Source organism: Micromonospora sp. NBC_00389, assembly GCF_036059255.1.
In the GTDB taxonomy this organism is placed as follows: Bacteria; Actinomycetota; Actinomycetes; order Mycobacteriales; family Micromonosporaceae; genus Micromonospora.
In genome coordinates, this window is record NZ_CP107947.1 from 2,381,139 (window position 1) to 2,841,066 (window position 459,928).

Annotated in this window: 407 protein-coding genes, 5 tRNA genes, 1 other RNA gene and 7 pseudogenes (2 of these 420 only partly in view); 262 read left to right on the plus strand and 158 right to left on the minus strand. The window is 71.3% G+C overall.

Going from position 1 to position 459,928, the window contains the following annotated elements:
• A protein-coding gene (locus OG470_RS11440) for an acetyl/propionyl/methylcrotonyl-CoA carboxylase subunit alpha (protein WP_328423463.1) crosses the window boundary here: on the minus strand, positions 1-450 show its 5' portion. Its footprint begins 1,302 nt before the window's first position; 450 of the gene's 1,752 nt are visible here — the first part of the coding sequence; it begins with the start codon at positions 448-450; its stop codon lies beyond the left edge, outside the window.
• A gap of 147 nt (positions 451-597) precedes the next feature.
• Here OG470_RS11440 and OG470_RS11445 point away from each other — a divergent pair, with 147 nt between their 5' ends.
• From OG470_RS11445 to OG470_RS11455, 3 genes are all read left to right on the plus strand, one after another.
• Complete coding sequence (locus OG470_RS11445; protein ID WP_328426303.1) at positions 598-1,209, plus strand: PadR family transcriptional regulator; 612 nt, start codon at positions 598-600, stop codon at positions 1,207-1,209.
• A gap of 120 nt (positions 1,210-1,329) precedes the next feature.
• Positions 1,330-2,289 (plus strand): ATP-binding cassette domain-containing protein, encoded by a 960-nt coding sequence (locus OG470_RS11450; RefSeq protein ID WP_328423465.1) that lies wholly within the window; start codon positions 1,330-1,332, stop codon positions 2,287-2,289.
• Between the two features lie 17 nt (positions 2,290-2,306).
• Entirely contained in the window at positions 2,307-3,062 is a 756-nt protein-coding gene (locus OG470_RS11455; RefSeq protein WP_328423467.1) for an ABC transporter permease, read from the plus strand.
• 77 nt (positions 3,063-3,139) lie between these two features.
• Here OG470_RS11455 and OG470_RS11460 read toward each other — a convergent pair whose 3' ends face one another.
• From OG470_RS11460 to OG470_RS11485, 6 genes are all read right to left on the minus strand, one after another.
• Positions 3,140-3,793, minus strand: a complete 654-nt coding sequence (locus tag OG470_RS11460; RefSeq protein WP_328423469.1) for an O-methyltransferase — start codon at positions 3,791-3,793, stop codon at positions 3,140-3,142.
• Positions 3,790-4,458, minus strand: a complete 669-nt coding sequence (locus OG470_RS11465; RefSeq protein WP_328423471.1) for a Maf family protein — start codon at positions 4,456-4,458, stop codon at positions 3,790-3,792. The genes OG470_RS11460 and OG470_RS11465 overlap by 4 nt, the downstream gene beginning before the upstream one ends.
• 174 nt (positions 4,459-4,632) lie before the next feature.
• A complete protein-coding gene (locus OG470_RS11470) occupies positions 4,633-5,772 on the minus strand; it encodes a S8 family serine peptidase (protein ID WP_442931099.1) in 1,140 nt (379 codons plus the stop codon).
• Positions 5,769-7,148: a hypothetical protein gene (locus OG470_RS11475; RefSeq protein WP_328423473.1), complete on the minus strand. Its 1,380-nt coding sequence runs from the start codon at positions 7,146-7,148 to the stop codon at positions 5,769-5,771. The genes OG470_RS11470 and OG470_RS11475 overlap by 4 nt, the downstream gene beginning before the upstream one ends.
• Positions 7,145-7,600 carry a hypothetical protein gene (locus OG470_RS11480; protein WP_328423475.1) on the minus strand — a complete coding sequence of 152 codons (456 nt, stop codon included), beginning with the start codon at positions 7,598-7,600 and terminating at the stop codon, positions 7,145-7,147. Before OG470_RS11480 ends, OG470_RS11475 begins: the two co-directional genes overlap by 4 nt.
• Positions 7,601-7,688: 88 nt before the next feature.
• Positions 7,689-7,901: an acyl-CoA carboxylase subunit epsilon gene (locus OG470_RS11485; RefSeq protein WP_328423477.1), complete on the minus strand. Its 213-nt coding sequence runs from the start codon at positions 7,899-7,901 to the stop codon at positions 7,689-7,691.
• A 90-nt stretch (positions 7,902-7,991) separates the two neighbouring features.
• Between OG470_RS11485 and OG470_RS11490 the strand changes: the two genes are divergently transcribed.
• Together OG470_RS11490 and OG470_RS11495 are read left to right on the plus strand one after the other, a co-directional pair.
• Positions 7,992-9,974, plus strand: a complete 1,983-nt coding sequence (locus tag OG470_RS11490) for a serine/threonine-protein kinase (RefSeq protein ID WP_328423479.1) — start codon at positions 7,992-7,994, stop codon at positions 9,972-9,974.
• Positions 9,975-10,063: 89 nt separating this feature from the next.
• Positions 10,064-10,297 (plus strand): hypothetical protein, encoded by a 234-nt coding sequence (locus OG470_RS11495; protein ID WP_328423481.1) that lies wholly within the window; start codon positions 10,064-10,066, stop codon positions 10,295-10,297.
• A gap of 109 nt (positions 10,298-10,406) precedes the next feature.
• Here OG470_RS11495 and OG470_RS11500 read toward each other — a convergent pair whose 3' ends face one another.
• The gene (locus OG470_RS11500; protein ID WP_328423483.1) at positions 10,407-11,162 is read right to left on the minus strand and encodes a GH25 family lysozyme; all 756 of its coding nucleotides are present in this window, start codon (positions 11,160-11,162) and stop codon (positions 10,407-10,409) included.
• Positions 11,163-11,335: 173 nt separating this feature from the next.
• Between OG470_RS11500 and OG470_RS11505 the strand changes: the two genes are divergently transcribed.
• From OG470_RS11505 to OG470_RS11520, 4 genes are all read left to right on the plus strand, one after another.
• Positions 11,336-12,079 (plus strand): M50 family metallopeptidase, encoded by a 744-nt coding sequence (locus tag OG470_RS11505; RefSeq protein WP_328423485.1) that lies wholly within the window; start codon positions 11,336-11,338, stop codon positions 12,077-12,079.
• A 63-nt stretch (positions 12,080-12,142) separates the two neighbouring features.
• The gene (locus OG470_RS11510) at positions 12,143-13,126 is read left to right on the plus strand and encodes a ketopantoate reductase family protein (RefSeq protein WP_328423487.1); all 984 of its coding nucleotides are present in this window, start codon (positions 12,143-12,145) and stop codon (positions 13,124-13,126) included.
• A 62-nt stretch (positions 13,127-13,188) separates the two neighbouring features.
• The gene (locus OG470_RS11515) at positions 13,189-13,692 is read left to right on the plus strand and encodes a SigE family RNA polymerase sigma factor (RefSeq protein ID WP_328423489.1); all 504 of its coding nucleotides are present in this window, start codon (positions 13,189-13,191) and stop codon (positions 13,690-13,692) included.
• Positions 13,685-14,551 (plus strand): hypothetical protein, encoded by an 867-nt coding sequence (locus OG470_RS11520; protein ID WP_328423491.1) that lies wholly within the window; start codon positions 13,685-13,687, stop codon positions 14,549-14,551. The genes OG470_RS11515 and OG470_RS11520 overlap by 8 nt, the downstream gene beginning before the upstream one ends.
• Positions 14,552-14,580: 29 nt before the next feature.
• Here the strand turns inward: OG470_RS11520 and OG470_RS11525 are convergent, their stop codons facing one another.
• Positions 14,581-16,164, minus strand: coding sequence for an acyl-CoA carboxylase subunit beta (locus OG470_RS11525; RefSeq protein ID WP_328423493.1), 1,584 nt, complete (start codon positions 16,162-16,164; stop codon positions 14,581-14,583).
• 84 nt (positions 16,165-16,248) lie between these two features.
• Here OG470_RS11525 and OG470_RS11530 point away from each other — a divergent pair, with 84 nt between their 5' ends.
• Positions 16,249-17,124, plus strand: coding sequence for a biotin--[acetyl-CoA-carboxylase] ligase (locus OG470_RS11530; protein WP_328423495.1), 876 nt, complete (start codon positions 16,249-16,251; stop codon positions 17,122-17,124).
• A gap of 178 nt (positions 17,125-17,302) precedes the next feature.
• Positions 17,303-17,875 (plus strand): PH domain-containing protein, encoded by a 573-nt coding sequence (locus tag OG470_RS11535; protein WP_328423497.1) that lies wholly within the window; start codon positions 17,303-17,305, stop codon positions 17,873-17,875.
• 41 nt (positions 17,876-17,916) lie between these two features.
• Here the strand turns inward: OG470_RS11535 and OG470_RS11540 are convergent, their stop codons facing one another.
• The 3 genes from OG470_RS11540 to OG470_RS11550 all read right to left on the minus strand — a co-directional run bounded on the left by OG470_RS11540 (position 17,917) and on the right by OG470_RS11550 (position 19,807).
• Positions 17,917-18,498 (minus strand): MaoC/PaaZ C-terminal domain-containing protein, encoded by a 582-nt coding sequence (locus tag OG470_RS11540; RefSeq protein WP_328423499.1) that lies wholly within the window; start codon positions 18,496-18,498, stop codon positions 17,917-17,919.
• Entirely contained in the window at positions 18,495-19,208 is a 714-nt protein-coding gene (locus tag OG470_RS11545) for a GtrA family protein (RefSeq protein WP_328426307.1), read from the minus strand. Before OG470_RS11545 ends, OG470_RS11540 begins: the two co-directional genes overlap by 4 nt.
• Before the next feature lie 62 nt (positions 19,209-19,270).
• Positions 19,271-19,807 carry a GtrA family protein gene (locus OG470_RS11550; protein WP_406081874.1) on the minus strand — a complete coding sequence of 179 codons (537 nt, stop codon included), beginning with the start codon at positions 19,805-19,807 and terminating at the stop codon, positions 19,271-19,273.
• Positions 19,808-20,246: 439 nt separating this feature from the next.
• Between OG470_RS11550 and OG470_RS11555 the strand changes: the two genes are divergently transcribed.
• On the plus strand, positions 20,247-22,091 hold the full coding sequence (locus tag OG470_RS11555) for a phosphoenolpyruvate carboxykinase (GTP) (RefSeq protein ID WP_328423503.1): 1,845 nt from the start codon (positions 20,247-20,249) through the stop codon (positions 22,089-22,091).
• Positions 22,092-22,128: 37 nt separating this feature from the next.
• The gene (locus OG470_RS11560) at positions 22,129-22,989 is read left to right on the plus strand and encodes a hypothetical protein (protein ID WP_328423505.1); all 861 of its coding nucleotides are present in this window, start codon (positions 22,129-22,131) and stop codon (positions 22,987-22,989) included.
• 665 nt (positions 22,990-23,654) lie between these two features.
• Here the strand turns inward: OG470_RS11560 and tnpA are convergent.
• Positions 23,655-24,086, minus strand: coding sequence for an IS200/IS605 family transposase (tnpA, locus tag OG470_RS11565; protein ID WP_328423507.1), 432 nt, complete (start codon positions 24,084-24,086; stop codon positions 23,655-23,657).
• 100 nt (positions 24,087-24,186) lie between these two features.
• Here tnpA and OG470_RS11570 point away from each other — a divergent pair, with 100 nt between their 5' ends.
• From OG470_RS11570 to OG470_RS11580, 3 genes are all read left to right on the plus strand, one after another.
• The gene (locus OG470_RS11570; RefSeq protein ID WP_328423509.1) at positions 24,187-25,335 is read left to right on the plus strand and encodes an RNA-guided endonuclease InsQ/TnpB family protein; all 1,149 of its coding nucleotides are present in this window, start codon (positions 24,187-24,189) and stop codon (positions 25,333-25,335) included.
• A gap of 330 nt (positions 25,336-25,665) precedes the next feature.
• A complete protein-coding gene (locus tag OG470_RS11575) occupies positions 25,666-26,808 on the plus strand; it encodes an NAD(P)/FAD-dependent oxidoreductase (RefSeq protein WP_328423511.1) in 1,143 nt (380 codons plus the stop codon).
• Positions 26,809-26,839: 31 nt separating this feature from the next.
• Positions 26,840-27,610, plus strand: coding sequence for an isoprenyl transferase (locus tag OG470_RS11580; protein ID WP_328423513.1), 771 nt, complete (start codon positions 26,840-26,842; stop codon positions 27,608-27,610).
• Between the two features lie 31 nt (positions 27,611-27,641).
• Here OG470_RS11580 and otsB read toward each other — a convergent pair whose 3' ends face one another.
• From otsB to OG470_RS11595, 3 genes are all read right to left on the minus strand, one after another.
• Positions 27,642-28,466: a trehalose-phosphatase gene (otsB, locus tag OG470_RS11585; protein ID WP_328423515.1), complete on the minus strand. Its 825-nt coding sequence runs from the start codon at positions 28,464-28,466 to the stop codon at positions 27,642-27,644.
• A 67-nt stretch (positions 28,467-28,533) separates the two neighbouring features.
• A complete protein-coding gene (locus tag OG470_RS11590) occupies positions 28,534-28,887 on the minus strand; it encodes a hypothetical protein (RefSeq protein WP_328423518.1) in 354 nt (117 codons plus the stop codon).
• A gap of 162 nt (positions 28,888-29,049) precedes the next feature.
• Positions 29,050-29,493, minus strand: a complete 444-nt coding sequence (locus OG470_RS11595) for an XRE family transcriptional regulator (protein ID WP_328423519.1) — start codon at positions 29,491-29,493, stop codon at positions 29,050-29,052.
• A 264-nt stretch (positions 29,494-29,757) separates the two neighbouring features.
• On the opposite strand from OG470_RS11595, the gene OG470_RS11600 reads away from it, so the two are divergent.
• The 8 genes from OG470_RS11600 to OG470_RS11635 all read left to right on the plus strand — a co-directional run bounded on the left by OG470_RS11600 (position 29,758) and on the right by OG470_RS11635 (position 36,822).
• Positions 29,758-30,102, plus strand: coding sequence for a hypothetical protein (locus tag OG470_RS11600; RefSeq protein WP_328423520.1), 345 nt, complete (start codon positions 29,758-29,760; stop codon positions 30,100-30,102).
• Between the two features lie 31 nt (positions 30,103-30,133).
• A complete protein-coding gene (locus OG470_RS11605; protein ID WP_328423521.1) occupies positions 30,134-30,523 on the plus strand; it encodes a hypothetical protein in 390 nt (129 codons plus the stop codon).
• Positions 30,524-30,951: 428 nt separating this feature from the next.
• A complete protein-coding gene (locus OG470_RS11610; RefSeq protein WP_328423522.1) occupies positions 30,952-32,367 on the plus strand; it encodes a PhoH family protein in 1,416 nt (471 codons plus the stop codon).
• Positions 32,368-32,645: 278 nt separating this feature from the next.
• Positions 32,646-33,323 (plus strand): lytic transglycosylase domain-containing protein, encoded by a 678-nt coding sequence (locus OG470_RS11615; protein WP_328423524.1) that lies wholly within the window; start codon positions 32,646-32,648, stop codon positions 33,321-33,323.
• A gap of 114 nt (positions 33,324-33,437) precedes the next feature.
• Positions 33,438-34,091, plus strand: coding sequence for a rhomboid family intramembrane serine protease (locus tag OG470_RS11620; protein WP_328423526.1), 654 nt, complete (start codon positions 33,438-33,440; stop codon positions 34,089-34,091).
• Between the two features lie 105 nt (positions 34,092-34,196).
• Positions 34,197-35,165, plus strand: coding sequence for an NAD(P)/FAD-dependent oxidoreductase (locus OG470_RS11625; protein ID WP_328426309.1), 969 nt, complete (start codon positions 34,197-34,199; stop codon positions 35,163-35,165).
• Positions 35,166-35,230: 65 nt separating this feature from the next.
• On the plus strand, positions 35,231-36,382 hold the full coding sequence (locus OG470_RS11630; protein WP_328423530.1) for a hypothetical protein: 1,152 nt from the start codon (positions 35,231-35,233) through the stop codon (positions 36,380-36,382).
• Positions 36,316-36,822, plus strand: a complete 507-nt coding sequence (locus OG470_RS11635) for a hypothetical protein (RefSeq protein WP_328423532.1) — start codon at positions 36,316-36,318, stop codon at positions 36,820-36,822. The genes OG470_RS11630 and OG470_RS11635 overlap by 67 nt, the downstream gene beginning before the upstream one ends.
• A 19-nt stretch (positions 36,823-36,841) precedes the next feature.
• On the opposite strand, the gene OG470_RS11640 is transcribed toward OG470_RS11635, so the two are convergent.
• Positions 36,842-37,543 (minus strand): TetR/AcrR family transcriptional regulator, encoded by a 702-nt coding sequence (locus tag OG470_RS11640; RefSeq protein ID WP_328423534.1) that lies wholly within the window; start codon positions 37,541-37,543, stop codon positions 36,842-36,844.
• A 138-nt stretch (positions 37,544-37,681) separates the two neighbouring features.
• Here OG470_RS11640 and OG470_RS11645 point away from each other — a divergent pair, with 138 nt between their 5' ends.
• The gene (locus OG470_RS11645) at positions 37,682-38,599 is read left to right on the plus strand and encodes an NAD-dependent epimerase/dehydratase family protein (RefSeq protein ID WP_328423536.1); all 918 of its coding nucleotides are present in this window, start codon (positions 37,682-37,684) and stop codon (positions 38,597-38,599) included.
• Between the two features lie 34 nt (positions 38,600-38,633).
• Here the strand turns inward: OG470_RS11645 and OG470_RS11650 are convergent, their stop codons facing one another.
• Positions 38,634-39,605, minus strand: a complete 972-nt coding sequence (locus tag OG470_RS11650; protein WP_328423538.1) for a DMT family transporter — start codon at positions 39,603-39,605, stop codon at positions 38,634-38,636.
• Positions 39,602-40,633 carry a class II fructose-bisphosphatase gene (gene glpX / locus OG470_RS11655; RefSeq protein WP_328423540.1) on the minus strand — a complete coding sequence of 344 codons (1,032 nt, stop codon included), beginning with the start codon at positions 40,631-40,633 and terminating at the stop codon, positions 39,602-39,604. Before glpX ends, OG470_RS11650 begins: the two co-directional genes overlap by 4 nt.
• 156 nt (positions 40,634-40,789) lie before the next feature.
• Here glpX and OG470_RS11660 point away from each other — a divergent pair, with 156 nt between their 5' ends.
• From OG470_RS11660 to OG470_RS11670, 3 genes are all read left to right on the plus strand, one after another.
• Positions 40,790-41,563 carry a DUF4245 domain-containing protein gene (locus OG470_RS11660; protein ID WP_328423542.1) on the plus strand — a complete coding sequence of 258 codons (774 nt, stop codon included), beginning with the start codon at positions 40,790-40,792 and terminating at the stop codon, positions 41,561-41,563.
• Positions 41,564-41,680: 117 nt separating this feature from the next.
• Positions 41,681-42,484, plus strand: a complete 804-nt coding sequence (locus tag OG470_RS11665) for a hypothetical protein (protein ID WP_328423544.1) — start codon at positions 41,681-41,683, stop codon at positions 42,482-42,484.
• A 235-nt stretch (positions 42,485-42,719) separates the two neighbouring features.
• Positions 42,720-43,568: a hypothetical protein gene (locus tag OG470_RS11670; RefSeq protein ID WP_328423546.1), complete on the plus strand. Its 849-nt coding sequence runs from the start codon at positions 42,720-42,722 to the stop codon at positions 43,566-43,568.
• A gap of 73 nt (positions 43,569-43,641) precedes the next feature.
• Here the strand turns inward: OG470_RS11670 and OG470_RS11675 are convergent, their stop codons facing one another.
• Positions 43,642-43,863 carry an exodeoxyribonuclease VII small subunit gene (locus OG470_RS11675; RefSeq protein ID WP_203174416.1) on the minus strand — a complete coding sequence of 74 codons (222 nt, stop codon included), beginning with the start codon at positions 43,861-43,863 and terminating at the stop codon, positions 43,642-43,644.
• Between the two features lie 46 nt (positions 43,864-43,909).
• On the minus strand, positions 43,910-45,124 hold the full coding sequence (gene xseA / locus OG470_RS11680) for an exodeoxyribonuclease VII large subunit (RefSeq protein WP_328423551.1): 1,215 nt from the start codon (positions 45,122-45,124) through the stop codon (positions 43,910-43,912).
• Positions 45,125-45,302: 178 nt separating this feature from the next.
• Between xseA and OG470_RS11685 the strand changes: the two genes are divergently transcribed.
• Both OG470_RS11685 and OG470_RS11690 read left to right on the plus strand, forming a co-directional pair.
• Positions 45,303-46,289 carry a 4-hydroxy-3-methylbut-2-enyl diphosphate reductase gene (locus OG470_RS11685; RefSeq protein WP_328423553.1) on the plus strand — a complete coding sequence of 329 codons (987 nt, stop codon included), beginning with the start codon at positions 45,303-45,305 and terminating at the stop codon, positions 46,287-46,289.
• Between the two features lie 58 nt (positions 46,290-46,347).
• Positions 46,348-46,773: a hypothetical protein gene (locus tag OG470_RS11690; RefSeq protein ID WP_328423555.1), complete on the plus strand. Its 426-nt coding sequence runs from the start codon at positions 46,348-46,350 to the stop codon at positions 46,771-46,773.
• Between the two features lie 38 nt (positions 46,774-46,811).
• Here OG470_RS11690 and OG470_RS11695 read toward each other — a convergent pair whose 3' ends face one another.
• Complete coding sequence (locus tag OG470_RS11695; protein ID WP_328423557.1) at positions 46,812-47,975, minus strand: DNA recombination protein RmuC; 1,164 nt, start codon at positions 47,973-47,975, stop codon at positions 46,812-46,814.
• A 54-nt stretch (positions 47,976-48,029) separates the two neighbouring features.
• Between OG470_RS11695 and OG470_RS11700 the strand changes: the two genes are divergently transcribed.
• A complete protein-coding gene (locus OG470_RS11700) occupies positions 48,030-48,830 on the plus strand; it encodes a hypothetical protein (protein WP_328423559.1) in 801 nt (266 codons plus the stop codon).
• Between the two features lie 64 nt (positions 48,831-48,894).
• Here OG470_RS11700 and ppc read toward each other — a convergent pair whose 3' ends face one another.
• Complete coding sequence (gene ppc, locus OG470_RS11705; protein ID WP_328423561.1) at positions 48,895-51,681, minus strand: phosphoenolpyruvate carboxylase; 2,787 nt, start codon at positions 51,679-51,681, stop codon at positions 48,895-48,897.
• Positions 51,682-51,978: 297 nt separating this feature from the next.
• Here ppc and OG470_RS11710 point away from each other — a divergent pair, with 297 nt between their 5' ends.
• Both OG470_RS11710 and OG470_RS11715 read left to right on the plus strand, forming a co-directional pair.
• Positions 51,979-53,019: a S66 family peptidase gene (locus OG470_RS11710; RefSeq protein ID WP_328423563.1), complete on the plus strand. Its 1,041-nt coding sequence runs from the start codon at positions 51,979-51,981 to the stop codon at positions 53,017-53,019.
• Positions 53,019-53,594 (plus strand): hypothetical protein, encoded by a 576-nt coding sequence (locus OG470_RS11715; protein WP_328423565.1) that lies wholly within the window; start codon positions 53,019-53,021, stop codon positions 53,592-53,594. The genes OG470_RS11710 and OG470_RS11715 overlap by 1 nt, the downstream gene beginning before the upstream one ends.
• Before the next feature lie 85 nt (positions 53,595-53,679).
• Here the strand turns inward: OG470_RS11715 and OG470_RS11720 are convergent, their stop codons facing one another.
• Positions 53,680-54,594 carry a cyclase family protein gene (locus tag OG470_RS11720; protein WP_328423567.1) on the minus strand — a complete coding sequence of 305 codons (915 nt, stop codon included), beginning with the start codon at positions 54,592-54,594 and terminating at the stop codon, positions 53,680-53,682.
• 440 nt (positions 54,595-55,034) lie between these two features.
• On the opposite strand from OG470_RS11720, the gene mfd reads away from it, so the two are divergent.
• The 4 genes from mfd (at position 55,035) to OG470_RS11740 (ending at position 62,216) form a co-directional block, all read left to right on the plus strand.
• Positions 55,035-58,670: a transcription-repair coupling factor gene (gene mfd / locus OG470_RS11725; protein ID WP_328423569.1), complete on the plus strand. Its 3,636-nt coding sequence runs from the start codon at positions 55,035-55,037 to the stop codon at positions 58,668-58,670.
• Positions 58,671-58,717: 47 nt separating this feature from the next.
• A complete protein-coding gene (locus tag OG470_RS11730; protein WP_328423571.1) occupies positions 58,718-59,506 on the plus strand; it encodes a hypothetical protein in 789 nt (262 codons plus the stop codon).
• 2 nt (positions 59,507-59,508) lie between these two features.
• Positions 59,509-60,501, plus strand: coding sequence for a nucleoside triphosphate pyrophosphohydrolase (locus tag OG470_RS11735; protein WP_328423573.1), 993 nt, complete (start codon positions 59,509-59,511; stop codon positions 60,499-60,501).
• A 95-nt stretch (positions 60,502-60,596) separates the two neighbouring features.
• Positions 60,597-62,216, plus strand: a complete 1,620-nt coding sequence (locus OG470_RS11740) for a DUF885 domain-containing protein (RefSeq protein ID WP_328423575.1) — start codon at positions 60,597-60,599, stop codon at positions 62,214-62,216.
• 31 nt (positions 62,217-62,247) lie between these two features.
• Here OG470_RS11740 and nudC read toward each other — a convergent pair whose 3' ends face one another.
• Positions 62,248-63,123 carry an NAD(+) diphosphatase gene (gene nudC / locus OG470_RS11745; protein ID WP_328423577.1) on the minus strand — a complete coding sequence of 292 codons (876 nt, stop codon included), beginning with the start codon at positions 63,121-63,123 and terminating at the stop codon, positions 62,248-62,250.
• The gene (locus tag OG470_RS11750) at positions 63,120-63,812 is read right to left on the minus strand and encodes a hypothetical protein (protein WP_328423579.1); all 693 of its coding nucleotides are present in this window, start codon (positions 63,810-63,812) and stop codon (positions 63,120-63,122) included. The genes nudC and OG470_RS11750 overlap by 4 nt, the downstream gene beginning before the upstream one ends.
• Before the next feature lie 213 nt (positions 63,813-64,025).
• Between OG470_RS11750 and eno the strand changes: the two genes are divergently transcribed.
• The 4 genes from eno to OG470_RS11770 are packed head-to-tail and all read left to right on the plus strand — an operon-like array spanning position 64,026 to position 67,114.
• Positions 64,026-65,309, plus strand: a complete 1,284-nt coding sequence (eno, locus tag OG470_RS11755; protein WP_328423581.1) for a phosphopyruvate hydratase — start codon at positions 64,026-64,028, stop codon at positions 65,307-65,309.
• A gap of 32 nt (positions 65,310-65,341) precedes the next feature.
• Complete coding sequence (locus OG470_RS11760) at positions 65,342-65,983, plus strand: FtsB family cell division protein (protein ID WP_328426311.1); 642 nt, start codon at positions 65,342-65,344, stop codon at positions 65,981-65,983.
• A 34-nt stretch (positions 65,984-66,017) separates the two neighbouring features.
• Positions 66,018-66,575 carry a DUF501 domain-containing protein gene (locus tag OG470_RS11765; RefSeq protein ID WP_328423583.1) on the plus strand — a complete coding sequence of 186 codons (558 nt, stop codon included), beginning with the start codon at positions 66,018-66,020 and terminating at the stop codon, positions 66,573-66,575.
• Complete coding sequence (locus tag OG470_RS11770) at positions 66,572-67,114, plus strand: amino-acid N-acetyltransferase (RefSeq protein ID WP_328423585.1); 543 nt, start codon at positions 66,572-66,574, stop codon at positions 67,112-67,114. The genes OG470_RS11765 and OG470_RS11770 overlap by 4 nt, the downstream gene beginning before the upstream one ends.
• Here OG470_RS11770 and OG470_RS11775 read toward each other — a convergent pair whose 3' ends face one another.
• Complete coding sequence (locus tag OG470_RS11775) at positions 67,115-67,996, minus strand: alpha/beta hydrolase family esterase (protein ID WP_328423587.1); 882 nt, start codon at positions 67,994-67,996, stop codon at positions 67,115-67,117.
• A gap of 105 nt (positions 67,997-68,101) precedes the next feature.
• On the opposite strand from OG470_RS11775, the gene OG470_RS11780 reads away from it, so the two are divergent.
• The 13 genes from OG470_RS11780 to OG470_RS11840 all read left to right on the plus strand — a co-directional run bounded on the left by OG470_RS11780 (position 68,102) and on the right by OG470_RS11840 (position 79,728).
• The gene (locus OG470_RS11780; RefSeq protein ID WP_328423589.1) at positions 68,102-69,145 is read left to right on the plus strand and encodes an ArsR/SmtB family transcription factor; all 1,044 of its coding nucleotides are present in this window, start codon (positions 68,102-68,104) and stop codon (positions 69,143-69,145) included.
• Between the two features lie 22 nt (positions 69,146-69,167).
• Complete coding sequence (locus OG470_RS11785; protein ID WP_328426313.1) at positions 69,168-70,109, plus strand: Ppx/GppA phosphatase family protein; 942 nt, start codon at positions 69,168-69,170, stop codon at positions 70,107-70,109.
• 162 nt (positions 70,110-70,271) lie between these two features.
• Entirely contained in the window at positions 70,272-70,604 is a 333-nt protein-coding gene (locus tag OG470_RS11790; protein WP_074316865.1) for a PadR family transcriptional regulator, read from the plus strand.
• A complete protein-coding gene (locus OG470_RS11795; RefSeq protein ID WP_328423591.1) occupies positions 70,601-71,617 on the plus strand; it encodes a PT domain-containing protein in 1,017 nt (338 codons plus the stop codon). Before OG470_RS11790 ends, OG470_RS11795 begins: the two co-directional genes overlap by 4 nt.
• A 130-nt stretch (positions 71,618-71,747) precedes the next feature.
• Positions 71,748-72,230: an LppU/SCO3897 family protein gene (locus OG470_RS11800; protein ID WP_328423593.1), complete on the plus strand. Its 483-nt coding sequence runs from the start codon at positions 71,748-71,750 to the stop codon at positions 72,228-72,230.
• Between the two features lie 214 nt (positions 72,231-72,444).
• A complete protein-coding gene (locus tag OG470_RS11805) occupies positions 72,445-73,131 on the plus strand; it encodes a dienelactone hydrolase family protein (RefSeq protein ID WP_328423595.1) in 687 nt (228 codons plus the stop codon).
• Positions 73,124-73,864 (plus strand): uracil-DNA glycosylase, encoded by a 741-nt coding sequence (locus OG470_RS11810; RefSeq protein WP_442931100.1) that lies wholly within the window; start codon positions 73,124-73,126, stop codon positions 73,862-73,864. Before OG470_RS11805 ends, OG470_RS11810 begins: the two co-directional genes overlap by 8 nt.
• Before the next feature lie 18 nt (positions 73,865-73,882).
• Positions 73,883-74,683 (plus strand): DUF4129 domain-containing protein, encoded by an 801-nt coding sequence (locus OG470_RS11815; protein ID WP_328423597.1) that lies wholly within the window; start codon positions 73,883-73,885, stop codon positions 74,681-74,683.
• Positions 74,680-75,267: a hypothetical protein gene (locus tag OG470_RS11820; protein WP_328423599.1), complete on the plus strand. Its 588-nt coding sequence runs from the start codon at positions 74,680-74,682 to the stop codon at positions 75,265-75,267. The genes OG470_RS11815 and OG470_RS11820 overlap by 4 nt, the downstream gene beginning before the upstream one ends.
• Positions 75,264-76,271: an AAA family ATPase gene (locus OG470_RS11825; RefSeq protein ID WP_328423601.1), complete on the plus strand. Its 1,008-nt coding sequence runs from the start codon at positions 75,264-75,266 to the stop codon at positions 76,269-76,271. Before OG470_RS11820 ends, OG470_RS11825 begins: the two co-directional genes overlap by 4 nt.
• Complete coding sequence (locus OG470_RS11830; RefSeq protein ID WP_328423603.1) at positions 76,271-77,704, plus strand: DUF58 domain-containing protein; 1,434 nt, start codon at positions 76,271-76,273, stop codon at positions 77,702-77,704. Before OG470_RS11825 ends, OG470_RS11830 begins: the two co-directional genes overlap by 1 nt.
• Positions 77,705-77,732: 28 nt before the next feature.
• Positions 77,733-78,293, plus strand: a complete 561-nt coding sequence (locus OG470_RS11835) for a hypothetical protein (RefSeq protein WP_442931190.1) — start codon at positions 77,733-77,735, stop codon at positions 78,291-78,293.
• Between the two features lie 103 nt (positions 78,294-78,396).
• Positions 78,397-79,728 carry an NAD(P)/FAD-dependent oxidoreductase gene (locus OG470_RS11840; protein ID WP_328423607.1) on the plus strand — a complete coding sequence of 444 codons (1,332 nt, stop codon included), beginning with the start codon at positions 78,397-78,399 and terminating at the stop codon, positions 79,726-79,728.
• A gap of 69 nt (positions 79,729-79,797) precedes the next feature.
• Here the strand turns inward: OG470_RS11840 and OG470_RS11845 are convergent, their stop codons facing one another.
• Positions 79,798-81,666, minus strand: coding sequence for a hypothetical protein (locus tag OG470_RS11845; protein WP_328423609.1), 1,869 nt, complete (start codon positions 81,664-81,666; stop codon positions 79,798-79,800).
• 101 nt (positions 81,667-81,767) lie between these two features.
• On the opposite strand from OG470_RS11845, the gene OG470_RS11850 reads away from it, so the two are divergent.
• The 4 genes from OG470_RS11850 to OG470_RS11865 all read left to right on the plus strand — a co-directional run bounded on the left by OG470_RS11850 (position 81,768) and on the right by OG470_RS11865 (position 84,045).
• Positions 81,768-81,851 (plus strand) — tRNA-Leu (locus OG470_RS11850).
• Between the two features lie 106 nt (positions 81,852-81,957).
• On the plus strand, positions 81,958-82,773 hold the full coding sequence (locus tag OG470_RS11855; RefSeq protein ID WP_328423611.1) for a Bax inhibitor-1/YccA family protein: 816 nt from the start codon (positions 81,958-81,960) through the stop codon (positions 82,771-82,773).
• Between the two features lie 146 nt (positions 82,774-82,919).
• Positions 82,920-83,678, plus strand: coding sequence for a Bax inhibitor-1/YccA family protein (locus OG470_RS11860; RefSeq protein WP_328423613.1), 759 nt, complete (start codon positions 82,920-82,922; stop codon positions 83,676-83,678).
• 46 nt (positions 83,679-83,724) lie between these two features.
• On the plus strand, positions 83,725-84,045 hold the full coding sequence (locus OG470_RS11865; protein ID WP_328423615.1) for a hypothetical protein: 321 nt from the start codon (positions 83,725-83,727) through the stop codon (positions 84,043-84,045).
• Between the two features lie 7 nt (positions 84,046-84,052).
• Here the strand turns inward: OG470_RS11865 and OG470_RS11870 are convergent, their stop codons facing one another.
• The 3 genes from OG470_RS11870 to OG470_RS11880 form a co-directional block, all read right to left on the minus strand.
• The gene (locus tag OG470_RS11870; protein WP_328423617.1) at positions 84,053-85,315 is read right to left on the minus strand and encodes an acetyl-CoA C-acetyltransferase; all 1,263 of its coding nucleotides are present in this window, start codon (positions 85,313-85,315) and stop codon (positions 84,053-84,055) included.
• Positions 85,316-85,393: 78 nt separating this feature from the next.
• The gene (locus tag OG470_RS11875; protein WP_442931191.1) at positions 85,394-86,182 is read right to left on the minus strand and encodes an SGNH/GDSL hydrolase family protein; all 789 of its coding nucleotides are present in this window, start codon (positions 86,180-86,182) and stop codon (positions 85,394-85,396) included.
• Positions 86,183-86,202: 20 nt separating this feature from the next.
• Positions 86,203-87,255 carry an SGNH/GDSL hydrolase family protein gene (locus OG470_RS11880; RefSeq protein ID WP_442931102.1) on the minus strand — a complete coding sequence of 351 codons (1,053 nt, stop codon included), beginning with the start codon at positions 87,253-87,255 and terminating at the stop codon, positions 86,203-86,205.
• A gap of 150 nt (positions 87,256-87,405) precedes the next feature.
• On the opposite strand from OG470_RS11880, the gene OG470_RS11885 reads away from it, so the two are divergent.
• Both OG470_RS11885 and OG470_RS11890 read left to right on the plus strand, forming a co-directional pair.
• Entirely contained in the window at positions 87,406-87,762 is a 357-nt protein-coding gene (locus OG470_RS11885; protein ID WP_328423619.1) for a YkvA family protein, read from the plus strand.
• Between the two features lie 72 nt (positions 87,763-87,834).
• Positions 87,835-89,205 carry a cystathionine beta-synthase gene (locus tag OG470_RS11890; RefSeq protein WP_328423621.1) on the plus strand — a complete coding sequence of 457 codons (1,371 nt, stop codon included), beginning with the start codon at positions 87,835-87,837 and terminating at the stop codon, positions 89,203-89,205.
• A gap of 85 nt (positions 89,206-89,290) precedes the next feature.
• Here OG470_RS11890 and OG470_RS11895 read toward each other — a convergent pair whose 3' ends face one another.
• The 5 genes from OG470_RS11895 to OG470_RS11915 form a co-directional block, all read right to left on the minus strand.
• Entirely contained in the window at positions 89,291-90,247 is a 957-nt protein-coding gene (locus OG470_RS11895) for a S1C family serine protease (RefSeq protein WP_328423623.1), read from the minus strand.
• 88 nt (positions 90,248-90,335) lie between these two features.
• Entirely contained in the window at positions 90,336-90,851 is a 516-nt protein-coding gene (locus tag OG470_RS11900) for a GNAT family N-acetyltransferase (protein WP_328423625.1), read from the minus strand.
• A complete protein-coding gene (locus OG470_RS11905) occupies positions 90,848-91,777 on the minus strand; it encodes a ribonuclease Z (protein WP_328423627.1) in 930 nt (309 codons plus the stop codon). Before OG470_RS11905 ends, OG470_RS11900 begins: the two co-directional genes overlap by 4 nt.
• Positions 91,778-92,176: 399 nt before the next feature.
• On the minus strand, positions 92,177-92,839 hold the full coding sequence (msrA, locus tag OG470_RS11910; protein WP_328423629.1) for a peptide-methionine (S)-S-oxide reductase MsrA: 663 nt from the start codon (positions 92,837-92,839) through the stop codon (positions 92,177-92,179).
• 73 nt (positions 92,840-92,912) lie between these two features.
• Positions 92,913-93,347, minus strand: a complete 435-nt coding sequence (locus OG470_RS11915) for an HIT family protein (RefSeq protein ID WP_328423631.1) — start codon at positions 93,345-93,347, stop codon at positions 92,913-92,915.
• Between the two features lie 67 nt (positions 93,348-93,414).
• On the opposite strand from OG470_RS11915, the gene OG470_RS11920 reads away from it, so the two are divergent.
• The 4 genes from OG470_RS11920 to ilvA all read left to right on the plus strand — a co-directional run bounded on the left by OG470_RS11920 (position 93,415) and on the right by ilvA (position 98,386).
• Positions 93,415-94,557 carry a cystathionine gamma-synthase gene (locus OG470_RS11920; RefSeq protein WP_328423633.1) on the plus strand — a complete coding sequence of 381 codons (1,143 nt, stop codon included), beginning with the start codon at positions 93,415-93,417 and terminating at the stop codon, positions 94,555-94,557.
• Positions 94,558-94,569: 12 nt separating this feature from the next.
• On the plus strand, positions 94,570-95,979 hold the full coding sequence (locus OG470_RS11925; RefSeq protein ID WP_328423635.1) for an amidase: 1,410 nt from the start codon (positions 94,570-94,572) through the stop codon (positions 95,977-95,979).
• Between the two features lie 45 nt (positions 95,980-96,024).
• A complete protein-coding gene (locus OG470_RS11930; RefSeq protein ID WP_328423637.1) occupies positions 96,025-97,011 on the plus strand; it encodes a DUF4328 domain-containing protein in 987 nt (328 codons plus the stop codon).
• Between the two features lie 154 nt (positions 97,012-97,165).
• The gene (gene ilvA, locus OG470_RS11935; protein ID WP_328423639.1) at positions 97,166-98,386 is read left to right on the plus strand and encodes a threonine ammonia-lyase; all 1,221 of its coding nucleotides are present in this window, start codon (positions 97,166-97,168) and stop codon (positions 98,384-98,386) included.
• Positions 98,387-98,424: 38 nt separating this feature from the next.
• Here ilvA and greA read toward each other — a convergent pair whose 3' ends face one another.
• Together greA and OG470_RS11945 are read right to left on the minus strand one after the other, a co-directional pair.
• The gene (gene greA, locus OG470_RS11940) at positions 98,425-98,922 is read right to left on the minus strand and encodes a transcription elongation factor GreA (RefSeq protein ID WP_328423641.1); all 498 of its coding nucleotides are present in this window, start codon (positions 98,920-98,922) and stop codon (positions 98,425-98,427) included.
• Positions 98,923-99,089: 167 nt separating this feature from the next.
• A complete protein-coding gene (locus OG470_RS11945; RefSeq protein ID WP_328423643.1) occupies positions 99,090-99,530 on the minus strand; it encodes a DUF4307 domain-containing protein in 441 nt (146 codons plus the stop codon).
• Between the two features lie 199 nt (positions 99,531-99,729).
• Here OG470_RS11945 and mca point away from each other — a divergent pair, with 199 nt between their 5' ends.
• The 7 genes from mca (at position 99,730) to purE (ending at position 108,705) form a co-directional block, all read left to right on the plus strand.
• Positions 99,730-100,611 (plus strand): mycothiol conjugate amidase Mca, encoded by an 882-nt coding sequence (gene mca / locus OG470_RS11950; protein ID WP_328423645.1) that lies wholly within the window; start codon positions 99,730-99,732, stop codon positions 100,609-100,611.
• Positions 100,612-100,659: 48 nt separating this feature from the next.
• Entirely contained in the window at positions 100,660-100,953 is a 294-nt protein-coding gene (locus OG470_RS11955) for a hypothetical protein (RefSeq protein ID WP_328423647.1), read from the plus strand.
• Between the two features lie 230 nt (positions 100,954-101,183).
• Positions 101,184-103,664 (plus strand): putative bifunctional diguanylate cyclase/phosphodiesterase, encoded by a 2,481-nt coding sequence (locus OG470_RS11960; RefSeq protein WP_328426319.1) that lies wholly within the window; start codon positions 101,184-101,186, stop codon positions 103,662-103,664.
• Positions 103,665-103,795: 131 nt separating this feature from the next.
• Positions 103,796-104,683 carry a hypothetical protein gene (locus OG470_RS11965; RefSeq protein WP_328423649.1) on the plus strand — a complete coding sequence of 296 codons (888 nt, stop codon included), beginning with the start codon at positions 103,796-103,798 and terminating at the stop codon, positions 104,681-104,683.
• Between the two features lie 116 nt (positions 104,684-104,799).
• Positions 104,800-106,836 (plus strand): thioredoxin domain-containing protein, encoded by a 2,037-nt coding sequence (locus tag OG470_RS11970; protein ID WP_328423651.1) that lies wholly within the window; start codon positions 104,800-104,802, stop codon positions 106,834-106,836.
• 163 nt (positions 106,837-106,999) lie between these two features.
• Positions 107,000-108,175 (plus strand): 5-(carboxyamino)imidazole ribonucleotide synthase, encoded by a 1,176-nt coding sequence (locus tag OG470_RS11975; protein WP_328423653.1) that lies wholly within the window; start codon positions 107,000-107,002, stop codon positions 108,173-108,175.
• Positions 108,176-108,213: 38 nt separating this feature from the next.
• The gene (gene purE / locus OG470_RS11980; protein WP_328423655.1) at positions 108,214-108,705 is read left to right on the plus strand and encodes a 5-(carboxyamino)imidazole ribonucleotide mutase; all 492 of its coding nucleotides are present in this window, start codon (positions 108,214-108,216) and stop codon (positions 108,703-108,705) included.
• Positions 108,706-108,842: 137 nt separating this feature from the next.
• Here the strand turns inward: purE and OG470_RS11985 are convergent, their stop codons facing one another.
• A complete protein-coding gene (locus OG470_RS11985; protein ID WP_328423657.1) occupies positions 108,843-113,744 on the minus strand; it encodes an SCO7613 C-terminal domain-containing membrane protein in 4,902 nt (1,633 codons plus the stop codon).
• A 151-nt stretch (positions 113,745-113,895) separates the two neighbouring features.
• Positions 113,896-115,323: a UDP-glucose dehydrogenase family protein gene (locus OG470_RS11990; protein ID WP_328423659.1), complete on the minus strand. Its 1,428-nt coding sequence runs from the start codon at positions 115,321-115,323 to the stop codon at positions 113,896-113,898.
• A gap of 250 nt (positions 115,324-115,573) precedes the next feature.
• Here OG470_RS11990 and OG470_RS11995 point away from each other — a divergent pair, with 250 nt between their 5' ends.
• Together OG470_RS11995 and OG470_RS12000 are read left to right on the plus strand one after the other, a co-directional pair.
• Entirely contained in the window at positions 115,574-116,743 is a 1,170-nt protein-coding gene (locus tag OG470_RS11995; RefSeq protein ID WP_328423661.1) for an acyl-CoA dehydrogenase family protein, read from the plus strand.
• Positions 116,744-116,996: 253 nt separating this feature from the next.
• Positions 116,997-118,289: a multidrug effflux MFS transporter gene (locus tag OG470_RS12000; RefSeq protein ID WP_328423663.1), complete on the plus strand. Its 1,293-nt coding sequence runs from the start codon at positions 116,997-116,999 to the stop codon at positions 118,287-118,289.
• 32 nt (positions 118,290-118,321) lie between these two features.
• Here OG470_RS12000 and OG470_RS12005 read toward each other — a convergent pair whose 3' ends face one another.
• The gene (locus tag OG470_RS12005) at positions 118,322-118,993 is read right to left on the minus strand and encodes a hypothetical protein (protein WP_328423665.1); all 672 of its coding nucleotides are present in this window, start codon (positions 118,991-118,993) and stop codon (positions 118,322-118,324) included.
• A gap of 23 nt (positions 118,994-119,016) precedes the next feature.
• Here OG470_RS12005 and OG470_RS12010 point away from each other — a divergent pair, with 23 nt between their 5' ends.
• Positions 119,017-119,535, plus strand: a complete 519-nt coding sequence (locus OG470_RS12010) for an acyl-CoA thioesterase (protein WP_328423667.1) — start codon at positions 119,017-119,019, stop codon at positions 119,533-119,535.
• Positions 119,536-119,710: 175 nt separating this feature from the next.
• Positions 119,711-121,720 (plus strand): acetoacetate--CoA ligase, encoded by a 2,010-nt coding sequence (locus OG470_RS12015; RefSeq protein ID WP_328423669.1) that lies wholly within the window; start codon positions 119,711-119,713, stop codon positions 121,718-121,720.
• A 16-nt stretch (positions 121,721-121,736) separates the two neighbouring features.
• Here the strand turns inward: OG470_RS12015 and OG470_RS12020 are convergent, their stop codons facing one another.
• Positions 121,737-122,426, minus strand: coding sequence for a TIGR03089 family protein (locus OG470_RS12020; protein ID WP_328423671.1), 690 nt, complete (start codon positions 122,424-122,426; stop codon positions 121,737-121,739).
• Between the two features lie 155 nt (positions 122,427-122,581).
• Between OG470_RS12020 and OG470_RS12025 the strand changes: the two genes are divergently transcribed.
• On the plus strand, positions 122,582-123,727 hold the full coding sequence (locus tag OG470_RS12025) for a glycosyltransferase family 4 protein (protein ID WP_328423673.1): 1,146 nt from the start codon (positions 122,582-122,584) through the stop codon (positions 123,725-123,727).
• Positions 123,728-123,790: 63 nt separating this feature from the next.
• Positions 123,791-124,882 (plus strand): mannose-1-phosphate guanylyltransferase, encoded by a 1,092-nt coding sequence (locus OG470_RS12030; RefSeq protein ID WP_328423675.1) that lies wholly within the window; start codon positions 123,791-123,793, stop codon positions 124,880-124,882.
• Here the strand turns inward: OG470_RS12030 and OG470_RS12035 are convergent.
• Positions 124,851-125,459, minus strand: coding sequence for an NUDIX hydrolase (locus OG470_RS12035; RefSeq protein WP_328423677.1), 609 nt, complete (start codon positions 125,457-125,459; stop codon positions 124,851-124,853). The two genes, OG470_RS12030 and OG470_RS12035, sit on opposite strands and share 32 nt — an antisense overlap.
• 346 nt (positions 125,460-125,805) lie before the next feature.
• Here OG470_RS12035 and OG470_RS12040 point away from each other — a divergent pair, with 346 nt between their 5' ends.
• Positions 125,806-126,804: a winged helix-turn-helix domain-containing protein gene (locus OG470_RS12040; protein WP_328423679.1), complete on the plus strand. Its 999-nt coding sequence runs from the start codon at positions 125,806-125,808 to the stop codon at positions 126,802-126,804.
• Between the two features lie 13 nt (positions 126,805-126,817).
• On the opposite strand, the gene OG470_RS12045 is transcribed toward OG470_RS12040, so the two are convergent.
• Positions 126,818-127,906, minus strand: a complete 1,089-nt coding sequence (locus tag OG470_RS12045) for a coenzyme F420-0:L-glutamate ligase (RefSeq protein WP_328423680.1) — start codon at positions 127,904-127,906, stop codon at positions 126,818-126,820.
• Positions 127,903-128,850, minus strand: a complete 948-nt coding sequence (cofD, locus tag OG470_RS12050; RefSeq protein WP_328423681.1) for a 2-phospho-L-lactate transferase — start codon at positions 128,848-128,850, stop codon at positions 127,903-127,905. The genes OG470_RS12045 and cofD overlap by 4 nt, the downstream gene beginning before the upstream one ends.
• 102 nt (positions 128,851-128,952) lie before the next feature.
• Between cofD and OG470_RS12055 the strand changes: the two genes are divergently transcribed.
• From OG470_RS12055 to OG470_RS12090, 8 genes are all read left to right on the plus strand, one after another.
• Positions 128,953-129,174, plus strand: a complete 222-nt coding sequence (locus OG470_RS12055) for a hypothetical protein (protein WP_328426884.1) — start codon at positions 128,953-128,955, stop codon at positions 129,172-129,174.
• A complete protein-coding gene (locus OG470_RS12060; protein ID WP_328423682.1) occupies positions 129,171-130,577 on the plus strand; it encodes a transposase in 1,407 nt (468 codons plus the stop codon). Before OG470_RS12055 ends, OG470_RS12060 begins: the two co-directional genes overlap by 4 nt.
• Positions 130,578-130,635: 58 nt before the next feature.
• A complete protein-coding gene (locus OG470_RS12065; protein ID WP_328423684.1) occupies positions 130,636-131,568 on the plus strand; it encodes a hypothetical protein in 933 nt (310 codons plus the stop codon).
• Positions 131,569-131,736: 168 nt separating this feature from the next.
• Positions 131,737-134,247 (plus strand): bifunctional FO biosynthesis protein CofGH, encoded by a 2,511-nt coding sequence (locus OG470_RS12070; RefSeq protein WP_328423686.1) that lies wholly within the window; start codon positions 131,737-131,739, stop codon positions 134,245-134,247.
• A 158-nt stretch (positions 134,248-134,405) separates the two neighbouring features.
• Positions 134,406-134,684: a hypothetical protein gene (locus OG470_RS12075; protein WP_328423687.1), complete on the plus strand. Its 279-nt coding sequence runs from the start codon at positions 134,406-134,408 to the stop codon at positions 134,682-134,684.
• Between the two features lie 50 nt (positions 134,685-134,734).
• Positions 134,735-136,129 carry a DUF4331 domain-containing protein gene (locus OG470_RS12080; RefSeq protein ID WP_328423689.1) on the plus strand — a complete coding sequence of 465 codons (1,395 nt, stop codon included), beginning with the start codon at positions 134,735-134,737 and terminating at the stop codon, positions 136,127-136,129.
• Positions 136,130-136,149: 20 nt separating this feature from the next.
• Positions 136,150-136,479, plus strand: a complete 330-nt coding sequence (locus OG470_RS12085) for a phospholipase (protein ID WP_328423691.1) — start codon at positions 136,150-136,152, stop codon at positions 136,477-136,479.
• Positions 136,480-136,946: 467 nt separating this feature from the next.
• The gene (locus OG470_RS12090) at positions 136,947-137,204 is read left to right on the plus strand and encodes a WhiB family transcriptional regulator (RefSeq protein WP_088980572.1); all 258 of its coding nucleotides are present in this window, start codon (positions 136,947-136,949) and stop codon (positions 137,202-137,204) included.
• A gap of 54 nt (positions 137,205-137,258) precedes the next feature.
• Here OG470_RS12090 and OG470_RS12095 read toward each other — a convergent pair whose 3' ends face one another.
• Positions 137,259-137,708, minus strand: coding sequence for a metallopeptidase family protein (locus OG470_RS12095; RefSeq protein ID WP_074316962.1), 450 nt, complete (start codon positions 137,706-137,708; stop codon positions 137,259-137,261).
• A 152-nt stretch (positions 137,709-137,860) separates the two neighbouring features.
• On the opposite strand from OG470_RS12095, the gene OG470_RS12100 reads away from it, so the two are divergent.
• From OG470_RS12100 to OG470_RS12110, 3 genes and pseudogenes are all read left to right on the plus strand, one after another.
• Positions 137,861-138,226, plus strand: a complete 366-nt coding sequence (locus OG470_RS12100; protein WP_328423703.1) for a DUF3499 domain-containing protein — start codon at positions 137,861-137,863, stop codon at positions 138,224-138,226.
• A 200-nt stretch (positions 138,227-138,426) separates the two neighbouring features.
• Positions 138,427-139,001 (plus strand): annotated as a pseudogene (locus OG470_RS12105) (IS607 family transposase).
• Positions 138,940-140,610 carry a hypothetical protein gene (locus tag OG470_RS12110; RefSeq protein WP_328423705.1) on the plus strand — a complete coding sequence of 557 codons (1,671 nt, stop codon included), beginning with the start codon at positions 138,940-138,942 and terminating at the stop codon, positions 140,608-140,610. The pseudogene OG470_RS12105 and the gene OG470_RS12110 overlap by 62 nt, the downstream one beginning before the upstream one ends.
• Positions 140,611-140,627: 17 nt before the next feature.
• Here OG470_RS12110 and OG470_RS12115 read toward each other — a convergent pair whose 3' ends face one another.
• Positions 140,628-142,007 carry an NAD(P)/FAD-dependent oxidoreductase gene (locus OG470_RS12115; protein ID WP_328426321.1) on the minus strand — a complete coding sequence of 460 codons (1,380 nt, stop codon included), beginning with the start codon at positions 142,005-142,007 and terminating at the stop codon, positions 140,628-140,630.
• Between the two features lie 17 nt (positions 142,008-142,024).
• Positions 142,025-143,371: an aspartate aminotransferase family protein gene (locus tag OG470_RS12120; protein ID WP_328423707.1), complete on the minus strand. Its 1,347-nt coding sequence runs from the start codon at positions 143,369-143,371 to the stop codon at positions 142,025-142,027.
• 760 nt (positions 143,372-144,131) lie between these two features.
• Between OG470_RS12120 and OG470_RS12125 the strand changes: the two are divergent.
• A pseudogene (locus OG470_RS12125) lies at positions 144,132-144,874 on the plus strand (DUF5753 domain-containing protein).
• Positions 144,865-145,059, plus strand: a complete 195-nt coding sequence (locus OG470_RS12130; protein WP_328423709.1) for a DUF397 domain-containing protein — start codon at positions 144,865-144,867, stop codon at positions 145,057-145,059. The pseudogene OG470_RS12125 and the gene OG470_RS12130 overlap by 10 nt, the downstream one beginning before the upstream one ends.
• Before the next feature lie 84 nt (positions 145,060-145,143).
• Here OG470_RS12130 and OG470_RS12135 read toward each other — a convergent pair whose 3' ends face one another.
• Positions 145,144-145,656 (minus strand): Lrp/AsnC family transcriptional regulator, encoded by a 513-nt coding sequence (locus OG470_RS12135; RefSeq protein WP_328423711.1) that lies wholly within the window; start codon positions 145,654-145,656, stop codon positions 145,144-145,146.
• Between the two features lie 205 nt (positions 145,657-145,861).
• On the opposite strand from OG470_RS12135, the gene OG470_RS12140 reads away from it, so the two are divergent.
• The 8 genes from OG470_RS12140 to OG470_RS12175 all read left to right on the plus strand — a co-directional run bounded on the left by OG470_RS12140 (position 145,862) and on the right by OG470_RS12175 (position 154,688).
• Positions 145,862-147,046 carry a polyamine ABC transporter substrate-binding protein gene (locus OG470_RS12140; protein ID WP_328423713.1) on the plus strand — a complete coding sequence of 395 codons (1,185 nt, stop codon included), beginning with the start codon at positions 145,862-145,864 and terminating at the stop codon, positions 147,044-147,046.
• Between the two features lie 5 nt (positions 147,047-147,051).
• Positions 147,052-148,203: an ABC transporter ATP-binding protein gene (locus tag OG470_RS12145; protein ID WP_328423715.1), complete on the plus strand. Its 1,152-nt coding sequence runs from the start codon at positions 147,052-147,054 to the stop codon at positions 148,201-148,203.
• Positions 148,200-149,114, plus strand: a complete 915-nt coding sequence (locus OG470_RS12150) for an ABC transporter permease (protein WP_328423717.1) — start codon at positions 148,200-148,202, stop codon at positions 149,112-149,114. Before OG470_RS12145 ends, OG470_RS12150 begins: the two co-directional genes overlap by 4 nt.
• Complete coding sequence (locus tag OG470_RS12155) at positions 149,114-149,956, plus strand: ABC transporter permease (protein WP_328423719.1); 843 nt, start codon at positions 149,114-149,116, stop codon at positions 149,954-149,956. The genes OG470_RS12150 and OG470_RS12155 overlap by 1 nt, the downstream gene beginning before the upstream one ends.
• On the plus strand, positions 149,953-151,407 hold the full coding sequence (locus OG470_RS12160) for an NAD(P)/FAD-dependent oxidoreductase (RefSeq protein ID WP_328423720.1): 1,455 nt from the start codon (positions 149,953-149,955) through the stop codon (positions 151,405-151,407). The genes OG470_RS12155 and OG470_RS12160 overlap by 4 nt, the downstream gene beginning before the upstream one ends.
• Positions 151,407-152,609: a saccharopine dehydrogenase C-terminal domain-containing protein gene (locus OG470_RS12165; protein ID WP_328423721.1), complete on the plus strand. Its 1,203-nt coding sequence runs from the start codon at positions 151,407-151,409 to the stop codon at positions 152,607-152,609. Before OG470_RS12160 ends, OG470_RS12165 begins: the two co-directional genes overlap by 1 nt.
• The gene (gene speB, locus OG470_RS12170) at positions 152,606-153,619 is read left to right on the plus strand and encodes an agmatinase (RefSeq protein ID WP_328423722.1); all 1,014 of its coding nucleotides are present in this window, start codon (positions 152,606-152,608) and stop codon (positions 153,617-153,619) included. Before OG470_RS12165 ends, speB begins: the two co-directional genes overlap by 4 nt.
• A gap of 475 nt (positions 153,620-154,094) precedes the next feature.
• On the plus strand, positions 154,095-154,688 hold the full coding sequence (locus tag OG470_RS12175; RefSeq protein WP_328423723.1) for a G5 domain-containing protein: 594 nt from the start codon (positions 154,095-154,097) through the stop codon (positions 154,686-154,688).
• Between the two features lie 140 nt (positions 154,689-154,828).
• Here the strand turns inward: OG470_RS12175 and OG470_RS12180 are convergent, their stop codons facing one another.
• From OG470_RS12180 to OG470_RS12190, 3 genes are read right to left on the minus strand one after another with little or no spacing between them, the layout of a single operon-like run.
• Positions 154,829-155,173, minus strand: a complete 345-nt coding sequence (locus OG470_RS12180) for a DUF779 domain-containing protein (protein WP_328423724.1) — start codon at positions 155,171-155,173, stop codon at positions 154,829-154,831.
• Entirely contained in the window at positions 155,173-156,678 is a 1,506-nt protein-coding gene (gene adh, locus OG470_RS12185; RefSeq protein WP_328423726.1) for an aldehyde dehydrogenase, read from the minus strand. Before adh ends, OG470_RS12180 begins: the two co-directional genes overlap by 1 nt.
• 48 nt (positions 156,679-156,726) lie before the next feature.
• The gene (locus tag OG470_RS12190; RefSeq protein ID WP_328423727.1) at positions 156,727-158,004 is read right to left on the minus strand and encodes a GAF domain-containing protein; all 1,278 of its coding nucleotides are present in this window, start codon (positions 158,002-158,004) and stop codon (positions 156,727-156,729) included.
• A gap of 186 nt (positions 158,005-158,190) precedes the next feature.
• On the opposite strand from OG470_RS12190, the gene OG470_RS12195 reads away from it, so the two are divergent.
• Positions 158,191-158,868, plus strand: coding sequence for a hypothetical protein (locus OG470_RS12195; protein WP_328423729.1), 678 nt, complete (start codon positions 158,191-158,193; stop codon positions 158,866-158,868).
• 50 nt (positions 158,869-158,918) lie between these two features.
• On the opposite strand, the gene gabT is transcribed toward OG470_RS12195, so the two are convergent.
• Together gabT and OG470_RS12205 are read right to left on the minus strand one after the other, a co-directional pair.
• Positions 158,919-160,190, minus strand: coding sequence for a 4-aminobutyrate--2-oxoglutarate transaminase (gabT, locus tag OG470_RS12200; RefSeq protein WP_328423731.1), 1,272 nt, complete (start codon positions 160,188-160,190; stop codon positions 158,919-158,921).
• A gap of 5 nt (positions 160,191-160,195) precedes the next feature.
• Positions 160,196-161,632 (minus strand): gamma-aminobutyraldehyde dehydrogenase, encoded by a 1,437-nt coding sequence (locus OG470_RS12205; RefSeq protein WP_328423733.1) that lies wholly within the window; start codon positions 161,630-161,632, stop codon positions 160,196-160,198.
• Between the two features lie 143 nt (positions 161,633-161,775).
• Here OG470_RS12205 and OG470_RS12210 point away from each other — a divergent pair, with 143 nt between their 5' ends.
• From OG470_RS12210 to ahcY, 10 genes are all read left to right on the plus strand, one after another.
• Positions 161,776-163,215: an aldehyde dehydrogenase family protein gene (locus OG470_RS12210; protein WP_328423735.1), complete on the plus strand. Its 1,440-nt coding sequence runs from the start codon at positions 161,776-161,778 to the stop codon at positions 163,213-163,215.
• 342 nt (positions 163,216-163,557) lie between these two features.
• Positions 163,558-163,866 (plus strand): hypothetical protein, encoded by a 309-nt coding sequence (locus OG470_RS12215; RefSeq protein ID WP_328423737.1) that lies wholly within the window; start codon positions 163,558-163,560, stop codon positions 163,864-163,866.
• A gap of 50 nt (positions 163,867-163,916) precedes the next feature.
• The gene (nfi, locus tag OG470_RS12220; protein ID WP_328423739.1) at positions 163,917-164,645 is read left to right on the plus strand and encodes a deoxyribonuclease V; all 729 of its coding nucleotides are present in this window, start codon (positions 163,917-163,919) and stop codon (positions 164,643-164,645) included.
• 152 nt (positions 164,646-164,797) lie between these two features.
• Entirely contained in the window at positions 164,798-165,850 is a 1,053-nt protein-coding gene (locus OG470_RS12225) for a hypothetical protein (RefSeq protein WP_328423741.1), read from the plus strand.
• A gap of 69 nt (positions 165,851-165,919) precedes the next feature.
• Positions 165,920-167,305, plus strand: coding sequence for a phosphomannomutase/phosphoglucomutase (locus tag OG470_RS12230; protein WP_328423743.1), 1,386 nt, complete (start codon positions 165,920-165,922; stop codon positions 167,303-167,305).
• 61 nt (positions 167,306-167,366) lie between these two features.
• On the plus strand, positions 167,367-167,552 hold the full coding sequence (locus OG470_RS12235; RefSeq protein ID WP_328423745.1) for a Trm112 family protein: 186 nt from the start codon (positions 167,367-167,369) through the stop codon (positions 167,550-167,552).
• On the plus strand, positions 167,549-168,745 hold the full coding sequence (locus OG470_RS12240) for an SIS domain-containing protein (protein WP_328423747.1): 1,197 nt from the start codon (positions 167,549-167,551) through the stop codon (positions 168,743-168,745). Before OG470_RS12235 ends, OG470_RS12240 begins: the two co-directional genes overlap by 4 nt.
• 67 nt (positions 168,746-168,812) lie before the next feature.
• Positions 168,813-169,820, plus strand: coding sequence for a cation diffusion facilitator family transporter (locus OG470_RS12245; RefSeq protein WP_328423749.1), 1,008 nt, complete (start codon positions 168,813-168,815; stop codon positions 169,818-169,820).
• 3 nt (positions 169,821-169,823) lie between these two features.
• The gene (gene manA, locus OG470_RS12250; protein WP_328423751.1) at positions 169,824-170,987 is read left to right on the plus strand and encodes a mannose-6-phosphate isomerase, class I; all 1,164 of its coding nucleotides are present in this window, start codon (positions 169,824-169,826) and stop codon (positions 170,985-170,987) included.
• A 276-nt stretch (positions 170,988-171,263) separates the two neighbouring features.
• On the plus strand, positions 171,264-172,763 hold the full coding sequence (gene ahcY / locus OG470_RS12255) for an adenosylhomocysteinase (RefSeq protein ID WP_328423753.1): 1,500 nt from the start codon (positions 171,264-171,266) through the stop codon (positions 172,761-172,763).
• Positions 172,764-172,835: 72 nt separating this feature from the next.
• Here ahcY and OG470_RS12260 read toward each other — a convergent pair whose 3' ends face one another.
• Complete coding sequence (locus OG470_RS12260; protein ID WP_328423755.1) at positions 172,836-172,994, minus strand: hypothetical protein; 159 nt, start codon at positions 172,992-172,994, stop codon at positions 172,836-172,838.
• 168 nt (positions 172,995-173,162) lie between these two features.
• Here OG470_RS12260 and efeU point away from each other — a divergent pair, with 168 nt between their 5' ends.
• From efeU to hpf, 8 genes are all read left to right on the plus strand, one after another.
• Positions 173,163-174,128, plus strand: coding sequence for an iron uptake transporter permease EfeU (gene efeU, locus OG470_RS12265; protein ID WP_328423757.1), 966 nt, complete (start codon positions 173,163-173,165; stop codon positions 174,126-174,128).
• A 23-nt stretch (positions 174,129-174,151) separates the two neighbouring features.
• On the plus strand, positions 174,152-175,285 hold the full coding sequence (gene efeO / locus OG470_RS12270; RefSeq protein WP_328423759.1) for an iron uptake system protein EfeO: 1,134 nt from the start codon (positions 174,152-174,154) through the stop codon (positions 175,283-175,285).
• 25 nt (positions 175,286-175,310) lie between these two features.
• The gene (gene efeB, locus OG470_RS12275) at positions 175,311-176,588 is read left to right on the plus strand and encodes an iron uptake transporter deferrochelatase/peroxidase subunit (protein WP_328423761.1); all 1,278 of its coding nucleotides are present in this window, start codon (positions 175,311-175,313) and stop codon (positions 176,586-176,588) included.
• Positions 176,589-176,814: 226 nt separating this feature from the next.
• On the plus strand, positions 176,815-177,504 hold the full coding sequence (gene mtrA, locus OG470_RS12280; RefSeq protein WP_328423763.1) for an MtrAB system response regulator MtrA: 690 nt from the start codon (positions 176,815-176,817) through the stop codon (positions 177,502-177,504).
• Between the two features lie 12 nt (positions 177,505-177,516).
• The gene (mtrB, locus tag OG470_RS12285; protein WP_328423765.1) at positions 177,517-179,274 is read left to right on the plus strand and encodes an MtrAB system histidine kinase MtrB; all 1,758 of its coding nucleotides are present in this window, start codon (positions 177,517-177,519) and stop codon (positions 179,272-179,274) included.
• The gene (locus OG470_RS12290; protein ID WP_328423767.1) at positions 179,271-181,082 is read left to right on the plus strand and encodes an LpqB family beta-propeller domain-containing protein; all 1,812 of its coding nucleotides are present in this window, start codon (positions 179,271-179,273) and stop codon (positions 181,080-181,082) included. The genes mtrB and OG470_RS12290 overlap by 4 nt, the downstream gene beginning before the upstream one ends.
• Before the next feature lie 4 nt (positions 181,083-181,086).
• Positions 181,087-181,782, plus strand: coding sequence for a ComF family protein (locus OG470_RS12295; protein WP_328423769.1), 696 nt, complete (start codon positions 181,087-181,089; stop codon positions 181,780-181,782).
• A gap of 245 nt (positions 181,783-182,027) precedes the next feature.
• Positions 182,028-182,663 carry a ribosome hibernation-promoting factor, HPF/YfiA family gene (hpf, locus tag OG470_RS12300; protein ID WP_328423771.1) on the plus strand — a complete coding sequence of 212 codons (636 nt, stop codon included), beginning with the start codon at positions 182,028-182,030 and terminating at the stop codon, positions 182,661-182,663.
• 73 nt (positions 182,664-182,736) lie between these two features.
• Here the strand turns inward: hpf and OG470_RS12305 are convergent, their stop codons facing one another.
• On the minus strand, positions 182,737-183,849 hold the full coding sequence (locus OG470_RS12305) for a GNAT family N-acetyltransferase (protein WP_442931105.1): 1,113 nt from the start codon (positions 183,847-183,849) through the stop codon (positions 182,737-182,739).
• Entirely contained in the window at positions 183,846-184,997 is a 1,152-nt protein-coding gene (locus OG470_RS12310; protein ID WP_328423773.1) for a GNAT family N-acetyltransferase, read from the minus strand. The genes OG470_RS12305 and OG470_RS12310 overlap by 4 nt, the downstream gene beginning before the upstream one ends.
• Before the next feature lie 168 nt (positions 184,998-185,165).
• Here OG470_RS12310 and secA point away from each other — a divergent pair, with 168 nt between their 5' ends.
• Complete coding sequence (gene secA, locus OG470_RS12315) at positions 185,166-188,087, plus strand: preprotein translocase subunit SecA (RefSeq protein ID WP_328423775.1); 2,922 nt, start codon at positions 185,166-185,168, stop codon at positions 188,085-188,087.
• Between the two features lie 389 nt (positions 188,088-188,476).
• Here secA and OG470_RS12320 read toward each other — a convergent pair whose 3' ends face one another.
• Positions 188,477-189,031, minus strand: coding sequence for an Rv3235 family protein (locus OG470_RS12320; RefSeq protein ID WP_328423777.1), 555 nt, complete (start codon positions 189,029-189,031; stop codon positions 188,477-188,479).
• Between the two features lie 137 nt (positions 189,032-189,168).
• A complete protein-coding gene (locus OG470_RS12325) occupies positions 189,169-189,396 on the minus strand; it encodes a helix-turn-helix domain-containing protein (RefSeq protein WP_328423779.1) in 228 nt (75 codons plus the stop codon).
• A 214-nt stretch (positions 189,397-189,610) separates the two neighbouring features.
• On the opposite strand from OG470_RS12325, the gene OG470_RS12330 reads away from it, so the two are divergent.
• On the plus strand, positions 189,611-190,120 hold the full coding sequence (locus OG470_RS12330; RefSeq protein ID WP_328423781.1) for a DUF6912 family protein: 510 nt from the start codon (positions 189,611-189,613) through the stop codon (positions 190,118-190,120).
• Positions 190,121-190,140: 20 nt separating this feature from the next.
• Here OG470_RS12330 and OG470_RS12335 read toward each other — a convergent pair whose 3' ends face one another.
• The gene (locus tag OG470_RS12335; protein ID WP_328423783.1) at positions 190,141-191,220 is read right to left on the minus strand and encodes a hypothetical protein; all 1,080 of its coding nucleotides are present in this window, start codon (positions 191,218-191,220) and stop codon (positions 190,141-190,143) included.
• 339 nt (positions 191,221-191,559) lie between these two features.
• Between OG470_RS12335 and pruA the strand changes: the two genes are divergently transcribed.
• From pruA to OG470_RS12385, 10 genes are all read left to right on the plus strand, one after another.
• A complete protein-coding gene (gene pruA, locus OG470_RS12340) occupies positions 191,560-193,188 on the plus strand; it encodes an L-glutamate gamma-semialdehyde dehydrogenase (protein WP_328423785.1) in 1,629 nt (542 codons plus the stop codon).
• 186 nt (positions 193,189-193,374) lie between these two features.
• The gene (locus OG470_RS12345) at positions 193,375-193,890 is read left to right on the plus strand and encodes a PadR family transcriptional regulator (RefSeq protein ID WP_328423787.1); all 516 of its coding nucleotides are present in this window, start codon (positions 193,375-193,377) and stop codon (positions 193,888-193,890) included.
• Positions 193,891-193,954: 64 nt separating this feature from the next.
• Entirely contained in the window at positions 193,955-195,076 is a 1,122-nt protein-coding gene (gene prfB / locus OG470_RS12350; protein ID WP_328423789.1) for a peptide chain release factor 2, read from the plus strand.
• A 117-nt stretch (positions 195,077-195,193) separates the two neighbouring features.
• Positions 195,194-195,874, plus strand: coding sequence for a cell division ATP-binding protein FtsE (ftsE, locus tag OG470_RS12355; RefSeq protein ID WP_328423791.1), 681 nt, complete (start codon positions 195,194-195,196; stop codon positions 195,872-195,874).
• Between the two features lie 67 nt (positions 195,875-195,941).
• Complete coding sequence (ftsX, locus tag OG470_RS12360; RefSeq protein WP_328423793.1) at positions 195,942-196,817, plus strand: permease-like cell division protein FtsX; 876 nt, start codon at positions 195,942-195,944, stop codon at positions 196,815-196,817.
• 151 nt (positions 196,818-196,968) lie between these two features.
• Positions 196,969-197,448: an SsrA-binding protein SmpB gene (gene smpB / locus OG470_RS12365; protein ID WP_328423795.1), complete on the plus strand. Its 480-nt coding sequence runs from the start codon at positions 196,969-196,971 to the stop codon at positions 197,446-197,448.
• A 104-nt stretch (positions 197,449-197,552) separates the two neighbouring features.
• Positions 197,553-197,928: a transfer-messenger RNA gene (gene ssrA / locus OG470_RS12370) on the plus strand.
• A gap of 122 nt (positions 197,929-198,050) precedes the next feature.
• Positions 198,051-198,731, plus strand: a complete 681-nt coding sequence (locus tag OG470_RS12375) for a hypothetical protein (protein ID WP_328423797.1) — start codon at positions 198,051-198,053, stop codon at positions 198,729-198,731.
• Between the two features lie 153 nt (positions 198,732-198,884).
• Positions 198,885-199,388, plus strand: a complete 504-nt coding sequence (locus tag OG470_RS12380) for a hypothetical protein (RefSeq protein ID WP_328423799.1) — start codon at positions 198,885-198,887, stop codon at positions 199,386-199,388.
• A gap of 53 nt (positions 199,389-199,441) precedes the next feature.
• Complete coding sequence (locus tag OG470_RS12385; protein WP_328423801.1) at positions 199,442-200,386, plus strand: hypothetical protein; 945 nt, start codon at positions 199,442-199,444, stop codon at positions 200,384-200,386.
• A 50-nt stretch (positions 200,387-200,436) separates the two neighbouring features.
• Here OG470_RS12385 and mdlC read toward each other — a convergent pair whose 3' ends face one another.
• Positions 200,437-202,032, minus strand: a complete 1,596-nt coding sequence (gene mdlC, locus OG470_RS12390; protein ID WP_328423803.1) for a benzoylformate decarboxylase — start codon at positions 202,030-202,032, stop codon at positions 200,437-200,439.
• Between the two features lie 144 nt (positions 202,033-202,176).
• Positions 202,177-202,977, minus strand: coding sequence for an S-methyl-5'-thioadenosine phosphorylase (locus OG470_RS12395; protein WP_328423805.1), 801 nt, complete (start codon positions 202,975-202,977; stop codon positions 202,177-202,179).
• Positions 202,978-203,149: 172 nt separating this feature from the next.
• Between OG470_RS12395 and OG470_RS12400 the strand changes: the two genes are divergently transcribed.
• The 5 genes from OG470_RS12400 (at position 203,150) to OG470_RS12420 (ending at position 208,745) form a co-directional block, all read left to right on the plus strand.
• Positions 203,150-203,740, plus strand: a complete 591-nt coding sequence (locus tag OG470_RS12400; protein WP_328423807.1) for a YqgE/AlgH family protein — start codon at positions 203,150-203,152, stop codon at positions 203,738-203,740.
• A 114-nt stretch (positions 203,741-203,854) separates the two neighbouring features.
• Positions 203,855-203,927, plus strand: a tRNA-Ala gene (locus OG470_RS12405).
• A 1,085-nt stretch (positions 203,928-205,012) separates the two neighbouring features.
• Positions 205,013-207,175 carry an amylo-alpha-1,6-glucosidase gene (locus tag OG470_RS12410; protein ID WP_328423809.1) on the plus strand — a complete coding sequence of 721 codons (2,163 nt, stop codon included), beginning with the start codon at positions 205,013-205,015 and terminating at the stop codon, positions 207,173-207,175.
• Positions 207,176-207,721: 546 nt separating this feature from the next.
• A complete protein-coding gene (locus tag OG470_RS12415) occupies positions 207,722-208,114 on the plus strand; it encodes a hypothetical protein (RefSeq protein ID WP_328423811.1) in 393 nt (130 codons plus the stop codon).
• Between the two features lie 211 nt (positions 208,115-208,325).
• Positions 208,326-208,745: a hypothetical protein gene (locus OG470_RS12420; protein WP_328423813.1), complete on the plus strand. Its 420-nt coding sequence runs from the start codon at positions 208,326-208,328 to the stop codon at positions 208,743-208,745.
• A gap of 295 nt (positions 208,746-209,040) precedes the next feature.
• Here OG470_RS12420 and OG470_RS12425 read toward each other — a convergent pair whose 3' ends face one another.
• Positions 209,041-210,162, minus strand: a complete 1,122-nt coding sequence (locus OG470_RS12425) for a nuclear transport factor 2 family protein (RefSeq protein ID WP_328423815.1) — start codon at positions 210,160-210,162, stop codon at positions 209,041-209,043.
• A gap of 157 nt (positions 210,163-210,319) precedes the next feature.
• Between OG470_RS12425 and sigJ the strand changes: the two genes are divergently transcribed.
• A complete protein-coding gene (gene sigJ / locus OG470_RS12430; protein ID WP_328423817.1) occupies positions 210,320-211,300 on the plus strand; it encodes an RNA polymerase sigma factor SigJ in 981 nt (326 codons plus the stop codon).
• Positions 211,301-211,379: 79 nt separating this feature from the next.
• On the plus strand, positions 211,380-212,300 hold the full coding sequence (locus OG470_RS12435) for a lytic polysaccharide monooxygenase auxiliary activity family 9 protein (RefSeq protein WP_328423819.1): 921 nt from the start codon (positions 211,380-211,382) through the stop codon (positions 212,298-212,300).
• Positions 212,301-212,324: 24 nt separating this feature from the next.
• Here OG470_RS12435 and mgrA read toward each other — a convergent pair whose 3' ends face one another.
• Positions 212,325-213,320: an L-glyceraldehyde 3-phosphate reductase gene (gene mgrA / locus OG470_RS12440; protein ID WP_328423821.1), complete on the minus strand. Its 996-nt coding sequence runs from the start codon at positions 213,318-213,320 to the stop codon at positions 212,325-212,327.
• Between the two features lie 69 nt (positions 213,321-213,389).
• On the opposite strand from mgrA, the gene OG470_RS12445 reads away from it, so the two are divergent.
• The 8 genes from OG470_RS12445 to OG470_RS12480 all read left to right on the plus strand — a co-directional run bounded on the left by OG470_RS12445 (position 213,390) and on the right by OG470_RS12480 (position 221,948).
• Positions 213,390-214,370 carry an aldo/keto reductase gene (locus tag OG470_RS12445; protein WP_328423822.1) on the plus strand — a complete coding sequence of 327 codons (981 nt, stop codon included), beginning with the start codon at positions 213,390-213,392 and terminating at the stop codon, positions 214,368-214,370.
• The gene (locus tag OG470_RS12450; protein WP_328423824.1) at positions 214,367-214,873 is read left to right on the plus strand and encodes a hemerythrin domain-containing protein; all 507 of its coding nucleotides are present in this window, start codon (positions 214,367-214,369) and stop codon (positions 214,871-214,873) included. Before OG470_RS12445 ends, OG470_RS12450 begins: the two co-directional genes overlap by 4 nt.
• Before the next feature lie 64 nt (positions 214,874-214,937).
• Entirely contained in the window at positions 214,938-216,182 is a 1,245-nt protein-coding gene (locus tag OG470_RS12455; protein WP_328423826.1) for a sensor histidine kinase, read from the plus strand.
• Positions 216,179-216,829 (plus strand): response regulator transcription factor, encoded by a 651-nt coding sequence (locus OG470_RS12460; protein ID WP_328423828.1) that lies wholly within the window; start codon positions 216,179-216,181, stop codon positions 216,827-216,829. The genes OG470_RS12455 and OG470_RS12460 overlap by 4 nt, the downstream gene beginning before the upstream one ends.
• A gap of 76 nt (positions 216,830-216,905) precedes the next feature.
• The gene (locus OG470_RS12465) at positions 216,906-217,982 is read left to right on the plus strand and encodes a hypothetical protein (protein WP_328423830.1); all 1,077 of its coding nucleotides are present in this window, start codon (positions 216,906-216,908) and stop codon (positions 217,980-217,982) included.
• 57 nt (positions 217,983-218,039) lie between these two features.
• Positions 218,040-219,500, plus strand: coding sequence for a sigma 54-interacting transcriptional regulator (locus OG470_RS12470; RefSeq protein ID WP_328423832.1), 1,461 nt, complete (start codon positions 218,040-218,042; stop codon positions 219,498-219,500).
• A gap of 2 nt (positions 219,501-219,502) precedes the next feature.
• Complete coding sequence (locus OG470_RS12475) at positions 219,503-221,455, plus strand: vWA domain-containing protein (protein ID WP_328423834.1); 1,953 nt, start codon at positions 219,503-219,505, stop codon at positions 221,453-221,455.
• Positions 221,456-221,483: 28 nt separating this feature from the next.
• On the plus strand, positions 221,484-221,948 hold the full coding sequence (locus OG470_RS12480; protein ID WP_328423836.1) for a hypothetical protein: 465 nt from the start codon (positions 221,484-221,486) through the stop codon (positions 221,946-221,948).
• A 144-nt stretch (positions 221,949-222,092) separates the two neighbouring features.
• Here OG470_RS12480 and OG470_RS12485 read toward each other — a convergent pair whose 3' ends face one another.
• Positions 222,093-223,100 carry a GlxA family transcriptional regulator gene (locus OG470_RS12485; RefSeq protein ID WP_328423838.1) on the minus strand — a complete coding sequence of 336 codons (1,008 nt, stop codon included), beginning with the start codon at positions 223,098-223,100 and terminating at the stop codon, positions 222,093-222,095.
• Position 223,101: 1 nt separating this feature from the next.
• Here OG470_RS12485 and OG470_RS12490 point away from each other — a divergent pair, with 1 nt between their 5' ends.
• Complete coding sequence (locus OG470_RS12490) at positions 223,102-224,457, plus strand: MFS transporter (RefSeq protein ID WP_328423840.1); 1,356 nt, start codon at positions 223,102-223,104, stop codon at positions 224,455-224,457.
• Positions 224,458-224,467: 10 nt separating this feature from the next.
• Here the strand turns inward: OG470_RS12490 and OG470_RS12495 are convergent, their stop codons facing one another.
• From OG470_RS12495 to OG470_RS12505, 3 genes are all read right to left on the minus strand, one after another.
• Positions 224,468-225,181 carry an RICIN domain-containing protein gene (locus OG470_RS12495; RefSeq protein ID WP_328423842.1) on the minus strand — a complete coding sequence of 238 codons (714 nt, stop codon included), beginning with the start codon at positions 225,179-225,181 and terminating at the stop codon, positions 224,468-224,470.
• A 73-nt stretch (positions 225,182-225,254) separates the two neighbouring features.
• The gene (locus OG470_RS12500; RefSeq protein ID WP_328423844.1) at positions 225,255-225,539 is read right to left on the minus strand and encodes a DUF427 domain-containing protein; all 285 of its coding nucleotides are present in this window, start codon (positions 225,537-225,539) and stop codon (positions 225,255-225,257) included.
• A 54-nt stretch (positions 225,540-225,593) separates the two neighbouring features.
• The gene (locus OG470_RS12505; RefSeq protein ID WP_328423846.1) at positions 225,594-226,064 is read right to left on the minus strand and encodes an aminoacyl-tRNA deacylase; all 471 of its coding nucleotides are present in this window, start codon (positions 226,062-226,064) and stop codon (positions 225,594-225,596) included.
• 93 nt (positions 226,065-226,157) lie between these two features.
• Here OG470_RS12505 and OG470_RS12510 point away from each other — a divergent pair, with 93 nt between their 5' ends.
• The 5 genes from OG470_RS12510 (at position 226,158) to OG470_RS12530 (ending at position 230,760) form a co-directional block, all read left to right on the plus strand.
• Positions 226,158-227,555 carry an FAD-binding oxidoreductase gene (locus OG470_RS12510; protein ID WP_328423848.1) on the plus strand — a complete coding sequence of 466 codons (1,398 nt, stop codon included), beginning with the start codon at positions 226,158-226,160 and terminating at the stop codon, positions 227,553-227,555.
• Positions 227,552-228,895 carry a class I SAM-dependent methyltransferase gene (locus OG470_RS12515; protein WP_328423850.1) on the plus strand — a complete coding sequence of 448 codons (1,344 nt, stop codon included), beginning with the start codon at positions 227,552-227,554 and terminating at the stop codon, positions 228,893-228,895. Before OG470_RS12510 ends, OG470_RS12515 begins: the two co-directional genes overlap by 4 nt.
• A 91-nt stretch (positions 228,896-228,986) precedes the next feature.
• Positions 228,987-229,544, plus strand: a complete 558-nt coding sequence (locus OG470_RS12520; RefSeq protein WP_328423852.1) for a helix-turn-helix domain-containing protein — start codon at positions 228,987-228,989, stop codon at positions 229,542-229,544.
• Entirely contained in the window at positions 229,537-230,415 is an 879-nt protein-coding gene (locus tag OG470_RS12525; protein WP_328423854.1) for an SRPBCC family protein, read from the plus strand. The genes OG470_RS12520 and OG470_RS12525 overlap by 8 nt, the downstream gene beginning before the upstream one ends.
• A 111-nt stretch (positions 230,416-230,526) precedes the next feature.
• Complete coding sequence (locus OG470_RS12530; RefSeq protein ID WP_328423856.1) at positions 230,527-230,760, plus strand: zinc-ribbon domain-containing protein; 234 nt, start codon at positions 230,527-230,529, stop codon at positions 230,758-230,760.
• A gap of 236 nt (positions 230,761-230,996) precedes the next feature.
• Here the strand turns inward: OG470_RS12530 and OG470_RS12535 are convergent, their stop codons facing one another.
• Positions 230,997-232,139 (minus strand): hypothetical protein, encoded by a 1,143-nt coding sequence (locus OG470_RS12535; protein ID WP_328426325.1) that lies wholly within the window; start codon positions 232,137-232,139, stop codon positions 230,997-230,999.
• Positions 232,140-233,829: 1,690 nt separating this feature from the next.
• On the opposite strand from OG470_RS12535, the gene OG470_RS12540 reads away from it, so the two are divergent.
• From OG470_RS12540 to OG470_RS12555, 4 genes are all read left to right on the plus strand, one after another.
• Positions 233,830-234,216 carry a GGDEF domain-containing protein gene (locus OG470_RS12540; protein ID WP_328426327.1) on the plus strand — a complete coding sequence of 129 codons (387 nt, stop codon included), beginning with the start codon at positions 233,830-233,832 and terminating at the stop codon, positions 234,214-234,216.
• On the plus strand, positions 234,191-235,021 hold the full coding sequence (locus OG470_RS12545; protein WP_328423858.1) for a putative bifunctional diguanylate cyclase/phosphodiesterase: 831 nt from the start codon (positions 234,191-234,193) through the stop codon (positions 235,019-235,021). Before OG470_RS12540 ends, OG470_RS12545 begins: the two co-directional genes overlap by 26 nt.
• A gap of 50 nt (positions 235,022-235,071) precedes the next feature.
• Positions 235,072-235,830, plus strand: coding sequence for a MerR family transcriptional regulator (locus tag OG470_RS12550; RefSeq protein ID WP_328423860.1), 759 nt, complete (start codon positions 235,072-235,074; stop codon positions 235,828-235,830).
• Between the two features lie 121 nt (positions 235,831-235,951).
• A complete protein-coding gene (locus tag OG470_RS12555) occupies positions 235,952-236,737 on the plus strand; it encodes a hypothetical protein (RefSeq protein ID WP_328423862.1) in 786 nt (261 codons plus the stop codon).
• An 8-nt stretch (positions 236,738-236,745) separates the two neighbouring features.
• On the opposite strand, the gene OG470_RS12560 is transcribed toward OG470_RS12555, so the two are convergent.
• Both OG470_RS12560 and OG470_RS12565 read right to left on the minus strand, forming a co-directional pair.
• Positions 236,746-238,104 carry a serine hydrolase gene (locus tag OG470_RS12560; protein WP_328423864.1) on the minus strand — a complete coding sequence of 453 codons (1,359 nt, stop codon included), beginning with the start codon at positions 238,102-238,104 and terminating at the stop codon, positions 236,746-236,748.
• 84 nt (positions 238,105-238,188) lie between these two features.
• Positions 238,189-239,727 carry a gluconokinase gene (locus OG470_RS12565; RefSeq protein WP_328423866.1) on the minus strand — a complete coding sequence of 513 codons (1,539 nt, stop codon included), beginning with the start codon at positions 239,725-239,727 and terminating at the stop codon, positions 238,189-238,191.
• 226 nt (positions 239,728-239,953) lie between these two features.
• Here OG470_RS12565 and OG470_RS12570 point away from each other — a divergent pair, with 226 nt between their 5' ends.
• From OG470_RS12570 to OG470_RS12600, 7 genes are all read left to right on the plus strand, one after another.
• On the plus strand, positions 239,954-241,099 hold the full coding sequence (locus OG470_RS12570) for a hypothetical protein (RefSeq protein WP_328423868.1): 1,146 nt from the start codon (positions 239,954-239,956) through the stop codon (positions 241,097-241,099).
• Between the two features lie 56 nt (positions 241,100-241,155).
• The gene (locus tag OG470_RS12575) at positions 241,156-241,701 is read left to right on the plus strand and encodes a WapI family immunity protein (protein ID WP_328423870.1); all 546 of its coding nucleotides are present in this window, start codon (positions 241,156-241,158) and stop codon (positions 241,699-241,701) included.
• Positions 241,702-241,793: 92 nt separating this feature from the next.
• A complete protein-coding gene (locus OG470_RS12580) occupies positions 241,794-243,068 on the plus strand; it encodes an RNA polymerase sigma factor (RefSeq protein WP_328423872.1) in 1,275 nt (424 codons plus the stop codon).
• A gap of 130 nt (positions 243,069-243,198) precedes the next feature.
• Complete coding sequence (locus tag OG470_RS12585; protein WP_328423874.1) at positions 243,199-243,873, plus strand: DUF998 domain-containing protein; 675 nt, start codon at positions 243,199-243,201, stop codon at positions 243,871-243,873.
• Positions 243,874-243,907: 34 nt separating this feature from the next.
• A complete protein-coding gene (locus OG470_RS12590; RefSeq protein ID WP_328423876.1) occupies positions 243,908-244,288 on the plus strand; it encodes a YciI family protein in 381 nt (126 codons plus the stop codon).
• A 162-nt stretch (positions 244,289-244,450) separates the two neighbouring features.
• Positions 244,451-245,224, plus strand: coding sequence for an alpha/beta fold hydrolase (locus OG470_RS12595; protein WP_328423878.1), 774 nt, complete (start codon positions 244,451-244,453; stop codon positions 245,222-245,224).
• A gap of 129 nt (positions 245,225-245,353) precedes the next feature.
• A complete protein-coding gene (locus tag OG470_RS12600) occupies positions 245,354-246,505 on the plus strand; it encodes an epoxide hydrolase family protein (RefSeq protein ID WP_328423880.1) in 1,152 nt (383 codons plus the stop codon).
• 99 nt (positions 246,506-246,604) lie between these two features.
• On the opposite strand, the gene OG470_RS12605 is transcribed toward OG470_RS12600, so the two are convergent.
• Together OG470_RS12605 and OG470_RS12610 are read right to left on the minus strand one after the other, a co-directional pair.
• Positions 246,605-247,297, minus strand: coding sequence for a hypothetical protein (locus OG470_RS12605; RefSeq protein ID WP_328423882.1), 693 nt, complete (start codon positions 247,295-247,297; stop codon positions 246,605-246,607).
• 15 nt (positions 247,298-247,312) lie between these two features.
• Positions 247,313-249,670 (minus strand): fibronectin type III domain-containing protein, encoded by a 2,358-nt coding sequence (locus OG470_RS12610; protein WP_328423884.1) that lies wholly within the window; start codon positions 249,668-249,670, stop codon positions 247,313-247,315.
• 324 nt (positions 249,671-249,994) lie between these two features.
• Here OG470_RS12610 and OG470_RS12615 point away from each other — a divergent pair, with 324 nt between their 5' ends.
• Entirely contained in the window at positions 249,995-250,798 is an 804-nt protein-coding gene (locus tag OG470_RS12615) for a PPOX class F420-dependent oxidoreductase (protein ID WP_328423886.1), read from the plus strand.
• Positions 250,799-250,886: 88 nt separating this feature from the next.
• The gene (locus tag OG470_RS12620; RefSeq protein ID WP_328423888.1) at positions 250,887-252,125 is read left to right on the plus strand and encodes a hypothetical protein; all 1,239 of its coding nucleotides are present in this window, start codon (positions 250,887-250,889) and stop codon (positions 252,123-252,125) included.
• Positions 252,126-252,137: 12 nt separating this feature from the next.
• Here the strand turns inward: OG470_RS12620 and OG470_RS12625 are convergent, their stop codons facing one another.
• Positions 252,138-252,575: a VOC family protein gene (locus OG470_RS12625; RefSeq protein ID WP_328423890.1), complete on the minus strand. Its 438-nt coding sequence runs from the start codon at positions 252,573-252,575 to the stop codon at positions 252,138-252,140.
• A gap of 14 nt (positions 252,576-252,589) precedes the next feature.
• Complete coding sequence (locus OG470_RS12630) at positions 252,590-252,958, minus strand: VOC family protein (RefSeq protein WP_328423892.1); 369 nt, start codon at positions 252,956-252,958, stop codon at positions 252,590-252,592.
• Between the two features lie 361 nt (positions 252,959-253,319).
• Here OG470_RS12630 and OG470_RS12635 point away from each other — a divergent pair.
• Positions 253,320-253,562 (plus strand): annotated as a pseudogene (locus OG470_RS12635) (nicotinate phosphoribosyltransferase); the annotation flags it as partial.
• 123 nt (positions 253,563-253,685) lie between these two features.
• On the opposite strand, the gene OG470_RS12640 reads toward OG470_RS12635, so the two are convergent.
• Positions 253,686-254,771 (minus strand): endonuclease/exonuclease/phosphatase family protein, encoded by a 1,086-nt coding sequence (locus OG470_RS12640; protein ID WP_328423894.1) that lies wholly within the window; start codon positions 254,769-254,771, stop codon positions 253,686-253,688.
• 387 nt (positions 254,772-255,158) lie between these two features.
• Here OG470_RS12640 and OG470_RS12645 point away from each other — a divergent pair, with 387 nt between their 5' ends.
• Entirely contained in the window at positions 255,159-256,493 is a 1,335-nt protein-coding gene (locus tag OG470_RS12645; RefSeq protein ID WP_328423896.1) for a hypothetical protein, read from the plus strand.
• 13 nt (positions 256,494-256,506) lie between these two features.
• Here OG470_RS12645 and OG470_RS12650 read toward each other — a convergent pair whose 3' ends face one another.
• Positions 256,507-256,743 carry a hypothetical protein gene (locus OG470_RS12650; protein WP_328423898.1) on the minus strand — a complete coding sequence of 79 codons (237 nt, stop codon included), beginning with the start codon at positions 256,741-256,743 and terminating at the stop codon, positions 256,507-256,509.
• A gap of 895 nt (positions 256,744-257,638) precedes the next feature.
• Here OG470_RS12650 and OG470_RS12655 point away from each other — a divergent pair.
• Together OG470_RS12655 and OG470_RS12660 are read left to right on the plus strand one after the other, a co-directional pair.
• Positions 257,639-258,556, plus strand: a complete 918-nt coding sequence (locus tag OG470_RS12655; RefSeq protein WP_442931106.1) for a DUF2637 domain-containing protein — start codon at positions 257,639-257,641, stop codon at positions 258,554-258,556.
• Positions 258,557-259,021: 465 nt separating this feature from the next.
• The gene (locus OG470_RS12660; RefSeq protein ID WP_328423900.1) at positions 259,022-259,960 is read left to right on the plus strand and encodes a replication-relaxation family protein; all 939 of its coding nucleotides are present in this window, start codon (positions 259,022-259,024) and stop codon (positions 259,958-259,960) included.
• Between the two features lie 322 nt (positions 259,961-260,282).
• Here OG470_RS12660 and OG470_RS12665 read toward each other — a convergent pair whose 3' ends face one another.
• From OG470_RS12665 to OG470_RS12685, 5 genes are all read right to left on the minus strand, one after another.
• Positions 260,283-261,008, minus strand: a complete 726-nt coding sequence (locus tag OG470_RS12665; protein ID WP_328423902.1) for a DivIVA domain-containing protein — start codon at positions 261,006-261,008, stop codon at positions 260,283-260,285.
• 138 nt (positions 261,009-261,146) lie between these two features.
• On the minus strand, positions 261,147-264,221 hold the full coding sequence (locus tag OG470_RS12670) for a DUF3427 domain-containing protein (RefSeq protein WP_328423904.1): 3,075 nt from the start codon (positions 264,219-264,221) through the stop codon (positions 261,147-261,149).
• Between the two features lie 120 nt (positions 264,222-264,341).
• Positions 264,342-268,328, minus strand: a complete 3,987-nt coding sequence (locus OG470_RS12675) for an AAA domain-containing protein (RefSeq protein WP_328423906.1) — start codon at positions 268,326-268,328, stop codon at positions 264,342-264,344.
• Position 268,329: 1 nt separating this feature from the next.
• On the minus strand, positions 268,330-268,746 hold the full coding sequence (locus tag OG470_RS12680) for a hypothetical protein (RefSeq protein WP_328423908.1): 417 nt from the start codon (positions 268,744-268,746) through the stop codon (positions 268,330-268,332).
• Positions 268,743-271,205, minus strand: a complete 2,463-nt coding sequence (locus tag OG470_RS12685; RefSeq protein ID WP_328423910.1) for an AAA family ATPase — start codon at positions 271,203-271,205, stop codon at positions 268,743-268,745. Before OG470_RS12685 ends, OG470_RS12680 begins: the two co-directional genes overlap by 4 nt.
• A gap of 102 nt (positions 271,206-271,307) precedes the next feature.
• Here OG470_RS12685 and OG470_RS12690 point away from each other — a divergent pair, with 102 nt between their 5' ends.
• The 12 genes from OG470_RS12690 to OG470_RS12745 all read left to right on the plus strand — a co-directional run bounded on the left by OG470_RS12690 (position 271,308) and on the right by OG470_RS12745 (position 298,089).
• Positions 271,308-272,108 carry a hypothetical protein gene (locus OG470_RS12690; protein ID WP_442931107.1) on the plus strand — a complete coding sequence of 267 codons (801 nt, stop codon included), beginning with the start codon at positions 271,308-271,310 and terminating at the stop codon, positions 272,106-272,108.
• Positions 272,105-273,235 (plus strand): hypothetical protein, encoded by a 1,131-nt coding sequence (locus tag OG470_RS12695; protein ID WP_328423914.1) that lies wholly within the window; start codon positions 272,105-272,107, stop codon positions 273,233-273,235. Before OG470_RS12690 ends, OG470_RS12695 begins: the two co-directional genes overlap by 4 nt.
• Positions 273,232-274,746 carry a hypothetical protein gene (locus OG470_RS12700; RefSeq protein ID WP_328423916.1) on the plus strand — a complete coding sequence of 505 codons (1,515 nt, stop codon included), beginning with the start codon at positions 273,232-273,234 and terminating at the stop codon, positions 274,744-274,746. The genes OG470_RS12695 and OG470_RS12700 overlap by 4 nt, the downstream gene beginning before the upstream one ends.
• 61 nt (positions 274,747-274,807) lie before the next feature.
• Positions 274,808-277,147 (plus strand): GmrSD restriction endonuclease domain-containing protein, encoded by a 2,340-nt coding sequence (locus tag OG470_RS12705; RefSeq protein ID WP_328423918.1) that lies wholly within the window; start codon positions 274,808-274,810, stop codon positions 277,145-277,147.
• Positions 277,148-277,152: 5 nt separating this feature from the next.
• The gene (locus OG470_RS12710; protein ID WP_328423920.1) at positions 277,153-278,505 is read left to right on the plus strand and encodes an AAA domain-containing protein; all 1,353 of its coding nucleotides are present in this window, start codon (positions 277,153-277,155) and stop codon (positions 278,503-278,505) included.
• A gap of 70 nt (positions 278,506-278,575) precedes the next feature.
• Positions 278,576-280,336: a DUF262 domain-containing protein gene (locus OG470_RS12715; protein ID WP_328423922.1), complete on the plus strand. Its 1,761-nt coding sequence runs from the start codon at positions 278,576-278,578 to the stop codon at positions 280,334-280,336.
• 106 nt (positions 280,337-280,442) lie between these two features.
• Positions 280,443-284,636 carry a BREX system serine/threonine kinase PglW gene (gene pglW / locus OG470_RS12720; RefSeq protein WP_328423924.1) on the plus strand — a complete coding sequence of 1,398 codons (4,194 nt, stop codon included), beginning with the start codon at positions 280,443-280,445 and terminating at the stop codon, positions 284,634-284,636.
• Positions 284,633-288,214 (plus strand): BREX-2 system adenine-specific DNA-methyltransferase PglX, encoded by a 3,582-nt coding sequence (gene pglX, locus OG470_RS12725; protein ID WP_328423926.1) that lies wholly within the window; start codon positions 284,633-284,635, stop codon positions 288,212-288,214. The genes pglW and pglX overlap by 4 nt, the downstream gene beginning before the upstream one ends.
• Positions 288,211-291,939, plus strand: a complete 3,729-nt coding sequence (locus OG470_RS12730) for a DUF6079 family protein (protein WP_328423928.1) — start codon at positions 288,211-288,213, stop codon at positions 291,937-291,939. The genes pglX and OG470_RS12730 overlap by 4 nt, the downstream gene beginning before the upstream one ends.
• Positions 291,936-294,659 carry a BREX-2 system phosphatase PglZ gene (pglZ, locus tag OG470_RS12735; protein WP_328423930.1) on the plus strand — a complete coding sequence of 908 codons (2,724 nt, stop codon included), beginning with the start codon at positions 291,936-291,938 and terminating at the stop codon, positions 294,657-294,659. The genes OG470_RS12730 and pglZ overlap by 4 nt, the downstream gene beginning before the upstream one ends.
• A 32-nt stretch (positions 294,660-294,691) precedes the next feature.
• A complete protein-coding gene (gene brxD, locus OG470_RS12740) occupies positions 294,692-295,933 on the plus strand; it encodes a BREX system ATP-binding protein BrxD (protein WP_442931108.1) in 1,242 nt (413 codons plus the stop codon).
• Positions 295,934-295,962: 29 nt separating this feature from the next.
• Positions 295,963-298,089, plus strand: coding sequence for a DEAD/DEAH box helicase (locus OG470_RS12745; RefSeq protein WP_328423934.1), 2,127 nt, complete (start codon positions 295,963-295,965; stop codon positions 298,087-298,089).
• Positions 298,090-298,223: 134 nt separating this feature from the next.
• On the opposite strand, the gene OG470_RS12750 is transcribed toward OG470_RS12745, so the two are convergent.
• Positions 298,224-298,787 (minus strand): hypothetical protein, encoded by a 564-nt coding sequence (locus OG470_RS12750; protein ID WP_328423936.1) that lies wholly within the window; start codon positions 298,785-298,787, stop codon positions 298,224-298,226.
• Between the two features lie 285 nt (positions 298,788-299,072).
• On the opposite strand from OG470_RS12750, the gene OG470_RS12755 reads away from it, so the two are divergent.
• Positions 299,073-300,314 (plus strand): IS701 family transposase, encoded by a 1,242-nt coding sequence (locus tag OG470_RS12755; RefSeq protein WP_328426331.1) that lies wholly within the window; start codon positions 299,073-299,075, stop codon positions 300,312-300,314.
• A 166-nt stretch (positions 300,315-300,480) separates the two neighbouring features.
• Here the strand turns inward: OG470_RS12755 and OG470_RS12760 are convergent, their stop codons facing one another.
• Positions 300,481-300,723, minus strand: a complete 243-nt coding sequence (locus OG470_RS12760) for a winged helix-turn-helix domain-containing protein (protein WP_328423938.1) — start codon at positions 300,721-300,723, stop codon at positions 300,481-300,483.
• Between the two features lie 424 nt (positions 300,724-301,147).
• On the opposite strand from OG470_RS12760, the gene OG470_RS12765 reads away from it, so the two are divergent.
• The 6 genes from OG470_RS12765 to OG470_RS12790 all read left to right on the plus strand — a co-directional run bounded on the left by OG470_RS12765 (position 301,148) and on the right by OG470_RS12790 (position 308,689).
• Positions 301,148-301,402: a hypothetical protein gene (locus OG470_RS12765; RefSeq protein WP_328423940.1), complete on the plus strand. Its 255-nt coding sequence runs from the start codon at positions 301,148-301,150 to the stop codon at positions 301,400-301,402.
• Positions 301,399-301,662 (plus strand): DivIVA domain-containing protein, encoded by a 264-nt coding sequence (locus OG470_RS12770; RefSeq protein WP_328423942.1) that lies wholly within the window; start codon positions 301,399-301,401, stop codon positions 301,660-301,662. Before OG470_RS12765 ends, OG470_RS12770 begins: the two co-directional genes overlap by 4 nt.
• Positions 301,659-301,922 (plus strand): hypothetical protein, encoded by a 264-nt coding sequence (locus tag OG470_RS12775; RefSeq protein WP_328423944.1) that lies wholly within the window; start codon positions 301,659-301,661, stop codon positions 301,920-301,922. The genes OG470_RS12770 and OG470_RS12775 overlap by 4 nt, the downstream gene beginning before the upstream one ends.
• Positions 301,923-301,931: 9 nt before the next feature.
• Complete coding sequence (locus OG470_RS12780) at positions 301,932-302,333, plus strand: GIY-YIG nuclease family protein (RefSeq protein WP_328423946.1); 402 nt, start codon at positions 301,932-301,934, stop codon at positions 302,331-302,333.
• 307 nt (positions 302,334-302,640) lie between these two features.
• The gene (locus OG470_RS12785; protein ID WP_328423948.1) at positions 302,641-305,583 is read left to right on the plus strand and encodes an SNF2-related protein; all 2,943 of its coding nucleotides are present in this window, start codon (positions 302,641-302,643) and stop codon (positions 305,581-305,583) included.
• A complete protein-coding gene (locus tag OG470_RS12790) occupies positions 305,573-308,689 on the plus strand; it encodes a sacsin N-terminal ATP-binding-like domain-containing protein (protein ID WP_328423950.1) in 3,117 nt (1,038 codons plus the stop codon). Before OG470_RS12785 ends, OG470_RS12790 begins: the two co-directional genes overlap by 11 nt.
• A 226-nt stretch (positions 308,690-308,915) precedes the next feature.
• Here OG470_RS12790 and OG470_RS37205 read toward each other — a convergent pair whose 3' ends face one another.
• From OG470_RS37205 to OG470_RS12800, 3 genes are read right to left on the minus strand one after another with little or no spacing between them, the layout of a single operon-like run.
• Entirely contained in the window at positions 308,916-309,212 is a 297-nt protein-coding gene (locus OG470_RS37205) for a GIY-YIG nuclease family protein (RefSeq protein ID WP_442931192.1), read from the minus strand.
• Positions 309,116-310,186: a DUF6884 domain-containing protein gene (locus OG470_RS12795; RefSeq protein ID WP_328423952.1), complete on the minus strand. Its 1,071-nt coding sequence runs from the start codon at positions 310,184-310,186 to the stop codon at positions 309,116-309,118. The genes OG470_RS37205 and OG470_RS12795 overlap by 97 nt, the downstream gene beginning before the upstream one ends.
• 27 nt (positions 310,187-310,213) lie before the next feature.
• The gene (locus OG470_RS12800) at positions 310,214-310,816 is read right to left on the minus strand and encodes a hypothetical protein (protein ID WP_328423954.1); all 603 of its coding nucleotides are present in this window, start codon (positions 310,814-310,816) and stop codon (positions 310,214-310,216) included.
• A gap of 215 nt (positions 310,817-311,031) precedes the next feature.
• On the opposite strand from OG470_RS12800, the gene OG470_RS12805 reads away from it, so the two are divergent.
• The 4 genes from OG470_RS12805 to OG470_RS12820 are packed head-to-tail and all read left to right on the plus strand — an operon-like array spanning position 311,032 to position 317,869.
• Positions 311,032-311,793 carry a DUF429 domain-containing protein gene (locus OG470_RS12805; protein WP_328423956.1) on the plus strand — a complete coding sequence of 254 codons (762 nt, stop codon included), beginning with the start codon at positions 311,032-311,034 and terminating at the stop codon, positions 311,791-311,793.
• Positions 311,794-311,806: 13 nt separating this feature from the next.
• Positions 311,807-313,042: a DUF6361 family protein gene (locus OG470_RS12810; RefSeq protein WP_328423958.1), complete on the plus strand. Its 1,236-nt coding sequence runs from the start codon at positions 311,807-311,809 to the stop codon at positions 313,040-313,042.
• Positions 313,029-314,780, plus strand: coding sequence for a phospholipase D family protein (locus OG470_RS12815; protein WP_328423960.1), 1,752 nt, complete (start codon positions 313,029-313,031; stop codon positions 314,778-314,780). The genes OG470_RS12810 and OG470_RS12815 overlap by 14 nt, the downstream gene beginning before the upstream one ends.
• The gene (locus tag OG470_RS12820; RefSeq protein WP_328423962.1) at positions 314,777-317,869 is read left to right on the plus strand and encodes a helicase-related protein; all 3,093 of its coding nucleotides are present in this window, start codon (positions 314,777-314,779) and stop codon (positions 317,867-317,869) included. Before OG470_RS12815 ends, OG470_RS12820 begins: the two co-directional genes overlap by 4 nt.
• 131 nt (positions 317,870-318,000) lie before the next feature.
• On the opposite strand, the gene OG470_RS12825 is transcribed toward OG470_RS12820, so the two are convergent.
• A complete protein-coding gene (locus OG470_RS12825; RefSeq protein WP_328423964.1) occupies positions 318,001-320,367 on the minus strand; it encodes a HelD family protein in 2,367 nt (788 codons plus the stop codon).
• A 625-nt stretch (positions 320,368-320,992) separates the two neighbouring features.
• Here OG470_RS12825 and OG470_RS12830 point away from each other — a divergent pair.
• The gene (locus OG470_RS12830; RefSeq protein WP_328423965.1) at positions 320,993-321,802 is read left to right on the plus strand and encodes a ComEA family DNA-binding protein; all 810 of its coding nucleotides are present in this window, start codon (positions 320,993-320,995) and stop codon (positions 321,800-321,802) included.
• 742 nt (positions 321,803-322,544) lie between these two features.
• On the opposite strand, the gene OG470_RS12835 is transcribed toward OG470_RS12830, so the two are convergent.
• From OG470_RS12835 to OG470_RS12845, 3 genes and pseudogenes are all read right to left on the minus strand, one after another.
• Entirely contained in the window at positions 322,545-323,444 is a 900-nt protein-coding gene (locus OG470_RS12835; protein ID WP_328423967.1) for a nucleotidyl transferase AbiEii/AbiGii toxin family protein, read from the minus strand.
• Positions 323,441-323,872 (minus strand): type IV toxin-antitoxin system AbiEi family antitoxin domain-containing protein, encoded by a 432-nt coding sequence (locus tag OG470_RS12840; protein WP_328426885.1) that lies wholly within the window; start codon positions 323,870-323,872, stop codon positions 323,441-323,443. Before OG470_RS12840 ends, OG470_RS12835 begins: the two co-directional genes overlap by 4 nt.
• Before the next feature lie 24 nt (positions 323,873-323,896).
• A pseudogene (locus OG470_RS12845) lies at positions 323,897-324,049 on the minus strand (type IV toxin-antitoxin system AbiEi family antitoxin domain-containing protein); the annotation flags it as partial.
• A 194-nt stretch (positions 324,050-324,243) separates the two neighbouring features.
• Between OG470_RS12845 and OG470_RS12850 the strand changes: the two are divergent.
• Positions 324,244-325,194: a hypothetical protein gene (locus OG470_RS12850; protein WP_328423969.1), complete on the plus strand. Its 951-nt coding sequence runs from the start codon at positions 324,244-324,246 to the stop codon at positions 325,192-325,194.
• Positions 325,195-325,203: 9 nt separating this feature from the next.
• Here OG470_RS12850 and OG470_RS12855 read toward each other — a convergent pair whose 3' ends face one another.
• A complete protein-coding gene (locus tag OG470_RS12855; RefSeq protein WP_328423971.1) occupies positions 325,204-325,425 on the minus strand; it encodes a hypothetical protein in 222 nt (73 codons plus the stop codon).
• A 215-nt stretch (positions 325,426-325,640) separates the two neighbouring features.
• Here OG470_RS12855 and OG470_RS12860 point away from each other — a divergent pair, with 215 nt between their 5' ends.
• Positions 325,641-326,276, plus strand: coding sequence for an 8-oxoguanine DNA glycosylase OGG fold protein (locus OG470_RS12860; protein ID WP_328423973.1), 636 nt, complete (start codon positions 325,641-325,643; stop codon positions 326,274-326,276).
• Between the two features lie 5 nt (positions 326,277-326,281).
• On the opposite strand, the gene OG470_RS12865 is transcribed toward OG470_RS12860, so the two are convergent.
• Both OG470_RS12865 and OG470_RS12870 read right to left on the minus strand, forming a co-directional pair.
• Positions 326,282-326,650: a DUF4180 domain-containing protein gene (locus OG470_RS12865; protein WP_328423975.1), complete on the minus strand. Its 369-nt coding sequence runs from the start codon at positions 326,648-326,650 to the stop codon at positions 326,282-326,284.
• On the minus strand, positions 326,643-327,095 hold the full coding sequence (locus OG470_RS12870) for a helix-turn-helix domain-containing protein (RefSeq protein WP_328423977.1): 453 nt from the start codon (positions 327,093-327,095) through the stop codon (positions 326,643-326,645). Before OG470_RS12870 ends, OG470_RS12865 begins: the two co-directional genes overlap by 8 nt.
• A gap of 172 nt (positions 327,096-327,267) precedes the next feature.
• On the opposite strand from OG470_RS12870, the gene OG470_RS12875 reads away from it, so the two are divergent.
• Positions 327,268-330,582: an ATP-binding protein gene (locus OG470_RS12875; RefSeq protein ID WP_328423979.1), complete on the plus strand. Its 3,315-nt coding sequence runs from the start codon at positions 327,268-327,270 to the stop codon at positions 330,580-330,582.
• Between the two features lie 105 nt (positions 330,583-330,687).
• On the opposite strand, the gene OG470_RS12880 is transcribed toward OG470_RS12875, so the two are convergent.
• Entirely contained in the window at positions 330,688-331,002 is a 315-nt protein-coding gene (locus tag OG470_RS12880; RefSeq protein ID WP_328423981.1) for an alpha/beta hydrolase, read from the minus strand.
• A gap of 101 nt (positions 331,003-331,103) precedes the next feature.
• Here OG470_RS12880 and OG470_RS12885 point away from each other — a divergent pair, with 101 nt between their 5' ends.
• Positions 331,104-332,216: an RNA-guided endonuclease InsQ/TnpB family protein gene (locus OG470_RS12885; RefSeq protein ID WP_328423984.1), complete on the plus strand. Its 1,113-nt coding sequence runs from the start codon at positions 331,104-331,106 to the stop codon at positions 332,214-332,216.
• 183 nt (positions 332,217-332,399) lie between these two features.
• Here the strand turns inward: OG470_RS12885 and OG470_RS37210 are convergent.
• From OG470_RS37210 to OG470_RS12895, 3 genes and pseudogenes are all read right to left on the minus strand, one after another.
• Positions 332,400-332,744: pseudogene (locus OG470_RS37210) on the minus strand (alpha/beta hydrolase); the annotation flags it as partial.
• 52 nt (positions 332,745-332,796) lie between these two features.
• A complete protein-coding gene (locus tag OG470_RS12890) occupies positions 332,797-332,979 on the minus strand; it encodes a hypothetical protein (protein WP_328423986.1) in 183 nt (60 codons plus the stop codon).
• A 49-nt stretch (positions 332,980-333,028) separates the two neighbouring features.
• The gene (locus OG470_RS12895) at positions 333,029-333,334 is read right to left on the minus strand and encodes a putative quinol monooxygenase (protein WP_328423988.1); all 306 of its coding nucleotides are present in this window, start codon (positions 333,332-333,334) and stop codon (positions 333,029-333,031) included.
• Positions 333,335-333,491: 157 nt separating this feature from the next.
• Between OG470_RS12895 and OG470_RS12900 the strand changes: the two genes are divergently transcribed.
• Positions 333,492-334,397, plus strand: coding sequence for an AraC family transcriptional regulator (locus tag OG470_RS12900; RefSeq protein WP_328423990.1), 906 nt, complete (start codon positions 333,492-333,494; stop codon positions 334,395-334,397).
• A gap of 84 nt (positions 334,398-334,481) precedes the next feature.
• Here the strand turns inward: OG470_RS12900 and OG470_RS12905 are convergent, their stop codons facing one another.
• The 3 genes from OG470_RS12905 to OG470_RS12915 are packed head-to-tail and all read right to left on the minus strand — an operon-like array spanning position 334,482 to position 336,929.
• On the minus strand, positions 334,482-335,339 hold the full coding sequence (locus OG470_RS12905) for an ABC transporter permease (RefSeq protein ID WP_328423992.1): 858 nt from the start codon (positions 335,337-335,339) through the stop codon (positions 334,482-334,484).
• Positions 335,336-336,349 carry an ATP-binding cassette domain-containing protein gene (locus OG470_RS12910; RefSeq protein ID WP_328423994.1) on the minus strand — a complete coding sequence of 338 codons (1,014 nt, stop codon included), beginning with the start codon at positions 336,347-336,349 and terminating at the stop codon, positions 335,336-335,338. Before OG470_RS12910 ends, OG470_RS12905 begins: the two co-directional genes overlap by 4 nt.
• 25 nt (positions 336,350-336,374) lie before the next feature.
• Entirely contained in the window at positions 336,375-336,929 is a 555-nt protein-coding gene (locus OG470_RS12915) for an NADPH-dependent FMN reductase (RefSeq protein WP_328423996.1), read from the minus strand.
• Between the two features lie 504 nt (positions 336,930-337,433).
• Between OG470_RS12915 and OG470_RS12920 the strand changes: the two genes are divergently transcribed.
• Genes OG470_RS12920 through OG470_RS12930 form a run of 3 tightly spaced genes read left to right on the plus strand, consistent with a single transcriptional unit; the run spans position 337,434 to position 340,246 of the window.
• Entirely contained in the window at positions 337,434-339,290 is a 1,857-nt protein-coding gene (locus tag OG470_RS12920) for a hypothetical protein (RefSeq protein ID WP_328423998.1), read from the plus strand.
• 20 nt (positions 339,291-339,310) lie between these two features.
• Positions 339,311-339,727: a hypothetical protein gene (locus OG470_RS12925; protein ID WP_328424000.1), complete on the plus strand. Its 417-nt coding sequence runs from the start codon at positions 339,311-339,313 to the stop codon at positions 339,725-339,727.
• 3 nt (positions 339,728-339,730) lie between these two features.
• Positions 339,731-340,246, plus strand: a complete 516-nt coding sequence (locus OG470_RS12930) for a GNAT family N-acetyltransferase (RefSeq protein WP_328424002.1) — start codon at positions 339,731-339,733, stop codon at positions 340,244-340,246.
• Positions 340,247-340,277: 31 nt separating this feature from the next.
• Here OG470_RS12930 and OG470_RS12935 read toward each other — a convergent pair whose 3' ends face one another.
• Positions 340,278-341,264, minus strand: a complete 987-nt coding sequence (locus tag OG470_RS12935; RefSeq protein ID WP_328424004.1) for an aldo/keto reductase — start codon at positions 341,262-341,264, stop codon at positions 340,278-340,280.
• A gap of 78 nt (positions 341,265-341,342) precedes the next feature.
• Positions 341,343-342,098 (minus strand): SDR family oxidoreductase, encoded by a 756-nt coding sequence (locus OG470_RS12940; protein WP_328424006.1) that lies wholly within the window; start codon positions 342,096-342,098, stop codon positions 341,343-341,345.
• Between the two features lie 103 nt (positions 342,099-342,201).
• Between OG470_RS12940 and OG470_RS12945 the strand changes: the two genes are divergently transcribed.
• Positions 342,202-343,044, plus strand: coding sequence for a helix-turn-helix transcriptional regulator (locus OG470_RS12945; RefSeq protein ID WP_328424008.1), 843 nt, complete (start codon positions 342,202-342,204; stop codon positions 343,042-343,044).
• Here OG470_RS12945 and OG470_RS12950 read toward each other — a convergent pair.
• Positions 342,975-344,009, minus strand: a complete 1,035-nt coding sequence (locus OG470_RS12950) for a winged helix-turn-helix domain-containing protein (RefSeq protein WP_328426333.1) — start codon at positions 344,007-344,009, stop codon at positions 342,975-342,977. The genes OG470_RS12945 and OG470_RS12950 overlap by 70 nt on opposite strands.
• A 130-nt stretch (positions 344,010-344,139) precedes the next feature.
• Between OG470_RS12950 and OG470_RS12955 the strand changes: the two genes are divergently transcribed.
• On the plus strand, positions 344,140-344,670 hold the full coding sequence (locus OG470_RS12955; RefSeq protein WP_328424010.1) for a nuclear transport factor 2 family protein: 531 nt from the start codon (positions 344,140-344,142) through the stop codon (positions 344,668-344,670).
• A gap of 67 nt (positions 344,671-344,737) precedes the next feature.
• Here OG470_RS12955 and OG470_RS12960 read toward each other — a convergent pair whose 3' ends face one another.
• The 3 genes from OG470_RS12960 to OG470_RS12970 form a co-directional block, all read right to left on the minus strand.
• The gene (locus OG470_RS12960; protein WP_328424012.1) at positions 344,738-345,433 is read right to left on the minus strand and encodes a hypothetical protein; all 696 of its coding nucleotides are present in this window, start codon (positions 345,431-345,433) and stop codon (positions 344,738-344,740) included.
• 78 nt (positions 345,434-345,511) lie between these two features.
• Positions 345,512-346,363 carry an aldo/keto reductase gene (locus OG470_RS12965; RefSeq protein WP_328424014.1) on the minus strand — a complete coding sequence of 284 codons (852 nt, stop codon included), beginning with the start codon at positions 346,361-346,363 and terminating at the stop codon, positions 345,512-345,514.
• Positions 346,364-346,534: 171 nt separating this feature from the next.
• Positions 346,535-347,500, minus strand: a complete 966-nt coding sequence (locus OG470_RS12970; RefSeq protein WP_328424016.1) for a LysR family transcriptional regulator — start codon at positions 347,498-347,500, stop codon at positions 346,535-346,537.
• A 51-nt stretch (positions 347,501-347,551) separates the two neighbouring features.
• Here OG470_RS12970 and OG470_RS12975 point away from each other — a divergent pair, with 51 nt between their 5' ends.
• Entirely contained in the window at positions 347,552-348,475 is a 924-nt protein-coding gene (locus OG470_RS12975) for a serine hydrolase (RefSeq protein WP_328424018.1), read from the plus strand.
• 154 nt (positions 348,476-348,629) lie between these two features.
• Positions 348,630-349,610, plus strand: coding sequence for an MBL fold metallo-hydrolase (locus OG470_RS12980; RefSeq protein ID WP_328424021.1), 981 nt, complete (start codon positions 348,630-348,632; stop codon positions 349,608-349,610).
• Positions 349,611-349,657: 47 nt separating this feature from the next.
• Here the strand turns inward: OG470_RS12980 and OG470_RS12985 are convergent, their stop codons facing one another.
• Genes OG470_RS12985 through OG470_RS12995 form a run of 3 tightly spaced genes read right to left on the minus strand, consistent with a single transcriptional unit; the run spans position 349,658 to position 352,067 of the window.
• Positions 349,658-350,197: a DUF1697 domain-containing protein gene (locus OG470_RS12985; protein ID WP_328424023.1), complete on the minus strand. Its 540-nt coding sequence runs from the start codon at positions 350,195-350,197 to the stop codon at positions 349,658-349,660.
• Positions 350,198-350,229: 32 nt separating this feature from the next.
• Positions 350,230-350,913 (minus strand): response regulator transcription factor, encoded by a 684-nt coding sequence (locus tag OG470_RS12990; RefSeq protein ID WP_328424025.1) that lies wholly within the window; start codon positions 350,911-350,913, stop codon positions 350,230-350,232.
• A complete protein-coding gene (locus tag OG470_RS12995) occupies positions 350,910-352,067 on the minus strand; it encodes a sensor histidine kinase (protein WP_328424027.1) in 1,158 nt (385 codons plus the stop codon). Before OG470_RS12995 ends, OG470_RS12990 begins: the two co-directional genes overlap by 4 nt.
• 169 nt (positions 352,068-352,236) lie before the next feature.
• On the opposite strand from OG470_RS12995, the gene OG470_RS13000 reads away from it, so the two are divergent.
• The 3 genes from OG470_RS13000 (at position 352,237) to OG470_RS13010 (ending at position 356,504) form a co-directional block, all read left to right on the plus strand.
• The gene (locus OG470_RS13000) at positions 352,237-353,022 is read left to right on the plus strand and encodes an ABC transporter ATP-binding protein (protein ID WP_328424029.1); all 786 of its coding nucleotides are present in this window, start codon (positions 352,237-352,239) and stop codon (positions 353,020-353,022) included.
• Positions 353,016-355,457: an ABC transporter permease gene (locus OG470_RS13005; RefSeq protein ID WP_328424031.1), complete on the plus strand. Its 2,442-nt coding sequence runs from the start codon at positions 353,016-353,018 to the stop codon at positions 355,455-355,457. Before OG470_RS13000 ends, OG470_RS13005 begins: the two co-directional genes overlap by 7 nt.
• Positions 355,458-355,523: 66 nt before the next feature.
• Complete coding sequence (locus OG470_RS13010) at positions 355,524-356,504, plus strand: hypothetical protein (RefSeq protein ID WP_328424033.1); 981 nt, start codon at positions 355,524-355,526, stop codon at positions 356,502-356,504.
• A gap of 1 nt (position 356,505) precedes the next feature.
• On the opposite strand, the gene OG470_RS13015 is transcribed toward OG470_RS13010, so the two are convergent.
• The 4 genes from OG470_RS13015 to OG470_RS13030 are packed head-to-tail and all read right to left on the minus strand — an operon-like array spanning position 356,506 to position 359,544.
• Complete coding sequence (locus OG470_RS13015) at positions 356,506-357,069, minus strand: SOUL family heme-binding protein (protein ID WP_328424035.1); 564 nt, start codon at positions 357,067-357,069, stop codon at positions 356,506-356,508.
• Positions 357,070-357,101: 32 nt separating this feature from the next.
• On the minus strand, positions 357,102-357,851 hold the full coding sequence (locus tag OG470_RS13020) for a YqeB family protein (protein ID WP_328424037.1): 750 nt from the start codon (positions 357,849-357,851) through the stop codon (positions 357,102-357,104).
• A 2-nt stretch (positions 357,852-357,853) separates the two neighbouring features.
• The gene (locus OG470_RS13025; protein WP_328424039.1) at positions 357,854-358,651 is read right to left on the minus strand and encodes an ABC transporter permease; all 798 of its coding nucleotides are present in this window, start codon (positions 358,649-358,651) and stop codon (positions 357,854-357,856) included.
• Positions 358,648-359,544, minus strand: a complete 897-nt coding sequence (locus tag OG470_RS13030; RefSeq protein ID WP_328424041.1) for an ABC transporter ATP-binding protein — start codon at positions 359,542-359,544, stop codon at positions 358,648-358,650. Before OG470_RS13030 ends, OG470_RS13025 begins: the two co-directional genes overlap by 4 nt.
• 132 nt (positions 359,545-359,676) lie before the next feature.
• On the opposite strand from OG470_RS13030, the gene OG470_RS13035 reads away from it, so the two are divergent.
• The 3 genes from OG470_RS13035 to OG470_RS13045 all read left to right on the plus strand — a co-directional run bounded on the left by OG470_RS13035 (position 359,677) and on the right by OG470_RS13045 (position 362,346).
• Positions 359,677-360,930, plus strand: a complete 1,254-nt coding sequence (locus OG470_RS13035) for a sensor histidine kinase (protein WP_328424043.1) — start codon at positions 359,677-359,679, stop codon at positions 360,928-360,930.
• Positions 360,909-361,637 carry a response regulator gene (locus OG470_RS13040; RefSeq protein ID WP_442931193.1) on the plus strand — a complete coding sequence of 243 codons (729 nt, stop codon included), beginning with the start codon at positions 360,909-360,911 and terminating at the stop codon, positions 361,635-361,637. The genes OG470_RS13035 and OG470_RS13040 overlap by 22 nt, the downstream gene beginning before the upstream one ends.
• A 241-nt stretch (positions 361,638-361,878) precedes the next feature.
• Entirely contained in the window at positions 361,879-362,346 is a 468-nt protein-coding gene (locus OG470_RS13045; RefSeq protein ID WP_328424048.1) for a hypothetical protein, read from the plus strand.
• Between the two features lie 102 nt (positions 362,347-362,448).
• Here the strand turns inward: OG470_RS13045 and OG470_RS13050 are convergent, their stop codons facing one another.
• The gene (locus tag OG470_RS13050) at positions 362,449-363,237 is read right to left on the minus strand and encodes a D-Ala-D-Ala carboxypeptidase family metallohydrolase (RefSeq protein WP_328424050.1); all 789 of its coding nucleotides are present in this window, start codon (positions 363,235-363,237) and stop codon (positions 362,449-362,451) included.
• A gap of 305 nt (positions 363,238-363,542) precedes the next feature.
• Between OG470_RS13050 and OG470_RS13055 the strand changes: the two genes are divergently transcribed.
• Together OG470_RS13055 and OG470_RS13060 are read left to right on the plus strand one after the other, a co-directional pair.
• On the plus strand, positions 363,543-364,181 hold the full coding sequence (locus OG470_RS13055; protein WP_328424052.1) for a DUF6642 family protein: 639 nt from the start codon (positions 363,543-363,545) through the stop codon (positions 364,179-364,181).
• Positions 364,182-364,223: 42 nt separating this feature from the next.
• Complete coding sequence (locus OG470_RS13060) at positions 364,224-364,688, plus strand: PPOX class F420-dependent oxidoreductase (RefSeq protein ID WP_328424054.1); 465 nt, start codon at positions 364,224-364,226, stop codon at positions 364,686-364,688.
• A 22-nt stretch (positions 364,689-364,710) separates the two neighbouring features.
• On the opposite strand, the gene OG470_RS13065 is transcribed toward OG470_RS13060, so the two are convergent.
• Positions 364,711-365,352 (minus strand): NAD(P)-dependent oxidoreductase, encoded by a 642-nt coding sequence (locus OG470_RS13065; RefSeq protein WP_328424056.1) that lies wholly within the window; start codon positions 365,350-365,352, stop codon positions 364,711-364,713.
• A 191-nt stretch (positions 365,353-365,543) separates the two neighbouring features.
• Here OG470_RS13065 and OG470_RS13070 point away from each other — a divergent pair, with 191 nt between their 5' ends.
• A complete protein-coding gene (locus tag OG470_RS13070) occupies positions 365,544-366,485 on the plus strand; it encodes a hypothetical protein (RefSeq protein WP_328424058.1) in 942 nt (313 codons plus the stop codon).
• Positions 366,486-366,693: 208 nt separating this feature from the next.
• Here the strand turns inward: OG470_RS13070 and OG470_RS13075 are convergent, their stop codons facing one another.
• Positions 366,694-367,926, minus strand: a complete 1,233-nt coding sequence (locus tag OG470_RS13075) for a serine hydrolase domain-containing protein (RefSeq protein WP_328424060.1) — start codon at positions 367,924-367,926, stop codon at positions 366,694-366,696.
• Positions 367,927-368,018: 92 nt separating this feature from the next.
• Between OG470_RS13075 and OG470_RS13080 the strand changes: the two genes are divergently transcribed.
• From OG470_RS13080 to OG470_RS13095, 4 genes are all read left to right on the plus strand, one after another.
• Positions 368,019-368,612, plus strand: a complete 594-nt coding sequence (locus OG470_RS13080) for a pentapeptide repeat-containing protein (protein ID WP_328424062.1) — start codon at positions 368,019-368,021, stop codon at positions 368,610-368,612.
• A 145-nt stretch (positions 368,613-368,757) separates the two neighbouring features.
• A complete protein-coding gene (locus OG470_RS13085) occupies positions 368,758-369,777 on the plus strand; it encodes a hypothetical protein (RefSeq protein WP_328424063.1) in 1,020 nt (339 codons plus the stop codon).
• A 90-nt stretch (positions 369,778-369,867) separates the two neighbouring features.
• The gene (locus OG470_RS13090; RefSeq protein WP_328424065.1) at positions 369,868-370,305 is read left to right on the plus strand and encodes a nitroreductase family deazaflavin-dependent oxidoreductase; all 438 of its coding nucleotides are present in this window, start codon (positions 369,868-369,870) and stop codon (positions 370,303-370,305) included.
• A 99-nt stretch (positions 370,306-370,404) separates the two neighbouring features.
• The gene (locus tag OG470_RS13095) at positions 370,405-370,749 is read left to right on the plus strand and encodes a hypothetical protein (RefSeq protein ID WP_328424067.1); all 345 of its coding nucleotides are present in this window, start codon (positions 370,405-370,407) and stop codon (positions 370,747-370,749) included.
• 28 nt (positions 370,750-370,777) lie between these two features.
• Here OG470_RS13095 and dacB read toward each other — a convergent pair whose 3' ends face one another.
• A complete protein-coding gene (gene dacB / locus OG470_RS13100; protein ID WP_328424069.1) occupies positions 370,778-372,361 on the minus strand; it encodes a D-alanyl-D-alanine carboxypeptidase/D-alanyl-D-alanine endopeptidase in 1,584 nt (527 codons plus the stop codon).
• Between the two features lie 66 nt (positions 372,362-372,427).
• Positions 372,428-373,144, minus strand: a complete 717-nt coding sequence (locus OG470_RS13105; RefSeq protein ID WP_328424071.1) for an MIP/aquaporin family protein — start codon at positions 373,142-373,144, stop codon at positions 372,428-372,430.
• A gap of 110 nt (positions 373,145-373,254) precedes the next feature.
• Here OG470_RS13105 and OG470_RS13110 point away from each other — a divergent pair, with 110 nt between their 5' ends.
• Both OG470_RS13110 and OG470_RS13115 read left to right on the plus strand, forming a co-directional pair.
• Positions 373,255-374,328 (plus strand): NAD(P)-binding domain-containing protein, encoded by a 1,074-nt coding sequence (locus tag OG470_RS13110; RefSeq protein ID WP_328424073.1) that lies wholly within the window; start codon positions 373,255-373,257, stop codon positions 374,326-374,328.
• A gap of 195 nt (positions 374,329-374,523) precedes the next feature.
• Positions 374,524-374,802 carry an adhesin gene (locus OG470_RS13115; protein WP_328424075.1) on the plus strand — a complete coding sequence of 93 codons (279 nt, stop codon included), beginning with the start codon at positions 374,524-374,526 and terminating at the stop codon, positions 374,800-374,802.
• A 9-nt stretch (positions 374,803-374,811) separates the two neighbouring features.
• On the opposite strand, the gene OG470_RS13120 is transcribed toward OG470_RS13115, so the two are convergent.
• Positions 374,812-375,912 (minus strand): beta family protein, encoded by a 1,101-nt coding sequence (locus OG470_RS13120; protein ID WP_328424077.1) that lies wholly within the window; start codon positions 375,910-375,912, stop codon positions 374,812-374,814.
• Between the two features lie 92 nt (positions 375,913-376,004).
• Between OG470_RS13120 and OG470_RS13125 the strand changes: the two genes are divergently transcribed.
• The 4 genes from OG470_RS13125 to OG470_RS13140 all read left to right on the plus strand — a co-directional run bounded on the left by OG470_RS13125 (position 376,005) and on the right by OG470_RS13140 (position 381,055).
• Complete coding sequence (locus tag OG470_RS13125) at positions 376,005-376,898, plus strand: sulfotransferase domain-containing protein (protein ID WP_328424079.1); 894 nt, start codon at positions 376,005-376,007, stop codon at positions 376,896-376,898.
• Positions 376,899-377,150: 252 nt separating this feature from the next.
• Positions 377,151-377,543 carry a cupin domain-containing protein gene (locus tag OG470_RS13130; RefSeq protein ID WP_328424081.1) on the plus strand — a complete coding sequence of 131 codons (393 nt, stop codon included), beginning with the start codon at positions 377,151-377,153 and terminating at the stop codon, positions 377,541-377,543.
• A gap of 51 nt (positions 377,544-377,594) precedes the next feature.
• Positions 377,595-379,394: a glycoside hydrolase family 15 protein gene (locus OG470_RS13135; RefSeq protein ID WP_328424083.1), complete on the plus strand. Its 1,800-nt coding sequence runs from the start codon at positions 377,595-377,597 to the stop codon at positions 379,392-379,394.
• Between the two features lie 284 nt (positions 379,395-379,678).
• Positions 379,679-381,055: a pectate lyase gene (locus OG470_RS13140; RefSeq protein WP_328424085.1), complete on the plus strand. Its 1,377-nt coding sequence runs from the start codon at positions 379,679-379,681 to the stop codon at positions 381,053-381,055.
• Between the two features lie 51 nt (positions 381,056-381,106).
• Here OG470_RS13140 and OG470_RS13145 read toward each other — a convergent pair whose 3' ends face one another.
• The gene (locus tag OG470_RS13145; protein ID WP_328424087.1) at positions 381,107-382,297 is read right to left on the minus strand and encodes a threonine synthase; all 1,191 of its coding nucleotides are present in this window, start codon (positions 382,295-382,297) and stop codon (positions 381,107-381,109) included.
• Between the two features lie 14 nt (positions 382,298-382,311).
• Positions 382,312-383,361, minus strand: coding sequence for a DNA polymerase ligase N-terminal domain-containing protein (locus OG470_RS13150; RefSeq protein WP_328424089.1), 1,050 nt, complete (start codon positions 383,359-383,361; stop codon positions 382,312-382,314).
• 94 nt (positions 383,362-383,455) lie between these two features.
• On the opposite strand from OG470_RS13150, the gene OG470_RS13155 reads away from it, so the two are divergent.
• The 3 genes from OG470_RS13155 to OG470_RS13165 all read left to right on the plus strand — a co-directional run bounded on the left by OG470_RS13155 (position 383,456) and on the right by OG470_RS13165 (position 385,498).
• The gene (locus OG470_RS13155; protein ID WP_328424091.1) at positions 383,456-384,241 is read left to right on the plus strand and encodes an aldo/keto reductase; all 786 of its coding nucleotides are present in this window, start codon (positions 383,456-383,458) and stop codon (positions 384,239-384,241) included.
• 136 nt (positions 384,242-384,377) lie between these two features.
• Complete coding sequence (locus tag OG470_RS13160) at positions 384,378-384,530, plus strand: hypothetical protein (RefSeq protein ID WP_328424093.1); 153 nt, start codon at positions 384,378-384,380, stop codon at positions 384,528-384,530.
• Positions 384,530-385,498: a golvesin C-terminal-like domain-containing protein gene (locus tag OG470_RS13165; RefSeq protein ID WP_328424095.1), complete on the plus strand. Its 969-nt coding sequence runs from the start codon at positions 384,530-384,532 to the stop codon at positions 385,496-385,498. The genes OG470_RS13160 and OG470_RS13165 overlap by 1 nt, the downstream gene beginning before the upstream one ends.
• 201 nt (positions 385,499-385,699) lie before the next feature.
• Here the strand turns inward: OG470_RS13165 and OG470_RS13170 are convergent, their stop codons facing one another.
• Positions 385,700-386,839: a GH12 family glycosyl hydrolase domain-containing protein gene (locus OG470_RS13170; RefSeq protein WP_328424097.1), complete on the minus strand. Its 1,140-nt coding sequence runs from the start codon at positions 386,837-386,839 to the stop codon at positions 385,700-385,702.
• A 305-nt stretch (positions 386,840-387,144) separates the two neighbouring features.
• Here OG470_RS13170 and OG470_RS13175 point away from each other — a divergent pair, with 305 nt between their 5' ends.
• Both OG470_RS13175 and ctaD read left to right on the plus strand, forming a co-directional pair.
• Complete coding sequence (locus OG470_RS13175) at positions 387,145-388,251, plus strand: FAD-dependent monooxygenase (protein WP_328424099.1); 1,107 nt, start codon at positions 387,145-387,147, stop codon at positions 388,249-388,251.
• 119 nt (positions 388,252-388,370) lie between these two features.
• Entirely contained in the window at positions 388,371-390,131 is a 1,761-nt protein-coding gene (gene ctaD, locus OG470_RS13180; RefSeq protein ID WP_328424101.1) for an aa3-type cytochrome oxidase subunit I, read from the plus strand.
• A 640-nt stretch (positions 390,132-390,771) separates the two neighbouring features.
• Here the strand turns inward: ctaD and OG470_RS13185 are convergent.
• Genes OG470_RS13185 through OG470_RS13200 form a run of 4 tightly spaced genes read right to left on the minus strand, consistent with a single transcriptional unit; the run spans position 390,772 to position 396,678 of the window.
• Positions 390,772-392,022, minus strand: coding sequence for an MFS transporter (locus OG470_RS13185; RefSeq protein WP_328424103.1), 1,251 nt, complete (start codon positions 392,020-392,022; stop codon positions 390,772-390,774).
• A gap of 40 nt (positions 392,023-392,062) precedes the next feature.
• Positions 392,063-392,644 (minus strand): isochorismatase family protein, encoded by a 582-nt coding sequence (locus OG470_RS13190; RefSeq protein WP_328424105.1) that lies wholly within the window; start codon positions 392,642-392,644, stop codon positions 392,063-392,065.
• Between the two features lie 52 nt (positions 392,645-392,696).
• Positions 392,697-393,983: a nicotinate phosphoribosyltransferase gene (locus OG470_RS13195; protein ID WP_328424107.1), complete on the minus strand. Its 1,287-nt coding sequence runs from the start codon at positions 393,981-393,983 to the stop codon at positions 392,697-392,699.
• 16 nt (positions 393,984-393,999) lie between these two features.
• Complete coding sequence (locus OG470_RS13200; protein ID WP_328424109.1) at positions 394,000-396,678, minus strand: LuxR C-terminal-related transcriptional regulator; 2,679 nt, start codon at positions 396,676-396,678, stop codon at positions 394,000-394,002.
• Positions 396,679-396,875: 197 nt separating this feature from the next.
• Between OG470_RS13200 and OG470_RS13205 the strand changes: the two genes are divergently transcribed.
• The 11 genes from OG470_RS13205 to rdgB all read left to right on the plus strand — a co-directional run bounded on the left by OG470_RS13205 (position 396,876) and on the right by rdgB (position 406,131).
• Positions 396,876-398,426, plus strand: a complete 1,551-nt coding sequence (locus OG470_RS13205; protein ID WP_328424111.1) for a hypothetical protein — start codon at positions 396,876-396,878, stop codon at positions 398,424-398,426.
• 148 nt (positions 398,427-398,574) lie between these two features.
• Complete coding sequence (gene clpS, locus OG470_RS13210) at positions 398,575-398,865, plus strand: ATP-dependent Clp protease adapter ClpS (RefSeq protein ID WP_088946433.1); 291 nt, start codon at positions 398,575-398,577, stop codon at positions 398,863-398,865.
• Between the two features lie 2 nt (positions 398,866-398,867).
• Positions 398,868-399,362, plus strand: coding sequence for a DUF2017 domain-containing protein (locus OG470_RS13215; protein WP_172899170.1), 495 nt, complete (start codon positions 398,868-398,870; stop codon positions 399,360-399,362).
• Positions 399,363-399,414: 52 nt separating this feature from the next.
• Entirely contained in the window at positions 399,415-399,903 is a 489-nt protein-coding gene (locus OG470_RS13220) for a M67 family metallopeptidase (RefSeq protein WP_328424113.1), read from the plus strand.
• 66 nt (positions 399,904-399,969) lie between these two features.
• The gene (locus OG470_RS13225; protein WP_328424115.1) at positions 399,970-400,356 is read left to right on the plus strand and encodes a MoaD family protein; all 387 of its coding nucleotides are present in this window, start codon (positions 399,970-399,972) and stop codon (positions 400,354-400,356) included.
• 11 nt (positions 400,357-400,367) lie between these two features.
• Entirely contained in the window at positions 400,368-401,333 is a 966-nt protein-coding gene (locus OG470_RS13230; protein WP_328424117.1) for a PLP-dependent cysteine synthase family protein, read from the plus strand.
• A 224-nt stretch (positions 401,334-401,557) separates the two neighbouring features.
• Positions 401,558-402,301, plus strand: a complete 744-nt coding sequence (locus OG470_RS13235) for an MBL fold metallo-hydrolase (RefSeq protein ID WP_328424119.1) — start codon at positions 401,558-401,560, stop codon at positions 402,299-402,301.
• A 110-nt stretch (positions 402,302-402,411) separates the two neighbouring features.
• Complete coding sequence (locus OG470_RS13240) at positions 402,412-403,557, plus strand: glycosyltransferase family 4 protein (RefSeq protein WP_328424121.1); 1,146 nt, start codon at positions 402,412-402,414, stop codon at positions 403,555-403,557.
• Positions 403,554-404,723 carry a glycosyltransferase gene (locus OG470_RS13245; protein ID WP_328424124.1) on the plus strand — a complete coding sequence of 390 codons (1,170 nt, stop codon included), beginning with the start codon at positions 403,554-403,556 and terminating at the stop codon, positions 404,721-404,723. Before OG470_RS13240 ends, OG470_RS13245 begins: the two co-directional genes overlap by 4 nt.
• Before the next feature lie 9 nt (positions 404,724-404,732).
• On the plus strand, positions 404,733-405,461 hold the full coding sequence (rph, locus tag OG470_RS13250; RefSeq protein WP_328424126.1) for a ribonuclease PH: 729 nt from the start codon (positions 404,733-404,735) through the stop codon (positions 405,459-405,461).
• Between the two features lie 52 nt (positions 405,462-405,513).
• The gene (rdgB, locus tag OG470_RS13255; RefSeq protein WP_328424128.1) at positions 405,514-406,131 is read left to right on the plus strand and encodes an RdgB/HAM1 family non-canonical purine NTP pyrophosphatase; all 618 of its coding nucleotides are present in this window, start codon (positions 405,514-405,516) and stop codon (positions 406,129-406,131) included.
• 31 nt (positions 406,132-406,162) lie between these two features.
• On the opposite strand, the gene hutH is transcribed toward rdgB, so the two are convergent.
• From hutH to OG470_RS13285, 6 genes are read right to left on the minus strand one after another with little or no spacing between them, the layout of a single operon-like run.
• Positions 406,163-407,701: a histidine ammonia-lyase gene (hutH, locus tag OG470_RS13260; RefSeq protein WP_328424130.1), complete on the minus strand. Its 1,539-nt coding sequence runs from the start codon at positions 407,699-407,701 to the stop codon at positions 406,163-406,165.
• Complete coding sequence (gene hutI / locus OG470_RS13265; RefSeq protein ID WP_328424132.1) at positions 407,698-408,858, minus strand: imidazolonepropionase; 1,161 nt, start codon at positions 408,856-408,858, stop codon at positions 407,698-407,700. Before hutI ends, hutH begins: the two co-directional genes overlap by 4 nt.
• Entirely contained in the window at positions 408,855-410,222 is a 1,368-nt protein-coding gene (locus tag OG470_RS13270; protein ID WP_328424134.1) for a formimidoylglutamate deiminase, read from the minus strand. The genes hutI and OG470_RS13270 overlap by 4 nt, the downstream gene beginning before the upstream one ends.
• Positions 410,213-411,415 carry an allantoate amidohydrolase gene (locus OG470_RS13275; RefSeq protein WP_328424136.1) on the minus strand — a complete coding sequence of 401 codons (1,203 nt, stop codon included), beginning with the start codon at positions 411,413-411,415 and terminating at the stop codon, positions 410,213-410,215. Before OG470_RS13275 ends, OG470_RS13270 begins: the two co-directional genes overlap by 10 nt.
• A complete protein-coding gene (gene hutU / locus OG470_RS13280; RefSeq protein ID WP_328424138.1) occupies positions 411,412-413,067 on the minus strand; it encodes a urocanate hydratase in 1,656 nt (551 codons plus the stop codon). Before hutU ends, OG470_RS13275 begins: the two co-directional genes overlap by 4 nt.
• 16 nt (positions 413,068-413,083) lie before the next feature.
• Positions 413,084-413,935, minus strand: a complete 852-nt coding sequence (locus OG470_RS13285) for a MurR/RpiR family transcriptional regulator (RefSeq protein WP_328424140.1) — start codon at positions 413,933-413,935, stop codon at positions 413,084-413,086.
• A 146-nt stretch (positions 413,936-414,081) separates the two neighbouring features.
• Here OG470_RS13285 and OG470_RS13290 point away from each other — a divergent pair, with 146 nt between their 5' ends.
• Together OG470_RS13290 and OG470_RS13295 are read left to right on the plus strand one after the other, a co-directional pair.
• Positions 414,082-415,353, plus strand: coding sequence for a hypothetical protein (locus OG470_RS13290; protein WP_328424142.1), 1,272 nt, complete (start codon positions 414,082-414,084; stop codon positions 415,351-415,353).
• On the plus strand, positions 415,335-416,921 hold the full coding sequence (locus OG470_RS13295) for an O-antigen ligase family protein (RefSeq protein WP_328424144.1): 1,587 nt from the start codon (positions 415,335-415,337) through the stop codon (positions 416,919-416,921). The genes OG470_RS13290 and OG470_RS13295 overlap by 19 nt, the downstream gene beginning before the upstream one ends.
• Before the next feature lie 30 nt (positions 416,922-416,951).
• On the opposite strand, the gene OG470_RS13300 is transcribed toward OG470_RS13295, so the two are convergent.
• The 8 genes and pseudogenes from OG470_RS13300 to OG470_RS13330 all read right to left on the minus strand — a co-directional run bounded on the left by OG470_RS13300 (position 416,952) and on the right by OG470_RS13330 (position 424,917).
• A complete protein-coding gene (locus tag OG470_RS13300) occupies positions 416,952-418,538 on the minus strand; it encodes a hypothetical protein (RefSeq protein ID WP_328424146.1) in 1,587 nt (528 codons plus the stop codon).
• 114 nt (positions 418,539-418,652) lie between these two features.
• Positions 418,653-419,192: a hypothetical protein gene (locus OG470_RS13305; protein WP_328424148.1), complete on the minus strand. Its 540-nt coding sequence runs from the start codon at positions 419,190-419,192 to the stop codon at positions 418,653-418,655.
• Between the two features lie 107 nt (positions 419,193-419,299).
• Positions 419,300-419,899, minus strand: a pseudogene (locus OG470_RS37215) (acyltransferase family protein); the annotation flags it as partial.
• 53 nt (positions 419,900-419,952) lie between these two features.
• Positions 419,953-420,819 carry a glycosyltransferase family 2 protein gene (locus OG470_RS13310; RefSeq protein WP_328424150.1) on the minus strand — a complete coding sequence of 289 codons (867 nt, stop codon included), beginning with the start codon at positions 420,817-420,819 and terminating at the stop codon, positions 419,953-419,955.
• Positions 420,819-421,733: a glycosyltransferase family 2 protein gene (locus OG470_RS13315; protein ID WP_328424152.1), complete on the minus strand. Its 915-nt coding sequence runs from the start codon at positions 421,731-421,733 to the stop codon at positions 420,819-420,821. Before OG470_RS13315 ends, OG470_RS13310 begins: the two co-directional genes overlap by 1 nt.
• Before the next feature lie 64 nt (positions 421,734-421,797).
• The gene (locus OG470_RS13320; RefSeq protein ID WP_328424154.1) at positions 421,798-422,877 is read right to left on the minus strand and encodes a glycosyltransferase family 4 protein; all 1,080 of its coding nucleotides are present in this window, start codon (positions 422,875-422,877) and stop codon (positions 421,798-421,800) included.
• A complete protein-coding gene (locus tag OG470_RS13325) occupies positions 422,874-423,725 on the minus strand; it encodes a glycosyltransferase family 2 protein (protein WP_328424156.1) in 852 nt (283 codons plus the stop codon). The genes OG470_RS13320 and OG470_RS13325 overlap by 4 nt, the downstream gene beginning before the upstream one ends.
• A gap of 1 nt (position 423,726) precedes the next feature.
• A complete protein-coding gene (locus tag OG470_RS13330) occupies positions 423,727-424,917 on the minus strand; it encodes a hypothetical protein (protein WP_328424158.1) in 1,191 nt (396 codons plus the stop codon).
• Positions 424,918-425,177: 260 nt separating this feature from the next.
• Between OG470_RS13330 and rfbB the strand changes: the two genes are divergently transcribed.
• The gene (rfbB, locus tag OG470_RS13335; protein WP_328424160.1) at positions 425,178-426,179 is read left to right on the plus strand and encodes a dTDP-glucose 4,6-dehydratase; all 1,002 of its coding nucleotides are present in this window, start codon (positions 425,178-425,180) and stop codon (positions 426,177-426,179) included.
• 103 nt (positions 426,180-426,282) lie between these two features.
• Here rfbB and OG470_RS13340 read toward each other — a convergent pair whose 3' ends face one another.
• Positions 426,283-427,806, minus strand: coding sequence for a sugar transferase (locus tag OG470_RS13340; RefSeq protein WP_328424161.1), 1,524 nt, complete (start codon positions 427,804-427,806; stop codon positions 426,283-426,285).
• A gap of 109 nt (positions 427,807-427,915) precedes the next feature.
• The gene (locus OG470_RS13345) at positions 427,916-428,983 is read right to left on the minus strand and encodes an LCP family protein (protein ID WP_328424163.1); all 1,068 of its coding nucleotides are present in this window, start codon (positions 428,981-428,983) and stop codon (positions 427,916-427,918) included.
• A gap of 119 nt (positions 428,984-429,102) precedes the next feature.
• On the opposite strand from OG470_RS13345, the gene OG470_RS13350 reads away from it, so the two are divergent.
• From OG470_RS13350 to OG470_RS13360, 3 genes are all read left to right on the plus strand, one after another.
• On the plus strand, positions 429,103-429,936 hold the full coding sequence (locus tag OG470_RS13350; protein WP_328424165.1) for a class I SAM-dependent methyltransferase: 834 nt from the start codon (positions 429,103-429,105) through the stop codon (positions 429,934-429,936).
• A 4-nt stretch (positions 429,937-429,940) separates the two neighbouring features.
• Positions 429,941-430,759 carry an MOSC domain-containing protein gene (locus OG470_RS13355; RefSeq protein ID WP_328424167.1) on the plus strand — a complete coding sequence of 273 codons (819 nt, stop codon included), beginning with the start codon at positions 429,941-429,943 and terminating at the stop codon, positions 430,757-430,759.
• A 107-nt stretch (positions 430,760-430,866) separates the two neighbouring features.
• Entirely contained in the window at positions 430,867-431,862 is a 996-nt protein-coding gene (locus tag OG470_RS13360) for an expansin EXLX1 family cellulose-binding protein (protein WP_328424169.1), read from the plus strand.
• 4 nt (positions 431,863-431,866) lie between these two features.
• Here the strand turns inward: OG470_RS13360 and OG470_RS13365 are convergent, their stop codons facing one another.
• The 3 genes from OG470_RS13365 to bcp form a co-directional block, all read right to left on the minus strand.
• The gene (locus tag OG470_RS13365) at positions 431,867-432,394 is read right to left on the minus strand and encodes a GNAT family N-acetyltransferase (RefSeq protein WP_328424171.1); all 528 of its coding nucleotides are present in this window, start codon (positions 432,392-432,394) and stop codon (positions 431,867-431,869) included.
• A 92-nt stretch (positions 432,395-432,486) separates the two neighbouring features.
• Positions 432,487-432,569, minus strand: a tRNA-Leu gene (locus OG470_RS13370).
• 139 nt (positions 432,570-432,708) lie between these two features.
• Complete coding sequence (gene bcp / locus OG470_RS13375; protein WP_328424173.1) at positions 432,709-433,185, minus strand: thioredoxin-dependent thiol peroxidase; 477 nt, start codon at positions 433,183-433,185, stop codon at positions 432,709-432,711.
• Between the two features lie 194 nt (positions 433,186-433,379).
• Here bcp and OG470_RS13380 point away from each other — a divergent pair, with 194 nt between their 5' ends.
• The 4 genes from OG470_RS13380 to OG470_RS13395 are packed head-to-tail and all read left to right on the plus strand — an operon-like array spanning position 433,380 to position 436,062.
• The gene (locus OG470_RS13380; RefSeq protein WP_328424175.1) at positions 433,380-434,096 is read left to right on the plus strand and encodes an energy-coupling factor ABC transporter permease; all 717 of its coding nucleotides are present in this window, start codon (positions 433,380-433,382) and stop codon (positions 434,094-434,096) included.
• Entirely contained in the window at positions 434,093-434,521 is a 429-nt protein-coding gene (locus tag OG470_RS13385) for a PDGLE domain-containing protein (RefSeq protein WP_328424177.1), read from the plus strand. Before OG470_RS13380 ends, OG470_RS13385 begins: the two co-directional genes overlap by 4 nt.
• 15 nt (positions 434,522-434,536) lie before the next feature.
• Positions 434,537-435,307 carry a cobalt ECF transporter T component CbiQ gene (cbiQ, locus tag OG470_RS13390; protein ID WP_328424179.1) on the plus strand — a complete coding sequence of 257 codons (771 nt, stop codon included), beginning with the start codon at positions 434,537-434,539 and terminating at the stop codon, positions 435,305-435,307.
• Positions 435,304-436,062 (plus strand): energy-coupling factor ABC transporter ATP-binding protein, encoded by a 759-nt coding sequence (locus OG470_RS13395; protein WP_328424181.1) that lies wholly within the window; start codon positions 435,304-435,306, stop codon positions 436,060-436,062. The genes cbiQ and OG470_RS13395 overlap by 4 nt, the downstream gene beginning before the upstream one ends.
• 18 nt (positions 436,063-436,080) lie before the next feature.
• Here the strand turns inward: OG470_RS13395 and OG470_RS13400 are convergent, their stop codons facing one another.
• From OG470_RS13400 to OG470_RS13410, 3 genes are read right to left on the minus strand one after another with little or no spacing between them, the layout of a single operon-like run.
• Positions 436,081-437,157 carry a hypothetical protein gene (locus OG470_RS13400; protein WP_328424183.1) on the minus strand — a complete coding sequence of 359 codons (1,077 nt, stop codon included), beginning with the start codon at positions 437,155-437,157 and terminating at the stop codon, positions 436,081-436,083.
• Positions 437,157-437,870, minus strand: a complete 714-nt coding sequence (locus OG470_RS13405; RefSeq protein WP_328424185.1) for a DsbA family protein — start codon at positions 437,868-437,870, stop codon at positions 437,157-437,159. The genes OG470_RS13400 and OG470_RS13405 overlap by 1 nt, the downstream gene beginning before the upstream one ends.
• Positions 437,863-438,387 carry a MauE/DoxX family redox-associated membrane protein gene (locus tag OG470_RS13410; protein ID WP_328424187.1) on the minus strand — a complete coding sequence of 175 codons (525 nt, stop codon included), beginning with the start codon at positions 438,385-438,387 and terminating at the stop codon, positions 437,863-437,865. Before OG470_RS13410 ends, OG470_RS13405 begins: the two co-directional genes overlap by 8 nt.
• A gap of 100 nt (positions 438,388-438,487) precedes the next feature.
• Between OG470_RS13410 and OG470_RS13415 the strand changes: the two genes are divergently transcribed.
• Entirely contained in the window at positions 438,488-439,600 is a 1,113-nt protein-coding gene (locus tag OG470_RS13415) for an RNA-guided endonuclease InsQ/TnpB family protein (RefSeq protein ID WP_328424189.1), read from the plus strand.
• Positions 439,601-439,739: 139 nt separating this feature from the next.
• Here the strand turns inward: OG470_RS13415 and OG470_RS13420 are convergent, their stop codons facing one another.
• Positions 439,740-440,330, minus strand: a complete 591-nt coding sequence (locus OG470_RS13420) for a sigma-70 family RNA polymerase sigma factor (RefSeq protein ID WP_328424191.1) — start codon at positions 440,328-440,330, stop codon at positions 439,740-439,742.
• 106 nt (positions 440,331-440,436) lie between these two features.
• Between OG470_RS13420 and OG470_RS13425 the strand changes: the two genes are divergently transcribed.
• From OG470_RS13425 to OG470_RS37220, 4 genes are all read left to right on the plus strand, one after another.
• Positions 440,437-441,072, plus strand: a complete 636-nt coding sequence (locus OG470_RS13425; protein WP_328424193.1) for a zf-HC2 domain-containing protein — start codon at positions 440,437-440,439, stop codon at positions 441,070-441,072.
• 47 nt (positions 441,073-441,119) lie between these two features.
• Entirely contained in the window at positions 441,120-442,784 is a 1,665-nt protein-coding gene (locus OG470_RS13430) for a copper resistance CopC/CopD family protein (protein ID WP_328424194.1), read from the plus strand.
• Between the two features lie 17 nt (positions 442,785-442,801).
• Entirely contained in the window at positions 442,802-443,536 is a 735-nt protein-coding gene (locus OG470_RS13435; RefSeq protein ID WP_328424195.1) for a YcnI family copper-binding membrane protein, read from the plus strand.
• 150 nt (positions 443,537-443,686) lie between these two features.
• On the plus strand, positions 443,687-444,748 hold the full coding sequence (locus tag OG470_RS37220; RefSeq protein ID WP_442931117.1) for a hypothetical protein: 1,062 nt from the start codon (positions 443,687-443,689) through the stop codon (positions 444,746-444,748).
• Positions 444,749-444,780: 32 nt separating this feature from the next.
• On the opposite strand, the gene OG470_RS13445 is transcribed toward OG470_RS37220, so the two are convergent.
• A complete protein-coding gene (locus OG470_RS13445; RefSeq protein WP_328424196.1) occupies positions 444,781-446,049 on the minus strand; it encodes a glycosyltransferase 87 family protein in 1,269 nt (422 codons plus the stop codon).
• Positions 446,050-446,115: 66 nt separating this feature from the next.
• On the opposite strand from OG470_RS13445, the gene orn reads away from it, so the two are divergent.
• Together orn and OG470_RS13455 are read left to right on the plus strand one after the other, a co-directional pair.
• A complete protein-coding gene (gene orn / locus OG470_RS13450; protein WP_328424199.1) occupies positions 446,116-446,712 on the plus strand; it encodes an oligoribonuclease in 597 nt (198 codons plus the stop codon).
• A 148-nt stretch (positions 446,713-446,860) separates the two neighbouring features.
• Positions 446,861-446,936 (plus strand) — tRNA-His (locus tag OG470_RS13455).
• Positions 446,937-446,983: 47 nt separating this feature from the next.
• On the opposite strand, the gene OG470_RS13460 is transcribed toward OG470_RS13455, so the two are convergent.
• On the minus strand, positions 446,984-448,279 hold the full coding sequence (locus OG470_RS13460; protein ID WP_328424201.1) for a L,D-transpeptidase: 1,296 nt from the start codon (positions 448,277-448,279) through the stop codon (positions 446,984-446,986).
• 252 nt (positions 448,280-448,531) lie between these two features.
• Positions 448,532-449,794 carry a L,D-transpeptidase gene (locus OG470_RS13465; protein WP_328424203.1) on the minus strand — a complete coding sequence of 421 codons (1,263 nt, stop codon included), beginning with the start codon at positions 449,792-449,794 and terminating at the stop codon, positions 448,532-448,534.
• 187 nt (positions 449,795-449,981) lie between these two features.
• Here OG470_RS13465 and OG470_RS13470 point away from each other — a divergent pair.
• Positions 449,982-450,057: transfer RNA gene (locus OG470_RS13470), tRNA-Lys, on the plus strand.
• A gap of 86 nt (positions 450,058-450,143) precedes the next feature.
• Here OG470_RS13470 and OG470_RS13475 read toward each other — a convergent pair.
• From OG470_RS13475 to OG470_RS13490, 4 genes are all read right to left on the minus strand, one after another.
• The gene (locus OG470_RS13475; protein ID WP_328424205.1) at positions 450,144-450,890 is read right to left on the minus strand and encodes a site-specific integrase; all 747 of its coding nucleotides are present in this window, start codon (positions 450,888-450,890) and stop codon (positions 450,144-450,146) included.
• A gap of 98 nt (positions 450,891-450,988) precedes the next feature.
• On the minus strand, positions 450,989-451,375 hold the full coding sequence (locus OG470_RS13480) for a VOC family protein (protein ID WP_328424207.1): 387 nt from the start codon (positions 451,373-451,375) through the stop codon (positions 450,989-450,991).
• Between the two features lie 516 nt (positions 451,376-451,891).
• Complete coding sequence (locus OG470_RS13485; RefSeq protein WP_328424209.1) at positions 451,892-452,686, minus strand: HAD family hydrolase; 795 nt, start codon at positions 452,684-452,686, stop codon at positions 451,892-451,894.
• 298 nt (positions 452,687-452,984) lie between these two features.
• Entirely contained in the window at positions 452,985-453,167 is a 183-nt protein-coding gene (locus OG470_RS13490) for a hypothetical protein (RefSeq protein ID WP_328424211.1), read from the minus strand.
• Between the two features lie 156 nt (positions 453,168-453,323).
• Between OG470_RS13490 and OG470_RS13495 the strand changes: the two are divergent.
• The 3 genes and pseudogenes from OG470_RS13495 to OG470_RS13505 form a co-directional block, all read left to right on the plus strand.
• Positions 453,324-453,941 (plus strand): annotated as a pseudogene (locus OG470_RS13495) (HARBI1 family protein); the annotation flags it as partial.
• 243 nt (positions 453,942-454,184) lie between these two features.
• A complete protein-coding gene (locus OG470_RS13500) occupies positions 454,185-455,381 on the plus strand; it encodes a low temperature requirement protein A (protein ID WP_328424213.1) in 1,197 nt (398 codons plus the stop codon).
• A 746-nt stretch (positions 455,382-456,127) separates the two neighbouring features.
• Positions 456,128-456,691, plus strand: a complete 564-nt coding sequence (locus tag OG470_RS13505) for a DeoR family transcriptional regulator (RefSeq protein WP_328424215.1) — start codon at positions 456,128-456,130, stop codon at positions 456,689-456,691.
• Here OG470_RS13505 and OG470_RS13510 read toward each other — a convergent pair.
• Positions 456,630-457,232, minus strand: a complete 603-nt coding sequence (locus tag OG470_RS13510; RefSeq protein ID WP_328424217.1) for a hypothetical protein — start codon at positions 457,230-457,232, stop codon at positions 456,630-456,632. The genes OG470_RS13505 and OG470_RS13510 overlap by 62 nt on opposite strands.
• Before the next feature lie 264 nt (positions 457,233-457,496).
• Between OG470_RS13510 and OG470_RS13515 the strand changes: the two genes are divergently transcribed.
• On the plus strand, positions 457,497-457,805 hold the full coding sequence (locus OG470_RS13515; protein WP_328424219.1) for a hypothetical protein: 309 nt from the start codon (positions 457,497-457,499) through the stop codon (positions 457,803-457,805).
• Positions 457,805-459,928, plus strand: partial view of a DUF4132 domain-containing protein gene (locus tag OG470_RS13520; protein ID WP_328424221.1) — the 5' portion only. Its footprint extends 537 nt past the window's final position; only the first 2,124 of its 2,661 coding nucleotides appear in the window; it begins with the start codon at positions 457,805-457,807; its stop codon lies beyond the right edge, outside the window. The genes OG470_RS13515 and OG470_RS13520 overlap by 1 nt, the downstream gene beginning before the upstream one ends.

A 459,928-nucleotide genomic window follows, 5' to 3' on the forward strand; every position in this document is an offset into this window, starting at 1 on the left:
GTGGTCGACGGCGAACGCCATCACCTCGTCCGGGTTGGCCACCGGGTCGGGGGTGCCGGGGACCAGCGGTGCGCCAGCACGCTGGGCGATGTGCCGGGCGGTGACCTTGTCGCCCAGGTCGCGGATGGCCTGCGGGGTGGGGCCGATCCAGGTCAGCCCGGCGTCGATGACCGCCTGGGCGAAGTCGGCGTTCTCGGACAGGAAGCCGTAGCCGGGGTGCACGGCGTCGGCGCCGGCCCGGGCGGCCACGTCGAGCAGCTTGTCGATGCGCAGGTACGTCTCGGTCGCGCTGTCCCCGCCGAGCGCGTACGCCTCGTCCGCGAGAGTGGCGTGCAGGGCGTCGCGGTCGGAGTCCGCGTAGACCGCGACACTGCCCAGGCCGGCATCGCGGCAGGCGCGGATCACCCGGACGGCGATCTCGCCGCGATTGGCGATGAGTACCTTGCGCACCTTCGTGGCTCCTCCCGGCAGGTTACTGACCGGGAGTGTATCGGCCACCCTGGTGGCCCTAACGATCGCTCAGTGTGGGATGCCGCACTGTCCCTGCCGCCTCTAGTCAAACTTGGCTAATACGCTTGTGTGGTGTCTGCGACTCGGATGATGATCCTCGGGCTGGTGCGGTGGATGCAGCCCGTGCACGGCTACGACGTGCGCCGCGAGCTGCTGAGCTGGAGCGCCGACAAGTGGGCCAACGTGCAGCCCGGGTCGATCTACCACGCGCTGCGCAAACTCACCGAGGAGGGACTGCTCCGCGCCGTCGCCACCGAGCAGGTCGGCGCCCGTCCGGCACGCACCACGTACGAGGTGACCGCCAAGGGGGAGGACGAGTTCGAGACGTTGCTGCGCAACCTCTGGTGGAACTTCAACGAGCCGACGGACCCGTTCACGGCGGCGTTCTCGTTCCTGCCCGCGATGCCGCGGTCCGAGGCGGCGGCGGCCCTGCGCAACCGGGCCAACCTGCTGCGTGCGGGCATCGAGTCGATGCGCGCCTCGCTGGAGTCGGACTGGGTGCGTAACACCAAACCGGTGCACGTCGGTTGGATGTTCGAGCTGTGGTCGGCACGGGCGGAGGCGGAGATGAGCTGGTGCGAGCGGATCGCGGAACGGATCGACTCCGGAGTGTCGTACCTGCCTGCTGAGCTGACGAACGCCGAAGGTTGGCCGCAGTGGACGGACGGCGGAGAGCCGGCCGCTCCCGACACGAAATAATCAACGTTGACCACAAAAGCTATATCGCGTTAGCCTGCTGACGGCACAGCGGGGAGTGCGCCGTCCGGCGTCGTCCCCCTTGACGGCCGGCCCGGCCGGCCCGGACGACCAGGAGCAGAGATGATCGAGACCAGGGGGCTGCGGAAGTCGTTCCGCTCCCGCGCGGGTCGAGAGACGAAAACGGTGGACGCCGTGCGGGGCGTCAACCTTGAGGTCGCCGAGGGTGAGATCTTCGGCTTCCTCGGCCCGAACGGCGCCGGCAAGACCACCACGCTGCGGATGCTCGCCACGCTGATCGAGCCGGATGGCGGCGATGCCACCATCGCCGGCGCCGACCTGCGCAAGGACCCGGCCGAGGTGCGCCGCCGGATCGGCTATGTCCCGCAGGGCGGCAGCACCTGGGACGAGTCGACCGCGCGCGAGGAGCTGGTGCTGCACGCCCGGATGTACGGCATCCGCAAGGCCGACGCGCAGCAGCGCGCCGCCCGCGCCCTGGATGCCTTCCAGCTCACGGAGTACGCCGACCGCAAGTGCAAGACCTACTCCGGCGGCCAGCGCCGGCGGGTGGAGATCGCGCTCGGCATCATCCACGAGCCGAAGATCGTCTTCCTGGACGAGCCGACCACCGGCCTCGACCCGCAGAGCCGCGCCCACATGTGGGACGAGATCCGGCGGCTGCGCAGCGACGGGATGACCGTCTTCATCACCACGCACTACCTGGACGAGGCCGACGCGCTCTGCGACCGGATCGCGATCATGGACAACGGCGAGGTGGTGGCCGAAGGCACTCCGGCCGAGCTCAAGCGGGAGATCTCCGGCGACGTGGTGTTGGTCGGCCTCGATCTGGCCGCCACCCCGCAGGCCGCCCAGGTGCTCGACGGCGAGCCGTACGTCAACAAGCTGGAGACCGCCGACGAGGGCGGCCTGCGCCTCTACGTCGAAGAGGGCGCCGTCGCCATCCCGCAGGTCCTGCGCAGACTCGACCACGCCGGGCTGGACCTGCGCTCGATCGAGCTGCACCGGCCCAGCCTGGACGACGTCTTCCTGACCAAGACCGGCCGCTCGCTGCGCGAGTCCTGACCACCCGGAGACGACTCATGAAATTCGCCCGTGACACCTGGCTGATCTTCGAGCGGCAGACCCAGCTGCTGCTGCGCAACCCGGTCTGGGTCTTCGTCGGCGTCTTCCAGCCGGTGATGTACCTGCTGCTCTTCGCCCCGCTGCTCAAGCCGGCGCTGAACGCGCCCACCCAGGCCGCCGCCTACAAGATCTTCGTACCCGGTCTGCTGGTGCTGCTGGCCATCTTCGGCGGCCTGTTCCAGGGCTTCGGCCTGATCGCCGAGCTGCGCGCCGGGGTCATCGAACGCTCCCGGGTCACCCCGATCAGCCGGCTCGCACTGCTGCTCGGCCGCTCGCTGCGCGACGTGGTCTCGCTCCTCGCGCAGGCGGTCATCATCACCCTGCTGGCGCTCCTGTTCGACCTGCGGGTGTTCATCGGGGACCTGCTGTTGGCGTACCTGATGCTCGCCCTGATCGCGCTGATGACCTCGGCCGTCTCGTACGGCGTCGCGCTCAAGGTCAAGAGCGAGGATGCGCTGGCCCCGCTGATGAACACGGTGGCTCAGCCGGTGCTGCTGCTCTCCGGCATCCTGCTGCCGCTCACCTTCGCGCCCGGCTGGTTGCAGGGCATCGCCGACTGGAACCCGTTCTCCTGGGCGGTCGACGGCACCCGGGCGCTGTTCGCCGGCGACCTGGGCAGCGACAAGGTCTGGCAGGGCCTGACCATCACCACGGTGCTCGCCGCGGCGGGGGTCGTCTGGGCCGCCCGCCAGTTCGCCCGCAGCGTGCGCTGACGCGACCCAGTTCCTGGATATCGGGGTGTCCTTCGCACGTGGACACCCCGATATCCGCGTTCAGCGGTTGTCGCCGTTCAGCGCACCCGGGCGAGCGTCAGGCCGTCCGCGACCGGCAGCATCACCGGGTCGACCCGCACGTCGGCCAGCACCTCGTCGTTGAAGGCGGCGATGGCACGGTCGGCTTCGTTCTGCGGCGCGATCACCCGGCCGCCGCGCAGCACGTTGTCGACGGCGATCACCCCACCCGGACGCATCCGGGGCACCAACTCCGCCCAGTAGACCGGGTACCCGGTCTTGTCCGCATCGATGAACGCGAAGTCCAGGTACCGCTCGTGCGGCAGCTCCCGCAGCCTGTCCCCGGCCGGGCCGATACGCAGGTCGATCCGGTCCTGCACGCCGGCCCGAGCCCAGTAGCGCCGGGCGATGCCGGTGAACTCCTCGGAGATGTCGAAGCAGGTCAGCCGCCCATCCTCGGGCAGTCCTCGGGCGATCGCCAACGCTGAGAGCCCGGTGAACGTGCCGACCTCGACCGCCTGCCGCGCGTCGAGCAGCCGGGTGAGGAAGGTCAGGAACGCGGCCTGTTCCGGGGCCACCTGCATGGTGGCGTGCTCCGGGAGCACCGACCGGGTCTCCTCGGCCAGGTCCCGGATGATCTCGTCGGGCGGAGAGCCGTGCGCGACCAGGTACGCGTGCAGCTCGTCGGTGAGCGGGATCGACTTGGTGGTCATGACCGGACGTTACCGAGTGGCTCGATCGTCTGGCCTCCGGGCGCGACCTTCGTCCACAGGTCGGTGATCCGCAGGCCCAACTCGGCGAGGAGGCGGCGCAGCAACGGCATCGAGAGCCCGACCACCGTCCCCGGGTCACCCTCGATCCGCTCCACGAACGGCCCGCCCAACCCGTCGATCGTGAACGCGCCCGCCACGGCCAGCGGCTCGCCGCTGGCCACGTACGCGGCGATCTCGTCGTCGCTGATGTCGGCGAAGTGGACGGTGGTCGAGGCGACCGCCTCCGCGCGACGCCCGGCGGCAACGTCGATCAGGCAGTGCCCACTGTGCAGAACGCCGCTGCGTCCCCGCATCCGCTGCCACCGCCGGGTGGCGTCCGCCGGGTCGGCCGGCTTGCCGAGGATCTCCCCGTCGAACGCGAGCACCGAGTCACAGCCGATCACCAACGTCCGCTGGTCGGCGGCCGGGCTCAGCCGGGTCAGCACCGCCTGCGCCTTGAGCCGAGCCAGCTCCAGGCACAGCTCTTCGGCTCGTTCGGTCACCACCAGGGATTCGTCCACCCCACTGACCAGCACGTCTGGCTCGATGCCAGCGGCTTGGAGAGACTTGCGACGGGCAGGGCTCGCCGAGGCGAGCACGAGGCGGAGCGGCAGAGATACAGACACCCGACCGACGTTACCGGCCCACCGCCCCCACGACCCGCGCACCACGACCACCCAGCCGCCCCAGCTCGCGCGCCGAACGCCTTGATCCACTCCATATCGCCGACATCGCGCTATCCCATCTCGCGGACGCCCCCAGGTCGCCGACCTTGAGTCGATCACCGTGCCGTCGACCCGTCAGCGACTGATTCGGGGTGGCGGATCGCCGCCTCGCCGCCTCCGCCGCACCACCAGCGCCCATCCGACACCGGCAGCCACGATCACCCCTAGGGTGGCCAGGCCGCGTACCGTCGCGCCGCCGTCGTCGCCCGACTGAGCGCCGGCCGTCGTAGTCGGACCACCACCGGCCGGCGCGCTCGCCGACTCAAACCCCAACGGGGGTACGTCTGCCGTCAGCGCCGCCACGAGGTCGATCACGCCATAGCCGTACTCGTCGTCGCGCCCCGGCGGCCCCTTGTCGACGGCCGTGGCCGTGAGCCGGTGCGCCACCTCCCGCGCCGGCAGGTACGGGTACTTGGATCGGATCAGCGCCGCCGCACCCGCCACGATCGCCGTCGCACTAGAGGTGCCGGTTCCCTTCGAGTACTTGCCGTCGTAGCTGGTGCTGTAGATGTCGACCGCCGGTGCGACCACGTCGATCTGCGGCCCAGTCACCGAGACGGCCGCGTGCTGTCCAGCACGGTCGACACCGCCCACGGCAATTACACCTTCTTCTGTAGCCGGATACCGCACATCGGTGTCGGGCGGCCAATTGCCCGCAGCCGCTATCACGAGAATGTTGGCGTCTTTGGCGGCCCTCAGTGCTTGCTGAAGGCGCACACTGGCTCCGGCGACGGCTGAGATGCTTATTACGTCGGCACCCCTTGCGATGGCAAACTCGATACCGGAGGCCAGGGCGTCGGGGTCGCCCTTGCCGTCAAGTGGGGTGTCAAGGATTGGAAGGATCTGTGCCTTAGGCGCAATGCCAAGGGCACCCTGATCGTTGGCTCTTCCATGTGCAGCTATTAGGCCCGCCATCGATGTCCCATGACTGTCTCGATCTTGGCGCCCATCGCCGCTACCCCCAGGGATTACGTCGGTGCCGCTTAGGAGGTTCTCACGTAGGTCAGGATGAGGGTCGACTCCTGTGTCCGGCACGGCGACGACCACCCCTGACCCTTGGCTCAACAAGTGCGCCTGCGTGATACGCAGGAACGGCAAGTGCCACTGATCGCCGCGTATAAGGTCTGGATCTTGTTGTGCTGTGAATGGACCTACGGGCAGTAGTATTGCGGCCAGGGCCAGTTTAGGAATGCTGGCCCGTAGCGGTCTATTCACCTGTTGAAGCCGATAGCTGGTCCAGGGTCGATTGGGTCATCCCTGTCCGGTGGACGGACTACCGGCGGAACGCCTTTTTCTGTCTCCCAGGGGTGGTCCGGATTCCATTGGCGGGGCTTATCTTCGGCCTCGGGCCCAACTCCCGAACGGCCTGTGTTCCCATGCAGCCCAGGTGCCCCGCCGATCGGAAGGCTGCTCGGGCTCCCATTGAAGCTGCGGCCCCCACCCGGACGGGTGCCTGCCGAACCAGTTGGTGCAGTCCCGGCACCGCCACCGCCAATGACGCCGCCGATCGGGTTGACCCTTCTAGGGGAACCAGAGTTGTTGACCGCCTGGCCCGGGCTCAGGCCTGGGACTCCCCCGATCAAGCCTCCAGTTGTAGGGGTCGAACGAGCGGGCGACCCAGGATGCGCCGCACTTCCATCGGAACCTCCACTGACCGCCCTTCCGGTTACCCCATGCTGGGTCGTCCGGGGGTTCGGCAACGGCGGCGAACCCGCAGAAGCAGGAGGCAGCGTTGGCGTTAGCCCATGCCCCGGCCCAATAGTGGCTGGTGGACCAACCGTTCCCGCTGTCTGAATGCTGGGCGGCGTTGTGATGGGAGGCGCGTTGAGTCCAGCGGCAGCCCCGCCGAGCACTGGGCCCATCGCTGGCGCCGCTGGCGCCGGAATCGGCCGTGCAGCGGTCGCACTAGGCGCGTCGATGGTCGTGGGAATAGTCAGTGGAACCGGCATGATCGGCGGAATAGCGGGCGGGGCAAACCCGCCGTACACGTCGGGGTCGTCTGGCTGCCTCGCGCTCTTCGGCGCTGCGGGTGGTTTTTGGAGGGTGGCTTGGGCTTGTTGGAGTTCGCCACTGAGGTTGAACATCATGGCGCGCGCCTGCACGTTCAGCCGTTCCAACTCGACGTCGGTCACCGGTGATGCCGTGACCCGGCTGCCCATGATCGCCTTCGGGTCGGCGGCCGTCGCCTCGTACGCCTGCTTCTGCTGAAGTTTGGTCGCGTACTCCTCGTAAACCTTGCGGAGTTCGGCGCGGGTGGTGCCGATGGCCTGGGTGGTGGCGGAGAGCGCGGTGTAGTTGGCGGCGGCGGCGTCGTGGGTGTGCCGCACCTTGTCGATCAGCTCGTCGAGCTGGACGAGGTACGTGACGGAGGCGGCGCTGGTTTCCGGCGGCCATGCCTCGGCCAGCCCGCGCCGGTAGTCCTGGAGTCGGCCGAGGTGGATCTGCGCCAGGTCGCAGACCTTGCGCCAGCCGGCGACCTGCTTCCAGTGGTTGGCGGTGTCGTGGTCCTGTAGGCACGCCCACATGCTGCTGACGTCCATCAGCTGCCAGTCGGTGAGGCCGGAGGTGCGGCCGCTGCCCCGTTCGATCACGGTAGGACCACCGGCCTCTCGCTGTCCGGGCTGGTCGGGTCGGTCAGCGTCGGCGTCGGGCCGCCAGGCAGGACGGTGCCCGGGTCGGTGAGGGCCCGCTGGACGTCCACCACCCGGGCGGCGGAGAAGACGTCGGTGTCGGCGTACTGGGTGGCGACCCGGGCGACGGCGGCCAGGTGGCCGGTGGCACCTCGGACCGCGTACACCATGTCGGTGGTGGCCTGTTGTGTCTCGTGATGGGCGTGCAGGAAGGTGACCAGCTCGATGAAGGCGTCGCAGGGGTTGGGCACCTTCGCGGACATGTCGTCGGCGATGTACGACAGGTGTGGCGCGTAGTTGCTCTCGACCTCGGCGGCGAGCCGGTCGGCGAACTCCCGGAGCTGACGGATGTCGGCCTCGATGCCGCCGTAGTTGCGCAGCCAGGGCGTGGGGCGGTCTTCTTCGGGGATCATTGATCCTCCCTACCCGTTACTGCACCGTTTCCCTGAGTGAGATTAACGGCTGGGAGCGACGCTGACAGCCCCCGTACGGCGGGTCGGGTCAGCGGGGCAGGCCGGCGGAGCGCCACCCGCCCGGACCGGCCGCGAGCGCCGTGCCGGCCGGTCGACCGCTGCGGGCCCAGACGGAGGGGTTCACTCGCGCGGGGGCGACGGCCGGGCGGGATCGGACGACGATCGCACCGATCAGGGCGGCCAGCTCCTCGGCGGTGGGCACGCCGCGGACGACCCGGAACAGGGGCTCTTCGGCAGACATGACGCCAGGGTACGCGGCGCGAAGTTGTGGGGAACGCAGAGTGGCGTGCCGGCGGTGTGAGGGTCGGGCCCTCCGGGTACCGTCTCACCGATGTCGAACGCGCTTCCCCAACTTGTCGCTGACCGATACCGGCTTCTGTCGCCGCTCGGCCAGGGCGGCATGGGTCGGGTGTGGAAAGCGCGCGACGAGGTGCTGCACCGGGACGTCGCCATCAAGGAGTTGGTGCCACCTCCCGGCCTCACCGACGAGGAGCGCCGCGAGATGCGGGAGCGCTCGCTGCGGGAGGCTCGGGCCATCGCCCGGCTCAACCACGTCAATGTCGTCCGCATCTTCGACGTCCTCCGCACTGATGGCGACCCGTGGATCGTCATGGAGTACGTGGCGTCGAGGTCGTTGCAGGACACTCTCGCCGAGGACGGGCCGGTGTCGCCGGCCCGCGCGGTCGAGATCGGGCTCGGCGTGCTGGGCGCCCTCAACGCGGCGCACAAGGCCGGCGTCATGCACCGCGACGTCAAGCCCGGCAACGTTCTGCTCGGCGACGACGGCCGGGTGGTGTTGACCGATTTTGGACTCGCCACCATTCCGGGCGACCCGAACGTCACCCGCACCGGCATGGTGCTCGGTTCGCCGGCGTACATCTCGCCGGAGCGGGCCCGGGACGGCACCGCCGGGCCGGAGGCCGACCTGTGGTCGTTGGGCGCGACGCTCTACGCCGCCGTGGAGGGCAAGTCGCCGTACGCCCGGCCGTCGGCGATCGGCACGCTGGCCGCGTTGGCCACCGAGCCGATGCCGCCGCCGAAGAACGCCGGCCCGCTCAAGGCCGTGCTCAACGGGCTGCTGCGCAAGGACCCGAACGAGCGGATCAACGCTGAGGTGGCCGAGCGGCTGCTGCGCCGCGCCGGGGGCAAGCGGGCACGCAGCATCTCGCTGCTGGATGGCGTACGCCGGCCGGGGCCGAACGGTCCGCGCGAGCCGCGCCCGCCACACGTGCCGGTCCCGCGGCCCGCCGAGAATCACGCCGACCAGCCGGTGTCGCCACCTGCGCCGCGTACCCCGCCACCAGCGGCCGTTGCCGCGACCCCCGCTGTCGACGCCACGCCGACTGCCGTGGTGCCCTCCGGGGCGGACGCTGACCCGACCGAGACGGTGCCGGCCGACGACCCGACCGCCGCGGACGAACGCCCGGCGACCTCCGACGCCGAGCCCACCGCGAGCGTCGCGGTTCCGGGCAACACACCCGCCAACGGTACGAGGGCGGCCGACGACGACGAGCCGACCGTGGTCGACGGTCCGCCGGTGGCGCCGGAGCAGCGCAGGCCGACCACGCCGACGGCGGTCATGGCGGCTGCGGTCGACCCGGTCGGGCGCGCGGCAGTGCCGCCGTCCGACGGTACGAAGCCGAACAACACCCGACGCAATCTGCTGATCGGGGCCGTGGTGGCCCTGCTGCTCATCGGCCTCGCGGTGATCGTGCCGCTGCTCGGCAACGAGGACGAGACCCCGGAGGCCGGCCCGACCGGGGCGGCCGGGACCTCGGCGCCGCAGACCGCCGCGCCGGCGGTGCCCCCGCCCGCCAGCGGCGCTCCCAGCCCGAGGCCGTCGGCCACTCCTTCGGTCGACCCGAACGCGCTGCCGCCAGGCTGGAAGCTGTACAGGGACCCGGCCGGGTTCGCCCTGCCGCTGCCCGACGGCTGGGTGCGCCAGCAGGTCGACGGCAGCACGGTTGTCTTCGACCAGTCCAACGGGCCGGGCGAGCTGCTCGTGCAGTGGACCAGCAGGCCGGCACCGGACGCGGTCAGTGACTGGCGGGACAAGGAGCCGGACCGCAGGAAGTTCGTCAACAACTACCAGTACATCGACATCAAGCGGTGCGACTTCTGGAAGACCTGCGCGGACTGGGATTGGCTGGAGACCCGTGACGGGACCCGGATCCACGTCCGTAACCGGGGCTTCGTGACGGCCACCAACCGCGGGTACGCCATCCGGTGGGAGGTCGCCGACAAGGACTGGCAGGCCAACCTGCCGAACTTCGAGCGGATCGCCACCGGGTTCGTGCCCGACCGCAAGGACTGAGCCGCGGGATTCGCGCCGGTACGGAACTGATTCGCATGACCTTCCGTCGTCTGGGGTATCTGACCTTCGACGACGGAAGGAGGTACGACATGGGTTACCGACGGAGGGATGCGCGGCCCCGGCTGGCACTGTGGATGCTCGTCGCACTCGGCGACGCGGTCCTGCTGCTGGTCAGCGTGGGGATCTCGGCGCTCATCGCACTGCTCAGCGTCGTGGCCGTTGCCGTCTGCGGCGTGGGCGCCTGGCGGCTGAGCCGGAGATCGACCCTGGCGCGCGAGGACGCTCCCGTGGTGGTTCCGGCGATGAGTCGGCGGCGGGCCTGACCCGTACCGGCCCAGTGGCGGCAGCCGGACCGATTGTCGACCGTGAGGTGACAGCCGATCCCGCTGCCGCCAACTGCCTCCCCAGGCGGATCGGGCGGAGCGGCGCGGATCAGGCCGTGTTGTTGGCCAGCGCGATCAGCCGGGTGCGGTCGCCGTTCCAGTAGTTGCGGTCCACGTTGCCGCTGATCCCGGAGACGGCGCCGGTGCTGGTGTACTGCCAGAAGCTCCACACTGGCGCACCCGCCGGCAGGGCACCCGGCGTGCTCGCCCAGCGGGCCAGCCAGAGCGGGTGGTTCGCCCACGGGCCGGTCCAACTGCCGGTGCACTGGTTCCAGAAGCTGGCCGTGGTGTAGATGACCGCGTAGCGGCCGGTGCGGGAGCGGTAGGTGTTTAGGAAGTCCTGCACCCAGTTGCGCATCCCGGTGGTGCTGAGCCCGTAGCAGTAGCCGCCGGCGTACGGGTTGGCTTCCAGGTCCAGCGCGGCGGGGAGCGTCCGGCTGTCGGCCGACCAGGCGCCGCCGTTGGAGGCCAGGTAGTTGGCCTGGGTCGAGCCGGCGGAGATGTTCGGCCGGGCAAAGTGGTACGCCCCGCGGATCACCCCGGCGTTGTACGCGTTGACGTAGTTCGCGTTGAAGCGTGGGTCCTTGTAGCTGGTGCCCTCGGTCGCCTTGATGAACGCGAACTGGATGCCGGAGTTGCGGACGCTGGTCCAGTTGATGGAGCCCTGGTAGTTGGACACGTCGATGCCCGGCGTGGTGGCTGCCGCCGCCGGTCCAGCGGTCGCGACCAGGGCCGCCGCCGCGGTGGCGAGCACGGTGAGGCCGGCCGCGAGCACGCGGCGCAGCGATGATCTGGTACGGGCCATGGCTGCCTCCAAGGACGTCGGTCTATTGACGTCCATCTTTGGAGGTAACTGCCCTAGATCACAAGAGTGGTTAAGAAAAGCTTCATCAACGGGCGTAAGTCGTCCCGGTGACCGGAGCGGAACGATCAGCGCAGGGCCCGGGGCACTGAACGGCACCGGTAGGCTCGCGCCCCATGATGTCGATCGACGGGCTGGGCGACCTGTGGGACACGCTGTTCGGCGCGCAGCCGGACCCGCCCCCGCTGCTGGTGCTGATCACCGCGGTCGTCGCGCTGGTGGTGGTATCCACCCGGCTGCCGTGGCGGATCGCCCGTAACGCGATCACCATCGCGCACGAGGGCGGGCACGCACTGGTCGCCCTGCTCACCGGTCGCAAGCTGCGGGGCATCCGGCTGCACTCGGACACCTCCGGCCTCACGCTCTCCGCCGGCCGGCCCAGCGGGCCGGGCATGATCCTCACCCTGCTGGCCGGCTACGTCGCCCCGCCGTTGGTCGGGTTGGCCGGTGCCTGGCTGCTCGGCGGCAACCGGATCACCCTGCTGCTCTGGGTCGCGGTGGTGCTGTTGCTCGCCATGCTGGTCATGATCCGCAACGCCTTCGGCGTGGTGTCGCTGCTGGTCACCGGTGCGCTGGTGCTCGCCGTCTCGTGGTACGCCACCCCGCAGGTGCAGGCCGCGTTCGCGTACACCGGGGTGTGGTTCCTGCTGCTCGGCGGGGTACGGCCGGTGGTGGAGCTGCAACGGCTGCGCTCGCGTGGCCGGATGCCCGCCTCCGACGCCGACCAGCTCGCCGGGCTCACCCCGTTCCCGGCGTTCTTCTGGGTGACCTTCTTTGCCCTGGTCAACCTGGTAGCGCTCGTCGCCGGCGCACTGCTGCTCGCCGGCCCGATCCTCACCGACGCCGGCCTGACCGGCTGACCGCCAGGGCGCCGCACGGGAGCGAGCACCGGGACCACCTCGCTGGGCGGGCAGAATGAGGCCATGCGATACGTGATCATCGGGGCGGGCGCGGTCGGCGGGACCATCGGCGTACGGCTGTCCCAGGCCGGCCGGGACGTGACCCTGGTGGCCCGGGGCGCGCACCTGGACGCGATTCGCGCGCGGGGCCTGACCCTGCGCCAGCCCGACGGCGAGGTCACCGCCCGGCTCGCCGCCGTGGACGGACCAGGTGACCAGCCGCTGCCGGCCGACACGGTGCTGATCCTCACCGTCAAGTCGCAGGACACCGCTGGCGCGCTGGCGGCCTGGGTCGACGCGCCGGTGGCCGGCGGCGGCACGGCGGGCGAGCGGCTGCCGCTGGTCACCGCGCAGAACGGGGTCGCGAACGAGCGGGCCGCGCTGCGGCTCTTCGCCGACGTGCACCCGGTCTGCGTCTGGCTGCCGGCCACCCACCTGGATCCGGGCGTGGTGGTGGCGAACGGCTACCCGCACCCCGGGATGCTGCACGTCGGGCGGTACCCGACCGGTGCCGACGACACCGATCGGGCGATCGCCGCGGACCTGGCCGCCGCCGGCTTCGTCGCCCCGGTCCGCGCGGACGTGCTGCGCTGGAAGTACGGCAAGCTGCTCAACAACCTCGGCAACGGCCTGCAGGCGCTGCTCGGTCGGGACATCCCGGAGGCGCTGTCCGAGCGGGTACGCGCCGAGGGCCTCGCCGCGTTCGCCGCCGCGAGCATCGCGCACACCTCGCCCGAGGAGGAGAAGGCCGAACGCGGCGACCTGGTCCAGCAGCGCCCAGTGGCCGGTGCGGAGCGCTCCGGCGGCTCCACCTGGCAGAGCCTCGCCCGAGGCGCCGGCTCCACCGAGGTCGACCACCTCAACGGGGAGATCGCGCTGCTGGGCCGGCTGCACGGCGTACCGACGCCGGCCAACGTGGCCGTGCAGCGCGCGGTGCGCCGAGCGGTCCGGGAGCGGATCGCGGCCGGTGCGTTCCCGCTCGCCGAGCTGGAGAAGATGATCGCCTGATCGGGGCAACCGACGACCCTGCCCGACGCGTGTTCCCTGCGACCGACACGGGGAGGTAGCGGGTGCCGGACGTCGACGGGTTCGACGAGTTCTACCGCGGCAGCCGACAACGGCTGCTCGGTTTCGTCTACGTGCTCACCGGCGATCGGGTCGAGGCGCAGGACGCCGTGCAGGAGGCGTACATCCGGGCGTGGCAGCGCTGGTCGACGGTCAGCCGGTACGACGAGCCGGAGGCGTGGGTGCGGGTGGTGGCCAGCCGGATCGCGGTCAGCCGGTGGCGCAGCCTGCGCAGCCGCGCCCGCGCGTACCTGCGGCACGGGGCCACCACCGAAGCCGTTCCCGGCCCGGGCACCGACACCGTCGAGGTGGTCGCCGCGCTGCGCCGGCTGCCCGAGGAGCAACGCACCGCCATCGCCCTGTACTACCTGGTCGGCATGCCGGTCGCCGAGGTGGCGCGGGAGACCGATGCACCGGTCGGCACGGTAAAGGCCCGACTCTCCCGGGGGCGCGCCGCGCTCGCCGGTCTGCTCGCCGTCTCTGATCTGGAGGAGGCTACCGATGCGTGACGACCTGGCATTCATCGAGCGGGTCCACCGGGACCTGGGGGATGTGCGGTGGCCAGAGCCGCAGGAGATCCGGGCGCGGGCCCGGCGACGCAGCCGACGTGCCGCCGTGGCGGCGACGGTCGTGTTGACGCTCGCGGGCGTGTCGGCCTTCGTGGTGACCGCAGGCGGGAGGGAGTTGGCACCGCCTCAGGTGGCGGCCTCGGCCTCCCCGAACGCACCCGCCCGTGGCGAGATCACCGCCGACTCCCTGGTGCAGCCGGCCGATCTGGCCCAGCCGGCGCAGGTGCAGCTCAGCCAGTCGGGGCTGGGGGAGCCGGTCCTCATCGAGGACGTGCTGGGTTACTGCCGGCAGAGCCGGGGGATGACACCCGTCTGGGAGACGTCCCGCTGGTCACGATCGCAGACCCTGCTGCGGGAAGGCCCTGATGGTGCCGCCCTCACCCCCACCGACGTGCTGCTCAGTCAGGACCTGTACCGGGTGACGCCGGATGCGGCGGAGTCGTTCTTCGGCGACCTCGACCGGCGGGTGGCACCCTGCGCCGAATGGCGCAGCGTCGGGCCCTACGAGGTGGCCGGAAGCACGGGTACCGGCGAGGCGGTGCACCGCTGGGCGGTGGTCCAGCGAGGCTTCGCGGGCGACGGAGCAGCCCTGCTGCGCCACACCGTCTCGCAGCCCCGCGATCAGATGACCGGCAAGGCCATCGGGGGTGGACCCCGGTCGACCAGCATCGCGGTGGTGCAGGTGGGCGACCTGATCGCGGTGCTCACCCTGGGCGAGGACGGCACCGAGCCGGAGCTGAGCCGCCTCGCCGAGACGGCCGCCCGCCGTATGTGCCTCGCCGCCAATCCGTCGTGCTGACGCCGGTTCTTGATCCGCGCGCGTCGCGCTCAGAGGGGGATGTTGCCGTGCTTCTTCGGGGGCAAGGTCTCGCGCTTGGTGCGCAGGACGCGTAGCGCCCGGACGATCTGGGTGCGCGTCTCGTGCGGCGGGATGACCGAGTCGATGTACCCACGCTCGGCCGCCACGTACGGGTTGGCCAGGGTGTCCTCGTACTCGGCGATCTTCTCGGCCCGGACCGCAGCCGGGTCCTCGGCGCCGGCCAGCTCGGAGCGGTAGAGGATGTTCACCGCGCCCTGCGCGCCCATCACCGCAATCTGCGCCGTCGGCCAGGCGAAGTTCAGGTCCGCGCCGAGGTGCTTGGAGCCCATCACGTCGTACGCCCCGCCGTACGCCTTGCGGGTGATCACGGTGACCTTGGGGACGGTCGCCTCGGCGTACGCGTAGATGAGCTTGGCGCCCCGGCGGATGATGCCGTCCCACTCCTGGCCGGTGCCGGGCAGGAAGCCGGGCACGTCCACGAAGGTCAGCACCGGGATGTTGAACGCGTCGCAGGTGCGGACGAACCGGGCGGCCTTCTCGGAGGCGGCGATGTCCAGCGTGCCGGCGAAGTGCATCGGCTGGTTGGCCACCACGCCGACCGGTCGTCCCTCGACCCGGCCGTAGCCGACCACGATGTTCTGCGCGTAGAGCGGCTGGACCTCGAGGAACTCCCCGTCGTCGAGGACGTGCTCGATCACCCGGTGGATGTCGTACGGCTGGTTGGCCGAGTCCGGGATCAGCGTGTCCAGTTCGCGGTCGTCGTCGCTGATCTCCAGGTCGGCAGGGGCATCGAGGACCACCGGCTCGTCGAGGTTGTTCGACGGCAGGTACGACAGCAGCGCCTTGACGTAGTCGACCGCGTCCTCCTCGTCGCTGGCGAGGTAGTGCGCGTTGCCGCTGCGCGAGTTGTGCGTGCGGGCTCCGCCCAGCTCCTCCATGCCGACGTCCTCGCCGGTCACCGTCTTGATCACGTCCGGGCCGGTGATGAACATGTGCGAGGTCTGGTCGACCATCACGGTGAAGTCGGTGACCGCGGGGGAGTAGACCGCGCCGCCGGCGCAGGGCCCCATCACCAGCGAGATCTGCGGGATGACCCCGGAGGCCCGTACGTTGCGGAAGAAGATCTCGCCGTAGAGGCCGAGGGAGACCACGCCCTCCTGGATTCGCGCCCCGCCGGAGTCGTTGATGCCGACCACCGGGCAGCCGATCTTCATGGCCAGGTCCATCACCTTGACGATCTTCTCGCCGAAGACCTCGCCGAGCGAGCCACCGAAGACCGTGAAGTCCTGGGCGAAGACGCAGACCTGTCGGCCGTCCACCGTGCCGTAGCCGGTGACCACGCCATCGCCGTACGGGCGGTTCTTCTCCAGCCCGAAGGCTGTGGACCGGTGCCGGGCCAGCTCGTCCAGCTCGACGAAGGAGCCCTCGTCGAGCAGCATCTCGATCCGCTCACGGGCGGTCTTCTTACCCCGCGCGTGCTGCTTCTCGACCGCACGCGCCGATCCGGCGTGCACCGCCTCGTCGACCCGGCGCTCCAGGTCCGCCAGCTTGCCCGCGGTGCTGTGGATGTTGGTCCCGGTCTCGGTAGTCACCCAGGGAATATAACGATGGTTCAGGCCGACGCTGCTGTGCAGTACGCCTCAATGCCGGTCCGGCCACCGCCGTAGGCTGGCGGAATGCCGGGCTCCCCGTACACCGATCTGGACCGCCCGCCGCTGTCGGTGACCCGGCTGCGGCGCGCGCTGGTCGCGCCGCACGGCCCGTGGGCCCGGCTGGAGCTGCGCGCCGAGACCGGCTCCACCAACGCCGATGTGGCCGAGGCGGCGCGGGCCGGCGAGCCGGAGGGTCTGGTCGTGGTCGCCGAGCGGCAGACCGCCGGGCGGGGCCGGCGCGGCCGGGTCTGGCAGTCGCCGCCGCGGGCGGGGATCGCCACCAGCGTGCTGCTCCGGCCGGGCGAGGCCGTGCCGGACCGCGGCTGGCCGGCGGCGCCACCGACGGGGTACGGCTGGCTGCCGCTCCTGGCCGGCGTCGCGCTGGTCGAGGCGGTGGCCCGGCTGGCCGAGCTGGAGGCCAGCCTGAAGTGGCCCAACGACCTGCTGATCGGCGGCGCGAAGTGCGCCGGCGTGCTGGCCGAGGGGATTCCCGGGCGCGCACCGGCCCAGCCGCCAGCCATCGTGCTCGGCATTGGGCTCAACGTGACGCTGCGCGCCGACGAGCTGCCGGTGAACCCGACCGGGCTGCCGGCCACCTCGCTGCAACTGGCCGGCGCGGCGGCCACCGACCGGGACCCGCTGCTCCGGGCGCTGCTGCGGGCGGTGGCCGACTGGTACGACCGCTGGCGCGCCGCGGGCGGGGACGCCGTGGCCAGCGGCCTGCGCGACGCCTACCTGGCGGCCTGCGCCACGGTCGGCCGCGAGGTGCGGGTCCTCCTACCCAACGGCGACGACGTGACCGGCACCGCCACCGGCATCGACGCCGACGGCCAACTCCTCATCACCACCCCCGCCGGCGGCCGCGTCCTGGCCGCAGGCGACGTCCTCCACCTCCGCTGACCCGCACCACACCGTTTCGCGATCTTGCAGGTGCTTTCCGGCAGAACGGGCGAGAGTCGCGTAGCGGTGATCGAGGGCGCAAGATCGCGAAGAGTGGGATGGGGGCCGCGTGGCGGATGTTGTGTACAGGGGTGGGGGGTTTACGGTCAGCGCGTCATTTCTGCGTTGGAGGTTTGCCGTGGCGTTCCCCGAAGACGTGCTCACCGAGGACGAGCATGTCGTGCTGCACCTACACCCGCACTGGAAGGCGTTGATCCGGCCGATCGCGGTGCTGGTGCTCGCCATCGCCGCGGTGGTGGCCGGCGTGCTGCTGCTCCCCTCGAGCGGCGGTGGGTCGATCGCGCTGGCCGTGATCGGGGTGATCGCCCTGGTCGCGGCACTCTGGCTCGGGCTGTGGCCGTTCCTGGTCTGGCGCACCACGCACTATCTGTTCACCGACGAGCGGGTGCTGCTCCAGCAGGGTGTCTTCTCCCGGGACCGGCGGGACATCCCGCTCACCCGGATCAACGACCACTCGATGAACCAGCGTTTCCTTGAGCGGGTGCTCGGCTGCGGCACGCTCACCATCGAGTCCGCCGGAGAGCGGGGCCAGTCGGTGCTCGCCGACGTCCCAGGTGTCGGCCGGGTGCAGACCAAGCTGTACGAACTGGTCGAGGCGCAGCACGACAAGCACTCGCTGGGCGATGGGGAGATGCGCGACATCCTCTCCGACATGCGCGAGGGCAAGCCGCTCCGCGACACCACGAGCTGACCCCGACGCACGACCGCCCTGGCCGACGGGCCGGGGCGGGGTCAGTCCGCCGGCCTGCTCTCGGTCAGGGCGCCAGTTTCGGCCGGGCCGCCCGTCTCGGGCGGGTTGTTCTCCGGTGCGGGCTCGGACGGGCGGAGGGCGAACCAGCCACGGAAGCGGGTCCGCAGCACCTCCTGCTCGGGCCGGTCGTCCGGGCCGAGGCGGAGCATGGTGCCGGTGAGGCTGGCGGTGCCGAGGCCCGGGCGGGCGGTGGACGGCCGGGCGCCCATCACGTCGACCCGGACAGCGAGTCGGTCCCCGGCACGTACCGGGGCCAGCCAGCGCAACTCCTCCAGACCAGGGGAGGCGTCCGCCGCCGCCCGGCACAGCAGGTGGTCGACGTACGCCCGCATGAACAGGCTGACCGTGTAGAAGCCGCTGGCGATCAGCCCGCCGTGCCGGCTCGCCCCGGCCAGCTCCGGGTCGACGTGGTACCACTGCGGGTCGAAGCGGCGGGCGAAGGCCACCATCTCGTCGCCGTCCACGGTGACCACGCCCAGGTCGACGGTGAGACCCGGCACGAGATCCTCGAAGAACAGCTCGGCGGGGGCTCCGGTGCCGGAGCGCGCGGTGGGCGCGGTCACCGGCGGGGCGTGCGCCGGGTGCCGACATGCAGCTCCGCAGCGAGTTCCGCGTCCAGGTCGGCGGTGAGGCCGGCGGTCAGCGGCGTCGGCCGCCCCTGAGAGGGAGCACCGTTCGGGCTGGGTGTCGGGGCCGGGCGCTCATCAGACTGCGCCTCCTCCAGCTCGGAGACGGATTCGGCCAGCTCGGCGACCGGGTCCATCTCGGCCACGTTGTCCCACTCGTCACGCGGAATGCTGTGCCAGGTGGGCTCGGCCTTCGCCTCGGCCTCGGCTGGTTCGACGGGCTGGAAGACGAAGGTCCGGTACGACCAGAACCGGAACAGCGTGGCCAGCAGGACGCCGCCCGTCTTGGCCACGTTCAGCGCCAGCAGGCTGTTCACGCCGAGCCCGTACTTGGCCGCGGCCAGCACACCCAGTTCGATGATCAGGCCGGTCGCGTTGAAAAGGAAAAACAGGACGTACTCCCGTCGGAGCGCCGATTTCGGGCGATCCCGGTACGTCCAGTGGCGATTCATTAGATACGACGTGATCGTGGCGACGATGGTCGCGATCACGGTGGCCTTCAACTGACCGTCGGCAAAGACGGTGAGTGCAAGTGCATTGAACACCGCGTAATTGATGACGGTGTTGATGCCGCCGACGATGCCGAATTTGAGCGCCTCGTGGATGAACTTCTGCCAGCGCTCAGGCAGCAGACGGACAAGACGCATGCGAAACACCTTAGGTCAGTCGGTGAAGCCGGCGATCACCGGCCGAACGAGTGGGCGGCAGGTCACGCCCCGTGGTCACGGTCGTGCTTCACCTGCGGAACGGGCCGCGTTCCCGCTTCGACGAAGACGAACCGCCGGTAGGACCAGAATCGGAACAGCGTGCCGAGGCCCGTGCCGACGACGAAGCTGGCGACGTTGTCGGCCAGCCTCGTCTGGAACACGGCCGGCCAGATGCTGCCCAGCCCGTACCGGCTGATCGCGAGGCAGGCCACCGCGATGCCGAGGCCGACGGCGTTGAAGAAGAAGAACAGCGCGTACTCCCGGGCCGGGTTGTTGCGCTGGCGGTGCCGCCAGGTCCAGAACCGGTTGCCGACGAAGGCGACGGAGGCCGCGATAACGGTGGAGATCGTCTTCGCCGTTACCTGCTCCATGCCGCGCGCGGTCGTCAGGTAGTTGAAGAGCGCGAAGTCGAGGAGGAAGGCGATGCCGCCCACCGTGGCGAACTTGCTCAACTCGCGGACGAGGTGACCGAAACGGTCGAGCAGTGCCCGGACCAGACCCGGTCTGGTCTGCCGGGGACCCGGTTGCTCCCCGGTCATTGTGGCGGCCACGGGCCGAGCCTACCGGCTGTTGACCAGTCAGCGGGGTAGCAACGGCGAGCAGGCGTCGTCACTGGTTCCGACCCTCCGTCGGGTGCGCCGCTGTTGAACGCAGCGTAACCAATCCGGAGGACTGACGCGCCACGGAACGGGAATCAACCAACCGGTCGGCGGGACCGGTCCACGGCCGGACCGCGACTCGCGTCGACCGGGGTGCACAACAAGATTTGCGTGAAACTGCGCAGGAAAGCGGGTATCAGATCGTGATGCCGCAGCGTGGCCGTACCTTGTGCAGTTCTTCACAACCTGTCCCACTGACTCGGAAGGCTGCCCGGTTTACGCTGAGGCCAATCCCAGGTTTCCACGAAGGCGACGCATCGCGCCGCTGAGACTCGTGCATCCCATAGATCGGTCAGCGTCGACCACAAGGAGATGTGTCATGGTTGCTCCGGCTGTTGTGCGGGGTATCGATCAGGCCCCGACGTCCCATCCGAAACTACTCGCCTGGGTCCGTGAGGTCGCGGAACTGACCACCCCCGACCGCGTCGTCTGGGTGGACGGGTCCGACGAGGAGTGGCGCCGCCTCACCGACGAACTGGTCGAGGCCGGGACCCTGATCCGGTTGAACCCGGAGAAGAAACCCAACTCGTTCTACGCGCGTACCGACCCGACGGACGTCGCCCGGGTCGAGGAACGCACCTTCATCTGCTCCGTTGACGAGGCGGACGCCGGCCCCACCAACAACTGGATGGCGCCGGCCGAGATGAAGCGGACGATGACCGACCTGTACCGCGGCTCGATGCGCGGGCGCACCATGTACGTCATCCCGTTCGTCATGGGCCCGGTCGAGGCCGAGAGCCCGATGTTCGGCGTCGAGATCACCGACAGCCCGTACGTGGTCGCCTCGATGCGCATCATGACCCGGATGGGCGCCAGGGTCCTCGAGGCGATGGGTGACGACGCGGACTTCGTGCACGCGCTGCACTCGATCGGCGCCCCGCTCGCCCCTGGCCAGCAGGACGTCGCGTGGCCGTGCAACGAGACGAAGTACATCTCGCACTTCCCGGAGAGCCGCGAGATCTGGTCGTACGGCTCCGGCTACGGCGGCAACTCGCTGCTCGGCAAGAAGTGCTACTCGCTGCGGATCGCCAGCGTGATGGGGCGCGACGAGGGCTGGCTCGCCGAGCACATGCTGATCCTCAAGATCACCTCGCCGGAGGGCAAGGTCTACCACATCGCGGGCGCGTTCCCCTCCGCCTGCGGCAAGACCAACCTGGCCATGGTGGAGCCGACCATCCCCGGTTGGAAGGTCGAGACCATCGGCGACGACATCGCCTGGATGCGGTTCGGTGAGGACGGCCGGCTGTACGCGGTCAACCCGGAGTACGGCCTCTTCGGCGTCGCGCCGGGCACCGACTGGAAGACCAACGCCAACGCGATGCGGACGCTGGACCGGGGCAACTCCATCTTCACCAACGTCGGCCTCACCGACGATGGGGACATCTGGTGGGAGGGCATGGGAGAGCCCCCGGCGCACCTGATCGACTGGAAGGGCAACGACTGGACGCCGGAGAGCGACGGCCTCTCCTCGCACGCGAACAGCCGGTTCTGCACCCCGATCACCCAGTGCCCGATCCTGGCAGACGACTACTACGACCCGAACGGCGTGCCGATCGACGCGATCCTCTTCGGCGGCCGTCGCAAGGACACCATCCCGCTGGTGACCGAGGCCCGCGACTGGGTGCACGGCGTCTACATGGGGGCGACGCTCTCCTCGGAGACCACCGCCGCCGCGTCCGGCGCGGTCGGCGTGGTCCGCCGCGACCCGATGGCCATGCTGCCGTTCATCGGCTACAACGCCGGTGACTACTTCCGGCACTGGATCGAGATGGGCAAGGGCACCGACGGCGACGAGGCCAAGCTGCCCAAGATCTACTACGTCAACTGGTTCCGCAAGGACCCGGACGGCTCGTTCCTCTGGCCGGGCTTCGGCGAGAACTCCCGGGTGCTCAAGTGGGTCGTCGAGCGGATCGAGGGCCGGGCCGACGCGGTGGAAACGCCGATCGGCATGGTCCCAGCCCCGGACGCGCTGGACGTCGAGGGTCTGGACATGACCCCGGAGGACGTCCGGATCGCGCTGAAGGTCGACCCGGATGAGTGGCGCAACGAGTTGCCGCTCGTCACCGAGTGGTTCGAGAAGTTCGGTGACAAGCTGCCAGGCGTGCTCTGGGCCGAGCTGGACGCGCTGCGGGCCCGCCTGGACGCCACGCAGCCGCAACGGTAGGTGTGAAGATCGCCCGTCGCGGGCATCATCAGATCCCATGAGGACGGCCGCCGAGACCGAGGTCCGGCGGCCGTCCGCCGTCCGGGTGCTCACCATCCTGCTCGCGACGACCGCGGCGGCCACCGTCGTGGTCGAGCTGCTCAACTGGTGGTACGCCCCGGAGCAGGGCTTCGGGCTGGCGGTGCGGACCGGCTGGGCCATGCTGCGCTCGTTCGGCTTCCTGTTGCTGATCGGGCACGTCCGCCGGGGCCGGACCGTGGCCCGCCCGTTCGGGCTGATCCTCGCGGTCACCACGATCTTCGCCGTCGGCCGGCTGATCGTGCCCCGGCAGGGGGTGCCTCCGCTGCCCGGATTGCTCGGCTTCGCCGCGCTCACCGCACTCTGTGCGGCGGTGGTCTGGCTGCTCTACCGCTCGCCGGCGCTGGCCGGTCACCTCGTCCGGCACCGGCCCCGGCTGGTCATCGACCGAGCCGGCATCTCCTGGCGGGAAACCCCGCCGCGTCGGCCACAGGCCAGCGCCTGGCTGCTGACCAGCCGGGTCGCGGCGTTCACCTACAGCCCGCTGATGCTGGTGCCGGCGTTGGTGGCCGGCGGATCCATCCTGGACGGTCGGCTGGCCGCGGTGCCGGCCGTGCTGTTCTGGTTCGGCGCCGGCATCGCGGCCAGCTACGCGGTGCTGTTCTGCACCGCGTTCCTGATGCGCGGCAAGGACTGGGCTCGCGGGCTGCTGGTCGTCGTCACGGTGGCTGTGCTCGCCGTCGACCTGCCGCTGTGCTGGTGGCTGCTGGGGGTGGACGGCCTGGTCCGGGACGGCGGCCCGCTGCTCGCCGCCGCCGGGCTGACGCTGCACGGACTCTGGCGAGCGCCCCGCGCCGCCGACGCCGCCGTCCCAGCCTGAACCCGGCCTGAACCCGGCCTCACGTGGCCGGCGCGCGGCGCCCGGTCGATGCCCCGCAGTCCTGGGTTGTACCGGTTCGGCCTGGCAGGTGCGCGGCGCGGTGGATGCGGCTAGGTCCGGTCTGAGCCGCTTCCGATTCACCGGAGCGCTGTTCGCGCCACCGACGCCGCAGCCCGTCTGGACCCTTCCACCTGGCCGTACTCACCTGTCGGCGGGCCTCCGATAAGGCGGACTGGCCTACGCGTGCGGGTGGTCCTGTCTCTGCCTCAGATACGAACGGCGTGCGGTGTCGGCGGCGGTCGCGGCGAGGACCGCCGCCTGTGTGCTTGTGGGCCTGTCGAGCTGCCCCAGATTTGGACCGGCTGGCGTGTGCGTGCGGGTGGCCCCTGTTGAGCTGCCCCACATATGGACCGGCTGGCATGTCAGTGCGGGTGGGTCCTACAGAGCTGCCCCAGATTTGGACCGGCCTGGCGTGTGCGTGCGGGTGGGACCTGTCGAGCTGCCCCACACATGGACCGGCTGGCCTGCGCCTGCGCCTGCGCGTCTGGGTCCCGGTGCCCCATATCTGGGGCAGCTCGACAGGGTCCTGGACAGGTGCCCCGACCGACGGGGATTCAACTGGATTAGCGAGGAATCCTGGTCCTTCAGGGCCGGGAGGGATCGCGTCACGGACCGGGACGTTTCTGCCCTTTGATGTAGTCCTTGATCACTTCCAGTGGGGCGCCGCCGCAGGACGCGGCGAAGTACGAAGGGGACCACAGGTGTCCGTGCATGATGTGCCGGTTGATCCGGTCGGTGAACTCCTTGCGCAGGTAGTGCGCCGAGACGCCCTTGAGTCGGTTGACCAGCGTGGAGATCGGCAGCTTGGGCGGGTAGTGCACGAGCAGGTGGACGTGGTCGTCCTCGCCGTTGAACTCGCGCAGCTCGGCGCCCAGGTCGGCGCAGACCTGCCGCATGATCTGTTCGCAGTGGGTGAGCATCGCGTCGTTGAGGACGTCCCGCCGATACTTGGTGACGAAGACAAGATGTACGTGCAGGTTGTAGACAACGCTTCTACCTCTGCGAATATTCGGGTCCGGCGTCCATCGTGGCGACATAGATAAGATGGTATGGTGTGGGCATGCCTGCGAAAGCCGCGTGGCGCCGCTGGCCGACGTCGATGGCAGCCGAAGAGGACTACGCGGACGAGGACGCCTGGTGAAGATTGTCGTGCAGGTCCGGCTGTTCCCGGACGCCGCTCAGCAGGCGGCGTTGCGGGCCACTGTGGGCCTGTGCAACGACGCCGCGAACGTCGCCTCCGGGTTGGCGTACCAGCGGCGGGTGTTCGCCAAGCAGTCGTTGCAGCGGCTCACCTACGGCCAGTTGAAGGACATGGGTCTGTCCGCGCAGCCCGCCATCCACGTCGCCCGGAAGGTATCCGGCGCGTACGCCGCCCTGACGGCCAACATCCAGGCCGGCAACCTCGGCAAGCCAGCCTCGAAGAGGCGCCAGGCCGCCGAGGGCAAACCGATCCGGTTCCGTCGCGACGCGGCGCAGCCGTTCGACGACCGTTGCCTGTCCTGGCAACTGGCTGCCCGCACCGTGTCGATCTGGACGGTCGCTGGCCGATCCGGGCCGATCCGGTTCGGCTGCTCCGACCAGCAGCACGCCACCCTGGTCGCGCACCGCCGCGGCGAGTCGGACCTGGTCTGCCGCGACGGCAAGTGGTTCCTGTACGCCACCTGCGACATCCCCGACACCGCGACCAAGGAACCGGACGGGTTCCTCGGCGTCGACCTCGGCATCGCCAACCTCGCCACCGACTCCGACGGCCGCCACCACAGCGGCAAAGCCACAAACCGCATCCGGCACCGTAACCAGCGCCTCCGCGCGAAACTCCAGGCCATCGGCACCAAGTCCGCCAAGCGGCTGCTGAAGAAACGCCGCCGCAAGGAATCCCGGTTCGCCGCCGACACCAACCACCGCATCGCCAAGAGCATCGTGACCGAGGCCGAACGCACCGGCCGCGGAATCGCCCTGGAAGACCTGGGCGGCATCCGCGACCGGGTACGGCTCCGACGGCCCCAGCGGGTCACGCTGCACTCGTGGGCGTTCCACCAACTCGGCCAGTACATCGCCTACAAGGCGAAGCGGTCCGCAGTGGCGGTCGTGCACGTCGACCCGGCGTACACCTCGCAGGGATGCTCCGCCTGCGGACACGTCGCCAAGGCCAACCGGCCCAACCAATCCACCTTCCACTGCCGGTCGTGCGGCTTCGCCGAGCACGCCGACCGGAACGCAGCCCGCAACATCGCCGCACGCGGTGTTACAGGCTGGGCAGCCGTCAGCCTGCCAAACGCGGCGTGACCTCGTGCTCATCACCACGAGCCGTCACGATCCGCAAGCTCGGCCCTCCAGGGTCGAGCAGCTGACCGGAAGCCCGGGCACAACTGGTCGCGGCCGGCCTGGAACCCAAGCGGGGGCAGGGGCCGGGCGGGGCGTAGGCGGCGGCGATTGGGGATTGGGGATGGGGATTTCGGCCCGGCCGGGCCGTTGAGGACCGGTCGACGCGAGCGGGCAGGGGGCAGGATGGCGGGTGGCGTCGGTCACAGCGGCCGGCGTCGAGCGGCGCAGGCGGCTCGCCGGGCGGGGAAGGGCGGGAAGGGCCGGGCCGCGTCGGCGGGAGGGAGGCGCGTGGTGAGCGAGGAGTTCGATGTGGTGGTGGTGGGAGCGGGGCCGGCCGGGGCGGCCGCCGCGCTGACGGCCCGCCGTGCGGGTGCCAGTGTGCTGCTGCTGGACCGGGCCGACTTTCCCCGGGACAAGGCGTGCGGCGACGGGATCGCCGCGCACTCGGTGGACGTGCTCGCCGAACTGGGCGTGACCGAGGCGGTGGCGGGATACGCCCCGCTGCCCGCGCTGCGCATGATCGCCCCGGGCGGTGGCGCGGTGGCCCGGGCGCTGCCCCGGCCGGCGTACACCGTGCCCCGGCAGGTCTTCGACGCGCGGCTGGTGGCGGCCGCGGTGGCTGCCGGCGCGCAGCTGCGCCGGCACACCGTCCGCCAGGTCGAGCCGCGTGCCGCCCGGGTGGTGCTCGACGGGGAGCTGTCCGGCCGGGTGGTGGTGGGCGCGGACGGCGCCGGGTCGGTGGTGCGCCGGGCACTCGGTCACCCGGTGAACCCCGACCGGCACCTGGCGCTGGCCATCCGGGGGTACGCGCCGGCGCTGCCCGGCCCGTCCGAGCAGGTCATCGTCACCTCGCGGGCGCGCTGGCCGGCGTACGCCTGGTCGTTTCCGATCGGCGACGGGCGGGCGAACGTCGGGTACGGGGAGGTGCTGCGCGGTGAGCCGCTGAGCCGGGCGTACCTGCTGGATCGGCTGGCCGCGCTGCTGCCCGGCACCGACCTCGGGACGGTGACCGCGCTGCGCGCCCACCACCTGCCGCTGTCCACCCATCGGCCCGCACCGGGGCAGGGCCGCACCCTGCTGGTCGGGGACGCGTTGTCGCTGATCAACCCGTTCACCGGGGAGGGCATCTTCTATGCGCTGCTCTCCGGCGCGCTGGCCGGGGCGGCGGCGGCTCACGCACCCGAGGGTGCCGCCCGTCGCTACGCCGACGGACTGCGCCGCCGCCTCGGCACCCACCTGCGGCACAGCTCGGTGGCAGCCTGGTTGGCGCGACGCCGGCGAGTGGTCGACGCGGCGGTCCGGGCGGCCCGTCGGGACGACCGGGTGTTCGACGATGTGGTGGAGCTGGGGCTCGGCGACGGGCGGCTCACCGCCCGCACCCTGGCCATGATCGGCATCGCGCTGCCAGGCGGGGATGGGCCTCCGAGGCGATGATCCGCCCCGCGGGTCGCTACGCTGCTAGGTGATGACGCTGCGGAACCTTATCTACTCCGTGTACGAGCGCCGGCTCACGGCGAAGCTCGCGGGTAAGCCGGTGCCCCGACACGTCGGGGTGATGTGCGACGGCAACCGCCGGTGGGCGAGGGAGATGGGCTTCGTCGACCCGAACGACGGGCACCGGGTCGGCGCCGCGAAGATCAAACACGTCCTCGGCTGGTGCGACCAGGCCGGCATCGGGCACGTCACGCTCTACCTGCTGGCCACGGACAACCTGCGCCGGCCGGCCCGCGAGCTGGACCCGCTGCTGAAGATCATCGAGGATCTGGTGGTGGAGTTGGCCGAGGAGGGCAACCCCTGGCGGCTGCGCATCGTCGGCGCGCTCGACCTGCTGCCCGCGCAGACCGCGGCGGCGCTCAAGGGCGCCGAGGAGCGCACCCGGGAGCGCAGCGGCGGCGCGGAGGTCAACATCGCGGTGGGCTACGGCGGCCGGCGGGAGATCACCGACGCGGTCCGCTCGCTGCTGCTGGAGCACGCCGCCTCGGGCGGCACCATCGAGGAGTTGGCCGAGGTGCTGGACGTCGAGCACATCAGCGAGCACCTCTACACCCGCGGCCAGCCCGACCCCGACCTGGTCATCCGCACCAGTGGCGAGCAGCGCCTGTCCGGCTTCATGCTCTGGCAGTCCGCGCACTCGGAGTTCTACTTCTGCGAGCTCAACTGGCCGGATTTCCGGCATATCGACTTCCTGCGCGCACTCCGCTCGTACGCCACCCGGCAACGCCGCTACGGCGTCTGAGCGGGCAGCGCCGCTCAGACGCCCGGCCCGCTCAGGGCAGGTGGGTCAGCGCCCGGGTGAGGAAGTCACCCAGAGCGGCCGGGGACTCGATGGTCAGGTCGGCGGCGTTGGCCACCTCATGGCCGGTCTCCGGGTTGGCCACCGCGACGCAGACGCCGAAGAAGTCCGGGTCGGCGGCGGCCCGGGCGCGCAGCGCGGCGAACGCCTTGATGTCCGAGACGTCGTCGCCGAAGTACCAGGCGCCGGTGGCATCCCGGACCACCTCGCCGATGACCATGCCCTTGTCCCGGTCGACGGGCGGCTTGAGCTCCAGCACCATCCGCCCGGCCTGCACCCGTAGCCCCAGTCGGTCGGCCTGCGCCTGCCCCCACTGCTGCACGGTCGGCCCGAGCTGCGGCGCGGTACGCCAGTGCAGCGCGACGGAGAGCCGCTTGTATTCGACCAGCGTGCCCGGCGGCAGCTCCGCCCGAGCCAGGTCGGCCAGCTCCGACATGGTCGGCACCCAGGGCAGCGCGGCCGGTTCCGTGACGGTCTCGCCGCCGGAGTGGCTGTGCTCCAGCCCGTAGAGGCCGTAGAGATCCACGCCGGCGAGCCCACCGAGTTGGTCCCGGAGGAACTCGACCGGTCGGGCGGAGACGATCGCGACCCGCTGCACCACCAGGGCCAGGGCCTCGATGGCGGCCAGCGCCTTGGGAGCGGGGCGTACCGCGGTCGGATCGTCGTCGACGGGCGCGAGCGTGCCGTCGAAGTCGAAGAAGAGCACGGTCCCCCCGGCCCGGCCGGCGGTGGTTCGCCAGGCCTGGTCGGCGTTCAACGGGGTCCTCGGCTGCTGATTGCCCAGATTCAACGGCGGCACGCGCGTCAGCGTACCCCGGCGATCGGGGCTCATTCCTGGCCGAGCGGACCCGTTCGGCGGCGTGTGGTCAGCGTTCGGCGGCCCCTCGTCCGCGGCGGCCGAACGGCACCACCGCAGCATCCTGGCCGTGGCTCAGCAGATATCCCTCCACGAACCCGGTGTTGCGATCACCGGTGTGGTTCTCGATCTCATTGAGCCGTGCGACCAGGAACTCGGTGAGTGCGCTGATCCGGTCGTTCAGCCGCTCGTGCAGCTCGGCGACGACGGCCAGGATGACCGCGGTGCCGGCGCTGGTGAGCGCGAGGAGGTTGACGAGCATTGGAAGCTGCCCGCCGTTGACCGCGAGGGTCACCACGTTGCCGGTCAGCCACAGTGTCATCGACACCGTGGCGACCACGACTGCCAACCACTTCAGGGCCATGGACAGACCCCTCCTTTTGTCCCGCAGGGCTGGGTTCGGCCTTGTCCCGTCCCCCCGCCGATGACGAGCCCAAGCAGTACGAATAGGGACGCTAGCGTGCCCGTTCCGGCCCCGCAGGCAAACGAATGAACCCGACCAGGCGTTCTTTCGCCATCTGAGGAACTACCCTGCTTGATTCCCTCTTTTTCGGACATCGGTCGGCAACGTTGGTCGGTATGCGAGGTAACGGATGGTTTCGCGGATGTGGAACTTCTCCGCGTCCGACACGTTCGGATCAACCAGCCGGCGCAGCAACGCCTCCACGTCCGGGTCCATCGGAGGTGCCGGTTGGCCGGCGCGAGGGCCGGCGGCGGTGCGGTCCCAGCCGAGCGCGGCGAAGGCGGCGGCCGGATTCAGCCCGAGGCCCTCACAGAAGGCGACCACCCGTTCGGCCTCCGGATCACTGGCCCAGTCGCCCCGGACCCACCGGTTGATGGTCTGCCGGGAGACGCCGGTGCGCCGGGACACCTCGGTGCCGCTCCAGGCCCGGGTCGCCCGCGCCTCGTCGAGCGCACGCCGGACGAAGGTGGCGAAGGCGATCTTCCGCGCGTTGGCCGTCTCGGTCACCCCGTGACGGTACGGCCACCCGGCTGTGGGGGCGTGCTCTGGCACGCTGCTGTCACGCGAACGTGACGGATGCTTCGGATTTCTGGTAAACGATCCAGCGCCGCTCTTGAGGGGTCTCACCCGGGCAGAATAGATGCTCCTAGTGGTGGCGGTAAACGCCCGAAAAGCTGATACTGTCACGCTCATGGGACAATCTACGGTGTGTCTCGTGCATGAGACGACTGGTGCTCACATGCGTCACGCCTCCGGTGCCTGGGAGGTGTGGTGACCGAGCTCGCCACCCGAGCCCAGGCCTTCGGGCTGATCGCCGAGGGAGTGGCCGCAGGGCTGAGCGCCCCCTGGCGCCTCTACCTCGCCCGAGGCTGCCGCTACCTGTCGCTGAGCGTCGGCGACCGCGACGAGTGGAACTCCTGGCGTACCCATCTCGGCTGCCCTGAGCTGAGCGTCCGGGTCTACGACGCGGGCGGCGAGATCCGCCGCTCCTCGGTCGCCGAGGTCGTCTTGGACGGCTGCCGGATCAGCGTCGAGCTGGTCGAGGAGGTCAGCACCGACGACCTGGACCGGCTGCTGGTCGCGGATCCCACCACCGTCGAGCCGGAGGAGCGATGACCCGACGTCCGGGGCCGGCCGGAGCCGCCCGATGAGCCCATTCCTCGCGGTCTTCCTCGTCCTGGTGCTCGGTGCGACCAGCTACGCGGCCGGCCGGCTGCATGGGCAGCTCAGCTACCGCATCGGCTACCGCTTCGGCTACCGGCAGGGCTACTTCGACGGCGACCGGGGTGCCTGGAACCGGCGCCGCCGCGACGCCCAGGCCGCGATCGCCTCCGCCCTGTCGGTCTCTCCAACGGGCGCCGTCCGGTCCGCCAGCACCGTTGCCCGCGCCGGCAGTGGCGCGGGCCCCGGCACCGTCGCCCGGGCCGGCACTGTCGTGGGCCCCGGCACCACCTACACCGGCTCGTCGTTCACCGCGCCGGCCGCCCCGATCACCGGGCGGCACCCGACCGGCACGCTCGTCCGACGGACCGGCTGAGGTCGGTCGGCGGGCCGTCAAGCGCGGACCCGCCGACCGCCACCACGAGCGCGGTGCGTCGTCCGCGGCGGACACGCACCGTCGGGGCCACGTCAGACCGGTGACGGTGGCCCCGCCGGCCGGGATGCGCGCAGGGGGCATGCATCCCGGCCGGCTTCGCCGCGCCGATCCCGGCCGTACTTCTCCCGGCCGGCCAGCGCCCCGGTCGGCGGGCTGTTCACACGGCTGTCCCCGGAGATCCACGATCGCCCTCTAGCCGGGACGGTCCGCCGCCGCTAGCGTCTAGGCATGGCACGGGGTTCTCCCGAGCCAACCGGCCCGCCCGGACCTGCGACCTCGCGCACGGGGCCCGCATCCGACCCCGTGTCTCCGGGCACCGGACGAGGCGGAACACGGGTGGCCGGGTGCCCATCCGTCGGAGCAGGCCTGTGACGACTCGCCGTACCACCGCCGGTGCCGACCAGACCCCGGCCGCGACTGCCACGACCCGCCGCGCCACCCGGAGCCGCCGTACGGCGGCCGCCGCGCCGGCCGATCCCAAGGAGCCGCGACCAGCCGGCCAGGCGTTCGTCCTGGACACGTCCGTGCTGCTCTCCGACCCGGCGGCATTCCACCGGTTCGCCGAGCACGAGGTGGTGCTGCCACTGGTGGTCATCACCGAGTTGGAGGGCAAGCGGCACCATCCGGAGCTGGGCTGGTTCGCCCGACAGTCGCTGCGGATGCTCGACGAGCTGCGGATCCAGCACGGTCGGTTGGATCGTCCCGTGCCCGCCAACGACGCCGGCGGCACGCTGCGGGTGGAGCTGAACCACACCGACGACGGCGTACTGCCGCCCGGGTTCCGCACCGAGAGCAACGACGCCCGCATCCTCTCCGTGGCGCTCAACCTCGCCGCCGAAGGGCGGGAGGTCACCCTGGTCAGCAAGGACATGCCGCTGCGGGTCAAGGCCGCCTCGGTGGGCCTGCGGGCTGACGAGTACCGGCACGGCCAGGCCAGCGATCCGACCTGGACCGGGATGTCCGAGCTGGAGCTGGGTGAGGAGCAGATCGGTCGGTTGTACGCCGGTGAGTCGCTCGACATCGACGAGGCGGCCGGGCTGCCCTGCCACACCGGCCTGGTGCTGCACTCGGCGCGCGGCTCCGCGCTCGGCCGGGTGTTGCCGGACAAGTCGGTGCGGTTGGTCCGGGGTGATCGGGAGGCGTTCGGGCTGCACGGCCGCTCGGCCGAGCAGCGGGTCGCCCTCGACCTGCTGCTCGACGAGTCGATCGGGATCGTTTCGCTGGGCGGTCGGGCCGGCACCGGCAAGTCGGCGTTGGCGCTCTGCGCCGGGCTGGAGGCGGTGATGGAGCGCCGCCGGCACAAGAAGGTGATCGTGTTCCGCCCGCTGTACGCCGTCGGCGGCCAGGAGTTGGGCTACCTGCCCGGGTCGGAGTCGGAGAAGATGTCGCCGTGGGCCCAGGCGGTCTTCGACACGCTCGGCGCGGTGGTGCACGAGAACGTTCTGGAGGAGGTCACCTCGCGGGGCATCCTGGAGGTGCTGCCGCTGACCCACATCCGTGGGCGCAGCCTGCACGACGCCTTCGTGATCGTGGACGAGGCCCAGTCTCTGGAGCGCGGGGTCCTGCTGACCGTGCTGTCCCGGATCGGGCAGGGCTCACGGGTGGTGCTCACCCACGACGTGGCCCAGCGGGACAATCTGCGGGTTGGCCGGCATGACGGCGTGACGGCGGTCATCGAGGCGCTCAAGGGCCATCCGCTCTTCGCCCATGTCACGCTCAGCCGTTCGGAGCGGTCGCCGATCGCAGCGATGGTGACGGATCTGTTGGAGGACATCCCACTCTGATGGTGCTTATATAGGGTTTTGTCCGCATTTTTAGTGTGGCACAGATCACAAACGGGTCGGTTGGTTTCCCATCAGCCTCACTGTGCGCGATGGTGTCCCACGAGCGTCCACGCACCACAGGCATCGTTGGTGATCGTTCGTCCCGAGATGGACGGACATCGGCGAAGGTCGGTGCGTCGGCGCGACCGGCACCGGTCGGGGCGCTCGCGGTACGGCTGACGGCCCTCCTGTGGCCTGACGCCGCGCCGCGTCCTTGCCCCCGACGAAGGGACCACTTCGTGAGTCGGCTGTGGAGCCGGTTGGGCGCCCGTACGGCTGCTGTCGCGTTGCTCTCTGTGGGCGTTGCCGGTGGCTTCTACCTGGGCGACGACCGGGAAACCCAGCAACAGGGCCTGACCGCGCAGGTCGGCCTCGAGGTCGACCGCGCTGATTTCGCGTACCAGCGCGAGCGGCAGTCCGCCCACCAGGTGAAGTTCGCCAAGCAGCGGGCCGCCGAGTACCAGGCCAAGCTGCGGGCGGCGCAGGCCGCCAAGGAAGCCGCCGAGCGGGCCCGTAAGGCCGAGGCAGCCGCGGCGTCCCGCAAGCGCGAGCGGGAGGCCCAGAATGCCGCCCCCAAGCCGTACGACGGGCCGATCCCGGCGTCCTGCGCCGAGTTCAGCGGCAACCGCAAGATCGGCTGCGCCATGATGATCGAGGCGGGTTTCGGCATCGCCGAGTTCCCGTGCCTGGAGAAGCTCTGGACCAAGGAGAGCGGCTGGAACCACAAGGCCAGCAACTCCTCGTCCGGTGCGTACGGGATCCCGCAGGCCCTGCCGGGCAGCAAGATGGGTACCGTCGCCGACGACTGGCGGACGAACCCGGCCACCCAGATCAAGTGGGGGCTGGGCTACATCAAGGGCAGGTACGACACGCCCTGCGGTGCCTGGGGCTACTTCCAGAGCAACGGCCACTACTGACGGGGTCGATGGCGGGGTGGGTGGGCGATCACCCGCCCCGCCATCACACGTACCGGGCCCGCCAGGACGGGACGCGAGTGGCGGCTGGCCGGTTTTGCTGATAGCAGTTGTGGAGTGACCCTGCAGCCTGGAAGCGGCGACCCCAACCGGTTCGGCACCGAGGCGTTCTACGCGGCGCTCGGCCGGGCCTTCGTCGCGATGTGCGCGGTGGTCCCGTTCCTCTTCCTCATCGAGGCCGTCGACCAGGGGCTGGCGTTCGGCCTGGACGCCACCGCCGGCATCATCCCGAAGCGCATCGACGGGCTGGACGGGGTCTTCTTCTCCCCGTTCCTGCACCACGGCTTCGACCACCTCTACAGCAACAGCATCCCGCTGATCCTGCTGGGCACCTTCGTGCTCGCTGCCGGCGCCCGCCGGTTCCTCTGGTCGACCCTGATCATCATCCTGGTCAGTGGGCTCGGCGTCTGGTTCACCGGCTCGCCCAACTCGGTCGTGGTCGGCGCCAGCGGGGTGATCTTCGGGTACCTGGGCATCCTGCTCACGCGGGGCATCTTCGAGCGCAGTTGGTGGAACTTCGCGGTCTTCCTGCTGGTCGGCCTGCTCTACGGCTGGCAACTGGTCGGCATCCTTCCCACCGACGAGCGGATCTCCTGGCAGGGTCACCTGTTCGGGCTGCTGGGCGGGGTGGTGGCCGCGATCCTGTTCCGCCGTCGCCGGCCGGTCGCCGGTGGTCCCGACTACTCCGGGTCCACCCTCAGCCTGTCCTGACCGGTTCCTCGGCGCGCCCCTGGGACGTGCTTGCCCGACCGCTGCCACCCGCCTACCGTCGAGATCAGCAAGCGTTGATCCGTGAGCGGAAAGCGACGGTACGCCATGCGCGAGGTCGACATCGCCGTGATCGGGGCCGGTCCGGCCGGCCTCTTCGCGGCGTACTACGCCGGGTTCCGAGGGTTGTCGGTGGCGGTGATCGACGCGCTGCCGGAGCCCGGCGGACAGGTCACCGCGATGTACCCGGAGAAGCTGATCCTGGACGTGGCCGGCTTCCCCGCCGTCAAGGGCCGCGACCTGGTGGCCAACCTGGTCGCCCAGGCCGCCCCGTTCGGGCCGCAGTACCTGCTCGGCACCCGGGCCGAGAAGCTCTCGTACGCCGACGACCGGCCGGTGCTCGGCCTGGCCGGCGGTGAGCAGCTGGCCTGCGGCGCCGTCGTGGTCACCGGCGGGCTGGGCAGCTTCAGCCCTCGGCCGCTGCCCTGCGCCGACGGCGCTCCCGGGGCGGGGATCGTCTACTTCGTCACCGAGCCGGCCGAGCTGGCCGACCGGGACGTGCTGATCGTCGGTGGCGGCGACTCGGCCTTCGACTGGGCGTTGACGCTGCAACCGCTGGCCCGCTCGGTGACCCTCGTGCACCGACGCGAGAAGTTCCGGGCACACGCCTCGACGGTCGCCCGGGTGCTGTCGCTGCCCGTGCGGGTGGTGGTCAACGCCGAGGTCACCCGGCTGTTGGGGGACGGCACGGTGACCGGTGCCGAGGTGACCGTGCGCGGCGGCGCGGCCGAGACGCTGCCGGTGGACACTGTGGTGGCCGCACTCGGCTTCACCGCCGACCTGGGCCCGCTCGCCGAGTGGGGGCTGCGGCTGGACCGCCGGCACATCCTGGTGGACAGCGCGATGGCGACGAACCTGCCCCGGGTCTTCGCGGCCGGTGACATCACCGAGTACCCGGGCAAGGTCCGACTGATCGCGACGGGCTTCGGCGAGGCCGCGACGGCGGTGAACAACGCGGCGGTGGCCATCGACCCGAGCGCCCACCTGTTCCCCGGGCACTCCTCCGACGCCGGCTGAACGCCGGTATCGGAAGCAGACCGCTCCGTAGCCGGACCGAGACGCCCCGACGCGACCCTGATTGGATGAGCGGTCCCGAGACACCGCACGACGGCGCACCCACGACGCTGGCCTGGCTCTGCCACCCGGCGACGCTGCTCGCCCTGCTCGTCCTGGTGGTCAACGATCACCTGCTGAAGCCGGCCTTCCCCGGCCTGCTGACCGGCAAGCTCAGCGACGTCGCCGGCCTGCTGCTCGCGCCCCCACTGGTCGCGGTGCTGCTGACCCTCCTGGTGCCGCGCCTGCCGGCCCGGGCCGCCGCGCTGGCCGGGCTGGTCGCGGTGGGCGCCGGGTTCGCGGTCGTCAAATCCAGCGGGTACGCCGCCGAAGTCGCCTCGTCGGCCTGGAGCGCGCTGGCCGGGCCGTCGCTGGTCCGGGCCGACCCCACCGACCTGCTCACCCTGCCGGCGCTCGCGCTGGCCTGGTGGTGCTGGACGCAGGCCCGTGAGCGGCCGGTGCGATACCGGCTGGCCCGGCTGGTACGGCTGCTGGTGGTGCTGCCGCTGGCGCTGGTCGCGGTGACCGCCACCAGCCCGGCCTACTTTCCGTACGCCCTCGGCGTCACCCTGCTTGACGACCGTCCGGCGATCTCGGTCGGCTCGGGTGCCACGTCCTGGCCGCAGCGTGCGGCGGACGGGCAGTGGGCGGTCAGCGACGACGGCGCGACCACCTGGCGGCTCGCCACGGAGGCCGAGCAGCCGCGACTGTCCGACCTCGACGATCCGAACCGGCAGGCGTGCGTGCCGGCCGAGCCGCGGCGGTGCTACCGGGTGGTCGCGGGTCAGCTGCGGGTGGAGCAGAGCGACGACGCCGGTGTGAGCTGGCGGGCCGCCTGGGAGGTGTCGGACGGGCGGCGTGAGGAGCTGGCCCGCCGGTTCCCGAACCCGGGTGACATCCAACGGCACTTCGCCTCCCGCGAGCTGATCGTCTATCCCACCGTCAACGGTGGTCACGGGTGCTGGTCGCCAACGGCCGGGACGGCTTCCTGCGCCGCCTGCCGGACGGCGAATGGCGGCGCGACGGCTTCCTCGGGCAGGAGGGTCCACAGGGAACGTACTGGAGGGGTCTGCCGGCGCTGGAGGATGGCGGGCCGGGTCAGCGGCAGACCGACGTGCTGCTTGTCGTCGCGGTGGCGCTCACCCTCGGGTTCCTGGTTACCGTCGTCGCCGCCCACCTGACCGTCCGCCGCCGCGGCGGCCCCTTCTGGCCCGGCCTCGCCGGTGCGCTGTCGATGTCCTTCGTCGTGGTGGCCCTGGCGGCGGTCTGGCCCCGCAGCGATGATCTCGGCACGGTGCTGGCGGTGTTGATGGCCGTGCTGCCACTGGGTGCGCTGACGGCGATCGTCATGCTGGGCTCCGCGTGGTACGCGGGTGGGACCCGTCGGTGGACCGCCCGGGTGGCCGGCGGGTTCCTGCTCACCCTGATTCTCGTTGGCCTGCCGTTGACCGGCTGGTTGTACGGCGCTCCGGAGCGAGGTCGGATGGCGTTGCTGCTGGCCGGGTTGGCCACCGTGCCCGGCCTGCTGCTGGCCTGGTGGGTGGCCCGGTTGCCGGACCCGGTTCGCGTCCACGTCGAACCGTCCTACCCGCCGCCGTGGACGTCGGTGCCACCGGGCTGACCGGTGGTGTCCACTCCGGTCAGCCCGTTTGGGGCAGGCCGATCAGGTCGGCCAGCAGCCCGACCTGGTGGTCGAAGTACGCGTCCCGGTGCTCGACGGTCCGGTTGAGCCGGCCGAACAGCTCGAAGCTGATCAGCCCGAAGAGCTGGGTCCAGCCGGCCATGCCCCGGGCCAGCAGGGCGGGGGGCAAGCCGGGAAAGAACGCGTCGGCCAGCTCGGTCAGGTCGTCGTGCAGCGGCGTCGGCAGCTCTTCGGCGGGCGGCGGGCTGAGCAGGCCGGCCTCCAGCCCTTCGCGGAGCAGGCTGACCAGGGTCAGCGGGGGGCGCTGGGCCGGGCCGACGGTGTCGTCCGGGGCGGCGTATCCGGGGACCGGGCTGCCGTAGAGCAGCGCGTATTCGGCGGGGTGGGCGAGTGCCCAGTCCCGGGCCGCCCGGCAGGCCGCCTGCCAGCGGGCGCGGAGGTCGACCCGGTCGGGGGCGGCGACCGCGGCCGCCTCCACCGTTTCGCCGAGTGCGTTGTACGCCTCGATGATCAGCGCGGTGAGCAGGTCGTCCCGGCTCGGGAAGTAGCGGTAGATGGCCGACGAGACCATGCCCATGTCCCGGGCCACCGCGCGCAGCGAGAGGTTCGCGCCATCGGTGGCGAGGTGCTGGCGGGCGACCACCTTGATCTCGTCGAGCATTTCGGCGCGGACCCGGGCGCGGACCGAGGAAGCGGGCATGGGGCCAGTCTGCCACGGATCGGAGCGCCAATCAAAAAAGAGAGCACCGCTCTTGACGCAGTCGTGTTGGCGGGCCATGCTGGGTGAGCAACCGAGAGCACCGCTCTTGATTTGTACCCCCGCTTCCAAGGAGTTCCCATGGCACTGCACGTGATCGTCGGCACCGGCCCGGTCGGCACCGCGACCGCCCGCCTTCTCGCCGAACGAGGTGAGCGGGTCCGGGTGATCAGTCGCCGGGGTGCCGGGCCGGAGCACCCGTCCATCGAACGGATCGCCGCCGACGCCGCTGACGTCGACCGGCTCAGCGTGCTGACCGACGGCGCGCAGGCGCTGTACAACTGCGCGAACCCGGCGTACCACCGCTGGTCCATCGACTGGCCGCCGCTGGCCGGTGCGCTGCTCGCCGCCGCCGAGCGGTCCGGCGCGGTGCTCGCCACGGTCGGCAACCTCTACGGGTACGGACCCGTCGACGGCCCGATGACCGAGCAGACCTTGCCGGCGGCGACCGGCACCAAGGGGCGGGTACGCAACCAGATGTGGGCCGACGCTCTCGCCGCCCACCAGGCCGGTCGGGCTCGGGTCACCGAGGTACGGGGCTCCGACTATCTCGGTGTGGACGGCACTTCGCTGGCGATGATGGTGCTGCCCCGGGTGCTCGCCGGGCAGCGGGTCTTCCTGCCGGTCGACTGGGACGCCCCGCACACCTGGACGTACATCCCGGACGTCGCCCGTACCCTCGTCGCCGCCGCGACCGACGCAGGCGCGTGGGGACGGCCCTGGCACGTGCCCAGCGCGCCGGCAGCACCGATGCGTGAGCTGGCCACCCGGGCCGCGGCGCTGGCCGGAGTGCCCGTGCCGCGGCTGACCCGGATGCCCTACCCGGTGCTGTGGCTGGGCGGCCTGGCCAATCCGTTCGTCCGGGAACTGCGGGAAACCGCCTACCAGTTCGACCGGCCGTTCCTGATGGAATCGGCCGCCACCACCGCCGCCCTGGGTGTCGAGCCGACCCCGCTGGACGACGCGCTCACGGAGATCGTCGCAGCTCTGCGCCGCTGAGCCCGCCCGTCCCCGCCGCCGACCCGCCAGTGGCTCAGCGGCGGGACGGCGGGGCGAGCGCGGCGATCAGCACGGCCACCATGGCCAGCGCTGCCCCGAGCAGGGTGTCCACGCCGAGGTGCGAGGCCGCCGTGGGCAGCAGCAGGTCCAACAGGACGGCCCCCACGACCTGACCGGCGATGGTGGCCAGGCCGAGCAGCAGCACACCGGTGAAGCGCACGATCGTCGCGGCGATCGCGATGAACACGATGCCGATCGGGCCACCCAGGTAGAGCCACGGCTCGGTCGGCAGCTGGCCGGTCGGCCAGCCGCGTACCGCGAGGTCGATCGAGAACGCGACGAGCAGGGTGACCGTGCCGACGGCGAAGTTGACCAGTGTGGCGGTCAACGCGTTGTCGGCCGCCGCCCGGACCCGGCCGTTGACCGCCTGCTGCCAGGCGATGCCCATCCCGGCCAGCAACGGCAGCAGGGCCAGCGCCAGCGTGCCCGGGTCCTCGAGTCGGTCGCCGACCGCCAGGGCGACGGCCAGCACGATGAGCACCGCACCGGCCAGCCGCTGCCGGGTGATCGGCTGCCGGCCCGTCGGCCCGATCCCCGCCCGGTCCACGGCGAGGCTGCTGCCGGTCTGGCCGGCGACCACCGCCACGGTGAAGACCGCCACGCCCAACGAGCCGATGGTGAGCCCCTGGGTGGCCACCAGGAACGCCCCGCACATTCCGCCCAGGCACTGCCACGGCCGCAGCGCGCCCGCCGTGAGGGCAGCCCGCAGCGCGACCAGACCCCGTCGCCCGCCCGGGGTGGCCGGCACCAGCACCAGCAGCACCAGCAGGCCGAGGCCGAACGAGACCACCGCGGCGGCGAACCCGTCGGCCAGGCGTACCCCCAGCTCGCCGTTGATTCGAGACTGCACCGCCACCGCGACCCCGGAGACCGACGCCAGCGCGACGCCGGTGATCCGGCGGGTGGCTGAGAGGGACTGCGGTGTCGCAGTGCCGGTGGCGGTCACTCCTGCTCGGCCAGCGGCCGACCGTCGAAGTCGACGGCCGAGTAGAGCGCCAGCTTCTCCAGCCGGTGGTACGAGTCGATCACCCGGATGGTCCCGCTCTTCGAGCGCATCACGATCGACTGGGTGTACGCGCCGCCGGCCCGGTAGCGAACTCCGCGCAGCAGGTCGCCGGAGGTGACGCCGGTCGCCACGAAGAAGCAGTTGTCCCCGGTGACCAGGTCGTCGGTGCTCAGCACGCGATCCAAGTCGTGCCCGGCGGCCAGCGCCTTCTCCCGCTCCTCGGCGTCGCGCGGCCAGAGCTTGGCCTGCATCGCCCCGCCCATACACTTCAGCGCGCAGGCGGAGATGATGCCCTCGGGGGTGCCGCCGATGCCCATCAGCACGTCGACATCCGACTCGCCCCGGGCTGCCGCGATGGAGCCGGCGATGTCCCCGTCCGAGATGAACCGGATGCCCGCCCCGGTCCGGCGGATCTGGGTGACCAGGTCGTCGTGGCGGGTGCGGTCCAGCACGCAGACCGTCACTTCGGAGACGTCGGTGCCCTTGACCTTGGCGATCCGGCGCAGGTTTTCGGCGACCCCGGCGTTGATGTCCACCACGTCGGCGTACGCCGGCCCGACGGCGAGCTTCTCCATGTAGAAGACCGCGCTCGGGTCGAACATCGCACCCCGCTCGGAGACGGCGAGCACCGCCAACGCGTTCGGCATGCCCTTGCTCATCAGCGTGGTGCCGTCGACCGGATCCACGGCGACGTCGACCTCCGGGCCGGTGCCGTCGCCAACCTGCTCGCCGTTGAAGAGCATCGGGGCGTTGTCCTTCTCGCCCTCGCCGATCACAACGACGCCGCGCATCTGGATCGAGTTGATCAGCTTGCGCATGGCGTCGACGGCGGCCCCGTCGCCGCCCTCCTTGTCGCCCCGGCCGACCCAGCGGCCAGCGGCCATCGCCGCGGCCTCGGTGACCCGGACCAGGTCGAGGGCAAGGTTACGGTCGAGATCCTGTGGGATCCGCGTCCTGGTGTTCGTCATGACGGCTGCTCCTCCTCGCGACGGTGCGGGGACGACCGGCAGGGCGTGGCCCGCTGCCGGCTTTGTCGCTGATCCTCACACGATGGCTGACCCGGCCTCGGCGCGGGGCGGTGATGGGCCGGATACCGCCGGTCGGGCGGCTGCGAAGATGGCAGGGTGGAACCCGCTCAGCCAGCCGACCGCGTACCCGCCGACCGCACGCCGCCCGGCGGCCAGCCGCCGGCCGCCGTCCCCACCGGCCCCGGTGGTGAGCCCGCCGCGACCGACCCGACGACGCCGCCGGCCGGCGAGCCGGCCCTGGTCGCGTCGGGCCCGGCCGCCGCGCCACCGGTGAACGAACCGGCCCCGGGCCGACCCGTGGCCGGGGTCGACGCCGTGGAGACCGGCGAGCGGCCCGCACCGCCGCCGCCTGTGCAATCAGCCCGATCCGAGCGGTCGCCGAAGGACATGGCGATATCGCTGCTGGTACTGCTGGTCCCGATCGCGCTGCTGCTGGCGTTCTACCGGGGCTTCCTCGGTGGCGACCAGGCCGCCACGGTCGATCCGGCGCCAGCGATCGACCAGGCCCAGTCGGCGAACGCCTTCCCGGTGAGCCGGCCGCAGGGGCTCGGCTCTGACTGGCGTACGGTCAGCGCCCGGTACCAGACCGTCGAGGGCGGCGCGAATCTGCGAATCGGTTACCTCACCCCGGAAGGACGGGGTGTGCAGCTGTTGCAGAGCAGCGTGCCGGCGGAGCGCCTGCTTCCGGCCGAGCTGACCGACCAGGCCCAGCCGCAGGGCCCGACGGAGCTGGCCGGACGCACCTGGCAGCGCTACACCGCCCGGGGCAATCAGCAGGCGCTGGTCCTGCTGGAGCCGACCCGTACGGTCGTCGTCGTCGGCGACGCTCGGGACAACGAACTGCGCCAACTCGCCGGCGCACTGCGCTGACCGGCCCCGTTCCGTACGCCCTCCATGGCCGGGTGGGCCATTCGCTAGGCTGCCCCGGCTCGGTCCGGCTGCACCATGCATGCCGGGCCATGTCCGTCTCGGCGAAGTGAGATTTTTGTGAACATTCGACGGTGGAGCGTCGGCGTCCTCGCCGCCACCCTGCTCGTCCCCGGCCTGGCCGCGTGCAACTCCGACGCTGCCGAGCCGGCCGCCGCCCCGAGCCCGTCCACCCCGGCCGATCCGAAGGAAGCGCTGCTCGCCTCCACCAAGGAGATCGCCAAGGGCAACTTCACCTTCACCCTGGTGGGGGACGGTACGACCGGCGGCGGCCTGGTGCACAAGCCCAGCAACAGCGCACAGTTCACCGTGAAGTTCGGTGACGCGTCCGAGGACATGTCGATCGAGATGGACCTGATCTACATCGACTCGGAGAGCTGGGTCAAGATGGACCTCGGTGGCGCCATGTTCGCCGCCGTCCCCGGTGCGGCAAAGAACAAGGGCAAGTACCAGCACCTCGACAAGACCAAGATCAAGGATGTCAAGGATCTCCAGCTGGACCCGGAGACGCTCGACCCGCTCGACAGTGACGCGCTGGTCAAGAGCGTGACCGAGGTGCAAAAGACCGGTGAGGGCACCTACACCGGCAAGATCGACATTTCCGCCGCCACCGAGTCGGCCGCCCTCGACGAGGAGGTCGTCACGGCGCTGGGCGCGCAGGCCAAGGCGCTGCCGTTCACGGCCAAGCTGGACCCGCAGGGCCGGCTTACCGAACTGGCCATCTCCGTGCCGGTCGCCGGCGAGACCGCGGCGCACGACATCAAGATCGGTTACGCGGACTACGGGACCGGCGCCGGCGCGCAGAAGCCGCCGGCGGACAAGGTCGTCGAGGCTCCGGCGGAGACGTACGAGCTGTTCAAGTAGGTCGACAGGGCGGACCGGGGTGGCCAGGGGCCACCCCGGTCCGGTTCTCCCGGCACCGATCACCTTCGGGTAATCGGACGGAACGGTGATTGTCCGGCGCGTCGGCAGGGAACAGAGAGGGAGTGACCCGGGCGCGCTGCTCGGCCCGGGTCGCGCGACGCAGCCGACGGTGCTGCTGCGTCGCCCGGTTTCCGGCGCCGACCAGGTCGTCGGGTGACCCCCTTGGGAGACACACATGACTGTTCGACGACTCAGTGCCGGCCTGGTGGCCGCCGCGCTGTTCACGCCCGCCCTGGCCGCCTGCACCAACGGTGGGACCGGTACCGCCGGATCGACCGCGTCGCCGACGGCGACCGCGTCCGGCGCGGCGGCCCCTTCCGGCACGCCCGTCGCGGGCGATGCCAAGCAGGCGCTGCTCGACTCCACCAAGGAGATCAGCAACGGGAACTTCCGGTTCACCCTCGCCGGCGCCGGCTCGACGGCGGAGGGCCAGGTGCACCAACCGAGCCAGAGCGCGGCCATGAAGATCGCCATCGGCGGTCCCTCATCCGACCTCGCCATGAAGCTCGACGTGATCCACTTCAAGCCGGACAGCTGGGTGAAGCTGGAGCTGACCGGCCCCACCGCCAACAGCCTGCCCGCCATCAAGCAACTCAACCTCGGCAAGTACCAGCACCTGGACCAGACCCGGATCAAGGGCAACCGGAGCCTCGGCTTCGACTTCGACAAGGTCGACCCGGCCGGCAGCGCCGTGCTGACCCAGGGCATCACCGAGGTCCGGAGCACCGGCACCGGCACGTACGCCGGCACCATCGACGTCACCAAGGCGGCCGAGGCCGGTTCGCTGAACGCCGCCACGATCGCCGCGCTCGGCACGCAGGCGAAGACCGTCCCATTCACCGCGAAGGTGGACCCGCAGGGCCGACTCACCGAGCTGGTGCTGCAGATGCCGGCCGCCGGGCAGACCGCCGCCCAGGAGATCCGGATGACGTACTCCGACTACGGTGCCGCCACCGCAGCGCAGAAGCCGCCGGCGGCCCAGGTCGTCGAGGCGCCCGCCGAGCTGTACAGCCTGTTCAACTGACCGTCGTCGTGGTGTTCGCCATCGACTCGGTGGCGGCGAACGGGTGGGGCGACTCCGGTCGCCCCACCGGCGGTCAGGAGGCGGGGTCCTGCCGGGCCGCCTCGATCCGGGCCCGGGCGCCGTCCAGCCAGCGCTGGCAGATCACCGCCAGCGCCTCGCCACGCTCCCAGAGCGCCAGCGACTCCTCCAGGGACGTCCCGCCGGCCTCCAGCCGCTCGACCACCGAGGCCAACTCGGCGCGGGCCTGCTCGTAGCTGAGCCGCTCGTCCGGCCCGGCCTTCGTATCGTCAGTCATCGCGTCCATCTCAGCACACCACTCGTCGGCCGTCGCGCCCCGCCACTCAGCCGTCCACCGTCGCGGCCAGCTCGCCGTCGGCCAACCGGACCCGCAGCGGGTCGCCCTTGCCGACCTCGGCCGCCGCGCGGACCACGTGACCGTCCGCGCGCTGCACGATCGCGTACCCCCGGTCGAGGGTGGCGGCGGGGGAGAGGGCGCGCAGCCGGGCCAGGGTGTGTCGCAGCTCGTCGTCGGCCGCGCCGAGCCGGTGGTCCAGGCAGCGTCCGGCACGCTGGCGCAGCGCGGCCAGCTCGGTCGCCCGCTGCTCCACCATCACCTGCGGGCGGGCCAGCACCGGTCGGGAACGCAGCGCGTCGAGCCGGTGGGACTCCCGGTCGACCAGGTTGCGTACCGCCCGCTGGAGACGGTGCCGGGCCTGGCCGATGAGGCGTACCTCGTCGGCGAGGTCGGGGACCACCCGCTTGGCCGCGTCGGTCGGGGTGGAGGCACGGACGTCGGCGACGTAGTCGACCAGTGGCGCGTCCGTCTCGTGGCCGATGGCGCTGACCACCGGGGTACGGCAGCCGAACACCGCGCGACAGAGCGCCTCGTCGGAGAAGGGCAGCAGGTCCTCGATGCCGCCACCGCCCCGGGCAATGATGATCACCTCGATGCTCGGGTCGGCGTCCAGCACCTTGAGCGCGTCGATGATCTGCGGCACCGCCGATGGGCCCTGCACGGCCACGTTGACGGTGCGGAACTCCACCGCCGGCCAGCGCCGTCGAGCGTTGGTCAGCACGTCCCGCTCGGCCGCCGACGCCCGGCCGGTGATCAGCCCGATCCGGCCGGGCAGGAACGGCAGCCGGCGCTTGCGTGCCCGGTCGAACAGCCCCTCGGCGGCGAGTAGCTTCTTGAGCTTCTCCAACCGGGCCAGCAGCTCGCCGAGCCCCACCTGGCGGATCTCGTCGGCCCGCAGACTCAGCGTGCCCCGGGCGGCGTAAAACTCCGGTTTGGCGTGCAGCACCACCCGGGCGCCCTCGCGCAGCTCCGGCGCGCCGGCGTCCAGCACGTCCCGGTTGGTGGTGACGGTCAGGCTCAGGTCGGCCGACGGGTCACGCAGGGTGAGAAAGACGGTGCTGGCCCCGGGTCGGCGGCTGATCTGCGCCACCTGCCCGTCCACCCACACCCAGCCGAGCTTCGCGATCCAGGCGCCCACCTTCTGGCTGACAACCCGAACCGGCCACGGCTCCTCCGCACTGCTCCGCGCCCCGTCGCCCACCCGCCCACCCTACGGACCCTCGCGGTGATCAAGAAGTTTGCGTCAGCTCCGGGCGCGTTTCTGACGCAAACCTCTTGATCACCGAGGCCAGGCGTGGGCGGGGCGGGGAGAGGGGGCGTGGGGTGTGGTGCGGCTCGCAGGCGCTGTCGGTGGGAGGCGGGACACGTACGATGGGCTCGTGACCGAGGCTCAGGCGACCCCCCAGACCGGCAAGCGCGTGCTCCTGGCCAAGCCCCGCGGCTACTGCGCGGGCGTCGACCGCGCGGTGCAGACCGTCGAGGAGGCGCTGAAGCTCTACGGCGCCCCGATCTACGTCCGCAAGCAGATCGTGCACAACAAGCACGTCGTGCAGACCCTGGAGGCGCTGGGGGCGATCTTCGTGGAGGAGAACGAGGAGGTGCCGGAGGGCGCCACCGTCATCTTCTCCGCGCACGGCGTGGCCCCCGAGGTCTACGAGCAGGCGAAGGAGCGGTCGCTGAAGGCGATCGACGCGACCTGCCCGCTGGTCACCAAGGTGCACCAGGAGGCGAAGCGTTTCGCCGCCGAGGACTACGACATCCTGCTGATCGGCCACGAGGGGCACGAGGAGGTCGTCGGCACCGCCGGTGAGGCTCCCGCGCACATCCAACTGGTGGACGGCCCCGACGGCGTCGACAAGATCACCGTCCGTGACCCGGAGAAGGTGGTCTGGCTCTCCCAGACCACGCTGTCGGTGGACGAGACGCTGGAGACGGTCGCCCGGCTCAAGCAGCGGCTGCCGCTGCTCCAGTCCCCGCCCAGCGACGACATCTGCTACGCCACCTCCAACCGGCAGCACGTGGTCAAGGAGATCGCCCCGGAGTGCGACGTGGTGATCGTCGTCGGCTCGACGAACTCCTCCAACTCGGTCCGGCTGGTCGAGGTGGCTCTGGACGCCGGCGCCCGCGCCGGTCACCTGGTCGACTTCGCCCGCGAGATCGACGACGCCTGGCTGACCGGTGCCCGCACCGTCGGCGTGACCTCCGGCGCGAGCGTCCCGGATGACCTGGTCCAGGAGGTGCTGGAGCACCTGGCCGCGCGCGGGTTCGCCGACGTGGAGGAGATCACCACCGCCAACGAGCGGCTCACCTTCTCGCTGCCGCAGGAGCTGAAGCGGGACATGAAGGCCGCGGCGGCCCGCGGTTGATCAGCGTCGGCCGGGTCCCGGCGGGAACGCCCCGCCGCCCCGGCACGTCGAACCGGGCATGAGGACCCTTCGGCTCGTCGTCCCCGCCCTGCTGGTCTGCGCGGCGCTGAGCGCCTGCGGCGAAACGGACGGTCCCGGCACCCCCGCCCCGAGCGGGCCGTCACCGGCCACCGGGCAGCCCAGCCCGTCCGCGACCGTCCCGTCGCCCTCCGGGCCGGCGACACCCGCACCCTCCTCGACGCTCAAGCCACCCGGTGGACCGACACTCCCACCGCCGGTCGGGGCCACCGAGCTGACCGGCACGATCACGCGGGGCGTGGAGCCGAACTGTCTGCTGCTGGATGGCTACCTGCTGATCGGGGGCCCCCGGGACGTGCTGACCGCCGGTGCCCGGGTGACCGTCACCGGCCGGGTCGAGCCGGGCATGATGACCACCTGCCAGCAGGGCACCCCGTTCGTCGTGGAGGGCGCGCACCCGAGCTGACCCGGCCGGTGGGCCAGCCCGCCGACCGGCGGCGTCGCTCAGCGGTCGTGGTCGGCGGGGATGACGTCGTCCAGCAGCTCGGGTGCCTGGGGCTGGCGGGGAGTCAGCTCGACCTGGGCGGGGCTGGCCAGCTCCTCGTCAGAGACGCCCAGCTCGGCGAGCTTGCGGGCGCTGACCAGCACCCGGGCTTCCAGTGAGCCGACCGCCCGGTTGTACGCGGTCACGGCCCCGGCCAGCGACGACCCGAGCTTGCCCACGTGGTCCCCGAGGGTGGAGAGCCGGCTGTACAGCTCCCGGGCAAGCGTGTGCACCGCCAGCGCGTTGCGGGCCAGCGCCTCCTGTCGCCAGGAGTAGGCCACCGTGCGCAGAAGGGCGACCAGGGTGGCCGGCGTGGCCAGCACCACGTTGCGGGTGAAGGCGTGCTCCAGCAGCGTCGGGTCACGCTGGAGCGCCACGTCGAGGAACGGGTCGGCGGGGACGAACAGCACCACGAACTCGGGCGAGCTGTCGAACGCGGTCCAGTAGGACTTGGCGGCCAGCGCGTCGACATGCCCGCGCAGGTGCCGGGCGTGCGCGTCGAGGTGGGTGTCCCGGCCGCGCTCGTCGCGGGCCTCCATCGCCGTGAGGTACGCGTCGAACGGCGCCTTGGCGTCCACCACCACCGACCGGCCGCCGTGCAGCCGGACCACCAGATCCGGGCGGACGACCTGCCCGTCGGCGTCGGCGGTGACCTGCTCGGAGAAGTCGCAGTGCTCCAGCATGCCGGCAGCCTCGACGATCCGGCGCAGCTGGTGCTCGCCCCAGCGGCCCCGCACCTGCGGCGCCCGCAGCGCGGCCACCAGCTGTTTGGTCTCGGTGCGCAGCTCGCCGGAGACCGCACTCATCGAGCGGACCTGCTCACGCAACTCGGCGTACGCGTCGACCCGGTCGTGCTCCAGCTCGGCCACCCGCTGCTCGTAGCGGCGCAGGGTGTCGTGCAGCGGCGCCACCGCCCGGGCCACCGCCTCCTGGGACTGGGCGGTGGCCTCGTAGCTCAACGCCCGCATCGACTGCTCCAGCCGCCCCTCGCCCTCCCGGGTGGCGGTCAGGGTGGCGTCCAGCCGGGCGATGTCGGCCGCCGACCGCGACCGGGCCGCGAGCCAGCCCACCGCCCCACCGGTGCCGAGGCACACGATCACCAGGAGCAGCGTCGAGACGTCCATCACCGGAGCTTGCCAGACGGATACGACGGGACACCCGGGGGTACGTTCGGATACATGGAACTTGTGCTGTGCCTCGCCATCGTGCTGGTGGGCGCGCTGGGCGCTGCGGCGCTCATCCGTACCCAGGCCACCGCCCGTCGGCGCACCGAGCTCGGCGACGCCCGCGCGGAGGCGCAGCGTTGGTACGAGCGCCTCGGCGGGCAGTTGATGAACCTGCACGGTGACGAGCCGGCGGTCCGCCAGGCCCTGTCCGACGCCGGTGAGCGGTACAACGCGGCGGGCTCGCAGCTGGAGCAGGCGCGTACGCCGCACCAGTTCGGGTTGGCCCGGGAGACCGCTCTGGAGGGGCTGGCGTACATCCGGGCGGCACGGACGGCGCTGGGCATCGATCCCGGCCCCGAGGTGCCGCAGTTGGCTGCGGCGCGCGGCGTCGGGCAGCTCACCAAGGAGCGCGAGGTCGACGTGCAGGGGCAGACCTTCCGGGCCGGCCCGCAACCCGGCCGGGAGACGCCCTACTACTACCCCGGTGGCCGGTACCAGGGCCGGCCGGTGCCGTCCGGTTGGTACTCGACGCCGTGGTGGAAGACGGCGCTGGGCGCGGGCGCCGGTGTGCTCGGCGGCATGTTGATCGCCGACGCGCTGTTCTCGCCGGCCTTCGCCGACCCCGGCTATCAAGACGCCGGTGCCGGTGCCGGTGCCGGTGCCGAGCAGGGCGCGGACGGCGGTGACCAGGGCGGCGACCAGGACTTCGGTGGCGCGGACCAGGGTGGCGACGCCGGCGGCGGGGACTACGCGGGCGGCGACTTCGGCGGTGGCGACTTCGGTGGCGGGGACTTCGGCGGCGGCGACTGGTGAGCGTCGCTGAGTGACACGCGGACAGGCCCCGGTCAGCGCGACCGGGGCCTGTCCGTGCCGTCGCTCAGCCGGTGTTGCGCATCCCGGCGGCGATGCCGTTCACCGTGGTGAGCAGCGCCCGCTCCAGGGCCGTGCCATCGCTCGGGGCGCGTCGGCCACCCGGCGCGGTGGCTACCGCCCGTCCGGCGGCGCCGGACTCCCGGTACTGCCGCAGCAGCGCCACCTGAAGGTGGTGCAACGGCTCCAGGTAGGTGTCCCGTACGGCCAGGGTGCGCTGGAGCACCGGCGAGTTCTCCAACAGGGCGGGCGAGGCGGTCACCGCCAGCACCTCCCGCTTGGTCAGCTCGTACTCCTGCTCGATCTGCTCGAAGATCGGGTGCAGCTTCTTCGGCACCAGCGTCTCGACGTACCGGCGGGCGATGCTCAGGTCGGTCTTGGTCAGCATCATCTCGACGTTGGACAGGAACGTGCGGAAGAAGTGCCAGTTGCGATGCATTTCAGCCAGTACGTCCGCCAGCCCGGCCTCCCGGGCGGCGGCCAGCCCGGACCCGACGCCGAACCAGCCCGGCACGATCTGCCGGGTCTGCGTCCAGCCGAACACCCATGGGATGGCCCGCAGCCCGGACAGTCCCGCGCCGGTGTTCGGACGCTTCGCCGGCCGGGAGCCGATGTTCAGCGCGCCGAGCAGCTCGGTGGGGGTGGACGCCCAGAAGTACGCCGGCAGGTCCGGGTCCTCGACCAGCGACCGGTACGACCGGTACGCCGACTCGGAGACCACGTCCATCGTGGCGTCCCAGCGCTCCAGCATCTCCGCCGGCTGTCGGGGGGCGGTGTGCAGCAGCGTCGCCTGAAGCACCGCGGCGAGGGTGAGCTCCAGGTTCTCCCGGGCCAGTGACGGCAGGGTGTACTTGTCGGAGATCACCTCGCCCTGCTCGGTCACCTTGATCGCGCCGTCCATGGTGCCGTACGGCTGGGCCAGGATCGCCTCGTGCGTCGGCCCTCCGCCGCGCCCCACCGTGCCGCCCCGGCCGTGGAACAGCCGCAGGTGCACCCCGTGTCGGGCGGCCACGTCGCGCAGCGCGCGCTGCGCGCGGTGGATCGACCACTGGCTGGTGGTGATCCCGGCTTCCTTGTTGGAGTCCGAGTAGCCGAGCATGACCTCCTGCACGTCACCCCGGGCCGCCACCAGAGCCCGGTACGCGGGCAGCGACAGCAGTTCGTCGAGGAGTTCGCCGCCGGCGTTCAACTCGGCGGGGGTCTCCAGCAGCGGTACGAACCCGATCCGGGCGCGACCGCTGTGCACGTCCACCAGCCCGGCCTCGCGGGCCAGCACCACTGCGGCCAGCACGTCGTCCACGCCCAGGGTCATCGAGATGATGTACGACTCGATCACCTCGGCGCCGAACCGGTCCTGTGCCTCGCGGATGGTGCTGAACACGTCGAACGTCTTGCGGGTCGCCTCGGAGAGCGGAGTGTCCAGGGTGGACAGCGGCCGGCGGCCGGTCAGCTCGTCGGCGAGCAGTTTGGTGCGTTCCAGCCGGGTCAGCGCCGGGTAGTCGGAGACCTCGCCGACGGCCCCGTACAGCTGGGCGAGCACCGCGTGGTGCGCCTCGGCGTGCTCCCGGACGTCCATGGTGGCCAGGTGCAGACCGAACGCGGAGACCGTCCGGATGGTGGAGGCCAACCGGCCGACGGCGGTGAGCTGCCCGGAGTTGCGGGCCAGCGAGGCGCGCAGCAGCTCCAGGTCGGCGATCAGCTCGGCGGAGCCGCGGTAGTCCCGGCCCGGCGTGTGCGCCGTGCCCTGACGAAGCCGCTGCCGGGTGTTGGCCAGCTTGGCCTTCACGCAGCGCGCCTTGAGCCGGTACGGCTCCTCGGCGTTGACCCGGCGGAACCGGGGCGCCACCTCGGGCAGCGCGTCCAGGTCGGCGGCGAGGCTGGCGGAGAGGTCCAGTGACACCCCGCGCAGCCGGCGGGAGACGGAGACCTCGTTGATCAGGTGGTCCATCGCCTTCTCGGTGGCCGCGATGCCGTGCTCGTGCTGGATGGTCAGCACCTCGCGGGTGACCGCCGGGGTGACGAACGGGTTGCCGTCCCGGTCACCGCCGATCCAGGTGCCGAAGCTCAGCGGGCGGGCCGTCGGCGAGGTCTCCACGCCGAGCGTGCGCAGCGTGTCGGCCAGGTCGTCGAGCACCTGGGGGGCGGCCTCGGCGTACAGGTCGCGCAGGTAGTAGATCGCGTTGCGGGCCTCGTCGGTCGGGTCCGGCCGGTCCAGCCGCAGCTCGTCGGTCTGCCACATCAGGTCCAGCAGCTCGGCCAGCCGGCGGTTCGCCGGGCCCTCGTCGCTGGCGCCGTAGAGGATCGCGTTGGCCGTCTCGGTGTCCAGCTCGTCGGCGATGGCCCGCAGCTTGGACAGGATCGAGCGGCGGGCCGCCTCGGTGGGGTGCGCGGTGAAGACCGGCCGGACCGCCAGCCGCCGGGCCGCGGCGGCGATCTCCTCGGCCGGCACGCCGCGCTCGGCGATCATCTTGGCTGCCTGGTCCAGCCAGCCGCCCTGCACGGCGCGGCGGCGGCGCAGGTCCCGGGCGCGGTGCACCTGCTCGGTGATGTTGGCCAGGTGGAAGTAGGTGGAGAAGGCGCGGGCCAGCTTGGTGCCGGTGGTCACGTCGAGCCCGCCGAGCCGCTGGGCGGCCGCCGGGGCGTCGGTGCGTACCTGGGCGCGGATCTCCTCGACGAGGTCGAGTAGCGGTCGGCCCTCCTGGCGGGCCAGCGTCTGGCCGAGCAGGGTGCCGAGCCGGCGGATGTCGGCGCGCAGCGCGGCGTCCGGGCCGTCGTGGTCATGCTGGTCGGTCACGATGCGCTCCTTACGTGAGTACGAAGGACAGCGCTGTCCGACTACCTGGATGGTATCCGCGCAGGGCCGGGTGGCAGGAGGGGCTCTCCGCGTGGTGCGCCGTGACGCGGAACACCTCGGAGATCACTCAACGCCCCGCGCGGGTGCTCGCCCGACGGCCCCGGACCAGGGTCGCGGCGAGCAGCGTGGCCAGCCCGAGCACCACCTCGTCCACCAGCCCAGCCTAGGGCGGCCGTTGTCCGGCTTGCGGCGTTTCGCCGGGCGAAATCCGCTGGCCCCGCCCGCTACCGTTTGATCATGGACGCGCCCCGATATCCCACCAAGCCGAAGCCGGGCGACCGGGTCGCCGTCGTCTCCCCCTCCGCCGGTCTGCCGGCTCTGTTCCCGCACGTCTACGAGCTGGGGCTGCGGCGGCTGCGCGAGGACTTCGGCCTGGAACCGGTGGAGTACCCGACCACCCGGGTGATGGGGGCCGACCCGCGCGACCGGGCCCGCGACCTGACCGCCGCCTTCGCCGACCCGACGATCACCGCGGTGCTCGCCACCGTCGGCGGGGAGGACCTGATCACGGTCACCCCGCACCTCGACGACGACGTGCTGCGGGCCAACCCGAAGCCCTACTTCGGCTACTCCGACAACACCAACGTGCTCAACCACCTGTACCGGCTGGGGATCGTGGGGTACCACGGCGGGTCGGTGCTGGTGCACCTCGGCCGGCCGGGCAAGCCGCACCCCCTCACCTTCGACTCGCTGCGGGCGGCGCTGTTCACCACCGGCTGGTACGACCTCGCCCCGGCGACCGAGTGGGGCGACGAGCCGGGCGACTGGCGCGATCCCGCGACGCTGGCCGACGAGCCGGTGATGTTCCCCGGCGAGGGCTGGCACTGGCAGGGGCCGTCGAGCGTGGTCCGGGGGCGCACCTGGGGCGGCAACCTGGAGGTGCTGCACTGGCTGCTCGCCGCCGACCGGGTCCCTTCGGCGACGGCCCTGGCCGGGTCGGTCCTGCTGATCGAGACCTCGCAGGAGCTGCCCTCCGACACCGAGGTGTACCGGATCCTGCGCAACCTGGGGGAGCGTGGCCTGCTCGGCGGCTTCCCGGCGGTGCTGGTCGGCCGGGCCAAGGCGTGGGACTTCGACCGGCCGCACACCCTCGACCAACGCCGGGCGTACGCGGCGGCGCAGCGAGCCGCCGTGACCCGGGCATGCGCCGAGTACACCCCGGACGCGGTGCTGGTCTTCGACGTCGACTTCGGGCACGCCGACCCGCAGCTGATCATCCCGTACGGCGGGGAGGTCCTCGTCGACGCCGTCGAGCGCCGGATCTCCGTGCGCTACTGATGAGCAATTCGAGGGCGTACCCGATTCTGCGGACGACGGACGTCGACCGGGCGTTGCACGCCGTCGGCCACCTGCTGAGCGTGGCCAACCTGCGCGACACGGAGGTGCAGCTCTGGGCGCGTACCGGGCGGCATTCGGGTCTGCCCCGCTACCTCGACGCGTACGGCCATTGGCTGGGCGCGGACGGGGAGGACCGGATGTGGGCGGAGCTGGCCCGGGAGGACGAGACGGGGCCGCAGGACCCTGCGGATCCGCCGTTCGACGTCGAGGTGGTGGTGTGCGGTCTCGGCCTGTTGGAGGGGCGGCTGGCGGAGGCCGTCGGGCCGGACCGGGCGCGGCTGGACTGGTGGCTTTACGGCTGGCCTGCGGTGCCCTGTCGGGACCTGCCCGGGCAGTTCAAGCACGCGTACGTCCAGTTGGTGCTCAGCGCCGCGGACATCTGGGCCACCGAGCCGGCCGACGAGCACACCGTCTTCGTGCACGTCGGCGCCCAGGAGCGGGAGTTGGCACGCGCCGAGTGGCTGGCCGGGGTCGCTGGTCTGACCGTGCTCGGCCCTGACGTGCATGGCTCGTGAGGTGTCTCCGGTCGCACGCTGGCAAGCGGCAAGAGCTGTGTCGACCGGGACCTCCGCGTCCGCTGGGGCGCCCGCGACGCCGGCGTCAGGCGTCGAGGGTGGCGAAGGCGCGGACCGGGAAGGTGCCCATGCCGGCCACCATCGGTGGGGCGGCGGTGAACCGGAAACCGCTCGGCGGCAGCGCGTCCAAACCGGTCAGGTGCTCCACGATCGGGATGCCGGCGGCGAGCAGCGTGCTGTGCGCCGGGCGTTCACCGCCGGCCGCCGGGCTCATGTCGTCGATGTTGATCGAGTCGATGCCGATCAGGGCCGCACCGGCGTCAACCAGCGCCTGGGCGGCGTCCCCGGTCAGGTGTGGCGCCTCCGGCGCGCCGTACCGCTCGGTGCCGAAGTGCGCATCCCACCCGGTGTGCAGCAGCACCGCGCGCCCGGCTACCTCGTACGGCGCCAGCATCAGCCGGTCCACCGCGCGGGTCCCCGCCGGCACCCGGACCAGCACGCCGGGCAGGTCGGCGAGGCGGTCCAGCGGCACTCCGGCCAGGTCGTCTCCGTCGGACCAGCGGTGGGCGGGAGTGTCCAGGTACGTACCGGTGTTGGCGATCATGTCGATCCGGGCTACCCGGAACTCGGTGCCCGGCGCGTAGTTCGCCCGCGACGCCGCGAAGGTCACCCAGTCGCCGACCTGGGGCCCTGGCCAGCCGGGCAGGGTGGTCATCCCGTCGCTGATCACGTGGCTCAGCTCGACGAGCCGACGGCCAGCGCCGGGCTCACCGACGGTGACTCCTCGGCCGCCCTTGTGCGGTTCTTCGATGATCGTCTTCGCGCTGATCCGGACCTCGGCGACCATCAGCAGCCCGAGGTGCCGGACGAACAACGCGGCCAGGTCCTCGTCGGTGATCTCCCGACCCGGGATGTCCAGCCGGAACCCTTCGGTGCGCAGCCCACCGCCATTGGCGAAGCTCACCTCAGCGTCGAACTGCGCCCTCCACTGCCCGCTCATACCCGAACCTGATCACGACCCCCCGTACCCGTCAAGATCTATATCCGCCCGGTCCGCGGGATCGCGAATCGGTCCGCGCGGGATCACGGGTCTGTCCGCGCGGTCCACGCGGGAAGATCCACACAACTTCAAGGAAGTAGTGGTGTCCCGGCGCGCTGAGGCCACTATTTCCCTGAAACTGTGTGGATCTTGGGCGCGGGGCGCGGGGCGCGGGGCGCGGGGCGCGGGGCGCGGGGCGCGGGGCGCGGGGCGCGGGGCGGCACGGGCTGTGGCGAGTGGCGTGGCGCGGGGCGAGTGGCGTGGGGTGACGGCGCGCGGCGTGGACCTGGGCGGAAGGGGGTGCATGTCGGTGGACGGGGATAGGCTGGTTCTCGTGCACCCCCCGTCCGACCGGACGAGGGGTAGCAGTCGTGTGCGTCGAATCCCCTGGAAGTGATCACATGCTCACCGGTCTGTTCTCCGCCGCCCTGGCCGATCCCGGGCTGACCCGGGCGCGTGACCTGGCGCGCTCCGGTGCCGCCCAGGTCGACGGCCTCGACATCACCGCCCCCGCCGCGCTGCGCCCGTTCGCCGTGGCGGCGGTTGCCGCAGACAACGACGCCGGTGGGGCCGGGCGGCCCGTGCTGGCGGTGACCGCCACCACCCGGGAGGCCGACGACCTGGCCGCCGCGCTGGCCGGGTTGCTGCCGGCCGATCAGGTGGCGGTCTTCCCATCCTGGGAGACGCTGCCGCACGAGCGGCTCTCCCCCCGCTCGGACACCGTCGGCCGGCGGCTGGCTGTGCTGCGCCGGCTGGCGCACCCGGAGTCGGCCGACGCGCACGGCCGCACCGGGCCGCTGCGGGTGGTCGTGGCCCCGGTCCGTTCGCTGCTCCAACCGCAGCTCAAGGGGCTCGGTGACCTGGAGCCGGTGCAGCTCGCCGCAGGCGAGGAGGCCGACCTGGAGGAGGTCGCCCGCCGTCTGATCGACATGGCGTACGCCCGGGTCGATCTGGTCACCAAGCGCGGTGAGTTCGCGGTGCGCGGCGGCATCCTGGACGTCTTCCCGCCCACCGACGAGCACCCGTCCCGGGTCGAGTTCTGGGGCGACGAGGTGGAGGAGATCCGCACCTTCGCCGTAGCCGACCAGCGGACCATCGAGCAGGTCCCCCTGCTCTGGGCGCCGCCCTGCCGGGAGTTGTTGCTCACCCCGCCGGTCCGCGATCGGGCCGCAGCGCTCGCCGAGCAGCACCCGGAGCTGGCGGAGATCCTGGACAAGCTGGCCGAGGGCATCCCGGTGGAGGGAATGGAGTCGCTGGCGCCGGTGCTGGTCGGCCCCGACTCCCTGGAGCTGCTGCTGGACGCCATGCCCGCCGGCACCCACGTGCTGCTCTGCGACCCGGAGCGGATCCGCACCCGGGCGCACGACCTGGTGCGTACCTCGGAGGAGTTTCTCCAGGCCAGCTGGGCCGCCGCCGCGATCGGCGGCCAAGCCCCGGTGGACGTCGGCGCCGCCGCCTTCCGCACCCTGGGTGAGGTGCGGGCCACCGCCGGAAAACTCGGCCAGCCGTGGTGGACGCTGTCCCCGTTCGGCCTGGTCGAGGCGGAGACGGCCGAGACGCGACAACCCTGGGAGGACGCACCCGAGCAGGCCGCCGTCAGCCCCGACGACGCCATCGCGGTGACCCTCTCTGCCCAGCCGGCCCCGCTCTACCACGGTGAGACCGCGCGGCTGGTCGACGACCTCAAGCGCTGGGCCGGCGAGGGCTGGTCGATCGCGCTGGTCTTCGAGGGGCACGGTCCCGCCCAGCGGGCAGTGGAGGTGCTGCGCGACGCCGGACTGGGCGCCCGGCTGGTCGAGGAGGTGCCGACCGCGCCGGTCCCCAGCGAGCTGGTGGTCACCTGTGGGGCGTTGAGCAGCGGGTTCGTCGACGAGGCGTCCCGTTTCGTGCTGCTCACCGGCAACGACGTGACCGGCGGCCGGGGCACCTCGACGCGGGACATGCGCAAGATGCCGAGCCGGCGGCGCAACACCATCGACCCGCTGGAGCTCAAGGCCGGCGACCACGTGGTGCACGAGCAGCACGGCATCGGCAGGTACGTGGAGCTGGTGCAGCGCACCGTCAACGGCGCCAGCCGGGAATACCTGGTCATCGAGTACGCGGCCAGCAAGCGGGGCCAGCCCGGCGACCGGCTCTTCGTCCCGACCGACCAGCTCGACCAGCTCTCCCGCTACGTGGGCGGCGAGCAGCCGACCCTGCACAAGATGGGCGGCTCGGACTGGCAGAAGTCCAAGGCCCGCGCCCGCAAGGCGGTCCGGGAGATCGCCGCGCAGCTGATCCAGCTCTACGCCGCCCGCAAGGCGTCCAAGGGTCACTCGTTCGGCCCGGACACGCCCTGGCAGCGGGAGTTGGAGGACGCCTTCCCCTGGCAGGAGACGCCGGACCAGCTCGCCGCGATCGACGAGGTCAAGCGGGACATGGAGCAGACCGTCCCGATGGACCGGCTGATCTGCGGCGACGTCGGCTACGGCAAGACCGAGATCGCGGTCCGGGCGGCGTTCAAGGCGGTGCAGGACGGCAAGCAGGTGGCGGTGCTGGTGCCGACCACGCTGCTGGTGCAGCAGCACTACAACACCTTCGCCGAGCGGATGAGCCAGTTCCCGGTGGAGATTCGGCAGCTGTCCCGGTTCCAGACCCCGAAGGAGACCGAGCGGACGCTGGAGATGGTCGCCGACGGCACCGTCGACATCGTGATCGGCACCCACCGGCTGCTCCAGACCGCCACCCGGTTCAAGCAGCTGGGTCTGGTGGTCGTCGACGAGGAGCAGCGCTTCGGCGTCGAGCACAAGGAACACCTGAAGACACTGCGGGCCTCGGTCGATGTGCTGAGCATGTCGGCCACCCCGATCCCGCGCACCCTGGAGATGGCGATCACCGGCATCCGGGAGATGTCCACCATCGCCACGCCGCCGGAGGAGCGGCACCCGGTCCTCACCTTCGTCGGGGCGCAGGACGACCGGCAGGTGGCCGCGTCCATCCACCGTGAGCTGCTCCGCGACGGGCAGGTCTTCTACCTGCACAACCGGGTCGAGTCGATCGACCGGGCGGCGCGGCGACTGCGGGAGCTGGTGCCCGAGGCGCGGGTCGCGGTGGCGCACGGCCAGATGGGTGAGGACGCCCTGGAGAAGGTCATGGTCGGCTTCTGGGAGAAGGAGTTCGACGTCCTGGTCTGCACCACGATCGTCGAGTCGGGCATCGACATCCCGAACGCCAACACCCTGATCGTGGAGCGGGCCGACCTGCTCGGCCTGGCCCAGCTGCACCAGATCCGCGGCCGGGTCGGCCGGGGCCGGGAACGGGCGTACGCCTATTTCCTCTACCCACCGGAGAAGCCACTCACCGAGCATGCCCATGAGCGCCTGGCCACCATCGCCCAGCACACCGAGTTGGGCGCCGGCATGTACGTGGCGATGAAGGACCTGGAGATCCGGGGCGCCGGCAACCTGCTGGGTGGCGAGCAGTCCGGGCACATCGAGGGGGTCGGCTTCGACCTGTACGTGCGAATGGTCGGCGAGGCGGTCTCCGCGTTCAAGGGCGAACGGCCGGAGGAGGAGGCGGACGTCAAGATCGACCTGCCGGTCGACGCGCACCTGCCGCACGACTACGTGAGCGTGGAGCGGCTGCGGCTGGAGATGTACCGCAAGCTCGCCGAGGCGCGCGACGAGGAGCGGCTGCGCGAGGTGGTCGCCGAGATGACCGACCGGTACGGCGAGCTGCCGGCACCGGTGCAGAACCTGGTCGCGGTGGCCCGGTTCCGTCTGCTGGCCCGCCGGTATGGCCTCGCCGACGTGTCGATGCAGGGCAAGCACGTGCGGTTCGGGCCGCTGCCGCTGCCCGATTCCAAGCAGCTACGGCTGAAGCGCTACCACCCGGACGCGGTCTACAAGCAGGCCACCGACCAGGTCAGCGTGCCCCGTCCGAGCACCCGTCGGGTCGGTGGTGAGCCGCTGCGAGACCAGGCGCTGCTGGAGTGGTGCGCCCAACTGCTCTCCGATGTGCTGGGCGCCCCCGCCCCGCTGGCGGTCGCGGCCGGGTGAGGTGGGGGCCGTCACAGCACGGGAGAGGGCATGAGAGAGTGGCGGGCATGCGTGCTCGCCGTCTGATCGCCGCCGCCAGCGTCGCGGCCCTGGGTGTCCTCTCCCTCGCCGCCTGCGGAAAGTCCGCACCGGACGTCGCCGCGTACGTCGGTGACGCCACCTACTCGGTGGACCGTGTCGATGCGATCTACGCCGACGTGCAGGCGAAGTTCGGCGACGCGGTCCGGCAGGAGGCCAGCCAGGCCGGTGCGACGCCCTCGCCCGAGCAGTTGCGGTCCGCCGTCACCCGGCAGGACGTGGTGAACCTGCTGATCAGCCTTGAGCTGGGCAAGCGGGTCGCGGCGGCGAAGAACCTCCAGGTGCCCGACGAGGTGACTCCGCAGCAGTTGGAACAGAACCTGCGGGTGCCGGCCAGCACCGAGTACGCCAAGCTCTGGGGCGAGTGGATCGACCTGCTCCAGGTGCTCAACCAGCAGCTTCCGCCGGCCGACCTGAGCGACGACTCGATGATGGCCGTCTACCAGGCCCTCACGAAGACCGGCGCGATCCAGGGCGGGATGTCGGTGGCCGACGTCCGCCGGGCGTTCGGTGACGGCGGCTTCGTCCGCGCCGCTACCGCGCTCAGCACCGCGCTGGAGGAGGAAGCCACCAAGGTCGACGTCTCGATCAACCCGCGCTACCGGGCGGTCGGGGTGCCGTCGGTGGTGAGCACCGGCGAGTCGCTGGTCTTCTACTCGCTTCCGTACATCAATGAGGCTGGCCCGGTCACCGACATCTCCACCCCGGAGCCGGTGCCGTCGAGCGCGGCCCCTGAGGCCGAGGGCACGGCCAGCTGAGCATGACGGCACGGATCGTCCTGCTGGTCACCTCGCCCCGACTGCCGGCCGGCCTGCTGACCTCCGCCGCCTGGGATGTCGTACGCGCGCACCCGGTGCTGACCGGCGCGGAGAGCGAGCTGACCACGGCCATGCGCCAGGCGGGCGCCGAGGTCACCCTCGTGGACGGCCCGGCGACGCAGCCGCTGCTGGACACGGTGGCGGCGCACGGCACGGTGGTCTGGCTGGCCGGCCCGGCCGGCGACGAGTCGCTGGCCCGGCAGTTGGGGCTACGGCTGGCCCGGGAGCCGGGGCTGGCCGAGTTGGAGCTGATGTACGGCTCGTGGGATCCGCCGGGCGCGCGGCTGCTGGACGCGGTGGCCGTGCTGGATCGGTTGGCCTCCCCGGGCGGCGACCCGTGGAAGCGGGCGCAGACGCACCGTAGCCTCGCCGGTTATCTGCTGGAGGAGAGCTACGAGGCGTACGACGCGATCAGCGCCGACGACACCGACGCGCTCCGCGAGGAGTTGGGTGACGTGCTGTTGCAGGTGGTGCTGCACGCCCGGCTCGCCGAGGAGTTGCCCGAGGGCGAGCGCTGGAATGTCGATGACGTCGCCGGTGGCCTGGTGGACAAGATGATCCGGCGTAACCCGCACGTCTTCGCCGGTGCCGAGGCGGGGACGCTGGAGGAGATCACCGCCAACTGGGAACGGATCAAGCGGGCCGAGAAGGCACGTGACTCGGTGCTGGACGGTGTGGCGCTGAGCCAGCCCGCCCTCGCTCTGGCCGCGACGATCCTGGACCGCGCCGCCCGGGTCGGTCTGGCCGTCCCGCCCCCACTGGCCGACTCTCAGGTGGACGAGGAGGCAAGGCTCGGCGCCAGCCTCCTGGCCACGGTCGCCGCAGCTCGCCAGGCCAACCTGGACCCGGAAGCCGCCCTACGCCGCACCACCCTGGCGTACGCCGAGGCCGTCCGCGCCGCCGAAACCCCACCCGTCGAACCTCCCGCGGAATGATGTTGATCAAGAGGTTTGCGTCAGCTCCGGGCCGGATCCTGACGCAAACCTCTTGATCAACGCGGCTGGCGGAGGGCGGTCGGTAGGGTCGGGGGGTGGAAGCGTTCGGGGTTTTGGCGGAGCGGGTTGTCGAGGCGTTGCTGGAGAGTCGGCCGGGGGCCGCCACCGCAGCCGGGGACCATCGGTACGACGATCGGCTGCCGGACCTGTCCGCCGACGCGCTCGCCGCCGACCGGGCGATGCTCTCCGACGCGGCGAACGCGCTGTCCGAACAGGACCCTGACTCGTTCGACGTCGAGGAGCAGGTCGATCACGCGCTGCTCACCTCCTTCGTGGATCGGGAGCTGTTCGAGCTGACCGAGATCCGGTCGCACGAGTGGAACCCGTTGCGCCACAACCCGGGCCCGCTGCTGCATGCGCTGCTGGCCCGCCCGTACGCCCCGGCCGAGGTGCGGCTGACCCAGCTGGCCGGCCGGCTCGCCGCCGTACCGGACGCCCTGGCGACCGCGCGCGCGACGCTGCGGGACATGCCGCGGATCCACGCCGAGACGGCGGTCGGGCAGTTCACCGGCACGGCCGCGCTGATCCGCGACGAGCTGCCGGCGCTGCTCGCCCAGGCGCCGCGCAGCCTGGACCGGGTGGAGCCGGCGGCAACCGCGGCGATCGCCGCGCTGGAGGAGTTCGTCGCCTGGCTGCGCATCGGCCTGGCCACCGACGCCGGCCCGGGCCGTGACCCCCGGCTGGGCCGCCGCCGCTGGGAGGCCCGGCTCTGGCACACCCTGGACACCGAGCTGGGCGCCGCCGAGATCCAGCGCCGCGCCTGGGCCAACCTGGACCGGGTCACCGCGGAGATCCGCGAGGCGGCCGTCGAGCTGGTCGATGGCCAGGCCGACGACGCGGCGGTACGCCGGGCGCTGGACGTGCTCGCCGCCGAGCACCCGGACGACCGGACCATCGTCGAGCTGGCCGGGGTGACCCTGGACGAGGCGACCGACTTCGTCCGCGCGCACGACCTGGTCTCTCTGGTCGACGACCGGTGCGTGATCCAGGAGATGCCGGAGTTCGCCCGGGGCGTCGCGGTGGCGTACTGCGACGCTCCCGGCCCGCTGGAGACCGCCGCCCTGCCGACCTTCTACTGCATCGCGCCCACCCCGTCGGACTGGCCGGCGCACCGGGTCGAGTCGTTCTACCGTGAGTACAACGACCACATGATCCGCAACCTGACCGTGCACGAGGCGATGCCCGGGCACTTCCTCCAGCTCGCCCACGCCCGGCACTACGTCGGCGGCACCCGGGTCCGGGCGCTGGCCAGGTCCGGCCCGTTCATCGAGGGCTGGGCCGTCTACGCCGAGGAGCTGATGGCCGGGCTCGGCTTCGGTGGCCTCCCGGTGCGGTTGCAGCAGCTCAAGATGCAGCTGCGGATGACCATCAACGCGCTGCTCGACCAGTTGGTGCACGCCGAGGATCTGCCTGAGGCCGAGGCGATGGCGCTGATGACGGGGCGCGGCTTCCAGGAGGAGGGCGAGGCGGCCGGCAAGTGGCGCCGGTCGCTGCTCACCTCCACCCAGCTCTCCACCTACTTCGTGGGGTACAGCGAGGTGGCCGAGATCGCCGCCGCCCGCCCGGACGGGGTGTCGGTGCGCGACTGGCACGACGCGATGCTCGCCCACGACTGCCCGCCCCCGCGCCACCTGCGGACCCTGCTCGGGGTCTGATCCGCCCCGATCGAGCGCCGTCCGGGTGCGTTCAGCGCCGCGCGGCGGTCACCGTGGCGTCGATCAGCCAGCGCGAGATGGAGTACGCGGGCGGCAGCTCCGCCGGCAGCGCGTCCAGGCCGAACCAGCGGGCCTGGGTCAGCTCCCGGCCGTCGACCACCGGCTCGGCATGCGGGTCGGCGGCACGGGCGGTGAAGCCGGCGAGCAGCACCCCGGGGCCGGAGATCGCCCACGGCTGGCTGCCGAAGTAGGCCAGCCCGTCGACGGTCAGCCCGACCTCCTCGCCGACCTCCCGGTGCACGGCCGCCTCCAGCGTCTCGCCGGCCTCGACGAAGCCGGCCACCAGTGCCCACAGCCCGGTCGGCCCGGTGGCGTGCCGGACCAGCAGCAACTGGTCCGCGTGGCCGGCCCGGCCTGGCCGGGTGATCGCGACCAGCACCGCGGCGGAGAGCTGCATCGGCACGTACAGGTCGCAGTCGGGGCAGCGGCGGGCCGACTCGCCGGGCAGGTCGGTCAGCTCGGCCCGGCAGGCGCCGCACCACCGGTGGGTACGCCGCCAGGTGATCACCGCCAACGCTCGGCCGGCCAGGGTGGCGAGCGGCTCGGGCACCTCGGCGGCGAGCGACGCCCAGCCGCGCGCCCGGCCGGGGAACTCGTCGGCCGTGGCCAGGTCGGTCGCCCATGCGGGCACCCCGTCGAGGGTGCCCAGTGGCACCCATCGGATGTCGGCGGGCAGGTCGGCGACCCGCGCCACGGTCCCGTCGGCGGCGGTCAGCAGCTTCGCGCCGATCACCGGCAGGGCGAGGTCGGTGGGCGCGGGCGGGCGGCCGAGGTCGGCCGCCGGCTGGAACCCGACGTGCGGCGCAGACCCGACGTGCGGCGCGGACCCGACGGTCGGGCCGGTCACGAGCCGCCCGGCCGGCGGTCCACCACCCCGGCGCCGGCGGGCGGGTCGAACGCGTCCTTCGCCACCGTCTCGGAGTAGCGGCTCAGCGCCAACTCCATCGGCTTGCCGTCGATCGGCCCGGTGAAGCTGCCCAGCACGCCGTCGGTGGTCACGCAGGCGGTGAAGTCGCCGTCCGACCGCTGGACCTCGACGCAGGTGGCGTGGTGCCCGGCGATGGTGGTGTCGCTCTGCTTGATGACCGCCTGCGGGTCGAGTGCGGCGGCGGTCAGCAGCCCGACCACCACCGGCGGGGTGACCAGGCCCTGCCGGTTGGCCTCGTCGAAGAGCGCCACGGTGGGCTTGCTGGCCGGGGTCGGCGGCGCGACGATGGTGCACTCCGTGCGGCCGCCGGCCGCCGTGCACCGGGTTACCGCCTCCTGGGTGACGGTGAGCCGCCCACCCGGGTAGCTGTACGTGGAGCGGGCCGGGTCCTGCGCCTGCGCTATCGCGGCGCTCTCGCCGCCCGGGAGCTGATACTCGGCCGAGTAGGTCAACTCCAGCGCCCGGTCGAGCCGGGCGGCGAGGTCGTTGACGAGATCGGAACGCCCCATGGCGCGTCCGGCGTCCTCGAATGTCTGACAGCCGGTGACCGTGAGCGACGCGATGACCGACACGGCGAGCATGCGGAGGGTGGTCGAGGCGGCGGGCATGGCGACCAGCCTGGTGGATCGGGTCGGCGCAGCGCAAACCAGTTGCCGGTTGACGCCCGGAAATCCGGGAATGTCCGTCAGTGGGAGGCGACTCGGGTGCGCGGGCGACGCCGTGCCCGTTCCCGTGGCCCGATACGCTGCGTTCAACACCTGCCTCAGCCGCACCGTCGCGGCCCACCCATGGACCGGATCACAACAACGAGGAGCGACTCAGTGGCAACCATCGAGGGAATCGTCGCCCGGGAGATTCTCGACTCGCGGGGCAACCCGACGGTCGAGGTCGAGGTCGGCCTGGACGACGGCACGGTGGCCCGCGCCGCAGTGCCCTCCGGCGCCTCCACCGGCGCCTTCGAGGCGATCGAGCTGCGCGACGGTGACGCCGACCGCTACCAGGGCAAGGGCGTGGAGAAGGCGGTCTCCAACGTCGAAGACAAGATCGTCGACCAGATCATTGGGTACGAGGCCAGCGAGCAGCGGCTGATCGACCAGAAGATGCTCGACATCGACGGCACCGACAGCAAGTCGGAGCTGGGCGCGAACGCCATCCTCGGCGTCTCCCTCGCGGTCGCGAAGGCGGCCGCCGGCAGCGCTGAGCTGAGCCTGTTCCGCTACCTGGGCGGCCCGAACGCGCACCTGCTGCCGGTGCCGATGATGAACATCCTCAACGGTGGCGCGCACGCCGACTCCAACGTCGACATCCAGGAATTCATGATCGCGCCGATCGGCGCGCCCACCTTCCGTGAGGCGCTGCGCTCCGGCGCGGAGGTCTACCACGCGCTGAAGTCGGTGCTGAAGAAGCAGGGCCTGTCGACCGGGCTGGGCGACGAGGGTGGCTTCGCGCCGAACCTGCCGACCAACGCCGCGGCACTGGACCTGATCGCCGAGGCGGTCGAGAAGGCCGGCTATCGGCTCGGCACCGACATCGTGTTCGCCCTCGACGTGGCGGCGACGGAGTTCTTCGACAACGGCACCTACACCTTCGAGGGTGCCGCGAAGTCCGCCGAGGAGATGAGCAACTACTACACCAAGCTGGCCGGCGACTACCCGATCGTGTCGATCGAGGACCCGCTGGCGGAGGACGACTGGAGCGGCTGGCAGACGCTGACCGCCTCGATCGGCGACCGGGTGCAGATCGTCGGCGACGACCTGTTCGTCACCAACCCGCAGCGCATCGCCCGCGGCATCGCGGAGAAGGCGGCGAACGCGGTGCTGGTCAAGGTCAACCAGATCGGTTCGCTGACCGAGACCCTGGACGCGGTGGACCTGGCCCACCGGGCCGGCTTCAAGTGCATGATGAGCCACCGCTCCGGCGAGACCGAGGACACCACCATCGCCGACCTGGCGGTGGCCACCGGCTGCGGTCAGATCAAGACCGGCGCGCCGGCCCGCTCGGACCGGGTCGCCAAGTACAACCAGCTGCTCCGGATCGAGGAGGAGCTGGCCGACGCGGCGCGCTACGCCGGTGCCGGCGCGTTCCCGCGCTACCGTTCGGCCTGAGACGCGAGAAGCCTCGGGGGAGGGGTGTGACGATGCAGCAGCGCCGCACACCGGGTGGTCAGCGTCCCGCCCGCCGGTCGGGTCAGTCCGGCCGGCCGGGCGGTGGCCGGGCCACCCGGGGATCGGTCCGTGAGGCCGGCGTACGCGCCGAGCCGCGGGGCGCCGCCGGTCGGGCACCGGGCGCGGCCCGGGGTGCCGACGGGGTCCGCTCCGCGAACCGCCCCGCCGCGGCCCGACGGACCGCCGCTGGCGGTGCCGTCAAGCGGCTCGCCGCACCCCACCCCCGTCGCTTCACCGGCCGGGCCACCGTGCTGTTCGCGGTGCTGATCGCCCTTGCCCTCGCCTACACCTACCCGGTCCGGGTCTACCTGGACCAGCAGGCCGACATCGAGCGGATGGAGGCCGCCCAGGCGGCGCAGGAAGAAGAGATCGCCAAGCTAGCCAGCGAGGCGGCCAAGTGGCAGGACGCCGAGTACATCAAGACGCAGGCCCGGGAGCGGTTCTTCATGGGCCGGCCGGGCGAGAAGATGATGGTGGTGCTGCACGACCCGGAGGGCGCCGCCCGGGACGCCGGGAAGCCGGCCGGTTCGGGCGCCCCGGCTGGTCCGGTGACCTGGTACGACACGCTCTGGTCGAGCGTCCAGGCGGCGGACAGCCAACAGCCGGGCAAGTGATCCACCGACCAGCGCACCAGGAGAGATGGGCACCGTGACTGTCGTACCACCGCCGGAGTCGGCGGCGGATTCCGTACCCCTGCCGCAGCGCGAGCCGGCCACTGAGGCCGACCTGGCCGCGGTGGCCGCGCAGCTCGGCCGCCCGCCCCGGGGTACCCGGGCGGTGGCCCACCGCTGCCCGTGCGGCCTGCCGGACGCGGTCGAGACGACGCCCCGTCTCGCCGACGGCACCCCGTTCCCGACGTTGTACTACCTGACCTGCCCCCGGGCCACGGCGGCGTGCAGCCGCCTGGAGTCGGCCGGGTTGATGAAGGAGATGGCCGAGCGGCTGTCGACGGATCCGGAGCTGGCCGCCCACTACCGGGCCGCGCACGAGGACTACCTCGCCCGCCGGGCGGCGATCGGCGAGGTGCCGGAGATCGCCGGGATCTCGGCCGGCGGGATGCCGGGCCGGGTGAAGTGCCTGCACGTGCACCTGGGGCACGCGCTGGGCGCAGGCCCCGGGGTGAACCCGTTCGGCGACGAGACGCTGGAGCTGGTCGAACCCTGGTGGACGGCCGGCCCGTGCGTGGACGTGCCGACGGCCGAATGAGAGCGGACGCCGTGTCCCCGGTAGCGGGTGCCGACGGTCAGATCCTGGTGCGGCGTGCCCGCACCGGGGATGTGCGGGGCATCCGGCGGCTGGTCGACACGTACACCGACGACCGGCGACTGCTGAGCAAGGCCACCGTCACCCTCTACGAGGACGTGCAGGAGTTCCGAGTGGCGGTTCGGCCCGAGGACGGCGCCGTGGTGGGCTGCGGCGCGCTCCACGTGATGTGGGAGGACCTGGCGGAGATCCGCACGGTCGCGGTGGATCCGTCGTGTCGGGGCCTGCGGATCGGCCACCGGCTGGTGGGCGAGCTGATCGACGCGGCCCGGGAGTTGGGTGTGGCGCGGATCTTCGTGCTCACCTTCGAGACCCGGTTCTTCGCCTCGTTCGGGTTCCGGGCGATCGACGGTGCGCCGGTGCCGCAGCCGGTCTACGAGCAGCTGCTGCGCTCGTACGACGAGGGTGTCGCGGAGTTCCTGGACCTGGAGCGGGTCAAGCCGAACACCCTGGGCAACACCCGGATGCTGCTGCGCCTGTAGTCAGGCCCGCCGGGGATGCGCGGCGAAGAACTCCCACATCAGGTCGGTGGCCGACAGGCCCGCGGTGGATGCGGCGAGCTGCCCGGATGTCGCTCCCGGCCAGCTGTGGCCCATGTCGGGAATGGTGTAGACGCTGACCTCGCTGCCGTCCGCGCAGCCCGCCACCGTCCGGGTCACCCCCGGCACCCCGGACGCCTTCGGGCTCGGTCGGCAGGTGAGCCGCTGCTGCCAGGTCTGCATGCCGGTTTGGAAGATCGAGGCGTACCGGTCCTGGCCGCCGATGAAGGTGATCACGGAGACCGGGCTCTTCGGCACGTAGCTCTCGGACGTGGTCAGGGACCCGCTGTAGCCGCCGCTGACCACCCCGATCGCGGCGAACCGGCCCTCGCCCTCCACCGCCGCCCGGAAGCTCATGTCGCCGCCGTTCGAGATGCCGGTGAGGAAGACCCGGTTCGGGTCCGCGCGCCAGGTCTGCACCAGGTGGTCGGTGAGGGTGGTGAGGAAACCGACGTCGTCCGCTTTGCCGCAGCAGATCAGCGCGTTGAAGCCGCCGCCCAGCCCGTCGGGGTAGGCGACCAGCACGTTGTCCTTGTCGGCCTTGGCGTCCAGGCCTCCCAGCTCCTGCATCAAGGGGCCGGTTCCGGGGTAGAAGTGCAGCGCGATGACCAGGGCGGGCGGCCGGTTCGGGTCGTACCCGGGCGGGGCGTGCAGCAGGTAGGCGCGGTCCACCCCGTTGTGTCGCAGGGTGAGCCGGTGGTCGCCGGGCGCCGGGCGTTCGGTCGACGCCGAGGGTTGTGCGGACAGGGTCGACGAGGGTCGCCCCCGCTGACCACACGCCGCGACCACCACGATGAGGCACAGCCCCGTCAGCAATGCCAACATCCGTCGCACGTCGGCCACCCCTCGTCGACCCGTGGTCCACAGTGGGCGTGTTCCACTCGTGGATCAACCCTTTCGGTCCAGGGCGAAGGCAGGCAGGCTGTTCCCATGCTTCGGCTTCGGCTCGGGCCGGCGGACCTGTGCCGGGTGCGGTTCGGTGACCGGCTGCACCCGGTCGGGACCGCGCTGCTGGCCGGTCAGTGGCTGCGCGATCCGACGGTCGCGGTGATGGCGCCGGCCCTGGCCGAGCGGGCGGCGGCGGTCGAGGGCGCCGGCGACGCGCAGGCCGCCACCGCGATCCTGCGACACCTGCTGCCCGACCGGGGGCGTCTGCCGGACTTCGTCACCCCCCTCGACGGTCTGGAGTCCGTGGCGGCCGGCCTCGAAGCGATCCGGGCCGCGCCGGCGCGGCGGGTCCGCGCCGAGGTCACCGAGTCGTACGCCGACGCGGCCGCCACCCCGCTGCGGCGGCGGTTCGCGGCGGCCGACCCGGAGGTGCTGGACCTGTTCGGTCAGGCCGTGCGCACCTGGTTCGATGTCGTCCTCGCGCCGCACTGGCCCGATCTGGTGTCCACGCACCGCCAGCAGGTGACCTGCGCCAGCCAGCGACTGGCGCTGCACGGCCTGGCCGGCCTCTTCGGGGGGCTTCACCCGGCGATCCGGTGGCGTGAGCCGGTGCTGGAGGTGCGCACCTGGTGGGATGGGGAGTTGAGCGGCACCGGCCACGGGATCCTCCTGCTGCCCACCCCGTTGGCCGGTCCCCGCCCCCGGGTGCTGGTCGAGCCGGGCCGCCCGATCCTGCTCGTCTATCCGGCGCCGATGCCGCACCGGCCCGCCACGGCGGCGGGCGACTCCCTCGGGCGGCTGCTCGGCACGACCCGGGCGCTGGTGCTGCGGCGGCTCGCGGACGAGGGCGGGCTGAGCACGACCACGCTGTCCCGGGCCGTCGGGATCAGTCTCTCGTCGGCGTCGGAGCATGCCACCGCGTTGCGGGAGGCCGGCCTGATCGCCAGCGAGCGGGACGGTGGGGCCGTCCGGCACCACGTGACACCGCTCGGTGCGGGTGTGCTGGGGGCGGGCCCGGGGGCGGCCTGCTCCGAGGCGTGGCCCTCGGCTGGGCAAGCCGCCGGAGGGCCGCCGGTCCTACCGTAAGGTTGCTGCCGTGACGACGCGTGTGGCGGCCATCGACTGCGGGACCAACTCGATCCGACTGCTGGTCGCTGACCTGCCCGATTCGTCGGCCGGGCCGCAGGCTCCGCTGGTCGACCTGACCCGGCGCATGGAGATCGTCCGGCTGGGGCAGGGCGTGGATCGGACCGGCCGGCTTGCGCCGGAGGCGATCGAGCGGACCCGGGTGGCGCTGGCGTCGTACGCCGCCGACATCGAGAAGCTGGGTGCGGAGCGGGTGCGGATGTGTGCCACCTCGGCCTCCCGGGACGCCGCCAACGCCGCCGACTTCACCGAGATGGTGCAGCGCACCCTCGGGGTCGCGCCCGAGGTGGTCACCGGCGACGAGGAGGCCCGGCTCTCGTTCACCGGTGCGGTACGCGGGCTGCCCGCCGACGCGAAGGAGCCGTTCCTGGTCGTCGACATCGGCGGTGGCTCCACCGAGTTCGTGGTCGGTGACCGGGCCGACGGGGTCCGTGCGGCGATCTCGGTGGACATCGGCTGTGTCCGGATGACCGAGCGACACCTGGCCGGAGACCCACCGACGCCGGAGCAGGTCGCCGCCGCGCAGACCGACATCGCGGCTGCGGTGGACCGGGCGCTCGCGGCGGTGCCTGGTCGGGAGGCGGCCACGCTGGTCGGCCTCGCCGGGTCGGTCACCACCGTGGTCGCCATCGCGCAGGGCCTGCAGGAGTACGACCCGGAGCGGATCCACCACGCCCGGGTGTCGTACGAGGCGGTGGCTCAGGTGACCGCGGACCTGCTGGGTCAGACCCGTGAGCAGCGGTTGGCGATCCCGGTGATGCACCCGGGTCGGGCCGACGTGATCGGGGCGGGCGCGCTGGTGCTCCGCGTGATCATGGAGCGGGCCGGGATGCCGTCGGTGGTCGCCTCGGAGCACGACATCCTCGACGGCATCGCCTGGAGCCTCCAGCCGGCCTCGAACTAGCTGGGTTGATCGACGCGAGATCGGGGATGTCGGGGTTTCCGCTGGCCGGGATGCCCCGACATCGCCGATCTGGAGTCGCCCAGTCGCCCAGTCGCTCAGCCGCCCGGCGTGTCGGGGTCGAATCGTTGACGCTACTTCGCATTGCACAGTAGTGTGCAGTGCGTGGACACCACACAGTTGCTGAAGGGCGTGCTCGATCTGGCCGTCCTCGCCGTGCTCCGGGAGGAGGACGGTTACGGTTATGACATCCTGCGCCGGCTGCGCGAGGCCGGCCTGGAAGAGGTCGGTGATGCCTCGGTCTACGGCACGCTGCGCCGCCTCTTCGCCGCCGGCCTGCTCACCACCTACGTCGTGCCGAGCGAATCCGGGCCGCACCGGAAGTACTACTCGCTCAACGCCGCCGGGCGTGACCAGTTGACCCGCTCCGGCAAGCTCTGGCGCTCGTTCGCCACCACCATGGACAGTCTGCTCGACGATCGGGGGATGGCGGCATGACCGTCACGGAGCAGGAAATCACCGACTACGTGGCACGGGTCCGGGCGGCGCTGGCCGACCTGCCGCCCGCCCAGCGCGACGAGCTGACCGAGGACCTGCCCGACCACCTCGCCGAGGTGGCCGCCGAGGCCGACGGCACGCTGGTCGAGCGGCTGGGCGAGCCCGAGGCGTACGCCGCCGAGCTGCGGGCCGCCGCCGGTGCCCCGGCCAGCGGGCGCAACCTCGACCAGCGGGTCGCCGCCACCGTGGTCCGGTTCCGCAGCCGGCTGCGTGCCGTCGATACCCGGCTCGGTCCACCGCTCGGGTACGAGACGGCCAGCGACTTCCTCCGGTTGCTACGTCCCGGCTGGTGGGTGCTGCGCGGCTACCTGGCGGCGATGCTCGTCACCGTGATCAGCACCGGCGGCAGCTTCGGTCTGCTGCCCCGGTTCGGCGGCGAGCTGCTCGCCGGCCTGATCATGCTGGTCGGCTTCGTGCTCGCCTCGATCTGGCTCGGTCGTCGCTCCGCCCGACTGACCCGCTGGCCGCGATCGGCGATGCAGGTCGGCAGCGCGGTGCTGGTGGTCTTCGCGCTCGCCGCTCTGATGCAGGCGGAGGACCGGATGCGTTACGGCGACTACGGCTACGACCCGACGTCGGTCGACAATCCGTACGACCGGGTCCGGGACGTCTTCGTCTACGACAGCGAGGGCCGGCTCGTGGAAAATGCCCGGCTCTTCGACCAGAACGGCGACCCGATCCGGCTCGGCTACCCGGACTGCGCGGACCTGGCCGACGCCTATGCCAAGCCGTTGCTGCGGGCGTACCCGTACTGCCCGGACCAGGCGCCATTCGGACCCCGGGCTCCGGGCGCGCCCGCACCGACCGCAGCTCCGGCGACGACGCCGAGCCCGGTGCCGACGGCGCCCCCGGCCACGACGCCCGGGACGGCCACCGGTGAGCCCACGGCGGGCCCGACCGCGACGCCGACCAGCACCCCGAGTGGCGAACCGACTCCCGCTGTGACGGGCTGACGGACGATGTGAACTGGATCATGCAGGCGAAGCTGGGAAATAGCTGAACGGACGAGGCGAGCGGGACGACGCCGTAAATCAATGATCGTTACGGTGTCGTCTGCTCATCAATCCCTCGGAAGGACCCCCCGTGTCAGAGCAGGTCGCACCGCCCCCCGCGTCCGACGCCGTGCCGCCCCAGCCGGTCGTCGAGACGCCGCCGCCGGCCGAGCCGGAGGCGAAGAAGTCCGGTGCAAAGAAGGCGCTCGGCATCGTCGGCGCGATCCTCGTGTTCGTCGTCATCGCCGGCCTGAAGTTCGGTGTCGGCTCGGCGATCGGCAACTACCTGAACAAGGACGAGACCGCCGACGCCAAGGCTGGCGACTGCATCGCCGAGCTGCCCGAGATCACCGGCACCGAGGAGGAGGAGGTCGACGGCGCCAAGGTCGTGGAGTGCACCTCCACGGACGCGGCGTACAGCGTGGTCGGTCGGGTGGACGGGCAGACCGAGGCCCAGGCCAAGGCCGGCACCGCCTGCGACCAGTACCTGAAGGAAGGCGAAGAGGGTTACGTCTTCTACAACATCGAGCCGGGCAAGACGGGCTACCTGCTGTGCCTGACGAAGAAGGCCTGACCGGAGCACCGACAGACGGCAGCAGCACGAACGACGGCGGCGGGGGAAGCTTCCCCCGCCGCCGTCGGCGTACCCGGGGTCACCGCCGGGCGAACGGGAGGTGAATGCCACTGTTCCCGCGTCTTCCCGGGGGGTGGCGTGGCGTGGCAGGCTACCGGCACGTAGGACCACTGGGCGACCAGCCAACGATGACTGACCGCTAGGAGGACGGCCGATGGGCGAGATGGTGAGCTACCGCAGCAACGGGGGGACGAGCGAGGGGTATCTCGCGATACCCGCCAGCGGCCTGGCCAGCCCCGCCGTCATCGTCATCCAGGAGTGGTGGGGCCTGGTGCCACACATCCGGTCGGTGGCGGACCGGTTCGCCGAGGCCGGCTTCGTCGCCCTCGCCCCGGACTTCTACCACGGTGAGACCACCAGCGAGCCGGACGAGGCGCAGCGGCTGCTGATGGCGATGCGGATGGACGAGGCGGCGAAGGACATCGCCGGCGCGGCCGACTACCTCGCCGGGCGACCGGAGGTCACCGGCAAGGTCGGTGCGGTGGGCTTCTGCGCTGGCGGCAGCCTGGCCCTCTGGTCGGCGACCCTCTCCGAGCGGATCGTCGCCACCGCTGGCTTCTACCCCGTGCTGCCCTGGGAGTCGATGAGCCCCGACTGGGGCGACTACGCCGGCAAGGCCGCCGTCATCCACTGCTCCGAAGAGGACGGCACCTCCGCCGCCGAGGGCGTGCAGACCGCCCGCCAAGCCATCGAGGAGGCCGGCGGCACCTGCCACCTCTACGACTACCCGGGCACCTCGCACGCCTTCTTCAACGACGACCGGCCGGAGGCGTTCGACCAGCGCGCCGCCGCCAGCGCCTTCGCCCGCACCCTGGAACTCTTCCGGGCCAAGCTTGGCTGAGCCGCGTACCCCGGAGCAGGTGGTCGCCCGCGCAGCGCGGGCGACCGACCTGGCCGACCTGGACGCCGCGGTGAGCGACTGTTTCGCCTGCCCCCGCCTGGTCCGGTGGCGGGAGGAGGTGGCCCGCACCCGCCGGGCCGCCTTCCGCGACCAGAAGTACTGGGGCCGCCCGGTCCCGGGTTTCGGCCCCGCCGACCCGCGGATCGCCATCCTCGGGCTGGCGCCCGCCGCGCACGGCGGCAACCGCACCGGCCGGATCTTCACCGGTGACCGCTCGGGTGACGTGCTCTTCGCCGCCCTGCACCGCGCCGGGCTGGCCAACCAGCCGACCAGTGTCGCCGCTGACGACGGGCTGGCCCTGCGGGACACCCGGATCTTCGCGGCCGTCCGGTGCGCGCCGCCGGACAACAAGCCCACCCCGGTCGAGCGGGACACCTGCGCGCCCTGGCTGCACCGCGAGGTCACGCTGATCCGGCCCACCCTGCGCGTCGTGGTCGCGCTCGGTGCGTTCGCGTGGGCCGCGTGGTGGCCGGTGCTGCGCCAGGTGTACGGGCAGCGCCCGCCCAGCCCGCGACCGGCGTTCGGCCATGGGGCACACTGGTCCGGCACGGCCGCACCAGAACTGCTCGGCTGCTACCACGTCAGTCAGCAGAACACCTTCACCGGGCGGCTGACACCAGCGATGCTGGACGATGTCTTCGGTCGGGCCAAGCAGCTGGCCGGAGTGGACTGAGCGCGTGGGGTGGTGGCGATGACGGACGGAACGCGCCCGCCCACGCCGTCCCCGGCCACCGAGGCGGGGGTGCTGCGTCCGGCGGTCGGCCTGCTCCGCCGTTGGTGGCCGGTTGGTGCGGTCGCCGCGCTGCTCGTCGGGGCCACGCTGGCCGCAGCGCACTCGTCGATCGGTGCCAGCCGGATCCCGCCGGTGGAGCAGGTCCCCTGGGTCCCCGAGTACCCGACCGCCGAGCCGCCGCCGTCGATTCCGGTCGAGCCGCGCGACGCCGGCGAGGCCACCCAGGCGCACATCCCGCAGTGGATCGCGACGGTCGCGATGGTGCTGCTCGGGCTGGCCATCCTCGCCGCTCTCGGCTACCTCGGCTGGATCCTGCTGCGGGGCCTCCGCCGCCGCCGGGCCACCCGCGCGCTGCCCGGACAATGGTCCCGGCGTACGGCCGAGGGCACCGCCCGGGAGGTGGTCGCCGCCCTCGACGCCGGCCTGCTGGAGCTCGACGACCGGGACACCGACCCCCGCGTGGCGGTGATCGCCTGCTGGGTACGCCTGGAGGAGGCCGCTGGCGCAGCCGGTGTTTCCCGGCGGGCCGGGGACACCCCCACCGACCTGGTCACCCGTCTGCTGCGCGGCGATCCGGCGGCCGGGGTGCCGGCGATCGTCAGCACCGACGTGCTGGCGGAGTTCGCGCACGTCTACCGCGAAGCCCGGTACGCCACCCGCCCGGTCGACGAGCGCACCCGTGACCAGGCCCGCGCCGCGCTGCGCCGGCTGCGCCACGAACTGGCCACGGTGGCACCCACCTCGGAGGTGCCGGCTTGAGCAGCACCAGCATCGACGACCTGCTCGCCTTCGAGGAGGAGCCGGCGCCGGTCGGCCCGCAGTCGCGTGGCGGTCGGTCCCGACTGGTGCTGCGCTCGCTCGCGATCGCCGCCGCGGTGGTCGTGGTGCTGGTCGTCGGCCTCCGCGGGGTCGGCCTCCAGGTCTCCCTCCCCGTGCTGATCGCCGGGGTGCTCGCCGTGCTGGCGGTCCGCCGGGTCACCGCCCTGCTCGCGCCGCCACCACCGCCGCCAACGGGCGGCCGGGTGGCGACGGGCGAGGATGACGGCAGCTACAACTGGGGAGCCCGGGACGCGCTGCGCGCCGCGATCAACCGCTGGGAGTGGCCGCTCGACTGGTCCACCACGCGACCCGAACGCTTCAGCAGCGTGATCCTGCCCCGGATCGGTGAGTTGGCCGACGAGCGGATGCGCCTGAAACACGGCGTCACCCGTGAAGCGGACCCGGCCCGCGCCCGTGCCCTGCTGGGCGACCGACTGTGGACGTTCCTGGAAAGCCCGCCTCGCCGCCCCCCGTCGCCGCGCGACCTCGCGGTGATCGTCGCCGAACTGGAGAAGATCTCATGAACGACGTGGACCGGAGCTTGCCCGCCGCCGAGGTCGGCCAGCTGGCCCGGGCGGTCCTGGATGCGGTCGGCACCGTCGTGGTCGGCAAGCGGGACGCGTTGGAGCTTGTCCTCGCCGGCATCCTGGCCGGTGGGCACGTCCTGCTGGAGGATCTGCCGGGGCTGGGCAAGACGCTCACCGCGCGCTCCTTCGCCCAGGCGCTCGGGCTGGACTTCCGCCGGCTCCAGTTCACCCCGGACCTGCTCCCCGCCGACGTCACCGGCTCGTTCCTCTACGACCAGCGCAACGGCGACTTCACCTTCCGGGCCGGCCCGATCTTCACGAACCTGCTCCTCGCCGACGAGATCAACCGGACGCCCCCGAAGACCCAGTCCGCGCTGCTCGAAGCGATGCAGGAGAAGCAGGTCTCGGTGGAGGGGGTGACCTACAAGCTGGACGAGCCGTTCCACGTGCTGGCCACCGCCAACCCGATCGAGTACGAGGGCACGTACCCGCTGCCCGAGGCGCAGCTGGACCGCTTCCTGCTCCGGGTCTCCTTCGGCTACCCGGACCACGAGGAGGAGTGGGAGGTGCTCCGCCGCCGGATGAGCCGCCGCCGCGAGGAGGCGGAGATCAAACCGGTGGTCGACGCGGCCACCCTGCGGGCGATGCAGGCCGCACTGGAGGACGTCGTGGTGGAGGACTCCATCGGCCGCTACATCGTGGCGCTCACGGCGGCCACCCGGGAGCACCCGTCGGTGCTGGTCGGCGCCTCGCCGCGTGGCTCGCTGGCGCTGCTGCTGCTGGCCCGCGTCCGCGCGGTGTTCGGCGGCCGGGACTACGTGGTGCCGGAGGACGTCAAGGAAGTGGCGGCGCCCGCGCTGGCCCACCGGATCACCCTGCGCCCGGAGATGTGGCTGCGCCGGGTCGACCCGGCGTTCGTGGTCGGCGAGGTGCTGGAGGCAACCCCCGCGCCGGCCAGCGGCGCACTGCCCAGCTACGCCGCCGGCGGGCCCCGGCGCTGATGACCGGACCGACCGTGCCCGTGCCGCGATCCGCCGAGCCAGAGCCGGCGACCGGTTGGGCACCCACCTGGGCGCTCAGCCGGGCGGTGCTGCTCGCCGGCCTGCTGCTGGTGGCGGGCGTGCTGCTGGGACGGGTCGACCTGATCGTGCTGGCCGCCCCGTTCGCGCTGGGCACCGCGTACGCGCTGCGCCGCCGGCCCACCGCGCTGCCGCAGGTCTGGATCACCCCGGGTGACGACGGGCCGCTGGTCGAGGGCGGCGAGGTGACGGCGGCGGTGAGCGTCGGCAATCCGGACACGGTCGACTACGACCTGGTGGTGGTGCGGTCCCGGGTGTCGCCGTGGCTGCGGATCGAGCGGGCCGGCTTCGCCCGCGACGAGTCGCCCGGCGACGCGACCCCCGACCTGGGTGCGGTACCGACCGGGGGGACGGGCCGCTCCGTCGCCGACCGGCCGTTCGTGACCTCGGTGCCGAGGTCGGAGGCCGTGGACCTGGAACTGGCCGGCCGGGCCCTGCGCTGGGGTCGGCATCCGGTCGGTCCGGCCGGCGCCCGGGTCGCCACGGCGGGTGGCCTGCTGGTCTCCCGGGCGGTGATCACCGAGCCGGTCCGGGTGCGGGTCTATCCGCGGACCGAGCCGTTCGAGGCGGTGGAGGCGATGCCCCGGGCCGCCGGCCTGGTCGGGGCACACCACTCCCGCCGGCCGGGCGAGGGCGGCGAGTTGGCCGGCGTCCGGATCTTCGCCCCCGGTGACCGGCTGCGCCGCATCGACTGGCGGGTCTCACTGCGTGCCCGGCAACTGCACGTGGCGGCCACCCTCTCCGATCGGGACGCGGAGGTGGTGGTGCTGCTCGACGTGCTCGCCGAGGCCGGCCGGTCCGGCGGCGTGGGCGGCGCAGCCTCGGTGCTGGACACCACCGTGCGGGCCACCGCCGCGATCGCCGAGCACTACCTGCACCGGGGCGACCGGGTCTCGCTGCTGGAGTACGGCCCGGCGGCCCGGCGGCTGCGCCCGGCGGCCGGTCGCCGGCAGTACCTGACGGTGCTGGAGTGGCTGCTCGACGTGCGCGCCCAAGCCTCCCAGCACGAGCCGTACGACCAAGTGTTCGGCCCTCAACTGCTCTCGTCGGACGCGTTGGTGGTGGTGCTCACCCCGCTGCTGGACGAGCGGTCGGCACAGATGCTGGCCCGGCTGACCCGCGCCGGGCGGTTCGTGGTGGCGGTCGACACGCTGCCGACCGACCTGACGCCGCCCAAGGACCGGGGCTGGGCCGAGGTGGCGTACCGGCTGTGGCGGCTGGACCGGGAAACCATGATCGGGCAGCTCCGGGAGCACGGGGTGCCCGTGGTGCGCTGGGCCGGCGCCGGCAGCCTGGACCAGGTGCTGCGGGACGTCGCCCGTCTGGCCACCGCCCCGAGGGTTGGTGGCCGGTGAGCGCGAGGAGTGAGGGCGGGCACCCATGATCGACACCGTCACCGGGCGGGTCAGGGCGGCGCAGGACGCCTTCGCCCGGATCAGCCCCGCCCCGCTCATGGTCCGGGCCGGGATCTTCGTCAGTGTGCTGGCCGGGTTCGCGCTGGCGTTCCCCGCCGAGGTGCTGACCGGCCGGCCGCTGCTCTTCATGGCGGTGGCCGCGCTGTTGCCCGCGGTGGGCCCGCGCCGGGTCTGGCCGACCTTCACGGCGCTGGTCACGGTCGGTGGCTGGCTGCTCGCCACCGACGGGTACGGCCGGCCGGTGGCGCTGTGGCGGCTGCTCGCCCTCGCCGCGCTGCTCTACCTGGCGCACACCCTGTGCGCGCTGGCCGCACTGCTGCCCTACGACGGGGTGGTGGACCCAGAGCTGATCACCCGCTGGTTGCTGCGGGCGGCCGCGGTGCTGCTGGGTACCGCCGTGCTGGGGGTGCTGCTGTTGCAGGTCGCCAGCCTGGGCGGGGACAGCGGCCACCAGTGGGCCACCGTGCTGGGGCTGCTGGTGGCGGTGGGAACGGCCGGGTTGCTCGGCTGGCTGCTACGCCGCAGGTAAACCGGACGTACGACCGGGTTACCCAGGTCACAGGGGTTGTGCTCCGTCACAGAAGGGGGGCGCGAGCGGGATTACCTGAGCCGCTCGGGGAAAGATAGATGACGTGAATCCGAAGCGGATCCTTGTGGTGGGTGCCGGGCACGTCGGTCTCTATGCCGCCCTGCGCCTGTCGAAGAAGCTCAGCTCCCGTGAGGCTGAGGTCATCGTGGTGGACCCCCAGCCGCACATGACGTACCAGCCGTTCCTGCCCGAGGCCGCGGCGGGCAACATCTCCCCCCGGCACTCCGTGGTGCCGCTGCGGCGGGAGTTGCGTCGGTGCACGGTGGTGGCCGGCACGGTCACCCGTGTCGAGCACGACCGCAAGGTGGCCACCGTGCAGCCGATCGCCGGCCCGGTCCGGGAGATCGCGTACGACCACGTGATCGTGGCCCCCGGTTCGGTGTCGCGGACGCTGCCGATCCCCGGCCTGCACGAGCACGGCATCGGGTTCAAGACCATCGGTGAGGCGATCTACCTCCGCAACCACGTGCTGGACCGACTGGACGTGGCGGCCGTCACCCCGGACCCGGAGGTCCGCCGTTCGGCGCTGACGTTCACCTTCGTCGGTGGTGGCTACGCCGGCATCGAGGCGCTCGCCGAGATGGAGGACATGGCCCGCGACGCCATGCGCTACTACCCGGAGCTCAAGCCGGAGGACATGCGCTGGGTGCTGGTCGAGGCCACCCAGCGGGTGCTGCCCGAGGTGGACCGGGACATGGGCGCCTACACGGTGCAGCAGCTGCTCAAGCGGAACATGGACATCCGGCTGGACACCCGGCTGGAGTCCTGCGTCGACGGGGTGGTCAAGCTCTCCGACGGTGACAGCTTCCGCTCCGACACGATCGTCTGGACGGCCGGCGTGAAGCCGTCGCCGATGTTGGACGCCACCGACTTCCCGCGCGACGACCGTCGGCGGGTCACCTGCCTGCCGACCCTCCAGGTGGTCGACGGTGACCGGGTGATCGAGGGCGCGTGGAGCGCCGGTGACTGCGCAGCGGTGCCCGACCTGACCAAGGAGCCGGGCAACTACTGCTCGCCGAGCGCCCAGCACGCGGTCCGCCAGGCCGCCCAGATGGCCGACAACATCGCGGCGGTGATCCGAGGCCGCGAGCCGGTCAACTACAAGCACAAGCACGTCGGCAGCGTGGCCAGCCTCGGCCTGCACAAGGGCGTCGCCCAGGTGTACGGGATCAAGATGACCGGCTGGCCGGCCTGGTTCATGCACCGGACGTACCACATGAGCCGGATCCCGTCGTTCAACCGCAAGGTCCGGGTGGTGGTGGACTGGTCGCTGGCGTTCTTCCTGAAGCGCGAGGTGGTCGCCCTGGGCCAGCTGCACGACCCGCGCGAGGAGTTCGTCGAGGCGTCCCAGCCGGTTGGCGCCCCCCGCGTCTGACCCGATCGACGAACAGGGCCCCCGCCGCACCGTTCCTGGTGCCGCGAGGGGCCCTGTTCGACGTCCGGGTCAGACCCGCCAGGTCCAGGCGTCGGCGATCCGGGTGGCCGGGCCGTAGAGCTGCTCCAGGGTGGCGCGCAGGCTCTCCACGTGTGGGGCGTCGTCGGCCAGCGCCACGCAGGACGCGCCCCAGAAGTCCGCGTCCCGGGCTGCCTGCCGGCGCTGCTCGTCACCGATGGGCGGCTGGTCGCCGCGTCGGGCCACGTCCGCCAGCAGCGCGGAGGTGGGCTGCTTGAAGGTGCCCATCGCCGCGGTGCCGCCCCGGCCGTACGGGCCGATGAAGAACCCCTCGGGCAGACCGAAGCCGGCGTCGGCGGCGGCCGCCCACCGCATCGGCCACGGCTCCTTGGGAGTGGGCAGCGGCACCGGGACCAGCACCCCGCCGGGGCGGACACACTGCCGCCAGTGCCCGCCGGTGATGAACTCCGGCAGGGCGGGTCGTGCGGCGGTCGGCAGGGGGGCCGGGAAGATCGGCAGCAGCGCCGCGACGACGGCCAGCGGCACCAGCCGCCGGGCCCGACCGGTGCTCCGCAGTGCCCGGTCGACCGCAAGCACCAGCAGCGTCGCGACGATCGGGAGCAGCGCCAGGCCGAACCGCATCGGCAGGGCGCCGTCCACCACCGGCAGCCCGGCCAGCAGGGCGTACGGGCCGGGCAGCGCGGTCCGGGTGCCGCCGAGCACCACCTCCGGGCCGAGCGAGAGCGCGCCCATCGCCAGGGCGGCTGCCACGCACGCGAGCACCAGCCGGCGCCGCCCAGCCCAGATCGCGCTGGCCACGGCGACCAGCAGCAGCGGCCAGCCGAGGAACGTGTTGTACTCGGCCGGGCCGGTGGTCAGCCGGGCGGATTCGTCGCTGCCGGCCACCGACAGTGGGGAGACCGTCCACCAGCTGCTCAGGTCGGCCGAGAAGTAGTCGGGGCTGAACATCCCGTCGGCGACTCCCTGCGGCCCGGCGAACTGGAACCACAGCGGATACCCCAGCACCAGCAGGGCCAGCCCGGCGGCGATGGCCAGCCCGCCGGCGAACGCGGGCAGCGCCCGCCGGGCAAGGTCCCGGTCCGCCATGGCGTAGCTGACCGCCATCACCAGCAGCGTGACGGCGGCGAGGAAGAGCACCTCCTCGCCGATGAAGACCTGCGCGGTGACGGCGGCGGCCAGCCCGGCCGCGGAGCTGAAGATCCGCCGCCGGTCCAGCCCTGCGGGCCGGGCGCGGTCGGTCCCGCCGTGGGTGGCGGGCGACGTGGGCTTCGGGTCGGACGCTCGCAGTAGCCGGATCACCAGCCAGACGATCACCGGCACCAGCCATTGGGCGGTCATGTGCAGGTGGCTGTTGGTCTGCGAGATCATGCCCGGGCCGAACCCGCATAGCCCTCCGCCGAGCGCGGCGGCGAGCCGGCGGGCGTGCAGCGTCCGGTGGAACAGCAGGTACCAGGCGACGGCGGTGCCGGCCAGGTTGGCGGCGGCGAGCAGCGCGAAGGTGACCGGCGCGCCGAGCAGCAGGGTGATCGGTGCGCAGACGATGCCGAGCGCGATGACCGTGGTGTTGGCCATCATGTTGACCCCGTCGGGGGCGTTGAGCCGGTCGGTGAGCAGGCTGAAGTCGCCGAGGAGCGCTCGCGCGTCGACCGCCAGGAACCACTCGTAGAGGGCCTGGTCCTCGGGGTTGAGCGCCATGACCCGCCCGCCCGGGTCGGGCCACAGGCCGTGGGTCAGCCAGCCGGCCAGGACAGTGCAGATCAAGGCGACCAGCAGGTCCGCCCGGTGCCGGCGGACGGCGGCCAGCAGCCGGACGGCCCAGGCGAGGCGGTTGATCTGATCGGAGCGGCGGAATGCCTGCTCAGGGGCGGCGTCGGGGGCCGTGGGGGCTGCGCTGCTCACGCCATCGACCCTAGTGCGGGCTGGCCGGCGGGGTACGCCGGGTCGCCAACGACCCGCTACGGTGACACTGCACCGTGCGTGTCGGCGCGCCGGTGCCACCCGCCCGGGTGGTGGAACGGCAGACACGGCCGCCTTAAAAGCGGCTGCCGCAAGGCGTGCGGGTTCGACCCCCGCCCCGGGCACCAGCCGCCACGGGCCGCATTCCCATTCGTGATCACCAGGAGTTGGCCGGGCCGTTTACTCTTGGAGGGCACGTTCACGTGCAAACGACCCCCTGAGGGAGGCCAGACAGTGAAGACCTCGAACCCGGTGCTCGCCCGGCTCGGCCAGGCGGCCGAGCGGGAGCGTTCCGCCGGGTACGCACCGACCGGGCCGTACGGACAGCCCGGCATTCCCCAGCAGTACCCGTCCCAGGCCGGTTACCCGGCAGCGCCGCCCGCCGTGGCGCCCATGACCGTCGACGACGTGGTCGTCAAGACTGTCGCCCTGCTCGGCATCCTCGGCATCTCCGCCGCGGCCGCCTGGGTGCTCGTGCCCGACTCGCTGGTCGGTGCCGCCTGGATCGGCGCGGCGGTGGTCGGCCTGGTGCTTGGCCTGATCATCTCGTTCTCCCGGATGGCCAACCCGGCGCTGGTCATCACGTACGCGGTCGTCGAGGGTGTCTTCGTCGGCATGGTCAGCAAGGCGTTCGAGTCGGCGTTCGACGGCATCGTGCTGCAGGCCGCCTCGGCGAGCTTCGGCATCTTCTTCCTGATGGCGATCCTGTACCGGGCGAAGGTCATCCGGGCCACCCCGGCCTTCGTCAAGGGCATGATCGCGGTGATGACCGGCCTCTTCGCGGTCATGCTGATCAACCTGGTGCTGGCCCTGTTCGGCGTCAACACCGGCCTGCGTGACGGCAGCCCGCTGGCCATCGGCTTCAGCCTGGTCTGCATCGTGGTCGCGTCGCTGAGCTTCGTGCTCAGCTTCAAGGAGATCGAGGACGGCGTCCGGATGGGCCTGCCCCAGCGCTACTCCTGGACGGCCGCCTTCGGCATCCTGGTCAGCCTGGTCTGGCTCTACATCGAGATCCTGCGCCTGCTGAGCTACTTCCAGGGCGACGACTGACCTCGTCCGCGCTGCTGACCGGCGCCCGCTCCCGCTTCTGTGGGGGCGGGCGCCGTCGTCTGTACCGGGCGCGCTGTTTGGCCGCCGTCGCCGGCCGGCCCGGGGCAGAGTGACTGCGAGGGGGTACGCGGGCAGAGGAGGCGGCGGTGCGCAGCAACAACCCGGTGCTCAACCGGCTGGACGAGACCGGCCGGGTGGAGGCCCGGGTGCTCGGCACCCGCGACGTCGAGGCGATGACCGTCGACGACGTGGTGGTCCGCACGGTCGGGTTGCTGCTCGTCACCGTCGTGGCTGCGGCGGTGTCCTGGGCGGTGGTGCCGGAGGCGGCCTGGCTGCCCGCCGCGCTGGCCGGCAGCGCTCTCGCCTCGATCGTGCTGGTTCTGGTCATCTCGCTGCGCGGGATCACCAACCCGGTACCGATCGTCGCCTACGCCGTGCTCCAGGGGCTGCTGCTGGGGGTGGCCAGCCGCGCCTTCGAGCTGATCTATCCGGGCATCGTGGCGCAGGCGGTGGCCGGCACCTTCGGCGTCTTCCTCGGCATGGCGGCGCTGTACCGGGCCCGGGTGATCCGGGCGACGCCCCGGCTGGCCCGCCTGGTGATCGGCACACTGCTCGGCATCGCCGTGCTCAGCGTGGTCAACCTGGTGTCGTACCTGGTCTCCGGGCGCCCGGGGTTGGCGACCTACAGCGCCAGCGGGGAGGTCGGCTGGCTGGCGTACGCCTTCTCGGTGGTGGCCATCATCGCTGGCGCGTTCAGCTTCATCCTCGACTTCGACCTCGTCGAGCGTTCGGTGCGCGACGGTCGACCCCGTCGGTACGCGTGGTTGAGCGCGTTCGGCCTGATCACCGGGTTGGTTTTCCTCTACTGGCAGCTGCTGCGGCTGCTCAGCTATCTGCGTCGCTGACCGGCCCGGCGAGACGCGGCCGGTGCCGGCCGTAGACTCGGTGGCGATGAGCGCAGCGGAGTTGGATCAGGCCGTGCAGTCGCTGGTCCGTCAGATCGGGCACTGGCAGCAGCCCCGTTGGGCGGCGGTCGCGACCACCGGCAACGTGCCCCGCGCCGACCTGGTGCACCGACTCGTGCAGGAGATCGCCAACCTGACCGCCGACGCCGAGGGTGAGCCCCGCCGGGTGGTGCCTCGGCTGGACAACGACCTGGCCCTGCCGGATCAGTTGCGGGTGGTGGCGGCGGATCTGATCGCCGCCGGGCCGGGTGCCGAGGCGCTGGCCCGGGCCGCCGCCGAGGTGACGGCGACCCGCGGCGCGCTCTGACGTCGGCTCAGTTGAGCCGCTCCAGCACCATGGCCATGCCCTGGCCGCCACCGACGCACATGGTCTCCAGACCGATGGTCTTGTCGTGCCACTCCAGCGCGTTGAGCAGGGTGCCGGTGATCCGGGCGCCGGTCATGCCGAACGGGTGGCCGACCGCGATGGCGCCGCCCATCACGTTCAGCTTCTCCTCCGGGATGCCCAGCTGCCGGTAGGAGGGGATGACCTGCGCGGCGAACGCCTCGTTGATCTCGACCAGGTCGACGTCGTCGATGGTCATGCCGGCCCGCCGCAGCGCCTGCCGGGACGCCTCGACCGGTCCGAGGCCCATGATCTCCGGCGAGAGTGCGGTCACGCCGGTGGAGACGATCCGGGCCAGCGGGGTCAGCCCGAGCTCCTCGGCCCGCTGGGCGCTCATCACCACGACGGCGGCGGCGCCGTCGTTGAGCGGGCAGCAGTTGCCGGCGGTGATCCGGCCGTCCGGGCGGAACACCGGCTTCAGGCCGGTGACGGCATCGAGGGTCACGCCGGCACGCGGGCCGTCGTCGGTGCTCACCACGGTGCCGTCCGGCGTGGTGACCGGGGTGATCTCCCGGGCCCAGAAGCCGTCGGCGATGGCCTTCTCGGCGAGATTCTGACTCCGGACGCCGAACTCGTCCATGTCGGCGCGGGTGACGTCGTACACCTGGGCGAGGTTTTCCGCGGTCTGCCCCATGGTCAGGTAGATGTCCGGCAGCTCGCCGGACTCGCGGGGGTCGGTCCACACCTCGGCGCCGCCCTGGGCGCGGCTCTTCGAGCGCTCACCGGCGGCCGCGAAGCGCGGGTTCTCCCAGCCGCCGCCGACCAGCGCCTGCGCCTGAGGGGGAAGCCCGTCGGAGCTGCCCCGGGCGTAGCGGGAGACCATCTCCACGCCGGCGGAGATGAACACGTCGCCCTCGCCGGCGCGGATCGCGTGCATGGCCATCCGGGTGGTCTGCAACGAGGAGGCGCAGTAGCGGGTCAGCGTTGCGCCGGGCACAGTGTCCAGCCCGAGCAGGGTGGCCACCACCCGGCCCATGTTGAAGCCCTGCTCGCCGCCGGGCAGGCCGCACCCGAGGTAGAGGTCGTCGATCGTGGTCGGGTCGAGCTGGGGGATCTTGTCCAGGGCGGCCTGGACGATGGTCGCGGCGAGGTCGTCGGAGCGGACGTCGCGCAGGGACCCCTTGTGCGCCCGGCCGATGGGGGAGCGGGCGGTGGCGACGATGACGGCGTCGCGGGACGACTCAATCGGCATGGAACCACGTTAACCCGCCGGTAACTTGGCGCGGAAGAAGCCCGCCCGGCGGGAAATGTCACCCCGGACCGGGCGGGTCTAGCGCCGGGAGGCGACCGCCGCCGCTGCCGCGACGGCGGGCAGCAGGGCGTGCGCCCACACCCGGTAGCCGTCGGCGGAGGGGTGGAAGCCGTCGTGACAGAGCGTCCCCGCGTCGGCCCGGAACACCGGCCCGGTCTCGGTGGCCAGGTCGACCACCGTGCCGCCGGCGTCCAGCACGGCCGTGGTCTGGGCGTGGGCCACCCGCCGCCCGGACCAGCCGACCAGCTGGCGCAGCGGAGGCGCGATGGCCCGCACGGCGCCGAGGTCGGGGCAGGTGCCCACCACCACCTCGACCCGCGCCTCGCGCAACCGGTGCACCGCCGCGCCGAGATACGCCGCCGCGTCGGCGGGCCGGCGCAGCCCGGTGGCGTCGTTCGCACCGATCAGGATCAGCGCCACGTCGGGCCGCTCGCCGAGCAGGGCCCGCGCCACCTGGGTGGACAGGTCCGTCGAGCGGGACCCGGCGACGCCGACGCTGGACAGGTGTACCCGCCGGCCGGCCGGCCCCTCGGCCAGCAGGTTGGCCACCTGCCCGCCGATGGTGTCGTCGAGCCGGTCGACGCCCACGCCCAGCGCCGACGAGTCGCCGAGCAGCACCAGCCGTAGAGGCGGCGCGCCAGCCCGGCCGATCGTGGCCCGCAGGGCCAGCCCCAGCTCCGGCTGGGCGTAGCGCCGGTGCCGGGCGACGAACGCCTCGCCGGCCAGGACGGCCGCGCCGCCCACGGTGCCGGCGAGCAGCGAGAGCGCCGCCGCCCGACCCAGTCGGCCCGGGAAACCGGCGGTCACGCCCCGCTCGCTGCGCTCGTTCATGCCAGTCCCTCCACTGTCGAAGTGTCCGGGGCGGACCCGCGCTGCGGCACCGCACCGACACCGAAGAACGCCCGGCGGCGCAGTTGCGCCCACCGACCGGCCGGCCCTCGGTCGCGGCCCCGGACCTGCGTGCCGCTGACCTCCGTGCCGGCGTGCCGGGCCGCCTCCTGCGCGGCCTCCGGCAGCGACCGTACGCCCTCGCCCGGCACCGGTGCGACCCGTCGTTCCTGCCCCGCGCCGAGCGCGGAGATCATCGTCGGCAGCAGCGCGGCGGCGGCCACCGCGTACCCCTCGGCGGAGGGATGGAACCGGTCCCAGGCGAACATCCGCGTCGGTTCGGCGGCGAAGCGGGGGCCGAGCAGGTCACCGAGGGAGACCGTCCAGCCGCCGGCCTCGACGACGGCCACCGTCTGGGCGGCGGCGAGTTGCCGGCTCCACCGGTGCGCCAGCCACCGCAGCGGGGGCTGGATCGGGCGGATCGCGCCCAGGTCGGGGCAGGTGCCGACGACCACCTCGCAGCCGGCGTCGCGCAGCGTGTGGACCGCCTCGACCAGGTAGCGCACGGCCAGCCCGCGCGGGGTGCGGTTGGTGATGTCGTTGCCGCCGATGAGGATCACCGCGATGTCGGGCTGACACTCCAGCGCGGCCTCCACCTGGTGCCGGAGCGCCGACGAGATGGCTCCGACCACCGCGTAACGGTGCAGCCGCACCGGCCGTTGCAGCCGGCGGCACAGGCCGGTGGCGAGCAGGGCGCCGGGCGTCTCCCGGCGGCGGTGCACCCCGTAGCCGGCGGCCGACGAGTCGCCGAGCACGACCATGGTGAGCGCGGGGCCGGGGAACTTGGCGCCGTACACCCCGTCGCAGCGCGGCGGCGGCGCCTCGGCCGTCGGGATGGTGCGCCGCGCCTGGCGGGCCTGCCCGAGCAGCACGCCGCCGGTCGCGACCACGGCCGCCGCGGTGGCGCCCGTGCCGATGGCCGCCAGGCGGGCGACCCGCCGGGCGTGCCGCCAGCGCGGACCAACGGGTACGACGGAACCATCCACCCCCATACCGCGAGATTATCGCGCCGGTCCGACACGGCGCTGTCGTCGTGACGGCTCGCGGGTGCCTGGAAATCGACGCGACGGGGTACCTGACCGGGGGAGGCCGGCCGACTTGCGCCGACCCGCCACGCTGATCCGGCGGAGAGGAGCGCGACGATGGGGAAGACACTGAAGCGCAGCGCGGCATTCACGGCCCTGGCCCGAGCACTGGCGGCCGGGGCACGGGGTGGGCCCTCGTTGGGCGCCCGATTGGCGGCGCTGCCCCGGATGATCAGGGCCACCACCCGGGGGCAGTACGACGGAGGCCTCCGGCTGGCCCTGATGACCGCGGCGACGGCGTACATCGTCTCGCCGATCGATCTGCTCCCGGAGATCCCACTGGCGATCTTCGGGCTGGCCGACGACGCGGTCATGATCACCTGGTTGGCCGGCAGCGTGCTCGCCGAGACCGACCGCTTCCTGGAGTGGGAGGCGCGTCGCGACTCGGTCATCCCCGGAGGGGTGGTGCCCTGACGCCACGTACCCTGGGCGGCGAGGAAACGTCTGCCCGGCCGCCGTTGCCGGCGCCGCAACGAAGGGCACACCGTGCAGTACTACGACAACGTCGTCGACATGATCGGCAACACCCCGCTGGTACGTCTGCGTAACGTCACCGAGGGCATCCAGGCCACCGTGCTCGCCAAGGTCGAGTACGTCAACCCGGGCGGCTCGGTGAAGGACCGGATCGCGCTGCGGATGGTGGAGGACGCCGAGGCCGCCGGCCTGCTCAAGCCCGGCGGCACCATCGTCGAGCCGACCAGCGGCAACACCGGCGTCGGGCTGGCCCTGGTGGCCCAGCTCAAGGGCTACCACTGCGTCTTCGTCTGCCCCGACAAGGTCAGCCAGGACAAGCAGGACGTGCTCCGGGCGTACGGCGCCGAGGTGGTGGTCTGCCCGACCGCGGTGGCCCCGGAGGACCCGCGCTCGTACTACAACGTCTCCGACCGACTGACCCGGGAGATCCCCGGCGCCTGGAAGCCCAACCAGTACAGCAACCCGGCCAACCCGCGCTCGCACTACGAGACGACCGGCCCGGAGCTGTGGAAGCAGACCGAAGGTGGGCTCACCCACTTCGTGGCGGGCGTCGGCACCGGCGGCACCATCTCCGGCATCGGCCGGTACCTCAAGGAGGCCTCCGAGGGGCGGGTGCGGGTCGTCGGGGCCGACCCGGAGGGCTCGGTCTACTCCGGCGGTACCGGCCGGCCGTACCTGGTGGAGGGCGTCGGCGAGGACTTCTGGCCGGAGACCTACGACCGGGGCGTCGCCGACGAGATCGTCGAGGTCTCCGACAAGGCGTCCTTCGAGATGACCCGGCGGTTGGCCCGCGAGGAGGGGCTGCTGGTCGGCGGCTCCTGCGGGATGGCGGTGGTCGCCGCGCTGGAGGTGGCGCGCAGGGCCGGCCCGGACGACGTGGTGGTCGTGCTGCTGCCGGACGGCGGCCGGGGCTACCTCTCGAAGATCTTCAACGACTCGTGGATGGCCCGGTACGGGTTCCTCGACAACTCCGGCACCGAGCCGACGGTGGCCGACGCGCTGTCCGGCAAGCCGGGCGGGCTGCCCGAGCTGGTGCACGTGCACCCGACCGAGACGGTCCGGGACGCGATCGACTACATGCGTGAGTACGGCGTCTCGCAGTTGCCGGTGCTCAAGGCCGAGCCGCCGGTGGTGACCGGCGAGGTGGCCGGCTCGATCGCCGAGCGGGACCTGCTCGACGCGCTGTTCACCGGTCAGGCCCACCTGCACGACACCATCGAGCGGCACATGGGCGACCCGCTGCCGATGATCGGTGGCGGTCAGCCGGTCAGCGAGGCCGTCGGCCTGCTGGAGAAGTCCGACGCCGCGCTGGTCCTCGTCGACGGCAAGCCCAAGGGCGTGCTCACCCGCCAGGACCTCCTCGCTCACCTCGGCGCCCACTGAGCCGAAGGGACCTCCCACCCAGACCGGGGCCCCTGTTGACATCCCGGCCGCCAAGCACCCACCGGGTGCCCGGCGGCCGGGGTTGTCAGGCGCGCAGCTCGGTGGGGACGGCGACGACGTCGACGAACGCGCCCTTGCGCAACACGGTCACCGGCAGCCGGGCTCCGATGGCCGGGCCGAGCATCAACCGCTGCAACCCCTGACCGTCGACCACCGCTCGTCCGCCGGCGCTGAGGATGATGTCGCCCAGGTAGAGCCCGGCCATGCCGGCCGGGCTGCCCGGTACCACCTCCACCACGCGCAGCCCGCGCCGTTGACCGGTACGCGCCTTCACGTCCGGCGGCAGTGGCACGGGTATGCCAGCCACACCGAGCCAGGCACGGCGGACCCGGCCGGCGGCGGTCAGCTCGGCGATGATCTGGCGGGTGGTGGCGTTGATCGGTACGGCGAGCCCCAGCCCGTAGCCGGCGACGGCGGTGTTGACCCCGATCACCCGGCCGGCCGAGTCGGCGAGCGCGCCGCCAGAGTTGCCCGGGTTCAGCGCCGCGTCGGTCTGGATGACGTCCTCGATGAGCCGGGTGACCCGCCCGTCGCGGGCCGGTAGTGAACGGCCCAGCCCGGAGACCACGCCGGCGGTGACCGACCCGGCCAGGCCCATCGGATTGCCGACGGCCACCACCAACTGGCCGATCCGCAGCCCGTCGGCGTCGCCCAGCTCCACCGGCGGCACGGTGGTCTCCTCGACCTGCAGCACGGCGAGGTCGGAGAGCGGATCGCTGCCCACGACCCGGAACGGAGTCTCGGTGCCGTCGCCGAACGCCGCCGTGCCGCCGGCGGCACCCTGGACCACGTGTGCGCTGGTCAGCAGCAGGCCGTCGGTGCCCACGGTGACCGCGGAGCCGGCGCCGGCCCCGCGCGGGGTCTGGACCGCCAGGGCGGCCACGCTGGGCAGCACCCGGGCCGCCACGGTCGTGACCACCCGGGAGTACGCGTCCAGCGCGGCCTCCTCGGCAGCGTCGGACCTGGTGTGATCGGTGTCCATGTCGGGGCCAACGCCGCCCGTCGCTCCGGCATGCCCCGATCCGCCGACAGCGAACACCGACCGGCGCCGCCTCGACAGGTGCCGTTCCTTACGCGAGCAGGGGGCGGCTGTAGCGGAGTTGGGGGGTGGGGGCGGTGCCGATGTACTCGTCGCGTTGCGTGCCCGTGGGGGTCCACCCGCCGCGCTGGTAGAAGTCACGGGCGTGGGCGTTGTCCCGGAGCACCCAGAGCACCGCTCGCCGCCAGCCCCGGGCCCGCATGGCGTCCAGCGCGTCCACCATCAGCGCGCGGCCGACACCCCGGCCCTGCTCGGCCGGGTCCAGGTGGATGGCGTTCAGCAGCCCGGTCGTCGGGTCGTCCTCGTCGTCCGGGCCCAGGTAGCTGAACCCGACCAGCCTCCCCGCGCGTTCCGCCACGGTCAGGCGGTGGGTGTCCCGCTCCCAGCTCCACCGCTCGGTCCAGTAGCGGCCCATCGCCTCCTGCGTCGGGTCGGCCAGCGCCCCGGCCGGAAGGAACGAGGAGTACGCGGCGACCCGGGAACGCTGGTGCAGGGCACCCACCCCCATCAGGTCGTCACCGGTGGCGGGGCGGAGCGTGACGGTCACCCGGCCGAGGCTACCCGGCGCGGCGGGAGCTGCACCGTGGTCAGGTCCTCGGCGATGATCAGGTCACCGTCGAAGTGTGCGCGGGCCTCGTCGTGGAAACGGCGCGGGTCGCCGTACCGCTGGGAGAAGTGGGTGAGCACCAGCCGGCGTACCCCGGACTCGGTCGCCACCCGGGCGGCCTGTCCCGCGGTCAGGTGACCGACCTCGGCGGCGAGCGCGGCCTCCGACTCCAGGAAGGTCGACTCGATGACCAGCAGGTCGGCGTGCTCGGCGAGGGCGTACACCCCGTCGCAGAGACCGGTGTCCATCACGAAGGCGAACCGCTGCCCCGGCCGGGGCACGCTCACCTCGTCCCGGGTGACGCGGCGCCCGTCGAGGTCCAGGTGCCCGACCCGGATCAGCTCGCCGACGGCCGGCCCGGTGATGTCGTACGCGGCCAGCTTCTCCGGCAGCATCCGGCAGCCGTCCGGCTCGATCAGCCGGTAGCCGTACGTCTCGATGGGGTGCTGCAGCCGGCGGGCCTCCAGCGTGCCGCAGCGCAGGGTGATCCGCTGCCCGTCGGCCTCGATGGGCTCGACCCGCAGCTCGGCGGTCTCGTAGAAGGAGGTGGCGTGCCGCAGCCGGGCGAAGTATTCGGCGCCGCCGGCCGGAAAGTGCACGGCGACCGGGTGCGCCACCCGGTCCAGGGAGAGTCGCTGGATGGTGCCGGGCAGGCCGAGGCAGTGATCGCCGTGGAAATGGGTGACGCAGATCCGGGTCAGGTCGGTGGCGGTGACCGTGGTGTGCAGGAGTTGCCGCTGGCTGCCCTCGCCCGGGTCGAAGAGGATCACCTCGTCGTCCCAGCGCAGCACGTACCCGTTGTGGTTGCGCCGCCGTGTCGGGGCCTGGCTGGCCGTCCCGAGCACCACCAGCTCGCGCATCGACACGGTGATCTCCTCCGGCTGAGCTGACCGGCCCGGCCTCGCCGGCAGATGGAGCGACCCCCGGGGTTTTCCGCGCTCGTGCGCGGGCCGGCTGGACTGGGCCGGCGCCCCGGGGGTCGGGTGGCTGTCGTGGATTCGCCGCACCGCTGCCACACGGTCTCGACGTTGTTGCTTGTGCCCGCCTCGCGGCGGACCGATCACTGTCGAGGACAGCGGCTAGCGGACAGCCACCTCACGAGTCCGATTGCTATACAAGTCTGGACCACCTCCCTTCACGTGTACCGCCACGCTATCGAGTCCCCGCTGGGCTCGGCAACGGATTTCGATCACACGGTCAGACGGGAATGCCCGGCCGCCTTTTTCGGCGGCCGGGCATCGAGGTCGTGCAGGGTGGGCGGTTGGTCAGCCCGCGGTACGGGCCACGCCGACCGGGCAGCTCAGCCCGTTCGGGCCGTGGTTGCAGTACCCGTTCGGGTTCTTCGTCGGCGCAAGGTACTGCTGGTGATAGTCCTCGGCGAAGTAGTAGCTGCCGAGCGGGGCGATCTCGGTGGTGATCTCACCCTTGCCGGCCCGCGTCACGATCGGCTGGAACGCGTCCCGGGACGACTCAGCGATGGCCCGCTGCTCGTCGGTGGTGGTGTAGATGGCCGACCGGTACTGGGTGCCCACGTCGTTGCCCTGGCGCATGCCCTGGGTCGGGTCGTGGTTCTCCCAGAACACCTTCAGCAGGTCCTCATAAGTGATCTTGCTCGGGTCGTAGACCACCTGGACGACCTCGGCGTGCCCGGTCCGGCCGGAGCACGTCTCCTCGTACGTCGGGTTCCGCGTGCTGCCACCCGCGTAGCCGGCGGAGGTGGTGAAGACCCCGGGCAGGGTCCAGAACAGCCGCTCGGCGCCCCAGAAACAGCCCATACCGAAGACGGCGACCTGGAGGCCCTCCGGGAACGGGCCCTTCAACGGGGTGCCCAGCACCTCGTGTCGGTCGGCGACCGGCATCGCGATCGGGCGGCCCGGCAGGGCCTGGTCGGGAGTGGGCAGCTCAGCCTTGGACTGGCGAAGGAACACGGTGGAACTCCTCTCGTACCTCTGCCGCATGCAACGCCGGCGGGCCCTTGTTCCTTACCCGCCTGGCCGGCAGTCAGGCCGCCGGTCGGGGCGGGGGCGGCAGCGCGTCGGCCACCCGTACCGCGATGTCCCGGGCGTCCTGGTCAGTCGGGTAGCGGGTACGCGGCCAGAAGAACCCGCGCAGCCCGTCCCCCTTGGTCCGGGGCACGACGTGGGTGTGCAGGTGCGGCACGGATTGGGACACCTTGTTGTTCATCGCCACGAACGTCCCACCGGCTCCCAGACCGGTCTCCACCGCCACTGCCAGCCGCTGAACGAGCGCGAAGTAGCCCGGCAGCAGATCGGCCGGCAGTTGGGCCAGGGTCACCAGATGGACCCGGGGCACCACCAGCACGTGCCCCGCGAAGACCGGGCGGGTGTCCAGGAAAGCCACCCCGTCCGGCTCGTCGGCCACCCGGAACGCGGGCACCTCGCCGGCCACGATCCCGCAGAACACGCACCCGTTCATCGGCCCAGGCTATGCCGACTGCCCGGCTCCGCCACGGCCCGCGGGGCGGGGCACTAGCCTCACCAGAATGAACCACGGCTTCGAGACGCTCGCCATCCACGCCGGTCAGGACCCTGAGGCCCGCACCGGCGCGGTGATCCCACCGATCTACCAGACCAGCACCTACGCCCAGGACGCCGTCGGCGCGCCCCGGCTCGGATACGAGTACAGCCGTTCCGGCAACCCGACCCGCGACGCGCTCCAGGAATGCCTGGCCGCGCTGGAGGGCGGGCCGGTCGGGCTCGCCTTCGCCAGCGGCCTGGCAGCCGAGGACACCCTGCTGCGGGCCGTCTGCCAGCCGGGCGACCACGTGGTCATCCCGGACGACGCGTACGGCGGCACCTACCGGCTCTTCGCCCGGGTCGCCCAGCGTTGGGGCCTGGAGTTCACCCCGGCCAAGGTCTCCGACCCGGCCGCGATCCGGGCCGCCGTGCAGCCCGGCCGGACGAAGATCGTCTGGGTGGAGACGCCGACCAACCCGCTGCTCGGCATCGCCGACATCGCCGCCCTGGCCGGCGTCGCGCACGACGCGGGCGCGTTGCTGGTGGTCGACAACACCTTCGCCTCGCCGTACCTGCAGCAGCCGATCGCGCACGGCGCGGACGTGGTGGTGCACTCCACCACGAAGTACATCGGTGGGCACTCCGACGTGGTGGGTGGCGCGCTCGTCGTCGCCGACGCCGCGCTCGGCGAGGAGTTGCGTTACCACCAGAACGCGATGGGCGCGATCAACGGCCCGTTCGACGCCTGGCTCACTCTGCGCGGCATCAAGACCCTCGGGGTACGGATGGACCGGCACTGCGACAACGCCGAGCGGCTCGCCGCGTACCTGGACGGGCATGCCAAGGTGACCGAGGTGATCTACCCCGGGCTGCCCTCGCACCCCGGCCACGAGGTGGCCGCCAAGCAGATGCGCCGGTTCGGCGGCATGATCTCCTTCCGTGCGTCAGGCGGCGAGGACCACGCTGTGGAGATCTGCAACCGGGCCAAGCTCTTCGTTCTCGCCGAGTCGCTGGGCGGGGTGGAATCCCTGATCGAGCACCCCGGCCGGATGACACATGCAAGTGCTGCCGGCTCGCCGCTTGAAGTTCCCGGGGATCTCGTGCGACTGTCTGTCGGCATCGAGACGGTCGACGACCTGCTTGCCGATTTGGAGCAGGCACTGGGCTGACCGCTGGGGAGGATGGCCGTGCAGGACATCATGGCGACCTGGGTCGGGGCGACCGCCAAGCAGATCGCCCGGGGCGTACGCCGAGGCGATGTCTCGGCCACTCAGGTCGTCGCTGACCACCTCGAATACATCGCGCGGGCCGACGGCGAGCTGGGCGCGTTCCGCGCCGTGCGCGGCGGCGAGGCGATCACCGAGGCGGAGAAGGTCGACGAGCAGGAGGATCTGGCCAACCTGCCGCTGGCCGGGGTGCCGGTGGCGGTCAAGGAGAACACTCCGGTCGCCGGCCTGCCGACCTGGAACGGGTCGGCAGCGGTGCGCACCAGCGTCGCGGAGGCCGATCACGAGGTGGTCCGACGGCTGCGCGGCGCCGGCGCGGTGATCCTCGGGGTGACCCGGATGCCCGAACTGGGGCTGTGGGCGCTCACGGACGACGACAGCGCGGTGACCCGCAACCCGTGGGACAGCGCGCGTACCCCCGGCGGCTCCTCCGGCGGCGCGGCTGCCGCGGTGGCCGCCGGGCTGGTGCCGATCGCGCACGGCAACGACGGCCTCGGCTCGATCCGGATCCCGGCGGCCTGCTGCGGCCTGGTCGGGCTCAAGCCCGGCCGGGGTGTGGTCCCGTGCCAGCTCGGGGCGGACGACTGGTTCGGTCTGACCGAGCACGGCATGCTGACCAGCACGGTCGCGGACGCGGCGGTCGGCTTCTCGGTGCTCGCCGGTCGGCGGCCGGAGAAGCTGGTCCCGCCGCAGCGGCTCCGGGTGGGCGTCTCGCTGCGCTCCCCGGTGCGCGGTGTCTCGCCGGACGCGCCCAACCGGGACGCGGTCGCCGCCGCCGGCCGACTGCTCGCCGCCGCCGGGCACGACACCGTGCCGGCCGATCCGGTCTACCCCACCGCGCTCGGCCTGCAGGGCATCGCCACCTGGTTTGCCGCCGCCGCCGCCGACGTCCGGGCCGCTGGGCTGAACCGGCGCGACCTGCAGCGGCGCAGCCGGCGGCACGTCGCGCTGGGCGAGTGGGCCCAGCGCCGCGGCTACGTCCGGGAGGCCGACCGGGCCGCCTGGCGGGAGCGGTCGATCGACTTCTTCACCGACCACTCGGTCGACCTGCTGCTCACCCCGGCGCTGGCCAGCGCGCCGCCGGAGGCCGCGCGCTGGTCCGACCGGTCCTGGCGGGCGAACATGTCGGCCAACATCCGGTACGCCCCGTTCGCGGCTCCGTGGAACATCGCCGGTCTGCCGGCCATCGTGGTGCCGGTGGGCCGCCGCCCGGACGGGCTGCCGGTCGCCGTGCAGCTGGTCGGTCCGCCCGGCTCGGAGCTGCTGCTGCTCGGCGTGGCCGGCCAGTTCGAGATGGCCGCCCCGTGGTCGAGGCACGCCCCCGGCTACCCCCAGGTCGGAACGGGGTCGCCGGCCGCTGCATGATCGTCTACGGTGTGCGCGCATCGTCGCGCGGACCGGGGGACACCAATGCGCTGCCAGACCTGCGGGGACCCCAGGTCCCCCGAGCACAACGACTGCCCGCGTTGCCACACCCCGCTGGGCCAGCCCGCCGTCACTCCGGGGTTAGCGACCTACCGGGTACGCGGGATCGGCCTGGCTGCCGCCATCGCGGTCGGTGCGACCGCTGTCCTGTTCCTGGCGGTGGCGCTCTCCCCGCTGCTGGGCATGGCGATGGCCCGGCAGGCCCGGGCCGACGGCGACCCGGATCTGCTGCTCGGCGCGCTCATCGTCACCGTGGTGGCGGCGCTGCCCATGGCGGTGGCGTACCTTGCCGCCGCCGTACTGGTGATCATCTGGACCTGGCGGGCGCGGAAGAACACCGACGCGTTCCCGGGCGCGCTGCCAACGCTCGGGGCCGGCTGGGCGATCGCCGGCTGGCTGGTGCCGTTCGCGAGCTTCGTGGTGCCGGCCCGCGTGGTGGCCAACGTGGCCCGGGACAGCCTCTGGCGGCGGCGCACCCCGGCCCTGGTTTTCCTGTGGTGGACCGCCTGGCTGGTGTTCAGCATCGGTGAGCGAGTCGTCAGCCGCCTCGACAGTCAGGCGTACGACAAGCTGCCGGAGACCCCCTTCAACGACGCCGGCTACCAGGCGCACATCGACTACTACCGGGACTCCCTGCTCCGGTACTCGGTGCCCGGGGTGGCCTGCGTGATCGCCGCGGTCGCGCTGATCGTGCTGATCCAGCGGATCTCCACCGAGCAGGAGGCCCGCATCGCCCGCGCGCTGCCGGTCTGGCCGACCGCTCCGGTCTGGCCGGCTGCTCAGGGTTGGCCGGCTGGGTCGGTCTCGGGTGGGCATGCCGCTGGCGGCGCCATGCCGTCGCCCTCTGCGCCGGGCGGGGAGCCACCGGCCGGTTCGGGTGCGCCGGTGGCGCCCGCACTCACGCCGACCACCGTGAGCCCTCAGGTGGGCCCGGAGGCCCCGTCGGGCCCGGAGGCGCAGTCCCGGGATTGATCTACTCCGGATCGCTGATATCGCGCTATCTGGGCGAGGTTGATCCCGCGATTTCGGGGATGTCGAGTGGATCAACCCGGTGCACGGGGACGGCGCTCCCGCCGACCCCGGTGTCGCCGCAGGGTGCGGCGCGCGCGGGTGGCACGATCGGGGCATGACGGAACTGGTCGGTCTCGACGATGTTCGGGCTGCGCGGGAACTGCTCGCCGGCGTTGTCCGGACCACCCCGCTGGAGCCCTCCCGGCCGCTGAGTGCGGCACTCGGCGGGCCGACCTGGCTGAAGTGCGAGAACCTGCAGCGGGCGGGCTCGTACAAGGTGCGCGGCGCGTACGTGCGGATTTCCCGACTGTCGGCGGCGGAGCGGGAGCGCGGCGTGGTGGCGGCGAGCGCGGGCAACCACGCGCAGGGGGTGGCGCTGGCCGCTGGCCTGGTCGGCACGCACGCCACGGTCTTCATGCCGATCAACGCGCCGCTGCCGAAGGTGGCCGCCACCAAGGGGTACGGCGCGCAGGTCGAGCTGGCCGGCAACACCGTCGACGAGTCGCTGGTCGCCGCACACACGTACGCCGAGCGCACCGGGGCGGTGCTGATCCACCCGTTCGATCACGCGGACGTGATCGCCGGCCAGGGCACCGTGGCGCTGGAGATCCTCGAACAGTGCCCGGACGTGCGGACCATCATCACCGGGGTGGGCGGCGGTGGTCTGATCTCGGGCATGGCGGTGGCAGCCAAGGCGTTGCGGCCGGACGTCCGCATCATCGGTGTGCAGGCGGCCGGCGCGGCGGCCTTCCCGCCCTCACTGGTGGCCGGGGAACCGGTCCGGCTGCCCGCCTTCTCCACCATCGCGGACGGCATCGCGGTCGGCCGGCCCGGGGAGATCACCTTCAACCACGTCCGCAAGCTGGTCGACGAGATCGTCACGGTCTCCGAGGAGGACATCTCCCGCGCCCTGCTGATGCTGTTGGAGCGGGGCAAGCAGGTGGTCGAGCCGGCCGGCGCGGTCGGCGTTGCCGCGCTGCTGGCCGGTGTGGTGGAGGTGGAGGCCCCGGTGGTCGCGGTGCTCTCCGGCGGCAACATCGACCCGCTGCTCCTGCTGCGGGTGATCGAGCACGGTCTGGCCGCCGCGGGTCGCTACCTGCGAGTGACGGTGCGCTGCTCGGACCGGCCCGGGCAGCTCGCCTCGCTGCTCAGCCAGATCGCCGAGCACCGGGCCAACGTGGTGGACGTGGAGCACCAGCGGGCCAACCCGCACCTGAGCCTCGGCGAGGTGGAGGTGGCGCTGTCGGTGGAGACCCGGGGGGTGGAGCACTCCGACACGCTGATCAGCGCGCTACGGGCCAGCGGCTACCAGGTGGTCTTCGCCGCCGAGGCGTGACACTGCTGGGTGCCACGCCTCGGCGGGTTGTGTGCCGGTCAGCCGGAGAACGGCTCGAAGTTGACCACGGTCACCTTGATGTCGGCGCCGCTCGGCGCCGTGTAGGTGCAGGTCTGCCCGGGCCGACCGCCCAGGATCGCCTTGCCGATTGCCGACTCGGGGCTGTAGACGGTCAGTTCGGTCGTGGACGAGATCTCCCGGGAGCCGAGCAGGAAGGTCTCGGTGTCCGCGGTGTCGTCGTCGAAGTAGATCGTCACGACCATGCCGGGCGACACCACGTCCGTCGTCGGTGCCTCGCCGACCTTGGCGGTGCGCAGCAGCTCCTGCAGGTAGCGGATGCGTCCCTCGGCCTTGCCCTGCTCCTCGCGGGCGGCGTGGTAGCCGCCGTTCTCCCGCAGGTCGCCCTCCTCGCGCCGGGCGTTGATCTCCGCGGCGATCGCCGGGCGGTTGGCGATGTGCTCGTCGAGCTCGGCCTGGAGGCGGTCGTGCGCGTCCTGGGACAGCCAGGTGGCGGGCGCCTCGTTGCCAGTAGACACAGGCGGTCTCCTCAGTTGTGCGTGGCTGGCTGACAGGTGAACTACCAAGTTACCAGTGCGGTACGACACAGCGTGTCGGCGATGACCGTTGGTGTCCGTATCCAACACCGCTGGTAGGCGTCCACCGGAACACCTCAGGTGGCCTGCCGAGACGGCGTTCTGGCAGGTCAGGCCGGGGGCCGGCAGCGCAGCACCTCGCCGATGAACGGCTTCGCGGAGGTGGCCAGGCGGTGCTGGGTGGTGACGTGCCGGTCGCCGGGCTCGGCGGTCACGGTGACCTCCTCGCGGGCCACCTCCGCGCCGGCAAGGTCCCGCGCCCGCAGCACGCAGACCGCTGATCCGCCCGGCGGCACGGTCACCCGGAAGGTGACCACCACCTGGTTGTCCGTGATGTCGGTGTAGGTGATCACCTGGCCGTCGTACTCCGGGTCGCCGTACTGCTGGTAGAGCCGGACCGAGATCAAGGTCAGCGCTGCCAGCAGCACCACCAGCGCCAGCGCGGCCAGCAGCTTGCGGGGGCGGCCGCCCCCGGGCGCCCGGCGCCGGCCGTAGCGACCGGCCGGAAAAACGGGCGCGCCCGGCGGAATTGTGGCGTGCGTCTCGGTCACCGGCGGGTATCTCCTGGCGTTGTTGTCGGCGGCATCAGCAAGAATGACAGGGTCCATCCTCCCAGCCCGGCTTAGCGGCAGGAATGGCAGGTCGAGCCCCCGTGGTGCCGACCGGCGACGGGGTGAGGAGGATCCCCGGCAGGTCAGCCGGTCGAGCCCGGTCGGGTCCACCGTCCGGCACAGACGAGGAGCGCCGAAGTTGGCAGAGCAACTGCGTCTCATGGCCGTGCACGCGCACCCAGACGACGAGTCGAGCAAGGGTGCGGCGACCACGGCGAAGTACGTCGCCGAGGGGGCGGATGTCCTGGTCGTGACGTGCACCGGCGGGGAGCGCGGCAGTGTGCTGAACCCCAAGCTCGACCGACCCGACGTGTGGGCCAACATCGCCGACATCCGGCGCGCGGAGATGGACGCCGCCCGGGCGATCCTCGGCGTCGAGCAGGCTTGGCTCGGCTTCGTCGACTCCGGGCTGCCCGAGGGCGACCCGCTGCCTCCGCTGCCGGAGGGCTGCTTCGCCCTCCAGGACGTCGAGGTGGCCGCCGGCCCGCTGGTGCGGCTGATGCGCGAGTTCCGTCCACACGTGGTGACCACGTACGACGAAGAGGGCGGCTACCCGCACCCCGACCACATCATGTGCCACAAGGTGAGCGTGGCCGCCTTCGAGGCCGCCGGCGACCCGGAGCGCTACCCGGAGCTGGGCACCCCGTGGCAGCCGCTGAAGCTCTACTACGACATCGGCTTCTCCAAGGCCAAGATCATGGCTCTGCACGAGGGCATGCTCGCCGCCGGCCTGGAGTCGCCCTACGAGGACTGGCTCAAGCGCTGGGAGGAGCGGCCGGACAAGGGCCCTCGGATCACCACCCGGGTGGAGTGCGCCGACTACTTCCCGGTCCGCGCCGACGCGCTGCGCGCCCACGCCACCCAGGTCGACCCGGATGGTTTCTGGTTCCACGTGCCGATGGAGCTCCAGCAGCGCGCCTGGCCGACCGAGGACTACGAGCTGGCCCGTTCGGTGGTGGACAGCCCGATGCCCGAGTCCGATCTCTTCGCGGGCGTGCGGGAGACGGCGCACGCGCGCTGATTCCGTACGGCGCTACTCTGGTAACCAGTCGCCCATCGGAGGAACACCATGCTGACCGCTGCCGAGGTGCTCGCGGAGAACAACTTCGGGGATACCCGCACGGGTGGCCTGGCTGGGCCGATGGGCCTCTTCCTCATCCTGCTGCTGGCCACCGCGACCATCCTGCTGATCCGCAACATGAACGCCCGGCTGCGCCGGCTGCCCGACCGGTTCCCGCAGCAGGCGCACCCGACCGACCCGACCAGGGCCGAATCGGCAGTCGCTGATCCGACAGACGAGACCGCGGCGCACGATTCATCCACGCCCGCTCCCAACGGGCACCAGCAGCACCGGAACGGGTAGTCCGCGCATGATTCACGCCGAACCGGGTGGTCGACCCCTGTTGCGACCACCCGGTTTGGCTTAGCCTTCCGCCGGGGGGACCAAAAGTCCCCGAGCCGTGTGCGGAAGGGGGCGCCGATGACCGTCACAGCACCGGCCGCCCGCCGTACCGTCGGTCGGTCGGCTGACGGGGGAGGTCGATGACCTCCGGCCCGGCCGGCGATCCGTTCGACCGGCTCGGGGTGCGCGGCATGCCTGCTCGGCTGCTCGTGTTCACCGCCGCCGTGACGCTGACCGCACTGGTCGCCGCCGGGGTCGGGCTGACCCTGCCGGATGGGCTGCCGGCCGACGATCCGCTCGGCGGTCCGGCCCGCTTCGGCATCGCCGTCGCCGTCCTCGCTGTCGCCCAGTTCGCCCGGCTGCGGTTCCGCTCGGCCGCCGGAATGGTCAGCATCACCTGGGGTGAGGCTGCGCTGATCGTCTGCCTCTACCTGGCGCCCGCCGGCTGGCTGCCGTCGGCCACCCTCCTCGGTGCCGGCCTGGCCTGGACGGTGCACTCACTGCACAACGACCGCCGCCCGCCGCTGGAGATCGTCCGGATCGCTGCGTCGCTGGCCGCCGCGTCGGCACTGGCCGTGTCCGTGACCAGCGCGCTGGGGCAGCCGCTGCTCGCCCCGCCCACCCCGAGGCTGGCGCTGGCCGTGATCGCCGGGTCGGTGACCTACCTCCTGGTGACCGCCTGGCTCGGTGGGGTGACGCTGGGCCTGCGGCACGGAGTGCCGATCGGGCCACCACTGCTCGCCGCCCTGCGCGGCAAGCTGCTGATGTTCGTCGGCAACCTGGCGGTCGGCCTGGTGGTGGTCGCGCTGCTGGAGCTCGACCCACGGTGGCTGCTGCTGCTTCCGCCGCTGCTCTGGCTGCTTCAGCAGACCTACCGCTACCGGTTGCGTTCCGACCAGGAACGCCGGACGTGGCGAGCTTTCGCCGAGGCCACCGCGGCCCTCAACCAGCTCGACGAGCGGGGCGTGGCCAGCGCGGCGGTGACCGGCGCGCTGACGCTGTTCAACGCCGAGCTGGTGGACGTCGACGTGGCTCGGGCCGACGGCCGGTGGCGCCGCTACCGGGGTGACGCCGGTGGCCAGCTCGTCGATCGGGAGGTCGACCCGCCGCGCCCGTCCGCGCCCGATGAGGACGAGCTGATCCGTCCACTGACGGTGGGTGCCGCGCCGGTCGGTCAGCTGCGGATCCGGTTCCCCCGCTCCGCCCCGCCCGCCGCCCGGGAACGCGACGCGGTGGCCGCGTTCGGCGACGCGCTCGCGGCCGCGCTGCACGACGCCGCGACCCACCGCGAGCTGCGGCTGGTCACCGCCCGCTCGTCGTACGAGGCGGTGCACGACCCACTCACCGGGCTGGCCAACCGGGCCGCCATGCTCGGCAAGGGCGATCAGTCGCTGCGGCAGCTCGCGCACGATCACCCGGTGGCGCTGCTGCTGTTGGACATCAACCAGTTCAAGGAAGTCAACGACACCCTCGGGCACGCCGCCGGTGACCAGCTTCTGCGGTTGACCGCGAACCGGCTCAGCGCGTTGGCTCGCCCCGGTGACCTGCTCGGCCGGCTCGGCGGCGACGAGTTCGCGCTGCTGCTCACCTCGGTGCCGGTGCTCGGTGACCGGGCCGCCCCGATGGCGCACGCGCTGCGCCAGGCCCGCGAGATCGCCGAGCGGCTCGCCGCGCCGACCGAGGTGGCCGGCGTACGCATGTCGATCGAGGTCTCCGTCGGGGTGGTCGTGGCCGACGCCGGCACCGCCGACCTGACCGAGCTGCTGCGCCGCGCCGACATCGCGATGTACCAGGCCAAGGAGGGCGGCGGCAGCGTCGCCGCCTACGACAGCGCCCGGGACGCGGCCAGCACCGATCAGCTCGCCCTGCTGGCCGAGTTGCGGGAGGCGCTGGAGGTCGACGACCAGCTGGTGCTGGCGTTGCAGCCGGCGGTCGACCTGGCCACCGGCGCGCCCACCGGGGTGGAGGCGCTGATCCGGTGGCGGCACCCCCGGCGTGGCTGGCTGAGCCCGGCCGACTTCATCCGCCCCGTGGAGAACAGCGAGCAGCTCGGCGCATTCACCCGGTACGTGCTGGACAAGGCGCTCGGTGTGGCCGCAGGCTGGGCCCTGGAGGGGCTGGACGTCCCGATCTCGGTGAACCTGTCGGCGCGCAGCCTGCTCGACCCCCGACTGCCGGCGGAGATCGCCGACGCGCTGCGCCGGCACCAGGTCCCACCACACCGGCTGGTCCTGGAGATCACCGAGACGGTGGTGATGAGCGAGCTGGAGGTCATCGACGAGGTGCTGGCGACGCTCCGGTCGATGGGTGTGCAACTCGCGGTGGACGACTTCGGCACCGGCTTCTCCTCGCTGACGTTCCTCACCCGGATCGCGGTGGACGAGTTGAAGGTGGACCGCTCGTTCGTGATCCGAATGGCCGACTCGCCCGAGGCGGCGGCGATCGTACGGACCACTGTGGGCCTCGCCCACGAGCTTGGCCTGCGCGTGGTGGCAGAGGGGGTGGAGACCGCCGAGCAGCGGATCGCCCTGACCGAGCTGGGCTGCACCTCGGCGCAGGGATACCACTTCTTCAAGCCGATGCCGGCCGACAAGATCGGCGCGGTGCTCGGGTCGCTGCGCGACTCGGCGGAGTCGAACGTCTTCCGACTCCGCGCCGACGGCGCCTCCTGACCGTCGGGGCGACCCCCGCTGATCGGTTTCGGACGGGGCGGCCAATCGCCCGCCGACCTTCTAGAGTCGATTGAGCTGCGCAGATGTGTCGATCTGTTCAGCGGGTCATGTTCACCTGCCGAAGGGGCAGCATGCGACTCTCCCGGAAACGTTCCATCCTCGCGACGGCGCTCACGCTGACCACCGTGGCGCTCGGCGCGCTGGCCGTCGCCACCCCGGTGCAGGCCAAGGCGCCGCAGTCCGGCTCGCTGGTGGTCACCGGCGACCCGGATGACCCGGTCACCGAGGGCCGGGACTACTCGTTCGCCACGCCGGACGGGGACGGCTTCAACGTCTGGGGTACGGCGAACCAACTCACCGTCGAGGTCTGGGACCCGCCCCTCGGCCCCTGGAGGATCGCGCTGAGCGCGCCGGTCGGTCAGCCGCTGACCGTGGGCACCTACACCGGCGCGACCGAGTATCTCTACGAGAGCCCGCTGCCCGGGATCGCCCTCAGTGGCAACGACCGGTTCTGTACGAACGGGCAGACCGGCTCCTTCACCGTCACCGACATCTCCTGGGGCCCACACGGCTACCTGGAGCGGTTCGACGCCACGTTCGATCAGCGCTGCAACTACAGCACGGGCTCGGCCCGCGGGGCGGTGCACATCGCCAATCCGCCCGCGCCGCCGGTGCTCGCCGTCGGCGTGGACGTGGCCAGGTCGGGCACGATCGACACCGGGACCGACGAGGTGACGGTGCACGGCACGGTGACCTGCACCGCACCGGCCACGGTCTACGTGGAGGGTCAGATCACGCAGACGCGGCACGGGCAGGTCGCCGAGGGCATCGTCCGGGCGGAGGTGGCGTGCACGCCCGGCGGGTCGATCGCTTGGACGTCACGGTCGCCCTCGTTCACCTCCACCCCGTTCCGGTGGGGCGACGTGGCGGTGTCCGCCAACGCCAGCTCCTACGACACGACGTATGACATCTTTGTCAGCGACGCCGACTCCGCCGCGGTCCGGCTGAGGAAGGGCTGACCCACGTCCGGCCCGGGCCTCGCGGCCCGGGCCGGACGCTCCCGTGGCTGACCGGCCGGCCTGACCATCCGGGCGGAGCCTGCGCGGTCCGCGCCGGGGCTGGCTATGGTCGTCGGGTGAACCGACTCGCCGGCGCCACCAGTCCGTACCTGCTCCAGCACGCCGACAACCCGGCCGACTGGTGGCCCTGGTGCGACGAGGCGTTCGCCGAGGCGAAACGACGGGACGTACCGGTACTCATCTCGGTCGGTTACGCCGCGTGTCACTGGTGCCATGTGATGGCGCACGAGTCGTTCGAGAACGAGCAGGTCGGCGCGCTGATGAACGCCGACTTCGTGTCGATCAAGGTGGACCGTGAGGAGCGTCCGGACGTCGACGCCGTCTACATGACCGCCACCCAGGCGATGACCGGCCAGGGCGGCTGGCCGATGACCGTCTTCGCCACCCCGGACGGCACCCCGTTCTTCTGCGGCACCTACTTCCCGCGGGCCAACTTCGTCCGGCTGCTCCAGTCGGTCGCCGCCGCCTGGCGGGACCAGCGCGAGGAGGTGGTGCGTCAGGGCGCCGCGGTGGTCGAGGCGATCGGGGGCGCCCAGGCCGTGGGCGGTCCCACGGCGCCGCTGGACGCCCCGCTGCTCGACGCCGCGGCCGCCAAGCTGGCCGGCGAGTATGACGCGACGAACGGCGGCTTCGGGGGCGCGCCGAAGTTCCCACCGCACATGAGCCTGCTCTTCCTGCTGCGCCATCACCAGCGGACGGGCGACCCGCGCAGCCTGGAGATCGTCCGCCACACCGCCGAGGGGATGGCCCGGGGCGGCATCTACGACCAGCTCGCCGGGGGCTTCGCGCGGTACTCGGTGGACGGGCACTGGACGGTGCCGCACTTCGAGAAGATGCTCTACGACAACGCCCTGCTGCTCCGGCTCTACAGCCAGCTCTGGCGGCTGACCGGCGACCCGCTGGCCCGTCGGGTGGCCCGGGACACCGCCCGGTTCCTCGCCGACGAGCTGCACCGGCCGGGGGACGGGTTCGCGTCCGCGCTGGACGCCGACACGGAGGGCGTCGAGGGGCTCACCTACGCCTGGACGCCGGCCCAACTCGTCGAGGTGCTGGGCGAGGACGACGGGCGGTTCGCCGCCGACCTGTTCGCCGTGACCGAGGAGGGCACCTTTGAGCACGGCATGAGCGTGCTCCGGCTCGCCCGGGACGTCGACGACGTCGCACCCGAGACCCGGGTCCGCTGGCAGCAGGTGGTGGGGCGGCTGCTCACGGCCCGGGACACCCGTCCGCAACCGGCCCGCGACGACAAGGTGGTGGCGGCCTGGAACGGCCTGGCGATCACCGCCATCGTCGAGTTCCAGCAGGTGGCCGCGCTGTACGCGTCGCCGCAGGACGAGGATGCCAACCTGATGGAGGGCGTCACCATCGTCGCCGACGGCGCGATGCGCGACGCCGCCGAGCACCTGGCCTCGGTGCACCTGGTGGGCGGCCGGCTGCGCCGGGTCTCCCGGGGCGGTGTGGTCGGTGAGCCGGCGGGCGTGCTGGAGGACTACGGCTGCGTGGCCGAGGCGTTCTGCGCGTTGCACCAGCTCACCGGCGAGGGCCGCTGGCTCACCCTGGCCGGCGGGCTGCTGGACACCGCGCTGGAGCACTTCGCGGCGCCGGGCGGCGCCTTCTACGACACCGCCGACGACGCGGAGCGGCTGGTCACCCGGCCGGCCGACCCGACCGACAACGCCACCCCGTCCGGCCGGTCGGCGCTGATCGCCGGGCTGGTGGCGTACGCGGCGCTGACCGGGGAGACGCGTTACCGGGAGGCCGCCGAGGTGGCGCTCGGCACGGTCGCGCCGATCGTCGGGCAGCACGCCCGGTTCACCGGGTACGCGGCCACGGTCGGCGAGGCGCTGCTCTCCGGGCCGTACGAGATCGCCGTGGCGACCGACGATCCGATCGGCGACCCGCTGGTGGCCGCCGCCCACCGGCACGCCCCGCCCGGCGCGGTGGTCGTGGCCGGGCGCCCGGACCAGCCCGGTGTGCCGCTGCTCGCCGACCGGCCGCTGGTCGATGGCCGGTCCGCCGCGTACGTCTGTCGGGGCTTCGTCTGCCAACGCCCGGTCACCACGGTCGAGGAGCTGGTCGCCGAGCTCGGCTGAGCGTCCCCGCCGTCCGGGTGCGGCCCGATGGTTGCCCGGAGTAGTGCCCGGGAGGTCGCTCAGGCCCCACGGCGGGCGCTGGCCGGCGGCGCCTGGACGGGTCGGGCACGAGCGCCGGCCCTCCGGTTGGCCGCGTCGGCGGCCCGGATAGGCTGGCCGCGCTATGGATTCCCGTACCGGTCTGCCCGTTGTCGGCATGGTGGGCGGCGGCCAGCTGGCCCGGATGACCCACCAGGCCGCGATCGCCCTTGGCCAGTCACTGCGTGTGCTCGCGACCGCCCCCGACGACGGCGCGGCGCTGGTCGCCGCCGACGTCCAGTACGGCGACCACACCGACCTGGCCGCCCTGCGGACCTTCGGCAAGGGCTGCGACGTGGTCACCTTCGACCATGAGCACGTGCCCACCGAGCACATCCGCACGCTGGCGGCGGAAGGCGTCACCCTGTACCCGCCGGCGGACGCGCTGCTGCACGCCCAGGACAAGCAGGTCATGCGGGAACGCCTGACCGAGCTGGGCGCGCCCAACCCGGTGTGGCGGCCGGTCGGCGAGCCAGCCGACCTGGTCGGTTTCGGTGAGCAGGTCGGTTGGCCGGTGGTGCTCAAGGCGGCCCGGGGTGGCTACGACGGCCGGGGCGTCTGGCTGGTCGACGATGCCACCCAGGCTGTCGAGCTGGCACGGACGCTGCTCGCCGGCGGCACGCGGTTGATCGTCGAGGAGCGGGTGCCACTGCGCCGGGAGCTGGCCGTGCAGGTGGCCCGCTCGCCGTTCGGCCAGGTGGCCGCGTACCCGGTGGTCGAGACGGTGCAGCGGGACGGCATCAACGTGGAGGTGCTCGCCCCGGCACCCGGCCTGGACGAGGAGCTGGCGGTCACCGCCCAGCAGCTCGCCATCGACCTGGCCACCGCGCTCGGCGTGGTCGGCCTGCTCGCCGTGGAACTCTTCGAGGTGCGCGACGAGGCCGGCCGACCGGCGATCGTGGTCAATGAGCTGGCGATGCGTCCGCACAACTCGGGGCACTGGACCATCGAGGGGGCTCGGACCTCCCAGTTCGAGCAGCACCTGCGGGCGGTGCTGGACTACCCGATGGGCGACACCGCGTTGGCCGCGCCGGTCGTGGTGATGGCGAACGTGCTCGGCGGCGAGCCGGGCGGGATGTCGATCGACGAGCGGCTGCACCACCTCTTCGCCGCCGAGCCGGGGGCCAAGGTGCATCTCTACGGCAAGCAGGTACGACCCGGCCGCAAGATCGGGCACGTCACCGTGCTCGGGGACGACCTGGACGACGTACGGGCGCGGGCCGCGCGGGCCGCCCGCTGGCTGCGTGAGGGGCACGAGTGAGCCCGAGTCCCGCAGTCGCGAACGAAGAGGGGACCGCAGTGACCACTGTCGGGTTGATCATGGGCAGCGACTCGGACTGGCCGACGATGCGGGCCGCGGCCGAGGTGCTGGACGACTTCGGGGTGTCGTACGAGGTCCGGGTGATCTCGGCGCACCGGACCCCGGTCGCGATGATCGACTACGGCCGCGACGCCGTCGACCGGGGTCTCAAGGTGATCATCGCCGGTGCGGGCGGTGCCGCCGCCCTGCCGGGCATGGTCGCCTCGGTGACCCCGCTGCCGGTGATCGGCGTGCCGGTGCCGCTGAAGCACCTCGACGGCATGGATTCGCTGCTGTCCATCGTGCAGATGCCGGCCGGGATCCCGGTGGCCACCGTGTCGATCGGCAACGCCCGCAACGCTGGCCTGCTGGCCGTGCGGATCCTCGGCGTCGCCGACGAGGACCTCCGCGCGCGGATGACGACCTACCAGCAGGACCTGGAACAGCTGATCGTCGCCAAGGACGCCGCCCTCCAGGCCACCCTCACCTAACCCCCCCCGGCACCAAGCGTCCGCCCCCGACCCGCTCCCCGCGCCGGACGTACGCACCCGGCACACTCACCGCGCCGGACGTACGCACCCGGCACGCTCGCCGTGCCAACTCACGCACGCCGCAGGACCCTCCGTTTTCATCTCATGCCGCGTAGCGCGGTCTGTAGGCGTTCCTGGGCGCGGCGGCGGCGCTCGTTGCTGGCGCCGAGGATCAGCAGCAGGATGCCCACCGGGATCAGCGCCAGCCATGGGCCGAGGCTGAACAGCGCGTGGATCGCGGTGATCGCGGTGACTGACGCGCCGACGATCACCGGCGCCTGCTGTCGGCTGGTCGAGCCGAAGATCAGCACTGCCACCGCGCCGAGCAGCAGCAGCATCTGCCGCAGCGTGCTGGATTCGGTGGCCAGCACGATCGCCAGGGTGGGTAGGAACGCGGCGACCAGCGCCGGCCCGTACGCCACCCAGCTGCTCAGGTCCGGCCGGTGGCGCAACTCGAGCACCCCCACCAGCAGGGCCAGCGCGGCGAAGGGCAGGGTGTACGCCTCGGGCAGCGCCACGTCGGCGACGCGCATCAGGATCCACCAGGCGGTGATCTCGCAGACCACCACCGCCCAGAAGAGGATCCGGCGCTCCACCGGCCGCCGACCGGGCCGGGTCGCCGCCACGCCGAGGACCGCGCCCCAGGCGGCCAGCAGGGCGGCGATGTGGCGGGGCGAGTCGAAGGCGAGGGCGAAGGCGATCAGCGCCGCCGCGTACCCGCTCCACTCCACCGTGGAGGCCTCGCGCTGCGCCTCGGGACGGCGCAACCGGGGCAGGGTCGCGGCGAGCACCTGCAGGACCGCACCGACGGCCAGCACACCGAACGCGGACCAGACCGCAGCCAGGCCGGCGACCAGGCCGACGGTGAGCACGAAGAGCTGCGCCATCAGCGATGCGAAGAGCCAGCCGAGGATGCGCGCCCGCTGAGTGGTGCCGAACAGCGCCGCCACCGCGCCCACGCCGACCGCGCTGCCGAGGGTGAACAGGGTCAGCTGCCGGTCGGCCAGGCTGCCGGCCAGCCCGGCGCCGCCGCCGGCCAACCCGATGAGGAACACCAGCACCCGGGCCAGCCGTAGCGAACGGGCCGGCTCGACCAGCGGCGGCGGCGGGGTCAGCGCGAGGCCGAGCATCGCGATGGTGAAGACGGAGAGCGCGGCGACGGTGCTCGCCGGCCAACCCATGCCCAGCGCGATGGGCGCGATCAGCAGCGTGACGGCGGCGCCGGGCAGCACCACCGGTACGGCCCGGGACCGCCGCCCGCCGCTGAACCCGGTGGCGGCCAGCGCCGCGGTCGCGGTGAGCAGCAGCGCGGTCAGCACGTGGGTCGGGTTGACCACGTCCGGGGGCGGGGTGAGCAGCTCCGGCGGCGGCCCCTGCCAGATGCGGGCCAATGTGCGGTGCGGTTCGACCAGGGCGGTGACCAGGGCGGGTCCGATCGAGGCGAGCGCCAGGGCGGTCGGTAGGGCCGCCGCGGCCAGCGCGCCGGCGGACGGGCTGACCCGCCATCGCCGACGGTCCGGGTCGTCCGGCAACCGCCGCATCGCGCCGCTGAACAGCACCGCCCAGCGGCGGACCGGCTGCGCCGAGCCGGTCGGCGGCACGGTGGCCGCCCGGATCAACTCGGCGAGCACGCCGAGCAGGGCGGCGGCGGCCGCGTAGACACCCGAGGGGAGGCCGGTGGGGATGGCGGCGAGCGCGCTGATGGTGGCCCCGCCAACCACGGCCACGCTGACCCAGGGCAGGTACTGCGGCACCTGCCGGCGGACTGCGGCCGCGGCGGCCAGGCCCAGGCTGGACGCGGCCAGCGCCGCGGTCAGCACCACCTGCGCCGAGTGTTGGAACTCGGCGGACAGCGCGGCTACCGCGCCGGGGAGGGCCAGCAGCGCGGCACCGGTCGCCGCGCCGCCGATCTGCGCCAGGTGCGGTGGCATCCCGTCGGTTTCGATGTCGGTCACCTGCGGACCCGCCAGTACGCGGGCCAGGGCGGCCACCACCACGCCGATCAGTGCGATGCTGCCCAGCGCCAGCGCGGTGGTCCACGGCCGGACTAGGCCGGCGCCGGCCGCGTGCAGCGCGACCACCCCGGCCACGGTGGCCCGGGACAGCCCCGCCCGGGCCTCCTCCGTGGCCACGGCAGCCATGCCGAAGACGGTGGCGACCATCCCGCCGACCAGGACCGGCGACCACCAGGGCAGGTCGAAGGCGGTCGGTGCGCCGATCGTGGCGAGCACCACCGCGGCCCCGGACACGTCCCACCGCCAGGGCGGCGGGAGCAGGATGCCGGCGGCGACGGCCAGCAGCGCCAGCGCGACCGGGGCCTGCCAGGTGGCGCCTCCGGTCGGCGCGGCCGGCCAGCCGGTCAGGTTGCCGTCCCAGATCGGACCGGGCGTGGCCAGCACGCCCAGCCCGCCGCGCAGCGCCGTCCAGCCGGCGAGGACGCCGATCAGTGCGCCGCCGACGGTGATGCCGAGGATTGGCCCGCGCCGCCACTCCTCGGGCATGGCGCGGGCACCTACGGCGACCACCAGCACCAGACCGGCGGCCACCGCCAACTGCCCGCCCGGGGTGAGTACCGAGGCGATCCGGACCAGCGTGGCGATCAGGGCGGTGGTCACCGCCGCAGCGGCCAGGTCGGAGCCGTCCAGGGTGAGGTCGGAGCGGCGTCCGGCGTCGATCGACGGTGCCAGGAAGAGCAGCACGGCGGCGACCAGCAGTATTGCGCCGACCCAGGCGTCGGCGACGGTCGCCCCGGGTGCGCCGAAGGCGGCGGCGGTGACCACCAGCGCGCCGAGACCGGTGCCGACGGACAGCGGTGTCGGGATGCGCCGCTGGGAGACCTGCACCACGGCGGCGTAGCCGAGGGTGACGCAGACCGCGAGGAAACTCGCCGCCAGCACCGGGACGGTCACCTCGCGCAGGCTGGCGGGGGTGGGGGTGGGATCGGTCGGCACGGTGGCGGCCACGAACGCGGCGACCGCCCCGGGCAGCGCGAAAGCGGCGCCCCCGGCGGCCCAGGCGGCGACCGTGTCGGCTGCGGCCGAGGCGATCCGAATCCGGGGTGCCAGCGCGACCAGCGCGCCGGCCGCGAAGAGGGTGAGCAGGACCGCGGCGGTGAGCGTCGGCCCGACCAGGCTGGCGCCCGCACCGAACATGCCCACCACGGCGGCCCCGATGCCATGCGCCAGGGCGGCCCGGCTGGTCCGCGCGGAGAGGCCGATCACGCCGATGCCGACCGCGGTGAGCACCATCGGCCAGGGCGCATACGCCCAGCCGAGACCGAACGAGGCCGGCACGGCCAGCGCGGTCAGCGCCGCCCCGGCGACCGCGAACTCGCGGCGGATCTCCGGCGGCAGGGCCAGCACCGCGGCGATGGTGAGCAGGAACGCGGCGGCGGCGAGCTGCCAGGTGGTGGGGCCGACCGCAGCGGCCAGTTCGGCCTGGTACTGGTCGAGGTCGGCGCCCCAGGCGGGCAGTGCCGCCTGGACCGGGGCCACTCCGGCGCGCAGCGCGCCCCCGGCGACCACCAGCCCGCTGACGGTGAGCGCCGCCGCTGAGGCGACCTGCGGGCCGCGCCGGGCGGCCTCGGGGACCGCGCGCACCGCCAGCCCGGTCACCGTGATGACCGCCGCGATCAGCAGCAACGACCGGCCGGGCAGGGCCACCGAGGCGATCCGGCCGAGCGCGCCGATCACGGCCAGGGTGAGGATGCCGGCCGCGACGTCGGGCAGCGGCGGGCGGCGCAGCACCAGCGCGCCGGCCAGCCCGACCGCGGCGGCCAGCAGCAGCGCCACCCCGGCGCCGGTCGCCGCCGGCACGGTCTCGGCCTGGAGCAGGGCGGTGACGGCGTACGCCAAGGCGACGGCGACCGCCACCGCGTGCAGCAGCCAGATCAGCTCGCGCAGCCCGGGCACCGGGCGGGTCGGCCGGGTGTCGGCGGCCCCGGCATCGGCGTTGAGCAGCTCCGCAGCCTCCTCCGGGTCGCCCTCGGGTCGGCTGTCGGCGCTGCGTTGCGGGGGCGCCGGGGGCATGCCGGGCTCCGGCAGGTCCTGCCGGACGGGCCGCTCCACGGCGACCCCGGTGCGGGTCAGCCAGAGGTCGAAGAGGGCGACCAGCGTCAGCAGCAGGGCCCAGCCACCCGGCCCGGTGATCCGGTCGTACGCGAGCAGCGGCAGCACCGGCTGCGCGGCGAGCACGGTGGCGAACCGGGGTGTGCGCAGACCTGTCCACCTGGCGTACCCGAACGCGACGGCGGCGGTGAACGCGAAGATCACCCCGGCGAAGACCGCTCCGGAGGAGCCCCCGTTGCCGATCCGGTCCACCGCCCACAGGGCGTTTCCGGCCAGCGGCACCAGCAGCAGGCCGACCGCGGAGATCGTCTCGGCGGTCGAGGTGAGCCCGCGCCGGGCCAGCGCCGGTGGGGCGAGCAGCATCAGGACGGTGGCGAGGAGCAGGATGCCGAGCCGGGCCAGCGCGTCCATCGAGCTGGTCGCCACCGCGGCGAAGACCACCGCGGCCACCCCGAGCAGCAACGCGCCCAGCCCGAGTGGGATGTTCTGCACCTCGCGGGAGGATGCCTCCGGCGGGTGCTCCGGGTCGTCCGCGTCCAGCCAGGACGCTCGGGGCGGTGGTGGTGGCGGCGGGGGGTCCTCCGGGGCGGGCGGGCTGCCCTGGCGGGGCACCCGGGGCGGGGCGCCGGTGGTGGCGGTCGGTGGCCGGCGGCCGGGTCGGCGGCGCAGCACCCGCCGTGGCCGGGTGGCCTGCTTGAGCCGCTCCTCACTGGCGTGCGCCAGGATGTCCCGCTGGAAGAGCGCGGCCTGCATCTTGGCGGCGATCTGCCGCTGCTCGCTGGCGATGGCGGCGTCGCGCGCCTTCATCTCCGCGATCGAGCGCTCGATGTCCGCCAGGTGCTCGACCCACTGCGGCTGGTCGGCCCCGCAGTGTGGGCAGCGGACAGCCGGCTTGATCTCCTGGCCGCACGAGGAGCACTGAAACGTCGCCACGACATCCCTCCACCCGCACTGTGGACATCCACTGTCGCAGCATGCCCAAAGCTGGCGCGGATTACGACACTTGTCGGCGGGTCCGGGGCAAACAAACGACACCGGCCGGCCACGGAGGGTGCTCCGAGACCGGCCGGTGGGGTTTGATCCGTCAGGGGCGGCCCATGCCCCGGTACTCCCAGCCGGCCTGGGTCCACAGTGTGGAGTCGAGGCAGTTGCGGCCGTCGACCACCTTGCGGCCGGCGACGAGCTCGCCGAGGGCGACCGGGTCGGCGTTGCGGAAGTCGGCCCACTCGGTGAGGACGCAGACCAGGTCCGCGCCGCTGACCGCCTCGTTGATGCCGGTCTCGTAGGTCAGCTCGGGTACGGCGCGGCGGGCGTTCTCGGTGCCCTGCGGGTCGTACACGTGCACGTCGGCGCCGGCCTTCTGCAGCAGCGCGGCGACGGCGAGCGCCGGGGCGTCGCGGACGTCGTCGGTGTTGGGTTTGAAGGTGGCGCCCAGCACGGCGATCCGGGTGCCGGAGAAGTCCGGGCCGGCCGGCCCGGAGCGGCGGCCGAGCAGGTCTGCGGCGAGCTGGAGCACCCGGGTCCGGCGGCGCAGGTTGATCAGGTCCACCTCGTGCAGGAAGCGAAGCGCCTCGCCAGCGCCCAGCTCCTGCGCCCGGGCCTGGAAGGCCCGGATGTCCTTGGGCAGGCAGGCGCCGCCGAAGCCGAGACCGGCCTGGAGGAACCGGTTGCCGATCCGCGGGTCGTAGCCGATCGCCCGGGCCAGCTGGGTCACGTCGCCGCCGGAGGCCTCGCAGACCTCGGCCATCGCGTTGATGAAGGAGATCTTGGTGGCCAGGAAGGCGTTCGCGGCGACCTTGACCAGCTCGGCGGTCGCGAAGTCGGTGACCACCAGGGGCACCTCGCGGTCCTCGGTGGCGGCCAGGTCGAAGACACCCTTGTGGGCGGCATAGAGCATGCCGTTGGCCCACTCGCTCTTCACGCCGACCACGATCCGGTTGGGGCGCAGCACGTCGTCGACGGCGAAGCCCTCCTGGAGGAACTCGGGGCTCCACGCCACCTCGACGCCCAGGTCGTTGGGCGTGTGCTTGCCGACCAACTGCTCCACCCACTCGGCGGTGCCCACCGGCACGGTGGACTTGCCGACGATCAGCGCCTTGCGGGTGAGGTGTTGCGCCAGGCTGGTCACCGAGGCCTCGACGTACGACAGGTCGGCGCCCATCCCGTCGGCGCGCTGGGGGGTGCCGACGCAGATGAAGTGCACGTCACCGAAGTCGGCGGTCTCGGCGATGTCGGTGCTGAACCGCAGCCGGCCGGCGGCCAGGTTGCGCCTGAGCAGCTCGTCCAGGCCGGGCTCGTGGATCGGCACCTGACCGGCGTTGAGCATCGCGATCTTGTCAGCGTCGACGTCGAACCCGAGCACCTCGTACCCCAGCTCGGCGTAGCAGATGGCGTACGTCGCACCCAGGTAACCGGTCCCCAGGAAGGTCACCCGCGGCCGGGCCGCACCCGAGGGCGGCGTCACCGCGGCGATGGCGGGGGTCGGCTGAATGGTGGGATAGGGGATCGTCACGCCTGTCTTCTCCGCTCGCACTGGCGGCGCTTCGTCGCGTCGCATTTTGCTGCGGCGCCTGGCCGGGCACCGGAGGGGTGGCTCAACTGTCTTCTTCCATCATCGCGCAGCGGCCTGGGTGCTCCGTCATGTCTATACCTACGCGCCGGTAACATCACTTGAACTGCAGTCGCTAGTCTTCAGTCTGCGCGGTCGGCGGTCAGGAGACGCTACAGACTGCGCATGATAGCGGTGAAGGGGAGGGGCCGACATGGCCGCAGGGGAGTCGTTCGACGTCTACCGGTTGCCTGAGGAGCACGTGGCGATCCGGGAGGCGGTCCGCGAGGTCTGTACGGCGAAGGTGGCCCCACACGCCGCCGAGGCCGATGAGACCGGTGAGTTCCCGAAGGCGTCCTACGACGCGCTGCGGGCGGCCGACTTCCACGCCCCGCACATCCCCGAGGAGTACGGCGGTGCGGGCGCGGACGCGCTGGCCACCGCCATCGTGATCGAAGAGGTGGCCCGGGCCTGCGCGTCCTCCTCGCTGATCCCGGCGGTCAACAAGCTTGGCACGATGCCGCTGCTGTTGTCCGGTTCCGAGGAGCTCAAGCGCCGCTACCTGACGCCGGTGGCGGCGGGGGACGCGATGTTCTCGTACTGCCTCTCCGAGCCGGAGGCGGGCAGCGACGCGGCGTCGATGACCACCCGCGCGGTACGTGACGGGGATCACTGGGTGCTCAACGGTGTGAAGCGCTGGATCACCAACGCCGGCGTCTCCGAGTTCTACACCGTCTTCGCCGTCACCGACCCGACTGCCCGGTCCCGGGGCATCTCCGCCTTCGTGGTCGAGAAGTCCGATGCCGGGGTCAGCTTCGGCGCCCCGGAGAAGAAGCTCGGTATCAAGGGCTCGCCGACCCGTGAGGTCTACCTGGACAACGTGCGGATCCCGGCGGACCGGATCATCGGCGCGGAGGGCACCGGCTTCGCCACCGCGATGCGGACCCTGGACCACACCCGGGTCACCATCGCCGCGCAGGCCATCGGGATCGCGCAGGGCGCGCTCGACTACGCCAAGGGGTACGTGGCCGAGCGCCGGCAGTTCGGCAAGGCGGTCGCCGAGTTCCAGGGCGTCCAGTTCATGCTCGCCGACATGGGCATGAAGCTGGAGGCGGCCCGGCAGCTCACCTACGCCGCGGCCGGCAAGTCCGAGCGGGGCGACGCGGACCTGACCTACTTCGGCGCGGCGGCCAAGTGCTTCGCCTCGGACGCCGCCATGGAGATCACCACCGACGCGGTGCAGTTGCTCGGTGGCTACGGCTACACCCGGGACTACCCGGTCGAGCGGATGATGCGGGACGCCAAGATCACTCAGATCTACGAGGGCACCAACCAGGTGCAGCGGATCGTCATGGCGCGGCAGCTGCTCAACGGCGTTGCCTAGGCTTTCCTCCCAGTCAGATCCCGGGCGCCGACCGAGTTGAATTTCTCGGTCGGCTGCCTGTGTTGTGCCACGAGGGCACACGTGACTCCCCACACACCGAGCATTTCGTGCGGGTTCGTGTCGTTGACGAGCGGGGAGAATCAACGCACCTGACCTCCGGCTGATCCGTGCCGCCGTCCCTTGCCTTGTCCTCCACTCGCTGCCCAGCGTCGGGCGCGCCCAACGACGTCTACGAACACGCAGAGAGATCGAGATGATGAAGCAGTTGGTGGACAAGACCGGCCCCGGTTCCGCCGCCGAGCAGGAGGTGCTGCCCGGCGACCTGATGACCAAACGCCAACGGGTGCAGCTCGTGCTCGTGCTGGGCGCGCTGATCGCGATCGGGCCGCTGACCATCGACATGTACCTGCCGGCGCTGCCCGCCATCACGGCCGGTCTGCAGACCACCGAGACCGCGGTGCAGTTGACGCTGACGGGCACCCTGGTCGGCCTCGCGCTGGGCCAGTTGCTGATCGGGCCGCTCTCCGACGTGGTCGGGCGGCGTACACCTCTGCTGGCCGGGCTGGTCGTGCACGTCGTGGCATCTGTGCTGTGCGTGTTCGCGCCCAGCATCGCCGTGCTCGGCACGTTGCGCGTGCTGCAGGGCCTCGGGGTGGCGGCCGCCACCGTGGTCGCCACCGCCGTCGTACGCGACCTGTTCAGCGGTGCCGCCTTCGCCCGGATCTTCTCCCGGCTGATGCTGGTCATGGGCCTGGCGCCGATCCTCGCGCCGACCCTGGGCAGCGGCGTGCTGCGCTGGACCGAGTGGCGGGGTGTCTTCGCGACGCTGGCGGTGCTGGGCGTGCTGCTGACCGTCGTGGCCGCGCTCCGGTTGCCGGAGACCCTGCCGGTGGCTCGCCGACGGCATGGCGGGGTGGGTGCGACGATGCGCGACTACCGGCGCTTGTTCAACGACCGGGCCTTCATCGGTCTGGTGCTGGTCGCCGGGCTGGCCATGGCCGCCCTGTTCGCGTACGTCTCCGGGTCGTCCTTCGTGCTGCAGGAGCAGTACGGCCTCGACGAGCAGCAGTTCGGCCTGGCCTTCGGGGCGGGTTCGGTCGGCCTGATCGGGGCCACCCAGTTCAACGTCCGGCTGCTGCGTCGCTTCACCCCACAGCAGATCCTGGTCAGCGCCCTGATCGCCGGGACGGCGGCCGGGCTGCTGCTGATTATGTTCGCTGTGACCGGCCTCGGTGGCCTGGGCGCCCTGTTGGCGTCGCTGTGGCTGGTCCTGGCCGCGGCGGGCCTGGCCCTGCCGAACGCGCCAGCGCTGGCGATGACCCGGCACAGCGAGGCCGCTGGGACCGCCGCGGCGCTGCTCGGCGCCGTGCAGTTCGGCATCGGCGCGGTGTCGGCACCCCTGGTGGGGTTCCTGGGCACCGGGAGCGTGCCGATGGCGATCGTGATCGCGGGCGGCATGGCCGCCGCGCTGGCGGTCATGCTCCTCGTCGTTCCCCGCGCCGACCTCGGCACCGTCGACCCGGACCTGGCTGTCGCCGTGCACTAGGGGGCGGGCCGGTCACCCGGCCCGCCCGATGATCAGCGGATTTCGGTGGTGTCCTCGGGGCGGGACTGGCCGCGCGGCGGCGCGGACCACGGCGACTCGCCACCCACCCGGCGGGGCAGCGGGTCGGTCGGTGTCGGATCGGCCGGGTAACCCAGGGTGACCGGGGTGGTGTCGCGCTCCGCGGGCTCGCGGGGCGGCCAGTCGGTCAGTGTGGGGTTGTCGCTCGGGGGGCCGTCCGTTGGCACGGGTGTTGGCGTCGCGGCCGGCTCGGTCGCCGGACGCGGCCAGGCCTGCCAGCGTTGCCTGCTGAACGTCGCCATCAGCAGCAGCAGGCCGATCAGGAAGAGGGTGCCGTTCTCCAGCGGTAGCCGCAGCGGCAGCGGATCGCCGAACAGTTTCCACCCCTGCGGGATCGCATCCCGCACCTCGAACGGTGCCATGAACATCCCGACGTACGGGATGGCCAGCAGCAGCCCGGCCACCAGCGGGCCCAGCGGCGAGACGCGCAGTGTGCCGAGCAGGCCGAGCAGGACAGCACCGACACCGAGGTACACAGCCGGCTCGATCAGGTTGGCCGTGTTGAAGGTGCCGATCTCCACCCAGCGGTCGACCGTCCGGCTCGACCCGTCCTGCCCCAGTGTGACCAACACCCAGGTGATGGGCGCCACCACCAGCCCGGCGAGGAAGCTCCAGAGATGTCGCATCCGCGCACCGTACCGTTTCCGGCATGACCGAGCACCTCTCCGCCGCTCCGACCGGCAAGCCGACGTCGTACTCCCGGGTCACGCTGAGTAAGATCATGACCGCCGTCGACGTGAATCTCTACGGCACCGTTCACGGCGGAGTCCTGATGAAGTTCGTCGATGACGTGGCGGGGGCCGCCGCCGCGCGGCACAGTGGCGGCACGGCGGTGACCGCGGCGATCGACGAGATCGTCTTCTCCGAGGCGGTCCGGGTCGGCGACCTGGTGCACGCGCACGCCCAGGTGAACTGGACGGGGCAGACCTCGATGGAGGTGGGCGTGCGGGTGGTCGCCGAGCGGTGGGACTCGGCCGAGGACGCGCCGGTCCGGGTGGCCACCGCGTACCTGGTCTTCGTCGGGGTGGACGTGGGCGGGGCGCCGCGGATGGTCCGCCCGGTGCTGCCGGAGACGCCGGAGGACGAGCGCCGGTACCGGGAGGCGGAGATCCGTCGCGCCCACCGTCTCGCTCGCCGCCGCGCCATCCAGGCGCACCGCGCGGGCTGAACGCGGTCGGGCCGGGGCGGGTTGAGCGGCGGCCCACACAGGTCGCGGCTGGGGCATGTGGCGTGGGCACGCGTCGGTGGCCCTACCCGGTGCGCAGAATGGCGCTTCGAGGTAGGGCAAGATGGCGCCACGGCCCAATCACAGTGTCGTGCCGGGCCAGGGGGAGGGTGGAGCAGTGGGTGACGTGCTGTGGACGCCGCCGGCGGACGTACTGGAGCGGACCCGCATCGGCGACTACCTGCGCTGGCTGCGGGAGCACCGTGGGCTGGACTTCGCCGACTACGACGCGCTGTGGCGTTGGTCGGTCACCGACCTGGACGCGTTCTGGCGCTCGATCTGGGACCACTTCGAGGTGGTGGCGCACACCCCGCCGACGGCGACCCTGGCCGAGCGGGGGATGCCCGGCGCCCGCTGGTTCCCCGGAGCCACGCTCAACTACGCGGAGAACGTGCTGCGGATGCCCGGGCGGGCCGACGACGACCCGGTGGTGATCGCGCACGGGCAGACCCGGGCGCCGGTCACGCTGACCGCCGCCGAGCTGCGCGAACAGGTCCGCCGGGTGGCGGCCGGGCTGCGCCGGCTCGGCGTCACCGCCGGTGACCGGGTGGCGGCGTACGCCCCGAACATTCCCGAGACGTACGTCCTGCTGCTCGCCACCGCCAGTCTGGGGGCGATCTTCTCGTCCTGCGCGCCCGAGTTCGGCACCCGCAGCGTCGTCGACCGCTGGCAGCAGATCGAGCCGACCGTGCTGGTCGCCGTGGACGGCTACCGGTACGGCGACAAGCCGGTGGACCGGCGCGCCGAGGTCGCCGCCATCCGGGCCGCCCTGCCGTCGTTGCGGCACACCGTCGGGATCGGCTACCTGGACCCGGCGGAGGCCGCGCCAGTGGACGCGCTGGGCTGGGCCGACCTGGCCGCGCCCACCGACGAGCCGCTGGCGTTCACGCCGGTGCCGTTCGACCACCCGCTGTACGTGCTCTACTCCTCGGGCACCACCGGGCTGCCCAAGCCGATCGTGCACGGCCACGGCGGCATCCTGCTGGAGCACCTGAAGATGCTCGCCCTGCACCACGACCTGGGCCCGGCCGACCGGTTCTTCTGGTTCACCACCACCGGCTGGATGATGTGGAACTTCCTGGTCTCCGGTCCGGCGGTGGGCGCGACCATCGTGCTGTTCGACGGCAACCCGGCGGTCCGGGCGGAGCCCGGCCGGCCGGCTGAGCCCGATCTGGGCGGGCTGTGGCGGCTGGCGGCGGAGACCGGCACCACGTACTTCGGTACCTCGGCGCCGTTCCTGCTGGCCTGCCGCAAGGCCGGTCTCGTGCCCCGCGAGGTCGCCGACCTGTCAGCGCTGCGCGGCGTCGGCTCCACCGGTGCGCCGCTGCCCGCCGAGGGCTTCACCTGGGTGTACGAGACCGTCGGCGACCACCTCCAGCTCCAGTCGCTCTCCGGCGGCACCGACGTGTGCACCGGCTTCGTCGGTGGGGTTCCGCTGCTGCCGGTGTACGCCGGTGAGATCGCCTGCCGGGCGTTGGGCGCCAAGGTGGAGGCCCGATCCGCCGACGGCACCCCGGTGATCGGCGAGCTGGGTGAGCTGGTGATCACCGAACCGATGCCGAGCATGCCGGTGGGCTTCTGGAACGACCCGGACGGGACCCGCTACCGGGAGGCGTACTTCGACGTCTACCCGGGCGTCTGGCGGCACGGTGACTGGATCACCATCAACGCCCGGGGCGGCTGCGTGATCACCGGACGCTCGGACGCCACCCTCAACCGTGGCGGCGTGCGGCTGGGCACCGCCGAGTTCTACTCGGTGGTCGAGGGGCTGGACGAGGTGGTCGACTCCGTTGTCGTGCACCTGGAGGACGACGAGGGCGGCGCCGGCGAGCTGCTGCTCTTCGTGGTGCTCGCCGAAGGCCTGGAGCTGGACGACCCGATGCGCGCGAAGATCAGCCGCGAGCTGCGTACCGCCCTCTCGCCCCGGCACGTGCCCGACGAGATCCACCAGGTACGCGCGGTGCCCCGCACCCTCTCGGCGAAGAAACTGGAGGTCCCGGTCAAGAAGATCCTCACCGGCACTCCGGTCGACTCGGCCGCCGCGAAGGGTGCCCTGGTCAACCCCGAGTCCCTGACCGCCTTCGCCACCTTCGCCCAACGCCGTGCCCCCAACAACACCCCCGCCTGACGCTGGCGGCGGTGGGTCAGGGCAGGGTGTGGGTCACCTGTTCGGTGGTGGTGCGGGCGGCCAGGCTGGCGGGGTTGAGGTTGGCGCAGAGGACGACGGTGGCGGCCTGGGTCAGCGGGGCGAGTAGCCAGTCCACCGGGTCCGGGTACCGGGCGGTGTCGATCAGGATGCGGGCACCGGGCGTGATGCCCAACTCCGTGGCGCGGGACTGGGCGCGGGCCAGCAGGGGCCCGTCGGCGGGGCCTGGCCCGGGCTGCGGGGTGAAGTGGTCGCCGTGCCGGCGTACCTCGACCACGTAGTCGGCGAACCCGGGTGGCACCTGTCGCAGCGGGGCGGCGAGTGGGGACAGCCCGAGGGCGTACCGCTCGTCGGCGGACCAGGACTGCGCCTCGTCGAGCCGGTCGGCGGCGGCGAAGAGCACGTCCACGTCGCCCGGCGTGTCGACCACGGCCAGTTTGGCCGACCAGCAACCCAGCAGCACCGCTGCGGTCTGCCAGTGCGGCGGCAGCAGCACCCCGGCCGGGGTGCCCGGTGCGAGGCCGACCTCGTCGACGAGAAGGTTGGCGGTCTTCGCCACCCAGTTCGCCAGCGTGGCGCCGGAAAGCTCGGTGCGGTCGCCGCTGGCGTCGTCGTACCAGGTCAGCAACGGTCGGGTCGGGTCGGTCGTGATCGCGTCGGCGAACACCCGGGCAATGTTGTCGGCCATCGGCGCGAACGATACGCCCCTGTGGCCCGTACTCGAAGACGGTGACAAGTCGGCGTACCGTCGGGTCGCAGTCAGCGTCGGCCCTGTGCTCCAGCGTAGGCTTGGCCACCGGAGTGTTGTTGCCCACAGACCCGCCATTTACAAGGAGTCGCCCCGTGACCGCCGGTCGCCCGCCCCGCGTGCTCATCGACGCCACGAGTGTCCCCGCCGACCGTGGTGGTGTCGGTCGATACGTCGACGGTCTGCTCGGTGCCCTCGGCAAGGTGTGCGGGTCGGGGGTGGAGCTGGCGGTGGTCAGCCTCCGCACCGACCTGGAGCGGTACACCCGGATGCTGCCCGGTGCGGAGATCATCCCCGCCCCGGCCGCCGTGGCGCACCGCCCGGCGCGGCTCGCGTGGGAGCAGACCGGGCTGCCGCTGCTCGCCCAGCAGGTTGGTGCGCACGTGCTGCACTCGCCCTTCTACACCTGCCCGCTGCGGGCCGGGTGTCCGGTGACGGTCACCGTGCACGACGCGACGTTCTTCACCGAGCCGGAGCATTACGACAAGTCCCGCCGGACGTTCTTCCGCAGCGCGATCAAGACCTCGCTGCGCCGCGCCGATCGGGTGATCGTGCCCAGCAAGGCCACCCGGGACGAGCTGATCCGGCTGCTCGACGCCGACCCGACCCGGATCGACGTGGCCTACCACGGCGTTGACCACGCCGCCTTCCACGCGCCCAGCGAGGAGGAGAAGGCCCGCGTGCGCGCCCGGCTGGGGCTGGGCAACAGCAGCTACGTGGCCTTCCTCGGGGCCAAGGAGCCACGCAAGAACGTGCCCAACCTGATCCGTGGCTGGGCCCGGGCGGTGGCCGATCGGGCCGACCCGCCCGCGCTGGTGATCGCCGGCGGGCAGGGGCACGACGACGACATCGACCGGGCGGTGGCCGAGGTCCCCTCCCACCTGCGGCTGCTGCGGCCCGGCTACCTGCGCTACGCCGACCTGCCCGGCTTCCTCGGCGGTGCGCTGGTGGCGGCCTACCCGTCCTATGGCGAGGGGTTCGGGCTGCCGATCCTGGAGGCGATGGCGTGCGCCGCCCCGGTGCTGACCACGCCCCGGCTCTCGTTGCCCGAGGTGGGCGGCGACGCGGTCGCGTACACCTCAGAGGACGCGGAGCAGATCGGCACCGACCTGGCCGCCCTGCTGGACGACGAGCAGCGCCGGTTGTCGCTGGCGAAGGCCGGTTTCGATCGAGCCAAGGAGTTCACCTGGGAGTCCAGCGCCGAGGTGCACATCGCCGCCTGGAGCCGCGCCCGCTCCTGACCGGCCGGGCAGCCGGCTGCGGACCCGCCCACCCGGTCCAGGTCCTTCGGGCATGATGTGCGGATGCTCTATGCGGTCATTCCGGCAGGTGGCAGTGGCACGAGGTTGTGGCCGTTGTCCCGCGCCGGTCATCCCAAGTTCCTCCATCCGCTGACCGGCTCCAACGCGTCGCTGCTCCAGGCGACCGTGGAGCGGCTGGCGCCGCTGGCCACACCGGATCACACCCTTGTGGTCACCGGTGCCGCGCACGTCGCGGCGGTGGCGCGGCAGCTCACCGGGTTGCCCGAGGAGAACATCCTGGTCGAGCCCTCGCCCCGGGACTCCTGCGCGGCGATCGCGCTGGCCGCTGCGGTGATCTCGCTGCGCGACCCGGAGGCGGTGATGGGCAGCTTCGCCGCCGACCACCTGATCGGCGACCCGGAGAGTTGGGTGCGTACGGTCCGGGAGGCGGTCCGCGGAGCCGAGCAGGGCATGCTGATGACGGTCGGGATCACGCCGACCCGTCCGGAGACCGGCTACGGCTACCTGGAGACCGGCGATCCGATCGAGGGCGTTCCGTGGCGCCCGGTGGCCGAGTTCAAGGAGAAGCCGGCCGCCGAGGTCGCCGAGGCGTACGTCCGTTCGGGCCGGCACCTGTGGAACGCGAGCATGTTCGTCTGGCGGGTTGACGTGTTCCTCGAAGAGTTGGCCCGCCAGCAGCCCGCCCTGTACGCCGGGGTCACCGCGATCGCTGCCGCCTGGGGCACACCGGAGCAGGACGACATGCTCGGTACGGTCTGGCCGACGCTGCCGAAGATCTCCGTCGACTACGCGGTGATGGAGGGCGCGGCCACCGCCGGTCGGGTGGCGACCGTGCCGGGCGACTTCGGCTGGAACGATGTCGGCGACTTTCACACCCTCGGTGACGTGCTGCCGGCCGATGCGGCGGGCAACGTGGTGCTCGGCGCGGGCTCCAAGCCGGGTGTGCTGCTGCGGGACAGCGCCAACCTGGTGGTGGTGCCGCAGTCCGGCCGGTTGGTGGCGGTTCTCGGGGTGCGTGACCTGATCGTGGTGGACACACCGGACGCGGTGCTGGTCTGCCCACGCGACCGGGCCCAGGACGTCAAGGCCCTGGTCGACGAGCTCAAGGAGCGGGGCGAAGAGGGCTACGTCTGAGGGCCGCGAGGGCCGGCGCGACCAGTTGCACGGTCCCGCCGGCCAGTGGCTCGGGCAGCCGGTCCGGCGGGAACCACCCCAGCGCCTCGGCCTCGTCGCTGACCTGCTCCACCGCGCCGGGCGGGGCGATCACCGCGAACCGGACGTCGTGGTGCAGCGAGCCGCCCTGGCAGCTCACCGGGTGGATGTCCACGTCGATAGGCACGGGGTCGATGCGCAGGCCGGCGATTCCGGACTCCTCGGTGGCCTCGCGCAGCGCGGCGCCGACCAGGGTCAGGTCGTCGGGCTCGCAGTGCCCGCCGAGCTGCACCCAGCGCCCGAACTTGCCGTGCAGGCAGAGCAGCACCCGCGAGCCGGTGTGGTCCAGCACGAGTGCGCTGGCGGTGACGTGCCCGGGGCGGTGTGGTCGGCTCATCGCGACGGGCCCGGCGGCGAGCAGCGCGAGGGTCCGGTCCCGCGCCTCGGCGGCGGCCGGGCCGGTGGGTCGCCAGCCGTCGAGCAGCGCGGTGGCGTCGGCGTGCAGCGTCGCGTAGGCGCTGGGGTGGGCGGCGGGTCCGGTGAACGCGGTGTCGGGCACCCCGCCACTGTACGAGCGCCTGGTCCGTAGGCTTGCGCGGTGACCCTGCGACTCGTCGAATTCGTGGGACGGCGTCATGATGAGACGACGGATGACCGGACGGCACCTCTGCGGAGCAAGGGCCGCAGACCCTCGTGGTGCCGCCCGATCACCGGTCCTCCCCGGTCCCGCGGTGCCGGGTGCGTGCGAGACGCGCCGGTGCCGTGTACGGGCAACTGGAAGCATGCCGAACCGCCCCGGAGGCGTCGAGGTTTTTCAGCTCTGGCTTAAAGATGGAGATAATTGCCGGCCAGGTAGAGTCGAACGGTCGCCCGGCATCCCTCTGCTGGCGACACGGGAGCACTCCATGCTGAAGATCCACTTTTCCGGCGAGGACATCCTCCGGACCCGGGTGGCGCCGGCGGCGGACCCGGTCTGGGAGTCGGTCCTCAGCCTGCACGTGTTGCAGGGCCGTACCCGCGATCCGCTGACGTCGAACTGGCGGCGCACCGTTGCCCGGCACCTGCGCCAGGACGTCGCCTCCGACCAGCTCCGGCTGCTCTTCGCGCTGAACCCGCCGCGCGGCTACTTCCCCGACTTCCTCACCCCGTACGCGAGTGTCCACGGCTTCGAGGCCGGGCTGGACGCGGTCCGCAGCACTCCCAAGGAGGTGCTGCACCGGGACCTGACCGTGCTGGCCTCCGAGAACCCGCTGCCCTCCTCGGCCTCCGCACTGGCCCGGGGCGACGTGGACGTGCTGCGTCACCTCGCCGAGTCGATGGAGCAGTACCGGTCGCTGGCGATCGGCCCGTACTGGAGCCGGATCCAGTCCGCGGTGGAGGCGGACCGGACCCGACGGGCCCGGGCCCTGCTCGACGGCGGTGTGGGGGGGCTGCTGGCCAGCCTCCGACCGGCGATGCGCTGGGAGGGCGGGGTGCTTGAGGTCCGCGACTACCCGCACAGCCGGGAGCTGCACCTGGACGGCCGGGGGCTGCTGCTGGTGCCGTCGTTCTTCTGCGCGGCTACCCCGGTCGCCCTGCTCGACCCGGCGCTGCCGCCGGTGCTGGTCTATCCGGTGGACCGGTTGGGTGGGTTGGCGCCGGCCGACGGCGCCGCACCGACCGTGCCGGGCTCCGTCCGGGACTCGCTCGCCGCGTTGCTCGGCCGGACCAGGGCGGCGGTGTTGCAGGCCAGCGACGATGGCTGCACCACCGGCGAGGTGGCCCGCCGGCTCAACATCTCACCGGCGGCGGCCAGCCAGCACGCCACCGTGCTGCGCAACGCCGGCCTGCTGGTCAGTCACCGGGAACGCAACACCGTGCTGCACACGTTGACTCCGCTCGGCCGGGCCATGCTGGACGCCTGACCCGGCCAGCCGTCTACAGGGCGAGCGCGGCGCTGGCCGGGCTGCCGGCGGGCGGGGGGAGCAGGGCCGAGCCGATGCCCTCGGCGGCCAGGGCGATGCGCAGCCGGTGCAGGTCGGCGCCGAAGCGGACCAGGTCCATTGGGTCGACCGGGGCCGGTGGTGAACCGAGCACCAGGGCGGTGGCGCCGGCCGGCCAGCCGGGCACCGCGGCGATCAGACCGGCCCGTACCTCCGCCTCGTCGACCAGGGTGAAGACCGTGCCGGGGGCGACCACCCCGGCGACCGCGTCGATCGCTCGCCGGGCGGCGGCCGGGTCGGCCGGCGTGGCGCCGGGCGCGTCGGCCAGGGTGGCGGCGTCGGCCAGCCCTGCGGCCCGGGCCTCGGCGGTGCCGAGCGAGAACAGATCCTGGGCGGCGTCGCGGACCAGCGCGCGCGCGCCAACGGAGTCGTCCGGGCGGGTGGCGGAGAGGTAGCCGCGCACCACCGCGACCGGGACCTGGTCGCACTTGCCCTTGATCAGCTCGCCGGCACCCGCCAGCTCGTCCACCACGGCCATCTGGGTCAGTTGCAGCTCGTTGCCGTACGGGTCCACCTCGCCCCGGTGATCGCGGATGGCCGGCATTCCGGCCACCCCGAGCGCCACGTCGGTCAGCCCGTTGCGCCAGGGGCGGCCCATGGTGTCGGTGATGATCACGGCGAGGTCCAGGTCGTAGCGCTCCTTCAGCGCGGCGCGCAGCGCCCGGGCCGAGGCGTCCGGGTCCACCGGCAGCAGGACCAACCGGGTCTTGTCCACGTTCGACGCGTCGATCCCGGCGGAGGCCATCACGAAGCCGTGGTGGGTCTGCACGATCCGGGTCGGCCCCCGGCTGGCCACCACCCGGGCGGTCTCCCCGGCCAGCACCTCGTCCCGCGCGGTGAGCCGTTCGGGCCCGTCCGCCGGGACGTCGACCAGCCGGCCCTCGGCCTTGGAGACGATCTTGCTGGTGACCACCAGCACGTCGCCGTCGCGCAGCCAGGGCGCGGCGTTGGCGATCAACGCGGCCAGGTCGTCGCCCTCGGTCACGTGGCCGATGCCCAGCACCGGCAGGATCTCCAACCTCACGACAACTCCACCGCGGCGCGGACCATCGCCGCCGTCGCCGCATCGTCGGTCATCCGCAACGGCACCGCGCGGACCGTCACCTCCGGCACCAGCGTGCCCGCGTCCTGCTCGTCCACGAGCCAGCCGTCCAGCAGCCCACCGGCCGTTCGGCCTCCGTAGAGCCGGCCCACGCCGGCCGCGCTGCACTCGACACCGAGAACGGCGAGGCAGCGGTCGGCCATCCCCCGGACCGGCGCACCGCCGATGATCGGCGAGACGCCCACCACCCGGGCGGGCCCGTCGGCCACCGCCTCGCGCAGGCCCGGCACGGCCAGCACCGGTGCGACGCTCACCACCGGGTTGCTCGGCGCGATCAGCACCAGATCCGCCGTGCCGATCGCGTCCAGCACCCCCGGCGCCGGCTTCGCCGTCTCCGCGCCGACGAAGATGAAGCGGTGGGTGGGGATGTCGGCCCGGTACCGCACCCACCACTCCTGGAAGTGGATCGCCTGCTGGCCCTGGTCGCCGTCGACCACAGCATGCGTCTCCAGGCGGTCGTCGGTCGCCGGCAGCAGGCGTACGCCCGGCTCCCAGCGGGTCGCCAGTGCCTCCGTGACCGCGTGCAGCGGGTAGCCGGCGTTGAGCATGGTGCTGCGTACCAGGTGGGTGGCGATGTCCTTGTCGCCGAGGCCGAACCAGGTCGGCTCCGCCCCGTACGCGGCCAGCTCCTCCTTGACCGTCCAGGTCTCCCCGGCTCGGCCCCAGCCCCGCTCGGGGTCGGCGCCGCCGCCGAGGGTGTACATGACGCTGTCCAGGTCGGGACAGATCTTCAACCCGTGCAGCCACAGGTCGTCGCCGACGTTGACCACGGCGGTCACCTCGGCGCCGACCTCGCGGGCGTACGCCCGGACGCCGAGCAGAAACCGGGCGCCGCCGATGCCGCCGGCCAGAACCACGATGCGCATGTCGACCATCCTCGCGCACGTGACGCCTCCGGTCCGCTGGCGGCCCGGGAGCAGTGACTCTAGGGTTGATTTCTTGACTGGAAGTGGCTACAAGTGGGTGTAATGAGCAGCGTTTACCGGATCGGGGGAGTTCGCAAACCGGGTGGGGCGGTCGACGTCGACCATCCGGCGGTGGGAGGCGGAAGGCAAGATCGCCGTCCGTTCCGGCAGGAGCTGGTGCAGGACCTACTGGCGATCGTGCACACCTTCTCCTGCCGCCTGTATGGACTACGCCGCTACGAGAAGCAGCTCACGTCAGTGGACCTGACCGAGGACCCGGCGTGAAGACGACCCGGATCGCCTACTCGCACCGGCTCAACGCTGGCAAGTACGCCGCGCTCGTTGAGCAGGCTCGGCGGCTGGGGCGGGTGCGCTCCGAGGTGTGGCAGCGCTACGCCTCGGTTGGCGGTGCTCGGCTCACCGACCGGCAGGTCCGCGACGGCTGGCTGGCCGACGGCACCCACCGCCAGTTCGGGGTGTTGGCCAACGCGTGGAAGGAGACCGTCCGCGACGCGATGGCCGACATCACGGCGAACTTCGAGGCCGCGAAGGTGCCGGTGCGCAGGGCCATCCGACGCCACACCAGCGACCCTGCCCAGCGTAGGCGGCTGTTCGGTCTGCTCAAAGCTGATCGGTGGGCCGAGGACCCGTATCTGTCGCGGCTGATGCGCTCGCGCTGGCGGCGCGGGCACAACCGCACCCGCGACCAGATCGTGGTGCGCGCCGACCAGCACAACACGCGCGTCGACGCGCGTGGGCGGTTGTGGCTGGCCGTACCCGGCCTCGTGCGACGTCAGCTGGTCCGCATCCCGCTGAACACCACCTTCGTCCCAACGGGCACCTTGCGGCTGATCCTGCGCGGCGACCGGGTGGAGATCCACTACCAGATCGACGCCGCCATGATGAAGACCTCGCAGCGGCCGTGCGGTGAGGCGACAATCGGCGTGGACAAGGGCTACACGGAGGCGCTGACCGACTCCGACGGCAACTACCACGGCGAAGGTCTCGGCCACCTGCTGACCACCGAGTCCGACCGCCTCAAGGAACGCAACCGCCGCCGTGCGAAGGTGCGGTCGGTCGCCAACACCGCCGCCCTGCGTGGCAACCACGCCAAAGCTGACCGGATTGCCCGCAACAACCTGGGCGCGATCAAGCGTGACCGGCAGGCCGGCCGTCACCAGGCGCGGGTGCGCACGGAGATCTTCACCGCCGTGCACCGGGTGGTCGACACCGCCGCCATCGTGGTGGCCGAAGACCTGACGAAGACGTTCGCCGGGCGTAAGCAGTTCGGCAGGAACACCAACCGGCGTCTCGCCGCGTGGACCAAAGGGGTCACCGCCGAGGCACTGACGAACGTGTCGGAGCGCAGAGGTTCTGCGCTCGTGCACGTCAACGCCGCCTACACCTCACAAGTCTGTCACCGCTGCGGCGCTCTCGGGCACCGCAGCGGGGACCGACTTCACTGCACCTCGTGCGGGGTGGTGTGGCAGGCCGACGTGAACGCCGCGATCAACGTCCTGCGACGACATGGTGATCCCGACATCACCCTGCACACCCCGCACCACGTGGTGAAGCAGATCGTGCAGGCGCGGGCCGATCGCCACCGGAGCAGACTGCCGCTCCCGGACTCCAGCCCGGCCCGCCAGGCGGAGAGCGAATCATCCGAAGTGCTCAGCAATGAGCAATGACAAGGAAGCAGACTAGGCTCACGTGCGCCCTGTCCGTCCATGCCCCGAGGGGGAGTTCGTGACCAGCCCCGCCGAGCCCGCGTCCACCGACGCGACGCAGGCCCGCCAGCTGACCAAGCCACTACGGGAACTGGGTGCGCTCGCGCTGCTCGGCGCCAACGCGGTGTTCCTCTTCGTGGGCCTGCTGCGGCTGCTCATCCCGAGCGACTTCAGCGACTTCACCGACCGTTCGGGCAGCGCCTCTTTCACGTTCATCGGCTTCGAGGCGGCGGTCCTGCCGCTGCTGGCCGTGCTGCTGGCCACCCACATCTCGCCGGTGCTGCCGAAGGCGAAGCTGATCACGCAGGTGGCCCTCGGTGAGTACGCGTTCAGCGCGCTGCTCGGCACGCTGACCATGCTGATCTGGATGGTGGGTCGGCTGGCCGAGGCCGAGGTGCTCGACGTGCTGCTCGGCGTACTCACCCGCTTCGCCTGGCTGATGATCTTCGCGGTCGCCGCCTGGGTGGTCTACACGATCTGGCGGAAGCTGTACTACGTGCCCCGGCCGAAGCCGCAGCCGGGCGTCTACGGCCAGCCCCAGCCGGGCTGGCCGCAGCAGCAGGGTGGCTGGCCCGCCCCGGGGCAGCCCGGCGGCCAGCCGGCGGGCGGATGGCCGGCCCCCGGCCAGCCCGGCGGCTACCCGCCGGCGCAGTACCCCGGCCAGTACGGCCAGCCCTCGCCGCCGTTCCAGCCGGCCCCGCAGTCTGCGCCGCCGTTCCCGCAGTCCGCCCCGCCGTTCCCGCAGTCCGCGCCGCCGGCCAACCCCGCCCCACAGTCCGCGCCGCCGATGCCGGCCGCACCGCCGTTCGGGCAGCCGCCGTCGGCCGACCCGACCCAGGCCATCCCGCGCCAGTCCGCCGACGCGACCGAGGCCATCGTCCTCCCCGCTGACGTGGACAGCGACCGTACCCAGCGGATCAACCCGGGCGAGCACCCGGAACAGCCGCGCTGATCAGCCGCGCCGCCCGCGCCTGACCGCGCGGGCCGCGTTGCGCACCAACACCCGCACGCCTCCCGTGACCGACCGCGCCCACCGTGGCCGGACGCGGGAGGCGTGCCCTTTCCCACCCTGCGGGCTGGGACCAGTGGAGCAGCCGGGCGCAGCGCCTAGGCTGAGTGGATGGTTGATCGCACCCACTCCGGTCCGAGCGAGGCGAGTGTGCGGCGGGCCCTGGGCCGGGCCGCGACCGGGCGAGCGCTGGACGTCGACGAGGCGACCGCGCTGCTCTCCGCCCGTGGTGACGCGCTCGACGAGTTGCTCCGGGTGGCCGGTGGGATCCGCGACGCGGGGCTGCGCGACGCCGGCCGGCCCGGCGTGGTCACGTACTCCAAGAAGGTCTTCATCCCGCTGACCCGGCTCTGCCGGGACCGCTGCCACTACTGCACGTTCGCCACCGTGCCGCACCGGTTGCCGGCACCGTTCCTGGACCGCGACGAGGTGCTGGCCATCGCCCGGGCAGGCGCCGCGCAGGGCTGTAAGGAGGCCCTGTTCACCCTCGGTGACCGGCCCGAGGAGCGCTGGCCGGCGGCCCGGACCTGGCTGGACGAGCGTGGCTACGACTCCACCCTGGACTACCTGCGCGCCTGCGCGGTCGCGGTGCTGGAGGAGACCGGGCTGCTGCCGCACCTCAACCCCGGGGTGCTGTCCTGGTCGGAGCTGCAACGGCTCAAGCCGGTCGCGCCGAGCATGGGCATGATGCTGGAGACCACCGCGACCCGGCTCTGGTCCGAGCCGGGCGGCCCGCACTTCGGCTCGCCGGACAAGGAACCGGCGGTCCGGCTGCGGGTGCTCGACGACGCCGGCCGGGTCGGGGTGCCGTTCACCACCGGCATCCTGATCGGCATCGGGGAGACCCAGGCCGAGCGGGTGGACGCACTCTTCGCGATCCGCCGCGCGCACCGGGAGTACGGCCACCTCCAGGAAGTGATCGTGCAGAACTTCCGCGCCAAGCCGGACACGGCGATGCGCGGCATGCCCGACGCGGAGCTGCACGACCTGGCCGCCACGGTGGCGGTGGCCCGGCTGCTGCTCGGCCCGAAGGCCCGGATCCAGGCCCCGCCGAACCTCATCGCCGGGGAGTACGGCCTGCTGCTGCGGGCCGGCATCGACGACTGGGGCGGCGTTTCCCCGCTCACCCCGGACCACGTCAACCCGGAGCGTCCCTGGCCGCAGATCGAGGAGCTGGCCCGGCACACCGAGCTGGCCGGGTTCACCCTGCGCGAGCGGTTGACCATCTACCCCGAGTACGTGCGCGCCGGTGACCCGTGGCTCGACCCGCGGCTGCTGCCGCACGTCAGCGCGCTGGCCGATCCGGCGACCGGGTTGGCGGTCGAGTCGGCCCGGCCGCAGGGCCGCCCGTGGCAGGAGCCGGAGGAGGTGTTCGGCGGGCGGACCGACCTGCATGCCACCATCGACACCACCGGTCGGACGGACGACCGGCGTGGCGACTTCGACAGCGTCTACGGGGACTGGGCGGAGGTCGCCACGAAGGTGACCGCCGGGCCGAGCGCCCTCGCCGGCGACCACGACCTGCGGGCCGGGCTGCGGCTGGCCGCCGACGACCCGGCCGCGCTGCTGGAGCCCCGGCACACCGATGCCGCGCTGGCCCTGTTCGGCGCGGACGGGCCGGCGCTCGACGAGTTGTGCCGGCTCGCCGACGAGGCGCGTCAGGGTGCGGTCGGCGACGACGTCACGTACGTGGTCAACCGCAACATCAACTTCAGCAACGTCTGCTACGTCGGCTGTCGGTTCTGTGCCTTCGCTCAGCGCGAGCGGGACGCCGACGCGTACCGGCTCTCCGTCGATCAGGTGGCCGACCGGGCCGAGGAGGCGTGGGCGGCCGGCGCCAGCGAGGTCTGCCTCCAGGGCGGCATCGACCCGAAGATGCCGGTCACCGGGTACGCCGACATCGTGCGCGCGATCAAGGCCCGGGTGCCGGAGATGCACGTGCACGCGTTCTCCCCGATGGAGATCGTCACGGCCGCGGCGAAGGCGGGCGTGCCGGTGCGCGAGTGGCTGACCCAGCTGCGCGAGGCCGGGCTGGACACCATCCCGGGCACCGCCGCGGAGATCCTCGACGACGACGTGCGCTGGGTGTTGACCAAGGGCAAGCTGCCGGCCGCCGCCTGGGTCGACGTGGTCAGCACCGCCCACGAGCTGGGCATTCGGTCCAGCTCCACGATGATGTACGGCCACGTCGACCATCCCGGGCAGTGGCTGGCGCACTTCCGGGTGCTGGCCGGTGTGCAGGACCGCACCGGTGGCTTCACCGAGTTCGTCGCGCTGCCGTTCGTGCACACCAACGCCCCGATCTACCTCGCCGGCATCGCCCGGCCGGGGCCGACCTGGCGGGAGAACCGGGTGGTGCACGCGATGTCCCGGCTGCTGCTGCACGGCCGGATCGACAACATCCAGTGCTCCTGGGTGAAGCTGGGCGACGAGGGCACGGTGGCGATGCTCCGGGGCGGTTGCAACGACCTGGGCGGCACGCTGATGGAGGAGACCATCTCCCGGATGGCCGGCTCGGACAACGGCTCGGCGCGGACCGAGGAGCAGTTGCGGGCCATCGCCACGGCGGCCGGTCGCCCGGCGCGCAAGCGCACGACCGCGTACGGTCACGTCCGGCCCTGAGGTCGAACCTTTTCCCGCCGCCGGCCGTACCAAGCGGTGCCGGCGGCGGTCGCGGCGAGGACCGCCGCCGGTGTCCCTGGGGCCCGGCGGCGTCGGTAGGCGGCGCGGGACCCGTCCGTCCCATCGGGCGCGTTGGCGCCGCCGCCGAAAGGTTGCCCATGACCAGTGATCAGCGGAAGCGGCCCTGGCCGCGACTGACCCGCCGGCAGACGTTGACCGCCGCGGCCAGCGCCACCCTCGGCGCCGCCGCGCTCACCGTGCCGGGCCTGTCAGCCGCACAGAACGCGCCGGGCGCGGCCGGCCGGGCCGACGACCCGATCGTCGTGCACCTGCGGGACGCCGCCTCCGGAACGATGGACATCTTCGTCGGTGAGTCCCGGATCGAGGTACGCGACCGCGGCCTGGCGGACCGGCTGCGGCGCGCCGCCCGGCGCTGACCCGACGCTCCGCCCGCCACCCTGTCCCCGCCCAGTGAGGTTGGTCCGCCATGTCTTCCCACCGCGAGGCCCCGGAAATAGCCAAGGATCCGGTCGCCGACAGCTCCGACCTGTACGCGTTCGTCAGCCCCGACAAGCCCGACTCGGTCACGCTGATTGCCAACTACGTGCCGTTGCAGCTCCCCTCCGGGGGCCCGAACTTCTTCGAGTTCGGTGACGACGTGCGCTACGAGATCCATATTGACAACGACGGCGATGGTCGTCCGGATGTCACCTACCGGTTCGAATTCACGACCGAGATCACGAATCCGAACAGTTTTCTTTACAACACCGGCCCGATCGATTCGCTGGACAGCGAGAACTGGAACCGGCGGCAGTTCTACAGCCTGACCCGGGTGGCCGACGGCCGGGAGCATCGGCTGGCGCACAAGTTGCCCTGCCCGCCGTGCAACGTCGGCCCGCTCTCCACTCCGAAGTACGCCGAACTGGTCCGACAGGCCACCTACTCGCTCTCCACCGGGGAGCGGGTCTTCGCCGGGCAACGCGCGGACGGCTTCTTCGTCGACCTGGGGGCGATCTTCGACCTCGGCACGCTGCGGCCGTTCCAGCAACTGCACGTGGCCGGCAAGAAGATCTTCAAGGCCGAGGGGGAGCCGGTCAACGCCACCGACCGGATGAACGTGCACAGCATCGCCGTGCAGGTGCCGCTGAGCCGCGTGCGCCGGCGCGCCAACCGGTACGGCGCGGCCGACCGGGCGTCGGTGATCGGGGTGTGGACGTCGGCGTCCCGCCGGCAGGTCCGGGTGCTCGGCGACAGAGGGGCCGCGGACACCGCGACCGGCCCGTTCACCCAGGTCTCCCGGCTCGGGAATCCGCTGTTCAACGAGGTCATCGTGCCGATGTCCAAGAAGGACCTGTGGAACTCGCTGCCGCCGTCGGAGGACAAGCGGTTCGCGCAGTTCGTCGAGCAACCCGAGCTGGCGGCGCTGCTGCCGGCGCTCTACCCGGACGTCTTTCCCAACCTGGACAAGCTCACCAAGGCCAAGAAGGCCCGCGCGGACCTGGTGGCGATCCTGCTCACCGGCGTGCCGGCCGGGCTGATCGACGGCTTCACCAACGCCACCGGGGATGTGCAGGCCGACATGCTGCGGCTGAACACCGCGATCCCGCCCAGTCGGCAGCCGGACCGGTTCGGCGTGCTCGGCGGTGACCTGGCCGGCTTCCCGAACGGGCGAAGGGTCGGCGACGACGTGGTGAGCATCGCGCTGCGGGCGATCGCCGGGTTGACCGTCCCGCTGGTGGACAGGACCTTCCGTCCGGACGCGGCGACCGCCGCGCTCACCCCGGGGCTGAGCGCCGCCGACGTGAGTGCCCCGTTCCTCGGGAACTTCCCCTACCTGGGTACGCCGTACGGCGGGTTCAACAACCCGTCGGCGTCGTCCTGAGCGGCGCGGGGGAGCAGCGGATGCACGAGCACGCGTACGGGCCGTCGGAGACCGGGAGCGTCGTCCTCGATCTGGGCGGCGAGACCGGAGCCCTCATCGTCTACACCGGTCAGGATCTGCTCGGCCGCGAGATCGAGATCAGCCGGGACGGTGCGCAGCGGACACATTCGGCGGTGCGGGAACGCCGGGTGCGGGACGGGTCGTTCCACACGGCGGTCTACCCCGATCTGCCGGCCGCCATCTATACCGTCTGGTGGGACGACGATGTACGAGTCGGGACGGTTTCTGTCCACGGTGGAGGGATAGCTGAGTTCGTGTGGCCGAGCAGGGATTTCGGGGCGACCGGCTGACCCCACGACACATTTTATCCGCTGCGCCCCGTCCACATTGTGGGCGGGGCGCGAGCGGTGTCCATGGCTCGACGGGCGGTCTGGGCCATGCCGCGTTAACCTGTCTCCCACCAAGATCAGCTTTTGTGGAGGGGGTCATTCGGTGTTCCTGGCGGCGTCGTGGTGGCGAGCCGTCGTGGGAGCGCCACGGCAGAAAAGTCGGGCAACTCGCCGGAGAGGGCGTTACTCGGCCGGGGTCTGAATCGATAGGGCAGGTTGCGAGGCTGGACGGTCCGAGTGTCCGGCCGGGTGTGTCGGGAGGGCGACTCCATTATCAAGTTTGGCTTGACGGCGCACGCATTACACGCGTGTAATTTGAATGGGGTTGTTCGCGCGGAACGCAACAAACGGGACCGGACGGACAAGCACGCCTTTCGCGTGGGGGGTTGCAGCGGCGATGACGCCGGTGCGCGACAAGGAGGCATTTGATGGACGGCCAGCTTGAGGTGGCCGACCTGCTCGGAAACGCGCCGGAGTGGCAGGAGCGGGCGCTGTGCTCGCAGACCGACCCCGAGGCGTTTTTTCCCGAGAAGGGCGGCTCGACCCGCGAGGCGAAGCGGATCTGCTCGCGCTGCGAGGTCAAGACCGAATGCCTCGAATACGCTCTCGGTCACGACGAGCGGTTCGGCATCTGGGGTGGGCTCTCGGAGCGGGAGCGGCGCAAGTTGAAGCGGCGGGTCGCCTGAGCGGTTTCGGGTCGGGGCGGTGGGGGCCGCCCGGCTCGCCCGTGCGGGGACGGCTCAGGCCAACTCGTCGGGGTCGACCCCGAGCAGGTTAGCTACCTGCTCGATGATCACATCATGCACGAGGTCGGCGAGGTCCTCGCGGTCCATCGCCCGGAATTCCAGGGGTCGCCGGTACAACACGATCCGCGGCGGCACCTCCTGCCGGCCCGGGCGGCCGGGCAGCAGCCGGGCCAGCGGGACCTCGCCGTCCTCCAGCACGTCGGAGTCGTAGACGTTCAGGTCCGGCGGGACGTCCTCGACCGCGAACTCGACGCCGGCCAGCTCCTTGGCGAAGCGGCGCTCCAGCGTCTCGACGGTGTCCAGGACCAGGTCGTCGAAGACCTCCGCCTTGGTCCGCGCCAGTGGCACGGTTGCCGGCACCAGCCGCCCGCGCAGGCCGCGTCCATGCCGGTCGCGGTGAGCGCGCCGGCCGGAGCCGGGGCGGCGGTGTTCCGGGCTCGTCATGAGGCAAAGGGTAGCGCCCGCGTCGGGCTGGCCAGCGGCAGCGCCGCTCCCGTGGCGCGGCGCGACGGGAGCGGCGGAATGTGATCACCACGACGGGCGTGTCGCAACGCGAAGCGGTGCGCCGGACCCGGTAATGGAGATACCCTGCCGCCGTGAGGTCACCACGGCGCTGCTCCCGTAACGGCTGCCCCCGGCAAGCGGTCGCCACGTTGACCTATGTCTACAACGAGTCGACAGCGGTGGTGGGTCCGCTGGCGGCCTTCGCCGAGCCGCACACGTACGACCTGTGTGAGCAGCACGCCCGCAGCCTGACCGCGCCACGGGGCTGGGACGTGGTCCGGCACGAGGGCGAGTTCGAGCCGCCGCCGCCCACCACCGACGACCTGGTCGCGCTGGCCGAGGCGGTCCGCGAGGCCGCCCGCCCGGCCCCCCGCCCCCCATCGGACGACCAGCACCACGAAAACCCCCACCAAACCGGCCGCCGAGGCCACCTCCGCGTAATCCCCCCCAACCACTAACCCCCACCCTCCCGGCCTCCCGGCCTCCGCCCGGCCGTTTCTCGCCGGTGATCATGAAGTTATTGCCACTCGCCTCGGCGCGTCGTGGCAACAACGTCATGATCATCGGGGCTGAGGGGGCAGGGCGGGGTTGCTAACTGCTTGTTGTGGGGTGTCCATGCGTGACTGTTAGGTGCTTTTAGTGTTGTTTGATCCTTGTTGTGATTCTGACGGAATGGGCAAGGCGCAAGGTGTTGCACCGCGTACTGCGTATCGCTGGTTCCGTGAGGGCACGTTGCCGGTCCCTGCGCGACGGGTGGGGCCGCGCACGATCCTGGTGAACATCGAAGCGAACACCGTGCCGGAAACGGTCGGTGGTGTCGGGTTGTATGCCCGTGTTTCCTCGCATGGCCAGAAGGACGATCTGGAGCGGCAGACCGCCCGCTTGGCCCGGTGGGCAGCGCAGGCTGGTCACCGTGTCGTCCGTGTGGAGTCGGAGATCGGCTCCGGGATGAACGGTGGCCGTTCCAAGGCCCGTCGGCTGCTGGCCGACCCGCAGGTGAGCATCGTGGTGGTGGAGCACAAGGACCGGCTGGGCCGGATGAATGTGGAGCTGGTCGAAGCCAGGCTCGCCGCCCACGGCCGTCGTCTCGTCGTCTTGGACGAAGGTGAAGTCGAAGACGACTTGGTGCGGGACATGGTGGAGATACTGACCTCGTTCTGCGCCCGCTTGTATGGCCGCCGGTCTGCGAAGAACCGGGCGAAGGCCGCATTGGAGGCCGCGGCGCGTGCCTGACCTGCGTGATATCGCCCGGCCGTTCGTCGCCGACCCCGCCATGGGTGTGTGCATACGCGACCGGCTCAAGGGCCTCACTGCGGAGGACGACAAGATCCTGCGTCTGGTCGGTGAACACCTGGGATCGCTCGCCTCCCGGGACCTGGCGCAGCGTTGCCGCGACGGCCTCGAGCATTCCACCGACACCTGGGCACACCGGAAGCGGGAGCTCACCGGCGAATCGTCGTCCCGCTGGGCCGGGAGCATCACCAAGGCCACGCACGACCAGTGGGGCCTGTCCCGCCGCGCTCAGTGGGCTCACATCGAGTCTCTGCGGGCTGGTATCCGCATGCTGCGGCACCGCCTGTCCCTGCCGATCGGCGAGAAAGGCAGCCGGGGCAAGCCCGGCGGCTACCGGTGCGAGCACGAGTGGTTCCACAAGTCCCGCCGCCTGGCACACCTGGAGCGCCAGCGCGAGCGCGTACTGGCCGAGCGCGACGCCGGTCAGGTCCGCGTAGTGCGCGGCGGCCAAAAGCTGCTCAAGACGCGGCACAACCTCGCCGCTGCCAATCTGACCGAGGACCAGTGGCGGGAACGCTGGGAGGCGCAGCGCTGGTTCCTCGGTGCCGATGGCGAGTCCGGGAAGCGGTACGGCAACGAAACGATCCGCGTCACGCCCGAGGGCGAAGTATCGATCAAGCTGCCCGCGCCGCTGACGCACCTGGCGAACGCCAAGCACGGCCGGTATGTGCTGGCCGCCCGTGTCAGCTTCCCGCACCGGGGCGTGCAGTGGCGCGACCGGATCGAGGTCAACCGGGCGGTCGCCTACCGCATCCATCTGGATGTGACCAAGAGCCGCTGGTACCTCGATGCGTCCTGGCAGCGCAAGGATCTCCCGATCGTGCCGATCCAGACCCTGCGCTCGGGCGAGATCATCGGCGTGGACATGAACGCCGACCACCTCGCTGCCTGGCGACTCGACATCCACGGCAACCCGATCGGCCAGCCCCGCACCTTCGAGTACCAGTTGCGCGGGACAGCCGAGCGGCGCGACGCCCAGATCCGGCACGCCATCACCCGGCTGCTGCACTGGGCCAAGCACACCGGCTGCCGAGCCATCGCCATCGAAGACCTGGACTTCACCGATTCCAAGACCCGGGAGAAGCACGGCCGTAAGCGCCGCTTCCGGCAACTCATCAACGGCATGCCCACCGGCAAGCTGCGTGCCCGTCTGCTGGCGATGACCGCCGAGGCGGACATCAGCATCATCGCCGTGGACCCGGCCTACACCAGCATGTGGGGCGCCGAGCACTGGCAAAAGCCCCTGACCACCAAGAAACGCGCCACCACCCGCCACCAGACGGCCAGCGTGGCGATCGCACGACGCGCCCTCGGACACCGGATCAGGCGACGGACGGCACCGCCCCGCCAGCACCAGAGCGACGCTGGCGGGCATCGGACCGCCCAGGCCCGACCCGGTGGACGGGGACGTGAGGGAACCCGCCCTCCTCAGACCGGACCACGGACACGATCCGTGCCGCCGACCGCGGGAGCGAACGCGGGGGACCAGCCCATCCAAGACCGTTCGGGATGGACGCAGTGTCAGTTTGATCTTCATGGTCACTTCTGACCACTGTTCAGGAACGGTTAGTTGCCTAGGAGGCGGGAGAAGGTGGTGGCTCGGCGGGACGGGCGATTGGTGCGGGATTCCGCTGCGTCGGCGCTGGTCATGAGTCGTAGGCCGGCGTTGACCGCCAGCCAGCGCAGGGGCTCCGGCTCCCAGCGGGGGGAGCGGTGGTTGACCCAGGGCAGGGTGGTCAGCCCGGTGCGCTCGCCACGGATCAGGTCCGCCAGGGTGCGGCCGGCGAGGTTGCTGGAGCCCACCCCGTCCCCGACGTAGCCGCCCGCCCAGGCCAGGCCGCTGGCCCGGTCGAAGCCGACCGAGGCGGCCCAGTCCCGGGCCACCCCGAGCGGCCCGCCCCAGGTGTGCGTCACCGGCACGTCCGGGCCGAGCACCGGGAAGAGCTCCCCGAGCGTCCGTCGTAGCGCGGCGAAGACCCGTGGCTCCCGGTCGTAGTCGGGGGAGACCCGGGACCCGAAATGGTACGGAGCACCGCGCCCGCCGAACGCCAGCCGACCGTCGGCGGTGCGCTGGCCGTAGATGATCACGTGTCGGTGGTCGGAGAACGTCTCGCGCTGGGCCAGCCCGATCCGTGCCCAGGTCTCCGTCGGCAGCGGTTCGGTGGCCACCATCAGCGAGTACACCGGTGCCACGGCCCGCCGCTGCCCGGGCAGCGTGGGCGTGTACCCCTCGGTCGCCCGGACCACCACCGGCGCCCGTACCGTGCCGGCGGCGGTGACCGCCGCGCCGGCCCGGATCGCGGTGACCGGGGTGCGCTCGTGGATGGTCACCCCGAGTCGTTCCACCACCCGGGCCAGGCCACGGACCAGCTTCGCCGGGTGCACGGTCGCGCAGTGCGGGGTGTACGTCCCACCGCGTACCCCCTCGGCGGCGCAGCGGGCGGCGGCCTCGCTGGCGTCGAGCAGCGCCAGGTGCTCCGCGCCGAAGCCGAAGGCGCGGGCCTCGTCCACGGCGGCCCGCGCGCGGACGAGTTGCGGGCCGGTGCGGGCCAGGGTGACCGTGCCGCCGTCGGCCCAGTCGCAGTCGATGCCCTCCGCCGCGACCACCCGACCCACCTCGCGGACCGTTTCGTGCAGGGCCTGCTGCATGGCGACCGCTGCGTCCCGTCCGTGCCGGCGGGCCAGCCCGGTCAGGGAGGTGGGGAAGAGCGCCGAGCACCAGCCGCCGTTGCGACCGGACGCCCCGTACCCGGCGATCTCCTTCTCCAGCACGATGATCCGGAGCCCAGGCTCGGCCCGGGCCAGGTGGTACGCCGTCCACAGCCCGGTGTAGCCGGCGCCCACGATCACCACGTCGGCGTCCGTGTCGCCGGGCAGCGTCGGTCGCGGGGTCAGCGACTCGTCCACGGCGGACAGCCAGTGCGACAGCTCCCGATAGCGGGGCATCCCGGCCGGATCGCCGGTCAGAGTCGTGCCCATGCCTCGGTGAGCACCGTGCGCAGGATCTGCTCGATCTCGTCGAAGTGCTGCTGCTCGGCGATCAGCGGCGGGGCGAGCTGCACGACGGGGTCGCCCCGGTCGTCGGCCCGGCAGTAGAGCCCGGCCTGGAACAGTGCCGTGGACAGGAAGCCGCGCAGCAGCCGCTCCGACTCGGCCTCGTCGAAGGTCTCCCGGGTCGTCTTGTCCTTGACCAGTTCGATGCCGTAGAAGTAGCCGTCGCCGCGAACGTCGCCAACGATCGGCAGGTCGTACAGCTTCTCCAGGGTGGATCGGAAGGCGTCCTCGTTGGCCCGTACGTGCCCGATCAGGTCCTCGCGGGCGAAGACCTCCAGGTTGGCCAGGGCCACCGCGCAGGACACCGGGTGGCCACCGAAGGTCACCCCGTGGGCGAACATCCCGGTCTCGGTGAGGAACGGCTCCATCAACCGGTCGCTGGCGATCATCGCGCCGAGTGGGGCGTACCCGGAGGTGATGCCCTTGGCGGTGGTGATGATGTCCGGCTGGTAGCCGTAGCGCACGGCGCCGAAGTATTCGCCGAGCCGCCCCCAGGAGCAGATCACCTCGTCGGAGACGAGCAGCACGTCGTACGCGTCGCAGATCTCCCGGACCCGCTCGAAGTAGCCGGGCGGGGGTGGGAAGCAGCCGCCGGAGTTCTGCACCGGCTCCAGGAAGACCGCGGCGACAGTGTCCGGCCCTTCCCGCTCGATGGCCCGGCCGATCTCGTCGGCGGCCCAGCGGCCGAACGCCTCGGGCGAGTCGCCGTGCTCTGGGGCGCGGTAGAAGTTGGTGTTCGGCACCTTGATCGCGCCGGGCACCAGCGGCTCGAAGTCGCTTTTGATGCCGGGCAGGCCGGTGATCGACAGCGCGCCCATCGAGGTGCCGTGGTAGGCGATGTACCGGCTGATCACCTTGTACTTGTTGGGTTGGCCGGTGCGCTTGAAGTAGGCCCGGGCGAGCTTCCACGCGGCCTCGACGGCCTCGGAGCCGCCGGTGGTGAAGAAGACCCGGTTCAGGTCGCCGGGGGCGAGCGTGGCGATCTTCTCGGCCAGCTCGACGGCCTTGGGGTGGGCGTACGACCAGAGCGGGAAGTACGCCAGCTCACCGGCCTGCTTCGCGGCTGCCTCGGCCAGCTCGGTGCGGCCGTGGCCGGCGTTGACGACGAAGAGCCCGGCGAGCCCGTCCAGATAGCGGCGACCCTGGGCGTCCCACACGTATGCGCCCTCGCCGCGCACGATGGTCGGCACCTCGCCGGCGGAGTAGCTCGCCATCCGGGTGAAGTGCATCCACAGGTGGTCGGTGGCGTTGGCCATGTCAGCCCCATCGGTTCGTCGGGCCGGTCAAAGGGGTGACGCCGGCCGCTCTGCCAACGGTTATCGCACAGTCTTGTGCTCCGAGGCAAGTGGTATCGGTGGCGCACTGGCCCGAGCGCAACGGATTCAGCGAGGGGTTACAGTATGCGCAACGGAATTCGTATCACGGGCGGCCGGCCTGGTCGGCGGGTGCCTGCCCTGTGACCCGGCGGGTGTGGTCGCGCCCCGCTGTCGAGCTGCCCCAAATATGAGCACCCGCCGCCGCCCGCCACGCCCCACGCCGCCCGCCGACGGTCGCCCCGCGCTGCCCGCCGCCGGCCACGCCCCGCGCCGCCCGCCGACGGTTGCCCCGCCCCGCCAGGCCCCGCGCCGGCCGCCGCCCGCCGCCCGCCGCGCCCCGCGCCGCCCCGCGCCCCGCGCCGCCTGTCGACGGCTGGCCCGCCCGCCGTCGGGCGTTGGTAGCGGGTTGATCCACTCCATATCGCCGATGTGGGGACTTGGGGCGAGGTTGATGCCGCGATATCGGGGATGTCGAGTGGATCAACCCGGCGGGGTCGGCGCGGCGCGGGGGGTGGGCGCGCGGGGGACGGTGGCAGAGCACCTTCGGGGCTGTTGCGGAGCGTCTTGGATGCGCGCCAACACGTCCACCGCAACACGCCGGTAGTCGGCGGACGCGGACACGGAGCGTGGCTACTGTGCGCCGCAGTGTGCACCTGGCTGGCAGGAGGATCCGGTGGCGAACGAGGCGTTGCGGGTGGCGATGGCCCAGGCGGGGGAGACGGTCGAGTCGCTGGCCGAGAAGGTCGACGTCCATCCGAAGTCGGCGGCGCGGTGGCTCGCCGCGGGCGCATTCCACACCCGCGTACCCGGGTCGCGGTTGCGGAGGTGCTGCGCCGGGACGCCGCCGACCTCTGGCCCGAGCCGTTCCGCCGCCGCGACCTGCCGTGGTTTCGCCCCTGGGCCGAGCTCGAACAGGACGCCACCTCGATCCGGTCCTATCAGCCGCTGCTGGTGCCGGGCCTACTCCAGACCGAGGGGTACGCCCGCGCGGTGCTGGGCACCGGCGGGCTGGTCGCGCCGGCCGAGGTGGACCAGATCGTGACGAGCCGGTTCGAGCGTCAGTCCGTCCTCGCCGCTGACAACCCACCGCAACTCGTTGCGGTGATCGACGAGGTGGTGCTTCGCCGACCGGTCGGCGATGGATCGGTGATGGCCGGACAACTGGCACATCTCGTGGCGGTGGCTGACTGGGAGCACGTGCAGGTCCGGGTGATTCCGGCCGACAGTCCGTGGCACACCGGGCTCGCCGGGCCCTTCGTTCTGGGCCGGCTGCCCGACGGGACGGAATTGGCGTATCTCGACAATCAGCTACGCGGTCAGGTCGTGACCGATCCCATCGACGTCGCTAGCCTGGGACGCAGGTGGGAGAGCGTCACCGGCGAGGCGTTCCCCCAACGCCGGTCGATCGAGCTGATCAGGGAAGTGGCCAAGACATGGACATGACCGACGCCCGCTGGCGTACCGCGACCCGCAGCAGCAACAACGGCGGCGACTGCGTTGAGGTGGCCGACAACCTGCCCGGCCGGGTGCTGGTCCGGGACAGCAAGGACCGCGACGGCGGCATCCTGACCTTCGCTCCGGCCGCCTGGGCGTCCTTCGTCGACGCTCTTCGCCAGACGACCCACTGATCCACTCCATATCGCCGAAACTGCGGTGTCAGGGCAGGGTTGATACGGCGACATCGGGGATGTCGAGTGGATCAAGGGCGTGTGTCAGGCCGTACCCCAGGTGTAGGTCTGCTTGCGCAGCTTGAGGTACACGAACGCCTCGGTGGAGAGCACCCCGGGCACCGCGCGCAGCCGTTGCAGGATCTCCAGCAGGTGGTCGTCGTTGCGGCAGACCACCTCGGTGAGCAGGTCGAACGACCCAGCGGTGATCACCACGTAGTCGACCTCCACCAGCTCGGCCAGCCGGTCGGCCACCGCCTCCAGGTCGCCGTCGGTACGCAGGCCGATCATCGCCTGCCGGGGAAAACCGAGCTGGAGTGGATCAGTCACCGCGACGATCTGCATCACGCCGGAGTCGAGCAGCCGCTGCACCCGCTGGCGGACCGCCGCCTCGGAGAGCCCGACCGCCTTGCCGATGGTGGCGTACGGCCGGCGGCCGTCCTCCTGGAGCTGTTCGATGATCTGTTTGGCCACGTCGTCCAGCAGAGCGTGATTGGCACCTTCACGGACAGCTACCCGTCGCCCGCCGGTGCCGTTCTCATGCTGTCGGTTCGTCATCGTCCGTTCCCCATGTCCCGAATCGTGATGTCGCGCGTGTGTCCCCGCGCAGTCTGGCGTATTTCGTCGTGCATCGCTATTCCCGCAACGGAATCCCTTGTAAGGGAGGTCACCTCATGTCAGGATCAGTCGTCCTTGGCACCTGACCTCCCGCCGGCGCGCCACCCCCGTCCCGCCCGCCGACGATGACCCCCTAGGAGTCGTCATGCGTACTCCCCTCCGGCCCCTCACCCGGCGTGGACTGCTCACCGGCACTCTCGGTTCGGCTGCGTTGCTCGCCGCTGGCGGCAGCCTCGCCGGCTGTGGCACCAAGGGTGCCCAGCAGACCGAGGCCGGCTGCGTCAGCGAGGACCTCTCCGGCACCGAGAAGAAGCTTGCCTTCTCCAACTGGCCGCAGTACATGGACGTGGACGAGAAGGACGAGTCCAAGCGGCCCAGCCTGGACGGGTTCATCACCAAGAGCGGCATCCAGGTCACGTACACCGAGGACATCAACGACAACAACGAGTTCTTCGGCAAGGTGCAGAACCAACTCGCGGCCTGCCAGAGCACCGACCGGGACATCATCGTGCTGACCGACTGGATGGCGGCCCGGATGATCCGGCTCGGCTGGATCCAGAAGCTCGACCCGGCGAAGATCCCGAACGTCCAGGCCAACCTGCTTCCGTCACTGCTCAACCGCTCCTTCGACACCGAGAACCGGATCTCCATCCCGTGGCAGTCCGGCCTCGCAGGGTTGGCGTACAACGGCAGTGTCACCAAGGAGCTGCGCACTGTGGACGAGCTGCTCACCCGCCCCGATCTCAAGGGCAAGGTGACGGCGCTCAGCGAGATGCGCGACACCATGGGCCTGCTGATGCAGTCCAACGGGCACGACCCGGCCAACTTCACCACGGCCCAGTTCGACGACGCGCTCAACAAGCTCAAGAAGGCCGTCGACTCGGGGCAGATTCGCAAGTTCACCGGCAACGACTACGCACCCGACCTGGCAAAGGGCGACATCGCCGCGTGCATCGGCTGGTCCGGCGACGTCATCCAGCTCTCCAGCGAGAACGAGAAGGTGCAGTTCGTCGCACCCGACTCCGGCGTGATGCTGTTCAGCGACAACATGATGGTCCCCAACAAGGCCACCCACAAGGGCAACGCCGAGGCGCTGATCAACTACTACTACGAGCCGGCCGCCGCCGCGACGCTCGCCGCGTACGTCAACTACATCTGCCCCGTCAAGGGCGCCCAGGCCGAGATGGAGAAGATCGACCCGGAGCTGGCCGCCAACCCGCTGATCTTCCCCGACGAGGCGCTGCTGTCGAAGTCCAAGGTGTTCATGGCCCTGGACGAGAAGCAGGAGAAGGAGTTCGAGGGCAAGTTCCAGCAGGTCATCGGAGCGTGACGGGGATGGCGCGCGAGACACCCGCCGGCGACCTGCGCCTGGCCAACCTCACCAAGCGGTTCGGCATCTTCACCGCCGTCGACGACCTCAGCCTGACCGTCCCGCAGGGCTCGTTCTTCGCCCTGCTCGGCGCGTCCGGCTGCGGCAAGACCACCACGCTGCGGATGATCGCCGGCCTGGAGGAGCCGACCAGCGGCCAGGTGCTGCTCGGCGACCGGGACATCGCCCGGCTGCGGCCGTACAAGCGCCCGGTCAACACCGTCTTCCAGAGCTACGCGCTCTTCCCGCACCTGAACATCTTCGAGAACGTGGCCTTCGGGCTGCGTCGGCGTGGCATCCGCTCGGTCGACAACGAGGTCATGCGGATGCTGTCGCTGGTGCAGCTCGACGACTACGGCAACCGACGCCCGGCCCAGCTCTCCGGCGGCCAGCAGCAACGGGTCGCGCTGGCCCGTGCGCTGATCAACCAGCCGCAGGTGCTGCTGCTCGACGAGCCGCTCGGCGCGCTCGACCTGAAGCTGCGTCGGCAGATGCAGATCGAGCTGAAGCGAATCCAGACCGAGGTGGGTATCACCTTCGTGCACGTCACGCACGACCAGGAGGAGGCCATGACCATGGCCGACACCGTCGCGGTGATGAACGCCGGCCGGATCGAGCAGCTCGGCACCCCGGCCGACATCTACGAGTTCCCGGCAACCGCCTTCGTGGCGAACTTCCTCGGCCAGTCCAACCTGCTCGCCGGCGAAGCCGCCGGCACCGGCGGCGGCGAGGTCGCGGTGACCGCGCACGGCGCGCGCTTCTCGGTGCCCGCCGGCCGCGCCCGGGCCGACCAGGGCCCGGTCCACCTGGGGGTACGCCCGGAGAAGCTCCACCTGGTCGGCTCCGCCGACCAGGTGCCCGCGGGCCACCAGCACGTCACCGGGGTGGTCACCGACGCCTCCTACGTCGGAGTCAGCACGCAGTACCTCCTGCGCACCGGCTGGGGCACCGAACTGTCGGTCTTCGCGGCCAACAGCGGTGCGGTGGCGCAGGTTCCGGTCGGCAGCGAGGCGGTGGCGTACTGGGATCCGCGGCACGCGTTCCTGCTGCCCCGGGACGCCGCCGACACCGATCGGACCTCCCCGGTGCTCGACGAGCCGGTGGGTGCGTCGTCGTGACCCTCCTGGCCCAGGTGCCCACCGGATCGGGGCAGCCGCCGCCCACGCCGCCGGCCGCCCGGTCCGGGAAGTACCGCCTGCTGCCGTACCTGCTGCTGCTGCCCGGCGCGGCCTGGCTGCTGGTCTTCTTCGGCGTGCCGCTGGTGCAGCTCGCCTCGGCCAGCCTCTACGACCCCAGCGGCTCGCTCTCCACCGGGTACGCGATGACCTGGGCGTTCGGCAACTACCCGGACGTGTTGCAGGCGTACTGGCCGCAGTTCCTCCGCTCGTTCGGCTACGCCGGCCTGGCCCTGGTGCTGGCGCTGCTGCTCGGCTACCCACTGGCGTACGCCATCGCACAGAAGGCCGGCCGGTGGAAGAACCTGCTGCTCGTCTGCGTGGTCGCGCCGATGTTCACCAGCTTCCTGGTCCGCACGCTGGCCTGGAAGACCATCCTGTCGGACAACGGCGCGCTGGTCGGCCTGCTGCGCGACGTGCACCTGCTCGCCCCGGACGGCCGGCTGCTGGCCACCCCGTTCGCGGTGGTGCTCGGCCTGACGTACAACTTCCTGCCGTTCCTGGTGCTGCCGCTGTACGCGAGCCTGGAACGGCTGGACTACCGGCTGCTGGAGGCGGCCAGTGACCTGTACGCCAGCCCGGTGCAGGCGTTCCGCCGGGTGACCCTGCCGCTGTCCATGCCCGGCCTGATCGCCGGCACGCTGCTGTTCTTCATTCCGGCCAGCGGTGACTACATCAACGCCGAGCTGCTCGGCACCCCGAACGAGTACATGATCGGCAACGTCATCGACTCGGCGTTCCTGGTCCGGCTGGACTACCCGCAGGGCGCGGCGCTGTCGTTCCTGCTGATGGCGGCGATCCTCGCGGTGGTCTTCGGCTACCTGCGCAAGGCCGGCACGGAGGAGGTTCTCTGATGAGAGTGTCCCGCTGGCTGGCCGACCGCTGGGTGATGATCGTGGCGCTGCTGGTGCTCGGCTACCTGGCGCTGCCGATCCTGGTGGTGGCCGGGCTGTCGTTCAACCGGCCGTCGAGCCGGCTGTCGTACGACTTCGACGAGTTCACCCTGGACAACTGGCGTCAGCCGTGCGCCACCTCCGACATGTGTGACGCGGTCGTCCGGAGTGTGCAGATCGGCTTCATCGCCACCGTGGTCGCCACCGTGCTCGGCACCCTGATGGCGTTCGCGCTGGTCCGGCACCGCTTCCGCGGCCGGTCCGGCATCAACGTGCTGATCTTCCTGCCGATGGCCACCCCGGAGCTGGTGATGGGCACCTCGCTGCTGGCCCTCTTCGTCTCCGCCGGGGTGCCGCAGGGCTTCTGGACCATCGTCATCGCGCACGTGATGTTCTGCGTCTCGTTCGTGGTGGTCACGGTCAAGGCGCGGCTGGCCGGGATGGACCGGCGGCTGGAGGAGGCCGCCATGGACCTCTACGCCAGCGAGTGGCAGACCTTCCGGCGGATCACGCTGCCGCTGGTGCTGCCCGGCATCGTGGCCGCCGCGCTGCTGGCCTTCTCGCTGAGCTTCGACGACTTCATCATCACGAACTTCAACGCCGGCACCACCGTCACGTTCCCGATGTACGTGTGGGGTGCCGCCCAGCGGGGCATCCCGCCGCAGGTCAACGTCATCGGCACCGCGATGTTCGCGATCGCGCTGCTGCTGGTCGGGCTCAGCTCGCTGCGCGGCCGGCGATCCCGCCGGGCCAACCTGCTGGCCGGCACGGCATCGGGCCGTCAGACGCGCCGGTCGTCATGACCCTGCCGCATACCGGCCGGGCGCTGGCCGACGCGGCGCCCGTGCCGTACTGGCTCGACCGCCCGGACCGCCCCGACCCGCTGCCGCCGCTCGCCGGCCCGCAGGACGCCGACCTGCTGGTGATCGGTGGCGGGTACAGCGGGCTCTGGGCCGCCCTGCTGGCGAAGCAGGCCGACCCCGACCGCGACGTGCTGCTGGTCGACGCCGGTACCTGCGGCTGGGCCGCGTCTGGGCGCAACGGCGGTTTCTGCGCGGCCTCGCTCACCCATGGGCTGGCCAACGGCGTCGACCGGTTCCCCGGTGAGATCGGCGAGCTGGAACGCCTTGGCCGGGAGAACCTGGACGCCATCGCCGCCACCGTCGCCGATTTCGGCATCGACTGCGACTTCGAGCGCACCGGGGAGCTGGCCGTCGCCGTCGCGCCGTACCAGGTGGCCGGGCTGGCCGCCGACGCGGAGCTGGCCCAGCGGTACGGCCACCACGTGCGGCTGCTGGACCGCGACGAGGTGCGCGCCGAGGTCAACTCACCGACGTACCTGAGTGGGATGTTCGACGCCGACCGGGTGGCCATGCTGGACCCGGCGAAGCTGGCGTGGGGGCTGCGCCGCGCCTGCCTCGACCTCGGCGTGCGGGTGCACGAGCACACCCGGGTCACCGGGCTGCGCGCCGACGGTGCCGCGCTGTACGCCAGCACCCTCGGCACCGATCCCGCCGACGCCGGTATGGCCGGTGCGCCGGCCGCAGGTCGGCCCGGGTCGGTGCGGGCCCGACGAATCGTGCTGGCCACCAACGCCTTCCCGCCGCTGCTGCGCCGGCTGCGGGCGTACCTGGTGCCGGTCTACGACCACGTGCTGATGACCGAACCGCTCACCCCGGCCCAGCGGGACGCGATCGGCTGGCGCAACCGGCAGGGGCTGGCCGACACCGGCAACCAGTTCCACTACTACCGGATCACGGCCGACGGGCGGATCCTCTTCGGCGGCTACGACGCGGTCTACCACTACGGCAACCGGGTAGCGCCGGAGCTGGAGCAGCGCCCGGCCACCTTCGCCGCCCTCGCCGCGCACTTCTTCACCACCTTTCCGCAGCTCGCCGACGTGAGCTTCAGCCACCGCTGGGGTGGCGTCATCGACACCTGCACCCGGTTCTGCCCGTTCTTCGGCACCGCGTACGGCGGCCGGCTGGCGTACGCGGCCGGCTACACCGGTCTCGGCGTGGGGGCCACCCGCTTCGCAGCCCGGGTACTGCTCGACCTGCTGGCCGGCGGGGACACCCCGCTGACCCGGCTCGACCTGGTCCGCAGCAAGCCACTGCCGTTCCCGCCGGAACCCGTCCGCGCGATCGGCATCAACCTCACCCGCTGGTCAATGGCCCGTGCTGACGCGCGCGACGGCCGTCGCGACCTCTGGCTCCGTACTCTCGATCGTCTCGGTTTGGGGTTTGATTCCTGATGCGTGTCCTCCTCGTCGGCGCCGGTGGCGTCGGCTCCGCCGCCGTAGCCATCGCCGCCCGACGCTCCTACTTCGAGACCATGGTGGTCGCCGACCACGACCCGGGCCGCGCCGAGCGGGCGATCGCCGGGCACGGTGACCGCTTCGTCGCCGCCCAGGTGGACGCCTCGTCGGCCGACGCGGTCGCCGCGCTCTGCCGGGAGCACCGGATCACCCACGTGCTCAACGCCGTCGACCCGCGCTTCGTCATGCCGATCTTCGACGGTGCGTTCGCGGCCGGTGCGGACTACCTCGACATGGCGATGTCGCTGTCGCACCCGCACCCGTCCCACCCGTACGCCGAGACCGGGGTGATGCTCGGCGACGAGCAGTTCGCGGTGTCCGATGCGTGGTCCAGGGCCGGTCGGCTGGCGCTCTGCGGCATCGGCGTCGAACCCGGCCTGTCCGACGTGTTCGCCCGGTACGCCGCCGACGAGTTGTTCAGCGAGATCGACGAGATCGGCGTCCGGGACGGCGCGAACCTCACCGTCGACGGCTACGACTTCGCGCCCTCGTTCTCCATCTGGACCACCATCGAGGAGTGCCTCAACCCGCCGGTGGTCTGGGAGAAGGATCGGGGCTGGTATACAACCGAGCCGTTCTCCGAGCCGGAGGTCTTCCACTTCCCCGAGGGGATCGGGCCGGTCGAGTGCGTCAACGTCGAGCACGAGGAGGTGCTGCTCATCCCGCGCTGGGTCAAGGCCCGCCGGGTCACCTTCAAGTACGGCCTCGGCGACGAGTTCATCGAGGTGCTCAAGACGCTGCACAAACTCGGCCTGGACGCTGCTTCCCCGGTCCGGGTGCGCGGCGTCGAGGTGTCCCCGCGCGACGTGGTCGCGGCCTGTCTGCCCGACCCGGCCACCCTCGGCGAGCGGATGCGCGGCAAGACCTGCGCCGGCACCTGGGTGCGCGGTCTCGGCCCCGACGGGCAGCCCCGGGAGGTCTACCTGTACCACGTGGTCGACAACGAGTGGTCGATGCGGGAGTACGGCCACCAGGCGGTGGTCTGGCAGACCGCGGTCAACCCGATGGTCGCGTTGGAGCTGCTCGCCACCGGCGTCTGGTCCGGCGTCGGCGTGCTCGGCCCGGAGGCGCTGCCCCCGATGCCCTTCCTCGACCTGCTGACCGCCTACGGCTCGCCGTGGGGAATGGAGGAGCGATGAGCCGCTACGGGGCCATGTACGGGCCGGACGTCACCTTTCTCGGGGTGGACCGGTGCACGCTCGACGACCCCGCCTCGTACGCCGACGCCGACGTGGTGATCATCGGGGCGCCCTTCGACGGCGGCACCTCGCACCGGCCCGGCACCCGGTTCGGGCCGTCGGCGATCCGCCAGGCGTGCTACCTGGCCCACGACGGCTCCCGCCCATCGCTCGCGCTGCGCGTCGACGCGCTCCGCGACCTGCGGGTGTACGACGCCGGCGACGTCGAGATGTTCTCCGGCGACATCGAACGCTCGCTGGCCGCCCTGGAAGCAGCGGTCTACGCCGCGTCATCCGCCGGTGCCATCCCGGTGGTGCTCGGCGGGGACCACTCCATCGCGCTGCCCGACGCCACCGGCGTGGCCCGGCAGCACGGGCACGGCCGGGTGTCGCTGGTGCACTTCGACGCGCACGCCGACACCGGCGAAATCGAGTTCGGCTCGCTGCACGGGCACGGCCAGCCGATGCGCCGGCTCATCGAGTCCGGCGCGGTACGCGGAGACCGTTTCCTTCAGATCGGGCTGCGCGGCTACTGGCCGGGCCCGGACATGCTGTCCTGGATGGCTGAGCAGCGGATGCGGTCCTACGAGATGACCGAGCTGGTCGCCCGCGGACTCGACACGTGCCTCACCGAGGCGTTCACGATCGCCGTCGATGAGTGCGAGGGAGTGTTCCTCTCCGTCGACGTGGACGTGGTCGACCCCGGGATGGCACCCGGCACCGGCACCCCGGAACCAGGCGGCCTGACCTCCCGGCAGTTGCTCGACGCCGTCCGCCGGGTCTGTTACGAGCTGCCCGTGGTCGGGGTGGACGTGGTCGAGGTCGCCCCGCCGTACGACCACGCCGACATCACCGCGTACCTGGGGAACCGGGTGGTCCTGGAGGCGCTCTCGGCAATCGCCCGCCGCCGCCGCGATGCCGCCGGTGGTTCACCATGGAACCCGAACCAACCCCTACTCGACGCCCGCTGACCAGCGGATTGACGGCAACCCGACACGTCAGGGCCCCAACCACGGACCTCCTTTGTGGATTACGCGCAACGGTGGTCGGTAAATGGTGATTCGCGGATCTGGTGCCCAGGTCGGCCGCACGATCAGCCCGCCCGGTTCGGCCAAGCGGATGCCTGGCCTGTCGTCCCGTCAGTGGTCCGCAACGTGTCGGTGGCAGGGCCGCCGCTCATCGATGGCCGGTGACGAGCGAACGGCGTAGGTGACGAGCGCGACGGCGGATATTGCACACAGTGTTTGCGACGACACTCATCGCCGTCACGATGCGACCACCGCCGAATCCTGGCCCGCCGCACCCGCCGTCGTTCGGTCGCGGGCCCCGCCCGCCCCGAACTGGTTCCGCCGAGCCAGTCCGGGCCGCCGCGTCGCCGTCGTCCTCGGTTCGATCACCCTGTCGATCCTGCTGCTCTGCTGCACCGGCACCGCCATCATCGGCGCGATGGTCGACGAGCCGACCCCGACCCGGACCGGCACCGCCGCCGAGGAGCCGCAGCAGCCCATCGTGGCGGCGCCCGCCGAGCCGACCGACGCGGCCGCCGCGCAGGACGCGTCGCCGGTGGCGGCACCCTCCGACTCCGCCGCGACCCCGCCGGCCTCGACCCCGTCCAGCGTCGCGCCCTCGCCGGTCGTGCGGGTGACGACCGTGACGGAGCGAGCCGTGGTCAGACACGGTGTTCGCACCGTGAAGGACTCGTCCCTGGCCGAGGGCAAGCGGGTGGTCCGGACCAAGGGTGTGGACGGCGTGAAGACGCTGACCTACCAGGTGACCACCACGGACGGGGTGCAGACGGGCAAGACGCTGGTCAAGTCCGTCGTGACGAAGCAGCCGGTGACCGAGGTCGTCGCCGTCGGCACCAAGAAGCCGCAGGCGAATTGCGACCCGAACTACAGCCCCTGCGTCCCGATCGCCAGCGACGTCGACTGCGCGGGCGGAAGCGGGGACGGCCCCGCCTACGTCAGCGGAACCGTCAAGGTCACCGGCAACGACATCTACCGCCTGGACAACGACAACGACGGCTACGGCTGCGACTGATCCCGTGCCGTGTCACTCGCGAGGTGGATGACTGGGTATAGAGCGTGATACCTCTGAGTCATATTGATGCCTCAGAGGTATCACGCTCTCCAGCCCGAGTGCTCCCGGCGCCCACGTCCCACCCGTGCCCGGCGTCGACGTCAGACGGCGAGGTGGGAGCGGATGAGGAAGCGGAGGCCGTCGGGGGCCTCCAGGGAGAAGCCACTGCCTCGGCCGGGGACCACGTCGACGGTCAGGCGGGTGTGCTTCCACAGCTCCCATTGGGACTTCGACATCCAGAACTCGACCGGCTCGGACACTCCGTCGACCGCGAGCGAGGCGAGCAGCACGTCGGACGAGCCGGTGCGGAACTCGCCCGCCGGGTAGCACATCGGGGCGCTGCCGTCGCAGCAGCCGCCGGACTGGTGGAACATCAGCGGTCCGTGCCGCTCCCGCAGCGACCGGATCAGGTCGGCCGCTGCGGGGGTCACGGAGACGAGGTTCATTAGAAGAAGCCGAGCTTCTGGGTGGAGTAGCTGACCAGCAGGTTCTTGGTCTGCTGGTAGTGCTCCAGCATCATCTTGTGGTTTTCCCGGCCGATGCCGGACTGCTTGTACCCGCCGAAGGCGGCGTGCGCCGGGTACGCGTGGTAGCAGTTGGTCCACACCCGGCCGGCCTGGATGGCCCGCCCGGCCCGGTACGCGGTGTTCATGTCCCGGGTCCAGACGCCCGCGCCCAGCCCGTACAGGGTGTCGTTGGCGGTCTTGACGGCGTCGTCGAGGTCGGCGAAGGAGGTCACCGAAACCACCGGACCGAAGATCTCCTCCTGGAAGATCCGCATCGAGTTGTCGCCCTCGAAGATCGTCGGCTCGACGTAGTACCCACCGGACAACTCGCCGCCCAGGTCCGCGCGGGACCCGCCGGTGAGCACCTTGGCGCCCTCCTGCCGACCGATGTCCAGGTAGGACAGGATCTTCTCCAACTGGTCGTTGGATGCCTGCGCCCCGATCATCGTGTCGGTGTCCAGCGGGTGCCCGGCGACGATCGCCTGCGTGCGCTCGACGGCTGCGGCGAGGAAGTCGCTGTAGTGACCCTGCTGGATCAGCGCCCGCGACGGGCAGGTGCAGACCTCACCCTGGTTGAGCGCGAACATGGTGAAGCCTTCGAGCGCCTTGTCGAAGAAGTCGTCGCGGGACGCGCTGACGTCGTCGAAGAAGATGTTCGGGCTCTTGCCACCCAACTCCAGGGTGACCGGCTTGATGTTCTCACTGGCGTACTGCATGATCAGCCGCCCGGTGGTGGTCTCGCCGGTGAACGCCACCTTGGCCACCCGGGACGAGGACGCCAGCGGCTTGCCGGCCTCCACGCCGAAGCCGTTGACGATGTTGAGCACGCCCGGCGGCAGCAGGTCCGCCACCAGCGACAGCCAGTAGTGGATGGACGCCGGGGTCTGCTCGGCCGGCTTGAGCACCACGGCGTTGCCGGCGGCCAGCGCGGGTGCCAGCTTCCAGGTCGCCATCAGGATCGGGAAGTTCCACGGGATGATCTGCCCGACCACGCCGAGCGGCTCGTGGAAGTGGTACGCCACGGTGTCGTCGTCGAGCTCGCCGAGCGAGCCCTCCTGGGCCCGGATGGCCCCGGCGAAGTAGCGGAAGTGGTCGATGGCGAGCGGGATGTCGGCCGCCAGCGTCTCCCGGATCGGCTTGCCGTTCTCCCAGCTCTCGGCGATGGCCAGCGATTCCAGGTTCTCCTGCATCCGGTCGGCGATCCGGTTGAGGATCAACGCCCGCTCGGCCACCGAGGTGCGGCCCCAGGCGTCGGCCGCGCCGTGCGCGGCGTCCAGGGCCTTCTCCACGTCCGGGGCGGTGCCTCGGGCCACCTCGGTGAACGTCTGCCCGGTGACCGGGGTGGGGTTCTCGAAGTAGTCGCCGCCGTGCGGCTTGACGTATTCGCCGCCGATGAAGTGGTCGTACCGGGACTGCCAGTGGGTGGGCGCGTCGTAGCGCGTCATGGTTACCTCCGCCGTCGTTGTGCGGGTGTGCCGACGGCGACGTTAGTTTCAGGAACGTTGCAGCCACGTTGCGCGCGGTAGGTCGTACTCCCCGGCGAGCTGGTCGATGCGGGCGAGGGCGAGCGGCCGGCGTGGCGCGCCCACCGGCAACGCCCGCGCAAGGGCCTGCCAGGCGGTCAGGTCGTCGGCGCCGGCGGGCGTCGCGGTCCAGGCCGCGAGCAGCGCCGGGTCCGTGGCGGCCAGCACGGCCGCGCGGAGCTGGCCGTCGATCAGCCGGCGCAGTCGGGTCACTCCCGGTGCGTCCGAGCCGGGCAGCAACGGCCCGGGGTACGCGTCGAGCGCGCCCGCCGGATCGCCCTGCTCCAGCCGGTCGGCGACGGTGGTGAAGTCGGCCCGGACGGTGCCGCGCAGCCGGTACGGGCGCGAATCGAGCAGTTCGGGGCCGAGCACCCGGCGCAGCCGGGACAGCTCAGCGCGCAGAGTCACCGGGTGCAGCCGGTCGTCGCCGTACAGGTCGAGGCCGAGCTGTTCGCCGGTGCGCCCCTCCGGATGGTGGAGCAGCAGCACCAGCAGCTCGCTGTGCCGCCGGCCGAGCCGGAGGCGCCGTCCGTCGACCCGCAGCTCCGCTTCGTCCCGGCCGAGCGCGGTCACGATGGCGACGCCGGGCTCCACCGGACGGTCGGCGGCCAGCTGTGCCTCGGCGGCCCGGGCGGTGGCCCGGACCAGCGCCAGGCTGTGCGGGTTGGCCAGGTGGTCGCCGCCGGTGATGTCGACCGCGCCGAGCAGCCGCCCGGTGACCGGGTCGTGGATCGGCGCGGCGGCGCAGGTCCAGCGCTGCACCGGCCGGCTGAAGTGTTCGGTGGCGAAGATCTGCACGCTGTGGTCGACGGCCAGCGCGGTGCCGGGGGCGTTGGTCCCGGCGTGCGTCTCGTCCCACCGGGCGCCGGGCACGAAGTTCATCCGCTCGGCGTGCCGGAGCACCCCCGGATGTCCCTCCACCCAGAGCAGCCGCCCGTACGCGTCGCACACCGCCATCAGGTGCGCGCCGTCCTGCGCGATGCCGCCGAGCAGGTCCCGGAAGAGTGGCAGCACCCGGGCCAGCGGGTGGGCGGCCCGGTAGGCGGCCAGCGCGTCGTCGACCAGGTCGACCGGTGGGGTGGCCTCCGGGTCGAGTCGCGCCGAGCGTTCCCATGAGCGGCGCACCACCTCCCGCACCCGGTGCGGCGCGGCGCCGGCGGTGAGGAACGCCTCGTGGGCGGCGCCGACCTGCGCGATCCGCTCTGCCGGATCGACGCCGAACTCCAGGGCGAGCCACGGGTCAGCCATCGGGCGACCTCCTCGGCCCCCATCGTGACGCAGCTCACCCCCGTTCGCCAACCGCCGGGTCCCCGAGGGTGGAAAGGGTCGGCGAACCTGGCCGTTTCGGGGATCGGTGCGCGTGCCGGCTGAACGGTAGGGCGCTCCCGTCCGTACCAGGCGGTGAAGGACACACCGAGGACGGGAGTGACGGCGATGAGGGTGCAGCGCAAGCACGTGCTGGCGGCGACCGTGGCGGTGCTCGCCGCGGCGGGAGTGGCGGTGGGGACCGGTTTCGGGTTCGCCGGCACCGCCCCGACGGGGCAGTCCGCCTGCTCGGGCTCGGTCACCTTCTCGGCGGAGGGCGGTGCGCCGGCGGCGACCAGTGACCGGTTCCCGGTGGGTACCCGGCTGCGGGTGACCAATCTGGACAACAACCGGGCGGCCACGGTGACGGTGACCGGCCCGTCGGGCAGTTGTGTGCTGCTCAACGCCGCAGCCATGGAGCTGGTCCGGGAGCCGGGGAAGAACGTGATCCGCCGCAACGTGGTGGAACGCCTGGACGGCGCCGCCGCGCCGCCCGCCGGGCAGCCGGCCGCCGGCACGGTACGTCCCGGCGCCGCATCGCCCGGCGTGCCCGGTCCGGCGCCCCGCTCGGCCTGCCAGGGCTCGATCACCTTCTTCGCCGAGGGCGGGGCTCCCGCGGCGACCAGTGGCCAGTTCCCGGTGGGCACCCGGCTGCGGGTCACCAACCTGGACAACAACCGGGTGACCACGGTGACGGTGACCGGCCCGTCGGGCAGTTGCGTGCTGCTCAACTCCGCCGCCATGGATCAGATCCGCGAGCCGGGCAAGAACCTGGTCCGCCGCAACACCGTCGAGGTGCTGCGCTGACGTTGCCGGGTTCGGAAGGGCACCTTCTTGGGAAGGTGCCCTTCCCGCACTCAGCCGAAGGCGGCGTCGAGGATGTCGGCGCCCCGGGTGAGGTGCGCGTCGGAGATCACCAGCGGTGGCAGGAAGCGCAGCACGTTGCCGTACGTGCCGCAGGTCAGGGTGAGCAGGCCGGCGGCGTGACAGGCGGCCGAGACCGCCGCCGTGCCGACCGGGTCGGGGATGAGCGTGCCGGGCTGCACCAGTTCCACGGCGAGCATCGCGCCCCGCCCGCGTACCTCGGCGATCCGGGGGTCCCGCTCGGCGATGGCCCGTAGCCGGGGGGTCAGCACCGCCTCGATCCGGCGGGCCGCGCCGGCCAGGTCCAGCTCGTGCATGGTCTCGATGGTGGCCAGCGCGGCGGCACAGGCGATCGGGTTGCCGCCGTAGGTGCCGCCGAGCCCGCCGACGTGCACGGCGTCCATCAGCTCGGCCCGACCGGTGACCGCCGCCAGCGGCAGGCCGCCGGCGATGCCCTTGGCCAGGGTGACCAGGTCGGGTTCGACGCCCTCGTGCTGGCAGGCGAACCAGTCCCCGGTGCGGCAGAAGCCGGTCTGGATCTCGTCGGCCACGAAGACCACCCCGGCCGCCGTGGCCCAGGCCCGTAGCGCCGGCAGGAAACCGGGCGCGGGCACCACGAAACCGCCCTCACCCTGGATCGGCTCGATCAGCAGTGCGGCGACGTTCTCCGCGCCGACCTGCTTCTCGATCATCTCGACCGCCCGGGCCGCCGCATCCGCGCCGGACAGCCCGCCGTCGCGCAGCGGGTACGACATCGGCACCCGGTAGATCTCCCCGGCGAACGGCCCGAACCGGTGCTTGTACGGCATGTTCTTCGCGGTCAACGCCATGGTCAGGTTCGTGCGGCCGTGGTACGCGTGGTCGAAGACCACCACCGCCGGTCGGCCGGTGGCGTGCCGGGCGATCTTCACGGCGTTCTCCACCGCCTCGGCGCCGGAGTTGAACAGCGCCGAGCGCTTCTCGAACCCGCCCGGCGTCAGCGCGTTGAGCTGCTCGCACACCGCCACGTACGACTCGTACGGTGCGACCATGAAGCAGGTGTGGGTGAACCGCTCGACCTGCGCCCGTACCGCCTCGACGACCTTCGGTGCGGAGTTGCCGACGCTGGTCACCGCGATGCCGGCGGCGAAGTCGATCCACTCCCGGCCGTCGACGTCGGTGATCGTTCCGCCGGAGGCTCTGTCCACGTAGGACGGCACGACACTGCTGACGCCCCGGGCGACCGCCGCGCCGCGTCGCTTGTGCAACTCGTCAGATGTGGTCACCGGTGTCAGCCTTCGATGTTGTGCATGACGTGCTTGATCCGGGTGTAGTCCTCCAGGCTGTAGACCGACAGGTCCTTGCCGTGCCCGGAGTGCTTGAAGCCGCCGTGCGGCATCTCGGAGACGAACGGGATGTGCGTGTTCACCCAGACGCAGCCGAAGTCCAGCCGCCGGGTCATCCGCATCGCCCGCCCGTGGTCCTTCGTCCAGACCGAGGCGGACAGGCCGTAGTCGACGCCGTTGGCCCAGCGCACCGCCTCGTCCTCGTCGGAGAAGCGCTGCACGGTGATGACCGGCCCGAACACCTCGTCCTGGATGATCTCGTCGGCCTGGCGCAGCCCGGAGACCACGGTCGGCGCGTAGAAGTAGCCGCGCTCGCCCTGCCGGGACCCGCCGCTCTGGATCGCTGCGTGGTCCGGCAGCCGGTCGACGAAACCGCTGACCCGGGCGAGCTGGTTGGCGTTGTTCAGCGGGCCGTAGAGCACATCGGCGTCGTCCGGGGCGCCGGTCTTTGTGTTGCGGGCCTGCTCGGCGAGCGCCGCCACGAAGTCGTCGTGGATCCCCGGACCGGCCAGCACGCGGGTGGCGGCCGTGCAGTCCTGCCCGGCGTTGAAGTAGCCGCCCATCGCGATGGCCTCGGCTGCCGCCGCCACGTCCGCGTCATCGAAGATCACCACCGGGGCCTTGCCGCCCAGCTCCAGGTGGGTCCGCTTCAGGTCGGGGGCCGCCGCGCCGGCGACCTCCATGCCCGCGCGGGTCGAGCCGGTGATCGAGACCAGCTGCGGGGTCGGGTGCGAGACGAGGGTACGACCGGTGTCCCGGTCGCCGCAGACCACGTTGAACACGCCCGGCGGGAAGAACTCAGCGGCGATCTCCGCGAGCAGCAGCGTCGACACCGGTGTGGTGTCCGACGGCTTGAGCACCACCGTGTTGCCGGCGGCGAGCGCCGGGGCGATCTTCCAGACGGCCATCATGAGCGGGTAGTTCCACGGGGTGACCTGGGCGCAGACGCCGATCGGCTCGCGCCGCACGTACGAGGTGTGCCCTGCCAGGTACTCCCCGGCGGACCGCCCCTCCAGCAGCCGGGCGGCGCCGGCGAAGAAGCGGAACTGGTCCACCGCCGGCGGCAGCTCCTCCTCGGCGGTGAGCTGGCGCGGCTTGCCGGTGTTGCGGACCTCGGCGTCGACCAACTCGGCTGCGCGGGCCTCCACCGCGTCGGCGAGCTTGAGCATGGCCCTCTGCCGCTCGGCCGGGGTGACCTCCCGCCAGCTCTCGAACGCGGTGGCGGCGGCGGTCATGGCCGCGTCCACGTCGGCGGCGCCGGAGACCGGGGCCTGGGCGAACACCTCACCGGTGCAGGGGTCGATCAGGTCGGCGTAGCCACCGTCGGCCGGTTCGACGTAGGAGCCGTTGACGAAGTTGCGCAGCTGCTGCTGGTCACTCATGACTGGATCTCTCCGAGGGGGCCGGGGGTGCGCTTCTGCGGCGGTTATCGCAATCTGTCTGCCATCTTGGCTACTGAATTCGCGGCAGACAAGGGCTCCGGCGACTGTTTCCGTCGGGTGCTTCCTCGTCTACGCTGCTCGGCGTGGAGTCCGCAGCCTTCTTCGTCGCCTCCCGCCCCGCCCACGGCGAGGGGGAGCTGACCGTCCACCACCCGTACGACGGTCGCCTGGTGGGGCGTACCACGCTGGCCACCGCCGACCAGGTCGAGGCCGCCGTCGCCGCGGCGGCCGGAGTGGCCGCGCAGGCCGCGGCCCTGCCCGCGCACGCCCGCGCGGCGGCCCTGGACCACGTGTCCCGGCGGCTCGCCGAACGCGCCGAGGAGGTCGCGGCGCTGATCACCGCCGAGAACGGCAAGCCGGTGAAATGGGCCCGAGCCGAGGTCGGACGGGCGGTGTCCACCTTCCGGTGGGCCGCAGAGGAGGCCCGACGCTTCTCCGGGGAACTGCAACGACTCGACACCGACCCGGCCGCCAGCGGGCGGATCGCGCTGGTCCGGCGGGTGCCGAAGGGGCCGGTGCTGGGCATCGCGCCGTTCAACTTCCCGCTCAACCTGGTCGCGCACAAGGTGGCACCGGCCATCGCGGTCGGCGCGCCGATCATCGTCAAGCCGGCCCCGGCGACCCCGCTGTCCGCGCTGCTGCTGGGCGAGTTGCTGGCCGAGACCGAGCTGCCCGCCGGGATGTTCTCGGTCCTGCCGCTGCCGAACTCCCGTGCCGCCGAACTGGTCACCGACCCCCGGCTGCCGGTGGTGTCGTTCACCGGATCCGGGCCGGTCGGCGCGGCCATCCGTCGCCAGGTGCCGGAGAAGCACGTGACGCTGGAGCTGGGCGGCAACGCGGCGGCGGTGATCTGCGCGGACTGGACGTCGGACGAGGACCTGGCCTTCGCCGCGCAGCGCATCGCCACGTTCGCCAACTACCAGGCCGGCCAGTCGTGCATCGCCGTCCAGCGGGTGTACGTGCACCACGCGCTCTTCGCCGACTTCCTGCCCCGGCTGGTGGCGGCGGTGCGTGCACTGCGCACCGGTGACCCCTCCTCGGAGCTGACGGACGTGGGGCCGATGGTGTCCGAGGACGCGGCCCGCCGGGTCGAGACGTGGGTGGCCGAGGCGGTCGCGGCCGGCGCCACCGTCGAGGTGGGCGGGGCCCGTGACGGCGCCACCTACCCGCCGACCGTGCTGACCGGCGTGCCGGCGGACGCCAAGGTCGTCGCCGAGGAGGTGTTCGGGCCGGTGCTGGTGGTCGCCCCGGTCACCGACGACCAGGCCGCGTTCACCGCGGTCAACGATTCGGCGTACGGGTTGCAGGCGGGCGTGTTCACCCGGCGGCTGGACGTGGCCTTCGCCGCCGCGCGGTCCCTGGAGGTGGGCGGGCTGATCGTCGGCGACGTGCCGTCGTACCGGGCCGACCAGATGCCGTACGGCGGGGTCAAGGGCAGCGGCGTCGGCCGGGAAGGACTGCGCAGCGCGATGGACGACTACACCGAGCCGCGGGTCATGGTGCTGACTGGATTGGCGCTCTAGCCGTTCGATCCGGGCCTGGTCGTGCGCTTCGTCAACGACTACCGAAACCTTGATCGGTACGAAACCGTCGATCGTGCTACGGCCGAGACCGTGGCTGAGATTGTCACGAGTGGTGCCAGCTTGCCCGACGAAGAAGCCATCCGTTCGATGTTCACGGCCGGCGGCGGCGACAGTCGGCAACCGTCGCCCTCCGTCCAGTGACGCACCGCTCATGATGGCGGGTCGATGGACCGCCGGCGACCCGGGCGGATCGGCTTGGCCACCGCACTCCGCGAGCGGGAAGGCGCGTCAGAGCCATTGCGCCGGGGGCAGATCATCGTAAGGCCCGAATAGCATCGGGGCATGGCGAGCTCCGAGACGGACAGCAGCAGGTCCAAGGCGTGGGCGTGGCCGGTCGGGATCCTGGTCGGCCTGGCGATCGGCATCCCCGTGTTCGGTTCGTCGGGTGGAGTCGCCTTCGGCGTCGCCATCGGCGTTGCCTTCGCGATCGCCTTTGGCGCGACCAGTAAGCGCACCGAAGCTCCCGCCGCCCACGGCGACCCAGATGGCGATACCAGCTCCACCGGCACTGGCCCGGCGGGTCCCTCCACCCGGGACAATCCAGACGGCAGCACCACCGGGGGCGACGCCGACGGCCCGGATCGAGGGTGATCGACTCCATGTCGGGGACATCGGGGCATTCCGGGCCGTCGGATAGCCCGATGTCGCCGATATCGAGTGGATCATGGCCGCCGCCACCACCGCCGGCACCGCTGGTGGCGGTGCCGGGCAGTGTGGGGGAGGCGGTGGCTGTGCAGGAGGAGTTGCGGCCGCTGGTGGACCTGGTCGGGCCGGGGCCGACCGCGCCAGCGACGGTGGCTGGCCTGGACGTCGCGTACGCGCAGAGCGGTGATCTCCTCGCGGCGGCCGTGACCGTGCTGGACGCCCGGACGCTGGCCGTGGTGGACTCCGCGGTCAGCGTGGGCCGGCCCGCGTTCGGCTACGTTCCGGGGCTGTTCGCCTTCCGTGAGCTGCCCGCGTTGCTCGCCGCACTGGACCGGCTGAGCACCCGCCCGGACCTGCTGGTCTGTGATGGGCACGGGCTGGCCCATCCGCGCCGATTCGGGCTTGCCTGTCACCTCGGCGTGGTCACCGGGCTGCCTGCCATCGGGGTGGGGAAGACGCCCCTGGTCGGTCAGTGGGATCCACCGCCCGCCGAGCGGGGTGCCTGGTCGCCGCTGCGCGACGGCGACGAGGTCGTCGGCCGGGTCCTGCGGACCCAGGACGGGGTGAAGCCGGTCTTCGTGAGCGTCGGGCACCGGATGAGCCTGGACAACGCCGCCGCGCAGGTGCTCGCACTGACCCCGCGTTACCGACTGCCGGAGACCACCCGTACCGCCGACCGGCTCTGCCGGGACGCCCTCGCTCGCGCGCTAGCTGGGCATCCCTAGCCAGCAGTCCGGCAGAGCCCGCAGCAGGTCGGCGGGCCGAGCCCTCAAACCGTAACGCCGCACACATACGGCCCGCTCAATGACCAGGGGTGGGGGTGGGCCGGTAGTAGCCTGACCGCGGACCCCACCCGGGGAGGAACGGTGAGGTGATCATGACGGTACGTCGGCGCGTGGCGCGGCTCGGGACGGTCTGCGGTCTGGTGGGCGGCCTGGTGATGCTCGGTGCGTCGCCGGCGCTGGCCGACGACGACTCGGTCCGGGTGGGTTCGGCCAGCAGCTTCGCCGCCGGCGGCTCCGCGCAGGGGGTGAACGTCGCGGTGCGCAAGCGCTCCGACGGGTGCGTCCTGCTGCGTACCGCCCTGGGTCTGCGCCTTGAGGGTCTCCAGCCGGACCAGGTGACGGTGCAGGTCAACGCGGGCGGGACCTGGTTCCCGGTGGCCGTTTCCGGCGGTGACGGCAACGTGGTGACCGGGCAGACCTCGCCGGCGAAGCCGACCCTGTGCAAGGGCAAGGGCATCACCGTGCGTTACCGGGTGGCGTTCGCCGCCGGTGCTCCGGCTGGTCGGCTCGTGGTGACCGGCGCGGCCGCCAGCACGGCAGGGCAGGAGCTGGGTCGGGGTTCCGACTCGGCGAAGGTGACCGGCGGCCGGGCCGCCGCGTCGCCGACCCCGTCGAAGAAGCCGTCGCCCACCCCGAGCGTGGCCACGACCGAGGCCGCGCCGGTCGACGCGGTGAATCCGGCCGCGCTGGACGGTGCGCCCGACACCACGGCTACCGCGGCCGAATCGTCCGGGGGCGGCTCGCCGGTGATGTTCTTCGGCATCGCGATGGTGGCGGTTGGGCTGCTGCTCATCGGGCTGCTGTTCCGTCGCTCGCGGCAGGATCGGACGCCGACCGACGGGGCGCTGGGGCCGCTGCCGGGCAACCCCGGTGGCACCACCTACCGCTCCGGCGGCGGGTCGCCGACCGCGCCCGGTCACCCCGGCCCGGTGTACGGCCAGCCGCAGCCGGCGGACGGCTACGGCACGGTGCCCTCCCCCCGGCCCGCCGCCGGTGGGGTCTACGGGGCACGGCCGGCCGATCCCGCGCCGACGCCGGACGCGACGCAGCCGATGCCGGGCAATCCTCCGGCCCGCCCGCTGCCCGGCGACCCGCCCGCCGACGGCGGCGATCACACCGTGTTCATGCCCCGGCTCCCCGGCTGAGCGGGGACCGGCGTCGACCCTCCGATACGCTCAGGTTCGGTGGAACCTGCGGCCCGAGGAGCGGAACTAGTGTCGGATCTGTCCCAGATCGTGAAGGCGTACGACGTCCGAGGGACGGTGCCGGACCAGTGGGACGAGCGGGTCGCGGAGGCACTCGGAGCAGCATTCACCCAACTGCTCAACACCACTGAGGAGCCGGGCGACGCGGTCGTCGTCGGGTACGACATGCGGGCCAGTTCGCCCGGGTTGGCCGCCGCCTTCGCCGCTGGCGTCCGGGCCGAGGGACGCTCGGTGATCGAGATCGGGCTCGCCTCCACCGACCTGCTCTACTTCGCCTCCGGTTCGCTCGACCTGCCCGGTGCGATGTTCACCGCCAGTCACAACCCGGCGCAGTACAACGGCATCAAGATGTGCCGCTCCGGTGCGCGCCCGATCGGCCAGGACAGCGGGCTGGCAGAGATCCGTGAGCGGGCTCAGGCGCTGCTCGACTCGGGCGAGTCCCGGCCGGCCGGCGAGCCGACCCGGCCCGCCGAGCGGCGGGACCTGCTCCCCGACTACGCCGCGTACCTGCGCAAGCTGGTCGACCTCTCCGGCAGCCGGCCGCTGAAGGTGGTGGTCGACGCCGGCAACGGGATGGGCGGCTTCACCGTCCCCACCGTGCTGGGCGACGCCGCCCTGTCGGCCCTGCCGCTGGAGATCGTCCCGCTCTACTTCGAACTCGACGGCACCTTCCCCAACCACGAGGCCAACCCACTGGACCCGGCGAACCTGGTCGACCTCCAGCGCGCCGTGGTCGAGCACGGGGCCGACATCGGGCTGGCCTTCGACGGCGACGCCGACCGGTGCTTCGTGGTGGACGAGCGCGGTGAGCCGGTCTCGCCGTCGGCGATCACCGCCCTGGTCGCCGCGCGCGAGCTGGCCAAGCACCCGGGTTCCACGGTGATCCACGGTCTGATCACCTCCAGTGCGGTGCCGGAGATCATCCGTGAGCACGGTGGGGAGCCGGTGGTCGCCCGCGTCGGGCACTCCTTCATCAAGGCGGAGATGGCCCGGACCAACGCTGTCTTCGGCGGTGAACACTCCGCGCACTACTACTTCCGGGACTTCTGGTTCGCCGACACCGGGATGCTCGCCGCGATGCACACCCTGGCCGCGCTCGGTGAGCAGTCACTGCCGCTGTCCGTGCTGGCCGGCGAGTACGAGCGCTACATCGCCTCCGGTGAGATCAACTCGACGGTGCTCGACCAGGCGGCGGCGGTGGCCGAGGTGCGGGCCGCGTACCCCGATGCGGTGCCCGACGAGATGGACGGGCTCACGCTGCGTTTCCCCGATGGCGCCTGGTTCAACCTGCGCGCCTCCAACACGGAGCCGTTGCTGCGGCTCAACGTCGAGGCGCCCACCCGCGAGCGGATGGTCTCGCTGCGGGACGAGGTGCTCGGCCGCGTTCGCCGATAAGATCGCCTGCGCCGGTCGGCACCGCCGCCGGTGAAGCCGCACACGTGGAAGGAGCCGTGCCATGGCCCTGGATCCGCAGTTGCTCGAGATTCTCGCCTGTCCGGACACGCACCACGCCCCGCTCGCCTACGACGCCGAGGCGCAGACGCTGACCTGCACGCAGTGCGCCCGGATCTTCGAGGTCCGCGACGACGTGCCGGTGCTGCTGCTCGACGAGGCGCGCGGCGGCCCCGGGCAGCCCTCATGATCGACGGTACGGCCGGGGTCAGCGGACGTCGTGACGCCGACGAGGCCCTGCTCGACAACCCGGATGCCCTGGCCGAGCAGGACCCGGGCGGCATGCTCCGGCACACCGCCTCGGCCGGCGCGCAGGTCCGCGAGACGGCCGCACTGGCCGCCGAGGCGAACCTCGCGGTGCTCGCCGACGACGGGCGGCCCCGGGCCGTGGTGATCGCCGGCATCGGCACCGCGGGGCGGACCGGGGACATACTCGCCACGGTCGCCGGGCCGCGCTGCCCGGTCCCGGTCATCGCGCACCGCAGCGCCGGCGTACCCGGTTGGGTGGGTGCGGCCGACGTGGTGATCGCCGTGAGCGCGTCCGGTCGCAGCCCGGAGGCGCTGGGCGCCGCCGAGGCGGCGCACCGGCGGGGCGCCCGGCTGGTCGCGGTGGGTGCCCCCGACTCGCAGTTGCAGTCGGTCGCCGAGCGGGCCCGGGCGCCGTTCATCCCGGTGCCCCGGCGCGCACCGGCGCGGGCCAGCCTCTGGGCGCTCACCGTGCCGGTCCTGCTCGCCGCCCGTTCCCTCGGGCTGGTGAAGGTCAACGAGGCGGACCTGGCGGAGACCGCGGCCCGGCTCGACGCGGACGCCGACCGCTGCCGGTCCGCCGCGGAGTCCTTCGTCAACCCGGCGAAGTCACTGGCCCTGGGCCTGGCCGGCTCGATCCCGATCGTCTGGGGCTCGTCCCCGCTGGCCACCGTGGCGGCCCGCCGGTTCGGCGACACCCTGTCGGCCAACGCCCGCTACCCGGTGGTCACCGGGGCGCTCGGCGAGGCCGGTCGGGGCCGGGTCGGCCTGCTGGACGGCGTCTTCGGTGGCCTGGCCGAGGGGGAGCGTGACATCTTCGCCGACCCGGCGGAGGACGACGGCGAGGGGACCCGACTGCGGCTCGTGCTGCTGCGCGATGGCGGGCTCAACGCCGAGGACGACACGGACGAGCCGCTGGCGGTCGAGGAGCGCCGCGCGGACGCGGTGCAGACCCTCGCCGAGCGTCGCGGGGTGCGGTGCGACGTGGTGACCGCCGAGGGTGGCTCCGCGCTGGAGCGGCTGGCCTCGCTGATCGCCGTCCCGGACTTCGCCTCGATCTACCTTGCCCTGGCCCACGGACTGGACCCGATGGCGGTACCAGCCATCACCGAAATGAAGGAGCTGTCGAACCAGTGAACGAATGTAGGGGGCGGCGCGGCACGCGCGCACCGGGCAGCGCAGTGCGGCAGAGCGGGGCGCTGGCATGAGCGCCAACGGCGGAACCAAAGCGATCGTCGCCGCCCTGCTGGCCAACGTCGGCATCGCCGTCACCAAGTTCGTCGCGTTCCTGCTGACCAGTTCGTCGTCGATGCTGGCCGAGGCGATCCACTCGGTCGCCGACTCCGGCAACCAGGCCCTGTTGCTGCTCGGCGGCAAGCGGGCGAAGCGGGCGGCCACCCCGGAGCATCCGTTCGGGTACGGCCGGGAGCGCTACGTCTACGCGTTCATCGTGTCGATCGTGCTGTTCAGCGTCGGTGGCCTGTTCGCCCTGTACGAGGCGTACCACAAGTGGGAGCACAAGGGGGGAATCGAGTCCTGGCACTGGGTGCCGGTCGTCGTGCTGGTGGCGGCGATCATCATGGAGTCGTTCTCCTTCCGAACCGCCATCAAGGAGTCCAACCTCGTCCGGGGCAACCAGTCCTGGGTGCACTTCATCCGCCGGGCCAAGGCGCCTGAGCTGCCGGTGGTGCTGCTGGAGGACCTCGGCGCGCTGGTCGGTCTGGTCTTCGCGCTGTTCGGCGTCACCATGACGCTGATCACCGGCAACGGCGAGTGGGACGCCGCCGGTACCGCGATGATCGGCATCCTGCTGGTGACGATCGCCGTCGTGCTGGCCATCGAGACCAAGAGCTTGTTGCTCGGTGAAGGCGCCGAGCAGCAGGACGTGGCCGCCATCGAGCGGGCGATCACCGAGGGCCCCGAGGTGGAGCGGATCATCCACATGAAGACGCTCTACCTGGGGCCGGAAGAGCTGATGGTGGCCGCGAAGATCGGGGTGCAGGCCTGCGAGAACGCCCACGATCTGGCCCGGGGCATCAACGCCGTGGAACTGCGGATCCGTGCCGCCGTTCCGACCGCCCGGGTGATCTACCTGGAGCCGGACATCTACAGCGCTGCCGCCGCTGAGGCCGGCACCGGTGCGGCCGCCGACACCGCCGTGACGCAACCCGGGGATGGATCGGGCGAGGCGGCCGGGCGGCCCGGGGGCTGACAGGTGGAGCTGCTGTACGGACCGATTCGGGACTACGCCTGGGGGTCCCGCTCGGCGATCGCCATGTTGCAGGGGCGACCGGTGCCCAGCGCCGGCCCGGAGGCGGAGCTGTGGCTGGGCGCCCACCCGGGCGCCCCGGCCAGCGTTGAGCGGGCCGGTCTGCGGGTCAGCCTCTGCGACCTGGTGCGCGACGAGCCGGGGCAGTGGCTCGGCCAGCGGGTCTCGGATCGGTTCGGCAGCAGGCTGCCGTTCCTGCTCAAGGTGCTCGCCGCCGACGCCCCGCTGAGCCTGCAGGCCCATCCGGACGCCGAGCAGGCTCGGGCGGGCTTCGCGGCGGATGCGGGGCGCCCGCTGGAGGAGCGCAACTACTCCGACCCGCACCACAAGCCGGAGCTGCTGGTGGCGCTGACGCCGTTCGAGGCGCTGTGCGGTTTCCGGGACCCGGCGGAGTCGGCCGAGGCGCTCGCCGCGTTCGGCGTACCGGCGTTGGCGCCGGTGGTCGCCGCGTTGCGAACCGGGCTGGCGGGGCTGCGGGCGGCGGTGCAGACGCTGCTCGCCTGGCCGGCGGCGGAGCGCGGCGAGTTGCTGGGCTCCGTGGTGGTGGCCTCGACCGACGGCCCGGACGCGGAACTGGCCCGCCGGCTGGCTCTTGCCTACCCGGGGGACCCGGGCGTGCTGGTCGCGCTGCTGCTGCACCACGTGCGGCTGGTGCCCGGGGAGGCGATCTGGATGCCCGCCGGCAACCTGCACGCCTACCTGAGCGGCTGCGGAGTGGAGATCATGGCGGCCAGCGACAACGTGCTGCGCGGCGGGCTGACCCCGAAGCGGGTGGACGTCGACGAGTTGCTGCGGGTGCTGCGCTTCGAGGTGCTCGACGATCCGGTACGGACCGCGCAGCCGGTCGCCCCGGGTGTGGACTGGTGGCCGGTGCCGGTGGACGACTTCGCGCTGCACCGGGTGCGGGTCGGGGCGGCGGTGCCCGCGGTCACGCTGTCGCTGCCCGGTCCCCGGGTGGTGCTCTGCGGTGTCGGCCCGATCACCGTGGACGACGGGGCTGGCGCGCTGACGCTGGGGTCCGGTCAGGCGGCGATCGGCACCGCGGCCGGTGAGCAGTTGCGGGTCAGCGGCAGCGGTGAGGCGTACGTGGCCACCGCCGGACTGCGTTGACGCTGACTCACCGCGACGACACAAGTCCGACTTTCCCGGAATAGCTTGACGCTGTGCTGCTCAGGTGTGACTCTATGAGTACGCAGCGTTATCGCGACGACGGTCCGACAACGTGCGGGGAACCAAACCGGGGGGATGCGCGGGGCGGGCGGGAGTGGGCGGAATTTCTGTCCATCACCGACCGCCCCGTGCGCTGTCCGCGGACCGTCCCTGGCGCCCGTCGCCGACGCGCGTAAGGTGGAGGGTCGGCGCAGACATCGTTCGACAGGAGCTTTCATGACCAGCACCCTCCCGGCGTTCCCCAGCGGTACGCCGTCCGAGGCCCGGCCGAGCACCCTCGCCGAGGGCGACTTCAAGGTGGCGGATCTGTCGCTTGCCGAATACGGGCGCAAGGAGATCCAACTCGCCGAGCACGAGATGCCCGGCCTGATGTCGATCCGCCGGGAGTTCGCCGAGGCGCAGCCGCTCGCCGGCGCGCGGATCACTGGCTCGCTGCACATGACCATCCAGACTGCCGTCCTGATCGAGACGCTGGTGGCCCTCGGCGCGCAGGTGCGCTGGGCGTCCTGCAACATCTTCTCCACTCAGGATCACGCCGCCGCGGCGATCGTCGTCGGCCCGGACGGCACCCCCGAGGCCCCCGCCGGCGTGCCGGTCTACGCCTGGAAGGGCGAGACCCTGCCGGAGTACTGGTGGTGCACCGAGCAGGTGCTCGCCTGGCCGGACGGGCAGGGCCCGAACATGATCCTCGACGATGGCGGCGACGCCACCCTGCTGGTGCACAAGGGCGCCGAGTTCGAGCAGGCCGGGGTCGTGCCGCCGGTCGAGTCCGCCGACTCCGAGGAGTACGCGGTCATCCTCGAGCTGCTGCACCGCTCGCTCCCTGAGGACGGTCAGCGCTGGACCCGGATCGCCGCCGGCATCAAGGGCGTGACCGAGGAGACCACCACGGGCGTGCACCGGCTCTACGAGATGCACCGCGCCGGCACCCTGCTCTTCCCGGCCATCAACGTCAACGACTCGGTGACCAAGAGCAAGTTCGACAACAAGTACGGCTGCCGGCACTCGCTGATCGACGGCATCAACCGGGCCACCGACGTGCTGATCGGCGGCAAGATGGCCGTCGTGATGGGCTACGGCGACGTGGGCAAGGGCTGCGCCGAGTCGCTGCGTGGCCAGGGCGCCCGGGTCGTGGTGACCGAAATCGACCCGATCTGCGCGTTGCAGGCCGCGATGGACGGCTACCAGGTCGCCACCCTGGACGACGTGGTCGAGCAGGGTGACATCTTCATCACCGCCACCGGCTGCTACGACGTCATCACCAACGAGCACATGGCCCGGATGAAGCACCAGGCCATCGTCGGCAACATCGGCCACTTCGACAACGAGATCGACATGGCCGGCCTGGCCAAGCGCTCCGACGTCGAGCGGGTCAACATCAAGCCGCAGGTCGACCTGTGGCGCTTCGCCGACGGGCACGCCATCCTCGTGCTCTCCGAGGGCCGCCTGCTGAACCTGGGCAACGCCACGGGGCACCCGAGCTTCGTGATGTCGAACTCGTTCGCCAACCAGACGATCGCCCAGATCGAGCTGTTCACCAAGACCGAGGACTACCCGATCGGCGTCTACGTGCTGCCCAAGCACCTGGACGAGAAGGTCGCCCGGCTGCACCTGGGCGCGCTCGGCGCCAAGCTGAGCACGCTGACCAAGGAGCAGGCCGCCTACCTGGGCGTCTCCACCGAGGGTCCGTTCAAGCCGGACCACTACCGCTACTGATCGACACTTTCGTACCGGGTCGGCTGTCCGCAGCCGGCCCGGTTCGTCGTTCCCGGCCGGTTCGGACCCTGGTCAGTCCGGGTGGGAACGACGGCGGGCGGGGCGGAACCACGTCCACAGACACCAGGCCAGCCATCCGAGCGACACGACGGTGGCCAGCGCCCGCATGCGCAGCGCGCTGAGCAGCAGCACCACGGCCAGCACCGTCAGCCACGGCAGGAATCCCTTCACGGCGGGATCCTTTCACAGCCCTGACGACACCGGCTGATCGTCGCTCGGCCGAGGCTAGGTCGCGACCCAGGTGAGCTTGTCGAGAACGGCTTGACGAGGCCTCTGATCAGGAGGAAGGTATGGCTGCCCTAAGTTAGCTGAGAAGTGCCTGAGGATCTCGGAGTCCCGATGTTCGCCACCTATCTGATCGGCCTGCGGGAAGGCCTGGAAGCGACCCTGGTGGTCAGCATCCTCGTGGCCTTCCTGGTGAAGTCGCAGCGGCGGGACCGGTTGCCGCAGGTCTGGGCAGGGGTCGGCCTGGCCGTTGCGCTCTCGGTGCTCTTCGGCTGGCTGATCGAGTACACCTCGACCTCCCTGCTGGCCCGCTCCGAGGACCGCGAGTTGTTCGAGGCGGTCACCTCTGTTGCCGCCGTCGTCTTCGTCACCTGGATGATCTTCTGGATGCGTCGGGCCGCCCGGAGTATCGCCGGCGAGCTGCGGGGCAAACTCACCGAGGCGCTGGCCGTCGGCTCTCTGGCGGTCGCCGGAATGGCCTTCCTCGCGGTGATCCGCGAGGGCCTGGAGACCGCGCTGATCTTCTACTCCGCCGCCCAGGGCGCGGCCGGCGACAGCGGGCCGCTGCTCGCGCTGATCGGCGGCATCGCCACCGCCGTGGTGATCGGCGGGCTGCTGTACGCCAGTGCCCTGCGGATCAACCTCAGCAAGTTCTTCACCTGGACCGGCGCGCTGCTGATCCTGGTCGCCGCCGGCATCCTCAAGTACGGCGTGCACGACTTCCAGGAGGCCGGCGTCCTGCCCGGCCTGAACGACCTGGCCTTCGACATCACCACCGTGCTCGACCCGAGCACCTGGTACGCCGCGCTGCTCGCCGGCATGTTCAACGTGACCCCCGCGCCCACCGTGCTGGAGACGATCGCCTGGGTCGGGTACGCCGTGCCGGTCCTCCTGCTCTTCCTGCGCCCGACCCGCCGCAAGTCGGCACCCGTCGCGGCACCGGCCGGGCCCGCGAGCGAGGCGGCCCCGACGACCGGCGCGAGCGACACCGCGAACACCCCCACCCCCACCACCGCTACCGGCACCGAGCGCGGGGCCGACCCCGAGGCCGACGCGGCGACCACGCCGCAGCGTGCCTGACCCCACGAGGAGAGAAAGCTCAGATGCGTACCGCCCGATTTTTCGCGTTGGCCGCCGCCGGCGTGCTGGCGACGACCGGTGTTGCCGCCTGCTCCGACTCGGAGAAGGGTGACTCGGCCACGGCCGGCGGCCCGATCGTGGTCAAGGCCAGCGACACCGCCTGCGATGTCGGCACCACCGACCTCGGCGCCGGCACCGCCACCTTCAAGATCACTAATTCCGGTGCGAAGGTGACCGAGTTCTACGTGTACGCCTCCGGCGACCGGGTGATGGGCGAGGTCGAGAACATCGCCCCCGGGCTGAGCCGCGAGCTGCATGTGGAGCTGCCGGCCGGCACGTACGAGACGGCCTGCAAGCCGGGGATGAGCGGCAAGGGCATCCGGGGCGCGCTCAAGGTCAGCGGGTCGGCGCAGCCGCTGACCGCCGACGCCGCGCTGGCGGGCGCCACGGACAACTACCAGCGGTACGTCAAGAGCCAGACCGGCGCGCTGCTGGAGAAGACCGAGGAGTTCGTGGCCGCGGTCAAGGCCGGCGACGTGGCGAAGGCCAAGACGCTGTTCCCGGTGGCCCGCACCTACTGGGAGCGGATCGAGCCGGTGGCCGAGATCTTCGGCGACCTCGACCCCAAGATCGACGGCCGCGAGGAGGTCATCGAGGAGGGGATGGAGTTCACCGGCTTCCACCGGATCGAGAAGGACCTCTGGCAGTCCGGCGACATCAGCAAGGACGGCCCGATCGCCGACCGGCTGCTGGCCGACGTCAAGGAGATCGTGGCCAAGGCCAACGCCGAGAAGCTCTCTCCGCTGCAGCTCGCCAATGGCGCCAAGGAACTGCTCGACGAGGTGGCCAGCGGCAAGATCACCGGCGAGGAGGACCGCTACTCGCACACCGACCTGTGGGACTTCGCCGCCAACCTGGAAGGTTCCAAGGCCGCCGTGTCCGCCCTGCGGCCGGCGCTGGAGCAGCGCTCGCCGGAGCTGGTCACGCAGCTCGACACCGAGTTCACCAACGTCGAGGCGCTGCTCGGCAAGCACCGCGACGGCGACGGCTGGAAGCTGCACACCGCGCTGAGCAAGGCCGAGCTCAAGGAGCTTTCCGACGGCATCAACGCGCTCGCCGAGCCGATCAGCAAGGTCGCTGCGGTCGTCGCCCGGTGACCGGACGTCAGGGGGAGTCGAGTCGATGAGCGGAAGCAGGTTGAGCCGGCGGCGGGCGATCACGCTCGCCGGTGTCGGAGTGGCCGGAGTCGCCGGGGTGGCGGCGGGCGCGGGCGCGCTGATCAGCGACTCTCGTGACCCGGCCGCGGCCAGCGACCACCCGGCGGGGGCAGTGCCGTTCCATGGCGAACACCAGGCCGGCATCGTCACCCCGGCTCAGGACCGGCTGCATTTCGTCGCCTTCGACGTGATCACCAAGGACCGGGCCCGGCTGGTCGAGCTGCTCCAGGAGTGGACGGCTGCCGCCGTGCGGATGACCGCCGGGCGCGACGCCGGGGTGCTCGGCGCGGTCGGCGGGATGCCGGAGGCCCCGCCGGACGACACCGGCGAGGCGCTCGGCCTGCCCCCGTCGCAGCTCACCCTGACGATCGGCTTCGGGCCGACGCTGTTCCGCGACGCCGATGGCCGGGACCGGTTCGGCATCGCCGACCGGCGCCCGGCCGCCCTGGCCGAGCTGCCGAAGTTCCCCGGCGACGCGTTGCAGCCGCAACTCTCCGGCGGCGACCTCTGCGTGCAGGCGTGCGCCAACGATCCGCAGGTGGCGGTGCACGCGATCCGCAACCTGGCCCGGCTCGGTATGGGTGTGGTCAGTGTCCGCTGGTCGCAGCTCGGCTTCGGTCGTACCTCGTCGACCTCCCGCGACCAGGCCACGGCGCGCAACCTGTTCGGCTTCAAGGACGGCACGGCCAACCTCAAGGCCGAGGACACCGACCTGCTGCGCGAGCAGTTGTGGGTGCAGCCGGGCGACGGGCCGGACTGGATGGCCGGCGGCTCGTACCTGGTCACTCGCAAGATCCGGATGCTCGTGGAGACCTGGGACCGGACCTCGCTGGCCGAGCAGGAGGAGATCGTCGGTCGGACCAAGGGCAGCGGTGCCCCGCTGGGCAGGACCGACGAGTTCGACGAGCCGGATTTCGCCGCCCGTGGTGACGACGGGCAGCCGGTGATCGCCGAGCACGCCCACGTCACGCTGGCGCACCCCAGCCGCAACGCCGGCGCGCACCTGCTGCGCCGGGGCTACAACTTCGTCGACGGCTCGGACGGCCTCGGTCGGCTCGACGCGGGCCTCTTCTTCATCGCCTACCAGCGGGATCCACGCCGGCAGTTCGTGCCGATCCAGACCCAGTTGGCCCGGCACGACGTGATGAACGAATACCTTCGGCACGTCTCCAGCGGCCTGTTCGCCTGCCCGCCCGGAGTGCGCGACGGCGGGGACCACTGGGGGCGGGCACTCTTCGGCTGACCTCCGCCGTGATCGTGACAGTGCAACCGGCCGGAGGTAGCGGTGGCGCCGGGCGGCGCCGAAGGGGGATCATGGTGATGGCTCGGCTCCGGAACTTTCCGCGCGCCGCGCCCCCGCACCACGTGGCGCCGCCGCCGCAGGTCGGGATGCCACACTTGCCGGCGGCGCTATCCGTGCCGGGTGACGCCGGTCCCACCGAACTGAATGGGGATGCAATATTAATCCCATGAGAGCCCGGGTACTGGTGGTCGACGACGACCCCGCACTCGCCGAGATGCTCGGCATCGTGCTGCGTAGCGAGGGCTTCCTGCCCTCGTTCGTGGCCGACGGCGAGCGGGCGTTGGCGGCATTTCGCGACAGTCGTCCGGATATCGTGCTGCTCGACCTGATGCTGCCCGGAATGAGCGGTATAGACGTGGCCCGCTCGATCCGGGCCGAGTCCGGCGTGCCGATCGTCATGCTGACCGCCAAAAGCGACACCGTCGATGTGGTGCTCGGCCTGGAGTCCGGGGCCGACGACTACGTGGTCAAGCCGTTCAAGCCCAAGGAGCTGGTGGCCCGGATGCGGGCCCGGCTGCGCCGGGGCGACGATGTGGCGCCGGAGATGCTGACCATCGGGCCGCCCAGCAACCAGATCACCATCGACGTGCCCGCGCACACGGTCAGCCGCAACGACGAGGAGGTGAAGCTGACTCCGCTGGAGTTCGACCTGCTGGTCGCGCTCGCCCGCAAGCCGCGTCAGGTCTTCACCCGCGAGGTGCTGCTGGAGCAGGTCTGGGGCTACCGGCACGCTGCCGACACCCGGCTGGTCAACGTGCACGTGCAGCGGCTGCGCGCCAAGATCGAGCCGGACCCGGAACGGCCGGAAATCATCCTCACCGTGCGGGGCGTGGGCTATAAGGCGGGGACCGGATAACCTGGTCACACTGTGTCGACCTCCCCGCCCCCGCACCCCCCGACCACGGTTCCCCGCCGGCCCGGCGCCGGCTGGGAGCTGTGGCGTGCCCTGAGCGGGCGGGCCGCCCGGATGGTGGCCCGGGTGCACCAGACCTGGCGCCGCTCGCTCCAGGTCCGGGTGGTGACCATCACGCTGGTCGCCTCCAGCCTGCTGGTCGGCGGTTTCGCGTACCTGATCGCTGACAAGATCACCACGATCCTGCTCGACAACGCCCGCACCGATGTCCGGATTCGGGTGAACAGCGGTGCCGGCTACGCGGTCAAGCAGGTCTCCCTCTACGGCCAGCCACAGGAGGCGCAGCTCCAGGAGACCATCGAGGACACGGTCAACTACCTGGCCGGCGGCGACCCCCAGCAGACCGGTGGTGTGGTGGTGGCGATCACCGCCGACGGCTACCCCAACATCATCCAGACCCGCACGGCGCCCGCGGTGAACGTCCAGCCACTGATCAGCCCGGAGCTGCGGGCCGCGGTCGCCGGCGGCAAGGTGGCCAGCCAGATCCGCACCGGACGGCTCACCGGGGAGCCGACCAAATATCTGGTGTACGGCTCGCCGGTGCCCACCCGATTCGGCCAGATCGAGCTGTACTACCTCGTGCCGTTGACCCGGCAGGACACCACCGCCGCCGACGCCCGAGCCACCGTGGTGGCCACCGGGGGTGCCCTGGTGATCCTGCTCGGGCTGCTCGCGGCCCTGGTCACCCGCCTGGTGGTAAACCCGGTCCGGGTCGCCGCGCGGACCGCCCAGCGGCTGTCCGCCGGCCTGCTCGACCAGCGGATGGTGGTCAACGGCGAGGACGACCTCGCTCTGCTCGCCGCCTCGTTCAACCAGATGGCTACCAACCTGCAACGGCAGATCCTGCGCCTGGAGGAGATGTCCCGCCTGCAGCGCCGGTTCACCTCCGACGTCTCGCACGAGCTGCGTACCCCGTTGACCACGGTCCGGATGGCCGCCGACCTGATCTTCGCCGAGCGCGACGAGTTCGACCCGGCGGTGGCCCGCAGCGCCGAGCTGCTCCAGGCCGAGCTGGACCGTTTCGAGGAGCTGCTCACCGACCTGTTGGAGATCAGCCGGTTCGATGCGGGCTTCGCCATGCTGGACGCCGAGCCGACCGACCTGGTGCCGGTGGTGCACCGGGTGGTCGACCGGTTGGCCGGCCTGGCCGAGCGGGTGGGCGTACCGATCGAGCTTGATCTCCCGGGCACGCCGGTGATCGCCGAGGTCGACCCGCGCCGGGTCGAGCGCGTGTTGCGCAACCTGGTCGGCAACGCCGTCGAGCACGGTGAGGGCCGGCCGGTGCTGATCACCCTCGGCATCGACGAGACCGCCGTGGCGATCACCGTGCGGGACCACGGGGTGGGGCTCAAGGTGGGCGAGGAGAAGTTGGTCTTCAACCGGTTCTGGCGGGCGGACCCGTCCCGGGCCCGGCAGACCGGGGGCACCGGGCTGGGCCTGTCGATCAGCCTGGAGGACGCCCGGCTGCACGGCGGCTGGCTGGAGGCGTGGGGTGCGCCCGGGCAGGGCGCCCAGTTCCGGCTCACCCTGCCGGCCCGCGCCGGTGACCGGCTGACCACCTCACCGCTGCGGCTGGTGCCCGCCGACGCCGCGCTGCCGTTCGGTGGCCCCCGGGACGGTGGGCCGCTGGCCATCGGGCCGGGCACCGGCGGGGCACTGGCGATCAACCCGGCACCGGCCGGGGACGGGCAGCGGGCGGAGGTGCGCTCGTGAGGCGTCAGGGTCTGCTCGGGGCACTGGGCGTGGTGTTGCTGCTGGGTGCCGGATGCGGCATCCCGGAGGCGTCCGACGTGCGGGTGGACGGCAAGGGTGGCACCGCGGCGGAGGCCGCCTCGGTCAACGGCCGGGGCAGTGAACCGCCGTCGCGGACGGCCAGCGGCAGTGCCAACGATGCGTTCGTGCGCAACTTCCTGTCCGCCGCCGCCGGCGAGTCGGACCGGGCCTACGAGCGGGTCAAGCAGTTCGTTGCCCCGGAGCACCGGTCCCGGTTGCAGGAGAAGAAGGGCAGTGAGGTCGCGCTGACCGTGGTCCGCCTGCGGGAGACGGTCTTCACCCTCAACAGCGACTCGACCACCACCGTGAAGATCACGGTGCAGCAGATCGGCGTGCTGGGGACCAACGGCACCCTGGCTCCGCCGGTGGCGACCGAGACGGAGTACGAGTTCGGGCTGCGCAGCGGGGCACTCGGCGGAGCCGGCAACGACGAGCGCGCCGGCCTGTACGTCCTCAACCCACCGAACGTGCTGCTGCTGAGCGACGTGGCCCTCCAGCAGTACTACCAGGACGAGTCGATCTACTTCTGGAACTCCGACCGCAGTCGGCTGGTGCCCGACCAGCGTTACCTGCCGCTGGCCGTGCCGGACGAGCGCCGGGTCAACGAGGTGGTGAAGTGGCTGGTCGGCGGCCCATCCGAGTGGCTGCGTCCCGGTGTCGTCGGGCTACCCGACCGCACCGAGTTGATCAACAATGCCACCGGTGCGAACGGCCGGTGGGAGGTCAACCTGGACATGTCCGGTGACGACAAGACCCGGATCGACCAGCTGATCACGCAGCTCGCCTGGTCGCTGGGCGACCTGCCGGGCGAGCTGGAGTTGAAGATCCGCAACAACTCGCAGCCCGTACAGGATCTGAACGAGCGCCGAATGTCCCGTGGGCTCTACCCGATCACGGAGAGCCCGCAGCGGTTCGGCGTGTACGAGGGCGCCATCCGCCCGCTCGACTTCGTCGGTGAGCCCAGCGGCGCCGTGCCGTTGGCGGCCGAGGTCAACCGCAACATCGTCTCCGCCAGCCTGGCCCGGGACGACAGCAGGATCCTCGCCGCGATGGTGGTGACCAGCGGCAAGAGCCGGCACCGGCTCGCCGTGGGCACCGGCCGCGATCCGGTCAGCGTGCTCAACCGGAGCGGGCCCGAGTACGCCTCGATCAGCCGCCCGGTCTGGCTGCGCACCATCGACTCCCGCCCGGCTCGGGGCCTGGTGGTGGCCGACGGCCGGCTCTACCGCTTCGACGAGGCCGCCCGGATGTACCCGGTACCGCTCAACCTGCCCTCCACCGAGGTCACCGCGGTGGCCGCCGCGCTGGACGGCCAGCGGGTCGCGTTGATCGCCGGCGGCCGGCTCTACGTCGCGGCGGTCAACCTGGACGGCGGGGGAGTCTCCATCGGCCCGCCCCGGTCATTGGTCACCTCGCTGACCGGCCTCACCGCGGTGGACTGGGGCAGCGAGGACCGGCTGATGGTGGCCGGGTCCGCCGGCCAGCCGGCGATCTACGAGATCAGCGTCGACGGCGCCCTGGAGACGCCGCTACGGACCGACGTGGGTGCCAAGGTCAGCCACTTGGCGGCGTACCCGACCAACCGCAGTGTGCCGCTGCCCAGCGGGGCGTACATGTACGAGGCGAACGGGGTGGCCTACCGCAGCAGCCCGTTCGAACGGATCGAGGCCCAACGGGTGCGGGACATCGCCCCGCCGCCCGCCGGGGTCCGCGCGAGCAACCCGTCGGCCCCGTTCTTCCTCTACTGACGTCGTGCGCGGGCTCTGGGCGGATCTCGCCGACCTGGTGGTGCCCGCCGACTGCGCGGGCTGTCGGGAGCGCCGTCCCGGCCTGCGGCATGGCGTCTGTCCGGCCTGTGTGACGGCGCTGGGCGCACTCCGCCCCCGGCCCGTCCTTCCCACCCCCGTCCCGCCCGGCCTGCCGCCCTGCGTCGCCCTCGGCCCGTACGCCGGCCCGCTGCGCGAGGCCCTGCTGGCATACAAGGAGCGCGGCCGGCACGGGCTGGCCCGCCCACTCGGCGCTCTGCTCGCCGAGGTTGTCGCGGCGGCGGTCGGCCGGGCCTGTCCGGTGGCGCTGGTGCCGGTGCCGGACACCGCGGCAGCGGCCCGGGCCCGCTACGGCGACCACCTCGATCGGCTGGCCCGGCACTGTGCGGCCCGGCTGAGCCGGGGCGGCTGGCCGGTCCGGGTGGACCGGCCGCTGCGCGCGCTGCCCCGACCCGACTCGGTGAACCTGGACAGCGCCGGCCGGGCGGCGGCGGCCGAGGCGGCGTTCCGGCCCCGTTCCGGTGCGCCCAGCGGGGGCGGCGCACCCGTGGTGGTGCTGCTGGACGACATCGTCACCACCGGGGTCACCCTGGCCGCCGCGTCCCGGGTGCTGGCCGGGACCGGGCGGGCACCGAGTGTCGCCGTGGTGCTCGCGGCGACCGAGAAACGACTCCGTTCGTAACCGACCGTGTTTCCGTTTCACCCGTTGGTGTATGAGCTGCGAAAAATACTGGGCGGTCTCGGCAACTTGGGGTGACGACCGGGCGAACAAGAGTTAGCGTTTCGCTGTCGGGGGTAGGAGGTCATTCCACCCGCCTCCGGCGGTGAGAGGAGGCGTAGCCGTACTGACCGGTCGACGCCAGCGGGGCTCCCCAGGGCGCGCGACCGGGTTACCGGATCGAAGACCGTCCGAACAAGGGAGGTCACGTGGACATCGTGGTCAAGGGCCGTAACGTCGAAGTGCCGGACCATTACCGGGTGCACGTAGCCGAGAAACTCGCAAAGGTCGAACGCTACGACCACAAACTTATTCGTGTCGATGTCGAGCTGTTCCACGAGCGCAATCCGCGCCAGGCCGACCACTGCCAGCGGGTGGAGATCACCTGCATTTCCCGGGGCCCGGTGATCCGGGCCGAGGCCTGCACGGATGACTTCTACAGCGCGCTCGACGCGGCCATCGCGAAGCTCGACACGCGGCTGCGCCGCGCGGCCGATCGTCGCCGCGTACACCGTGGTCGGCACGCGCCGATCTCCGTCGCCGCCGCCACCGCCGACCTGCCGGTCGCGGACCTGGTGGCTGCCCCGCTGAGCGCGAACGGTGACGGTGCCCGCTCCGGCACGGCCGTCGCCGAGCGGGTGGAGGAGGAGTACGACCAGCAGCCGTGGCACATCGCCCGGGAAAAGGTGCACCCGGCGGAACCGATGACCATCGACGACGCCCTGTTCGAGATGGAACTGGTCGGCCACGACTTCTACCTGTTCCAGGACAAGGAGTCCGGCCGCCCGAGCGTCGTCTACCGCCGCCACGCCTACGACTACGGCATCATCTCCCTCGCCACCTGACCGGGCCCGACCCGCGTCGATCATGGAGTTGTGGTGGGGCGGCCCCGACCGCCCACCACAACTCCATGATCTGTCAGCGGAGGTCGGCGGGTAGCAGGGCGAAGGTCAGGTCGTCGAGGCGGGCGCCGGCCAGGCCGGGGAGCCGGGCGCGCTGCAGGGCCTCGCGGTGGAAGCCGACCCGCTCCAGCACACGGTGCGAGGCGGTGTTCTCCGGCACGGTGCCGGCGGTCAGCCGGGCGATGCCGGCCGCCCCGAACGCCCAGCCGGCCAGCAGCCGGACCGCCCGGGTGGCGTACCCCCGGCCCCGCCAGTCGGGCAGCAACGCGTAGCCGATCGACCCCTCGCCGCTGGACACGTCGGTGTACGACAACCCGCAACTGCCTGCCGGCTCGCCGCTGGCCACGTCGGTGATCAGCAGCCGGGCGATGTCGCCGGTCAGCCACCCGCTCTCGGCGAGCCGGCAGCGCCGCTCGATGGCGGACCGCTCCGGCGGCACGGGCGGCGCCTGGTTCGCCACCACCTCGGGCCGGCTGTGCAGCCGGTACATCAGCTCCGCGTCGTCCGGGGCGAGCCGGCGCAGGGCCACCACCTGATCGGTGAGCACCCCGCCCGGCAGGTCGGGCAGCAGCCGGGCGGCCGGGCCGGGCGGGTCGTCGGCGAGGCGTACCCAGGCCAGCAGGTCGTGCCGGACGCCGTCGCGGCGCGCGCCGGCCGAGCGGCGTACCCCCTCGTGGTGGAAGCCGGCAGCCAGCGCGACACGCTGGCTCGGCCCGTTCTCCGGGTCGGTGAGCAGCTCCAGCCGGACCGTCCCGGTGTCGAACGCGTGCTCGCTCAGCGCGCGGGTGGCCGCGGCGGCCACCCCCCGCCCGCGCGCCGCCGGCCGCACCCAGTAGCCGACCTCGGCCTGACCTCGCGCGGGCACCGGGTTGCTCAGCCCGACCCCGCCGAGCAGCCGGTCGGTGGCCGGGTCGGCGACGGCGTACACCGCGCCGCCCCCGGTCCAGACCGCCGGTGCGCCAGCGTCGATCCACCAGCGGGCGTCGGCCTCCGTGTACGGGGCCGGCATGCCCGGAATGAACCGCTGGGTGAGCGGGTCCGCGCAGGCGGCGACGACGTCGGCGGTGTCGGCGGCCCGGAACGGGCGCAGCCGTACCCCGTGCGCCTCGACGACCTGCTGCAGGGTCACGTCAGGTCCTTGGGGAGCAGCGCGGCCATCCAGACGTCGACCCGCTCGCCCCGGTGCTGCAGGCCGCCCCGGGCCGTCCCCTCGAACGCGAAGCCCGCCTTCTCGGCCACCCGGCGGGAGGCGGTGTTTCCCACGTGCGCCTTCCACTCGATCCGGGCCAGGCCCAGCGTGGTGAAGCCCCAGGCGCTCAGGGCGGCCAGCGCTGCCGGCATGTAGCCGCGGCCACGGGCCGCCGGGGCGGTCATGAAGCCCACGTCGGCGAGCAGCGGATCGGCGGGGGAGAGCCGCAGGTCGATCGAACCGGCGTACCGGTCATCCGGGTCGGCGATGACGAAGCAGGCTGCCTCCCCCCGCGCCCAGGCTTCCCGGCCGAAGTTCTCGTACCACTGCGCGTCGGAGCGCTCGTACGGGTCCGGCACGGTGGTCCAGCGGATGGTCTCCGGGTCCCGGCAGGTCTCCACCACGGCGTCCAGGTCCTGCTCCTCCATCGGACGCAGCCGCAGCTCGCCGGCCTCGGCGGTGGCGAACAGGGTGGGTTGCGGGCGGCCGAAGACGGCGGCCCGCAGGGCGGCCAGGGTGCCCGGACCGGCCGGCTCGGTCGACCCCGGCTCGGGCACCTCGCCGGGCAGCAGAGACCCGATCCAGCCGTCCGCGCTGCTCTTGAGCGCCGGGTCGGCCAGCCGCAGCCGGCCGTCGATCCGGAACCCGGCCCGGAGCGCGACCAGCCGGGAGGCGTGATTGCCCACCTCGGCCTGCCAGATCAGCCGGCGCAGCCCGAGCGTGTCGAAGGACCAGCGGGCCACCGCGCGGGCGGCCCGGACGGTCACCCCTCGGCCGCGCGCCCACGGGGCCGTCCAGTAGCCGATCTCGCCGGTGCCGGCATCGCTGATCGAGATCAGCCCGCAGGAACCCAACAGCTCGCCGGTGGTCGGGTCGCAGACCGCGAACGGTGCCCCGGTGCCCTCCGCCCAGGCCCGCCCGCTCAATTCGGTGACGAAACCGTGCGCGTGTTCGGGTAGGTATGGGCGCGGTACGGTGGTCCAGCGCTGGATGTCGGGGTCCTGGCACGCGCGGTGCACCGCGTCGGCGTCGGCGTCCCGCCAGGGCCGCAACAGCAGGCCGTCCTCGATGATCTCCACAGGCTCCACCCGTGCATCGTGCCGGACCGTTCGCCGACGGCGTAACCGGATAACCTTCGGTACGCACCCGGTGCGCGAGTTATGTCGGGTTTGGCGGGGTGGACCGCCGCCACCAGTGACCATCGCGCCGATGGAGCGCCTACGATGGTTCGAGACTGTCTAGGGGAGCGTTGATCCGTGTCGATTCTGGAAAAGGTCCTTAACGCGGGCGAGGGCCGCATGGTGCGCCGGCTCAAGGCCATCGCCGCCGCCGTCAGCTCGATCGAGGACGACTACGTCAACCTCACCGACGAGGAACTGCGGGGCATGACCGAGCAGTTCCGCGAGCGGCTCGCCGACGGCGAGACCCTCGACGACCTGCTGCCGGAGGCGTTCGCGGTGGCCCGCGAGGCTTCCGCCCGGGTGCTCGGCCAGCGGCCGTACGACGTCCAGGTGATGGGCGGCGCGGCGCTGCACTTCGGCAACATCGCCGAGATGAAGACCGGTGAGGGTAAGACGCTGACCTCGGTCATGGCCGTCTACCTCAACGCGCTCTCCGGCGACGGCGTGCACGTGATCACGGTCAACGACTACCTCGCCCAGCGCGACGCGGCCTGGATGGGCCGGGTGCACGAGTTCCTCGGGCTGACCGTCGGCGTGGTGCTGCCCAACCGGCCGGCCACCGAGCACCGTGCCGCGTACGAGTGCGACATCACCTACGGCACCAACAACGAGTTCGGCTTCGACTACCTGCGCGACAACATGGCGTGGTCGAAGGACGAGCTGGTGCAGCGCGGGCACAACTTCGCGGTGGTCGACGAGGTCGACTCGATCCTGATCGACGAGGCACGTACCCCGCTGATCATCTCCGGCCCGGCCGAGCACTCGGCCCGCTGGTACGGCGAGTTCGCCGGCGTGGTGGCCCGGCTCCAGCCCGGCACCGACGGCGAGGGCGACTACGAGGTCGACCACTCCAAGCGCACCATCGCGGTCACCGAGCGCGGTGTCGCCAAGGTCGAGGACCGGCTCGGCATCGACAACCTGTACGAGTCGGTGAACACTCCGCTGGTCGGCTACCTCAACAACGCCATCAAGGCCAAGGAGCTCTACAAGCGCGACAAGGACTACATCGTCAGCGACGGTGAGGTCCTGATCGTCGACGAGTTCACCGGTCGCATCCTGCATGGCCGCCGCTACAACGAGGGCATGCACCAGGCGATCGAGGCCAAGGAGGGGGTGGAGATCAAGCAGGAGAACCAGACCCTGGCCACCATCACCCTCCAGAACTACTTCCGCCTCTACAGCAAGCTGTCCGGGATGACCGGTACGGCGCAGACCGAGGCGAGCGAGTTCAACAAGGTCTACAAGGTCGGCGTCGTGACGATCCCGACGCACCGCCCGATGGTCCGCGAGGACCGGCCGGACGTCATCTACAAGACGGAGAAGGCCAAGTTCAACGCGGTCATCGAGGACATCGCCGAGCGGCACCAGATGGGTCAGCCGGTGCTGGTCGGCACCGTTTCGGTGGAAAACTCCGAGATCCTCTCCCAGCTGCTGCGCCGGCGGGGCATCCCGCACAACGTGCTGAACGCCAAGTTCCACGCGCGGGAGGCCGAGATCGTCGCCCAGGCCGGGCGTAAGGGCGCGGTCACCGTGGCCACCAACATGGCCGGCCGTGGCACCGACATCCTGCTCGGCGGCAACGCCGAGTTCCTCGCCGCGAACGATCTGCGCCAGCGCGGCCTCGACCCGCTGGAGAACGAGGACGAGTACGCCAAGGCGATGGAGGAGGTCCTGCCCACGTGGAAGCAGGCCTGCGACGCCGAGGCGGACGAGGTTTCCGCCGCTGGTGGCCTGTACGTGCTGGGCACCGAGCGGCACGAATCGCGGCGGATCGACAACCAGCTGCGCGGTCGCGCCGGCCGGCAGGGTGACCCGGGCGAGTCCCGCTTCTACCTGTCGCTGCAGGACGAGCTGATGCGGCGCTTCCGGGCCGGCGCGGTCGAGGCGGTGATGGAGCGCTTCAACATCCCGGAGGACGTGCCCATCGAGTCGAAGATGGTCACCCGGCAGATCAAGAGCGCCCAGGCCCAGATCGAGGGCCAGAACGCCGAGATCCGTAAGAACGTGCTCAAGTACGACGAGGTGCTCAACAAGCAGCGCCAGGTCGTCTACGCCGAGCGGCTCCGGGTGCTCAACGGCGAGGACCTCTCTGAGCAGGTTCGCAACATGATCGACGACACCGTCGAGGCGTACGTGCGGGGTGCCACCTCCGAGGGTTACGGCGAGGACTGGGACCTTGAGCAGCTCTGGTCCAGCCTCAAGCAGCTCTACCCGGTCGGCGTGACGATCGAGGAGTTGGAGGAGGAGGCCGGCGGCTCCCGGGCCGGCATGGACGCCGACTTCCTGGTCGCCCGCCTCAAGGAGGACGCGAACGCCGCGTACGACCGCCGTGAGGAGCAGGTCGGCACCGAGGGGGTGCGCCAGCTCGAGCGGATGGTGCTGCTCCAGGTGATCGACCGCAAGTGGCGTGAGCACCTCTACGAGATGGACTACCTCCAGGAGGGCATCAACCTTCGGGCGTACGCCCAGCGCGACCCGGTGGTGGAGTACCAGCGCGAGGGCTTCGACATGTTCGCCACCATGATGGACGGCATCAAGGAGGAGACGGTCGGCTTCCTCTACAACGTCGATGTCCAGGTGACCGAGCCGGAGCCGGACGCGGAGGAGGTCACGCTGCTCGACAAGCCGGTGGAGATCCGAGCCAAGGGTCTCAACCGGGCGCCGCAGCGGCAGGGCCTGCAATACTCCGCCCCCACCATCGACGGTGAGGCCAGCCCCGGCGCGGTGGCCGTCGAGCAGGCCGAGCAGCAGGCTCCTGCGCTCGGTGTGGGTCGACCGGCCCCGGGTGCCCCGGCCTCGCCGGGGGCGAGCGCCCCGTCCGCCCCGCAGCGGCCGGCCTCCGGGCTGCGTGGCCCGGCGGTGCCGTCGGCCGCCTCCCGACGGCCGGCACCGAACCAGGCCGAGGCCAGCAACGGCCCGTCCCGCAACGCGCCGTGCCCGTGTGGCTCGGGCCGCAAGTACAAGCGGTGCCACGGCGCCCCCAACGGCGGCAACTGACCGACAGCAGCGCGACGGGCCCCGGCCGATCTGGCCGGGGCCCGTCCGTGTCTCCAGCACCGACGCCGGGAACCCGCGCAGACCGCCCGGGCCGCCGACCGGCGCAGGGTGGGGTCGCCTGGGTCGGAGTGATCGACTCCATGTCGGCGATGTCGCGGTGTCTTGGCGCCGGAATGCCCCAATGTCGGCGACATGGAGTCGATCAACACCTCAACCGGCCGCCAGGCCCCTTCCCCGGCCCTGGTCGGGGACGAGGTCCGGCTGCTCGCCGCCCCGGTGCAGGCCGGCTGGCTGGCGGCGCTGGAAGGGCGGCCCTGGTCGGGCGACCCCGGTGGGCGGCCCCTGCGGGCGGCCCTGGTCGGGCGGTCCCGGCGGGGCGGTGGTCGCGCTCAGAGGATGTGCAGGGCGGTGCAGAGCCAGCGGCCTCGTCGGTGCTCTAGGCGGAGCGCCATCGCCCAGGTCCGACCACCGCCGCCGGTGACCACGGCGGCTGCCTCCACCGCCGACTCGCGGGGCTCGCAGAGGCGCAGCCGGAGCAGTCGGACCACCGGCCGCGCGGCGCGGCGGCGGGGTGAACCGGCTCGCCCGGACGCCCGGGCCAGCTCGGTCAGCAGCTCACCGGCCCGGCCCGGGTCGAGCAGGGGCCGCACCTGCGCCGGTGACCGGTAGCCGTTGACCACCTCCAGGCAGGTGCCGACGAAACGGTGCGCGGCACGGGCCGCCTCGGGTGCGGTCGCCGGTGGCAGCGGTGCGCCCGGGTGGGTGGTGGGCCGGGTGGGCACCCGTCGGAGGGCGGCGCGACGGTCCGGCGGCCGAACCGGGTCCGGCCGGGTCGAGGCGAACAGGTCGAGGGCGAGTTGGCCGTGGGTCGGCGCCGGCCAGTACGCCCCGTCGGCCTCGTCCGCGTACGGCGGGTCGATGGGCGGGACGGGGCGCAGCCGCACGGGTGGTCGGGACGGACCGGGTCGCGGCTAGCTCATCGTTACCCCCTTTGATCTTGCGTTTGCCTTCGTTTGCCTCCGACAGGCTCGATTCTGAGTGATGGAACGGCTGCGGTCAATGGCCCAGTGGAGGCAGGAGGCTACTCCGGGTCGCGCTCGACGAGCGGGTTGTCCTGGACCCAGTCAGCGGTCTCGGTGTACTTGCGCTCGATGTACTCCTCCAGCCGGGCACGCTCGACCCGCCACTGGCCTCGTCCACCGATCTTGATCGCCGGCAATTCCCCGCTGCGCACCATGTGGTAGACCTGCGAGTCCGACACGTTCAGCTCGGCGGCGACGTCGGAGAGCAGCAGGAACCTCGGCTCCACAGAAACTCCCGGGGTTGATGTCGTTTGCCTTAGTTTGCCATTGACAGCCTCGGCGGCCCAGCACGCGGGGCCCGGCGGCGGACCGACCATGGCGAGACACACCGGCGGGGAACTTCCACCGGCCGGAGGCGAGGTGTATGACGGTCACGGCGTGCGGCATGATCTGCGCCCGTGCCGGCTGCCGCCGGTGGAGGACTGAGCGGGGAGACGACCGGTGACCGACGAGCTTGTCCGGGTGTATGTGCCGGCGACCGTACCGATGCTGGCCCGGCTGCGGGAACAGGGGCTGACCGCCGACAGCGGGCACGCGGTGACCCCGGCGCTGCGCGAGTGGTACGCGGAGGGCGATGAGGAGGAGTTGGAGTACGTGGCGTTCACCCGCGCCGCCCAGGACGCGCTGCACCTGCTCCGGGCCGATTCGGCCGCGCCCCGCCGTCGGGTCGTCGTCTCGGTCGACCTGCCTCCGGCCGCGGTCGGACGGGGCGATGGTGAGCTGGGTTCCAGCACGGTGACGTTGGCCGACGCCGTGCCGGTGGGCGCCGTCGCGGCGATCCACGTGGACGGCGCCGACGCTGTCGAGGAGGTCGCTGCCGCGGCCGACGTGGTGGCTGAGGCCGCCGCTGGCGACCCCGACGCCCAGTTCACGGTCGACGGCGCCGAGGACCACGAGTTGGAGTGGTACGACGTGACCGAGCTGGACTTGCTGCTGCGCGCTGCCGGCTGAGCCGGCAGCACGCAGCGCGGTCAGCGGGCTGGGTCCGCCTCGGTCTGGTCCGCGTCGACAAGGTCCGCGTCGGCTGGATCCGAGTCGAACGGGTCGGCCCGGTCCGGGGCCTTCGCCGCGACGGGTTCGTCGTCGTCGGAGTGGGCTGGGCTGAGCGTGCGGCCGAACGCGATGAGCGCGGTCAACGCCCCCACGAAGAGCACCCAGATGCCGTTGTCCACCCGCGAGGTGCCCAGCGAGGTCTGCGCCACCGCGTCCGCCTCGCTCAGCGCGCTGGCCAGGTCGAGCAGTGATCGGCCACCGATCCGGATGATCACCTCGGCGAGCAGCAGGAGCAGCCCCGGCCCAGCGCCGGCGAGCAGGTAGGCCGGCCAGCGCAGCGTCGGCGTCTCGGGATCGCGGCGGACGGCCCGTCGGCGCGCCCAGGTGAGGTAGCCGAAGGCGAGGAGCCCGGCCAGCAGCCCGGCGAGGAGCGACTCGGTGCGCGACACCCACTTCGCCGCGTCGACCAGCGACTCCTGGCTGTCGCCCGCGCCGAAGAGGTCGAACAGTGGGTCCCGGGCGGGGCTGAACGCGACCACGAAGACCAGCGTGCCCAGCGCGGCGGTGACCACCGCACCGACCGCCGGGGCCGTCCGCGCACCGGCGATCGCGCCACCGATGATCGCCGCGGCCGCGGTGGTGCCGGCGATCACGTTGGTGGTCGACGTGTCGAAGTAGGTGAGGTTGATCGTCAGCGCCGCGGCCAGCCCGACCAGCATTCCCGCCCCGATCGCCCCGACGAAGCGCAGGGTGACCCAGTCGCCGTACCGGCGGGACAGCAGGTTGCCGCAGGCCAGGGCGACGGCCGCCCCGGCCACCAGCGCGGCTGAGATCACGCCGGGCAGGGCGAACGCGGAGAGGCTGATCGCGGTGACCCCCGCCGCCGACGAGATGATCGCCTCCCTGGTCGACCAGAGCATGGCGGCCAACCAGCCCAGCGCCAGCAGCGCGAGCACCGCGGCACCAGGCGCGGGCACCGGCCGGCCGTTGGGGGTGGCCGTGTCGACCGCCGGCTCGTCCGACTCCGCGGCCGGGACGCGGCCGGGCTGCTTGGTCATCGTCTCCCCTTCGAGGCGGCAGGTCACCGACCATTCAGGGTACGCGGGTCCGCTGGGCGCCCCCGCCGCCCGGGACTGGCCGTGACCGGTACGGCCCGGCCCGGCTCCCCCGGGACGGGTGCCCGGTGTCCGCCCGCGACGCATCGGTAAGGGGAGGAGGGGTGGGGCGGTCCTTGACGGGAGGGTGGTGGTGCAGGTGAGGCGGGCACCCGCGCATGGAACAATCGCGGGAGGTCCCGCCGCTGCTCGGCCCTTCCGCGCGGCGTCCGGTGTCCGGCCGTCCGGTCGGTGCCCGCGGGTCCGGTTTCGCCACTGCTGTCGAGATCGCCAGGAGCCTTGATGGACGCCGTGTTCTCCGTACCCGAGCCGCGCAACGAGCCGGTTCGCAACTACGAGCCGGGCAGCCCCGACCGGGAGCGGCTCCAGCGGCGGCTGACCGAGCTCGCCGCCGAGCGCATCGACCTGCCGATGACCATCGGCGGCGAGCAGCGGATGGCCGCCGGTGATTCGATCAACGTGGTGCAGCCGCACCAGCACGCGCACGTGCTGGGCGTGACCGCGCACGCCACCCACGACGACGCCCGTGCCGCGATCAAGGCGGCCAAGGATGCCGCTCCGATGTGGCGGGCGCTGCCGTTCGAGGAGCGCGCTGCGATCTTCCTGCGCGCCGCCGAACTGCTCGCCGGTCCATGGCGGGACACCCTCAACGGCGCCACCATGCTCGGCCAGTCGAAGACCGCGATCCAGGCGGAGATCGACGCGGCCTGCGAGTTCATCGACTTCCTCCGGTTCAACGTGCACTTCGCCCGGCGCCTGCTGGAGGAGCAGCCGAGCTCCTCGCCCGGCGTCTGGAACCGCTTCGACCACCGCCCGCTGGAGGGCTTCGTCTACGCGGTGACCCCGTTCAACTTCACCGCCATTGCCGGCAACCTGCCCTCGGCGCCGGCCCTGCTGGGCAACACGGTGATCTGGAAGCCGGGCCCGACGCAGCAGTTCGCCGCGCACTTCACCATGCGGCTGTTCGAGGCCGCCGGCCTGCCGCCCGGCGTGATCAACATGGTGACCGGCCGGGGCGAGGAGGTCTCCGACGTCGTGCTCGCTGACCCGGACCTGGCCGGCATCCACTTCACCGGCTCGACCAAGGTCTTCCAGCAGCTCTGGCGGACCGTCGGCGACAACATCGCCCGCTACCGGGGCTACCCGCGGCTGGTCGGCGAGACCGGTGGCAAGGACTTCGTGGTCGCGCACACCAGCGCCGACGTGGACGCCCTGCACACCGCGCTGATCCGTGGCGCCTACGAGTACCAGGGCCAGAAGTGCTCGGCGGCCTCCCGGGCGTACGTGCCGCGCTCGCTCTGGGAGGGTGGGCTGCGGGACCGGCTGGCCGCCACCACCGACTCGCTGACCTACGGCGACGTGACCGACTTCAGCAACTTCGGCGGCGCGGTGATCGACGACAAGGCGTTCGCCCGGCACACCGCCGCGCTGGAGCTGATCGCCGGCGACGACACCTGCCGGGTGCTGGCCGGCGGCACCGCCGACGACTCGGTCGGGTACTTCGTCCGGCCGACGCTCTTCGAGTGCAGCGACGCCGCCCACGAGACCTTCACCACCGAGTACTTCGGGCCGATCCTGGGCGTGCACGTGTTCGACGACGCCCGCTTCGACGAGGTGGTCGCGCAGGCCGAGTCGATCGCGCCCTACGCGCTGACCGGGTCGGTGTTCGCCACCGACCGCCGGGTGATCGACGCGGTCGGCGAGCGGATGCGGTACGCGGCCGGCAACTTCTACATCAACGACAAGCCGACCGGCGCGGTGGTCGGGCAGCAGCCCTTCGGCGGCGCCCGGGCCAGCGGCACCAACGACAAGGCGGGTTCCTGGCTCAACCTGGTCCGCTGGGTGTCGCCGCGGACGATCAAGGAGACCTTCGTGCCGCCGACCGACCACACGTACCCGCACATGGGCTGACCGGCGCCGACCGCCGGCGGCGCGCGTGCGCTGCCGGCGGTAGCCCGGCCGGGTTCACCCCATCGCCGTACCCATCGATGGTCCTCAACGGACAGTCTGTCGCCGACAGTGCACATAGGAAGTCCTGTCGGGTGGCAAACCGTCAAATCCTGGACGCCGCGAGCGTAAAGTGGCAGCGTAGTGGGCATGGCGGATTCCGGAGTCAACCCTACGGCGGCGGCCCTTCTCGGCCTGCTCCATGAGGGCCCGATGACAGGCGGTCAGTTGATGGCCGCCGCTGAGCGCCGGCTGGCGCCGTACTGGTCGATGACCCGCAGCCAGGTCTACCGCGAATTGCCGGTGCTGGCCGAGCGGGGGTTCGTGCGGCTCGGCAAGCCGGGGCCGCGGATGAGCCAGCCGTACTCGCTCACCGCCGCCGGGAAACGGACATTTTCCCGCTGGCTGACGGAGAACCCGGGGCGGGACACCATCCGCAACCCGATAGCGCTCCGGATGGCGTTCGGCGAGCTGCACTCCGCCAGCCAGCTGAAGGGGCTGTACGCCTCCGCCAACGAGTACCACACCGAGGCCCTGGCGCAGGTCCGGGAACAGGTGAAAAACGCCAAACGGGACGGGGAGACGTACGACGCCAGCGCGCTGGAGTTCGCCGTCGCCTACCACCGGGCGGCCCTGTCGTGGCTGAAGTCCGCCCCCGTCGGGTGACCTCCGGCGGGTTCGCCCATAGGGAACGAGCTGCTTCGCTCGCGGCACAGTACGCTTGTCTGTCGTGACCGCTGCCGATTACGCCGAACAGCTCAAGGAACTCGACGCGACCCTGCGAAACATCGAGGCCGTCCTCAACCTTGACCGTCTGCACGAGGACAAGGCCCGGCTTGAGCAGGAGGCGTCCGCCCCCGATCTGTGGGACGACCAGGCCAAGGCTCAGCAGGTGACCTCGCAGCTGTCGTACGTCAACGGCGAGATCAGCAAGCTGGGCAGCCTGCGTTCGCAGCTCGACGACGCCCAGGTGCTGCTGGAGCTGGCCGAGGCCGAATCCGACCCGGGTGTGCTCACCGAGGTCGAAGCGGAGATCACCGGGCTGACCAAGGCCATCCAGGAGATGGAGGTCCGTACCCTGCTCTCCGGCGAGTACGACTCCCGGGAGGCGCTGGTCGCCATCCGGGCCGGTGCCGGTGGCGTGGACGCGGCGGACTTCGCCGAGATGCTCCTGCGGATGTACCTGCGCTGGGCGGAGCGGCACGGCTACCCGACCGAGGTCTACGAGACCTCGTACGCCGAGGAGGCGGGCCTGAAGTCGGCCACCTTCGCGGTCAAGGTGCCCTACGCGTACGGCACGCTCAGTGTCGAGTCGGGCACCCACCGGTTGGTCCGGATCAGCCCGTTCGACAACCAGGGCCGCCGGCAGACCAGCTTCGCCGGCGTCGAGGTGTTGCCGGTCACCGAGCAGACCGACCACATCGACATCCCCGAGAACGAGATGCGGGTCGACGTCTACCGCTCTTCCGGGCCGGGCGGGCAGAGCGTCAACACCACCGACTCGGCGGTGCGGCTCACCCACATTCCGACCGGCATCGTGGTGACCTGCCAGAACGAGAAGTCCCAGCTGCAGAACAAGGCCTCCGCGATGCGGGTTCTCCAGGCCCGGCTGTTGGAGCGTAAGCGCCAGGAGGAGCAGGCCAAGCTGGAGGGGCTCAAGGAGAACGCCGCCGGCTCGTGGGGGGACCAGATGCGGTCCTACGTCCTGCACCCTTATCAGATGGTGAAGGATCTCCGAACCGAGCAGGAGACCGGCAATCCGAGCTCGGTCTTCGACGGCGAGTTGGACAGTTTCATCGAAGCCGGCATCCGCTGGCGCAAGCAGCGCCAACTCGCCGGCGACGGTGCGTGACGACACGCAGGCGGAGCGCGTCGTCGATCTCCTGGTAGAGCCCTAATCGAGGACGCGCGGCGTATCTACGGGGCGTGGGGCTTGGCACTGTCGTTACACCGCGTAGACTCACCACCCGTGATTCAGCTTGAGCAAGTGACGAAGACGTACCCGAAGGCGTCCCGGCCTTCGCTCGACAACGTGTCCGTCTCGATCGAGAAGGGCGAGTTCGTCTTCTTCATCGGTCCATCCGGCTCCGGCAAGTCCACAATCATCAAGATGCTGCTGCACGAGGTCGCCCCCAACAAGGGGCGGGTCATCGTCAACAGCAAGGACGTCACCTCGATGCGCTCCTGGAAGCGACCCCACTTCCGGCGCTCGATTGGTTGCGTTTTCCAGGACTTCCGGCTGCTTCCGAACCGCACCGCGTACGAGAACGTGGCGTTCGCCCTTGAGGTGATCGGCAAGACCAAGGCGGTTGCCCGCCGGGTCGTGCCCGAGGTGCTGGAGCTGGTCGGGCTCGGCGGCAAGGAGCACCGCTACCCGCACGAGCTCTCGGGTGGTGAGCAGCAGCGCGTCGCCGTCGCCCGGGCGTTCGTGAACCGTCCGCTGATCCTGCTGGCGGACGAGCCGACCGGAAACCTGGACCCGGACACCTCGATCGAGATCATGCGTCTGCTGGACCGGATCAACCGCACCGGCACGACCGTCGTGATGGTCACCCACGACTCCAACATCGTGAACCAGATGCGCCGCCGCGTCGTCGAGATCGAGAGCGGTCGCATCGTGCGTGACCAGGCCCGCGGCGTCTACGGGTGAGCCGGCGCTCCACCCCTGCGCAGCCTGACGACGAACACCTGATGCCGGAGACCCGGAGGAAACCCCGATGCGCGTGAAATACGTCCTGTCCGAGGTATTGGTCGGACTGTGGCGCAACGTGACCATGTCCATCGCGATGATCATCACGATGGCGGTCTCGCTGACCATGCTCGGCGCCAGCGGTCTCATGTACCGCCAGGTCGACGACATGAAGGACCTCTACTACAAGAACATCGAGGTTTCGATCTTCTTGAGCCAGGAGGTGACCGAGCAGCAGCGCACCGACCTGAACGCCAAGCTGGACGGCGACCCCCTGGTGAAGGAGGTCCTCTATGTCAACAAGGACGAGGCGTACAAGCGCTTCAAGGAGATGTACCAGGACGCGCCGGACCTGGTGAACGCGGTCAAGCCGGACCAACTGCCTGAGTCGTTCCGGCTGAAGCTGAACAACCCGGAGCAGTACAAGAACATCTACGACCAGTACAAGGAAACCGAGGGCGTCGACGAGATCGTCGACCAGAGCCGACTACTGGACAAGATCTTCAACATCCTCACCTCGATCCAGAACATCGCGCTGGCCGCCGCCATCGTGATGGCCGTCGCCGCCCTGCTGCTGGTCGCGAACACCATCCAGGTGGCCGCCTACAGCAAGCGGCGTGAGGTGGCGGTCATGAAACTTGTCGGCGCTTCCAACTGGTTCATCCAGGCGCCGTTCGTGTTGGAGGCGGTGGTGGCTGGCCTGATTGGCTCGCTGCTCGGCCTGGTTGCCCTCGTCGCGGCGAAGTATCTGCTCTTCGACGGGTCACTCAGCGCGTTGCAGGGCCTGCTCTCGCCGATCAGCTGGGGTGACATCATGTTCATCTTCCCGCTGATGGCCGGCGTCGGTGGCCTGGTCAGCGCCGGCACCGCCTGGATCACCCTCCGCTTCTACCTGCGGGTCTAGGCGCCGTACGGGTCGTCCCGTCATCGCCCGAGGGCCCTCCCGCTGCCGGAAATAAACGGCGCGGGAGGGTCCTTGTCATTCAGGTAGCATGATCGGTTGTCCGGCCGGGGTGATCCCGGCCATGGACTTTCCGGGAGAGGGGGTGGCACCGATGCCACGGGAAAAGGGGCGCAAGGTCGTCGCCTCCAACAAGAAGGCGCGTCACGACTACTCGATCCTCGACACGTACGAGGCGGGTATGGCGCTCACCGGCACCGAGGTCAAGTCGCTGCGGGCCGGGCGCGCGTCGCTGGTGGACGCGTTCGCCCAGGAGCGCAACGGCGAGCTGTACCTGCACTCGATGCACATCCCGGAGTACACCCAGGGCACCTGGACCAACCACGAGCCCCGGCGTACGCGCAAGCTGCTGCTCAACCGGGGCGAGATCGACCGGCTGCTCGGCAAGACCCGTGAGGGCGGTCTGACCATCGTCCCGTTGCAGGTCTACTTCTCCGACGGCTGGGCCAAGGTGGAGATCGCCCTGGCCAAGGGCAAGAAGTCGTACGACAAGCGTCAGGACCTCGCCAAGCGGGACGCGGACCGGGAGATCGCCCGGGTCTCCGGTCGGCGCGGCAAGGGCATGGACGACTGAATAACCCTGTTTGTCCGGGTCGGCGCGCCGGCCCGGGGCTCGGGATGAAACCCGTTGCGGCAGGCGTTAGTCTTGTCAGTGCCGCCACATCGGCGGCCTGTCGAGGGGGTGACTGGTTTCGACTTCGTACGCAGCGACAGGGGAAGCGAGCCGAGGAAGCCGACGTCGTCTCGAGAATCGGTCGTCGGAAACTTATAAGCGCCAAGAACAATCGCGCTGACTTCGCTCTCGCCGCCTGAGGCGAGTAGCTAAGTCTGTCGGCCTGGGAACGCCTTCGTCCCAGTAGCCGGCATCAGCTAGAAGGCTGGCCAATCGGACCCGGTCGCGGGGTCCGTGCGGCGAGATTAATCAGCGACTGGGCCCGTCACACCAACTTGCTCGCGTGAGCGGTGGGGCCGAGTAGAGGCACAGCGAGCTGCGCTCGGAGAAGCCCTGACAAACCGGCGAAGGACCCGGGTTCGATTCCCGGCACCTCCACCACCTCGAAGCGATGCGCCCCGGCCCCCCGGCCGGGGCGCATCGTCGTATCCGGGCCCACTCGGCTCCGGCACTCCCGGGAGCCATGACGCCGGCCGCGGCGTGGCTCGCCTACGCTGCCGGCTGTGACGAACGAGGAGCTGCGCCTGTCGGTCGGCGCGTCACCCGCTCAGCGCACCGTCTCGGTGGTGGTCGGCGTCTTCGTTGCCGCCGTCGGCGCGGCGTTCGTGGTGCTGCCCCTGGTCGCCGACGGGCTGCTGCGCCGGCTGACCGGCCCGGGCGACGGGCTCGCCACCTACGAGGAGGCTCGCGACCTGCCCCCGGGGTTGCTGCCGCCCGGGCTGCAGGATTCCGGCAGTGGCGGGGACCAGACCGGCCCCGGCCCGCTCGTCGGGCTGTGCGGCCTGCCGTTCGCCCTGCTCGGTGTCTACCTGGTGCTGCGGGTGCTCCGCACGGCCGCCTGGCTGGATGGCAGCCGGGTCCGGGTGCGCGGGGCGTTCGCCAGCCGGACCGTCGACCTCGCCACCGCCCGGATCGACGCCGCGACCCTGCCGTACCGCGAGGCGGGGGACGACGTGCGGGCGCGCGGGCACCGGGCGCCGGCCGTCGTCGCCACCGACGGCGAGAGCGGGCGGCGGGTCACCATCCCACTGCGCGGCATGGGGCTGGACACCCTGCCCCCGTCCGAGTTGCGGGCGCTGGCGGACGCGATCAGCACCGGGCGTCCCGTGGACGGGCGCGACGGCGACGCGCACGCCGTCGCCAGCCACCTGCGCCGCCTGGCGGAGCACCCGTCGGCGGGCTGACCGGCTGCATCGCCTCGCGAAAAGGTATGCCTGTGGTGTCTGTGGGACTGCTGCTGCGGATGGGGCAGATGAGGCGTCCGAGGGCTCTGGACAGGGCGGACGAGCGGGTTCACCATCGCGGTATGCGGTAGCAACGGAGCGCGGGAGGTGCCCATGGCCACCGGTCCGGTCCAGCAGCCGTCACGTGCCGCCGCGTATCCGCATTCGGCCGGTCTCCCCGCCGGTCCGCACCCCACCGGGCTGCCCGGTGACCCGCGCCCGGCCGGGCTCGCTGGTGACCTGCACGCGCTCGCCCGGGCCGTCGCCGTCGCGGCGACCGAGCCCCGTTGGCGCGAGCGCGTGCTGGTCCGGTTGCGCCCGGTCGGGCAGGGCTTCGCCGAGCACGTCCGGGTCACCGAGGGTCCCACCGGCCTCTACTGGGAACTGCTCGCCCACTCACCCCGGCTGGACCACGGGGTCCGGCTGCTGACCCGGGAGCACGCCGAGATCGTCGCCGCGATCCTGTCCGTGCAGCGGGCCGCCGAGCAGCCCCAGACCTGCCCCGACGAGGTGCGCGGCCGGGCTGGGCACCTCGTGCGGACGCTGGCCCGGCATCGACGGCGCGGCGCCGACCTGCTCTGGCAGGCGTACCAGATGGATCTGGGCGGCGAGACCTGAGCCGGCTGCCGGTGGTCGGGGAACCGGAGCGTCGGCGGGTGCGTCGTACCAGCATGCGTCGATCGATCCTGCTGCTCACTCTGCCCCTGCTGGTGCTCGCGGCGGGCTGCGCTCCGACCGACACCGACGCGCCCACCGCCCCGGAACACCGTTCGGAGGCGTTCGAGCAGCGAGCTACCGAGGTCGCCGAGGCGTGGCGGCCCGGTGCCGACTGGCGCACCGGGTACGTCCCGTTGCAGGGACCGACCATCCTCAACGGCGACCCGGGCTTCACGCCGGACACCGAGGCCGCCTTCCGGGCCGGCTGGTACCGCGCGCAGGTCCCGATCCCGCCCACCCGGGTCGGCGGGGAGATCCGCTTCCCGGACGGACGGCTGACCCTGCCGTTGGTCAGCGCGGCCGAGGCGTACCGGCAGCTCGACCAGGGCGATCCGCTGCCCTGTCCGGGACGGCCGAAGCGGCCCGGACTACCGACCCCCGGCCCCACCGTCGAACCCGGACCGGACGGCTGGGTCAGCAGTGGCCCAGAGACCGCCTGCCTTCCGCTGACCGTCACCGGGGTCACGCTCGGCACCGTGCCGGTACGCACCAGCCGGGGCGAGGCGCAGGTCCCGGCCTGGCTGTTCACCATCAAGGAGCTGGCCACCCCGGTGGCCCGGCTCGCCGTCGCGCCGACGGCGGTCACCCCGGTCCCCGAGCCCACCGCGCCGGCACGGCCACTGCCGGACGGGTTGGTGGCAGCCCAGGACCTGACGGCGGTCGACGGTGCGCGGCTGACTGTCCGGCTCGGTGTCGGCGCCTGCGACACCGGGATCACCCCGCTGGTACAGGAACGGCCGGACGTGGTGGTGGTCGGCGGCGGGGTCACCCGGTCCACCGGCGAGTGCATTGACCTGCTCAAGCTGGAGCCGGTCACCGTCACCCTGGCCGCGCCGCTGGGTGCCCGGCCGGTGCTGGACGTCTCCACCGGCGCGCCGCTGTCGATCGCCCCCCGCTGACCGCGCACGACCGTCCCGGACGGGCCGCTGGTGCTGGTGGCGGTGTGCGGTCAGAGGATGCTGGGCACCTCGGTGGCGATCGGTACCGGCAGCACGGTGGGACGGTTGGCGCGCAGCCCGGCGGCGAGCGCCACGCCGAGCTGGTCGGGGGTCTCCACCACCTCGGTGGCGCAGCCGTAGCCGGCCGCGATCGCGGTGATGTCCAGCCCCGGCAGGTCCAGGCCGGGCACCCCGGGCGTCTCCTTCAACTCGGCGAACGCCTTGAGGATCGCGTACTGCTGGTTGATCGGGACGATCACCACCACCGGCAGCGACAGCCGGGCGGCCGTCCACAGCGCCTGCACCGAGTAGTGGAACGAGCCGTCACCGACCACCGCCACCACCGGCCGGCCGCGTCCGGTGTCCCGCTCGGCCAGGGCCACGCCGATCGCGGCCGGCAGACCGTAGCCGAGGCCGCCGCTGGCCATCGTGAAGTACGACGCCGGGCGGTTGATGCGTACCCGGCGGCGCAGTGCGGACAGATTGGACGGTGACTCCTGGATCAGCACCCCGTCCGCCGGCCAGTGCGCGGCCAGCGCGGCGAACAGGGCGTCGGCACTCAGCGGCGCGGTGACCTCCGGCGGCGCCATCGAGTCCCGGGGTGCCGGTGGTGTCCGGTCGGCCGGCGGCACCATGTCGACCAGCGCCGCCAGGGTGAGCCCGGGATCGCCGAGCAGGCTGTCCCCGACCGGAGCGCGGGCGGCCTCGTCCGGGTCGTCCGTGACGTGCAGCAGGCGGGTGCCGGCGGGTAGATGGTCGCCCGGCACGTACGGGTAGTAGCGGAACACCGGGGCACCGATCACCAGCACGGTGTCGTGCCCGCTCAGCGCCTCGGCCAGCGGCCCGATCGCGAACGGCAACACCCCACGGAAGTGCGGGTGGTCCTCCGGGAACACGCTCCGCTCCGGGGCGGGGGCGGACCAGACCGGTGCCGCCAGCCGCTCGGCCAACGCCACGGCGGCCGCCCAACTTCCGGCCCGGTCCACCCCCGGCCCGAACACCAGCGCCGGGTTGTGGCTGCCGGCCAGCACCCGGACGAACTCGTCCAACCGCTGCGGGTCAGGTGCGAACCGGGTGGCCACCGAGCGCGGCGCGGGCGGCGGGTCGGCCGGCTGGGCCCAGTCGTCCATCGGCAGGGAGAGGAAGACCGGCCCGGCCGGGGGCTGCACCGCGGTCGCGTACGCCCGCATCAGCGCCGCGGGGATGTCCTGCGCGCGGACCGGCTCGTAGCCCCACTTGACGTACGGCTGGGGAAGCTCGGCGGCTCGGCGGCTGGTCAGCCGGGGTTCGAGCAGCAGCATCTCCCGGGTCTGCTGGCCGGCGGTGACGATCAGCGGGGTCTTGTTGTGCCAGGCGGTGACGAGGTTGCCCATGCCGTTGCCGGTGCCCGAGGCGGTGTGCAGGTTGACGTGCGCGGGCGCGCCGGTGGCCTGGGCGTACCCGTCGGCCATCGCGACCGCCGTCGCCTCGTGCAGCGCGTGAACGTAGTGGAAGTCGGCCGGGAAGTCCCGCAGGAACGGCTCCTCGGTGGAGCCGGGGTTGCCGAAGACGGTGGTCATGCCGAGGGCGCGGAGCACGTCGTACGTCGCGTCCCGGACCGTTGCCATCGCCACCTGCTTCCGTGTCGCGCGCAGGGACGACCGCGGTCGCCCTCCCGATCAGCCGAATCTATCGGGATGTCACGGACGTTTCGGGCGTTTCCCAGGCGTCGGTGACGCGACCCACCGCGGCGGGCTGCGCCCGGCACCGGTTCAGGGCAGCGGGAACGGCAGGGTGATGCCGTCCAGTGCTCGGCCGCAGGCGCAGTCCCGCGCGGCGGGTAGCGCGGCCAGCGCGTCCAGCAGCACGCCCCGCAGCCGGTCGGTGTTCGCCGCGAAGACCTGGAACACCTCCTCCTGGGTGACCGACTCGCCGGCCTGCAACCCGGCGTCCAGGTCGGTGATCAACGCGATCGACGAGTAGCAGAGGGCCAGCTCCCGGGCGAGCACCGCCTCCGGGTGGCTGGTCATGTTGACCACCATGCCGCCGATCGAGGTGAACCAGCGGGACTCGGCCCGGGTGGAGAACCGTGGACCCTCCACGACCACCACCGTCCCGCCGTCCACGGCGGTGACGTCCCGGCCGGCGGCGGCGGTGAGCAGCGCCCGCCGGCCGCTCGGGCAGTACGGGTCGGCGAACGGCACGTGCACCGCGCCCTGGTCGTAGTAGGTCTGCGCCCGCCCGCTGGTCCGGTCGATCAACTGGTCGGGCACCACGAACGTGCCGGGGCCCAGCTCCGGGCGGAGCCCACCGACCGCACACGGGGCGAGCACCTGGCGTACGCCGAGGGAGCGCAGCGCCCAGAGGTTGGCCCGGTAGGGGATCAGGTGCGGCGGGTACCGGTGGTCGCGGCCGTGTCGAGGCAGGAACGCGACCCGCCGCCCGGCCACCTCGGCGATGGTCACCGCGTCCGACGGCGGGCCGTACGGAGTGTCCAGCTCATGGGTGGTGCCGTCGAGGAGGGCGTACAGGCCCGATCCGCCGATCACCGCGAGGTCCGCCTTCGGTGCCATCGACCCTCCGTCTTAACTGTCCGATCACCCGCCGGTCAGACCTTAGCCAGCACCCGGAGTGCAGGCTATGGTGCCAGGCATGGCGTTGACGACGCGGCTGATCCCTGCGCACCGTGCGGGTCCGGTGAGTGACGGATCCCCGGCGCGGGTTCACGGTTGACGGGTGTGTGGGATGCAGGGAGAGGGCCAGGCGATCGGCGGACGGGCGATGGAGTCGATGACCGGGCGGCTGCTGGTCGCGACTCCGGCGCTCAAGGACCCGAACTTCGACCGCACGGTGGTGCTGCTGGTCGCCCACGAGCCGGGCGGCGCGCTCGGCGTGGTGCTGAACCGGGCCACCGAGGTGCCGGTCGTCGAGGTGCTCGGCGACTGGAGCGACCTGGCCCGCCACCCAGCGGTGCTCTTCGAGGGCGGCCCGGTGCAGCCCGACTCGGCCATCTGCCTGGCCCGGATGCGGCAACCGCTGCGGCGGGTCAAGGGCTTCCACCAGGTCTCCGGGGCGGTCGGAACGATCGACCTCTCGATCGACCCGGAGCGGCTGCGGGAGAGCATCGGTGGCATCCGGGTCTTCGCCGGCTACTCCGGCTGGGGGACCGGGCAGCTGGAGCAGGAGATCGCCGACGGTTCCTGGTTCCTGCTGGACGCGCTGCCCGGTGACGCCTTCGTCGACCGGCCGGACGACCTGTGGCCGATGGTGCTGCGCCGGCAGGGCGGGATGATGTCCGCCGTCGCCCACTTCCCACCGGACGTGGCGCTCAACTGACCCGTTCGGGGGCGAACCGGCGGCTGGCGTCCCCGCCGCGCGGGGACCCGCGAGATGACCATGCCGGGCGGGATGTGTATAGTTTCCCAGTGCCCGGGCGACCGGGAACAGCAAGGGGCCGTGGCGCAGCTGGTAGCGCACCACACTGGCAGTGTGGGGGTCAGGGGTTCGAGTCCCCTCGGCTCCACCCTTGAAGCAGGCGACACAGACGCCCTGGTCAACACCGAGACGGTGAAGGCCAGGGCGTTCGTCGTTCCACCCTCTACCCGGTCGACATGCCAGATCCATGCCAGATCATGTGTCGGCGCGTCCTCTCGCTTCCTGAATGAGCGCATCCAGGGCAGCGGCGATTGCATGGTCTCGGTCACGCGTCGCGTGTTGGTAGATCATCGCCGCCCGAGTGCTGGAGTGCTTAGTTCCGCTTCAACGTCTGACACGGCTGACGGTGCTCCGGGCGTGGCACCCGCCCTGACGGCGGCCCACGTTACGGGTCCGGTAGCTCGTTCGGGTCTGCGATGAGCGCATCTAGCTGTTCGACACGTCGTCGGAGCACTCTGGCTGCGACCGGTGGCAAGGCACGCATGGCGAGGTCCAGGACCCGACGATGATCGAGGGGGTCTGGACAGCATGAGGGCTGGCCACAACCTCGCATCTCTGACCTCTGCTGCCGAGATGCGCGAACGTACAGCTTCCAGCCCTGTAGGGCCTCGGCGACCGCGCCAGGGTGTAGGCGTGACCGCTCGAACTGGGCAATGTCGGACTGACCTCGGCGAGGAATGCCAGGAACGACTGCGATCCGTTCTCCGGGCCGTGGTTGCCGACGTAGGCCTGCCCGGATCTGCCCTGATGATCTACGAGGCACGGCTCTTTCGGGTTGTCGACATGAACTCATGAACCCACGGACCTCGGTCGTAGCGGGCCGGCTCGGCTCGGGGCAGGTCGACGAGGACCAGGGCCAGGCCGTCACCAGGCCGTCGGAGGTCGATCGTGAGTGACCAACGATGACCACTGGTGAGGACATCTGTCCAGGTAGCAGGACGTGTTCGGCCTGATCACCAGCCCGGCCGGGTCCGCCTTACCTGTAGTTGGTGAACTGATGACCCTGCCTCGGAGATTACCGATGGCGGGATCGTCGACCGCTGGACCGCTCCCAGGTCTGATGCAGCGCCGGTCGGCCGAAGGCCCTGAAGATGTCTCCAGCACCCCGTACGAGCAAACTTCACCCGGTCCGGGTGAGGTCGAACCGCAGGTCAAGGGCGTAGCGTCCGGGTCATGGTGCTGGAGCGTCCTACCCCGGCCAATCCAATGCCGACCAAGCCGCAGGACCCGGCACGCCCTGGCGCGCAGGCGCGGGCCCTGCCCCCGGAGCTGGGCTCGAACGCGATCGCCGTGGTCAGCGGTGCCACCTTCATGTACTCGGATCCGGCCGGCGACGTCCCGCCCGGCACGATCGGCGGCCTGGTACACCGGGACACCCGCCTGCTCAACCACTGGGTGCTCACCATCGACGGCCAACGCCTGCTCGTGCTGCGCTCCAGCGTGGTCGACCACTACTCGGCGCAGTTCTTCCTGACCAACCCCGCGCTGCCCCAGCTGCCGGCGAACACCATCGCTGTCCGTCGGCTGCGCTACCTGAGCGACGGGTTGCACGAGCGGATCGAAGTCGCCTCCTTCGCCACCGAGCGGGTCCGGTTCGAGTTGCGCCTCGAGGTGGGCAACGACTTCGCCGACATCCTCGAGATCAAGACCAACGTCCGCGACCGGTCGGAGCGGATCCAGCGGCGGCACGCGCGAGACGGCTCGCAGCTGGTGTTCAGCTACGAGCAGGACGGCTTCACCGCGGACACCCGGGTCCGGTCGACCCGCCCGCCGCAGCGGCTGGAGGGCGACCACCTGGTCTGGGAGATCGACCTCGGACCGCGCGAGCAGTGGCAGGTCGACCTCAAGGTGCCGGTGCCGCCCGGCATTGGCATTGGGGTGACCGAGCCGGTCCGGGGCGATATCGCCGACGTCTTCCACCACCGGGTGGAGGATCCGGCCGCCCGGTGGCTCGCCCGCGCCGCCGAGCTGACCAGCGACCACCTGGTGCTGGAGCGGGCGACCGCGCAGACCCGCTCGGACATGTCCGCGCTGCGGCTGGAGATGGAGGTGGGGGAGGAACGGATCAGCCTGCCGGCCGCCGGCATGCCCTGGTTCCTCACCATCTTCGGCCGGGACACCCTGATCACCTCGTACCAGGCGCTCACCTTCGGGCCCCGGATGGCCAAGGGAACCCTGCTGGCGCTGGCACATCACCAGGGCCGGCAGTGCGAGGACTTCACCGACGAGGAGCCCGGCAAGATCCTGCACGAGGTCCGCTTCGGTGAGCTCACCCAGCAGGGACTCATGCCGTACAACCCCAACTACGGCACCGCCGACGCCACCCAACTCTGGCTGATCCTGCTGTCCGAGTACTGGCGCTGGACCCGCGACGACGACCTGGTCCGGTCGCTCCGGGACAACGCACTGGCGGCGGTGAACTGGATCGACCGGTACGGCGACCGGGACGGCGACGGCTACGTCGAGTACGCCACCCGCTCCCCGGAAGGGCTGGGCAACCAGTGCTGGCGAGACTCCTGGGACGGGGTGCGCTTTGCCGACGGACGGATGCCGGTGCTACCGATCGCCACCTGCGAGATCCAGGGCTACACCTACGACGCGAAGCTACGCCTGGCGGAACTCGCCGACGGGCCGCTGGCGGACCCGGCCTTGGCGGACCGGCTGCGCGCCGAGGCGTACCGGCTGCGCGAGAGGTTCAACCGGGACTTCTGGATCGAGGGGCGGGGCGGCTACTACGCCGTCGGCCTCGACGGCGACAAGAACAAGATCGACTCCATGACGTCCAACCTGGGGCACCTGCTGTGGAGCGGCATCGTCCCGCAGGAACGCGCCGCCGCGCTCGCCCGGCAACTGCTCTCCGAGGACATGTTCAGCGGCTGGGGGATCCGGACGCTGTCCCGGGCCGACGCGCCATACAACGCGCTCGGATACCACCTCGGCACGGTCTGGCCGCATGACAGCTCGATCAGCGCGCTGGGCCTGGCCCGATACGGCTTCCGCGACGAGGCTAACCGAGTGGCCCTCGCCCTGCTCGACGCCGCCGCCGAGTTCGGCGACCGACTGCCGGAGGCGATCGCCGGCTACCCGCGCGAGCGGACCCTCGACGCCATCCCGTACCCGACCGCCTGCAGCCCCCAGGCCTGGGCGTCCGGCGCCCCACTGAACCTGATCCGCACCATGCTGGGGCTCCACCCGGTCGACGGCCAGCTCGTCGTCGACCCGGCGGTGCCGCACGAGGTCGGCCGGATTCACATTCGCGGCATCAGCGCGTTCGGCCACCGCTGGGACGTCGAGGCCGTCGGCTCGGAGGGGTACGTGCGGCTCGCCGCCGATTGAGCGCCCCGACCCGCACGTTTGTCTCGGGTGTCGGCGGGAATGGCACCGGACATGACGAAACCTCGTGTGGTGATCGTGGGGGCCGGGTTCGCCGGTTACCACGGCGGGAGTCAGCAGTGAGTCAGCAAATTGGCTGGCTACGCGACGACAACGGGCGGAAGAAGCGAGACAGCCGCCGTGCATGAGAGCACGAGACGACGCTGATTGACACCCGCTGACTACCACGACCAGGCTCCCCCGACGGGGGTCGGCGCCGCGCACAGCAGAGAAGTACAGCAACGAAGCCGGCCGTACCGCACCCCTGCCGACCGGTACAGCCCGCCTGACCTCGGACGCAACCGCACCAGAAGCCGCTGCCAGCAGTTCGGGACGAAGCGGTCCGTGCCCGATCCGCGCCCGACGTGTGGTCAACAACGGTCAGCAAGGGCACCTCGGCCATCCGTCCGGCCACTACAAGTAGTCACCCCACCCGATCAGGCGCCCGGGGACGAGAGCGAAGAGTGTTGACCAATGCACCTTCCAAACTGAAGGTCGTATCGTCTGCGCATGAGCGAGGACGCCTTCGTCTTCCCGGCCATGCCAAAGGTCGATGTCGTTCGGCTCCTGGGCGTCCTTGCCGAGACTCAGCCGGGCGAATGGGTTGCACCGGGGCCAGTCTTCGTCTGGCTGGCGGAGGAGGACCGCGACTTGTACGTCGACTGGGAGCCCCAGATGGTGGCGACACTGGAGCGGGCTGTCGGACAGCGGCCCACCTGGGCGGTCCAGATCAACTACCGAGCTTCGTGCCGGGACGAGATGATGACGCTGACTCGGGCGTTGATGCGGTCGGGCGGTGTGGCGGTAGACGACTTCGTGGACCACGTCTGGACAGTCGAAGAGATCGCGGCCGATGCCCTCGTCCGGAGTGGCAGGTTCGGCGAACCGCCGGTACGGCGGTGATCACCAGGTGGTAGGTAGCAGCGGCCGCGTGCTGGCGGGCCGCACAAAGAGGCGGGTGACCAACTCGGTGACGATCGGGACAGACGCCAGCGGACGAGCGGGGACCGTGATGGACGGTTCCAGCAGTTCAATCCCCATGAAGCGCCAGGCCAGAGCGCCGTGTTGGTTGCCTGGGGGTCACGGGGTCGATGACGGTCGGTAGGCTGATCGAGTGCACGGGGCATCACCGGACGAGCTTCTAGAGCTGGACATCGTGGACCGGCTCGGCATGACTACGAACTCAACCGTCGCCATCTATAACGCTGTCCCAGCGCGGGTCGTCCTCACGAGGGCCAGCCTTGTCTTGGAGGCGGAGGGCGAGGACTTGCTCGTCTGCCTTATTGGCATACGGCGACAGTTGGAAGCCGAGGGACTCAATCTCTGCTGCAAAGGAGCGCGGCCGGACGTCTGGCCGTCCGGCCAGCTCAGGCAGTTCACCAACGGTCGTTTCGGATACGTCCTGGCTCCGCCTTCTATGGGTGACAGGCCCGAAGAGGTCGACATGTTCGCTGCGGCCGGCGCCAAGGAGATCGGCACCGTCGAGGAGCAGCGTGAGGCGGTCTCCCGGTTCCATGGCTTGCGCAAGCCGTAGACGACGAGCCGCAGAGGTTCCGGTGTGCCAAATCCGTGCCAGGTCAACCGGTGACGCTGGGGGGCTGACGGGGACTGGCGGAGTGATCTGAGGCTCTGCCGCAGGTCAGCGCTCCGCCAGGTCAGGAGAGTTCGAGAGATCCCCCTGGCAGTGTGGGGGTCAGGGGTTCGAGTCCCCTCGGCTCCACCCTTGGTTGTGCAAGCCAATCGGCACCAGTCAATTGACTGGTGCCGATTGGCTTTTCGTCGACATGTGGTTCGTACCACCACGTGCCGAGCTGCGATTCGAGTCCGTTTCAGAATCCGATGGCTTCGCGGAGCAGCAGGACGGTGCCGCGCCCGGGATGGGGTTCTGCGTTGAGGACGAGCAGGCGGTTGATGGCGCTGGGCTGCCCGTATGCCACCTGGGCGCGGGCGCTCTCCAGCGGGAGGGCGTGGTCTTCGAGGCGGCGCAGCGCGGTGTCCAGGTCGGGCACCACCTTCTGCGCCCCGACGATCCAGATCGCGCGGGCGGCGCCGCCGGCGTAGGCGGGTAGTTGGCTTCCGCTGGCCGAGGCGACCACGAGGGAACCGGTTGCGGTGAGCGCGGCGACGCTTCCCACCACGACGTCGGGGCTGGCGAGCAGCCGCCGGATGTCGTCGGCACCGGTGACGCGGTCCATGGCCAGTACATGCGGCTTGACGGCCTGATACCGCCCGCTGGTGTTGATGGCCTCGTCGATGCCAGACAGGCGGAGGGTCTCGCTGGCCGCGGTGAAGACGCTGGCGCCCTCGGGTATCAGATCCTCGATGCGCGCACGGGCGGCGGCGGCGTCGTCGAGGATCTCGACGGTGAAACCATGTGCTGTCAGCGCAGTCGCAGCCCGTTCCAGGAGCTGCGCGGGTGCCGGGTCAGCGAACATCGTTGCCGGAATCGGGGTGGTCATGGTGCCTCCTGGGCTGGACGCGGTGACAGTGGCTTCGGGTGCCGAGCCCGCCAGTGGAGTGGTGTCGAGGTACCTGACCTCGTAGACCCGCTCGGTGAACCTCCAGCCGTTCGGGGTGCGCTGGCATCGGTCGTGGTAGATGGCGTAGTTCAGTCCCTGGCGACCGTCGAGGGTGCGCGCGAGCTCCTGGATGTAGGCGCGGCCCGTCGCGGTGTCGCCGTCGAGTTGGATCGTGCCCGAGTGCGTGGTCTGCACGAAGACGTCCCACTGGGCCTGCAGCCGCTCGCCTCCGGCGCGGATCTCCTCCCGGCCGACCAGTTCGGCGGGGATGTTGGGCATCCGCAGCGCGCCGTCCGGCGTGAACAGCGACGCGAGGCGGGTGCGGTCGCGCATCATCGCCGCGTCGGTAAACTCGCCGCGCAGCGCCTCGATCTCGACGCGATCCGCGATGGCCTGAAAGTCACTCTTCGGCTCCTCTTGCCTCCCTGTCACATCGAGCCCGGCGTACGACGCCCGCTGGATGGTGAGTTCGTCTCAGCAGTACGACAATGCAGCCCCGCGAAATGTGAGGCGACGCCAACCTCACAATTCGGTGCGCTGTCTTGTCGAACTGGTGAGAGCCGCTGCGACCGAGGGAGTCGGCGACACCATGGCCACCCGATCCGAACCAGGGCACGCCCGACCCGATCCGGGCCTGAGCGCGATCATGAGCGAGCGGCGCCAACTGATCAACCTCGCGTACCGGCTCCTCGGCTCCCTGGCCGACGCCGAGGATGTCGTCCAGGAAACCTACGCGCGCTGGTATGCCATGCCGCAACAGCAGCAGGAAGCCGTCGAAACCCCCGGCGCCTGGCTGACGACGGTCGCCAGTCGCATCTGCCTCAACCTGTTGGGTTCGGCACGGGCCCGGCGAGAGACCTACGTGGGCGAATGGATCCCGGAGCCGCTGCCCGAACGTACGGAGTGGAACAGCGGGCGGTCGGACGGCAGCGCCGTCGACCCGGCCGACCGGGTCACCCTCGACGAGTCGGTCAACATGGCCTTCCTCGTCGTGCTCGAATCGATGACCCCGGCCGAGCGCGTCGCGTTCATCCTGCACGATGTCTTCCGCTACTCCTTCGCCGAGGTGGGCGAGATCGTCGGCCGTACCCCGGCGGCATGCCGGCAGTTGGCTTCCTCAGCCCGCCATCGTGTTCGCGCGACGCAGGCTCCCGCAACCCCGACAGCCCACCAGACCGGCATCGTCAGGGATTTCAAGCGGGCATGGGAGGCCAAGGACATCCATGCCCTCATCGGCCTCCTCGACCCCCACGCCACGGCGACTGGCGACGGTGGCGGCCTCGCCAGCGCCGCGCCCTGCCCGATCGAAGGTGGCGAGCAGATCGCGCGCTACCTCGTGGGCCTCGCCGGCAGGGCAACCAACGTGACGATCCTGGAGCGTACGGTCAACGGCCAGCCCGGTCTGGTGGCCCTGCAGGACGGCATCACCGTGGCGGTGTACGCGTTCGACTTCGTCGGTGACCGGATCACGCGCCTCTGGGCCGTACTGAACCCCGAGAAGCTCCGGCCCTGGCACGACGGTTCCCACCCTGGCCATGATCACGTTGGTGGTCCCACAAAGATCAGTTAGCCGTCGCCGCGAATCCCGGCCACCCCGACGTCGAACCTTTGCCGCCCCGCGTCCGTACCACTGCGCGGGAGGTCAAGCCATGACCGTGCGTCGAGTGCTCGCCGCCGTGCTGGTCGCCGCGGCGACCGTGCCGGTCAGCGCCGCGCCGGCCGGGGCGCACGGCGCGCCGACCGACCCGATCAGCCGCGCGGCGGCCTGCGGACCCGAGGGCCGGTACGCGGCCACCAGCGCCTGCCGAGCCGCCGTCGAGGCGGGTGCGGCGGTCCGTGAGTGGGACAACGTCCGGGTCGCCGCGATCAACGGCCGGGACCGGGAGCGGATCCCGGACGGGGAGCTGTGCAGCGGCGGGCTCTCCGCGTACCGGGGGCTGGACCTGCCCCGGACCGACTGGCCGGCCACCGAGCTGGCCGCCGGTGCCCGGTTCACGTTCCGGTACCGGACCACCATTGAGCACCGGGGCACGTTCCGGCTCTACGTCACCCGGCCCGACTACGACCCCCGGGCATCGCTGACCTGGGCGGATCTGGAAGCCCGCCCGTTTCTGACGCTGACCGACCCGCCGGTGCGGGGCGGGGCGTACCAGCTGCCGGGCCGGCTGCCGGCGGGTCGCGACGGCCGGCACCTGATCTACACGATCTGGCAGAACTCCAACACCCCGGACACCTACTACTCCTGCTCCGACGTGGTGTTCCGCTCGGCGCGCGCCGGCACGGCGACGGGCACGCCGAAGCCGGCCGCCGCGACGAAGAGCGCACCGCGTACCGCCGCGAGCCGGCCGGCCGCCACCGACCCGGCGGTGGTGGCGGCGGCCGACCCGGGCGTGCCCGTGGCGGCGGTGACCGACCTCGGCGACCGGTGGCCGGTGCTGGCCGGCGCTGCCATCGTGCTGGTCCTGGCGCTGCTGATCGGCGCGAGCCGGCGGCGGCGGAGCGGCGGCCCGCCGGTCGGCCGGCAGTGCGAGGTGCGCAACCACCGGGCCGGGCGGCGCCGGATCTGGTGACCCGGCCAGCCGGCGCGGCGGCGCTCAGCCCAGGTGCCGGTCGATCTCAGCCAGCTCCTCGGCGGTGAAGTCGAGGTTGTCCAGCGCGGCGATGTTCGTCTCCAACTGCTCGACGCTGCTCGCCCCGATGATCAGGCTGGTCATCCGCGGGTCGCGCAGCGCCCAGGCCAGCGCGAGCTGGGCCAGTGACTGGCCACGGCCCTCGGCGACCGCGCCGAGCCCTCGGATGGTGGTCATCTTCTCCTCGCTGAGGTCGCTCTCGTTGAGGAAGACGCTGGTGCGCACCCGCGAGTCGGCGGGGATGCCGGCCAGGTAGCGGTCGGTCAGCAGGCCCTGGGCCAGCGGGCTGTATGCGATGCAGCCGGCGCCGACCTCCTCCAGCGTGTCGAGCAGGCCGTCGGCCTCGGTCCACCGGTTGAGCATCGAGTACGACGGCTGGTTGATCAGCAGCGGCGTGCCCAGCTCGCGCAGGATCGCGGCGGCGCGAGCGGTCTGCTCGGAGTTGTAGTTCGAGATGCCCACGTACTGCGCCTTGCCGGAGCGGACGATGGCGTCCAGCGCGCCCATCGTCTCCTCCAGCGGGGTGTCCGGGTCGAACCGGTGCGAGTAGAAGATGTCGACGTAGTCCAGCCCCATCCGGCTCAGCGACTGGTCCAGGGAGGAGATCAGGTTCTTGCGCGAGCCCCACTCGCCGTACGGGCCGGGCCACATGAGGTAGCCGGCCTTGCTGGAGATGACCAGCTCGTCCCGGTACGGCTTCAGGTCGGTGGCGAGCATCCGGCCGAAGTTCTCCTCCGCCGCTCCGGGCGGCGGGCCGTAGTTGTTGGCCAGGTCGAAGTGGGTGACACCCAGGTCGAAGGCGCGCCGGACGATGTCGCGCTGCCGTTCGAACGGGCGGTCCGGGCCGAAGTTGTGCCACAGGCCGAGGGAGACGGCGGGCAGCCGCAGGCCACTGCGTCCGCTGCGCCGGTAGGTCATGGTGTCGTAGCGGTCATCCGCGGCGAGGTAAGTCACGATCAATGAGCCTAGCCCTGGCAGGTTGCGCGGGATCAGGCGTGTGAACCAGGACATCGGGGTAGCTTCGACGCCATGCGTTTCATCGCGCTCGACACTCCCAAACCGCTGTCCAAGATCGGGCTGGGCACCTGGCAGTTCGGGTCCCGCGAGTGGGGCTACGGCCCGGCCTTCGAAGCGCAGGCGACGCAGATCGTCCGGCGGGCCGTCGAGTTGGGCGTGACCGTCTTCGACAGCGCGGAGATCTACGGCTTCGGGCGCAGCGAGCGGATTCTCGGCGCGGCGCTCGGCGATGACCGGCCCAAGGTGGTGGTCGCCACCAAGATCTTCCCGGTGCTGCCGGTGGCTGCCGTCGTACAGCAGCGGGCCGTCGCCTCGGCGGCCCGGCTCGGCGTCACCGCCCTCGACCTCTACCAGGTGCACCAGCCGCACCCGCTGGTCGCCGACCACAGCACCATGCGCGGGATGCGGGCGTTGCAGGACGTCGGGCTGGTCAACGAGGTCGGCGTGAGCAACTACGGGCTGCGCCGCTGGCAGGTCGCCGAGGCGGCGCTCGGCCGGCGGGTGCTCAGCAACCAGGTCCGCTACAGCATGTTGGACCGGGCGCCCGAGCAGGATCTGCTGCCGTACGCGCGGCAGGCCGGCCGGGTCGTCATCGCGTACAGCCCGCTGGCCCAGGGCTTCCTCTCCGGCCGGTACGACGTGAAGGATCCGCCGAGCGGCGCGGTCCGGCGGGCCAACCCGTACTTCCTGCCGGAGAATCTGGAGCGGGGCGCCACCCTGATCGGCACGCTGCGCCAGGTCGCCGACGCGCACGACGCCACCCCGAGCCAGATCGCTCTGGCCTATCTGCTGCGCCACCCGAACGTGCTGGCCATCCCCGGCGCGTCCGGGGTGGAGCAGATGGAACGCAACGCGGCCGCCGCCGACATCGATCTCGCCGACGACGAGTACGCGGCGCTGGCCGAGGCCGCCAAACGGTTCCGCCCGGTCACCGGCCTCGCCGCGATGCCTCGAATGCTGCGCGCCCGGTTCGCCAGCCCGACGGAGAAGTGAGCACAGTGGACGACATCACCGCACTGATCCTGGACGACCATGCCGCCTTCCGGCGCGGCTTCGCCCGCTTGGACGACGCCCGCGACGAGCAGGAGTTGCTGGCCATCTGGGATGCCCTCGCCCTGCACCTGGACATCCACGCCGAGGCGGAGGAGGCGATCCTCTACCCGCACCTGGTCAAGCACGGCGACGATGGCGAGGACGAGACCGCTGACGCGATCGGTGACCACAACAAGATCCGGGACGCCATCGCCGAGTCCAAGCTGCACCCGGTCGGCTCGGAACGCTGGTGGGCGGCCGTGGGCACGGCCCGCCGGGAGAACAGCGAGCACCTGGCCGAGGAGGAGGATGGGGCGCTGCCCGACTTCCGCCGGCACGCCGGCACCGAGTTGCGTGCCGAGCTGGGCCAGCGGTGGCTGACCTTCTACGGCGAGCACAAGAACGGGCGCAACCTGCCGTTCCGCGACAAGGACCCGCAGTCGTACGTGGCCGACCACCGCTGAGCCCGGCTCGATCTCCCCGGCACGGGGGAGTCGCAAAGGGCGGCCACGGCAGCAGAATGACGGGGTGACCCCCCGAGCGATGCTGGCCCCGCTGGTCGCCGGCAGCACCTGGCGGCGTGGCGTGTTCCTGCTGCTGGGCGGGGTGCTGGCGCTCCCGTACGGGCTGCTCGCGGTGACCTTCGCGCAGTTGCTCGCCGGCTCGGAGATCCCCCGCCCGCTGGTGTTCGCCCTGCTGGTGATCGCGGTGGTGATCGCCGTGGTGCCGCTGTTGCTGGATGGCAGCCGGGCACTGGAGGTCGCGGCCGTGCGGGCGCTGCTGGGCGTCGACCTGCCCGACCCCGTGCCGGGGCACCGCAGCGACCGGGAAACCCGGCTGCGCAGCGCGCTCTGGATCGGCACCCACCTCACCATCGGCGCCGCGGTGATGGTCGCGTTGATCACCGCCGTGCCGATGGCGTTGGCCTTCATCGCCCAGCAGTTCGGCATCGGCGCCGAGCTGATGAGCCGGGAACGGTTCGGGCCGCTGGACGGGCGGGACACCGGCTGGCTGATGCTGACCGGAGTGGCCGTGCTGGTCGGCCTCGGCTACGCCGTCGCCGGGCTCGGCGCGCTCGCCGGGTCGATGGCGCCGGTGCTGCTCGGCCCGGCCCCGGCGGAGCGGATCGCCGCCCTGGAAGCGCAGGCCACCCGGCTCGCCGAACGCAACCGGCTGGCCCGGGAGCTGCACGACTCGGTCGGCCATGCGCTGACCGTGGCCACCCTCCAGGCCGGGGCTGCCCGCGAGATGCTCGACACCGACCCGGAGTTCGTCCGGCGGGCGCTGAGCGCCATCGAGGACGCCGGGCGGACCGCGATGGACGAACTCGACCACGTGCTCGGGCTGCTCCGGGAGACCAGTGGCGACCGGCCCTCGGTGGCGCCGCAGCGTACCCTCGCCGACCTGGAGCGGCTGTTTACCGACGCCCGCACGACCGGGCTGGCGGTGCACGCGCAGCGCAGCGGCGACCCGGCGCGGGTGCCCGCGGTGGTCTCCCGGGAGGGCTACCGGATCGTCCAGGAAGGGCTGACGAACGCCGCCCGATACGGGCAGGGGCCGGTGACGCTGCGGCTGAACCTGCACCCGGACGCGCTGGACCTGGAGCTGGTGAACGCGGTGGGCCGGCCCGATCGCGCCGACCCGGGCCGCGGCGGCCGGGGCCTGGACGGCATGCGCGAGCGGGTGCTGCTGCTCGGCGGCCAGCTCACTGTCGGGCCGGACGGCGACCGGTGGCGGATCCAGGCCCGCCTTCCGTACGAGGGGACGCGATGACCACCGGCGTGCTGATCGTCGACGACGACGAGCTGATCCGCATCGGGCTGCGGGCCATCATCGACGCCCAGCCCGACTTGCGGGTGCTCGCCGAAGCCGCGGACGGCGCCGAGGTGCCGCCGCTGGTCGCCCGACACCGGCCGGCCGTGGTGCTGATGGACGTGCGGATGCCCGGCATCGACGGGATCCAGGCCACCCGGCACCTGCTGGCCACCTCCGCCGACCCGCCCCGGGTGCTGGTGGTCACCACCTTCGCCAACGACGAGTACGTCTACGAGGCGTTGCGCGCCGGAGCGGCCGGCTTCCTGCTCAAACGGGCTCGACCGGCCGAGGTGGTGGAGGCCGTCCGGGTGGTCGCGGCGGGGGAATCGCTGCTCTTCCCGGCCGCGATCCGTCGACTGGTCGGGGCGTACGGGCCGGCCGGGGGAGACCGGCTGGCCACCGCCCGGCTCACCGAGCGGGAGGCCGAGGTGCTGCGGCTGATGACCAGCGGCCGGTCCAACCCGGAGATCGCCGCGCACCTCGTGGTCGGGGTGGAGACGGTCAAGACGCACGTCGGCAACGTGCTGGCCAAACTGGGCGTACGCGACCGCACCCAGGCGGTGATCGCCGCCTACGAGTCGGGCTTCGTCACCCCGTCCGGCTGACGCGTCCCACCTGAGGGGGAGCGGGTTCACCGCCGCCCGGGAGGGTTCCGGCCGGCCACCGGCCGACGCTGGGAGCATGACGACGATCACTGCTCCCAGACCCCGTTTCGACTCCCGCTGGCCCGACCGGCTGGCCCCTCTGGCCGCCGGCTGGCTCGGCCTGTGGGGCGTCCTCGCCCTGCTCGGCACGCTCACCGGCGCCGGCTACCCGTTCGGCGCGAACGACCCGCACGGCGGCGACGCCAACCTGCTGCGCCTGGTGCCGGTGGAGCTGGCCACCCCGCTCTTCGCCGGCCTGCTGCTGACCACCGCGGTGGCGGCACTGGCCATGAGTCGTCCGGCGGTCCGCCCGTCCGGCCCGCTGCGGGTGCTGCTGGCCGGCTACGGCTGGACGGTGGCGTTCGTGCTCGCCGTGGTCGTCCCGGACGCCCGGGTGCTGGTCATCCTCGGCTATCTGCCGATGCTGATCGTCGGGGCGCCGTTCGGCTGGCCGCCGGTCGACTATGCCGAGATCTTCACCTGGGCGCTGTTCGCCCGGTTCGCCGCGCTCGTCGGCGGTCTGCTGCTGGCCGGGGCGGTGCTCGCCTGGCAGCGCCGCACCGCCGGAGCCTGCGTCGGCTGCGGCCGCGGGGACACCGGCCAGGGCTGGACCACCCCGGCCGCCGCCGCGCGCTGGGGTCGGTGGGCCGCCGGCATCGCCGCGGCCATCCCGCTGGCGTACGCGCTGACCCGGTTCGCCTGGGCGGCCGGCATCCCGCTGGGCATCTCCCGGGAGTTCCTGACCGAGATGCGCGAGACCGGGATGGTGTGGGCCGGGTTCGGGCTGGGCGCGTTCGCCACCGTCGGCGCGATCCTCACCCTCGGCCTGGTGCAGCGCTGGGGCGAGCGGTTCCCGCGCTGGATGCTCGGACTGGCCGGCCGTCGGGTGCCGGTGAAGCTGGCCGTGGTGCCGGCCACCCTGGTCGCCGTCGCGGTGACCGCGGCCACCCTGGGACTGCTGAGCAACCCGGAGTTCTGGCAGCTCACCCACGGGTTCAGCCTGGCGGGGGCGCCGATGCTGCTCTGGCCGTTCTGGGGGGTGGCGCTCGGCGCGGCCACCTACGCGTACCACCTGCGCCGCCGCGGTGCCTGCCGGCGCTGCGGCCGGAGCTGAAGGTGGGAGTGGGGGTGCCCCCCGATGCACGGGGCACCCCCGCGAGTGTGAGCTAGCGTGGGTCGGGTGACTGCGCCCTCCCCGGTAATTCCGGTTCCACCGGCCGACCTGCCCGGCACGCTCGGCGCGCTACGGGCGGCCGGTCACCAGTACCGCACCGTCAAGCAGGAACTCCGCGACAACCTCCTCGCCCGGATGCGCAACGGCGAGACCCGCTTTCCCGGCATCGTCGGCTACGACGACAGCGTGCTGCCCGAGGTCGAGCGGGCGCTGCTCGCCGGGCACGACATGGTGCTGCTCGGCGAGCGCGGCCAGGGCAAGACCCGCCTGATCCGCGCGCTCGGCGGGCTGCTCGACGAGTGGACGCCGGTCATCCCCGGCTCGGTGCTCAACGAGCACCCGATGCACCCGCTCACCCCGGCCTCCCGCGCCCAGGTCGCCGAGGCCGGCGACGACCAGCCGGTCGCCTGGCTGCACCGCTCGATGCGCTACGGCGAGAAGTTGGCCACCCCGGACACCAGCGTCGGCGACCTGATCGGTGACGTCGACCCGATCCGGATCGCCCAGGGGCGCACCCTCGGCGACCCGGAGACCATTCACTTCGGGCTGGTGCCCCGCACCAACCGGGGCATCTTCGCCGTCAACGAGCTGCCCGACCTGGCCGAGCGGATCCAGGTGGCGCTGCTCAACGTGCTGGAGGAGCGGGACATCCAGGTCCGCGGCTACCAGCTACGGCTGCCGCTGGACCTGCTCCTGGTGGCCAGCGCCAACCCGGAGGACTACACCAACCGGGGTCGGATCATCACCCCGCTCAAGGACCGGTTCGGCGCGGAGATCCGTACCCACTACCCGCTCGACCTGGAGCTGGAGCTGGACCTGATCCGGCAGGAGGCCGACCTGGTCGCCGAGGTGCCGGAGCACGTGCTGGAGGTCCTGGCCCGGTTCGCCCGCGCGGTGCGCGAGTCGCCGTCGGTGGACCCGCGCTCCGGCGTCTCCGCCCGGTTCGCCATCGCCGCCGCCGAGACGGTCGCCGGTGCCGCGCTGCGCCGCGCCGGCCTGCTCGCCGCCGGTGGCACCCCCGGGGGACGGCCGGAGGCCGCCGTGGCCCGGGTCGGCGACGCGGTGTCGGTGACCAGCACGTTGCGCGGCAAGGTGGAGTTCGAGAGCGGCGAGGAGGGTCGGGAGATCGAGATCCTCGCCCACCTGCTGCGGACCGCGACCGCCGAGACGTTCCGGGCACACCTGGCCGGGCTGGACCTGTCCGGCTTCACCGGACTGGTCGAGGACGGCGCGGCCATCGAGACCGGCGAGCTGGTCGGTGCCGCCGAGCTGCTGCGCCAGGTGGGCACCGTGCCCGGGCTGGCCAAGGTGCTGGACCGGCTGGGCCTGGGCGACGCTCCCACCCCCGAGGAGGCCGCCGCCGGCGTCGAGTTCGTGCTGGAAGGGCTGCACCTGACCCGCCGGCTCGGCAAGGACGTGACCGACTCCGGTCGCACCGTCTACGGCGGCCGGGGCTGACCGTGGCCGGCAACCGGTTCCGGTACGGGCAGTGGCGCGGCGGGCCCGACCCGCTCGCGCCCCCGTACGACGTGCAAGAGGCGGTGGACGCGGTCGGCGCCGAGGTGCTGGCCGGCGGCAGCCTGCGCGAGGCGCTGCGCGACCTGCTGCGCCGTGGCCCGCAGGGGCGTGGCGGGCTGGACGACCTGGCCGCCCGAGCCCGGCGGCTGCGCCGGGAGGCGCTGCGGCGGGGCGATCTGGACGGCGCGGTGACCCGGGCACAGGCACTCCTCGACCAGGCCCTCGCCGCCGAGCGGGACGAGCTGCGGGGGCGCGACGACGACGCGGCGCGGTTCGCCGAGTCCGTGCTGGACAACCTGCCCCGCTCCACGGCGCGTGCCGTGGAGGAGCTGGCCGGTTACCAGTGGGCCAGCGAGGACGCCCGCCGGTCGTACCAGCAGATCCTCGACCAGCTCCGCGACGACGTGCTCGGCCAGCGTTTCGCCGGGCTGCGGGACGCGGTGCGCGCGTCCGCCGACCCGGCCACCCAGCAGCGGCTCGCCGAGATGATGCGGGACCTGAACGACCTGCTGGCCCGGCACGGCCGCGCGGAGGACACCACCGACGCGTTCGCCGAGTTCATGCGCCGGCACGGCGACTTCTTCCCGGAACGGCCGGAGACCGTCGACGAGCTGATCGACGTGCTGGCCCGCCGTTCGGCGGCCGGCGAGCGGCTGATGAACTCGCTCTCCGATCGGCAGCGCGCCGAGCTGTCCGGGCTGATGCAGCAGTCGCTCGGCGACCGGCTGGCCGGGGAGTTGTCCGCGCTGGACGCGAACCTGCGGGCGCTGCGGCCGGATCTGCGGTGGGGGCGCGGCGAGCGGGTCCGGGGCGAGCAGCCGCTGGGCTACGCCGACGCGGCCGGCGCGTTGAGTGAGATCGGCGAGCTGGACGACCTGCTGGACCAGCTCGACCAGGAACACCCCGGGGCCACCCTCGACGACGTGGACGTCGACGCCGTGGCCCGGACGCTGGGCCGGGACGCCGCCGACGAGGTCCGCCGGCTGCGCGAGTTGGAGCGGGAGCTACGCCGGCAGGGCTGGGTGAGCCGCGACGCGGACGGGCTCACGCTCAGCCCGAAGGCGCTGCGCCGACTCGGCGGGACCGCGCTGCGACGGGTCTTCTCCGAGCTGACCGCCGGGCCACGCGGCCAGCACGACCTGCGTTCGGCGGGCGCCGCCGGCGAGGTCAGCGGTGCGTCCCGACCCTGGCAGTACGGGGACGAGCAGCCGTTGGACGTGGTTCGCACGCTGACCCGGGCGGTCAGCCGGGGCGGGCCGAGTGTGCCGGTGCAGCTCGCGGTGGACGACTTCGAGGTGGTGGAGACCGAGAAGCGGGCCTCCGCGGCGGTGGTGCTCTGCGTCGACCTCTCGTACTCGATGATCTCCCAGGGTCGTTGGGGGCCGATGAAACAGACGGCGCTGGCGCTGGCGCACCTGATGGAGACCCGGTTCCCGCAGGACGCTCTGCAGATCGTGGGTTTCGGCCGGGAGGCGATGACGCTCAGCCAGCAGGAGTTGGCCGCCGTGGAGCCGGACGGGGAACAGGGCACGAACCTCCAGCACGCGCTGCGGCTGGCCGGCCGGCACCTGCGGCGGCACCCCGACGCCGAGCCGGTGGTGCTGGTGGTCACCGACGGGGAGCCGACCGCCCACCTGGACCCGGACGACGGGGAGGCGCTGTTCCACTGGCCGCCGCTGCCGGAGACGATCGAGGCGACCGTCCGAGAGGTGGACCGGCTCAGCCGCTACGGCGCCACGCTCAACCTGTTCATGCTCGGCGACGATCCCGGTCTGCGCCGGTTCGTCGACGCGGTGGCCCGGCGCAGCCGCGGTCGGATGTTCACCCCGGACACCGACGATCTGGGCGAATACGTGGTGAGCGACTACCTCCGCTCCCGCCAATCCCGCCGCTAACCCCCGCGGGGCGCGGTTGACTGGGGGTGTGGAGAGCGGGGGGCTGCGGCGGGCGTATGACGCGGTGTTCGCGGAGATCGACGCGGCGGGGTTCGGTCCGCCGCCGGAGGGTCAGCTCAGCGCCGAGCAGATCGTCGCGCACCTGGTCGCCAACGACGAGCTGATGATCCAGGCCACCGAGGCGTTGCTGGCCGGTTCGACGTTCGCCTACTACGACCTGGATGACATGCACCGCCCGCAGCTCGACGCGCTGGTCGCCGAGCATGGTGGCCTGCGCGGCCTGACCGCGCTGCTGCACGGCACCAGCGACCGGCTGTGCGCGTTGGTGGACCGACTGGGCCTGGCGGCGGAGACGTCGGTCGAGACCCACCTGCGCGAGGGCTTCGACCTGATCGTCGAGGAGCCGCTGCCCTGGTCCCGCACCCTCGACCTGCACACCCGGGTCCATCTCCCCAAACACCAGGCCCAGCTCCACATGCTGCGCAGCCCTTGAGACGTGTCGTGCCTGCGCAGCCGTTCGGGCGTGGCGTGGGTTGGGCAACCCGGTCTGCTGAGCGTGGTACCTGTGAGTCATCAAAATGACTCACAGGTATCAGGCTTGTCGCAGTGACGGGCTCGGCCCGCCGCGCGGGGCGGATCAGGTGTCGATCAACTCCGGGCGTGGGTGGAACGTGCGGCGGTAGGTGGAGGGGGCTACGCCGACGCGCTGATGTAGTCGCTGGCGCAGGGCGGCGGTGGTGCCGAAGCCGCAGTGGTGGGCGATCTGGTCGACGGTGAGGTCGGTGGTCTCCAGCAGCAGCCGGGCGTGGTCGGTGCGCTGTTGGAGCAGCCACTGTGCCGGGCTCAGCCCGGTCTCCGAGCGGAAGCGCCGGGTGAAGGTGCGCACGCTCATCCGGGCCTGCTCGGCCAGGTCGCGCAGGGCGATCGACTCGTGCAGCCGCTGCCGGGCCCACTCCCGCGCGCCGGCGGTGCTGGTGTCGGTGGCCTTCGGCACCGGCTGCTCGATGTACTGCGCCTGGCCGCCGTCCCGCCAGGGCGGCATCACACAGCGGCGGGCCGCCCGGTTGGCCACCTCGCTGCCGTGGTCGAGGCGGATGACGTGCAGGCAGAGGTCGATGCCGGCGGCCACTCCGGCCGAGGTGAGCACCCGGTCGTCGCCGATGAAGAGCACGCCCGGGTCGAGGTCGACCCGGTCGTGCAGCCGGCGGAACCGCTCCGCGTACGCCCAGTGGGTGGTGGCTCGACGTCCGTCGAGCAGCCCGGCGGCGGCCAGCACGAACGCCCCGGTGCAGATCGACATCACCCGGGCACCCCGTCGGTACGCCGACCGCAGCGCCTCGGCCACCTCCGGTTCGAGGGTGCCCGAGGTCAGCGCGCTGCCGCCGTGGATGCCCGGGACGATCACCGTGTCGGCGGTGTCGAGCAGTTCCAGCCCGTGGTCCGGGAGCACCTGGAAGCCGGCGGTGCTGCGGACCGCCCCGCCATCCGGGGTGCAGATCCGCACGTCGTAGAAGGGCGTCTCGTCGGCGCTCCGGGCGGTGCTGAAGACCTGGGACGGGGTGCCGAGGTCGAGGCCGACCACCTGGTCCAGGGCGAGTACGGCGATCCGGTGCGGGCGTGCGGTCATGGCCCGATTATTGCGCATGATGGCTTTCCGGCCACTCGTCGGTGCTAACGGCGCCGCCCAGACTGGTCGCGTGTCCAAGAACCGCCGCCTGCATCCCGCCTGGCTGGTCGCCGCCGTCGCCTTCGTGGCGCTGGTCGGCGCGGCCGGGTTCCGCGCCACCCCCTCGGTGCTGCTGCACCCCCTGCATGAGGAGTTCGGCTGGCCACTGGCCACCATCTCTGCGGCCGTCTCGGTCAACCTGCTGCTCTACGGGCTCACCGCGCCGTTCGCCGCCGCGCTGATGGACCGGTTCGGCATCCGCCGGGTGGTCTCGGTGGCGTTGCTGCTGGTCGCCGCCGGCAGTGGGCTGACGGTCTTCATGACCGCCAGCTGGCAGCTGCTGCTCTGCTGGGGCGTGCTGGTCGGGCTGGGCACCGGCTCGATGGCGCTGGCCTTCGTGGCCACCGTCACCGGGCGTTGGTTCGTCCGCCGGCGGGGCCTGGTCACCGGGGTGCTGACCGCCGGTGGGGCGGCCGGGCAACTGGTCTTCCTGCCGCTGATCGCGGTGCTGGTGCGCGACCACGGCTGGCGCACGGCGGCGCTCGTCGTGGCCGGAGCCGCGCTGGCGGTCGTACCCCTGGTGGTGTGGCTGCTGCGCGAGCACCCGGCGGATCTCGACCTGCCCGCCTACGGCGCGACAGAGGTCGTCGCGGCGCCACCGGCGACCGGCGGTGCGGCGAGCCGGGCGCTGGGTGCGCTGGCTGCCGCGGCCCGGACCCGGCCGTTCTGGCTGCTGGCCGGGGGGTTCGCGATTTGCGGCGCGACCACCAACGGCCTCGTCGGTACGCACTTCGTGCCGGCCGCGCATGACCACGGCATGACCGAGACCACCGCCGCCGGGCTGCTCGCCCTGGTCGGGCTCTTCGACATCGTCGGCACGATCGCCTCCGGTTGGCTGACCGACCGGGTGGACAGCCGCCTGCTGCTCGGCGCCTACTACGCACTGCGCGGGGCGTCCCTGCTGGTGCTGCCGAGCCTGTTCGCCGGCACCGCCAAGCCGAGCATGCTGGTGTTCATCATCTTCTACGGCCTGGACTGGGTGGCCACCGTGCCGCCCACCGTGGCGCTGTGCCGGGAGTACTTCGGCAGCGCCGGCGCTGTGGTGTTCGGCTGGGTGTTCGCCGCCCACCAGTTCGGCGCGGCGTTCGCGGCGACCGGCGCGGGGCTGGTCCGGGACCGGCTCGGCGACTACGCGATGGCCTGGTACGTGGCCGGCGCCCTGTCGATCGGCGCGGCCGGTCTGTCGCTGCTGCTGCGCAGGCGGCCGGGCCGGCCGGTGCCGGAGGCCGTGCTGGTCGCCGCCACCGCGCCCCGGGCGTGGAGCTTCCGGGGCTGAGGCCGGGCGGTCAGCCGAGGGTCCACTGCTGGGCGGGCCGACCGTCGCAGGACCGCTGCCGGACCTCGTCCCCGGCCTCGGCGCCGTCGTCGTCGGCCTGCCCGCACTTGCCGCTGTGCACCGCGACCAGCAGCACCGGGCCGGTGCCGGTGGCGGTCAGCCGCCACTGCTGGTTGACCTGGCCGTGGCAGGGGAACTGCTGCATCCGGGCGCCGTCGTCCGCACTGCCGCCCTCGACGTCGAGGCACTGCCCGTAGGCGGCGTTCGTCAGCGTCACCACGTCCGCGCCGGCCGGGTTGACCACCCACTGCTGCTCCGGGCCGCCCGTGCACGCGGCCAACTCGGCTTCGGCCTTCTCGCCGTCGCCGTCCAGCCCGAGGCAGAGCCCGGAGGCGGACCGCAGCACCTTGGGGCCGGTGGCCGGGGCGGCCGGGGTGGTGGCCGCCGGGGTCGGTGACGGCTCGGCCGCAGCGGTCGGGCTCGGCTCGGCCGCCGGGGTCGTGGGCTCGGCCGCGCTGGTCGGGGCGCCGACCGTCGCCGGCACCACCGGCTCGTCGTCACCGTCGAACAGCCCGGTGGCGAAGACCACCCCCAGGAGTACGCCGACCAGCCCGACCGCCAGCGCCACCCGCAGCAGCGGGTCGCTCAGCAGGCCGGAACGGGGCGCCCGGCGACCGCCGTAGACGGTGCCGGCGGGGTCGGGGCGTTCCTCGGGCGCGGACATGCGAGCCATCCTCACCCACGGCGGCGGGCCGGGGCCAGTCGGACACCGGCGGCCGGCCGCCACGGCGGACGGGTCAGTCGACGACCCGGACGTCCTTCCAGAACGCCACCCGGTCGCGCACCATCTCGGCGTCGGGCTTCGGCTCCGGGTAGTACCAGACCGCGTCCTCGCTGGTGCTGCCCTCGTGCTCGAGGGTGTAGTAGGAGGCGGTGCCCTTCCACGGGCAGACGGTGTGCGTCGCGGACTCTTGGATCAGTTCGTCGCGCAGGGCGCAGCGGGGGAAGTAGTGGTTGCCCTCCACCAGCACGGTGTCGTCGCTCTCGGCGACGACCAGGTCGTTCCACATGGCTTTTGGCATGAGACCAACACTAGGCCGTGCCACCGACGATGACAGTGGTCGGTGCGGGGAGGCTCACCGGGTCGGCTGTGGGTCGGTGACATCGGCCACGGTGGCCGCGAGAGCGGCGATCGTGGCGTCGGCGTCGACCGCGATGGCGAGTCCGCGCTCGCCGGCGCCCAGGGTGATCTCCCGGCCGCGCAGCCGCTCGTCGGCGATCACCGGCCAGGCGGTGCTCGCGCCGAACGGGGTGATGGTGCCGCGCTCGTAGCCGGTGGCGGCGAGGGCGCCGGCCGCGTCCGGCATGGAGAGACGGTGCACCCCGAGCAGAGCGCGCAGCTTGGGCCAGGAGACGACCCGGTCGCCGGGGGTGAGCACGAACAGGTGGTCGTCCGCGCCCCGGCGGACCACGATCGTCTTGACCACGTCGGGGACGGCCACGCCCCGGGCGGCGGCGGCCTCCGCCAGGCTGCCGACCGGGCCGTGGCTGACCAGTCGGTAGGGCAGGCCGGCGGCGTCCAGGGCGGTGATCGCGGGCGACGGCATGCCCGCCACGGTAACCGCCCGGCCAGCCACTGGACGGGAAACGGCCGTCGTCGACATCCCACCGAATCTTGGGTACGGGCGTAAGGTGATCACATGCGCGCTGAGCGTGTGGATCCCTCGATTGACCATGATCAAGCGGTGGCCACGTTGCGGCGGTCGTACGCCGCGGTGCCCACTGGCGAGCCTGTCCGGCTTGCCAAACGGACCTCCAACCTGTTCCGCCCCCGGTCCGCTCCCCGAACTCCGGGGCTCGACGTGAGCGGCCTCGGCCGGGTGCTCTCGGTCGACCCGACCGGGCGTACCGCCGACGTGCAGGGCATGTGCACCTACGAGGACCTGGTCGACGCGACGCTGCCGCACGGGCTGATGCCGCTGGTGGTGCCGCAGCTGCGCACCATCACCCTGGGTGGGGCGGTGACCGGCCTCGGGATCGAGTCGACCTCCTTCCGCAACGGCCTGCCGCACGAGTCGGTACGAGAGCTGGATGTGCTCACCGGCTCGGGCGAGATCATCACGGCCCGGCCGGACGGGGAGCATGCCGACCTGTTCACCGCGTTCCCCAACTCGCTGGGCAGCCTCGGCTACGCCACCCGGCTGCGCATCGAGCTGCAGCCGGTCGGCCGGTACGTGGCGTTGCGCAACATCCGGTTCACCCAGTTGGAGGCGCTCACCGACGCGATCGCCGAGGTGACCGCGACCCGGTCCTGGGCCGGCGAGCCGGTCGACGCGATGGACGGGGTGATGTTCAGCCCCGGCGAGGCGTACCTGGTGCTGGCCACGTTCACTGACGCGGCCGAGCCGCCGAGCGACTACACCGGCCAGGGGATCTACTACCGGTCGCTGCGCCAGCGCACTCGCGACGTGCTCACCGCGTACGACTATCTCTGGCGCTGGGACACCGACTGGTTCTGGTGCTCGGCGGCCTTCGGCGCGCAGCACCCGGTGGTGCGCCGGCTTTGGCCGGCCCGCTACCGGCGCAGCGACGTCTATCACCGTCTCGTCCGGCTCGAGCATCGGCACCAGGTGGCGGCCCGGATCGACCGGCTGCGCGGCCAGCCGGCCCGGGAGCGGGTGGTGCAGGACGTGGAGGTCCCGCTGGAACGTACGGCTGACTTCCTGCGCTGGTTCGCTGGCGCGGTGGGGATGAACCCGGTGTGGCTCTGTCCGTTGCGCCTGCGCGAGCCGGAGGGTCCGGGCTCCGCGCGGTCCTGGCCGCTGTATCCACTCCGGCCGGGGCAGGACTACGTCAACATTGGGTTCTGGGGGAGCGTGCCGATCGCGCCGGGCGCCGCCGACGGCGACGTCAATCGCACGATTGAACGCAGGGTGTCGGAGTCGGGCGGGCACAAGTCGCTGTACTCCGATGCGTACTACGACCGGGACGCCTTTGATCGCCTCTACGGCGGCGAGACCTGGCGCGCGGTGAAGGACCGCTACGACCCGGACCACCGGCTGACGGGACTGTACGAAAAGGCGGTAGCACGAGCATGAGCCTGACCGACCGAGATCAGGGGGCGGCGAGCGTCCCCGCCACCCCGCCGGCGGGGGGCCGGCAAGCGGTTCCGACTGTGGCGGACGTGGTCCGTGCGGTCACTGCCGGGCCGCTGCCGGTGCGGATCACCGGGTACGACGGCAGCGCCGTCGGCCCGGCCGATGCCGGTATCACCCTGGCGATCCGCTCCGAGCGGGGCCTGTCGTACCTGCTCACCGCCCCCGGCGACCTGGGCATGGCCCGGGCCTACGTCAGTGGCGACCTGGCGTTGCAGGGCGTGCACGAGGGCGACCCGTACGAGGCGCTGCGGGTGCTCAAGGACGAGCTGCGGCTGCGCCCACCGTCGTTGACGGAGGGGCTGGCGCTGGCCCGCAGGCTGGGCTGGGAGCGGCTGCTGCCGCCGCCGGCCCCGCCGCAGGAGGCGCAGCCGCGCTGGAAGCGGGTGATGAACGGGCTGCGGCACTCGCGCGTCCGGGACAGCACCGCCATCTCGCACCACTACGACGTCTCCAATGCGTTCTACGAGAAGGTGCTCGGCCCGTCGATGACGTACACCTGCGCGGTGTACCGGTCCCCGGACGACTCCCTGGAGCAGGCCCAGGCGGCGAAGTACGACCTGGTCGCCGGCAAGCTGGCGCTCAAGAAGGGGATGCGGCTGCTGGACGTGGGCTGCGGCTGGGGTGGCATGGTGCGGCACGCCGCGCGCGAGTACGGCGTCAAGGCGCTCGGGGTGACCCTGTCGAAGGCGCAGGCCCAGTGGGCGCAGGCCGCTATCGAGCGGGAGGGGCTGACCGAGCTGGCCGAGGTGCGGCACCTGGACTACCGGGACGCGCCTGCGGAGCAGTTCGACGCCATCTCCTCGATCGGGCTGACCGAGCACATCGGGGTGCGCAACTACCCCGCCTATTTCGGGGCGCTGCGCGATCGGCTGCGGCAGGGCGGGCGGCTGCTCAACCACTGCATCACCCGGGCGGACAATCGGGCGCCGCACCGCTCCGGCGCGTTCATCGACCGGTACGTCTTCCCGGACGGTGAGCTGGCCGGGCCGGGTCGGCTGATCAGCGAGGTGCACGACGCCGGCCTGGAGGTGCACCACGAGGAGAACCTGCGCCAGCACTACGCGCTGACGCTGGCCGCCTGGTGTCGCAACCTGGTCGAGCACTGGGACTTCTGCGTCTCCGAGGTGGGCGCGGGCACCGCCCGCGTGTGGGGGCTGTACATGGCCGGGTCGCGGATGGCGTTCGAGCGCAACGGCATCCAGCTGCACCAGGTGCTGGCCACCCACAACGGCCCGGAGGGCCAGAGCAGCTACCCACTGCGGCCCGACTGGCTGCCCTGACCGTCTCCGCCTGAAGCCGCTCCGAAAAGTCGGCGCGGCTTTTGGCGAACCGATTGACAAACAAGTTTTGTACGTACAAACTGATTTTGCCATGAGAGACGTCCTGTACCTGGAGCAGATCGAGCAGGCCGAAGCCCTGCTCAAGCCGCAGCGCGTAGCGGTGCTGCGGCAACTGGCCGAGCCGCGCACCTGCACCGAGGTCGCGGCCCGACTCGACCAGACGCCGCAGCGCGTCTACTACCACGTCAAGCAACTCGTCGCGGCCGGCCTGGTCGACCTGGTCAACGAGCGCAAGGTCCGCGGCATCACCGAAGGCATCTACCAGGCCGCCGCCCGGTCCTACTGGCTCTCCCCCCGGCTGGTCGGCCGGATCGGGCTGCGCCGGGCCCGCGACGAGCTCAGCCTGGGCTACCTGCTCGACCTGATGGAGGAGGTCCAGGCCGACATCGCCGCCCTGGACCGGGCAGCGCCCGAGCTGCCCTCGATCGGGGTCTCCGGCGAGATCCGGGTGCCGGCCGAGCAACGCCAGCAGTTCCTGCACGACCTGCAAACCGCACTTCAGGACCTGTTCACCCGCTACGGCGGCAGCGAAGGGGATGCCTTCAAGCTCGCCGTGGCCTGCTATCCGAAAGGGAACGACCATGAGTGAACCGATGAAGGTGCAGGCCCGCCTCTCCGCGCCCGTCGGGCGCGTCCGCCAGGCACTGACCGACCCGGCCGAGCTGCGACTCTGGCTGGCCGAGCACGTCGAGGTCGAGCTGCCCGAGCGGTACGAGTTCTGGGGCCGGTACACGCCCGAGGGCGACGCCCCGCACCAGCGACTGCTGCACGCCGACGACGACACGCTGCGCTTCAGCTGGCTGCTCGACGGCGTGGAGACCACCAGCGAGTTCCAGTTGACCGCCCAGAGCCCGGACAGCACCGTGCTGACGCTGACGCAGAGCCACTTCGACTTCGCCGAGGCGATGAGCGGCTCCAGCATCCGCGGCGTGCTGCAGACCTACTGGTCGCTGGCCATCGCCAACCTGGCCGCCCACCTGGAGGGCCGGTCGCTGCTGCCGCGGACCGACTTCACCTCCGCAGACCTGCGCGGTGAGCTGGTCATCGCCGCCCCCGCCGACAAGGTGTGGCAGTCGCTGACCGACTCCGAGCAGGCCAGCGCCTGGTTCGGCTACCCGATCGGCATCGAGCCCTGGGTCGGTGGCCGATACGCCATGGGCGGCTTCGACGCCGGCTACGCGGCCAAGGTCATCGATCTGGAGCCGGGGCGGAAGATGAGCGTCGACTGGGGGCCGACGGGCATCACGAGCTGGGAGTTGGCCGAGTCCGGTGGGCGGACCACACTGACCTTCGTGCAGAGCGGCTTCGACGAGGGCAACCCCCCGTACGCGGCCTGGACCGGGTCGGTGTCCGGGTTGGCCGAGCTGCGACGCTTCCACGAGGTGCCGGACTGGCAGCCGATCTGGCTCCCCGCCGAAATCCCCGGCCTGGAGCCCGAGCCGACCGGAGCAGCCAGCTGACGCCGTGACACCCCTGGCGAGCGCCGGCCCACCGCACCACGGGCCGGCGCTCGCCGCGCGTCCGACGGCGGTGCTGGTGATTTATCGGGCTGGAGTGGGTACTGGCTGGCGATGTTCTTCATCTTTGGTCTGCGTACCAAGGTCGACCGTTCCGGGGTCGTGCAGCAGGTCTGTCGCCACTGCGGCAACCACGCCGCGCAGGTGATCACCCGCCGATCGACCAAGTTCACCCTTTTCTTCATCCCCCTCATCCCGGTGCGCACCCGGTACGCGCAGCAGTGCACGTTCTGCGGGGCGCAATACGAGATCTCCAAGTCCGACGCCGAGCGTCTCCCGGTCGGCTGAGCCGCAGATGGCCCGCTTCCTCTGCTGGCTGATCCGCCGGCCGCCGCCGTCCTCCGGCCCTCCGGTGCACACCGCCCCGCGCGCGCCCTGCACCCCCGGCCGGCGCAAGCACCGCCGCACCCGCCGTCCCCTGGCCGGCACCAGGTTGCCCCGCTCGCCGTGGAACCGCTCCGCCGGCCGCTGACCACATCCGTCGCACACCCACCTCCGCCGCCCAGCTGGCGCGGGCACACCGGTCAGGTGTCAGCCATCGGTGCCGGGGCGAACAAGGGCGGCACCGGATCGGCCGCCTGGATCGCGGCAACGACCTGTGTCAGTTGTTGGTAGTCGCCGCTGGCCGCCCTGATGAGGGTGGCCGCATCGGCGTGGTTGCCGAGGTAGCACTCGGCGATGGCTCGCAGGAGAAACGCGACGCTGCACAGGTCCGGCGGGTCAACACCCGGCCGAATGTCGAGCAGCAGCGACCGCGCGTGCTCCGGCTGCTGGTTGAGCAGGTGGGCCAGGCTCATAGCGACCCGAGCGGACAACCTGTGCGGCTGCACGTGGAGGCCGATCTGGGCCAGTTCCGAGATCTCCAACACCTCTCGGTGTTCGACCGGCGATCTGTTCACCACTGCCGCGTGCAGGTACCACAACCCGAACTGGACGGTAAGCGCCTGCCCGATTGCGGCGGCGGCCATGGGATCGGTGCTGTCGGCGCGAGCCAGCGCCGCAAGGCGCTCGGCGCCGGCGATGAAGTCTGCCGCCGACTGCGCGTGTCCCCTGCTCCAGCGCCGTTGGAAGGCAGCGAGCGCGAGTCGCGGGTCGTTGCGGTCGCGAACCGGATCTCCGAGAAGATCGTCGTCAACGTCCCCTTGGGCAAGCGCCCGCAACGTCCGGTATACCTCCTCCTGGTAGTAGCCCGCCCGTAGCGCGGCGCCGCTGGCCGTTGGCGCCAGGAGCCAGCGAAGCAGGTTGCGGCCGTCACTGTGGGGCGATATCCCGGGAATGAGATTGACCACCCCGAGCAGCACCGCAACAAGCGCTGCGCCGAGCAGTGCGACGCGGGTCAATGCCGTGCTCGTCAACGCCGTTGCGGCACCGAGCACCGCCGCGGTGCACAGGTTCGCCATCGGGCCACCGAGGTAGAACAGCACCATCCGCAGCGGCAACGCGGTCGCCGACGACGGCGGGCGGACCGCCACTTCGCTCTGCCACCCGGTGAAGGGTGCGATCCGGACCGCGATGACCGGCAGACGCAGCAGCTTCGCCGCGACGAGGTGCCCGCACTCGTGCAGGACGACGTGCACCCACAACGACACGCAGGTGATGCCAACGGCGGCGATCGCACCCGTCACGGACTCGGTGACGAACAGCGCGAACGCCACCGCCTCCAACACCAAGAGGATGGACGCGGCGACCAGCCGTCGGCGGGTGGTGGTGATCACCGGGAGATAGTACGGCCGGAACAAATAAAGGCCCAGGTACTTGCCGTACGCACGTCGCACACCGCGACGCCGATCCACGTTCGCGATGCCCGCCCGACTTCGCCATTCTCTTTTCAGCCGCCGATAGGGCGGTCATTGACGCCGCTCGACCATGCCGATGATCTTGCGTGGCGGATTCCGCCTGCACACACACCGGTTATCGCCGCCCTGGCAGCACTCGGCCTGCCCCACTTATGGGGCAGCTCGACAGGAGCGCGTACCAGGGCAGAGGGTCCGGGCCCGCGACACCCTCACCGCGCTCCGGGACGAGATCAGCGCACGGCCGCTCCTGTGTGGCCGGACCAGCTCGATTTGGGCGGCCGTCCGGACCTTGGCGGGCACCCCGGGCGCTGGCTAGGCTTTCGGGGTTTGCCGTGGTCAGGTCCGCCGAGGGTGCACGCACGACGAAGAGCCGGAGCGACCGTGTCGCGACAGGACGTGAAGCAGGCTGCGGGGGAGTCCACCCCTGCCGAGCCGAACGGCGTGCCGCCGACCCTCACCGAACCGACCCTGCTGACGCCGGCCCCACGGGCGCCGGCCGCCGGGCCGGCCACTGCCGTCGCGCCGGCCCGGCCGGGACGCGCTGGGCTGACCGCTGTGGCTGCGGTCGTTCTCCTGGAGGCGTTCTGGCTGGTTGCCGCACTGCCCGGCGCCGCGCTGGTCAGCGACCTGGGTGGGCTGCTGGTCGCCGGCTGGGCCACCGTCGCCTGCGCCCGGGTGGTCCGCCGTCATCCGGCCCCGCTGCGCCGGTTCTGGACGCTGCTGGCGGTCACCATGGCGCTCGCCGCATTCGGCCGGGCGATCTGGACGGTGCAGCGGCTCGGCGGCGGCGACCTGCCACACACCCCGCTGGTCGGGGCGGTCTTCACGGCCGGCATCCTCACCGGCACCGCCGCGCTGCTCTGCTCGCCCTCCGCGCCACGGACCGCCGTTGGGCGGGCCCGGACGCTGCTGGACGGGGTGATCGTCGCGCTGGCCCTGGTGCCGATCGGCTGGGTGCTGGTGTTCCGGGGCGTCGCCGCCGCCGAGCTGGCCGATCCGGCGCGCACCCTGGGGCTGCTCTACCCGATGTTCGACCTGATGCAGCTCACGATCCTGGTCGCGGTCTCCGGCCCGGCCCGGCAGGTGTGGCGGCCGATGAGCGTGCTCGCGGCGAGCCTCACCATCCGGGTGGTCGCCGACGTCGTCTACGTCTCGCTGGTCGCGCGCGGCGACTACGCCGCCGGTCACCCGATCGACCTGTGCTGGCCGCTGAGCTACCTGCTGATCGGCCTGGCGACCCGGAACCCGCCGCCGCTGGACTGCGACGGCACCGACGACACCGCCGAGTCACCTCCGCCGCCGTGGTGGCGGGTGGCGTTGCCGTACCTGCCGGTCGGAGGGGCCATCATCGCGGTGGTGCTGGCCCGCCGCCCAACCGGGCAGACCCCACAACTGGTCTTCGTGACCATGATGGTGCTGCTGGCCGCCCTCGCCCTGCGCCAGGGGCTGGCCGCCAACGAGAACCTGCGTCTGGTGGCCCGGCTGCGCCGGCTCGCGTACGGCGACCAGCTCACCGCGGCTGCCCAACCGGCTGCTGTTCAACCGGAGGCTGCGCCTGGCCCTGCGCGACGGCCGGCCGGTGGCCGTACTGCTGCTCGACCTGGACGGGTTCAAGCAGGTCAACGACCGGTTCGGGCACGCCACCGGCGACACCCTGCTGACCGGGCTGGCGGCCCGGATGCGAGCCGCGGTGGACGGCGACGGCACCATCGCCCGGCTCGGCGGGGACGAGTTCGCGGTGCTGGTCGACGGCGACCGGCCCGTGCCCCCCGAGCGGCTGGCCCAACGGCTGCTGGATGCCCTGCAACCCTCCGACGGCGACGACGACGTCGGCGTGCACCCGTCGGCGAGCATCGGCATCGCCGAGTACGGCCCGCCAGCACGCCTCCCACTCCGACCTCCTGCGCGACGCCGACATCGCCATGTACGCGGCCAAGGCGGCCGGTAAGTCCGCCTACCGGACGTGCACCCCGGCGCTGCGCGAGTCGGCCGTCTCCCGGGCCGAGCTGATCGCCGACCTGCGCCGGGCGGTCGACGAGGAGCAGCTGCACCTGGAGTTTCAGCCCATCGTCGACCTGGCCACCGGCGCGGTGCGCAGCGCCGAGGCGCTGGTGCGGTGGCGGCACCCCCGGCTCGGGATGCTGCCGCCGGCCCGGTTCCTGCCGCTGGCCGAGGAGACCGGGCTGATCCTGCCGATCGACCGTTGGGTGATCCACGAGGCGTGCCGGGCCGCGGCGACCTGGCGGGACCGGGCGCCGGACGCGACCGTGGCGGTGAACATCGCCGCGGCGCACCTGCGCCGGCCGGACCTGATCGCCACGGTCACCGCGGCCACCGCCAGCGCGGGGCTGGCGCCGCGCGCGTTGACCCTGGAGCTGACCGAGTCGGCGCTGATCGAGGGGACCGACGCGGTGCTGGAGCGGCTGCGCCAGCTCCGGGAGTTGGGCCTCCAGATCGCCATCGACGACTTCGGCACCGGTTACTCCTCGCTGAGCTATCTGCACCGCATCCCGGCCACCGAGCTGAAGATCGACCGCTCGTTCGTGGCCCGGTTGGGGGCGGACGACCGGGCGTACGCCACGGTGGAGATGGTCACGCGGCTGGCCGGCGCGTTCGACCTGGCGGTGGTGGCCGAGGGCGTGGAGACCGAGCGCCAGCACGAGGCGGTCACCGCGATCGGCTGCCCGCGCGGCCAGGGCTATCTGTACGGGCGACCGGACGGCCCCGCCATGGTGGGTCAGAATCGGGCTTGACCCTCACGTAGCGGCAGGCGAGAGCCTGGTTTCCGGAAGGGAGGGGAACCATGGCGTACACGGTGGGTCAGGTGGCGAAGGTCGCCGGCGTGACGGTACGGACGCTGCACCACTACGACGAGATCGGGTTGCTCTCGCCGAGCGGACGGACCACGGCCGGCTACCGCCGCTACGACGACGCGGACCTGGAACGGTTGCAACTCGTCCTGTACTACCGGGAGCTGGGTTTCCCGCTTGAGGAGATCGCCGCGATCATCGACGACCCGGCGGCCGACCCGGCCGCGCACCTGCGTCGTCAGCACGACCTGCTGACGGTGCGGATCAAGCGGTTGCAGGAGATGGTTACGGCGATCGAGTTCGCGATGGAGGCGAGCAAGTTGAACATCCAACTCACCCCGGAGGAGCGGTTCGAGGTCTTCGGCGACTTCAACCCGGAGGAGCACGAGGCCGAGGCGGAACAGCGCTGGGGCGACAGCGAGGCGTACCGGGAGTCGAACCGGCGGGCCTCCCGCTACAGCAAGGACGACTGGCTGCGGATCAAGGCGGAGAACGAGGACTGGGGTCGGCGGATCGTCGCGGCGCTGGCCTCGGGCGCGCCAGCGGACAGTCCGGAGGTGATGGAGTTGGCCGAGGAACACCGGCAGATCATCAGCCGCTGGTTCTACGAGTGCTCGTACGAGGTGCACACCGGACTGGCCGACATGTACCTGGCCGACGAGCGGTTCACCAGGCACTACGAGAACATCGCGCCGGGCCTGGCCGCGTACCTGAACGAGGCGATCCACGCCAACGCGATCAGCCGCGCCTGATCGGGCGGGGCACAGACCCGGAACAGCGGCCGGTGCGGTCCGGCTACTCTGGCCGGACCGCACCGCGGTCAGCGTCGATCGGCCACCGGCCGGCGGGCGTGCCGCCCGGGGGGAGATGACCGTGAAGAAGCCGAAGCTGGTCGCCGCTGGCGCCATTCTCGCCGTGGCGGTAGCCGCCGGGGCGTGGGCCCTGGTCGCCACCGGCGACGAGCCGGACGCGGGCCGTCCGGCGGCCGACGCGTCACCCGCCCCGGCCGCGACCGATCCGGTCAGCGTGCTGGTCGCCGCCGCCGGGAAGATCGACCAGCAGACGTACAAGCTGACCGTGAGCACCGGCGGGGCGTCGGGCGGGGACGGCACGGTGCTGCTGTGGGACCCGAAGGCGCGGCGTGGTCTGGAGACCACCTCGCTCAAGGTGCCCACCGGCGAGGTGAAGATCGAACGCCTGACCACCGGGCCGGACGTCTACGTGCGGGTCACCGCCCCGGACCGCCGGATCCCGGTCTGGGACGGCAGCACCTGGTGGCACGTGGGCGCGCCGGGTGCCCCGGCCGGCAAGCAGGGCCTGGACAACACCCGGCTGGCCGGCACGCTGACCGCGCCGGCGCAGGTCCGGCAGACCGGCGTCCGGGAGTACGCCGGCACGCTGGACCTGCGCGAGGCCGGCGAGGTGCTGGGCAGCGGGGTCGGAACGGTGCTCGGCGAGCGGGCCGGGGCGGTGCCGTTCACCGCCACCGTCGACGAGCAGGGGCGGCTGGTCCGCTACCGGATCGAGCTGGCCAGCGAGCAGTCGCAGACCGCGCAGCTGGACCTGACGTACTCGGACTTCGGGCTGTCGGTGGCGGCCGACCCGCCGGCGGCCGATCTGGTCGGCGAGGACCCGCCGGAGAACATCCCCGGCGCCTGACGCCCGGCTCACTCCTCGTACGCCCCGCCGGCCGGGCTGACCAGGAAGTCGTAGACGGTGCGGGCCATCCGGCGGACCGTCTCGTCGCCGGTGTCCATCGGCCCGGCGGTGAGGAACGCGACGGCGGTCTCCGAGCCGGGGATCAGGTAGTAGCCGACGTCGTGTGAGGCGTCCGGCAGGTCACCGGTCTTGTGCGCCACCGGCACGCCGGGCGGCAGCGCCGCCGGGATCTTGGTGTTCAGGGTCTGCTCCCGCATGAAGCCGATCATCAGGTCGCGGGAGGCGGGGGTGAGGATCTCTGCGTCCCAGACCGCGCCGAGCAGCGAGACCACGTCGTCCGGGCTGGTGTAGTTCTCCTCGCCGCGCAGCGCGGCCGCGCTGTCGAGCATCCGGCGGGCCAGGATGGTCGAGCGCTGGTTCATCGAGTCGATCAGCGCGTTGACCGGGGCGAACCCACCCAGGTAGGTGATCAGCACGTTCGCGGCGATGTTGTCGCTGTACTTGATCAGGTACTGGGCGAGCCGGTGCAGGGTGACCACCTGCGGGAACGTCTCGAATTGCAGCTGGCCGGTGCCGCCGACCACGTCCGCCGGGGTGACCAGCACCCCGTCGTCGAGGGAGACCTGTCCACAGTCGACGCGGCGGAGCAGCTCGACCAGGATCCACAGCTTGATCACGCTGGCGGCCTTGGGGCGGAGCGCCCCGTTGACCGCGATCTGCTGATCGCCGTACCGGCCGGACAGGTCGCGGACGGTGACCCCGGCCGGGTTGAGGCTCGCGTCGGCGACCACCCGGGCGAGTTGCCCGCTGAGCGGAAACAGTCGGGCTCCCGCCACCGGGTCGGTGGGCGGCTGCGGGCTGGTGACCACCACGCCGGTCAGCTCGGTCGGCGGGTGGTACCGCCGGGTCACCGCAAGCGTGCCCTCGCTCCGTCCGACCAGGGGCACCCGGTAGCGGTAGCTGCTGCCCTCGACGGTGACCTCGCCGCTGGCCACCCCGGCGGCGACCCGCATGTCCGGGTCGGCGACCCGGCCGGTGTCGCCGTCGCAGGCGCGGTACCGCACGGTGTGCCCGAGTGAGTCCACCGCGAACACCCCGCCGGGGAACGACAGCCAGGACACCTCGCTGGTCGGTGCCCGCTCCGGAGTCGGCTCCGCCCCAGGCTCGTCCCCCGCCTCCGCCTCGCCGTACCCCGGCTCGGCCCCGTACCCCGGCTCGGTTGTGGGCCCCGGGCCGGGGCCGTCGGCGGTGGCCGGCCCGGTCGTCGCCACCACGGCCAGCGCGACCACCGCCGCCAGCCACTTCAGGGGTACCCGGAAGAACGGACCCGACTGGGAAGATGAGGGCTTCTTGTCGCTTTTTCTCACGTTTGCACGATATGAAGCGCCGGAGGCGGTTGGGGTCATCGGGACTGGCGTCACCCGTCCGGGCGGCCATGTCCTGACAAGCGCTCAACCCTGGATGAGGCCCGTGGGCAGGCCGGGTGCCATCCGGCGCATCGAGGTGAAGGTGGGCACCAGCGCCTCGTACAGCTCGGCGAAGAGCGGCAGAAGCGCCGCGTACGTGGCGGCGGCGGCTGGGTCGGGGCGGACCGTCTCCTCGATCCGCACGAGGTCGAAGGCCACGTCGATGCTGGGGATCAGCCCCAACGCCTGCATGCCGAGCATGGCCGCGCCGAAGCTCGACCCCTCGGGCCCGGTCGCGAAGCTCACCGGCAGGCCGAGCACGTCGGCGAGCATCTGCCGCCACAGGCCGCTGCGGGCGAAGCCGCCGCCAGCCCGGACCTCACGGACCTCGTTGCCGGCCGCGCGCACCGAGCTGAGCACCAGCGCGAGCTGCTGACAGACCCCCTCGAGCGCGGCGCGCACCAGGTGCTCGCGGCGGTGCCCATGGGTCAGCCCCACGTACGCGCCGCGGGGCAGCGCGCTCCAGTGCGGCGCCCGCTCGCTGTGCAGGTACGGCAGCATGATGAGCCCGCCCGAGCCGACCGGCGCCCGGGCCGCCAGTGCGACCAGCTCCTCCTCGGAGTGCGCGCCCAGGTCCGGGGCGAGCGCTTCACCGGCCCAGCGGAGCACGATGCCGCCGTTGTTGATCGCGCCGCCGACCGTCCAGCGATCCTCGGTCAGCGCGTAGCAGAACACCCCGCCGAGCGGGTCCACGCCGGGCCGCTCGACCATCACCCGCATCGCGCCGCTGGTGCCGATCGAGCAGGCCACCATGCCGGGGTGCACCGCGCCCAGGCCCAGGTTCGCCAACGGCCCGTCGCCGGCGCCGACCACCACCGGGGTGCGCTGCGGCAGGCCGGTCGCCGCCGCGGCCTGCGGGGTGAGCCCGGGCAGTACGGCGGTGGTGGAGACCAGTTGGGGCAACTGCTCCTCGGTGATACCGGCGATGGCCAGTGCCTCGCTGTCCCACTCCAGCTTGTGGATGTCCATCAGGCCGGTGCCCGAGGCGACGGAGTGGTCGGTGACCAGCACCTCGCAGAGCCGCAGCAGCACCCAGTCCTTGATGCCGACCCAGTGCGCCACCCGTTCGAAGAGTTTCGGTTCCTGCTCGGCGAACCAGAGCAGCTTGGGCAGTGGCGCCATCGGGTGCATCGGCGTCCCGGTGCGTCGGTGCAGGGCCAGGCCGGACGGCACCGCCCGCAGGCGCTCGGCCTGCCGAGTGGATCGCGCGTCGGCCCAGGTCACGGACCGAGTGAGCGGAACGCCGTCCGCGTCCAGACCGATCAGGCTGTGCATGGCGGAGCCGAACGACAGCCCGGCTACCGGCTCGGACAGCTCGGCCACCACCGCGCGGATCGATATGAGCACCGCGTCGAGGATGACCTGCGGGTCCTGCTCGGCGTACCCGGGCTGCGGGTCGTCCAGCGGGTAGCCGGCCGTGTGGCTGGCGAATTGTCGGCCATTGGCGCCGTACGCGACGACCTTGGTGCTGGTGGTGCCGATGTCGACCCCGATCACCACCTCGGGCCGGGTTTCCTGCGGCACGACCCTCACCCCCTCCGTACGGCGGCATCGCCACCCGGCTGCGGCTGACGTTACCGAGCGAGACGGCGCTCCGGACCGAATGAGTGTCGGCAGCAGTATCGCCCTATCGTGCAATTTGCTCCGCCGATCGGGTACTTCGCCCTTTTTTGGCGTGTCCGGGCGGCGCGCCGCCGCTGTTAAAAGGTGTGACACCCCGGTTGGTGGCCAGCGCGGCGGAGGAGTCGGCGTGGCGAAGACTGAATCGACGGGTTCCACATGGCGGTACCGGTGGGCGCGCCGGCAGAACGTTCGGCGGGTCAGCACGTTCCGCGGCGCCGAGGCGGCGTGGCGGCGACGCGACGACGAGTTGCGGCGGCTGCGTGCCCTGGCCGCCGACTTCCAGGGCTCTGCGGCAGCCGGCGCCGGCCTACCGTTGGAGCTGGCCGGCGACGAGGTGGTGCTCTGGGCGCTGCCCGCCGCACAGCTCGTCGAGGTGCGGCACACCACGGTGCTGCCCGCGCCGGATCTCACGGTCGCCCCGCCGGCCGGGCCGTTGCGCCAGCGTCGCCCGGACGGCGTCCGGGTCGCCGACGCAGGCATGGCGGTGATCACCAGCCGTCGACTGGTGCTGCTCGGCGGGCGCGGCCGGCGCGACTGGGCGTACGGCCGGATGACCGGCCTGGGCCACGACCCGGCGGCGCCGGTGACCCTGATCCAGGTGCTGGACCGGCGGCGGACCTCCGGGCTGATGCTGCCCACCGACGCGGCGGCGGACTTCCGGTTCAAGCTCACCCTGGCCTTCGCCGACGCGATCGAGCAGCGTCCCGCGGTGCTCGCCCAGCTCGACGAGCTGATCGCCGAGCACGCCCAGCTCAAGCCGTTCCGGCCGGCCGCGGCCACTCCCGGGCAGGCCCGGCTCTCCGCGCTGGTGCCGGGCGGCCGGCGAACCGTCGCGGTGGCCGCGGCCGTGGCGCTGCTGGTGCCGGCGGCGCTGTTCGAGTCGGACCCGTCCGACCCGACCGGCGGCGCGGAGGTCGCCGTCGCGGCCACCCCGGCGTCCAGCGCCAGCGCGGTTCCCGCGCTGCTCTACCCGGCGGCCCCGCCCTCGCCCCGCACGACACCGAAGCCGACGAAGTCGCCGCGCCCGTCGCTCACCGCGACCCGGGACCAGCGCTGCGGCGCGCCGGAAAACCCGCTGGGGTACGACTTCTGCGGCGGAACCCGGATCCGGCGGCCGGCCACTGAGGTCTGCGACTGGTTCGACTGCGTGCCGCAGTTCTGGGCCGGTCGGGGCTACCTGGTGCAGTGCCGCGACGGTTCGGTCAGCCTGAACGGTGGCCGGTCGAACGCCTGCACCGAGCACCGGGGCGTGCGGCGAACCATCTGGAAGTGACCGTTTAATGCCGGTTTCCGCCCGCTCGTCGACTTCGGTCGGTCAGAATTGGCCGGATGGAGATCCGGTCCGACGACGGTGCCCGGCTGAGGATCCGCCCAGTGGGCTACCAGCCCGGCATCGATCCGCCCGACGACCCCGACCGGTCCGCACCCGGTTGGCGCGACTGGCTGCTCATCGAGGTCGACGCCCGTACCGCTGACGGTCAGACCTGGTCGCATCACTACCCGAGTCTCCTGGTGGAGGAGGCCCGCGCGCTCGGCAGTTGGCTGCGGGGGCAGGCGGAGGCGGCCGTCGGCCCGAACCCGCCCCCGGCGGTGGTCAGCTTCACCGAACCCAACCTGACCCTGCGAACACGGGTGATCCGCCGCCGCCGGCTGGAGTTGACCGTCGAGTTCTCCGCCGAGTCGCTGCCACCGTGGATGCGCCGCCCGACCACCGCGATCTACCCGCTGATCCTCACCGTCTCCGCGGACGCGCTGGTGGTCGCCGCCGACCAGTGGGCCGGGCACTGCGAGGCGTACCCGCCGCGTACGCCGTCGCGGTTTCCGGCCCGGGGCCCGCTGCCCGGGCCGATGACGCACCCCCGGCGCGCCGGCTGACCGGCCAGCCGCGCATCCCCGCAGTCGCGGCACGGCCCGCCGCCGATGTCGTTCCTTGTCCCGGCGGTACCGGGCTGCTCTGATGGGCGGTCATGGGGGATGAGCAGGTGCACCGCACCATCGAGACGGTGTGGCGGATCGAGGCCGGGCGGGTGATCGCCGCCCTGGCCGGACTGGTGCGCGACGTCGGCTGGGCCGAGGAGTTGGCCCAGGACGCCCTGGTCGCAGCCCTGGAACAGTGGCCACGCGACGGCGTACCGGCCAACCCGGGCGCCTGGCTGACCACAGTCGGGAAGCGGCGGGCGATCGACGCGCTACGCCGCCGGAGCCTGCTGGAACGCCGGGTCGCCGAGCTCGGGCACGACCTCGGCGACGAGCAGTTCACCCCGGACTTCGACGCCGCCTTCGAGGAACGGATCGACGACGACCTGCTGCGCCTGGTCTTCACCGCCTGCCACCCGGTGCTGTCGCCGCAGGCACGGGCGGCGCTGACCCTGCGGATGCTCGGCGGCCTGAAGACCGAGGAGATCGCCCGGGCGTTCCTGGTGCCCGAGACGACCGTCGCGCAGCGGATCACCCGGGCCAAAAAAGCCCTGGCCGACGCGAAGGTGCCGTTCGAGGTGCCCGGCGTCGCGGAGCGCGGCGAACGGCTCGCCTCCGTGCTGGAGGTGATCTACCTGATCTTCAACGAGGGCTACTCGGCGACCGCCGGCGACAACTGGATGCGCCCGGCCCTCTGCGCGGACGCGCTGCGCCTGGCCCGGGTCCTCCAGCGACTGATGCCCGACGAACCGGAGGTGCACGGGCTCGCCGCGCTGCTGGAGATCCAGGCGTCGCGCACTGCGGCCCGGGTCGACCCCACCGGCGAGCCGGTCCTGCTCATGGAGCAGGACCGGGGACGCTGGGACCTGATGCTGATCCGCCGGGGCCAGGCCGCGCTGGACCGGGCCCGCGCCGCCGACGGACCGCCCGGCCCGTTCACCCTCCAGGCGGAGATCGCGGCCTGCCACGCGCGGGCGCGTACCCCGCAGGAGACGGACTGGGCGCGGATCGCGGCCGGCTACGCGGAGCTGGCCCGGGTCGTGCCGTCGCCGGTCGTGGAGCTGAACCGGGCCGTCGCGGTCTCCTTCGCCGACGGCCCGGCCGCCGGCCTGGACCTGGCCCGGGCGCTGGCCGACGAGCCGGCGCTGGCCGGCTACCACCTGCTGCCCAGCGTGCTCGGGGACCTGTTGGCGAAGCTGGGCCGCTACGACGAGGCGCGGTTTGAGTTCGCCCGGGCCGCTCAGCTCACCAGCAACGAACGCGAGCGTGCGTTGCTGCTCGCCCGCGCCGCCGACTGCGCCCGGGGCGTCGCGCCGACCCGCTGAAAAATCGCCGGAAGAAATGTCAACCGCCATGTCGTATCCCGACCGAACCGCTCGACGCGTCAGTGGAAGCCGGCTCGCACCGGCGCACGAGACCGGCCACCGGCCGGTCGGGACAGATGAGGAGATCGGCATGACGACGACGGCGAACGCGATGGGCGCTGGGTCCGCGGTGGCGGGCGTCGGCTCCCGGCGTACGACGACAAGGGCGCTGCTGGCCGGCGGGGCCGCCGCCGGTCCGCTGTTCGGGGTGGTGGCCGCGGCCCAGGTGCTCACCCGCGACGGGTTCGACCTGAGCCGGCAACCGCTGAGCCTGCTCGCCCTCGGCGACCTGGGCTGGATCCAGATCACCAACTTCGTGGTGACCGGACTGCTCGCCCTGGCCGGCGCGGTCGGGCTACGGCGGACGCTGCGCGGCGAGCCCGCCGGAACGTGGGGGCCGGCGCTGGTTGCCGTGCACGGTGTCGGGCTGATCATCGGCGGGGTGCTGGTCTCCGACCCGAGCATGGGTTGGCCGACCGGCGCGCCGGAGGGTGCGCCGGAGACGCTGAGCTGGCACGCCGTCGGCCACGGCGTCGGCGCGGCGCTGGCCTTCGGATCGCTGACCATCGCCTGCCTGGTCTTTGGCCGCGGCTGGTGGCGGGCCGGGCAGCGTGGCTGGGCGGCGTTCTCCCTCGGCTGCGCGTTGGCCGTCGTCGTGGTGCTGGCCTGGCCCGACCAGGACACCGTGAGCGTCCGGATGGCGCTCGCCTGCGCCGTCATCTTCGCCTGGCTGACCGCGCTCTGCGGCCGGCAGTTCGCCCGCTGACCGTCGTTTCATCGATCACGAGAGGACCGAACCGATGCGCTACATGCTGATGCACAAGCTCAACGAGAACCTGCCGGGGGCGTTCGACCCGAGCCCAGAGTTCATCGCCCGGATGGAGGCCTTCATGAAGGAGGTGGCGCAGTCCGGGATACTGCTCGCCGCCGAGGGGCTGTGCGAGACCTCCAAGGGCGCCACCCGGATCACCGTGACCGGCGGCAAGACCACCGTCACCGACGGGCCGTTCACCGAGACCAAGGAGCTGATCGCCGGATTCGCGCTGGTGGACGTGCGCTCCCAGGAGGAGGCGGTGGAGTGGGGGCGGCGGTTCGCCGACGTCTTCGCCGAGACGATCGGCGAGGTCGAGGTGGACATTCGCCGGGTCTACGAGGCGCCGGAGGCCGGCCAACCGGCCTGATCCGGCCACGCCGTGCCGCCGCCGTGCCGCCCGTGCGACTCGGCGGCGGCTTTGCCCGGCTCGGCGCGCGACAGTGTCGGACGGTCGTGATACCTCTGCGGTATATCGATACTCCAGAGTCATCACGCTCGGGCGGCACCTCCGCCCGGAAGGGAGCCCGGGATGCCCGGCTACGTGCAGCTCGGCGAGGTCAACACGTTCTACGAGCGCGATGGCGCGGGGGAGCCGCTGGTGCTGCTGCACCCCGGCTTCGCCGACTCCCGGGCCCTCGGGCAGAACGTGCCGGGGCTGGCGAAACGGTTCACCGTCTACCGACCGGACCGGCGCGGGCACGGTCGTACCCCCGATGTGGGCGGCCCGATCAGCTACCAACTGATGGCCGAGGACACCATCGCGTTCCTGGAAAAGGTGGTCGGCGGGCCGGCGCACCTGGTCGGGCACAGCGACGGCACCCCGGTCGCGCTGCTGGTGGCGCTGCGCCGCCCCGACCTGGTCCGCCGGCTGGTGCTCGCCGCCGGGGTGTTCCACCACGACGGCTGGATCGACGGCGCCGTCGACCTCGACGAGGAGACCGTCGCGTTCTTCGTGCGGTACCACGGCGAGGTGTCACCGGACGGGCCGCAGCACTTCCCGATCGTCAAGGCCAAGCTGGACCGGATGCACCACGAGGAGCCGACGGTGACCGTCGCCGACCTGGCCGGCTACCCCGGCCCGGCGCTGGTGATGGTCGCCGACGACGACGAGGTCCGCGTCGAGCACACCCTGGCGCTGCGCGACGGGCTGCCGCGGTCGCAGCTCGCCGTGGTGCCGGGCACCAGCCACGGCCTGCTCGCCGACAAGCCCGACCTGTGCAACCGCCTCATCATCGACTTCCTCACCGAGCCGCTCGAATCGGCGGCCAACCCGGATGGCGCGGCCGGCAACGGCCACGGGTAGGGTGACGTCCGTCAGCCACGAGAGGAGGTGAGCCCGGTGAACACCCACTGTCACGTCTGGGCGCTCCACTCGGCCGTCCCCCTCAGCTGACCATTCGCGTCGGGGAGCGCCCTCCTTATCGGAGGACCAATGTCTATCTCCCCGTTCCGCATCGACGTATCCGATGCGGTCCTCGACGACCTGCGGGCACGACTGGCCCGTACCCGCTTCACCGAACGCAGCGGCAAGCAGCCGTGGCAGGGTGGCGTGGACCCCGACTACCTGCGGGACCTGGTGTCCTACTGGCGCGACGGGTTCGACTGGCGGGCCCGCGAGGCGGAACTCAACGCCTACCCACACCACCTGGCCCTCGTCGGCGGCCGGAAGCTGCACTTCCTGCACGTCCGCGCGGCCCGTCCGGCCGGTACGCCCGCGCCGTTGCCCCTGATCCTCAGCCACGGCTGGCCCAGCAGCTTCGTCGAGATGCTGCCGCTGGTCGACCGGCTGACCGACCCCGCCCGGTACGGCGGCGACCCCGCCGACGCGTTCGACGTGGTGGTGCCCTCGCTGCCCGGCTTCGGCTTCTCGGAGGTGCCTGACGAGCCGGTGACCCGGGCGGTCCTCGCTCGGACGCTGCACGAGTTGATGACCGACGTGCTCGGCTACGAGCGTTACGGCGCCTTCGGCGGCGACGTCGGCGGGGTGGTCACCGGCTGGCTGGGTGCCCTGTATCCGGAACAGGTCGCCGGCATCCACATGATCCACCCACCGTTCCCGGCCAGCTTCGACGCCCGTCCGCTGTCGGCGGCCGAGCAGGCGTACCTGGACGCCGAAGCCGCGTACGACGAGACCGACGGCGGTTACAGCGCCATCATGGGCACCCGGCCGGACACCCTCGCGGCGGCGCTGGTCGACTCACCGGCCGGGCTGGCCGCCTGGCTCGTCGACAAGTACCGGGACTGGAGCGACAACCACGGTGACCTGGCGAACAGCTTCGACCGGGACACGCTGCTCACCATCATCACGCTGTACTGGGCCACCGGCACGATCGGCTCCTCGTTCCGGCAGTACTTCGACTTCGACCACAACACCCCACGGCCCGACATCACCGTGCCCGCCGCGTTCACGGTGAGCACCGAACCCTCGCAGGCCAACCTCCCCCGGGAGATCGCCGAGCGGGCCTGCACCGACATTCGGCACTGGAGCGAACCGGGCCGGGGCGGGCACTTCATGCCGCTGGAGGAGCCGGACCTGCTCGCCGGTGAGATGAGGGAGTTTTTCACCTCGCTGCGCCCGTACTGATCGGCAGGGGAGCCGGGCCGGTCGGCGCCCTGGCTGACTAGCGCCCGGCGTGGCCGGCGGCTGTTTCGGTTGTCCCCGGAACAGCCGCCGGCACCCGGGCTACGCGCCGAGCGACGCCTTGGCGGCGTCGATGGCGTCGAGCAACTCCTCCTGGTGCTCGAAGCCCTCCTCGACGACGGCCATGTTCACTCCGCATTCGCGCTGCCGCGCCTGCAGCAGCGTCTCCTCTACCGGAGCCACTGGGAAGGCCAGCGGGTCGAGGCCGGGAGCCCTGGCCACGTCGTCGACCAGGAGCCACTTGTTGTGCTCGTCGTAGCCGACCACCCCGGCGGCGATTCCCCTGGCCCACTGGTCGAAGAGCCCGGCCAGGCTGGTGGCGGCACGGACGGACTCCCAGGCGTCTTCTGAGATCACGTAACGCCAGATCTCACCCTCGTGCTCGCCGGCGAGGACGAACGTGTAGAGGAGGAAATCGAAGTGGAACAGGGGCAGTTGCTGCCGCCAGGGGAACGGCGTGCCGATCGACAGTCCCAGATAGTCCAGCGCGTCCCCGCCCTCCGGCCATGGCATCCGCCATCCGGCGTTGGGCAGCAACCGCCGGTCGGGCCATCGCTGCGACTGCAACCAGGTCAGCTGCTCCGCGACGTGATCCACCCCGAAGATCCGGTGGACCACGTCCGGCGGCTGCCCGGCCGGCGACTCGCCCTGGTCGGGCCAGTCGAGGCCGGCAGCCGTCGCCGCGACGCGGTACTCCCGCACCGCGTCGCGCAACACGCGCATGTCATCGAGCATCAGCAAGCTCCTCGGCTACGGGGCCGTGGGGGTCATGCAGAGGCTAGCCCCGCCCCCGCTGACCTTGAAGGCGAAGCTTGTGCCGCCGGCCTCGACCCACGGCTTCACCGGCAGCACGATGAACTCGGTGTTGTTGTTCACCTTGCACTTGCCGTAGAACGCGTTGATGTCGTTGGCCTGCGGCAGCGACTCCGTCGTCGACACCAGCTTGAGGCTGGCGACCTGGCCGGTCAGGTTGACCGCCTGGTTCGTGGACCAGAACGGGAACTCGTCGCAGGTCTGCCCGGGCACCCGCACGTCGCACGCGTTCGGTTTGAACTCCACTCTGTTGAACCATCCGTGGTTGTAGCCCTTGGCGCGCGCCGCCTGCCCCCCGACGCTGCGCGCCGGGTAGAACCACACCGCCCGGGTCGGCGGCTGCGGGAATCCGCCGTCACCCATCGCGGTCACGATGTGCTTGCCGGTCTCCGTCATGTCGGCGCCCTTGTAGTTCTTGGCGCCGGGGACGTAGACGATGACGTTGTCGTCGCACCCGGCCTTGCCCTGGGTGCCGCGCTGGGCCGTGCACGCCGAGTCGATGATCCGCTTGAGGCGCGAATCCTCCGTGGAGTCCCACGCGAAGTCGAGATCGCGCTGGTCGGCCACCAACTTCGTGGTCTTGATGACCTCGGCGTAGACCTTCAGGCTGTTGTACCACTCGCCCTCGTCCAGGCCCCAGTTCTCGAACGTGTCGAAGTCGACGTCGTGCTCGATCGGGTACTCGATGAGGCCGTTCACGCCGATCGTGCTGGGGAACAGGATGGCGAGCAGGACGCCCAGCACGACACCGATGCCGATGCCGGCGGCACCGACGACGATCCACGAGGTGCCGGCGGCGGCGACCTGAGCGGCCGCGACGACCTCGACCGTCTCCGCGATGGGAGCCAGCAGCGTCGCGCAGGCGCCGCTCGCACACCAGGCGATCGGCGCCACCGGGCCCGGCACCAGCAGGCGGGCCTGCGCGGCGTCCACCGAGGAGATCACCGGTCCGCGGCCGGACGGGGCCACCGCGAAGAGCATGTCGGTGATGTTGTCCGCGCAGTCGAGCAGTTTCTCGCCCGACGGCGGCAGGAAGGCGTCGAGGCAGCTGCTGTTCGCCGCCCGGTAGCAGCCGAGGAAGATCTCCGTGCTGCCGGCGGGTACCGGCACCGTGGCGCGTGAGCTGGCCGCGATGTAGAAGTCACCACCGGCGCCGGCGCACTGCGACGTTTCGCTGGCGGTCGTCTGCGTGGTCGCCGCCGACACCTCGTCCACATGGATCATCGTGGTGAAGTCACCGGCGAGCTCCCGTGCCACCGTGCCGTCGGCGCGCAGCGCCTCGACCCGGAACGCGTACGGCGTGTACTCCTCGAGCGGCTCGATCGGGAGCTTGATGACGCTGTCCGCCGTGCACGGGTTGGCCACGTTGCCGTTGCCGTCCACGCAGAGCTGCTCCAGCGCGAACTGGTCGTAGATCTCGCCGTCCAGGTAGGCACGGTAGCTCGCCTCGTTGGCGGGCTGCGGGTGCCAGCTGGCCATGGCGCCCCCCTCATCGGGGTCCAGGGTCAGACCGGCGTCAACGTCCGGCGGCGGCGGCAACGCGTCCGTCGTGAAGGACGTCGTGGCGGGCGTCGCCGACCGGTTGCCCGCCAGGTCGATGGCGACCACGGAGACGGTGTGGTTGCTCAACGGTTGCAACCCCGTGATCGAGTACGAGCGGGTGCCGATGGTGGTCCGCTGCGCCGTGCCGCCGTCGACCTTGACCTCGTATCCCGCGAGGCCGTAGTTGTCGGTCGCCGCGCCCCAGCTCACCTTGGCGCTGGTCGCCGTGATTGTGCCGACCGCCAGGTTCGGGACGTTGCTCGGTGGGATCAGGTCCACCACGGTGATGTCGCGCAGGATCTTCGCGTACCGGCCGGGTTCACGCTCGGCGCGGGAGCAGACCTGGACCGGGCCCAGGTGCGGCGGGCGCATGCTGGTGGTCCACGAGGCGGACCAGTCCGTGACGCCGGGCGGCGGCGGACCGAAGGTGAAGCTGGACGAGGTCGTCTTCTCGATCGAGACGTCCACCATCGTGGCCTGCTTGTGCAGGTAGCCGTTGATGGCGATCTTGCCGTTCGCATCGACCGCGACCTCCGACCCGGCTGTCGGTCCTTCGAGCCGGATGGAGGCGTGGTTGATGTCCTCCGGTACGGACGGGTCGGCGCAGGCCGGAAGTTGTTCCTCGACCACCGCCTGGGCCTCCGCCTGGGCAGCCGGCTGGCTGATCAGGGAGACCGGTAGGACGAGCGCGACGGCGAATGCCGCCGCGCGCAAGGACCTGCTGAAATATCGAGTACGTCTGTTGTCGGCCATGCCGCTCCATCCCCGTGATTGATCAATGACGGGGCACAGTCTGTCATGGTGATCTATATTTAGAACACCCTATTTTTAGTCCATGCTTGCGAGGGGAACGCCCGCATTACCGCGATAGCCCCGGCGTCCAGGCAAGCGCCGGTGAGCGTCTTTCAACCGGCGGCGAGAGGCCGGCAACGTGCGACTGGTCGCCTGCCGCGCTGCCGTGGAAGCGGGCGCCGCAGTTCTTCGCCTCGCTGCGCCCGTCGTGACCACTGGCGGAGCCGGGCCGTTCGGGTGTCACGCCGAGGTGCGTGGTCTCGTCATGGGCGTATGAGAACAATCGTGCGAACCTCCGCCGCCCTGCTCGGGCTGGCCAGCGCGGTCGTCGGGCTGTGGGCGATGCTCGCCCCGGCCTCGTTCAGCACCTGGGCCGACTTCCCGCCGCACCGGCACTTCGTGCACGACATCGGTGCCTTCCAGCTCGGCATCGGCGTGACCCTGCTGCTCGCCACCATCTGGTCCGACGCGCTCACCGTGGCCTTCGCCGGCTACATGGTCGGCGGGACCGCTCACACGGTGGTGCACGTCGCCGACCGCAATCTCGGCGGCACCACCGGGCAGACCCTCGCGATCGGCGGTGCCGTGGTGGTAGCCGGCGCGGCGTTCGCGTACCGGTGGCGCGAGCGGGGTTGGGTGCTCGGCGTGGTTTCACCGACCGGTGTGCCGGCGCTGGCACCGTTCGGCCCGCAGAAGACGGTCGTACTGACTACGTACCGCCGGGACGGCCGACCGGTCGGGACGCCGGTGAGCATCGCGGTGGCCGGCGGCCGGGCGTACGTGCGCAGCTTCGAACGGGCCTGGAAGACCCGGCGGATCGGCAACAACCCGATGGTCACGGTGGCGGCGTCGACCGCGCGCGGCGTGCCGACCGGCTCGGCCGTCCAGGCCACCGCCCAGCGGCTGGAAGGCGCGGAGTACGACATGGCTGCCCGCACGCTGCGCCGCAAGTACCCGCTGCTGCACGGCGTGCTCGTGCCGCTGATGCACCGCCTCGGGCGGCGCAGGACCGGCCGGACGGTGCACTTCGCGATCGTCCCCGCGAGCGACCGGGCCGAGCTGTCCGAGCTCGGTAGCCCTCGCGGGTAGCCAAATCTCTCCTTTCGGGAACAAAGGGAAGCATCGATCCCGCCCGCGTTGCCTGTCACGTACATGAGCGGTTGTACCGCGTGTGACCGTGACCTCACGCCCCACCGCCTTGGAGCCGCACTGGCGGATCGCCTGGGCCGAGCGCGAGAACCAGCGGCGGCGACGCGCGTACCGCAGCGCCGCCGTCGCCTGGCTCCGACGCAAGGACCACCTGACCCGGCTGCGGATCGAGGCCGTCGGGTTCCTCGGGTGCACGCAGCCGCGTACCGGTCTGCCGGTGGACCTCGCCGACAACGAACTCGTCTTCCGGGTACTCCCCAACGCGGAGCTGGTCGAGGCCGAGGCACGGCACGTCGTCGGACTGCCGACGCCGGGGCCCCTCACCTGCGCCGACGCACCCGGCGACGCCCTGCCGGCGGGCCTGCGGGTCGTCGACGCTGGCATGGCCGTCGTGACCAACCACCGGGTGGCCTTCGCCGGGCGTTACCACCGGCGCGAGTGGAGGTACGCGGACCTGTCGGCCCCCGCCCACCACCCCGACGTCCCCCTCACCCTGCTGCACACCACCGACCGCGGCCCGCTCGCCGGGCTGCTGGTGCCGGCCAGCGCCGCGGTGAACGCCCGCTTCTACCTCACCCTCGCCATCGCTGCCGCCGCCGGAGAACGCGCCGCCGTCGCCACACAACTCGACGCCCTGCTGGACGCCCACCAGGGCGCACGACCGACGCCGCCGCCGCTTGTCGAGCCGGACGAGGCCCCGCTGACAGCGCTGCGCCCCGACCGCCGGGCGCTCGCCGTCGCCGCCGTCGGGGTCGTGGTGTTCTCGACACTGGGCCCGGGCGCTCTCGGGCCAGAGCAGGCCGGCCCTGTGCAGCGGAGGGAAGCGGCCGTCATCGTCGCCACGGACGCTCCGGCGGACGGCGACGCCGTTGCCCCCGTCCTCCCCATCGGACCGGTGGCACCGGAGAGGGCTAGGACCGGGCCGGTTGGCCGTGCGACACAGGTCCCCACCACCGGCGCCACGCCGTACGGGCTGTCGACCACCGGCACGCCCGTCCCGCCGGCGGTTTCGGCGTCGCCCACCGCTGAGGGCCGGCCGACCGCTTCGGTCCCGTCCGCCAGTTCGGTGCCGACGCCCGGCCCAGCTCCCACCACAGACCCGCCCCCGGTTGGCCGACCGGCTCTGCCCACCGCATCGGCCACGCCCACCGCACCGGCCCCGACTACTGCCACGCCGTCGCCGGACCCCGCCCTGATCACGCTCTGTCTGGATCCCCTACAGCTACCACTGGTGCACCGGCTGCTCTGCCCGCCAACCGAGCCGTGACCCCTTCCTGACTCAGCCCATCGCGCCGAAGTCGGGGATGGTGATGGTGCCGTCCTCGGCGAGGGGGAAGCCGGGGTTCCAGGCGATCTCCCACACGTGACCGTCAGGGTCGGTGAAGTAGCCGGCGTAGCCGCCGTAGAACGTCTCCCGAGCCGGTTTGGTCACCTCGGCACCGGCGGCCACCGCCGCCGCGAACACCTCGTCGACCTCGGCCCGCGAGCGGACGTTCTGCGCCAGGGCCATCCCGCCGAAGCCGCCGTCACCCGGATCGTCGACGCCCGCGTCCTCGGCCAGCTTGTCCCGCCCCCACAGCACCAACGCCGACCCACCGGCCTGGAGGAAGACCGTCTCCTCGACCTCCTGGCCGCGCCAGCCGAGTTGTTCGTAGAACGCCTTTGCGCGCGCCACGTCTGTGACTCCGAGGGTGATCAGGCTGATTCGCTGTTCCATGTCGGTAGATCCAATCACTGCGGGGCGTGGCAGACGGCTTCGACGTTGTTGCCGTCCGGGTCGCGGACGAACGCCGCGAAGTAGGTCGGGTGGTACTCCGGCCACACGCGGGGCGCGTGCAGCACCTCCGCGCCGGCCTTGATGGCGGCATCATGGAACGCCTCGACCGTGGCGCGGTCGTCGGCGGTGAAAGCCAGGTGCAGCTCGCGGGCCTCGCCGCGGGTTTCGGTCGGGCCCAGCCAGAAGTCGGGCCGGTCCCGGCCGTAACCGACGACGTTCGGGAACTCCAGCAGCCGGCGGCCGCCGAGCGGGGCGAGCACGGCGTCGTAGAAGGCGGCGCTGCTCGGCACGTCGCGGACCTGGACTGACAGGTGGTCGATCATCGCGGGCTCCTCCAAGCGTCTCTGGGCGAGGCTGACGCCACGCTAGCGGCGGGGTACGACGCGTGGTCCGTGTTCGCAGTGGATCGCCACCGGACACCACCCCGGTCGTCCGCACGGGTGCTCGTACCGCTGATGCGCAACCACGGCGGCTCGCCGCCGGGGTGCCCGCGCACCGCATCCACCTGCCCGCGGTGGTGCAGCCCTGATGCCGATGGAGCACCTCCTCCCGGGTGAGCCCTTACTTACGCCACAATTCGACTCGCTGCGGTGGAGTCGGGTAGGTGGTTCTGTTGCGCCGCCACCCTCACGGGCATGACTGATTCCACTCCTGGCCTGTCCGGGTTCCGCCGTGCCGAGGCGCTCGCCGCGGTCGCGCTCGCCGCTGCTCGTGCCGGTCATACGCGGCGGCCGTCAGCTGGCCGTCGCCGACGCGGCCGGTGAGGTACGCGCCGCGCGCGGCCGGTTCGACGCGGACCTCGCCTGGCTACCGGAGCCGGCGCGTCGGCTGGCGGACCCGACGCCGCTCACCGCCGCCGTCAGCCCGGCCCTCGCCGCGCTGCACGAGCGGGTGGTCGCGCAGGTGGCGCGGGGCGGGACCTACTGACAGCCGGGCCGGCCGGACGCGTCGGGGCGGCGGTCATCGCGGCGGGCCGCTCACGCTATGGCCCTCTGTGCCTGTGGCAACTCCGGGCTGGCGCGTCGGCGCCAGCCCGGAGCAGCGTTCGCGCTACTTCAAGGCCAGCACGGCCAGGTAGCCGAGGTGATCCGATGCCCACCGGCCGTCGGGGGTCTGCCGCTTGGTCCCGAAGATGAGGCTCGAGACGGGAACGACCGCCCCCCGGAACAGGACCATGTCGATGCGGTGTTCGACGGCGTCGGCGGGTTGGTTCAGGTCGTCGCCCAGACCCGCGGTATAGCCGGGTTCACCCGGATGCAGGATCTGCCACGTGTCCCGCATCCCGCCGGCCACCAGCGCCGCGTAGGCGAGCCGGTTCTCGGCGACGGGCAGGTCGGGGCCCGTGTTGAGGTCCCCGGCGAGGATGACGTCACCCGGTGCCGTGGCGAGGGGGCCGCCCAGCAGCTCGCGCGCCTGCAGCACCCGGACACCGGCGTGGAAGGCCTCCAGGTGGGTGTTCACGAACCGGAACGGGCGTTGCCCGTGCACCACGTCCACCGCGGTCCAACCGCGGGTGCTGGTCACGGTCCCGTTCGTTGCCGCGAGCGTGAAGGTGAGGTTGTTGGTGAAGGTGCCAGACGAGGAGTCGGTCACCTTCACCCGGCCGCCGTGGCGCACCAGGATCACGTCGCGCATCGTGAGCCGGACGTCGAGGAAGTGCGGCGCGCCCGCCGGCGCCTCCAGATCGGCCTCGGCCTGTACGACCGCGACGTCGTACGCGTGACCGGAGCGGCTCAGCTCGCCCATGAGCAGTGCCAGGTAGTCGTACCGGATTTCGGTGGCTGGTGCGGGGTCACCGAACGTGCCGGTGCGCCACAGGGCGACCTCCTGCAGTCCGACCAGGTCCGGCTTGTTCTCGGTGATCTCCCGAGCGAGCAGCTTCGCCCGGGCGGGAAAGTCGACCAGGTCGACGTGGCCTAACAGCGCGGAGTTCGCGGCCAGGAACGCCCCTGGTGTCGGCGCGCCGATGGATGGCGTCAGATCGCCGCCCAGATAGAGGTTCCGGGTCATCACGGTGACCTTGGACTGTCCATCGGCGTGGACGGGTGCGCCGAAAATGCCGAGGCTGACCAGGGCGATGGCGGCTGCGAGGGTGACTCTCGCCGTTCGCCAGGAGGTGGTGGGTATGGGGAGCATCCTCTTCGATCCTCTCTCCCGGCGACTACGCCGGCGTCGGACGTGAGATCGATCCGGTGGTGCGGATGGGGACGCGTAAGGCGGCGTCGCGACCTGTCGGCGGGGCGCGGCCCGAGGCGGTGCGTGCACCGTATCGCCGCGAGGCGGTCGGGGACAGCCGTGGATATCGGCGGTTCGGCCCCATCCGCCAACCGGTACGGGTACTCGAAGATGACGTCGGGCACCAGCGTCGAGCAGGCGCTGTGGATCATTGGGCGGCCGCACCGGGTGATTCGACGCCACCTCCACGAATCGACACCCACGGAACCAGCCGAACCGGTCGACGGCTACGACGTGTCCTGCGCCGCCGCGCGCGGTTGTACCGGGTGGACGCGGAACCCCTTCGCGATGAGAGGCGACCCGGTGGCGACGGACGGGACGGCGGTGGGCTGGCGGGCCCGGTGGGTCAACCGAGATAACGAGCGGCGGCGCACGGCGTACGAGACCGCCGTCGAGGCGTGGCGACGACGCGACACGGAGCTACGGGAGTTCTGCGCGCGGGCGGAGGAGCCGGAGCCGCGGGCGGAGACGCCGGTGGGGCTGCCGGTGGCCCTCGACCACGACGAGGTCGTGTCCACCGTGCAGTCCGGCGCGGAACTCCTCGAGGTGACGGCTCGGCACACCGCCGGCCTGCCTGCACCGGAGCTGGCCGCCGTTCCCCTCGAGGACTCGGTCCGGGTACGCGGGTTGACGAAGGGCGTCGCGGTGGTCGACGCCGGCATGGCGGTGGTCACCGACCGGCGGCTGATCCTCATCGGGCGCCTCGGGGTCCGGGAGTGGCCGTACCGGCAGCTGACCGGGGTGGCACACCATCCGGCGGAGCCGTTCACCCTGCTGCACGAGCACGGGCCGGGCAGGATCCGGGGAGTACGGGTGCCGCCGACGGCGGCGTCCGCCTTCCGGCTGCGCCTCACCGTCGCGTACGCCGAGGCCGTCGGGGAGCGGGACGCGCTCCTGGACCGGCTCGACGAGGCGGTGGTGGCGCACTGGCGTACCCGGCCGGCGGCCCCGACACCGGCCACGCCCGCCGAGGCCCCGGCCGCCGCCCGCCTCGCCCGTCCGGCGCTGGTCGCCGCCGTCGCGGTCCTGGTCGCCGTGGCGGGGGTCGCGGGCGCGGTCCGCTGGTCCGCGACGGACCGCCCGGTGGTCGGAATGGACTTCGACGGCCGCCCCGGCGCGACCTCGGCCGACCCGGATGACCCCTCGCCGTCCACCGCCGTCGGCGCGCCGCTCAGCTCCACCGCTCCCATCGCTGGTCCGCAGCGGGACGCCACCACCGCGCCCGGCACGTCCGGCCCCGCTACGGCGCCGGGGCCCGGTTCCGTGCCGGTCACCTCGCCTGGACCGGGCCCGACCGATGGTGCCTCACCGACCAGACCCTCCGGGTGGCCGTCGGCCAGCAGCACCGGCGGCGGCAGCCCGAGCCCGTCCACCGGCTCGCCGAGCCCGACCCCGGTGGACCTCTGTGGCGCACCGGAGAATCCGTACGGCTACAACTACTGCGGCGGCTCCTACATCAACGACCCGGCCGCGGACGTCTGCGACTGGTTCGACTGCGTGCCCACCTTCTGGAACGGCAAGGGCTACGTGGTGCAGTGCGACGACGGCCTGGTCAGCATGACCGGCGTGCCAGGCGGGCCGTGCGCCGACCACGGCGGCACCCGACGCCCCGTGTACGCCTGACCCGTCCATGCCCTCACCCTGTCCCGGCGTCCCAGTAGACGTGCCGCCAGCCCCGTTCGGCGTACTTCCACGCGGTTCGCCACGGTAGGCCGGTGACGACGAGGGCGAGCGGGCTGGCCGCGACGTCCGGGTCGGCGGTGGCGTCGGCCAGCGCCGGGCGGTGGTCCCCGGCCGCGAGTGCCTCCAGGCCGAACACCTCCGGCGCGAAGTGGTACAGCCCGGCGTCGAGCCCGGCGACCTCGCTGGCCACCGCGTACATCTCGAGGGGGTGGAGATTGCCGGCGGAGGGGGCAGCGCGGAACCAGAGGTTGTCTCCGGCGGTTCGGGTGACGGCGGCTGAGTAGAACAGCAGGCGGGCGAGGAGTTCGCCGTCGATGGTCGGGTCGCTCGGCGGCGCTCGTCCATTCGATGAGATCCCCGTCCTGCCAGGTGGCCAGATCTGGAGGTTTTTCGCCCATGACTGGGCGGACACAGGCGGACTGCGAGCAACAGGAACGGACTGACTAACACTCCACCGGACTGACGTCAAGGCTCCGTGGCCGATCCGCGCGAAATTGGGGTTGACTCGACGGTGTTCCCGGGGCGTACTGGATACACGTTCCCGCACTGCCGGCTGGCGCGGTCGGCCAGAAAGAGGCGGGCAGGCACTCCCAGAGTGGGGTTGCCTGCTCTTGTTCGCGCCGACGGTGCTGGGACCGTCGAGAGAGGGAGGCCCCACATGAAGGATCGTTCGTCGGCGAGTTGAGCCGCCGCACCACCATGGCGCTTGTCGAGCGCTGCCGGTGGCGAGAGTCCTGACCCCTTGTGGCTCGGCTTGGCCGTCCGCCCCCGTGTCCGCCTGTTGACCGCAGCCTGCTGTGCCGGTTGTGGCGACGCCTGCTGCCCTGGTGCCTGCCCCTGCGCATGACAGGAGGGGTTCCGTCCGGACGGGCGTCAGCCGGCAGGGTCGCGTCTGCCCAATCCCTGATCCGAGCGGGCTGGACTGCACCCCTCGTCGCCCGCACCTTGAACATCATTCAACTGGAGCACGAACATGACATCAACCCACATCAATTACACGAAGTCGACTGCCAGGTCGGTCCGCCCCTGTACGACGACGGTAGTCAAGATTGCGCACGTGCTGCCTCACCATGGGAGGTGGGCCGTTGGCGACAACTGAACAGCGATCCCGCGACGTCCCCGCCGATCAGCGGTCGGGGCGGGAGCGGCTGGAGAACCGCGTCCAGGTGCTGATCATGTTGTTGATCGGCGGCGCGGCCGGCGCGGCCTCTTTCCGGCACGTGCATGACGTCGCGGCGGCACACGGCCAGCCGGGCTGGCTCGCCTGGGCCGACGCGGTCGTGCTGGAGTTGACGTCGATCGCTGCCGGTCTGGAGCTGCGCCGCCACCGGCGCCTGGGTACCAGCGTCGCCTTCCCGGCGACCGTCCTGACAGTGGCGGTGTTCCTGTCCCTCGCCGCCCAGGTGGTGGAGGCGGAAGCGTCGGCGATCGGCTGGATCGCCGCCGCGCTGCCGGCGCTCGGCTTCCTGACGATGGTGAAGATCGCCCTCGGCCGCGCCGACCCCGCCCCACCCGAGCGCACCGCCCGGCCCACGCGGGTCGCCCCAGGACCGCCGCTGATCGTCGAGGCCGGGGTCCCGGACACCCGCGAGCCGGTCCCCGCACCGCCATTGCCGGTCCCCACGAACACTGGCCCGGTCCGGGACTGCATCGCCGTGGTCCCCGCCCCGGCGGTCCCGGACCCGGCGGTCCCGGACCCGGCGGTCCCGGACCCGGCGGTCCCGGACCCGGCGGTCCCGGACCCGGCGGTCCCGGACCGACGGGCCGAGGACATGCCGGTCCGGGACCGAGGCCCGGGGATCACCGCGCTGGTCCCGGCCGCCCGGACCGCCGCCCGCACCCTCGACGCCCACGGAACACCCCTGTCCCGCAAGGCCCTCGCCGGACAGCTGCGCGCGGACGGGCACCAACTGTCCAACGCCACCGCCTCCACGCTCGTGCGCGTCCTGCGCGGCGAGAGCACCCCACCCGCGCCGGACCTGTCACAGCGGGAGGCCGCGTGACGGAACCACAATCTGCGACCTCTGTCAGCCATAGCAGTCGCCGTGAGACCAGCACACGGGTCTGTCAGGAAGCCCGTCTCCTGACAAAACCTGACCCGACCTGGCAGAGCGAACACCGGCCCGCCCGTCACGGCAAGGCGAGCAGTGCGCACCTTGCTCTCCATCCCCCTGTTCGGATCCTCGAAGGAGCAACAAGCATGCTGACCCAGCTCAGCGACCCTCACCCGCGCCGCCAGAGTCGTCACCGACCTGCGGCGCACTCGCTGTCAAACCACTGTCAAGGCGGAAGCGGTGTGGCCGGCCGTGTCGACGTCGGTGTCGGTCTCCGTTGCACCGTCCGCCTTGATCCTGACCCCCAAACCGACCCGCCGATCCCGCCTACAGCCCAGGTCAGGTCCCCTTTCAGGAGTGCGGGCCGGCTCCAGACACACCCTCATGTGTGGGGTGTCCCCCCAGGGGCCGCCCATGCGTAAACCGCTACCGGCTCCGGACCCGCTGCTGCGCCTACAGGCCAGCATCACCGCCCGCGACGACCGCCTCCTCGGCTGGCTCTACGACCATGGAGTCCTCACCACCGACCAGATCGCCACCGCCCTGTTCCCGTCCCTGGACTTCGCCCAACGCCGGCTACGTCGCCTCACCGTGCTACGCGCGACAGACCGGTTCCGACCCAACCGGGCCTACGGCGGCTCCTACCCGTACCACTACGTCCTGGACCAGCTCGGCTACGACCACGTCCACGCCCAACGTGGGCTCGGACGACCACGCCGGGACCAGGCCCGCCGCCGAAAGCAGTCCCTGACCGGCCGGCCGGACCTGCCGCACCTGCTCGGCGGCAACCAGGTCTTCATCGACCTCGCCGCCCACGCCCGCACCCACCCCAACACGGCCCTGGACCGGTGGCAGCCCGCGTCCGCCTTCCACGAGCCCGGCGTGTTCTACCGCAGAGGCAGCAACCCGCAGATGATGGTCCACGGACCGAGCGGGCTGCCCCGCCCCGACGGCGCCGGGGTGTGGACCGAGCACGGACGGTCCGTGCAGTTCTTTCTCGAGTACGACACCGGCCGCGAACGCCTCGACATCCTCACCGAGAAAATCGCCAAGTACGAACGGCTGGTCTGCCTCAGCAACTGGGCGTGGCCAGTCCTGTTCCATCTACCCTCCGCCCGGCGGGAGGCGAACCTGCACCACCGCCTCGCCGAGGTCGGTCCGCAGGCGATCATCGCCACCACCACCGCCGAACTGCGCGCCGCCACCGGCGCCAGCCCCGCCGAGCAGGTGTGGCAGCTATCCGGCTTCGGCGCCGGCCGCCACCGCCTCATTGACCTGCCCTACACCGACACCGCCCACGACGCCGAGTTTCCCAACCTCGCCGAGCCCGGCCCGAGCGGGCGGGCGGCCTGATGGGGCGGCGGGGCAGACGGACGCGTCGCGCGGTGTAGGTGGCCCATACGCCGCCCCGCGCGCCCACACCCGCCACCTCGTGGGCAGCGAACGCCGCGCGTCGTATGGCCCCGAGGGCGGGACAGGGGCGCGGGCCGTAGGTCGCCAATGCAGCGCCCGGCGTACCTCAACAGCTCTCACGGACCTGTCAGGGGTCGGCCTCCGGCGACAGAACCGGCGACCGCCCCTACACCCACACCAGCCACCCTGCGGTGACAGATCCCATGAGCGGCACACGACGTCGCGCCTCGGGTAGTGCCGGTCCACCTGATCGGCGGGAACGCTATCCGGCATCCCGCTCGTCGTCATCCCACCGCGCCAGTGCGTCGGAGAGGTCGTCCAGGAACGCGTCGACCTGCGCGCGGTCGTACCCGTGCATGGCGGCCGGAAGGCTTCCGCGAGCCCGTTCAATCTCTGCCTTCGCCCCGAAGCGCTTCAGCATCACGTCCGAGATGAGCGCCTCCTGGCCCTGCCTGACGAGGTGATTCACCCCGGCCGGGTCGTATCCGCGCAGCACCATCGTGAAGTCCGGCGAGTCGAAATGCTGCCGAATCAGCTGCCGAAAATCGGTGAAGCGGCTGCCGCCGAAGCGGGCGAGGGCGGCCCCCACCTCGTCCGGCGCTTCTCGGACGTCCTGCAGTTCGAGCAGGACCAGGCAGGGACGGTCGTCCACAGGGCTCCGATGCGTCAGCGGACTATCGAGAGTCGACCCGCTGGCCGGCACCAGCAACAACACCGGAGAGGGCGTCTTCCTGCCGGTGAGAACCGGCAGCGGCTGATCGAGGACGATCATGTCGATCTCGGCCCACGGCACCAGCCGGTCGATTCCGGGCAGCCGTACGGTCAGCCCCTCAGTCCCGATGTGGAACCTGAACGGCCGGAGCCCGTAGAAGGCGAGTACTCCGCCCATCAACAGGCTCAACACGCCGATGATCAGTGTCCCGATCCCACGGAAGGCACTGTCAGTCCGGCCGCACAGCAGCATGAAGACGCCGAACGCCAGCAACACGATGCCACCGACCAGGATGGATCGGCTCCTGCGAAGCTCCACGGTCCCGCCCTGCTTTCCCGAAGGGTGCTGACGAAAGCGTTGCAGCCGGGCGCAAGCGGCTATGCCCGGCGTGGCGGAGAGGCCAGCCGGTCGATCTCAGGCGGCGATGGCCCGAGCGGCGGCGTACATGTCGGCGGGGAGCCGATGCTGCAGCCGCCAGATGATGCGCATGGGTCGATCGCCGCTGTGCTCCTGGTACGTCATCGGCCCGGCGTACAGGTACGGCGGCGCGCCCAGGTCGCGGTCGGCGAGCTTGGTCTCCCGGACGAACAGGTGCACCGCCGACCCGCGCTCGGCGTGCTGGATGTAGCGCTGCCCGGTCCCCGACGCCGACGACGTGGTGCTCTGCGACTCCCACTGGAACAGGCTGTCGGTGATGGCCCGGTCGGCATACATCGTGGTGGGGGAGTAGTGCTCCTCGGACTTGACCAGGGTGACGAAGAAGAGGTCCGCCTGCTCCGACTCAAGCCACTTCACTCCCTCGCGCAGCGACCCCGGGTTCGCCATTCCGAAGGCCGCGCACGCCTCGTTGCGGCTATAGCGGGCGTGCACCCGCAGCGGTACCCGGCCCGGCTGCGGCGTGACCGTCACCCGGTGGATTCGGTCCCGCAGTACCTCGGCGACCTGGCGTAGCTCCGCGCAGCGCGCCGGCTCCCCCCAGAGCCGCTTCAGCCGGGCATCGCGCTCGGTCAGCGACACCGACGGCCCCCAGAGACTGAAGTGCAGCATGTCCAGCAGCCGTCCGCGGCCAGGGTGCTCGCCGCCCGCGACCCGGGCCAGCAGGGACAGCCGGTCCACGTCGTCGATGTGCAACATTCGCCCGATAGCCCGGCCGAGCTCGCGGTCGTCCGGCCCGGCGGTCGAGGTCTCGATGCCGGCGAGCCGCCGCAGCCCGGCCCACCCGCCGATGCTCGCCGACCGGTAGACGTCCTCGACTTCCAGGCCGGTCTCCCGCAGGAACTCGGCCAGGCTCACGTCACCGAGCTGCCGCAGCTCCGCCACCAGGCCGTTCTTCGAGGTCGGCAGGGCCGACTTCAGGTTGGCGAGCACGACCTTTTTCGCCACTCGGTCCAGCTCGACGTGGCAGCCGCTCGGCAGCGACGGGAAGCCGTCCCGGACGGCCGCCTCGACGGCCCGACGGCTGACCCCGGTCAGTGCCCGCCACCGCAGGTCGAAGCGGAAGTTGGCGTGCTGGCCGCCGATGAAGTCGAGCACCGTCAGACAGGGTTTGTCGTCGTCGAGCCGCAGCCCACGGCCGAGCTGCTGAAGGAAGATCGTCGCGCTTTCGGTGGGCCGCAGCATCAGGATCGTGTCGACCATCGGTAGGTCGACACCCTCGTTGAACAGGTCGACGGTGAACAGCACGCGGAGTTTGCCGGCCTTGAACTCCCGCAGCAGGCCGTCCCGCGTCGTGCGGTCCGCCCGCGAGGTCACCGCCGCCGAGGGTACGCCGCGCCGGGTAAACCAGTCCGCCATGAACTCGGCGTGCCCGATGCTTACGCAGAACCCGAGCGCCCGCATCCGACCCACGTCGGCCGTGTCCTGTACCGCCTTCAGCACCATCCGTGCCCGCGCGTGGTTGCCGGTGTAGAGGCCGTCCAGCTCCGCCGGGTCGTACCCTTGCCCGCGCTTCCACCGCAGGTGCGACAGATCTACGTCGTCGTGCACTCCGAAGTACTGAAACGGCGCCAGCAACTGCCGCTCCAGCGCGTCCCACAGGTGCAGCTCCACCGCCGCGTGGCCGTCGAACCACCGACGCACATCACCGCCGTCGGCCCGGTCGGGGGTCGCCGTCAGTCCCAGCAGTACGCGCGGCCGCAGCCGCTCCAACAACCGGGCGTACGTCGGCGCTTCCGCGTGGTGGAACTCGTCAACGATCACCATGTCGTACGCGTCGGGGTTGATCTCCCGGCGGTGCAGCGACTGGATCGAGGCGAAGACGTGCGTCCAGTGGGTCGGCTCCTTGCCCCCGACCAGCATCTCGCCGAAGCTGCCGTCACCCATGACCTGGCGGAACGTCGACATGCTCTGCTTGAGGATCTGCTCCTGGTGCGCGGCGAAGAGCAGCGAGTCGACTTGGCCTGCCCGATGTAGCCGCCGGTAATCCAGCGCTGCCACCACCGTCTTGCCGGTGCCCGTCGCCATCACGACCAGGTTGCGGTGCCGGCCGTGCACCTGCCGCTCCGCATCCAGGTCGGCCAGGATCTCCGCCTGATACGGGTACGGCCGCACATCCAGGTTCGCGATTTGCGTCGGCACGTCGTCAGCGCGCTCACCGCTGAGCGCCTGCCGGAGCCGCTCAGCGTCCTTGGCGGCGTCGTACTCCTCGAACGCCGGGTCGTGCCAGTAGTCCTCGAACGTCGCGGTGAAGGTGTCGATGACGTGCGGCTGCTCGATGTTCGAGATCCGGACGTTCCACTCCACCCCGTCGACCAGCGCCGACTTCGAGAGATTTGAGGAGCCCACGTACGCGGTGGTGGTGCCGTTGGTTCGACGGAACAGCCACGCCTTGGCGTGCAGCCGGGTCGTCCGGGTCTCGTAGGAGACCTTGATATCGGCGCCCAGCTCGGCGAGTCGGTCGAGGGCTCGTTGGTCGGTCGCGCCCATGTAGGTCGTGGTGATGACACGGAGTCGGCCGCCGCGTCGGATCAGGTCGCGGATGGCGGGCTCGACGATGCGCAGGCCGTGCCACTTGATGAAGGCGCAGAGCAGGTCGACGTGCTCTGCGGAGGCCATCTCGTGGGTGACCTCGTGGCCGATCCGGGGCTGGTGCTTGCCGTTCACCAGGAGAGCGCCGGTGGAGAGTGGGGTGGTCGGGCGCTGCGGAAAGGTCGGTTGCGCCGGCGGGGTGGGCGGGGCGGCGATGGCGTGTAGGAGGTTTTTGGTGTCGGCTACCTGGTCGCTGTGATTTGTTGCGGCCGGGCTGAGGACGGCGATGGCTTCGGCGATGCGGTTGGTCAGCTCGACCTGGTGGTGCAGCTTGTCGTCGCCGCCAGGGACGGCTTGGAGAGCGCGGCTGATCAGGGCGGCGAGGTGACGGGTGAGGGGGCCGTGTGAGTCAGCAGCGTCTAGGGCGCGGTGCTGGATCAGGGCGGGATCGACGCGGTGGAGCTGGTCGGCGAGCTGCTGGGTGATCAGGTGCTCGTAGATGCCCCGCTCAAGATCCGTCACGCCGGCAACCTAACCTTCTCGCAGGCGTCCCCGTTGCCCCTACACGAGGCGCGAACGCTAACCCGATGACTGTTCTGGCAGACGGACCCGCCCACCATCTCCGCGCGTCTCTCCTGACTCCTAGCGAGGCGTCCCACTGTTGCGCACGTCCTGGATCGCGAGCCGAATGGCGGCGTTGATGCGCGGACCCCGGCGGCGGAAGCCCAACTCCTGCATCGCCTCCGTGATGATCTGCTCCTCCGTACGCAGACGCCCGTCGCTATTGATCCACGCCACCAAGCCGGCGAGCTGCCTTCGGCTGTACTCGGTGATGGGGGCGCCCGGGTAGAGCTGGGGCTTCGGCATGCTTCGGATTGGTTCGGTGGGAGACGGCGGGGCACTCTCCGACCGTGGCCGCACGACCGGCCGCTTCACCGACGCCGGTCGGCTCGCCTCGGCGACGGCTGCGTCGTGGGCCGCCTTCACCCGCGCGACTTCCTGGTCCCGATTCCGGAACCAGGCGGTGGACCAGATGCGATGGAAGCGCCAACCGAGCCGCTCCAGGTGCTCCTGTCGCAGCCGGTCGCGGTCCCGGGCGGTCGGCGACGAGTGGTAGGTGGCCCCGTCCGCCTCGATCGCCAGCACCATTTCGCCCGGTCGATCGGGATGCTGGGCGGCGAAGTCAATCCGGTAGCCACTGGCGCCGTACTGAGCGACGAGTGGAATCCCGGCCGCCGTCAGCCGGTCGCGCACGTCCGCCTCGAACGGATTGAGTGTGGGCGCGGTGCCGACGGCGGACAGCCGCTCGCCCTGGCTCTCGGCGTACTCCAGGTAGCTGCGCAGCAGCTTGGCGCCATGGGCGTTGAGCTTGTTCGGGTCCAGGTCGCGGGCGCTGAACGAGCTGACCACCGTGGCACGCTGCCGCGCCCGAGTCACCGCAACGTTGAGGCGCCGGTGGCCGCCGTTGTTGTTGATCGGCCCGAACCGATACAGCATCCGGCCGTCCGGCCCCTTGCCGTAGCCGACCGACAGAATGATCGCGTCTCGCTCGTCGCCCTGCACCCGTTCGATGCTCTTAACGAAGAAGGGCTCCTCGCCCCGCTCCTGAAAGAACTCGTCGAAGCCGCCGCGGTCGATCAACGCACGACGCAGGGCCGCTTCGATCCGCTCGGCGTGCTTGATGCCCATGGTGATGACGCCAAGCGACTCGTCCGGGCGCTTCTCCGCGTGCTCCAGGATCAGTTCGACGGCCCGGTCCACCTCGGCGCTCACCCGGTCGCCCGGCCCGTAGCCGACCGGGTTGTTGTCGACCAGGACGTGGGTCAGGCAGCCCTCCGTGGCGGCGCCCGGGAAGGTGACCAGCTCGTTGCCGTTCGGCGCGTAGATGTGCAGGTTGGAGAAGGCGATCAGTCGCTCATCCCGGCTTCGGTAGTGCCAGACGAGGTGCTTGTTCTGTGACAGCGGGAGCGCGGTGGCGAAGGCCTGCAGCAGTGACTCCACGTCGTCGGTCAGCGCCGTCTCGCCGTCTTCGTCGGCGACGGAGTCGTCGTCGCTACTGTCGAAAAACCGGGTCGGCGGCAGCTGGTGTTCGTCGCCAGCAACCACAATCTGCCGGCCCCGCATGATCGAGGTGATGCCGTCGACGGGCTCGACCTGGCTTGCCTCGTCGAAGATGACGACGTCGAAGAGGCGCTGCGCCGGTAGCACCTGGCTCACCAGTAGCGGGCTCATCGCCCAGCAGGGCTTGACGGCCAGCAGCACCTCCGGCGCTGCCCGGAACAGCTCCCGCACGGGCCGGTGCCGGGCCTTCTTGGCGGCCTCCTTGCGGACGAGCTGTTGCTGCTCCGGGTTGGCGTCGAGCGTCGCGACCAGGTGAGCCGCCGCAGCGCGGCGGATTCGACCGGGGGTCGCTTCGATGTGCTGATGATCGGCCCGCTGGAAGTCGCTCACCGCGGCCGTGAGCAGCTCGGCGTTTAGACCCGCATAACGGGCATCGGTGAGGGCGATGTGATCAAGGATGGAGTGCAGCCAGGCGTACTCCAGCACACGCTCGGCCTCGGTGGCGCCGGCCCGGCGCTCCGCCAGCTCGGCCAGTAGCGCGTGCAGATTCCACCCGAGCAACGCCGCCCGTAACTCGTTGTGCCGGGCCACCCGCTGCAACCCCAACTGGTCGCCGGCCAGGGCGGAGAGCTGTTGCTGAAGCTGCTCTGGAGCGTCGGTGAACGTGGCGGGCAAAACCGCTTCCAGCACTGCCAGGGACCGGTCCAGGTGATCCGCGTTGGCGAGCGCCGCCGGCAGGCAGTCGGCCCCGCGCGGCTGGCTGCCGTTCTGGCAGCATCGCTGCCAACGGTCGCGCTGGTCGGCCACGGCGAGCAGAGCGGTGTGTAGTTCTTTGCGGGCAGGCTTGTCTGGGCCGGTCCAGAGGGCGCGGACCTCCTTCAATGCCGCCCGCCGCTCCAGCCAACCGAGCGACACCGTGGTCGACTTCCGGCCGCGCCGGTCGGCTGTGGCGGCGATCCAGCGGTCGAGGTCGCCGGCGAACACCTCCGGCGTGAAGCGGTCCAGCGACCCGGTGACGTCGTGGACGAGGGCGAGCAGGTCCCGCCAAGCCGTCCGAGTCTGCGGCGGTCGCAGCCCACAGTCACCGGTCAGCGTGCGCAGCAACTGCTGCGTTTCGGGGAGAATCTCGTAGGCGGCCTGCCCGGCCGCCGCCATGACCTCCGGGACCGCCGCTGTCGCCGCGACGGTCGCGGCCTGCCATGGGCTGGACGGCATGGACCGGTCAAAGGCGCCAAGACGCGCCAGCTCGCCCACAGCCCGCCAGAGCTGCTCGGCCACGGCCGGGTCCAACCGCTGAAGCATCGGCGCCCGCCAACGGAACGCCGTGCGGACGCCGGCCCCGAGCGCGATCAGCCGCTCCTGGATTTCGTACGCCGACATGTCCCACGGCGCGTGCCGCCGGTGCAGCATGTGGCCGTGGGCGACGAGCTGCTCCCGCCGGGCGAGTAGTTGCCGGCCGAGGTTCTGCAGTTGCGGCTGCCGCTCCTGTGCGATGCGCTGCAAGCGGCTGCCCAGCGCCTGGGCCAGCTCGCGGCGGCTGGTTCCGCCGCCGTGCAGGTTGATGACGAGGTCGTCCAGGTCGACGGAGGTAAGGCGGTTGAGCACGGCGTCGATGGCGGCCCGCTTCTCGGCGACGAAGAGCGTGGTACGGCCGCGCGCGGCGAGCGCAGCGATGATGTTCGCGATCGTCTGACTCTTGCCGGTGCCGGGGGGGCCCTTGATGACGAGGTGCTGGCCGGCGACGACCGCGTTGATCGCGTAGCTCTGCGACGAGTCGGCGTCCAGCACCAGGAACTCGTCGCCGAGCGGGACGGTGTCCGGAGTCGCGGGAGTGACCGAGACCGGTGAGGCCAGCGAGGTGCCGGCCGCGACGTCGCCGGCGAGCGCGGCGATCACATCGCTCTCGGCGAGCAGCTCGCCGTTCTTCTCGATGTCCTGCACCATCGGCAGCTTCTCGTAGAGGAACGTGCCGATGACCTGCGTCGAGGCGGCGACGAACTCCGGCACCCGTGATGCCGCACGGTTGAGTCGGTTGAGCAGCTCGCTTGGCGCGAAACCGGCTTCGGGCAGCTCGGCCAGTAGCTCGTCCTCGGTGATGGTCACGCCGTAGTCACGGGCCAGCTTGAACAGCAGCACCGGGTTGACGATGGGCGAGGCTTCGACCCGTAGCCGGAAGTCGGTCTCGGTAGCGGTCGTCGCGTCGATCTGCAGCGGGTGCATGATCACCGGTGCGCGGGGGGTGCGGTCCGGCTCACGCCAGCTCGCCATGCCGGTGACGACGTAGCCGGCGTCGAGACCGCGCTCCTCGGACAGCTCGCGCATCTTGGCCCGAATGTTTCGAAGGCGGCGCTGCGCGTCCGCACGCGATTCCTGAAACGGAAAGAGCTGGCCGAGGGTCTGGGGCTTGCCGGAGAGCAGCCGGATGACCGCCGTCGGGTCGGCGGTGGCCAGGGCTAGCGTGCCGGCCTTCAGATCGCGGTAGTACAGCAGCCTGTTGTTGCCGGAGGTGTCGATCAGCGACTTGGCCCAGCGGTCCGCGGCCGCTGCCACTCGCCGCAGGCGCTCCACGTCAAGCATCCTCATCGACTCCCCGTTGCCGCACGACCTGCTCCGCGGCGAGGTCGGTGATGATTGTCGCCACCATCTCCCGAAGCCGGCGCAGTTCCCCTGCGGTGAGACCCAGCTCGTAGCAGTGGTGGTGCCCGGCGCGGGACAGCGCCGACCAGGTGTATCCGGCCCGGGCGGCGACGCGCCGGCCAGCGTAGCGGTCGAGGATCAGGAACTGCGGCGAGCGGGCGCGCATCGGCAACACCTCGGGGTGGCAGCGCCGCCAGTAGTCGTCCATGGCGGCCTCGAGCGCGAGCCGGAGTAACCATGCGCAGGCGCGGGGCCAGGCGCCACGGGTGCCGCGTACGACGCTGGACAGCAGTTGATCGGCGGCGTCCAGGCAACTCTGCGGCATCGTCACCAGCGGGCCGGCCGTCATCGCAGGTGCTCCGCGAGTCGGCGTGCGTCCCGGACCAGCACCTCGAGATCGAACGCGCCCGGTCCATGTACGCCCTGCTTGCAGGCCTGGAAGGCGTCACCGGCCCACCTGCCGAACTGGTTGATCCTCGTGAGCACCTTGCCGCCCTGATGCATGTCGCCGAAGAGCGCCAGTGCGGTCACCTGGTTGAGGGTCAGCGCCTTCTCGATGAGCTCTTCCACCTCACCGTGCCGCTCACCGCGCGCGATCCGTTCCCGCCGGATTCGGTCGTGACAGGCGGCCTCCAGGGCCGAACGGCAGAAGCCGGACACCAGGGGATAGCGCGCGTTGTCGGCCAGCTCCTCTGCCTTGAGGATTGAGGTGGCGTCGTTGAGGTACCGCTCGATCGGGTCGCTGTTCTTCCGGATCTCCACCACCGACTCGTCGCGCCGGGTCACTGCCCAGATGGTGGCTTCGATGCGCAGCCGGCGTACCGCCTCGGGCAGCCGGTTGTCGTGGGTGAAAACCACGACTTGGCGGGTCTCCGCCAGGCTGGCGAGCACCTGGGCCAGGCCGTCGACCTTCGACGGGTCCATGCTCTGCACCGGGTCGTCGATGATGAGGAATCGGAACGGGCTGTCGTCGGCGCAGGCGCGAGGCAGGAACACGGACAGGCCGAGGGCTTGGAGCTCGCCCTGGCTCATGACGGCCATCGCGGAGGTGGTGGTGCCGTCGACCCGGGCGGGGAAGGAGATTTTGCGGTGTGTGTTGGTGCCGTCGAGCCGCATCCCGCTCAGTTCGACGTTGCTCTCCTGACGGAGCTCGTCCCAGATCTCCTGCGAGCGCTGGGCGAAGGGTTCGAACCGCTGGTCTCGCAGCTCCGTGATGGCAGTTTTCAGCCAGTCCCGGGCGGCGTTGACCCGCTTGAGCTTCGCGTCGTTCTGCACGCCGACTCGCGCCCGATTCAGCCAGTCCTGCAGCGAGACGGCATGCTCACGCCAGGCGTCGTGGCGCTGTCGCAGCCAGGCGCTCGTCTCATCCTGCAGTTCGGTGAACGCCTCGAGCATCGGCGGATAGGCGGCCCGGAGGTGCGCGGCGTGCTCGTCGGAGGAGAGCTGGGCTGCGGCCGAGCGGAGCTCGTCCGCTTTCGCGCGGAACCGCTTCACCACATCAGGCTGGTCGAGCGCGCTGGCCAACGACTCGAGGTCGTCGCTACTGATTCGCCGGTCTAGGTCGAGCAGCCGCGCGGCCCGTGCCTGCGCCTCCTGGAGCCGCCGGTGCCCTTCCTCGACAGCGACGGTTTCGCGCTGGATCTGATGGATGGTGTTGCCGGCGCGAGTGCGCCAGGCGGCGTCGAGGGTGCCAATTCCGCAGACGGGGCAGGGGCGGTCGCCGTGTTCGTCGTGGAAGGTGACCGCCATCCGGAGCAGCTGTGCTGCCTGCTCGGCCGTGCCGGCGCGGGTGGTGGAAAGGTCGGCGACGTGCGCCGCCGCTGCGGTGAGTTCATCGGCCACCTCGGTGGCGTATGCCGCGTCGGGCAGCGCGACGGCGACCAGGCGGCGGGCCGCGACGGCGACCGGGTCGTTGGTGTCGCTACCGGCGTCGGCGAGCAGCTGGTCGAGTGCCTCGAGGTCGGGAGCTCGCTTCGCGAGGAGCGCCACCGCGGCCTGCGCCCGCTGGTCGTCGACGCCGACGAGCGCGGTACGCAGCGCCTCGCGCGCCGTCTTGACGGCCGAGACCTGGTCACTCAGGTCCTTGCGCGTTCGCATCAGCCGCTTGTCGGCGTCGACGATCGGGTCCATGCCGAGGATCGGGGCCATGGCGTCGAAGAGCCCGCTGGGTGTGGAGGTGACGAGCCGGGCGAGGTCGTTCGCGGTGAGGAACGGACGGTAGGCATCGAGGGGCTGTTGCCACCCCAGTTCCGCGGTGTTCGCGTAGCGGTTCCCGTCATCTGCCAGGACGTGGCCGACCCCCTGGTGCGCCCCGGTGTGGTCATCGCGCCAGGAGCGGCGTACTCGAATGGGTTTCGCGGCTCCTTCGGCCCGCAGCATGACCTCGATCTCGCAGGGGGAGCCGCAGTGCAGGTTGCGCCAGCCCTCTTTGAAGACGCTGTTGCGGTCGGCCCAGCGCGCGCTGTTACCGGTGAGGGCGAGCTCGATGGCCTCCGCATAGCTCGACTTGCCGGAGCCGTTTCGGCCGACGACGAGGGTGAGGCCGGCGTGCGGCTGCAGCCGGAGGCTCTGCTGTGGACCGACGCCCCGGAAACCGGCGACGGTGATGGACTCCAGGTAGAGCGGCTGGGGACGGGGTCGAGTGGAGGGATCCCGCTCCGGCAGGTCGGCGGGCTCTCCGGCGAGGACGGCGGCGAGTTGGTCGTCCCCGACGTATGCGGCGAGCACAAGATCTACGACATCGTCGGCGACGTTGTCCTCGGCCAACCGGTCAAAAACCTGGTCAAGTAGGGACTGGTCCGGGGCCATACGGGTCTCCCTTCCAGGCACGACGCTAAGTATTGTTGCGTCAGCAAACAACCCGCTCTCGGGGGATTGCTGGAAAACACTGGAACTTGTACCATGCCTTTCGTGGCCGAGTCCATAGAGAACCTCGAACGCCGGATCGAAGAGCTGCGAGCAGCGGTCCGCCGCGCGGTGATGGCCCGCGACCCTGCCCGAGCCAAGGCGATGCGGGCTGAGCTGCGAAGTGCTGAACGGGACTGGGAGCAGGCACTGACGGACCTGGCCGACGAGGCGGAGACGAACATCGAGTCGTCGAAGCCGGAGATGCCGCTGGTGCCGGTACGCGAGCAGGTGCACCACGCGCTCACCCTGCTGTCGGTGCCGGCCGCGCCGAAGCTGATCGCCGAGGTCCACGCCGCGTTCTACGGCGCGAGCGCCACCGGGATCGCGGCGAGCAAGCTCACCCACCTGCGTCGGGACGAGGAGCGGTCCTTCCGGACGGCACGGCACTCCCGGCCGTACTACCTCTGCTCCGCGCTCACGGCCGAGCACCTTGCCCCGGCCCGGGGCCTGCTCGCCATCTCCACCTGGCCACTCGAGCGGCGCATCATCGGGCCGCTGAGCCTCCGTGTCGACTTCCTGACAGCCGCTATCAACGTGACGGAACGAGCAGCCAGGATGCCTGAGCAGGAGCCGGGCGTTACCCGGCTGCTCTGGCGGTTCGCGAGCACCATCCCGGGAGCAGCCGAACCACACGGGGCGGTAGACGCGGCCACTGTGGTCAAGGCCGCCCAGGCCGAACTCGACGTCCACGTGGTGGCCGACCAGTCGCAGCGGGAAGCGGCGGCCGAGCGTGCCCGCCGGCAGATGGATGAGGCCGAGCAGCTCTTCGGCAGCAAGCTGCGGGTAGTCAGGGAGACGGCATGACCAACGTTGGCCAACGACTCGCCACGATTCGGGGCGGGGGCGTCGCGAGCCGGCACAACGCCCGGACCATCGCCGCCCTGACCACGAACCCGGGCTGCGCTCGCCGGGCGGTGCTCGACTGCGCGGGCGTCGACAAGCAGCGGCTGGCCGCCTACGTCGACTACCCGGCCCGCTTCGGCCAGTCGCCGTTCGCGATCACCCGCGGCAACGCCTTCGAGGCGCAGGTCAAGGCCAATGGTTGCGCCGAGCTGCTGCGGCTGCTGCGGGAGCGGCTCGACCTCGAGATCCCGGAGGTTTCGTACGACGACTTGGAGTCGGTTGCCGGCCGCGAGAGCCAGGACGTTCGATACGCCCGGTCGCGCGCCCTGCTCACCCGGGCCGCCGCGCAGGCCGATGGGGCCGGCACGCTCTTCGATCACCCGCTGCTGCGGCTGGAGGTCGCCGGCCAGCAGGCCTACCTGGAGCCGGACCTGATCGCGTTCCAGCACGACGGGCAGTTCCACGTCGTAGAGATCAAGTCGTTCGCGGTCATCGACGGGCAGGCCGACTCGGGCAAGGTGGCCGGCGCGGCGATCCAGGCGGCTGTCTACGTGCTGGCGATGCGTGAGCTGCTCGGCGAGGCAGGGTTCGACCCGGAGATCGTGTCGCATGATGTCGTGCTGGTCTGCCCGCGAGACTTCTCCAACCAGCCGATGGCAGTCCGGGTCGACGTCCGCAAGCAGCTCGCCGTACTGCGTCGGCAGCTGTCCCGGATGACCCGGATCGACGCGCTGCTGGCCGACCTGCCGGCCACGCTCAGCTTCGACTTCGCGCCCGACGACAACGGGGTGCCCACCCGCTCGCCGGCCTCGCTGGTCGCCGCCCTCGAAGCCGTCGAGGCCCGGTACTCGCCGGAGTGCCTGGCCAGCTGCGAGCTGGCGTACTTCTGCCGGCACGAGGCGCGCGGCTGCACCGCGGCGCTGGGCAAGTCCGCCCGAGAGGAGATGGGCGGCATCGAGCGGGTTGAAACCGCGCTGGCCATCGCGCGCAATCAGCTCGCGCCGGCGGATGACCAGAAGGAGGCCGCAGAGCTGCTGCGGGCCGCCGCGCGGCTGCGGGCCGAGCTGATGAGTGGGGTGGCCGGATGAGCACCCTGACGACGTTGGCGAGGGCCGAGGCCGTGGTTGAGGGGGTCGCCCAGCGGATCACCATGGTCCGCCACGTACACGTCGCCGACCGACCGCTGGTCTTCATCCCGCTCGCCATGGCGGGCGAGGCCAACGCGCCGCTTGCGGCGATGGTGGGTGACGACCGGCACGATCCGACGTTGCTGATCGTGCCGCAGCCCCGGAACCGGGACCAGCGGTTCGCGTTCGCCGCCGAGCTGGCGGGCGTCGTCGTCCCCTATGTGGACAGCTTTAGCAGCGATGTCGAAGCGGTGCCGACGAACAAGGGCAAGGACGTCCGCCACCGGTACGCCGATGCGCCGCAGATGCTCGTACCGAATCCCGGCGGCGTTGGCTTCACCCGGCTCTTCGGCCGGTCCACCCGGTTCCGCCGCACCGACGGCGACTACCCGGTGAACCCGTCGGTGCCGCTGCTCGGCCGGTGGCTCACGTACTTCTTTGAGCGCGCCGAGCACCCCGGGTCGTCAACTTTGGTGGCGATGACGCAGGCGCTTTCGATGCACTGGGCCACCGGGCAAAGCCCGCTCGAGGACGCTCAGCTGGCCGCACTCCTGGCCTGGATCACGCCCCCGCCGGGCATGACCGGCGCCGACGCGGCCGCCGCGGCCGAGGATCCGGTGACCTGGCCGCCGGCCGGTCCGGCCACCGACCCGACCTTCGACAACGAGGTGCTGGCCCCGGCCATGTCCGCGTACGACCGGGCGGTGGCCACCGACTCGCAGGTGGCTCGGCGTCGCGACGAGCTGGAGGACATTCTGCGCTCGCAGCTGGAGCCGACCTGGCGGCTGATGTGGCAGGCCATCTCGCTGCTGCGGGACCTGCCCGCCGGAGCGCACGTGCCCAAACGCTGGGCGGAGGACCGGGACGGCTTCACCAGCTTCACCGCGTACCTCGACGAGGGCGGGTTCCCGCAGCCTCGACGCGACGGAGCGGTTGTCGCGGCAAGGAAGCTGCACCGCATGGAGCGGGCGCTGACCTCGTATGACGTGCAGCGGGCCTACGACGACCCGATGGTGATGGCCGACTACCGGCTCACCGGTGAGGCGTTTGTGGGTGAGGTGACCGCCGCCCACCCGACGCGGATTGACGACAGCGGGAAGCGGCGCGCGCTGCGGCCGTGGATCGCGGTGACCACCGCCGACCCGGTGCTGGTCACGCCGGGCACGTCGCTGTTCTCGCCCGAGCAGCCCGGTGGGCAGAAGGCGCGGGTGATGTCGGTGGCGCAGAAGGACGACGGGACGACCGCGGTCGTGTTGGAGCTGACCGGCGGGATGGGGCGCTCGCTCACCCCGGCCCCGGGCACTGTGCCAGAGGTGGGGAAGCGGATCTGCTACACCACGCTCAGCGACTCCTTCATGCCGCCGGGCGCCTTCCCGTCTCGGGAGGAGACGCCGTGGACCCACGGCGGCCCGCCGGCGCCGTACGAAGACAGCGCACCGACCAAGGAGGACGCCCACGAAGAGTGGTCGTGACGTTTCGGCCCGCAGCAGTGCTAGTCAACGACCAACCAATCAGATCCGTGGGGGAGCTGAGTTGAGCAAGTTGGGCACCATCCTCGACCAGATTGACTCGGGCACCGTGCTGTTGCCCGAGTTCCAGCGCGGCTACGTATGGAACCGGGATCAGGTACGCGGCCTGATGCGCTCGCTCTACCTCGGCTTCCCAGTCGGCGGGCTGCTGGTCTGGGAGACGGAAGCCGACCACGGCTCGGTCCGTGGCAGCGACCACGTCGGCGGTGGGGTGAAGCAACTGCTCCTCGACGGGCAGCAGCGGATCACCTCTCTCTACGGGGTGGTCCGCGGCAAGCCGCCGGCGTTCTTCGAGGGTGACCCGGCCGCCTTCACCGGCCTGCGGTTCAACGTCGAGGAAGAGACCTTCGAGTTCTACGCGCCGGCGAAAATGAGGGACGACCCCACCTGGGTCGACGTCACCGAGCTCTTCATCGACGGCATCGAACCGCAGATCGGAAACCTCACGGCGCACCCGGACACCATGCCGCACTTCGCGACCTACATGGGTCGGCTCATCCGGCTGCGGAACATCCTCGAACGGGAGTTCCACCAGGAGAAGATTACCGGCGCGGACAAGGGCGTCGATGTGGTCGTCGACATCTTCAACCGGGTCAACTCGGGCGGCACCAAGCTCTCCAAGGGTGACCTGGCGCTGGCGAAGATCTGCGCCGACTGGCCCGAGGCCCGCTCGACGATGCGCAAGCACCTGGGCACCTGGTCGACCGCCGGGTTCCAGTTCAACCTCGACTGGCTGCTGCGGAACGTCAACGCGGTAGCGACGGGCCGGGCCCAGTTCGAGTCCCTGGAGGGAGTCGGCTCGACTGACTTCGCGCAGGCGCTTACCTCCAGCGAGCGCTACCTCAGCGGGTTCCTCGACGTGATTTCCGGGCGGCTCGGCCTGGACCACGACCGGGTGCTGATGGGCCGCTACGCCTTCCCGGTGGTCTCCCGCTTCCTGCACCTCAACGGCGGCACGTTCGCCGACGCCACTCAGCGCGACCGGATGCTCTTCTGGTACATCCACGCCGCGCTGTGGGGACGCTTCGCCGGCTCCACCGAGACGATCCTGACCCAGGACTACGAGACGGTCGCCCGCAGCGGCATCGACGGCCTGATCACCAGCCTCAGCCGCTGGCGCGGCGGCAACCTGGTGATCGACGGCCAGGACTTCGAGGGCTTCGGCCGCGGCTCCCGCTTCTACCCCCTGCTCTACCTGCTCACCCGGGTGCTCGGCGCCCGCGACTTCGGCTCCGGCCTGGAACTCAAGAGCGAGATGCTGGGCCACCTCACCTCGCTGCAGGTCCACCACATCTTCCCCAAGGCGCTGCTGTACAAGCACGGCTACGGCCGGTCCGAGGTCAACGCCGTTGCCAACTTCTCCTTCCTGACCCAGCAGACCAACCTCGCGATCGGCAAGCGGCCTCCGGAGGAGTACTTCGCCGAGACCGAGCAGAAGCACCCGGACGCGCTCGAATCCCAGTGGATTCCGACCGACCCGCAGCTGTGGCGGCCCGACCGCTACCTGGACTTCCTCGCCGCCCGCCGGGAGCTGCTGGCCAACGCCGCCAACGGATTCCTCGCCGGCCTCCGGGACGGCACGAAGCCGGCCGCCGAGCCACTGCGACCGGTGGTCGTGGTCACCGAGGAGGAGGTCGACGACGTCCGCGCCGGGCAGGTGAAGGCCCTCGTCGAGGAACTGGTGGCGGCGGGCTGCGCCGAGCCCGCCCTCGACAGCGAGATCGCCGATCCCGCCACCGGTCGGCTGCTCGGCGTGGCGGAGGCGTACTGGCCGGACGGCCTGCAGCCGGGGCTGGGTAACCCGGTCGTGCTGGAGCTGGACGCCAACCCGGAGCTGGCCCGGATGGAGGAGCTCGGCTACGAGGTCTTTACCTCGGTCGACGCCCTGCGCGGTTACGTCGCCCGGCGCAACGAGCAGGCGGCGGGACTCGCTGACGCTGAGCCGTTCGTCGAGGAGCCGGACGCCGACGCCGAGACGACCACCGGTTCGGAGGATGCGCCGGTCGTGCCGGCCCAGGCCGGTGGCGACCAGGGGACGGTCGCGGACTTCGAGCGGGCGATGCGCGGGGTGTACGAGGCGGCGCGGCGCGAGGCCGGCTACAACGCCACCTACTTCCTTGGCATGGTCGCCGCTCACGGTGGGCTGGCCACCGCCAAGAAGCTGCTCGCCAGCCCGGTGGTGTCCGACGGGTTCGCGGCGCTGTGGGAGCGGGGGCGACTCGACCTCACGGTGGAGGCCCTGGTGGTCAAGGACGAGTACGAGTCGCTCTTCACGCCCCACGAGCTCGACATCGCCCGGCACCGACTGCGGCAGTTCGACTACGACGCCGCGGCACGGCGGTGAGCACCATGACCACCCTGCTCCTGCCGGACGCGCCGGCGGACCCGCCGTCGGTCCAGGCCGAGCGCGTCATCACCGAGGTGCTGGCCGACCTGCGCTCCGGCCTACACCGTGGCGTCGTGGTCGACTCCCCGCCCGGGGCCGGCAAGTCGACCCTCGTCGTCCGCGCCGCCGCCGAGCTGGCCCGCGCCGGCGAGCCGCTGATCGTCATCGCGCAGACCAACGAACAGGTCGACGACCTGATCGACCGCCTGGCGCAGAAGGCGCCGGAGCTGCACATCGGGCGGCTCTCGGCGACCGACTACACGGCGACCGACCGGATCAAGCAGTACGCCACGGTCCGGGTCGCCGCCAAGGTCGCCGACCTCGGTGGTCCGTCCGTCATCATCGGTACGGCCGCCAAGTGGGCCATGGTGTCCGAGGGCCGCTGGCCCTGGGCAATCGTCGACGAGGCGTACCAGATGCGGTCGGACGCCCTGCTGCGCGTTGCCAGCCGGTTCGAGCGGGCCCTGTTCGTCGGTGACCCCGGCCAGCTCGACCCGTTCGCCACCGTCGACACCGAGCGGTGGACCGGGCTGACCTGGGACCCGATGCAGTCTGCGGTAGCGGCGCTGCTGCGGCACAACCCCGACCTGCCGGTGCACCGGCTCCCGGTGTCGTGGCGACTGCCTCCCTCGGCGGCGCCGGTGGTGGCCCAGGCGTTCTACCCCTTCACCGGGTTCCAGGCCGGAACGACCGCCGGTGAGCGGTCGCTGTCGTTCACCACGGCCGGGTTCGGGCGTGGGCCGGTGGATGCGGCCGTGGAAACGGCGGCGGCGACCGGGTGGGCGCTGTACGAGCTGCCGGCCCGGCACACGCTGCGGACCGACGCGGAGGCGGCTGCGGCATGTGCTGCCCTGGCGCGGCGAGTGCTGGAGCGGGGAGCGGTCGCGGTCTCGGAACGCGAACCGGGGGGAGCGCCGGTTACCGCGGAGCGGATCGCCATCGGGGCCGCGCACCGCGACCAGGTCGCGGCCATCCGCGCGCAGCTTGGCGCGCCCGGAGCGGACATCACCGTCGACACCGCCAACCGGCTCCAGGGCCGGGAATACGACGTGATGATCGTGTTGCATCCGCTGTCCGGCCGGCGGGACGCGACCGCGTTCCACCTGGAGTCAGGGCGGCTTTGCGTGCTCACCTCACGGCATCGACACGCCTGTATCGTGGTGGCCCGGGCGGGGATCGCCGAGCTGCTCGACGCCCACCCGTCGACCGAGCCGGTGCACCTCAACGTGCCGGTCAAGTTCCCCGATGGCTGGGAAGCGAACCAGTCAGTGATGTATCGGTTGGCCGCCTACAGGAGCCCGCCGGGCCATACGTGAGCGCTTACGACATATCCCCCCGTCCTGTTACCCGTGAACGCCGATGAGTCGGCCGAGGGAGAAGAGAGCAGTGGCCTTCCAGACCCCGGTTTCAGTGGAAGAAATCCTGACCGCGATCCACCGCAAGGAGTACCTCCTTCCGGCGATCCAGCGCGAGTTCGTCTGGAACCCAGATCAGATTCGCCGACTGTTCGACAGCCTCATGCGCGGCTATCCGATCGGGTCCTTCTTGCTGTGGAAGGTGGGGCCAGAGACTGCCACCAAGTACACGTTCTACGACTTCCTCACCGACTATCACGAGCGGGACAATCCGTACGCCGCCAAGGCGACCGTGCCGACGGGCAGCGGCATCATTGCCGTGCTGGACGGTCAACAGCGGCTGACCGCGCTCAACATCGCCATCTATGGCAGTCACGCAGAGAAGCGCAAGTACGCCTGGTGGAGCAGTGCGGACGCGTTCCCCAAGAAGAGGCTCTACCTGAACCTACAGAAGGAAGCGGACGCCAATGAGCTGGGGCTGCGCTACGATCTGAGGTTCCTCACTGACCAGGAGGCGCAGCCGAAGGACGGCGAGCCCGACCGCTGGTACCGCGTGGGCGCTGTACTCGGCCTGGCCGATGCCGGGCCGGCGCTCTATGGAGAGCTGACCCATCGGAACCTCGACATGAGCAGCCCCGACTGCTACCAGCGGCTCTACGACCTCTACAAGGCGGTACGGGTTCAGAAGCCCATCAACTACTTCCTTGAGCAGACCCAGGACTCCGACAAGGTCCTCGACATCTTCGTGCGCGTCAACAGCGGCGGTACCACGCTGTCGTACTCGGACCTGCTGCTGTCAATGGCCACCAACCAGTGGCTGCACCTCGACGCGCGCGAGGAGGTCCGCAAGCTGGTGCAAGAGCTCAACACCGGCGGAGCGCGGGCCTTTTCCTTCTCGAAGGATGTGGTGCTCAAGACCGCCCTGATGGTGGCCGGCGTCGACTTGCGGTTCCAGGTCTCCAATTTCACCGAGAGCAACATGCGCAAGGTCGAGGATTCGTGGGGCACCACTCGGGCTGCGCTCACCCGGGCGGCCGCGCTGCTCGACACCTTCGGCTTCACCGCTCGTACGCTGACCGCGGCCAGCGTGGTGGTGCCGCTGGCCTACTACCTGGCCTACCGGGAGCTGACCGACAACTACCTGACTTCCGGCGCCGACGCCAAGGACCGGTTCGCCGTCCGCCAGTGGGTTACACGTTCACTGGTCAAACGGGGCATCTGGGGTTCCGGCCTCGACAGCCTGCTCGGCCGCATCCGTCAGGCGATCGATATGAATGGTGCCGACGGGTTCCCGGCTGCCGAAATCGAGAAGGAGATGGCCGCGCTCGGTAAGTCGCTCTCCTTCGACCCCACCGAGATCGACGAGCTGCTGGAGCTCAAGTACGCGAGCCCTCGCACCTTCCCAGTGCTGGCGCTGCTCTACCCCGGGCTCGATCTGTCAAAGGAGTTCCACGAGGACCACATCTTCCCGCGCGTACGGTTCCGCCGTAAGCAGTTGCGCGACGCCGGCATCGGCGAGGACCTCCTGGAGAAGTACGAGGCCTGCACGGACTTGCTGCCCAACCTGCAGTTGCTCGGCGGGGTGCCGAACGTCGAAAAGCGGGCGAAGCTGCCGGCCGAGTGGCTGCCGACCGCGTTCGCCACCGACGCCGAGCAGGAGACGTACGAGCGGGACAACGACCTGATCAGTCTGCCCGCCGACATGGGCGGCTTCCTGAGCTTCTTCGAGGAGCGAAAGGCCCGCATGCGGAAACGCCTGACAGGTGCGCTCGGTGTCAGCGTCGTCGACTAGCAGACCAACAAGGTGCGGGCGATGACGACCACCCGGAGCTGCCGGCGTGGGTTCTGGAACGATGGGTCGGCCCTGGTGGCCGGGGATGAACAGGAGGTGGCGCGACGTGCGGGCAGATAGCGCTCGGTGGCACGAGACGACCCCATCCGAGTTCCCCCATGAGCGTGAAGGACTGGCGCACCTTCGCGAGCTGCTACCCGATCGAGGACCGTTTCAGGCGTGGAGCAACTTTGAGTTCCGGGACCGTGACGGAAAGTGGTACGAGGTCGATGCGCTGGTGCTGGGCGAGCGCCGGTTACACCTGATCGAACTCAAGCACTACCAGGGGACAATCACCGGCAACGCGTACCGCTGGCAGCGCAACGGGCGCAGCGAAGACTCCCCGCTGCTGCTTGCCCGCCGCAAGGCACAACGCCTCAAGGGCGTGATTACCGACGCGCTGCGCGGTTTGCAGCCAACCCTGGATTCCCGGCACATCCCGTACGTGCAGCACTCTGTCTTCCTGCACGCGGCCAACGGGCGATGTGCGCTGCCGCCCAGCGACGCCACTGATCTGTTCGGCCTGGATGGCCACGAGCAGCGCAGCGGGCTGCCGAGTATCGCGCAGCGAGTGCTGGAGCCGTCACTGCCGGGTGAGCGCGCCGGTCTGATCGACCAGGACGACCTGGTGGTCGCCCTATTCGAGCGGATCGGCTTCGCCCTGCGCAGAGAACATGAGGTCGGCTCGTGGCGCCTTGTCGGTGCCCCACTGGCCGAGGGCGATGGCTGGCAGGACTGGCCGGCCGAGCACCGACTCGCCCGCCGGGACGAGGCCCGGATCCGGTTCTTCGTTAGCAAGCCGGGCGCTTCCGACGCGGAGCGCCGGTCCACCCTCCAGCTCGCCGAGCGGGAGTACGCGCTTACCAGCCGGCTGCATCACGACTCGATCCTTCGTCCCCGCGACCTGGTTGAGGACGATCTGGGCGTGGGTTTGGTCTACCCGCGCGACGACGAATTTCGCCGCCTGGACCTGTGGCTCGACGACCATGGTCAGGACCTGTCACTGCCGGCGCGGATCAGCATCATCCGCCAGCTCGCCGAAGCGGTGGCCTACGCCCATCGCCATCATGTGGTGCACCGTGGGCTGTCGCCAACGGCCGTGCTGGTTCGCCAACGCGACGAGGTCGAGGTGCGACTTGGCGACTGGCAGGTTGCTGGAGCCGATGCGCCCGGCAGTAGCAAGACGCCCAGCGGCACGGCTACCCGACTCTTTGCCGCGCTGGAGGGACGTGAGGCGGTAGACCAGGACCGGCAGAGGGCGCAGGCATACCTCGCGCCGGAGGGCCGGTGGGATCCCGGTGCGGATCGGGTACGCCTGGACGTCTTCGCGCTCGGCGCGGTGACATACCACGTAGTGGGCGGGCGGCGGCCGGCCATCGACTGGCTTGACTTGCGCGACCGGATTAGCCGGGACAAGGGACTGGATCTCGTCGCTGACGTCCCGGAAGTGCCCGCCTCACTGCGCCGCCTGGTACTCCAGGCCACACGCCCGGTCGTCACCGAACGACTGGCAGACGTGCAAGCGTTTCTGGCACTACTCGACGATGTTGACCGGGAGACCGCCGCCGGCGCCTCCGACGTGGTCGAGGACCCACTCGACGCGTCCCCTGGCATGCTGCTGGGCCAGCGTTTCGAACTGGTGCGTCGGCTCGGCTCCGGCTCCACGGCCGTCGGCTTGCTGGTCGAAGACCGCGCTGCCGGCGGTGAGCGTCGGGTGTTGAAGGTCGCACTCGACGACGCGGCCGCCGCGCGACTGCGCGGTGAGGCCGAGGTCCTGGGCTCGTTGCTGCCGCTGAACCATTCTCGGCTGATCCGGCTCGCCGAGAAGGAGCCGCTGCTGGTTGGCGCGCGCACGGCCCTGCTCTTGGAGAGCGCAGGGGAATCGACCCTCGCCGAGGCGCTGCGGGAGCGGTCGCGCCTGTCGCTCGACCTCTTGGAGCGGTACGGAAGCGACCTGCTCGAAGCCTTGGTCGCCCTGGACAAGGCCGGGATCGACCACCGCGACATCAAGCCCGCCAACCTCGGTATTCGTGAGCAGCGCGGTGACCGGGCCAAGCACCTCGTGCTCTTCGACTTTTCGCTGTCCCGGGCTGGTGCCTCGGCGGTGGAGGCGGGAACGCCGCCGTATCTTGACCCCTTCCTCGGCGCTACCACCCGCCCGACCTGGGACTCCGGCGCGGAACGCTATGCCGCGACGGTGACCCTTTTCGAGATGGCCACCGGCCAGGTGCCCCGCTACGGCGATGGGCGAACCAATCCATCGGTAATCGCCGATGAAGCTTCGGTCGAACCGGCGCCCTTCGACCCGAGTGTGGCGGCGGCCTTGGTTGACTTCTTCCGCCGGGCGCTGCGCCGCGACGTCCGCGACCGCTTTCACACGGCCACCGAGATGCTTGCGGCCTGGCGGGCGGTCTTCGCCGATACCGGGACTACGCTCCCCGATGGCGCCGACGCCCTTGCGGCCGCGGCGCAGCCCTCGACACCGTTGGCGACTGCGGGCCTTTCCGCCAGGGCACTGTCCGCCCTAGAGCCATTGCGGCTCAATACTGCCGGCGACTTGGCGGCGGTGGACCCCGTGCGGCTATCCCGGCTAGCCGGGGTTGCCGACGCAACCCGGCGTGAGGTGCGCAGCCGCGCCAAGCAGTGGCGGGAACGGTTCGGCCCGGCTCGGAAAAGTGACGAGAAGACGGAAACCCCCCGCGCCATTTACGATCCGGTTTCGGATGCGTGGGGCACTGCTGACCTGTTGGTACGCGTGGCTCGAACTCCGGCTCGCCGAAAGGCCGCTCGGCGAATGCTTGGCCTCCTTGAGGAGGGGGAAGCGCCGGTCGATGCCTTCGCCTCGTTGACCGACCTCGCTCCGGCCCTCGGAGTGAACGGACAGCCCCAGGCTTCCCGCACCCTTGCCGGCCTCCAGGATGCGTGGGCCGCTGATCCTGAGGCGAGGGACCGGCTCGACGCGGTGCTGGCCCGCGGCTCCGATGTGCTGAGCAGCCTCGGCGGATTGGGAACCACCGATGACGTCGTCGCGGAGCTGACGGCGGAAACGGCTGGGGCCGACGCGTCGCGCGTCATTGCGGGTCTGCTGCGGCTCGCGCTGGACCGTGCCGAGATCGTCGAACGCGGTGGTGGCAACCGTGCGCCGATCGCCCGCCGTCGTCGTCGCCACCGCACTCAACTTCTCGCAGCCACTCCAGTACTGCTTGACGTGGCCGACGAGCTCGGGGCGCGGGCCGAAGAGCTGGTTACGGCAGCGCGCGCCGCAGGTGAGGACATCGTGCCGGTCGGCCGGGTGGCGGCCCGGCTGCGCTCAGTGTGGCCGGCCTCGGCGCCGGCGCCGGATGACATGCGCCTTGCACGCCTGGCTGCCCGCATGTCGAACCGCGCCGGCGCGTCCCGGCGTGGCGAACTGCACGACCGCGACCTCGATCCCGCCTCCGCCGTACGGATCGCGCTGGGTGGTTTGGCACCGTCGCAGCGGATGACCGTCCAGGACCTGGCCGAGCGGGTACGTGCTCGCTTCCCCGACCTGCCGCCGCTGCCCGGTCGGCCCCGCTTGGACCGGGTCGTAGAGGAAGCAGGGTTGTCGCTGCGGTGGGACGGCGAGGCGTACGCGGTGCCGTCGCGGCCGGCCGACACCACGGTGGCCAGCCGCGCCTCCGTGATCGCCGTTTCCGTCGTGTCGAGCCCTGGGGTCCGCACTGCTGAGGATGCCCGGTTGGCCGAGAGCGTTCGCAGCCGTTCCTTCCTCGCTCTCGCGGTCGCGCCGCACCGGCTGGACGTCGCCGCACAGATGCTGGTCGAGCGCTACGGAGCGCAGGTCGTCGACGTAACCGACGTGCTGCTGCGGGCGCTGCGGGAGGAGGCCGCGCGCCGGAGCGTCCCATGGGACATGGTGCGGGCGGCGGACGCTGCGGAACCGGGCAGCCGGCCCGAGCAGGGCCTGGCGGCGCTGGTTCGCGCCGCAGTACCTGCCGTCGAAGCGGCCGTAGCAGCGTCGGCCGGGGGACCGGAGGGTAGCCGACCTGTGCTGATGGTCGAGGCGGCGCCACTGGCCCGATACGGGCACACCGAGTTGTTGACCCGGCTGGCCGACATCACGCTGCGCCGCTCGCAGGCGGTGTGGCTGCTGCTCCCCGAGGAATCCGGCGGCGGCCCGGTGCTCGACGGAGCACCGCTGCGACTTGGCCACGGCGGTCAGTTCCTGCGGCTGAACGAGGACTGGCTGCGTACGCCATCACTAAAGAAGGAGTCCGCATGAGTGCCAAGACCAGTCTGACCGGGGAACTGCGGGCCGAGGTTAAGGCGCTGGAGGGCGACCTGCGGGCGCGGGTCGCAACGCAGCGGGATGTGGATGCCGATTGGCGTGCGCAGCATCGGGCGGCGCTGGCGTGCGGGCGTACCGGGGCGTCGTGGCAGGAGTGGTCGGACGACCGGATCACGCAGGCCGCAGTGGCGTGGGTGCTGACCACAGTCTTTATTCGCTTCGCTGAGGACAATGCCCTGGTCAAGCCGGTGTGGATTTCCGGGCCGAAGTCGCGGCGGGCCGAGGCGCTGAACGCTCAGGCCGAGTTCCTGCGCCAGGAGGCCCGCGACAATCCTGATGTCACCGACCGGGAGTGGCTGTGCCAGGCGGTCGACTATCTAGCCGGCCTCCCGGCCAGCCAGCCGTTGGTGGACGATACGTCAGCACTGTGGCTGGTCACGCCGTCCGGTGACGCCGCTAGCCGGCTACTGGCCTTCTGGCGCGAGCGCGACGAGGCGGGCGAGCTCCTGCGCGACCTGCAGGACGAGAAGCTGGACACCCGCTTCCTCGGCGACCTCTACCAGGACCTGTCGGAGGAGGCACAGTCCCGGTACGCGCTGCTGCAGACCCCGGTGTTCGTCGAGGAGTTCATCCTTGACCGCACGCTGGAGCCGGCGCTCAAGGAGCGTCCGCTCGACGGGTTTAAGTTGATTGACCCCACCTGCGGCTCCGGGCACTTCCTGCTGGGCGCGTTTTCACGGCTGCTTGAGCGCTGGGACCGGAAGGAACCCGGCCTGGAGAACCGGGCGCGGGTGCAGAAGGCCCTCGACGCTGTCCACGGCGTCGACCTTAACCCGTTCGCGATAGCCATCGCGCGGTTCCGGCTCACCATTTCGGCGATGCAGGCTTCGGGGGACAGGCTGTTGGAGGACGCTCCGAATTTCGCTTACCGCCTGGCGGTGGGAGACTCCCTGCTGCACGGCCTGGACCAGGCTGAGCTGGACTACGGGCCAGAGCACAGCGTAGATCGCACGGCGGCTAACTATGCGTACCCGACGGAAAACCTAGCTGCGCTGCGAAAGATTCTGACGAATGGCCGCTACGACGTGGTGGTTGGCAACCCGCCCTATATCGCGGTCAAGGACCAGGCGCTTAACCAGGCGTACCGGGACCGGTATCACTACCTCAAGGGCACCTATGCGTTGACGGTGCCATTCATGGAGCGTTTCTTCAACCTGGCGAAGCCCGGGGAACGAGCCGGCTGGGTCGGCCAGATTACGAGCAACTCGTTTATGAAGCGTGAGTTCGGCGCCCCGCTCATCGAAAAGTTTTTTCCGACAAAGGACCTGCGGTTGGTTGCGGACACATCGGGCGCCTACATTCCCGGCCACGGCACCCCAACGGTGATCCTGGTAGGCCGCAACGCCCGCCCGGTGAGGGATTCGGTGCGGGCGGTGCTCGGGGTGCGCGGCGAGCCTGGCCGCCCAGATGAGCCGGCCAAGGGCGTGGTGTGGACGGCAATTACAGGGTATGTCGATGAGCCGGGGCACTCCGACGACTGGGTAACCATTGCCGACCTCGATCGTAAGCGTCTTGCTACTCATCCTTGGTCTTTGGCCGGAGGCGGCGCTTCCGAATTGGCAAGCTATCTCAGCATTGGCACCGAGCCCTTGTCGCGCAGAGCCTCGTCAATTGGCTACACAGGCCAAACTAACGCAGACGACGCCTTCTTGTTCCATGCAGGTGCGTTGGCTCGGCGTGAGATTGATGAAGGGTGGCATCGGCCGTTCTTGACGGGTGATGATGTTCGTGACTACCAGGTAGCGCCCAAGAACGAAGCAATCTTCCCTTACGAAAGAAACAACGTAGCCAAGCTGAACGCTGGCTCTTTGCTTTGGCGGTTGATGTGGCCGAACCGAACAACGCTATGGGCAAGGGCTACATTCGGGAAGTCAACCTATCGCGAAGAAGGTCGGCCGTGGTGGTCCTGGCATCAGGTCGCGAAATCTCGGACTTCCGGACCGGTCATCACATGGGCCTTCGTGCAAACCTCGAACCATTTCGTTTTCCTTCGGGAGTGCTTGCTGCATAACCGACATGCACCCGTCATCAAGTTGGCGGATGGCGCGACAGAGAACGACCATTTGGTGCTGCTCGGGGTGTTAAACTCCTCCACCGCCTGTTTCTGGCTCAAACAGAACAGCCATGACAAGGGGAATGGCGGTTACGGGGGTGGCATCGCCGATCAGGAATGGGAGCGATTTTTCGAGTTTACCGGCACGACTTTGCAGGACTTTCCGTTGCCTGCGTCGTTGCCCCTCGACCGGGGGCGGTTGCTGAACCGGCTCGCGCAGCGGCTGGCCAGGCTGACTCCGCTGTCGACCATCGAGGCGGGGACCCCCACTCGCGAGGCGTTGGTGGAGGCGTACCACGCCTACGACGCCACGCGCTCCGAGATGATCGCGCAGCAGGAGGAGTTGGACTGGGAGGTCTACCGGCTCTACGGCTTGGTGGACGATGAGCTGACCTATCTCGGGGACGACCTGCCGGAGTTGGCGCTGGGCGAGCGGGCCTTCGAGATCGTCCTCGCTCGTCGTATGGCGGCCGGTGAGGAGCAGACCGCCTGGTTCGCCCGGCATGGTTCGACAGCGATCACCGGACCCCCCGCCCACTGGCCCGTGGCATACCGGGAGCTGGTTGAGCGACGGATTGCGTTGATCGAGTCGCACCCGTACCTGCGATTGCTGGAACGTCCGGAGTACAAGCGGCGCTGGGCCCGCGAGGCGTGGGAGAAGCAGGAGGGGCGGGCGCTGCGTGACTGGCTGCTCGACCGGCTGGAGGACAAGCGGTTTTGGTTCGACCGGACCGGTGTGCCGACGCCGCGCAGCGTCGCGCAGCTTGCCGACGACGTTGCGCGCGACCCGGACCTGGTTTCCGTGCTGGCGCTGTGGGAGGGCCGCCCGGACGTGCCGGTGGCTGCCAGCCTGGAGAAGCTGTTGGCCAAGGAGGCGGTGCCGTACCTGGCTGCCTACCGGTACAAGGACAGCGGTCTGCGCAAGCGCGAGGCGTGGGAGCACACCTGGGCGTTGCAGCGCCGCGAGGATGCGGGCGAGAAGTTCGGTTCGAATACCCTGAACGGCCCGATCCCTGTTCCGCCGAAGTACACCTCGGCCGACTTCGCCCGGAAGGAGTACTGGGACCACCGGGGCAAGCTCGACGTGCCGAAGGAGCGGTTCATCCTCTACCCTGACGCGAGCCGCGACACCGACCCGACCCCCGTGCTCGGTTGGGCCGGCTGGGACCACGCGCAGCAGGCGTTCGCCATCGATCAGCTCCTGCAGCAGCGGGAGGCCGAGGGTTGGCGTGAGGACAAGCTGATCCCTCTGGCGGCCGGCCTGGCCGAGTTACTACCCTGGGTGGAGCAGTGGCACGCCGAGCCGGACGCTTTCTATGGCGGGGTATCACCGGCCGAGTTCTTCCGCGAACAGCTCGCCGACCGGTGTCGACAGGTGGAGCGCACCCGAGAGCAACTCGCTACCTGGCGGCCAGCCCCAGCGCGGCGTGGACGTGCACGAAAGGCAACAACCACATGAGCACCCTGCTGCGCGACATCATCGACATTCCCGAGACCGCCGGCGCCGAAGATTACGTGTTGCGCCTCACCGAAGGCGTCGGCCGTAATCGACTTGCACGTACTGTTGAGGAGTACGTCGTCACCGACGCGCTGGCCGAGTCGTTCGACTCTGCGCTTGGCCTGGTCGGCTCGGCGTTGCGCGACGATCAGAGCCGAGCAGCGTTCCTGTCCGGCTCATTCGGCTCAGGTAAGAGCCACTTCATGGCAGTGCTCTACGCCCTGCTCGGCCACGATCCGCACGCCCGCGCCATCTCGGAGCTCCAGCCCGCGATCGCCCGCCATGACCCGGTACTTGCCGGCAAGAACATCCTTCGGTTGGCTTTCCACTTCCTGGAAGCCCGGAGCATCGAAGAGACCGTGCTCGGCGGCTACGTCGCGCAGATCCAGGCGCTTCACCCTGACTGTGACCTTCCCGCCGTCCACCGCGGCGACGCTGTCCTCCGTGATGGCGAGGCTATGCGGCAGCGCCTTGGCGACGATGCCTTTTTCGCCGGTCTGAACCAGCACGCAGGCAACGCCGACGTCTGGTCCGGTGTGCTCGAAGGCGAGGAGCCGTGGAGCGCGCAGTCGTACGACGAGGCCCGCGCCGCCGCGCCGGGCAGTGAGCGCCGGCAGCGACTGGTGTCTGCGCTGGTGAAGGGGTACTTCACCGCCTTTACGTCGACCGGCGAGTTCGTCTCGCTCGATGAAGGACTGGCTGCGATCTCCCGGCATGCCAAGAGCCTCGGATACAACGCCATCGTCATGTTCCTCGACGAGCTGGTGCTGTGGCTGGCTTTCAGCGTGCGGAACCGAGAGCTCTTCGGCCGTGAGGCACAGAAGATCACCAAGCTTGTCGAGTCCGGTTCCGGCGAGCGGCCCATCCCGCTGGTGTCGTTTGTAGCCCGGCAGATGGATTTGCGCCGGTACTTCGTCGACGCGGGTGGCGGCATGGGTTCTGAGCAGGACGCGCTCGACAATGCCTTCCGCCACCAGGAGGGTCGGTTCCTCACTATCCCGCTCGGCGACGACAACCTGCCATACGTGGCGGAGAAGCGGCTGCTCCAGCCGAAGGACCCCGCCGCCCGCACAATCCTGGACGACGCCTTCCGCCAGCTTGACCGGCGGCCGGAAGTGTGGGACGTGCTCCTCGACGGGGTCAACGCCGACGACAGCCACCGCGGCGCGGATCAGGAGGCGTTCCGGCGTACGTACCCCTTCTCCCCGGCGCTGGTATCGACTCTGCGGACGCTGGCCTCCGCTATGCAGCGCGACCGCACGGCACTCAAGGTCATGCAGCAGCTGCTGGTACGCCAGAGGGACCGCCTGACCATCGACGACGTGGTGCCGGTCGGCGATGTTTTCGACCTGGTGGTGGACGGTAACCAGGCCCTCACCCCCGAGATGGCGGGCCGATTCAAGAACGCCCGGGCCCTTTACCACGAGAAGCTGCGGCCGGAGTTGTTCCGCGACCACAAAGTCGCCGAGTCCGACGTGGCCGGCCTACCACCCGAGCATTCATTCTGGGCGGACGACCGTCTGGTCAAGACGCTCGTACTCTCCGCCGTGGCCCCCGAGGTGCCGGCACTGAAGGACCTCACGCCGTCCAGGCTCGCCGCCCTGAACCACGGCTCGATCACCGCGCCCGCCTTTCGGGGGCGTGAGGGCACGCTGGTGCTGTCGAAGCTGCGCCGTTGGCAATCTCCAGTGCCCGAGATCCAGATTGCTGGTGACACCCGTAACCCAACCATCCGGCTGCGCATCGCGGAGGTCGACTACGAGAGCGTCGTTGAAAGAGCCAAGGGTGAGGACAACGACGGCCGTCGCCGTGAAGCGCTTAAGGACTTGGTCTGGGAGGCGCTCGGTCTCAAGGACATTGGCGGCGATGCGTTCGGTGTGTCGCGGCAGGTGCAGGTCTGGCGGGGGTCACGGCGCGAGGTCGAGGTCGTGTTCGGCAACGTCCGGGATCGTGGCTGGCTGACTGACGGCGCGTTCGAGGCGGGCCTGCACACCTGGCGGTTTGTCATCGACTATCCCTTGGATGAGGAGGGGCACAGTTCGCTGGAGGACCTCAGCCGTATCGAAAGCTTGAAGGATGGCGGTCTGGTGACCCGCACCGTCGTCTGGGTGCCGCACTTCCTCGGCGCCGAGCGACAGCGGGAGCTGGGCCGGCTGGTCATCCTCGAATGGCTGTTCGGGGGCTCGGGTGACCGCTGGACCTCGCACGCCGACCACCTCGCCGAAGCCGACCGGGTACAAGCCAAGATCATCCTTGAGAATCAGCGCGACTCACTGCGTGATCGGCTGCGCCAGGCCGTGCAGGAGGCGTATGGCGCCGCTACGGCTACCCCTGGAACGCTGGAGACGCATCAGGGGCATGATCGAGTGCTGTTCAGCCTGCATCCGGAACTGAATCCAGCAGCGCCGGTCGGCCATGACCTGGCGGCGGCCTTCACCAATCTCGTAGAGCAGGCCTTTGCCGCGACATTCCCCGGTCACCCCCGTTTCGAGCCAGAGGACCGAGAGGTGCGGGTTAGTGACCTCAAGGCTGTCCTCGACGCTGTTGAGGCGGCGCGGCAAGATCCCGACGGCCGGGCCTTCATCGACCCGGCCCGGCGGGAGGCGGTGCGCCGAGTCGCGAACCCACTCGGCGTCGGCCACATGGGTGAGACGCATTTCCTCTTCGGCTCCGATCGCTTCCGCTGGGACATGCTGCTGTCGACGGCGATGGGCCGCGACGGGCTCTCGCCAAGCGACCCGGTGGAAGTGAAGCGGATGCGGGCCTGGATTGCCGCGGTGAACCCGCCGGCCGGCCTGCGTCCGGAGGTCAGCGACCTCATCATTTGTGCCTGGGCCGTGCTGCATACAAGGGCCTGGTACCGCTACGGCGGGCCAGTAACCCCCGCGCCGGCCCCGGGTTCCCTGACCCCGGAAATGGAGCTTCGTCCCGAACCGTTGCCTGCCGCAGGCGACTGGACCGCTGCCGTCGAGCGGGCCGCCGGCCTATTCCACATGGTCGGCAATCCGTACCTGACCGGCCAGTCCGTGACTGAGCTGACCCAGACGGTCAGTGAGCGCGCCGGCCAATTCGCTGGGGCATCAGAGCAACTCGTGACGGCACTCGAGGGCGTCTACCAGCGATTCGGCCTAGATCTAAATACCGCGGGCGGTCGATTGGCGACCGCCCTGGCGGCTCGCGCTCTAATGAAGGCGCTGATCTCTGCCCAGGACCGAGTGGCCCTCGTGCAGGTGCTCGCCAGGCAGGAGTTGCCCGGTACGGTACAGGCCACCGCCCGCTCTTTGGAAACCGCCGGTCTGCTGGCCGGTGCCATCAAGCAGTACCCATGGGACCGGCTCACGCCGGTGCGAGACGCCTCGGGTGGCACCGACGAGCGGAGCGTGGAGGCTCGGGGGATCCTCGAGCGGGTCCGGACGGCTCTCAAAGCTGACGAGCTCGCCCAGGCCTTGCAACCAGCGCTCAAGCGCGCCGAAGACGAAGCGTTCGCCTGGGCGCTTCGCACCTCCAAAGAAAATGAGGACAAGGACGACGAGGGCAAGGACGACAAGCGCAAGAAACTGGTGGCACGCGACCGGCGCCAGGTGACGAGCCAGGCAGACCTCGACGACGCGGTGACGCGGCTGCGGTCGTTCGTGACCGAGCACGAGGGGAAGAAAATCGTTGTTGAATGGCGGGTCGACGAGTGACAACAACAACTGTCGTCACTCTTCCGGTCATCAAGGCGCTGCTCGACGAGGCTGACCGCAAGCGCTTCGCCGGTGGCGTCCTAGGTGTTTGCGCGAAGCCCGATTGGGACGGTCCGACTGAGTTCGACCACAACGGAGTCCCCGTCCGAGTCGTGGCCTGCCCGTCAGCCCTGGCGGTGCGTGAGGCCCTGCTCGACCGGGCACCCGATCGCTGGCTCGTCGTGCTCACGGACCGCGAAGACACCGAACTTGGCGTTGGTATCACCGCGCATCTCGTCTGGCACCGGTTGCGCCGGCCCGACCCGTGGGCGGCGGTGCAGGACCGGTTTGGCGCTACCCGCATTGATCACCGACTGGTGACCGGTGGGCAGACGCGAGAGCTGGCCATCGGACTGCTGACCGCTACACCACCCGACGGGTGGGCACCAGCCCGTGCCGCTCTCCTCACCCGCGACCACGCACTCGGTGCGGTAGCCGCCGCCCGGCTGGAGCTCGGAAAGCCGGGAGAGCCGCTCGATCTCCCGGCCGTACTGCGCTGGAGTGCCCGCGCCGACGCAGCCACCGCCCTCGCTGACTTGCGGGCCCTCGCCGGCGACCGACTCGTCGAAGCGCTGCTCGATTGGATCGCCGAGCGTTGCGGAACGCCGGGAGAGGGAATCGGTCGACTGCTTCGCAACGGACGGGCCGGAGATGTCGTCCCCGCTGGACTCGTCGCCCGTGTGGTGCTTGCCGCCGCCCCCGGATCCGGCCCCCGCGCCCTGTTAGGCCGTGAAGTAGGCGGACAGCTGGCCGATCACGTCTGGAGCGCATGGGCTGCAGAGGCAGAGATGGTGACGCGCGACCTCGTTGTCGGTGACCACGACGCGGCGGCGTATGTCCTCGGACGGGCCGAAGTCCTGCTCGATCGGCTGGAAGCCGGCTCACTCGCGGCGGAGTCAGCAGTCTTGCGGCGCGGCCTCTCCTACCGGCTGGCCGCCCTTGGCGACGCGCTGCGCCGGGGCGCGGATCGCGCCTCCGCTCGCATGGCCGGAGACGGATCCGACGGGCCGCTCGTGGACGCGATCGTGCTGCCCGCCATCGAGGACGCCCGCCGCGGAGTCGAGGAGCATGCACTATCTCGCCACTCTGATGAAGTACGCGTACCCCGCGCGCTTGCCGGTGTCCGCTTGGCGCGCTGGCTCGCCCAACCCGCGGCTGCCGCCCACGACGTCGGTGCGCTTGTGGCCCGGCACCGCGACGACGATGCCTGGGCCGACCGAGCAATCGCCGACGCCTGGACCGGGGTAGAGGACGAAGCGCTCTCACAAGGCCTTCGCGCGATGCTCGGAGCGGCCCGGCTACGCCGAGACGCTCACGACGCGGCCTTCGGGCAGTTGTTCGCACAGCACGCCGAGCGCCGTGCGGCGGCGCCGGCTGGCCTGGTCTACCTCGAGGACCTGTTGGCCGGCACCGTCATGCCCCTTGCGAAGCGCCACCCGGTGCTGCTCATAGTTGCCGACGGCATGAGCCAGGCCGTGGCCACCGAGGTCGTCGACGACGTGGTGCGCCGCTACGACAGTTGGCTGGAGTGCCTGCCGACCGAGCGCGACAGGCGGGTGGCCGCCATCGCGCCCCTGCCCTCGCTGACCAAAGTGTGCCGGGCCAGTCTGTTCAGCGGAGAGCTGACGGTCGGCGAACAGCACGCAGAACGGAACGGTCTGGAGGTGCTCGCCAAGAGCCACGGCCTGACCACCCGGCTTTTCCACAAGGTATCGCTGGACACGAGCGTGGAGGGTTACGCCCTAGCCCACGATGTGGCAGCGGCTATCGACGATCTATCCGGCACGGCACTCGTCGCTTGCGTGCTCAACACCATCGACGATGCGTTGGACCGTTCAGACCCTGGTGGCACAGCGTGGACAGCCGACACCGTCAAGCATTTGCGACCGTTGCTCGAACGAGCCCGCCGTGCCGGTCGGATCGTTGTGCTGACCTCCGATCATGGGCATGTTGTCGAGCGCCGACAGGGTCGTCTGCATTCGGTGATTGGGGCGTCGAGCAACCGTTCCCGACCTGCTGCCGGAGGTCCGGCTCTAGCAGACGGAGAAGTCCGCGTCCGTGGATCTCGCGTGCTATTGCATGACGGTGACGCGGTGCTTGCCGTCGACGAGCGGCTGCGGTACGGCCCGCTCAAGGCGGGCTACCACGGTGGTGCGTCACCCGCCGAAGTAGTGGTTCCGGTCAGCGTGCTTGTGCCCGGTGAGGCACCCGACGGATGGCGACTCGCGCCTCCGCAATCGCCGAGCTGGTGGCGCGGGCCGCTGGCCGAGTCGGTCCGCCTAAAGGACGGGAAGGCCCCGTCTCGTGCCGTGGTTCCGACGCTGTTCGACGTCACGCTCCCCGAGTCGGTCACGGCCGACGGCCCGACGACGGTCGCGCAGGCCGTACTGGCCTCGTCCGTCTATCGGGAGCAACGGGCTCGCGCAACGCGGGCAGCCGTGACAGACGAGCAGATTCGAGGTCTGCTGGGGGCGTTGCTGGCCGGGCCGGCTCACCGGCTCGACCCCGAGTCGGCCGCCGCGGCGCTCGGCGTCGCGACAATTCAGCTCACCGGCGCGCTGTCGCAAGCTCAGCGTCTGTTGAACGTCGAGCAGTATCCCGTGCTGAGCCGTGACGCGGACGGCGCCACCGTCGTGCTTGATGTGGACCTAATGCGGGAGCAGTTCGGGGTGCAGCTGTGACAGCTACGCTCAGCCCTCGCCGGCGGAAAGAAGTGATCAACGCGTTGCGGCGTGGCACCGTGCCACAAAACGGTCTTGACGTGCTGGCGGTGGGCTTTGATCGCTTTCAATCCACGATGGACGATGAGCTCGAAGTCCTATCGTCTGGCGGCGCTGTCTTCAAGGCCGTGCGCGGTGAGTATGGCTCCGGCAAGACGTTCTTTGCTCGCTGGCTAGGTGAAAGGGCCAAACGGCGAGGCATGGCGGTTGCCGAGGTGCAGATCTCCGAAACTGAGACCCCGCTGCACCGATTGGAGACCGTGTACCGGCGGATCTGTGAATCGTTGCAGACCGCTGAGTTCCCGCCCTCCGCGCTGCGGCCCGTACTGGACGCTTGGTTATTCGGCTTGGAGCAGGAGGCCGGCGAGGCGGCCGACGCGGTATTGGAGCGGCGCCTGGCGTCGGTGTCCCGCACCACGCCTGCCTTCGCGGCCGCCTTGCGCGCCTACCGATGCGCTCTGCACGGCGGCGACGTATCTACTGCCGAGGGTCTCGTTGCCTGGCTCGGGGGCCAGCCCCATGTGTCCACCTCCGTCCGACGGGGTGCTGGCGTGCGCGGGGACCTGGATCACTTCGGGGCGTTCGGCTTCCTGCAAGGACTGCTCACCGTCCTGAGGGACAGCGGTCATCCCGGATTGCTGCTTGTGCTCGACGAGGTTGAGACGCTGCAGCGGGCCAGGTCCGATGTACGAGACAAAGCGCTGAACGCTCTCCGCCAGCTCATCGACGAGGTCGACTCCGGGCGCTTCCCTGGGCTCTACCTGCTCATTACCGGCACGCCGGCGTTCTTCGAAGGCACCCAGGGCGTGCAGCGACTGACGCCGCTCGCCCAACGACTGGCCACCGACTTTAAGACTGACGCTCGCTTCGACAACCCCCGTGCGGTACAAGTGCGGCTGCCTGGTTTCACGGAGGACTCGTTGCGCGAGGTTGGGACACGCGTGCGGGACCTGTTCGCCGGTGATGCTGGGAATTCGACACGCATTAGTCAGGTGGTCGACGAGCGGTATATCGGCGATCTGGCATCAGCCATGGCTGGACGTTTAGGCGGCCAGGTGGGAATCGCGCCTCGACTGTTTCTCAAGAAGCTCGTCGGCGAGGTTCTAGACCGCGTGGATCAGTTTCCCGACTTCGACCCGCGCGTTGATTACGCACTGACCGTTGCCGCCACCGAGATGACTGCGGTTGAGCGCAATGCCGCCAGTGCCGACGAGGTGTCGCTGGACCTGCCGTGAATTCTGTAGAGCGCTTGCACCCCGCAGTGGTGCACAACGTCGTCAACACTCTCGGGTGGCCGGACTTGCGGCCGTTGCAGCGATTGGCGATGGAGCCGCTGCTCGCCGGCGAGGACGCGCTCCTGTTGGCGCCGACCGCGGGCGGGAAGACGGAGGCAGCGGTGTTCCCGCTGCTGTCCCGGATGGTTGCAGAGCGCTGGAGCGGCACGTCCGTGCTCTACCTGTGCCCGCTCAAGGCACTGCTCAACAACCTGCTGCCCCGGCTAGAGCGCTACACGGACTGGGTGGGCCGACGCGCGGCCCTTTGGCACGGCGACGTGACGACGTCCCGCAGGCGTGCTGTGCTCGCAGGACGGCCCGACATCCTGCTCACCACCCCTGAGTCGTTGGAATCGATGCTGGTCAGCACCAACGTTGATCACCGATTGTTCTTCGAGGGCTTGCAGGCAGTCGTGGTGGACGAGGTGCACGCCTTTGCCGGTGATGACCGAGGCTGGCACCTGCTTGCCGTGTTGGAGCGGCTGACGCATGTGATTGGCCGACCTCTGCAACGTGTTGGCCTTTCCGCCACTGTGGGCAATCCGCCGCAGCTACTGACCTGGCTCCAGGGCTCCGGTGTCGGTAGCCGGCCGGGTCGTGTTGTTGCGCCAGACCTGGCGCTGGCACCCGCGATTGGCGGTTCAGCGCAAATGGCGGCCGGCCTTCCCGAGGGTGGTGGACCACCGCCCGGAGACATCGAACTCGATTACGTGGGCTCGCTGCACAACGCGGCCACGGTCATTGCCTCGCTACACGCGGGAGAGAAGCGCCTAGTTTTCTGTGAATCCCGACAGACGGTCGAGGAACTGGGCCAACTGCTGCGCGAGAAGGGCGTGACCACATTCCTTTCACATGCGTCGCTCTCCGCAGACGAGCGCCGCCGGTCAGAGCAAGCGTTCGCCGAGGCGCGCGACTGCGTGATCGTTTCGACGAGCACGCTGGAGCTGGGCATCGACGTCGGAGACCTGGATCGGGTTATCCAGATCGACGCCCCGTCGACGGTGGCCTCCTTCCTGCAGCGGCTCGGTCGCACAGGTCGTCGGTCCGGCAGCAGCCGGAACTGCCTCTTCCTAACGCGCGACGGCGCGGCATTGACCGAGGCGGCGGCGTTGCTGCTGCTCTGGGGCCGAGGCTGGGTAGAGCCGGTCACTCCGCCGCCTGAGCCCCGGCACATCGTGGCCCAGCAGGTACTCGCGCTGTGCTTGCAGGAGCACCGGGTTGGTGACCAACTGTGGGCGCAGTGGTGGAATGGGCTGGAACCCTTCGCGCGAAGTGCTGAGCCGATAGTGGGCTACCTCGTCGAGCAGGGCTACCTCGACAGCGACGGTGGCATGCTCTTTATCGGCCTTGCCGCCGAGCTGCAGTTTGGTCGTCGCCACTTCATGGAAATGATGGCAGTCTTCACCGGGCCGCCGGAGTTCACCGTGCTGCTCGGGCGCACCGAGCTGGGCCAGATCGACCCCAGCCTGCTGACCGAGGAGGTCCCGAACGGCGACCGGCGGCTCCTACTGGCCGGACGTAGCTGGCGGGTCACGTACATAGATTGGCGTCGGCGGCGCTGCTTCGTGGAGCCTGCGGACGGCGGGGGCCGGGCACGGTGGTTCGCCGGCGGCTGGGCCGGACTGAGCTTTGAGTTGACCCGGGCAATGCGCGACGTCCTGCTCGGAGCGGATCCGCCAGTAATGCTTACTCGGAGAGCAGTTGAGCGACTGGCGCGGGAACGAGACGAGAGGATCCACCTCGTCCATCCAGGCGGCAGCGTGATCGTGCGGGAACCTAACGGCGACCTGCGTTGGTGGACGTGGGCCGGGTTTCGCGCCAACGCGACACTCACAGCAACCCTGAGCGAAGTGGTCGACCCGGTGCAGCGGTTCGACGACACAAGCATCAGACTCCGTGAGGACCTAACGCCGAGCAACTGGCGGCAGCTCGTCGCGAATGCCGGGGAGCGGCTTTGCCTTCCTGAGGTGAACGAGAAGGCCCTCACCGGCCTCAAGTTCAGTTCGGCCCTGCCGAAGCGCCTGGCCATGGCGACGGTAGCCACGCGGCTCGCAAATTTGGACGCTGCAGCTACTGTTCTGAAGGAGCCGACCCGTTTCGTATCGATTGGCGCCTAGCGATGGTGCTGCTGTCAGGGGGGCTATAGCGTGGGCTGTTAAAGACTGAGGGCTCCTCGACGGGTCCCAGCCCAACTGCGAATGTTGCTCCTCCGGTTCAATAAGTTCCAAGGATGTCAAAGAGGCTAAATCTATCAGAGCCAGCGGTTGGGGTCTGCCATAACGAGCATCTTGTCCAGCTCCTTCAGCGCGGGCCGGCTATACAGATCGCTATATTTCTTGTCCGCGCGGAAGGCCCCGAGGTAACCCACCATCGCCAACAAGGCATCTTCGGCTCGCTGGCCGATGACGTGCTGTTTAGTGGCCGTATCGAAGCGGACATTGTCGGTCCGTTTAGTGACGAGGTCATCGCGGACGTAAATCCGTGCCTCCACCATGTCCACGGTAACGGCGCCCACCAGCCTTACGAGCGACTTGCGTAGTCTATGCCGCTTCCGGCGAGACAGGTCGAGAGCGCCTCGCAGTACGCCCAGGGCAAATTCTTCCAGGCGCTTGGGAGAAAGATGCTCCTCCCGGTAGCGGCCCTCCTGGTGCGCCATATCGCGGTAGTACAGCTCCTCATGGCGGAAGGTCGCGATCAACTCGCTCAGTGACTTCCTCGCCCCTCGTCGCACCTTTGCGCGCTCCGTCAGGAAGGTGTTGTACGGCAATAGCATCACGCCGATGGCGACCACCACGAGCGGCATCCAATCCTTCACGGCATTACGGTAACCCTTTGCTGCGCCTCGGGATGGCCCTCGGCCGGCGACCGATGGTATTCGTCACTCGGTAGCGAGGTCGCGTCTTCGAACCGTTACGAACCGGGGAGTCCCTAATACTCCAGCCGGGGTTGTTGACCATGGCTGAGCTGCGGTTCGATGTGATGCGCGAACGAAGGCAGCCACCGTCGATCATGGACGGTTGTGTGGACTGACCATGATGCAGCGGTGGCTGCCGGATACAGGGTAGACGCCCAGCGGTGGCGGGTGTTGTTCGACGACCTGATGCTGACGGTCGGGCAACGTTTCCGCAGGCCGGAGCCGCGTCGTCGAGTGGGTGACTTCGTCCGTGGCTTGCTGGCGCCGTTGCCGCGGAAGAACTGCTGGACGATTGCGGAGCATGCCGGGGACATGGGTCCGGACGGGATGCAGGACCTGCTGACCCGGGTGAAGTGGGACGATGCCGAGGTCCGCGCCGATGTCCGTGAGTTCGTCGGCCACCACCTCGGTCACGCCGAGGCCGTGCTGGTCATCGACGAGACAGGCGATCTGAAGAAGGGCCAGCACACCGTCGGCGTGCAGCGGCAGTATTCGGGCACCGCCGGGAAGATCGAGAACTGTCAGGTCGCCGTGCATCTGGTCTACGCCACCGATGCTGGTCACGCGATGCTCGACACGGCGCTCTACCTGCCCAAATCCTGGTGCAACGACGCCGAGCGCCGGGCTGAGGCCGGTGTCCCTGAGCAGGTGCGGTTCGCGACCAAGCCGCAGCTGGCGTCCCGGATGATCGCCGCAGCGGTCACCGCCGGGCTGCCATGTCGATGGGTGGCCGGCGACGAGGCCTACGGCAACGATCCGCGCCTGGCCGCCCAGCTCCGTCAGCTGCGACTGGGCTACGTCTTGGCCGTGGCCTGCTCTCATCAGGTGATCACCGGCCTCGGCGTCTACCGCGTTGACGCCCTCGCCGCCGGTCTTCCCGCCACCGCCTGGCAGCGGGTCTCCGCTGGTCGAGGCGCGAAAGGCTATCGCTACTACGACTGGTCCTTCACCGCCCTGCCACACGCCGCCGACGCCCACGGCGGGCACCACTGGCTGCTGATCCGCCGCAACCGCCGCACTGGTGAGCTGGCCTTCTACCGCTGCTGGTCACCCGAGGCCGTCCCGCTACGCAGCCTCGTCCTGGTGGCCGGCCGCCGCTGGAAGATCGAAGAGTCATTCCAAGCCGCGAAGACCGGACTCGGCCTGGACCAGCACCAACACCGCCGCTGGACGTCCTGGCACCGCTGGACCACCCTGACGATCCTCGCCCACGCCTTCCTCGCCGCCGCGACCACACACCGCAGCCGTCCCGACCCGGCCGGGCTGATCGCGCTGACCGCCAACGAACTACGCCACCTGTTCAACACCCTGATCATCGAACCCACCCGCCGCCGCTGCGACCCACTGCTCTGGTCAATCCGCCGACGCCGTCACCAAGCACGAGCCATGACCAGCCACTACGCCCGACAAGCACTCACCGAACCGTAATCACAATCCCCGGCTGGAGTACTAAGGGACGTCTCGTAACTCGGTGATGGCGTTGCCCGTAGCCGCGTCGGTGTTCAGCCGCCGAGGGCGATGTTGTGTAGGTGGGCGATGGCGTTCGTTCGAGGTAGTGACCAGCCCCGATGTTGGTGCCGCCGCCTTCTTGCCCTCATCCGCTAGAGGATTTGGTAGCTCGGTCGGCGACGAACGTTCCCTTGCCCTGTTGGCCTTCGACCAGGCCTCGGTCGCGAAGGATCCGTAGGGCAGCCTGCGCAGTGGAAACACTGACCTTGTACTGCTCGGCCAGCTGGGCGTACGTGGGCAGCTTGTCGCCCGGAGCCAGCTCTCCGCTGTCGATCTGCTCGGTGATGGCGTTGACGACGCGTAGATAGTCCGCGGGTCGGTTGGGCATGTGATGGCACTCCTCGCTCGGCTCTTCGATTTGAGCACGAGGACGTCATCAACTACAAGATGCATGTTGACTTAGGTAAGTACGTCACCTAACGTCGTCGGCGCGGGTTTCCTCGCTCGGCAGCTTGGTTTCCCGCGCTTTGGGTGATTGCCCGAACGGTGTCGGGGCAGCGGCTGTGGCAGAGCGCTCATGTCATCAGAGCTGTCCCGGCATCGCCGAGTCGGAAGGTCTCCGGCTCCGCGACTGGGCAGGTAGCACGGATGCGCCGGCAGCGACGTGTCGCACATCTTTCCGCTGCTCAAGGCCGCTGCGGAACGCATAAGCAGGCCCGGGGTGGGTGCTGGGCTCCGGTCGGTACGGACGCGCGGTCGTACCGTCCGACCCCGCCCGCCTCGGCGCCGCACCCAACAACCCAGGGAGGGACATGGACTCGATCGACGACATCCTCGGTGAACTACCCGTACCGACCCACGTCACCGCCGAAGACGTCAGCTTCGCCGTCAAGGCGGTCACCGTGCACGCCGCCGAGCGGTGGCCCGGCGGCCCGCGGTGTCGCAACGACCGCGCACCTCACCCCTGCCGCCTGCACCGCTGGGGCCGTCGGGTCCTCGACCAACGCGGCCCCACCAACCGGCAGATCCGCGCGCTGATCGCCGAGCAGGAGGCGCCGCAGCGATGATCTACGTGACCGGGGAGCGTCTGCAGCCGCACCACGCCCGCGTCGCCTCCTTCGATACCCGCTGGCGTGGCCTCGACCCCGCCCAGGTGCACGACTACCTCAACCGAGTAGCCGACGAACTCGAACGTCTGCACCGCGAGCTGACCACGGCGAACACTGAGGCCGAACGCATCCGCCAGGCGCTGCGGCAGTGGCAGTCCCGGCACACCGGCTGCCGCCACACGGATCCAGCTTCATCAAACAGCCGGTGGCAGCGATGACCGCACCCCGCTGGGTCATCCACCTTCCCACCACCCTGACCAGCCTCGACGGGGCTATCACCCTGGCCGTCGCCCTACGCGACTCGCTCGGTCACGTCACCGCCATCGACTTCGGCGAGACCACCCTCAGCGAGGAGGATCAGCAATTCCTGCGTACCCGAATCTGGTGCGACGCCAAGCTCGACGGGGCCGGCCGCTGCCGGCGCCGCGACGACCACGACGGCCCGTGCGGGGACACGGATGAGGGCTCACGCCGGTAGCGTCCGGGGATGCCCGACACCGCGCGCGACGACCTGCTGGCCGGCTTCACGGCTCCCCAGCCGTACGCCATGGAGACTGTCGCCGGCGCTCCCCGCGCGCCCGGCGTGGTCCTCGACGGCGGCATGGTCATCTACGTCGGTCGGACGAGGCGGGGACTGCGGGATCGCCTCCGGCAGCACCTGACCGGCAACCGCGGATCGTCGGTGCTGCACGACCAGGTCGGCCAGCTCCTCGACACCGCGGGCAACGGGGCGTCGGCCGCCGACATCGCGGGCTGGCTGGGTCGGTGCGAGGTCCGCTGGCAGGAGACCGACAACCCGGAGGGTACGAAGGAAGCCCTGGTCCTGGCCCTCAAGCCGCGCTTCAACCGGCAGGTGCCGAAGCCACGCGACGCGGACGGTGGCGAATAGCGGAGCAGCGCGGGGGCGACTGCCCTAAGCCGGAACGGCTCCGTCTTCCCACCTTCGGCGCAGATCGATCTCCATACGGCTGAGCGGGTCCGTCGAGACCGTCGAAGCGTGCCTATGCTCTGGGCATCGGGCGAGACTGCGGCTGAGGGCCAGTCGCGTGGGGCGAGTTCGAGGGGCGCGCGTGGCATTCAACGTCGGTGACATCGTTGCCGTTCAAGCCGACCCCAGTCGACTCGGACCGGTTATCGGGATTCTTCAGAGCGTCGATGGGTTCGGCCGCTATCGCGTCTTCCACGAAGCGGGAAGCATGCGCGAGTACGCAGAGGACCAGCTGGTTCTTGTGGCGGCGCAACAGGAGGCAACGACTGGCGGCCTGACTCCCGAGGAGTTCCGAGCCCGCCTGGTCGCCGCCCGGCTCAGTCACCCGCTCACCGACCACGTCTATTCGCTGCGGGCAGCGCGGATCAAGTACGTGCCGTTTCAGTTCCGGCCACTCCTGCGCCTCGCCCGCGCCGACGAGCCGCGGCTGCTCATCGCCGACGACGTCGGCGTCGGTAAGACCATCGAAGCCGGCTTGATCATGAAGGAGTTGGCTGCCCGACAGCCGCTGGACCACGTGCTCGTCCTCTGCCCCAAGGCGCTCACGGTCAAGTGGCGCGAAGAAATGCGCCGCTTCGACGAGGACTTCCGGGTGCTCGACTCGGCGAGCCTGCGCTACTGCCTCAACGAGGCTCACCTGGACGGCGCCTGGCCCGAGGAGTACCGGCGGGCGATCGTGCACTACGAGCTCTTCGCGCGCACGGCATATCTGAAGGGGGATGCCAAGCGGAAGAAGAACAAGGGCCTGCGCGAGCTGGACCCGCCGCCTGCCTTCGACCTGGTGATCGCCGACGAGGCACACCACCTGCGTACGCCGGGCACAAACTCGCACGATCTCGCCGAGTACCTCAGCGAGATCAGCACTGCCCTCGTCCTGCTGTCCGCGACACCGGTGCAGACGCAGGCCCGGGACCTGTTCATCCTGCTCAACCTCCTCCGCCCGGACCTGTTTCCCGATCGGCAGACGTTCTTCGAGGTCGTCGAGCCCAATCGACACCTCAATTCCGCCGTACGGGCCCTGCGCGGCGGTGCGCCTGACGCCGCCAAGGAGGCGCTCAAGGCGCTGGACACCGCCGCGTACACCAGCTGGGGCCGGCAGGCGATCGCGATCGACCCCCGGTATGACGACGTGCGCAGACGCCTGGACGCGGCCACCTTGACGACCGACGACAGGGTCCGCTGCGTGCGCGAGATCGAGGAGCTGAACACTCTCGCGCCACTGGTGAACCGCACCCGCCGACGGGACATCGGAGGGTTCACCATCCGTGAGCCCCACACCGTGTCGGTGCCGTTCACACCGGTGCAGCGCCAGTTCTACGACCGCCTGCTGGAAGCCCGCCGCGACCAGCTGCTCACCCGCTACAACCCGGTCGTGGTCCGCCTGATTCTCGATACCCTCGAGAGGCAGGCGTCGAGCTGCCTGCCCGCCCTCGCTCGACGCATCGTGGCGGCCGGCGAGCCGGCCATCACGGACCTGACCGACGCCCCCGAGGCCCAACCGGACGAAGCTCCGCCGAGGCTTCCCCTCCCGACGGACCCGGACCTCCGTGAGATGGCCCGTCAACTGCAGCCGTACGACCCCAAACTCGAGCGGCTCCTCCAGGCCGTCAGCGACGCCCGCGCCGTCGACGGTCCCGGAAAGCTCCTCGTCTTCTCGTTCTTCCTCGGCACCCTCGACTACCTCGCCGAGCACCTGACGGCGGCCGGCGTACGCGTCGGGGTCGTCACCGGACGAGTAGCCGAGCCCGACCGGCAGCGCCTGCGGGACCGGTTCCGCCTCGACCGGGAAAACGCGGAGGCCATCGACGTCCTGCTTTCCAGCGAGGTCGGCTGCGAGGGCCTCGACTACGAATTCTGTGATCGGCTCGTCAACTACGACATCCCCTGGAACCCGATGCGGATCGAACAGCGCATCGGCCGCATCGACCGGTTCGGGCAGCGCAGCCCGAAGGTGCTGATCCTCAACTTCGTGACCCCCGACACCGTCGAGGAACGCGTGTTCTACCGCTGCTGGGATCGGCTGGACCTCTTCCGAGACACCGTCGGCGACCTCGAAGGTGTGCTTGGCGAGATGACGCAGGACCTGACGGCCATCGCCACCAGCCCGGACCTGACGCCCGAGCAGATGGAGGAACGGGCTCGACAGCTCGCCGACAACGCCGTCCGGCTGGTCGCCGAGACCCGGGGCGTCGAGGACGCGAGCCAGGACCTGCTTGGCTTGGACGACAGCCTCACCCAGGACCTCGACGCCCTCGTCGAAGAGGGCCGGGCAGTCACCGAACAACAGCTGGAGGAACTGGTCCGCGCGTACCTGACGCGGCCCCCTCTCTCCGGACAGCTCGATCGGCTTGCCGAGGACGAGCTGCGGCTCCGACTGCCTCAGTCCGCTCGGTCAGAACTGCTCGCCGCCATAAGCCGAAACGAGACGAGGCTTGGCGGCGGCCGACCCGTCCAGCAGCTGCGCCACTGGCTCAACGAGAAGGACAGCGGCCTGCGGCTGACCTTCTCCGACGAGGCAGCCCGCCGAGATCGGTCCATCACCTTCCTGACCGCCACCCATCCGCTCGTTCGCCTCGCCGTGGTGGCCCTCGCGCCAGCTCAGGACCAGCAGCTTCGCGCGCAGCTTCGGGTCGTCGATCCGGAACTGCCGGAAGGCCGCTACGCCTTCGCCTGCGACACCTGGGAGACGATCGCCGTGCGGCCAGAGTTCCGCACCATGTCGTTCGTCGTGGACGCAGCCCGGCTGACGGCCAGCAGAATCGTGGAGCGTCGCCTCTTCGCGCTGCTCGCCAACGCGCTGCCCGGGGATGGCGGACCCGCCGCAGACCTGCAGGACGCGGGAGCGGCACTTGACAAATACGCCGAGCAGCGCCGCCGAGACGCCGCGAGGGACGCCCACGCCCTCAACCAGGTATTGCTGGCCCGCCGAACCGGAAGCCTCGAAGCGCACCACCAACGAGCCCTGCAGCGCCTCGACGACCGCCTCACCAACGAGACCGAGCCTCGAATGCGGACCATGCTCACGGCACAACGCGCACGCGCCGTGCGGAAATTCGAGCAGCGCCGTGAGCAACTAGAAGAACGACGCCGGGTCGACATCGTCAGCCATCGCATCGCAGAGGGAGTGCTGACGATCAGCCATGCCAAGTGACTACACCCGCATCCGCCAGGACAACATCCGGGAGTACGGCGAGGGCACCCGCCACCTGGACTTCCTACAACGGCTGTACGCCGACCGCACCCATTTCATCCTCGAGCTGCTTCAGAACGCCGAGGACGCCCGCGCATCCCAGCTCACGTTCACCCTGCACCCGAATCGACTCGTCGTCGAGCACGACGGCCGCCCGTTCAACGAGCAGGACGTCCGAGGCATCTGCGGAGTCGACGCCTCCACCAAAACCAGCGAGCTGACCAGCATCGGCAAGTTCGGCATCGGCTTCAAGTCCGTCTACGCCTACACCCTTGCACCCACGGTGCACTCCGGCTCGGAGCACTTCCGCATCCGCCACTACGTGCGCCCCGAGACCGCTGATGCGCCTCCTGACTTGCCCCACGGCCTCACCCGGTTCGATTTCCCCTTCGACCGGGGAGATGTCGGTCCGGAGACCGCGTACACCGAGATCCGCGGTGGCCTGCAGCGGTTTGATCCGGCCGCACTGCTGTTTCTTCGGCATGTACGGCAGGTCGCGGTCGAGGGAGGCACCGGTGCGGTCACCTTTTCTCGCCGGGAGCGAGGCGAGTCGTCAGCAGACGTTGAGCTCGAAGTCCGCCAGAACGATCGGGTGATCAACCACCAGTACTGGGAGCTTTTCCGCCGCAGTCTCGACCGCATCGGGCACCCTGGCAGGCGGGTCGAGATCGCGTTCAAGCGAATGAGCGGCGCGCCGGATGCTCCGGTGGAACCGATCCCCCACGCGCCGCTGGTCGTGTATTTCCCCACTGACAAGCCGAGTGGGATGGGGTTTCTGCTGCAGGCACCGCTGCGGACAACCCCTGCGCGCGACAACATCCCTGATCGGGAGCCGGACAATGCCCGTGTCATCGCGGAGGCGGGCCACCTGCTGATCGACGCATTGGAAGAGCTGCGCCGTAAGGGCCGTCTTGGGCTGGACGTGTTCGGCGTCCTTCCCATCAGGAAGGTCGACTTCCCCGAAGGCTCACTGTTGCGGCCGTTGTTCGACGCACTGCTCCACGCTGTGCGGACCCGGCCACTTGTTCCGGTCGCCGGCGCTATGGGCCACGCTTCTGCCACCCGGATGCGTCTTGCCCGAAGCGCGGGCCTGCGGGAGCTCTTGACGCCGGAGCAGCTAAGAGCGCTCGAGGGGGTGACCGAACCGCTGCAGTGGCAGCCGGCGCGACTCACCCGGGAGCGCAATCGCGACCTGTGGGACTACCTCACCGACACCGTCGAGGTCGACGAGCTCGATGCCGAGTGGCTCGTCGATCAACTCGACAGCAAGTTCCTTGAAACCGTCGAGGACGCGTGGCTGGTCCAGCTCTATCGATTCCTCGCCCAGAGGCCGGCACTGTGGCGCAGGCCGCACCCTCCCTGGAACCGCCCGGGGCCTGCACGCCTGCTGCCGCTGATCCGGTTGGAAGACGGTCGCAACATTGTGCCATTCGACGCGGGTGGACGTCCGCAGGCGTACCTGCCGGGTCCGGCGCCGTCAGGTTTTCCGACGGTGCGCCGGTGGATCGCGGCCAACCCGGAGGCGCGAGCGTTCCTCGAAGATCTCGGCCTCTCCGAACCCGATGCAGTGGATGAGGTTCTCGAATACCTCGTGCCGAGGTACCGCGATCTGCCTGACGCTGTGGATGACGACCAGCACGGGGCCGATCTTGAAATGATCCTTCGCGCGATGCGCACAGCGACGAGACGACGCAGGGACGAGCTGGTCGAGGCGCTACGCAACACGCGGTTCCTGCAGTGCCGGCCAGCAGGCGGCTCGACGTACGCATTCCAGTCCCCATCTGTCGCGTACTGGCCTCAAGAGGACCTGGAACACTACTTTCTGCCCAGCCCTCATGGCTGGTTCCTGCACGATCGCTACCGGCCACATCACAAGGAGCTCAGCCTGCTAGGGGTGGCAGAAGCGGTCCGGGTCGTCGCGTCGCAGCCGAATGCACTGGGACACGTTGTCATCCGGGCAGACCATGGCGACCACAGCCGGGGGCTGCACGGGTTCGATCCCGAGCTGCGCTTCGCCGGCCTCGAAGCTGCCCTGACCCACGCTGAACCCGCTCGGTCCACGTACGTCTGGAATCGGCTGTTGCTGCCGTATGCGAGCCGGCTGCGAGGGACCGTGGAGGCCTCGACCCGGCAGGACTACTCCAACAGCAAGTCGGTCGAGAAGATGTCCAAGGGCCTCGAACTCGCGATGTCTCATGCGTGGCTTCCGACGGAAGCCGGCGATTTCGTGAAGCCCGCCAAGCTTTCGCTGGACGATCTACCCGACGACTTCGAGCCGAGCCAGGTCCTCGCCGACGCACTCGGCATGATCTCCTCCGCCATCGTTCAGGCGAGCGCAGAACTCAACCTGCCCGTTGCCTTCCTGCGCTTCCTCGGTGAGAGCCCGGAAGCGGTCGCTGAACTTGACCAGTTGCGTCGGCGTTTCGAACAGAAGGAGCATGAATCGGGCGTGAGCGACGCTGCCGCCAGACTTACTCCTGATGGATATGCGGACGCCCTGCAGGATGCCTTCGACAAACCGGCAGCGAACGCCGATCCGGAGAGCCCTCTGGTGTCAGGCGGCCGAGTCACCGCCCCAGTGATTCGGCGGCAGCGGACCCGGGATGACATCAGCGAGGACCTGGCGGACGAGCCGGCACCGCGAGACAGGTTCCGAGTCATCGGGCGCAAAGTCTGGGACGGCAAGGACCCGGCAGTCCGGCAGTTTCTGCTGGAGCAGTACGCCGGACATTGCCAGATCTGCACTGCTACGTTCCCCAAGCGGGACGGATCGCCGTATTTCGAAGTTGTCCATCTCGTCTCGCATACGGCTGCGGCCTGGATCGATCGTCGCGGCAACACCCTGTGCCTGTGCCCCACCTGCACCAGCAAATTCCTTCACGGACACGTCGAGTCGGTTGATCTGCTGCAGCAGATCCAGCAGTGGAGCACGGGCGCGGAAGGCGGTGGCGGTAGTAAGCTCCGGATCCAGCTCTGCGGCTCGCCGGTCGTCATCGGCTACACCGAAAAGCACCTGCTTGATCTTCAGGAAATGATCAAAGCAGATGACTTGACGGCGCCGGTGTAGCACAGCCCCTCGCCAAGCTGTGTGGGTCAGCTGGCATTGACGAAATCCCGGTGCATCGCCTCGGCCGGTACGTCGAACATCCCAGGCCAGTCGTAGCGCCTGGCGCAGTCGGCCAGTTGACGTCTCGCCTTGGCGCCCAGTCGGACAAGGTCGCGCTGCGCGTGATTCCGTCCCACACCTGCCCCATGCTGATCATTATCTCTGCAGTGACGCGGCGGACGGAGGCTCAGGTGTACCTGCGCCGGAGTTCCGTGATGCGAGCCCGGATAGTCGTCCGAGGCATGCCTTTGAGGTTGAGGATCGGGTTCGTCTCCCCCAGTACGGCTTCCTCGAGTCTGCCGAGGGTGTCCGCGTCGCCGCAGGGCACCGTGATGACTCTCAAATGGTCGTACATCCAGCTAGTGAGGTGGTTCTCGTCGATGCGGTCTAGGTCTGCGGCGTTCGCCAGGATTGCGCCGAGCGTGCGGCGAAGGTGGAGAACTCGTGGTTTCCGCCGAGGTGCATCCCGGCGATGCGGGACCAGAGTGTGTTCGTGGACCGCTTGCCGCTGGGCCATCGGGTAGCGCCGGCCAGGCCTACGTAGATCAATCCGGGCGGGATCGGAAGTTGGAGTCCACGAGCCAGATCGGCGGCACCGGTGTCGTCAACCCACCAGCTGTAGAGGCCAGGGACCTTCAGGTGGGCGCCCTGGGAGGCGAGGAATTCCTTCGGCGTGATCGCGGCATCGTCAGTGGTGAGGCCTTCGACAAGGCTGTCGGCCATGGTGCCCGGCTCGGCAGTGGGCCGGACGGCGCCGGTCGTCCGTTGTGCGTCGTACCAGTGCAACCGCGCTCCAATGGCCATGCCGCGCAGCGGGTCAACGACGTGGGCGCCCTCGGCCGTCAGGTGATGGGCGATGGCACCGACGTATGCCGCCCCGGCGTGCACTTCGACAACGAGTCCGCTCAGTGGGCCGGCGAGGAGGTCGAGGCGTTCCACCGCCCAGAGGCCCCACGCGGCTCGGTAGCTGTCCGACGTGCGGGGCAGGTACCGCTCGTAGGGAGTCAGGAGTTGGTCTGGAGTCACGAGCGCGTGTTCGGCCGACAGGATGAACCATGGGACACCCAGATGTTCGGCGTAAGTGCGCCCCCTGCGGAACAAGGGAGAGGTGTAGAGCCGGCGTGCGGGTGCCGGCACGTCGAGCTTGGTTTGCGCGCAGGCAAGAAGGAGGAGATTGGGGCGAGCGGCTTGGTCCGGGCGGAACGTGGGGGCAGCGGGCTGATCGGTTGCGTCCTCGTGGTGCGCCGTCCGGAGGAACGTGATCTCTTCTCCGAGGACCAGGTGTCCGAGCGTGTAGCCGGCCGAGCGCCAGATACGGACGTGCGGGCGGTCGCCGGACCACCAGGCGCGGTGCCGTGTTGCGGAGGGTGGCAGACCGCCGACCATGCGGTCGAGTTCTGGCCACGTCAGTCGAACCGACGGCTCACCTCTTGCAAGGCCTCGCTCAGTGCGGTCCATTGCGTCATTGGGGCCTCCTGCCCGGAATTAGCGTGCCGCCCGGATGTCGATGCCAAGCCAGCGGAACTGCCCGTTCCGGCCTTCGACATTCGTGTAGTCGTTCCAGGCGAGTTGATAGGTGCCGGCGAGATGCCGCTCGTTGGCCGTGTAGTAGTTGCCTTCCACGCCCCAGCGCAGCGTGCCGGTCAGATTACGGTCTTCGTGGATGCGGTAGTCCTGGTCGCGCGTGGGTCGTGATCGGCTGGGCGGGGTCCACAGCGCCTGATGGTTGGTAAGCATGATCGCGAGCCCGTTCGTCAGGGTGGGATCAGTAGCGCAGAATCCCTCCAGCCGGGCGACATCGAAGATGAAGTTGCGGCGGGCCACGTCGTCGGCCGCGTGTGCCCGCAGCTGGAACTGCTCGCTGCTTGTCGGGTCGGTACCGTCCCACCGCGCGGTGAAGTACTTGAACTCGATGGCAGTGCGTCCGTGCGGTCCGCAGCACAACAGGTCGAGGTGTTCGCCCCCGGATTGTCTGGCCTCCAGCCGAACCTCGACCGAGGGCCGCAGGCTGTGTAAGGCCCAGGCGAACGCGTGCTGGAAGTCGGCCTCCGAATGGAAAACAGATCGCCGCGTGATCAGCTCGGCCATGACCGTAGCCACCTCGGTGTCGCCTGCAATCGAAGTCATCCGACGCCTTCCTCCCAAGGATGTAAGAGCCATCGTGTCGTGCCTGTGCGACATCCTCGGCGTGGGTAGCAAGCCGCAGCAGCCTGGGTGGAGGCGCGCTGCCACAGCTGAACGTCGCGCAACAATCATCGATCGGATCATGTCCGATCAGGTCCGGCGTATCTAGTGTGGTTGTGGTGTTGACCCTCGGCGTTGACCTCGCAGCAGCAGACAAGCGCACGGCGATGGCCGCGATCGAGTGGCTGTCGGACCGCGCGGTGGTGCGGGACCTGATACTCGACGTCAGCGACGCCTGCATCGTCAAGGCCAGCCAGCACGCGGACAAGACCGGGCTGGACTGCCCGCTCGGATGGCCGGGACCGTTCGTCGCGCTCATGACGGCCCACCAGTCCGGTCACGTCACCATCGCCGAAGGCGAGGGCGAGGGCGCACAGTGGCGCCGTCGCATGGCCTACCGTCTCACAGACGAGGTCGTGCGCGAGAAGACCGGAATCGTTCCGCTCAGCGTGGCAGCGGACCGCATCGCGCACACCGCTCTCCGCTGCGCCGGCCTGCTGGCAATGCTCGCCGCCGACGGGCAGGACGTCGATCGCTGCGGCGGCGGCAAGATCGTCGAGGTGTACCCGGCGGCGGCCCTGAACTGCTGGGGGCTGACGCACCGCGGTTACAAGGGACGAGGCCAGCAGGTCCAGCACGCCGACCTCGTGACCGCACTGTGCGCGGCCGCACCGTGGCTGGAGCTGGGAGCGTTCGAAGCGCTGTGTCGGCGCAGCCACGACGCGTTCGACTCGGTGATCGCGGCGTTGAGTGCGCGCGCCGCGGCGATCGGGAAGGCCAGCCGTCCGAACGACGGGCAGCGGGCGGCCGCGCGTACCGAGGGCTGGATCGCCCTGCCCACCTGCCCACCCAGCGGCCTCATCGATATGGCAGAAGCATGAGCGAAAGGCACCTATGACTTCGGGACTGAGCTGGTTGGACAGCTCCCGCGACGACCAGCAACGCATGCGCGAGCTGCTCAAGCTCTTCAGCGACACGGAGAGCCGGGACGAGTTGGGCATCGGCCAGGTCCGCGACGCGTTCAGCGACCTGCTCTTTCCCGGTACCTCCGTCCTCCAGAACCGAGCCCGATATCTGCTGATCGCGCCCTGGTGCTACCAGGAGGCGCAGCGGCGCGGGCTGCGCGGTGACCGCCTCGCCGCGCAGGTCGACCGCAACGAACGGAAGGTGATCGACGCCCTGCTGCGCGGAGACAACACCGAGGGCGTGATCGGACGGCGGGCCGGTGTCGGCGTGCGAACGCTGCCGTCGAGCATCTACGCGGCGGCGCTGCTGCGGTACGGCATCCGCACCGGTGACGACGACGCCGCATCGGACCGGCGGTTGGCAGCCAGCATGGCCGAGGCCGATGAACTGACCGAACGGTCGAGCGGAACCTGGCACCCGACGCTGCCAGGGGCGCCGGCGGGCTTCCCTAATGAGGTCGAGGGTGGGCTGAGGCTGCGCCCGGATGAGGCCCGCTGGCTGCGCGAGCGGATTCTCGCCGCGGCGCCGAACACCCTGTTGGCGTACCTTCTCGCGGCTGAAAACCGCCCGGGTTGGGACAGTGAGGCGGCGTGGGATGAGCCGGCCACGCTGGCCGCGCCGGAGCCGATCGGCTCGCTGGTGCGCGATGCCGAGCGATTCTCGCTGGCGATTCACGGCGCGGCGCTGTTGTACAACCTGCTCATCGCCGATCGGTACGAGCAGGCGGGCTTGACCGAGCACGAGGAGCCGGTGGCCTGGTACCGCGACGCCCTTCTGGACTGGAACGGTCGAGTGTCGGCGGAGCACGGCCTCAAGGGCTGGGACCGGTCGGGCATGTGGACCCGGCTCATTCAGCAGAACCCGCGGATCGCCGCGAACGTCGCCGCACGCCGGTTCATCGACCGCTGGCTCGACGCGGTCACCAGCGGAGCCGCGGGCGACGCCGCCACCAACCAGAGCCTGCGGAACCTCGTGGCCGAGCGGGAACGGTCGGTGAAGAAAGGCCAGTCGCGGCTGGTCAATGACAAGCTGCTGCGCACGTGGAGTGGTGCGTCGGGCAGCCGACGCTTGGTGTTTCGCTGGCCACAGGTTCGCCGGATCCTCGCCGACATCCACGACGGCTGCGCCGCCGATCTGCCGGAGGCTGCCGGTGCTCGCGCCTGACTCTCGTGCGTTACTGCTGGATGCTCTGCGCCCGCCGCCGGGCGCGCGGCTGTCCCGGGCGATGGCGTTGACGTTCACCCTGGATCTGGAGAGTCTGCTGGTCGCCCCGCTGGCGTTCGCCGCGCATGGCGTGCGTGAGTCGACGGACCCGATTGCGGTGATGGAGGGCGTACGGCACTGCGCCGACCGCATCGACGTGTTCTGTCAGACGGGGCAGATCGTGGTGCCACCGACGCAGTCTGCGCTGTTGGCGTTCGTCGAGCCGATGGTGCACCAGGTGCGCCGGCCCAGGCCGGGCCACCTGTTCCACCCGAAGCTGTGGGCGCTGCGCTTCCACGACGAGGCGACCGGGGAGACGTCGCTGCGGCTGCTGGTGCTCAGCCGCAACCTGACCAAGGATCGCAGCTGGGACGTGTGCCTGCGCCTGGACGGTAACCCGGGCACTCGCCGGGTGGCGGGCAACAAGCCGTTGTTCGACCTCGTGCAGCACACGTTGCAGCTGACGGTCGCGCCCCTGCCGGCGGACCGGCGGGCGGCGATCGAGGCGCTGGGTGAGGATCTGCGTCGGGCCGAGTGGGAGTACCCCGAGGGCGTGAGGGAGATGTACTTTCATGCACTGGGGGTGCCCCGTGCTCGTCCACCGGACTTCGAAGGCACGCGTCACCTCGTCATTTCGCCGTTCTGTACGCCCGGTGGCCTGGATCGGTGCGCACCGAGCGGCCAGCTGGCGCTGGTGAGCCGGCAGGAGACGCTCGACTGCCTGCCGCAGGAGAGCCTGGCCGGATCCGAGGCGCTAGTGGTCAGTGCCCTGGCCGGCCTACCCGTCGAGGGGGCGCCGTCCGCCCTAGAGGTGCTCAGTGGGCTGCACGCGAAGGTGTACGTGGTGGAGAAGGGCCGCCAGGCACGGGTCCTGCTCGGCTCGGCAAACGCCACCGATGCGGCGTTCAGCGGCAACGTCGAGCTGCTGGTGGAGCTGGCCGGTAGCCGCACCCAGTGGGGCATCGACGCGCTCCTGGGTCCCGATGCGGGATTCCGGGAGATCCTCGAACCCTACGAACGCCATGACGCCACCGAACCGGAGCCGGAAACGGGCGTACTGCGTGATCTGGTCCGCGACATCGCCGCCATCCCGCTGTCGGCCACCGTCACGTCCGCAGGAGACGGCTATGGCATCCGGCTGACCTCCGAAGACGCCCTGCCCGACGTGCCGGGCGTCCGCATCACCGCGCAGCTGCATACGCGCCGCGGCGAGGCGGCGCTGCTTCCTCCGGGACAACCGGCGGACGCGACGTTCAGCGGGCTTGCGCTGGTCGACATAACCCCGTTCGTCGTCGTCATCGCGGAGGACAGCACCGGTCGGGAACAAACCGTCGTCCTGGCCACCCTGATCGGCGACCCCGCGCACCGGCTCGACCACGTCATCGCCCAACAGATCGACACGCCGGAGAAGTTCCTGCAGTTCCTGCTACTCATGCTCGGCCTCGGGACCGAGGCTGCCGCCGCCGTCAGCGGCGGCGCCGGCGATAACGGCACCTGGCGCACCAGCGGGACCGGAATCCTCGAACTGCTACTCAACGCTCTCGTCGACCGGCCGCAACAGCTCGACGACCTGGCCCGGCTGGTCACCCGCATCGAAGCCAGCGGCGACAGCAAGCACCTGCTGCCGCGCGGCTTCACCGAGCTGTGGCGGGTCATCACGCAGGCACGTGACACGATGACAGAGGCGGTGCGCTCGTGAAGCGGTACGACGCCGGCCCGGTCATGGCCGGCTTGAAGGACTTCCAGCGCGCCACGGTCGCGCACGTCATCGACCGATACTTCGGCACCGAGGCGACCCGCCGCTTCCTCGTCGCCGACGAGACCGGCCTCGGCAAGAGCGTCGTCGCCCGAGGCGTCATCGCGCAAACCCTGCAGCGGCTGCAGGACGACGACAGCGTGGAGCGGGTCGACGTCATCTACGTCTGCTCAAACCAGGACGTCGCGCGGCAGAACATTGGCCGGCTACGGGTCACCCCCGACGAAACAGTCACCCTGTCCAGCCGGCTCACCCTGCTCGCCAAACACGCGGACCAGCTCAACGCCACGACCGCCACCGCCGGCAAGCCGATCAACCTGGTCGCGTTCACCCCCGGCACCTCCTTCGACCAGGGCTGGCGCACCGGTACGGCGGAGGAACGGGCGCTGCTGTTCCTGATCCTCGAACAGGCCAACTCATGGAACGGCTGGCGAACCCGGGCCGCGCTACGGGCGTTGCAGGCGGGCGTCGCAACCCCTGAACGGTTCGAGGAGCAGTGCAACCGCCTGTGGACGCAACTCGACGGGAAACTCGACCCCACGATCACCGGCGAGTTCCTGCGCCAGGCGCGGCAGCGGGGCCTGCTCGACGAGTTCGACGCGCTGCTCGACGGCATCGGTCGGCGCTCCAGCCTGCCCAACGCGCTGCGCGAAGACGCCCGCAAGCTCACCGGCGATCTTCGTACGGCGCTGGCCACCGCCGGCGTCGAGGTCCTCGAACCCGACCTGATCATCCTCGACGAGTTCCAGCGGTTCCGGGAGCTTCTCGACCCGAGCGGCGGCGAGGGCGCCGAGCTCGCCCGGCACCTGTTCGACTACCGGGCCGCCCGGGTGCTGCTGCTGTCGGCCACCCCGTACAAGCCGTTCACCTTCGCCGAGGAGGCTGCCGCCGGCGAGGACCACTACGCCGACTTCCGGCAGGTGCTGCGCTTCCTCAGCGACGACGAGTCCTGGCACGCCGACGTGACGAAGGCGTTCGAGGCGTACCGGGACGCCCTGGTGCGCGGCGAGCCCTGCGGTGACCTGCGCGAGTGGCTGCGCAATCTGCTGCTGCGCGTCATGTGCCGCACGGAACGGCCCGTGCTCGGCCAGGACGGGATGCTGCGCGAGCACATCAGCCTCGCCGACGACCTCGAGGTCCCCGACGTGCGCAGCTACGTGGCGATGCGCCGAATCGCCACCACGCTCGGTGCCCCAATGACCGTCGAGTACTGGAAGTCCGCCCCGTACTTTCTGAATTTCCTCGACGGGTATCAGCTCGGTGACAAGGTCCGGACGGCGCTCGGTGGCCAGCCACACCCCGAGGTGCCCGCGCTGTTGGCCTCCGCACAGCTGCTTGACGGCGACGTGATCAGCCGACGAGAGCCGGTCGATCTTGGCAACGGCCGGCTGCGGCAGCTCGCTGCGGACACTGTTGACCGAGGCTGGTGGCAGCTGCTGTGGCTGCCCCCTTCAATGCCGTACTACGCGCTCGGCGAGCCGTTCGCCGGCGCGGCGCGCGAGGGCATCACCAAGCGGCTGCTGTTCTCCTCCTGGAACGCCACCCCCACGGCCGTGGCAGGGCTGCTCAGCTACGAAGCCGAACGCCGGCTGGGCCGGGCGGGCGAGGCACACCGACACCTCGACTATCGCGTGGAGCACGGCCGCCCGGCGGCGATGAGTACACTCGCGCTCTTCTGGCCGCATCCCACCCTGGCGGCGCTGTGCGACCCCCTGGCCCTGGCCCGGCAACGACCGGACGAAACCGCACCACTCGAGGTCCTCGAGCGGGAAGGCCGGGAACGGCTGCTGGATCACGCCTCCACTGAGCGTGCGGACCCCGGATCGGGCACCGCAGAGCCGTGGGAGCTGGTCTTCCGGTGGCCCGGCGCCGATCCCAGCATCGAGGACGCCGCCGCGACCCTGGGTACGTCCGCCGATGACGATGGGGCGGCCACCGGTCTGGACCGGCACGTGGCACGGGCCCGCGAGCTGGCGAGCCAGGCCGCCTACCCGACAGCGGGCCACCTGAACGGGCTGATCGACAGTGTCGCGGCGATCGGTCTGCACGGCCCCGGCAACATCGCCTGGCGGGCGCTGTCCCGGCTGATACCTGGCAGCACCGTCACACCGGAGGGACACTGGCGAGCGGCCGCGCTGCTCGCCAACGGGCTGCGATCCCTGTTCAACCGGCCCGAATCCGCGCAGTTGATCGACAGCCTGGCGATGGGCGAGGTCTACTGGCAGGCGGTGCTGCGTTACTGCGCGGCCGGGGGTCTGCAGGCGGCCCTCGATGAACACCTGCACACGCTGCGCAGCTCCGCCTCGGACACCGGGCTGGACGACGACGGGCTGTACGCGCTCGCCGAGGAGGCGCGGGAGGCGATCGCCAGCCGCCCGTCGACGTACGTCGCCTTCGACCCGCACCACCCCAACCAGCCGATCAAGCTGCCGGGCCGGTTCGCGCTGCGCTACGGCGGTCGCGGCGAGGAACAATCCCAGGTCGACCGCAAGGTGGCCGTACGCCGTGCCTTCAACAGCCCGTTCTGGCCGTTCGTCGTCGCAACGACCAGTGCCGGCCAGGAGGGCATCGACTTCCACCAGTGGTGCTCGGCCGTCGTGCACTGGAACACCCCCGCGAACCCCGTGGACTTCGAGCAGCGCGAGGGGCGTGTGCACCGCTTCGGCGGGCACGCCGTCCGCCGCAACGTCGCCGCCGCACACCGCGCCGACGCCCTGCGCTCCACCGAGCCAGACGTGTGGAAGGCCGCCTACGACGCCGCCCGAGCGATCTCGGGGGAGCTGGGCGACTTTGCGCCGTACTGGGTGTTCCCCGGGCCGGCGAAGATCGAGCGACACGTCCTGCCATACCCGCTCAGCCGCGACCAGGCGAGGCTCGACCGGCTCAAGGCAGACCTGGTTGTGTACCGGCTGGCGTTCGGCCAGCCACGCCAGGAGGACCTGCTAACCCTGCTGCGACGTCAAGAGAACGGCGCAGAGGGGGTGCCTGACATCCTGGATCTGCGACCAACCCCACAGGGAGGGCGGTCGTGAGGGCCAAACCGTTTGCTGTCGGGCCCCTTGACCGCCGATCACACGGGCTGTGGGAGCGGTTCGTTGCGCGAATAGCAGCATCTGTCACAGATCGGCGGCGAGGCGACCTGTTGCCGAGCAATCTCCGTGGTTCAGCCCTCTGCGTCGAGGACCTCGCCCGCTCTGGCTAGTACGGACTTCCACAGATTCGGCGCGACCGTTTCGCGGAGTAGTGCGACTACCTCCTCCGCCGCCAGATCGACGAACCGCTGGGAGACGTGTCCTCGGGGTTGCGGGGCGTTGGAAGGCTCCACCGCTGCGCGAGGACCACCGTGCGGGCCGTCCTTGACTTCGGCCGCATCTGACCCAGCGGCTGGATCCGACTTCGAACCGAGCAACTCGTCGAGGACTTCTCCCCACGGGTCCGGTTCGAGCTCCGAACCCTCCTCTGCATCGACCGCATCGCCGGTCCCCGCATCAGAGGGATCATCGGTGCCGTCTGTCGTCGGTTCGCCCGATCCGCGGTCGTCGTCGTTCATAGCAAGCGGGTCGCCGACGCAGACGATGTCGAGATACCTGGTTGTTCTCGTCAGTGCGACATAGAGCAAGCGGTGGCCCCGGTCGTCCTCGGCGACAATGTCTTCGGGCTCCATGACGACGACCGCGTCGAACTCGAGGCCCTTGGCTTCCTGAGGACCGACCAGGTTGATTCCTGGGCCGAGCTCACCGGCGGACGCGGCACGCCAGGCCACGTCTTTGGCCTTCAGCTCTCGTTCGGTGTCGGGGCGGCAGGTAGTGGGGCAGATGATGGCTACGGATCGACCGTGGGATGCGTGCCCCATCGCGACGCGGACGGCCACAGCCGCACGCTCGTCCCCGTCGATCCGGTGGATGAGAGGCTCGGCGGGACCGTCCCGCACGATCTGCGGTGCCTGCACCGTGGGAGCGGCGAGAGGGAGGAGCTGGGCCGCAAGCTCGAAGACCTGTCGAGGTACCCGGTAGCCGTAACGCAGCTCTTGCCGGACCTGGGGAAGATCGGCAGGCAGGTGATCGAGAAGCTCGTCCCAGTCGTCGCGCGCCCAGTGGCCGGTCGACTGAGCGACGTCCCCGACGATGGTCATGGACCCGTTGGCAGAGCGGCGGGCGATGGCTCGCAGTTGCATGGGGGAGAGGTCCTGCGCCTCGTCGACGACGATGTGCGTGAAGCGGGCCTCCACGCTGTTGATTAGGTGCTCGGCCTCGTCGAGCACCGAAAGGTCGGCGTCGCTCCACGTCTCTTCGGAGAGCCGATCGGCGGGCCGCCGGTGCAACAGTGAAACTTCCCGCGCCGTGAATTCGTCACCCGCCGCTCCCATCAGCCGGTCCCGCGAGCCGTAGAGCTCACGCAGGAACGATGCGGCTGTGAACGACGGCCAGAGCCTGTCCATCACGGGATCGAGTGCCGTCCGTAGTCGCTGCGGATTCACGCGGACCCGGGGGGAGACGAGATCGGTCAGCAGATCCCGGAACAGGTGCCGGCGCTCGGAGTATGTGCCGGCGCTGGCACGGCACCGCGCTATCAAGGGCTTGAGCTCCTCGGCGGCTATCGGCACGGGGCGGCCCTCGATCTGCGCCTCAACCCAATGCTGCCCCTCGGGCGGCCCGACCCGAGCGTAGAGAGCCCGCCGCACGAGCCCAGCCATCCTGCCGTCGCCCTTCAGCCTCACGACTTCGGGATCCTCTCGGCGACCACGTTTCACCGGTGGATGCAGCTGGTTGATGTCACGTTGCTCAATGCTCGTGTCACCCAGGCTGGGCAGCACCGTGCGGGTGTAGCGCGTGAAGGTGGGGCTCGGGCCGATGATGAGCACATCCTGGGCCGAGAGTCGGCCCTGACTGTTGAACAGCAGCCACGAGACTCTGTGCAGCGCAACTGCTGTCTTGCCGGTGCCCGGCCCGCCCTGAATGACCAACAGCTGGTCCATCGGGGCGCGGATGAGATCGAACTGCGCCGCCTGGATTGTCCGGACGATGTCCTGCATCGTGCCGGTGCGGTTGCTGTTGAGGTCGGCAAGCAGCGCGTCGTCGACGTCCTCGTGCGCCTCCAGCTCCGCGACGTCAGCGGCCAATTGGGCGAACACCGTGTCGCTGAACGACGTGATCGTGTTGCTCGAGCACTCGAAATTGCGCTTGAGGCGCAGCCCAAACGGGTCAGCGTGACTTGCCTCGTAGTAACGGGCGGCGGCAGGTGCCTGCCAGTTCATGACGAGCAGCTCAGCGTGGTCATCAAAGATCGCGTGATGGCCGATGTAGAAGACCTCGCCGTCCTCGTAATCCATCCGGCCGAAGGCGACGGGTTCGTCCGATCCGCCTATGCGGTTCAGTCGCGCTTGGGTGTCCTGCCTGATCCTCGCGGCGGCGCCGCTGTTGGCGGCAGCGCCTGCGGCGAGACCCAGAGTCGTGCGCATGCGCTCCCGGTGGTCCCAAGCCGCGTCGAAGTACTTCTGCTCGCGACTTAGTTCTTCCGAGACCGGGTACATTTTGGACCTCCCGCTGACATGGCGTACGCCGTAGCGCCTCGCTACGACAAATCGGCCCATCTCGCGCGGAGCCGAGGCCGCTGAGGTCGGCTCAGCGAGTCCGCTCAAGATCCCTCGACCGTACGGTCGGTAAACGGGTTTGTCGCTCGGTCGAGTGCATGTTTGCCAGCTCAACCTTTCGGCGCTGGGGGCGACCGGCCGGGTCTATGGACGAGCGAGATCAGTACGTGGCGTAGGCACCGGGTCTTCAGCGGCGACGCGAAGTGCCGGGAGCGCTCAGGGTGTTCCCTTCACTTGACGTCGCGGCGGGCGAGCCTGCAGAGACGGATGGCCGGTCATAGGATCCAAATTTTCGATTGGAGCGCCGGCAACGTCAAGATCGGACCGGCTGGCTGTCTCGACCCACCGTTCCGTTTGCCTGGTGCTATCCGCCCCGACGATGCGCCGCTGCCTGCCCTGGTGGAAGATCATCAAGCCCTGGGAGTGCGGCATGATCGAGGGGTGCGTTGGGCGTCGCTGATACTCCTGCCGCTGGCCGTAGCCGCCGTGACGGCGGTCCAGCGTCCGCTGGATGGTCGAGACACGAGGACCAACGTGAACGTGCAGTGTCTGCAGGAGGAGCGAGATGTCGAGCGTGTCTAACGGAGGTTGGCAGCCTCCACCAGCGCCCCCGAGTCCGGCGGCGAGCCTCGGCTGGCGGATCCGGCACAGCCTCTGGCTGCTGCTGCCCGTCGTCGGCTGCGGCTTCCTCGCCGGTGCCGGATTCCTCTACGTTGGCCTGCGTGCCCGGCGTCCGGCTTGGTGGATTGCGGGCATCGCCTACCTGGTGATCGGCTGGACGTCCTTCGCCACTATCGGTGAGGCGGACAAGACACGCACCCTGAGCACGGTGGCAACCGCCGCGCTCATGGCGCTGTGGGTGGCGAGCATCGTGCATGGCTGCGTTATCAACCCGTCCTGGCTGCGCTGGCGGGCCGACCATGTTCCCTGGTACGCCCGGCCCCAGGCGCCGCCGCCCACCTGGCCCGGCAGCCAGTATCCACCAGGGCAGGCAGGGCCACCGTCCCTCCCCACATCCGCGCCGCCCGCCGTCGCCGAGATGATGCCGCAGCCCGGCGCCTACTTCGGTAACGGGACCACGGCGGTGCCCGTGCCCACTCAGCCGTCGCCAGTACCGGCGCCGCAACCGCTGTTCGGCGCCATGGCCACGCCCCCAGAGGCCGTGGATGTCAACGCGGCGACGTTCGAGCAGCTCGCCGCCCTTGCTCACTTTCACCCCGAGCGTGCGCAGCGGGTGGTGGCAGAACGGCAGGTGCGCCGCGGGTTCGGCAGCGTGGAGGAGTTCGCGGCCGTCGCGAACCTCGCGCCGCACGAGTTCGCTGATCTCAGAAACCTGGTGACCTGCGTACCGCAGCAAGGACTGCCAGCCAGTTAGCCGCCGTCACCGAGCCGCATACTCGATGTGGTCGCGGCCCGGCGGACGCCTAGGCCTACCTGATCGCAGGCATCGCCGGCGACGTCGTTCCGCTCTGCACGCCGCGCCTGCCGAGTCGGTGGCATTGGCTCTCGCCGGCCGACGTCCCCGAGCTGGGCAGGTCCCGGCAAAGTCCTCAGGTGATGCCGAGTAGGGCCAGCGCTCGGCGGCTGTCGGGGGCGTGGTGGCGGTTGGCGGCGGCGATGTTGGTGATGCCGGCGGTGCGGATGGCGCCGATGGCGGCGTTGCGGAGGGCGGCAAATGACCTGGGGCCCGGTGCCGGTGCGGATCTGGGAGCGGTCTTCGTCGTAGGTCACGTCGCGGACCCAGTGGACTTTGGTTTCGACCGACCAATGGCCGCGGGTCCAATTGGCCAGGTGGGCGGGTTTGGCCTGGTGCACGCGTAGGTCGATGATGGCGAAGACGGTTTCGGTGGTGATGCGTTTCGGCTGGTCCAGGCGCCGGCGACGGTCTCGGATCTGCAGCGTTTGCGCAGCGTGTGGGAAATCGATGCCGGTGGAGAAAGCTCTGCATCCGTGCCGGCCAACGTGGACTCTCGCTATCGGCCACCTGGCGGGACATCCCGGCCCAGCGACGCAACGAGCGGTACACCTGCGAGTCAAAACCTATGACTCGCAGGTATACCGCTCAACAAGACATGGCCAGCCTCAACGGCCGAGCCCTACCGTAAGGCCTGGGATCGTCACCTATCCGTCCAATGCGAGGTCGTCGCGATCCAGGCCCGTCCTCGGGATAGCCCGGTCACGGCAGGGTCGGCAAGCGCAAACACCTGCCGCAGGACCTCGGCGAAGTCCTGGGGAAGACGATCGTCGAGGCGGTGCTTACGGCGCCAGGCGGCCCAGCGCGGCTGCGCCAGGATCGCGTAGCCATCAAGCGCCTGGCTCAGCGGCACGAGCGTCACCTCGCGATATTCCGCGACCCGCTGCAGAGCCGCCACCAGATGGTCGCCGTCGACGTCGTGTCTGCCCGACAGCAGGTAGACGTCCGCGAAATCGCGCCAACGGGTATTAGCCTCACCGCGCTGCAACGCCGTCACCAGCTTTTCCGCGTACACCATCGGTAGTGGATAGCCGGTCACGACGATCTCGCCGTCGAGCAGACGTGGCAACTTGATCTGCAGCGGATCGGGCCAGATCGGGTCACCGACGTTGACGTCGATGTGGAACGTCAGTCGTGCGGCGGAGAGGTTGCCGGTGAGGCTAACGCGCACTCCGGCGTAGACGTCGTCGTCCCGGATCGTCTCCGCCGTGGCGCTTGCCGTGTCGAAGACCAGACCGTCGTCGAGGTGCAGCGCCGAGATCCCGCGAACAATTTCGAGCACCCGATCGGTGCTATTGGAGATCCATCGGCCCTGTAGGTCTACGTCGCGGGTGGGCCGGCGGGCTGCGTACGCGGCCAACAGCACCCCACCCTTGAGCACGAGTTTGTCCGCGTAGGGGGACTTGCTCAGGCGGGCAAGAAAGCCCTCGAGTGCGTAGACCTGGTGCAGCTCGTCCGTGGGCCGCCCGGTGCGGCGGGCCAGGTTCTGAAGGTCGAGGTAGGCGCGGCCGCCAACTGTGGCGCGGGTCGGACGTGCGGTCACAGCAGGATCTCCAGTGCCTCTCGGAGCGGTCGCTCTGCCTTGGGAAACTCGCGAGCGATCGTCAACAGCTTTGATGGTGATGCGCCGGGCCGTCTCAACCAACGCCGCAGCGCCGCGTACGCCAGGTCTGGTCCCTCACGGTGTCGTAGCCGGATCGCGTCAATGATGCTGCGCTCCGGGCCGTAGATCCCGATCGAGGTAGCCAGATCAAGCGGCAGCTCCGTACGTCCGATCTCGAAGGTTGTCGGGTCAAACCAATGCCAGGCGACGGGTGCGGTTGTAGCCGGCCGATGCCGCCCGCGGGGTAGTGCGACATCGATGCGGGAGGGGATTTCGTCGGTGAGGCCGTGACGAGCTAGCGCGGTGGTCAGGCACAGCGTGCCTGAGGGGGCGCGGCGGGCGAGTTCTATGAGGTCAATGTCGGCCATTGCGGCGTCGTGCCGCCGGTAGAGACCACGACCGATGGATGCGATGAGCCCTTGATCCCTCAACCGGTACAGCTGCCACTCAGAGAGGCCAGCGTCGAGGGCCTCGGAGTAGCTAAAGGTGACCGGGAGGGCGCTAAGGGGGGTGCGCCCGGTTTCTGATCTTTCCTCCGACCCCACAAGGAAACTCTATACACATTGCCGCCACCTGTAGCGGATTCCTTGGCTGGGGTTCATGCGGTCCGTTACATGACGTAGTCGGTTTGGAGATAATGCCTGGTCAGGCGACTACCTACCGTCAACCCGTCATCACGAACGGCCTGGGCGTCGGCGTCGTAACACCCGCCCGCCCAGGTCTCAGACGGGAGAAACACATGCGTACCAAGAAACAAGCCCGGCGGTTCGGTGCCCGAGCGTCCGTACTCGTGCTCGGTCTTGTCGTGGCCGGAGCGGTGCTCGCCCCGGCGAGCCCGGCGTCCGCCGCGGTCCCCGGTCTGGTGCGGGTCTCCGTGACCAGCGTCAGCAACTCGGCCGACTTCCACAGCGCCACGGCGACCTGCCCGGTCGGGAAGGTGCTGACCGGTACGGGCTACGAGTTGAACGGTGTGACCGGTGAGGGCATCGTCGACGACCTGCGCCCCAACGGCGGCCCGGCCACCGCGCCGACGGCGGTCACCGTGGGCGCGTACGAGACCGAGGCGTTCGCCGGCAACTGGTCGGTGACGGCGTATGCGATCTGCGCCAACCCGGTGCCCGGTCTGGTGCGGGTCTCCACGACCAGCGTCAGCGACTCCGCCGACTTCCACAGCACCACGGCGACCTGCCCGGTCGGCAAGGTGCTGACCGGTACGGGCTACGAGTTGAACGGTGTTACCGGCGAGGGTGTCGTCGACGACTTCCGCCCCAACGGAGGTGTCGCCGCAGCACCGACCTCGGTCACCGTCGGCGCCTACGAGTCGGACGCCACCGCCCTGAACTGGTCCGCGACCGCGTACGCCATCTGCGCCAACCCGCTGCCCGGGCTGGTGCGGGCGTCCACGGTGGGCACCAGCAACTCCCTCGACTTCCGCAGCGTCGTCGCGACCTGCCCGATCGGAAGGGTGATGACCGGCGCCGGCTACGAGCTGAACGGGGTCACCGGCGAGGGCATCGTGGACGACTTCCGCCCCAACGGCGGTCCGGCAACCGCCCCGACGTGGCCGCCTCGGGTGCGTACGAGGAGGACGCGTTCGCCGGGAACTGGTCCGACACGGCGTACGCGATCTGCGCGACGGCGTAGCAACCACTCATCCGGTGCAGCCGCCGCGGGGCGGCTGCACCGGTGACGCGTCAGGTCAGGAGCCGCCCTGGCGGTGCACTCGCCCCTCCCGGGCGACCGTGGAGCGGCCCTGGTCGCGTTCAGTGCCGGCGGAACCGGTCGCGGTACGGCGGTGCCGTTGGTCGGGTGAGTGCTCCATGGGCGAGCCCTGGCGGCCCGGAGCACCGCTGCCCGGATGCCGCCGGCCTCGCGCCGACTCGCCGCCGCTGTCGTGTTTGTTCTGCTTGTGGCTACCCATGCACCGCGCGTACCCGGTCGCTCGGCGGCTAGTCCTGAGCCGGTCGGGGCCGTGGTGGCGGGCAGCCCAGCTCGACACCACACCAGGTGGTTCACGCCCCTCGATACCCCGATATGGCGTCAGCGGTCAGCGTGCCGGGAGTGCCCAGCCCTAGCGTTCGGGCGACGGAGATGCCTGCCCGCGGCGGGTTGCTCCGCGATTCGAGGGAGGCAGTCATGACGATGGCCGGCGAATTGACGTTGCCGGGGGAACAGGCTCCGATCACCGTCCATCCGGACCGGTGGCGGGCGGCGCTACCGCCGGACGCGTGGCCTGACAACTTCCCATTGAGCGGCGACGTCTGGCGGCGCGACGTCTTCGCCGTGGCCGATGCCTACCGGGCGGGTTCCGCAAGTCCTCGGCAACTGCTGACCGCCGTGCTGGTCTGGGGTTACGGGCCCATCGGGTACGGGCCGTGGCGCGCCGCGAAGTCGCTCGACGCCGATCCGGAGGGCCAGCGCCTGGCGTACGCCCTTGAAGAGGTGTCCGCGTCAGCGCCGGACGAGGACGCGCTATGCACGGCGTACCGCCGCTTCCGCGACCCCAACCACGCTCGCCTGCCGTGGTTGGGGCCGGGCTTGTTCACGAAGGTCCTCTACTTCGTCGGCTACCGGCGCGGTGTGGGTGGGGTGCAGCCACTGATCCTCGACCGCGTGGTCGCCAGCCTCCTCCCCGCCGAGGCCGGCGTCGGTCGCCGAAACGGCTGGTCGTCCGAGGAGTGGCTTGCGTATCTGCGCTGGGCGGCCGAGCAGGCACAGGCCAGGCACACCGAACCGAATGCGCTGGAGATAGAGGTCTTCTACGACCGCTGAGGCGGCTACGACACGGCGCGGAGGCGGGCGTCGAGGGCGTCGAGGTCGGGGACGAACCAGATGTGGTCGGCCCGGTTCGACTCGTGCACCAGGGCGCGCAGCGCCGAGCTCTCCGCCAGGTGAGCCGAGATGTCGCCGACCACGGCCAGCCGAAGCCGGTAGTTCACGAACTTCTGCATCACCTCGCCGGCGAAGCGGGTGCCCAGCGAGAAGAAGCGTTCGTCGAACCGGCTGGCCGGCATGGCCACCACCTGGGCGCCGAGGAAGGCCGCGCCGATCAGGTCCAGCGCGTCCTGTTCGGTGGCTATCGGCGGGCCGGCCGGGTCGCAGACCAGCACCTGCACGCCGACGCGTTCCTGGACCTCGTCAGGCATCGTTGACCTCCCGGTCGAACAGGCCGTTGTCGGCGTTGAGTACGGCGTCGAGCAGATGCAGCAACTCGGCGGTGGCGGCGGGATCGCCCAGGATGATGATCTTCAAGCGGTGCCGCTCCTCGTCGTGCACGGTCTGCACCCGTAGCGGGTTGGCCGGGTCATGGCCGGTGTTGGCGCTGGCGAGCATGAGCGTGCCGAGCCGGTCGGCAGCGGCCCGGTCGACGCCGTCGATCTGCACGATGCTCGACACCTCCGCCGGTCCGGCGGTCGTGGTGGCGGTGCGGGTCTGCCCGGTGAACGCGTCGAGGTCGCTGGCGGCGATGCGGTACTGCTTGCCGATTCGCACCGCCCTCAGCCGGCCGGACCGGATGTAGCCCCGCACCGTGCGCACGTGCAGGTCGAGCCGGTCGGCGACCTGCTCTACCGAGTACATGTCTTCCTTCATCACTCCCTACCCTACCTCAATAGGGAAGGTTAGGGAGTGATGGGGAGTGCGCCCGACGGCATCAGCTCCAGAGGGCCTGCGGAACACCAGGGTCGCCGTCGACGGCGGCCTCAGCAACGACCCGGAAAAGCAGCCGACCGCTGTCAGACGGTTCCAGTACCGTCTGGAAACCATGGACGCGCGGCTCGGCGACGCCATCATCGGGCGGGATCATCCGGTCGGTCTGCTGCGGGCTGAGCTGGATCGGGCCGCTACCAGCCACGGCGGTCTCGTCCTGGTCACCGGCGAGCCAGGCATCGGCAAGACGACCCTGGTCACGGCGGCGGCCCGGGAGGCCCGGCAACGCGGCGCGCTGGTGCTCGGCGCCGCCTGCTGGGATTCCGACAGCGCCCCCGGCTACTGGCCGTGGGTGCAGGTGCTGCGCGGCCTGCAACGCTCCGCCGACGACTGGGCGGTGGCGCGTCCGGCCGCGGAGCCGGCTCTCGCGGCCCTGCTCGGCGAGGCCGACACCAACGGCGAGCAGGTCGGCCGCACCGCCAGTTGGGCCGGCGTTGACACGGGCGCGGACATCGGCGACCGCGAGGCTTTCGCCCTGTACGACGCGGTGACCGCCGCACTGGTCGCGGTCTCCCATGAGCGGCCGGTCGTGGTCGTCCTCGACGACCTGCACTGGGCCGACCAGGCCTCGCTGCGGCTGCTGGGGTTCGCCGCCCAGCACACCTGGTTCGAACGGCTGCTGCTGATCGGCACCTACCGCGACGCGGAGGTCGAGTCGGGCGAGCACCCGCTGCGCCCGCTGTTGATGCCGCTGGTCACGAAGGCGACCACCATCACCCTCACCGGCCTGTCACGGGACGAGGTGGCCGCGCTGATGGCGCGTACTGCCGGGCGGGAGCCCGACGCCGGTCTGGTCGACGAGGTGCACCGCCGTACCGGGGGCAATCCGTTCTTCATCGAGCAGACCGCCCGGCTGTGGCGCGCCGACGGTGCGGGCGGCACGATCGCACCCGGCGTACGGGAGGCGGTCCGGCGTCGGCTGGCCCAGTTGCCCCCGGCCGTCGTCGACGCGCTCACCGTCGCCGCCGTGTTGGGCCGGGAGTTTCACCGTCAGGTCCTGGCGGCCAGCGTGGCGGCGCCGGCCGCGCAGGTCGACCGGCTGCTCGACCGGGCGGTGACCGCCCGACTGGTGGTCGCCCGGGGCGGCGGCCGCTTCGCCTTCGCCCATGACCTGGTCCGGGAGACGCTCTACGACGGGCTCACCGAGGAGGACCGTCGGGCCCGGCATGCCGGCGTCGTCCGGGCGGTCGACGCTCTGGCGGAGCTCACCGAGCGGCTGATCCCGGCCGACCTGGCCCGCCACGCCTACCTGGCCGGCCCCGCGCTCGACCGGGCCCGGGTCACTGAGCTGCTGGTCGCCGCGGCACGGCATGCGTTCTCCCGGCTCGCCATCGACGAGGCGGGGGTGCACTTCGGCCGGGCGCTGGAGGTCGTCGAGGACCGGGCACAGCGGGTCCGGATCCTGGTTGAGTTCGGTCAGCTGCGCTACCACCACGCCGGCCGGGAGGAGGCCGGGCAGTTCCTGGCCGAGGCCGCAAAGCTGGCCCGCACGCTCGACGACCCGGTCCTGCTGGCCCGCGTCGCTCTCACCATCCATCGCACCCGACAGGTGGAGATTGGGCGCTCGGTCGAGGCGGCGGAGCTGGTGCGGGAGGCGTACCGGAGGCTGATCGGCGAGCCGGATGGCACCGCGTCGGTCGGCACGTTGATCGCCGACCTGATCACCGCCACCGAGACGATCGCCCGCCGGGGCCGGGACGACGAGACGCTCACCTTCAGCCTGTGGGCCCGCCACGACACCACCTGGGGGTTGGGCACTGCTGGTGCACGGGCGGCGCTGACCGCCGAGATCCGGGACGTGGCCCGCCGCACTGGCGACCGGGAGACCGAGCTGTGGGCCACCTCGCTGCGCTGGGTGGCGCTGCTGGAGCTCGGCGACCCCCGCTTCGCCGAGGAGTTCACCTCCTTCGTCACCGCCGGCGAGCAGGACGACCTGGCCCGACCTCGGGTGGCGGCAGCCGTCGACGGTGGGATCATCGCGGCGTTCCGGGGTGACTTCGCCGAGGCCGACGAGCGTTTCGCCATTCTCACCGACCTGGCCGACCCGGGCCACGCCGAGTTCGCGTTCATGGGCCATCACGTGCTCTGGTCCCGGCTACTGCTGCAGGGCCGGTTCGACGAGGCCGCCACGCTGCTGAACGGGTTGGGTCCCACCGACTACCCCTACCGGGATCTCCTGCTGGCGATCACCGCGGCGGAGCGCGGTGACGACGAAACGGCGGTCCGACTGACCGCCGGTATCGAGGCCGCCGACATCCGGTACCCGCGTCCGGTGTCGCCGCTGTGGCTGCGGCTGCGCGCGCAGGCCGCCGCGGCGTCCCGCGACCCGCAGCGCTGCGACGACGCACGAGCCGCGCTGGCCCCACACCGTGGGCAGTGGATGGTGGGGCTCTTCGGCTGTGACATCAGCGGTCCCGTCGACCACTGGCTGGCGGTGGTCGACGCCGCACAGGAGCGCTGGGACGGCGCCATCGCCGGTTTCACGGCAGCCCGCGACGCGGCCAACCGGATGGGCTCCCGGCCCTGGGCGCTCATCGCCAGCGCCGAGCTGGCGACCGCCCTGGCCCGCCGCGACCAGCCGGGCGACGCCGCGACAGCGGCCGCACTGCGCGCCGCCACCGCCCGGGACGCCACCGCCCTCGACATGGCGCAGGTGCTCGACCGGCTCGGCGGCCCGGCACCCACCGACGCTGCCAATCCAGGCCAGGTCATCGGGTCGGGCCAGGCCGTCGCGCCGCGCCAGGTCGTCAAGCCGGACCAGGCCGCCGGGTCGGGCCAGACCATCGGGTCGCGCCAGGTCCCGCCGGCCGGAGCGCCGGTCGAGGAGTACGAGTTCCGCCGCGACGGGCCGGTCTGGCAACTCGCCTACGCCGGTGCCGTCGTACACCTGCCCGACGCCAAGGGGCTACACGACCTGCACCTGCTGCTGAGCCGGCCCGGCAGTGACGTACCGGCGGTCGAACTGCTCGACCCGGCGGCCGGGCCGGAGTTGGTCGCCGCCCGCCGGATGGGTGGCGACCCGGTCCTCGACGACGAGGCGAAGGCCCGCTACCGACGGCACCTGGCGCGCCTCGACGAGGAGATCGACCGGGCTGCCGTGCGCGACGACGACCGGAAGGTGGCCGAGTTGGACGCCGAGCGCGGCGCGCTGCTCGACGAGCTGCGTGCGGCTGCCGGGCTGGCCGGCCGGAGCCGGCGGCTGGGCGACGAGGCCGAGCGGGCCCGCAAGACGGTCACCGCGCGGATCCGGGACACACTGCGCAAGCTCGACGAGCGGCACCCGGCGCTCGCCAGCCACCTGCGCGAAGCCGTCTCGACCGGCAGCACCTGCCGCTACCTGCCGACCCAGCCGCTGCGCTGGCGGCTCTGAAAAACGTGAGGAATGGACCCGGCCATCCGAGGGCCGGGATGCCGCGACTGACGCGGGTATCCACGGCCGGCGCGATGCCCGATCGGCGCCGGCCGTGGGTCCGGCTCAGTCCTTGTCAGGGCTGGGGTCCAGGACCCGGGCGAGCCAGTCGGCTTGGGTGCGCCGGGCCGCGGCCGAGACGCGGACATGCGGGAACAGCGCCGAGAATCCGTGGAAGCCGCCGGCCCACAGGTGCAACTCCGCCTGGCCACCGGCGGCCCAGATCCCGGTCGCGTAGGTGACGTCCTCGTCGCGGAAGACCTCGGCGGTCCCGGCGTCGATGTAGGTGGTCGGCAGGCCGGACAGGTCGTCCGCCAGCGCGGGTGAGACGTTCTCGCCGGTGTGCTCACCAAGGACGCTGCGCCAGCCGAATTCGTTCATCAGGATCGCGGCGTGGATACCTCCGCCTTCAGGCGGAGGAGGAAACGCTGCTCCCTCCCTTCAAGAGTAGACTCACATAGGCAAATGCTAGAATGTGAAGCGTGGGTGAGGTGGTGAAGCGTGCATACAAGTACCGCTTCTATCCGACCCCGCTGCAGGCCGATCAGCTCAACCGCACCTTCGGGTGCGTGCGCAAGGTCTACAACCTGGCCTTGGATGCGCGCACCCGCGCGTGGGCGGTGCACGGGCAGCGCAGCACCTATGTGCAGTCGTCGGCGTGGCTGACGGAGTGGAAGCGCACCGAGGAGCTGGCCTACCTCACCGAGGTCAGTTCCGTGCCGTTGCAGCAGGCGCTGCGGCACCTGCAAGCCGGGTTCGCCGCATTCTGGGGCAAGCGGTCGCGATACCCGAGGTTCAAGTCCAAGCGCAAGTCTCGGGCGTCGGCGGAGTACACCCGCTCGGCGTTCCGCTGGCGCGACGGGCAGCTCACCCTGGCCAAGATGGAGACCCCACTGACCATCGTGTGGTCCCGGCCTCTGCCCGAGGGCGCGCAACCGTCCACGGTCACGGTGTCCCGCGACGCGGCCGGCCGCTGGTTCGTGTCCCTGCTGGTGGAAGACCCGTCCGTCGCGGCCCTGCCGCCGGTCGACACGGCGGTAGGGATAGACGCGGGCATCACCAGTCTGCTGACTCTGTCCACCGGGGAGAAGGTCACCAACCCTCGGCACGAGCGCGCTGACCGGCGCAAGTTGGCCAAGGCGCAACGCACCATGGCCCGTAAGGGCAAGGACACCAAGAACCGGGCCAAAGCCCGGCTTGCGGTGGCCCGCATCCACGCCCGCATCGCCGACCGGCGGCGGGATCACCTGCACAAGCTGTCGACTCGACTCGTCCGCGAGAACCAAACGGTCGTGATCGAAGACCTCAGCGTGCGTAACATGCTGCGCAACCACAGTCTGGCCCGCGCCATCTCCGACGCGGCGTGGACACACCTGCGCGACATGATTGAGTACAAGGCCGCCTGGTACGGGCGGACCGTGATCGCCGTCGACCGCTGGCATCCGAGCACGAAGACCTGTTCGGCGTGCGGGCGGATCAACACCGCGATGACCCTTGGCGTTCGTGTCTGGACGTGTCCCGGCTGTGATGCCGTGCACGACCGGGACGTCAACGCCGCGAAGAACATTCTCGCCGCCGGGCTGGCGGAGAGGTAAAACGCCTGTGGAGGGACGGTAAGACCCGACCCGCGCAAGCGGTGAAGGCGCGGCCCGGTGAAACAGGAACCCCCTCGGGTGACCGAGGGAATCCCCGCCCTTCAGGGCGGTGGAGGATGTCAACTCCCGGGTCCACACGCCGTCCAGTCCGCTGTACTGACGGCTGGAGTTGGTGTCGTTGCGGTGGTCGAGCATCGGGCACGACAGCAACTGGGCGGCGATGACCGGGGTGTTGCGGTCACGGGCCATGAGCGTCACCCCTGCCGCGAGGCCACCTCCGGCGCTGGCACCGGCCACGACGATGCCGGCGGGGTCGATGCCGAGGTCTGCGGCGTTCTCGGCCACCCAGAGCAGGCCGTGGTAGCAGTCGTCGACCAGGGTCTCGCCGCTTGCTTCCGGGGCCAGCCGGTAATCCACGGAGACCACGACGGCGCCGAACAGGTCGAGCCATTCCAGTGGGACGTCGATGTTCGAGAAGCGGTCGCCCCACATCATCCCGCCGCCGTGGATCCAGTAGACGCAGGGCACCCCAGCGGCACGATCGGTGGGGCTGAAGATGGACAGCGGGATCCGAGTTCCGTCACCGGCGGGAACGGTGACCTCGCGCCGCTCGACCCGCGCGGCCTTCCAGGTGGCTCTCGATCGACGGTTGGGGGAAGTGGCGCAGCTGTTCGATCACCTCGGGGCCGAGGGGCGGCATGGGCGGCAGTTCGGCCAGGGGTACGAGCAACTCGGGGTCGATGCCCGGTCGGGGGAAGTTCATCGGGCTCCTTTCGCTGATGCGGGTCGGGGTGCTGGGTGTGGTCGCCGGTTCAGAGGGTCGCCTTGCCGCCAACCGGCACCGCGTCGGTGTACGTCGACTCGCCGGTCAGCAGCGGCTGAAGCTTCGCGACCAGGGCCTGCGCCTGCTCGCCGCCGAAGAACGCGCTGTGCGCCTCGGCGCTGGTCCAGCCTTCGATGACGTGGACGACGTCGGGGTTGGAAGCCGAGCGGGACACCAGGAAGACGAGGCAGTCGTCGTGGGGCAGGGACGGCGCGTCGAGCAACAGCTTGATCAGCTCGTCAGCCTTTCCCGGCTGGGCGGTCATGGTGGCCTGGAACCCGTGCTGGGCAGTCATCGAAGTGTCTCCTCAATTATCGAGCTGCGATCAGCTCGTGGGAAATTGACACTCCTATGGAAGTGTCGCCACCAGCGGAAACGTTAGACAGATGCTCTCGGCCTCTTGCCTGATCCTACTGTTGCGGCGAGTATTGACCTCGTGCTTCAATCGTGTCGTGGACCTCGAAGAGCTGCGGGCGTTGCTGGCCCGCCACGCCCGGCCGGACATGAGCACCGCCATCGACGGGGTGCTGATTTCGAAGGTCGAGCACCAGACCGCGCCCACCACGTCGATGTCGGGCACCGTGCTGGCACTCATCGCCCAAGGCGCCAAACAGATGGCGCTGGGCGACCGCGTGTACGAGTACCGCGCCGGTCAGTACCTTGTCGCGTCGGTCGATCTGCCGGTCACCGGCCACTTCACCCAGGCCAGTGCCGACTCGCCGGCTCTCGGGTTCGGGCTGGTGCTGCACCCGGCCACGGTCGCGGAGTTGCTGTTGCAGGCGGCACCGGGCGATCTCCCGCCCCTGACCGGCGGGACGCCGTCGGGGATGGTGGTCAGCGACGCTCCCGACGAACTTGGCGACGCGGTGATCCGACTGCTTCGGCTGCTGGACCGGCCGCGGGACGTCAGGGTGCTCGCGCCCCTGATCAAACGGGAGATCCTGTGGCTGCTGCTCGTCGGCGAGCAGGGTGCCGCCGTCCGGCAACTCGGTTTGGCCGACAGCAGCCTCAGTCACGTCGCCCGGGCGGTCCGGTGGATCCGCGATCACTATGCGCAGCCGTTCCGGGTGGAGGATCTGGCGCGGCTGTCGGGGATGAGCGTGTCGGCGTTCTACCGCAACTTCCAGGCCGTGACCGCGATGAGCCCGATCCAGTTCCAGAAGCAGATTCGGTTGCAGGAGGCGCGGCTCCTTCTCGCCACACACCCCAACGACGTCACCGGGGTGGGCATCCGCGTCGGCTACGAGAGCCCGTCGCAGTTCAGCCGCGAATATCGTCGCCAGTTCGGCGCGCCTCCCAGCCAGGACGCCGCCCGCCTGCACGGCATTACCCGCGCCGATGTGCCGGCGGTCGTCTGACCGCCGGCGGACACACCCCGGCGGTCAGACGACCGACGACGGGCGCCGCCGCGTCGGTGGCGGCGCCCGTCGGTCAGAGCAGGGTCAGCGGCGGTTGTAGCGGTACATGGTGAGCGTGCCGAAGACGACCACGAACCCGACGCTCCACACGAGCAACCACATCGTGGCGGACGCATCCGACGAGCCGGACATGGCCGCGCGGACCGCGGCCACCAGCTGCGTCACCGGGTTGACGTTCACGAACGCCTGGAGCCAGCCGGGCATGGTGCTCGGCTCGACGAAGACGTTGCTCAGGAACGTCAACGGGAACAGCACCATCATGCTGACGCCCATCACCGACTTCTCGCTGCGTAGGACCAGCCCGAAGAACGTCCACACCCAGGAGAACGCGAACGAGAAGACCACCAGCAGCCCGATCCCGGCGGCGACGCCGCCCACCCCACCGTCGGGACGGAACCCGAGCGCCAGCCCGACGCCGAGGATCACCAGGGAGGCGAGGATGTACCGCAGCACGTCGCCGAAGATCATGCCGACCAGGGCGGCCGGCCGCCAGACCGGCAGCGTCCGGAACCGGTCGAAGATGCCCTTCTCGATGTCGGTGTTGAGGCCGACGCCGGTGTACATGGTGATCATCACGACGCTGGTGACCATGATGCCGGGCAGGAAGAACTGCAGGTAGTCGCGCGGGCTGTCGGCGAGGGCGCCGCCGAACAGGTACGTGAACATCAGCACCATGATGATCGGGAACGCGGTCACGTCGAAGAGCTGCTCCGGCACGTGCTTGATCTTCAGCATGGCCCGCCAGCCGAAGATCAGCGACGCGCCCAGCGCGCTCGGCCGGGGCGGTCGTGCACCGGGCGCGAGCACGGTCGCCAGCGCCTCGGCGGACGGGACGTAGACGGACGGCGCCCGTTCGGTCGTGGTGGTGGTGGCCTCGCTCATCGGGCTGCCTCCAGCTGGTCGTCCCGCTCGTCGGCGGGCACGGCGGGGTGGTCGGTCAGGGCTAGGAAGACCTCGTCCAGGCTGGGCTGGCCGAGGGAGAAGTCGTCGACGACGATGCCGGCGCGGGCCAGGTCGCCGAGCGCGCGGGCGGCCTGCGCGCTGGCGTCGAGGTCGCTGCCGGCCTCGCCGACCCGGGCAACCAACGCGACCGGATCGGCTTCGAGCTGCACCGGTACGCCGAGTGCCGCCTGGAGCACCTTCTCCGCCTCAGGCCGCTGCCCCGGGTCCCGCAGTCGCAGGTGGACGGTGCCGGAGCCGACCGACGACTTCAGCTCGCCCGGGGTGCCCTCCGCGATCACCCGGCCGTGGTCGACGACCGCGATCCGCCCGGCGAGCTGGTCGGCCTCGTCCAGGTACTGGGTGGTCAACAGCACCGTGGTGCCGTGTGCCACCACCGCCCGCACGATCTCCCATACCTGGTTGCGGCTGCGCGGGTCGAGACCGGTCGTCGGCTCGTCGAGGAAGAGCAGGTCGGGGGTGTTGAGGATGCTGGCGGCGATGTCGATGCGCCGCCGCATTCCACCCGAGTACTTCTTCACCTGGCGGTCGCTCGCCTCGGTCAGGCCGAACGCGGCGAGCAGGGCCGCCGCGCGGTCGCGGGCTGCCGGCTTGCGCAGGCCGAGCAGGCGGGCGAGGAGAACCAGGTTCTCCGTACCGGTCAGGTCCTCGTCGACGGAGGCGTACTGGCCGGTGAGGCTGACCCGGCTGCGGACGGCGTCGGCCTCGGTGACCACGTCGTGCCCGAAGACCCGCGCCTTGCCGCCGTCGGGTCGCAGCAGCGTCGCGAGCACCCGGACCGCGGTGGTCTTGCCCGCCCCGTTGGGGCCGAGCAGGCCGTAGACGGTGCCGGCGGGCACCTGGAGGTCGATGCCGGCCAGCGCCCGGGTGTCCCCGAACGAGCGGGTGAGCCCCTCGGCCTCGATGGCCAGGCCGGTGGTGCGTCTACTCATGATCCTTACCTTTCGTCAGACGTTTTCAGGAGGCGTACGGCCGGGCGGCGCGGCCGTCGCGTAACGCCAGACCCCACCAGCGGAGCTGGTCGAGCAGGACGCGGGTGTCCCGGCGAAGTTCGTCGGTGCATTGCGGCGTCGGTTCACCGGCGAGCAGGTCGATCCCGACGACGTCGCGCACCGTCATCGCGTGCAGCGCCGTGAAGACGGTGCGCAGTTGGTCGACCGCGTGCAGGCCGGTGGACCGGCAACCGTACGACACGAAGCCGACCGGTTTGGCCTGCCATTCGTCGTACGCATAGTCGATCGCCTGTTTCAAGGGTGCCGGGAAGCTGTGGTTGTACTCGGGGGTGACCACGACGAACGCGTCCGCCCGGCCGACCTCGCGGACGAACGCCCGGATGGACGCGGTCGGCTCGGCCGGATAGCTGGCCGGGAAGTCGTACTCGCTGAGGTCAACGACTGTCACCGTGAGGTCGTCGTGCCGCTCGGCCTGGTCGACGAACCAGCGGGCGACCCGGTCCCCGGCCCGCCCCTCGCGGGTGCTGCCGACGATCACGGCGATCCTGAGCGGTGTCATCGTTTCCCCTCCCGGCCCCCGGACTCTCACCAGTCAGGCGCGAGGGGACGGCCGGCGGCCCGCTAGATTTGATCTAGCGGGCTCGGACTCCTTGTCGCCAATGGCGCCCTGATGCCCCAACCGAAGTCGACGACCGATGCTGGCCGTCCGGCTGTATCAGCCCTCTGACCAGTGCATCCAGTCGGCCAGATGACAGTGTTGCGGCCATTCCATTGAGTAACGAGGCCCGATATTTGTACGTTTCCTGGCGGCGCGGGCAGGCAGGGGTGACCGTTCCGGTGAGGTCGCATCACGGTGTGGTAACAAGTATTAGCGGTGTAGATCTGTCGGCATTTAGCGCCCGTACCCACAACGGCAGGTCACAGTGTTCTCCGTCACACGAGTCTCTTCCTAAACATTGCGAGCTGTCCTATTTGGTCGGTACTTCGACATGGTTCTGGTGCTGTAGCAGCGTGTACCCCCTCGGGTACTCATCGCTGTCGCAGGGCGGGGAGCGTGATGGTCATGGATGAGCCGCACTCCGTACGAAAGATGATGATGAACATTGCCTTCGCCGGGGCGGCCGCCGTTCTCGTCACCGCTGCGGGCGGCACGGGTTGGCTCCGTAACCGCCTCGATGCGTACGGCGAATGGTTCGTCCGCAACGGCAACCTGCTGGAGGGCCTCGCACGAACCCTCTGCCTGGCGGCGGCGCTCATCCTCGGCGGGGTGATCTTCTCGAGGTTGCGGCAGCGTCTGGGCGAGGAGAAGACCGTGGCGCAGCGCCCGGGACAACCCGACGTCCCGTGGTTGCAGCGCCTACAGGCGTCGGCGGCCGAGCGCCTCAGCGAGCAGGACCGCAAGGCGATCACGATGTTCGTGGAGCTCATCGTCGACCCGGCCCGCTCCCGCTCTCGGCTGGCGGAAACCGTCGACCTCGACGAGCGGGCGGTAAGGCAGCAGGTGTCGATCTCGTTCGCGCTGCCCGACGCCGAGGACGGCGGAAGGGCTCTCTACATCCCGATCCTGCAGCCGATAAAGGGCGAACTGGTGGACAACTTCCAGCTCCAGTCGGCCGGCGGCAGTTCGTTGCCGACGCTCTCCTACGAGGAGACCACCAAGCTGGCTGCGGCGGGGCTTCGGCTCATCCTGATGGAGATCTTCGCTGCCAAGGATGCGCCTTCCCCGCCGAAGACACTGGACGAGCCCGTGCGCGCGGCCGAGCTGGCCATGCTTCAGATCGTGGCGACCCGTGGGCCACTGCACACCGGGCAGGTGCACGGACGGTTGGACGTCATTCTCGAGGAGATCAAATTTCCCGACGACGACAGCCGGGAACGCGTCCGCAAATACGTCGCGGCCCTCAGCTGGTCGTACCCGATCGTCGCCGTTGTCTCCACGGTTGACGCGTCCAGCGGGCGATTCCTGATCAAGTACGAGCGGACCTTCGTGCCGGCGTCCCTGACCACGAGCTGGCGGGGGCTGCTCCGGCTCGGGCTCGGTCTCAAGCCGGACAAGGTGGCGATACCGGTGGAGCTGGCGCTCACCGCCGAGAGCTACCACCTGCGGGTCAACGCTCCGGCGAACAAGTACGTCATCAAGCAGTACCTGCAGTGCCGGCACTGCCGGGTCCTGCTGACTCGCCAGTGGCGCGGCAGGGCACCGGTCGGGATCCCCGCCGACGAGGACCGGTCCGGTAAGAAGCCCGACAACAAAAGGCACCTCTGCGCGCATGAGCTCGACCAGACGAGAAGTGCGACCGACGACGACCGGGTCACCGACCACCATTTCCGAGTTCGTCGTAAGCGCGGGCAGAACTTCGTGCATGTCTATATGCGGGGATATTCCCGGGCCGCGCCGAAACTGCGAGACCTGCAACTGATCACCACCTTCAAAGAAACCCCACCCGGCGCCCGTGGGCGCGCGGCGATCACCGCCCTGGCCACCACCCTCCTGCTCGCGGTTGCCGGCAACCTCTTGAACAGCCCGCAGGGCACCCAAGTGGGAGGTCTGCCGGCCCTGATGCTCGCGTTGCCGGCAGTGGCCGCCTCGTGGTTCGGCCTCTCGTCGGACAAGGACGCGCTGGTCGGTGGTTCACTGCTTGCGCGTCTGTCACTCGTCGTCAGCGGGGTGGTCTCGGTGATCGCGGTTGTGCTGTATCTCAGCTCCCCGCCACCGAGCGCGCCGGCACCCATCGTTGGGGGGAGCATCGCCGACCCGCTGACCTTCGTTGGAATCACTGACTGGCGTTGGATCACGCTCTGTATCGTCTCGGCGTTGAACTTGACCTATATCAGCTACCGGTTCGCGCTCAAGCTCGTGCACTTCAATGACCTGATAAGGCGCGAAGACCTTGGTGCTGGTGACTTCGCATGGCGATGATGAGAGAGACTGGAGGACCTGTGGCGACACCCGACACACCACAATCCGAGGGGCAGTCCGAGGATCGGTATCTCGTCGACGACGCCGTCTGGGTGTTGCCGTCCAGCAGTTACGTGGACCCGGGGCCGCCGTTGGAGACGAGCCTCTTCGACGATCCTCAGCGCCTCAACCGGGCCTGGTCACTCACCATGTCGACCCTCCGGGCGGAGGCCCGGGAGTCGCCTCAGCAGCGTCGGCAGGTCGAGGATCGCGCCCGTGCGTTGATCGACGAGGCGAACCTGTCGGTCACACCCTCAGGCGACCGCGACGCCGGGAGCTCCGTCGAAGCGCCGGTCCCCGTCGCTGAGCCCAAGGACGGGCCGCGCACGGGTTTTGCCGACCGGGTCGACCGACTTGCCCAGGCGACCCTGCGGGTCGCTCGGCTGCGACACAGTTGAGGAATGGCACAGGTACGCATCGAGCCGTGGCACGAGGATGACCTCGACCTGCTGCGGCAGCTCAACTCACCGGAGACGCGGAAGCACACCGGCGGTCCGGAGACCGACGAGCAGGTGCTCGCCCGGCACGACCGCTACGTGCACTTCGCCGACGGCGGGCAGGGCTGCATGTTCACCCTGGTGCTGCCCGACGGCGCGCGGGCGGGCAGCGTCGGCTACTGGGCCCGCGAGTGGCGTGAGCAGCCGGTGTACGAGATGGGCTGGGCGGTGCTGCCCGCGTACCGGGGGCAGGGGCTGGCCACCGCCGCGGTGCGCGCGGTCGTCGACGTGGCCCGCGCCCGGCGGACCCGCCGCTACGCGCACGCCTACCCCTCGGTCGACAACCCCGCGTCGAACGCGGTCTGCCGCAAGGCCGGCTTCACCCTGCTGGGCGAGACCGGTTTCGAATACCCGCCGGGGCACATGATGCGCGCCAACGACTGGCAGCTCGACCTGACCGCCCCACCGGCCGAGGGCTGACGCCGGCGGGGCGGTCACCGCGAGGGCACGGTCACCAGGTGGTGTCGAGGCGGTGCCGCTGCTCAGCGGTCAGCTCCAGGTCCACCGCCGCCAGGCTCTCGTCGAGCTGAGCCACCGAGGAGGCGCCCACCAGCGGGATCGACGGCAGGTCGCCGCCCAGCAACCAGGCGAGCACCACCTGGTTGACCGTCGCGCCGGTCTGCCCGGCCACCTCCCGCAGCGCGGCCAGCCGGCGCGGCGCGCTCGGCAGGTCGTACGCCGCGCTGAGCGGCTTGTCCGCCCGGGTGAACGCCCCCTTGAGCAGCGGCGAGTACGCCACCAGGGTCAGCTCGGGCTCGGCGCGCAGGTAGCTGAGCAGGTCGCCGCTGACGCCGCCGGGCTCGCCGTCCGGGTCCAGGTCGCTGGCCAGGTCGGTCCGGTTCGGCAGGTAGCTGCGGTGGTACTGGAGCACCTCGTAGCCCGGCAGGCCGGCGGCGGCGGCCAGCGCACGGGCCCGCTCGACCCGCCAGGCCCGGTGATTGCTCGCCCCCAGCAGGCCCACTGTCCCTTCGGCGACCAGCTCGGCGAAGCCCTCCACGGTCTCCGTCAGCGGCACCACGCGGTCCTCGATGTGCGCGTAGAGCAGGTCCAGCCGCTCCACGCCGAGCCGGTCCCGACTGCGCTCCGCCGACTCGCGGATCACCTTGGCGGACAGGCCCTCGGCGTTGTCCAGGTAGCTGGTCCCCGGAGCCAGCGGGCGGCCGCCGACCTTGGTGGCGATGACGATCTCGGCGCCGACGCCCCGGCTGCGCCGCCACCGGCCGAGCAGCTCCTCGCTCTGCCCGCCCTGGCCGCCGTCCACCCAGAACGCGTAGTTGTCCGACGTGTCGATGAAGGTGCCGCCGGCCTCGACGTACCGGTCGAGGATCGCGTACGAGGTGGCCTCGTCGGTGGCGCTGCCGAAGAGCATCGCGCCGAGGCTGAGCACGCTGACCTCGCGCCGGGTCGCCGGGTCGGTGCCGATCGTGCGGTACCGCATGGGATCTCCTCTCGTGCGCCCTACCGGTGGGCGCCCGCCCGCCACCCTGCCGGTTGGAGCGCACTCGAGGTCAACCCCTCACCAGGGCAGCTCCCCGTACCCGCCGCCGGCGTCCATCTGGAAGCCCCACAGCAGCCCGCTCGGCCCGTCCGCCGGCAGCGTCGCCAGGTGCACGCTGACCTCGGCGCCCTGCTCCGGCGTCCGGAAGCCGCTGTTTCCGTTGAGGTCGGTGGCGCAGTAACCGGGGTTCGCCGCGTTCACCTTGATCGGGGTGTCCCGCAGCTCCTTGGCGTACATCGCGGTGATCATGTTCAGCGCCGCCTTCGACGACGGGTACGGCACCGAGGTCAAGGCGAACAGCGCGCCCGCCGGGTCGGTCATCACCGCGATGGAGCCGACCTCGCTGGAGACGTTGACGATCCGGGCCGCCGGTGCCCGGCGCAGCAGTGGCAGCAGCGCGTTGGTCATCGCCACCACCCCGAAGACGTTCGTCTCGTACACCCGACGCAGCGTCGCCACGGTGGTGTCGCTGGGCAGCGCCCGCTGTCCGTCGCCGAGCACGATGCCGGCGTTGTTGACCAGCACGTCCAGCCGGCCGTACTCCGTCTCGACCAGCTTCGCTGCGGCCGACACCGATTCGGCGTCGGTGACGTCCACGGGCACGAACCGGGCGTCCGTGCCGCCGTCGCGTAGCTCCCGCTCGGCTGCCCGACCCCGCTCGGCGTCCCGCGCGCCGACCAGCACGGTCATCCCGAGGCTGCCGAGCTGTCGGGCGGTGGCCAGGCCGATGCCCTTGTTGGCCCCGGTGATCAGGGCGATCATGTTCGTTGTCATGCCCTCGACACTGCCCGCCGGGCCCGGCCGGCGGGAGAGACCGGCTGAGGCTGGGACCAGGGGTACCACCCTCACCGCCGGTGGCTGAGGCAAGCTTGGGGACATGGACCGCAACTGCCTGCGACGTGACGAACTGGCGGCGTTCCTGCGCAGCCGCCGGGCCCGACTGCGTCCTGCCGAGGTCGGCCTCCCCGACGGGGTCCGGCGTCGCACGCCCGGCCTGCGCCGGCAGGAGGTTGCCCAGCTCGCCGGCATGTCGGTCGACTACTACATCCGCATCGAGCAGGGCCGTGGCCCGCACCCGTCCCGGCAGGTGCTGTCCGCGCTGGCCCGGGCGCTGCTGCTCAGCCGGGACGAGCGTGAGTACCTGTTCCGGGTGGCGGGGGAGAGCCCACCACTGACGGCCGGGCCGAGCCGGGAGGTGACCCCTGGGCTGCGGCACCTGCTCGACGCGATGACCGAGACCCCGGCGTACCTGGTCGACGCGGCGTACCACGTGCTGGCCTGGAACCGGCTGGCCACGTACTTCGTAGGGGATCTTGCGACCGTGCCCACCACGGACCGCAACATGATCCGCTGGATGTTCCGCCGGCCCGCCGAGGACAGGTACTGGACCGACCCCGACCTGGTCCGGTTCGTCCGCGCCTCGGTCGCCGACCTGCGCGCCGCCTATGGCCGCTACCCCGGCGACCGGGCGGTCCAGCAGTTGGTCACCGAGCTGCTCGGCACCTCGCCCCGGTTCGCCCAGCTCTGGGCCGAGCACGACGTGGCCGAACGCCGGCCCGTCGTCAAGCGGGTGCCGCACCCCGAGCTGGGGCCGTTGGAGTTCGAGTGCCGGGTACTGCACGTGCAGGAGACCGACCAGCGGATGATCGTCTACGTCCCCGAGCCCGGCTCGCCCACCCAGGCGGTGTTCCGCCGGCTCGCTGAGCGCGTCGCTTCCTGACCCGACCGGCAGCCGACCAGCCCGTCCCCGTGGGCGGATCGCCGGTAGAGCACGCTGTGCCGCTCGCGGCTGCGCACCACCAGGCCGGAGCGCAGCAGCACCCCCAGGTGGTAGGAGACGGTGGCCGGGGCCAGCCGGTGCCGCTCGCTGAGCTGCCCGGTGGAGCGGGGCACGTCCAGGTCCGCCAGGATCGCCGCTCGGCTCGCGCCGACCAGGTCATCGAGCCGGCCCGCCCGGCGCTGCTCCGCCCGCCCCACGCCGAGCGGGTAGACCAGCACCGCGTTGCCCTCGTCGCACAGCTGGGTGGACACCTGCGGCCAGGCCAGCGCCGACGGCGCGAGCACCAGCTCCGCGCCGGTCAGCGCGGTGGTGATCCGGTACGAGCTGTCGATGGTCAGCGACCTGCCGGTCCAGCCGACCTTCGGGTGCAGATTGTTCAGCATGGTGCCCACCCCGGCGGTCGCCATCGCGGTGGCTCGGACGGCGAGTTCGGCCTCCAGCGTGGCCCGCACCGCCGGCCACTGCTCGGCGAGCGCGGCAAGCCAGAAGTGCCGCAGCCCGTCGGTGACCCGCCGGGCGAGGGTGCCGTCCTCGACCGCCGCGCGGACCCGCGCCGGCATCCCGTCCGCCGGGTATCGGGCGTTCACCTGGATTGTCACCTCGTCGTCTGGGGTCGCCGCCATGGCCGCCAACTGTCGGTCGAAGACCGCGTCGAGCGGGCCCAGCGGCGGCTTCGGCGTGAGTAGGTCGGGCGTGTAGCCGAGCCGGCCGGGTGGCGTCACCAGCGCCGCGACCAGGGCCACGTCGGGGTGCCGCAGTGCGGCGCGGGCGGCCGGCCCGGGATCGCCGTGCACCGGATGCCCGAACCGGGAGAGCGCGGCCCGCATCCAGGACGTCACCTCCGAGGCGGGCGAGATCGCCAACCGGAGCCGGGCGAGGCTCGGGCCGTCCAGATGCGCGACCATCACAGCGCGGATCGTACAAGCGGTGGCGTCGATGCGCGGTCCGCATTCGAGCTGGTTCGAATCACTACCCGGCGGCGCGGCGGGCCGGGTTGGCTGCGAGGGCAGAGCCACTCGTCCTGAGGAGAACCCGATGCTCCCACCTGCCTCCGCCCGTCCCGCCGGCCGGCTCGGCCGCACGATCGCCCTGGTCGGGCTCACCGCCGGCCTGCTGGCCGCGGCTCCCGCCGCGGTGTCGGCCGCCACCCCCGCTCCGGGCGACACCACTACCGGCGACGCGGCCGCCCGGGGCTGCGAGCGCTCCTTCGACCAGGCCGTCCGGGCGTACGTGGACACCACCGCCCGGCGCGACCTGGACGGCTTCGCCGCGCTGCTGCACCCCGACGTCACCTCCGTCTTCGCCTCCGACGGGGAGGTGCTCGACGGCAAGCGGGCCACCGTCGACTGGCTGCGCGGGTTCTTCGCCGACGACTCCTGGACCCAGTCGTTCAGCGTCGCGAAGCAGACCGTGGCGGGCTGCCGCACCGGCTTCGTGCTGTTCGACTCCGTCTACGCGGTGCCGGCCAGCGGCACCCGGGTACCGCTGCTGATCGGGGTGAGCTACACCTACCAGCACGGCCGATGGCTGGTGCTGCAGAACCAGGATTCCGTCGGCCGAATCTGACCAGGGGGGTCGCCATCCGGGGGGAGGGGCGGGCGCGGCAGCAGCAGCGCCCGCCCCACGGCGGCGTTCAGGCGATCTTCTCCAGAGCGGCCGTCGCGAGCGGGGCGATCTTCGCGATCAGGGCGGTGCCGGCCGCCAGGTCGCCGTCGCTCGCCGAGGCGTCCACCTCCATGACGAAGTTGCCGCGTACCAGGATGAGCGTGCACTGGTGCCGGGTCGCCTTGCCCTTCAGCCGCTCGCAGAAGGTGATCACGTCCGGGCCGTTCGGGACCGGCGGGGGCGAGGGCCGCACGATCGTCGAGGTACGCCCGTCGTTGGGCACCTCGTACTGCTTGCACGTCGCGAGGACGGACCGCAGCTCGTCGGCGAGCTTGCGGCCGGGGACCTTCAGGTAGCCAACCACGTACTGCCGGACCCACACGCTCTCGCCGTCCCAGCTCCGCTCGCGGTAGGCGGTGCGCTGACGGTCCGACGGCAGGCTGGCCTTACACAACGAGATCAGCTTCCACGCGTCGGTGTTCTCGTCGGTGTACTGCGCCGTCTCCGGGTGGAACTCCGCGTCCAGGTCCAGCATCGCCCCCGTCACCCGGCTGCTTACCTCGGCGGTGGAGGTCGGCGCCGGGCGCGGCTTCGGCGGGGTCGGTGACGCCGACACCGCCGGCACGGACCAGCGGGGGGCCTCGGCGGCCTGGCTCGGGGAGCAGGCAGCCGGCACGAGCACCAGCAACGACAACAGGGCCAGGATGGTACGGCGGAGCGACATCGCCGGGCGCGGTCCTTTCACGCGGAAAGGGGGCCCGGCCGGGCCCCCTTTCTATGTGCGCCGTCGCCGGCCGGCGTGTTACGCCGGCAGGTAGGCGAACGTGTCCGGGTGCGCGCCCTGCCGGCCGGCCTCGCCCTTGTCCAGCGTGGTGATCCGCTCCATCGCCGCGCCGTCCAGCTCGAAGTCGAAGATCCGGATGTTCTCCTCGATCCGCTTAGGGGTGACCGACTTCGGGAAGATGATGTCGCCGCGCTGCACGTGCCAGCGGAGCACCACCTGCGCCGGGGTCCGGCCGAGCTGCTCGGCGATGTCGACCACCGTCGGGTCGCCCAGCACCATGCCCTGCGCGATCGGCGACCACGCCTCGGTGAGGATGTTGTGCTTGCGGCCGTAAGCGCGAACATCCTCGTTGCCGAAATACGGGTGCGCCTCGATCTGGTTCACCGCCGGCACCACGTCCGCCTCAGCGGCCAGCCGCTGCAGGTGCGGCACCTGGAAGTTCGACACGCCGATCGAGCGGGCCCGGCCGTCGCGCTGGAACTCCTCCAGCACCTTCCAGATGGAGACGAAGTCGCCGTCGTACAGCGTCGGCAGCGGCCAGTGGATCAGGAACAGGTCGATGTAGTCCATCTTCAGCGCCGCCAACGTCGAGTCGAACGCCCTGCGGGCGTCGTCCGGGCGGTGGAAGCCGTTGTTCAGCTTGCTGGTGATGTAGACCGCGCCCCGGTCGAGGCCGGACCTGCGCACGGCCTCGCCCACCTCGGCCTCGTTGCCGTACATCTCAGCGGTGTCGATGTGCCGGTAGCCCACCTCCAGCGCCGTGGCCACGGCGGCGACGGTGTCCTTCGGCTCGATCTGGAACACCCCGAAGCCGAGCTGCGGAATGGTGGTGCCGTCGTTCAGGCTGATGTCAGGAATCGTGCTGGCCACTGCGGCTCCTTCGCGTCTTCGTCGGAGGCATCCGGGGCGCGGAGTCGCGTCCACGTCCGCCACCTTGTCATCCATACCAAGCGGGAGGTCGATCTTGTCATCCATACCCGAGCGGGAGGTCGATTCACCGTCCCTCCCGTGGTGACGAGCGCAACGCCGTGTGCCGGCCGCTCACCCGGTCGTGTCGAACAGCACCGGCCAGGGTCGCGCCGCCGGCACCGACGGTGGGCCGGTCGACGCGGGCGGCGTGGGCTCGCCAGCCAGCACCTCGGCGGCGAGCTGCCCGAACATCGGCGCCGCCGGGTGCGCCGAGCGGTCCGGCCAGGCCGCCGAGGTGCGTTTCGGCAGCGGTGCGCCGGCGATCGGCCGCCAGGCGATCCGGGGCTCCCGACGGGCCACCGTCGCTGGCTCCACGGCCACCGCGCCACCGGCCAGCACCAGCCCGAAGAGGAACTCCGGGTTGCGTGCCGGCCGGACCCGTGCCGGCCGGTAGCCGTGCCGTCGGCACACCGCCAGCAGGTGGTCGTGCCAGCCGGGTGCGGTGGCCCGGGGCGCGGCCACCAGGTCGAGGCCGGCCAGCGCGGCGAGCGTCACCTCCCGGTCGCGGGCCAGCGGCGAGGTACGCGGCAACAGCACCCCCAGCGGTACGTCGACCGGGGTGCCGAAGCGCAGCCCGTCCGCCGCCACCGGGTGGTGCACCAGCCCCACGTCCAGGTTCCGTTCGGTGAGCATCCGCACCTGCTCGCCGGTGGTCAGCTCGTGCAGCTCCACGTCCAGCCCGGGTGCCCGGGCGGTGAGTTCGTCCAGCAGCGCGCGCAGCGTCACGGCGGGCGTCTCCGGTGGCACCCCGGCCCGCAGGACACCCAGCTCACCCGCGCGGACCTGCCCCATCAGGTTGCGCAGCCGGCCCTCCCCGGCGAGCAGCTCCTCGGCCTCGCCGAGCAGCAGCTCACCGGCGGTGGTGAGCCGCACCTGGCGGCGGGACCGGTCGAACAGCTCGACGGTCAGCTCCCGTTCCAGCCGCTGGATCGACTGGCTCAGTGGCGGCTGGGCCATCCCGAGTTGCTCCGCGGCCCGCCCGAAGTGCAGCTCGTGGGCTACCACCACGAAGTGCCGCAAATGCCGGAGCAGGTCCACGGCCGGACCCTACGCCAGCGCCGGCATCGTGCTGCTGGATACCGTTCCGGGGTGAACGTGGGGGAGCGCATCGAGGTCATCTTCGCCAGTGCGGGCGTGACCGCCAGCCTGCACGCCGTCGACCTGGACGCCGTGGACCTGACCGCCGGGTCCACCAGCGGTGCGGCCGGCGGCCGTGGAGAGGTCGGGGTGCGCGCCGACGAGCAGGTGGTGATCGCCTCGATCTTCAAGATCCTGCTGGTGTTGGAGTTCGCCCGGCAGGTCGTCGCCGGTCAACTGGACCCGACCGAACGGGTCCTGGTCACCGCCGCGGACCGGCTCGGCGGGTGGGGGCTGGCCGGCTGCGCCGACGACGCCGAGGTGTCACTGCGTGACCTGGCGTACTTCGCCATGTCGGTCACCGACAACACCGCCGCCGACCTGCTGCTGCGCCGGGTCGGCCCGGACCTGCTGCCGATGCTCGCCGTCGAGCTGGGGTTGACCCGCACCCGCGTCCGAGGCGGCCCCCGGGACCTGGTCGAGGGGATGCTCGCCGACGTGGGCGCGCGGACCGAGGCGGAGTTCGCCCGGATCTTCCCCACCCTGCCGGCGGACCGGGTCTGGGCCATGCGGGTTTTCGACCCGGCGCGCACCACGTCCAGCACCGCCCGGGAGATCACCCGGCTGCTCACCCTGATCTGGCGCGACGAGGCCGGCCCGGCGGAGGCCTGCGCGATGGTCCGCACCTGGATGGCCCGGCAGATCTTCTGGACCCGGCTGGCCGCCGGGTTCCCGCCCGGCGTGCGGGTGTCCGGCAAGACCGGCACACTGCCCGGCCTGCACCTGGAGGCCGGGGTCGCCGAGTATCCGGACGGCGGCCGGTACGCCATCGCCGTCTTCGCCCGTGCCGACCGGCTGACCCCGCGCCGGATCGACGTGGACCTGGCGATGGGGCACGCCGCTCGGACAGCCGTCGAGGCGCTGCGCGGCGATTGATTTCTCGCTCGTCCGAGCCTCGCCGCACCGTCGCTGAGCCGGCCCGATATGCGGGTGCGTATCGGTGCGGGTGGTGTTGGATCTTGGACCTGGGCTGATTGGCGCTGATTGGCTCGTGGCGACCAACCGCCCGACCACGGGGAGTAGATCCTTCATGCCCAGTCTCGACCGCCGTCGCTTCCTCCGCGACGCCGCCGCCACCACCGCCCTCGTCTCCGCCGGCGGCCTCGCCGCCACCAGCTCGGCCGCCCCGGCCCAGGCCGCGCCGCCGGTCGCCGCTCCCGCGCCGACCAGCCGCCGCAGCGGCGCGGTCAGCTTCCGCTGGTGGGGTACGGCCGGCTGGCGCATCGACATCAGGGACCGGACGGTGCTGGTCGACCCGTTCCTCAGCCGGATCGACACCGGGCTTTTCACCGGCGCGTTCAAGCCGGCCACCGCGTTGACCGTGCGCCCCGACGTGATCGACCCGCGGGTCGACCGGGCCACGACGGTGCTGGTCACGCACACCCACTGGGACCACTTCATGGACGTGCCGTACATCGCCGGCCGCACCGGCGCGCGGGTGTTCGGCACGCTGACCGCGTACCACCTGGGGTTGGCCTACGGGGTGCCGTCGACGCAGCTCAGCCCGGTGAAGGGCGGGGAGGTGCTGGACTTCGGCGATCACACCGTCGAGGTGGTCGGCTCGCTGCACAGCCGTAACCCCTCGTACTCGCTGGCCTTTCCGGGGGTGCGGGTGAGCCAGCCGGCGCGGCCGGCGACCATCGCCGACCTGCCGGAGGGGGACACGCTGGGCTACCTGCTGCGGGTCGATGGCGGCCCGTCGGTCTACTTCACCGGGGCCAGCGACGTCGCGGAGCGCAACCTCACCGGCCTGGCGCCGGACGTGGCCATGGTGGCACTGCAGAACGCCACCACCACGGGCGACTACCTGCCCCGGCTGCTGGCCGGTCTGGACTACCCGAAGGTCGTGGTGCCGGTGCACTGGGACAACTTCGAGACCGGGTTGCAGAACCCGCCGGTCGTCGCCCCGGCCGACCGCCAGCGGTTGGACGACATGATCGCCGCGGTGCGTCGGATCTCGCCGCGCAGCCGGGTGCTGGTACCCGAGTACGAGACCGCGTACCACTTCTGACCGACCCCGGGGGCGGTCGCGGCGTGGCTGTCGCGACCCCCGCCGGGTCAGCCAGCGGCCAGGTCCGCGAGGGCGCGCACTGACTTCCAGTTCCGCGTGGTGCCCACCACGGCGAGCTTCTTCTCCAGGTACGCGTTGGTGAACTTCGACCGCCCGTAGCCACCGTCGGGGTAGTGCAGGAAAACCTCCCGACCGCTGACTGTGAACGCCACGTTCTCGCTGCCGGGGACGGTGAGCGCGCCCACCGCCGACTTCGTCGGCCCGCTGCGCAGGAAGGCCACCAGCAGCCTCGTCGGGTCGTCCTCCCGCTCGGCGTACGGGTTGCCGCCGGACACCGCCGCCAACTCCCGGGCGCTGCGCACCAGCACCGGCACGGTCAGCCCCAGCTCGTCGGCGAGCGCCCGCTCGATCCCACCGGCCAGTTTTTCGGCGTCGCGCACGCTGCTGCCGAACACCACGTTGCCGCTCTGCAGGTACGTCTTGACATCGTCGTGCCCGAGGTCGGTGACCAGCCGGCGCAAATCCGCCATCGCGAGCCGGGTGGTGCCGACGTTGACCCCGCGCAGCAGGGCGACGTAGCGGGTCATGGGGCTCCTCCTCGGAAACTGGGCGGACCCGCTCAGCGTAGGTCGACCGGCCCCGGTCCGCTCGGACCGACCAGGCCCGTCTCGTAGGCGACGATGACGAGCTGCGCCCGGTCGCGTACCGCCAGCTTGGTCAGGAGCCGCCCGATGTGCGTCTTCACGGTGGCCAGGCTGAGGCTGAGGTGCGCGGCCAGCTCCGCGTTGGACAGGCCCCGGGCGACCAACGCGAGCACCTCCCGTTCCCGCTCGGTCACCCCGTTCAGCCGTCGTGGCAGTGGCCGGGCCGGCTCCGGCCGCCGGGCGAACTCGTCGATGAGCCGGCGGGTCACGGTCGGTGCGAGCAACCCCTCGCCGGTGGCGACGACCCGGATGCCGGCCAGCAGCTCCGCCGGCGGGGTGTCCTTGAGCAGGAAGCCGCTCGCCCCGGCGCGCAGCGCACCGTAGACGTACTCGTCCAGGTCGAACGTGGTCAGGATGAGCACCCGGGTGCCCGCCGTCGCCGGATCGGCGCAGATCCGCCGGGTCGCCTCGATGCCGTCCATCTCGGGCATCCGCACGTCCATCAGCACCACGTCCGGCCGGTGCCGGCCGGCCAGCGCGATGGCCTCCACGCCGGTGCCCGCCTCGCCGACGGTGGTGCAGTCCGGGGTCAGGTCGACCAGCAGCCGGAAACTGCCGCGCAGCAGCGCCTGGTCGTCGGCGATCAGCACGCGGATCACGCGGCCACCCGGTAGGGCAGGCGCGCCGTCACCGCGAAACCCCCGCCGGCGCGCGGCCCGGCGCGGAAGTCCCCGCCGTGCAACGCCACCCGCTCCCGCATGCCGGTCAGCCCGTGCCCGTCCCCTGCGGGCAGGACCGGGCGCCGGCCGTCGTCGGTCACCTCCACCCGTACCTCGCCGGGTGTCACGGTCACCGTCGCGCGACAGGCCGCCGGCGCGGCGTGCTTCACGACGTTGGTCACCGCCTCCTGCACGATCCGGTACACCGCGAGGCCCACCGACTCCGGCACCGCGCCGTCCGGTTCCTCGCGCCGGACGTCGAGCCGGACGTCGACGCCGCCGATCGCCGCCTGCTCGGCCAGCCCCGGCAGCTCGTCCAGCCCGGGCGTCGGCGCGTACGGCGTGCCCTCGCGCAGTACGCCGAGCACCCGGCGGATGTCGGTCAGCGCGTTGCGGCCGGTTTCTTCGATCACCCGCAACGCGGCCCCCGCCTCGCGCGGGTCGGCCTCGGCGACGTGGTTGGCGACGGCCGCCTTCACCACGATGAGGCTCATCGTGTGCGCCACCACGTCGTGCAGCTCCCGGGCCACCCGCAGCCGCTCCTCGGTAGCGGCCTGACGGACCAGGTGCTCACCCTGGCGGGCGGCGAGGGCGCGGCGTTCCCGGATCAACCATCCGATCAGCCAGGCGGGCGCGATCATGACGATGCCGTAGCCGACCGCGCCGCCTCCGGACCAGAGGTCGCCCGCGGTCGTCGCCAACCCGAGGCTGATCACGGTGAGACAGCCGGCGGCGCAGACCACCGACCGGCGTGGGGGCATCGACACGGCCACCGTGTAGAAGGACAGCCCGATGGCGACCGCCGGCGCGGCGGCGGCGAAGTTGGGAATGAGCCCGGTGATCAGCGCGACGGCGGCGGCGGAGCTGATCGTGACGGCCACCGCGACCGGCCACCGTCGGCGCACGGCCAGCGGCAGCCCGATGGTCAGCCCGACCAGCACGGACACCCAGGCCGGTTCGCGTACGCCCCCGTGCAGGGGTGACTCCAGCGCCGCGTACGCGCAGAGCATCCCGCCGACCACCACGGCCAGCACGGCGTCCACGATGTACAGATCCACCGGCCGCAGCCGCCGGGTCAGCAGGAGAGCGGTCACCCGTCAGACGGTATCGGCCGGACGTGGCCCGCGCGTCCACCCGCAGGACGTCATCCTCGGGGACGACGCCCGGCCTCGTCACGGGCCCCGGCTCCACCTCCGGGAGGGCCGGAAAGTGCCGGCCCCTGTCCGACGCGCGGCACCAGGTGGGACGGGCACCGTGACGGTCATGACCACAGACACGGTGACCCTGACGGGGCTGCGCGCGGTGTACGGCACCGGGAATCGGCAGGTGACGGCGCTCGACGGCGTGACGACCAGCTTCGCCAGCGGCACGTTCACGGCGGTGATGGGCCCCTCCGGCTCGGGGAAGTCCACCCTCCTGCACTGCGCGGCGGGGCTGGACCACCCGACCGAGGGGACCGTCACGATCGACGGCATCCGCCTGAACGACCTGAGCGAGGACGAGCTGACCCGACTGCGGCGCGACCGGATCGGCTTCGTGTTCCAGGCGTTCAATCTGCTGTCCACGCTGACCGCGGCGCAGAACGTCGAGCTGCCGCTGCGCCTGGCCGGTCGCCGCCCGCCGGCCCGGGACGTCGCCGCCGCGCTGGACGCGGTGGGGCTGGCCGATCGGGCCGGGCACCGGCCGAGCGAGCTCTCCGGCGGCGAGCAGCAGCGCGTCGCCGTGGCTCGGGCGTTGATCACCCGTCCGGCGGTGGTCTTCGCCGACGAACCGACCGGTGCGCTGGACAGTGCCGCGTCCCGGCAGGTCCTCCGGCTGCTGCGGGCGCTAGTCAACGAGCATGGGCAGACGGTCGTGATGGTGACCCACGACCCCAGCGCCGCCGCGTACGCCGACCGGGTTCTCCTGCTCGCCGACGGCCGCCTCGCCGACGAACTGACCGGTGGGATCACCGCCGCGGTCGTCGCCGCACGGATCGCCGAGCGGGAGACGGATCCGGTGGGCACGTCCCGACGGGCGGCGGACCCGGCCGTGGAGCGGTCGTGCTGAGCGTCCGGCGGTCGGCCGGCGCGTTCGTGGCCGTCGCGATCGGGGTCGCGCTGGTCACGGCGGCCACCCTGCTGCTCGCCTCCGGGCGACCACAGGTGCCGGACCGGCTGGCGCAGGCGGCGGTCGTCGTGCAGAGCCCCGAGGCGGGTACGGCGGCCGACTCGTTCGCGCCGACCCGGCCCTGGTCCGCCACCAGGGCGGCGGAACTCGTCGGCAGACTGGCCGGCCTGCCTGGCGTCGCGGCGGCGGTGCCGGACCGGACCTTCTACGCCCAGCCGCTCGTCGACGGCCGGCCCCCGGCGACCGACGGCCAGCGGGAGGACGCCCACCAGGGGCACGGCTGGTCCAGCGCCCGGCTGGGTGGACTGCGCCTCACGGCCGGCGAGCCGCCTCGGAGGCCCGGCGAGGTGGTCGTCGACCGCGCGCTCGGGCTTCGCTCCGGCGCGGCGGTCACCCTGCTGACCGCGGCGGGTCCGGAGGCGTACACCGTCACCGGTCTGGTCGACGCGCCCGGCGTCCATGTCGCGGACGAGGTGGCCGCCGCGCTCGCACCCGGGGTCCGGGTCATTGGGCTGGTGCTCGCGCCGGACGTCGATCCCGAGCAACTCGCCGTGGCGGCTCGCGGTGTCGTCGGCGGCGAGGGACGGGTGCTCCCCGGCGACCGGCGCGGCGCGCTGGAGCCACGCGGCGACGCCCGGACCCGCTGGATCGGGATGCAGGTGCTCACCGCCACGGCGGCCCTCGCCGGCTTCGTCACGGTCTTCGTGGCTGCCTCCACCTTCGCGTTCACCGTCGCGCAGCGCCGCCGCGAGTTGGGCCTGTTGCGCGCCGTCGGCGCCACCCCGCGCCAGGTCCGCCGCATGGTGTACGCCGAGGCGCTCGCAGTCGGTGCCTCGGCCGGGCTCGTCGGCCTGCTGGTCGGCGCGGCGCTCGCCCCGGCGTTGGGACGACTGCTGGTCGATGTCGGCTTCGAGCCAGCGACCTTCCGGGTCCGGTACGAACACTGGCCGGTCGCGGTCTCGCTCACCGCCGGCCCAGTGATCGCGCTGCTGGCCGTCTGGTCGGCGTCCCGGCGAGCGGCGCGGGTTCGCCCGTTGGAGGCGTTGCGCGAGGCGGCGGTGGAGCAGCGACGGATCGGTCGGCTGCGCGTCGCCGCCGGGGCGCTTCTCCTTGCGGCCGGGGCTGCTCTCAGCCTCGCGACCGCCACCTCCGACGACGCCCGCGACGGTGCCACGTACGCCCTGTACGCGGTGATGGCCCTGGTCACCGGTGCCACCGTGCTCGCCCCGGCGGTCGTCGGGCCGACGGTGCGGCTGCTGCGTTCTCCGGTGCGTCGGCGCGGCGGCGCGATCGGGCTGCTCGTCCGGGCCGGGGCGCTGACCGCGACCCGACGGACCGCGTCGACCGCCGCGCCGGTGCTGCTCACGGTCGCCTTCGCGGTGCTGGTGTCCGGGATGGTGCTCACCACGACCGCCGCGTACACGGCGGGCCGGGCGGACAACGTGAACGCCGGCTGGGTCGTCGTGCCCGACCGCGCACCCGGCCTGTCGGACCGGGCCGTCGCCGCGACGGGCGGCACCGCCCTCCTACCGACCACGGTCTTCCGCACCGATCCCGGCGCAAGGGTAAAGGACCTGCCACTGATCGCGCTCGGCGTGGACCCGGCGGGCTTCGCCGCGGCGAACCGGGTGCTCACCGTCGTCGCCGGCTCGCTCGATGACCTGCTCGGCGACGACACGGTGGTGCTCACCGCCTCGGCGGTGTCGGCGGTCGGGCTGCCGCCGGAGCCCTACCCGGTGGTCTTCGCCGACGGGGAACGGGTGTCGCTGCGCGTCGTCGCCGTGGTCACCGACAACTCGATCCCCGGCGACCTGCTCCTGCCCCGGGCCGTGGTGCGGGCGCACGACCCGTCGGCGCTGACCTCCGCGGTGTACGTCCGGGACCGGATCGATCCTCCGATTGGGGCGCGGATCGTCGACGTCGCCGCCTGGGCGGCGGAGGCGGACCGCGCCGAGGACCGCCTCGTCTGGCTGTTCACGCTGCTGCTGATCGGGGTGTCGGCCGGCTACGGGGCAATCGCGGTGGCCAACACGGTGCTGCTGGCCGCCGCCGGCCGGGCCGCGGATCTGCGGCTGGTCCGGTTGGCCGGGGCGACCCGGCGGCAGGTCCTCTGGCTGGTCACGGCCGAGTCCGCCCTGGTGGTGCTGATCGGCGCGGTGCTCGGCGGGGCTGTCGCGTTCGCCGGCCTGCTGAGCATCCGCGCCGGCCTCGCCGAACAGGTCGGCGCCCCGGTCGGCCTGGTCGTGCCGTGGCCGGTGATCGGCGGGGTGGTGGGGTTCTGCCTGCTGCTCGCGGTGGTGGCGAGCGTGCTGCCGACGTGGCGGCTGCTGCGCCACCGTCCCGCCCGATCGCCGGTTGGCGTCATCGCCGGATGACCCGCGTTCCGGCCCGGCCGCCTCTCGAGGGCCCCGAGGGTGCGGTCGGGCCGCTACGGTCCACGGATGCGATCCGCGCGCCCGGTCGGGCTGCTCCTGTCCGCCGCCGCCGTCGTGCTCTGGGCGATCGGCATGACGGTGCTGCAACCGCTGACCGAACCGTTCGGCCCGTGGTCGGAGCGGTTGCCGGGTAACAACGCCTACTGGGCGCGGGACCTGCGGTTCGCGGCGATCGTCGCGGTGGCACTGGGGCTGGTGCTGGCTGGCCGGGGGCGTCTGAGCTGGTGCGGCCCGGCGGTGCTGCTCGGCGGTTTCTGGGTCGCCGTCGACGTGGCGATCGACCGGGTCGACCCGGGCGGCGTCGGGGCGACCGTACTGCTCGCCGCGGGTGGTTGCGCGGTCGTCGGCGCGTTGGCGGCGGTCCTGCTGTGGCGGGAGCGAGGCGCGCCGCCGGCCGGTCCGGATCGGCCGGCGCTGATCGCTGTGGCCTGCGTGGCCGGGGTGCTGACGCTGGTGGCCGCCGGTATGGAGTCGCCGACTGACCGCGAGCCGGAGCTGAACCAGGCGGCGGTGGCCACGGCGGCGCTGCTGGTCGCTCTGACCATCGGCGCCGCCCTGGCGGCGGCTCCGGCTCTGGCCCGCGCCCGGTTCTGGCTGGCGGCGGCTCTCGGCGTCGCGGCGGCGTTCGGTGTCGGGCTGATCCGTGCCGTCCCGCCCGGCCCGCGGCTCCTGGTGGAGCTTGCCCTCGGGGCGGTGCTGCTCACCGGCGTCACCCTGCTGGCCTGGGACTGGCCGGGCGGTCGACCGGCCTGGCGACTTCACGCGCTGGCTGGCCTCGCCGCGCTGGTGGGCCCGGTGCCGATGCTGGTGGTCGCGGCCATCGCCATGATGGTGCTGCTGCCGATCGGTGCGGCGTTCACGGCGCTGGCGGGCAACAGCCCGATCAACGCCGCCGACTCCGACGTGCTGCTCTCGCTGGCCGGGCTGCTCTCCGGGCTGGGGATGGCGCTGTTGCTGGCCCTTCCGACCCTGGTCGACCGTCGCTGACTCACTCCACCACCGGCAGCACGACCTCGTTGCGGCGCAGGAACCACGGCTTCCACGGCGAGTCGAAGCGGGCGTACCGGATGGCGCCGGTGGGTTGCAGCCGGGCGGCTGTGACCGCCCGGCCGAGCGCGGTGGCCCGCTGCCCGAATGCCTGCTCCGTCCACCGCCCGGAGAAACGCATCGCCGCCGCGAGCTGTGCCGGGATCTCGCGGATCCGCACTCGGGGGTCCACCGGCTCGGGCAGGGTGGCGGCGGTGGAGTTGGCCGGCATGACGAACTGAACCAGGTACGCGCCCGGCCGCTCGCCCTCCTCCTGGACCACCGGCACGGTCATCGGGATCTTCTCCGTGCCGGTGGCCTCCGGCATCACCGGTGTCGTCAGCCCGGCCGGGTGCCGTGTCCGGTTGGCGCCCCCGAGGTACGCGGCCAGCGGCCGGAACGCCTCCAGCGGTGCCCTGGTGAACGACGCCTCGACCTGCATCTCGGCCACCAGGTGGGCCGGGTACCGGCGCAGCTCGAAGCCCGGGTGTCGGGCCACCACCCGGTACGGCTGCCGCTCGGTCATCGCGCGCTCCCAGTGATCTCCTGGGAGAGACGCTACCGCCCTTCCGGCCCGCGCTCGGCAGAAGTCGTCTCCTGCTGCCCGGGCGTGACGGCGCGCCCGTTCAGCCGCCAGTACTGCCGCTTCTCCTCGTCGCGCAGGACCACCCCGAGCCGGCCCAACTCCCTGCGCAGTTCCCGGGCGTCGTCGCGGCGATCCTTCCGGACCGCTCGGTCGCGTGCCCGCAGCAGGGCGTCCGCCCCGGTGGGCAGACCGGGCAGCTCGGGCACCCACAGCCGGTAGGCCGACCGGTGCGGATCGCCGTCGGCCCACCCCCATCCGTGCGTCCGGAACGCCGCCGCCAGCCGGTCGGCCGGCAGGTCCGTCGACTCCCGGGCCAGCTCGGCGCCGTCGGAGTCGAGCAGCACCAGGCGCCCGTCGTCGACGAAGACCGCCCGGGTCTCGGCTCGCCCGACGGTCCGGTCCTTGCCGGCGCGGCGCAGCCGGACCTGCGCCGCGTCGACGGTGACGATGAGCCGTTCGGCGGTGCCGTTCCCGGCGACGACCAGGCCGGCCAGCGCACCCACCGCGGCCGTGCCGGCGATGGCCTGTGCGTCGGGCAGCCGGTCCAGCAGCCCGAAGAGCCACTGCACGGGTGCCCAGGGCAGCCCGGCGACCCAGCCCGCCGCCAGCGCGAGCAGGCCGCCGGTGGCGGCACCGAGCAGCGGGAAGCCGCCCCACATGACCACCAGCTCCAGTGGGCCGCCGCTGACCACGGTGCGCGGACGGTTGCCGGCGACATCCATGGTCAGGACACTTCCGGGCGGAGCGTCCGGACCAGGCCGGCGGCCAGCGGAAGGACCATCCAGACCAGCAGGGACACCGTCATCCGCCCCCACTGTTCGCCGGTGATGGTGTCGCTGCTGAACAACGGTTCCATGGTCCGGCTGGTGTCCAGCCAACTGGCCGGGCCGCGCAGGGGCCGGACCACCTCGCCGAGCACTCCCCAGAGGGTGGGCAGCAGCAGGTAGCCGACGATGGCCAGCGGTGGGTTGAGCAGCAGCAGGCCGAAGGCGGCACCCATCAGTACGCCGGTGACCTGGAGGATCACCGCGTTCAGGATCAGCGCCCCGTCGATCCGCCAGCTGCCCGCGCCGCCGGTGGCCGACGCCACCAGCGTCCCGGCGGCGGCGATGGCCAGGCTGGCCAGCACCGAGGCCAGTGCGGCCAGCACCACCGCGATCAGCTTCGCGGCCACCACCCGCTCCCGGCGGGGTACCAACGCGTACGTGGTGAGGGCGGTGCGCTGGGACCACTCGCTGGTGATCGACAGGATGCCGAGCACCGGCAGCAGCACCCCGATCGGCAGCAGCGAGGGCGTGAAGAAGTTGACGAAGGTCTGTGCGGTGTCCTTGGCGTAGATCAGCTGGAGGGTGACGATCGCGGCGGCGACCAGGCCGATGGTGATCAGCAGCCAGCGGCCGGCCCGGGTGTCGGCGAGCTTGCGCAGCTCCACGGCGGTGAGCCGGAGCAGCGACGGGCGGCGTACCGGATTGTGCTGCCGGGGCGCGACGGCGCCGGCTGTGGGCGCGGTGGTGGTGGTCATCGGACGGCCTCCTTGGTGGATTCGCCGGCGGTCAGGGTGAGGAAGAGCTGTTCCAGGCCACCGCCGCTGGCGGGGCGCAGCTCGGCCAGCGCGACACCGGCGTCCGCGGCGGCCTGGCCGACCACCTCGGCGTCGGCCTGCACGAGCAGCCCGTCGGAGCCGTCCGCGGCGGTGAGGCCGGCCGCGTCCAGCGCCCGGCGCAGTGCCGCGCCGTCGCGGGCCCGGACCAGCGTGCCGCCGCCGGCGAGCAGTTCGTTCTTGTCGCCCTGGGCCACGATCCGGCCGCCCCCGATAACCACCAGCCGGTCCGCGATCGCCTCCACCTCGCGCAGCAGGTGGGAGGAGAGCAGCACGGTGCCGCCCCGGTCGGCGAAGTCGCGCAGCAGGCCGCGCATCCAGAAGATCCCCTCCGGGTCCAGGCCGTTCGCCGGCTCGTCGAGGATGAGCACCCGGGGGTCACCGAGCAGCGCGTGCGCCAGCCCGAGCCGCTGGCGCATGCCCAGCGAGTACGCCCGTACCCGCCGCTTGGCGGCCACCGCGTTCAACCCGACCAGGTCGAGCTTCGCGGCGACCTCGCGCCGGTCCAACCCCATGGTGTACGCGGACAGCGTCAACGCCTCGCGGCCGGTGCGACCGGCGTGCTGCGCGGACGCGTCCAGCAGCACCCCGACCTCCCGTCCCGGGTTGGGCAGGTCCCGGTAGGGCCGACCGGAGACGGTGGCTCGGCCGGCCGTCGGTGCGGTGAGCCCGCAGATCATCCGCATGGTGGTGGACTTGCCGGCGCCGTTCGGGCCGAGGAAGCCGGTGACTGTGCCCGGCTCGCACTGGAACGACACGTCGTCCACGGCCGGGTGCGGCCCGTATCGCTTGGTGAGGTTCTCCACGGTGATCATGTCGTCGAGCCTGCCCGCGCCGCCCGGCCATCCGCTGCGGCCACCGGTCGGCGCCGCACCGACCTTGGTCGACCGACCGGTCTCGACTTTGGTAGCTGGTCGTGGTGCCGGTCGGCTGCCTAGCATGGCCTCGTGACCAGCCTCGCCGTGCCGGAACACCCCTGGCTGCTGCCCGGGGCGTTGGCCGGCGCGGCCAGCCCGGACGCGGCCACCCGGCGACCGCGCCGCACCACCCGGGACTGGGCGGTGGACACCCTGGCGTTCCTGCTCTCCCTGGTCTGGGTGCTGTTCGCCACGGCGGACGCCCTGTCGCCCGACCCGGCGATGACGACCGCGCTTCCGCACGACTGGATGGCCGGCGTGGACGCGCTGCTCGGGCTGACCTGCTGCGGGCTGCTCTGGCTGCGTCGGCGGTGGCCGCTCGGGCTGGTGGTGGCCACCACACCGCTGACGCTGTTCTCGATGGCCGCGGCCATCCCGCTGTTGATCCTCTACTTCACCGTGGTGGTGCACCGGCGGACTGCCGTCGCGGTGGCGGTGACCGGCGCCGGACTGGTCACCAACATGGTCTTCAGTTTGCTGCGCCCGGACCCGAACATGCCGTACTGGGCCACCGCGTCGTGGGGCGTGGTGCTCAGTTTCGTCGTGCTGTCCTGGGGGATGTTCGTGCGGGCCCGGCGGCAGTTGATCGTGTCGCTGCGGGACCGGGCCGAGCGGGCCGAGGCCGAGCAGCAGCTCCGGGTGGCCCAGGCCCGCCATCTCGAACGCACCCGGATCGCCCGGGAGATGCACGACGTGCTGGCTCACCGGATCTCGCTGCTCAGCCTGCACGCCGGCGCTCTGGAGTTCCGCCCGGACGCGCCGCCCGACGAGGTGGCCCGGGCGGCCGGGGTGATCCGGGGCAGCGCGCACGCCGCCCTGCAGGACCTGCGGGAGGTCATCGGGGTGCTGCGGGCGGAGGGCGACGGCGACGCTCCGGAGCCTCCGCAGCCCACCCTCGCCGACCTGCCGGCGCTGATCGACGAGTCGCGCACGGCCGGTGTGCGGGTCAACGTCAGTGACAGCGTCGTCGCGCCGGGGGACGTGCCGGCGGCGCTGGGTCGGGCCGCGTACCGGATCGTGCAGGAGGGGCTGACCAACGCCCGCAAGCACGCGGCCGGCGCGGCGGTCACCGTGGACCTGGCCGGCGGGCCGGGCACCGGCCTGACCGTGGCGATCGGCAACCGGTGGCCGGTGGGCGCCCCGGCCGGGGGAGAGGTGCCGGGCGCTGGCACCGGCCTGGTCGGCATCACCGAGCGGGTCACGCTGGCCGGCGGCCGGCTGGCGTACGGGCGGGACGACGCGGGCGACTTCCGGCTGGCGGCCTGGCTGCCGTGGCCGGCGTGACCGGGCCGCCCGGCCAGGCCGGGGCAGCTACCGGCACCTCGCCGGTACGGGTGTTGATCGTGGACGACGACGCGCTGGTCCGGGCCGGGCTCTCGATGATCCTCGGCGGCCTGCCGGACCTGATCGTGGTGGGCGAGGCGGCCGACGGCGGCGAGGTGCCGGCGGCGGTGGCCGCGTACGCCCCGGACGTGGTGCTGATGGACATCCGGATGCCCCGGGTGGACGGGCTGACCGCCACCGAGGCGCTGCGCGCCCAGCCGCAACCGCCGGAGGTGCTGGTGCTGACCACCTTCGACGCCGACGAGCAGGTGCTGCGGGCGTTGCGCGCCGGGGCGGCCGGCTTCCTGCTCAAGGACACGCCGCCGGCGGAGATCGTGCACGCGGTGCGCCGGGTGGCTGCCGGCGAGGCGACGCTCTCCCCGACGGTGACCCGGACGCTGATCGCCCACGTGACCGCCGCCACCCCGGGCCCGGCCGGCCCCGACCCGCGTCGGGAGCGGGCGCTGCGGTTGCTCACCGGGCTCAGCGAGCGGGAGCGGCAGGTGGCCGTCGCGCTGGGCCGGGGTCGCACCAACGCGGAGATCGCGGGGGAGTTGTTCATGAGCGTGGCGACGGTGAAGGCGTACGTCTCCCGGCTGCTGACCCGCCTCGACCTCAACAACCGGGTCCAGGTGGCCCTGCTGGTGCACGACGCCGGCCTGGTCTGAGGTCACACTCATTTTTGAGTGTTCCATCGGTGGATGTATTCGTGGAGGCAGCTGCCGCCTGTGCCGGCCCTGGCCGTGTCGCGCAGCGGCGCGGCCGTCGACGGGGTGCGCGTGTTGTCCCCGGACGATCTCCTTACCGGGTATCGGAATTGAACCTTTGTCCGGTGCCGGCCGTACCACTGCCCGAGGATGTCGGTGCGGTGGGTCCGCCGTACCGCTGCCGAACTGCGGGAGGCCTGCCGTGCGAGTTGGTGAGCAGTCGACGGATCCCATCGATCAGGTACTGGGTGAGGTGCCCATGCCGGCGCCGCTGACCCCCGAGGATGTCCGGCTCGCGGTCCGGGCGGTGGTGGTGCACACCGCCGAGGAGTGGCCGACCGGGCCGCTGTGCCGCAACGACGGCGCCTCCTACCCGTGTCGCCTGCACCGTTGGGGGCGACGGGTGCTGGAGACGCACGGGCTCAACGAACGCCAGATCGAAGCGTTGATCCGGCACGGCAACCCGTTCGTGCACGTGCCCTTCCCGTTCACCGCGAACGGGCCGGCGCCCGCGCGTCCCGGTGGCTACCCGGCCCAGGCGCCGCGTACCGGCGGGCTGCCGGCGCGGCACCAGGCCGCGCGGGTCGTCCCACCCGGGGTACGGCCCACCGCTCCCGGCCGGCCGGTGACTCCCCCCGTCACCGCGCCGCGCTGGCCCCGGGCGAGCTGAGCGGCACTACCCCTCCGTCGCCCGGCCCGGGGCGACAGGACGTCGGCCCGACGCGGGTGTTTCCCCACCCACGCCGGGCCGACGTCGTGCTGTCCGTAGGGGTCAGTCGTTGCCCGCCCCGATTCCGCAGTCCGGTGCGGACCAGCTCGTGGTGTTCGAGCTGCGGTCGCTGTTGTTCTGTCGCCGCGAGTCGACGTGCACGTGGTCGTCGTGGTCGGGGTAGCCGGGCCCGTAGATCCCGCTGAAGCCGTTGTTGCGGGCACCGCGGGCGACCTCGCACAGCGACGACGTCCGCGAGGTGACGTCGGCCGCGTTGCCGTACAGGTGCTGGCTGTCCGCCGCGCCGCCGACCTGGTTGTTGCAGGCCCGGCTGCGGAACCCGCTCGTCACGTTGAGCGGCTTGTCGCCAAGGCTCTTGCGCAGCGCCTCCAGCTTCCACATGGTGTGCAGCGCGTTCTGCCGGGTCTGGGCCTCCGACAGCGGGCCGCCGCTGTACCCGCCGCGGCCGCACCCGTCGTCCAGTTCGCTGTAGGTGAAGTGCGCGGGCGTGCAGTCGTTGTCCTGGAGCTGGTACAGCTTGGCGTAGGTCTGCGGGCCGGCGATCCCGTCGGCGCGCAGCCCGTACGCCTGCTGGAACCGCTTGATCGCGGCGGCGGTCTTCGGTCCGTAGCGGCCGTCGAGCTCCACGATGTCCCGGTTCCCGGCCCAGCCGGCGACCCGGATCTGCAACTGGCGGACATCGTCGCCGGAGCGTCCCTGGGTCAGGGTGCGGTTCCAGGTGTAGCAGCCGTCCGCGTGCGCCGCTGGCGCGGCGATCACCGCGGCGATCGCTGCCCCGGGCAGCGCCAGGGCGAATGCGACGGCAGCCCGCTTCAAGGTGTTTACGCGCACAGAAGTCCTCCCGATAGGAGAGCGAATGGGGTGGGCTTCGGGACATCGACCGGGACGTCCCGTGATTTCCACCCTCGCACTGATCAGTGCCGTTGGCGGCAATTAACGAGAATTGTCCTCACGATTCGCGTTACCTGGGCCTTGGCTGGGAATTGGGCTGATTTGTGAAACAGCCATTCACCCCGATTGCCCCGCGCACGGGCTAACCACACCGAACGTCGCGATTGGCCACACCGAGGGTGATGTTCCCCTGTCGTACTCGGGCGGTAACGTCAGCCCCGGGCGGCGGACTGGCGGAGGTGCACGTGGCACGCGGTGGCGTCTTCTGTGTCGAGGGGCAGTGGCACCGCGACCTCAACGAGCGGGGTTCCGTGCTGCCCACCCTTGAGCTGCTGGAACGGCTGGGCAAGATCCGTTTCATCCACAAGGACGCGGCGACCCGCGACGAGCTGTTCTATTTTCTGGACCGCTGGCTGCTCAAGCAGTACGCCGACCACCGGGTCGGCTTCTTCGCCATGCACGGCGAGCCGAGCCGGCTCTGCCTCACCGACTGGCAGTCGGTGGAGTTGAACGAGGTGGCCGAGTTGATGGCCGGCCGCGCCGAGGGGCGCCGACTCTATTTCGGCAGTTGTTCGGTGCTGCGCGCCTCGGATGCGGTGCTGCGCGAGTTTCTGGAGGTCACCGGCGCCGCGCTGATCTGCGGTTTTACCCGGGAAGTCGACTGGGTCGAATCGGCGGCCTTCGAAACCGTACTGCTCGACGTGCTGGCCAACGGCCAGCGACACAATGCCGCCGAGCTGCGAATGGGCTCGGCGCACTGGGCGCCGCTCGCCTCGTACCTCGGTTTCCGGGTGATCTACGCCAACGGTCGGGCCTGGCGCCCGTCCGGCCGGCCCCGGGTGCCTGCCCAGGTGGTGCACCGCGCCGCCACCCGGCCCTCCTGACCCGCCGCCACCGATCGGCCGCCGCCCTGGTAGGAACGAGTGATGGCGCCCAGCATCGCGAAGAACACCCGGGTCGACCGGGACACCCTGCTCGACTTCCTTCGGCCGCGACACCGCGTCGTACTGATGACCACCCGGGCCGACGGCCGCCCGCAGTCCTCCCCGGTCTCCGCCGGCATCGACGGCCAGGGCCGGCTGGTCGTCTCCACCTACCCCGAGCGGGCCAAGGCGACCAACATCCGCCGCGACCCCCGGGTCTCGGCCTGCGTGCTCTCCGACGACTGGAACGGGCCCTGGGTGCAGCTCGACGGCACCGCCGAGGTGTTGGACCTGCCCGAGGCGCTGGAGCCGCTGGTCGAGTACTTCCGGTGCATCTCCGGCGAGCACCCGGACTGGGACGACTACCGGGCGGCGATGGTGCGCCAGGGCAAGTCGCTGATCCGGGTCACCATCGACGCGTGGGGTCCGATCGCCACCGGCGGCTTCCCGGCCCGGCTCGCCGGCTGACTATGACCGGCCGGCCCCCGGGTCAGTACGCGGCGGTGAAGCGCGCGTTCTGGTGCCGAGGCTGCTCGATCTCGTCGACGATCGCCACCGCCAGGTCCTCGTAGGTCAGCACCGAGCGGCCCTGATCGTCGGTGACCGGCTGGTCGGTGCCGGTGCGGTAGTGCCCGGTGCGCTCGCCGGGGTGGAACTCCAGCGGCGGCGGGGAGACGTAGGTCCAGGTCACCCCGTCGGCGGCGGTGCGGTAGTAGTCCAGGGCGTCGGCCTGGCCCAGCGCCGAGTCCCGGTACTGCGCCGGGAAGTCCGGCTCGTCCATGATGCGGGTGCCGCGCGGGGTGAGCAGGGTCGACCCGCCGCCCAGGTGGATGATCCGCGGCGCGGCCGGCATCTCCCGCAGCGTGGTCACCAGGTTCTCCGCCGCGTTCCGCCACAGCTCGGGTCCGCCGCCGCCGATCGCCACCACCAGCGCGTCCGCGTCCGGCGCCACCTCCCGGACGCTCCGCTCGCTGGTGGCGTCCCCGGTCACGACCCGTACCCCGGTGGGCAGGTACGAGGTGGCCTCCGGGCGGCGGACCGCGGCGATCACCCGGTGCCCCCGGCCGATCGCCTCGGCGGTGACCCGCGAACCGGCGGTGCCGCCCGCGCCAAACACGACGATGGTGCTCACGATCGCCTCCCGCCTCCCGCCTCCCGCTCCGGCCGGCGGTGCCGGCCGGCTGTCCGCCTCCAGGCTAGGGAGCACGCCGCCCGGGAGATGCCGTAACGACGAACCCGGCCGCCATGTTCGGCGGACCAGCGGGCTGGCACCCATCGAATATGGTGAGCCGTGCAAGATCCACCGAACCCCCCGGGAGATTCATGAACCACCTCTCCACCCGTCGCCGGCTGCTCGCCTGGGCGGCGCCGGTCACGCTGGCCCTCACCGTCGTGGCGCCGGCGCTCCCGGCCCAGGCCGCGCGGACCAGCGCCCCGACTCCGGCCGTCGTTGGCCCGGTCGACAAGGACCTCAACGGCGACGGCGTACCGGACCTGGTGACCATCGGCGGCACCGCCGGGCTCGACGTGGGCGTGTGGGCGGCGCTCGGTCGGGTCAACGCGACCACCGGTGTGGGCACCGGCCGGGTGAGGGTTCCGGCGGTGAACATCGGGGTCTACGGCAACGGGGTCACCGGCACGAACTCGCCGGCCGACTTCGACGGCGCCCAGGTGATCACCGGCCGCTTCTTCGGCACGGCGAACCAGGACTTCCTGGCCTACTACCCGGGCATCAACGCCGGCCACGCCAGCGTCATGGCGGGTGCCGGTGACGGCACCATGCTCAACCCCTACATCAGCGGTAACAACGTCAGCGTCGACGCCAACAGTCTCGTCGACGAGTACGGCAACGCCCCGATCCAGATCGTCAACGGGTACGCGGCGGACGGCGTCGACACCGGCATTCCGGACCTGCTCGGCATCGGGGGCGACGCGACGAACGGCTACCGGCCGGCCTACTACCCGAACCTCTGGGCGCCCGGTGCCTACTTCCCCCGGTTGGCGCTGACCAACGCCACTCCCACCGGCGGCAGCGACTGGGAGAACTGGACCCTGGCCAGCACCGAGCTGACCTCGGGTGCGGCGCTGGTGCTGCGCAACGCCTCCACCGGTGACCTCTTCCTCTGGCAGGGCGTCACCATGACCGACAACGGCGACGGGACCGGCGTGTTGGCCTACACGCCGTACCGGCTCGCCTCCGGCTGGAACACCGGCGTCGCGATCAGCAGCCTCGCCGCCGCCGACCTGAACCGACGGCGTGGCTGACCTGTGGGCGGTGTTCCCCGACGGGACCGTGCGGGCGTACTTGATCTCGAACCTGTCGGCGACCCGTGCAGCGAAGGTGCGGGCGATCCAGCCACAGCAGTTGGGCTGAGTCAACGCTGCGGTCCGTCGCCCGTGCGGGCGGTGGGCCGCAGCGAGCCCTGCCCGCCCCGGTTGCACGGCTGCGGCCTGCGGCGCCGGCCGCGTCGGGTCAGGCGACCAGGGCGGAGTAGACGAGCTGGCGTAGTTGGGAGCGCAACGGGTACGTGCTCGACGGCATCAGCTGGGTGAAGAGGAGCGCGGTGATCTCCTCGGATGGGTCCACCCAGAACGCGGTGCTGGCCACCCCGCCCCAGTAGTACTCGCCGACACTGCTCGGCACCCGGCTGGGGATCGGGTCGTCGATCACCGCGAAGCCGAGGCCGAAGCCGACCCCGTCCAGGGTCGTCTCGGCGAAGCCGCCGGTGGACAGGGTGCCCAGGTCCTGACCCTCGGGCAGGTGGTTGCGGGTCATGAAGCGCACCGTGCGCGGCCCGAGCAGGCGGACCCCGTCTAGCTCGCCGCCGCGCAGCAGCATCTGCGTGAAGCGGTGGTAGTCGGCGGCGCTGGAGATCAGGCCGCCGCCGCCGGAGTGCAACACCGGCTTGCGGTACGCGAGCGAGCCGAGCCTGTCGTAGCGGATCGCCTGGCCGCTGCGCGGGTCCGGTGCGTAGAGCGCCGCCAGCCGCTCGGCCTCGTCGCCCTCGACCCACCACCGGGTGTCGGTCATGCCTAGCGGGCGGAAGATCCGGTCGGCGAAGAACGCGTCGAGGCTCTGCCCGGAGACCACCTCGACCAGCCGGCCGAGCACGTCGGTGGCGACCGAGTAGCCCCAGGCGGTGCCGGGTTGGAACAGCAGCGGCAGCTCGCCGAACGCCGCGCAGGCACCGGCCAGGTCGACGTCCGTTGGCGGGTACAGGTCGTAGCCGGCGGCCCGGTAGAGCCCGTCGACCACCGAGGTCTGCATGAAGCCGTACGTCAGGCCGGCGGTGTGGGTGAGCAGGTGCCAGACCCGGATCGGCTCGATCGCCGGCACGGTGTGCGGCTTGAGCGTCGACCCCTTCGAGTAGACCCGCAGGTCGGCGAACTCCGGCAGCCAGCGGCTGATCTCGTCGGTCAGCTCGAACCGGCCCTCTTCCCACAGCATCATCGCCGCGACCGAGGTGACCGGTTTGGTCATCGAATAGATCCGCCAGAGAGTGTCGGCCTCGACCGGAGCACCCGACTCCCGGTCCCGCAGCCCGTACGTCGAGGAGTGCGCCACCTCGCCGCGGCGGGTGACCACCACCTGCCAGCCGGCCAGCCGGCCGTCGTCGACGTACCCGCCGAAGTGTTCGTCGATCCGCGCCAGCCGCGCCGGGTCGAAGCCGATCTGATCGGGGTCCTTGCTCCGCGCCACACTCACGTCGCCGAACCTACTAGTCGGTTCGCCGGTACCGGAAGGGGCTGCCCCGGACCCGTCGTCCGGTGGTCGGTGGCCGGCACTAGCCTGGTCGGATGCCGGAGCTGACCGAGGACGTGACCTTCCGCCACGAGGACTGGTACGGCGAGGAGTTGACCGACCGGCACTTCGTGGGCTGCGAGTTCTTCCACGTGGACCTCACCGAGGCGGTGAGCCGCGGCGCGGTCTTCACCGGCTGCACGTTCGGCAACGTGCTGTTCAACGCCTCCCGGCACGTCGACTCCGCCTTCACCCGCTGCACCTTCAAGCGGTGCAACTTCTTCGAGGCCGAGTTCACCGGTTGCAAGATGGTCGGCAGCACCTTCACTCAGTGCGACCTGCGTCCGCTGACGGTCGCCGGCGGCGACTGGTCCTTCGTCGCGCTGCCCGGCGCGGACCTGCGCGGCGTCCGGCTCACCGACGTGCGGATGCGCGAGGCCGACCTGACCGGCGCCAACCTGACCGGCGCCACGCTGAGCAGCGTGGACCTCTCCGGCGCGCAGCTGCACAGCTCCCGGCTGGGCGGCGCCGACCTGCGCGGCAGCGACCTGACCGCGCTCGACCCGACGGTGGTCGAGCGGGCCGGTGCCATCATCGACGGCGAGCAGGCCGTGATCATCGCGCAGGCGCTCGGCTTCCAGATCGGCTGACGCGAGGGGTGCTGGCGGCGACCGACGTCTCCGGCCGAGCGTGTCCGTGCGTCCGATACTTCCGGTAACGGCTGGACACGCCCGCCCGTCCGGATCTAGCGTGTCGATCACGTCGGCGCAGACGTGAGAAGGCCCACTGTGGACGGTGCGATCCGCACGGGTCGATGACGGCCGGGCGGCGGAGTTGGAGGGGTCGGTGGCGGACGAAGACCGCACGCGGGCGAATTCGCGGGCCGGGGACGAGTCCTCCGACCTACCGGCGCACCGACCGCGCGTCGTCACCATCAGGCAGACCCGCAGCGCGCTGCGCCGCCTCGCCCGTGCCCGGCGACGTCGGTTCTGGGCGGTGGAGGGGCTCGCCGTGCTCGTCTGCCTGGTGGTCCTGGTCACGTACCTCGGCACGCGATCCGAGCCGGAGGCCGGCGACGAGCAGGCAGGTCGCCCGGACGGCGTACACGCCGGAGCCGTCGCCCGTTCCACCGGCTTCCCGGGTGCCGAGGGGCGCACCACCGAGACCGGACCAGCGACGCCCGGCCTGCGTCCCCGGCAGCGTCCACCCTCGCCCGACCCGACGCCGTCGGTCAGTGCGTCGGTCCCGCCGGCGCCACCACCGGCAGCGGGATCGACGCTGTCGGTGAGCCAGGGTGAGATACCCGCCGAGGTCAACCTCACCGCCGTGGGCACCAGGGACTGGATGCACTGGGGGCTGAGCGGCGGCAAATCGACGGTCCGCAAGCGCGCCGGTTCCGGGGAGATCATCGACGGGGGCGGCGCAGGCACCCGGGTCGGCTGGGACGGCAACCAGGAAACCGTCCGCTGGTCCGACGGCACGCCGGAGCGGTCGGTGAGCGGCAGCGCGAACGGCGTCTACACCTGCGGGGCCGGCAACGGGTTCAGCCTCGCCGTCGCCGGCAGCGGCGAGCCACGCACGGTCCAGCTCTATGCCGGGACCTGGATGGCCCGCGGCCGGTTGGACGCGCGGTTGTCCACCGGTGGGCCGACCAGCACCGTGCGGCTGGAGGACCCGTACACCAGCCGAAGCGCCCAGTTCACGATCCGGTTCCGGCTGCCGAAGGGCGCCCGGCTGGTGCTGACCTGGACCGTCGAGAAGGTCTTCACGGAGCACTGCGGCAACGTCGGCCTCCAGGCCGTGGCGGTGCGCTGACCGGCCGCCGTCACCACGGCGTTCGCCCTGCCGGCGGCGGCTGGCGGCAGTAGCCTGGGCGCGAGTGCCACCGATCCGTAGGGAGCGCCGATGACGGCCAGCGAGCAGGTGGTGGACAGCCCTCAGGGCTGGGTCGCCGAGCACATCCAGCGGTACGTCGAGACCGGCGGCGCCGAGGGGCACGAGTGGCGGCCAGGCGTCTACACGCTGCTGCTGACCACCCGGGGTCGGCACAGCGGCAAGCTGCGGCGCACCGCGTTGATCTACGGCCGGGACGGTGACGGCTACCTGGTGGTCGGGTCGCAGGGCGGTGCCCCGAAGCACCCGGCCTGGTTCCTCAACCTGCTGGCGGAGCCGCAGGTCGAGGTGCAGGTCGGTGGGGAGACGTTCACCGCGCGGGCCCGCACCGCGACGGCGGAGGAGAAGCCGCGGATGTGGTCCACGATGGCGGCCATCTGGCCGGCGTACGACGACTACCAGGCCAAGACCGACCGGGAGATCCCGGTGGTGGTGCTGGAACGGCTCTGACCTGGCGTCTGTTGTCGCGCTCAAACTGCGGGACAGTTTGTCCGTCGGGCGGCGTCGAGGGGGACGTAACTTTCTGCTGTCCTCGTCCGACCATCCAGTGTGGAGACCGCGCAGACGAGCGCCAGTACCGCCCACCGCGTCCGTCCCGCCGCCTCGTCCGGCGCCGGTGAAGCGTCCGGAGAGGTGCTCCGCGACATCCCCCTGCCGCCGTACGTGACGGGCGAGGACGCCCAGTTTGCGGTGCGGGCGGTGGTGGTGCACGCGCCCCGGCGGTGGTCCGGCGGGATGGTCTGCCGCAACGACGCCAGCCCGCACCCGTGCCGGCTGCACCGCTGGGGCACCCGGGTGCTGGCGCTGCGCGGCCTGCGGGCCGCCGAGATCGCCGCGCTCATCGAGCGCGGCGATCCGACGGCGGTGGTCCCCGTACCGGACCGTCCGGCCTGACCGGCGGCTGGGGTACGCGCCGCGCCGGTCAGCAGGTGATCGGCTTGACCCAGGAGCACTCCACACCCTCCGGGGTGCGGGGCGTCTCCGGCACCGACGGCACTGCCGTCCGCGCCGCGGTCGAGCCGTCCTCGCGGTACCCCGCCAGCGCCACGGCGATCTGATCCTCCAGCGCCTTGACCGACGCCGTCAGGTAGTTGTTCAGCAGGATCGAGAACGCCAACAGCCGGCCGTCCGCGCTGGTGACGTAGCCGGACAGGCCGGAGACTCCGGTCAGGCTGCCGGTCTTGGCGTGCACGTTGCCCGCGGCCGGGGTGCCGGCCATCCGGCTGCGCAGTGTGCCGCCGACGAACCGCTCGGGTTGCCCGGCGATCGGCAGCGCCGCGTACCAGGTGGCGAACCAGGGTTCGGCCCGGACAGCGGCCAACAGGTCGACGAACTCCGTCGCCGGCACCAGGTTGCGCCGGGACAGGCCCGATCCGTCGCGCTGGCGCAGCTTGCCGGTGTCCATCCCGGTGTCGGCGACGTACTCGCTGATCGCGGTGAGCCCCGCCGACCAAGTGCCCGAACCGGAGAGCACCCTGCCGATCTCCTTGGTCAACACCTCGGCGTGCCCATTGTTGGAGAGCTTGAGGAACGGCGTCATCAGCTCACCCAGGGTCATCGAGTCGTGCCGGGCCACCGGGTGGGCCGCCTCGGGGGTGGGCTGGCCGAGCACGGTCCGGCCGAGCACCCGGACGCCGTGCCGGTGCAGCGCCGCCCGGAACACGCCGGCCGCGTAGCCGCTGGGCTCCCAGACGGTCACCCAGTCGCTGGCCGGCGCATCGCCGACCGCGATCTGTCCGCTCACCACGATGGTGTTGCCGCCGTGCTCGCGCTCGGTCGAGATCGAGGTCTCGCCGTCGGCGACCGTCTCGGCCCGGTTGTCGATCCGGACGTAATCGGTGGGCGGGGTGGTGCTGACCATGGGCGGGGCGCCGGCCCGGCCGGCCGGGCCGGCGTGCACGATCACGGTGCCCGCGTCGTAGTCGGTGTCGGGCGCGACCGTCAGCGCGGAGACCTGGGCGGCGTAGTAGTAGGGCTCGTCGTCCCAGGTCCAGTCGGGGCCGAGTCGGGTGCGGTCGTAGCGGGAGTCGTCGGCGATCAGGGTGCCGGTCACCACCCGGACGCCGTCGGCGGCGACCTGCGCGGCGAGCGCGTCGTAGTCGGCCGCGAGCATGGTCGGGTCGCCCCCGCCGCGTAGGTACAGGTTGCCGGAGAGCAGCCCGCCGCGACGCTTGCCGGTGGTCCGTACGTCGGTGGTGAAGCGGTGCCCCGGGCCGAGCAGTTCCAGGGCGGCGGTCGAGGTCAGCAGCTTGGTGTTGGAGGCCGGGATCAGCCGACGGTCCCCGTTGCGGTCGTAGAGGGTCTGTCCCGTGCTGGTGTCGACCACCACCACCGAGGCCTGCGCGCCGGCGAGCCGGGTGTCGGCGAGGATCGTGTCGATGGTGGCGTTCAGCCGGGTCGTCGCGGGGGTGGGCGACTCGGCGGTGGCGCCGGGCGCGCCGGCGGTGGCCGCGGTGGCGACCAGCGCGAGCAGCGCGAGGGCCCTGGGAAAGTGACGACGATGCATGCGCTGATGCTGCCACGAAGGTATTCGCCGGAGAAGAGTCTCAGACGAAGGTTATTGCCAGTCGTGCTAGGTCGGCCGGCCGACCGACTTGTCGTGCCCGCCCCAGTAGTGCCGCTGCGCCCCCATGATCAGCGGTGCCACCAGTGCGGCGAGCGCCCCGCCGAGCAGGGGGAAGACGATGAACACCCAGAGCTGCCGCAGGGCCACGCCGCCCTCGAAAACCGCCGGGCCGAAGGCGCGGGCCGGGTTGACCGCGGCACCGGTCAGTGTCAAGCCGACCAACTGGGTCGCGGCCAGGGCCAGTCCGATGGCGGCCCCGGCGGTGCCCGGATTCTCGCTACGACTGGTCACCACCAGGACGACCAGCACGAAGAGGAAGGTCAGTACGACCTCCAGCACGGCCGCGCCGCCCCGGTTGATGTGCGCGCCGTACCCGTTCGAGCCCAGCGCCCCGGACTGGTCCGCCACGTCACCCCAGCGGGTCAGTGCCCACAGCACGAAGGCGGCCACGGTCGCGCCGGCGAACTGCGCGATCCAGTAGGCCACCGCGCCGATCGCCGAGATCTTTCCGGAGAGCAGCACGCCGAGCGTCACCGCTGGGTTGACGTGACTGCCGGAGAGCGGGCCGATGGTGTAAACCAGGGCGAGCATGACGAACCCGAAGGCCAGCGCGACCACCACCACGCCGCCCTGGACCCGCGCCGCGACGGCGCTGCCCACCCCGAAGAAGACCAGCAGCAGGGTGCCGAGGAACTCGGCGGCGGCGCGGCGGGCATCTTCCATTCGTCCAGCTTAGGGATAATTTAGGCAGTTTCGTGTCGGATCGGCGGTCTGTGATCGGCGCGACGGCCGGCGGCGGGCACAGCGGCGGTACCCGCGGTGTTGCACCCCACGTGGACACCCACTCCGTCGACGTCGTGGTGATCGGTGCCGGCCAGGCCGGCCTGAGCGCTGGCTACCACCTGCGCCGCACGGGCTTCGCCCCGGGCAGCGGCTTCGTCATCCTCGACGGCGACGACGGCCCTGGCGGAGCCTGGCAGCATCGCTGGCCGACCCTGCGGATGGACCGGGTGCACGGCATCCACGACCTGCCCGGGCTGCCCTTCCCGCCCGCCGACCCGCAAGGGCCGGCGGCCGAGCAGGTCAGCGCCTACTTCGCCGAGTACGAGAAGGCCTTCGACCTGCCGGTCCAGCGGCCGGTGCGGGTCCGCGCGGTGCACTCCCGCCCGGACGGCCGGCTGGACGTACACACCGACGGCGACCAGTGGACGACGCGGGCCCTCATCAACGCGACCGGTACCTGGACCCGGCCGTTCTGGCCGCACTACCCGGGCCGGTCGTCGTTCCGGGGCCGGCAGCTGCACACCGCCGACTACCAGGGGCCGGCCGAGTTCGCCGGCCGCCGGGTGGTGGTGGTCGGCGGCGGCACCTCGGCGGTGCAACTGCTCGCCGAGGTCTCCACCGTCGCGGCCGCCACCACCTGGGTGACCCGTCGGCCGCCGGAGTTCCGGGACGAGGAGTTCGGCACCGAGCTGGGCCGGGCCGCGGTGGCCCGGGTGGACGTGGCGGTGCGCGCCGGGCGCTCGCCGGGCAGCGTGGTGGGCGTGACCGGGCTGCCGGTCACCCCGGAGATACGCCGGCTGCGCGAACGCGGTGTGCTCGACCGGCTACCCGTCTTCGACCGGATCACTCCCGACGGGGTGACCTGGGCCGGCGGGCGGTTCGTGCCGGCGGACGTGATCCTCTGGTGCACCGGCTTCCGGGCCGCGCTCGACCATCTCGCCCCGCTGGGGCTGCGCGGGCCGGGCGGCGGTATCACCATGGACGGCACCCGGGTGGCCGCCGACGAGCGGATCCACCTGGTCGGGTACGGCCCGTCGGCGAGCACGATCGGGGCCAACCGCGCCGGCCGTGCGGCGGTCAACGAGATTCGCGCGTGGCTCGCCCCGGTCGCCGCTCTCGACTGATCCGGCTCTATTTGACGGATCGCCCGGCAGCGGGCAACGTAGGTGATGACGGGGCCCGTCAGCTGCCCCGACGCGATGCGACGGCGACGACCGTTCGCCCCTTCTGTCGCCTCCCACGTGTGCTCGTACGCGGACCGACTGTCCGGTCTGCGCGGTAACCGACCGCGAGCCGAGAATCCACGAGGAGTTCCGCCAATGCTCACCATGACCGACAACGCCGTGCTCGTCATCCGTGACCTCGCCAACCAACAGGACGTGGCCGAGGACGGTGGGGTGCGGATCGCCGCCGACACCGAGGCCGGATCGCTCACCGTGGAACTGGTGCCCGAGCCGGCGCAGGGCGACCGCGTGGTCGACAACCAGGGCGCCCGGATCTTCCTCGACGAGGACGCCGCCGAACTGCTCGGCGACGCCTCGGTGGACGCCACCGTCGACGACGAGGGCATCATCCAGTTCGGCTTCACCGAGAAGTAGCAGCCCGGCTCAACCGGCGCGGCGGGTCTCGCCGCCGCGCGGCTGTCGCAGCGATCGCCCGCGCTGCGGCGGGTCCGGCCTGGGCTGCGAACCCGGGGCGCTGCCGCCGGCCGGGCGCAACAGCGCGGTCAGCACGTGCGCCAGGTGGTGCGACGTGCTCCATGCCGCCCAGTTGGCGGCCGAGCCGGCACCGGCACCCCGTCGAGCCCGGCGCAGCAGCTCGTGGTCGCCCCAGGAGAAGGCCGCGCCGGTGCTCGGCCAGTGCGGCGCCGACACGAGCGTGCGACACAGGTCGGCGAACCGGTCGTCGCCCCGCCCGCCCCGCCGGGACCAGCGGTAAACCCACCAGCTCCCGTCGGCGGTGTAGCGCACGGTGGGCAGCCGGTCTCCGGGGTCACCCGATCCCGGCAGGGCCGGGCCGACGCCGTAGTCGCCGTAGCCGACCCCGGCGTCGGTCAGCCGCTGCCAGAGCTGCCAGTCCCAGCGGTCGAGCCGGACCGGCTCGTCGGTGGGCAGCCGGGACAGCGTCGGCGGCATCCCGCCCGCCGCCACCGTCACCGACCGCCAGGAGTGCCGGCGGGCCCAGTCCAGCAGCCGGCGTACCCGCGGCTCGGCCAGCCGCACGTCCGCCGGGCAGCACACGTCCCCGGCGTCCACCAGCAGGTCGCACTCCTCTGGCACCAGCCCGGTGAGCCGCCAGATCCGCTCGACGGCGGTGGTGCTCGCGGCCGGCCCAGCCCGGTCCTGACCGGCACGCAGCCGGACCAGCGCCCGCCGGGCGTACGTCCGCGCCGCCGCGCCGTGCGCGACCAGCCGCCGGTCGCTCTCGGCGAGCCCGACCACCGGCACCAGCGGGACGCCCCAGCGGGCCAGTTCCGTGTCGGGGCTGTCCGGGAGGCCGGTGACGTCGACGGCCGTCAGCAGTCCGGCCGGCATCCGGCGGAGAACGTCCATCGTGGACCGATCGACCGTGCCGACCTCCAGGATCGGGGCGAGCAGTGGGGCGGCCGCGGGGTCGAGGTGGCTCAACGCTTCCAGCTCGCCGCGCCGGCTGGCGAGGATGGGGCGGTAGACAGGTTCCGCCGCCCGGCCTCCGTGGGCGGGCACCATACGTCAAATCTAGCCAGGCATGCGCATATGTCACAGGCCGTCCAATCCAAAATCGGCTGCTCGGCTGTCGGCTCGGCGACTACGCTCGCCGGATGCTCACGCCGGCCCACCGCTACCGATCCGACGACGAGGACAGCGGGCGCTGGACGGGTTTCCCGTTCCGGGACGGCGACATCGTGATCAGCACCCGGTCCAAGAGCGGCACCACCTGGATGCAGATGATCTGTGCCCTGCTGGTGCTGCGCACCCCGGAGCTGCCGGCGCCGTTGACCCAGCTGTCACCGTGGCTGGACTGGCTGGTCGAGCCGAAGGACGAGGTGTACCGCCGGTTGGCCGCCCAGCCGCACCGACGGTTCATCAAGACGCACACCCCCCTGGACGGTGTGCCGATCGACCCGCGGGTGCACTACGTGGTGGTGGCCCGGCACCCGCTGGACATGGCGGTGTCCCTCTACCACCAGGCCGGCAACCTGGACCGGGTGCGGCTCGCCGAGCTGACCGGTCAACCTGCGCCTGCCGGACCGCCCCGGGCGCGCCTGCCGGTACGCCAGTGGCTGCCGAGCTGGGTCGACCGGGAGGCCGACCCGCGCACCGAGCTGGACTCACTGGCCGGGGTGCTGTGGCACCTGAGCGACGCCTGGGCCCGTCGGCACGAGCCGAACGTCGAGCTGGTGCACTACGACGACCTGCGGGCCGACCTGGGCGGCCAGATGCGTCGCCTCGCCGACCGGTGGGGCCTCACGGTGCCTGCCGAGCGCTGGCCCGAGCTGGTCGAGGCGGCCACCTTCGGCCGGATGCGGGAGCGCGCCGACCAGCTCGCCCCGGACACGCTCGGCGTGCTGCGCGACCGCCGGGCTTTCTTCCGCCAAGGTGCCTCGGGGCAGGGGCGGGACCTGCTGGACCCGGCCGGGCAGGCGCGCTACCGGGCGCGAACGGCCGCCCTCGCGCCGCCGGACCTGCTCGCCTGGCTGCACCGCGACGGCTGACCAGCCGGCCGGGGTGCACAGACGAGCGCACGGCGCCGCTTCGACCGTGGTCGGAACGTCGCCGCGCTCTGGCCGTCTCCCACCACCGCAGCCGTTCGGCGGTACGCCGGCGGGGACCTGGCTCGACCGGCCGCGTGCACCGGTCAACCTGTCGATCCCCGGTCGGTGCAGATCCAAACCTGCCCAGCGTGGGGAATTCCACCATCTGCGCGTCCCGGCGTGGGGCGCCCCTGAACCGGGTATGAGCGCGACATGGAGCATTTCACGATCGCAACCGTCGCCGAGAAGAGTCCGGACTTCCGCCGAGTGCTGTGGACCGGGGAGCACACCCAGTTGGTCGTCATGACCATTCCGCCGGGTGGAGAGATCGGCGAGGAGGTGCACGAGGGCATCGACCAGATCCTGACCTTCGTCAGCGGCGCCGGCGAGGCGCGGGTGGCCGGCGAGAAGCGGGAGGTCGTCGCGGGCGACCTCGTCGTGGTGCCGTCGGGCACGAAGCACAACTTCGTCAATACCGGCCCCAACCCGCTGGTGCTGTACACCGTCTACGGCCCGCCGGAGCACGCCGACCAGGCCGTGCACCGGACCAAGGAGGAGGCCGACGCGGCCGAGGAGGCCGGCGAGGACGAGCCGCCGACCGGCTGACGGAGCCGCTGGCGGCGGTCTGATCCGGGCCGATCCGGGTACCCGCGGCGGGTGGAGCAGCAGCCGGCGATCTCCGACTACGGGTTCCTCTCGGACTCCCGCTCCGGCGCGCTGGTCGGCAGGGACGGTTCGATCGACTGGTGGTGTCCGGACCGGTTCGACGGCCCGTCCGTGTTCGGGCGGTTGCTCGACCCGCGCGCCGGGCACTTCCGGTTGGCGCCGGTTGGCGCCGGCCGGCCCGGGTACCGGGTGGAGCGCGCGTACCGGCCGGACTCGCTGGTGCTGCGCACGGTGCACCACACACCGCACGGCAGTGTGGCCGTCACCGACGCGCTCGCCGCCGAGATGGGTGCCCGCGCGCACGAACTGGGCAAGAACTCGCCGGCCGTGCTGATCCGGGTGGTCGAGGGGTTGTCCGGTCGGGTCCGGATGGCGTTGGACTTCGCGCCCCGGCCCGAGTACGGGCTGCTCACCCCGTACCTGCATGACCAGCCGGATGGCGGGGTGCTGGCCGGCGCCGGTCCGGTGGTGCTGGTGCTGCACGCGGGTGACCTGCCGCTGCGTGCCAGCCGGGACCGGGTGACCCACGAGTTCGAGGTCTCCGCCGGCCAGGTGGTCGGGTTGGACGTGGCGTTCGGCGAGACGTACGGCGCCCCGCCAGCTCGGCTGGACCCGGTGGCCGCGCTCGCCGAGACGACGCAGGCGTGGGAGGCGTACCGGGATGCGCACGGGTACGACGGCCGGTACCGGGATCTGGTCCGGCACAGCGCGACCGTGCTGACCGGCCTCACGTACGCCCGCAGTGGCGCGGTCGCCGCGGCGTTGACCACGTCGCTGCCGGAGCGGCTCGGCGGCGACCGCAACTACGACTACCGGTACTCCTGGCTGCGCGACTTCTCGATGACCTTGCGCGCCCTCTGGGTGGCGGCCTGCCCTACCGAGGCGGCCCGGCTGTTCGCCTGGGTGTCGCGCTCGATCGGCCGGATCGGCGACGATCCGGTGCCGGTGCTGTTCGGGCTGCGGGGGGAGCGGGACCTCAGCGAGCACGAGTGCACGCACCTGCGCGGCCACGTCGGCAGCGCGCCGGTCCGGATCGGCAACGACGCCTGGCGGCAGCGGCAGCTCGACGTGCCGGGGGAGGTGATGTCGGCGGTCTGGCGGCTGCGCGACTACCTGGGCACGACGTTCGACGGGGAGTTGCGGGAGATGGTGCTCGGCCTGACCGAGCAGGTGGCGAGCACCTGGCACCTGCCCGACCGGGGCATGTGGGAGACCCGGGACAGGGAACGGCACTACCTCTCCTCGAAGGTGCTCTGCTGGCTGACGATGGACCGGGCGGTGCGGCTCGCCGACCGGCTCGGCGAGCGGGCCGATCCACGTCGCTGGGCCGCGATCCGCGACGAGATCCGCGGTGAGGTGCTCCGTCAGGGCTGGAACGACCGGTTGGGTGCGTTCACCGGCGCGTTCGGCTCGGCCGAGATGGACGCCTCGGTGCTCTTCATGCCGGTGGCGCACTTCCTGCCGGCCACCGACCCCCGGATGCGCTCCACCATCGCTGTGGTGGAGCGGGATCTCGGCACCGAGAACGGGCTGGTCCGGCGCTGGACGGACGACCCCGCGGGCTTCCTGCTCTGCTCGTTCTGGCTGGTGGAGTGCCTGGTGATGGCCGGCGAGCGGCGACGGGCCGCGGAGTTGTTCGAGCGGGTGGTTGGGCACGCGAACGATGTGGGTCTGTTCAGCGAGCAGATCGACCTGGTCACCGGTGCGCAGCTCGGCAACACCCCGCAGGCGCTGTCGCACATCGGCCTGATCAACGCGGCCTGGCGGCTGACCGAGCCGGACAGCTACTGACCGGGGTACGCCGGCGGGATCTGGCCGCGACGTGCCGGGTTGCCGTGCGGTGAATCCTGCAACAGACCTGCAAGCGTCAGGCATTGACGTTGATGCGTACGCGGTCCTAGCCTCGAAGAGACGGGAAAGCCCTTTCCCCAGGGTTTTGATCCCGCTTCACCCCGCTCCGGAAACCGGGCATCCGACGGGGCGCACCGATCCCAGGTCGTGGCATCACGCGGTGCCAACACGTCCTCGCACGGACGGCCGGGGGATCGCCACCACATGCGTCAAGGAGGACAACTGTGCAGAAGAGACGACTCCCCGGCCGACGACCACTGCTGCTCGCGGTGGGCGCCGGCGCGACCGCGGCAGCCCTCGCGGCCGGCATGACCTCGGCCTTCGCGGCCACCGTCTTCACCGACGACTTCAACGACGGCAACGCCTCCGGCTGGTCCAAGTCCGGCGGCACCTGGGCCGTCGACGGCACGGGCGTGTTCAACCAGTCCAACGCCGGCAGCGAACTGGCCCGGCAGTTCGCCGGCCAGACCAGCTGGACCGACTACGCCGTGCAGGCCCGGGTCAAGCCGGTGAGCTTCGGCTCGTCCAGCGCCCTGGTCGGGCTGGCCGCGCGGTCCACCAGCAGCACCAAGATGTACCGGCTGGCCCTGCTCGGCTCCGGTCGGGCCGAGCTCCAGGCCGTCAACGGCAGTGCCATCACCGCGATCGGCTCCGCATCGCTCGGCACCGGCACCGGCACCTGGTACACCCTGCGCATCGAGACCAGCGGCAGCACCATCCGGGGCTTCGTCAACGGCACCCAGATCGCCGCCGGCAGCAACAGCCTGGCCAGCGCCGGCCGGATCGGCCTGGTCACCGCGTACGCCAGTGGCAGCTTCGACGACGTGGCGGTCGACTCGGCCGGTGGCGGCACTCCGACCACCCCACCGACAACCACCCCGCCGCCGAGCACCCCGCCACCCACCACGCCGGGCCCGACCACCCCACCGCCGGCAGGCTGGCCGACGCCCACCGGCAGCCAGAAGGTGGACGCGACGATCCCGGTCTCCGGCACCTTCGACGGCGGGCTCAAGCGCTACTACGGCATCGGCGACGGCGGGCAGAGCGAGAGCCAGGACCCGATGTTCGAGCTGGCCGCCGGTGCCACCCTGCGCAACGTGATCATCGGTGCGCCAGCCGGTGACGGCGTGCACTGCGAGGGCAACTGCACCCTGATCAACGTCTGGTGGGAGGACGTGGGCGAGGACGCCGCCACCTTCCGCGGCGGCACCACGTACACCGTCGACGGAGGCGGCGCCCGGTCCGCCAGCGACAAGGTCTTCCAGCACAACGGCTCGGGCACCGTCTACATCAAGAACTTCCGGGTGGAGAACGCCGGGAAGCTCTACCGGGCCTGCGGCAACTGCTCCACCTCGTACCAGCGGCACGTGGTGATCGACAACGTGGTCGTCCGGGACACCGACGCGATCGCCGGCATCAACACCAACTGGGGCGACACCGCCCGGTTCAGCCGGATCACGATCGTCGACGACCCGGACCGGGACACCTCGATCTGCGTCAAGTACCGCGGCGTGCCGAAGGGCGACGAGCCGACCGAGATCGGCGAGGGCGCCGACGGCGTCAACTGCCTCTACGCACCGTCCGACATCACCTACCAGTAGGCCGGCCAGAGGGCACCCCGCGGACCGCACGTCCGCGGGGCACCCGCGGTCTCAGGCCAGCACGGGTACGGCGGAGACGTCGACGGTCTCCGGATACTTCAGCCCGGCGCCGGTGTTGAGCACCACGACCCGCTCACCGGCCCGGATCCACCCGCCGGCGCGCAGTTGCCGCGCCGCAGTCAGGCAGGCCGCGCCCTCCGGGCAGAGCAGCAGCCCCTCCCGGGTGGCGAAGTCCCGCAGGTCGGCCAGGATGTCCGCGTCGTCGACGGCGACCGCGGTGCCGGCGGACGCCCGCAGCGCGCCCAGGATCAGCTCGTCGCCCAGGGGCGCCGGCACGGTGATGCCGAACGCCACGGTGTGCGCGTCGGCCCACGGCTCGGCCCGCTCGTCGCCGGCGGCGAAGGCCCGCACGATCGGCGCGCAACCGCTCGACTGCACAGCCACCAGCCGGGGCAGCTTGTCGCCGATCCAACCCAGCTCGCGCATCTCGTGCAGCGCCTTGTGGATGCCGATCAGACCGACCCCGCCACCCGTCGGGTAGATGATCACGTCGGGCACCTGCCAGCCGAGCTGCTCGACGATCTCGTACCCCATCGTCTTCTTGCCCTCCAGCCGGTAGGGCTCGCGCAGCGTGCCGGCGTCGAAGATCGCGCCAGCGGACTCAGCGATCAGCTCGGCCACCCGCCGGCCGGCGTCGCTGATCAGCCCGTCGACGAGGCGCAGGTCGGCCCCGGCGGCAACGCACTCGTTCCGGCAGATGGTCGGCGCCGCCAGCGGCATGACGATGGTGGCACCCATCCCGGCCCGCGCCGCGTACGTCGCCCAGGCCGAGCCGGCGTTGCCGTTGGTGGGCATCGCGATGCGCTCGACGCCCAGCTCGCGGGCCCGGCTCACGCCGACCGCCGCGCCCCGCGCCTTGAACGAGCCGGTCGGGATCAACCCCTCGTCCTTGACCATCAGGTCCGTGATGCCGATCTCCGCGCCGTACGCGGGCGCGCGCAGCAGCGGCGTCCAGCCCTCGCCGAGCGTGGTGATGTGCCGCGGGTCGGCGACCGGCAGCAGCTCCCGGTAACGCCACAGGTCGGCCGGGCGCAGCGGGAAGCGCTCCGGCGTGACCGCCTTCGCCACCGCCGGCAGGTCGTAGCGGGCCAGCAGCGGGGAGCCGCACTCGCAGAGGTTCTGCAACCGGTCGGCGGCGTACTCCCGGCCGCAGCGCGGGCAGTCCAGGTGGGTCAGGTACACGTCGCTCCTCGCCGTCAGACCGCGTCGATGCTCAGCCAGCGTCGGCTGCCCCGGCCCGGCTCGTAGACCGAGTCCAGCCGCTTGGCGATCACGCCGGGCAGGCCTTGCTCCCGCCCGGTGCGCAGCGCCTCGTCGCCGGCGCCCGGAAACCACGGCGGAGTCTGCCAGTGCGTACCGGTCAATGCCAGCCCATCGAGCAGCTCCCGGCGTTGCGCGTACGGCACGTCGACGCTGCTCACGCCCTCCAACCACAGCAGGTCGACGAGCAGGTACTGGGCGCCCGCCGGAACCCGACCGCCGCTGGCCGGACGGGCCGGGCGGACCCGGCCGGCGCCGTCGATGCGGACCAGCACCCCGTCCAACACCGCCTCCGTCGGCGCCAGCGCCTCGGCCAGCGCGCGCAACCACGGGTACCCGGCGGTGATCTCCTCGTCGGTCTCGGAGAGCAGCCGGAGCCGTCCGCCGGAGACGTACGCCATCGCCCGGACCCCGTCCCAGCGCAGCTCGTACCCCCACGCGGCGTCGTCCCGGGGGAGCCCGGCGGCGGGCGTGGGGTGCATCGGGCGGACCAGTTCGGGCATCGGCGTCCAGCCGGGCGGAGCCGGGTCGGTGCGCCGGACCATCCAGTCCCGCCCGCCGGTCGCGAAGAGCGCGTAGCGGCCGGCGGTCCGCTCACCGGAGAGCGTCACGATCACCTCGTCGTCGCGCCACTTCTCGCAGTGGTACGTGCCCCGGTCGTGGATGACCATCTGGCCACCGCCGTACTCGCCGGCGGGGATCTCACCGGCGAAGTCGAGGTACTCCATCGGGTGGTCCTCGGTGTGCACGGCGAGGTGGTTGCGGCCCGGGTCGCGGGGCAGGCCGCGCGGCACCGCCCAGGAGGCCAGCACTCCGTCGTGCTCCAGACGCAGGTCCCAGTGCAGGCTGCGGGCGTGGTGCTGCTGGATGACGAAGCGGGCGTTGCCGTCGTCGGGGCCGGCCGCGGTCGGGCTCCGCTCCGGCACCGGCTCGGGCGTGCGGGCCGCGTCCCGTCGGCGCCGGTACTCCTCCAGCCGGTCCGTCACACCCGCATTCTCCGGCAAACCGGACGGTTGTGCTGGACACCGGAGTGTCCGGTTCACTCGCCGGCCGGGTCCGCGGCGGGGTAGAACGGTCCTCATGGACCTCACCGACCAGCCCACCGTCCTGCTCCCCGGTGACGTGCGGATGCCCCTGCTCGGGTTCGGCACCTGGAAGGCCACCGGTCAGGCCGGCTACGACGCGGTGCTGGCCGCGCTCGACACCGGCTACCGGCACCTCGACACCGCCACCATGTACGGCAACGAGCGGGAGGTCGGCCGGGCGGTGAAGGAGAGCGGGCTGCGCCGGGAGGACGTCTTCATCACCACCAAGGTTCCGCCGAACCGGGTGGGCCGGGAGCGGGAGACGCTGGAGGCCAGCCTGGAGGCGCTCGGTCTCGACCAGGTGGACCTCTGGTTGATCCACTGGCCGCCGTCGCCCACCGACAGCATCCCGATGTGGCGGGAGCTGTTGGCCGCCCGGGACGAGAACCTGACCCGGTCGGTCGGGGTCAGCAACTACAGCACCCCGGAGATCGACGAGCTGATCCAGGCGACCGAGGAGAACCCGGCGGTCAACCAGATCCGGTGGAGCCCGGCGCTGTACGACCGGCAGCGGCACGCCGAGCACCGGGACCGGGGCGTGGTGCTGGAGGGGTACAGCCCGTTCAAGACCAGCGACCTCAGCCACCCGGTGCTGACCAGGATCGCCGGTGCGCACGGCGTCTCGCCTGCGCAGGTGGTGCTGCGCTGGCACATCGACCACGAGATCCCGGTGATCCCGAAGTCGGTGACCCCGGAACGGATCACCGCCAACTTCGACGTCTTTCACTTCTCGTTGACCGCGGAGGAGATGCGCGACATCGACGCGCTCGGCGGCGCCTGACAGCGCTCCCGCTGCCAAATTCCTTCAGTGACCGGCTCGTTGATGAAGGGTATCGACATCGACGCTCGTGACGGTATAGCGTGCCCGTCATCACATTCGTCGATGCGTTCGAACCCGTCGTCGCTGGAGGATCTTCATGGCCCGGTCACCATCCATTCGTCTGCGCCGCCGCGGGATGCTCGGCATCCCCGCCCTGGTGGCCGTCGCGCTGACCACCGTTGCTCGGCCCACCCCGGCGAGCGCCGCGCCGAAGGTCGAGTGCCTGGCCGACCTTCTCGGGGCGTCCTGATGGCCACGATTCCCTGGCTCGTGGACGTGCTGCGCGCCGCCGGCGTCCAGGTCGTCGTCGAGGGCGACTGGCTCAACCGGATGCGGCCGGGATCCTTCGACCCGATCGGCGTGCTCTGGCACCACACTGCCGCGACCTCCAGCGCCAGCAACCCGCACCCGGCGCTCAACATCTGCATCAACGGCCGGTCGGATCTGGCCGGCCCGCTCTGCCAGGCGCTCGTCGACTACAACGGGGTCTTCCACGTCATCTCGGCCGGCCGGTGCAACCACGCCGGGGCCAGCGGCGGCAGTGGGCCGATTCCGGCCGGGGACGGCAACACCCTGATGATCGGGTGGGAGATCGACTACAACGGCGTCAACCAGCAGATGACCGCCGCGCAGTACAACGCGTCGATCGCCGCCACCGCCGCCGTGCTCACCCGGCTGGGCAGGGACAGCAGCTACGCCCGGGGGCACCGGGAGACCAGCACCAGCGGCAAGATCGACCCGTCGTTCATCGACCTGAACGTGATGCGCGCCGACGTGGCCGCGAAGATGTCCGGCGGCAATCCTCCGGCGTGGTCCTCCATCGTGGACAACACCACCGCTGGCCGGTTCACCGCCAGCGCCAACTGGGGCGTGTCGACGTACTCCGCGCAGCGGTACGGCGCCGACTACCGGTACGCGGAGCCGGTCGCGTCCAGCGACGCCGCTTGGTACAAGTTCAACGTCCCGGCCACCGCCAACTACCGGGTCGACGCCTGGTGGCCGGCGACCTCCGGCTACAACAGCGCCACCCCGTACATCGTCGCCACCAGCACCGGCAACCGGACGATCATCGTCGACCAGCGGGCCACCGGCGGGCAGTGGCGGTCCCTCGGCACGTTCACGCTTCCGGCCGGGGACGCCAACCGGGTGGCGGTGAGCCGGTGGAGCAGCGCCGCCGGCCTGGTCATCGCCGACGCCGTCCGGCTCACCCGGGTCTGACCCTGTCGTGGTGCGACGATGTGCGGTGAACCTGAACGACCTCGGCCCCGAGACGCAGCTACGGCTGATTGATCGCATGCTGGCTCTGATCGGGGAGCTTTCCGAAGCTGGTGAAGTCCCGGGCGGGTAGGGCAAGGGAGTGCGGGTGAGCAGTGGGGGCGTGACCGGATGGTCACGCCCCCACTGCCAGTTGGCTACTGATCAGGAGCGGGAGCAGGCCACGCCGTTGAGGGTGAAGCTCGTCGGCGACGAGTACGCGCCGCTCAGCGTCCCCTGGTACCCGAAGCCGGCCGTGCCGCCCGGGGCGAGCGTGCCGTTCCAGTTCAGGTTCCGCGCGGTCACCGCCGACCCGCTCTGGCTCACCGTGGCGTTCCACGCGCTGGTGACCTGCTGCCCGCTCGGCAGCGCGTAACTCAGCGTCCAGCCGTTGACCGTGCTGGACCCTGTGTTGGTGATCTGCACGTCGGCGGTGAAGCCGTTGTTCCACGAGTTCGGCGTGTATTTCACCGCGCATCCGGCGCCACCCGGCGGCGGGGTGGTCGGCGGCGGAGTCGTCGGGGGCGGCGTGGTGGGCTGTGGGCCGCCACCGTTGACGGCGGCGGAGAACGAGGTCACCGCCAGACCGGCACCACCCTGCCAGGGCTCGAAGCCGGCCTGGATGCTGGTCAGGTACCAGCTGTTGGTGATCGCGCCCCGGTTGCGGACGTCGGTGATGAAGTCGAGCACGCTGAAGTTCAGGCTGGTGATCGGTGACGGCGCGACGTACGAGATGACGTTGTTGCCGCCGTTGTTGCCCCGCCAGACCTCCCAGGTCCGGCCGACCAGGGTGGTCGTGCCGACCGGTGAGCCGATGGGCTGGATCGAGCCCTGCCGGTTGAGCCAGATCATGATCTCCATCTGGTTCACCCCGTCCCGCTTGGGCGTCGGGTCCAGCCAGATGTCGTACGAGGCGTTGTAGGTGGCGCCGCTGACGTACCGGTAGTTGATGCTGCTCGTGGCGCTGCTGATCTGGCTCACCTGGATCGGCAGGTTCGTGCCGGGGGAGCAGTTGGTGTAGTGACAACCGAAGAACACCGAGGGGTACGCGGTGGGCGCGCCGTTGGTGGGGTTGCTGCCGTTCTGCGTGGTGATCTCGAAGCCGGTGTCGGTGACGTTGATGCACTGTTGGGCGGTGGTGCCCCACCGGTTGTTCTGCACCACGTACCGGCTCTGGATGACGGTCGAGCCGTACTGCTCGCAGATCTGGGTGTCGGCGGAGGCGTTGCCGCCGAGGGCCACAGCGACGATCGAGCCGCCGAGCAGCAGGCCAGCGGCGACCAGGGCCCGAAGTGGACGTTTCATGACGCTCCTTGACTGCGGCGCGTGCCAGGCGCCGAAATGAGGTCGGGGCGGGTACGGGAGCGCTCCCACGCTCGATGACACATTTACATGTCTGATAGTGGTGCGCAACCGTACGCGTCAAACTGGTGAAATGTGAGGATTGCCACGCCCGCGCCGGACAGCCGGCAGCGGACGTCCAGCTAAGCGGCGGGAACCGCCGACGAGCGGCTCCGGGCGGGCCAAATGGGCCCTGGTGTGCGCCGATAGCGCCGAGTAGCGTGTTGCCTCCAACGCGTGCCGCATCCCCTCCGGAGGCGTACACCACCATGGGTGGCTCCCCCCTGCGCATCCTCGTCGTCGGCGCGGGCATTGCCGGCCTGGCCGTGGCCCGGGCGCTACGCCTGGCGGGCTTCCGGCCCGACGTCACCGACAAGCTGCCGCCGGGGGAGTCCACCGAGACCGGCCTCTACCTGCCGGGCAACGCGGCCCGCGCGCTGCACCGGCTGGACCTGCACGACCCGGTACGCCCACTCGGGCAGGTGATCCGCCGGCAGCGCTTCTTCGACGCTGCCGGCGCGCCGCTCTGCGAAGTCGACCTCGACACCCTCTGGGCCAGCGTCGGCGAGTGCCGGGCGCTGCCCCGGGCGGACCTGCACCGGGTGCTGCTCAGCGGAGCCGGCGGCGCCGTCCGGCACGGCGCCGAGGTCCGCACCCTGGACCTGCTCCCGGGCGGGGTCGGGGTCACCTTCACCGACGGCACCAGCACCGAGTACGACCTGGTCATCGGTGCCGACGGGCCGCGCTCCTCGGTCCGCGCGCTGGCCTCGCTCGGCGGGCCGCCCCGACCCGTCGGGCAGGTGGTCTACCGGGCCGTGCTACGCGACGGTCCGCCGGTCAGCGAGTGGACCGCCCTGCTCGGTCAGCGTTCCGGGTTCCTGATGGTGCCGATCGGCGCCGGAAGGCTGCACTGCTACGCCGATGAGGCCGGCACCGAAGCGCCGGCCGACCCGCTGGCCCGGCTGCGCGAACTCTTCGCCGACTACCGCGGCCCGGTGCCCGAGGTGCTCGCGGCGCTCGACGGGGTGCACGTCGGGATCACCGACGAGGTGGAGCTGGGGCGCTGGCACCGGGGGAGGGTGCTGCTGGTTGGCGACGCCGCGCACGCCACCGCGCCGACACTGTCCCAGGGTGCGGCCATGGCGCTGGAGGACGCGGTGGTGCTGGCCGAGTCGCTGCGCGCTGCCGGCAGCGTGGAGGCGGCCCTGGTCGCGTACGAGAGTCGCCGCCGCCCGCGTACCCGCTGGGTGCGGGACCGGACCCGGGACCGCAACCGGACCAGGGACGTGCCGCCAGCGCTGCGCGACCCGCTATTGCGCGGACGGGGCGGTCGGATCTTCGGAGAGCACTACCGCTTGCTGGTCGGGCCGCTGTAGATCGTGTCCCGCCACCCCACGCGGCGCTCCGACCTGCCGGGGACTATTCTTCCTGCGGATAACGGCCCGCCGATAACCAGCGTGTGCCGAGCGGGACAACCGAGAACCGGAGGCCACTCGTGACCACCGTCGCACCCAAGCCGGTCGTGACCCGGCCCTGGCCGGTCCGGGAGCCGGTCAAGGGGTCGGCCATCGCGCGGCTGCTTCGTACTACGGACGCGAAGCAAATCGGGATCATGTACATGGTCACCGCGTTCGTGTTCTTCATGATCGGTGGCCTGATGGCCCTGGTCATGCGGGCTGAGCTGGCTCGACCCGGGATGCAGTTCCTGTCGCCCGAGCAGTACAACCAGCTCTTCACCATGCACGGCACGATCATGTTGCTGTTCTTCGCGACGCCGGTCGTGTTCGCGTTCGCCAACTACGTCGTGCCGTTGCAGATCGGTGCACCCGACGTCTCCTTCCCGCGGCTGAACAGCTTCGCCTACTGGCTGTTCCTGTTCGGCGGGACGATGGCGACCGCCGGCTTCCTCACCCCGGGCGGTGCCGCCGACTTCGGCTGGACCGCCTACACGCCGCTGAGCAGCGTCGAGCACTCGCCGGGCGTCGGCGCCAACATGTGGGTGATGGGGCTGGCCATCTCCGGCCTCGGCTCGATCCTCGGTGCGGTCAACCTGATCACGACGATCCTGACCCTGCGCGCGCCGGGCATGACCATGTTCCGGATGCCGATCTTCACCTGGAACATGCTGGTCACCAGCCTCCTGGTGATCCTGGTCTTCCCGCTGCTGGCCGCCGCGCTGTTCGCGCTCGCCGCGGACCGCCTCCTCGGCGCCCACGTGTACGACCCGGCGACCGGTGGGCCGATGCTCTGGCAGCACCTGTTCTGGTTCTTCGGGCACCCCGAGGTGTACATCATCGCGCTGCCGTTCTTCGGCATCATCAGCGAGGTCATCCCGGTCTTCTCCCGCAAGCCGATCTTCGGCTACAAGGGGCTGGTCGCCGCGACCATCGCGATCGCCGCGCTCTCGATGAGCGTCTGGGCGCACCACATGTTCGCCACCGGCCAGGTGCTGCTGCCGTTCTTCAGCTTCCTGAGCTACCTGATCGCCGTGCCCACCGGTATGAAGTTCTTCAACTGGATCGGCACCTTGTGGCGGGGGCAGATCAGCTTCGAGACGCCGATGCTGTTCGCGATCGGCTTCCTGGTCACCTTCCTCTTCGGTGGTCTCACCGGCGTGCTGCTGGCCAGCCCGCCGCTCGACTTCCACGTGCACGACTCGTACTTCGTGGTGGCGCACTTCCACTACGTGCTCTTCGGCACCATCGTGTTCGCGGTCTTCGCCGGCATCTACTTCTGGTTCCCGAAGATGTTCGGCCGGATGCTCGACGAGCGCCTGGGCAAGGTGCACTTCTGGCTCACCATGATCGGCTTCCACACCACCTTCCTGGTGCAGCACTGGCTCGGCAACGAGGGCATGCCCCGTCGGTACGCCGACTACCTGCCCAGCGATGGCTTCACCACGCTGAACATGGTCTCCACGATCGGCGCGTTCATTACCGGTATCTCCACGCTGCCGTTCATCTACAACTGCTGGAAGTCGTACAAGACCGGCCCGGTGGTCGAGGTGAACGACCCGTGGGGTTACGGCAACTCGCTGGAGTGGGCGACCAGCAGCCCGCCGCCGCTGCGCAACTTCGACCGGATGCCCCGGATCCGCTCCGAGCGGCCGGCGTTCGACATGAAGTTCCCGGAGCTGGCCGCGGGCGGCCAGAGCCTGGCCGGCCCGCCGGAGGGTGGCGCCAAGCCGCTCACCAGCGAGTCGGACGGCGGGGCCAGCTACCGCGAGGACACCGCCAGCGACATTGACCGGAACTGACGCTCAGCTCAGCAGCCGTACGACGGGCGCCGCCCCCGGGACCACAGGGAGCGGCGCCCGTCGCCATGTCCGGCCACCGTCGGACCCGCGCTCGCCTCATGCCCGGCCCGACCCGGCCCGGCCCGACTGGCTTGGCGCGGCTGCCCGGCCGGCGTGGCTCGGCTCGGCCTGGCGTGGCTGGCGCGGTTCGGTTCGTTCGGCTTGGCCGGCTGGCGCGGCGCGGTTCGGTTCGGCTCGGTTCGGTTCGGCTCGGTTCCGAGTCGGCTCACCTAGCGCAGCCGGCGGGCGGCTCAGCTCGGCCCGCGCTTCCGCCCGGCCCGGCTCGCTCGGCTTGCTTCGGTTCGGCCTGCGCTTCCGGCCGGCCCCGGGGTCGCCCGTCCCGGCTGTCCGGCCACTGTTCCACATGAGCTTGATACCTGTGAGGCACAAATTTGCCTCACAGGTATCAAGCTCTTTTGTGCATGCTGCCCGGACGATCGTCGCCATCTCGACGTGGCCCCTAAGAACAGCGCCCGCTGCCCGGTGCCTGCTGGCCCGGTGCCTGCTGGCCCGGCGCCGGCCCGCTCTCAAGGCTGGCAATCGCAGCGCCAACCAGGCGGGACGGGCGGGTTGCCGCCCACCGGAATGGTGACCCGGGACGTCAGCGGGTGGCGGGGGTGACGTCGGCTTCGACGGGCGGCGCCGGGGCGGCCGTGACGGCGTTGCGGCGGCGGCGCAACTCGATCGGGAGTACCACCAGGGTGACCAGCGCGCCCAGCGCGCCGGTCACCACGAAGCCCCAGAGCGGCGCGCTGGCGTCGATCACCGCGCCGGCGAGCGGAGCGCCGATCGCGATGCCGACGGTGACCGCCGACCCGTGGAGGCCCATCGCCTCTCCGCGTACCTCGGGCGGGGCCAGCCGGCTGACCGCGTCCGAGGCGGCCGCGATGGTCGGCGCGCAGAGCGCGCCGGCGGGGATCAGTGCCAGGCAGAGCAGCCACCAGTGCGCGCCGCCCAGTCCGATCGGGATGGTGCAGAGGCCGAGCGCAGCGGTCAGGGCCAGTGGGGAGATTGGACGGTGTACGGCACCGTAGGCGAAGCCGCCGGCCAGCGAGGCGACCGCCCAGATGGACAGAACCGCGCCGGTCCAGCCGACCTCGCCGCTCGCCCGCAGCACGGCCACCACCGCCACGTCGGTGCCGCCGAGCACCAGCGTGGCGGCGGTACTGACGGCCAGCACGGCGAGCAGTCGGGGGGTCAGCCACTCGCGGCGGGGCACCCGGCGCCGCGGGCCGGTCGGCTCGCTGGCACCCCGGATGGGCGGGTTGAGCAGCCACAGGCCGATCCCGGCGGCGACGATGCCGGTACCGACCAGGTACAGGGTCGTGCGCGCGGAGATCGCCGTGACCAGGGCCACTGCCAGCGCCGGGCCGATCATGAAGGACAGCTCCACCGACATCGAGTCCAGCGCGTACGCCGGGCGGCGCCGGTCCTCCGGGACCATCGCGGCGATCGACTGGCGGACCACCGAGAAGATGGGCAGGGCGAGCGAGCCGGCCACGAAGGCGGCCGGCAGCAGCAGTGGGTACGACAGCGAGGGCGCGGTGGTCCAGAACACCGCCTCGGCGATCGCGGTGAGCACCAGGACGGGGCGCAGGCCACGCCGGTCCACCAGCCGGCCGAGCAGCGGGCCGCCGATCGCCGCGCCTACCGTGACGGCCGCGCCGACCAGGCCGGCCGCCCCGTAGCCCCGGTCGAGGTCGAGCACGACGTAGAAGGTCAGCGTCACACCGGTCGCGGTGAGTGGGATGCGGGCGAGGACGGCGAGCAGCAGCAGCGACCGCAGGCCGGGCACGGCGAGCGCTTCCCGGTAAGGCTTCATGTTCACGTGGGTCCGTACCTCCGGCGACATCCTCGACCGGCGGCGGGCGGATGACCAACCAATTACCGCCTCATGCGGCCCTGATCACAGGCTGACCGTGCATGGTCACCCCGGCGCCGTCCAGTGCCCGCAGCGCCACGTCGGTGGTCTCCGGAGCGACCGCGGCGGTCAGTTCGAGCAGCACGGTGGTGGCGAAGCCCTCCCGGGCGGCGTCCAGCGCGGTCGCCCGGATGCAGTGGTCGGTGGCGATGCCGACTACGTCGACCTGGTCCACGTCGTGCCGGCGCAGCCAGTCGGCCAGGCACTCGCCGTCGTCGGCGTGCCCGTCGAACCCGGAGTACGCCGCCGCGTGCTCGCCCTTGTGGAAGATCGCCTCGACCCGCCCGGTGTCCAGATCGGGGTGGAACTCCGAGCCGCTGGTGCCGACCACGCAGTGCCGGGGCCAGGACTCCACGAAGTCCGGCGGATCGCCGAAGTGCGCGCCCGGGTCGATGTGGTAGTCCTTGGTGGCGACCACGTGTGCCCAGCGGTCCGGCTCGGCGGCGAGCAGTCGGGAGATGCCGGCGGCCACATCCGCGCCGCCCCCGACGGCCAGCGAGCCGCCTTCGCAGAAGTCGTTCTGCACGTCCACGATGATCAGTGCGTTGGCCATCGAGGTCTCCCTCTCCTCATGATCGGGTCTGCGGTGCCGGTCCTGGATGAGCTCAGTCGGCGGGTACGACGCTGACCGGTACGGCCGGGTCGCCGCCGGAGAGCTTCAGCCCCTCCCACGGGATGGAGATCAGGCATTCGCGCAGGTGCTCCCGCGACTCGTCCAGCGACGGTAGGGCCACCGGCTCGCCGTCGACCACGTACGAGCGCTGGAGCATCCGGTCGTTGGGCTGCCGGTCCGGTACGCCCTGCGGGACGATGATCTCCTCGGTGGCGGTGCCGGTCGGCTTGTGCCGGCGGACTGCCACCTTTCGGCCACCGATGGTCGCCTTGTGCTCGGAGCGCTTCACCACCGGCCGCCCCTCGACCTCGACGAGCTTGTAGACCAGCCCGGCGGTCGGCGCACCGGAGCCGGTGACCACGGCTGTGCCCGCGCCGTACATGTCGACCGGCTCGGCCGCCAGCGAGGCGATGGCGTGCTCGTCCAGGTCGCCGGAGACGATGATCTTGGTCTCGGTGGCGCCCAGCGAGTCCAGCAGCTCCCGGGACTGCTGAGCGATCACCGCCAGGTCACCCGAGTCGATCCGTACCGCCCGCAGCTCCGGCCCGGCCACCGCGATCGCGTTGCGAATGCCCTGGCTGATGTCGTACGTGTCGACCAGCAGCGTGGTGTCCTTGCCCAGCGTGGCGACCTGCGAGGCGAACGCCGCCCGCTCGTCGTGGTGCAGCAGCGTGAACGCGTGCGCCGCCGTGCCCGCGGTGGGGATGCCGTAGCGCGCACCGGCGGCGAGGTTGGAGGTGAACCGGAACCCGGCCAGGTACGCCGCGCGCGCCGCGGCCACCGCGGCCTCCTCGTGCGCCCGCCGCGAACCCATCTCGATCAGCGCGCGACCCCGCGCCGCGGTCACCATGCGGGCTGCCGCGGCCGCCACCGCGCTGTCGTGGTTGAGCACGGAGAGCACCAGGGTCTCCAGCACCACGCACTCGGCGAAGCCGCCCGAGACGGTGAGGATCGGCGAATTGGGGAAGAACAGCTCACCCTCGGCGTACCCGTCGATGTCGCCCGTGAAGCGGTAGTCGGCGAGCCAGGCCGCGCCCGCCTCGTCGACCACACCGGTCCGGCTCAGGAAGTCGATCTCCGTCGGGTCGAACCGGAAGTCACGGATCAGGTCGATCAGCCGGGCCGTCCCGGCGACCACGCCGTACCGGCGGCCGGTCGGCAGCCGGCGGCTGAACACCTCGAAGACGCAGCGGCGGTCGGCGGTGCCGTCCTTCAGAGCCGCGCTGACCATCGTCAGCTCGTAGTGGTCGGTCAGAAGCGCGGGGCGGAGGGTGCTCACCGCCCAAGCCTAAGGTTCAGCCTGAGTCGCCGCTTTCGTGCCCCGGGATCGATCGCAGCGCAGCCCACAGCTCGGCCCGGGCGGTCACGCCGAGCTTGGTGTAGATCCGCTGGAGGTGGTTCTCGACGGTGCGGGCGGAGAGATAGAGCCGCTCGGCGATGGCCTTGCTGGTCGCACCGTGGGCGGCGAGGCGGGCCACCTGCCACTCCCGTTCGGTCAGCACCGGCGCCCCGGCGTGCAGCGCCGGCGTGCGGATCAGCTCGCAGCGGCCGAGCAGCCCGGCCAGGCGCTCCCGGGCCTCACCGGCCGCCGGCGAGTGCTGCTGCCGCAGCCGGTGCAGCGCTTGGGCGGTGGCCTCGGCGGCGTACACGTGCAGCTCCAGCGCGGCGTAGTCGTCGGCGACCGCGAGCAGACCCGGGGCGGAGTCGGTCACCGCGGCCCGGGCATGCCGGGCCAGCAGTGGCGGGAGCACCCCGTCGACCCGCTCGGAGAGCTCCGCGAGGCGTTGCGCGACGGTGCGCCGGCCGCCGTCGGAGCAGGTCGGCCCGACCGGTGCGCCGGCCTGGTCCAGCCGGACCAGGTCGTGCAGGACGTGCACCTCGTGCCCCGCGAAGCCGTCCGCGCGCAGCCGGTCCACCAGATCGGTGAGCTGCTTGGCTGCGCCGGGCAGGTCGCCCGACGCGGCGAGCACGGCGCCTCGGGCCTGCTCCAGCCACGGATAGAGCACCGCCATGCTCGGCGAGTGGGTGCGGTCCGCCTCGGCCATCGCCTCCGCTGCCTGCGCCGCATCGCCGCGCAGGGCCGCCGCCTGGGCCCGCTCGGCCTGGGCCAGACCGGCGTAGACCCGGCTCGTGGCCAGCACCGCGCAGGCGCCCAGCGAGGCCCGCATCGCCGCGTCGCTCTGCCCGCGCAGGCGGGCCGCGTACGCCTGGAGGATGGCCAGGTACCCGGTGCCGAGCCGGAAGTCACCGGCGCCCGCGAGGTCGGCGAACTCGTCGGCCACGATCGCGTCGATCCCGGCCAGGTCGCCGGTGAGCATGAGCCGGGTGCCCCGGGCCAGCTCCAGGGCCAGTTGCAGGTACGGCATGTCGGTACGCCAGCTGGCCGCCGCGGAGTGCACCTGGGCGATCGCCGTACCGCTGCGGGCGAGCTGGCCCTGCGCGGCCTGGACGTACGCGATGGTGCTGCGGGCAAGCTCGCGGGCGGCAACGCTCGCTGCCGGCCGGTCCAGCACCCGCTGGCTGAGCCGCACGGCGGTGGTCGTGTCCAGCCGATGCAGTCGCATGATCGCCTCGAAGGCGTGCACCCGGGACCGGTCGGCGGAGTCGCTGAGCTGCTCGACCCGGCTCGCCATCTCCTCCACCGTGGACTCCTGGCTCAGCCCCCAGTAGCTGACCATCCCCCGCACGGTCAGCCACCGGCAGAGCCGCCGCTCGTCGCCGGGCTCGGGAGTCACCGCGTCGAGGACGTCGATCGCCTCGTCCGGCCGGTCGGCGAACATCAGGATGGTCGCCAGCAGCTCCGCCGCGTCCGAGCCGCCGTCGGCGTTCAGCGCGGCGCGGGCCAGCCGGGTCGCCAGTGGCACGTCGTAGCGGGTGAACGCCTGCACCGCGGCGTCCACCAGCAGGGCGGCGTCCTGCGCGGTGCCCGAGTCGAGCCGCCACACCGCCACCCGCAGGAGGTCGTCGCGGCGGCGCTTGCCGACCCGCTCCAACAGCTCGGCGAGGTGCGCCTGGAGTCGTCGGGTGCGGCTGACCGGGCAGCGGCGGCGCATCACCTCGCCGTAGAGCGGGTGGGCCAGCCGGACGTCGGTCCGCCGGTCGCGCTGTACGACGCTGATCAGCCCGCGTTCCTCGGCGATCTCCACGTCGACCGGGTCGGCGGCCAGGTTGAGGAGGTGCAGGCCCAGCGGTTCGCCGAAGGCGACCAGCTCGACGACCGTGCGGACGCCGTCGGTGAGCTGCCCGACCCGGGTGTCGATGAGGTCGGTCAGGTTGGGTGCCAGCTCCAGGCGCCCGGTCCACTTCCAGATGCCGTAGGTGCGCTTCAGCTCCGCGCTGCCGTTGGCGGCGTGCACCAGCTCGCGCAGCAGCAGTGGGTTGCCGGACGAGAGGCGGCCGAGCCGGTCGGCGGAGCCGGCGTCGACCGGGCCATCCAGGATCGACGCCAGCAGGCCGGCGGTCTCCGCCTGTGGCATCGGGGTCAGCTCGATGTGCTCGACCAGGTCGTCGGTCCAGAGTGCCCGGATCGGCAGCGGGATCTGCTCGCCGTCGCGCAGGGTGCCGACCACGGTGGCGTTCTCGTCCCGGGCGACGAGATGCACGAGCGCGGCCGAGGGCGGGTCGAGCAGATGCGCGTCGTCGATGGCGAGCACGATCCGGCGGCCGGCCGCCTGCTGGTGCAGCACGCCCAGGGCCCAGCGCAGGATGCCGGCGGGGGAGAGCCCCTGGGGTTGCTCGGCGGGGAGGACCTGCACCAGCCCGCCGAACGGCAGTGCGGCGGTGGTGGCGCTGGCCGCGATGGACCAGATCGCGTACCGGTCGGTGGGCAGGGTGCTGACGCCCTCGCGCAGCAGCCGGCTCTTGCCGATGCCCGCGCTGCCGCTGAAGAAGAGCCCCCGGCCGGCCTCGCCGGTCACCGCAGCCAGCAGGCGGTTGAGCTCGTCGGTTCGGCCGACGAACTTCCATCGACTCATCCGGGCAGCATATCCATCGAAACCTGTCTGCGTGCGGACCGTCACGCACCGAAGTTGAGTAATCTCGTGATTACCGGTGAGTATGTGTAGTGTTCCGTCCGGTCATCGGGCCGCCCGTACTGTTCCGATATACGGGTACTGTCACCGGATTTTCAACGCGACCGGCGCGCCGGTCGCCTGCCCTGGGAGGCCACCTGATGAAGCAGGGCCCTCTCCCCTCGGTCGACTCGTCGGACGACATGGCCGGCTCAGTCGAGCTGCCGCGCGGCGGCCCGCTGCCCACCCAGGTCGGGGTGACCGGCCCCGCTCCGGAGGAGCCGCTCGGCGTGGTCGCCGTCGGCCCGGCCGGCGCCGAGCGGCGCGCGGTGCTCGCCACCCTGCTCGGGCTCGACCCGGTCATGCTCACCGTGCCGGCGGGCAGTTGGCTGGTGGTGCGGCACGCCAAGGAGCCCACCCGTGCGGCGTACGTGCCGGGCTACCGCCAGCCGCACTCGTACGGCGCGGACCGGGACGCGGCCGGCCCGGCGCTGGCCCGCCCGCCCCGGCGTGTCGAGTTGAGCGTGCCGGAGCCGCTGTTGCGGCACTTCACCCTGATCGACACGCCGGACAGCGGCACGCTCGGCGTGGCCGGGGGTCGGGTGCTGCTCGACGCGGTTGGCCGGGCCGGCGCGCTGCTCTTCGTGATCGCGGCCGACCAGGCGTTCACCGCCGCGGAGTTGAACCTGCTCGCCGAGGTGGCCCCCGCCCCGGTGAAGGTCGTCTTCGCGGTCACCCCCGGCGCGGCGGGCTGGGCGCCGGTGCCCGACGGCGCGGCGACGACGGAGGACGCGGGGGCGTCCGTCCCGCCGGCCGGCGGTTTGCCCGGCGAGGTCGACCCGGTCGCGGTGACCGTGGAGGCGCACCGGGCGGTGCTGCTGGCCGCGGTGCCCTCGCTGGCCGGAGCGCGGTGGTTCCCGGTCGCCGACGCCGACACCGCTGCGGATTTGCGCCGGGCGCTGGTGGGTTGGTCGGCCGACGAGGGGTTGCATCGGGCCAGCGTGGATCCGCCGGTGCTGCCGGGCCAGCACGACCGGGTGGCCGTGGTCGCTGACCCGGGGGACTGGTCCGAGCAGCTTGACCGGCAGACCCGCTCCTGCGCCCAGCGGATCCGCCAGCACCTCGCGCTGGAGTTGGCGAACACCCACCTGCGGGTGGTTCAGGAGATCGTCTTCGGGGTCGGCTGCGCCGGCCTGCCCGAGCTGCTGGACCGGGAGATGGCCGCGTTGTCGCTGTTGGCCACCGCCCAGTGCGACCACGCGGTGCGGGGCATCGTGGCCGATGCCGCGGCCCGGGTGCTCGGCGCTCCGCTGGCCGAGGGCGTGCGGCGCCGGATCGCCACGGCCGTGCAGTACGGCCTGGCTGACCACCGGCATGGTCGCGACCTGGACCGGGTGTTGCTGATCACCAGCACGGCCGGGGTGGCCAATCTGACCGGCCCGGAGGCGATCGACGCGCTGTCCGGCTATCCGGCGGCGTCCCGCGACGAGGTGTTCCCGCCGGTCGCGGTGGCGCTCTCCGGCGGGTGCTGGCAGACGTGGCGCACTCCCGGCAACGACGACCGCAACGCCGCGCGGGCGTGGTCCCAGCGGGCGCTGTGGGAGGTTGAGCTGGGGTTGTCCCGGGAGATCTCCCGACGGTTCGAGGTGATCCGCCTCTCGCTGGGCGCGGTGCTCTCCGATGCAGTCGACCACGGCATCCTGCTCGCCTGACGGCGTGGCTGCCCCCCGACCCGGGTCGGTACCACACCTCCCGTTCGGCGACGTCCAGGGCGGGTCCGGGGCGGCCGGAGTGGGCGATCCTCGCCGGGCCGGCGTTCCGGTTCCTCGGTTCCGGGAAACCGGTGGCACGATGGGGGGCATGGCGGCTCCGCAGGTTGCACCGGTCGAGACGCCGGACACTGACGAGGTGCCGGCGTCTGACCGGCAATGGGTGACGATCGTGTGGGACGACCCGGTCAACCTGATGACGTACGTGACCTGGGTCTTCCAGAAGCTTTTCGGCTACAGCCGGGAGAGGGCCGAGCAGCTCATGCTGGACGTGCACCACAAGGGCCGGGCCGTGGTCTCCACCGGCGCCCGGGAACGCATGGAGCACGACGCGTCGCAGCTGCACGCGTATGGGCTGTGGGCGACGGTGGACCGCTCGTGAGCATGTTCCGTCGCCAGGCCGGCCGCTACGTCGCCACCTTCGCCGTCGACGAGGTGCGGGTGCTGCGCAAGGTCGCCTCCGAGGTGGTCGGCCTGCTCACCGACGGCTTCGACCACACCGACCCGGTTGTCGGCCGGCTCTTCCCGGCGGTCTACCCGGAGGACGCGGCCGGCTCCGCCGAGTTCCGCCGTTACACCGAGGGCGACCTGAAGACCGCGAAGATCGACCAGGCCGGGGCGATCCTGGCGGCGCTGCCCGACGAGGCCGGCGGCGAGGTGCGGCTGGACGCCGAGGCGGCCGAGGCGTGGCTGCGGGCGCTGAACGACGCCCGGCTGGCGATGGGCGTCCGGCTGGAGATCAAGGACGGCACGGACCTGGGCGAGGAGTTGGACGACGCGGTGGCCGAGGACCCGGCCTCCAGCCGGGTGTTCCAGCTGTCGGTCTACGCGTACCTGGGATATCTGCAGGAGTCGCTGCTCAACGCCTTGATCGACTAGCGGTGACCGGCACCACTTCGGCCCGTGCCCGGCAGGCGTTAGGCTGGAACACGTGCTGAGCATCGACCGGTCGATCATCGACGCGATCGTCGCCCACGCGCGCCGGGACCACCCCGACGAGGCGTGCGGCGTGGTCGCCGGTCCCGTCGGCAGCGACACCCCGACCCGGCACATCCCGATGGACAATGCCGCGCGGTCGATGACCTTCTACGAGTTCGACTCGATGGAGCACCTGCGGGTGTGGCGGGAGATGGACGACCGGGACGAGGAGCCCGTGGTCATCTACCACTCGCACACCGCCACCGAGGCGTACCCCTCGCGGACGGACGTCTCCTTCGCCGGTGAGCCGGGCGCGCACTACCTGCTCGTCTCGACCCGCGAGCCCGACTCGGAGGAGATCCGGTCGTTCCGGATCGTCGACGGTGTGGTCGCCGAGGAGCCGGTCCGGATCGTGGAGGCCGGGGTCGACCCGCATGCCGTCCAGTCCTACATGTTCGGGCAGAGCCCGGCGACGGTCGACTACGAGTGTTCCGGCCGCTGACCCGTCAGCAGCCGCACCCGTTTCGTCCCGTCACCGTAGGCACACCTGAACGAGGAGCACGACATCATGGCCATTGAGGTTCGCATCCCCACCATCCTGCGCAGCTACACCGGCGGCGCCAAGGTCGTCGAAGGCGCCGGCGACACCCTGAGCGACCTGCTCGCCGATCTGGACTCCCGGCACGGCGGGCTGCGGGGCCGGCTGGTCACCGAGGCCGGCACGCTGCACCGCTTCGTCAACGTCTACGTCAACGACGAGGACGTCCGCTTCCTCGGCGCGCTGGACGCCAAGCTCGCCGATGGCGACAGCGTCACCATCCTGCCGGCCGTGGCCGGCGGCGCGTTCGGCTTCGCCGCGGCAGCGGCGATCAGCCAGCACAGCGCCGCGGCGGCGGCGATCAGTCAGCACAGCGCCGCGGCTGCGGTGGCTCGCGGCGCCGTCGCTGCCCGCTGAGGGCGGTCGCCATGGCGCGGTACGACAGCCTGCTCGACGCCTGCGGGGGCACGCCGCTGGTCGGCCTGCCCCGGCTCTCCCCGACGGTGCCCGACGGGGCGCCTCCGGTGCGGCTCTGGGCCAAGCTGGAGGACCGGAACCCGACCGGCAGCATCAAGGACCGCGCGGCGCTGTTCATGGTCCGCGCCGCGGAGGAGTCCGGCCGGCTCCGGACGGGTGACACCATCCTGGAGCCGACCAGTGGCAACACCGGCATCTCGCTGGCCATGGTGGCCAAGCTGCGCGGCTACCGGCTGGTCTGCGTGATGCCGGAGAACGTCTCCACCGAGCGGGTCCAGCTGCTCCGGATGTACGGGGCTGAGATCATTTTCTCGCCGGCGCCGGGTGGCTCCAACCAGGCCGTCGCCACGGCCAAGCAGATCGCCGCCGAGCACCCGGACTGGGTGATGCTCTACCAGTACGGCAACGAGGCGAACGCCCGGGCGCACTACGAGACGACCGGCCCGGAACTGCTGCACGACCTGCCCACCATCACGCACTTCGTGGCCGGGCTGGGCACCACCGGCACCCTGATGGGCACCGGGCGCTACCTGCGGGAGAAGGTCGACGGCATCCAGGTCGTGGCCGCCGAGCCGCGCTACGGCGAGGTGGTCTACGGCCTGCGCAACATCGACGAGGGGTACGTGCCGGAGCTCTACGACGCCTCGGTGCTCTCCCGGCGCTTCTCGGTGGGCACCCGGGACGCGGTGCTGCGCACCCGGCAGCTCGTCGACGTGGAGGGCATCTTCGCCGGCTTCTCCACTGGCGCCATCCTGCACGCCGCGCTCGCGGTGGCGCATGAGGCGGTCCGCGACGGTCGCCGTGCCGACGTGGCCTTCGTGGTCTGCGACGGCGGCTGGAAGTACCTGTCCACCGGCGCGTACGGCGGGACGCTGGCCGACGCCGAGGACGCCCTGGAGGGCCAGCTCTGGGCCTGAACAATCCGGTCGGTTTGTACGGGCCGTCGACGCTCGCGTCGGCGGCCCGCACGCTGTCCACAGCCTCGTGAACAGGTGTCACGTTCGTGACAACTTCCAAAGGATGATTCTTGCTGCCGGGTACCCCGGCGTAGGCTGCGCAGCGTGGCGCACGCGTCGGTAGAGATCACGGCCTGGACGATGGCCGACACGGATGCTACTGACAGTGACAGCGAGACGACTCGATGCGACTGACCGTTCTGGGTTGCGCCGGGAGCTTCCCCGGCCCCGAGTCGCCGTGTTCGGCCTACCTCGTCGAGGCGGACGGCTTCCGGCTCCTGGTCGACTTCGGCTCAGGTTCGCTGTCCAGCCTCCAGCGGTACGCGGGGCTGCACGCCCCGGACGCGATCCTGCTGACCCACCTGCACTGCGACCACATCCTCGACGCCGTGTCGTACGTGGTGGTCCGCCGGTACGCCCCGGACGGCCCCCGCCCGGCGCTGCCGGTGTACGCGCCCTCCGGCGCACCGGACCGGCTCAGTGCCGCCTACGGCGACGACGGCACCGTGGAGGACGTCTACCAGTTCTACGCCCTCCAACCGGGCACCTTCCCGATCGGGCCGTTCACGGTCACCGTCGACCGGGTCAACCACCCCGTCGAGACGTACGGCGTGCGGCTGGAGCACGGCGGCCGATCGCTCTGCTACTCCTCGGACACCGCGCCCTGCGACGCGCTGCTGCGGCTGGCCCAGAACGCCGACGTCTTCCTGTGCGAGGCCAGCTACCTCGACGGCGCGGACAATCCGCCGGATCTGCACCTCACCGGCCGGGAGGCTGGTGAGACGGCGACCAAGGCCGTGGTGGGCAGGCTGCTGCTCACCCACCTGGTGGCCGCCTGGGGCAGCGAGGCGCACACGCTGGAGTCGGCCGCCGGTGCGTACACCGGGCCGCTCGAGGTGGTCCGGGCCGGCGCCAGCTACGACGTCTGACCCACCGCGTCCCGGTCTTCCGGGTCGGCCAGCGGTCTTGTGCCGTACTGTTCGCCAGCCGGTCAGCGGACGGTCGTCTGGCGCACCCGTGGCACCCGCACGGTGTGGGCATGCGGATCGCCATCGTGACCGAGTCGTTCCCGCCGGACGTGAACGGCGTCGCGCACTCCGTGGTGCGGACGGCGGAACACCTGCTCGCCCGGGGCCACGAGCCGGTCGTCATCGCGCCCGCCCCGTCCGGGGCCGGCCGGCAGGACACCGACGGGTTGCCGTACCCGGTGGTGCGCATCCCCAGCGTGCCGTTGCCCCGATACCAGGGGTTCCGGCTGGGCGTGCCGACCACCACCCGGCTGGCCGGGGCGCTGCTGTCGGCCGAGCCAGATGTGGTCCACCTGGCGAGTCCGTTCATCCTCGGCGCTCGGGCGGCCACACTGGCCAGCCGGCACCGGCTGCCCACGGTGGCGGTCTACCAGACCGACGTCGCGGCCTACGCCCGGGCGTACCGGGTGGGCTGGGGTGAGGCGGCAGCCTGGCGTCGGCTTCGGGAGATTCACAACTCGGCGCAGCGCACCCTCGCCCCGTCCACCCGGGCCGCGGCCGACCTGATCGCCAACGGGGTACAGCGGATCTGGCTGTGGCGCCGGGGCGTCGACGCCGTCCGGTTCGACCCGGCCAAGCGCTGCGCGGCGCTGCGCCACCAGTTGGCCCCCGGCGGGGAACTGCTGGTCGGCTACGTCGGCCGGCTGGCCCCGGAGAAGCGGGTGGAGCTGCTGGCGGCGACCTCCCGGCTGCCGGGCGTACGGGTGGTGGTGGCCGGCGACGGCCCGGCCCGCCGCCAACTGGCGCGGGCGCTGCCCGGGGTGAACTTCCTGGGGGTGCAGCACGGCGAGGACCTCGCTCGGCTCTACGCCAGCCTGGACCTGTTCGTGCACACGGGTCCGCACGAGACCTTCGGCCAGACCCTCCAGGAGGCGTTGGCCTCCGGCGTGCCGGTGGTGGCGCCGGCCAGCGGCGGGCCGGTCGACCTGGTCGACCCGGGGGTGACCGGGCTGCTGGTGCCGCCGAACGACGGGGACGCGCTCGCGGACGCGGTGGCCGAGTTGGCCGCCGACGCCGACCGGCGGCGGGCGTACGGGCTGGCCGCCCGGGCCGCCGTGGGCCGGCGTAGCTGGGCCGCGGTCGGCGACGAGCTGATCGGCCACTATCACGCCGTACGGGCCGGGGCCGCCACCGTCGGCCTGCCAGCCGCGTCGTGACCGGGACCGCCGGTGGGCTGCGGATCGTGCGGCTCGCCAACTTCGTGACCGCGCGCTCCGGCGGCCTGCGCACCGCGCTGCGGCATCTCGGCGAGGGCTACCGGGCGGCCGGGCACGATCCGGTGCTGGTGATACCCGGCCCACGGGCCACCGACGAGAGGCACCCGTGGGGTCGGGTCGTCACTCTGCCCGGGCCGGAGCTGCCCGGCAGCGGCGGCTACCGGCTGCTCGCCGGTCGGCGCCGGTTGGCCCGGGTGCTCGCCGAGTTGGCGCCGGACCGGTTGGAGGTCTCCGACCGGTCGTCGCTGCGCTGGACGGGGAGTTGGGCGAAGGCGCACGGGGTGCCGTCGGTGATGGTCTCGCACGAGTCGCTGACCGGGCTGCTCGGCCAGTGGGGCGTGCCGGACGCGCTGCGCCGACCGACCGCCGACCTGCTCAACCGGGCGACCAGCCGGGCGTACGACCGGATCGTGTGCACCACCCGCTGGGCGGCCGAGGAGTTCGACCGGATTGGCGCGGACAACGTGGACCTGGTGCCGCTCGGGGTGGACCTGGACACCTTTCGTCCGGACCGGGCCGACCCGCGGCTGCGTGAGCGCTACGCCGACCCGACCGAGCTGTTGCTGGTGCACTGCGCCCGGCTGTCCCCGGAGAAACGCCCCGAGCTGGCCGTGCGGGCGCTGGCCGAGCTGCGCCGGGCCGGCGTGCCGGCGGTGCTGGTGATGGCCGGGGACGGCCCGCTGCGCACCGCGCTGGCCCGCCGCGCCGCCGACCTGCCGGTCACGTTCACCGGCTTCCTGCCCGACCGCGCCGCGGTGGCCGCGCTGCTCGCCAGCGCGGACGTGGTGCTGGCACCCGGCCCGGTGGAGACCTTCGGCCTGGCCGGGCTGGAGGCGCTGGCCTGTGGCACCCCGGTGGTGGTCAACGCGGCCAGCGCGCTGCCCGAGGTGGTCGGGACGGCGGGGCTGGCCGCGTACGGCTCGGGGGCGTCGGTGGCCGCGGCGGTGACCCGGCTGGCGGCCCGGCCGGAGGCGGAGCGGCGGCGGGCTGCCCGGGCCCGGGCCGAGGAGTTCGGCTGGCCGGCGGCCGTCGCCGGATTCCTCCGGGTGCACGGCGCGGAGTCCGGTCGGGGCACCCCGGGGCAGGGAGATCACCGCACCACATAGGGTGCAGGCATGGCGCGACCTGACGGGCGAGGGCCCGATCAACTTCGACCGGTGACCCTGACCCGAGGCTGGAGCACCCATCCGGAGGGCTCGGTGCTCGTCGAGTTCGGCGGCACCCGGGTGCTCTGCACGGCGAGCGTCACCGAGGGGGTGCCCCGCTGGCGCAAGGGCTCCGGGCTCGGCTGGGTGACCGCCGAGTACGCGATGCTGCCCCGGGCCACCAACACCCGCTCCGACCGGGAGAGCGTCAAGGGTCGGGTCGGTGGCCGGACCCATGAGATCTCCCGGCTGATCGGCCGCAGCCTGCGTGCCTGCATCGACCTGAAGGCGCTGGGCGAGAACTCGGTGGTGCTCGACTGCGACGTGCTCCAGGCCGACGGCGGCACCCGGACCGCCGCGATCACCGGCGCGTACGTGGCGCTGCACGACGCGGTGGACTGGCTGGCCGCCCGCAAGGCGTTGGCCGGGAAGCCGGAGAAGGTGATGCACCGCTCGGTGGCTGCGGTCAGCGTGGGGATCATCGCCGGCGAGGCGCGGCTCGACCTCTGCTACGAGGAGGACGTGGCCGCCGAGGTGGACATGAACGTGGTCTGCACCGGTGCGGGCGACTTCGTGGAGGTGCAGGGCACCGGCGAGGCGGGCGTGTTCGCCCGGGAGCAGCTCGACGCCCTGCTCGACCTGGCCGTCGCCGGCTGCGCGGACCTGGCCGAAGCCCAGCGGAAGGCCCTCGGCTCGTGAGCGCGAGGAGTGAGCTTGCGAGCCCCGTAGCCGCGAACAAAGGTGATCTCTCATGAACAAGGTCCTGCTCGCCACGCGCAACCGCAAGAAGCTGGTGGAACTCCAGCGGATCCTGGACGGCGCGCTCGGCGCGCACCGGATCGCCCTGCTCGGGCTGGATGACGTCGAGCAGTACCCGGAGCTGCCAGAGACCGGCCTGACCTTCGGCGAGAACGCGCTGATCAAGGCGCGGGAGGGCTGCCGGCGTACCGGGCTGCCGACCATCGCCGACGATTCCGGGCTGGCGGTGGACGCGCTCAACGGGATGCCGGGTGTGTTCAGCGCCCGGTGGTCCGGCCAGCACGGCGACGACCGTGCCAACCTCCAGTTGGTGCTGGATCAGATCGCCGACGTGCCCGACGAGGAGCGAGCCGCCTCTTTCGTCTGCACGGTGGCGCTGGTGCTGCCCGGTGGCAAGGAGCACCTGGTCGACGGCCGGCAGTCCGGGCGGGTGCTGCGCGCCCCGCGTGGCGATGGAGGGTTCGGCTACGACCCGATCTTCCTGGGCGACGGGCAGGACCGGACCAACGCCGAGCTGACCCCGGAGCAGAAGGACGCGATCAGCCACCGCGGCAAGGCGCTGCGCGAGCTGGCCAAGCTGGTCGCCAAGGTGCTGCCGCCCGCCGCCTGACCCGCAGCGGACGACAGCGACCCCGCAGAGGTCAGCCCAGCGGGCCGACCTCCCGTTCGATGGCGGCGCGCAGTTCCGGTCCGGCCAGCACCGCGCGGGCCGCCTCCATCACCGGGGCGAGGAACACGTCCGGGCCCGGCTCACCGGCCGCTCCGCCCAGTGCGGCGACCGCGGCCCGGCCGGCCGGCGACGGCTCCAGCGGGGCACGCAGCTGAAGGCCGCGTACGCCGGCCAGCAGCTCCACCGCGAGCAGGCTGGTCAGGTTGTCCAGCACCGTGCGCAGCTTCTTGGCCGCCGCCCAGCCCATCGAGACGTGGTCCTCCTGCATACCGCTGGTGGGCAGTGAGTCCACCGAGGCCGGGGCGGCCAGTCGCCGGTTCTCCGCGACGATCCCGGCCGCCGTGTACTGAGCGATCATCAGCCCGGAGTTCACCCCGGCGTCGGGGGAGAGGAACGCCGGCAGCTCCCGGGAGCGGGTGACGTCCAGCAGCCGGTCCACCCGGCGCTCGGCGATCGCGCCCACCTCGGCGGCAGCGATGGCGAGGAAGTCCGCGGCGAAGCCGAGCGGCGCGCCGTGGAAGTTACCGGTCGACTCGACCCGGCCGTCCGGCAGCACCACCGGGTTGTCCACCACGGACACCAGCTCCCGACCCGCGACCGTGCGGACGAAGTCCAGGGTGTCCCGGGCCGCGCCGGCCACCTGCGGCGCGCAGCGCATCGAGTACGCGTCCTGCACGGCGTGCGCCAGGTCGTCGCGGTGCGAGTCCATCACCCTCGAGTCCTGCAGCAGCCGGTGGATGTTCGCCGCCGACGTCGCCTGGCCGGGGTGCGGCCGGATCGCGTGCAGCTCGGGAAGGAACGGCCGCTCCGAGCCGAGCATCGCCTCGATCGCCAGCGCGGCGGTCACGTCGGCCATGGCGAACAGGTGCGCCGCGTCGTGGATGGCCAGCAGCAGCATCCCGAGCATCCCGTCGGTGCCGTTGATCAGCGCCAGCCCCTCCTTGGCGGCCAGCTCGATCGGCTTGAGCCCCGCCGCGGCCAGCGCGTCCCCTGCGTCCTGCCGATCGCCGGCCGGGCCGAGCACCCAGCCCTCACCGAGCAGCACCAGCGCGCAGTGCGCCAGCGGCGCCAGGTCGCCGGAGGCGCCCAGCGAGCCGTGCTCCGGCACCCACGGGGTGATGTCGTGGTTGAGCAGGTCGACCAGCGCCTCGGCGATCAGCGGGCGGACTCCGGAGCGGCCCAGGGCGAGCGACCGGACCCGTAGCAGCATCATCGCCCGGACCACCTCGCGCGGCATCGGCGCGCCCACCCCGGCGGCGTGCGAGCGGATCAGCGCGTGTTGCAGCTCGGCCCGCCGCTCCGGGGCGACGAAGGTGTTGGCCAGCGCCCCGAACCCGGTCGAGACGCCGTACACGGGCCGCCCGGCGGCCTCGATGCCGTCCACGATCGCGCGGCTGGTCGCCATCGCCTCCCGGGTGGCCGGGTCGAGGACCACGGTGGCGGTGCCGCGGGCCACCGCGAGCACGTCGTCGGCGGAGATTCCGGTGGGTTGGATGGTCACGGTCGTCATTGGGGCACTCCGTTGAGCAGGACCTGGCGGATCAGTGGAACACCGGGCCGGTAGGCCAGGTGCAGGTACGAGGGGGCGTCCAGGACGACGAGGTCGGCCCGGGCGCCGGGGGTGAGCACGCCGATGTCGTCGCGGCGCAGCGCCCGCGCGCCGCCCAGCGTCGCGGCCCGGACCGCCTCCGCCGGGGTCATCCGCATCTCGCGGACGGCGAGGGCCACACAGAACGGCATGGACGAGGTGTACGACGAGCCGGGGTTGCAGTCGGTGGCCAGCGCGACGGTGACGCCGGCGTCGAGCAGCCGGCGGGCGTCCGGGTAGGGCGAGCGGGTGGAGAACTCGGCACCGGGCAGCAGGGTGGCCACGGTGGTCGCCGAGGCCAGCGCGTCCACGTCGGCGTCGCTGAGGTGGGTGCAGTGGTCGACGCTGGCGGCGTCCAGTTCCACGCCGAGCTGGACACCGGGGCCGGGGCCGAGCTGGTTGGCGTGCACCCGCACGCCCAGCCCGGCGGCCTGCCCGCAGGCGAGGACGGCCCGGGCGTGGTCGACGTCGAAGGCGCCCCGCTCGCAGAACACGTCGATCCACTTCGCGTGCGGCGCGGCTGCGGCCAGCATCGGCCCGCAGACCAGCCCGACGTAGTCGTCGGGACGGCCGGCGTACTCGGCGGGCACCACGTGCGCGCCGAGGAAGGTGGTCTCGGCGCTGGTCTCGGCGGCGATCCGCAGCGAGCGGGCCTCGTCGGCGACGGTCAGCCCGTACCCACTCTTGATCTCCATGGTGGTGGTGCCCTGGAGCAGCGCCTCCCCGCGCAACCGGCGTACGGTGGCCCGCAGCTCGTCGTCACTGGCGGCCCGGGTCGCGCCGACCGTGGTCCGGATGCCGCCGCCGGTGTACGGCTGTCCGGCCATCCGGGCGGCGAACTCGGCGGCCCGGTCGCCGGCGAAGACCAGGTGTGCGTGGCTGTCCACGAAGCCGGGCAGCACGGCGGCCCCACCGGCGTCGACCCGCCGGTCGGCGGCCGGCGCGTACGACGCCGGCCCGACCCAGGCCACCCGGCCGTCCTCGACCAGCACGGCCGCGTCGCGGCGGATGCCCAGCGGGCCCTCGCCAGCGCCGTTGGTGACCAGCTCCCCTATGTTGTCGACCAGCAGGCTGCTCATGCCGGTGTCACCGCCTCGATCGAGGCCGCCAACTCGGCCGGCACGTCCACGCTCAGGTGCCTGCCCTCGGCCACCACCACCCGGCCGTCCACCACGACCTGCTCGACGTCCGCCGCCCCGGCCGCGAAGAACGCGCCAACCGGCGGCACCCCGGCGGTGCGGGCGCTGTCCAGCCGTACCGTGACCAGGTCGGCGCGCGCTCCCACGGCGATCCGCCCGGCGTCGGCCCAGCCCAGCGCGGCGTGCCCGGCGGCGCTGGCGGCGCTGAGCAGCTCTACCGGGGTGAAGTGGCCGCGCCGCCGGGTGCGCAGCCGCTCGTCCAGCTCCACCGCCCGGGCCTCCTCGAAGAGGTCGATCACGGCGTGGCTGTCGCTGCCCAGGCTCAGCTGGATCCCCACGTCGGCCATCCGCCGCGCCGGGCCGATCCCGTCGGCCAGGTCCCGCTCGGTTGTCGGGCAGAGGCACGCCCCGGTCCGGCTCTCCCCCAGCAGCGTCAGGTCACCGCTGGTCGGGTGGGTGACGTGCACGGCCGTGGTGTTCGATCCGAGCACGCCGTGCTCGGCGAGCAGCGCGGTCGGCGTGCGGCCGTGTACGGCCCGGCACTCGTCGTTCTCGGCGGGCTGTTCGGAGAGGTGCACGTGCAGCGGCGCCGACCGGTCCCGTGCCCAGGCGGCCACCGTGCCGAGTTGGTCGGCGGGGACCGCCCGCACCGAGTGCACGGCAGCGCCGACCCGCGCGTGCCCGTCCGTCGGTTGGAACGCCGCCGCCCGCTCGGCCCACCGGGTCGCGTCGCCGTCACCGAAACGCCGCTGCGGCCCGGCCAGCGCCCGACCGTCCACGCCGGCGGTCAGGTAGCAGGTGTCCAGCAGGGTGAGCCGGATTCCGGCGTGCGCGGCGGCTTCGGCCAGGGCCGCACCCATCGCGTTCGGGTCGTCGTAGGCGCCGCCGTCGGGGCGATGGTGCAGGTAGTGGAACTCGCCGACGCAGGTGATCCCGGCCAGCGCCATCTCGGCGTAGACCGCCCGGGCCAGGGCGAGGTAGGTGTCCGGATCCAGGCGGTCCGCGACGGCGTACATCCGGTCCCGCCAGCTCCAGAAGTCGCCCCGGCCGCCGTGGGTGCGCCCGCGCAGTGCCCGGTGGAACGCGTGCGAGTGCACATTGGACAGCCCTGGCAGGGTCAGCCCGGGCAGTGGCACGGCGTCGGCGTACACCTCGACCCCGGCGGGTGGCCGGCTTCCGGTGGTCAGCGGCGTCACGCCGGTGATCCGCTCCCCGTCGGTCTCGATCAGCACGTCGGGCGTGGGCTCGGCGTAGTTGGGCAGCCAGGCGTACTCGGCGAGCCAGCGGGTCGGGGTCACCGGCATGTCAGCTCCTGGAGGACGCGGGCCAGAGCCCGTACCCCGGCGGCGCAGTCGGCGTCGGTGGCCGCCTCGGCGGGGGAGTGCGACACCCCGGTCGGATTGCGCACGAAGAGCATGGCGGTGGGCAGGTGCGCGGCGAGCACTCCGGCGTCGTGTCCCGCGCCGGTGGGCAGCACCGGCGCGTCGAGCAGTGTGGCCAGCCGGCCGGCCAGCCCGCCGTCGAAGGCGACCAGCGGCGTCGCTGACTCCTCGGTCAGCGTCACCGCCGTACCGTCGCGACGGGCCCGCTCGGCGATTTTGCCCCGCACCGCGTCGACCAATCCGGAGAGGGTCTCCGGGTCGGCGGCCCGGGCGTCCAGCCAGCCGGTGACCTTCGACGGGATGGCGTTGGTGGCGTTCGGCTCGACGGCGACCCGGCCCACGGTGGCGTGCGCGCCGCGCAGCCGGGCTTCCTTGTTGGCCGCCAGCACGGTGAACGCGTAGGTGAGCATCGGGTCGCGGCGGTCGGCCATCCGGGTGGTGCCCGCGTGGTTGCCCTCGCCGACGACGTCGAAGCGCCACCGGCCGTGCGGCCAGATGGCGCTGGCCACCGCGACCGGCGCGTCCGTCTCGACCAGCGCGCGGCCCTGCTCGACGTGCAGCTCCACGAAGGCGCCGAACCGGCCCAGCAGCTCCGGGCGGGCGCCTGCGGGCTGGTCGCCGAGCGCCTCGGCGAAGCTCACCCCGGCCGCGTCGCGCAGTCCGGCCGCGCGGTCGACCAGAAGCGCGCCGGTGAGCAGCCGCGACCCCAGGCACGGTACGCCGAAGCGTGCCCCTTCCTCCTCGACGAACGCGCCCAGCACCAGCGGTCGGCCCGGCGTGACGCCGGCGGCGCGCAATTCGTCGACGGCGAGGAACGCGCTGACGATGCCGAGCGGCCCGTCGTACGCCCCGCCGTGCGGCACCGAGTCGAAGTGGCTGCCGGTCAGCACCGCGTCCCCGGCCTCCGGGTCACCCCAGTGCGCGAAGAGGTTGCCGTTGCCGTCCTCGGTGACCGGCATGGCTCGGCGGTCGGCCTGCGACCGGAACCAGTTGCGTAGCTCCAGCTCTGGCTCGGTCAACGCGTAGCGCAGGTAGCCGCCGCTGCCGGCGTCCCGCCCGATCGGCGCGAGCTCGTCCCACAGCGTCCGGAACCGGCCGGGAAGGTCGTCGGTCACGCCGGCCCTTCCGTCATCGGGACGCGGACGCCAGTGCGTTCCGCGACCTCGCGGGCGGAGTCGTAGCCGGCGTCGACGTGACGGATCACACCCATGGCCGGGTCGTTGGTGAGTACCCGCTCGATCTTCTGCCCGGCGAGGGCGGTGCCGTCGGCCACACAGACCTGCCCGGCGTGGATGGAGCGGCCGATGCCCACCCCACCGCCGTGGTGGATGGACACCCAGGAGGCACCGCTGGCCGTGTTGACCAGTGCGTTGAGCAGCGGCCAGTCGGCGATCGCGTCGGAGCCGTCGGCCATTCCCTCGGTCTCCCGGTACGGGCTGGCCACGCTGCCGGTGTCCAGATGGTCCCGGCCGATCACCACCGGGGCGGAAAGCTCGCCGGAGGCGACCATGTCGTTGAATCGCACACCTGCCTTGTCCCGCTCGCCCTGGCCGAGCCAGCAGATCCGGGCCGGCAGGCCCTGGAAGGCGACCCGCTCACCGGCCAGCTTGATCCAGCGGGCCAGCGACTCGTTCTCCGGGAACAGCTTCAGGATCGCCCGGTCGGTGGCGGCGATGTCGGCCGGGTCGCCGGAGAGCGCCGCCCACCGGAACGGGCCCCTGCCCTCGCAGAACAACGGCCGGATGTACGCCGGCACGAAGCCGGGGAAGGCGAAGGCGCGCTGGTAGCCGCCGAGCTGCGCCTCGCCCCGGATCGAGTTGCCGTAGTCGAAGACCTCGGCGCCGGCGTCGAGGAAGCCGACCATCGCCTCGACGTGCTTCGCCATCGACGCCCGGGCCCGGTCGGTGAACTCGGCTGGCTTCGCCGCCGCGTAATCCCGGGCGTCGGCCAGTTCCACCCCCACCGGCAGGTACGCCAGCGGGTCGTGCGCGCTGGTCTGGTCGGTCACGATGTCGATCTCGACGCCCCGGTTCAGCAGCTCGGGAAAGACCTCTGCGGCGTTGCCGACCACGCCGACGGAGAGGGCGCGCCGGTCCCGCTTCGCGGCCAGCACCCGCCGCACCGCGTCGTCCAGCGAGTCGGCCACCTCGTCCAGGTAGCGGTCGTGCACCCGGCGGTCGAGGCGGGTCCGGTCCACGTCGACGATCAGGCAGACGCCGCCGTTCATGGTGACCGCGAGGGGCTGCGCGCCGCCCATCCCGCCGCACCCGGCGGTGAGCGTCAGCGTGCCCGCGAGGGTGTCCTTGAACCGCTTGGCGGCCACGGCGGCGAACGTCTCGTAGGTGCCCTGGAGGATGCCCTGGGTGCCGATGTAGATCCACGAGCCGGCGGTCATCTGCCCGTACATGGTCAGGCCCAGCTGCTCCAGCCGGCGGAACTCCGGCCAGGTAGCCCAGTCGCCGACCAGGTTGGAGTTGGCCAGCAGCACCCGGGGTGCCCACTCGTGGGTGCGCATCACCCCGACCGGACGGCCCGACTGCACCAGCATCGTCTCGTCCTCGCGCAGGTCGGTCAGCGTGCGGACCAGCGCGTGGTACGACGGCCAGTCCCGCGCGGCCTTGCCGGTGCCGCCGTAGACCACCAGGTCGTCGGGGCGTTCGGCCACCTCGGGGTCGAGGTTGTTCATGAGCATCCGCAGGGCGGCCTCCTGCGGCCACCCACGGGCGGTGAGCTGGCTGCCCCGTGCGGCACGGACGGGCTGGGTCATCTCTGGTCTTCTCCGGTCATCCGAGGAATAGCTGACGGCGGGTGGCGGAGGCTTCGAACGCCTCCAGTCGGCGCTGGGTGTCGGCCGGCGCGGCGTCGCAGATCGCCTGCAACAGCACCATGGCCAGGGTCATCGGGGCGGTGTGCAGGTCGAAGACGAGTTGGGCGCCGACCGCGGCGGGCAGCACCACGTCGGCGTGCTCGGTGGCCGGGCTGACCGGGGAGTCGGTGATCGCCACCACGGTCAACCCGGCGGCGCGTGCCTCGCGCAGCGCGTCCAGGGTCTCCCGGGGGTAGCGGGGCAGCACGAAGGCGAGCAGCGCGCCGGCCCCGGCCTCGGCTGCCTGCTCTAGGCGGTCGGTGAGCAGGCTGCCGCCGTCGTCGAGCACCCGCACGTCCGGGTGCACCTTGGCCGCGAAGTAGGCGAAGTAGGCGGCCAGGGGCGCGGCGGCCCGCAGGCCGAGCACCGGCAGCGGGCGGCTGGCGGCGAGCAGCCGGCCGGTCTCGGCGAGCCGGTGCCGGTCGGCGAGCTGACCGGCGAGCCGGTCCAGGTTGCCCATCTCGGCGCGTACCGCCTGCTGGAGTTCGTTGCCGGCGTCCGCCGGTCCGCCGGGCGCGGCGGTGGTCAGGTCGCGCAGCCGGCGGCGCAGGGCCGGGTAGCCGTCGTGGCCGAGTGCGACGGCGAAGCGGGTGACCGACGGCTGGCTGACCCCGGCCAACTCGGCGACCTCGGCCGCGGAGAGGTACGCCACGGCCGGGGCGTGCTGGACGAGGCAGTGCGCGATCCGGCGCTGGGTCGGGGTGAGTCGCACCCCGTCGAACAGATCGAGCACCTGCTCGACCGGCGCCCCGACAGCTCCTTCATTCACGCCAGGACTCTATGCATCAAAACTTTCAGACGGCAAGGGTTCGCATGAACCACTCGTTCTACCGACCTGTCGTTCGGCCGACCGGCGGGACGCTGAGTTGGCACAGGCTCTGTAGGATCCGCACGGCGGTTGAGCGGAGGAGTGGCATGCAGCCGGAGAGCCCGTACAGGTACACCCATTTGTTGGGCGCGTGCCAGGTTGGTAAGGCCTGGGCGGCAGTGGACGGGCAGGGGCAGTTCGCCACCGTGGCCGTGTTGGACGGGGTCGCCGCGTCCGACCAGCGCTGGCGCGAAGCCTTCGGCACCGCGGCCAACGCGCTGGCGCAGGCCGCCGGCGGTCACCAGTACGCCGCAGCCGACCTGTCGGCCGCCCACCCCTGGGTGGCCTACCGGGCCGAGCAGGGGCACGCCCCGCAGCGGCTCTTCCAGAGCCTCGGCATGGACTACCAGCCGGTGCCCGACGTGCCGGTCTCGGCGCCCCCATCGTCGGCTCCGCCCTCGTCGGCGCCACCGGTGTCCGGCGTGCCGCAGCAGGTCAGCGGACCGCCGCAGTCGGTCTCCGGGGTGCCCGAGTTGGTGGCCCACATGCCGCAGCTGCCATGGGCGGTGCACACCAACCCGGTCTCCGGGCAGCCGGTGTCCGCGCCCCCGCAGCCGGTTTCGGGTATGCCGACCTCGCCGGCGGCGTCGCAGACCCCGGCGACCCCTCCCGCCAATGACCCGGCGCTGCCGTCCCCGGCCGCGTACGACCCCTTCGCGGGCACGGGCCGGCGGATCGCCCCGGTGCGGCCCGAGCCGAAGCGGCACAGCTGGCTCTACGTCGTTGGCGCGCTGGTGCTCGCCCTGGTCACCGGCACCGCGGGGTTCTTCGTCGGCAGTGCTGGCGGCGACGATGACGGCCCGCCCTCGCCGTCGGCCAGCGCCTCCCTCGCGCCGTACGAGGCGACGCAGTTCTCCATCAACAGCGCCATCTTCGAGGGCGAGCTGGCTCCGCTGGCAAAGCCCTGGCTGAGCCGGATCGGCGGCTGCGTGTCCTACAACGGGCCCGGTGCCCCGAAGCTGCCGGCCGACGAGAAGCAGCACGTCTTCTGCGACCACAGCGGCGCGTGGCTGCACTTCGTGCTCTACCCCGGGAAGACTCAGAAGGACTCGGCGCGCAAGTTCCGTCTGGGGCTCAACCTTTCCGGCGGTGCGCTGGCACCGGGGCTGCGCGAGGCGACCCGTACGACCGGTGGGGTGAGCAACACCGCTGGCAGCTACGTCGAGTACGCCTTCGACGGCGGGGATGGCCGGACCATCTGCGGTCTCTGGTGGGACCCGGACGACACGAACGGTGCCTTCTACGTCGAGACGCTCTGTGAAGAAGGCATCGCCGGGAACTGGGACGCTCTGCGGGATCTGTGGCGCCGCGGCAGCTGATGGTGGATACCTTCTATGCCGGAATGCGGGAGTTGACCGACAAGATCAAGAGCATGGGGCTCGCGTACCGCATCCTCAGCTTCGGCCTTGTCGTCCTGGCTGCCGCATTCCTGATGGCCGGCAGGTGGGACCTCTCGGTTGCGGTCGGCGTCGGTGCCGTGCTCGGTTGGGTGCTGCTGGAACCGGCCCGGACCACCTGGGCCGTGTTCGTCGTTGCCTTCACCATCCCGGTGACCATCAACTTCGGCTACCCGACCAACCCGTCGTACTCACTGCTGCTGCTTCTCTTCCTCCTCGCCGTCTGGGGGCGCCTTCTTCGCGCCGAACGCGACGGGTGGCGGCGGAACGTGATCCTGGCGGCGCTTCTCCTACCCCTGTCCGGGCTGCTCTCCGGAATGGTGCACTGGCACGGGGTCAAGCCGATCGCTGTCGGTCTCGCGCCTCTCGCGTGCGTCGGCGTGCTGTGTTGGCATGTTGTCGAGGAAGCGCGTCATGATCGACAGCTGATCATCCGAATCGCCCAGACGCTCACCTGGCTCAGCGTTCCGGTCGCGGTATTCGCCAAGTATCAGACGCTCTCGCTGAGCTGGCCGATCTTCGATCAATTCGCGTACCACTGGACCTACACCTCCGCGTTCGACGCGACACGGGCGGTCGGCATTTCGGGGCACCCCATCATCTACGGCAGCTTCGCCATGGCGATGGCTCTCGTTGCGCTGACCATCCGGGGCAGATTCTGGTACGTCCCCTTCACCGCCAACCTTGTTGGGTTGGTGCTGTCGGGCACCCGGAGCGCCTGGGTCGGCACAGTTCTCGCCCTCACCCTGTGGCTGCTCTTCCGATGGCGCAAGGTCTCCTTGCGCGGCATGGGTAGCGCGATCCTCATCACCGCGGTCGCCTTCGCGATCGTGGCTGTCAAGGCGCCGGGCTTCTCCTCCTCCTCATCCTCCACTCCGCCAGGGCCGGTCTGGTTCGCCGGTACGCCGACGGCCTCCGTTCCTGCCCCAGCATCCGAACCTCCCGCAGCGCAATCCCCCACCCCTGCGACCCCCGCCGCCACACCAAGCCACGGAGATTCCGTCGACGTGGCGGGGTCGCGCATCTCTGACCCCTTGGAATCGGCCAGCGCGAGTGCGCGCTTCACCCGGATCAGCGTCGTTTGGGACGGCATCACGCAGGACTGGTCGACGGTCCTGTTCGGGAACGGACCCGAGTCCAACGTTCGCTACCTGGAGAAGGTCGGTATCGGCGACGGTGAGGCGCAGGTCTTCGACAACACCTACCTGACCTTCTGGTACAACTACGGGCTGCTCGGCCTGGCCTGCCTGCTGGCGATCCTGCTGGTTCTCTACTGGCGCTTCCGCTCGCTGACGGCTCGCATCCTGCTCGTCGGGATCGCGGCCCAGGTCTTCTTCTTCGACGCATGGCTGTGGCTCGGGGCGGTGGCCGTGTTCGTCCTGGCGGTCGCATTGTCCGCTGCGGACAACACGTCGGAGTCAACCCGGCCGACGTCGGTGTTCGTTCCCGGAAGGCGGCGGCCGGAGCAGGAGAGCGAGCTGACGAGGTAGCCGCGGTGCGGCCAGTCGCGCCGGGGTTTGTCATCCCTCGCTGATCAACGCGACCGGCTCCAACCCATCGGTGACCTGTTCCACCCGGTAGCCGGTGAGCGCCGATCGCCAGGCTTCCACGTCCTCGCCGACGACGTGGGAGCGGATCAGCCAGATCCGAGCGCCACCCCGCCGTCCTGCCAACGTCAGCGCGCGGTCGAGGCCGGCACGGATACCTGCCGTGTCACGGTTCCGGATCACGACGACGTCGGACCGGGTGGGCATGTCGACCCACCAGCCGACGGTGTTGCCGTACGGTGCGACCAGCTTGACGTCGTCGTGTTGCGAGTAGAACGCGAAGCCGTACCACGCCGCGTTGTTCATGACGACGACGTCGTTCCTCGATCGGTGCGTGGCCACGTACTCGGTGGCCGCGCGGATGTCGGTCACCGCGATCGCGGTGTAGTAGAGCCCCGACTCGTTGCCGTCGAACCGGTACCAGCGGCCGTTGTTCATGGCGAACGTCCCGAGCAGAACCGCGCAGATCGTCGCGGTCATGGCGGTGGGCCACGCACGTGGGAGCCCGCGGCGGACGAGCGCGGCCACACCGCTCGCCAGGCCGGTGACCCCGATGCCGGCCACCGCCGCCGTCGTGACGAGCAGGAAGTGGGAGGTACGCAGCTCCAGCAGCGGATAGGACCTCGCGACCCCCAGCGATGTCACCGCCACCGGTAGCAGGATCACCGCGGTCGCGGAGGCGGGACGAGCCTGCCCGACGAGCGTCAGTACGCCAGCGACGAGCAGGCCGCCAACGACCAGGGCCGGCGCGCCGAGCACCGGGGTCAGGGCGTCGATCTGCCGGCCGAGGTAGTCGGGCAGATCGGTCAGGCTGGGAAAACTCCCGGCCCAGAACTGCTGCATCGCTTCATTTCTGCCCCTCGCCGAGATACCGAAGTAGACGATCGCGATGATCGCTGCGGCGGTGAGCCCGGCCACGGCCACCTCCGCGAGCCGCGCCCACTGGCGGCGGATCGCGGTGACCAGTAACAACCCGCCGAACACGCACGGAGCGGCGATGGCGGTCACGTGGCTGAACAGCATGCCCGCGGCGACCGCGCCCGTGATCACTCCGAGCCGCCTCCGCGACCAGGTCTGCTCCGTCCAGGCGCCCAGGGCGAGCAGGCACACCGTGACGGCGGCGTCGGCGGTGTACTGCTTGAGGTCATGACGGATCTGCTGGGCCGGGAGGAGTAGGACAGCCGCCCCGCAGACCATGCCCGCCACCATGCCGAGTCGCCGCGTCGGCCAGTGCAGCAAACGACCGAGCGCGTACGCGGCGCCAACCGAGAGCCCGTGGAACGCGAGCGGCACCACCCGTAGGTAGTCGGTGTCCGGCACCAGCCGCAGCAGGAGGCTCCACCCGATCGGGGTCGACGAGGTGGCCACCAGCAGATCGCTGAGCGGTAGCCGTACCGAGAGTGCCACCCATGCCTCGTCGAGCCAGTACGACGCCGTGAGCATGGTCTTGAGGTCGTGGACGACCGGGATGAAGGCCAGCAGAACGGCGACGGCGATCCAGTCGGCGGGGATGGGACGGCGCCCGGTCGCGGGTGCCGCCGACGTGTCGGAATGACTCACGTCCGCGCATGCGAGCTGTGTAACCACACGGATTCCCATCCCGAGTGCGGAACGGTCGGGCGTCATACTCCAACCTGACGGCGTCGTCGGAAGGAGCGAGACGCGCTGCCGGTCTTAAGCAGGTGCTGATGCAACGGCCGCTTCCCGGTGAAGTTCCGGTGTGGGGAAGCGACTGGGTGGTGCGGCGGTGCTCCCCTCCGATACGTCCTCAGTCGGGCCACCACCTCTCGGCGGTGCCGGTTCGTCGGGTCGCTCGCGTAGCTTGGATGGCGTCCAGTTCTTGAGCCGCAGCGCCGGCTTCTCGACCCAGTGCCATGAGAGCATCGCGAGCCCCGTACTGACCAGGGCGCTGGCCGTGAAGAAGCCGAGAAGACCGATTGCCTGCACCCCGAACTTGGCCATGACCTGCTGCACGACGAACGAGTAAATGTACACCCCGTACGAGTAGTCGTTGTGGTGTCCAACCCGGTGCAACGGCTTCGGCAGCCGCACGGCGAGCCAGAGGATGACGTACGCATAGGCGACCAGCCCCGGGCCGAAGAAGTTCCCACTGACGGCGAACCAGCCGAAGACGACCAGCGCGAGCACACCGAGTGCGTCGTTGATCGGCAAACGGTCGCTGCACAGCTCAGCGACCCCGCCGAGGAGGAACATGAAGCCGAACCAGAGAAGGTCGTTCTGTTGGAGCACGCCGAGCAGCGGCAGCGGCCCGATCGTCCCGTCATCCAGATTCCCTGCCCGTCGCTGCGATGCAGGAAGTAGTTCCAGCAGATGACCCCGAAGACGCCCACCGCGCCGAGCAGCGGAAGCCAGCGGAGCTGCCGGCGCAGGATGGTGAGAGCGGCCAGGACGGCTACCAACAGGTAGCAGTAGAACTCGTAGGCGAGCGTCCACAGCGATCCGTTGATCGTGTTTCCGCCCTGCCACCGCCAGTACGGCGTGTCACCCTGCAGCAGGTCACTGATCCCGAGTTGGCGGAGACCACCCCACCAGTTCTGCCGCAGGTCGTCGAGCGCGCCTCCGGGACTCCGCCACAATCCGTCGACTGTGCCGTGCCGATCGAGATAGAGCAGGGGTGCGACGACCAGGCCCGTGAGCAGGAGACAGACCCACAGGCCGGGCCAGATCCGCAGGGCCCGACGCCACAGGAAGCGGGGCACCGAGCTGCGCCGGGCGGAACGGACGATCAGGAACCCAGAGATCGTGAAGAATCCGGCCACTGCCACGTCGCCCACGTCGAGCCGCTGCATGAGCGGACGCCCGAAGTCGAGCGCCGCCGTGTGGGACAGCACCACGATGAGCGCGAATGCGAGCCGGAGGGCCCCGAAACTGTTCGCGCGTCCGCGATACGCCTCGGCCATCGGCTGCCACGTCGTTGTTCGTCGCACCGAACGCCGCAGGAGCGAGGAGGGCACTAGCTGGACGTCGCCCGCGGGGCTGACATGGGTACGGGTTCACCCGCGCCGTGGTCCGTAGCCACCGGTGAACCGATCAGGCGTGCCGCCCGCCGGTGTCGTCGAGCGGCTAGGGGCAGACCGACCAGGAACTCGGGAAACATGCCGAAGAAGGTCTTGGCGCTCTGCAACTCCAAGGTGTGCGCCCGCGACCACTGGAAGGAGTTTGTCGCACGTGCCCAGTGGTGGGTCCAGCGGACGTCGCCGAGCAGGGCGACCGGGAGGCCGTGTCGCCATGCCCGCAGCCCGAGCTCGTGGTCCTCGTAGTAGAGGAAGAACCGCTCGTTCCACTCACCCATCGCGATGAAGTCGGCGGTGCGGGCGGCGACCGCCGCGCCCATGACCCAGGCGACGTAGACCGCCTCACCGGCATTGGCCACCACCCGGTAGGTCGCGTGCAGCCGGGAGAGGGGCCAGATCTTCCGGTTGCCCAGCTTGGCGGTGGCGTAGGGGAAACCTCGCCCGTTGGGCTGGGGGACCCCCTCCGTGGAGAGCAACTGGGGAGCGACCAGACCACCGTGGGCGTCGAGGTGCCGCCGGAGCACGTCGAAACCGTCCGGGCCGATTTCGAGGTCGGGGTTGGCGAACAGAATGTACTGACCAGCCGCCTCGCGTACGCCGACGTTGTTGGCCCTGGAGAAGCCGACGTTCTCCGGTAGCCGGATGACCCGGGCACCCAGCTCCTCCGCCACCGCGACCGAGTCGTCGGCGGAGCAGTTGTCGACGACGATCCACTCGTAGGGCTTGTCGGCGTCGCGCCAGCACTGGCGGAGGGTGTCCGCCGAGTTGTAGGTGACCGTTACGACACTCCACTGGTGTCCTGCCATCACGCGCTCCGAACTCTCAGATAGCTGAACAGGGTTGCAAAGCCGAACCGCTTGCCCTTCCACTGCCGGCGGGCGGCCGGCCCCTCGATCAGTCCACGTCCCACGCCGCGCAGGAACGGTCGCAGCAGGCCCTGACTCGCGCGTCGGGCGGCCAGCGCCAGGTGCGCCAACGCGAGGATCGGGATCGCGACGAGCATCAGCGGCCAGGTGAAGGTCCGGGCCGCGACCAGGAGCCGGTTGCGGGCCAGCAGGAACGCCCGGAATCCCTGGAGCTTGTTGTCGCCCTCGACGCTGTGGCCCCCGGCGTGCGGGAGCATGATGTCCAGCCGGCGGGTGCGCAGGCCCTCCGCATAGAGCCGGAAGGCGAGGTCGGCGTCCTCGCCCCAGGCGAACAGGTGCTCGTAGAATCCGCCGAAGCGGCGGAAGAGCGCGGTCGGGAAGACGGCCGCGCCGCCGGACGGACCGAGTGGCCCCCGCGGCACCGTCGCGGCCCGGTCGATGAAGAGCGAGACCGGGTGCAGGTCGATGCCGACGTACTCGCCGCCGTGCATGGCCAGGCCGACCGCGATCGGGTTGCCAGGGTCAGCCTCGATGGTGGCGCAGAGACGGGCCAACGCGCCCTCCGGCAGCCAGACGTCCGGGTTCAGCAGCAGGACATGGCTTGTCTCCGCCGCCGCGACGGCCCGGTTGCAGCCCGCCGCGAAACCCGGATTCGACGAGTCCGGGAGGTACTGGTACCGGTCGTCGTCCAGACAACTGGCGATGACCTTCGCGCACCCGTCCTCCGGCCAGTTGTCGGCGAAGATGAACCGCACCGGGAGCCCGTCGGCAGCGCGTACCCAGGTCGGCAGCGTTTCGGCGAGCATGTCGCTGGACCGGTAGAGGACCGTGACGATGGTCAGCGTCTCTGCCACTCGGGCACCCCCCTCATCATTGGTTGGTCATTCAAGGAAAGCCGGGCAGGACAACGCGTGCTGGTCACAGCAGCGAGCGGTACAGGTCCTGCCAGCGGGTCACGCACCGGTCGAAGGCGTACTCCTCGGCGTACCACTCGGCCACCCGCTGCCCCTCGTCTGGCGCGCGGCGGCCGACCGCCTCCCGAATGGAACCGGCGAGCGCGGCGGGCGCGAGGTCCGCCTGGAACGCCAGCGTGCCCGTGGCATGCCGGGTGACCTCGGCCAGGCCGCCGGCCCCGGTGTGCACAACGGGTACGCCCAGGGACAGCGCCTCCAGCGCGCTGAGCCCGAACGACTCGACCCGGGAGGGCACCACCAGGCAGTCGATCTGCTGCAGGAAATCCGCGGCCGTGACCCGGCCGACGAGTTCGAGGTTCGGTCGGGCGGCGATCGGCAGTGAGCCGGCGCCAGCGACCTTGAAGTCCACGTCCGGGAGGAGGCCGGCGATCTCGGGTAGGAGGTCAACCCCCTTCTCCTTCTCCAACCGGCCGAGGTAGCCGACCAGCGGCCGCCGACCCGGCTCCCGCGGGTGCGCGGGCTTCGGGCTGGGCCAGGTGGCCGGCAGCGGGTTCGGGATCACATGGATGTTCTTGACGCGGCCCCGGTCGCGCAGCTCGGCGGCCTCGAACTCGGACACCGCCACCGTCGCGTGTGGCCGGGCGCGGCGCATCGCCAGGTCCAGGGTGATGTTGGACTGGATGGCGGCCTTCTGCTGAAGTGACGCGGCGGTGTCCCGGTACTGCCAGAGGCTGTTGTGCAGCGTGACCACGAGCGGGGTCCGCTTGCGCTCCATGCTCAGCGCCGCCCGGGAGTGCATCGCCGCCGACAGCAGGTGGGCGCAGACCACATCCGGCTGCACCTCGGTGACGAGGCGGCGGATCTCCCGGGCATAGGCCAGGTCGATCCGGCTGGTGGCGCTGAGCCCGATCCAGGGCACCCCGGCCTCGCGCAACGCATGGCCCACCTCGTCGTCCGAGGTGGCGGCGATGACCTCGACACCCGTCCGGGCATGAGCCGGGATGATTTCGGTCAGGATCCGTTCCGCGCCGCCGAGTTGCCGCCGTCCGGAGCCGCCTGTGGTGCAGACAAACAACACCTTCACGAGGCACGCAGTCCCTCGACGGCACCGCGCGCGATCGCCCGGCGGACGGGGTTTCCGCCCACCGCCGCCCGCAGCAGCACCCCGCCCACGTACGCCGTCGTGGCGATGCGGCCGCGCCGGCCGCCCATGTCCCGGCTCGCCCGGATGAACTCTCGGGTACGGCGCTGGGAGATCTCCTCCTCGGACCAGCGCCGCTTGGCGGTCGCATCGTCCTCGTGCATGATCACGGCCTCCGGCACGTACGCCAGCCGCATGCCCTGTTGACGCACGGCCCAGCACAGCCGCATGTCCTCGGAGTAGAAGAAGGACGTCTCGTCGACGCCGCCGATGGCGTCGAAGGTGCTCCGGCGCATGGCCACGAAGGGCCCGGTCAGCCAGTCCGCCTTTTCCGGCGGCGCGACGATCCGCAGGTTCGGCAGCACGAGGCTCAGCCCGGTGGCGTGGGCGAAACCGACGCCCATGCTCAGGAACCGCCCGCCCTCCGTCTGCGACACACCCGCTGGCGTCACCACGCCGGGGAAGGCCGCACCCACCTTGGGGTCCTCGAGGGCGGCCAGCAGTCGGGTCACGGCATCGGCGTGCACGATGATGTCGTTGTTGGAGAGGATGACGTTCGCCCGGCTCGTGTGACGCACGCCGAGGTTCATTCCCCGTGCGTACCCCAGGTTCGAGCCGGACTGGACGTACCGGACACCCTGCTGGGCGCAGAACTCGCTCAACGCCTCCTGGATGTGCGGGGAGCTGCCGTTGTCCACGACAACGATCTCCGCCGCGCTCGGCAGCGACAGGACGCAGGCGCGGGTGCGCTCGAAGTCCTCCCACGCGAGGACAACAATGGAGACATCCATGTCAAACCGTCCCATGATTCGGCGACTGCGCCCGGCGCAGACTCGCTCTCGACGCGAAGGCGTGTACGGCGTAGGCGAGCGTGGAGGCAGCCGCCGCCCCGATCACGCCCGCCCAGGGGATGATCGCGAAGTACGCGGGGATCGCGAACGCCAGGGTGATCATGGCGACCACGGTCGTCGCCCGCTCGCCCCGCCTCTTCAACAGCAGGGCGCTCCAGCTCTTGCCGGCCGCCGTGGCCAGTGAACCGGGCAGAAGGACGAGGCCGAGGATCCAGGCGTGCCGGTACTCCGGCTGCAGGTAGCCCAGCACGGCAAGTCCGACGACAGCCGCCAGAGCAATCGGCAGGGCCGCCTTGACCACGGCTCGCGTCGGGTCGGGCCCGTCGGCACCGTCCCGGCTGGCCAGGATCCGCTGCGCGCGCACGACGGCACCGGCCTGCGCGAACTCCAGCGCGGCGACCGCCAGGGCGTAGACACCGAGCGGTCCGGCACCGACGAACCGGGCCACCAGGATCTGGTTGAACCGGAGCGTCATCATCTGGGCGAAGATCCCGAGATGCAGGTTCCCGACCGCGACCACGTCGGAGCGGTATTCCGATCTCGTGGCCGCTGGCGTCGGCGCAGGTCCGATCCGCCGGACCATCCCCAGCACCAGACCGCACACGGCCAGCGCGCTGAGCCACTGAACAACGAGCCACACCATGCTCCACAGGCCGCCGTCGAGGTGCCCGGCGGCGTAGAGAGCGAGGTAACCACCGACCAGGACCGCCCCGCTCACCGCACGCATCGAGTAGACGAGCATGAAGCTCTTCTGCCGCAGCGCGATCGACGAGACCGTGTTGAAGATGGTCAGACCCGCCGCGGACCCCACCGCGATCACGTAGCTACCGAGGCCGGCCACCGCGATGAGCAACGCGGCGGCGACAGCGGAGAGGATGACCGAGGCCCCCAACAGGGCGAGGACCCACGGACGGCCCCGGGAGAAGACCCAACCGGCCGGGCGGGACAGCAGGAACGTGTCCAGCGACAGACCACCGACGGCGGCGCCCAGCGTGGCGCTCACCATGTTCGCGGAGAGTTCGCCACGCTCAGCCGGGGGCAGCGCCACCGACAGGACCGCCGCCAGGCCGGTCAGGCCCAGCGCGCCCATGAAGAGACGCTCGGGTGCGATGAGCCGCCGGAGCAGATCCATGGCGCGACGACCGGGGGGTGGTGTCACGCCGGAGCCCGAGGACGGCCGAGCAGCATTGACCAGCGACACGCCGTTTCGCCCCCCATACTTGCGACACGTGCAGTACGACGAGTCGTACGCCGCTGGTGATTTCTACCGGACGACCGCTCTACCTGCAATCGCCCGGGCGGTTCGACCCGGAGGCCCCCGAATCTCCTCCGCGGCAACCGAACGGTCGGGTGGCTTGCTCCCCGACCTGCCCCGCGTACACTTCCGGACCCGTGAGGATCCTCGTCACCGGCGGAGCCGGATTCATCGGGTCGGAGTACGTTCGCCTGCTGCTGGGCGAGCCCCTCGGCAGTGCCGACGGCGTGCCGCCGCTCGAGCCGGCGGCAGTGACCGTGCTCGACAAACTGACCTACTCGGGTAACCGGGCCAACCTGGCACCGGTACAAAACGATCCACGGTTGCGGTTCGTGCAGGGCGACATCTGCGACCCGGTCCTGGTCGACCAGGTCGTCGCCGACCACGACGTGATCGTGCACTTCGCCGCCGAATCACACGTCGACCGGTCCATCGCCGGCGCCGCGCCGTTCGTCACCACCAACGTGCTGGGCACCCAGACACTGCTCGACGCCGCGCTGCGCCACCGCACCGGCCGGTTCGTGCACGTCTCCACCGACGAGGTCTACGGCTCGATCGACGAAGGATCCTGGACCGAGACCTGGCCCCTGGCCCCCAACTCGCCGTACTCGGCGTCCAAGGCCAGCTCCGACCTGCTCGCCCTGGCCTACCACCGCACCCACGGCATGGACGTGGTCGTCACCCGCTGCTCCAACAACTACGGGCCCTACCAGTTCCCCGAAAAGGTCATCCCGCTGTTCGTCACCAACCTGCTCGACGGCGGCACCGTCCCCCTCTACGGCGACGGCGCCAACATCCGCGACTGGCTGCACGTGCACGACCACTGCCGAGGCATCGCCCTGGTCCAGCAGAAAGGCCGCGCCGGAGAGGTCTACAACATCGGCGGCGGCACCGAACTGACCAACAAGGAACTCACCGGCCGACTCCTGCAAGCCTGCGACGCCGACTGGGACCGCGTCATCCCCGTCGCCGACCGCAAGGGCCACGACCGCCGCTACTCCCTCGACATCACCAAAATCCACGACGAACTCGGCTACAGCCCCAGCATCGACCTCGACCACGGCCTCGCCGACACCGTCCGCTGGTACCAGGAAAACCGCGCCTGGTGGGAACCCCTCAAGACCACCCCCACCGCATGACCCGACTACTCCTCACCGGCGCCGGCGGAATGCCGGCGCCGGTGAGCTGAGTTCCATCGGACTGTCAGGCACCACGCCGTCTGTCGCGGCGTCCGGCGTCCGGTCAGCGGCCCCCGGCGCGGAAGACTTCCGCGACCGTACGGAGCACGACCTTGACGTCCAACCACAGCGACCAGTTCTCGATGTAGTAGTTGTCGAACCGCGCCCGGTCGGAGATCGGCGTGTCGCCGCGCAGGCCGCTGACCTGGGCGAGACCGGTGAGCCCGACGGGTACGCGGTGGCGCGCCGCGTAGTTCGGGTACTCGGCGGAGAACTTCTCCACGAAGTAGGGCCGCTCCGGCCGCGGCCCGACCACGCTCATGTCGCCGCGCAGGATGTTCCACAGCTGGGGCAGCTCGTCCAGCGAGGTCCGACGCATGAACCGGCCGATCGGCCCGACCCGCCGGTCGTGCGCGATGGACCAGTTGGTCTGCGACTCCTGCTCGTTCACCGGACGCATCGACCGGAACTTGATGACCTTGAACGGCTTGCCGTACCGGCCGATCCGCTCCTGATAGAAGAAGATGCCCCGGCCCCCGTCGATGAACGTGGCGATGGTGCAGAGCAGCAGCACGGGGCTCAGCAGGATCAGTGCGACAGCGGCGAACAGCATGTCGGACGCCCGCTTGATGGCCCACCGCGGACCGGTCAGCGAGATGTCGCCGATCTTGACGATCGGGAACGCGCCGATGTGGTCCGGGTAACCACTGTGCGAACGGGAACCCCACAGGCGCGACACCGCCCAGAGGTCACAGTGGGAGCTGCGGGGACGCAGCAGGGTCTCCATGAGCGTGGACTCGTCGCAGTCCGGGTCGGCGATGACCAGGACCTCGCACTCCAGCAACCGCACAAGGTGGTCGAGGTCGGACAGCGTGCCGCTCAATGGAAGCACCCCGGTGCCCTCGCGGGACGGAGCGTCGACGCAGCCGACGAACCGCAGACCGTACTGCGGGTAGCGGCGCAGCAGCCGGGCGAGTTCGACACCGATCGGCCCACCGCCGACGATGATCGCGTTGTGCTCCGCCCACCGCCGCTTGCGGGACAGGACGGTGAACGCCCTGCTGGCCGCGCGCCCGAGGATCACGAGCGCCGCCGACAGCGCGACACCCCGCATGAACCCGCCCACGTACGCCACCGAGGAGTGGCGCTCCGCCGCGATGATGGCCACCACTGCGGCCGAGGCGAGCAGTCGCCCACCGAGGCTCGGCAGTTCGTCCAGAATGCTCACGTGACGGCGGGGCCGGTAGAGACCGCCGACCGCGAAGAAGGCCACCGTCAGGACGGCGTTGGCCAGGGTCCCGCGCCAGTAGTTGTGCGTCAGCAGCAGCGGAGCGATCAGCGCGACGGCGTCGACGGGCGCGATCATCATCCACGCCCGCAGCCACCGGGTCCGCGACGAGGTGCTGGACCTGGCGTACGGCAGGACGGCGGTCGTGCTGAGGCCGGGCGCCTCTGCATGGGCCTCCGGCTCCCGGGCTTGAACGACGGGTGGGGCACCGTAGTGACGGGCCCCGTCGCCCGGAAGGCTGGACTGCCCTTCGCCGACGTGCGGCGTGGGCGAATGGCTGGTCGCCGATTGGCCTGACATGTGTGGACCTCCCCGTGAACGCCCCGGTCAGACATCACGACCAGAAGGGCGACCGAACTTTACGATCGGCAGGGGCGCGCCACCATGGCCAGCAAGCCAGTTCCTTGTCCTACTTTGCGGCGGACAGAATCTCCGGCACGTTGTCGTTGCGTACCGCGTTGAACACCCGCGTGGCCTTTTCCTTGTCGGCGAGGACGACGCTCTCGTTGCCGATCTGACCCGTGCCCTTCGTGGGGCAGGTGAGGAACGTCAGGTTGCCGCTGCGCAGTTCGCGAAGCTCGGCCGCGAGGTCCAGCAGGTTCAGGGACTTGTCCACCGCCACCGCGTCCGCCGTCGCCTTGACGAAGGAGTTCAGCTTGGCCGGGTTGGCGAGCGTCCCGCCCGACGCCGCCTTGTCCAGGATCGCCTTGATCACCTGCTGCTGGTGGCGGATCCGGGCGAAGTCGCCATCGGCGAAGGCGTGGCGTTCGCGTGCGTAGTCGAGCGCCGCTGCCCCGTCCATCTTCTGCGGGCCGGCGTTGAACGTCCGGCTGCCGTTGAGCGCGTACAGCGTGGTGAAGCCCTTCTCCACGTCCACGTTGATGCCACCGAGCGCGTCGACGATCTCCTTGAAGCCTCCGAAGTCGACCATCGTCACGTGGTCGACGCGGACGCCGGTGAACTTCTCGACGGTCTGCACCATCAACGGAACGCCACCCCACGCGAACGATGCGTTGATCTTCGCGTCCCGGCCACCCCGCCCCTGCGGGGACTTTGGCACGTTCACCCAGGTGTCCCGGGGGATCGAGATGAGCTGCGCGCTCGACCGGTCCTTCGGGAGGTGGGCCAGGATGATCGTGTCGGTGCGGGAGCCGGAGTCGTTCTCCGGGTCACGCGAGTCACTGCCGAGAATCATGATGTTCATGGCGCCCTTGGCGGTCTCGACCACCTGCGGGCGCTCGGCCTCCGGCACCTCCCCGAAAGCGTCGACTCGCTCGATCCCGGAGTTGATAGAGCGGAAGTAGAGCCCTCCGGCGACCATTCCGGCACCGCCGAGCAACGCCAGGACCACGAAGGTGATCAGTACGACCTTGCGCCACCGGCGACGCCGCGGAGGCGCCTCCTCGGTCGGCTCCGGTGGCGACTGCGCCTCAATGAACTGAGTCTCGGGCTCCGCGTACTCCTGGCGATACTGCATGGTCGCGATGCTACTAATTGCTGCTCCGGCGCCGTACCCCCCGTCCGTGCCATACGGGTCCATTTCCGGACCGAAAATTTCTTCGACCATCGGTCACGTGAACCTGGTATGAAGCTGCCGTGGACGCCACTCAGTTGCGCCGAGCCATCGCCCGTACTCCCCTCGCACCCGTCGCTGCCTTCCCCAAGCGGCTTGCCCGGGTCGCCCGCCACGACGCCAAGGTGCTCCGCATCTCGGCCCGGTGGCTGGTCACCTCTCGGGAGCACCACAACTACACGTACGAGCTGACCAAGCTCAGCCGCCACCACCTGTCCTGGTTCGTCAGCGTGGTCTGCGACCGGCCCGTCAAGGAGGTCCGCGGGTGGCTCGACGAGATCGAGTCAGACCACGCGCTGCGCCAGCACATCGAGCAGGCCACCGCCGCTGCCTCCCGCCGTGGCCTCGCGGACAAGCAGGTCCACTACGCCCGGCGGATCGGCTGGTACGCGATCGTGCGGGCCACCCGCCCCGCACACGTGGTGGAGACCGGCGTCGACAAGGGGTTGGGCAGTTGCGTCCTGGCTGCCGCCCTGCTGCGTAACGCGCAGGAGGGTCATCCGGGCCGGGTCACCTCGCTGGACATCAACCCGGAGGCTGGCTACCTGGCCGCCAGCGCGCCCTGGTCCGAGGTGGTCGACCTGGTGATCGGCGACTCGATCGCCTCGATCGGGGCGCTGGACCGCCCGGTCGACCTGTTCCTGCACGACAGCGACCACAGCCGGGCCCACGAGAAGCGCGAGTTCGACGCGGTGGAGCCGAAGCTCGCCCCCGGCGCGATCCTGCTCACCGACAACGTCACCAGCACCAACGTGCTCGCCGAGCACGCCGAGCGCACCGGGCGGCGGTTCCTCGCCTACCGGGAGAGCCCCGCCAACCACTGGTACCCGGGCGACGGCATCGGCGTGGCATGGTAGCCGGGTGCGGCTGACATCGATTCACACGTACCCCGTCAAGGGTTGTCACCGGCTCGACCACGACGGCGCGTTCGTGCAGCCGTGGGGGCTGGCCGGTGACCGGCGCTGGATGGTGGTGGACGCCAACGGTGTCGGCGTCACCCAGCGCGAGACCACCCGGCTGGTCGGCCTGCGTGCCACCGTGCGCCCGGGAGGTCTCTCGCTGCGCGCCGACGGGCAGCCCGACCTCGACGTGTCCGAGCCAGCCGGCGGTGATCCGGTCGCGGTGCGCACCTTCCGCACCCGGAAGCTCCCGGTTCCCGCGCTGCCGGCCGGCCCGGCGGCCGACGCCTGGCTCGGCGCGCTGCTCGGCTGGCCGGTCCGGCTGGTCTGGCTGGCCCGGCCGACCCGTCACCTGGCCGCCGCTGACCGCGAGCACGACACCGGTGACCAGGTCAGCTTCGCCGACGCCTACCCGCTGCTGCTGGCGAACGCCGCCTCCCTCGACGCGCTCAACGGCTGGCTGGCCGAGGCCGGGGAGGAGCCGGTGCCGATGGCCCGGTTCCGGCCCAACCTGGTGGTCGAGGGGGCATCGGCCTGGGCCGAGGACGACTGGGTCGGCCGGTCGATGCGTATCGGCGACCTGCGGTTCCGCGCCGCCGGGCCGTGCGACCGCTGCGTGGTGACCACCACCGACCAGGAGACCGGGGTACGCACGAAAGAACCGCTGCGCACACTCGGGCGGTATCGCAACGTCCAGCAGAAGCTCCTCTTCGGCCTGAATCTGGTACCGGTCGACAGTGGACCGTTGGCCGTCGGCGCCCCGCTCGTCATCGAGCCCTGACCGGCTGCGCTGCTCCGGGAGCGCACCGGTCACCGTCCGTCGATGCTGTCTTAGCTTTGGCTTAGCCGGCTTGTCCGGCCCCTCACGGGTCCGGCAGCATCGCCGTCGTGACGGACGGAAGCGCTCCCGGCGGCGTCGACATCGAGCTTGACCTGGATCGGGCTCCGGACGGCCGGCCCGCGCCCTCGTCCGGCCCGGTGCCCTGGCTGGTCGCCACCGGCGTCACCATCCTCGCGGCGGCGCTCGGGCTCACCCTGACGCTGCGATCCGGCTCCGCCCCGGCCTGCGCCGCCGGCCGCACGCTCGCCGCCGCGCCGCTCACCGGCACCGCCACGCACAACGGCAAGGCGACCTTCTACGACTTGAACGGTGCCGGCGGCAACTGCTCGAACCCCGCCGCGCCGGCCAACCGGCTCTACGTCGCGCTCGGTCCCACGGAGTATGCCGCCGGCGCCGCCTGCGGCGGGTTCCTCGACGTGACCGGCCCGAAGGGCACCGTCCGCGTCCTGATCATGGATCAGTGCCCGGAGTGCGCGCCCGGACATCTCGACCTGTCCCGGGAGGCGTTCGCCCGGATCGCGGACCCGGTCAAGGGCCTCGTCCCGGTCACCTACCGCGCGGTGGTCAACCCGCCGCTGCCCGGCCCGCTCACCTTCCGCATCAAGGAGGGCGCGTCGCAGTGGTGGTTCGCCGTCCGGGTGGGCAACCACGGCAATCCGCTGCGCGCCGTCGAGGTCCGGCAGGGTGACAGCGGTCCGTGGCGGACGGCCGTGCGGCAGGACTACAACTACTGGCTGATCGCCTCCGGCGCGGGCGCCGGGCCGTTCAGCGTCCGGGTGAGCGACGTCTACGGGCACCGCGCCACCGTCGCCGGCATCCGGATGGCACCCGGCCAGGTGCAGACCAGCGCGGTCCGGATGTACGCGACCGGCGCCGCGGCGGCCACCCCGCGCCCGCCCGCCTCGGCGCGGCCGTCCGCCACCCGAGCAGGGGGTACGCCGACACCGGCCCGCCGTCCGGTCGAGGTCGCGAGGGCGAGCGCGCCGGCCGCCGAAACGCCGTCGACCCGCCCGGCCGGGGCCACGGCCCGCTGGTGCGGCTGACCGGTCAGTCGGTCGGGGTCAGGTCGAGCCACATCAGGATCTCATCCCGATCGTCTCCGGGCGCCAGCCGCAGCGCGCCCGGTAGCCTGCCGATCTCGCGGTATCCCAGGCGGCGGTAGAACCCGTCCAATCCCAGCCCGTCCCGCACCGTCACGTGCAGTGCCTCGTGGCCCAACTTCCGGCCCAGCCGGGTGGCCTCGCGCATCAGTGCCGAGCCGTACCCGGTGCCCTGGGTGTCCGGGTGGACCATCACCCGCTTCAGTACGCACCAGTGCGCCTTGAGCGGGAACCGGTTGTCACTGAAGATCAGCACGGCCACCAGGCGGTCACCGGCGTACCCGACCAGCAGCCGGTCCGGCCCGTCGGTGATCCCGGCGAAGGTCGGGTCGGCGGTGGCATGGACGTCGGTGGCGGTGACCGGGGGTACGAAGCCGACCGCGCCGCCGGCGTTGGTGACGTCCACCCAGAGGGCGACGATCTCGGCGCGCAGCTGCGGGGTCAGGTCGGGATCGAGGACGAAGTGCAGGCTCACGGCACCCATCCTGACCGCGCGAGCACCCGATCGGCCCGAGGTGTGCTCCGACCAACAGTGCGGGCCCCGAGCACTCACGTGTGGCTCAATCGTGCGGGAGGGGGGACTCGAACCCCCACGTCCAATAGGACAATAGGACCTAAACCTACCGCGGCTGCCGTTACGCCACTCCCGCCAACCTGCTGATTCTAGAGCGTCTGGCTACGGCGGTGTCACCTCGGTGATGTTGCGCGCGGCGGCGGCCGCCGTGGCCAGCGCCTCGGGCGTGTACTTGTATCGGACCATTCACACATGGTGACGGCCCGATACGACAGTCAGTCCAGGCCGAGGTCGCGGCGGAGTTTGGCGACGTGCCCGGTGGCCTTGACGTTGTAGAACGCGTGCTCGATCTTGCCGTCGGCGTCGATGACGAAGGTCGAGCGGATCACGCCGGTCACGGTCTTGCCGTACAGCTGCTTCTCGCCGTACGCGCCGTACGCGTTGAGCACCGCCTTGTCCACGTCCGAGACCAGCGGGAAGGTGATCGCGTCCCGGTCGCGGAACTTCGCCAGCTTCTCCGGCTTGTCGGGGGATATGCCCACCACCTCGTAGCCGGCGGCCTGGAGGGAGGCGAGCGAGTCGCGGAAGTCGCAGGCCTGCTTGGTGCAGCCCGGGGTCATCGCCGCCGGGTAGGCGTAGAGGACCACCTTGCGGCCTCGCAGGTCGGACAGGGTGAGCTGGTCACCGGTGTCGGTGGGGAGGGTGAACTCGGGGGCGGGGTCACCGGGAGTGAGGCGGTCGGGCGCGGTCATGGCCCGACCCTACCGCCGGGCCGGCCGGTGCCGCCGCTGCCCACGCGCCAGCGCGGCGGCGATCCTGACCCCTGCGCCGTACCTCCGAAGGTGATCAAGAACATGCGTTGTTGCCAGAGTCTGGCAACAACGAGGTATGGGAAATAGGCTGACCTCGCCGGCCCGTACGGGCCCGCTGACGCGTGGGAGGTCGCGTGGAAACCCTGGCGATGCACATCTCGAACGGGATCATCGATGGTCCCGTCGCAGCGGTCTTCGCGGCGCTGGCCCTCGCCGCGCTCACCGGCTGCGTCCTGCGCGGCCGGCGCGACCTGGACGACCGGCTGGCCCCGATGGCCGGCCTGGTGGCCGCGTTCATCTTCGCCGTCCAGATGCTCAACTTTCCGATCTTCACGGCCGGGGTAAGCGGCCACCTGCTCGGTGGCGCGCTCGCCGCGATGCTCGTCGGCCCGTGGGTCGGCGCGCTCTGCGTGGCCGTGGTGCTGGTCGTGCAGGCGCTGATCTTCGGTGACGGCGGCGTCGCGATGCTCGGCCTCAACATCACCAACATGGCGCTGCTCGGCACCGCCGCGGCGTACCTGCTGATCGCGGTGCTGCTGCGGGTGCTGCCCCGTACCCGGGCCGGCCTGGCCGTGACCGCGTTCGTCTCCGCGATGCTCAGCGTGGTGGTCGCGTCGCAGGGCTTCGTCCTGCAGTACTGGCTGGGCGGCACCACCGACCTGGGCGGCAACCTGGCCGGCCTGGCCGGAACCATGGCCGGGGTTCACCTGCTGATCGGCATCGGTGAAGGCCTGATCACCGCGACGACCGTGCTCACCGTCGCGAAGGTTCGCCCCGATCTCGTCTACGCGTTGCGCGGGCTGCGGTCGACGTCCGCGCCCGCCGTCCCGGTCGTCGGAGGTGTCCGGTGAAGAACCGTTCCTGGGGTTTCCTGGTCGGCGGGCTGCTGGTCGCCCTGCTGCTGGCCGGGGTCGTGAGCAACTACGCCTCGTCCCACCCGGACGGGTTGGACTCGTCGCTGCTGAAGGGCTGCACCGTCGACGCCGATGACAACATCGTCGGCGGAAGCTGCCCGGCCCAGCAGACTCGGGACCACGAGTTGGGGGACAGCCCGCTCGCCGACTACGGCGTGCGGGGAGTGGGCAACGACTTCCTCTCCACCGGCCTCTCCGGGGTGCTCGGGGTGCTGCTGACCTTCGCGATCGGTGCCGGTGGCTTCTGGCTGCTGCGCCGCCGTGGCACCACGTCGACCCCGGGTGACACGGCGACGTCCGTCGAGGGCGCGGCGCCGGCCGAGGGTGACGCGGCGACGTCCCGCGCCGGCGCGGCCGGCTGAGCGAGGAGTACGCAGATGGGTGCCGGTCACGGGCACGTGCTGTACCGGGAGTCGGACTCTCCCGTGCACCGGCTCCCGCCCGAGGTCAAGATCGTGGCGATGGTGGTCTTCACCATCGCCGTGGTAGCCACCCCGCGCGCGGCGTTCTGGGCCTTCGGCGCGTACGCCCTGCTGGTGGCGGCGGTGGCGGCGCTGGCCAGGGTGGGGCCCCGGTGGCTGCTCAGCCGGGCACTGATCGAGGTGCCGTTCGTGCTGTTCGCCGTGGCGCTGCCGTTCCTCGGCGCCGGTGAACGGGTCGACGTGCTGGGCCTGCGACTGTCCGAGGACGGGTTGCACGGCGCGTGGAACATCCTGGCCAAGGGCACCCTGGGCGTCCTCGCCTCGCTGCTGCTCGCCGCGACCACCACCACCCGGGACCTGATCGTGGGGCTGGACCGGCTGCACTGCCCGCAGGTGCTCACCCAGATCGCCACGTTCATGCTGCGCTACCTCGACGTGCTGGTCGGCGAGGCGCGGCGGATGCGGGTGGCGCGGATCTCGCGGGGTGACGACCCGCGCTTCCTGTGGCAGTTGCGCGGCTTCGCCGCCGGGATCGGGGCGCTGTTCCTGCGGGCCTTCGAACGCGGTGAGCGGGTCTACCTGGCGATGCTGTCCCGGGGCTACACCGGGCGGATGCCCGCGGTGTGGCAGGGCGACGGCGCGGCGACCGCCGGTCAGTGGCTGGTCGCGGCGACCGTGCCGGTGTTGGCGGCCTCCATCGCCGCCACCGCCGTCGTGCTGACATGATCGGTGCCGTGCAGACCGCTGTCTCGCTGGACGTTCGTGGCGTTCGGTACGCCTACCCGGACGGGCATGTGGCCCTGCACGGGGTGGACCTGACGGTGCCGCGCGGCGACCGGGTGGCGCTGCTCGGGCCCAACGGTGCCGGTAAGACCACGCTGGTGCTGCACCTCAACGGCATCCTCACCCCGACCGAGGGCAGCGTGAGCGTCGGCGGGCTGACCGTCACGACGGACCGGGCCACCCTCGCCGAGGTGCGCCGCCGGGTGGGCATCGTCTTTCAGGACCCGGACGACCAACTCTTCCTGCCCACGGTGGCGGAGGACGTCGCGTTCGGGCCGGCCAACCTGGGCCTGCGCGGTGCGGAGCTCGCCGCCCGGGTGGACGAGGCGCTCGCCGCGGTGGGGATGAGCGAGCACCGGGACCGGGCGCCGCAGCACCTCTCCTTCGGGCAGCGCCGCCGGGTGGCGGTGGCCACCGTGCTCGCCATGCACCCGGAGATCCTGGTGCTGGACGAGCCGTCATCGAACCTGGACCCGGCGGCCCGCCGCGAGCTGGCCGAGATCCTGCGCGAGCTGCCGGTGACCCTGCTGATGGTGACGCACGATCTGCCCTACGCGGCCGAGCTGTGCGAACGCGCAGTGATCCTCGACGCCGGCCGCATCGTCGCCGACGCCCCCACCCTCGACCTGCTGTCCAACCCCACGCTGCTCGCCCGCCACCGCCTGGAACTTCCCTACGGTTTCGCGCCGCGCCCCTGACCAGCGGGCGGGTGCGGGTCAGGTCTGGGCGGGAGCGGGGGTTCGGGAGGCAGCGCGTAGCCGGAGGATGCCGGCGGTGGTTGCGCCGGCGCCGGTGATCAGCACCAGCGTGACCATGATCCGGGCGTACTCGGCCGGCCAGGGGACCGGGGCGATGGAACGGGCGAACACCGCGGCGTTGGCCACCCCGGCGAAGAGCGCCAGACAGGCCCCGGCCAGCGCCACCGCGAAGTCGGCGGCGGGGCGGCGGGCCAGCGCGTAGCAACCGGCGGCGATCGCGCCGAGGCCGGTGAGCAGCGACCAGACCTGCCCGGACAGCAGCCCGACCAGTACCCCGCCCACGCCCTGGGCGCCGGCGTCCAGTTCCCGGCCCACCGGGTACAGCACGGCGACCGCGCCGCCGGCGATGAGCAGCGCGCCCAGCGCGGACAACGCCCGTGCGCCGGCCGGCGCGGCGGCGGCGAGCAGGCCGAGCGCACCTACCGCGAGCACCCCGACGATGGTCACCGCCCACCAGGTGTACGCGTCCGGTGGCGGCACCCAGTCCAGCGTGCCGCGGATCTGCGCCGGGTCGCCTCCGTCGCGCAGCGGGATCGTCCAGTCCCGGACCCGGTGCTCACGATCCGGCGCGGCGCGTACGGCGTCCGGCGGTGCCGGCTCCTGCCACAGCGCGCGCTGGTCGTGCCAGCGGGCCGTCGTCCCGTCGGCGATCCGCTGCCAGGACGGCGCTGCCGCCGGGTCCGCCTCGGCGGGCAGCGTGGTGTCCCCGGCGATCGTGCGGTTCAGGTACGTGGCGGGGGACCGGCTGTTCTCGAACACCCCGTCCGGGCCGATCCGCAGGTACGGCTCGCCGGAGTAGCCGATCACCTCGATCGGGCGGCCGGTGCGGTTGGTCAGCTCCAGTCGGGCGCCCGCCTCGATCACCCGTACCTCCAGCCCGGGTCGGGCGGGCGCGACGCCGGTGGTCCGGGTTCGGTAGTCGGTGCCGTCCGGGGCGTCCGCGCCGTGCGCGGCGGCCGGTGCCGCGGTGAGCAGGGTGGCCGCGCAGGCGGCGGTGGCGACCAGGCCGGCACGGGCCAGCAGGGTACGGATCACTAGCCGGCCGCCGCCACGGCTGCGGTGAGGCCCTGCGGGCTGCGGTCGGCGAGCGGCTTACCGTTGACCAGGATGGTCGGCGTGCCGGTGACATCGCCCCGGCTGGCCTCGTCGGTGACGTGCTCGGTCCACGTCCGGTACGTGTTGTCCTTGACGCAGCCGGCGAACGAGCCGCGGTCCAGCCCCACGCCGGTGCCGATGTCGATCAACTCGTCGTCGCTGAGCCCGGCGCTGCCCTCCGGTGGCTGCTTGTCGAAGAGCGCCTTGGCGTACTCGCGGAACTTGCCCCCGGCCGCGGCGCAGCCGGAGGCGGCCGAGGAGCGGGTGGAGTAGTCGGTGGTGGAGAAGCGGTTGAGGTACGCCACCGGGTGGTAGACCACCGTCGCCTTGTTCTCGGCCACCAACTGCTCCAGGGTCGCCCCGCTGGTCTGCTCGAACTGCTTGCAGGCCGGGCAGAGGAAGTCCTCGAAGATGTCGACGGTGACCGGCCCGCCGCCGGTGACGATGCCGGTGCCGTCCGCGTTGGCGCCGGGCGGGGTGGTGAAGTCGTCCGAGCGTTGGCTGGACCAGACGCTCCAGCCGATCAGGCCGGCGATGACCAGCACGGCGACGGCGGCGGCGGAGACCCAGAGCGTGCGCCGGCGGCGTCGTTCGCGGGCCAGTTGCTGGCGGACCACCCGGGCCGCGTCACGCTGCCCCTTGCGACTACTCATCCTCGTCCTCCAAGGCGGGTTCACCGGACAGCCACCCGTCCACCGAGACGGGCGTACGCGGCCAGATCAGGAGAAAACCGGCCAGCACCAAGAATCCCAGGTCGCGCAGGATCTCCGGGAGGTAACTCGGTGCCTGCCCCTCGGCGAGCTGCCCGCCGCTGCCGAAGCAGCCGCAGTCGATGGCCAGGCCACGCGCCCAGGCCGAGGCGATCCCGGCGATGAAGACCACCAGCAGTACGGCGGAGACCACCGCGCTGAGCCGGGTGGCCAGCCCGAGCAGCAGGAGCACGCCCAGCGCCAGCTCGACGAAGGGCAGCGCGGCACCGACCACGGTCGCCACGTCGTACGGCATCACCTGGTAGGCGTTGACGGCCCGGCCGGAGGCGGCCAGGTCGCCGACCTTCGACGCGCCGGCGACCAGCCAGACGGCGGCGAGGCCGAGTCGGGCGGCGGTGCCGAGCCAGGGCCGGATGGTGGACCAGCGGGCGGCCCGGGTGGGAGGTGCTGTCACGGTCATCAGGATCGCAGCGTGGATACCTCCGCCTTCAGGCGGAGGAGGAACGCCGCTCCCTCCCCTCGATAGTCGTCTTACATGATCCACTGCTAGGATGTGAGGCATGGGTGAGGTGGTGAAACGGGCGTACAAGTACCGCTTCTATCCGACCCCTGAGCAGGCCGAACAGTTGAACCGCACCTTCGGGTGCGTGCGCAAGGTCTACAACCTGGGGCTGGAAGCGCGCACGCGCGCGTGGGCGGTGCACCGGCAGCGCAGCACCTACGTGCAGTCGTCTGCGTGGCTGACGCAGTGGAAGCGCTGCGAGGAGTTGGTGTTCCTCAACGAGGTCAGTTCCGTGCCCTTGCAGCAGGCGTTGCGGCACCTGCAAGCCGGGTTCGCCGCGTTCTGGGGCAAGCGGTCGCGGTACCCGCGTTTCAAGTCCAAGCGCAAGTCTCGGGCGTCGGCGGAGTACACCCGCTCGGCATTCCGCTGGCGCGACGGGCAGCTCACCCTGGCCAAGATGGACGCCCCGCTGACCATCGTGTGGTCCCGGCCCCTGCCCGACGGCGCCGAGCCGTCCACGGTCACAGTGTCCCGTGACGCGGCCGGCCGGTGGTTCGTGTCCCTGCTGGTCGAGGACTCCACCGTTAAGCCGCTTCCCCCGCTCAGCACGGCGGTGGGCGTTGATGCGGGCATCACCAGCCTGGTCACCCTCTCCACCGGGGAGAAGGTCACCAACCCGCGCCACGAGCGCGCTGACCGCCGCAAGCTCGCGAAGGCGCAACGCAACCTGTCTCGCAAGGCCAAGGACTCCGCCAACCGGGCGAAAGCCCGCCTCGCGGTGGCCCGGATTTACGCCCGCATCGCCGATCGGCGGCGGGACCACCTGCACAAGCTGTCGACTCGACTCGTCCGCGAGAACCAAACGGTCGTGATCGAGGATCTCAGTGTGCGCAACTTGCTGCGCAACCACTCGCTGGCCCGCGCCATTTCCGATGCGGCGTGGACGCAACTGCGCTGCATGATCGAGTACAAGGCCGCCTGGTACGGGCGGACTGTGATCGCCGTCGACCGCTGGCATCCGAGCACGAAGACCTGTTCGGCGTGCGGGCGGATCAACACCGCGATGACTCTCGGCGTTCGTGTCTGGACGTGCTCGGGCTGTGATGCCGTGCATGACCGGGACGTCAACGCCGCGAAGAACATTCTCGCCGCCGGGCTGGCGGAGAGGTGAAACGCCTGTGGAGGGCCGGTGAGACCCGACCCGCGCAAGCGGTGAAGGCGCGGCCCGGTGAAACAGGAACCCCCTCGGGTGACCGAGGGAATCCCCGCCCTTCAAAGCGGTGGAGGATGTCAATTGTCGTCCCGTCCTCTCAGCCGGTCAGGGCGTCGCCGACCGCCTCGACCAGCTCGTCACGGGCCCGGGCGACCCGAGAGCGGATGGTGCCCACCGGCACGCCCTCAACGGCGGCGGCCTCGGCGTACGACAGGCCGAGCAGCTGGGTGAGCACGAACGCGCCGCGCCGCTCAGGGCTCAACCGGCGGACCAGGTCGCTGGCGCCGAGCTGACCGGCCGGGTCCGGGTGCGGTCGGTCGGTGTACGCGTTGGCCGCCAGCCGTTCGTCGAGTCGCCGACGGCGGACCACGGTGCGCAGGTGGTCGGCGCAGGCCCGCCGGGCGATGCCGAGCAGCCAGGTGCGGACGCTGGAGCGACCCTCGAACGCGGGCAGTGCCCGGAACGCCCGCAGGTACGTCTCCTGGGTCAGATCGTCGGCGCTGTCCGGGTCCACCAGGGCGGCGGCGAAGCGCCAGACCTCGACCTGGGTCAGCCGGACGAACGCGGCCTGGGCGGTCGGGTCGCCGTCGCGCGCGGTCAACGCCCACTCGGTGGCCGGGTCCCGGGCGACGCCACCGGCCGGGTCAGCCGGACCGGCGGCACCGGTGTCACGCGGGACGGGGATCACGACAACCCAGGTTACGCGGCGTCCGGCGTGGCGACAGGGCCCTTCGACCCTGGATGGTCTGCGCCACGTCGGGAACTTTTCCCCACCCTGGGCCGACTACCCCGTCATGACTTGCGACCACGTACGCGGGGCGCTGTCGGCGCGGCTGGACGGGGAGGACCCGCAGACGTCGTCGGCGGTGCTGGACGCGCACACCGCCACCTGCGTCGGCTGCCGCGACTGGCTGGCTCGCGCCGAGCAGGTGACCCGGCTGGTCCGGGTGCAGCCGGTGGAGGTGCCCGACCTCACCGCCGCGGTGCTGGCGGCGGTTGCCGCCGATTCCGCGCACCGCAGCCCGGCCGCGGTCCGGCGGGCCCGCCGGCAGGTGCTGCGGATCGCGGTGGCGGTGGCCGCGGTGGCCCAGTTGGCGATCGCGCTGCCGATCCTGCTCGCGGGGCTGGGCGTGTCGGTGGACCCGCACACCAGCCGGGAGATGGCCTCGTTCGACGTGGCGCTGGCGGTGGGCTTCGCGCTGGCCGCCTGGCGGCCCGAGCGGGCCCGGGCGTTCCTGCCGGTGGCCCTGGTGCTGGCGGTCTGCCTGGCCGGCACCAGCGTGGTGGACATCGCCAACTCGACCACCGCGCTGGTGCACGAGGCCGGCCACCTGGCCGCCGTGGTGCAGGCGGGGTTGCTGTGGGCGCTGGGCCGCACCAGCGGGGAGGACCGGCCGCTCACGTCGGCGCTGGCGGCAGGGCGCGGGTGAATGACTCACCCGACTCGGGTCGCCGAGATCCACTCCGGTCGGCGAGCATGGCCAACATGACTGTCGCCCCCCGCCGCTGGCTCGCCCGGTTGGCCGCCACCGCCGGCCTTCTGGTCACTGTCGTCGTCCTCCTGATCACCCCGGCCACCCCCGCCAGCGCCCACGCGGTGCTGCAGAGCACCAGCCCGGCCGCCTCGGCCGTGGTGCCGAGCGGGCCGGCCGAGGTGGTCCTCACGTTCAGCGAGTCGGTGCGCAAGGTTCCCGGCAAGATCCGCGTCATCGCGCCGGACGGCTCCCGGGCCGATCGGGGTGAGCCGAGCTTCGACGGCGCCACGGTGACCATCCCGGTGGACCCGGCCGGTGAGCGCGGCACCTACCTGGTGAGCTTCCGGGTGATCTCCGCCGACAGCCACCCGGTCTCCGGCGCGTTCACGTACTCGGTGGGCGCGCCCTCGACGCCTCCGGTCGACTCCGGCGATGACAGTCGGGCCGACCCGGTGGTGGGCGCCGGGGTGAAGGTGGCCCGTTTCCTCGGCTACGCCGGCCTGGTGCTGCTGGTCGGGCCGGCGCTGGTGCTCGCCGCGCTGTGGCCGCGACGGCTGTCCCGGCGGGGCCCGGCCCGGCTGGCCTGGACCGGCCTTGGCCTGGTGGCCGTCGCCACCCTCGCCGACCTGTGGCTGCAGGTGCCCTACACCGCCGGAGGCGGCCTTTTTGACGTGACCAGCGAGGGGTTCGGCAGCGTGTTCGGCAGCGCCTTCGGTGCCGCCCACCTGGTCCGGCTCGGCCTGCTGGCGGCCTCGGCGTTCCTGCTCCGGCCGCTGCTGGCCCGGCCGTCCGGCCGCACTGACGCGATCATCCTGGCCGTGCTCGGCGGGGCCGCCCTGCTGACCTGGCCGCTGGCCGGGCACCCGGCGGCGTCCCCCGCGCCGGCGGTCTCCGTGGTGGTCGACGCGGTCCACCTGGGCAGCATGGCGGTCTGGCTGGGCGGCCTGCTGATGCTCGGTGGTTTCCTGCTGCGTCAGGCCGACGAGCGTGAGCTGGGCGCGATCCTGCCGATCTGGTCGCGCTGGGCGGCGCTCGCCGTCTCGGCGCTGCTGTTGGCCGGCATCGTCCAGGCGTTGATCGAGGTGGCCACCCTGGACGCCCTGTTCGGCACCACCTACGGGCGGCTGTTGCTGGCGAAGGTCGGGCTGTTCGCGCTGGTGATCGCCGTGGCCGCGTACTCCCGGCAGTTGGTGCGCCGGCGCACCGCGGCGCAGCGGCCGGTGCCGGTACGCCGGGCGGTCTGGGTGGAGTTGGCCGTCACTGTGGTGGTGCTGGGGCTGTCCGCGACGTTGGTGCAGACCACGCCGGCCCGGACCGCGGTGTCCGAGCCGTCCGGCACCCAGGCCGGTCTGTTCTCCACCACGCTGTCCAGCCCGCTCTTCTCCCTGCAGGTCGAGCTGGACCCGGCCGAGCGGGGCAACAACTCGCTGCACCTGTACGCGTACACCAAGGACAACCGGCCACAGCCGGTGGCGGAGTGGCGGGCGACTGCCGCGCTTCCCTCGGCCGGGATCGAGCCGATCGAGATCCCGTTGCTGCCGCTGACGGACAACCACGCCTACGGCGACGTCAGCCTGCCGGCCGCTGGTGACTGGCAACTGCGGGTCACCGTGCGTACGTCCGACATCGACCAGGCCACGGTGACCGCCACCGTGCCCATCCGTTAGAGAGGCTCTCGAATCCCATGACCCGTCTCCGGCGTACCGCAACCGCCGCCACCGCCCTGGCGTTCACCGCCGTCGCGACCGCCGTCCTCGGCTTCGCTGGCCCGGCGTCCGCCCACGTCACGGTGAACCCGAAGGAGGCGACCCAGGGCGGCTACGCGCGGGTGGCGTTCCGGGTGCCCAACGAGAGCGACACCGCGTCGACCACCAAGGTGGAGGTGGTGCTGCCGGAGAACGCCCCGGTCGGCTCGGTGTCGACCATGCCGGTGCCCGGGTGGACGGTCGCCGTGGAGAAGCGCAAGGTGGACCCGCCGATCGAGGTGCACGGCAGCCCGATCACCGAGGCGGTGGCCAAGCTGACCTGGACCGCCACCGGCGACGCGGGTGTGAAGCCGGGCCAGTTCCAGGAGTTCCCGGTCTCGATGGGGCCGCTGCCGCAGGTCAACACGATGGTCTTCAAGACCGTGCAGACCTACTCGGACGGCAATGTGTCGCGCTGGATCGAGGAGCCGACGCCGGGCGCTGAGGAGCCGGAGCACCCCGCCCCGGTGCTCACCCTCACCGCCGCGTCGCCGTCGGCGTCGGCCGCGCCCGCCGCGGCGCCCGTCGCCGCGACCGACGATGACGATGACGACGAGGGCGAGGGAGCGGCGGTGGGCCTCGGCGTCGCCGGTCTCGTCGCCGGCCTGGCCGGTCTGGTGCTGGGCGGGCTGGCGTTCGCCCGGACGCGCCGGGAGCCGGTAGCCAAGTCCTGACCCCGCCGCACCCACTGGCCCGCCGGAGCGATCCGGCGGGCCAGCGTGCTTTCCGGGACCGGAACCGGCCGTGCCGTGGATATCCCCTGATCAGCCGGCGTACGTCGGTAAGGTCTGCCGAGTACCTGGCTACGGAGGGAGACGGAGCGGATGCGGTTCGTGCGGGCGATCGCCGGAGTGCTGCTGTTGGTCATCGGGATTCCGGCGCTGCTCGCCGGTGGCGCGCTCTGGCTGGTGACCCGGCACGCCGACCCCGGGGGGACCTTCGCCGCCCGGTTCGAGACGGTCCGCACACCCGGCCACGCGGTCGTGGTCACCGACCTCGACCGACTGCTGCGGCAGGAGGTGCCGTTCGCCCGTACCGCGCAGGCCCGGCTGCGGTTGGACGCCCGCACACCGGACGGCCCGGCCTTCGTCGGCCTGGCGCCCACCTCCGAGGTGCGCCGCTGGCTGGAGCCGGTCCCGCACGCCTCGGTCCGCCGGGTGGCGCTGGCCCGGGGTCCGTTGCCGGTGCGCGCGGACCCGGCCGGTCCGGCCGTCGGTGCTCCGGCCGCCGCCGGATCGCTCACCCCACTGGGTCGCCCGTTCTGGGTACGCGAGGGAATCGGCTCGCTGGAGTGGAGCGCGGACGATCTGGCCGGCGAGCCGATGAGCCTGGTGGTGATGCGCCCGGACGGCGGTGGCGACCTGGCCCTGGATCTGCGCGCCGAGTTGCAGGCGGGCTGGACCGCTCCGGCCACCTGGGGGCTGCTGGCCGCGGGGGTGCTGCTGGTGGTGTGCGCGGTGCTGCTCCTGCTGCGACCGCCGCGCCCACGTGAGGTGGTCTTCGTGGTCGAGCCGGACCAGGTGCCGGTGCTCGCCGGCCGGCTCGGGGTCAGCTCGTTGAGCGGCCTGGGCGCCCCACCCGCCGGGGACACCGGGGCGGCGCGGCCGCTGCCGGCCGGGCGGCAGCTCACCCCGGTCGGCTCCGGCGCGGGTGCGCGGCCCCGGTCGGCGATCGGCACCGCACCGGGCCGACCGGCCACCCTCGCCGACCTGGACGCGCCAGCCCGACCGCCGGAGGTGACCTTGAGTCTGGCCTGGCCACCGACCTCTCCGGAGGCGGCGACGGCTCGGCCGGTGGCGGTGGACGGAACGGCGAGTGGCCCTCCGCGCTGCCGACGCGGAGGGCCACCTTCACCGGGGGATCGGTGCTACCCGAGCGACGCTTGAGGTAGGTGAGACCAGATTAGCGCCGATAGCGGCTACTGGGGAGTTGTGTCCATTTGGTGCGACTTTTCCACCGCGCGGCCCGACCGGACCGGCAGGGTCACCAGCAGCAGCAGGCTGAGCAGCACGTAGCCATTGCGCAGCACGAAATCCACCGGGTCGTCGGTGCGGACCGGGGCCACACCCCAGTCGTGGAACGACACGACGCCGTAGATGATCAGGGCGGTGATGCCCACCGCGAGCCCGGCCAGCCACCGTCGCCGGCGCACCTCGTCCGGACGGTCGGCGCTCAGGGCCGCGTCCGCGAGCAGCACCACCGCCGGGACGAACCAGTAGATGTGGTGGGTCCAGGTGATCGGGCTGACCATGGCGCCGACCAAGCCGGTCAGGGTCAGGCCGGTCAACGCGTCGCCGGCCCGGGCGGCGCGGACGGCCCGCCACAGCCCGTAGCCGGCCACCACGGCGACCACCGCCAGCCACAGCAACTGGTTCGGCTTCTCCGGTGCGCTGAACCGGCTGAGCAGGCCGAACAGGGACTGGTTGCCGGTGTAGTCGGTGCGGCCCACCCGCTCGGTGGCCCACAACTCGTGGGTCCAGAACCGCCACGAGTCGCGGGGCGCGATGGCCGCCGCGAGCAGGGTCGCCGCCGCAGCGGTCGCGCTCGCCACCGCCGCGGCCCGCCACCGGCGGGTGGCCAGCAGGTACACGATGAAGATGCCGGGGAAGAGCTTGAGTGCCGTCGCCAGACCGACGCCGACCCCGGCCCAGCGCCGCGCCTGCGGCACGGCGAACAGCAGGTCGGCCAGGATCAGCACGACCAGCAGCATGTTGATCTGCCCGAAGGTGATCGTCTCGCGGGTGCTCTCCACCGCCAGCACCAGCAGCACCGCGACGGTCAGGGTGAACGCCCGCGGCAGGTTGTGCCGGGCGATCACCGGCAGCACCAGCCACCGGGTGGTCACCACCACGGCCAGCACGGTGAGGACCGTGAAGATCGCCACGGTGGCGCCGAGCCGGATCAGGCCGAACGGCCAGAGCAGCAGCGCGCTGAACGGCGGGTAGGTGAAGTACAGCTCACCCTGCACCCGATCCGGCTGGACGTAGTCGTAGAGCGGGTTGCCCGCCGTCCACCAGTCCATCGCGGACATGTAGATCTTCAGGTCGAAGAAGTTGTGCACCAGGCCGGGCAGGTAGAGCGCCGGCAGCACGGCGATCAGGGCCACCACCGTGACCAACCGACGGACCGTACGGCCGCCGGGATCGTCGTCGGTGACGGCTGGCGGTGCGACGGGTTCGGCTGGCACTCCGAAACCCTAGCGGGCTGCTCCGCCGAGAGCGCGCAGCCGCGGGTCGTGGGCTGCGCGTAGTCTGTGCCGGTGGCTGATCTCCTCGTCTGGATCGACTGTGAAATGACCGGGTTGGACCTTGGCAGCGACAAGCTGATCGAGGTCGCGGCACTGGTCACCGATCCCGACCTCAACGTGCTGGGTGACGGCGTCGACGTGGTGATCCACGCCGATGAGGCCGCGCTGGACGCGATGCCGGAGATCGTCCGGACGATGCACGCCAAGTCCGGCCTCACCGAGGAGGTGCGCCGCTCGCCGGTGACCCTGGCCGAGGCCGAGGACCAGGTGCTGGAGTACGTCAGCAGCTTCGTCAAGGATCCGCGTACCGCGCCGCTGTGCGGCAACTCGATCGCCACCGACCGGGGCTTCATCGCCCGGGACATGCCCCGCCTCGACGCCCACTTGCACTACCGCATGATCGACGTCTCGTCGATCAAGGAGCTGTGCCGCCGCTGGTACCCCCGGGTGTACTTCGGCCAGCCGCAGAAGGGCCTGGCGCACCGGGCGCTGGCCGACATCCGGGAGAGCATCCGGGAGTTGGAGTACTACCGCCGGACGATCTTCGTGCCGCTGCCCGGCCCGGACGTGGAGACCGCCAAGGGGATCGCCGCGGAGCTCTGACCCGCGCGCTCGACCCCGCGCATGGCCGACACGGTGGTCGCCGACTGCCGTCGGGGGAGCCGGGAACCCGCTGGACGCGGTCCGCCATGGTGTGGCTATTATTGGTCCGCACCCCGCCCGGGGCGATCTACCGGGCGACGGCGGCGTGGTGGCTGTAGCTCAGTTGGCAGAGCACCGGGTTGTGGTCCCGGTTGTCGTGGGTTCAATTCCCATCAGTCACCCCATACGAAAGCCCCCCTCCTTCGAGGGGGGCTTTCGTCGTTTTGGCTGCTCAGGCGGTCGGCGTCGGGGTGGGGGCGCTCCCGTCCGTGGCGCCCGGGGTGGCCGAGGTGTCGGGATCGGCCGGCGGCTCGTACGGCAGGGCACTGCCCTTGACGTACTCGTCCCAGCTCATGTTCCAGTCGGTCCAGCCGTTGCCGTTCTGGAGCTTGCGCTCGGTGCCCTTGACCGTGATCGGGTCGCCGATCTGGGTGTTCTTGAACAGCCAGTCACCGTTGGCCATCGACACGTTCACGCAGCCGTGCGACACGTTCACCCTGCCCTGCTGTCCCTCGGACCAGGGGGCCGCGTGGATGAACTCCCCGCCCCAGGTGAGCCGCTGGGCAAAGTCGATCTTGGTGCGGTAGCCCTCCTCGGGGCCCAACTCCTCCATGGTGTCGAAGACCGTCTTGCGCAGCTTCTCAATCACGACCATGGTCCCGCTGGACGACGGGGTGGCCTTCTTGCCGAGGCTGACCGGAATGGTCTTGATCACGGAGCCGTTCCGGGTCACCGTCATGCGCTTGGTCTTGTTGTCGACCGTCATGACCACCGATGCGCCGATCTTGATGTCCACGCTGAGGTCGGCCCGGCCGTACCAGTTGTCACCCAGCGGCAGGCCGCCGGCCTGCACCCGGTAGGAGACCTTGCTGTCGGCCTTCCAGAACTCCTTCGGCCGGTACCGGATCTCGGTGGGGCTGACCCAGTGCCAGATGCCCTCCTGGGCCGGCGTCGAGGTCACCGTCATCCGGCGCTGCACGTCGTCGCGGTAGTCCTCCGGGATGCCCCGACTGAACTTCACGATCAGCGGCATCCCGACCCCGACCACCTGGTTGTCGCCGAGGAAGCTGCTCACCCGCACCTGGTTGGCCGGCTTGGCCATCGTGGTGAAGGTGCTGGTGGCGGTCGCCGGACGGCCGTCGTCGCCGGTGGCGGTCACCGTGGCCGTGTAGCTCGTGCCGTACGCCAGCGCTCCGGCCGGAAGCCAGGTCTTACCGTCCGCAGCGAGGGTGCCCTCGACCGCCTTGCCGGCCGCGTCCTTGAGCTCGACGGCGGTCTCCACGGCGTCCTTCGTGCTGAAGGTGATGCCGGTGGAGGCCGGCACGTCCTTGGCGTCGGTCGCCGGTTCGCTGATGGTCGCCGCCGCCTTCGGCGCTGGGTTCTCGCCGCCACCCTGCCACGAGGACGGCTTGTCGCCGCTGCCATCGGTGCAGGCGGAGGTCAAGGCCAGCGCCACGGCGAGAAGCCCTGCCGCGAACACGCGGCGTCGCCCACCGGGCCGGATCAGCTGGTCCTGGCTAGCTCGCATGATTCCCTCACAGTCGTGGTCCCGGACCCATCGTCTCCTACAGACGCGCCAGTACCGGCTCCGGTTGCCGAGGGTGAACCGGAACACGCCGACGATGATGCCGGAATCTTGCTAGAATCCGGCGATTCGTGAGCCTGACTCGTCTCCGTACCGGGACTGAGGGGTCGCCGCTGGCGCCGTCGCGTCGCGGGCAGTGCAAGGGTACGCGCCGACCCGCCCCATCGCACGGGCCGGCGCGGGACGCCGGATGGCTCAGAGTGCCGGGCCGGACCCGCCCGAGGGCACCGGCAACGCGCTGCCCTTGACGAACTGCGACCAGCTCAGGCTCCACGCCGTCCAACCGTTGCCGGCGGCGAGCTTGCGCTCGGTGCCCTTCACCGTGATCGGGTCACCGATCCGGGTCTTCTCGAACAACCACCGGGCGTTCGCCATCGACACGTTCACGCAGCCGTGCGACACGTTCTGCCGCCCCTGCACGTGCTCCGACCAGGGCGCGGCGTGGATGTACTCGCCACCCCAGGTGAGCCGCTGGGCGAAATCGATTTCGGTGACGTAGCGGTTGGTCGGGTCCGGATCGTCGCGGGTGTCGAAGACCGTGGACTCCTTCTTCTCCATCACCACCATGGTGCCGCTGGAGGACGGGGTGCTCTTCTTGCCCAGACTCACCGGCACGGTGCGGATCAGCGCGCCGTTCTCGTACACCGTCATCTTCTTGGTGGCGTTGTCGACCTTCATCACGAACGACCGGCCGATCTTGGCGGTGGCCTTGCGGTCGACGTCGCCGTACCTGCCGTTGCTGAGCGGCACCCCGGCCAGCGCGATCCGTACAGTGATGGTGGTGCCCGGCTGCCAGTACTCCGGCGCCCGGTAGTAGGCCTGCGTGCCGTTGTCGACCCAGTGCCAAGCCCCCGGCTGCGGCGGGTCGGTACGGACGAACATCCGCTTCTGCACCGCCGCCCGGTCCTTCTTCGGGATACCCGGGTGGAACTCGGTGACCACCGGCATGGCCACCCCGTAGCTCTTGTCGTCGAAGAGGTACAGGCCGGACCCGACGGTCGACTTCGGCTTGGCCATCGTGGTGAAGTTGCTGGTGCCCTGACTGCTCGTGCCGTCGGGCGCAGACGCGGTGACCGTGGCCGTGTAGCGGGTGCCGTACTTCAGTGGAGCGGACGGCACCCAGGAGGAGCCATCGGTCCGCAACTTGCCCTCCACCGCGCCGCCACCCGCAGCGGTCAGGGTGACCGCGGAGACCTTCCCGCCGTCCGGGAGCTTCGCGCTGATCTCCGTGCTCACCGGCTTGTTCTTCGTGCCGTCGGCCGGATTCAGCGCCAGCGGGGGGCCGCTCGGCGCAGCCGGCGCCGCTGGCTGGGCCGTGCCGGGGTCGGCGCTCGCGCTCGGCTCGGCCCCACCCACGAATTCCGGCTTCTTCTGCTCGTCGCCGCACCCGGTCAGTGCCAGCGACGCCGCCAGGGTCAGAGCGCCCACCACCGCCCCGGCTCGCGTGAACCGTGCCATCCCCACCTCTGTTCTCGCGTACCTGGCGGACATCGTGCCGTATCACCGCCTTGGCCGACGGTCCCGTCTCTGCCGCGCGGGTCGGTTTGGGACCTTTTGCCGGCTAAGCTCGACCGAAGGGGGGACATGGGCAACCGGATTGGAGCCCGGTTCAGCGGGGTGCTAATCTTCTCTCCGTTGCCGACGAGCGCCGCTAGCTCAACTGGCAGAGCAGCGGACTCTTAATCCGCGGGTTCGGGGTTCGAGTCCCTGGCGGCGCACCAGCAATCATCTGGGCATTCACCCCTCATGGGTGGGTGCCCAGATGTCGTTTCCGGGTGAGTCATTAGCAACGGCGACAGCAGCCGTGTCACTCGTCAGCGTCATCACCTGCCTCTGCTTCCGGCTCGCTGAGCGCCGCATCCATGTGGCTTGCGGCCTCCTGCTGCATCGCCGGCATGACGTGTCCGTAGATGTTCATGGTCACCGCGATCTGCGAGTGGCCGAGGATGTCCATGACCACCCGTGGCGACACGCCTGCGGCCAGCAGCAGGGTCGCGCAGTTGTGCCGCATGTCGTGGAACCGGATCGGCCGAACACCGGCTCGCGCGATCAAGCGGCCGAAGGCAGTGTTCAGGTTGCGTGGTTCGACGTGGCGACCGGTGGCGGTGGTGAAGACAAGCCCCGACTCTTGCCACTGCCCGTTGGCGAGTCTGCGCTCATGCTCCTGCGCGTTGCGGTGTCGCTTGAGCGCCTGGTGCACGACGGCCGGCATCGTCAGCACCCGCCGGGAGCGGCGCGACTTGGGCGGGCCGAACACCACACCGTCGCCGCGAACCCGCTGCAATGTCTGCCACACCCGTAACTGTCCGGCGTCCAGGTCGACATCCGACCACCGCAGTCCGAGCAGTTCACCACGTCGCAGACCAAGAGCCAACGCGACGACGAACAGGGCATGCAGCCGGTGTGCCCTTGCTGCCGTCAGGAAGGCGCGGGCTTCGGTCTCGGTCCAGGGGTGGATTTCCTCCCGATCAGGAGTGGGCGCCTGCACCAACCGGGCGACGTTGCGGGCAAGCAACTCCTCGCGTACGGCCTGACTGAGCATCGCTCGCAGCACCGCATGAACCTGCTGAACGGTTCGTGGCGACACCTGACCACTTGACCTCCGTAGGAGCATCGGGATGGCGCGGGCGTCATCTGGTGCCTGAGGCTGCGTTACCCGACCTTGGAGACGATCTCTACAAGGTTGCCGTCCGGGTCGCGCAGCAGGGCGTTGCGGTTGTTGTTGCCGGCATCGTGTGGCGGTTGGATCGCAGGGACGCCAGCGGCAACCAGCTTCTCGAAGGCCGCGTTGACGTCTCGTGTCCACACCACCAGGACCATGGCAGGTCTGCCCGGTTCCGCCTCCACCCCGTGGACCCTCTTGGCAGCCTCGACCGTGCCGAGTCCGACGGTGAATCCGCCGAGCCGAAGCTCGATGTGCTCCGGGACTCCCTCGGTGGGAGTCCGGAACGTCTCCGTGAACCCGAGCAGATCGCGGTAGAAGCGGATCCCCGCTTCGATGTCGTGCGTGTAGAGATTGACGAATGCTGTCTCGAACATACGTGCCACCATAGGAGTTCGCGGTGGTCTGCGCTGTCCTGCAAGGCGGAGCGCGCCGAAGCCGACTTGGTCTCCCCGAGTTCCCGGGGACCTGTGAGAGAGGTGCAGCCGGCGGGGAAGCCAGGCCGTCGCCAGGCCGCCGCCTAGCCGTCGGCCGTCAACCAACGGTGACGAACGACGACCATGGGCGACGACGTCTGCCCAGGTCACAATGGGTGGATGGGCTACTGGCCGGCCGAAATTACCGAGGCTTACCTGTAGTTGGTGAACCGGTGAGGCGAGCCCGCTTGCCATGGGTGAAGGTAGACCGAGACGGCGGCCGACGGAGCTTGACATCCATAGGAGCACTGGGATGGCAACAGCACGTGGTGGGTTTGATTGCTTGGACGGTCTGCGCCCGTGAGATTGCGAAAGGTTATCCCACCGACTTTCGTCCCTTTAGGATCTAGGATCTAGGATCCCTCGGGCATCGACGCGGCGGATCGTTTGTGTCGGTGTCCGACGGAACAGCCGCCACTAGGCAAAGAGATCCTCCAGGACCTGGGCAACGCCGTCCTCGTCATTGCCGGCTGTGTGGTTGGCTGTCGCCGCGAGCACCGAGCCGTGTGCGTTTGCGACGGCATATGAGGTGCCCGCCCATGCGAGCATGGGTAGGTCGTTGGGAGCGTCGCCGAAGGCGATCACCTCAGCTGGATCGACCTCCCAGTCCTGGCAGAGCGTGGCCAGGGCCGCGGCCTTGGATACGCCTGGCGCGGCGATCTCCAGCGGCGCGCGTTCGGCAGACCATGTGCATTCAACGAACTGACCGAGACTGGGACGCAGCCGCGTCCAGGCAGCATCCGGGTCCTGATCGGGTAGCCAGACCATGATCTTGACCAACTGGTCGGCAACGAGTTCCGAGAGCGCCGCTACGGGCACCCGTTCGTTGTCCAGCGTCGGGCGGTAGCGGTAGCCGGGTTCGAAGAGCACCTGGTAACCGGTCTCCACGGCAAATCCCGCCTCCGGCACCAGACGCGAGACATCCGCCACCACCCGCTGCGTCACGTCCTGACGCAGCGGGTGAGTGATCAGAACCTTGTGGCTGCCGACCTCGTACCGCACCGCCCCGTTACCACAGATTGCCATGTCGATGAGACTCTCGGACCCGAAGAGATCCTCGATGACGCGGGCCGGGCGGGCAGTTGCCGCCACCACACGCGCGCCAGCCGCTCGCGTGATTCGCAGTGCCTTGCGGGTGCGGTCAGACAGCGTCGAGTCGCTGCGGAGGAGGGTGCCGTCGAGATCCGTGGCGATGACGCGAGGAGTGACCATGGAGCCATCTCACCACAGTTGCAAAGCACGGCATGGCTACGGCAAACGTAGCTGGGAGGACCTGCAAAAGGCCGTACCGGAACGGACTGCAGCCACCAGTGGGCGCAAGATCAAGCAGCCAACCGAGCAGCCAAAGCTACGAACGGCGAGGGACGTCGGCGGACGACATCGCCAGGTCGGCGAAGACCAGGACCACGACCACCGCTAGGCCGCGACCAACTCGTATTGCGCGGGCCAGGGCGAGGCCTGGCGCGACGACGCTGCATCGTTGGGCGTCACGTGCTCGCGGCCGTGGCTGTTAGTCCGCCTCCGGCGTGGGCGGCAGATGCTGGTAGACCTGGGTGTCATCGATCCTGTGAGCGAGGACGTAGACGTGTTCAACCGCGGGCGCCGTGACATCGCTCGCTCCGACGTAGCAGCCCGTCTGTGGCATTCTGACCACCGCTGGCAGGCTGACGTCGGCGGCGACTTCCACCGGCATCAGTCTTCCGTCGACCGGTCCACCCAGAAACCATGCCGCTACTGCCGCCACTGCTTGGTCGCTTGTTCGTTCCTCCGCCTGCCCGGTACCGGCTAATCGACCAGAGGTAGCCAGTGAGCCTGTCCGCGCAACGGTGTGAGTACGTCGGGTAGCTCGTCGATCGGCTACGACTACCCGCACGAGGGCATCCGGGTCCTCGCCGCCCACGCGCCGCGGCTGGAATCGGTGCTGCTGGCGGCGAAAGTGGCCGGCTACGCCAACGTGAACATCGACGGGACCCTGGTCGAGACTGACCGGTGCCGCACACACCTGGGCCGACACCGGGGGTGGACCTGTGGTGGTCCGGCAAGCACGACAACCATGGTGGCAACGTGCAGGTCGTGACCGCTCCGGACGGGTGGCCGCTGTGGACCTCGGCGGTACGGCCCGGCCGGAGAAACGACACGACCGCCCTGCGTGAACACGACATCCTGCCGCTGCTGGCCACCTGGACCAACGACGACCAGCGGGTGCTCGGCGACCTCGGCTACGAAGGCGAAGCCGACACGATCACGATCGCGTTCAAGAAGCCGAAGAACGGCGCCTTGCACCGACGTGCAGCAGCAGTTCAACAGAGCCCACAACGGTGTCCGCGCCATCGGCGAACGCGGAAACGCCCCGCTCAAGACCACCTTCAAAGCATTGCGCAACGTCAGCTTGTGCCCTTGGAGCATCGGCAGAATCACCGCGGCAGCCCTCGTACTCCTGCGCTTCGGCCACAACCGCACAACCTGATCACCCAACGCCACGACCGGTTACGCGGAAAGGCTCACTGGGTTGAGGCCTAGTCCTCACTCGCGTGACCTGGGTCGTCGATCGTTGGCTGTGCGCGAGATGCGCGCCGGGCGGAGGCCCGCCGAGAGGGTGTAGCAGCGGATTAGTCAGCCGCCTGGGGTTCCGCTATCCGTGTCGGAGGCCCTGACCGGCGTGGTACGACTGCGTCAATAGTGGCGCGAGGCGGACGGAAACGGGCGGAAGATGACGGTCGGTGGCTTGCGCGGTCTGTTCCGTGGCCGCGAGGGGGAGCTCCTACTCGACCTGGTTTATGTCTTCGCGCTCACCGGGATCTCGGAGCGGCTGATCCTGGACTTCACCACACAGCGGCGGGTCGTTCTGCCAGAACTCGGTCAGACGGCGTTGTTGCTGCTGGCCCTCTGGTATACCTGGGTCCGCGCGGCGGTCCTGACCAGTGCCTACGATCCGCGAAAACGGGCGATCCGGCTCGCACTCGTCTTGGTCATGTTCGGCAGCATGATCATGGCGGTTACGCTGCCCTTTGCGTTCGGCGATCGAGGCGTGGTCTTCGCGGTCACCTACGTCGCCATCCAACTCGGCAAGCCCCTCGTCCTCCTGCTCGGCCGGTACGACCTTGAACGGCACAGCTGCGCGCGGATACTTTGCTGGGCGGCGGTATCCGCCGTACCCTGGATCGCCGGGGCGGTTCTCTTCCCGCAGAGTCCCGCGCGCGGGGTCCTGTGGACGCTGGCGTTGGCGCTGGACTACACGGGACTCGTCCTCGGCTGGCCCGTTCCGCGACTTGGCCGCACCCGTATCGAAGACTGGAGGCTCGCCGGCGAGCACATCGCCGAGCGTTATCAGCAGTTCATCGTCATCGCGCTCGGCGAGACGATCCTGCTCACGGGACTGACGTTCGCCGACGAGTTCACCCCTGATCGGGTGGTGCCGAGCGTCGTGGCGTTCGCCACCACGATGCTGATGTGGCGAATCTACTTTCACCGCGCTGGGGCGGTGTTGCCCGCCGCCATCGAGGCCATCCCCCGCCCAGCCCGCCTCGGTCGGTCTGCGTTCCACACCCACCTGGTCATCGTGACCGGCATCCTTGCCACCGGCGTCGGCCACGCACTGGTCATCCACCATCCGGTCGGAAACGAGGATCCGCTGTGGCTAGCGGTCATCCTGGGTGGGCCTGCGCTGTTCCTGGCCGGGCGGTCCGGCCTCGAGTACGAGGTGTTCGCCCGGGTGTCCCCGTCCCGGCCCATCGGACTTCTCGCGCTTGCCGCTTTGGCGCCGGTGATGGTCCGCCTGCCGCCGCTGATCGCCACCAGCACCGCAGCCACCGTGCTGGCCGGTGTCGCGGCGTGGGACACGATACGCGAGCGGGAACACCCAGGTGAGGAACCCTCGCCGCCCGGGTCAACCCGACAGCAACGCTGACAACAACCGAGGCAGGCGATCTCGGATCGCATCCGACACTGGCTCCCACCACGGCCGAGGTCACGCTCGTCGGACCGTGACTATGGATTTGCCTCTTAATCCGCGGGTTCGGGGTTCGAGTCCCTGGCGGCGCACCAGCAATCAAGGCTCTGGCCTGGTGGTTCTCCACCTGGCCAGACCCTTTTCGTGTCCGTGGCGAAGGCAGGGTGCTCAGTGGGTGGTCGGGAGCAGTGAGACCGTTCCGGCGGTCGGTGGACGTGGCGTCATGGACACGCGCTCGGGCCTGACGGCGGCGGCGAGCGGTGCTGGCCCGGGTGGAGCTCCGGCTTGCGACGATTCGGGGTCGGAAGTGTTGCTGTCAGTGACGGTCGCTCCAACGCGGCGGTGCGTTTCGCCGAGCCGGTGAGGCACGTGTCAGTCGCCTTTGGGTGATCGGTTCCGGGCCGCGAGCCGGTTCCTGAAGATCAACTAATGGTGGTCAGGTTTGGTTGCATCGCCTCTTATGTCCTCAGCTCTTCGGCTGATTCACTGAACAGTGATCTCCATAATTGGCCCCGAAACCCCGATTTGAGCACGCGAGTGCTCGCACGGCCTGCCGGCGCTTCGCCCAGCGACCCGCCGAAGGTGTTGTCTCCGGTCGCGGTCGTCCCGACGCCACAGTCTTCAGGTCGGCCCAGTGACCACGCTCCGTGACAGCTCGGAAAACCGGGTGTCGAATTGCCGGTGTCCGGAGGGATCATCGGGAGATGGATGACCAGCTGGCCGTGCGGCGGTTGTCGCCGCGGCGGTGGCGGGTCCTGTCGTTCCTGGCGCAGCATGGTTTGGCGTCGACGCTGGACGTGGCCCTGGTTTGTGCCGTGTCGCGGCTGACGGCTCACCGGGACCTGGTCTGGCTACGTGAGGCGGGGCTGGTACGCCGCGGGCGCTCGGCGGAGGATTGTACCCATACCTGGTGGTACGAGGTCACGGCCGAGGGGACGGAGGTGCTCCGCCGCGACCTGACGGCGTCGGGGCGGCCGGTACCGCTGCAGCTAGGCCAGCGGCCTCCGGGCGCGGCCGGACTGGCGCCGAGTACGCCTCAAGGCGACACTTCCCGCCGCGGACGGCCGCACGGCCCAGAACAGAGCTGCGCGTCCCTACCCCTGGTAAGGACGCACAGGCTCGTTGTGGCCAACCCCCGCAAGACCTGGCGGCGATCCTCATCCAAGGATGTCCGCTCCACCGGCCCCCACGGCGGCCGCTGGCGGTTCAGTCGTCGGTCGGGGGTGGTGCCAGTTCGGCGTGCCGCACGACGTAGTCGCCGGCGGTGACCGGGGCGAAGGGCACCGGCGCCATGCAGGTGCCGACCGTGCCCTCGCGCCACTGGCCGTCGGGCCCCTGGTCGGCGTTGACCACCGCCCACGAGAAGCCGACCCGGTCACCGCCAGGAGCGTCGTTCACGCTGAATCCGAGCCGGCGGCCGACCAGGTCGGCCGCCAGCGGGTCGGCCTCGGTGACCACGGCGGTGAGCGTCGCGGTCCGTGCGGCAGTGACCAGGCAGTCGACGCGGGCCGCGAAGCGGACGGTGACGCCGTTCGCCGCGAGCCGGTGGGCGACGCGGACCGTGCCGGTCGCGTCGGTGGGCAGGCCGTGGGGCGCGCCGGGCATCGGTCGGGTGTACGGGGTGGCGTGCGCGTCGAAGGTGAAGCTGCGTACGTCGCGGTCGGGCGCGAACGTCAAGCGAACCTCGCCCGCCCCTCCCACGCCGGCCGTCCTCGGCTTGTGCGTTGTGGCGCTGGCGCCCGGCACGGCGACCAGCGCCACGGCGACCACGACCGCCGCCGCGCCCAGTCCCCGAAACGTCTTCTTCATGGGTCCTCCCTCGTGGCGACCGGTCGTCGCCGTCGAGATCCACGCTGCCGGCAAGCGACACCCGCGACCTCCCCTGGTGGCGCGAGTCGACTCCACCCTGAGAGGGAGCTAGGAGCGCGGCGAGCTCAAGTGCATAGGCGGTCATGCGTGCGCGCTGGCCGTCGAGGGCTCTGGCGATCGCGCGAATGACAGGCGTTCCAGGTCGCGGTGCTGGTCGCTTCCACGCCACACGCCATGTCTGGGGTCTGCGCTACCGTCGCCGCCATGCCGCTGATCACAATCGCCGATGAAGCGACCGGAGCGCCGAGCGGGCCCGAGTGGATCATGGAGATCTTCAAGGAAGAGGTACGACTCGACGAGCTGATTCGCCGGCGGGTGTTTCTGGAGGTCGCCGAGTCCGGCGCACGCGTTGATCCGGAGAAGCGGACCCGGGCGACGCTCGAGGCGTTCGGCCGCAACGGTTTCGTGGTGCTGGTCGACGACCGTCAGGTGACGAGCCTGGACGACAAGGTCCACCTGCACGTGGGGTCCCGGGTCACGTTCCTCAAGCTCGTCCCGCTGGTGGGTGGCTGATGGGCACGTTCGACCCGGATCAGGCGCTGCGCCTGGTGGTCAACCGCGTCAAGGAGTGGTACGAGCGGCTTGACGGCTTCACCCTCAACCGAAGTGATCAGCGGGAGTTCGTCAATCAGGTGGCCACGGTGTGTGGCTGGGCGCCGGCCGACGCGGGTCGGGTGCTGCTCGCCGCGCTGAACGACCCGGACGGACCGTACGGTCTTCTTCCCGCGCAGCTCGAACTCCTTCCGGAGGCCACGCGACAGGCCGAGCTGCTCGGCTCGGCCGTGGCGGCGCTGGAGGACGCCGAGGCGGATCACGATCGGCGGGTCGCCGCGGCGATGACGGTGATCGGAAGCCTGCCGCGCCGCCACAACATCACGAAGGACAACCCGTGGGGGGCCGCCTGCCACGAAATGTGGGCCCGGACGGAGCAACTCCTGGCCGCGCAGCCGGCGGACGTGCGGCAGACACTGTTCGACGCATTGACGGTGCCCGAGCAGGACAGCGACGGGCGGACCACGCTGATCCGCCGTCTGCTCTCGGCCGGTGGGCTGGACGGTTCCGGATGGCTGGATCGGCTGGGCGGTCACGCCCGACTGGGATTCAACGACTGGAGCTACAGGCTCCTCAAGTGGACCTGGGAATCGATCGAGACGGAGTACCTCGCCGGACGTACGCACCCGGCGGCGCTGGCAACCTGGCGCCGGACGCGAATCGAGCACTTCGTTCGCGACGTGGGCGACGCGGACGAGACGCTGTGGCCCATTCCCAACGTCGGTGAACCGTGGGCCGACCGCGCCATCGCGGACATCGAGGCGATGCCCGAGGAACGCCGGCCCGCCTGGCGCGCGTTGCTCGCCCACTGCCTGCTCGGCGCGGAGAAGGCGAGGCCGACGGCCGCCTGGCAAAAGAGCGCCCGGCTCCTGCTCGACGCGGTCGGCGGCGACGAGTTCACCGCCCGGCTCGACGACTGGCTCCCGCTGGTGGGTCTGGCACGTAGCCTGCCACTGCGCATGACCACGTGTTGTAGGGGTCACTTCGCCGACGTACCGCCGCGGATGCTCGACCGTCACAACGTCGGGCTGCTGTGGGGCCTGATCTGGATGCGGGCGATCTGCCCGCCGTCGGAGGACACCCTGCGCAGCCTCGGCCAGATCGCGGAACGGGCCACCCGCAAGATACCCGGGCATGGTCCGGCGAGCCCGAAACTGGCGAACGTCGCGGTCGGCGCGCTCATCGACGCCGATCATCCCGCAGCCCTCGCGCAACTGGCTCGGCTGGCGTCGCGGCTGACCTACAAGAGCACGCTGCGCATCGTCGAAAAGGGCCTGACCAAGCACGCCGAGGCGCTCGGCATCGGCCGTGAGGACGTCGAGGAGATGGCGCTGCCCGGCTTCGGGCTGCCGCTCGCTGACAAGCTGGGTGACTGCTCGTACGAGGTTGAGGTTCGCGGCACCGACGCCGTAGTGGTGTGGCGCAATGCGGACGGCAAGGTGGTCAAGGCCCCTCCGGCGCAGGTGCGCAAGGACCACGGCGAGGAGGTGAAGGAGCTGAAGGCGACCGTCACGGACATCGGCGCCACGCTGATCGGCACCCGTGACCGCCTGGAAGGGCTGCTGCGGCGCGACCGCACGTGGACCGCCGAGCAGTGGCGCGAGCGATTCCTGGATCACCCACTGGCCGGGACCCTGGCCCGGCGGCTGATCTGGACCGTCGACGGCGTCGCCTGCTGCTGGGGCGGTGATGCCCTGCGGACCGTGGAGGACGCGGTGCTCGAGCCCGCCGACGGCGCCACGGTCCGGCTCTGGCACCCGGTCGACGACCCGGCCGCGGTCGGTTCCTGGCGGGACTTCCTGGCCCGGCACGCGATCACCCAGCCGTTCAAGCAGGCACACCGGGAGCAGTACCTGCTGACCGACGCGGAGCGGGCCACCGGTACGTATTCCAACCGGTTCGCCGCGCACATCGTGCGCCAGCACCGCCTCAACGCGCTCCTGTCCCGGCGCGGCTGGTTGCACGTGCGACACCGCAACGACGGCGCCTCCTACGGCATGCCCTGGCTGGCCCTGCCCGACTGGGAGCTACGTGCCGAGCTGGGCATCGCCGGGATCGAGGATCGGGGCGACGACCTGACGTTC

What these genes read in the sequence shown, in the direction of transcription:
- OG470_RS12800 (WP_328423954.1), bottom strand. Translation starts at nt 310,816, where the DNA reads ATGGCCGAGCTGATCACGCGGCGATCTGTTTTCCATTCGGAGGCCGAC.
- OG470_RS13230 (WP_328424117.1), top strand. Translation starts at nt 400,368, where the DNA reads ATGGCGCGGTACGACAGCCTGCTCGACGCCTGCGGGGGCACGCCGCTG.
- OG470_RS12855 (WP_328423971.1), bottom strand. Translation starts at nt 325,425, where the DNA reads ATGGGTAGCCACAAGCAGAACAAACACGACAGCGGCGGCGAGTCGGCG.
- OG470_RS12395 (WP_328423805.1), bottom strand. Translation starts at nt 202,977, where the DNA reads ATGGCACCGAAGGCGGACCTCGCGGTGATCGGCGGATCGGGCCTGTAC.
- OG470_RS12020 (WP_328423671.1), bottom strand. Translation starts at nt 122,426, where the DNA reads ATGGCCGACAACATTGCCCGGGTGTTCGCCGACGCGATCACGACCGAC.
- ahcY (WP_328423753.1), top strand. Translation starts at nt 171,264, where the DNA reads ATGACCAGCACCCTCCCGGCGTTCCCCAGCGGTACGCCGTCCGAGGCC.
- OG470_RS11450 (WP_328423465.1), top strand. Translation starts at nt 1,330, where the DNA reads ATGATCGAGACCAGGGGGCTGCGGAAGTCGTTCCGCTCCCGCGCGGGT.
- OG470_RS12895 (WP_328423988.1), bottom strand. Translation starts at nt 333,334, where the DNA reads ATGACTGCCCAGCACGGGTTCCAGGCCACCATGACCGCCCAGCCGGGA.
- OG470_RS13205 (WP_328424111.1), top strand. Translation starts at nt 396,876, where the DNA reads ATGAAGCAGGGCCCTCTCCCCTCGGTCGACTCGTCGGACGACATGGCC.
- OG470_RS13200 (WP_328424109.1), bottom strand. Translation starts at nt 396,678, where the DNA reads ATGAGTCGATGGAAGTTCGTCGGCCGAACCGACGAGCTCAACCGCCTG.
- OG470_RS12145 (WP_328423715.1), top strand. Translation starts at nt 147,052, where the DNA reads ATGGCGCGCGAGACACCCGCCGGCGACCTGCGCCTGGCCAACCTCACC.
- OG470_RS11805 (WP_328423595.1), top strand. Translation starts at nt 72,445, where the DNA reads ATGGGCGAGATGGTGAGCTACCGCAGCAACGGGGGGACGAGCGAGGGG.
- OG470_RS12485 (WP_328423838.1), bottom strand. Translation starts at nt 223,100, where the DNA reads ATGCGCAATAATCGGGCCATGACCGCACGCCCGCACCGGATCGCCGTA.
- hutI (WP_328424132.1), bottom strand. Translation starts at nt 408,858, where the DNA reads ATGAGCAGCCTGCTGGTCGACAACATAGGGGAGCTGGTCACCAACGGC.
- OG470_RS12810 (WP_328423958.1), top strand. Translation starts at nt 311,807, where the DNA reads ATGACTTCGGGACTGAGCTGGTTGGACAGCTCCCGCGACGACCAGCAA.
- OG470_RS13025 (WP_328424039.1), bottom strand. Translation starts at nt 358,651, where the DNA reads ATGACCACCACCACCGCGCCCACAGCCGGCGCCGTCGCGCCCCGGCAG.
- OG470_RS12790 (WP_328423950.1), top strand. Translation starts at nt 305,573, where the DNA reads ATGCCAAGTGACTACACCCGCATCCGCCAGGACAACATCCGGGAGTAC.
- OG470_RS12525 (WP_328423854.1), top strand. Translation starts at nt 229,537, where the DNA reads ATGAGTGAACCGATGAAGGTGCAGGCCCGCCTCTCCGCGCCCGTCGGG.
- OG470_RS11645 (WP_328423536.1), top strand. Translation starts at nt 37,682, where the DNA reads ATGGCACTGCACGTGATCGTCGGCACCGGCCCGGTCGGCACCGCGACC.
- OG470_RS11960 (WP_328426319.1), top strand. Translation starts at nt 101,184, where the DNA reads ATGCCTGCTCGGCTGCTCGTGTTCACCGCCGCCGTGACGCTGACCGCA.
- OG470_RS12660 (WP_328423900.1), top strand. Translation starts at nt 259,022, where the DNA reads ATGCGTAAACCGCTACCGGCTCCGGACCCGCTGCTGCGCCTACAGGCC.
- OG470_RS12920 (WP_328423998.1), top strand. Translation starts at nt 337,434, where the DNA reads ATGGATGAGCCGCACTCCGTACGAAAGATGATGATGAACATTGCCTTC.
- OG470_RS13485 (WP_328424209.1), bottom strand. Translation starts at nt 452,686, where the DNA reads ATGGTCACTCCTCGCGTCATCGCCACGGATCTCGACGGCACCCTCCTC.
- OG470_RS12870 (WP_328423977.1), bottom strand. Translation starts at nt 327,095, where the DNA reads ATGAAGGAAGACATGTACTCGGTAGAGCAGGTCGCCGACCGGCTCGAC.
- OG470_RS11580 (WP_328423513.1), top strand. Translation starts at nt 26,840, where the DNA reads ATGACGCTGCGGAACCTTATCTACTCCGTGTACGAGCGCCGGCTCACG.
- OG470_RS12785 (WP_328423948.1), top strand. Translation starts at nt 302,641, where the DNA reads ATGCGCGAGTACGCAGAGGACCAGCTGGTTCTTGTGGCGGCGCAACAG.
- OG470_RS12585 (WP_328423874.1), top strand. Translation starts at nt 243,199, where the DNA reads ATGACGACGACGGCGAACGCGATGGGCGCTGGGTCCGCGGTGGCGGGC.
- OG470_RS13405 (WP_328424185.1), bottom strand. Translation starts at nt 437,870, where the DNA reads ATGAGTAGTCGCAAGGGGCAGCGTGACGCGGCCCGGGTGGTCCGCCAG.
- OG470_RS12865 (WP_328423975.1), bottom strand. Translation starts at nt 326,650, where the DNA reads ATGCCTGACGAGGTCCAGGAACGCGTCGGCGTGCAGGTGCTGGTCTGC.
- pglX (WP_328423926.1), top strand. Translation starts at nt 284,633, where the DNA reads ATGAGTGCCAAGACCAGTCTGACCGGGGAACTGCGGGCCGAGGTTAAG.
- OG470_RS13130 (WP_328424081.1), top strand. Translation starts at nt 377,151, where the DNA reads ATGGAGCATTTCACGATCGCAACCGTCGCCGAGAAGAGTCCGGACTTC.
- rph (WP_328424126.1), top strand. Translation starts at nt 404,733, where the DNA reads ATGGCGCGACCTGACGGGCGAGGGCCCGATCAACTTCGACCGGTGACC.
- OG470_RS12680 (WP_328423908.1), bottom strand. Translation starts at nt 268,746, where the DNA reads ATGACGGCCGGCCCGCTGGTGACGATGCCGCAGAGTTGCCTGGACGCC.
- OG470_RS12460 (WP_328423828.1), top strand. Translation starts at nt 216,179, where the DNA reads ATGACCACCGGCGTGCTGATCGTCGACGACGACGAGCTGATCCGCATC.
- adh (WP_328423726.1), bottom strand. Translation starts at nt 156,678, where the DNA reads ATGACGCGCTACGACGCGCCCACCCACTGGCAGTCCCGGTACGACCAC.
- OG470_RS11670 (WP_328423546.1), top strand. Translation starts at nt 42,720, where the DNA reads ATGACTGTTCGACGACTCAGTGCCGGCCTGGTGGCCGCCGCGCTGTTC.
- OG470_RS11695 (WP_328423557.1), bottom strand. Translation starts at nt 47,975, where the DNA reads ATGGACGTCTCGACGCTGCTCCTGGTGATCGTGTGCCTCGGCACCGGT.
- OG470_RS11775 (WP_328423587.1), bottom strand. Translation starts at nt 67,996, where the DNA reads ATGTTGGCATTGCTGACGGGGCTGTGCCTCATCGTGGTGGTCGCGGCG.
- OG470_RS13190 (WP_328424105.1), bottom strand. Translation starts at nt 392,644, where the DNA reads ATGGCCAACGCACTGATCATCGTGGACGTGCAGAACGACTTCTGCGAA.
- nfi (WP_328423739.1), top strand. Translation starts at nt 163,917, where the DNA reads ATGTCGCCGATATCGAGTGGATCATGGCCGCCGCCACCACCGCCGGCA.
- OG470_RS12935 (WP_328424004.1), bottom strand. Translation starts at nt 341,264, where the DNA reads ATGCGGTACCGCACGATCGGCACCGACCCGGCGACCCGGCGCGAGGTC.
- OG470_RS12415 (WP_328423811.1), top strand. Translation starts at nt 207,722, where the DNA reads ATGAGCGAGGACGCCTTCGTCTTCCCGGCCATGCCAAAGGTCGATGTC.
- OG470_RS13410 (WP_328424187.1), bottom strand. Translation starts at nt 438,387, where the DNA reads ATGACCGTGACAGCACCTCCCACCCGGGCCGCCCGCTGGTCCACCATC.
- OG470_RS13080 (WP_328424062.1), top strand. Translation starts at nt 368,019, where the DNA reads ATGCCGGAGCTGACCGAGGACGTGACCTTCCGCCACGAGGACTGGTAC.
- OG470_RS13510 (WP_328424217.1), bottom strand. Translation starts at nt 457,232, where the DNA reads ATGAAGAAGACGTTTCGGGGACTGGGCGCGGCGGCGGTCGTGGTCGCC.
- OG470_RS12040 (WP_328423679.1), top strand. Translation starts at nt 125,806, where the DNA reads ATGCTGAAGATCCACTTTTCCGGCGAGGACATCCTCCGGACCCGGGTG.
- cbiQ (WP_328424179.1), top strand. Translation starts at nt 434,537, where the DNA reads ATGGGTGCCGGTCACGGGCACGTGCTGTACCGGGAGTCGGACTCTCCC.
- OG470_RS12825 (WP_328423964.1), bottom strand. Translation starts at nt 320,367, where the DNA reads ATGTACCCGGTCTCGGAAGAACTAAGTCGCGAGCAGAAGTACTTCGAC.
- OG470_RS11530 (WP_328423495.1), top strand. Translation starts at nt 16,249, where the DNA reads ATGCCGGGCTCCCCGTACACCGATCTGGACCGCCCGCCGCTGTCGGTG.
- cofD (WP_328423681.1), bottom strand. Translation starts at nt 128,850, where the DNA reads ATGCGCATCGTGGTTCTGGCCGGCGGCATCGGCGGCGCCCGGTTTCTG.
- OG470_RS12335 (WP_328423783.1), bottom strand. Translation starts at nt 191,220, where the DNA reads ATGACCAAGCAGCCCGGCCGCGTCCCGGCCGCGGAGTCGGACGAGCCG.
- pruA (WP_328423785.1), top strand. Translation starts at nt 191,560, where the DNA reads ATGGACGCCGTGTTCTCCGTACCCGAGCCGCGCAACGAGCCGGTTCGC.
- ftsX (WP_328423793.1), top strand. Translation starts at nt 195,942, where the DNA reads ATGCGCGTGAAATACGTCCTGTCCGAGGTATTGGTCGGACTGTGGCGC.
- OG470_RS12510 (WP_328423848.1), top strand. Translation starts at nt 226,158, where the DNA reads ATGCGCGCTGAGCGTGTGGATCCCTCGATTGACCATGATCAAGCGGTG.
- OG470_RS12595 (WP_328423878.1), top strand. Translation starts at nt 244,451, where the DNA reads ATGCCCGGCTACGTGCAGCTCGGCGAGGTCAACACGTTCTACGAGCGC.
- OG470_RS13015 (WP_328424035.1), bottom strand. Translation starts at nt 357,069, where the DNA reads ATGACCGAGCGGCAGCCGTACCGGGTGGTGGCCCGACACCCGGGCTTC.
- OG470_RS11715 (WP_328423565.1), top strand. Translation starts at nt 53,019, where the DNA reads ATGAGCAATTCGAGGGCGTACCCGATTCTGCGGACGACGGACGTCGAC.
- OG470_RS12890 (WP_328423986.1), bottom strand. Translation starts at nt 332,979, where the DNA reads ATGAACTTCCCCCGACCGGGCATCGACCCCGAGTTGCTCGTACCCCTG.
- OG470_RS12545 (WP_328423858.1), top strand. Translation starts at nt 234,191, where the DNA reads ATGTACGCGGCCAAGGCGGCCGGTAAGTCCGCCTACCGGACGTGCACC.
- OG470_RS12755 (WP_328426331.1), top strand. Translation starts at nt 299,073, where the DNA reads ATGCTGACGGTCGGGCAACGTTTCCGCAGGCCGGAGCCGCGTCGTCGA.
- OG470_RS12435 (WP_328423819.1), top strand. Translation starts at nt 211,380, where the DNA reads ATGACCGTGCGTCGAGTGCTCGCCGCCGTGCTGGTCGCCGCGGCGACC.
- OG470_RS12505 (WP_328423846.1), bottom strand. Translation starts at nt 226,064, where the DNA reads ATGCCGTCGCCCGCGATCACCGCCCTGGACGCCGCCGGCCTGCCCTAC.
- OG470_RS11795 (WP_328423591.1), top strand. Translation starts at nt 70,601, where the DNA reads ATGACCGTCACGGAGCAGGAAATCACCGACTACGTGGCACGGGTCCGG.
- OG470_RS13425 (WP_328424193.1), top strand. Translation starts at nt 440,437, where the DNA reads ATGACTTGCGACCACGTACGCGGGGCGCTGTCGGCGCGGCTGGACGGG.
- OG470_RS12090 (WP_088980572.1), top strand. Translation starts at nt 136,947, where the DNA reads ATGGACGGCCAGCTTGAGGTGGCCGACCTGCTCGGAAACGCGCCGGAG.
- OG470_RS12195 (WP_328423729.1), top strand. Translation starts at nt 158,191, where the DNA reads ATGAGGGTGCAGCGCAAGCACGTGCTGGCGGCGACCGTGGCGGTGCTC.
- OG470_RS13105 (WP_328424071.1), bottom strand. Translation starts at nt 373,144, where the DNA reads ATGGAAGATGCCCGCCGCGCCGCCGCCGAGTTCCTCGGCACCCTGCTG.
- OG470_RS13160 (WP_328424093.1), top strand. Translation starts at nt 384,378, where the DNA reads ATGGCCCGGTCACCATCCATTCGTCTGCGCCGCCGCGGGATGCTCGGC.
- OG470_RS12625 (WP_328423890.1), bottom strand. Translation starts at nt 252,575, where the DNA reads ATGGAACAGCGAATCAGCCTGATCACCCTCGGAGTCACAGACGTGGCG.
- OG470_RS12160 (WP_328423720.1), top strand. Translation starts at nt 149,953, where the DNA reads ATGACCCTGCCGCATACCGGCCGGGCGCTGGCCGACGCGGCGCCCGTG.
- speB (WP_328423722.1), top strand. Translation starts at nt 152,606, where the DNA reads ATGAGCCGCTACGGGGCCATGTACGGGCCGGACGTCACCTTTCTCGGG.
- OG470_RS12080 (WP_328423689.1), top strand. Translation starts at nt 134,735, where the DNA reads ATGTCTTCCCACCGCGAGGCCCCGGAAATAGCCAAGGATCCGGTCGCC.
- OG470_RS12400 (WP_328423807.1), top strand. Translation starts at nt 203,150, where the DNA reads ATGCAGGGAGAGGGCCAGGCGATCGGCGGACGGGCGATGGAGTCGATG.
- efeO (WP_328423759.1), top strand. Translation starts at nt 174,152, where the DNA reads ATGCGTACCGCCCGATTTTTCGCGTTGGCCGCCGCCGGCGTGCTGGCG.
- OG470_RS13290 (WP_328424142.1), top strand. Translation starts at nt 414,082, where the DNA reads ATGCAGCCGGAGAGCCCGTACAGGTACACCCATTTGTTGGGCGCGTGC.
- OG470_RS13490 (WP_328424211.1), bottom strand. Translation starts at nt 453,167, where the DNA reads ATGCCGGTGGAAGTCGCCGCCGACGTCAGCCTGCCAGCGGTGGTCAGA.
- OG470_RS12205 (WP_328423733.1), bottom strand. Translation starts at nt 161,632, where the DNA reads ATGAGTGACCAGCAGCAGCTGCGCAACTTCGTCAACGGCTCCTACGTC.
- OG470_RS12710 (WP_328423920.1), top strand. Translation starts at nt 277,153, where the DNA reads ATGACCACCCTGCTCCTGCCGGACGCGCCGGCGGACCCGCCGTCGGTC.
- OG470_RS13185 (WP_328424103.1), bottom strand. Translation starts at nt 392,022, where the DNA reads ATGTCGCCGGAGGTACGGACCCACGTGAACATGAAGCCTTACCGGGAA.
- hutH (WP_328424130.1), bottom strand. Translation starts at nt 407,701, where the DNA reads ATGACGACCGTGACCATCCAACCCACCGGAATCTCCGCCGACGACGTG.
- OG470_RS12190 (WP_328423727.1), bottom strand. Translation starts at nt 158,004, where the DNA reads ATGGCTGACCCGTGGCTCGCCCTGGAGTTCGGCGTCGATCCGGCAGAG.
- OG470_RS13430 (WP_328424194.1), top strand. Translation starts at nt 441,120, where the DNA reads ATGGCCAACATGACTGTCGCCCCCCGCCGCTGGCTCGCCCGGTTGGCC.
- OG470_RS11590 (WP_328423518.1), bottom strand. Translation starts at nt 28,887, where the DNA reads ATGGCCCTGAAGTGGTTGGCAGTCGTGGTCGCCACGGTGTCGATGACA.
- OG470_RS12515 (WP_328423850.1), top strand. Translation starts at nt 227,552, where the DNA reads ATGAGCCTGACCGACCGAGATCAGGGGGCGGCGAGCGTCCCCGCCACC.
- OG470_RS11550 (WP_406081874.1), bottom strand. Translation starts at nt 19,807, where the DNA reads ATGACCGGGGAGCAACCGGGTCCCCGGCAGACCAGACCGGGTCTGGTC.
- OG470_RS11510 (WP_328423487.1), top strand. Translation starts at nt 12,143, where the DNA reads ATGCGATACGTGATCATCGGGGCGGGCGCGGTCGGCGGGACCATCGGC.
- OG470_RS12765 (WP_328423940.1), top strand. Translation starts at nt 301,148, where the DNA reads ATGGACTCGATCGACGACATCCTCGGTGAACTACCCGTACCGACCCAC.
- OG470_RS13120 (WP_328424077.1), bottom strand. Translation starts at nt 375,912, where the DNA reads ATGGTGCCCGCCCACGGAGGCCGGGCGGCGGAACCTGTCTACCGCCCC.
- OG470_RS12910 (WP_328423994.1), bottom strand. Translation starts at nt 336,349, where the DNA reads ATGAGTAGACGCACCACCGGCCTGGCCATCGAGGCCGAGGGGCTCACC.
- OG470_RS13225 (WP_328424115.1), top strand. Translation starts at nt 399,970, where the DNA reads ATGGCCATTGAGGTTCGCATCCCCACCATCCTGCGCAGCTACACCGGC.
- glpX (WP_328423540.1), bottom strand. Translation starts at nt 40,633, where the DNA reads ATGACGAACACCAGGACGCGGATCCCACAGGATCTCGACCGTAACCTT.
- OG470_RS12760 (WP_328423938.1), bottom strand. Translation starts at nt 300,723, where the DNA reads ATGCCCAACCGACCCGCGGACTATCTACGCGTCGTCAACGCCATCACC.
- OG470_RS12175 (WP_328423723.1), top strand. Translation starts at nt 154,095, where the DNA reads ATGGTCGACGAGCCGACCCCGACCCGGACCGGCACCGCCGCCGAGGAG.
- OG470_RS11605 (WP_328423521.1), top strand. Translation starts at nt 30,134, where the DNA reads ATGAGCCCATTCCTCGCGGTCTTCCTCGTCCTGGTGCTCGGTGCGACC.
- OG470_RS13500 (WP_328424213.1), top strand. Translation starts at nt 454,185, where the DNA reads ATGACGGTCGGTGGCTTGCGCGGTCTGTTCCGTGGCCGCGAGGGGGAG.
- OG470_RS11925 (WP_328423635.1), top strand. Translation starts at nt 94,570, where the DNA reads ATGGCCGTGCAGGACATCATGGCGACCTGGGTCGGGGCGACCGCCAAG.
- OG470_RS11710 (WP_328423563.1), top strand. Translation starts at nt 51,979, where the DNA reads ATGGACGCGCCCCGATATCCCACCAAGCCGAAGCCGGGCGACCGGGTC.
- OG470_RS12645 (WP_328423896.1), top strand. Translation starts at nt 255,159, where the DNA reads ATGAGAGGCGACCCGGTGGCGACGGACGGGACGGCGGTGGGCTGGCGG.
- smpB (WP_328423795.1), top strand. Translation starts at nt 196,969, where the DNA reads ATGCCACGGGAAAAGGGGCGCAAGGTCGTCGCCTCCAACAAGAAGGCG.
- OG470_RS12780 (WP_328423946.1), top strand. Translation starts at nt 301,932, where the DNA reads ATGCCCGACACCGCGCGCGACGACCTGCTGGCCGGCTTCACGGCTCCC.
- OG470_RS13435 (WP_328424195.1), top strand. Translation starts at nt 442,802, where the DNA reads ATGACCCGTCTCCGGCGTACCGCAACCGCCGCCACCGCCCTGGCGTTC.
- OG470_RS13125 (WP_328424079.1), top strand. Translation starts at nt 376,005, where the DNA reads ATGCTCACGCCGGCCCACCGCTACCGATCCGACGACGAGGACAGCGGG.
- OG470_RS12775 (WP_328423944.1), top strand. Translation starts at nt 301,659, where the DNA reads ATGACCGCACCCCGCTGGGTCATCCACCTTCCCACCACCCTGACCAGC.
- OG470_RS13325 (WP_328424156.1), bottom strand. Translation starts at nt 423,725, where the DNA reads ATGGATGTCTCCATTGTTGTCCTCGCGTGGGAGGACTTCGAGCGCACC.
- OG470_RS13415 (WP_328424189.1), top strand. Translation starts at nt 438,488, where the DNA reads ATGGGTGAGGTGGTGAAACGGGCGTACAAGTACCGCTTCTATCCGACC.
- OG470_RS11560 (WP_328423505.1), top strand. Translation starts at nt 22,129, where the DNA reads ATGAGGACGGCCGCCGAGACCGAGGTCCGGCGGCCGTCCGCCGTCCGG.
- OG470_RS13060 (WP_328424054.1), top strand. Translation starts at nt 364,224, where the DNA reads ATGGCGCCCAGCATCGCGAAGAACACCCGGGTCGACCGGGACACCCTG.
- OG470_RS11455 (WP_328423467.1), top strand. Translation starts at nt 2,307, where the DNA reads ATGAAATTCGCCCGTGACACCTGGCTGATCTTCGAGCGGCAGACCCAG.
- OG470_RS13240 (WP_328424121.1), top strand. Translation starts at nt 402,412, where the DNA reads ATGCGGATCGCCATCGTGACCGAGTCGTTCCCGCCGGACGTGAACGGC.
- mtrA (WP_328423763.1), top strand. Translation starts at nt 176,815, where the DNA reads ATGAGAGCCCGGGTACTGGTGGTCGACGACGACCCCGCACTCGCCGAG.
- OG470_RS13345 (WP_328424163.1), bottom strand. Translation starts at nt 428,983, where the DNA reads ATGCAGTATCGCCAGGAGTACGCGGAGCCCGAGACTCAGTTCATTGAG.
- OG470_RS11690 (WP_328423555.1), top strand. Translation starts at nt 46,348, where the DNA reads ATGAGGACCCTTCGGCTCGTCGTCCCCGCCCTGCTGGTCTGCGCGGCG.
- OG470_RS12850 (WP_328423969.1), top strand. Translation starts at nt 324,244, where the DNA reads ATGCGTACCAAGAAACAAGCCCGGCGGTTCGGTGCCCGAGCGTCCGTA.
- OG470_RS13155 (WP_328424091.1), top strand. Translation starts at nt 383,456, where the DNA reads ATGGACCTCACCGACCAGCCCACCGTCCTGCTCCCCGGTGACGTGCGG.
- OG470_RS12520 (WP_328423852.1), top strand. Translation starts at nt 228,987, where the DNA reads ATGAGAGACGTCCTGTACCTGGAGCAGATCGAGCAGGCCGAAGCCCTG.
- OG470_RS11730 (WP_328423571.1), top strand. Translation starts at nt 58,718, where the DNA reads ATGCGTGCTCGCCGTCTGATCGCCGCCGCCAGCGTCGCGGCCCTGGGT.
- OG470_RS12155 (WP_328423719.1), top strand. Translation starts at nt 149,114, where the DNA reads ATGAGAGTGTCCCGCTGGCTGGCCGACCGCTGGGTGATGATCGTGGCG.
- OG470_RS12095 (WP_074316962.1), bottom strand. Translation starts at nt 137,708, where the DNA reads ATGACGAGCCCGGAACACCGCCGCCCCGGCTCCGGCCGGCGCGCTCAC.
- ilvA (WP_328423639.1), top strand. Translation starts at nt 97,166, where the DNA reads ATGACGGAACTGGTCGGTCTCGACGATGTTCGGGCTGCGCGGGAACTG.
- hutU (WP_328424138.1), bottom strand. Translation starts at nt 413,067, where the DNA reads ATGACCCAGCCCGTCCGTGCCGCACGGGGCAGCCAGCTCACCGCCCGT.
- OG470_RS12640 (WP_328423894.1), bottom strand. Translation starts at nt 254,771, where the DNA reads ATGCTCCCCATACCCACCACCTCCTGGCGAACGGCGAGAGTCACCCTC.
- OG470_RS12530 (WP_328423856.1), top strand. Translation starts at nt 230,527, where the DNA reads ATGTTCTTCATCTTTGGTCTGCGTACCAAGGTCGACCGTTCCGGGGTC.
- OG470_RS12000 (WP_328423663.1), top strand. Translation starts at nt 116,997, where the DNA reads ATGATGAAGCAGTTGGTGGACAAGACCGGCCCCGGTTCCGCCGCCGAG.
- OG470_RS11915 (WP_328423631.1), bottom strand. Translation starts at nt 93,347, where the DNA reads ATGAACGGGTGCGTGTTCTGCGGGATCGTGGCCGGCGAGGTGCCCGCG.
- efeB (WP_328423761.1), top strand. Translation starts at nt 175,311, where the DNA reads ATGAGCGGAAGCAGGTTGAGCCGGCGGCGGGCGATCACGCTCGCCGGT.
- OG470_RS11780 (WP_328423589.1), top strand. Translation starts at nt 68,102, where the DNA reads ATGCTTCGGCTTCGGCTCGGGCCGGCGGACCTGTGCCGGGTGCGGTTC.
- OG470_RS11445 (WP_328426303.1), top strand. Translation starts at nt 598, where the DNA reads ATGATGATCCTCGGGCTGGTGCGGTGGATGCAGCCCGTGCACGGCTAC.
- OG470_RS11700 (WP_328423559.1), top strand. Translation starts at nt 48,030, where the DNA reads ATGGAACTTGTGCTGTGCCTCGCCATCGTGCTGGTGGGCGCGCTGGGC.
- OG470_RS12240 (WP_328423747.1), top strand. Translation starts at nt 167,549, where the DNA reads ATGATCGACGGTACGGCCGGGGTCAGCGGACGTCGTGACGCCGACGAG.
- OG470_RS11880 (WP_442931102.1), bottom strand. Translation starts at nt 87,255, where the DNA reads ATGGGGGTGGATGGTTCCGTCGTACCCGTTGGTCCGCGCTGGCGGCAC.
- OG470_RS11675 (WP_203174416.1), bottom strand. Translation starts at nt 43,863, where the DNA reads ATGACTGACGATACGAAGGCCGGGCCGGACGAGCGGCTCAGCTACGAG.
- OG470_RS12985 (WP_328424023.1), bottom strand. Translation starts at nt 350,197, where the DNA reads ATGACCCGCTACGTCGCCCTGCTGCGCGGGGTCAACGTCGGCACCACC.
- OG470_RS12980 (WP_328424021.1), top strand. Translation starts at nt 348,630, where the DNA reads ATGCCCAGTCTCGACCGCCGTCGCTTCCTCCGCGACGCCGCCGCCACC.
- OG470_RS12860 (WP_328423973.1), top strand. Translation starts at nt 325,641, where the DNA reads ATGACGATGGCCGGCGAATTGACGTTGCCGGGGGAACAGGCTCCGATC.
- OG470_RS12165 (WP_328423721.1), top strand. Translation starts at nt 151,407, where the DNA reads ATGCGTGTCCTCCTCGTCGGCGCCGGTGGCGTCGGCTCCGCCGCCGTA.
- OG470_RS12380 (WP_328423799.1), top strand. Translation starts at nt 198,885, where the DNA reads ATGGCCACCGGTCCGGTCCAGCAGCCGTCACGTGCCGCCGCGTATCCG.
- OG470_RS12120 (WP_328423707.1), bottom strand. Translation starts at nt 143,371, where the DNA reads ATGGCCAACGCCACCGACCACCTGTGGATGCACTTCACCCGGATGGCG.
- OG470_RS13235 (WP_328424119.1), top strand. Translation starts at nt 401,558, where the DNA reads ATGCGACTGACCGTTCTGGGTTGCGCCGGGAGCTTCCCCGGCCCCGAG.
- OG470_RS13010 (WP_328424033.1), top strand. Translation starts at nt 355,524, where the DNA reads ATGCGATCCGCGCGCCCGGTCGGGCTGCTCCTGTCCGCCGCCGCCGTC.
- OG470_RS13170 (WP_328424097.1), bottom strand. Translation starts at nt 386,839, where the DNA reads ATGAAACGTCCACTTCGGGCCCTGGTCGCCGCTGGCCTGCTGCTCGGC.
- OG470_RS11760 (WP_328426311.1), top strand. Translation starts at nt 65,342, where the DNA reads ATGCAGCAGCGCCGCACACCGGGTGGTCAGCGTCCCGCCCGCCGGTCG.
- OG470_RS11460 (WP_328423469.1), bottom strand. Translation starts at nt 3,793, where the DNA reads ATGACCACCAAGTCGATCCCGCTCACCGACGAGCTGCACGCGTACCTG.
- OG470_RS12345 (WP_328423787.1), top strand. Translation starts at nt 193,375, where the DNA reads ATGGCGGATTCCGGAGTCAACCCTACGGCGGCGGCCCTTCTCGGCCTG.
- OG470_RS12950 (WP_328426333.1), bottom strand. Translation starts at nt 344,009, where the DNA reads ATGGTCGCGCATCTGGACGGCCCGAGCCTCGCCCGGCTCCGGTTGGCG.
- OG470_RS12495 (WP_328423842.1), bottom strand. Translation starts at nt 225,181, where the DNA reads ATGTCCGCGCCCGAGGAACGCCCCGACCCCGCCGGCACCGTCTACGGC.
- OG470_RS11720 (WP_328423567.1), bottom strand. Translation starts at nt 54,594, where the DNA reads ATGAGCGGGCAGTGGAGGGCGCAGTTCGACGCTGAGGTGAGCTTCGCC.
- OG470_RS12225 (WP_328423741.1), top strand. Translation starts at nt 164,798, where the DNA reads ATGACGGTACGTCGGCGCGTGGCGCGGCTCGGGACGGTCTGCGGTCTG.
- OG470_RS11830 (WP_328423603.1), top strand. Translation starts at nt 76,271, where the DNA reads ATGACCGGACCGACCGTGCCCGTGCCGCGATCCGCCGAGCCAGAGCCG.
- OG470_RS13480 (WP_328424207.1), bottom strand. Translation starts at nt 451,375, where the DNA reads ATGTTCGAGACAGCATTCGTCAATCTCTACACGCACGACATCGAAGCG.
- OG470_RS12215 (WP_328423737.1), top strand. Translation starts at nt 163,558, where the DNA reads ATGGCGAGCTCCGAGACGGACAGCAGCAGGTCCAAGGCGTGGGCGTGG.
- OG470_RS13505 (WP_328424215.1), top strand. Translation starts at nt 456,128, where the DNA reads ATGGATGACCAGCTGGCCGTGCGGCGGTTGTCGCCGCGGCGGTGGCGG.
- OG470_RS12115 (WP_328426321.1), bottom strand. Translation starts at nt 142,007, where the DNA reads ATGCCCCGCTATCGGGAGCTGTCGCACTGGCTGTCCGCCGTGGACGAG.
- OG470_RS13070 (WP_328424058.1), top strand. Translation starts at nt 365,544, where the DNA reads ATGAACCACCTCTCCACCCGTCGCCGGCTGCTCGCCTGGGCGGCGCCG.
- OG470_RS11555 (WP_328423503.1), top strand. Translation starts at nt 20,247, where the DNA reads ATGGTTGCTCCGGCTGTTGTGCGGGGTATCGATCAGGCCCCGACGTCC.
- OG470_RS13330 (WP_328424158.1), bottom strand. Translation starts at nt 424,917, where the DNA reads ATGGATCTGCTCCGGCGGCTCATCGCACCCGAGCGTCTCTTCATGGGC.
- OG470_RS37220 (WP_442931117.1), top strand. Translation starts at nt 443,687, where the DNA reads ATGCGGTTCGTGCGGGCGATCGCCGGAGTGCTGCTGTTGGTCATCGGG.
- OG470_RS11500 (WP_328423483.1), bottom strand. Translation starts at nt 11,162, where the DNA reads ATGGCCCGTACCAGATCATCGCTGCGCCGCGTGCTCGCGGCCGGCCTC.
- OG470_RS11505 (WP_328423485.1), top strand. Translation starts at nt 11,336, where the DNA reads ATGATGTCGATCGACGGGCTGGGCGACCTGTGGGACACGCTGTTCGGC.
- OG470_RS12610 (WP_328423884.1), bottom strand. Translation starts at nt 249,670, where the DNA reads ATGGCCGACAACAGACGTACTCGATATTTCAGCAGGTCCTTGCGCGCG.
- OG470_RS11750 (WP_328423579.1), bottom strand. Translation starts at nt 63,812, where the DNA reads ATGCCCGCCGCCTCGACCACCCTCCGCATGCTCGCCGTGTCGGTCATC.
- OG470_RS12500 (WP_328423844.1), bottom strand. Translation starts at nt 225,539, where the DNA reads ATGCCAAAAGCCATGTGGAACGACCTGGTCGTCGCCGAGAGCGACGAC.
- OG470_RS12945 (WP_328424008.1), top strand. Translation starts at nt 342,202, where the DNA reads ATGGACCGCAACTGCCTGCGACGTGACGAACTGGCGGCGTTCCTGCGC.
- OG470_RS13020 (WP_328424037.1), bottom strand. Translation starts at nt 357,851, where the DNA reads ATGGATGTCGCCGGCAACCGTCCGCGCACCGTGGTCAGCGGCGGCCCA.
- OG470_RS11485 (WP_328423477.1), bottom strand. Translation starts at nt 7,901, where the DNA reads ATGTCTGCCGAAGAGCCCCTGTTCCGGGTCGTCCGCGGCGTGCCCACC.
- OG470_RS11825 (WP_328423601.1), top strand. Translation starts at nt 75,264, where the DNA reads ATGAACGACGTGGACCGGAGCTTGCCCGCCGCCGAGGTCGGCCAGCTG.
- OG470_RS11965 (WP_328423649.1), top strand. Translation starts at nt 103,796, where the DNA reads ATGCGACTCTCCCGGAAACGTTCCATCCTCGCGACGGCGCTCACGCTG.
- OG470_RS13090 (WP_328424065.1), top strand. Translation starts at nt 369,868, where the DNA reads ATGACGGCCAGCGAGCAGGTGGTGGACAGCCCTCAGGGCTGGGTCGCC.
- OG470_RS11885 (WP_328423619.1), top strand. Translation starts at nt 87,406, where the DNA reads ATGGGGAAGACACTGAAGCGCAGCGCGGCATTCACGGCCCTGGCCCGA.
- OG470_RS12110 (WP_328423705.1), top strand. Translation starts at nt 138,940, where the DNA reads ATGGCCGCCGGTCTGCGAAGAACCGGGCGAAGGCCGCATTGGAGGCCG.
- dacB (WP_328424069.1), bottom strand. Translation starts at nt 372,361, where the DNA reads ATGCATCGTCGTCACTTTCCCAGGGCCCTCGCGCTGCTCGCGCTGGTC.
- bcp (WP_328424173.1), bottom strand. Translation starts at nt 433,185, where the DNA reads ATGACCGCGCCCGACCGCCTCACTCCCGGTGACCCCGCCCCCGAGTTC.
- OG470_RS12830 (WP_328423965.1), top strand. Translation starts at nt 320,993, where the DNA reads ATGTCGAGCGTGTCTAACGGAGGTTGGCAGCCTCCACCAGCGCCCCCG.
- OG470_RS12130 (WP_328423709.1), top strand. Translation starts at nt 144,865, where the DNA reads ATGGACATGACCGACGCCCGCTGGCGTACCGCGACCCGCAGCAGCAAC.
- OG470_RS12465 (WP_328423830.1), top strand. Translation starts at nt 216,906, where the DNA reads ATGACGACGATCACTGCTCCCAGACCCCGTTTCGACTCCCGCTGGCCC.
- OG470_RS13215 (WP_172899170.1), top strand. Translation starts at nt 398,868, where the DNA reads ATGTTCCGTCGCCAGGCCGGCCGCTACGTCGCCACCTTCGCCGTCGAC.
- OG470_RS12730 (WP_328423928.1), top strand. Translation starts at nt 288,211, where the DNA reads ATGAGCACCCTGCTGCGCGACATCATCGACATTCCCGAGACCGCCGGC.
- OG470_RS12600 (WP_328423880.1), top strand. Translation starts at nt 245,354, where the DNA reads ATGTCTATCTCCCCGTTCCGCATCGACGTATCCGATGCGGTCCTCGAC.
- OG470_RS12580 (WP_328423872.1), top strand. Translation starts at nt 241,794, where the DNA reads ATGGGGGATGAGCAGGTGCACCGCACCATCGAGACGGTGTGGCGGATC.
- OG470_RS11870 (WP_328423617.1), bottom strand. Translation starts at nt 85,315, where the DNA reads ATGCCGATTGAGTCGTCCCGCGACGCCGTCATCGTCGCCACCGCCCGC.
- OG470_RS13030 (WP_328424041.1), bottom strand. Translation starts at nt 359,544, where the DNA reads ATGATCACCGTGGAGAACCTCACCAAGCGATACGGGCCGCACCCGGCC.
- OG470_RS12700 (WP_328423916.1), top strand. Translation starts at nt 273,232, where the DNA reads ATGAGCACCCTGACGACGTTGGCGAGGGCCGAGGCCGTGGTTGAGGGG.
- OG470_RS11480 (WP_328423475.1), bottom strand. Translation starts at nt 7,600, where the DNA reads ATGATCCCCGAAGAAGACCGCCCCACGCCCTGGCTGCGCAACTACGGC.
- OG470_RS12550 (WP_328423860.1), top strand. Translation starts at nt 235,072, where the DNA reads ATGGCGTACACGGTGGGTCAGGTGGCGAAGGTCGCCGGCGTGACGGTA.
- OG470_RS12695 (WP_328423914.1), top strand. Translation starts at nt 272,105, where the DNA reads ATGACCAACGTTGGCCAACGACTCGCCACGATTCGGGGCGGGGGCGTC.
- OG470_RS13515 (WP_328424219.1), top strand. Translation starts at nt 457,497, where the DNA reads ATGCCGCTGATCACAATCGCCGATGAAGCGACCGGAGCGCCGAGCGGG.
- OG470_RS13340 (WP_328424161.1), bottom strand. Translation starts at nt 427,806, where the DNA reads ATGTCAGGCCAATCGGCGACCAGCCATTCGCCCACGCCGCACGTCGGC.
- OG470_RS11975 (WP_328423653.1), top strand. Translation starts at nt 107,000, where the DNA reads ATGGATTCCCGTACCGGTCTGCCCGTTGTCGGCATGGTGGGCGGCGGC.
- OG470_RS12795 (WP_328423952.1), bottom strand. Translation starts at nt 310,186, where the DNA reads ATGGACCGCACTGAGCGAGGCCTTGCAAGAGGTGAGCCGTCGGTTCGA.
- OG470_RS11815 (WP_328423597.1), top strand. Translation starts at nt 73,883, where the DNA reads ATGACGGACGGAACGCGCCCGCCCACGCCGTCCCCGGCCACCGAGGCG.
- OG470_RS12770 (WP_328423942.1), top strand. Translation starts at nt 301,399, where the DNA reads ATGATCTACGTGACCGGGGAGCGTCTGCAGCCGCACCACGCCCGCGTC.
- OG470_RS11920 (WP_328423633.1), top strand. Translation starts at nt 93,415, where the DNA reads ATGAACCACGGCTTCGAGACGCTCGCCATCCACGCCGGTCAGGACCCT.
- OG470_RS13395 (WP_328424181.1), top strand. Translation starts at nt 435,304, where the DNA reads ATGATCGGTGCCGTGCAGACCGCTGTCTCGCTGGACGTTCGTGGCGTT.
- OG470_RS12590 (WP_328423876.1), top strand. Translation starts at nt 243,908, where the DNA reads ATGCGCTACATGCTGATGCACAAGCTCAACGAGAACCTGCCGGGGGCG.
- OG470_RS12010 (WP_328423667.1), top strand. Translation starts at nt 119,017, where the DNA reads ATGACCGAGCACCTCTCCGCCGCTCCGACCGGCAAGCCGACGTCGTAC.
- OG470_RS12385 (WP_328423801.1), top strand. Translation starts at nt 199,442, where the DNA reads ATGCGTCGATCGATCCTGCTGCTCACTCTGCCCCTGCTGGTGCTCGCG.
- mfd (WP_328423569.1), top strand. Translation starts at nt 55,035, where the DNA reads ATGCTCACCGGTCTGTTCTCCGCCGCCCTGGCCGATCCCGGGCTGACC.
- OG470_RS12135 (WP_328423711.1), bottom strand. Translation starts at nt 145,656, where the DNA reads ATGACGAACCGACAGCATGAGAACGGCACCGGCGGGCGACGGGTAGCT.
- OG470_RS11955 (WP_328423647.1), top strand. Translation starts at nt 100,660, where the DNA reads ATGCTGACCGCTGCCGAGGTGCTCGCGGAGAACAACTTCGGGGATACC.
- OG470_RS11735 (WP_328423573.1), top strand. Translation starts at nt 59,509, where the DNA reads ATGACGGCACGGATCGTCCTGCTGGTCACCTCGCCCCGACTGCCGGCC.
- OG470_RS12235 (WP_328423745.1), top strand. Translation starts at nt 167,367, where the DNA reads ATGGCCCTGGATCCGCAGTTGCTCGAGATTCTCGCCTGTCCGGACACG.
- OG470_RS12960 (WP_328424012.1), bottom strand. Translation starts at nt 345,433, where the DNA reads ATGTCGCTCCGCCGTACCATCCTGGCCCTGTTGTCGTTGCTGGTGCTC.
- OG470_RS12605 (WP_328423882.1), bottom strand. Translation starts at nt 247,297, where the DNA reads ATGCTCGATGACATGCGCGTGTTGCGCGACGCGGTGCGGGAGTACCGC.
- OG470_RS13000 (WP_328424029.1), top strand. Translation starts at nt 352,237, where the DNA reads ATGACCACAGACACGGTGACCCTGACGGGGCTGCGCGCGGTGTACGGC.
- OG470_RS12055 (WP_328426884.1), top strand. Translation starts at nt 128,953, where the DNA reads ATGAGCAGCGTTTACCGGATCGGGGGAGTTCGCAAACCGGGTGGGGCG.
- OG470_RS11640 (WP_328423534.1), bottom strand. Translation starts at nt 37,543, where the DNA reads ATGCCCGCTTCCTCGGTCCGCGCCCGGGTCCGCGCCGAAATGCTCGAC.
- OG470_RS11930 (WP_328423637.1), top strand. Translation starts at nt 96,025, where the DNA reads ATGCGCTGCCAGACCTGCGGGGACCCCAGGTCCCCCGAGCACAACGAC.
- OG470_RS11490 (WP_328423479.1), top strand. Translation starts at nt 7,992, where the DNA reads ATGTCGAACGCGCTTCCCCAACTTGTCGCTGACCGATACCGGCTTCTG.
- OG470_RS11995 (WP_328423661.1), top strand. Translation starts at nt 115,574, where the DNA reads ATGGCCGCAGGGGAGTCGTTCGACGTCTACCGGTTGCCTGAGGAGCAC.
- OG470_RS12875 (WP_328423979.1), top strand. Translation starts at nt 327,268, where the DNA reads ATGGACGCGCGGCTCGGCGACGCCATCATCGGGCGGGATCATCCGGTC.
- OG470_RS12085 (WP_328423691.1), top strand. Translation starts at nt 136,150, where the DNA reads ATGCACGAGCACGCGTACGGGCCGTCGGAGACCGGGAGCGTCGTCCTC.
- OG470_RS12905 (WP_328423992.1), bottom strand. Translation starts at nt 335,339, where the DNA reads ATGAGCGAGGCCACCACCACCACGACCGAACGGGCGCCGTCCGTCTAC.
- OG470_RS13310 (WP_328424150.1), bottom strand. Translation starts at nt 420,819, where the DNA reads ATGGCAGGACACCAGTGGAGTGTCGTAACGGTCACCTACAACTCGGCG.
- OG470_RS12880 (WP_328423981.1), bottom strand. Translation starts at nt 331,002, where the DNA reads ATGAACGAATTCGGCTGGCGCAGCGTCCTTGGTGAGCACACCGGCGAG.
- OG470_RS12005 (WP_328423665.1), bottom strand. Translation starts at nt 118,993, where the DNA reads ATGCGACATCTCTGGAGCTTCCTCGCCGGGCTGGTGGTGGCGCCCATC.
- OG470_RS11625 (WP_328426309.1), top strand. Translation starts at nt 34,197, where the DNA reads ATGCGCGAGGTCGACATCGCCGTGATCGGGGCCGGTCCGGCCGGCCTC.
- OG470_RS12070 (WP_328423686.1), top strand. Translation starts at nt 131,737, where the DNA reads ATGGTTGATCGCACCCACTCCGGTCCGAGCGAGGCGAGTGTGCGGCGG.
- sigJ (WP_328423817.1), top strand. Translation starts at nt 210,320, where the DNA reads ATGGCCACCCGATCCGAACCAGGGCACGCCCGACCCGATCCGGGCCTG.
- OG470_RS12630 (WP_328423892.1), bottom strand. Translation starts at nt 252,958, where the DNA reads ATGATCGACCACCTGTCAGTCCAGGTCCGCGACGTGCCGAGCAGCGCC.
- OG470_RS11895 (WP_328423623.1), bottom strand. Translation starts at nt 90,247, where the DNA reads ATGGACACCGATCACACCAGGTCCGACGCTGCCGAGGAGGCCGCGCTG.
- OG470_RS13460 (WP_328424201.1), bottom strand. Translation starts at nt 448,279, where the DNA reads ATGCGAGCTAGCCAGGACCAGCTGATCCGGCCCGGTGGGCGACGCCGC.
- OG470_RS12930 (WP_328424002.1), top strand. Translation starts at nt 339,731, where the DNA reads ATGGCACAGGTACGCATCGAGCCGTGGCACGAGGATGACCTCGACCTG.
- OG470_RS11520 (WP_328423491.1), top strand. Translation starts at nt 13,685, where the DNA reads ATGCGTGACGACCTGGCATTCATCGAGCGGGTCCACCGGGACCTGGGG.
- rdgB (WP_328424128.1), top strand. Translation starts at nt 405,514, where the DNA reads ATGAACAAGGTCCTGCTCGCCACGCGCAACCGCAAGAAGCTGGTGGAA.
- OG470_RS11630 (WP_328423530.1), top strand. Translation starts at nt 35,231, where the DNA reads ATGAGCGGTCCCGAGACACCGCACGACGGCGCACCCACGACGCTGGCC.
- OG470_RS13465 (WP_328424203.1), bottom strand. Translation starts at nt 449,794, where the DNA reads ATGGCACGGTTCACGCGAGCCGGGGCGGTGGTGGGCGCTCTGACCCTG.
- OG470_RS12030 (WP_328423675.1), top strand. Translation starts at nt 123,791, where the DNA reads ATGCTCTATGCGGTCATTCCGGCAGGTGGCAGTGGCACGAGGTTGTGG.
- OG470_RS12445 (WP_328423822.1), top strand. Translation starts at nt 213,390, where the DNA reads ATGCGTTTCATCGCGCTCGACACTCCCAAACCGCTGTCCAAGATCGGG.
- OG470_RS11865 (WP_328423615.1), top strand. Translation starts at nt 83,725, where the DNA reads ATGAGCGCAGCGGAGTTGGATCAGGCCGTGCAGTCGCTGGTCCGTCAG.
- OG470_RS12140 (WP_328423713.1), top strand. Translation starts at nt 145,862, where the DNA reads ATGCGTACTCCCCTCCGGCCCCTCACCCGGCGTGGACTGCTCACCGGC.
- OG470_RS12075 (WP_328423687.1), top strand. Translation starts at nt 134,406, where the DNA reads ATGACCAGTGATCAGCGGAAGCGGCCCTGGCCGCGACTGACCCGCCGG.
- OG470_RS12685 (WP_328423910.1), bottom strand. Translation starts at nt 271,205, where the DNA reads ATGGCCCCGGACCAGTCCCTACTTGACCAGGTTTTTGACCGGTTGGCC.
- OG470_RS12180 (WP_328423724.1), bottom strand. Translation starts at nt 155,173, where the DNA reads ATGAACCTCGTCTCCGTGACCCCCGCAGCGGCCGACCTGATCCGGTCG.
- OG470_RS12915 (WP_328423996.1), bottom strand. Translation starts at nt 336,929, where the DNA reads ATGACACCGCTCAGGATCGCCGTGATCGTCGGCAGCACCCGCGAGGGG.
- OG470_RS12940 (WP_328424006.1), bottom strand. Translation starts at nt 342,098, where the DNA reads ATGACAACGAACATGATCGCCCTGATCACCGGGGCCAACAAGGGCATC.
- clpS (WP_088946433.1), top strand. Translation starts at nt 398,575, where the DNA reads ATGGCGGCTCCGCAGGTTGCACCGGTCGAGACGCCGGACACTGACGAG.
- OG470_RS11495 (WP_328423481.1), top strand. Translation starts at nt 10,064, where the DNA reads ATGGGTTACCGACGGAGGGATGCGCGGCCCCGGCTGGCACTGTGGATG.
- mdlC (WP_328423803.1), bottom strand. Translation starts at nt 202,032, where the DNA reads ATGGCAACGGTCCGGGACGCGACGTACGACGTGCTCCGCGCCCTCGGC.
- OG470_RS12840 (WP_328426885.1), bottom strand. Translation starts at nt 323,872, where the DNA reads ATGGCCGACATTGACCTCATAGAACTCGCCCGCCGCGCCCCCTCAGGC.
- OG470_RS12490 (WP_328423840.1), top strand. Translation starts at nt 223,102, where the DNA reads ATGGCTTTCCGGCCACTCGTCGGTGCTAACGGCGCCGCCCAGACTGGT.
- OG470_RS12245 (WP_328423749.1), top strand. Translation starts at nt 168,813, where the DNA reads ATGAGCGCCAACGGCGGAACCAAAGCGATCGTCGCCGCCCTGCTGGCC.
- OG470_RS13305 (WP_328424148.1), bottom strand. Translation starts at nt 419,192, where the DNA reads ATGTTCCTCCTCGGCGGGGTCGCTGAGCTGTGCAGCGACCGTTTGCCG.
- OG470_RS12410 (WP_328423809.1), top strand. Translation starts at nt 205,013, where the DNA reads ATGGTGCTGGAGCGTCCTACCCCGGCCAATCCAATGCCGACCAAGCCG.
- OG470_RS13115 (WP_328424075.1), top strand. Translation starts at nt 374,524, where the DNA reads ATGCTCACCATGACCGACAACGCCGTGCTCGTCATCCGTGACCTCGCC.
- OG470_RS11545 (WP_328426307.1), bottom strand. Translation starts at nt 19,208, where the DNA reads ATGCGTCTTGTCCGTCTGCTGCCTGAGCGCTGGCAGAAGTTCATCCAC.
- OG470_RS12955 (WP_328424010.1), top strand. Translation starts at nt 344,140, where the DNA reads ATGCTCCCACCTGCCTCCGCCCGTCCCGCCGGCCGGCTCGGCCGCACG.
- OG470_RS13175 (WP_328424099.1), top strand. Translation starts at nt 387,145, where the DNA reads ATGGGTGGCTCCCCCCTGCGCATCCTCGTCGTCGGCGCGGGCATTGCC.
- OG470_RS13270 (WP_328424134.1), bottom strand. Translation starts at nt 410,222, where the DNA reads ATGCCGGTGACCCCGACCCGCTGGCTCGCCGAGTACGCCTGGCTGCCC.
- OG470_RS13165 (WP_328424095.1), top strand. Translation starts at nt 384,530, where the DNA reads ATGGCCACGATTCCCTGGCTCGTGGACGTGCTGCGCGCCGCCGGCGTC.
- efeU (WP_328423757.1), top strand. Translation starts at nt 173,163, where the DNA reads ATGTTCGCCACCTATCTGATCGGCCTGCGGGAAGGCCTGGAAGCGACC.
- OG470_RS11770 (WP_328423585.1), top strand. Translation starts at nt 66,572, where the DNA reads ATGAGAGCGGACGCCGTGTCCCCGGTAGCGGGTGCCGACGGTCAGATC.
- tnpA (WP_328423507.1), bottom strand. Translation starts at nt 24,086, where the DNA reads ATGTCGCCACGATGGACGCCGGACCCGAATATTCGCAGAGGTAGAAGC.
- OG470_RS12575 (WP_328423870.1), top strand. Translation starts at nt 241,156, where the DNA reads ATGGAGATCCGGTCCGACGACGGTGCCCGGCTGAGGATCCGCCCAGTG.